The 461,373-nt window shown below is 58.4% G+C and carries 434 protein-coding genes, 5 tRNA genes, 2 pseudogenes and 2 riboswitches (1 of these 443 only partly in view); of the genes and pseudogenes, 196 read left to right on the top strand and 245 right to left on the bottom strand.

Annotated elements, in window-relative coordinates; translation table 11 throughout:
- From FVV99_RS05385 to doeA, 9 genes are all read right to left on the bottom strand, one after another.
- On the bottom strand, positions 1-33 hold the beginning of the coding sequence (locus FVV99_RS05385; RefSeq protein ID WP_148253002.1) for an aminotransferase. The gene continues 1,374 nt to the left of window position 1, outside the view; the window shows 33 of its 1,407 coding nt (coding positions 1-33); it begins with the start codon at positions 31-33; the stop codon falls past the left edge of the window.
- 205 nt (positions 34-238) lie between these two features.
- Positions 239-1,708, bottom strand: coding sequence for an NAD-dependent succinate-semialdehyde dehydrogenase (locus FVV99_RS05380; protein ID WP_148253001.1), 1,470 nt, complete (start codon positions 1,706-1,708; stop codon positions 239-241).
- Positions 1,709-1,905: 197 nt separating this feature from the next.
- Complete coding sequence (locus FVV99_RS05375) at positions 1,906-4,695, bottom strand: aminotransferase class I/II-fold pyridoxal phosphate-dependent enzyme (protein ID WP_148253000.1); 2,790 nt, start codon at positions 4,693-4,695, stop codon at positions 1,906-1,908.
- Between the two features lie 102 nt (positions 4,696-4,797).
- On the bottom strand, positions 4,798-5,796 hold the full coding sequence (locus tag FVV99_RS05370; RefSeq protein ID WP_148252999.1) for a C45 family autoproteolytic acyltransferase/hydolase: 999 nt from the start codon (positions 5,794-5,796) through the stop codon (positions 4,798-4,800).
- A gap of 68 nt (positions 5,797-5,864) precedes the next feature.
- Entirely contained in the window at positions 5,865-7,331 is a 1,467-nt protein-coding gene (locus FVV99_RS05365) for a biotin carboxylase (RefSeq protein WP_148252998.1), read from the bottom strand.
- Positions 7,332-7,569: 238 nt separating this feature from the next.
- Positions 7,570-8,502 (bottom strand): carbon-nitrogen hydrolase family protein, encoded by a 933-nt coding sequence (locus FVV99_RS05360; protein ID WP_236645305.1) that lies wholly within the window; start codon positions 8,500-8,502, stop codon positions 7,570-7,572.
- A gap of 169 nt (positions 8,503-8,671) precedes the next feature.
- Positions 8,672-9,139 carry an Lrp/AsnC family transcriptional regulator gene (locus FVV99_RS05355; RefSeq protein WP_148252997.1) on the bottom strand — a complete coding sequence of 156 codons (468 nt, stop codon included), beginning with the start codon at positions 9,137-9,139 and terminating at the stop codon, positions 8,672-8,674.
- On the bottom strand, positions 9,136-10,158 hold the full coding sequence (gene doeB / locus FVV99_RS05350; RefSeq protein ID WP_148252996.1) for a N(2)-acetyl-L-2,4-diaminobutanoate deacetylase DoeB: 1,023 nt from the start codon (positions 10,156-10,158) through the stop codon (positions 9,136-9,138). The genes FVV99_RS05355 and doeB overlap by 4 nt, the downstream gene beginning before the upstream one ends.
- Positions 10,159-10,186: 28 nt before the next feature.
- Positions 10,187-11,386 carry an ectoine hydrolase DoeA gene (doeA, locus tag FVV99_RS05345; RefSeq protein WP_148252995.1) on the bottom strand — a complete coding sequence of 400 codons (1,200 nt, stop codon included), beginning with the start codon at positions 11,384-11,386 and terminating at the stop codon, positions 10,187-10,189.
- Between the two features lie 219 nt (positions 11,387-11,605).
- On the opposite strand from doeA, the gene ehuR reads away from it, so the two are divergent.
- The 5 genes from ehuR (at position 11,606) to FVV99_RS05320 (ending at position 16,512) form a co-directional block, all read left to right on the top strand.
- Positions 11,606-13,012: a MocR-like ectoine utilization transcription factor EhuR gene (gene ehuR, locus FVV99_RS05340; RefSeq protein WP_148252994.1), complete on the top strand. Its 1,407-nt coding sequence runs from the start codon at positions 11,606-11,608 to the stop codon at positions 13,010-13,012.
- 42 nt (positions 13,013-13,054) lie between these two features.
- Positions 13,055-13,990: a 2-hydroxyacid dehydrogenase gene (locus tag FVV99_RS05335; protein ID WP_148252993.1), complete on the top strand. Its 936-nt coding sequence runs from the start codon at positions 13,055-13,057 to the stop codon at positions 13,988-13,990.
- A gap of 91 nt (positions 13,991-14,081) precedes the next feature.
- Positions 14,082-14,651 (top strand): nicotinamidase, encoded by a 570-nt coding sequence (locus FVV99_RS05330; protein WP_148252992.1) that lies wholly within the window; start codon positions 14,082-14,084, stop codon positions 14,649-14,651.
- Complete coding sequence (locus FVV99_RS05325) at positions 14,648-16,012, top strand: nicotinate phosphoribosyltransferase (protein WP_148252991.1); 1,365 nt, start codon at positions 14,648-14,650, stop codon at positions 16,010-16,012. The genes FVV99_RS05330 and FVV99_RS05325 overlap by 4 nt, the downstream gene beginning before the upstream one ends.
- Complete coding sequence (locus tag FVV99_RS05320; protein ID WP_148252990.1) at positions 16,009-16,512, top strand: GNAT family N-acetyltransferase; 504 nt, start codon at positions 16,009-16,011, stop codon at positions 16,510-16,512. The genes FVV99_RS05325 and FVV99_RS05320 overlap by 4 nt, the downstream gene beginning before the upstream one ends.
- A gap of 7 nt (positions 16,513-16,519) precedes the next feature.
- Here FVV99_RS05320 and FVV99_RS05315 read toward each other — a convergent pair whose 3' ends face one another.
- Positions 16,520-17,080: a DJ-1/PfpI family protein gene (locus tag FVV99_RS05315; protein WP_148252989.1), complete on the bottom strand. Its 561-nt coding sequence runs from the start codon at positions 17,078-17,080 to the stop codon at positions 16,520-16,522.
- 216 nt (positions 17,081-17,296) lie between these two features.
- On the opposite strand from FVV99_RS05315, the gene FVV99_RS05310 reads away from it, so the two are divergent.
- From FVV99_RS05310 to thiI, 5 genes are all read left to right on the top strand, one after another.
- Positions 17,297-18,223, top strand: coding sequence for a lysine exporter LysO family protein (locus FVV99_RS05310; protein ID WP_148252988.1), 927 nt, complete (start codon positions 17,297-17,299; stop codon positions 18,221-18,223).
- A 133-nt stretch (positions 18,224-18,356) separates the two neighbouring features.
- Positions 18,357-19,805, top strand: a complete 1,449-nt coding sequence (locus FVV99_RS05305; protein ID WP_148252987.1) for an ATP-binding protein — start codon at positions 18,357-18,359, stop codon at positions 19,803-19,805.
- Positions 19,802-20,497: a response regulator gene (locus FVV99_RS05300; protein WP_148252986.1), complete on the top strand. Its 696-nt coding sequence runs from the start codon at positions 19,802-19,804 to the stop codon at positions 20,495-20,497. Before FVV99_RS05305 ends, FVV99_RS05300 begins: the two co-directional genes overlap by 4 nt.
- 150 nt (positions 20,498-20,647) lie before the next feature.
- Complete coding sequence (locus tag FVV99_RS05295) at positions 20,648-21,301, top strand: coiled-coil domain-containing protein (RefSeq protein ID WP_148252985.1); 654 nt, start codon at positions 20,648-20,650, stop codon at positions 21,299-21,301.
- A 112-nt stretch (positions 21,302-21,413) separates the two neighbouring features.
- A complete protein-coding gene (thiI, locus tag FVV99_RS05290; RefSeq protein WP_148252984.1) occupies positions 21,414-22,901 on the top strand; it encodes a tRNA uracil 4-sulfurtransferase ThiI in 1,488 nt (495 codons plus the stop codon).
- Here thiI and FVV99_RS05285 read toward each other — a convergent pair.
- From FVV99_RS05285 to FVV99_RS05275, 3 genes are all read right to left on the bottom strand, one after another.
- Positions 22,892-24,211 (bottom strand): TRAP transporter large permease, encoded by a 1,320-nt coding sequence (locus FVV99_RS05285; RefSeq protein WP_148252983.1) that lies wholly within the window; start codon positions 24,209-24,211, stop codon positions 22,892-22,894. The two genes, thiI and FVV99_RS05285, sit on opposite strands and share 10 nt — an antisense overlap.
- Positions 24,208-24,789 carry a TRAP transporter small permease subunit gene (locus tag FVV99_RS05280; protein WP_148252982.1) on the bottom strand — a complete coding sequence of 194 codons (582 nt, stop codon included), beginning with the start codon at positions 24,787-24,789 and terminating at the stop codon, positions 24,208-24,210. Before FVV99_RS05280 ends, FVV99_RS05285 begins: the two co-directional genes overlap by 4 nt.
- 162 nt (positions 24,790-24,951) lie before the next feature.
- On the bottom strand, positions 24,952-26,154 hold the full coding sequence (locus tag FVV99_RS05275) for a TRAP transporter substrate-binding protein (RefSeq protein WP_148252981.1): 1,203 nt from the start codon (positions 26,152-26,154) through the stop codon (positions 24,952-24,954).
- Positions 26,155-26,527: 373 nt separating this feature from the next.
- Here FVV99_RS05275 and betT point away from each other — a divergent pair, with 373 nt between their 5' ends.
- Complete coding sequence (betT, locus tag FVV99_RS05270; RefSeq protein ID WP_148252980.1) at positions 26,528-28,579, top strand: choline BCCT transporter BetT; 2,052 nt, start codon at positions 26,528-26,530, stop codon at positions 28,577-28,579.
- Between the two features lie 70 nt (positions 28,580-28,649).
- Here the strand turns inward: betT and FVV99_RS05265 are convergent, their stop codons facing one another.
- Positions 28,650-29,123, bottom strand: coding sequence for a cupin domain-containing protein (locus FVV99_RS05265; RefSeq protein WP_148252979.1), 474 nt, complete (start codon positions 29,121-29,123; stop codon positions 28,650-28,652).
- Positions 29,124-29,399: 276 nt separating this feature from the next.
- Between FVV99_RS05265 and FVV99_RS05260 the strand changes: the two genes are divergently transcribed.
- The 3 genes from FVV99_RS05260 to FVV99_RS05250 are packed head-to-tail and all read left to right on the top strand — an operon-like array spanning position 29,400 to position 31,503.
- Positions 29,400-29,969, top strand: coding sequence for an RNA polymerase sigma factor (locus FVV99_RS05260; protein ID WP_148252978.1), 570 nt, complete (start codon positions 29,400-29,402; stop codon positions 29,967-29,969).
- Positions 29,966-30,226, top strand: coding sequence for an anti-sigma factor family protein (locus FVV99_RS05255; RefSeq protein ID WP_148252977.1), 261 nt, complete (start codon positions 29,966-29,968; stop codon positions 30,224-30,226). The genes FVV99_RS05260 and FVV99_RS05255 overlap by 4 nt, the downstream gene beginning before the upstream one ends.
- A gap of 38 nt (positions 30,227-30,264) precedes the next feature.
- Entirely contained in the window at positions 30,265-31,503 is a 1,239-nt protein-coding gene (locus FVV99_RS05250) for a MerC family mercury resistance protein (protein WP_148252976.1), read from the top strand.
- Here FVV99_RS05250 and FVV99_RS05245 read toward each other — a convergent pair.
- The 3 genes from FVV99_RS05245 to exaC form a co-directional block, all read right to left on the bottom strand.
- Positions 31,494-32,105, bottom strand: a complete 612-nt coding sequence (locus FVV99_RS05245) for a methyltransferase (RefSeq protein ID WP_236645304.1) — start codon at positions 32,103-32,105, stop codon at positions 31,494-31,496. The genes FVV99_RS05250 and FVV99_RS05245 overlap by 10 nt on opposite strands.
- Positions 32,106-32,215: 110 nt before the next feature.
- Positions 32,216-33,244 carry an alcohol dehydrogenase AdhP gene (gene adhP, locus FVV99_RS05240; RefSeq protein ID WP_201745029.1) on the bottom strand — a complete coding sequence of 343 codons (1,029 nt, stop codon included), beginning with the start codon at positions 33,242-33,244 and terminating at the stop codon, positions 32,216-32,218.
- Between the two features lie 142 nt (positions 33,245-33,386).
- Positions 33,387-34,907 carry an acetaldehyde dehydrogenase ExaC gene (gene exaC, locus FVV99_RS05235; RefSeq protein WP_148252974.1) on the bottom strand — a complete coding sequence of 507 codons (1,521 nt, stop codon included), beginning with the start codon at positions 34,905-34,907 and terminating at the stop codon, positions 33,387-33,389.
- Between the two features lie 153 nt (positions 34,908-35,060).
- On the opposite strand from exaC, the gene FVV99_RS05230 reads away from it, so the two are divergent.
- Entirely contained in the window at positions 35,061-35,738 is a 678-nt protein-coding gene (locus FVV99_RS05230) for a response regulator (RefSeq protein WP_148252973.1), read from the top strand.
- Here FVV99_RS05230 and FVV99_RS05225 read toward each other — a convergent pair.
- From FVV99_RS05225 to ptsP, 5 genes are all read right to left on the bottom strand, one after another.
- A complete protein-coding gene (locus FVV99_RS05225) occupies positions 35,720-37,204 on the bottom strand; it encodes an ATP-binding response regulator (RefSeq protein ID WP_148252972.1) in 1,485 nt (494 codons plus the stop codon). The two genes, FVV99_RS05230 and FVV99_RS05225, sit on opposite strands and share 19 nt — an antisense overlap.
- Positions 37,116-38,336: a nitric oxide-sensing protein NosP gene (gene nosP / locus FVV99_RS05220; RefSeq protein ID WP_148252971.1), complete on the bottom strand. Its 1,221-nt coding sequence runs from the start codon at positions 38,334-38,336 to the stop codon at positions 37,116-37,118. Before nosP ends, FVV99_RS05225 begins: the two co-directional genes overlap by 89 nt.
- Before the next feature lie 191 nt (positions 38,337-38,527).
- Positions 38,528-40,276: a PTS fructose-like transporter subunit IIB gene (locus FVV99_RS05215; RefSeq protein ID WP_148252970.1), complete on the bottom strand. Its 1,749-nt coding sequence runs from the start codon at positions 40,274-40,276 to the stop codon at positions 38,528-38,530.
- Positions 40,273-41,247 (bottom strand): 1-phosphofructokinase, encoded by a 975-nt coding sequence (gene pfkB, locus FVV99_RS05210; protein WP_148252969.1) that lies wholly within the window; start codon positions 41,245-41,247, stop codon positions 40,273-40,275. Before pfkB ends, FVV99_RS05215 begins: the two co-directional genes overlap by 4 nt.
- Positions 41,247-44,108: a phosphoenolpyruvate--protein phosphotransferase gene (gene ptsP, locus FVV99_RS05205; protein WP_148252968.1), complete on the bottom strand. Its 2,862-nt coding sequence runs from the start codon at positions 44,106-44,108 to the stop codon at positions 41,247-41,249. Before ptsP ends, pfkB begins: the two co-directional genes overlap by 1 nt.
- Positions 44,109-44,392: 284 nt before the next feature.
- Between ptsP and cra the strand changes: the two genes are divergently transcribed.
- Positions 44,393-45,415, top strand: coding sequence for a catabolite repressor/activator (gene cra, locus FVV99_RS05200; RefSeq protein WP_148252967.1), 1,023 nt, complete (start codon positions 44,393-44,395; stop codon positions 45,413-45,415).
- Between the two features lie 10 nt (positions 45,416-45,425).
- Here the strand turns inward: cra and FVV99_RS05195 are convergent, their stop codons facing one another.
- The 7 genes from FVV99_RS05195 to FVV99_RS05165 form a co-directional block, all read right to left on the bottom strand.
- Positions 45,426-47,615, bottom strand: coding sequence for an ATP-binding protein (locus tag FVV99_RS05195; protein WP_148252966.1), 2,190 nt, complete (start codon positions 47,613-47,615; stop codon positions 45,426-45,428).
- A 17-nt stretch (positions 47,616-47,632) separates the two neighbouring features.
- Positions 47,633-48,145: an oxidoreductase gene (locus FVV99_RS05190; RefSeq protein ID WP_148252965.1), complete on the bottom strand. Its 513-nt coding sequence runs from the start codon at positions 48,143-48,145 to the stop codon at positions 47,633-47,635.
- Between the two features lie 95 nt (positions 48,146-48,240).
- Positions 48,241-48,723, bottom strand: coding sequence for a lysozyme inhibitor LprI family protein (locus tag FVV99_RS05185; RefSeq protein WP_161598962.1), 483 nt, complete (start codon positions 48,721-48,723; stop codon positions 48,241-48,243).
- 53 nt (positions 48,724-48,776) lie between these two features.
- Positions 48,777-49,580 (bottom strand): MOSC domain-containing protein, encoded by an 804-nt coding sequence (locus FVV99_RS05180; protein WP_148252963.1) that lies wholly within the window; start codon positions 49,578-49,580, stop codon positions 48,777-48,779.
- Between the two features lie 106 nt (positions 49,581-49,686).
- A complete protein-coding gene (locus FVV99_RS05175; protein ID WP_148252962.1) occupies positions 49,687-50,115 on the bottom strand; it encodes a universal stress protein in 429 nt (142 codons plus the stop codon).
- A gap of 25 nt (positions 50,116-50,140) precedes the next feature.
- Complete coding sequence (locus FVV99_RS05170; protein ID WP_148252961.1) at positions 50,141-52,729, bottom strand: TRAP transporter permease; 2,589 nt, start codon at positions 52,727-52,729, stop codon at positions 50,141-50,143.
- A 141-nt stretch (positions 52,730-52,870) separates the two neighbouring features.
- Positions 52,871-53,863 carry a TAXI family TRAP transporter solute-binding subunit gene (locus FVV99_RS05165; protein ID WP_148252960.1) on the bottom strand — a complete coding sequence of 331 codons (993 nt, stop codon included), beginning with the start codon at positions 53,861-53,863 and terminating at the stop codon, positions 52,871-52,873.
- A 342-nt stretch (positions 53,864-54,205) separates the two neighbouring features.
- On the opposite strand from FVV99_RS05165, the gene FVV99_RS05160 reads away from it, so the two are divergent.
- Positions 54,206-54,745: a macro domain-containing protein gene (locus tag FVV99_RS05160; protein WP_148252959.1), complete on the top strand. Its 540-nt coding sequence runs from the start codon at positions 54,206-54,208 to the stop codon at positions 54,743-54,745.
- Here FVV99_RS05160 and FVV99_RS05155 read toward each other — a convergent pair.
- The 4 genes from FVV99_RS05155 to FVV99_RS05140 all read right to left on the bottom strand — a co-directional run bounded on the left by FVV99_RS05155 (position 54,742) and on the right by FVV99_RS05140 (position 58,456).
- Complete coding sequence (locus FVV99_RS05155; RefSeq protein WP_148252958.1) at positions 54,742-56,043, bottom strand: TRAP transporter large permease; 1,302 nt, start codon at positions 56,041-56,043, stop codon at positions 54,742-54,744. The two genes, FVV99_RS05160 and FVV99_RS05155, sit on opposite strands and share 4 nt — an antisense overlap.
- The gene (locus FVV99_RS05150; protein ID WP_148252957.1) at positions 56,033-56,512 is read right to left on the bottom strand and encodes a TRAP transporter small permease; all 480 of its coding nucleotides are present in this window, start codon (positions 56,510-56,512) and stop codon (positions 56,033-56,035) included. Before FVV99_RS05150 ends, FVV99_RS05155 begins: the two co-directional genes overlap by 11 nt.
- 64 nt (positions 56,513-56,576) lie before the next feature.
- On the bottom strand, positions 56,577-57,590 hold the full coding sequence (dctP, locus tag FVV99_RS05145; RefSeq protein WP_148252956.1) for a TRAP transporter substrate-binding protein DctP: 1,014 nt from the start codon (positions 57,588-57,590) through the stop codon (positions 56,577-56,579).
- 320 nt (positions 57,591-57,910) lie between these two features.
- Positions 57,911-58,456 carry an NADPH-dependent FMN reductase gene (locus FVV99_RS05140; protein WP_148252955.1) on the bottom strand — a complete coding sequence of 182 codons (546 nt, stop codon included), beginning with the start codon at positions 58,454-58,456 and terminating at the stop codon, positions 57,911-57,913.
- A gap of 256 nt (positions 58,457-58,712) precedes the next feature.
- Between FVV99_RS05140 and FVV99_RS05135 the strand changes: the two genes are divergently transcribed.
- The 4 genes from FVV99_RS05135 to FVV99_RS05120 all read left to right on the top strand — a co-directional run bounded on the left by FVV99_RS05135 (position 58,713) and on the right by FVV99_RS05120 (position 60,395).
- Entirely contained in the window at positions 58,713-59,324 is a 612-nt protein-coding gene (locus FVV99_RS05135) for a glutathione S-transferase family protein (RefSeq protein ID WP_148252954.1), read from the top strand.
- Between the two features lie 62 nt (positions 59,325-59,386).
- Positions 59,387-59,605, top strand: coding sequence for a helix-turn-helix transcriptional regulator (locus tag FVV99_RS05130; protein WP_148252953.1), 219 nt, complete (start codon positions 59,387-59,389; stop codon positions 59,603-59,605).
- Positions 59,568-59,990, top strand: a complete 423-nt coding sequence (locus tag FVV99_RS05125) for a hypothetical protein (protein ID WP_161598961.1) — start codon at positions 59,568-59,570, stop codon at positions 59,988-59,990. Before FVV99_RS05130 ends, FVV99_RS05125 begins: the two co-directional genes overlap by 38 nt.
- Positions 59,991-60,029: 39 nt before the next feature.
- Positions 60,030-60,395 (top strand): cupin domain-containing protein, encoded by a 366-nt coding sequence (locus FVV99_RS05120; RefSeq protein ID WP_148252951.1) that lies wholly within the window; start codon positions 60,030-60,032, stop codon positions 60,393-60,395.
- A gap of 34 nt (positions 60,396-60,429) precedes the next feature.
- Here the strand turns inward: FVV99_RS05120 and FVV99_RS05115 are convergent, their stop codons facing one another.
- Positions 60,430-61,341 carry a LysR substrate-binding domain-containing protein gene (locus FVV99_RS05115; RefSeq protein WP_148252950.1) on the bottom strand — a complete coding sequence of 304 codons (912 nt, stop codon included), beginning with the start codon at positions 61,339-61,341 and terminating at the stop codon, positions 60,430-60,432.
- Between the two features lie 163 nt (positions 61,342-61,504).
- On the opposite strand from FVV99_RS05115, the gene FVV99_RS05110 reads away from it, so the two are divergent.
- Positions 61,505-61,846, top strand: a complete 342-nt coding sequence (locus tag FVV99_RS05110; RefSeq protein ID WP_148252949.1) for a hypothetical protein — start codon at positions 61,505-61,507, stop codon at positions 61,844-61,846.
- Between the two features lie 64 nt (positions 61,847-61,910).
- Here the strand turns inward: FVV99_RS05110 and FVV99_RS05105 are convergent, their stop codons facing one another.
- Positions 61,911-62,795: a LysR family transcriptional regulator gene (locus FVV99_RS05105; protein WP_148252948.1), complete on the bottom strand. Its 885-nt coding sequence runs from the start codon at positions 62,793-62,795 to the stop codon at positions 61,911-61,913.
- Positions 62,796-62,887: 92 nt separating this feature from the next.
- Between FVV99_RS05105 and FVV99_RS05100 the strand changes: the two genes are divergently transcribed.
- Positions 62,888-63,634 (top strand): NAD(P)H-dependent oxidoreductase, encoded by a 747-nt coding sequence (locus FVV99_RS05100; RefSeq protein WP_148252947.1) that lies wholly within the window; start codon positions 62,888-62,890, stop codon positions 63,632-63,634.
- 6 nt (positions 63,635-63,640) lie between these two features.
- On the opposite strand, the gene FVV99_RS05095 is transcribed toward FVV99_RS05100, so the two are convergent.
- A complete protein-coding gene (locus FVV99_RS05095; RefSeq protein WP_148252946.1) occupies positions 63,641-64,648 on the bottom strand; it encodes a LacI family DNA-binding transcriptional regulator in 1,008 nt (335 codons plus the stop codon).
- 169 nt (positions 64,649-64,817) lie between these two features.
- Here FVV99_RS05095 and FVV99_RS05090 point away from each other — a divergent pair, with 169 nt between their 5' ends.
- Positions 64,818-65,684: a DMT family transporter gene (locus tag FVV99_RS05090; protein WP_148252945.1), complete on the top strand. Its 867-nt coding sequence runs from the start codon at positions 64,818-64,820 to the stop codon at positions 65,682-65,684.
- Here the strand turns inward: FVV99_RS05090 and FVV99_RS05085 are convergent.
- The 4 genes from FVV99_RS05085 to modA are packed head-to-tail and all read right to left on the bottom strand — an operon-like array spanning position 65,681 to position 68,772.
- Positions 65,681-66,196 (bottom strand): DUF192 domain-containing protein, encoded by a 516-nt coding sequence (locus FVV99_RS05085; RefSeq protein WP_148252944.1) that lies wholly within the window; start codon positions 66,194-66,196, stop codon positions 65,681-65,683. The genes FVV99_RS05090 and FVV99_RS05085 overlap by 4 nt on opposite strands.
- A complete protein-coding gene (locus tag FVV99_RS05080) occupies positions 66,193-67,314 on the bottom strand; it encodes an ABC transporter ATP-binding protein (protein ID WP_148252943.1) in 1,122 nt (373 codons plus the stop codon). Before FVV99_RS05080 ends, FVV99_RS05085 begins: the two co-directional genes overlap by 4 nt.
- Positions 67,307-67,975 carry a molybdate ABC transporter permease subunit gene (gene modB, locus FVV99_RS05075; protein ID WP_148252942.1) on the bottom strand — a complete coding sequence of 223 codons (669 nt, stop codon included), beginning with the start codon at positions 67,973-67,975 and terminating at the stop codon, positions 67,307-67,309. The genes FVV99_RS05080 and modB overlap by 8 nt, the downstream gene beginning before the upstream one ends.
- Positions 67,975-68,772, bottom strand: coding sequence for a molybdate ABC transporter substrate-binding protein (gene modA, locus FVV99_RS05070; protein WP_148252941.1), 798 nt, complete (start codon positions 68,770-68,772; stop codon positions 67,975-67,977). The genes modB and modA overlap by 1 nt, the downstream gene beginning before the upstream one ends.
- Before the next feature lie 268 nt (positions 68,773-69,040).
- On the opposite strand from modA, the gene nfo reads away from it, so the two are divergent.
- Both nfo and FVV99_RS05060 read left to right on the top strand, forming a co-directional pair.
- The gene (gene nfo, locus FVV99_RS05065; RefSeq protein WP_148252940.1) at positions 69,041-69,886 is read left to right on the top strand and encodes a deoxyribonuclease IV; all 846 of its coding nucleotides are present in this window, start codon (positions 69,041-69,043) and stop codon (positions 69,884-69,886) included.
- A gap of 118 nt (positions 69,887-70,004) precedes the next feature.
- Entirely contained in the window at positions 70,005-70,280 is a 276-nt protein-coding gene (locus FVV99_RS05060; protein WP_148252939.1) for a hypothetical protein, read from the top strand.
- 48 nt (positions 70,281-70,328) lie between these two features.
- On the opposite strand, the gene FVV99_RS05055 is transcribed toward FVV99_RS05060, so the two are convergent.
- Positions 70,329-71,078 (bottom strand): TIGR01458 family HAD-type hydrolase, encoded by a 750-nt coding sequence (locus tag FVV99_RS05055; protein ID WP_148252938.1) that lies wholly within the window; start codon positions 71,076-71,078, stop codon positions 70,329-70,331.
- A 137-nt stretch (positions 71,079-71,215) separates the two neighbouring features.
- Here FVV99_RS05055 and FVV99_RS05050 point away from each other — a divergent pair, with 137 nt between their 5' ends.
- Positions 71,216-71,608, top strand: a complete 393-nt coding sequence (locus FVV99_RS05050) for a RidA family protein (protein WP_148252937.1) — start codon at positions 71,216-71,218, stop codon at positions 71,606-71,608.
- Here FVV99_RS05050 and FVV99_RS05045 read toward each other — a convergent pair.
- Positions 71,599-72,453, bottom strand: coding sequence for a LysR family transcriptional regulator (locus tag FVV99_RS05045; RefSeq protein WP_148252936.1), 855 nt, complete (start codon positions 72,451-72,453; stop codon positions 71,599-71,601). The two genes, FVV99_RS05050 and FVV99_RS05045, sit on opposite strands and share 10 nt — an antisense overlap.
- 115 nt (positions 72,454-72,568) lie before the next feature.
- Here FVV99_RS05045 and FVV99_RS05040 point away from each other — a divergent pair, with 115 nt between their 5' ends.
- Positions 72,569-73,534, top strand: coding sequence for a permease (locus tag FVV99_RS05040; protein WP_148252935.1), 966 nt, complete (start codon positions 72,569-72,571; stop codon positions 73,532-73,534).
- Between the two features lie 54 nt (positions 73,535-73,588).
- On the opposite strand, the gene FVV99_RS05035 is transcribed toward FVV99_RS05040, so the two are convergent.
- On the bottom strand, positions 73,589-73,957 hold the full coding sequence (locus tag FVV99_RS05035; protein ID WP_148252934.1) for a phasin family protein: 369 nt from the start codon (positions 73,955-73,957) through the stop codon (positions 73,589-73,591).
- A gap of 277 nt (positions 73,958-74,234) precedes the next feature.
- On the opposite strand from FVV99_RS05035, the gene FVV99_RS05030 reads away from it, so the two are divergent.
- Positions 74,235-75,188, top strand: a complete 954-nt coding sequence (locus FVV99_RS05030) for a threonine ammonia-lyase (RefSeq protein ID WP_148252933.1) — start codon at positions 74,235-74,237, stop codon at positions 75,186-75,188.
- Positions 75,189-75,193: 5 nt separating this feature from the next.
- Here the strand turns inward: FVV99_RS05030 and FVV99_RS05025 are convergent, their stop codons facing one another.
- The 5 genes from FVV99_RS05025 to FVV99_RS05005 all read right to left on the bottom strand — a co-directional run bounded on the left by FVV99_RS05025 (position 75,194) and on the right by FVV99_RS05005 (position 81,199).
- Positions 75,194-76,003 carry an ABC transporter ATP-binding protein gene (locus FVV99_RS05025; protein WP_148252932.1) on the bottom strand — a complete coding sequence of 270 codons (810 nt, stop codon included), beginning with the start codon at positions 76,001-76,003 and terminating at the stop codon, positions 75,194-75,196.
- Entirely contained in the window at positions 76,000-77,145 is a 1,146-nt protein-coding gene (locus tag FVV99_RS05020; RefSeq protein ID WP_148252931.1) for a FecCD family ABC transporter permease, read from the bottom strand. The genes FVV99_RS05025 and FVV99_RS05020 overlap by 4 nt, the downstream gene beginning before the upstream one ends.
- A 16-nt stretch (positions 77,146-77,161) precedes the next feature.
- The gene (locus FVV99_RS05015; RefSeq protein ID WP_148253188.1) at positions 77,162-78,130 is read right to left on the bottom strand and encodes a FecCD family ABC transporter permease; all 969 of its coding nucleotides are present in this window, start codon (positions 78,128-78,130) and stop codon (positions 77,162-77,164) included.
- Positions 78,131-78,177: 47 nt separating this feature from the next.
- Positions 78,178-79,119 (bottom strand): ABC transporter substrate-binding protein, encoded by a 942-nt coding sequence (locus FVV99_RS05010; RefSeq protein WP_330859648.1) that lies wholly within the window; start codon positions 79,117-79,119, stop codon positions 78,178-78,180.
- A gap of 106 nt (positions 79,120-79,225) precedes the next feature.
- Positions 79,226-81,199 carry a ligand-gated channel protein gene (locus FVV99_RS05005; protein ID WP_148252930.1) on the bottom strand — a complete coding sequence of 658 codons (1,974 nt, stop codon included), beginning with the start codon at positions 81,197-81,199 and terminating at the stop codon, positions 79,226-79,228.
- Positions 81,200-81,411: 212 nt separating this feature from the next.
- Between FVV99_RS05005 and FVV99_RS05000 the strand changes: the two genes are divergently transcribed.
- The 3 genes from FVV99_RS05000 (at position 81,412) to FVV99_RS04990 (ending at position 83,448) form a co-directional block, all read left to right on the top strand.
- Positions 81,412-82,350 carry a LysR family transcriptional regulator gene (locus tag FVV99_RS05000; protein WP_148252929.1) on the top strand — a complete coding sequence of 313 codons (939 nt, stop codon included), beginning with the start codon at positions 81,412-81,414 and terminating at the stop codon, positions 82,348-82,350.
- Positions 82,351-82,515: 165 nt separating this feature from the next.
- The gene (locus FVV99_RS04995) at positions 82,516-82,782 is read left to right on the top strand and encodes a glycine betaine ABC transporter substrate-binding protein (protein WP_236645302.1); all 267 of its coding nucleotides are present in this window, start codon (positions 82,516-82,518) and stop codon (positions 82,780-82,782) included.
- Positions 82,783-82,854: 72 nt separating this feature from the next.
- Entirely contained in the window at positions 82,855-83,448 is a 594-nt protein-coding gene (locus FVV99_RS04990; RefSeq protein ID WP_148252928.1) for a CocE/NonD family hydrolase, read from the top strand.
- Here the strand turns inward: FVV99_RS04990 and FVV99_RS18745 are convergent.
- The gene (locus FVV99_RS18745; protein ID WP_236645301.1) at positions 83,421-83,588 is read right to left on the bottom strand and encodes a hypothetical protein; all 168 of its coding nucleotides are present in this window, start codon (positions 83,586-83,588) and stop codon (positions 83,421-83,423) included. The two genes, FVV99_RS04990 and FVV99_RS18745, sit on opposite strands and share 28 nt — an antisense overlap.
- On the opposite strand from FVV99_RS18745, the pseudogene FVV99_RS19040 reads away from it, so the two are divergent.
- Positions 83,553-83,855 (top strand): annotated as a pseudogene (locus FVV99_RS19040) (CocE/NonD family hydrolase C-terminal non-catalytic domain-containing protein); the annotation flags it as partial. The gene FVV99_RS18745 and the pseudogene FVV99_RS19040 sit on opposite strands and share 36 nt — an antisense overlap.
- A 166-nt stretch (positions 83,856-84,021) precedes the next feature.
- Entirely contained in the window at positions 84,022-84,549 is a 528-nt protein-coding gene (locus FVV99_RS04980) for an MmgE/PrpD family protein (protein ID WP_236645300.1), read from the top strand.
- 16 nt (positions 84,550-84,565) lie between these two features.
- Here the strand turns inward: FVV99_RS04980 and FVV99_RS04975 are convergent, their stop codons facing one another.
- The 4 genes from FVV99_RS04975 to FVV99_RS04960 form a co-directional block, all read right to left on the bottom strand.
- Positions 84,566-85,315, bottom strand: a complete 750-nt coding sequence (locus FVV99_RS04975; RefSeq protein WP_148252927.1) for a transporter substrate-binding domain-containing protein — start codon at positions 85,313-85,315, stop codon at positions 84,566-84,568.
- 92 nt (positions 85,316-85,407) lie between these two features.
- Positions 85,408-86,802, bottom strand: coding sequence for an FAD/NAD(P)-dependent oxidoreductase (locus FVV99_RS04970; RefSeq protein WP_148252926.1), 1,395 nt, complete (start codon positions 86,800-86,802; stop codon positions 85,408-85,410).
- Positions 86,795-87,094: a (2Fe-2S)-binding protein gene (locus tag FVV99_RS04965; RefSeq protein ID WP_148252925.1), complete on the bottom strand. Its 300-nt coding sequence runs from the start codon at positions 87,092-87,094 to the stop codon at positions 86,795-86,797. Before FVV99_RS04965 ends, FVV99_RS04970 begins: the two co-directional genes overlap by 8 nt.
- Positions 87,075-88,193 (bottom strand): NAD(P)/FAD-dependent oxidoreductase, encoded by a 1,119-nt coding sequence (locus FVV99_RS04960; protein ID WP_148252924.1) that lies wholly within the window; start codon positions 88,191-88,193, stop codon positions 87,075-87,077. The genes FVV99_RS04965 and FVV99_RS04960 overlap by 20 nt, the downstream gene beginning before the upstream one ends.
- A 97-nt stretch (positions 88,194-88,290) precedes the next feature.
- Between FVV99_RS04960 and FVV99_RS04955 the strand changes: the two genes are divergently transcribed.
- Positions 88,291-89,217, top strand: a complete 927-nt coding sequence (locus FVV99_RS04955) for a LysR substrate-binding domain-containing protein (RefSeq protein ID WP_148252923.1) — start codon at positions 88,291-88,293, stop codon at positions 89,215-89,217.
- Positions 89,218-89,478: 261 nt separating this feature from the next.
- Here the strand turns inward: FVV99_RS04955 and FVV99_RS04950 are convergent, their stop codons facing one another.
- Positions 89,479-90,189 carry a glutathione S-transferase N-terminal domain-containing protein gene (locus FVV99_RS04950; RefSeq protein ID WP_148252922.1) on the bottom strand — a complete coding sequence of 237 codons (711 nt, stop codon included), beginning with the start codon at positions 90,187-90,189 and terminating at the stop codon, positions 89,479-89,481.
- Between the two features lie 398 nt (positions 90,190-90,587).
- On the opposite strand from FVV99_RS04950, the gene FVV99_RS04945 reads away from it, so the two are divergent.
- Positions 90,588-92,285 (top strand): L-lactate permease, encoded by a 1,698-nt coding sequence (locus FVV99_RS04945; protein ID WP_148252921.1) that lies wholly within the window; start codon positions 90,588-90,590, stop codon positions 92,283-92,285.
- Between the two features lie 51 nt (positions 92,286-92,336).
- Here the strand turns inward: FVV99_RS04945 and glcC are convergent, their stop codons facing one another.
- Positions 92,337-93,113, bottom strand: coding sequence for a transcriptional regulator GlcC (gene glcC / locus FVV99_RS04940; protein ID WP_148252920.1), 777 nt, complete (start codon positions 93,111-93,113; stop codon positions 92,337-92,339).
- 230 nt (positions 93,114-93,343) lie between these two features.
- Here glcC and glcD point away from each other — a divergent pair, with 230 nt between their 5' ends.
- The 5 genes from glcD to FVV99_RS04915 all read left to right on the top strand — a co-directional run bounded on the left by glcD (position 93,344) and on the right by FVV99_RS04915 (position 98,442).
- Positions 93,344-94,843 (top strand): glycolate oxidase subunit GlcD, encoded by a 1,500-nt coding sequence (gene glcD / locus FVV99_RS04935; RefSeq protein WP_148252919.1) that lies wholly within the window; start codon positions 93,344-93,346, stop codon positions 94,841-94,843.
- 9 nt (positions 94,844-94,852) lie between these two features.
- Positions 94,853-95,929, top strand: a complete 1,077-nt coding sequence (gene glcE / locus FVV99_RS04930) for a glycolate oxidase subunit GlcE (protein WP_407921331.1) — start codon at positions 94,853-94,855, stop codon at positions 95,927-95,929.
- A gap of 1 nt (position 95,930) precedes the next feature.
- Positions 95,931-97,184 (top strand): glycolate oxidase subunit GlcF, encoded by a 1,254-nt coding sequence (gene glcF, locus FVV99_RS04925; RefSeq protein ID WP_148252917.1) that lies wholly within the window; start codon positions 95,931-95,933, stop codon positions 97,182-97,184.
- Positions 97,185-97,216: 32 nt separating this feature from the next.
- Positions 97,217-97,618, top strand: coding sequence for a heme-binding protein (locus FVV99_RS04920; RefSeq protein ID WP_148252916.1), 402 nt, complete (start codon positions 97,217-97,219; stop codon positions 97,616-97,618).
- Between the two features lie 161 nt (positions 97,619-97,779).
- A complete protein-coding gene (locus tag FVV99_RS04915; RefSeq protein ID WP_148252915.1) occupies positions 97,780-98,442 on the top strand; it encodes a phosphoribosylanthranilate isomerase in 663 nt (220 codons plus the stop codon).
- Positions 98,443-98,471: 29 nt separating this feature from the next.
- Here FVV99_RS04915 and FVV99_RS04910 read toward each other — a convergent pair whose 3' ends face one another.
- Entirely contained in the window at positions 98,472-99,347 is an 876-nt protein-coding gene (locus FVV99_RS04910; RefSeq protein WP_148252914.1) for an NAD(P)-dependent oxidoreductase, read from the bottom strand.
- Between the two features lie 187 nt (positions 99,348-99,534).
- Between FVV99_RS04910 and FVV99_RS04905 the strand changes: the two genes are divergently transcribed.
- Positions 99,535-99,801, top strand: coding sequence for a DksA/TraR family C4-type zinc finger protein (locus tag FVV99_RS04905; protein WP_148252913.1), 267 nt, complete (start codon positions 99,535-99,537; stop codon positions 99,799-99,801).
- 20 nt (positions 99,802-99,821) lie between these two features.
- Here the strand turns inward: FVV99_RS04905 and FVV99_RS04900 are convergent, their stop codons facing one another.
- The 4 genes from FVV99_RS04900 to FVV99_RS04885 all read right to left on the bottom strand — a co-directional run bounded on the left by FVV99_RS04900 (position 99,822) and on the right by FVV99_RS04885 (position 104,108).
- Positions 99,822-100,670, bottom strand: coding sequence for a carbohydrate ABC transporter permease (locus tag FVV99_RS04900; RefSeq protein WP_148252912.1), 849 nt, complete (start codon positions 100,668-100,670; stop codon positions 99,822-99,824).
- A gap of 19 nt (positions 100,671-100,689) precedes the next feature.
- Entirely contained in the window at positions 100,690-101,577 is an 888-nt protein-coding gene (locus tag FVV99_RS04895) for a carbohydrate ABC transporter permease (RefSeq protein ID WP_148252911.1), read from the bottom strand.
- A 72-nt stretch (positions 101,578-101,649) separates the two neighbouring features.
- Complete coding sequence (locus FVV99_RS04890; RefSeq protein ID WP_236645299.1) at positions 101,650-102,945, bottom strand: ABC transporter substrate-binding protein; 1,296 nt, start codon at positions 102,943-102,945, stop codon at positions 101,650-101,652.
- Positions 102,942-104,108 carry an ABC transporter ATP-binding protein gene (locus tag FVV99_RS04885; RefSeq protein ID WP_148252910.1) on the bottom strand — a complete coding sequence of 389 codons (1,167 nt, stop codon included), beginning with the start codon at positions 104,106-104,108 and terminating at the stop codon, positions 102,942-102,944. Before FVV99_RS04885 ends, FVV99_RS04890 begins: the two co-directional genes overlap by 4 nt.
- Before the next feature lie 232 nt (positions 104,109-104,340).
- Here FVV99_RS04885 and FVV99_RS04880 point away from each other — a divergent pair, with 232 nt between their 5' ends.
- On the top strand, positions 104,341-105,927 hold the full coding sequence (locus FVV99_RS04880; RefSeq protein ID WP_148252909.1) for a bifunctional GNAT family N-acetyltransferase/carbon-nitrogen hydrolase family protein: 1,587 nt from the start codon (positions 104,341-104,343) through the stop codon (positions 105,925-105,927).
- A gap of 4 nt (positions 105,928-105,931) precedes the next feature.
- Complete coding sequence (locus FVV99_RS04875; protein ID WP_148252908.1) at positions 105,932-106,807, top strand: M90 family metallopeptidase; 876 nt, start codon at positions 105,932-105,934, stop codon at positions 106,805-106,807.
- Here the strand turns inward: FVV99_RS04875 and FVV99_RS04870 are convergent.
- The gene (locus tag FVV99_RS04870; protein WP_148252907.1) at positions 106,738-107,616 is read right to left on the bottom strand and encodes a LysR substrate-binding domain-containing protein; all 879 of its coding nucleotides are present in this window, start codon (positions 107,614-107,616) and stop codon (positions 106,738-106,740) included. The two genes, FVV99_RS04875 and FVV99_RS04870, sit on opposite strands and share 70 nt — an antisense overlap.
- A 121-nt stretch (positions 107,617-107,737) precedes the next feature.
- Between FVV99_RS04870 and FVV99_RS04865 the strand changes: the two genes are divergently transcribed.
- The 3 genes from FVV99_RS04865 (at position 107,738) to FVV99_RS04855 (ending at position 110,758) form a co-directional block, all read left to right on the top strand.
- Complete coding sequence (locus FVV99_RS04865; RefSeq protein WP_236645298.1) at positions 107,738-108,922, top strand: TauD/TfdA family dioxygenase; 1,185 nt, start codon at positions 107,738-107,740, stop codon at positions 108,920-108,922.
- 102 nt (positions 108,923-109,024) lie between these two features.
- On the top strand, positions 109,025-109,960 hold the full coding sequence (locus FVV99_RS04860) for an ABC transporter substrate-binding protein (RefSeq protein ID WP_148252906.1): 936 nt from the start codon (positions 109,025-109,027) through the stop codon (positions 109,958-109,960).
- A 99-nt stretch (positions 109,961-110,059) separates the two neighbouring features.
- Positions 110,060-110,758: a TVP38/TMEM64 family protein gene (locus FVV99_RS04855; protein WP_236645297.1), complete on the top strand. Its 699-nt coding sequence runs from the start codon at positions 110,060-110,062 to the stop codon at positions 110,756-110,758.
- A gap of 20 nt (positions 110,759-110,778) precedes the next feature.
- Here the strand turns inward: FVV99_RS04855 and FVV99_RS04850 are convergent, their stop codons facing one another.
- A complete protein-coding gene (locus FVV99_RS04850) occupies positions 110,779-112,092 on the bottom strand; it encodes a glycosyltransferase (RefSeq protein WP_236645296.1) in 1,314 nt (437 codons plus the stop codon).
- Between the two features lie 3 nt (positions 112,093-112,095).
- Entirely contained in the window at positions 112,096-113,091 is a 996-nt protein-coding gene (locus FVV99_RS04845) for a LysR family transcriptional regulator (RefSeq protein ID WP_148252905.1), read from the bottom strand.
- A 110-nt stretch (positions 113,092-113,201) separates the two neighbouring features.
- Between FVV99_RS04845 and FVV99_RS04840 the strand changes: the two genes are divergently transcribed.
- Positions 113,202-114,275: a tartrate dehydrogenase gene (locus FVV99_RS04840; protein ID WP_148252904.1), complete on the top strand. Its 1,074-nt coding sequence runs from the start codon at positions 113,202-113,204 to the stop codon at positions 114,273-114,275.
- Positions 114,276-114,396: 121 nt separating this feature from the next.
- On the opposite strand, the gene FVV99_RS04835 is transcribed toward FVV99_RS04840, so the two are convergent.
- Together FVV99_RS04835 and wrbA are read right to left on the bottom strand one after the other, a co-directional pair.
- Complete coding sequence (locus tag FVV99_RS04835) at positions 114,397-116,049, bottom strand: methyl-accepting chemotaxis protein (protein WP_236645295.1); 1,653 nt, start codon at positions 116,047-116,049, stop codon at positions 114,397-114,399.
- Positions 116,050-116,335: 286 nt separating this feature from the next.
- A complete protein-coding gene (wrbA, locus tag FVV99_RS04830; protein WP_148252903.1) occupies positions 116,336-116,938 on the bottom strand; it encodes an NAD(P)H:quinone oxidoreductase in 603 nt (200 codons plus the stop codon).
- 301 nt (positions 116,939-117,239) lie between these two features.
- On the opposite strand from wrbA, the gene FVV99_RS04825 reads away from it, so the two are divergent.
- The 5 genes from FVV99_RS04825 (at position 117,240) to FVV99_RS04805 (ending at position 121,622) form a co-directional block, all read left to right on the top strand.
- On the top strand, positions 117,240-118,256 hold the full coding sequence (locus FVV99_RS04825) for a succinylglutamate desuccinylase (protein ID WP_148252902.1): 1,017 nt from the start codon (positions 117,240-117,242) through the stop codon (positions 118,254-118,256).
- 218 nt (positions 118,257-118,474) lie between these two features.
- A complete protein-coding gene (locus FVV99_RS04820) occupies positions 118,475-119,245 on the top strand; it encodes an ABC transporter ATP-binding protein (RefSeq protein WP_148252901.1) in 771 nt (256 codons plus the stop codon).
- A 12-nt stretch (positions 119,246-119,257) separates the two neighbouring features.
- Positions 119,258-119,962: an ABC transporter permease gene (locus tag FVV99_RS04815; RefSeq protein ID WP_148252900.1), complete on the top strand. Its 705-nt coding sequence runs from the start codon at positions 119,258-119,260 to the stop codon at positions 119,960-119,962.
- Positions 119,962-120,693, top strand: coding sequence for an ABC transporter permease (locus tag FVV99_RS04810; protein ID WP_148252899.1), 732 nt, complete (start codon positions 119,962-119,964; stop codon positions 120,691-120,693). Before FVV99_RS04815 ends, FVV99_RS04810 begins: the two co-directional genes overlap by 1 nt.
- Before the next feature lie 155 nt (positions 120,694-120,848).
- Positions 120,849-121,622, top strand: a complete 774-nt coding sequence (locus FVV99_RS04805; RefSeq protein ID WP_148252898.1) for a transporter substrate-binding domain-containing protein — start codon at positions 120,849-120,851, stop codon at positions 121,620-121,622.
- A 48-nt stretch (positions 121,623-121,670) separates the two neighbouring features.
- Here FVV99_RS04805 and FVV99_RS04800 read toward each other — a convergent pair whose 3' ends face one another.
- The 9 genes from FVV99_RS04800 to FVV99_RS04760 form a co-directional block, all read right to left on the bottom strand.
- Entirely contained in the window at positions 121,671-122,390 is a 720-nt protein-coding gene (locus FVV99_RS04800; RefSeq protein WP_148252897.1) for a glutamine amidotransferase-related protein, read from the bottom strand.
- 67 nt (positions 122,391-122,457) lie between these two features.
- Positions 122,458-123,642: an iron-containing alcohol dehydrogenase gene (locus FVV99_RS04795; RefSeq protein WP_148252896.1), complete on the bottom strand. Its 1,185-nt coding sequence runs from the start codon at positions 123,640-123,642 to the stop codon at positions 122,458-122,460.
- 47 nt (positions 123,643-123,689) lie between these two features.
- The gene (locus FVV99_RS04790; RefSeq protein WP_148252895.1) at positions 123,690-125,075 is read right to left on the bottom strand and encodes an aldehyde dehydrogenase family protein; all 1,386 of its coding nucleotides are present in this window, start codon (positions 125,073-125,075) and stop codon (positions 123,690-123,692) included.
- Between the two features lie 88 nt (positions 125,076-125,163).
- Positions 125,164-126,546, bottom strand: a complete 1,383-nt coding sequence (locus FVV99_RS04785) for a glutamine synthetase family protein (protein WP_148252894.1) — start codon at positions 126,544-126,546, stop codon at positions 125,164-125,166.
- A gap of 186 nt (positions 126,547-126,732) precedes the next feature.
- Positions 126,733-127,692, bottom strand: a complete 960-nt coding sequence (locus FVV99_RS04780) for a LysR family transcriptional regulator (protein WP_148252893.1) — start codon at positions 127,690-127,692, stop codon at positions 126,733-126,735.
- Between the two features lie 86 nt (positions 127,693-127,778).
- Positions 127,779-128,879, bottom strand: a complete 1,101-nt coding sequence (locus tag FVV99_RS04775) for a TRAP transporter substrate-binding protein (protein WP_148252892.1) — start codon at positions 128,877-128,879, stop codon at positions 127,779-127,781.
- Positions 128,880-129,000: 121 nt separating this feature from the next.
- A complete protein-coding gene (locus tag FVV99_RS04770) occupies positions 129,001-130,326 on the bottom strand; it encodes a TRAP transporter large permease (protein WP_148252891.1) in 1,326 nt (441 codons plus the stop codon).
- Positions 130,323-130,835, bottom strand: coding sequence for a TRAP transporter small permease subunit (locus tag FVV99_RS04765; protein WP_148252890.1), 513 nt, complete (start codon positions 130,833-130,835; stop codon positions 130,323-130,325). Before FVV99_RS04765 ends, FVV99_RS04770 begins: the two co-directional genes overlap by 4 nt.
- Before the next feature lie 183 nt (positions 130,836-131,018).
- Positions 131,019-131,981, bottom strand: a complete 963-nt coding sequence (locus FVV99_RS04760; protein WP_236645294.1) for a LysR family transcriptional regulator — start codon at positions 131,979-131,981, stop codon at positions 131,019-131,021.
- Positions 131,982-132,092: 111 nt separating this feature from the next.
- On the opposite strand from FVV99_RS04760, the gene FVV99_RS04755 reads away from it, so the two are divergent.
- Together FVV99_RS04755 and FVV99_RS04750 are read left to right on the top strand one after the other, a co-directional pair.
- Entirely contained in the window at positions 132,093-132,515 is a 423-nt protein-coding gene (locus FVV99_RS04755; RefSeq protein ID WP_148252889.1) for a gamma-glutamylcyclotransferase family protein, read from the top strand.
- Between the two features lie 43 nt (positions 132,516-132,558).
- The gene (locus FVV99_RS04750) at positions 132,559-133,347 is read left to right on the top strand and encodes a TraX family protein (protein ID WP_148252888.1); all 789 of its coding nucleotides are present in this window, start codon (positions 132,559-132,561) and stop codon (positions 133,345-133,347) included.
- Between the two features lie 12 nt (positions 133,348-133,359).
- On the opposite strand, the gene FVV99_RS04745 is transcribed toward FVV99_RS04750, so the two are convergent.
- Entirely contained in the window at positions 133,360-134,214 is an 855-nt protein-coding gene (locus FVV99_RS04745) for a hypothetical protein (RefSeq protein WP_148252887.1), read from the bottom strand.
- A gap of 171 nt (positions 134,215-134,385) precedes the next feature.
- On the opposite strand from FVV99_RS04745, the gene FVV99_RS04740 reads away from it, so the two are divergent.
- Positions 134,386-135,312, top strand: a complete 927-nt coding sequence (locus FVV99_RS04740; RefSeq protein WP_201745028.1) for a LysR family transcriptional regulator — start codon at positions 134,386-134,388, stop codon at positions 135,310-135,312.
- 3 nt (positions 135,313-135,315) lie between these two features.
- Here the strand turns inward: FVV99_RS04740 and FVV99_RS04735 are convergent, their stop codons facing one another.
- The 5 genes from FVV99_RS04735 to FVV99_RS04715 all read right to left on the bottom strand — a co-directional run bounded on the left by FVV99_RS04735 (position 135,316) and on the right by FVV99_RS04715 (position 140,643).
- A complete protein-coding gene (locus FVV99_RS04735; protein ID WP_148252886.1) occupies positions 135,316-136,440 on the bottom strand; it encodes a 5-(carboxyamino)imidazole ribonucleotide synthase in 1,125 nt (374 codons plus the stop codon).
- Positions 136,441-136,488: 48 nt separating this feature from the next.
- Positions 136,489-136,995, bottom strand: coding sequence for a 5-(carboxyamino)imidazole ribonucleotide mutase (purE, locus tag FVV99_RS04730; RefSeq protein WP_148252885.1), 507 nt, complete (start codon positions 136,993-136,995; stop codon positions 136,489-136,491).
- A gap of 90 nt (positions 136,996-137,085) precedes the next feature.
- Complete coding sequence (locus FVV99_RS04725) at positions 137,086-139,098, bottom strand: TRAP transporter permease (RefSeq protein ID WP_148252884.1); 2,013 nt, start codon at positions 139,096-139,098, stop codon at positions 137,086-137,088.
- A 10-nt stretch (positions 139,099-139,108) separates the two neighbouring features.
- Entirely contained in the window at positions 139,109-139,654 is a 546-nt protein-coding gene (locus FVV99_RS04720; RefSeq protein ID WP_236645293.1) for a DUF1850 domain-containing protein, read from the bottom strand.
- A 26-nt stretch (positions 139,655-139,680) separates the two neighbouring features.
- Entirely contained in the window at positions 139,681-140,643 is a 963-nt protein-coding gene (locus tag FVV99_RS04715) for a TAXI family TRAP transporter solute-binding subunit (RefSeq protein ID WP_148252883.1), read from the bottom strand.
- 308 nt (positions 140,644-140,951) lie between these two features.
- Between FVV99_RS04715 and FVV99_RS04710 the strand changes: the two genes are divergently transcribed.
- The 4 genes from FVV99_RS04710 (at position 140,952) to FVV99_RS04695 (ending at position 144,335) form a co-directional block, all read left to right on the top strand.
- Positions 140,952-141,212 carry an XRE family transcriptional regulator gene (locus FVV99_RS04710; protein WP_148252882.1) on the top strand — a complete coding sequence of 87 codons (261 nt, stop codon included), beginning with the start codon at positions 140,952-140,954 and terminating at the stop codon, positions 141,210-141,212.
- Between the two features lie 85 nt (positions 141,213-141,297).
- Complete coding sequence (locus tag FVV99_RS04705) at positions 141,298-142,164, top strand: putative selenate ABC transporter substrate-binding protein (RefSeq protein WP_148252881.1); 867 nt, start codon at positions 141,298-141,300, stop codon at positions 142,162-142,164.
- Positions 142,161-142,820 carry an ATP-binding cassette domain-containing protein gene (locus FVV99_RS04700; protein WP_148252880.1) on the top strand — a complete coding sequence of 220 codons (660 nt, stop codon included), beginning with the start codon at positions 142,161-142,163 and terminating at the stop codon, positions 142,818-142,820. The genes FVV99_RS04705 and FVV99_RS04700 overlap by 4 nt, the downstream gene beginning before the upstream one ends.
- A 39-nt stretch (positions 142,821-142,859) precedes the next feature.
- Positions 142,860-144,335 carry a PhnE/PtxC family ABC transporter permease gene (locus FVV99_RS04695; protein WP_148252879.1) on the top strand — a complete coding sequence of 492 codons (1,476 nt, stop codon included), beginning with the start codon at positions 142,860-142,862 and terminating at the stop codon, positions 144,333-144,335.
- Positions 144,336-144,359: 24 nt separating this feature from the next.
- Here the strand turns inward: FVV99_RS04695 and ilvD are convergent, their stop codons facing one another.
- A complete protein-coding gene (gene ilvD, locus FVV99_RS04690; protein ID WP_148252878.1) occupies positions 144,360-146,048 on the bottom strand; it encodes a dihydroxy-acid dehydratase in 1,689 nt (562 codons plus the stop codon).
- A gap of 158 nt (positions 146,049-146,206) precedes the next feature.
- On the opposite strand from ilvD, the gene FVV99_RS04685 reads away from it, so the two are divergent.
- Positions 146,207-146,887 carry a hypothetical protein gene (locus tag FVV99_RS04685; RefSeq protein ID WP_148252877.1) on the top strand — a complete coding sequence of 227 codons (681 nt, stop codon included), beginning with the start codon at positions 146,207-146,209 and terminating at the stop codon, positions 146,885-146,887.
- A 37-nt stretch (positions 146,888-146,924) separates the two neighbouring features.
- Here the strand turns inward: FVV99_RS04685 and FVV99_RS04680 are convergent, their stop codons facing one another.
- The 8 genes from FVV99_RS04680 to FVV99_RS04645 all read right to left on the bottom strand — a co-directional run bounded on the left by FVV99_RS04680 (position 146,925) and on the right by FVV99_RS04645 (position 156,767).
- Positions 146,925-148,499 carry a bifunctional aminoglycoside phosphotransferase/ATP-binding protein gene (locus FVV99_RS04680; RefSeq protein WP_148252876.1) on the bottom strand — a complete coding sequence of 525 codons (1,575 nt, stop codon included), beginning with the start codon at positions 148,497-148,499 and terminating at the stop codon, positions 146,925-146,927.
- A gap of 60 nt (positions 148,500-148,559) precedes the next feature.
- Positions 148,560-149,510: a methylenetetrahydrofolate reductase gene (locus FVV99_RS04675; RefSeq protein ID WP_148252875.1), complete on the bottom strand. Its 951-nt coding sequence runs from the start codon at positions 149,508-149,510 to the stop codon at positions 148,560-148,562.
- A gap of 147 nt (positions 149,511-149,657) precedes the next feature.
- The gene (gene ahcY / locus FVV99_RS04670; RefSeq protein WP_148252874.1) at positions 149,658-151,076 is read right to left on the bottom strand and encodes an adenosylhomocysteinase; all 1,419 of its coding nucleotides are present in this window, start codon (positions 151,074-151,076) and stop codon (positions 149,658-149,660) included.
- Positions 151,077-151,099: 23 nt separating this feature from the next.
- Positions 151,100-151,189: riboswitch (S-adenosyl-L-homocysteine riboswitch) on the bottom strand.
- Between the two features lie 14 nt (positions 151,190-151,203).
- Positions 151,204-152,364, bottom strand: coding sequence for a methionine adenosyltransferase (gene metK, locus FVV99_RS04665; protein ID WP_456236714.1), 1,161 nt, complete (start codon positions 152,362-152,364; stop codon positions 151,204-151,206).
- A gap of 111 nt (positions 152,365-152,475) precedes the next feature.
- Entirely contained in the window at positions 152,476-153,330 is an 855-nt protein-coding gene (locus FVV99_RS04660; RefSeq protein WP_201745027.1) for an SAM-dependent methyltransferase, read from the bottom strand.
- Positions 153,323-154,144, bottom strand: a complete 822-nt coding sequence (locus FVV99_RS04655; protein ID WP_148252872.1) for a glycine/sarcosine N-methyltransferase — start codon at positions 154,142-154,144, stop codon at positions 153,323-153,325. Before FVV99_RS04655 ends, FVV99_RS04660 begins: the two co-directional genes overlap by 8 nt.
- A gap of 790 nt (positions 154,145-154,934) precedes the next feature.
- Positions 154,935-156,149, bottom strand: a complete 1,215-nt coding sequence (locus tag FVV99_RS04650; RefSeq protein ID WP_148252871.1) for an MFS transporter — start codon at positions 156,147-156,149, stop codon at positions 154,935-154,937.
- A gap of 129 nt (positions 156,150-156,278) precedes the next feature.
- On the bottom strand, positions 156,279-156,767 hold the full coding sequence (locus tag FVV99_RS04645; RefSeq protein WP_148253177.1) for a metallophosphoesterase family protein: 489 nt from the start codon (positions 156,765-156,767) through the stop codon (positions 156,279-156,281).
- A 174-nt stretch (positions 156,768-156,941) separates the two neighbouring features.
- Between FVV99_RS04645 and recC the strand changes: the two genes are divergently transcribed.
- From recC to recD, 3 genes are read left to right on the top strand one after another with little or no spacing between them, the layout of a single operon-like run.
- Positions 156,942-160,526, top strand: coding sequence for an exodeoxyribonuclease V subunit gamma (gene recC, locus FVV99_RS04640; protein WP_148252870.1), 3,585 nt, complete (start codon positions 156,942-156,944; stop codon positions 160,524-160,526).
- Positions 160,523-164,542, top strand: coding sequence for a UvrD-helicase domain-containing protein (locus FVV99_RS04635; RefSeq protein ID WP_148252869.1), 4,020 nt, complete (start codon positions 160,523-160,525; stop codon positions 164,540-164,542). The genes recC and FVV99_RS04635 overlap by 4 nt, the downstream gene beginning before the upstream one ends.
- Positions 164,539-166,812 (top strand): exodeoxyribonuclease V subunit alpha, encoded by a 2,274-nt coding sequence (gene recD / locus FVV99_RS04630; protein ID WP_148252868.1) that lies wholly within the window; start codon positions 164,539-164,541, stop codon positions 166,810-166,812. The genes FVV99_RS04635 and recD overlap by 4 nt, the downstream gene beginning before the upstream one ends.
- A 609-nt stretch (positions 166,813-167,421) precedes the next feature.
- Here the strand turns inward: recD and FVV99_RS04625 are convergent.
- The 3 genes from FVV99_RS04625 to FVV99_RS04615 all read right to left on the bottom strand — a co-directional run bounded on the left by FVV99_RS04625 (position 167,422) and on the right by FVV99_RS04615 (position 169,790).
- The gene (locus tag FVV99_RS04625) at positions 167,422-168,621 is read right to left on the bottom strand and encodes a hypothetical protein (RefSeq protein ID WP_148252867.1); all 1,200 of its coding nucleotides are present in this window, start codon (positions 168,619-168,621) and stop codon (positions 167,422-167,424) included.
- A gap of 115 nt (positions 168,622-168,736) precedes the next feature.
- Positions 168,737-169,423: a hypothetical protein gene (locus tag FVV99_RS04620; RefSeq protein WP_148252866.1), complete on the bottom strand. Its 687-nt coding sequence runs from the start codon at positions 169,421-169,423 to the stop codon at positions 168,737-168,739.
- Between the two features lie 97 nt (positions 169,424-169,520).
- Complete coding sequence (locus FVV99_RS04615) at positions 169,521-169,790, bottom strand: hypothetical protein (RefSeq protein ID WP_148252865.1); 270 nt, start codon at positions 169,788-169,790, stop codon at positions 169,521-169,523.
- 1,392 nt (positions 169,791-171,182) lie between these two features.
- On the opposite strand from FVV99_RS04615, the gene FVV99_RS04605 reads away from it, so the two are divergent.
- Both FVV99_RS04605 and FVV99_RS04600 read left to right on the top strand, forming a co-directional pair.
- On the top strand, positions 171,183-172,055 hold the full coding sequence (locus FVV99_RS04605; protein ID WP_148252863.1) for an AEC family transporter: 873 nt from the start codon (positions 171,183-171,185) through the stop codon (positions 172,053-172,055).
- A 184-nt stretch (positions 172,056-172,239) separates the two neighbouring features.
- The gene (locus tag FVV99_RS04600) at positions 172,240-172,530 is read left to right on the top strand and encodes a type II toxin-antitoxin system ParD family antitoxin (RefSeq protein ID WP_148252862.1); all 291 of its coding nucleotides are present in this window, start codon (positions 172,240-172,242) and stop codon (positions 172,528-172,530) included.
- 27 nt (positions 172,531-172,557) lie between these two features.
- Here FVV99_RS04600 and FVV99_RS04595 read toward each other — a convergent pair whose 3' ends face one another.
- The gene (locus tag FVV99_RS04595) at positions 172,558-172,926 is read right to left on the bottom strand and encodes a truncated hemoglobin (RefSeq protein ID WP_148252861.1); all 369 of its coding nucleotides are present in this window, start codon (positions 172,924-172,926) and stop codon (positions 172,558-172,560) included.
- A 104-nt stretch (positions 172,927-173,030) separates the two neighbouring features.
- Between FVV99_RS04595 and FVV99_RS04590 the strand changes: the two genes are divergently transcribed.
- Entirely contained in the window at positions 173,031-175,079 is a 2,049-nt protein-coding gene (locus tag FVV99_RS04590) for a tetratricopeptide repeat protein (RefSeq protein ID WP_148252860.1), read from the top strand.
- 165 nt (positions 175,080-175,244) lie between these two features.
- On the opposite strand, the gene FVV99_RS04585 is transcribed toward FVV99_RS04590, so the two are convergent.
- The gene (locus tag FVV99_RS04585; protein ID WP_148252859.1) at positions 175,245-175,877 is read right to left on the bottom strand and encodes a LysE family translocator; all 633 of its coding nucleotides are present in this window, start codon (positions 175,875-175,877) and stop codon (positions 175,245-175,247) included.
- 183 nt (positions 175,878-176,060) lie between these two features.
- Positions 176,061-176,927 (bottom strand): SDR family NAD(P)-dependent oxidoreductase, encoded by an 867-nt coding sequence (locus tag FVV99_RS04580; RefSeq protein ID WP_148252858.1) that lies wholly within the window; start codon positions 176,925-176,927, stop codon positions 176,061-176,063.
- 129 nt (positions 176,928-177,056) lie between these two features.
- Between FVV99_RS04580 and FVV99_RS04575 the strand changes: the two genes are divergently transcribed.
- The 3 genes from FVV99_RS04575 to FVV99_RS04565 all read left to right on the top strand — a co-directional run bounded on the left by FVV99_RS04575 (position 177,057) and on the right by FVV99_RS04565 (position 180,033).
- On the top strand, positions 177,057-177,629 hold the full coding sequence (locus tag FVV99_RS04575) for a LysR family transcriptional regulator (RefSeq protein WP_269090054.1): 573 nt from the start codon (positions 177,057-177,059) through the stop codon (positions 177,627-177,629).
- Positions 177,630-177,908: 279 nt separating this feature from the next.
- Positions 177,909-179,765, top strand: coding sequence for a DNA helicase RecQ (gene recQ / locus FVV99_RS04570; RefSeq protein ID WP_148252857.1), 1,857 nt, complete (start codon positions 177,909-177,911; stop codon positions 179,763-179,765).
- Between the two features lie 4 nt (positions 179,766-179,769).
- Positions 179,770-180,033 (top strand): ORF6N domain-containing protein, encoded by a 264-nt coding sequence (locus FVV99_RS04565; protein ID WP_148252856.1) that lies wholly within the window; start codon positions 179,770-179,772, stop codon positions 180,031-180,033.
- Here FVV99_RS04565 and FVV99_RS19035 read toward each other — a convergent pair.
- The 3 genes from FVV99_RS19035 to FVV99_RS04555 form a co-directional block, all read right to left on the bottom strand.
- Positions 179,996-180,139 (bottom strand): tyrosine-type recombinase/integrase, encoded by a 144-nt coding sequence (locus FVV99_RS19035; RefSeq protein ID WP_148252855.1) that lies wholly within the window; start codon positions 180,137-180,139, stop codon positions 179,996-179,998. The two genes, FVV99_RS04565 and FVV99_RS19035, sit on opposite strands and share 38 nt — an antisense overlap.
- Positions 180,139-180,279 carry a hypothetical protein gene (locus tag FVV99_RS18515; protein WP_161598960.1) on the bottom strand — a complete coding sequence of 47 codons (141 nt, stop codon included), beginning with the start codon at positions 180,277-180,279 and terminating at the stop codon, positions 180,139-180,141. The genes FVV99_RS19035 and FVV99_RS18515 overlap by 1 nt, the downstream gene beginning before the upstream one ends.
- Positions 180,280-180,528: 249 nt before the next feature.
- On the bottom strand, positions 180,529-180,804 hold the full coding sequence (locus FVV99_RS04555; RefSeq protein WP_148252854.1) for a DUF4242 domain-containing protein: 276 nt from the start codon (positions 180,802-180,804) through the stop codon (positions 180,529-180,531).
- Here FVV99_RS04555 and FVV99_RS04550 point away from each other — a divergent pair.
- Positions 180,803-181,366 carry a hypothetical protein gene (locus FVV99_RS04550; protein WP_148252853.1) on the top strand — a complete coding sequence of 188 codons (564 nt, stop codon included), beginning with the start codon at positions 180,803-180,805 and terminating at the stop codon, positions 181,364-181,366. The genes FVV99_RS04555 and FVV99_RS04550 overlap by 2 nt on opposite strands.
- Positions 181,367-182,912: 1,546 nt before the next feature.
- Here FVV99_RS04550 and FVV99_RS04545 read toward each other — a convergent pair.
- On the bottom strand, positions 182,913-184,037 hold the full coding sequence (locus FVV99_RS04545) for a cellulase-like family protein (RefSeq protein ID WP_148252852.1): 1,125 nt from the start codon (positions 184,035-184,037) through the stop codon (positions 182,913-182,915).
- 109 nt (positions 184,038-184,146) lie between these two features.
- Here FVV99_RS04545 and gcvA point away from each other — a divergent pair, with 109 nt between their 5' ends.
- The gene (gene gcvA, locus FVV99_RS04540) at positions 184,147-185,055 is read left to right on the top strand and encodes a transcriptional regulator GcvA (RefSeq protein ID WP_148252851.1); all 909 of its coding nucleotides are present in this window, start codon (positions 184,147-184,149) and stop codon (positions 185,053-185,055) included.
- 97 nt (positions 185,056-185,152) lie between these two features.
- Here gcvA and FVV99_RS04535 read toward each other — a convergent pair whose 3' ends face one another.
- The 3 genes from FVV99_RS04535 to FVV99_RS04525 form a co-directional block, all read right to left on the bottom strand.
- Positions 185,153-186,088, bottom strand: a complete 936-nt coding sequence (locus FVV99_RS04535) for a class D beta-lactamase (protein WP_148252850.1) — start codon at positions 186,086-186,088, stop codon at positions 185,153-185,155.
- 122 nt (positions 186,089-186,210) lie between these two features.
- The gene (locus FVV99_RS04530) at positions 186,211-186,630 is read right to left on the bottom strand and encodes a VOC family protein (protein ID WP_148252849.1); all 420 of its coding nucleotides are present in this window, start codon (positions 186,628-186,630) and stop codon (positions 186,211-186,213) included.
- A 238-nt stretch (positions 186,631-186,868) separates the two neighbouring features.
- Positions 186,869-187,168 carry a putative quinol monooxygenase gene (locus FVV99_RS04525; RefSeq protein ID WP_148252848.1) on the bottom strand — a complete coding sequence of 100 codons (300 nt, stop codon included), beginning with the start codon at positions 187,166-187,168 and terminating at the stop codon, positions 186,869-186,871.
- 405 nt (positions 187,169-187,573) lie between these two features.
- On the opposite strand from FVV99_RS04525, the gene FVV99_RS04520 reads away from it, so the two are divergent.
- From FVV99_RS04520 to FVV99_RS04480, 9 genes are all read left to right on the top strand, one after another.
- Entirely contained in the window at positions 187,574-188,437 is an 864-nt protein-coding gene (locus FVV99_RS04520; protein WP_148252847.1) for a heme/hemin ABC transporter substrate-binding protein, read from the top strand.
- Positions 188,434-189,501, top strand: coding sequence for a FecCD family ABC transporter permease (locus tag FVV99_RS04515; protein WP_148252846.1), 1,068 nt, complete (start codon positions 188,434-188,436; stop codon positions 189,499-189,501). The genes FVV99_RS04520 and FVV99_RS04515 overlap by 4 nt, the downstream gene beginning before the upstream one ends.
- Position 189,502: 1 nt before the next feature.
- Complete coding sequence (locus FVV99_RS04510) at positions 189,503-190,312, top strand: heme ABC transporter ATP-binding protein (RefSeq protein WP_148252845.1); 810 nt, start codon at positions 189,503-189,505, stop codon at positions 190,310-190,312.
- On the top strand, positions 190,309-190,986 hold the full coding sequence (locus FVV99_RS04505; RefSeq protein WP_148252844.1) for an O-methyltransferase: 678 nt from the start codon (positions 190,309-190,311) through the stop codon (positions 190,984-190,986). Before FVV99_RS04510 ends, FVV99_RS04505 begins: the two co-directional genes overlap by 4 nt.
- Positions 190,987-191,078: 92 nt before the next feature.
- Positions 191,079-193,169, top strand: a complete 2,091-nt coding sequence (locus FVV99_RS04500; protein WP_236645289.1) for a TonB-dependent receptor domain-containing protein — start codon at positions 191,079-191,081, stop codon at positions 193,167-193,169.
- Between the two features lie 146 nt (positions 193,170-193,315).
- Positions 193,316-193,900, top strand: a complete 585-nt coding sequence (locus tag FVV99_RS04495) for a PadR family transcriptional regulator (RefSeq protein ID WP_148252843.1) — start codon at positions 193,316-193,318, stop codon at positions 193,898-193,900.
- 193 nt (positions 193,901-194,093) lie between these two features.
- A complete protein-coding gene (locus tag FVV99_RS04490) occupies positions 194,094-194,678 on the top strand; it encodes a TetR/AcrR family transcriptional regulator (RefSeq protein WP_148252842.1) in 585 nt (194 codons plus the stop codon).
- A gap of 83 nt (positions 194,679-194,761) precedes the next feature.
- Entirely contained in the window at positions 194,762-196,156 is a 1,395-nt protein-coding gene (locus tag FVV99_RS04485) for a sodium:solute symporter family protein (protein ID WP_201745026.1), read from the top strand.
- Between the two features lie 10 nt (positions 196,157-196,166).
- Positions 196,167-197,381, top strand: a complete 1,215-nt coding sequence (locus tag FVV99_RS04480; RefSeq protein ID WP_148252841.1) for a metal-dependent hydrolase family protein — start codon at positions 196,167-196,169, stop codon at positions 197,379-197,381.
- A 299-nt stretch (positions 197,382-197,680) separates the two neighbouring features.
- Here FVV99_RS04480 and FVV99_RS04475 read toward each other — a convergent pair whose 3' ends face one another.
- From FVV99_RS04475 to FVV99_RS04445, 7 genes are read right to left on the bottom strand one after another with little or no spacing between them, the layout of a single operon-like run.
- Complete coding sequence (locus FVV99_RS04475; protein WP_148252840.1) at positions 197,681-198,820, bottom strand: mandelate racemase/muconate lactonizing enzyme family protein; 1,140 nt, start codon at positions 198,818-198,820, stop codon at positions 197,681-197,683.
- A gap of 28 nt (positions 198,821-198,848) precedes the next feature.
- On the bottom strand, positions 198,849-199,808 hold the full coding sequence (locus tag FVV99_RS04470; protein WP_148252839.1) for an NAD(P)-dependent oxidoreductase: 960 nt from the start codon (positions 199,806-199,808) through the stop codon (positions 198,849-198,851).
- On the bottom strand, positions 199,801-200,706 hold the full coding sequence (locus FVV99_RS04465) for a fumarylacetoacetate hydrolase family protein (protein WP_148252838.1): 906 nt from the start codon (positions 200,704-200,706) through the stop codon (positions 199,801-199,803). Before FVV99_RS04465 ends, FVV99_RS04470 begins: the two co-directional genes overlap by 8 nt.
- 15 nt (positions 200,707-200,721) lie before the next feature.
- Positions 200,722-201,861, bottom strand: coding sequence for a mandelate racemase/muconate lactonizing enzyme family protein (locus FVV99_RS04460; protein ID WP_148252837.1), 1,140 nt, complete (start codon positions 201,859-201,861; stop codon positions 200,722-200,724).
- Between the two features lie 18 nt (positions 201,862-201,879).
- The gene (locus FVV99_RS04455; protein WP_148252836.1) at positions 201,880-203,388 is read right to left on the bottom strand and encodes a tripartite tricarboxylate transporter permease; all 1,509 of its coding nucleotides are present in this window, start codon (positions 203,386-203,388) and stop codon (positions 201,880-201,882) included.
- Positions 203,389-203,406: 18 nt separating this feature from the next.
- A complete protein-coding gene (locus FVV99_RS04450; protein ID WP_148252835.1) occupies positions 203,407-203,904 on the bottom strand; it encodes a tripartite tricarboxylate transporter TctB family protein in 498 nt (165 codons plus the stop codon).
- A 51-nt stretch (positions 203,905-203,955) separates the two neighbouring features.
- Positions 203,956-204,930, bottom strand: coding sequence for a Bug family tripartite tricarboxylate transporter substrate binding protein (locus FVV99_RS04445; RefSeq protein ID WP_201745025.1), 975 nt, complete (start codon positions 204,928-204,930; stop codon positions 203,956-203,958).
- A 216-nt stretch (positions 204,931-205,146) separates the two neighbouring features.
- On the opposite strand from FVV99_RS04445, the gene FVV99_RS04440 reads away from it, so the two are divergent.
- Positions 205,147-205,869: a GntR family transcriptional regulator gene (locus tag FVV99_RS04440; protein ID WP_148252834.1), complete on the top strand. Its 723-nt coding sequence runs from the start codon at positions 205,147-205,149 to the stop codon at positions 205,867-205,869.
- A 74-nt stretch (positions 205,870-205,943) separates the two neighbouring features.
- On the opposite strand, the gene FVV99_RS18910 is transcribed toward FVV99_RS04440, so the two are convergent.
- The 8 genes from FVV99_RS18910 to FVV99_RS04405 all read right to left on the bottom strand — a co-directional run bounded on the left by FVV99_RS18910 (position 205,944) and on the right by FVV99_RS04405 (position 214,602).
- Positions 205,944-206,072: a hypothetical protein gene (locus FVV99_RS18910; protein ID WP_269090053.1), complete on the bottom strand. Its 129-nt coding sequence runs from the start codon at positions 206,070-206,072 to the stop codon at positions 205,944-205,946.
- A 401-nt stretch (positions 206,073-206,473) separates the two neighbouring features.
- Entirely contained in the window at positions 206,474-207,481 is a 1,008-nt protein-coding gene (locus tag FVV99_RS04435) for a TRAP transporter substrate-binding protein (protein WP_201745024.1), read from the bottom strand.
- Between the two features lie 19 nt (positions 207,482-207,500).
- On the bottom strand, positions 207,501-208,793 hold the full coding sequence (locus FVV99_RS04430; protein ID WP_148252833.1) for a TRAP transporter large permease: 1,293 nt from the start codon (positions 208,791-208,793) through the stop codon (positions 207,501-207,503).
- 9 nt (positions 208,794-208,802) lie between these two features.
- On the bottom strand, positions 208,803-209,297 hold the full coding sequence (locus FVV99_RS04425) for a TRAP transporter small permease (protein ID WP_201745023.1): 495 nt from the start codon (positions 209,295-209,297) through the stop codon (positions 208,803-208,805).
- A gap of 25 nt (positions 209,298-209,322) precedes the next feature.
- Positions 209,323-210,357 (bottom strand): L-idonate 5-dehydrogenase, encoded by a 1,035-nt coding sequence (locus tag FVV99_RS04420; protein WP_148252832.1) that lies wholly within the window; start codon positions 210,355-210,357, stop codon positions 209,323-209,325.
- 53 nt (positions 210,358-210,410) lie between these two features.
- Positions 210,411-211,100 (bottom strand): SDR family NAD(P)-dependent oxidoreductase, encoded by a 690-nt coding sequence (locus FVV99_RS04415; protein WP_161598959.1) that lies wholly within the window; start codon positions 211,098-211,100, stop codon positions 210,411-210,413.
- 43 nt (positions 211,101-211,143) lie between these two features.
- Complete coding sequence (locus tag FVV99_RS04410; protein ID WP_148252830.1) at positions 211,144-212,646, bottom strand: CoA-acylating methylmalonate-semialdehyde dehydrogenase; 1,503 nt, start codon at positions 212,644-212,646, stop codon at positions 211,144-211,146.
- 3 nt (positions 212,647-212,649) lie between these two features.
- A complete protein-coding gene (locus tag FVV99_RS04405) occupies positions 212,650-214,602 on the bottom strand; it encodes a bifunctional 5-dehydro-2-deoxygluconokinase/5-dehydro-2-deoxyphosphogluconate aldolase (protein ID WP_148252829.1) in 1,953 nt (650 codons plus the stop codon).
- A gap of 184 nt (positions 214,603-214,786) precedes the next feature.
- Between FVV99_RS04405 and FVV99_RS04400 the strand changes: the two genes are divergently transcribed.
- Positions 214,787-215,623, top strand: coding sequence for a MurR/RpiR family transcriptional regulator (locus tag FVV99_RS04400; RefSeq protein ID WP_148252828.1), 837 nt, complete (start codon positions 214,787-214,789; stop codon positions 215,621-215,623).
- 199 nt (positions 215,624-215,822) lie between these two features.
- Here FVV99_RS04400 and FVV99_RS04395 read toward each other — a convergent pair whose 3' ends face one another.
- Positions 215,823-216,260: a nucleoside deaminase gene (locus FVV99_RS04395; RefSeq protein ID WP_148253171.1), complete on the bottom strand. Its 438-nt coding sequence runs from the start codon at positions 216,258-216,260 to the stop codon at positions 215,823-215,825.
- Between the two features lie 137 nt (positions 216,261-216,397).
- Between FVV99_RS04395 and FVV99_RS04390 the strand changes: the two genes are divergently transcribed.
- Entirely contained in the window at positions 216,398-217,150 is a 753-nt protein-coding gene (locus FVV99_RS04390) for a DUF1499 domain-containing protein (protein ID WP_148252827.1), read from the top strand.
- Positions 217,151-217,197: 47 nt separating this feature from the next.
- Here the strand turns inward: FVV99_RS04390 and FVV99_RS04385 are convergent, their stop codons facing one another.
- From FVV99_RS04385 to dkgB, 6 genes are all read right to left on the bottom strand, one after another.
- Positions 217,198-218,655: a catalase gene (locus FVV99_RS04385; protein WP_148252826.1), complete on the bottom strand. Its 1,458-nt coding sequence runs from the start codon at positions 218,653-218,655 to the stop codon at positions 217,198-217,200.
- A gap of 232 nt (positions 218,656-218,887) precedes the next feature.
- Positions 218,888-219,856: a magnesium transporter CorA family protein gene (locus FVV99_RS04380; RefSeq protein WP_148252825.1), complete on the bottom strand. Its 969-nt coding sequence runs from the start codon at positions 219,854-219,856 to the stop codon at positions 218,888-218,890.
- Between the two features lie 104 nt (positions 219,857-219,960).
- Positions 219,961-222,084 (bottom strand): methyl-accepting chemotaxis protein, encoded by a 2,124-nt coding sequence (locus FVV99_RS04375; protein ID WP_148252824.1) that lies wholly within the window; start codon positions 222,082-222,084, stop codon positions 219,961-219,963.
- A gap of 24 nt (positions 222,085-222,108) precedes the next feature.
- Complete coding sequence (locus FVV99_RS04370) at positions 222,109-223,263, bottom strand: ABC transporter substrate-binding protein (RefSeq protein ID WP_148252823.1); 1,155 nt, start codon at positions 223,261-223,263, stop codon at positions 222,109-222,111.
- A gap of 124 nt (positions 223,264-223,387) precedes the next feature.
- A complete protein-coding gene (locus tag FVV99_RS18510) occupies positions 223,388-223,534 on the bottom strand; it encodes a hypothetical protein (RefSeq protein ID WP_161598958.1) in 147 nt (48 codons plus the stop codon).
- A 171-nt stretch (positions 223,535-223,705) separates the two neighbouring features.
- Positions 223,706-224,518 carry a 2,5-didehydrogluconate reductase DkgB gene (gene dkgB, locus FVV99_RS04365; RefSeq protein WP_148252822.1) on the bottom strand — a complete coding sequence of 271 codons (813 nt, stop codon included), beginning with the start codon at positions 224,516-224,518 and terminating at the stop codon, positions 223,706-223,708.
- Positions 224,519-224,715: 197 nt separating this feature from the next.
- Between dkgB and FVV99_RS04360 the strand changes: the two genes are divergently transcribed.
- A complete protein-coding gene (locus tag FVV99_RS04360; RefSeq protein WP_148252821.1) occupies positions 224,716-225,096 on the top strand; it encodes a YciI family protein in 381 nt (126 codons plus the stop codon).
- Positions 225,097-225,098: 2 nt separating this feature from the next.
- Positions 225,099-226,349 carry an RNA polymerase sigma factor gene (locus FVV99_RS04355; RefSeq protein WP_148252820.1) on the top strand — a complete coding sequence of 417 codons (1,251 nt, stop codon included), beginning with the start codon at positions 225,099-225,101 and terminating at the stop codon, positions 226,347-226,349.
- 8 nt (positions 226,350-226,357) lie between these two features.
- Here FVV99_RS04355 and FVV99_RS04350 read toward each other — a convergent pair whose 3' ends face one another.
- Positions 226,358-227,596, bottom strand: coding sequence for an alpha-hydroxy acid oxidase (locus tag FVV99_RS04350; RefSeq protein ID WP_236645288.1), 1,239 nt, complete (start codon positions 227,594-227,596; stop codon positions 226,358-226,360).
- Between the two features lie 95 nt (positions 227,597-227,691).
- On the opposite strand from FVV99_RS04350, the gene FVV99_RS04345 reads away from it, so the two are divergent.
- Positions 227,692-228,594, top strand: a complete 903-nt coding sequence (locus FVV99_RS04345) for a LysR substrate-binding domain-containing protein (protein WP_148252819.1) — start codon at positions 227,692-227,694, stop codon at positions 228,592-228,594.
- Here FVV99_RS04345 and FVV99_RS04340 read toward each other — a convergent pair.
- Entirely contained in the window at positions 228,589-229,476 is an 888-nt protein-coding gene (locus FVV99_RS04340) for an alpha/beta hydrolase (protein WP_148252818.1), read from the bottom strand. The genes FVV99_RS04345 and FVV99_RS04340 overlap by 6 nt on opposite strands.
- A 228-nt stretch (positions 229,477-229,704) precedes the next feature.
- Here FVV99_RS04340 and FVV99_RS04335 point away from each other — a divergent pair, with 228 nt between their 5' ends.
- Positions 229,705-230,751, top strand: a complete 1,047-nt coding sequence (locus FVV99_RS04335) for an acyltransferase family protein (RefSeq protein WP_161598957.1) — start codon at positions 229,705-229,707, stop codon at positions 230,749-230,751.
- Here FVV99_RS04335 and FVV99_RS04330 read toward each other — a convergent pair.
- Positions 230,733-231,446 carry a DUF3581 family protein gene (locus FVV99_RS04330; RefSeq protein ID WP_148252816.1) on the bottom strand — a complete coding sequence of 238 codons (714 nt, stop codon included), beginning with the start codon at positions 231,444-231,446 and terminating at the stop codon, positions 230,733-230,735. The genes FVV99_RS04335 and FVV99_RS04330 overlap by 19 nt on opposite strands.
- A gap of 141 nt (positions 231,447-231,587) precedes the next feature.
- Here FVV99_RS04330 and nhaD point away from each other — a divergent pair, with 141 nt between their 5' ends.
- Complete coding sequence (nhaD, locus tag FVV99_RS04325; RefSeq protein ID WP_148252815.1) at positions 231,588-233,033, top strand: sodium:proton antiporter NhaD; 1,446 nt, start codon at positions 231,588-231,590, stop codon at positions 233,031-233,033.
- On the opposite strand, the gene FVV99_RS04320 is transcribed toward nhaD, so the two are convergent.
- Positions 233,026-234,120, bottom strand: coding sequence for a DUF3541 domain-containing protein (locus FVV99_RS04320; protein WP_148252814.1), 1,095 nt, complete (start codon positions 234,118-234,120; stop codon positions 233,026-233,028). The two genes, nhaD and FVV99_RS04320, sit on opposite strands and share 8 nt — an antisense overlap.
- A 63-nt stretch (positions 234,121-234,183) precedes the next feature.
- A complete protein-coding gene (nanR, locus tag FVV99_RS04315) occupies positions 234,184-234,891 on the bottom strand; it encodes a transcriptional regulator NanR (protein WP_148252813.1) in 708 nt (235 codons plus the stop codon).
- A gap of 158 nt (positions 234,892-235,049) precedes the next feature.
- Here nanR and FVV99_RS04310 point away from each other — a divergent pair, with 158 nt between their 5' ends.
- The 4 genes from FVV99_RS04310 (at position 235,050) to FVV99_RS04295 (ending at position 239,498) form a co-directional block, all read left to right on the top strand.
- Positions 235,050-235,877 (top strand): phosphogluconate dehydrogenase C-terminal domain-containing protein, encoded by an 828-nt coding sequence (locus FVV99_RS04310; protein WP_148252812.1) that lies wholly within the window; start codon positions 235,050-235,052, stop codon positions 235,875-235,877.
- A gap of 10 nt (positions 235,878-235,887) precedes the next feature.
- Entirely contained in the window at positions 235,888-237,153 is a 1,266-nt protein-coding gene (locus FVV99_RS04305) for a ribulose-bisphosphate carboxylase large subunit family protein (RefSeq protein WP_148252811.1), read from the top strand.
- Positions 237,153-238,484, top strand: coding sequence for a four-carbon acid sugar kinase family protein (locus FVV99_RS04300; RefSeq protein ID WP_148252810.1), 1,332 nt, complete (start codon positions 237,153-237,155; stop codon positions 238,482-238,484). Before FVV99_RS04305 ends, FVV99_RS04300 begins: the two co-directional genes overlap by 1 nt.
- Positions 238,485-238,735: 251 nt before the next feature.
- A riboswitch (FMN riboswitch) is annotated at positions 238,736-238,913 on the top strand.
- Positions 238,914-238,988: 75 nt separating this feature from the next.
- Positions 238,989-239,498 carry a 6,7-dimethyl-8-ribityllumazine synthase gene (locus FVV99_RS04295; RefSeq protein WP_148252809.1) on the top strand — a complete coding sequence of 170 codons (510 nt, stop codon included), beginning with the start codon at positions 238,989-238,991 and terminating at the stop codon, positions 239,496-239,498.
- A 27-nt stretch (positions 239,499-239,525) separates the two neighbouring features.
- Here the strand turns inward: FVV99_RS04295 and FVV99_RS04290 are convergent, their stop codons facing one another.
- The 10 genes from FVV99_RS04290 to ltnD form a co-directional block, all read right to left on the bottom strand.
- Positions 239,526-240,407, bottom strand: coding sequence for an NAD(P)-dependent oxidoreductase (locus tag FVV99_RS04290; RefSeq protein WP_148253169.1), 882 nt, complete (start codon positions 240,405-240,407; stop codon positions 239,526-239,528).
- A gap of 33 nt (positions 240,408-240,440) precedes the next feature.
- The gene (locus FVV99_RS04285) at positions 240,441-241,517 is read right to left on the bottom strand and encodes a tartrate dehydrogenase (RefSeq protein ID WP_148252808.1); all 1,077 of its coding nucleotides are present in this window, start codon (positions 241,515-241,517) and stop codon (positions 240,441-240,443) included.
- Positions 241,518-241,526: 9 nt separating this feature from the next.
- The gene (locus FVV99_RS04280) at positions 241,527-242,987 is read right to left on the bottom strand and encodes an aldehyde dehydrogenase family protein (RefSeq protein ID WP_148252807.1); all 1,461 of its coding nucleotides are present in this window, start codon (positions 242,985-242,987) and stop codon (positions 241,527-241,529) included.
- A 48-nt stretch (positions 242,988-243,035) separates the two neighbouring features.
- Positions 243,036-244,310 (bottom strand): TRAP transporter large permease, encoded by a 1,275-nt coding sequence (locus FVV99_RS04275; protein WP_148252806.1) that lies wholly within the window; start codon positions 244,308-244,310, stop codon positions 243,036-243,038.
- Positions 244,307-244,873, bottom strand: coding sequence for a TRAP transporter small permease (locus FVV99_RS04270; protein WP_148252805.1), 567 nt, complete (start codon positions 244,871-244,873; stop codon positions 244,307-244,309). The genes FVV99_RS04275 and FVV99_RS04270 overlap by 4 nt, the downstream gene beginning before the upstream one ends.
- A gap of 61 nt (positions 244,874-244,934) precedes the next feature.
- Positions 244,935-245,936: a TRAP transporter substrate-binding protein gene (locus FVV99_RS04265; RefSeq protein ID WP_148252804.1), complete on the bottom strand. Its 1,002-nt coding sequence runs from the start codon at positions 245,934-245,936 to the stop codon at positions 244,935-244,937.
- A 110-nt stretch (positions 245,937-246,046) separates the two neighbouring features.
- Positions 246,047-247,015, bottom strand: coding sequence for a D-erythronate dehydrogenase (gene denD, locus FVV99_RS04260; RefSeq protein ID WP_148252803.1), 969 nt, complete (start codon positions 247,013-247,015; stop codon positions 246,047-246,049).
- 43 nt (positions 247,016-247,058) lie between these two features.
- Positions 247,059-247,706, bottom strand: coding sequence for a 3-oxo-tetronate 4-phosphate decarboxylase (gene otnC, locus FVV99_RS04255; RefSeq protein WP_148252802.1), 648 nt, complete (start codon positions 247,704-247,706; stop codon positions 247,059-247,061).
- On the bottom strand, positions 247,703-248,995 hold the full coding sequence (gene otnK, locus FVV99_RS04250; protein ID WP_148252801.1) for a 3-oxo-tetronate kinase: 1,293 nt from the start codon (positions 248,993-248,995) through the stop codon (positions 247,703-247,705). Before otnK ends, otnC begins: the two co-directional genes overlap by 4 nt.
- Positions 248,992-249,972 (bottom strand): L-threonate dehydrogenase, encoded by a 981-nt coding sequence (gene ltnD, locus FVV99_RS04245; protein WP_269090055.1) that lies wholly within the window; start codon positions 249,970-249,972, stop codon positions 248,992-248,994. Before ltnD ends, otnK begins: the two co-directional genes overlap by 4 nt.
- 181 nt (positions 249,973-250,153) lie before the next feature.
- On the opposite strand from ltnD, the gene FVV99_RS04240 reads away from it, so the two are divergent.
- Positions 250,154-251,188, top strand: a complete 1,035-nt coding sequence (locus FVV99_RS04240; RefSeq protein ID WP_148252799.1) for a LacI family DNA-binding transcriptional regulator — start codon at positions 250,154-250,156, stop codon at positions 251,186-251,188.
- Between the two features lie 26 nt (positions 251,189-251,214).
- On the opposite strand, the gene FVV99_RS04235 is transcribed toward FVV99_RS04240, so the two are convergent.
- From FVV99_RS04235 to FVV99_RS04190, 10 genes are all read right to left on the bottom strand, one after another.
- Complete coding sequence (locus FVV99_RS04235; protein ID WP_148252798.1) at positions 251,215-252,735, bottom strand: sodium:solute symporter family protein; 1,521 nt, start codon at positions 252,733-252,735, stop codon at positions 251,215-251,217.
- On the bottom strand, positions 252,728-252,961 hold the full coding sequence (locus tag FVV99_RS04230; protein WP_148252797.1) for a hypothetical protein: 234 nt from the start codon (positions 252,959-252,961) through the stop codon (positions 252,728-252,730). The genes FVV99_RS04235 and FVV99_RS04230 overlap by 8 nt, the downstream gene beginning before the upstream one ends.
- A gap of 50 nt (positions 252,962-253,011) precedes the next feature.
- The gene (locus FVV99_RS04225; RefSeq protein ID WP_148252796.1) at positions 253,012-254,418 is read right to left on the bottom strand and encodes an amidase; all 1,407 of its coding nucleotides are present in this window, start codon (positions 254,416-254,418) and stop codon (positions 253,012-253,014) included.
- Between the two features lie 110 nt (positions 254,419-254,528).
- The gene (locus FVV99_RS04220) at positions 254,529-255,428 is read right to left on the bottom strand and encodes a LysR family transcriptional regulator (protein WP_148252795.1); all 900 of its coding nucleotides are present in this window, start codon (positions 255,426-255,428) and stop codon (positions 254,529-254,531) included.
- 93 nt (positions 255,429-255,521) lie between these two features.
- On the bottom strand, positions 255,522-257,492 hold the full coding sequence (locus tag FVV99_RS04215; RefSeq protein WP_148252794.1) for a PhoX family protein: 1,971 nt from the start codon (positions 257,490-257,492) through the stop codon (positions 255,522-255,524).
- A 151-nt stretch (positions 257,493-257,643) separates the two neighbouring features.
- The gene (gene astB, locus FVV99_RS04210; RefSeq protein WP_148252793.1) at positions 257,644-258,996 is read right to left on the bottom strand and encodes an N-succinylarginine dihydrolase; all 1,353 of its coding nucleotides are present in this window, start codon (positions 258,994-258,996) and stop codon (positions 257,644-257,646) included.
- Positions 258,993-260,462: a succinylglutamate-semialdehyde dehydrogenase gene (gene astD, locus FVV99_RS04205; protein WP_148252792.1), complete on the bottom strand. Its 1,470-nt coding sequence runs from the start codon at positions 260,460-260,462 to the stop codon at positions 258,993-258,995. The genes astB and astD overlap by 4 nt, the downstream gene beginning before the upstream one ends.
- 9 nt (positions 260,463-260,471) lie before the next feature.
- Entirely contained in the window at positions 260,472-261,488 is a 1,017-nt protein-coding gene (gene astA / locus FVV99_RS04200) for an arginine N-succinyltransferase (RefSeq protein WP_148252791.1), read from the bottom strand.
- A complete protein-coding gene (locus FVV99_RS04195) occupies positions 261,488-262,552 on the bottom strand; it encodes an arginine N-succinyltransferase (RefSeq protein ID WP_148253168.1) in 1,065 nt (354 codons plus the stop codon). The genes astA and FVV99_RS04195 overlap by 1 nt, the downstream gene beginning before the upstream one ends.
- A gap of 50 nt (positions 262,553-262,602) precedes the next feature.
- Positions 262,603-263,817, bottom strand: a complete 1,215-nt coding sequence (locus FVV99_RS04190; RefSeq protein WP_148252790.1) for an aspartate aminotransferase family protein — start codon at positions 263,815-263,817, stop codon at positions 262,603-262,605.
- A gap of 139 nt (positions 263,818-263,956) precedes the next feature.
- Here FVV99_RS04190 and FVV99_RS04180 point away from each other — a divergent pair, with 139 nt between their 5' ends.
- A complete protein-coding gene (locus FVV99_RS04180) occupies positions 263,957-264,583 on the top strand; it encodes a class I SAM-dependent methyltransferase (protein WP_148252789.1) in 627 nt (208 codons plus the stop codon).
- A 17-nt stretch (positions 264,584-264,600) separates the two neighbouring features.
- Here the strand turns inward: FVV99_RS04180 and FVV99_RS04175 are convergent, their stop codons facing one another.
- Both FVV99_RS04175 and fabV read right to left on the bottom strand, forming a co-directional pair.
- Positions 264,601-265,593, bottom strand: coding sequence for a GlxA family transcriptional regulator (locus FVV99_RS04175; RefSeq protein WP_201745022.1), 993 nt, complete (start codon positions 265,591-265,593; stop codon positions 264,601-264,603).
- Between the two features lie 129 nt (positions 265,594-265,722).
- Positions 265,723-266,919 (bottom strand): enoyl-ACP reductase FabV, encoded by a 1,197-nt coding sequence (gene fabV, locus FVV99_RS04170; protein ID WP_148252788.1) that lies wholly within the window; start codon positions 266,917-266,919, stop codon positions 265,723-265,725.
- A gap of 141 nt (positions 266,920-267,060) precedes the next feature.
- Here fabV and FVV99_RS04165 point away from each other — a divergent pair, with 141 nt between their 5' ends.
- Complete coding sequence (locus FVV99_RS04165; RefSeq protein ID WP_148252787.1) at positions 267,061-267,450, top strand: DUF7079 family protein; 390 nt, start codon at positions 267,061-267,063, stop codon at positions 267,448-267,450.
- A gap of 9 nt (positions 267,451-267,459) precedes the next feature.
- On the opposite strand, the gene FVV99_RS04160 is transcribed toward FVV99_RS04165, so the two are convergent.
- Positions 267,460-267,957, bottom strand: coding sequence for a glutathione peroxidase (locus tag FVV99_RS04160; protein WP_148252786.1), 498 nt, complete (start codon positions 267,955-267,957; stop codon positions 267,460-267,462).
- Positions 267,958-268,117: 160 nt separating this feature from the next.
- On the opposite strand from FVV99_RS04160, the gene FVV99_RS04155 reads away from it, so the two are divergent.
- Positions 268,118-269,779, top strand: a complete 1,662-nt coding sequence (locus FVV99_RS04155) for an acyl-CoA dehydrogenase family protein (RefSeq protein WP_148252785.1) — start codon at positions 268,118-268,120, stop codon at positions 269,777-269,779.
- Positions 269,780-269,829: 50 nt separating this feature from the next.
- A complete protein-coding gene (locus FVV99_RS04150; protein ID WP_236645287.1) occupies positions 269,830-270,318 on the top strand; it encodes a copper chaperone PCu(A)C in 489 nt (162 codons plus the stop codon).
- Positions 270,319-270,324: 6 nt separating this feature from the next.
- Here FVV99_RS04150 and FVV99_RS04145 read toward each other — a convergent pair whose 3' ends face one another.
- Both FVV99_RS04145 and FVV99_RS04140 read right to left on the bottom strand, forming a co-directional pair.
- Positions 270,325-270,933 (bottom strand): LysE family translocator, encoded by a 609-nt coding sequence (locus FVV99_RS04145; RefSeq protein ID WP_148252784.1) that lies wholly within the window; start codon positions 270,931-270,933, stop codon positions 270,325-270,327.
- A gap of 177 nt (positions 270,934-271,110) precedes the next feature.
- Positions 271,111-271,197: transfer RNA gene (locus tag FVV99_RS04140), tRNA-Leu, on the bottom strand.
- Positions 271,198-271,371: 174 nt separating this feature from the next.
- Between FVV99_RS04140 and queA the strand changes: the two genes are divergently transcribed.
- The 6 genes from queA (at position 271,372) to FVV99_RS04110 (ending at position 278,118) form a co-directional block, all read left to right on the top strand.
- Complete coding sequence (gene queA, locus FVV99_RS04135) at positions 271,372-272,412, top strand: tRNA preQ1(34) S-adenosylmethionine ribosyltransferase-isomerase QueA (protein WP_148252783.1); 1,041 nt, start codon at positions 271,372-271,374, stop codon at positions 272,410-272,412.
- A gap of 56 nt (positions 272,413-272,468) precedes the next feature.
- Positions 272,469-273,590, top strand: coding sequence for a tRNA guanosine(34) transglycosylase Tgt (gene tgt / locus FVV99_RS04130; protein ID WP_456236712.1), 1,122 nt, complete (start codon positions 272,469-272,471; stop codon positions 273,588-273,590).
- A 52-nt stretch (positions 273,591-273,642) separates the two neighbouring features.
- Positions 273,643-273,978 carry a preprotein translocase subunit YajC gene (yajC, locus tag FVV99_RS04125; RefSeq protein WP_148252781.1) on the top strand — a complete coding sequence of 112 codons (336 nt, stop codon included), beginning with the start codon at positions 273,643-273,645 and terminating at the stop codon, positions 273,976-273,978.
- A gap of 129 nt (positions 273,979-274,107) precedes the next feature.
- Complete coding sequence (gene secD / locus FVV99_RS04120) at positions 274,108-275,958, top strand: protein translocase subunit SecD (RefSeq protein WP_148252780.1); 1,851 nt, start codon at positions 274,108-274,110, stop codon at positions 275,956-275,958.
- Positions 275,959-275,967: 9 nt separating this feature from the next.
- On the top strand, positions 275,968-276,894 hold the full coding sequence (gene secF, locus FVV99_RS04115) for a protein translocase subunit SecF (RefSeq protein ID WP_148252779.1): 927 nt from the start codon (positions 275,968-275,970) through the stop codon (positions 276,892-276,894).
- A gap of 204 nt (positions 276,895-277,098) precedes the next feature.
- A complete protein-coding gene (locus FVV99_RS04110) occupies positions 277,099-278,118 on the top strand; it encodes a CNNM domain-containing protein (protein ID WP_148252778.1) in 1,020 nt (339 codons plus the stop codon).
- A gap of 86 nt (positions 278,119-278,204) precedes the next feature.
- Here FVV99_RS04110 and FVV99_RS04105 read toward each other — a convergent pair whose 3' ends face one another.
- Complete coding sequence (locus FVV99_RS04105) at positions 278,205-279,002, bottom strand: inositol monophosphatase family protein (RefSeq protein ID WP_148252777.1); 798 nt, start codon at positions 279,000-279,002, stop codon at positions 278,205-278,207.
- A 145-nt stretch (positions 279,003-279,147) separates the two neighbouring features.
- On the opposite strand from FVV99_RS04105, the gene FVV99_RS04100 reads away from it, so the two are divergent.
- The 14 genes from FVV99_RS04100 (at position 279,148) to der (ending at position 292,722) form a co-directional block, all read left to right on the top strand.
- Positions 279,148-279,933 carry an RNA methyltransferase gene (locus tag FVV99_RS04100; RefSeq protein WP_148252776.1) on the top strand — a complete coding sequence of 262 codons (786 nt, stop codon included), beginning with the start codon at positions 279,148-279,150 and terminating at the stop codon, positions 279,931-279,933.
- Between the two features lie 146 nt (positions 279,934-280,079).
- The gene (gene cysE / locus FVV99_RS04095) at positions 280,080-280,949 is read left to right on the top strand and encodes a serine O-acetyltransferase (RefSeq protein ID WP_148252775.1); all 870 of its coding nucleotides are present in this window, start codon (positions 280,080-280,082) and stop codon (positions 280,947-280,949) included.
- 130 nt (positions 280,950-281,079) lie between these two features.
- Complete coding sequence (gene iscR / locus FVV99_RS04090) at positions 281,080-281,550, top strand: Fe-S cluster assembly transcriptional regulator IscR (RefSeq protein WP_148252774.1); 471 nt, start codon at positions 281,080-281,082, stop codon at positions 281,548-281,550.
- Between the two features lie 65 nt (positions 281,551-281,615).
- On the top strand, positions 281,616-282,764 hold the full coding sequence (locus tag FVV99_RS04085; RefSeq protein ID WP_148252773.1) for an aminotransferase class V-fold PLP-dependent enzyme: 1,149 nt from the start codon (positions 281,616-281,618) through the stop codon (positions 282,762-282,764).
- Between the two features lie 41 nt (positions 282,765-282,805).
- Positions 282,806-283,132 (top strand): HesB/IscA family protein, encoded by a 327-nt coding sequence (locus FVV99_RS04080; protein WP_148252772.1) that lies wholly within the window; start codon positions 282,806-282,808, stop codon positions 283,130-283,132.
- Positions 283,133-283,342: 210 nt separating this feature from the next.
- Complete coding sequence (gene ndk / locus FVV99_RS04075; RefSeq protein ID WP_148252771.1) at positions 283,343-283,771, top strand: nucleoside-diphosphate kinase; 429 nt, start codon at positions 283,343-283,345, stop codon at positions 283,769-283,771.
- Positions 283,772-283,832: 61 nt separating this feature from the next.
- Positions 283,833-284,960, top strand: a complete 1,128-nt coding sequence (gene rlmN, locus FVV99_RS04070; RefSeq protein ID WP_148252770.1) for a 23S rRNA (adenine(2503)-C(2))-methyltransferase RlmN — start codon at positions 283,833-283,835, stop codon at positions 284,958-284,960.
- A 148-nt stretch (positions 284,961-285,108) separates the two neighbouring features.
- Complete coding sequence (gene pilW, locus FVV99_RS04065; RefSeq protein ID WP_161598956.1) at positions 285,109-285,873, top strand: type IV pilus biogenesis/stability protein PilW; 765 nt, start codon at positions 285,109-285,111, stop codon at positions 285,871-285,873.
- A gap of 28 nt (positions 285,874-285,901) precedes the next feature.
- Positions 285,902-286,987, top strand: coding sequence for a RodZ domain-containing protein (locus tag FVV99_RS04060; protein WP_148252768.1), 1,086 nt, complete (start codon positions 285,902-285,904; stop codon positions 286,985-286,987).
- 25 nt (positions 286,988-287,012) lie between these two features.
- Positions 287,013-288,128, top strand: coding sequence for a flavodoxin-dependent (E)-4-hydroxy-3-methylbut-2-enyl-diphosphate synthase (gene ispG / locus FVV99_RS04055; protein WP_148252767.1), 1,116 nt, complete (start codon positions 287,013-287,015; stop codon positions 288,126-288,128).
- 27 nt (positions 288,129-288,155) lie between these two features.
- A complete protein-coding gene (hisS, locus tag FVV99_RS04050) occupies positions 288,156-289,445 on the top strand; it encodes a histidine--tRNA ligase (protein ID WP_148252766.1) in 1,290 nt (429 codons plus the stop codon).
- A gap of 69 nt (positions 289,446-289,514) precedes the next feature.
- Positions 289,515-290,174: a YfgM family protein gene (locus FVV99_RS04045; RefSeq protein WP_148252765.1), complete on the top strand. Its 660-nt coding sequence runs from the start codon at positions 289,515-289,517 to the stop codon at positions 290,172-290,174.
- Positions 290,171-291,322: an outer membrane protein assembly factor BamB gene (gene bamB, locus FVV99_RS04040; RefSeq protein WP_148252764.1), complete on the top strand. Its 1,152-nt coding sequence runs from the start codon at positions 290,171-290,173 to the stop codon at positions 291,320-291,322. The genes FVV99_RS04045 and bamB overlap by 4 nt, the downstream gene beginning before the upstream one ends.
- Entirely contained in the window at positions 291,319-292,722 is a 1,404-nt protein-coding gene (gene der, locus FVV99_RS04035; protein ID WP_148252763.1) for a ribosome biogenesis GTPase Der, read from the top strand. The genes bamB and der overlap by 4 nt, the downstream gene beginning before the upstream one ends.
- Positions 292,723-292,753: 31 nt before the next feature.
- Here the strand turns inward: der and FVV99_RS04030 are convergent, their stop codons facing one another.
- Complete coding sequence (locus FVV99_RS04030) at positions 292,754-293,617, bottom strand: ATP-binding protein (protein WP_148252762.1); 864 nt, start codon at positions 293,615-293,617, stop codon at positions 292,754-292,756.
- A 115-nt stretch (positions 293,618-293,732) separates the two neighbouring features.
- Between FVV99_RS04030 and FVV99_RS04025 the strand changes: the two genes are divergently transcribed.
- Positions 293,733-294,533, top strand: coding sequence for a M48 family metallopeptidase (locus tag FVV99_RS04025; protein ID WP_148252761.1), 801 nt, complete (start codon positions 293,733-293,735; stop codon positions 294,531-294,533).
- The gene (locus FVV99_RS04020; RefSeq protein ID WP_148252760.1) at positions 294,534-294,791 is read left to right on the top strand and encodes a hypothetical protein; all 258 of its coding nucleotides are present in this window, start codon (positions 294,534-294,536) and stop codon (positions 294,789-294,791) included.
- 25 nt (positions 294,792-294,816) lie between these two features.
- Here FVV99_RS04020 and aroE read toward each other — a convergent pair whose 3' ends face one another.
- From aroE to dprA, 4 genes are all read right to left on the bottom strand, one after another.
- Entirely contained in the window at positions 294,817-295,638 is an 822-nt protein-coding gene (gene aroE, locus FVV99_RS04015) for a shikimate dehydrogenase (RefSeq protein ID WP_148253165.1), read from the bottom strand.
- A gap of 10 nt (positions 295,639-295,648) precedes the next feature.
- Positions 295,649-296,569: an oxygen-dependent coproporphyrinogen oxidase gene (hemF, locus tag FVV99_RS04010; RefSeq protein ID WP_148252759.1), complete on the bottom strand. Its 921-nt coding sequence runs from the start codon at positions 296,567-296,569 to the stop codon at positions 295,649-295,651.
- Positions 296,570-296,605: 36 nt separating this feature from the next.
- On the bottom strand, positions 296,606-297,163 hold the full coding sequence (locus tag FVV99_RS04005; RefSeq protein ID WP_148252758.1) for an L-threonylcarbamoyladenylate synthase: 558 nt from the start codon (positions 297,161-297,163) through the stop codon (positions 296,606-296,608).
- Positions 297,164-297,235: 72 nt separating this feature from the next.
- On the bottom strand, positions 297,236-298,315 hold the full coding sequence (gene dprA, locus FVV99_RS04000) for a DNA-processing protein DprA (protein WP_148252757.1): 1,080 nt from the start codon (positions 298,313-298,315) through the stop codon (positions 297,236-297,238).
- Positions 298,316-298,446: 131 nt separating this feature from the next.
- Between dprA and def the strand changes: the two genes are divergently transcribed.
- The 6 genes from def (at position 298,447) to FVV99_RS03970 (ending at position 304,666) form a co-directional block, all read left to right on the top strand.
- Positions 298,447-298,959, top strand: coding sequence for a peptide deformylase (gene def / locus FVV99_RS03995; RefSeq protein ID WP_148252756.1), 513 nt, complete (start codon positions 298,447-298,449; stop codon positions 298,957-298,959).
- Between the two features lie 101 nt (positions 298,960-299,060).
- Entirely contained in the window at positions 299,061-300,047 is a 987-nt protein-coding gene (gene fmt, locus FVV99_RS03990; protein ID WP_148252755.1) for a methionyl-tRNA formyltransferase, read from the top strand.
- A complete protein-coding gene (gene rsmB / locus FVV99_RS03985; protein ID WP_148252754.1) occupies positions 300,044-301,369 on the top strand; it encodes a 16S rRNA (cytosine(967)-C(5))-methyltransferase RsmB in 1,326 nt (441 codons plus the stop codon). Before fmt ends, rsmB begins: the two co-directional genes overlap by 4 nt.
- A gap of 80 nt (positions 301,370-301,449) precedes the next feature.
- On the top strand, positions 301,450-301,653 hold the full coding sequence (locus FVV99_RS03980) for a dodecin (protein ID WP_148252753.1): 204 nt from the start codon (positions 301,450-301,452) through the stop codon (positions 301,651-301,653).
- 111 nt (positions 301,654-301,764) lie between these two features.
- On the top strand, positions 301,765-303,138 hold the full coding sequence (gene trkA / locus FVV99_RS03975) for a Trk system potassium transporter TrkA (protein ID WP_148252752.1): 1,374 nt from the start codon (positions 301,765-301,767) through the stop codon (positions 303,136-303,138).
- 79 nt (positions 303,139-303,217) lie between these two features.
- Positions 303,218-304,666 carry a TrkH family potassium uptake protein gene (locus FVV99_RS03970; protein WP_148252751.1) on the top strand — a complete coding sequence of 483 codons (1,449 nt, stop codon included), beginning with the start codon at positions 303,218-303,220 and terminating at the stop codon, positions 304,664-304,666.
- Here the strand turns inward: FVV99_RS03970 and FVV99_RS03965 are convergent.
- Complete coding sequence (locus FVV99_RS03965) at positions 304,663-305,025, bottom strand: DUF2784 domain-containing protein (protein WP_148252750.1); 363 nt, start codon at positions 305,023-305,025, stop codon at positions 304,663-304,665. The genes FVV99_RS03970 and FVV99_RS03965 overlap by 4 nt on opposite strands.
- A 167-nt stretch (positions 305,026-305,192) precedes the next feature.
- Here FVV99_RS03965 and FVV99_RS03960 point away from each other — a divergent pair, with 167 nt between their 5' ends.
- A complete protein-coding gene (locus FVV99_RS03960; RefSeq protein ID WP_148252749.1) occupies positions 305,193-306,434 on the top strand; it encodes a TraB/GumN family protein in 1,242 nt (413 codons plus the stop codon).
- 131 nt (positions 306,435-306,565) lie between these two features.
- On the opposite strand, the gene FVV99_RS03955 is transcribed toward FVV99_RS03960, so the two are convergent.
- From FVV99_RS03955 to FVV99_RS03940, 4 genes are all read right to left on the bottom strand, one after another.
- Positions 306,566-306,805: a hypothetical protein gene (locus FVV99_RS03955; RefSeq protein WP_148252748.1), complete on the bottom strand. Its 240-nt coding sequence runs from the start codon at positions 306,803-306,805 to the stop codon at positions 306,566-306,568.
- 338 nt (positions 306,806-307,143) lie between these two features.
- A complete protein-coding gene (locus tag FVV99_RS03950; protein ID WP_148252747.1) occupies positions 307,144-307,884 on the bottom strand; it encodes a tRNA-uridine aminocarboxypropyltransferase in 741 nt (246 codons plus the stop codon).
- Positions 307,885-307,893: 9 nt separating this feature from the next.
- Positions 307,894-308,841 (bottom strand): bile acid:sodium symporter family protein, encoded by a 948-nt coding sequence (locus tag FVV99_RS03945; RefSeq protein WP_148252746.1) that lies wholly within the window; start codon positions 308,839-308,841, stop codon positions 307,894-307,896.
- Positions 308,842-308,928: 87 nt separating this feature from the next.
- Positions 308,929-309,666 carry an SIR2 family NAD-dependent protein deacylase gene (locus FVV99_RS03940; RefSeq protein WP_148252745.1) on the bottom strand — a complete coding sequence of 246 codons (738 nt, stop codon included), beginning with the start codon at positions 309,664-309,666 and terminating at the stop codon, positions 308,929-308,931.
- A 109-nt stretch (positions 309,667-309,775) separates the two neighbouring features.
- Between FVV99_RS03940 and tcdA the strand changes: the two genes are divergently transcribed.
- Together tcdA and FVV99_RS03930 are read left to right on the top strand one after the other, a co-directional pair.
- Complete coding sequence (gene tcdA / locus FVV99_RS03935; protein ID WP_148252744.1) at positions 309,776-310,603, top strand: tRNA cyclic N6-threonylcarbamoyladenosine(37) synthase TcdA; 828 nt, start codon at positions 309,776-309,778, stop codon at positions 310,601-310,603.
- Positions 310,596-310,829, top strand: coding sequence for a DUF1653 domain-containing protein (locus FVV99_RS03930; RefSeq protein ID WP_236645286.1), 234 nt, complete (start codon positions 310,596-310,598; stop codon positions 310,827-310,829). Before tcdA ends, FVV99_RS03930 begins: the two co-directional genes overlap by 8 nt.
- Positions 310,830-310,848: 19 nt before the next feature.
- Here FVV99_RS03930 and bfr read toward each other — a convergent pair whose 3' ends face one another.
- From bfr to lptF, 5 genes are all read right to left on the bottom strand, one after another.
- A complete protein-coding gene (bfr, locus tag FVV99_RS03925; protein WP_148252742.1) occupies positions 310,849-311,331 on the bottom strand; it encodes a bacterioferritin in 483 nt (160 codons plus the stop codon).
- Between the two features lie 204 nt (positions 311,332-311,535).
- Positions 311,536-311,739, bottom strand: coding sequence for a (2Fe-2S)-binding protein (locus FVV99_RS03920; protein WP_148252741.1), 204 nt, complete (start codon positions 311,737-311,739; stop codon positions 311,536-311,538).
- A 63-nt stretch (positions 311,740-311,802) separates the two neighbouring features.
- A complete protein-coding gene (locus tag FVV99_RS03915; RefSeq protein ID WP_148252740.1) occupies positions 311,803-312,279 on the bottom strand; it encodes an RDD family protein in 477 nt (158 codons plus the stop codon).
- Between the two features lie 27 nt (positions 312,280-312,306).
- Entirely contained in the window at positions 312,307-313,371 is a 1,065-nt protein-coding gene (lptG, locus tag FVV99_RS03910) for an LPS export ABC transporter permease LptG (RefSeq protein WP_148252739.1), read from the bottom strand.
- Positions 313,368-314,450, bottom strand: coding sequence for an LPS export ABC transporter permease LptF (gene lptF / locus FVV99_RS03905; protein WP_201745034.1), 1,083 nt, complete (start codon positions 314,448-314,450; stop codon positions 313,368-313,370). Before lptF ends, lptG begins: the two co-directional genes overlap by 4 nt.
- 149 nt (positions 314,451-314,599) lie before the next feature.
- Here lptF and FVV99_RS03900 point away from each other — a divergent pair, with 149 nt between their 5' ends.
- From FVV99_RS03900 to FVV99_RS03885, 4 genes are all read left to right on the top strand, one after another.
- Complete coding sequence (locus FVV99_RS03900) at positions 314,600-316,117, top strand: leucyl aminopeptidase (protein ID WP_148252738.1); 1,518 nt, start codon at positions 314,600-314,602, stop codon at positions 316,115-316,117.
- Positions 316,118-316,262: 145 nt separating this feature from the next.
- Entirely contained in the window at positions 316,263-317,360 is a 1,098-nt protein-coding gene (locus FVV99_RS03895; RefSeq protein ID WP_148252737.1) for a branched-chain amino acid aminotransferase, read from the top strand.
- Between the two features lie 16 nt (positions 317,361-317,376).
- Positions 317,377-317,814 (top strand): DNA polymerase III subunit chi, encoded by a 438-nt coding sequence (locus FVV99_RS03890; protein WP_148252736.1) that lies wholly within the window; start codon positions 317,377-317,379, stop codon positions 317,812-317,814.
- A gap of 126 nt (positions 317,815-317,940) precedes the next feature.
- Positions 317,941-320,790, top strand: coding sequence for a valine--tRNA ligase (locus tag FVV99_RS03885; RefSeq protein ID WP_148253163.1), 2,850 nt, complete (start codon positions 317,941-317,943; stop codon positions 320,788-320,790).
- 66 nt (positions 320,791-320,856) lie between these two features.
- On the opposite strand, the gene FVV99_RS03880 is transcribed toward FVV99_RS03885, so the two are convergent.
- Positions 320,857-321,318 carry an META domain-containing protein gene (locus FVV99_RS03880; protein ID WP_148252735.1) on the bottom strand — a complete coding sequence of 154 codons (462 nt, stop codon included), beginning with the start codon at positions 321,316-321,318 and terminating at the stop codon, positions 320,857-320,859.
- Positions 321,319-321,466: 148 nt separating this feature from the next.
- On the opposite strand from FVV99_RS03880, the gene FVV99_RS03875 reads away from it, so the two are divergent.
- Positions 321,467-321,871 carry a DoxX family protein gene (locus FVV99_RS03875; RefSeq protein WP_148252734.1) on the top strand — a complete coding sequence of 135 codons (405 nt, stop codon included), beginning with the start codon at positions 321,467-321,469 and terminating at the stop codon, positions 321,869-321,871.
- A 57-nt stretch (positions 321,872-321,928) separates the two neighbouring features.
- On the opposite strand, the gene FVV99_RS03870 is transcribed toward FVV99_RS03875, so the two are convergent.
- A complete protein-coding gene (locus FVV99_RS03870; RefSeq protein WP_148252733.1) occupies positions 321,929-322,369 on the bottom strand; it encodes a VOC family protein in 441 nt (146 codons plus the stop codon).
- Positions 322,370-322,479: 110 nt separating this feature from the next.
- On the opposite strand from FVV99_RS03870, the gene FVV99_RS03865 reads away from it, so the two are divergent.
- Both FVV99_RS03865 and FVV99_RS03860 read left to right on the top strand, forming a co-directional pair.
- Complete coding sequence (locus tag FVV99_RS03865; RefSeq protein WP_148252732.1) at positions 322,480-323,016, top strand: DNA-3-methyladenine glycosylase I; 537 nt, start codon at positions 322,480-322,482, stop codon at positions 323,014-323,016.
- Between the two features lie 81 nt (positions 323,017-323,097).
- Complete coding sequence (locus FVV99_RS03860; protein WP_148252731.1) at positions 323,098-324,162, top strand: metal-dependent hydrolase; 1,065 nt, start codon at positions 323,098-323,100, stop codon at positions 324,160-324,162.
- Positions 324,163-324,167: 5 nt separating this feature from the next.
- Here FVV99_RS03860 and FVV99_RS03855 read toward each other — a convergent pair whose 3' ends face one another.
- On the bottom strand, positions 324,168-324,950 hold the full coding sequence (locus tag FVV99_RS03855) for an MliC family protein (RefSeq protein ID WP_148252730.1): 783 nt from the start codon (positions 324,948-324,950) through the stop codon (positions 324,168-324,170).
- 114 nt (positions 324,951-325,064) lie between these two features.
- Positions 325,065-327,350, bottom strand: a complete 2,286-nt coding sequence (gene metE / locus FVV99_RS03850; RefSeq protein WP_148252729.1) for a 5-methyltetrahydropteroyltriglutamate--homocysteine S-methyltransferase — start codon at positions 327,348-327,350, stop codon at positions 325,065-325,067.
- A 135-nt stretch (positions 327,351-327,485) separates the two neighbouring features.
- Here metE and FVV99_RS03845 point away from each other — a divergent pair, with 135 nt between their 5' ends.
- Positions 327,486-328,400 (top strand): LysR family transcriptional regulator, encoded by a 915-nt coding sequence (locus FVV99_RS03845; RefSeq protein WP_148252728.1) that lies wholly within the window; start codon positions 327,486-327,488, stop codon positions 328,398-328,400.
- Between the two features lie 14 nt (positions 328,401-328,414).
- Here FVV99_RS03845 and FVV99_RS03840 read toward each other — a convergent pair whose 3' ends face one another.
- Positions 328,415-330,055, bottom strand: coding sequence for an ATP-binding protein (locus FVV99_RS03840; RefSeq protein WP_148252727.1), 1,641 nt, complete (start codon positions 330,053-330,055; stop codon positions 328,415-328,417).
- On the bottom strand, positions 330,055-330,768 hold the full coding sequence (locus tag FVV99_RS03835; protein WP_148252726.1) for a winged helix-turn-helix domain-containing protein: 714 nt from the start codon (positions 330,766-330,768) through the stop codon (positions 330,055-330,057). Before FVV99_RS03835 ends, FVV99_RS03840 begins: the two co-directional genes overlap by 1 nt.
- 1,160 nt (positions 330,769-331,928) lie before the next feature.
- Between FVV99_RS03835 and FVV99_RS03830 the strand changes: the two genes are divergently transcribed.
- A complete protein-coding gene (locus tag FVV99_RS03830) occupies positions 331,929-333,761 on the top strand; it encodes a monovalent cation:proton antiporter-2 (CPA2) family protein (RefSeq protein WP_148252725.1) in 1,833 nt (610 codons plus the stop codon).
- On the opposite strand, the gene FVV99_RS03825 is transcribed toward FVV99_RS03830, so the two are convergent.
- The 3 genes from FVV99_RS03825 to FVV99_RS03815 all read right to left on the bottom strand — a co-directional run bounded on the left by FVV99_RS03825 (position 333,725) and on the right by FVV99_RS03815 (position 338,879).
- On the bottom strand, positions 333,725-336,160 hold the full coding sequence (locus FVV99_RS03825; RefSeq protein ID WP_148252724.1) for an ATP-dependent DNA helicase: 2,436 nt from the start codon (positions 336,158-336,160) through the stop codon (positions 333,725-333,727). The genes FVV99_RS03830 and FVV99_RS03825 overlap by 37 nt on opposite strands.
- Positions 336,157-337,851 (bottom strand): VRR-NUC domain-containing protein, encoded by a 1,695-nt coding sequence (locus FVV99_RS03820; protein WP_148252723.1) that lies wholly within the window; start codon positions 337,849-337,851, stop codon positions 336,157-336,159. The genes FVV99_RS03825 and FVV99_RS03820 overlap by 4 nt, the downstream gene beginning before the upstream one ends.
- Before the next feature lie 65 nt (positions 337,852-337,916).
- Entirely contained in the window at positions 337,917-338,879 is a 963-nt protein-coding gene (locus FVV99_RS03815; protein WP_148252722.1) for a YihY/virulence factor BrkB family protein, read from the bottom strand.
- Positions 338,880-339,056: 177 nt separating this feature from the next.
- Between FVV99_RS03815 and FVV99_RS03810 the strand changes: the two genes are divergently transcribed.
- Positions 339,057-340,178, top strand: coding sequence for an alkene reductase (locus tag FVV99_RS03810; protein ID WP_148252721.1), 1,122 nt, complete (start codon positions 339,057-339,059; stop codon positions 340,176-340,178).
- Between the two features lie 7 nt (positions 340,179-340,185).
- Here FVV99_RS03810 and FVV99_RS03805 read toward each other — a convergent pair whose 3' ends face one another.
- From FVV99_RS03805 to FVV99_RS03785, 5 genes are all read right to left on the bottom strand, one after another.
- Positions 340,186-341,541 carry an MFS transporter gene (locus FVV99_RS03805; protein WP_330859520.1) on the bottom strand — a complete coding sequence of 452 codons (1,356 nt, stop codon included), beginning with the start codon at positions 341,539-341,541 and terminating at the stop codon, positions 340,186-340,188.
- Positions 341,538-342,722, bottom strand: a complete 1,185-nt coding sequence (locus FVV99_RS03800; protein ID WP_148252720.1) for a toxic anion resistance protein — start codon at positions 342,720-342,722, stop codon at positions 341,538-341,540. The genes FVV99_RS03805 and FVV99_RS03800 overlap by 4 nt, the downstream gene beginning before the upstream one ends.
- Before the next feature lie 182 nt (positions 342,723-342,904).
- Positions 342,905-343,852, bottom strand: coding sequence for a cobyrinic acid a,c-diamide synthase (locus FVV99_RS03795; protein WP_148252719.1), 948 nt, complete (start codon positions 343,850-343,852; stop codon positions 342,905-342,907).
- A gap of 113 nt (positions 343,853-343,965) precedes the next feature.
- Positions 343,966-345,999 carry a CocE/NonD family hydrolase gene (locus FVV99_RS03790; RefSeq protein ID WP_148252718.1) on the bottom strand — a complete coding sequence of 678 codons (2,034 nt, stop codon included), beginning with the start codon at positions 345,997-345,999 and terminating at the stop codon, positions 343,966-343,968.
- A gap of 16 nt (positions 346,000-346,015) precedes the next feature.
- On the bottom strand, positions 346,016-347,320 hold the full coding sequence (locus FVV99_RS03785) for an ATP-grasp domain-containing protein (RefSeq protein ID WP_148252717.1): 1,305 nt from the start codon (positions 347,318-347,320) through the stop codon (positions 346,016-346,018).
- Between the two features lie 258 nt (positions 347,321-347,578).
- On the opposite strand from FVV99_RS03785, the gene FVV99_RS03780 reads away from it, so the two are divergent.
- From FVV99_RS03780 to FVV99_RS03765, 4 genes are all read left to right on the top strand, one after another.
- On the top strand, positions 347,579-348,418 hold the full coding sequence (locus tag FVV99_RS03780) for a helix-turn-helix transcriptional regulator (RefSeq protein ID WP_148252716.1): 840 nt from the start codon (positions 347,579-347,581) through the stop codon (positions 348,416-348,418).
- Between the two features lie 239 nt (positions 348,419-348,657).
- Positions 348,658-349,356 carry a substrate-binding periplasmic protein gene (locus FVV99_RS03775; protein ID WP_161598955.1) on the top strand — a complete coding sequence of 233 codons (699 nt, stop codon included), beginning with the start codon at positions 348,658-348,660 and terminating at the stop codon, positions 349,354-349,356.
- Entirely contained in the window at positions 349,356-350,114 is a 759-nt protein-coding gene (locus FVV99_RS03770; RefSeq protein ID WP_148252714.1) for a substrate-binding periplasmic protein, read from the top strand. The genes FVV99_RS03775 and FVV99_RS03770 overlap by 1 nt, the downstream gene beginning before the upstream one ends.
- Positions 350,111-351,415, top strand: coding sequence for a GGDEF domain-containing protein (locus FVV99_RS03765; RefSeq protein WP_148252713.1), 1,305 nt, complete (start codon positions 350,111-350,113; stop codon positions 351,413-351,415). Before FVV99_RS03770 ends, FVV99_RS03765 begins: the two co-directional genes overlap by 4 nt.
- Before the next feature lie 22 nt (positions 351,416-351,437).
- Here the strand turns inward: FVV99_RS03765 and FVV99_RS03760 are convergent, their stop codons facing one another.
- Complete coding sequence (locus tag FVV99_RS03760; RefSeq protein WP_148252712.1) at positions 351,438-352,673, bottom strand: M20 family metallo-hydrolase; 1,236 nt, start codon at positions 352,671-352,673, stop codon at positions 351,438-351,440.
- Between the two features lie 153 nt (positions 352,674-352,826).
- On the opposite strand from FVV99_RS03760, the gene FVV99_RS03755 reads away from it, so the two are divergent.
- The 4 genes from FVV99_RS03755 (at position 352,827) to FVV99_RS03740 (ending at position 357,948) form a co-directional block, all read left to right on the top strand.
- Entirely contained in the window at positions 352,827-354,242 is a 1,416-nt protein-coding gene (locus FVV99_RS03755) for an aminotransferase (RefSeq protein WP_148252711.1), read from the top strand.
- Between the two features lie 55 nt (positions 354,243-354,297).
- Positions 354,298-355,644 carry a Na+/H+ antiporter NhaC family protein gene (locus tag FVV99_RS03750; RefSeq protein WP_148252710.1) on the top strand — a complete coding sequence of 449 codons (1,347 nt, stop codon included), beginning with the start codon at positions 354,298-354,300 and terminating at the stop codon, positions 355,642-355,644.
- Positions 355,645-355,652: 8 nt separating this feature from the next.
- Positions 355,653-356,774, top strand: a complete 1,122-nt coding sequence (aguA, locus tag FVV99_RS03745) for an agmatine deiminase (RefSeq protein ID WP_148252709.1) — start codon at positions 355,653-355,655, stop codon at positions 356,772-356,774.
- A 91-nt stretch (positions 356,775-356,865) separates the two neighbouring features.
- On the top strand, positions 356,866-357,948 hold the full coding sequence (locus FVV99_RS03740; protein WP_148252708.1) for a CobW family GTP-binding protein: 1,083 nt from the start codon (positions 356,866-356,868) through the stop codon (positions 357,946-357,948).
- A 119-nt stretch (positions 357,949-358,067) separates the two neighbouring features.
- Here FVV99_RS03740 and iolB read toward each other — a convergent pair.
- A pseudogene (gene iolB, locus FVV99_RS03735) lies at positions 358,068-358,694 on the bottom strand (5-deoxy-glucuronate isomerase); the annotation flags it as partial.
- Positions 358,695-358,949: 255 nt separating this feature from the next.
- Between iolB and FVV99_RS03730 the strand changes: the two are divergent.
- The 4 genes from FVV99_RS03730 to FVV99_RS03715 all read left to right on the top strand — a co-directional run bounded on the left by FVV99_RS03730 (position 358,950) and on the right by FVV99_RS03715 (position 362,949).
- Positions 358,950-359,957, top strand: a complete 1,008-nt coding sequence (locus FVV99_RS03730) for a TRAP transporter substrate-binding protein (protein WP_201745021.1) — start codon at positions 358,950-358,952, stop codon at positions 359,955-359,957.
- Positions 359,958-360,152: 195 nt separating this feature from the next.
- Positions 360,153-360,713 (top strand): TRAP transporter small permease, encoded by a 561-nt coding sequence (locus tag FVV99_RS19030; RefSeq protein ID WP_201745020.1) that lies wholly within the window; start codon positions 360,153-360,155, stop codon positions 360,711-360,713.
- The gene (locus tag FVV99_RS03720) at positions 360,710-361,990 is read left to right on the top strand and encodes a TRAP transporter large permease subunit (protein WP_148252707.1); all 1,281 of its coding nucleotides are present in this window, start codon (positions 360,710-360,712) and stop codon (positions 361,988-361,990) included. Before FVV99_RS19030 ends, FVV99_RS03720 begins: the two co-directional genes overlap by 4 nt.
- A 29-nt stretch (positions 361,991-362,019) precedes the next feature.
- Positions 362,020-362,949 carry an amidohydrolase family protein gene (locus FVV99_RS03715; RefSeq protein ID WP_148252706.1) on the top strand — a complete coding sequence of 310 codons (930 nt, stop codon included), beginning with the start codon at positions 362,020-362,022 and terminating at the stop codon, positions 362,947-362,949.
- 142 nt (positions 362,950-363,091) lie between these two features.
- On the opposite strand, the gene nspC is transcribed toward FVV99_RS03715, so the two are convergent.
- Both nspC and FVV99_RS03705 read right to left on the bottom strand, forming a co-directional pair.
- Complete coding sequence (gene nspC / locus FVV99_RS03710) at positions 363,092-364,243, bottom strand: carboxynorspermidine decarboxylase (RefSeq protein ID WP_148252705.1); 1,152 nt, start codon at positions 364,241-364,243, stop codon at positions 363,092-363,094.
- A complete protein-coding gene (locus FVV99_RS03705) occupies positions 364,240-365,439 on the bottom strand; it encodes a saccharopine dehydrogenase family protein (RefSeq protein ID WP_148252704.1) in 1,200 nt (399 codons plus the stop codon). The genes nspC and FVV99_RS03705 overlap by 4 nt, the downstream gene beginning before the upstream one ends.
- A gap of 562 nt (positions 365,440-366,001) precedes the next feature.
- Here FVV99_RS03705 and FVV99_RS03700 point away from each other — a divergent pair.
- Complete coding sequence (locus FVV99_RS03700) at positions 366,002-366,253, top strand: DUF1127 domain-containing protein (protein ID WP_148252703.1); 252 nt, start codon at positions 366,002-366,004, stop codon at positions 366,251-366,253.
- A 40-nt stretch (positions 366,254-366,293) separates the two neighbouring features.
- Here the strand turns inward: FVV99_RS03700 and FVV99_RS03695 are convergent, their stop codons facing one another.
- Positions 366,294-366,989: an extensin-like domain-containing protein gene (locus FVV99_RS03695; RefSeq protein ID WP_148252702.1), complete on the bottom strand. Its 696-nt coding sequence runs from the start codon at positions 366,987-366,989 to the stop codon at positions 366,294-366,296.
- 120 nt (positions 366,990-367,109) lie between these two features.
- Here FVV99_RS03695 and FVV99_RS03690 point away from each other — a divergent pair, with 120 nt between their 5' ends.
- Positions 367,110-367,982 carry a PhzF family phenazine biosynthesis protein gene (locus FVV99_RS03690; protein WP_148252701.1) on the top strand — a complete coding sequence of 291 codons (873 nt, stop codon included), beginning with the start codon at positions 367,110-367,112 and terminating at the stop codon, positions 367,980-367,982.
- A 21-nt stretch (positions 367,983-368,003) separates the two neighbouring features.
- Here FVV99_RS03690 and FVV99_RS18505 read toward each other — a convergent pair whose 3' ends face one another.
- Together FVV99_RS18505 and FVV99_RS03685 are read right to left on the bottom strand one after the other, a co-directional pair.
- Positions 368,004-368,171, bottom strand: a complete 168-nt coding sequence (locus FVV99_RS18505) for a hypothetical protein (RefSeq protein ID WP_161598954.1) — start codon at positions 368,169-368,171, stop codon at positions 368,004-368,006.
- Positions 368,172-368,239: 68 nt separating this feature from the next.
- The gene (locus FVV99_RS03685; protein ID WP_148252700.1) at positions 368,240-369,862 is read right to left on the bottom strand and encodes a BCCT family transporter; all 1,623 of its coding nucleotides are present in this window, start codon (positions 369,860-369,862) and stop codon (positions 368,240-368,242) included.
- Positions 369,863-370,061: 199 nt separating this feature from the next.
- Here FVV99_RS03685 and FVV99_RS03680 point away from each other — a divergent pair, with 199 nt between their 5' ends.
- On the top strand, positions 370,062-371,057 hold the full coding sequence (locus FVV99_RS03680) for an LLM class flavin-dependent oxidoreductase (protein WP_148252699.1): 996 nt from the start codon (positions 370,062-370,064) through the stop codon (positions 371,055-371,057).
- A 74-nt stretch (positions 371,058-371,131) separates the two neighbouring features.
- Here FVV99_RS03680 and tal read toward each other — a convergent pair whose 3' ends face one another.
- From tal to FVV99_RS03610, 14 genes are all read right to left on the bottom strand, one after another.
- On the bottom strand, positions 371,132-372,070 hold the full coding sequence (tal, locus tag FVV99_RS03675) for a transaldolase (protein ID WP_148252698.1): 939 nt from the start codon (positions 372,068-372,070) through the stop codon (positions 371,132-371,134).
- Between the two features lie 44 nt (positions 372,071-372,114).
- Entirely contained in the window at positions 372,115-373,605 is a 1,491-nt protein-coding gene (gene xylB, locus FVV99_RS03670; RefSeq protein ID WP_148252697.1) for a xylulokinase, read from the bottom strand.
- 14 nt (positions 373,606-373,619) lie between these two features.
- Positions 373,620-375,095, bottom strand: a complete 1,476-nt coding sequence (locus FVV99_RS03665; RefSeq protein ID WP_148252696.1) for a mannitol dehydrogenase family protein — start codon at positions 375,093-375,095, stop codon at positions 373,620-373,622.
- A gap of 19 nt (positions 375,096-375,114) precedes the next feature.
- Positions 375,115-375,738: a nucleoside triphosphate hydrolase gene (locus FVV99_RS03660; protein ID WP_148252695.1), complete on the bottom strand. Its 624-nt coding sequence runs from the start codon at positions 375,736-375,738 to the stop codon at positions 375,115-375,117.
- Positions 375,739-375,766: 28 nt separating this feature from the next.
- Positions 375,767-376,516, bottom strand: coding sequence for a GolD/DthD family dehydrogenase (locus FVV99_RS03655; RefSeq protein ID WP_148252694.1), 750 nt, complete (start codon positions 376,514-376,516; stop codon positions 375,767-375,769).
- Complete coding sequence (locus tag FVV99_RS03650; protein ID WP_148252693.1) at positions 376,513-377,820, bottom strand: D-tagatose-bisphosphate aldolase, class II, non-catalytic subunit; 1,308 nt, start codon at positions 377,818-377,820, stop codon at positions 376,513-376,515. The genes FVV99_RS03655 and FVV99_RS03650 overlap by 4 nt, the downstream gene beginning before the upstream one ends.
- Positions 377,817-378,770 (bottom strand): sugar kinase, encoded by a 954-nt coding sequence (locus tag FVV99_RS03645; protein WP_148252692.1) that lies wholly within the window; start codon positions 378,768-378,770, stop codon positions 377,817-377,819. The genes FVV99_RS03650 and FVV99_RS03645 overlap by 4 nt, the downstream gene beginning before the upstream one ends.
- Before the next feature lie 2 nt (positions 378,771-378,772).
- Complete coding sequence (locus FVV99_RS03640; RefSeq protein WP_148252691.1) at positions 378,773-379,555, bottom strand: L-iditol 2-dehydrogenase; 783 nt, start codon at positions 379,553-379,555, stop codon at positions 378,773-378,775.
- 48 nt (positions 379,556-379,603) lie between these two features.
- Entirely contained in the window at positions 379,604-380,299 is a 696-nt protein-coding gene (locus FVV99_RS03635; RefSeq protein WP_148252690.1) for an HAD family hydrolase, read from the bottom strand.
- A 14-nt stretch (positions 380,300-380,313) separates the two neighbouring features.
- Positions 380,314-381,465 carry an ABC transporter ATP-binding protein gene (locus tag FVV99_RS03630; RefSeq protein WP_148252689.1) on the bottom strand — a complete coding sequence of 384 codons (1,152 nt, stop codon included), beginning with the start codon at positions 381,463-381,465 and terminating at the stop codon, positions 380,314-380,316.
- A 10-nt stretch (positions 381,466-381,475) separates the two neighbouring features.
- The gene (locus FVV99_RS03625) at positions 381,476-382,294 is read right to left on the bottom strand and encodes a carbohydrate ABC transporter permease (RefSeq protein WP_148252688.1); all 819 of its coding nucleotides are present in this window, start codon (positions 382,292-382,294) and stop codon (positions 381,476-381,478) included.
- A 15-nt stretch (positions 382,295-382,309) separates the two neighbouring features.
- The gene (locus tag FVV99_RS03620; protein ID WP_148252687.1) at positions 382,310-383,197 is read right to left on the bottom strand and encodes a carbohydrate ABC transporter permease; all 888 of its coding nucleotides are present in this window, start codon (positions 383,195-383,197) and stop codon (positions 382,310-382,312) included.
- 73 nt (positions 383,198-383,270) lie between these two features.
- On the bottom strand, positions 383,271-384,581 hold the full coding sequence (locus FVV99_RS03615; protein ID WP_148252686.1) for an ABC transporter substrate-binding protein: 1,311 nt from the start codon (positions 384,579-384,581) through the stop codon (positions 383,271-383,273).
- A gap of 218 nt (positions 384,582-384,799) precedes the next feature.
- Positions 384,800-385,753 carry a sugar-binding transcriptional regulator gene (locus FVV99_RS03610; protein ID WP_148252685.1) on the bottom strand — a complete coding sequence of 318 codons (954 nt, stop codon included), beginning with the start codon at positions 385,751-385,753 and terminating at the stop codon, positions 384,800-384,802.
- Between the two features lie 145 nt (positions 385,754-385,898).
- On the opposite strand from FVV99_RS03610, the gene FVV99_RS03605 reads away from it, so the two are divergent.
- The 6 genes from FVV99_RS03605 to FVV99_RS03580 all read left to right on the top strand — a co-directional run bounded on the left by FVV99_RS03605 (position 385,899) and on the right by FVV99_RS03580 (position 389,768).
- A complete protein-coding gene (locus tag FVV99_RS03605; protein ID WP_148252684.1) occupies positions 385,899-386,264 on the top strand; it encodes a hypothetical protein in 366 nt (121 codons plus the stop codon).
- A 190-nt stretch (positions 386,265-386,454) separates the two neighbouring features.
- The gene (locus FVV99_RS03600; RefSeq protein WP_236645284.1) at positions 386,455-387,414 is read left to right on the top strand and encodes an ABC transporter substrate-binding protein; all 960 of its coding nucleotides are present in this window, start codon (positions 386,455-386,457) and stop codon (positions 387,412-387,414) included.
- Complete coding sequence (locus tag FVV99_RS03595) at positions 387,411-388,157, top strand: ABC transporter permease (protein WP_148252683.1); 747 nt, start codon at positions 387,411-387,413, stop codon at positions 388,155-388,157. Before FVV99_RS03600 ends, FVV99_RS03595 begins: the two co-directional genes overlap by 4 nt.
- Positions 388,154-388,903 (top strand): ABC transporter ATP-binding protein, encoded by a 750-nt coding sequence (locus FVV99_RS03590; protein ID WP_148252682.1) that lies wholly within the window; start codon positions 388,154-388,156, stop codon positions 388,901-388,903. Before FVV99_RS03595 ends, FVV99_RS03590 begins: the two co-directional genes overlap by 4 nt.
- A 110-nt stretch (positions 388,904-389,013) precedes the next feature.
- Positions 389,014-389,376, top strand: a complete 363-nt coding sequence (locus FVV99_RS03585) for a hypothetical protein (protein WP_148252681.1) — start codon at positions 389,014-389,016, stop codon at positions 389,374-389,376.
- Entirely contained in the window at positions 389,367-389,768 is a 402-nt protein-coding gene (locus FVV99_RS03580) for a c-type cytochrome (RefSeq protein ID WP_148252680.1), read from the top strand. Before FVV99_RS03585 ends, FVV99_RS03580 begins: the two co-directional genes overlap by 10 nt.
- Positions 389,769-389,783: 15 nt before the next feature.
- Here the strand turns inward: FVV99_RS03580 and FVV99_RS03575 are convergent, their stop codons facing one another.
- The 8 genes from FVV99_RS03575 to FVV99_RS03540 all read right to left on the bottom strand — a co-directional run bounded on the left by FVV99_RS03575 (position 389,784) and on the right by FVV99_RS03540 (position 397,645).
- Positions 389,784-390,587, bottom strand: a complete 804-nt coding sequence (locus FVV99_RS03575) for an ABC transporter permease (RefSeq protein WP_148252679.1) — start codon at positions 390,585-390,587, stop codon at positions 389,784-389,786.
- Positions 390,584-391,336, bottom strand: coding sequence for an ABC transporter ATP-binding protein (locus tag FVV99_RS03570; protein ID WP_148252678.1), 753 nt, complete (start codon positions 391,334-391,336; stop codon positions 390,584-390,586). The genes FVV99_RS03575 and FVV99_RS03570 overlap by 4 nt, the downstream gene beginning before the upstream one ends.
- Positions 391,336-392,313 carry a PQQ-dependent catabolism-associated beta-propeller protein gene (locus FVV99_RS03565; protein ID WP_148252677.1) on the bottom strand — a complete coding sequence of 326 codons (978 nt, stop codon included), beginning with the start codon at positions 392,311-392,313 and terminating at the stop codon, positions 391,336-391,338. Before FVV99_RS03565 ends, FVV99_RS03570 begins: the two co-directional genes overlap by 1 nt.
- Positions 392,301-393,569 (bottom strand): ABC transporter substrate-binding protein, encoded by a 1,269-nt coding sequence (locus FVV99_RS03560; protein ID WP_236645283.1) that lies wholly within the window; start codon positions 393,567-393,569, stop codon positions 392,301-392,303. Before FVV99_RS03560 ends, FVV99_RS03565 begins: the two co-directional genes overlap by 13 nt.
- A 36-nt stretch (positions 393,570-393,605) precedes the next feature.
- On the bottom strand, positions 393,606-394,241 hold the full coding sequence (locus FVV99_RS03555; RefSeq protein ID WP_161598953.1) for a hypothetical protein: 636 nt from the start codon (positions 394,239-394,241) through the stop codon (positions 393,606-393,608).
- Positions 394,238-395,104, bottom strand: coding sequence for a quinoprotein dehydrogenase-associated putative ABC transporter substrate-binding protein (locus FVV99_RS03550; RefSeq protein WP_148252675.1), 867 nt, complete (start codon positions 395,102-395,104; stop codon positions 394,238-394,240). Before FVV99_RS03550 ends, FVV99_RS03555 begins: the two co-directional genes overlap by 4 nt.
- Positions 395,105-395,109: 5 nt before the next feature.
- The gene (locus FVV99_RS03545; RefSeq protein ID WP_201745019.1) at positions 395,110-395,625 is read right to left on the bottom strand and encodes a c-type cytochrome; all 516 of its coding nucleotides are present in this window, start codon (positions 395,623-395,625) and stop codon (positions 395,110-395,112) included.
- A gap of 187 nt (positions 395,626-395,812) precedes the next feature.
- Positions 395,813-397,645 carry a methanol/ethanol family PQQ-dependent dehydrogenase gene (locus tag FVV99_RS03540; RefSeq protein WP_148252674.1) on the bottom strand — a complete coding sequence of 611 codons (1,833 nt, stop codon included), beginning with the start codon at positions 397,643-397,645 and terminating at the stop codon, positions 395,813-395,815.
- 387 nt (positions 397,646-398,032) lie between these two features.
- On the opposite strand from FVV99_RS03540, the gene pqqA reads away from it, so the two are divergent.
- From pqqA to gfa, 8 genes are all read left to right on the top strand, one after another.
- Positions 398,033-398,104 carry a pyrroloquinoline quinone precursor peptide PqqA gene (gene pqqA / locus FVV99_RS03535; protein WP_092569372.1) on the top strand — a complete coding sequence of 24 codons (72 nt, stop codon included), beginning with the start codon at positions 398,033-398,035 and terminating at the stop codon, positions 398,102-398,104.
- 85 nt (positions 398,105-398,189) lie between these two features.
- Positions 398,190-399,119, top strand: coding sequence for a pyrroloquinoline quinone biosynthesis protein PqqB (pqqB, locus tag FVV99_RS03530; protein WP_148252673.1), 930 nt, complete (start codon positions 398,190-398,192; stop codon positions 399,117-399,119).
- Between the two features lie 69 nt (positions 399,120-399,188).
- Positions 399,189-399,968 carry a pyrroloquinoline-quinone synthase PqqC gene (gene pqqC, locus FVV99_RS03525; RefSeq protein WP_148252672.1) on the top strand — a complete coding sequence of 260 codons (780 nt, stop codon included), beginning with the start codon at positions 399,189-399,191 and terminating at the stop codon, positions 399,966-399,968.
- Positions 399,965-400,240 (top strand): pyrroloquinoline quinone biosynthesis peptide chaperone PqqD, encoded by a 276-nt coding sequence (gene pqqD, locus FVV99_RS03520; RefSeq protein WP_148252671.1) that lies wholly within the window; start codon positions 399,965-399,967, stop codon positions 400,238-400,240. Before pqqC ends, pqqD begins: the two co-directional genes overlap by 4 nt.
- Positions 400,233-401,384 carry a pyrroloquinoline quinone biosynthesis protein PqqE gene (gene pqqE, locus FVV99_RS03515; RefSeq protein WP_148252670.1) on the top strand — a complete coding sequence of 384 codons (1,152 nt, stop codon included), beginning with the start codon at positions 400,233-400,235 and terminating at the stop codon, positions 401,382-401,384. Before pqqD ends, pqqE begins: the two co-directional genes overlap by 8 nt.
- The gene (locus FVV99_RS03510) at positions 401,381-403,219 is read left to right on the top strand and encodes a S9 family peptidase (protein ID WP_148252669.1); all 1,839 of its coding nucleotides are present in this window, start codon (positions 401,381-401,383) and stop codon (positions 403,217-403,219) included. The genes pqqE and FVV99_RS03510 overlap by 4 nt, the downstream gene beginning before the upstream one ends.
- Positions 403,219-405,699, top strand: a complete 2,481-nt coding sequence (locus tag FVV99_RS03505) for an insulinase family protein (RefSeq protein WP_148252668.1) — start codon at positions 403,219-403,221, stop codon at positions 405,697-405,699. Before FVV99_RS03510 ends, FVV99_RS03505 begins: the two co-directional genes overlap by 1 nt.
- Positions 405,700-406,104: 405 nt before the next feature.
- A complete protein-coding gene (gene gfa, locus FVV99_RS03500; protein ID WP_148252667.1) occupies positions 406,105-406,680 on the top strand; it encodes an S-(hydroxymethyl)glutathione synthase in 576 nt (191 codons plus the stop codon).
- Between the two features lie 211 nt (positions 406,681-406,891).
- Here the strand turns inward: gfa and aroQ are convergent, their stop codons facing one another.
- The 6 genes from aroQ to trmB all read right to left on the bottom strand — a co-directional run bounded on the left by aroQ (position 406,892) and on the right by trmB (position 413,508).
- Entirely contained in the window at positions 406,892-407,326 is a 435-nt protein-coding gene (gene aroQ, locus FVV99_RS03495) for a type II 3-dehydroquinate dehydratase (protein ID WP_148252666.1), read from the bottom strand.
- 81 nt (positions 407,327-407,407) lie between these two features.
- Positions 407,408-410,413 (bottom strand): bifunctional [glutamate--ammonia ligase]-adenylyl-L-tyrosine phosphorylase/[glutamate--ammonia-ligase] adenylyltransferase, encoded by a 3,006-nt coding sequence (gene glnE / locus FVV99_RS03490; RefSeq protein WP_148252665.1) that lies wholly within the window; start codon positions 410,411-410,413, stop codon positions 407,408-407,410.
- A 76-nt stretch (positions 410,414-410,489) separates the two neighbouring features.
- On the bottom strand, positions 410,490-410,861 hold the full coding sequence (locus FVV99_RS03485; RefSeq protein WP_148252664.1) for a diacylglycerol kinase: 372 nt from the start codon (positions 410,859-410,861) through the stop codon (positions 410,490-410,492).
- Positions 410,862-410,915: 54 nt separating this feature from the next.
- Positions 410,916-412,346, bottom strand: a complete 1,431-nt coding sequence (dacB, locus tag FVV99_RS03480; protein ID WP_148252663.1) for a D-alanyl-D-alanine carboxypeptidase/D-alanyl-D-alanine endopeptidase — start codon at positions 412,344-412,346, stop codon at positions 410,916-410,918.
- Positions 412,347-412,397: 51 nt separating this feature from the next.
- On the bottom strand, positions 412,398-412,727 hold the full coding sequence (locus FVV99_RS03475) for a DMT family transporter (protein WP_148252662.1): 330 nt from the start codon (positions 412,725-412,727) through the stop codon (positions 412,398-412,400).
- Positions 412,728-412,806: 79 nt separating this feature from the next.
- Positions 412,807-413,508 carry a tRNA (guanine(46)-N(7))-methyltransferase TrmB gene (gene trmB / locus FVV99_RS03470; RefSeq protein WP_236645317.1) on the bottom strand — a complete coding sequence of 234 codons (702 nt, stop codon included), beginning with the start codon at positions 413,506-413,508 and terminating at the stop codon, positions 412,807-412,809.
- 208 nt (positions 413,509-413,716) lie between these two features.
- Here trmB and FVV99_RS03465 point away from each other — a divergent pair, with 208 nt between their 5' ends.
- From FVV99_RS03465 to FVV99_RS03430, 8 genes are all read left to right on the top strand, one after another.
- Complete coding sequence (locus tag FVV99_RS03465; protein WP_148253156.1) at positions 413,717-415,597, top strand: beta-ketoacyl synthase; 1,881 nt, start codon at positions 413,717-413,719, stop codon at positions 415,595-415,597.
- A gap of 16 nt (positions 415,598-415,613) precedes the next feature.
- Positions 415,614-416,093, top strand: coding sequence for a pantetheine-phosphate adenylyltransferase (gene coaD / locus FVV99_RS03460; RefSeq protein WP_148252660.1), 480 nt, complete (start codon positions 415,614-415,616; stop codon positions 416,091-416,093).
- Between the two features lie 49 nt (positions 416,094-416,142).
- Complete coding sequence (locus FVV99_RS03455) at positions 416,143-416,391, top strand: YfhL family 4Fe-4S dicluster ferredoxin (protein ID WP_148252659.1); 249 nt, start codon at positions 416,143-416,145, stop codon at positions 416,389-416,391.
- A gap of 86 nt (positions 416,392-416,477) precedes the next feature.
- Positions 416,478-417,815: an MATE family efflux transporter gene (locus tag FVV99_RS03450; RefSeq protein ID WP_148253155.1), complete on the top strand. Its 1,338-nt coding sequence runs from the start codon at positions 416,478-416,480 to the stop codon at positions 417,813-417,815.
- A 59-nt stretch (positions 417,816-417,874) separates the two neighbouring features.
- Complete coding sequence (locus FVV99_RS03445) at positions 417,875-419,185, top strand: short-chain fatty acid transporter (RefSeq protein ID WP_148252658.1); 1,311 nt, start codon at positions 417,875-417,877, stop codon at positions 419,183-419,185.
- 124 nt (positions 419,186-419,309) lie between these two features.
- The gene (locus tag FVV99_RS03440; protein ID WP_148253154.1) at positions 419,310-419,798 is read left to right on the top strand and encodes an acyl-CoA thioesterase; all 489 of its coding nucleotides are present in this window, start codon (positions 419,310-419,312) and stop codon (positions 419,796-419,798) included.
- A 9-nt stretch (positions 419,799-419,807) separates the two neighbouring features.
- A complete protein-coding gene (locus tag FVV99_RS03435) occupies positions 419,808-420,797 on the top strand; it encodes an MDR family NADP-dependent oxidoreductase (protein ID WP_148252657.1) in 990 nt (329 codons plus the stop codon).
- A 28-nt stretch (positions 420,798-420,825) separates the two neighbouring features.
- Positions 420,826-421,830, top strand: a complete 1,005-nt coding sequence (locus tag FVV99_RS03430; RefSeq protein ID WP_148252656.1) for an ion transporter — start codon at positions 420,826-420,828, stop codon at positions 421,828-421,830.
- A gap of 1 nt (position 421,831) precedes the next feature.
- On the opposite strand, the gene FVV99_RS03425 is transcribed toward FVV99_RS03430, so the two are convergent.
- From FVV99_RS03425 to FVV99_RS03410, 4 genes are all read right to left on the bottom strand, one after another.
- Positions 421,832-422,170, bottom strand: a complete 339-nt coding sequence (locus tag FVV99_RS03425) for an I78 family peptidase inhibitor (RefSeq protein ID WP_236645282.1) — start codon at positions 422,168-422,170, stop codon at positions 421,832-421,834.
- A 106-nt stretch (positions 422,171-422,276) separates the two neighbouring features.
- Entirely contained in the window at positions 422,277-422,408 is a 132-nt protein-coding gene (locus FVV99_RS03420; protein WP_148252655.1) for an entericidin A/B family lipoprotein, read from the bottom strand.
- 96 nt (positions 422,409-422,504) lie between these two features.
- A complete protein-coding gene (locus FVV99_RS03415; RefSeq protein ID WP_148252654.1) occupies positions 422,505-422,633 on the bottom strand; it encodes an entericidin A/B family lipoprotein in 129 nt (42 codons plus the stop codon).
- A gap of 86 nt (positions 422,634-422,719) precedes the next feature.
- Positions 422,720-423,472, bottom strand: a complete 753-nt coding sequence (locus tag FVV99_RS03410; RefSeq protein WP_148252653.1) for a sulfite exporter TauE/SafE family protein — start codon at positions 423,470-423,472, stop codon at positions 422,720-422,722.
- 126 nt (positions 423,473-423,598) lie between these two features.
- Between FVV99_RS03410 and FVV99_RS03405 the strand changes: the two genes are divergently transcribed.
- Positions 423,599-424,018, top strand: a complete 420-nt coding sequence (locus FVV99_RS03405) for an HIT domain-containing protein (protein ID WP_148252652.1) — start codon at positions 423,599-423,601, stop codon at positions 424,016-424,018.
- Positions 424,019-424,025: 7 nt separating this feature from the next.
- Here FVV99_RS03405 and FVV99_RS03400 read toward each other — a convergent pair whose 3' ends face one another.
- On the bottom strand, positions 424,026-424,385 hold the full coding sequence (locus FVV99_RS03400) for a hypothetical protein (protein WP_148252651.1): 360 nt from the start codon (positions 424,383-424,385) through the stop codon (positions 424,026-424,028).
- A complete protein-coding gene (locus FVV99_RS03395; protein WP_148252650.1) occupies positions 424,382-424,924 on the bottom strand; it encodes a hypothetical protein in 543 nt (180 codons plus the stop codon). Before FVV99_RS03395 ends, FVV99_RS03400 begins: the two co-directional genes overlap by 4 nt.
- Positions 424,925-425,072: 148 nt before the next feature.
- Between FVV99_RS03395 and FVV99_RS03390 the strand changes: the two genes are divergently transcribed.
- The 3 genes from FVV99_RS03390 to FVV99_RS03380 all read left to right on the top strand — a co-directional run bounded on the left by FVV99_RS03390 (position 425,073) and on the right by FVV99_RS03380 (position 427,434).
- On the top strand, positions 425,073-426,206 hold the full coding sequence (locus FVV99_RS03390) for a glycerate kinase (protein ID WP_148252649.1): 1,134 nt from the start codon (positions 425,073-425,075) through the stop codon (positions 426,204-426,206).
- A gap of 146 nt (positions 426,207-426,352) precedes the next feature.
- On the top strand, positions 426,353-426,829 hold the full coding sequence (locus FVV99_RS03385) for a Dps family protein (RefSeq protein WP_148252648.1): 477 nt from the start codon (positions 426,353-426,355) through the stop codon (positions 426,827-426,829).
- Positions 426,830-427,077: 248 nt separating this feature from the next.
- Positions 427,078-427,434 (top strand): hypothetical protein, encoded by a 357-nt coding sequence (locus tag FVV99_RS03380; protein ID WP_148252647.1) that lies wholly within the window; start codon positions 427,078-427,080, stop codon positions 427,432-427,434.
- Here the strand turns inward: FVV99_RS03380 and FVV99_RS03375 are convergent.
- Together FVV99_RS03375 and FVV99_RS03370 are read right to left on the bottom strand one after the other, a co-directional pair.
- Positions 427,431-428,906 (bottom strand): aminoacyl-histidine dipeptidase, encoded by a 1,476-nt coding sequence (locus FVV99_RS03375; protein WP_148252646.1) that lies wholly within the window; start codon positions 428,904-428,906, stop codon positions 427,431-427,433. The genes FVV99_RS03380 and FVV99_RS03375 overlap by 4 nt on opposite strands.
- Before the next feature lie 45 nt (positions 428,907-428,951).
- Complete coding sequence (locus FVV99_RS03370; protein WP_236645281.1) at positions 428,952-431,024, bottom strand: tRNA(Met) cytidine acetyltransferase TmcA; 2,073 nt, start codon at positions 431,022-431,024, stop codon at positions 428,952-428,954.
- A gap of 326 nt (positions 431,025-431,350) precedes the next feature.
- On the opposite strand from FVV99_RS03370, the gene FVV99_RS03365 reads away from it, so the two are divergent.
- A complete protein-coding gene (locus FVV99_RS03365; RefSeq protein ID WP_148252644.1) occupies positions 431,351-433,051 on the top strand; it encodes an ABC transporter permease in 1,701 nt (566 codons plus the stop codon).
- Here FVV99_RS03365 and FVV99_RS03360 read toward each other — a convergent pair.
- Entirely contained in the window at positions 432,950-434,134 is a 1,185-nt protein-coding gene (locus FVV99_RS03360; protein ID WP_407921330.1) for an ABC transporter ATP-binding protein, read from the bottom strand. The two genes, FVV99_RS03365 and FVV99_RS03360, sit on opposite strands and share 102 nt — an antisense overlap.
- On the opposite strand from FVV99_RS03360, the gene FVV99_RS18500 reads away from it, so the two are divergent.
- Positions 434,124-434,279 carry a hypothetical protein gene (locus FVV99_RS18500; protein WP_161598952.1) on the top strand — a complete coding sequence of 52 codons (156 nt, stop codon included), beginning with the start codon at positions 434,124-434,126 and terminating at the stop codon, positions 434,277-434,279. The genes FVV99_RS03360 and FVV99_RS18500 overlap by 11 nt on opposite strands.
- Before the next feature lie 104 nt (positions 434,280-434,383).
- Positions 434,384-435,412, top strand: coding sequence for a Fe(3+) ABC transporter substrate-binding protein (locus FVV99_RS03355; RefSeq protein ID WP_148252643.1), 1,029 nt, complete (start codon positions 434,384-434,386; stop codon positions 435,410-435,412).
- A 76-nt stretch (positions 435,413-435,488) separates the two neighbouring features.
- On the opposite strand, the gene polA is transcribed toward FVV99_RS03355, so the two are convergent.
- Positions 435,489-438,254 carry a DNA polymerase I gene (gene polA / locus FVV99_RS03350; RefSeq protein WP_148252642.1) on the bottom strand — a complete coding sequence of 922 codons (2,766 nt, stop codon included), beginning with the start codon at positions 438,252-438,254 and terminating at the stop codon, positions 435,489-435,491.
- Between the two features lie 135 nt (positions 438,255-438,389).
- Between polA and FVV99_RS03345 the strand changes: the two genes are divergently transcribed.
- The 4 genes from FVV99_RS03345 (at position 438,390) to speA (ending at position 442,902) form a co-directional block, all read left to right on the top strand.
- Entirely contained in the window at positions 438,390-439,583 is a 1,194-nt protein-coding gene (locus FVV99_RS03345) for an MFS transporter (protein ID WP_148252641.1), read from the top strand.
- Between the two features lie 61 nt (positions 439,584-439,644).
- On the top strand, positions 439,645-439,920 hold the full coding sequence (locus FVV99_RS03340) for a DUF2782 domain-containing protein (RefSeq protein WP_148252640.1): 276 nt from the start codon (positions 439,645-439,647) through the stop codon (positions 439,918-439,920).
- Between the two features lie 121 nt (positions 439,921-440,041).
- A complete protein-coding gene (locus FVV99_RS03335) occupies positions 440,042-441,004 on the top strand; it encodes a homoserine kinase (protein WP_148252639.1) in 963 nt (320 codons plus the stop codon).
- Entirely contained in the window at positions 441,001-442,902 is a 1,902-nt protein-coding gene (gene speA, locus FVV99_RS03330) for a biosynthetic arginine decarboxylase (RefSeq protein WP_148252638.1), read from the top strand. The genes FVV99_RS03335 and speA overlap by 4 nt, the downstream gene beginning before the upstream one ends.
- A gap of 14 nt (positions 442,903-442,916) precedes the next feature.
- Here speA and FVV99_RS03325 read toward each other — a convergent pair whose 3' ends face one another.
- Positions 442,917-443,582 carry a fumarylacetoacetate hydrolase family protein gene (locus FVV99_RS03325; protein WP_148252637.1) on the bottom strand — a complete coding sequence of 222 codons (666 nt, stop codon included), beginning with the start codon at positions 443,580-443,582 and terminating at the stop codon, positions 442,917-442,919.
- Between the two features lie 238 nt (positions 443,583-443,820).
- Positions 443,821-443,896: transfer RNA gene (locus FVV99_RS03320), tRNA-Thr, on the bottom strand.
- Between the two features lie 94 nt (positions 443,897-443,990).
- Here FVV99_RS03320 and FVV99_RS19025 point away from each other — a divergent pair.
- Complete coding sequence (locus FVV99_RS19025; protein WP_148252636.1) at positions 443,991-444,179, top strand: I78 family peptidase inhibitor; 189 nt, start codon at positions 443,991-443,993, stop codon at positions 444,177-444,179.
- A gap of 28 nt (positions 444,180-444,207) precedes the next feature.
- Positions 444,208-444,675 carry a VOC family protein gene (locus FVV99_RS03310; protein ID WP_201745018.1) on the top strand — a complete coding sequence of 156 codons (468 nt, stop codon included), beginning with the start codon at positions 444,208-444,210 and terminating at the stop codon, positions 444,673-444,675.
- Between the two features lie 341 nt (positions 444,676-445,016).
- On the opposite strand, the gene FVV99_RS03305 is transcribed toward FVV99_RS03310, so the two are convergent.
- The 7 genes from FVV99_RS03305 to FVV99_RS03275 all read right to left on the bottom strand — a co-directional run bounded on the left by FVV99_RS03305 (position 445,017) and on the right by FVV99_RS03275 (position 449,594).
- Positions 445,017-445,092: transfer RNA gene (locus tag FVV99_RS03305), tRNA-Thr, on the bottom strand.
- Between the two features lie 28 nt (positions 445,093-445,120).
- Positions 445,121-445,195, bottom strand: a tRNA-Gln gene (locus FVV99_RS03300).
- A 6-nt stretch (positions 445,196-445,201) separates the two neighbouring features.
- Positions 445,202-445,277, bottom strand: a tRNA-Phe gene (locus FVV99_RS03295).
- Between the two features lie 83 nt (positions 445,278-445,360).
- The gene (locus tag FVV99_RS03290; RefSeq protein WP_148252635.1) at positions 445,361-445,633 is read right to left on the bottom strand and encodes an oxidative damage protection protein; all 273 of its coding nucleotides are present in this window, start codon (positions 445,631-445,633) and stop codon (positions 445,361-445,363) included.
- A 15-nt stretch (positions 445,634-445,648) separates the two neighbouring features.
- Complete coding sequence (mutY, locus tag FVV99_RS03285) at positions 445,649-446,743, bottom strand: A/G-specific adenine glycosylase (RefSeq protein ID WP_148252634.1); 1,095 nt, start codon at positions 446,741-446,743, stop codon at positions 445,649-445,651.
- 65 nt (positions 446,744-446,808) lie between these two features.
- The gene (locus FVV99_RS03280) at positions 446,809-449,142 is read right to left on the bottom strand and encodes an AsmA family protein (RefSeq protein WP_148252633.1); all 2,334 of its coding nucleotides are present in this window, start codon (positions 449,140-449,142) and stop codon (positions 446,809-446,811) included.
- A complete protein-coding gene (locus tag FVV99_RS03275; RefSeq protein WP_148252632.1) occupies positions 449,142-449,594 on the bottom strand; it encodes an acetyl-CoA sensor PanZ family protein in 453 nt (150 codons plus the stop codon). Before FVV99_RS03275 ends, FVV99_RS03280 begins: the two co-directional genes overlap by 1 nt.
- Positions 449,595-449,782: 188 nt before the next feature.
- Between FVV99_RS03275 and hisB the strand changes: the two genes are divergently transcribed.
- From hisB to FVV99_RS03250, 5 genes are all read left to right on the top strand, one after another.
- Positions 449,783-450,376 carry an imidazoleglycerol-phosphate dehydratase HisB gene (gene hisB / locus FVV99_RS03270; RefSeq protein WP_148252631.1) on the top strand — a complete coding sequence of 198 codons (594 nt, stop codon included), beginning with the start codon at positions 449,783-449,785 and terminating at the stop codon, positions 450,374-450,376.
- Between the two features lie 42 nt (positions 450,377-450,418).
- Entirely contained in the window at positions 450,419-451,060 is a 642-nt protein-coding gene (hisH, locus tag FVV99_RS03265) for an imidazole glycerol phosphate synthase subunit HisH (protein ID WP_148252630.1), read from the top strand.
- 74 nt (positions 451,061-451,134) lie between these two features.
- A complete protein-coding gene (gene hisA, locus FVV99_RS03260; RefSeq protein ID WP_148252629.1) occupies positions 451,135-451,887 on the top strand; it encodes a 1-(5-phosphoribosyl)-5-[(5-phosphoribosylamino)methylideneamino]imidazole-4-carboxamide isomerase in 753 nt (250 codons plus the stop codon).
- A 3-nt stretch (positions 451,888-451,890) separates the two neighbouring features.
- Positions 451,891-452,664: an imidazole glycerol phosphate synthase subunit HisF gene (gene hisF, locus FVV99_RS03255; protein ID WP_148252628.1), complete on the top strand. Its 774-nt coding sequence runs from the start codon at positions 451,891-451,893 to the stop codon at positions 452,662-452,664.
- A gap of 10 nt (positions 452,665-452,674) precedes the next feature.
- The gene (locus FVV99_RS03250; protein WP_236645280.1) at positions 452,675-453,181 is read left to right on the top strand and encodes a hypothetical protein; all 507 of its coding nucleotides are present in this window, start codon (positions 452,675-452,677) and stop codon (positions 453,179-453,181) included.
- 11 nt (positions 453,182-453,192) lie between these two features.
- Here the strand turns inward: FVV99_RS03250 and FVV99_RS03245 are convergent, their stop codons facing one another.
- On the bottom strand, positions 453,193-453,783 hold the full coding sequence (locus FVV99_RS03245) for a YjaG family protein (protein WP_148252627.1): 591 nt from the start codon (positions 453,781-453,783) through the stop codon (positions 453,193-453,195).
- A 34-nt stretch (positions 453,784-453,817) separates the two neighbouring features.
- Positions 453,818-454,114, bottom strand: coding sequence for an MGMT family protein (locus FVV99_RS03240; protein ID WP_148252626.1), 297 nt, complete (start codon positions 454,112-454,114; stop codon positions 453,818-453,820).
- An 85-nt stretch (positions 454,115-454,199) separates the two neighbouring features.
- Here FVV99_RS03240 and FVV99_RS03235 point away from each other — a divergent pair, with 85 nt between their 5' ends.
- Positions 454,200-454,886, top strand: coding sequence for a type 1 glutamine amidotransferase (locus tag FVV99_RS03235; RefSeq protein ID WP_148252625.1), 687 nt, complete (start codon positions 454,200-454,202; stop codon positions 454,884-454,886).
- On the opposite strand, the gene mnmH is transcribed toward FVV99_RS03235, so the two are convergent.
- The 5 genes from mnmH to FVV99_RS03210 form a co-directional block, all read right to left on the bottom strand.
- Positions 454,839-455,957, bottom strand: coding sequence for a tRNA 2-selenouridine(34) synthase MnmH (mnmH, locus tag FVV99_RS03230; protein ID WP_148252624.1), 1,119 nt, complete (start codon positions 455,955-455,957; stop codon positions 454,839-454,841). The genes FVV99_RS03235 and mnmH overlap by 48 nt on opposite strands.
- The gene (gene selD / locus FVV99_RS03225; protein ID WP_407921329.1) at positions 455,954-456,994 is read right to left on the bottom strand and encodes a selenide, water dikinase SelD; all 1,041 of its coding nucleotides are present in this window, start codon (positions 456,992-456,994) and stop codon (positions 455,954-455,956) included. Before selD ends, mnmH begins: the two co-directional genes overlap by 4 nt.
- A gap of 58 nt (positions 456,995-457,052) precedes the next feature.
- The gene (radA, locus tag FVV99_RS03220; protein WP_148252622.1) at positions 457,053-458,429 is read right to left on the bottom strand and encodes a DNA repair protein RadA; all 1,377 of its coding nucleotides are present in this window, start codon (positions 458,427-458,429) and stop codon (positions 457,053-457,055) included.
- 114 nt (positions 458,430-458,543) lie between these two features.
- The gene (locus FVV99_RS03215) at positions 458,544-458,996 is read right to left on the bottom strand and encodes a copper resistance protein NlpE N-terminal domain-containing protein (RefSeq protein ID WP_148252621.1); all 453 of its coding nucleotides are present in this window, start codon (positions 458,994-458,996) and stop codon (positions 458,544-458,546) included.
- Between the two features lie 114 nt (positions 458,997-459,110).
- Positions 459,111-459,995 (bottom strand): AEC family transporter, encoded by an 885-nt coding sequence (locus FVV99_RS03210; protein ID WP_148252620.1) that lies wholly within the window; start codon positions 459,993-459,995, stop codon positions 459,111-459,113.
- A gap of 106 nt (positions 459,996-460,101) precedes the next feature.
- Here FVV99_RS03210 and hisC point away from each other — a divergent pair, with 106 nt between their 5' ends.
- Positions 460,102-461,157, top strand: coding sequence for a histidinol-phosphate transaminase (hisC, locus tag FVV99_RS03205; RefSeq protein ID WP_148252619.1), 1,056 nt, complete (start codon positions 460,102-460,104; stop codon positions 461,155-461,157).
- Positions 461,158-461,373: the final 216 nt, after the last annotated feature.

The raw sequence follows: 461,373 nt of genomic DNA, 5'->3' as shown, positions 1-461,373 counted from the left end.
GTCGCGATCGGTCAAGTCCTTGTGCAAACTCATGTCGTTCTCCTGAATGCCCCCGACTCTCGTGCCGGGGTGGTTTTCCTGAATGCTGTACGCCCGTTGTATTTCGGCGGTAGCCCCTTCTTCGGCAAGCAAGCGAGCTCTGACCAGACACGGCGGACCTTGATAAGAAAAGCAGAGTTTACGCGTTGCAAATGCGCATTTTCGCATCAAGGTCCAACGCCGTATGGCCGCAACACAGCTAGCTTCCGGATACAGAGCCCAGGCCGCCCAAGCAGTAATACTTCGTCTCCAGATACTCATCGATGCCGGTCACGCCCCCTTCACGTCCCAGGCCGGACTGCTTGACGCCACCGAACGGCACGGGTGGACCGGTCATCTTGACGGAGTTGATCGAGACCATGCCGTACTCCAACGCACGCAGCATCTTCCAGATGCGGCGGATATCATGGGTGTAGACGTAAGCTGCCAGGCCGTACTCGGTATCGTTGGCCATGGCAATGACCTGGTCGTCATCCGAGTAGGCCGTCACCCCCGCCACCGGCGCGAAATTCTCTTCGTTCCACACCTGCATGTTGCGAGTCACCCCGGTCAGTAGTACCGGCATGAAGTAGTTGGGGCCCGGCGCCTGCGTCTGATCACCAGCCACCAGGGTCGCCCCCCGGGAAATGGCGTCGTCGACGATCGACGCCGCTTTTTCCACGGCCTGACCATGAATGAGCGGCCCCAGATCCACTTCGCTATCCATGCCGTTGCCCACGGTCAGTGCCGACATGCGCTCGACGAAGTGCTCGACGAAATCGTCATGAATCGACTCATGAACCAGAATGCGATTGGCTGCCAGGCAATCCTGTCCTGCCGTCTGGAACTTGGCCGCCACGGCGGCATAGGCCGCTTCCTTGGGGTCCATATCGGGCCCGACGATGAAAGGCGCATTGCCACCGAGTTCCAGCGACACACGTTTGACCGTATGGGCGCTCTGTTCCAATAGCAGGCGACCCACCCGGGTGGAACCGGTAAAGGATAGCGCCTTGACTCGCTCTTCATCACATAGCAACCGGGACACTTCCGCCGGCTCGCCCAACACGACATTGAAGACACCGGCGGGAATTCCGGCACGCTCGGCCAGTTCGGCTAGCGCCAGTGCCGAAAATGGCGTTTCCCCGGCAGGCTTGACGATGACCGGACAGCCGGCCGCCATGGCGGCGGCAGCCTTGCGGGTAATCATCGCCAGGGGGAAGTTCCATGGTGTGATCAGAGCGGCGATACCCACGGGCTCTTTCAAGGTACCCAATGCGGCATTGGGAATATGACTGGGAATGGTATCGCCATAAGTGCGCTTGCCTTCTTCAGCGAACCAGCGCACGAAACTGGCGCCGTACTCCACTTCACCGCGCGAATCGGGCAGCGGTTTGCCTTGTTCCAAGGTCATGATCGTGGCCAGATCCTCGCGATTGGCCTGCAACAAATCGTACCAGGCCAGCAGACGTTCGCAGCGCTCATCGGCACGCAACGCACGCCACTGCACGAATGCCTCATCAGCGGCATCGACGGCGCCATGCAATTGCTCGGCTTCCAGCCAAGGGATGTGGCCCAATGCCTCGCCGGTGGCGGGATTGATCACGGCTTCCTCGCGGCCGCCATTGCCATGAGTCCACTTACCGTCGACGTAGGCATGCTGCCGGAATAGACGCGGATCGCTGAGTTTCATAAGTCACCTCCCCTGAGCCGTCCGCTCGACGATCGCGAGGGACGAAAAAACGGTCCGAGCGGTATCGCACCGCTGGATAGACACAGGATAACGGGGAAGTGAACGCAAGTGTTTTTGTTAGCCAGCGGGTGACGTTACGGTTTTTTTTGTCTTACCCGCGGGAAAGGCAAAAGTTTCTGCATTGATCACATGATTCGTCATGCATGCGTGTCTTCGCCATGTAACACAGATTCGTGGAACACCAGCAGCCCCAGCTCAGGGCGGTAGCCATGAATTTCCTTGACGTCGAGGGCTTGCAGGAAATACAGGATCTCCTCGCTAATGACCTGCCCCGGCACCAGCACCGGGAACCCCGGCGGATAAGGAATCACGAAGCTTGCCGAGACCACATCGCGCCCGGACCGCATCTGCCGTTGCAATTCGCCATTATCGAAACGCAGATATTCCGTATTGTCGTCGTCATAACTGAGGAAATAGGCCTCGCGAATATCGCCTTCCGGTGTCTTGTCCTCCACGTTTGGACGAAACGCTGCGTGAAACCGGCTGAAATCAGGCAGTGGTGGCAAATCTTGCGTCAACGAGTGAACTCGATGTTCGATGATCTTTCGCTCGGGTCGGCTACTATCCTCCCAACGACGATCGAACTCCTTGGCCAGCTTGATCAGGACATCCAGCAGGTAAGCGATCGATCCACGCGTCGTACCGATATTGGTCATAAACAGTACGGTATTGCGTGACGTCTTGTTGATCTGGATACCGAACTTGTTCATCAGGTATTCGTTCTTGAAGGCGTCGCCGTCGATCCCGGTCTGACCGATGGCAATCGTCACCCGGGTCGGATCGACGACGAACTCGTCCTGTGCCCAGGCTTCCTCCATCTTGTGCCAGCCACTGACCGGATCGTAATAGGTCTCCACGCCCGATTGACGGTACTCCAGTGGCACCATGTCACTGTTCTTGAGTACCTGGAAATATTTCTTCAGTAACGGATTGGTGTACAGTTGCTCACGCAACGACAATGCCGTTTCGACCTGAGCGTGAACCAGCTCGAAGCCCTCCATCTCTGCCTGCATGCGGCCCACATCCAACGACGCAACGATCTGGTAGTTGGGCGACGTCGAGGTATGCGTCATGTAGGCTTCATGAAACGGTGCCTCGACCTTCTGTCGGAAATCCTGATCATAGACATGAATCATCGACCCCTGCCGTAATGAGGTCAGGGTCTTGTGCGTGGAATGCGTCGCATAGGTACGCACACGCACCTGATCGGGATCCGGCAATAGTCGCCGGTCCAGCCAGGTCGCATCGTCATCCGGATCGAGAGCTTCGAACTCGGCCTTCCAGTCGTCGTACTCTTCCCGATAGGCTTCGCTACGGTAACGTTCACTCAGACTACGAGCCGCATGCATGGCGGTGCGTGGACGGTAGGTGGGGTTGAACGTGGCAAAAGCGAACCATGCTTCATCCCACAGAAAGACCAGATCGGGCTTGATCGCCAGGCACTCTTCCATCACCCGGCGTACGTTATAGACCACACCGTCGAACGTACAGTTGGTCAATAACAGCATCTTGACCTTAGCGAGTTTGCCGGCGCGCTTGTAGGCCAGCAGGGTCTGCTTGATCTCCCGCAGCGGTACACCACCGTACATCGAGTAATCATTGAGCGGATAGGAATCCAGATAGGAAACATGCGCACCGGCCAGTACCATGCCGTAGTGGTGGGATTTATGGCAGTCACGGTCGATCAACACGATATCACGCGGCTTGACCAATGCCTGAACGACGATCTTGTTGGCTGTCGACGTGCCGTTGGTGACGAAGAAACTCTGTCGTGCGCCGAACGCACGGGCAGCATACTCTTGCGCCTTCTTGATCGGTCCGTAAGGTTGCAGCAACGAATCCAACCCGCCGGATGTGGCCGACGTCTCGGCCAGGAAAATATTGATGCCATAGAAGTCGATCATGTGCCCAGCCCAGTGGGAACGCGTCACCGACTTGCCTCGTGAGATCGGCATGGCATGAAAGACACCGGTCGGTTTGCGGCTATATTCGCGCAGGGCATCGAAGAATGGCGTCCGATAGCGATCGTCGATAGCGCGCAAAATGGTATGGTGCTGCTCGATGTAATCGGTCTCGCGGTAAAAGATGCGATTGAAATGGCGAATGTCCTGGCTAGCGGTGGCTTCGACATCTCCGCTCGTCACCAGAAACTGGTCGATCTCCGGACGAATCTCGCGAATCATCGAGCTCAGCAGCAGACTACGCTCGGCTTCGGACTTGGATTCCAGCTCGACTTCCGACAACCCCTCCAGATAGTTACGCAACGCACTGAGGTTGTATTTCGACTTGTAGGGAAATTCGTAGCGGATCAGGCACGACTGAATATTGGGATTGACCAGAATCGCGATCAGCGCATCTTCGAAACTCCGTACCGTGACCACGTCGTAAACGAATCTGTCTTCAGGGCGACGCAGATTGTGAAAGGCTTCCCGAACGACTTCCTCTTCCTGCTGTGACATCGCATCGACGATGAGCAGCTCGAAATAGGGCTGCGCCGAACTGTTCGATGCAGGATGCCCTCGCCGCAATTGTGCCAAGGCATCCATGGCCTCGAGGTCTTCGGCATCCGTATCGGTTTCACTGAGATCGACATGGCGACGACGATAGGATTCGCTGATCAGGGCGCGCACCAAGCGTTTGACGACCTTCTCGAGTAGGGCGTATTCCTCGCGATTGAATAACGTCCACAGATGACGAAAGTCCTCCTTGGACGGGAAGGCATGATAATCCTCGATGATTTCCAGACGCGTCAGCTTGACGTCAACGGCCTTGATCAGATTTCTCGCCCGACTATCGTCCCGGCTAAGCTTGGCCAAACGCCCAAGGTCCCGGTTCAAGGCATTCCAGGTATCCGACCTGAGCTGCGAAATCTTGTGATAAAACCCCAGTGCCGTATACGGCGTATCCGTTCCCGTCATCTCGCTCATGATGTCACCTGCTATGCCGATAGGCCCTTGGGTAAGGCCGATATCACATTACCGCACCGCGATCTACCCCGTGCTCGCGAGCGACGAGTCAAAAACTTCTTGTCACTTCGTCGCCACGGAGCGTTGCACGTACTGAACTTCCAACGAGGTCTCCTCAAAATGGTCGAACGACAGCGATAGCGACTTGCCGGGCCAGTGATAGACGGCACACCTGTCATTGGCGTAATAGGCGGCGGTATAGATCGTCCCCAACCCATGGCGATAATCGCTGCGAAACAAGGGTGGCACGAAGAAGGCTGACAATAACCGCGTCGGGGTGGTCGATTCATCACCCACCAGGATCGACAGCTGGCGCTCACGAATCAGCGTCTCCGAGGCCAAGGCATGGGCATACCATTCGATCCGCTTCTGATGATTGGTGGCGACCGGAACACGACGAATCGTCACCGATCGATCGGGAGCCACCATCGCCGTCACATACCGCCCCTCGGCATCGACCAGGGTAATGTTGTACGCCATATGGCTGGGGACTCGACGTAACACCTCGATTGCCTCAGGCGTCGTATCGCAGCATTCGAGGATATAGCGCAGGATGATCGGTGCACCGAAGCCATCGCCTACTTGCCTGCGGCCGCCGAACGCCAGCGAAATCGACAGTCCGGCCTCGTTGATACCATCCAACACGCCCCATAGACAGTCGATCATGGCAATCACGCCACGTCCATTCCAGCGGCTGTAAAGAATCGTGCCCTCGCACAGTTCCGGTGGGTAATCGTAGTTGCGCACCAGCATGTTGTTGTCCGGGTTGGACAAGACCGCTTGTGAACAGCCGGTGATATAGGCCGGTGGCCGATACAGGCTCAACAACCGTGAGACCAGATCGCCACCGCCCGCCAGCTCGCATAGTCGCTCGTAGGTGGGCACCAATTCCGGCATGTGCCGTTGCAAGGCGTTATAGCAAGCCAGATAACCAGGCCGTTCACGCTCGGTTTCCGACAGATACCATTGCTCATAGGCAGGCCAATGCAGTGCGCAAAGGTCACGCCACTTTTGACCTGGCTGAGGTTCATGCACCGTCTGAAACAGCAAGCGCTTATGCATACTTTCGGCCTCGTCAGGCCACTCATCCTGAAGCTGGGGGAGCTCGCTCCCTCTCATGGCGTCATCACTCACAGAATCTTGAAATTCGCGCCACCGATGGCATGGCTGACCGCCACCTCCTCGACGACCGGATCCTGTACTGCCTGTCCCGCAAATTGGCCACGTATCGCATCTATCCAGGCCTTGGCACGTTCAGTCAGTTGAAAATCATCGTCCATCAGTCGCCCTCGCGTGATCAGAATACCCAGATCCGCGCCTTCGTAGCGGAAATCCCCTACGCCACTGATGCGCAGGAAAAACGCTTCCCGCTCACTTTCGGCAGCATGCGGATGATAATTGAAATGGTCATACTCGATACGGCCATCTTCGTGCATTTTCCACACGCCGGACTGCGGAGCTTGGGTCAACAGGTCGATGGACTCGTCCGTGGACTTGATGACAAGTTGGCTCCAGCTATCAATGCTGTCAGGGTGCGCCCAGCGATCATTGATTTCCTCGATGTCGATATCGAAATCCTGCCCCGAAAACTCCAGCAGATGAAACAGGAACAGCGGCACATCAGCGTGGGCAAAGGCAGCCACATTGGTCAGTGAACTGGCGCCCGTGACCCGGGGATTCAACTCACCGAGATATACCTCATTGGAATCCATGTCGATCAGGAAATCGAGTTCGAAGTAGCCATGATAACCTTCTTCACGCAACGCTTCGCCGAACTTGAAGGTGTATTCGCGTGCCTTATCGCGGACTTCCTGGGAAAAGGCGCCAGCAAACATTTCATTGCCACACCAGCCCCCCTTGTAAGGCGTCAATGACTTGAAGCCCACCAGCTCGGTCATCAGAGGACCGACCACGGTACCACAACGCGTCGTACATGCTTCGATGGCAGAGCCACGACAGTTGATGCGCTTCATGATCTTGACTTCGGGCTCTGCCTCGATCTCTTCGGCATACTTGTAGTAGTCATTCTCGCTGGCGATGAAGAATGTCGTATGTCCTGAATCGCCGAATGCCGTCTGCACCACCAAGTCGTCACCCAGTGATTTGCTGGCCTCGAGCAGCTCCTGATAACTCCCTACCTTGGCCAGCACATTGGGCACGCTCGGTACCCCGACGTTATTGCCAATACGTACGGTTTCTATTTTGTTATCCATCCGTTGGCGAAGCACCGCCGGTGGAAAGGCCACTTTCAATCCCAATTGTCGACAGATGTCCTCGGTATGTTCGTCGAACATCAGAAATGCAACGGTTCCGTTGTCACCACGTGATTTCAAGTAATCGATGACTTCCTTGTGTTCAAGCAGGTAATTATTGATGTCTTCGATGCTTTCAAAATCGCGAGGAAATTTTTCTCTGGGCACGAAAACGTTGCGTAGGCGGCCGTCAAAGCAGTCGATGTAGTTGATATGGCGAAAATTTCCGACCCAATCTCCGATCCCCAACAAATTGAAATTGGTCGCCGAGATGAAATAAATGGGGTCCTTGTTGTTATGAAAGAAACGACGGATATCGGCAACACTGGTAATTGTCTTATTCATCGCCTGTCCTCCTCGATTGTGCCTTGCCCCAGCAGCGTCGGACTGTGCCGTCTCCGCCGCTGTCTTTCGCTGCTCATGCGCCGGCATCAGCCAAGCGTGACATCGCTGTATCATGTCTTGTACCCACGCTGCTACGGACATGCTCGCTCCTCGGGAAACATCGGACGCTCCAGGACACCAGCCTCCGGACATGGAGGCGCCCACGGGCTCGCGCACGCTAGCCGAACGATACGTCTTCCTAAGGCGCATCACTCGTCGACGTACCTTCCGACGGCAGGGTGTCGCGTCGCACGGGTTTACCCAGCGGACCCAGCGTATCCAGGAATGTCATCGCGGCGTTGTCTCCCCGGTACAGAGAAAAATCCACCTGCCGATCGCGAAAGCTCTTCAGCGGCTGTCCCAACCCCCGGAGGCCACGCTCTCGTTCGTGCCGAACGCGCTGAAGATCGATCTCGAGAGGAATGACTTCCTCACCGATCCCGGATTGATGAAGGACGTCACCCGACGGCCCGACGACGATCGACCGACCGTTCCCCATCAACCCGGCGCCATTGATATCGAAGAAATAGCACTGATTGATCGCCGCATTGGTCCGCGCGATGGAGAGTTCGATGTCGCGATCGATGGTATCGGTCATCGTTGGATGAAGGATCACTTCGGCCCCCATTGCAGCGAGTGTCCGCGTCGTTTCGGGAAACCACATGTCATAACAGATCGACACACCGAAACGGCCGATATGAGGCACATCGAACACGACGAACTCCTCGCCGCCGTCGACTCCCTCTTCATAGGGACGAAACGGAAACATCTTGCGGTAACGGGTAACGACTTCGCCCAGGGGATTCACCACGGAAAGCGTGTTATAGATCCGCTCTCCGCTTTGCTCGAACCAGGAGCCCGGAATCAGCCAGATACCGTGCTTACGAGCCAGTTGGCAGAATGCCGTCTCCGTATCGCTAGGCATCGGCTGGGCCTGGTGGGTGGACGATCCATGCGCCAGCAACTCACTGAACACGACCATCTGGACATGGGGGAACCGCGCCATCAACATATCGACACGATGATGCATGGCTTGCGTATTGTCACTGTGATGCAAGGCATGCATCTGCACGCCGGCAATAGTGAAGTAGGACATCGTATCTCTCTCGGTTTGGCGATTGTCTCGTTTCATGATTTCTCCCTTCCTGTGCATAACAGGAAGGTCGTTCTCCGGCAATATCGCCAATAATCCTGACTCTGCCTATCAAGCTTATGCCAGTTTTCTGGGTGGGGGTATCAACGGTGGAGACTTGACGAACGTGAAGGCCAAGGGGCTGCCAACCTTACCGTCGGTAATGTTATTAAGTATCTAGTTGAATTGGCGGGCTTTCGTGTTTGACCGTCTTGGTCACGATATAGGTGAAATAGCGTTCAATGCCGATATCGGATACCAGCCAGGCGTCAATCAAACGTTGATAGGCATCGATCGAGTCGGCTTCGACCTTGATCAGATAATCGACACCGCCTCCCACAGCCACGCATTCCGTCACTTCAGGCGTTTCGTTGACCACGCCTTCAAATCGCCGAAAACTGTCGGCGTTGTGTTGCTTCAATTCGATCTGCACCCAGACCGGTGTCCGCTTGACCACCATGGCCGGGTTGATTCTGGCACTGTATCCTTCGATGATACCGGCTTTTTCGAGACGCCTGACACGCTCCCAACACGGGCTGACCGAAAGATTGATGGCTTCGGCGAGCTTCGATTTGGTGATCCGGCCATCCCTGGCCAGAATGTCGAGAATCTTGATGTCATAACGATCGAGCTTCATTGATCTCCATCCAGCGACTCCACCACTTCGGCGATCACGGCAATAGTATCTCCCATGTTGACCAGTGATGGGAAACGCCGGGCAACCAGCAAGCCATCCCGTTCAGCACGATAGATAACAGGGGAAGCCCCGGTACGGGTCATGTCATAGATCCGAGCGATCGCATCGCCTTGCCGCACTCTGTCACCCAAACCCAGCGTCAGTTCCAACAAACCGGTGTGCTCACTCTGCACGTAGCAGCTGGCATCCGGCATATCGACATAGACCTGCGGCTCATCGGGCAATTCGATCTCGCCGTCAAGCAGACCATAGTGAATCAAGCAGTTGCTGATACCACGCTCGGTTATGGCCATGCGTTCCGGTGTCGTGGATCCACCACCGCCGAGTTCGGTGGCGATGAAAATCTTGCCTTGCGACTCGACCGCCGTATCGAATAACCGCGCCGCATCGAGTTCGAACATTTTCATGGCATAAGGTGCACCGAACGCCTTGGCTCCCTCCAGCGCCTGACGTTGCTGATCCTTGTCGGGTAACACGTGCGCAGCACCAAAGGGTAGGATATCCAGCGTGCGGCCGCCGGAATGAAGATCCACGACGATATCGCTCATCGGCACCATGACGCGCGTGAAGTAATCGGCGATCTGCTCGGTCACACCACCGTCGGGGTCGCCGGGAAAGCTGCGGTTGAGGTTACCGTCATCCATTGGCGACGTCCGCGTTCCCGCCATCGCTGCAGGGGTATTCATCATCGGCACGATGATGACCCGCCCATGCACTCGCTCTGGCGTCAGGGTATTGGCAAGCTTCAGTAGCGCCGTGATGCCTTCGTACTCATCGCCATGATTCCCGCCTGTCAACAGGGCAGTCGGCCCGCTCCCGTTTTTCACTACCGTCACGGGGATCATCACCGCTCCCCAAGCCGACTCATTGGTCGAGATGGGCAACTTGAGAAAGCCGTGCTGAATACCCTCGGCATCGAAATCGACGGTCGCGGAGATCGGGCTGGGTCGCTTGCTCATACGAGAATTCCTTGTCTGGGTACGTGGCTCACTTCACGAACAACTGGCGTGGAAAATCGGCCAGCGTCTCGGCGCCGGTGTCAGTGATCAGAATGCTTTCGGTTATCTCCAGGCCCCAATCATCCATCCACATCCCCGGCATGAAATGAAAGGTCATGCCAGGCTCGAGAATGGTTTCATCCGAGGGGCGCAGGCTCATGGTCCTTTCGCCCCAATCCGGTGGATAGCTGATACCAATGGGATAACCGCAACGGGCACCGCCCCGGTCAAAGCCGTACTTGTCCATGGCGGCTCCGAGTGCCATGGCGATATCGGCACAGCGGTTACCCGGCTTGGCTACGGCGAGCCCGTTGTCGATCCCTTCAAGCAATGCCGATTCCCCGCGCACGAAATCGCGCGGCGGCTTGCCGAGGAAAACGGTTCGCGACAGTGGCGCATGATAGCGTTTGTAGCAGCCCGCAATCTCGAAAAAGGTCCCCTCTCCCTCACGAAAAGGGGTATCATCCCAGGTCAGGTGAGGTGCCGCCGCATCACTACCGGTCGGCAACAGAGGCACGATGGCCGGATAGTCACCGCCATAGACGGTTCCATCCGGCGCCGTCCACCCCTCGATACCGACACGATAGATCTCGGAAACCAGCTTGCTCTTGGCCAACCCCGGTTCGATCATCTCGAGTATCCGCTCGTGCATTCCCTCGACGATACGTGCGGCCGTGCGCATGTAACTGATTTCCTGAGGCGACTTGATCGCACGGCACCAATTGACCAGCGAATTGACATCCTGAAAACGGGCGTGAGGCAATTCCTTCACCAGGCTCAGGTAAGCCTTGGCCGAGAAATAGTAGTTGTCCATTTCCATGCCCACGACACCCCGATGCCAGCCACGATCAGGCATGATCGTCTGGGCGAGATATTCCATGGGATGCATGTCCGGATTCTGTACATAGTAATCCGGATAATAGGTGATGTTGTCAGGATCCATCCAACAGGTACGCAGCGCGCCATTACTGTCCTGGCGACGGCCGTACCATACGGGTTCGCCCTCCAGGCCAACCAGCACGCACTGGTGAACATAGAACGACCAGCCATCATAGCCGGTCAACCAGGCCATATTGGATGGATCGCAAATGACCAGCACATCGACGCCCTGATTGGCCATTTCCGCACGCACCTTCCAAAGGCGCCGAGCATACTCATCACGAGTGAAGGGCAGGGTTACCTGGAACATGAGCCACTCGCCGTCACGATGATCATCAAAACCGGCCCACACCGATGAGGGAGTGGGCCGAGCCGCCTGTCCTATTCACCCCTCGGGGTGACGGTTTGAAAACGTGGCGTTATGAATGTCATGATTTACTATAAATGTCATCATGACAATTGCCAGTCAATGTCTTAATACTGATACTAGCATTGACGCCAAGCCAGCCGTCAAAGGCTTTATTGAATCATGACAATCGATCTGACTCCCTACCTTTCAGAGGCCGGCCCCAAGTACCTGTCCATTGCTCGGGCCTTGTCCGAAGCCATTCGACAAGGCGACTTGGCGCCAGGCACGCGACTTCCGACACATCGCCAACTCGCCGACAGCCTGGGAGTCAGTGTGCAAACCATCTCACGCGCCTATGCACAGGCCGAAAAGATGGGGTTGGTGCAGGCACGCGTGGGCAGTGGCACCTGGATCAATGCGCTCGATGACAGGCGTGAGTCGGAGTACCTCCGTGGTCAGGAACCACGCTGGGAAAGCCCGCTCATCGACATGTCGATTGCCCATCCTGTCTGTCCGCCACTTCACCACATGCGCTTTCGGGAGGCATTGGCGCAACTTGCCGAACAGGCCAGCCCGGAAGCCATCGCCGCCTGTCGGCCCATCGCCGGTCTGTTGCATCAGCGTGAACGGGCCAGCGAATGGCTCGAAACGCGCTTCAAGGTACCCGGCGACGCCGACGATCGGGTACTTTGCAATGGCGCGGCTCATGGCTTGATGCTGGCCATCGCGACCGTCGTGCAGCATGGCGACACGGTGTTGACCGAAGCTCTCACCGATCACGGCCTCATCGCCCTGTCACGCACGCTTGGCTTTCAGCTCCGCGGCGTCACGATCGATGACGAGGGAGTGGTTCCCGACGCCCTGGATGCCGCCTGCCGACGCTTTCGTCCGCGTGCCATCTGCCTCACCCCGACGCAGCTCAACCCGACGGGCGCGACCATGAGCGAAGCGCGTCGCGATGCCGTGGCCGACGTGCTGGCCCGACACGGCACCTGGCTGATCGAGGACGATGTGCATGCGCTGCTCGAACCGCCCGGTCTGACCCCGCTGACATCGCGACTGACGCGACAGAGTTTCCATATCACCAGCCTGACCAAGTCGACCCTGCCGGGTCTGCGTGCCGGTTATCTCACCGTGCCCCGTGGCCAACTGCACCACACGTTACCGCGGCTGCGCGCCACCAGTTGGATGGCTACCCCGTTGGTTTTCGAGATTGCGGACCTATGGCTGGCCGATGGCACGATCGAAGAACTGTCTTCCCAGCAGCGCGAACTGCTTGAAGAGCGCCAGACACTAGCGACCCGATTGCTGGGACACCATCCACTGATGGCTCGCCCCAGCAGTCTGCATGTATGGTTGTCGTTGCCACCGGCATGGCGAGCCGAGGAGTTGCAGCAACAAGCCGAACAAGAGGGCCTCTCGATCACGACGGCCGCTCCCTTCATGGTCGAGCACTCTCCGGCACCACGGCGCATCCGCCTGAGTCTCGGTGCCGAGCAGGACATCCATCGCCTGGAAACCGGGCTGGAGCGTTTGACCAGCTTGCTTGACGAAGCGCCACCGCCGATGATGCAAATCGTTTATTGAGAGACATTCGTGCATCCCGCAGACGACGAGGAAGTCAGCAACATGAAAATCCTGATACACATCGACGACGTCGCCCAATGGCGGGATGCGCTCGCCCGACGCCTGCCCGAGGTCGAGGTCGTGACCAGCGAAGCGCCGGCTGCCGAACGCCGGGGAGCCGACTACCTTGCCGTATGGAAACCCAGCGCCGAACTGCTACAAGAGCAGGAACATCTCAAGGGCATCGTCAACCTGGGCGCCGGAGTCGATGCGTTGTTGAATAATCCCGGCCTGCCGAAAGATGTCCCGATCGTCAAGTTACGCGATGCCGGCATGGGAGAATTGATCGCCGACTATACTCGTTATGGCGTGCTCCATTATCAGCGCGATTTCGATCGCTACTTGCGACAGGAAGCTGCCACCGAATGGCGCGAAATCACGGTGGTCGATAAAACCGAGTGGCCCGTCGGTATTCTGGGGCTCGGTGCGATCGGTCAGCATGTCGCCCAATCCCTGGCCGCTGATGGCTATCCCGTGCATGGTTGGAGCCGTTCCCCAAAGTCACTCGAGAACGTCACCTGTCATCACGGCGAGGCGGGGCTCTGGGACCTGCTGCACCAAGTGCGCACACTGGTGTTGTTACTGCCCGATACACCTGCCACCCGACACATCATCAACACCGATACGCTACAAGCATTGCCGGATGGAGCCTCACTGATCAATCCCGGCCGCGGTACACTGATCGATGAATCGGCACTACTGGACGCGCTTGGCCCCGGTGAACGGGAAGGTCGGCTGCGGGGGGCCCTGTTGGATGCGTTCCCCAATGAACCCCTAGCCACCGAGAGTCCGTTGTGGACGCATCCGCGTATCCGAATCACGCCACATATGGCCGGCCCTACCCCCATGGATGCCGCCCTCGACCAGGTCGTCGAGACACTGCAAGCCTGGGAAGCCGGGGAATCGGTTACTACGGTGGACCCCCAAGCGGGCTATTGAGTATATCGATAGCCATCCCCCCTACACAGCGACATTGCTCGGGCATACTCTGGGAAGTGAGCATTTACGGTATGTCTGCAGGAGGTGCGTCATGTCTCAACCGATAGAAACCTATGGTGCAGGCGATGTCCTGTTGGTCGTCGACATGCAGAACGACTTCTGTGAAGGCGGCGCCCTGGCTGTCGCCGGAGGACATGCACTCGTTCCCGGTATCAATGCGGAAATCAAGGCCGCCCGCGAGGCCGGCGCACTGGTCGTGGCCTCACGCGACTGGCATCCCATCGGCCATGTCAGTTTCAGCGATCAAGGGGGCCCCTGGCCGGTACACTGCGTACAGGATACTTATGGGGCAGCGTACCATCCCGATCTGGCACTCTCCGAGGACACCATTCGCGTGAGCAAAGGGACGGCGTTCGATCGCGATGCGTATTCAGCATTCGACGACACCGGACTCGCCGCTTACCTGCGTGGCCGAGGGGCCAAGCGCATTGTCATCTGCGGCCTGGCACTCGATGTCTGTGTTCGTGCCACCGCCAAGGATGCCGTGAATGCCGGCTTCCCGACCCGACTGCTGGCCCGTCTGAGCGAGGCTGTCGATCCCCAGCAACGCCGGCACTGCCATGCCGAACTCTCATCCGCTGGTTGCGAGGTCGTGGAATGACGCCCTTTACTCCTGTTGCCGTCGCCGATGACGACCTGGCGCTGCTGACCGACCTCTATGAACTCACGATGCTGCAGGCGTATTGGCATCAAGGCATGCATGAGCGCTCGGTCTTCAGTCTGTATTTCCGTAACCTGCCATCCAGCCGACGCTTCATGCTCGCCTGCGGTCAACAGTACGCTGCCGAATTGGCAACCCGATTGCATTTTTCAGCGTCGGCGATCGAACGGCTGGCCGGTACGGGACTGTTCCAGGATGCGTTCCTTGATTGGCTATCGAATTACCGCTTTCGTGGCGATATCTGGACACTGCCGGAAGGCACGCCGGTCTTTCCCAATGAGCCACTGATGGAAGTCGAAGCATCGATCGCCGAAGCGCAATTGCTGGAAAGCCTGATAATGAACCAGGTGCAACTCGAAACGGTGCTGGCGTCCAAGGCCGTTCGTCTGGTGAGGGCTGCAGAGGGACGCCCGGTCGTCGACTTCGGCATGCGACGCATGCACGGAACCGATGCCGCCGTCCGCGGCGTACGCGCCTATCGCACAGCGGGCATAGCAGGCACCAGCAACGTGCTGGGTGGCCTGCGATACGATCTGCCGCTGAGGGGGACCATGGCACATAGCTATGTACTGGCCCATGATGACGAGCGGGAAGCCTTCCAACGCTTCGCCGAACTCTACCCCGGCACCACGCTGCTGGTGGATACCCACGATACGCTCGATGGCGTACGCAAGGTCATTGCACTGAAGAACGAATGTCCCGCCCTCGAGATCGGCGCTATTCGACTCGATTCCGGAGACCTCGGTGACCTCGCTCGCCGATCACGCGCCTTGCTGGATGAAGCCGGATATCCGCACATCCGGATTGTCGCCAGCAGTGGACTGGATGAGTACCAGATCCAGACATTGGTCCAACAGGGAGCGCCAATCGATATCTTCGGTGTCGGCACCGAAATGGGTGCCTCGACCGACGCGCCCGTACTCGACCTTTCCTACAAACTGGTCGAATATGCCGGCAAGCCGCGTGTCAAACATTCACCGGGGAAAGTCAACCTGCCCGGACGCAAACAGGTCTATCGTCACTGTGACGCAGACGGCGAAGTCACCGGCGATATCATCGCTCGACGGGAAGAGTCGATCACGGCGGCGACGCCTTTACTGGTGCGCACCGTCGTCAAGGGCGAAGTCGAGCCGGCTCTCATCCCCACGTTGGATCAGGCCCGCGATCATGCCTCCCATTCGGTCGCCCGTCTCCCCGCAGCGATTCGCTCACTGACAGCCGGAGAAGACGGTCGCGACACGAGCTACCCAGTGACACTCAGTCAGGCATTACAACAGTTGCAGCAGGACGAATGCTCATGAGCGACGCCGAGACGATTGCACTTCGACAAGCCATGGATCCCGATTGGCCAGCACTGTGGCAGATCATCGAACCGATCTTTCGTGCCGGCGAAACCTACGCGCTTGACCCCGATATCCAGGAGTCAACAGCCCGCCATCTCTGGCTCGAGGCACCCAGTGCCACCTTCATTGCTGAAAGCGAACATGGCGATGCCCTGGGTACGTACTATATCAAGCCTAATCAGGGCGGTGGTGGTGCGCATGTCTGCAACTGCGGTTACATCGTCTCGCCGCAGGCACAGGGAATGGGCGTTGCCACTCGCATGTGTTTGCATTCCCAGGATGAAGCCAGGCAACTGGGTTTCCATGCCATGCAGTACAATCTCGTCGTCGCCAGCAATGAAGGCGCTGTCCGGTTATGGCAGAAGTTGGGGTTCCCCATTGTGGGTACGCTCCCCGACGCCTTCCGCCATCCACGGTTTGGGCTTGTCGATGCACACGTCATGTACAAGCGCCTGTGACATGGTGTCAGTCGAGCAAGGCGTCGAACTGCTTGAGCCACTCGGGATGCGCTGGCCAGGCCGGGGCAGTTACCAGCTTACCTGAAGTCACGGCCTTGTCGACGGCAATCTCGGCATAGTCGCCCCCCGCCAGCCGGACTTCCGGGGCGCAGGCGGGATACGCCGATACCCGGTGGCCTTCCAACGAGACGGCCGCAGCCAGTAACTGAGCCGCGTGGCAGATGGCGGCCACGGGCTTGTTGCTGTCAATGAAATAGCGCACCAATTCCAGCACTCGCTCGTTGAGGCGCAGATATTCCGGAGCGCGCCCGCCGGGGAGCACCAAACCGTCGTAATCGCTCGGATCGACCTCGGCAAAGGTCGCATTGAGTGTGAAGTTATGGCCCGGCTTCTCGGTATACGTCTGATCACCTTCGAAATCATGAATGGCCGTCTTGACACTATCGCCCTCGCGCTTGTCGGGACAGATGGCATGCACTTCGTGCCCCATGGCCTGCAAGGCTTGGAACGGCACCATGATTTCATAATCCTCGACAAAATCTCCGGCAATCAACAATAACTTAGCCATGCTGTGTGCTCCTTGTATCACGACGCCGATGCGCAGGCGACCCTATGCAAAGCGTAGCCGAGCCAGAACAACTCGCAATGGATGCTTCGCTCCTGACATCAACCCAACTGATATCCTATCAGGGAAATTCATTGTTGCTGATACAAAAACTCTCGTTACAGTACACCTTTCCTGGTCGTCAATGGCGACCACCATCGTCGGACGAAGGGAGTCGTCATGCTGAGTGGCCTGTTGATCGTACTGTTGCCGTTGATACTGGGTTACCTCGTCCCCGTACGCCATCCAGACGTGATGGCAGCCATCAATCGGGCAGTGAACGCATCGATCTATCTGATCTTGTGGTTGATGGGGGTGAGCCTGGCAGGCATGGAGGACCTGTCGTCACAACTCTCCCGTATGGGAGGGCAGGCCCTGACGCTCTTCCTGCTGACGACTGTCAGTAACCTGATAGCGCTCTGGTGGCTATCCCGCCGCCTGGCATGGCAGTTGGAGGCTTCGCCTATCGTCACGGGCGCTCCCACCAGCAAACTAACCGCCATGCGCGGTTCCTTGAGCCTGGTCGGTGCAGTGTTCCTGGGTATCCTGGTGGGTATTCTACTCGTCACGTTTGATTTACAGAGCGGGCATGTCGTGGCCGAAGTCCTGGCAGAATGGGTCCTCTACGTCCTGCTGGCATTGATTGGCTGTCAGCTCCGTAACTCCGGTATGCCGTTGAAACAGATTCTGCTCAACCGCCATGGACTCACCATCGCCATCACCCTTGCCGCCAGTTCGCTGGTTGCCGGTCTGGCGGCGGCGCCCTTACTGGCCTTGTCATGGAATGAAGGGCTGGCCATGGCTGCCGGCTTTGGCTGGTACTCGCTATCGGGCATTCTGATCGGTGACGAGCTGGGTGCCATGCTGGGCGGCGTCGCTTTCTTCAATGATCTGGCAAGAGAGTTACTCGCCTTTCTGCTGATTCCCTGGCTGATCCATCGCATGCCACCTCTGGCCATCGGTTATGGCGGCGCCACGTCCATGGACTTTACTCTGCCGGTCATTCAGCAACACGGGGGCGTAGCCTGTGTCCCGACCGCAGTCGTCAGCGGGTTTCTTCTTTCGCTACTCTCGCCGCCGCTGATTCTATTCCTGCTTGCTCTGTAGACAGTCACCCGAGGTATCCTTTCGGCGAGACCCGAACGATCGTGTATGCACTCTCCTTGCACATTGGGTGACCAATAGCTGCATATCGGTCAGGCAGACTCGTGACAGCGTCCATCTCTATCCGGAGACCCACATGTGCCGATCGTTTCGCTCTTCGCGATACCCTGCCCAGCCCCGACTGACAGTGTCACGACTGGGCATCAAGCTGTTCGCCATCATATTGCTCGTCAATGTAGCCATCTCGGCACTGGTGTTCCTTGCGGTATCGCGCAGCCTCGATCAAGGCTTCATCGATTATCTTGAAACGACCCAGGCCAATCGTGCTGAAACGCTCGCGGAAGGATTAGCCGAAGAGTGGACTCGGCGTGGTGACTGGCAGTGGTTACGTGACGACCACCGTGCCTGGTTCCGGCTAGTCCGTCAGCAACTCTGGCCCGGCGAGGGACCTCCCCCCGAGGGCATCGAAAGACAGCTAGGCGATGCTCGTGACTTCGTCCTTCACGACGCTGAAGGGCGCCCGGTCATTGGCCAACCGCCACGACGCGATGACGATGCGCCGCTGGTGCTCAACTGGCTGCCGATCGTCAGCGACGGCAAGCAGGTCGGTGCCCTGGGATATCGTCCGCCACAACAACTCATGGCGCGCATGGATCGCATATTCCTGTCTCGCCAGCGACGCAACCTCGGTATCATCATCACCTCGCTGGCGCTGGCGTCGCTACTGCTGGCAGGAGGGTTATCATGGTGGCTGGGAAGGCGCACGCGTGGCATGGCACTCGCAACGCACCGCTTGACCGAAGGCGATTACAGTATCCGTTTGCCGGAACGAGGCCGTGACGAACTGTCACGACTGTCCCATGATTTCAATGTTCTGGCCGAGACACTGGAAGCGACACGCGAAGCTCGTCAGCGCTGGGTGTCGGATATCGCACATGAGTTGCGTACTCCACTAGCCGTGCTGCGAGGTGAAATCGAAAGCATGCAGGATGGCATCCGACCGCTGGACCACGACAACATCCACTCGCTTGCCCAAGAAGTCGCTCAACTCGAACGGCTCGTTGGCGACTTGCGCCTTCTGTCCCAGAGCGACGCCGGGGCATTGGAAGTATCGTTGGCCCCTCTCGATCTTGCTGACGTCCTGAGTCTTCGCCTCGATGAAGCAAAGGGCTGGCTCGACGATCATGGCATCACTCTCGAGACGAACATCGAACCCGCGCTCATGATCCGCGGTGACCAGCAGCGTCTCCGTCAACTCTGGGACAATCTGATGGACAACACCTGTACCTACACACAGGCACCCGGCAGATTGCATGTCTGCCTGGAAACCAATGAACATCAGGCACGTCTGACCTGGGAAGACAGCGCCCCAGGCGTTCCGGATGATGATCTCGCCCGTCTGACGGAACGACTGTACCGTGTTGAAGGTTCTCGCAGTCGCCAGAGTGGTGGTAGCGGCTTGGGGCTCTCGATTGCCACGGCGTTGGTCAAGGCCCATGGAGGCCAGATGTCAGCAGCACATTCATCGCTGGGCGGGTTATGCTGGATACTCGAATTCCCCCTGATCCAAGAGCAACGTGTATGAATGATCGCGACTCCATCCTGATCGTCGAGGACGAGCCCAAGATCGCACGACTGGTCACCGACTATCTCGATAACAGCGGTTTCCAGTCGCACCATATCGATCACGGTGACCAGGTAATGGCATGGCTACAAGACCAGCAATGCGACTTGATGCTGCTGGATCTGATGTTACCCGGCATCGATGGCCTGACGCTGTGCCGCATGATCCGCGAACGATGGCCACGACTGCCGGTGATCATGCTGACCGCCAAGGTGGAGGAAGTCGACCGCCTGCTCGGGCTGGAACTGGGCGCCGACGACTACATCTGCAAGCCATTCAGTCCCAGGGAGGTCGTAGCCCGTATCAAAGCGGTACTCCGCCGCAGCCGGGTTGCCGATACCCCCGAGACGAGTGATTCACAGCCGCCACTGACGCTCGACGACGACGGCTGGCGTGCTCTGGCGGGCAGCCAGGATCTCGGCCTGACGGCCGTGGAATTCCAGTTACTCAAGGTACTGATGAACGCACCCGGGCGCATTTTTTCGCGCGATCAATTGATGGACCACATGTACCGGGATCACCGTATCGTCTCGGAACGTACCGTCGACAGCCATATCAAGAAATTGCGGCGCAAGATTGCCGATATCTGGCCGGAACGGGAAATCATCCGCTCGGTCTATGGCGTTGGCTACAAGTATCAACCCGAGGAGTGACCCCTTGCTCTACCGCTCGATGGATCGGGAATGTGCATGAGCATGCTCGACTATTGCACGCTTGCTGCATGGTAATTGCACAGGATGGGCGGACACTGTGTTCGAAGCGCGAGGTAGCGCTGATGTTCCCCAACAGACAGGAGTCTCGACATGAGCTTCATCACCCCACGCAAGTTCTGGATGCCCACCCTGCTGGCACTGGCTATCGCACCAATGTCCTTCATCGCGACCGCCGCCCCGGGTGACGAGAAAAGTCAAGGTAATGACGCGCATAAACCCCATGAGCAGCGATTCGAGGCCATGGCCGACCAATGGGACCTGAGCGAGGAGGAGCGGAATGCGTTGCACGATGCCCGACAAGACTATCGTGACCAGCGCGAAGCCCTGCGTGAAGACTATCGTCAAACGATGACCGACATACTCGGCGAAGAGCGTGTCGATGAGATGCATGATCACAAGCGCGATATTCATGAGAAGCGCCACAAAGCGCATCGCGACTTCATGCAGCAACGTCTGGATGCCCTTTATGACAGTTGGGAACTCAGTGAAGACGACAGACAGGCACTGGACGATGCACATGAGGCCATGCGTGAACGTGCCCGCGAACTGCATGATCAGGCGTTCGACAATCGCGAAGACAAGCATGATGCCTGGCTGGAGATTCGCGATGAACACCGTGACGCCTTGGCGGATGTGCTCGATGACGCGCAGCTCGAGGCCCTGAAAGTGATCATGAAACCACCTCATGGCAAAGGTCCGCATGGACCCCATGGTGACAAACATCACCACGAAAGCGATTCCTGACTGCTACGGGTGCCCGCCAGTTGCGGGCACCCAGCACTTACGGCCTATCTCATGCATGACGCTCCCGACTCTGGTATCGTAACCGCCCCTATCGCAGCACTGATGTCGATCGATGCCATTTCTGCTCAAGTTATTTCCCGAGATTACCATCAAGACCAGGCCGGTACGCCGAGAACTGGTTCGCTGCCTGCGGGCCAATGTCGTCAACACGTTGCGTAGGCTGGACACGCCCATTCGTGTCATCAACCATTGGGATGCGCTTGAGGTTCGCCCCAACGAGACGCTGGATTCCGACACGCACGCGCAGTTGGAAACGACGCTGACCCGCATCGCGGGTATCCATGAGGTCCTGGTCGTGGAAAATGCTGTGTTCCGCTCCTTCGACGACACGGCCACCCGATTGATTCCACTATGGCGCGACGCCATCGCGCACCGCCGTTTCAAGGTGCGAGTCAAGCGCCGCGGCCAACATGATTTCCGATCCGAGGAACTGGAGCGCTATCTTGGCAGCGCACTGCTGCAAGCCGTACCCACGGCCTCTGTAGACTTGACGCACCCCGATGTCGACGTTGCCCTCGAAATCAAGGGGGAACGGATGACGTTCATTACGCACCGCATGCCGGGCCTGGGTGGCTATCCACTCGGCACACAAGGCGCCGCACTGGCACTCATTTCCGGTGGCTATGATTCCCCGGTAGCGGCCTATCGTATGATACGCCGCGGCCTCAAGACGCATTTCCTGTTCTTCAACCTGGGTGGGCCAGCCCATGAAACCGGGGTGCGCGAACTGACCCATCACTTGTGGCAGCGTTACAGCGCCTCCCATCGAGTCAACTTCATCTCGATTCCCTTCGAAGGCGTCGTCAATGAATTGATTGCCAAGGTGCCCGACGGTTTGATGGGCGTCGTACTCAAACGCATGATGCTACGTGCCGCGACTCGGATGGCCGCTCGGGGACGCATTCCTGCACTGGTCACTGGTGACGCCATCGCTCAGGTCTCGAGCCAAAGCCTGACCAATCTGGGACTGATCGACGACGTTGCGGAACGCCCGGTATTGCGTCCGCTGGTGGCCAGCGACAAACAGGCCATCATCGATGAAGCCCGACAGATCGATACGGCACGCTTTGCCGAAACCATGCCCGAGTACTGCGGTGTCGTCTCGAAAAAACCCAATACCCGGGCCAAGCGCCATCAAATCGACACGGCAGAGACCCGGTTCGACTTCACCATACTGGATCGCGCCGTGGATAACGCCAGCATCACACGGGTCGATGAACTGCCAACGCTCCCGTCACCGTCTCTAACGGATGTCACGGTCATTGATACGCCCGACGAGCTGGCGGCCGGCAAGGGCTATTGCATCATCGATATTCGACATCCCAGCGAACGCGATGACGCACCACTCGACATACCCAGTGTCGAACGGCTCGATATTCCTTTCTACGAACTGCAGGACAAGGCTGGCACGCTCCCCACCGATCGCTACTACCTGCTCTATTGCGATCAGGGCGTCATGAGCCGGATGCAGGCACTGCAGCTTGCCGATCAGGGCCTGCATCATTTCGGTGTCTACCGGCACGTCACGCCTCAACCATAAAGGACTTCCGGTAGCCACAAGGCGATCCCCGGGACCATATACAGGATGGCCATCGCCAGGAACACCATGAACAGGAACGGAGCTATCCCCAGGAAGATATCTCCCAGTTGGACCCCTTTGGGGGCGATTCCCTTGAGGTAGAACGCCGACATGGCCATGGGTGGCGTCAAGAATGACGTCTGTATGTTCAGCGCCACCAGCACGCCAAAGAACAGTGGATCGATACCGAACAACTGCAGCAAGGGCAGAAAAATCGGCACGAAGATGATGATGATCTCCGTCCACTCCAGCGGCCAGCCCAACAGGAAGATCAAGATTTGGGCAAGGATCAGGAATTGCAGAGGCGATAACGACATTCCGTCGATCCAGTGTTCGATCAACGAGTGGCCACCGAGCAACGAAAATACCGACGAAAAGATCCATGAACCGACAAACAGCCAACAGACCATGGCGCTGGTCCGAGCCGTCAGAAAGACGGCTTCCTTGAGTCGCGGCCAATTCAACTGTCGGTAGGCCGCCGCCAGCACAATAGCACCAAGCGCACCGATGCCGGCCGCCTCATGAGGCGTGGCCAGACCGAACAGAATCGCCCCCAGTACCGCCATGATCAGGACGAAAAGCGGCACGAATGACGTTAATAGCTGCCAGTAGACCTGGCCTCGCGGCACATCGAGTTCGGCCTGGGATAACTTGGGAGCGACCTGGGGATTGAGCATGGCCCGCCCCATCACATAAAGGATGTACAACCCCGCCAATAGCAGACCGGGAAAGAGTGCCGCCGCATAGAGGCGTACGACCGAGACACCTGCCATGGCACCGTACAGAATCAACATGATGCTGGGAGGAATCAGGATTCCCAGACAGCCACCGGCACAGATGACCCCACTCGACATCCGTTTGTCATAACCTGCTTTGAGCATCGCTGGCAGCGCCAGCAACCCCATCAACGTGACGACAGCGCCAACGATGCCGGTTGCCGTTGCGAACAGGGCACAGGTAATCAGACTCGCTACCGCCAATGACGCAGGCATGCCACGCGCCGCCAGTTGCAGGCTATAGAACAAGCGATCGAGGATATTCGCCTGCTCCACCAGATAGCCCATGAACAGAAACAAGGGAACGGCTATCAGAACATCGTTGGACATGACCCCATAGGTACGCTGCACCAGCAGTGAGAAGATGATATCGCCGATGGCAAAGTAGCCGAATCCTACGCCCATGGCGATCAAGGTGAACGCAATGGGAAAGCCCAGCATGATGAGAATGACGAGCATCCCCAGCATCAGGATGCCGATCTGCGGATCGCTCATGACCGGGTCTCCTCATGACGCTGGCCTTCCGCATGTTCCGAGTCAGCAAGCTCCTGCACGTCACCCGGGCGAGGCGGCCAATAGCCATGGCGCAAACAGGCGATACAGCGTGTGATTTCCGCCAGTCCTTGCAACATGAGTAGAACGGCGGCGAAAGGAATCACGAACTTGAAGGGATAAAGTGGCGGTCCATCGGGAGTGAAGGAGCTATGTTCATTCTGACGGAACGAGATCGCGAAATAATCCCACCCGTTCCAGATCAGCGCGAGCACCCCCGGATAGAAAAAGACCATATACAGCACCAGGTCCAGACCGGCCTGCATGCGAGGGGGGAAATACCTCGACAATACATCGGCACGAACATGCGCGTTATAGGACAACGCATAAGCGCCGCACATCATGAACAGCGTGCCATAGAGCATGTAACTGGTGTCATAGGCCCAGGACGTGGGAGCTCCCACGACATAACGCATGAAGACTTCGATACTGACAACAGCGGTCAGAAACAGAATGCACCAGGCAAAGAACTTGCCTGACCAAAGGCTGATCCGGTCGATCGCTGCGATACCTTTATACATGACAGTCTCCGATGCCGGGATGAATCACGAGCAACCACGGTATCCAGCGCAACCTGATTCGCCGCACCTCCAGCCGCCTTCCCTGGCGCTGGCATGACGATGAGTACACCCACTGGCCTGGAACCGCTGGCTCGCACCTTGAGTCATGCACCACAACAGGTATCAAGCCATTTTCGACGTATCCGTCGCCGCCCGTCCGAAGAAATGCTCATAAGCCGGGTTCTTGGGTGCGTTACCTTCCAGGTGCCAGCCGACCACTCGCTCGCAGTAGGCTCTCTGGCTGTCGATGACCTTCTTGAAGAAAGCGTCTTCGGACTGCTCGTCAATCACCTTGTCCCAGGCGTCGAGCTGGGCTTTCAGCACCGAGTCAGGCGTGATGTAGGTTTCCACTCCTTCTTCTTCCCGCATCGCCTGAAGGTCCTTGGGATAGCGATCCATCGCTTTCCAGTACATTTCCGACGATGCCGCCTTGGCGGCATATTCGAGGATCGCCTGGAATTCCGGGTCGAGGCTGTTGAACTTGTCCCGGTTGAACATGACCTCGAAGGCCTCGCAATCCTGGTGGTAACTACGCAGCATCCAGGTCTTGCTGACATCGGGGAACCCCAATAACCGGTCGGAAGACGGATTGTTGAATTCGGCACCGTCAAGCAGCCCTCGGTCCATGGCCGGTACGATATCGCCACCCCCCATGATGGTGACGGCCGCTCCCACCTCATCCATGAGATCTGCCGCCAGACCAACGGTACGATACTTTTGCCCTTCGAGATCCTCGACACCGCTGATTGGCTCCTTGAACCATCCCAAGGCCTGGGTCGGCATCGGACCGGTCAGGTAGCCGACGAGCGGAAGTTCCAGCATCTCGAGCAGTTCGTTGTACAGTCCACGACCTTCCCCACTCCAGAACCAGGCCAGGAACTGATGTGCATCCCAGCCAAAAGGAGGCGGCGTACCGAACAACGAATACGCCTTATGCTTCCCATACCAATACGCACAGACGCCATGTCCGCCATCCAGTGCACCGGATATCACTGCATCCTGCAGTTCCAACGCACCGACCACGGACCCCGCCGGCAATAGGTTGAGCTCCAGCCGACCGCCGGACATCTCATTGACGATTCGCACGTAATCCGCGGCGAACTCATGAAAGATATCTTGATCAGGCCAGGTACTCTGGAAACGGAGTGTCGTCGTCTGGGCGACGGCAATACTCGGGAAGCCGATCGCAGCCGCACCTGCCGCCGCTGCGGAACCGGTCAGAAAGCGCCGCCTCGAGGTACGCAGCGTATGATTGTCCTCCTGACCGACATGGGTCGATACGGCATGATCAGCGGAAACCTGTTCTGGCGTGTTCTCGTTATTCATCAGACTCTCCAGACTTGTTGTTGTAATTCACCATACGGGTCGTGACGAACAGCGCCCGGCTGTTCTCAGAGAGACTCGGTCCTCCCGATTCGACAGACAGAGCCAGGACAAGCCTCTGGACTGCACTGCTTTTCACATCGGTTACATCATGTATAGCCCTGTCAAAAGGGATTGCAAGCCTATCCATAGGCAGTCAACGGATTTTCCACTTTCCAAGCCTCTCAATGAGCACAAACCGGTATCTGTCGACATCGTGCCCCGAGAACTGACATCGCCCAGAGACGGCAGTTGAATTCATGACGAGAAGTGCGTATTTTATTTGAACGATTAATTAAAAAAGAGTTCGCAAACAACACGGAGGGCATTCTTCCCCATGCCTCATGACACTTTCGTATCGGAACGACGCGACCGCTTGAATCCGGTCGTGTTCTACGGATCCGTCGTCGGCATCTTCGTTTTCCTCGTCATCACGATGAGTTTTACCGAAGAAGCCGGCGCTTTCTTCAATGCCGGTCTCGCCTGGGTCAACGAAACGTTCGGCTGGTACTACATGCTGGCGATCGTTGCCTATCTGGTCTTTGTGATCGGTATCGGGATATCCCGCTTCGGCAACATTCGATTGGGGCCGGATCATGCCCGCCCCGAGTTTTCGCTGTTATCCTGGTCGGCCATGCTGTTCGCTGCCGGCATCGGCATCGACCTGTTGTTCTTCAGCGTCGCCGAACCGCTCTCGCACTTCCTGGCACCACCGACCCTTGAACCGGAAAGCCAGGCGGCAATGCGCAATGCCGTCGTACAGACCTATCTCCACTGGGGGCTTTCCGGTTGGGGACTCTATGTCCTGATGGGAATGGCGCTCGCCTATTTCAGTTACCGGCATCGTCTGCCACTGGCCATTCGCAGTGCACTCTATCCGCTACTTGGCAAGCGCATTTACGGCCCTATCGGCCATACCGTCGATATCACCGCTGTGGTATCCACCGTATTCGGCATTGCGACCAGCTTGGGCATCGGTGTCATTCAGCTCAACTATGGGCTGAACTACATGTTCGATGTGCCGGAGAACCTGTCCGTGCAGGTCATCCTGATCGTCATGGTCGTCATCATCGCCACGATTTCCGTGGTCAGCGGCGTCGAAAAAGGCATTCGCCGACTATCGGAATTCAATATGCTGCTGGCCCTGGCGCTGTTGCTCTTCATCCTGTTCCAGGGGCATACCCTGAAACTCCTCGATATGGTCGTCAATAACGCAGGCGACTACTTCTCGAGCTTCATCGCCAAGAGTTTCGACACTTATGCCTACGCCGGAGAGGATGCACAGGAGTGGAAAGGATGGTGGACCATCTTCTTCTGGGGATGGTGGATCGCTTGGACTCCGTTCGTCGGACTGTTCCTGGCACGTATTTCCCGCGGCCGTACCATCCGCGAGTTCGTCGCAGGCGCCTTGGGTATTCCACTGGCCTTCATGATGGTCTGGATGTCCGTGCTGGGAAACAGCGGTATTGAACTGGTGGCTAACCAGGGAGTGGCCGAACTCGGCGAGCAAGCGTTGAACACACCGCAAACGACACTCTACACCCTACTGGAATCTTATCCCTGGGTCGGAGTGACCGCAGGCATCGTCACTATCCTTGGTATCGTCTTCTTCGTGACATCGGCCGACTCCGGTGCCTTGGTCATGGCCAACTTCACCTCGATCCTGTCCGACGTCAACCACGATGCCCCGATCAAGCTGCGTATCTTCTGGGCCGTCATCATCGGGCTGGTAACCATTGCACTACTGATGGCAGGCGGATTGAATGCCTTGCAAAGTGCCGTAGTCATCACCGCCCTGCCGTTTTCCATCGTGATCTTCGCCATCATGGCCGGCGTGTACCGCGCCCTGCGAACGGAAGGCGACAAAGCCGATGCCCGCCGCCAGGTCGCCGGTGGCAACGACCAGGGCGGTGACTGGCGCGAGCGCCTCGATCGTGCCCTGGACACGTCCACCCGCGCCGGTGCCGCTGCCACGATCGAGCATGCCATCCGACCAGCACTCCAGCAGTTCGCCAATGAACTCAAGCAGCGCGGCCAGCACGCGCATGTCAGTGAAGATCGTGTCGATGGAGAAACGCTGCCACGGCTGACATTGCAGGTCGACCTGGACGATTCCCAAAGTTTCGTCTACCAGGTACGTTCGCATCGCATGCGCACGCCAAGCTTCCTGCCCGTCGATGACGACTACTACCTGCGCCTCGACGTCTACCTAGCCGAAGGCGGATTGGGCCAGGACCTCAACGGCCATACGCGCAGCCAGGTCATCGGTGATGTGCTCGCCGAATACGAGCGCCACCTACACTTCCTGGCCAAGACGAATCCGTCGGGCCAGACACCCGCCATGCCCGGCGCCATCGGCGACACGGAAGCGTTGGACTCGACTTCCTGAGTGCCAACGTCCATCGACCTTTCCGCCCTCGGTAGCCGTATGGCTGCCGAGAGCGGTGGTATGACTACCATTACTGACGTGGATCATCGGCCGCATCCAGATATTCGATACCCCAGGGCCCCTCACCATGTAATTGAATGACCGTCTCCCCTTCGGCATACCCGAACATCGGATCTCCGGGAGACATGATCGCAAAGCCGCCTACCGGCAAAGGTTGCGTCGCTGCGGTGTCGTATGACTCACCGTGAGCGAAATGCAGGGTGCCCTCCAGCACCGTCACCCGTTCGTATGCGGGATGAACATGCGGTCTGATTTCGTAACCATCTTCGAGCCGCAGGCGAATGGTGAAAGGCGCTTCTTCCGTCATGTCGCCTTCGATCACAGCGATTTCTGCACCTTCGCCCATCGACCCCACGGGTCCCCACTCCAACTGGTCGGCGGTGCCCATGATATGGCCGTTACCATGATAAGGCATATCTGCCGCACTCACGGCCGGGATGCTCCCCAAACTCATGCCGAGCATCAATAGCATTATGGTTTTCATGACCTTGCCTCCTCGTATGGTTTGTTTCAGGTGACACGACAAGCGCTGCCGTGTACTGCGAGGACGCACAGGCCCCACGAGATGTTCCCGATAAGCCTCTCGTCATACCGGGAACCTTGTCCTGGTCTGTTGCGTCCTGGCGGTATAACGAGAAGAGGCGCATGATCAATCGATGAGAGACGGGTGAAATCGGGAGGCCACATGAGCGCAGCCTCATCAGGCGGGTCTCGTCGCCGGCAACCGAAGCGGTGGTTCCAATGTCAACTGGAGCCACTGATGGATCGGCTTTACGGCACTGCGCTGCGCCTGACCCGGAATCCTGACGATGCCGAAGACATCGTTGCCGAGGCGATCGAAAAAGCCTGGAGCAAACTCGATGAACTGCGTGATCCCGACTGTTTCCAAGGCTGGCTGTTCCACATCCTCAACAATACATTCATCAGTGAGTGGCGCCGCCGACAGAGCCGCCCGCCATTTTCGTCGGATGATGATGCACCTACACTGGATGAGTGCGATTCGGAAGATTTCTCACTATTCCGGCAACTGCATCAGCCCTTTCTGCTCTGGTGGGGCAATACGGAAGAACGCTTCCTGAATGAACTTCTACAAGAGGAGCTTCAATTGGCGCTGGATGCGCTACCTGACCCGTTCAGAGTCGTTCTGATCGTCGTAGAAGTGCAAGGATATTCCTACGCCGAGACCGCGGAAATGCTTGGCATACCGGTCGGCACGGTACGTTCGCGGTTGAATCGTGGTCGTTCGTTGCTCCAGAAGTCACTCTGGCAGCAAGCCAGTGATGCCGGCATCGCAGTCAACCGACCGGGGAATGAGGGGGCTTCACCATGACACGACGGACACTGACATGCGAAGAAGTCATCGAGCAACTCTTCGACTATCTTGATCAGGAGCTGGATGATCAACGTCAGGCGGATATCGAACAGCATCTGGCCAAGTGTCGCGATTGTTTTTCCCGCGCAGAGTTCGAACGACGCTTACGTGACAGAATGGAGGCGCTGACACAAGTGCCGGCACCCCATCGCTTGCATCGGCGGATTCGGTCGCTGCTCGATCAATTCGACGACGAATCCAATTCGACGACCTGACTGACGATCCAGATTTCAACCGGTCACGGATAAAGGGCATGGTCGCAATACTCGGTTACTCACGACAACAGATCATCTCAGCGGTACAGGGCATGTATACCGCCGTAGCCAACGATCCGGCATCGCCCTTTCACTTTCCCGTGGGCGATTCTGCATGCCATTTCCTCGATTACCCACAAGCGCAGACCGCCCAATTGCCGGCCGCCACACTGGATTCCTTTGCCGGCGTCGGCTACCCCTTTCACGGTGAGGCGATCCAGCCTGGCGACCGGGTTTTGGACATCGGGGCGGGAGCCGGTAATGACAGCTTGATCGCCAGACAGTTGACAGGTCCGGAGGGGCACGTCATCGCACTGGATTTGACGTATGCCATGACCCGCAAACTCAGAACCGTCATCGATACCCATGACATCGATTCAATCGATGTCATTCAGGCATCCGCCGAACGACTGCCACTGGCCAACGACAGCATCGATAGCATCACCAGTAACGGCGCGCTCAACCTTGTGCCGAATAAACGTCTTGCCGTTGCCGAGATGTTCCGGGTCCTACGACCACGGGGGCGTCTGCAAATCGCCGATATCGTGATCCAGCGCCCTGTATCGGTGGATTGCCACGACGACCCACGACTCTGGGTCGAGTGCGTAGTGGGAGCCACCGTCAAGGAGGATCTGTTGGCGCTGTTCCGTGATGCCGGCTTCGAGGACATTCAGGAACTCAACGCCCGCGACTATTTTGCTCTCAGCCCCAGCGAACAGACCCGGGATATCGCCTCCAGTTTCGGTGCCCATACCATCGAGCTGAGCATGCGCCGGGGACTGACAGCTCCGTCATTGCTACAGCAATGGTTACGGCGACTCGATCCGCGTCGCTGGTTCCGGTCAATATGGCGCAGAGGCCTTCTGGGAGTCATCAGCCTGATACTGGCACTGTTGAGTTGCTACGGGACGCTGGCAACAGTCGCCATACTTCCGCTACTGGGCCTCGGGCTGACCATCGACGAAGGTATCTGGGCTACCTCCATCGTGATCTTCTCTTTTCTGACCCTGTTGGCAATTACAGCAGGAATACGCCGACATCACACCGTGTGGCCGCTTCTGGTAGGCATAGGAGGCACTGTAATCCTACTGTACACCCTGTTCGTTGATTATCAGCCACTAATCGAACTCGGCGGATTCATTCTATTGATCATTGCCACCGGGTGGGATCTGTATCAGCGACGCAAACGGGAAGCTGACGTATTGGGGCTGTCATCACCCAGTCATGCTCATGACTGACGCACGAACTGTGCCAGTTGGGTGGGATGACCCAAGTAGGGATGCTCTTCGCCGACGCCACCGAAGGTCACGCGATAGCCGTGTCGACGTGCAATACCCAGCCCCCATTGCCGAAACTTGGCACGATCCCACTCAAACCAATGATCTTCATCGCGGAATTCACCAGGGGCCAGGTCAAACAAGGGATTATACTCCCGGTTCGGTGTGGTCATGACCAGCATCCCAGGGCGATAGAACCCGAATACCGCTTGCTCGACCTCCGACAGTCGTGCCGAAGGCACATGTTCGATGGTCTCGACCATTGCCGCTGCGTCAAATCCAATAAAACGTGAGGAGCGTTCTGTATAAGAGGCGCATACCAACTCCAGGCGGCCGGGGTTCGCGGCCATCGGCTCCGCCAAACGCTGCTTGGCCTGCACCAGCCCGATTCCCGACTGTTCCACCCCCAGGATCCGGGCAAATTGTATGTCAGCCAGCAGACATGCCAATAGAGCCCCCGAGCCGCACCCCAGATCGAGTACGCTGTGCGCGCCACTGACCTTGAGCAGGGCCAGAACCTTATGCAACCGCTGCTGATGAAGATCGGTAGCCTCGCTATGCATCAATGATGGCCCTTCTCATGGAAATGGCGCTCGATGATGCCGGAAACGGCCGCCAACCGATAGGGGGTTCACACCAGCGTCGCCCTCTCGATGCAGTGGCAGTCCCATGTTCAGCCCATCATGTCCAGCACGATCCGTCCTTCGATCTTGCCATCAATCATCCGCTGGAAGACATCGTTGATGTTCTCCAGCCTTTCCGTGGCGATGGTGGCCTTGACCTTGCCTTCACCGGAGAAGTCCAGCGCCTCCTGCAGATCCTGGCGAGTGCCAACGATGGAGCCGCGCACCGTGATGCCGTTGAGCACCGTATCGAAGATCGGCAGCGGGAAGTCGCCAGGCGGCAAGCCGTTGAGCACCAGGGTCCCACCGCGACGCAGCATGCGCTGGGCCTGATCGAAGGCCTTGGGCGACACCGCCGTAACCAGAGCGCCATGAGCACCGCCGATCTCTCGCTTCAGGGTATCGGCCGGATCGGCCTGCAAAGCATTGACGGCAACGGTGGCCCCCAAGCGCTCGGCCAGTGCCAGCTTACCGTCGTCGATATCGACCGCAGCCACGTTGAAGCCCATGGCCTTGGCATATTGAACTGCCATGTGACCGAGGCCGCCGATGCCCGAAATCACTACCCACTGGCCGGGGCGGGCATCGGTCATCTTGAGTCCCTTGTAGACCGTCACACCAGCACACAACACCGGGGCGATCTCCAGGAAGTCCACATTGTCTGGCAGCCGCCCCACGTAGCCAGCATCGGCTAGGGTGTAGTCGGCGAAACCGCCGTTCACCGAGTAACCGGTGTTCTGCTGCGACTCGCACAGAGTTTCCCAGCCACCCAGGCAGTGCTCACAGTAGCCACAGGCAGAATAGAGCCACGGCACGCCGACACGGTCACCCTCCTTGACGTGCTTGATGCCCTCACCCACCGCGACAATGTGGCCGACGCCCTCGTGACCGGGAATAAAGGGCGGCCTGGGCTTGACCGGCCAGTCACCGTGGGCGGCATGCAGATCCGTGTGGCAAACCCCTGAAGCTGCCACCTGAACCAGGATCTCGCCTTGTTGCGGCCGGGGTGTGGCGACCTCCTCAATCGCCAGCGGTTCGCCGAACTGGCGTACTACGGCGGCTTGCATCGTCTTGTCCATCTCATATCTCCTCGGTTAGGGCAACAGAATGCCCCCGATCACCGCTCGCCGGGGGAGGTAGCGGTGAGCCCCGCTCTGCGTGTGGAAATAGGGAATGGCTGCTCGAGCCAACGCGCCAGAGCAGCCAGCTTTTGGACAGCGCCTAGAAGAATCCCATCGGATTGGCGTCATAGCTCACCAGCAGATTCTTGGTCTGCTGATAGTGTTCCAATGCCTGCTTGTGGGTTTCACGACCGATGCCGGACTTCTTGTAACCCCCGAAAGCGGCATGAGCCGGGTATTGGTGGTAGCAGTTAGTCCATACACGACCGGCCTGGATACCACGGCCCATGCGGAATGCCACGTTGATATCGCGACTCCATACACCAGCACCCAAGCCGAACTGGGTGTCATTGGCAATCGATAGTGCCTCGGCTTCGTCCTTGAAGGTGGTCACTGCCACCACGGGGCCGAAGATTTCCTCCTGGAAAACACGCATGCTGTTATTGCCCTTGAGTAGCGTCGGTTCGATATAGAATCCCCGGTCATAAGCCGGATCGAACGACGCCTTGGAGCCGCCGGTCAGAAATTCGGCACCTTCGTCACGTGCGACATCCATGTAGGACATGATCTTGTCGAATTGCTCCTCTGACGCCTGAGCCCCTACCTGAACCTCGGTATCCAGCGGATTCCCGCGTTTGATCGATTGAGTACGCTCCATGACCCGTGCCATGAAAGGTTCGTACATGCTTTCCTGAATCAATGCCCGCGATGGACATGTACAGACTTCGCCCTGGTTGAAGAACGCCAGTACCAACCCTTCCACGGCCTTGTCGATGAACGAGGACTCGGCATTCATGATATCGGCGAAATAAATGTTCGGCGATTTGCCACCCAACTCTACCGTCGAAGGAATGATATGCTCGGCGGCACACTTGAGGATATGCGATCCCACCGGTGTCGACCCGGTGAAGGCGATCTTGGCGATGCGGGGACTGGCGGCCAGGGCCTGCCCGGCTTCGGCGCCATAGCCATTGACGATATTGATGACGCCCGCCGGCAGCAGATCACCAACCAGTTCCATGAGTTTGAGAATCGAAGCCGGAGTTTGTTCGGCGGGTTTCAATACCACGCAGTTACCGGCAGCCAACGCCGGTGCCAGTTTCCAGGTTGCCATCAAGATCGGGAAGTTCCAGGGAATGATCTGTCCCACGACGCCTAACGGCTCATGAAAATGATAAGCCACCGTATTGTTGTCGATATCTGCCAGCGTGCCCTCCTGGGCACGGATGCAACCGGCAAAGTAGCGGAAGTGATCGACCGCCAATGGAAGATCCGCATTCAGCGTTTCGCGCACGGCCTTGCCGTTGTCCCAGCTTTCGGCAACGGCCAGTTGTTCGATATTCTGCTCGATACGTTCGGCAATCTTGAGCAACAGATTGCCACGCTCGGCGGCTGACGTCTGGCCCCATGCCGGTGCCGCCTGATGCGCTGCATCGAGCGCCTTGTCGATATCTTCGGCCGTGGAGCGAGGAATCTCACAAAACACCTCGCCATTGATCGGGCTGACGTTATCGAAATACTGCCCTTTGACCGGGGCGACGAACTCTCCACCAATGTAGTTGCCATAGCGTGAATCGAACGCGACCACCGCATCGGCTTGACCGGGATTGGAATAAATCATGGCATGCTCCTGTCGAATTGCGTCTGTTGTCGTTATGGGTGAAGCTCCCTTCAGTGTTGGACAGCTCACGCCATGGCGACATACTTCCCTGGCAGGAGAGAGGCTCGTTCTTTGGTAGGAGATCAGGAGTTGGCTCCAGGGAGCTCGGAATTCATGTACACATTGATGGTTGCCGACGACCACCCCTTGTTTCGTGACGCCATCGTCGGCGTGTTGCGTGACGGTATGCCCGACAGTCGCGTCATTGAGGCCGATAGTCTGGCGACAGCACTGGCCCAGGCCGATTGTCATGACGACCTGGACCTGATCCTGCTGGATCTTGGCTTACCGGATGCCGAAGGGCTCACGGGCCTGGAACGCCTGCGGGATACCGTCCCATTGATTCCTGTCGCCATCGTTTCGGCAGATCAGGATCGCACCACCGTTCTTGAGGCGATGAATCTGGGTGCCGTCGGCTATATTCCCAAGTCGACGCCTCGTCAGACACTGCTTGCCGCCCTCACGCAAATACTGGAGGGCAACGTCTATCTGCCTGCAGATATCATGCGCCGTTCCGATACAGCAACACGCGCACAGGTCACGAATCTTTCCGCTGATCAGACCTCGCATCACGGTAGCCTCGATCTGCTCACCGACAAACAGCGCGAAGTCTTGACACATATGGCACTGGGAGACTCCAACAAGATGATTGCCTACCGCCTGGCCATTGCCGAAACGACGGTAAAGACACACGTATCTGCCATTCTGCGCAAGCTCGGTGTCACGAGTCGGGTGCAAGCAATCCTGGTCGCCAACGACCTGGGATTGGGGCGTCAGAACGAACGCCCCTGAGTGGAGTCGAGCATGTTGAGCAGTAGCATTTTCAAACGCAACGGCTTCACGGGTTTGAGTAAACAGGCGTAGCCCAGATCCCGGGCCTGACGTTTCAAGTCGGCATCGTGGTTGGCAGTAATCACCAGAACCGGCAGTTCCGGCTTCCTCGTTCGCAATGACTGGGCCACTACCAGACCATCGGGCTCCCCTTCGGATAAATGGTAATCGACGATCAGCATATCCGCCTCGTACTCACCGGCCACTTCGAGCCGCTCCAGCGATGCGGCGCTCACCACTTCGGCACCCCAGCCCTCCAATAGCGCCTCCATGCCTTCGCAGATCGCCGGGTCATCGTCGATGACCCATATCCTGACGCCATCGAGCAGTGATCCAGACGGCTCGCTATCCTGAGCGGACGGCCTTTGTGAGGGCAGCCGGCCATAGGGCACCAGAATAGAAAAGGTGGCACCCTGACCCGGTTGCGACATCAAACGGAGCGGATGGTCCAGCATGGTGGCAATACGATCGACAATCGCCAGCCCCAAGCCTAGCCCTCGGTCCTTGTCTCCAGCGTGCTTCGTGGCACGGCGAAACTCGAGGAAAATCGCCTCGCGTTGATCGGCGGGGATACCAGGCCCCGTATCGGCAACGATGATTTCCACACCGTCAAGCCGACGCCGACACCCCAGAAGCACTCGGCCCTCGCGCGTGTAGCGAAGTGCATTGGCGAGAAAATTGCGTACAACGCGCGCCAGCAGTTGCAAATCGGAATGGACAACGGTCGAGCTCGAGACATAATGCAGGGAAAGCTGCTGACCGATGGCGATCTGCCGGTACTCTTCCGCCAGCACATCCAGCAGTTCCGATACCGGGAATGCCGCCACATCAGGCTTGAGAACCCCTGCATCCAGCCGGGAAATATCGACCAAGGTGCCCAGCAGGCTCTCGACATCCTTCAGCGAACGGCCGATGTGCCCCACCAAAGCCTGAGATGATTCGGGCATCGTATGTTCAGCCAAGGCGCTGGTGAACAGTCGTGCCGCATTCAAGGGTTGCAGGAGATCGTGGCTGACAGCAGCGAGGAACTTCGTTTTCGAGAGATTCGCGGCTTCGGCCTCCGCCTTGGCGTCACGCAACCCCTGCTCGGCAGCCAGTCGTTCGTCTATCTCTTCGCGCAGTTTGGTATTGAGCTGCCCCAATTCGGCATTGGCCTGACTCAGTTCATCGAGGGTCCGGTGCAGAGTTTCTGTGCGCTCGCGAACCTGCTCGGCCAATAACACGGCGTGTTCGAATGCCGCATAAGGGGCTCCGCCGGCAACACCACTGGATTCGACCCGTTCGATCAATGCATGACAGACCTTTCGCAAACGCGCATTTTCCGCTGCCAATGCCTGTTCACGTGTCGTCGTTGCCTCGTCCGCCGAGTCGACCGTCGGCACGCCCAACGACAACCCCGGTAAAGGTCTGGTTGATGTGCATGCCATGATGCTGCTCCCCATAGGTGTTGAATCCGATCACGCCATGGCGGGCCAGCAAGTGCGACGCTGCATCGACCTGCCCCAGCGACTCGAGTTCCAGCCGGCGCAGGAAACAGTCGCACCCGATGACCAGCTCAGGGGGCCCCAAACGTGACTCCAGCTCGCTAAAGATGGTTTGCAGGTCGTCGAGGATAGGAGCCGGTTCCATGGCAGTGAGCACGATGCCGTTCTCGACGGCACAGTAAAAACTCAGACTACCATCGGGGTTCGCCCGCTGAATCGACCGCACATAGTACTCATCGCCGATCTTCACGGCCAAGGGATGGCGAGCGAAGATCGATTCATCGAGATCGTCGACCGCACATCCCACAAGGCGCGCATATTCTGCGGCTGCCGGCGCGGCATTGAGTTCATTGACACGACGTTGTCCACGATCCGCAGCGGTCACGACCAGTTTCTCGCTACGCGAGCGCAGATGATGAGTCGTGAACACATCAAACGGCAGGTTCGTATTGAACATCACGACGACGGCTGCCTGACTGTGAAACCGACCGTGGTGATAGACATGCGTATGCGCCAAATGGTTGTCATCGCCAGCCGAACCGCCAAAGCTGGGTATACTGCCCAGTGCCGCATCGAGTGTCGCCAGCACCTGTTCTTCACAACTGGACAAGCCATCCAGCAACGTCAAGGCGAAGCTGTGGCCACTGATGGGCGCCAGAGCCTGACGACGACAGTCCCCAAGCAGAGCATCCGTCAATCGTTGAGCCCGTTCCAGGTCAAAGCGTTCCAGATCCTCGACCAACGCCAGCGACATGGCAAAATGGCGCCGATCGAATCCGATCGCCACGATGCAGCCACGATCATATCCCTGTGGCGTGATTTCACCCGCTGTCGTGCACCCACTGACAGGTATCCCCTCAAAGGCATCTTCCAGGGATCGACCTAACGCTGCCAGCGGATATTCCGCACTGCAAAAGAACAGCACGAATCCCAAGGTTTCATGATGAAGGTCCGCTGCCAACTCGCTCGCAGCCAGACAAGGATCGTACCGATCACTGCACGCCGTACGCAGCACGCTGTCCGAAGCGACATCGCCAACCGGTACCAGGGCATTGGCAATCGACAAGTCAAGCATGACGGCATCACTGGCAAGAACTTCATTGCAGTGTATGCCCTACCCGAACGCTTTCACAATGATGTCATGGGCCGTCTTGCCTCCGCGACCTCCTGTCTTGTGCTGGTGCAACCCGCGCCAACTCCAGTACAGCAACAGCATCGGCGCCTGACAGGCGCCGATGCATGCACGACTCAGGATGCGATGCAGGATCAGGCACTGGCCTCCACGGCGACTTCCTGGCCTCCCCGCTTGATCAACGCGTAGCTCACCCCCGTGATCAGTGACCCGATAATGATCGCGGCCAAGTACAACAAGACCGGTGTGATCGCATTCGGTATCAACAACACGAAGATACCGCCATGGGGTGCCATCAGCTTGGCCCCAATCAGCATCGAGATCGCCCCCGTAATGGCTCCACCGACCATACATACCGGAATCACTCGTAGCGGATCCTTGGCCGCAAAGGGAATAGCGCCTTCCGTGATGAAACAGAACCCCAAGACCAGTGAGGCCTTTCCCGCCTCACGTTCGGGATCGGAGAATTTCGATCTGGCGATGAAGCTGGCAATGCCCATGCCGATGGCAGGTACCATGCCTGCAGCCATGATCGCCGCCATTGGGCCGTACGTTTCCGTGGACAGCAGACCGACGCCGAATGTGTAAGCGGCTTTGTTGACTGGGCCCCCCAAGTCGAAACACATCATGGCCCCCAACAGTACACCCAATACCACAGCGTTAGCCGAACTCATGTTTTCCAGGAACGACGTCAAGGCCGACAGGATGCCTGCAACGGGTTCGCCAATGATGTAAATCATGATCAGCCCAGTCACCAGACTGGTGATCAGGGGGATGATCAGGATCGGCTTGAGCGACTCGATGCTCGACGGCAATTTGACGTACTGCGCCACTGCCTTGGCTACATAACCGGCCAGGAAGCCGGCCAGAATACCGCCGATGAAGCCGGCTCCCACTTCGGAGGCCAACATCCCTCCGATCATGCCTGGCGCGATGCCTGGCCGATCGGCAATCGAATACGCGATATAGCCAGCCAGGACGGGGATCATCAGGGCGAATGCCGTACCGCCACCGATCTGCATCAACGCTGCGGCCAGCGACCCCTCTTCCTCGGCGGCATTAATGCCGAATACGAACGAGAGAGCAATCAGCAGCCCCCCGGCGACCACCATGGGGAGCATGAAGGACACCCCGGTAAGCAAGTGCTTGTAAATGCCCTTTTCCTTGATGCTCTGCTTGCGCTCACTGCCGGTCCCTGACGCCGACACCCCCGACTGGATCTCGGCGTTTTCCAACGCTTCCTCGATCGTGGGACGCGGTTTCTTCAGGGCATTGCCGGTCGAGGTATACCATACCGGTTTACCGGCAAATCGCGTCGGGTCGACGTCGATATCACAGGCCAGTATGACCAGATCGGCATTGGCGATCTCTTCATCGGTGAGTTGGTCCTGGGCGCCAACCGACCCTTGGGTTTCGACGCGAATCTGGTGCCCCATGGCCTTGCCGGCCTCGGCAAGCGCTTCGGCCGCCATGAACGTGTGGGCCACACCGGTAGGACAAGCCGTTACCGCCACGATCTTCCGGCCGCCCGGAGCCGCAGGCCCCGTGGCGGTCTGTGGTTCGGCAGGCGCACGATAAGCCGTTGCTTCCCGATCAGCCCGGTCCAGAAAGGCGGACGGGTCAGGCAAGGCCTGATCGATCGGCGCCTGATACAGGCGCTTGCCTTCAAAACGAGGGGGGGCCGGCACATGATCAGCGGCCACGATCACCAGATCGGCCGCGTCAATCGTCGCCTTGTCGACCGGCGTCATGGGCTCCAAATCACCGTGCATTTCCACCGACACTTGCCAATCACGCTGTCGCGCGGCCTGTTCGAGACGGCGGGCGGCCAGGAAGGTCGTTGCCATGCCACTGGGGCAGGCAGTGATCAGAATTATCTTCATGCGAGCGCTCCATCTGCGTCGACATCGTCAAAACGACGCACGCAAGTCTGTTGTTGGAGTTGATGGATATCACCGACGTGGGGGTTGCCCACACCGACATGTCGAACGGATTCCGCTGCCAAGGCGGTCGCAAAGCCCAAGGCCTGTTCCGGTGGATGATCTGAAAGTACGCCATGCAGCATGGCAGCGACGAAGGTATCACCGGCGCCGACCGTGCTTGCGACGGGCACCACCGGCGGTATCGCCAGGTACTCTCCGCGATCACTGACCCAAAGCACGCCCTGCTCACCTGCAGATATCAACGCTTCCTCGATGCCGACACGATGCAGACGCCGTGCGGCCGAACGACGTTGCGTATCATCTGACAAGACCACCCCGGCCCAATCGGCGAGTTCATGCTCGTTGGGCTTGATGGCGGTGGGGGCGGCGCCGATTGCCTGAGTCAAGGCCTCGCCACTCGTATCCACCCATACCGGTAGGCCTTGCCGACGCAGGCGTCGAATCAAGCCGGCTTGATCCTCAGGCGTCATGCCGGGTGGCAGGCTACCGGCAATGACGACGGCCTCGGGCCGTCGGACCGGGTCGTCTGTCAACCTGTCGAGCCACGCCGTCCAGCGCTTCCAATCCGAGCGCTGGATGCAGACTCCGGGACCGTTGATATCGGTCACACGACCATCGCTTTCAGCGACCTTGGCATTGATGCGCGTCTCACCGGAGACGCGCAGAAAGGCGTCGTCCACCCCCAACGATTGGAACAAGCGCAGGAATGGGCCATCGTTCGCGTCACCGAGGAAACCGGATACCGTGACGTCATGACCTAGAGCAACCAGTACACGCGCCACGTTGACTCCCTTGCCGGCCGCATCCAGATGCGTTTCGTCGGTCCGGTTGACCTCACCGAGCACCAGACTGGGTAAACGGATAGCCAGATCCAGAGCGGGATTGAAGCTCAGCGTCAGTATCCTGGCCATTACCGTGCCTCCAAGGCTTCGCGTACGGCCTCACTGGTCGACTGGGTCAGCGCAAGCTCCGCCTGATACCGTGCGTCAGCAACATCGAAATCGCGTAGCCGCGCCTTGACCAAAGGCACCTGTCGAGCCGCGACTGACAGTTCATCGACCCCCAGTCCCACCAGGACGGGGACGGCCAACGCGTCGCTGGCGAGTTCCCCACAGACCCCGACCCACTTGTCTTGCGCGTGTGCCGCTTCGACAGTCATCTGGATCAGCCGCAATACAGCGGGATGCAGTCCATCGGCCTGGGCAGACAGTTCAGAGTGTCCGCGATCGATAGCCAGTGTGTACTGGGTGAGGTCGTTGGTGCCGATCGAGAAGAAGTCGACTTCCGCCGCCAGGCTCGGTGCCAGCAGAGCGCAGGAAGGGATTTCGATCATCACTCCGAGCTGAACATCGGTGGCACGATCGCTCTCGGGAATCTCCGCGAGCAGGCGGTCCAGTATCGTCTTGGCCTGACGAAACTCGGCGATGTCCTTGACCATCGGCAACATGATGCGCAGCGGACTACCGCTACCTGCCATCAATAGCGCACGCAGTTGCGTTTCCAGAATCTCGGGCTGGGTCAATGACAGACGAATGCCACGCAAGCCCAGGAACGGGTTGTCTTCTGGCGGAACCGGCCAGTACGGCAGCGGCTTGTCTCCCCCCACATCCAACGTACGCGCGACGAGCGGTCGTCCCCCCAGATCCTGTACCGCGGTGCGGTACTCGGCGATCTGGGTATCAAGATCCGGTGCCTGTGCATGCGCCATGAAGATGAACTCGGTGCGCAGCAGTCCGATACCTTCAGCGCCGCGCTCCACCGCATCCTGCGTATGTGCTGTATTCCCCAGGTTGGCGGCAACCTCAATGCGATGCCCATCACGCGTACGACCTTCCTCGAAGCGGGCAGCCCAGGCATCGCGCTCGAGCCGCTCACGCTCTTTGAGACGCAACTCGGCACGCTGACGGCGTTCAAGGGATGGCGAGGGTATTACCCGCCCACGTTCACCATCGAGGACGAGTTCGACCCCATTGTCGAGCCTCATGATACGCGGACCGGCCCCAACCACCGCGGGAATGCCCAACGCACGAGCCAGGATGGCACTGTGCGCCGTAGCGCCGCCTCGAGCGGTCAACAGACCCTGGACTCGACTCGTATCCAGACGCGCCACATCCGAGGGGCCGATATCGTCCATGACCAGGATGTAGGGGCGCTCCGGCGGCTCCGGTAGTTCGATGTCACATAATACGCCCAGGACACGTCGCCCCACGTCACGCAGATCGGCCGCACGTTCGGCCAGTAACCGATCGGCCAGCATTTCCTGAGCATGGGCGGCCGTTTCAATGGCCTGCCACCAGCCTGCCTCGGCAGAAAGACCTTCGCGAATGCCTTCACGCGCCGCTTCATGCAATTCCGGATCGTCGAGCATCTCCTCATGCATCGACAGAATTTCCGAAACCTCGCCGCCCGGCGCCTGCCGGATCAGTACCGCCAACTGCTGCCTCGCTTCCTGGATGGCGACATCGAGCCGGCGCGATTCCTCCGTCGGTTTTTCAGCTCGCTCGGGATACTCGAAACGCGGCGGACGCATGACAAACGCTTCGGCGATGGCCAACCCTGGAGACGCGGCAACCGCCAAGTGCGCCGTATCGGCCTCGAGAGGCTCGATCACGGGTTCCGCAATGGGTTCACTATGCTCACGCCCTTCCTCGAAGGGCACCACCTTGTCCCCCAGCCCCTCTTGGACCGCACGGCATACGGCATCCAGTGCTGCATCAGCGCCGGTGCCCTCGGCAGAGAAAAGCAACTGTTGCCCACGACGCGCGCCCAGACCGATGACCTTGGTGAGGCTGGCTGCGGAAACGGCACCTCCACCCCCTTCCGCCAACCTGACCTTGACTGGCACCTGCTGTTCACGGGCTATCTGGACCAGTTGCTTGGCGGGACGCGCATGGAGACCATGCGCGTTAAGCACCCGAGCCTTCGCCGTCCGGGCGCTCGCAGACTCCCCGGACAACCGCGACAGCACAGTGTCAGAGTCGGCGCCGACCAGCGTCTCGCCCGACTGACTGTCCAGCAACGTCACAATGCGCTCCAATAGATCACGGTGGGCTTCCCCTTGCGCCGCAAGGCACAAGACGCCATTGACCGTACCTTGGGATCCTTGGAAGCTGGCTTCCGGTGTGGCCAGCGACAATGCTGGCGTCTGCACACCCGTCGCGCTCGAGACCAACCACAGCCCCTGCCCCAATGGGCAAGGTCGCTGGTCGGAGATGGCAGCGATGAACGTATTGTCGACACATCCCGACTGTCGTAATCTCGCTGCTCCGGCCAAGGCCAGTTCCAGGGTATCGAGAGCGGGAAAATTCAAGCACAGGGTATCGGAGTCCAGCCGTGACTCGACCGGTGCCTTCGACAAGAGCGACGCGATTTCACGAGCAGAGTCGGCCGCCGCCAATCGATCCGCCACTCCCTCTCGGTCCAACACATGCGTCAATTGTCGCAAGATATCCAAATGCTCATCGCTTTGCGCAGCGATCGTGACCAGCACGTGCACTCGGTTACCATCGTGCCACTCGACGCCGGCCGGGAACTGGATGACCCGAACGCCTGTTCGTTTGACATGTTCACGACTCTCCGGCGTGCCGTGGGGAATGGCAATGGCATTGCCAAGATAGGTCGATGACTGCGATTCGCGGTCATGCAGGCCTTCCCGATAGGCCTCGGTGACTAGACCGGCATCGCTCAGTGATTGAGCGGCGAGATCCAGCGCCGACCGCCAATCATCAGCATGACGGTCGAGGATGATGTCATCCTGGTCGAGTGTCAGCATGTTGCTCTCCCGTACGAGGTTCGGTGTGCGCCCGGCACACGACATGACCTCTGGCTCCGACGTCCCTAGTGTGCGATCAACGTTCATCCGTCGAAAACGTTGAATGATTCATTGAATGACTAAGCTGAATCGTGTCACCTTCAATATAAGAGCAATGCTGAATCGTGTTCAGCCATTTATCAAGCAATAGCGTATTCGACCTTAGCAGGGGGTAGGCAGCCCCATGTTTCACGTAGAATGGGGCCATCGCTGCCCCACCATCGGCATAATAGAGGATGACGACAATGACACTCGCCGAAATCGCCAGACTGGCTGGCGTCTCGCGCACGACTGCCAGCTATGTCATCAACGGCAAGGCCCAGGAGCGGCGTATCAGCCAGGATACCGTCGATCGTGTCATGGCGATCGTCGAGCGGCATCATTATCGAGTCGATGCCCAGGCCGCTGCCCTGCGTCGCGGCTCCAGCCATACCCTGGGGCTCATCATCCCTGACCTGGAGAATGCCAGCTACGCTCGCCTGGCCAAACGTCTGGAACGAGGGGCTCGTGAACGCGGTTACCAGTTGCTCATTACCGGATCCGACGACAACCCCGACAGTGAACGGGAATTGGCTCGCGCACTTAGAGCACAGCGTTGTGAAGTTCTGATCGTCGCCAGTTGCCTGCCCATGGATGATGCCTTCTATCACGACCTCATGGCATCAGGGTTGCCGATTATCGCCGTGGACCGAGCACTCGATCCTGACCATTTCGTCAGTATCGTCAGTAACAACCAGGCCGCTGCCATGTCGCTGACACACTCCGTGCTGACGCCGGATGTCGATCACATTGCCTGGCTGGATGCAGTCCCCGAACTCTCGATCAGCATCGAGCGACGAGCGGGCTTCAATAAGGCGCTAGCGGGTCGCGAACTGGAGATCACCACTCTCAGTGCCAACCGCTACGATCGCAGTGAAGGAGCTCGTTTGATGCGTTGGCTTCTCCGCCAAAGTCCACTGCCAGACGCCTTGGTAACAGCGTCCTACACGCTGCTTGATGGCGTTTTCGACGTACTACTGGAAAATGGTGGTCTACCTCAGGATCTGCACCTGGCAACATTTGGCGATGATCGACTGCTGGACTTCCTGCCGTTGGCTATCAACTCGCTCCCCCAGGACCATGACCGTATCGCCGACTTGACGCTGGACCGTGCCATGAAGGCAGCAGACGGCAAATACCAGCCTGGGCAGGATGTCGTCGAGCGCTCCCTCAAACACCGAGCGGAGTCAGCCGTCAGCCTGTCATCACCGTTGTCGGAACTGCCTTGATGCTGTCTCATCAGGCCTGTGCCTGATGCTCACGTAGCCATTGATCGAGCGCTTCCAATGCCAATGGGCAGTGGCCTTCGAAATCCTGCCAGGCTCGCCGCACACTATCAGGATTATCGGTACGAGCCGCTGATTCCAATGTATGAGCGTATTCCGCCAGCGTCATCAACCCCAGGCTTGCCGCCTCCCCTTTCAGCAGATGGGCCAATCGCGAAGCCGAGACATAACGGCCTGCTTCGACATCGGCTTCCAGTTCCTGGCGTCGTGTCTTGAGCTGATCGGCAAACAGGGTCGTCAACGAGGCAATACCATCGATCCCCATGGACGAACAGAGCTCGCTCAGTATCTCTGCATCGGGTTCTTGCGCGGCATCGACACCTTGATAAGGCCTTTCGTCACCGCTAGGTAGCGCCGACGCATCACCCTCGCTCAGATGTCGAGCCAACACGCTGGCCAGGGCATCATGGAATAGCGGTTTGGTCAGATAATCCGCCATCCCCGCAGCCAAGCAGCGAGCGCGCTCTCCGACAGTCGCTCCCGCCGTCATCGCCACGATCGGCAATTGTGCAAACCACCCACCTCTGGCGCGCAAGCGCCGGGTCACCTCGATTCCATCCATGCCTGGCATCTGAATATCCATGAAAACCAGCGCATAACGCGTCGTCTCGATCATGTCGAGCGCTGCCAAGCCATCGGCAGCGACCTCGACATGACATCCCAACCGCTCGAGCATGGCCACCGCCACTTGCTGATTGACCTGGTTGTCTTCGACCAACAGGAGCGTCGCTTCGCCCTGAAACGACAACTTGGGTGGTTCTGCCGTCGGGAGAGCCTCTTCGACATCGGCCGTCGACAAGGGCAGAACGATCCAGAAACGGCTGCCCCGTTCTAATCGGTTGTCGGCGCCGATCTCTCCACCCATGGCTTCGACCAGGCGCTTGCAGATCGCCAGCCCGAGTCCGGAGCCACCAAAGTGTCGCGCTGTCGATGCGTCTCCCTGTCGAAACGGTTCGAACAGGATGTCACGCATACCGTCAGCGATCCCGCACCCCGTATCGAGGAGTTCAATGCACAACCGTTCACGCGGACGGCGGGAAGCGCATAATACGATCTCACCCTGCTCGGTGAACTTGATGGCATTCGAGAGCAGGTTCAATAACACTTGGCGAAGTCGCCCCGGGTCACCAAGCACCCGATCCGGAAGATCCTCGGCTATACGCGTATACAATGCCAGTTGTTTGCCGGAAGCACGCGGTTCGAACAGTCCAACGACACCTTCCAGCACCTGGCGCAACGAAAACGGCACACGCTCGATTTCAAGACGTCCTGCCTCGATCTTGGAAAAGTCGAGTATGTCATCGATCAAGCTAAGCAATTGCCCGGCACTATCGTGAATGGTATGGGCATAATGTCGCGATGCTTGATCCAGAGGCTGTTCGAGCAACAGATCACTCATGCCGATGACACCATTCAATGGCGTGCGAATTTCGTGGCTGACCGTCGCGAGGAACTCCGACTTGGCCTGACTTGCCGATTCAGCACGTTGTGCCGTCGCCTCGAGTTCACCACTCAAGCGCTCGAGATCGCGTCGGGCACGAGCATTATCCCGTACTTCACGGACCAGGAAGATGACCACCAGCATGGCTGCCAGACTCATGGCCACGATCAAGGCCAACAGCAACCCATAGAGTTGATTGAGCGAGCGACGCTCGGACGTGGCCGTTTCTGCAATGTGTGCATTGATGGCGATGACCAGCCTTTCGGTGAGCTCACCTAGTTCTTGCAGGTCAGCATCGAGGCGCTGCCGATCCTCTGCGGCAAGCTGCTCCAGTGCTTCGAACTCAGTATCGAGATGCTCCAGATGTGCTTCGATTCGCGGCATCAACTCCCTGGCATCGGGAATCGACGCGAACAGTTCCCCGATTTCGCCACGCCTTAGCACATTGATTCGACTATAGAGGAGCTCGAAGTGCAGCTGTAGGTTATCCACAGGCTCCGATGCATCCGTCATGGCCAATATATTGCGCAACTGTACGGTTTCACGATCGAGCTTGTAAGCCGCCCAAGCCGTGTCACCTCCCACACTCTCAGCCAGACTCTCCTGACGCCATAACACCAATCCCACTACCACGACGGCCGAAGTAAACAGCAGTAATGACGAGAACACGCCAATCTTCAATCGTAGTGGGTAGCGCAGCATGAAAATATGGCCCGATCTTACTCGACATGAATGTTCGATACCTGCCAAACCGAACGAAACCGGATGGTCTCGTTACGCAGCTCGGGGTGATCGTCAAAAGGATACAGCACGAAAATCGGACCGTACTCGCGAATCGGCATTGGTTCGCCATCACGCTCCATCGCTAGAATCACAGCGTACTCTTCCAGATCCGAACGCGGGATCTTGGCCGCAAAATCATTCAAGGCCCTGACCTCGAACCAGGTACCTCGAGCACCAGCGGCATCCAGTACTGCCGTGGCTAACGGGCCTTCATAACGACTCTTGCCATTCGTCCAGGGTGTGTGGGTCTCGATGACACGTGATGGCAGTGCGTCGAGCATCTGTCGATCAAAACGTGCTTCGTCCCCCACGTTCGGATTGCTGATGTCGCCACTTACCGTCAGCATCACATCACCATCGGGTTGAGGCAGCTCATGAGACCATGCCGGCATGATCAGAGAGAACAGCAAACACCCCAACAGGGAACGGGGAATGAAACCCAAACGCATGACGACCGCCCGAATTCAACAAGTGACGCGACAACAATATACGGCAAGATTACGCGATCTTTGGCCAGGGGTCAGTTCCCCCCTCGATATTCGACTCACTCGCGAATATCTTCCAAACCATCCAGGTAACGTTGCAACTGTTGCACCCGGTCCCGCAACACAGCATTGCGACGCAATTGCTCGGCCACCGGTATCAGCGTCCCTTGGCCCAACTCGGCCTGACGGAACTCCTCATGATAGGCGGAGATGAAGCGGAACTCGGCATCTCGGCTTTTCTCCCACGCTCGTTGAGACGCATCCAGAGCCTCACGCGCCTCGCTGCCAAGCGCACGCGACAGGCGATTCTTCAACTCCTCGACCTCCGCTTGCCACTCTTCGTAGGCCGCATGCGTACATTCACGCATCGAACGCGTCGTCCAGTCCCCCTCTTCCATACAGAGATCGAGGCGGTGCTCAATCGGGTGGGTCACGGAAATCGCATCCTGCGGGTCCGATTCCGTCTCCGCATACCCTATCGATGCCGGCAGCATCGCCAGTATCATCCAACTCACGCAATGAGTTCGCTTTGCGTACTCCATTTCTTCTCTCCTAACACCATGCCGTTGACTCGCCATCGTGTGCGGCTACGTACTCAGGCGAGCACATCGACCGGCATACCCACATCGAGCCATCCAGGTGTCATGACGATGAGATTCTGCCCGAACAGGATCTTGCCATCGGGGCCGCGACGATAGGTCGACAGAGTACGCAATGGCTCTCTATTCGGCATGAAGCGCCCTGTCGACGGATCGACGGTAATCATGACGCAACGAGAACAGGGCTTGGCCACGGCCAGTTCAACGTCTCCGATCCTGAGACGCTGCCAGCCATCCTCGGCATAGGGTAGCGCCCCCTTGACGACAAGGTTGGGTCGAAACTGTGACATCCGCTGCGATGCCTCCAAGCGTGAATTCAGATCTTCCAGCGAAGCGTCACCGATCAGCATCAATGGGTAGCCATCGGCAAAACTGACGCGTTGACCAATCGATTGGCGATAACGCGGTGAACGTTCACCCAACCACAATAGTTTCACGGGTTCGCCCAGAGCCTGTCCCAACCATTCATCCGCCTCCTCTGTCGTCGTCAAGGCATCGATGACATCACCCCACACCTGAGTCTGGAAGACCTGCCGGGAGAATGCCTCATGATGTAGCGTCAACGACTGCAATTCAGGATGATTCAGCACCAGTCCCTCTGAACACAACGTTACCGTCACTCGTTGCAGGTGCGGATGGGTACGTGCAGTCACGAAGGTGCCATCGGGTTTGACAACCATATATCGCCGATCTCCGACGATGCCTTCTTGGCTGACATGAACGCCGGTGAGCGACTCACCGGCCGTCGATTTGGCGGGATAGCGATATAGCGCTGACACGACAGGGCGGGTTACTGTCATCCTTGATATTCCTATTCGCAGGCAAAGGGGGCTCAGGATAGCTCGCACCCCAGCATAGCCTTGAACGCTGATGGCTTGCCAGCGATCCGAAATATCGGATCACGCGTCAACGCACGATCATGACCGATACCTTGGCGTGATGGACGACATGTTCCGCATTGGGCCCTAACACATAGTCCGCAAACTTGCGCTTGGTGTGCGACGCCATGACGATCAAGTCGATATCGAGCTTTTTCGATGATTTGATGATCGCTTCCCAGGGCGAGCCATCGATGATCGACGTCTTGACGTCGATATCCTTCGGAACCTGCTGCTCGACGAAAACGCGTTGTGCCTCGATGACCCCTGCGCGTGCTTGCTTAGCAAAATCTTCGGGAAAATAGGAGCCAACCATTGGCATGCGATAGTCGGGTATCACGGTGACGATGTGAAGAGATGCCGCAAAGGTACGACACAGAGTCAATGCCGTGGGTAGCGCCTTGGTCCATGACGAATCCTCGTTCAGATCCACCGGCAGCAGAATTTTACTGTACATGTCGAGTTTCTCCATCAAGAAACCATTACGGTGCCGTCGCAGGCTCGGCACTGGCATCGCGACGGCGACGCTGTAACAACACGATGCCACCAAAAACCACAAAGGCCGGAATCCACATCAATTCCTTGGGCCATGTGTCGACCGGTGCGAATACTTCAACGATTTCCTGGTCGAACTCAAATCCCAGATCTTGAGCCTGACTGCCGTACTGAACCATGTCGACGATCGCTCGGTCATCCTCATGGAGCAGTTGCATGCCCAGCTTGTCCAGGCGCTCCTGTCCCGTTTCGCCTTCCGGTACGGGGAGCAGTACATAGGTTTCCATCGGCGCACCGAAGTCATCGGTACCCACGATTCTGACTCTCAGATTGCTATCGTCGTCGACCTGGTCCAGCGCCTGCACCAGTTCACTTCCTGGCATCGTTTCATAGGGATCGTGAATGCGATCCATCCAGAATCCGGGCCGAAACAGTGTGAAGGCAACCAACAACAGCAGCAGGCTTTCATACCAGCGGTTCCTGGTCAGCAGAAACCCTTGTGTCGCCGCCGCAAAGATCAGCATGGCTACCGTCGCAACGACGAATACCAGTATCCCCTCGAACACGGAGACATCGATCAACAGGAGATCGTTGTTGAAAATGAACAGGAAGGGCAAGGCGGCCGTACGCAAGCTGTAATAGAACGCCTGAAACCCGGTACGCAATGGTTCACCACCGGAGACCGCCGCCGCGGCGAACGATGCCAACCCCACCGGCGGCGTTACATCCGCCATGATGCCGAAATAGAACACGAACAAGTGCACCGCGATCAGTGGTACCAGCAGGCCATTCTGCTCACCCAGTTGAACGACGACCGGTGCCAGCAGTGCCGATACCACGATATAGTTTGCCGTCGTCGGCAGGCCCATCCCGAGAATCAGGCTAAGTATGGCGGTAAACAGCAGTATCAGCAGCAGATTGCCCATCGACAGGGTCTCGACGACATCCGCCAGTACCAGCCCGACGCCGGTCTGCGATACCGCCCCCACGATAATCCCGGCCGTCGCGGTCGCGATACCGATGCCGATCATGTTACGGGCACCGGTGACCAGGCCGTTCCAGAGATCCATCAAACCTTCCTTGATGTCTTCTGCCGGTCGGCTCCGTTTACGGAAGAGTGCGGTAATCGGTCGTTGGGTCACGATAATGAAAATCATGAACACTGTGGCCCAGAAAGCTGACAGCCCCGGCGACAACCGTTCCACCATCAAGCACCACACCAACACGATGACCGGGAGTATGTAGTGCAGCCCCACCATGACGGTGGGTCGAGTCTGCGGCAGTTCGATCACCTCGGAGGTGGAATCATCCAGTTCCAGCTCAGGGTAGCCGGAACCCACCCGAAGCAGGGAGACGTACACCCCGAATAGCAACAATCCAACCACCCAGATGGTCAGGTCACCCAGAATCGGCTTTAGCCAGCCCAGCCCGTAATAGACCGCGAATGCCACTCCCATGAGCAGCAATAATCCCCCCAGGAAACCGATTGCTTTATGCAAGAACGGCTTATAGGGATTGTTCGACGGCAGACCTTTCATATCGGCCTTCAAGGCTTCTAGGTGAACGATATAGATCAGAGCAATGTAGGAGATAAGTGCGGGAAGGAAGGCATGCTTGATGACTTCCACATAGGAAATGCCGACATATTCGACCATCAAGAAGGCCGCTGCCCCCATGACGGGCGGCATGATCTGACCATTGACCGAGGAGGCGACCTCCACCGCTCCGGCTTTTTCAGCCGAGAAACCGACTCGCTTCATCATCGGTATGGTGAAGGTACCGGTCGTCACTGTATTGGCGATCGATGATCCCGATATCAGCCCCGTCATGCCGGAAGCCACGACAGCCGCCTTGGCGGGCCCTCCTTTATAGTGACCCAACAGCGAAAATGCGACCTTGATGAAATAGTTTCCGGCCCCCGCCTTATCGAGCAAGGCACCAAACAATACGAACAGAAAAACGAAACTCGTCGAGACCCCCAAGGCAATCCCGAAGACACCTTGCGTCGTCAACCACTGGTGATTGATCAGACCGTAAAAGCTGACACCGCCATGAGCGAGAATGCCTGGCATATAAGGGCCGGCCAGCGTATAAATGATGAACACCGACGCCACGATCATCAGTGGCGGCCCCAGCGCACGACGGGTCGCTTCGAGGAGCAGCAGGATTCCCACGATGCCGACGATGACGTCCTGAAGCAGGGGCGCTCCAGGGCGTTCGGCTAACTGCGCATAAAAGAGAAACAGGTAAGCACCGCAGAACGTGGCCACCAGGGCCAATATCCAATCTTGTAACGGTATGCGGTCTCGGGGAGAGCGTTTCAATGCAGGATAGGCGGTATACGCCAGGAACAGTGCAAACGCCAAATGGATGGAACGGGCCTGAGTGGCGTTGACGGAACCGAATCCAAGAATGAACGGCAAAGGCGAGGCGATCCAGAGTTGAAACAACGACCAGACCGTCGCGACTCCGACCAGGATCTTGCCTGGCATACCTGCCGGTTTGCGTGAACCGCTATCAGAGGATGAGACCAACTCCTCAAGTTCATTATCTGACGTTCTCGCTTCATCGCTCATCGCATTATCCTGTCTACCAGTCACCGTCGAACCAGTGATGCCACGTACATGCCCCCCCATCAGAAACCACGATGCGCGGCCTCCCGGACAGGAGCACCGCGCATCTTGTCACGGAAGAGGAGGCTCTTCCTTAAGCGACGATCACTCGTCGTCCAACCAGCCACGTTCCTCGTAATAACGCTTGGCGCCCTCGTGGAGCGGTGCTGACAGGCCTTGCGAGATCATCTCCTGCTCATCGAGATTTTCGAAGGCAGGATGCAATTGCTTGAAGCGATCGAAGTTATCGAACACGGTCTTCACGGTTTCGTAGACGACATCGTCATCGACATCCGCGCGAGTCACCAATGTCGCTGCGACACCGAAGGTAGTCACGTCTTCGGGATTACCCTCGTAAAGCCCACCAGGAATGACCGACTGAGAGTAGTAGGGGTACTCATCGATCAATCCCTGAATCTCTTCATTGTCCAACGGAATCAGACGCGAATCGACGGTCGTGGTCGCTTCCTGAATGGAGCCGTTTGGATGACCGACGACATACACCATGGCATCAATGTTGTTGTCTGCCAGTGCCGCAGCTTGCTCAGCGGCTTCCAACTGCTCAGCACGGGCGAACGTATCGGTGGTCCATCCCATGGCATCCATGACGACTTCCATGGTATTGCGTTGCCCGGACCCCGGGTTACCGATATTGACTCGCTTGTCAGCGAGATCTTCGAGCGTTTCGATGCCAGAGTCGGCGCGGGCCAGTACCGTTAACGGTTCGCCATGAATCTTGAAGATCGCACGCAGGTCTTCATAGGCCCCATCATCCTCGAACTGGCCTTCGCCGTTGTATGCCTGATACTGGACATCGGACTGAGCCACCCCCAGTTCCAGTTCACCTGACTTGATGCCATTGATATTCGCGACGGACCCGCCGGTGGATGGAGCATTGCAGCGAATATTGTGTTCATCGTTGCCGCGATTGACCAGACGACAGACCGACTGGCCAACCACATAATACACCCCGGTCTGCCCTCCGGTGCCAATGGTGATGTATTGCTCTTCTTCCTCTGCCATCGCTGGAGACGCAAAAGACGCGGCACCGATGATGGCGCTCGTCAAGGCAGTTGCGGTGAAGACGTGGCGTTTCATTGAAGACACCTCTTTGATGTTGTTTGTCCCTGACTCCAGCCCTCTTATTGTCATGGCTGGATCACAACCCACTAGTATTGCAATTTATGACATTCGTCATCCACTACTTTAGTGAATTCAGCAGGAAGCGTCCTTTACCCATTCACTTTTCATGTACCCTCAAGCCTAGTCCCTAATCAACGTTTAGGGAGCGTTAATTTGCGTAACATTGAATATGGTGTCCAACCCGCCAAACGAGCTACCCGCTCAGCGAAGAACAAGAGCCGGCCCTCGGCCCCCATACCGACAATGCTCTGCGACTGCTAGGCTGGTAAACAGGTCAATATCAGGAGGGATGCCGAGATGAAAACGCCCTTCGCGATCGAGTGCATCCAGGGTGATATCGCTCGCCAGGATGGGTTCGATGCCGTCGTCAATGCCGCCAATGCCGAACTTCAGATAGGCGGCGGTGTCGCGGGAGCGATACACCGTACGGCCGGTCCCGGCCTTGCCGAAGAGTGCCGCCCATTGGCGCCGATCCATCCCGGCCAGGCCGTGATCACCGGTGCCCACCAACTACCCAATCGCTACGTCATCCATTGCCTGGGACCGGTCTATGGTGTCGATGAACCGGCAGACGCTCTGCTTGCCGACTGCTATCGCCATGCCATTGAACTGGCCGAACAGTATGGCATCGAATCCCTCGCGTTCCCTTCTCTCTCGACCGGTGCCTTTGGATACCCCATGGCGGAAGCGGCGCGTATCGCTCTCGCGACAGTGATGAAAGCCAGCGACGGCTGTCACCAGCTCAAACAGGTACGCTTCGTCCTGTTCAATGAACGCGACACCGAATTGCATCGCAAGACCCTAGCCAATTTGCAGCACCACGATACCCACGGTTAACCACCGACGTTGTATCCCAATACACGAGGCAACCACAGTGCAATCTCGGGAAACACGGCCACCATCGCCAACGCCGCTCCCATGGCGACGACGAACACCAATGCCCAGCCCACAGTCTGTTCCAGCCGCACCCGGGCGATTTCTGTCGTCACCATCAGGTTCACCGCCACGGGCGGCGTGAATTGACCGATGGCGATGTTCATCGCCATCAGAATGCCGAACCAGACTGGATTCCAGCCGAAGTGCTGCATGACCGGTATTAGAATCGGCATCATGATCAGGTAGATCGAGATGGCATCCAGTAACATGCCGGCCGCCAAGACCCCCAGCATGATCAGTACCAGCAACAAGGTGCCATTGTCGGATAACGCAATGATCCACTCGGCCAGCGACCGAAAGGTTCCTAGTGTCGTCCCGGCCCATGCGAAGATACCGGCCAACGCGATGATCATCATGACGACACCGGTGATCACGGCCGCTTCACCGATCAGGTGCCACAACTCACGCAAATCCAGTTCGCGTGTCACGAACACGCCGATCAAGATGCCATAGGTTACCGCCGCCACCGCCGCCTCCGTGGGGGTAAACAAACCGCTACGCAAGCCTCCAAGGATCAGCACTGGCGCGAACAAGGCCGGCAAGGCCAGCTTGAAGCTCTGTCCTAATGGAGGACGGTCGACGATCTCCGGCGCTTCCCAGCGATAACGTCGAGACAACCAGAACGATGGCGCCAGCAGAGCCAAACCGGCCAGCAAGCCGGGAAACAACCCCGCGGCGAACAGTGCGCGCAGATCGACTCCCGGCACGACGATGGAATAGAGAATCAACGCCACCGAGGGAGGAATCAGAATCGCCGTGGATGCCGACGCGGCGATCAACGTCGCCGAAAAGGGTCTCGGGTAGCCCGCCTTGGTCATGCTGGGCAGCATGACCATCGCGACCGCGGCAGCGTCCGCGGGTCCGGAACCGCTCATGCCTCCCATGACCATGCATACCAGGACGGCGACCAGCGCCAGACCTCCATGACGCGGCCCGATCACTGCCTGTGCAAATTGCACCAATCGACTCGCGACTCCCGCGCGCTCGAACACCAGCCCCGTGAGAATGAATAGCGGAATGGCAATCAAGGGGTACTTGGCTACGCTGTTGTAGGTGTTGGTGCCCAGCGTTGCCAACATGTGGGGCGGCAACCCCGCCAGGATACCGATAGCGCCGGACAAGGCCAGCGAAAACGCCACCGGGACCCCTGCGATCAACAACCCCACGAACGCCAGCAGCATCCACAGATCAGGACTCATCGTCGAGTCTCCCCTTGAGGCGATCGAGGGTCTGTTGAGTCAATCGCAACAGCATGAGCATCGATAGTATCGGCAACCAGACGATGTACCACCACTGAGGCAACCCCAAGCCCGGTGAACGCGAGCCCCACTGATATTCCTGCCAGGTCAGTTTGCCACCGAACCATAGAATCAACCCCAGCACGATGACACCCGCGGCCCATTGCAGGACGATCAGGACACGCTTGGGACCGTCGGGAAGAGCACGCTCCAGCAGACCGATACGTATATGCCCATTGCGACGCAGCGCCACCGACGCCCCCGCGAACGTCACTACCACCAGCAGGAATACCGAGAACTCCTCGGTGAATGCGAATGATCCGCCGGTAAGATAGCGCACCACGACATTGGCCAGGCTGATCACCGCGATGATCAGCAACGCCAACGTCGCCAGCACTCGCTCAAGGCGAGCATCAGGTAGAGATTTCATGGTTTTCTCGATCCGAAGGACATACCAGCCTCCTGCATGAGGAGACCGGTATGGATATGAAACGTCAGCGGTTGTCGATCGACTCGCGAGCGGCCTTCACCAGTTCCGCGCCGATTTCCGGCGTCCATTCGTCATAGACGTCATCAGTCGCCTCGACGAAGGCTTCACGCTGTTCCTCGCTAAGCTCGACGACCTCGACGCCTCGTTCCTTGATCGAGTCCAGTCGTTCGCTCTCTTCGGCGCGCGTTTTCTCGATTTCCCACTGCCCGGCATCGATCGCTGCCTGGCGAACCAATTCTCGCTCCTCGTCGGAGAACGACTGCCAGACACGCTCGCTCACTGCAAAGATCAATGGGTCATTCATGTAATTCCAGCGTGTCAGATACATCTGTTCGGCTTGATCGATACGCGCCACATCGAAGACCGACAACGGATTTTCCTGCCCGTCGACGGCGCCGGTCGTCAACGCTGGCTTGGCATCCGCCCAACTCATCTGGGTCGGATTGGCGCCCAAGGCCTCGAACGTATCCTGAAATAGCGGCGAACCCACTACCCGGATCTTCAGGCCTTCGAGATCGGCGGGTTCATCGACCGGGCCGCTCGAATTGGATAATTGGCGGAAACCGTTTTCGCCCCAAGCCAACGGCACCACACCGTTCGACTCGATGGCATCGAAGATCATTGCGCCGGCCTCGCCGCCGGTCACGGCATCCACAGCTTCGTAATCCGGCATCAGGAAGGGCAGCGAAAAGAGGTTGAGCTCCGGCACTTGCGGTGACCAATTGATGGTCGATCCGACCGCCATATCGATCAATCCGGAACGCATGGCCGAGAACTCACGGGTCTGATCGCCATTGACCAGTTGCGAATCCGGGTAGACCCGCATGGTTATCTCGCCATCGGAACGCTCCTCGACCAATTCAGTCCATTTCTGAGCCGCCTCCCCCCAAGGGAAAGCATCCGACAGCACGGTAGAAACGGAATATTCACGTGCTTGTGAACTGAGAGCGGCAGTGCACATCACTACTGCACCGGCCAGAGTGGCGGCGCGACGAAAAAAAAGGTATCTACTTTTCATGGCGTGTCCTTGAATGCGTTCACCCGACCTACGGTCGGTGCTTATTGGTATCGAGACGGAATCCATGGATTCCCTACCGCATTGTAAGGGGACGCGCGTTGAAGGGAAGGGGCAAAGGAAAACGGCACTTGATACACTGACATCGTTTATCCAGCACATCACACGATAATGGTTCTTGTGCGCTGATGGACTCTGTCCGCGCTCGACACTCGAAACTATTGATGTTCCTTCAAGAGCGAACTGATGGCTCGGTTCGCTTGAACAAATGCATCTGCAGCCGAACGCTCGGGGCTTACTGCGCACAGTAAGCCCCGTGTGACTCAGGCTCCCGTTTCGGCGTAATCCCTGATGGCTCGGGCATCACGCAATGCCCGCGCCCACCAATCAAGACGATTCAACATCGTTGTCATACTGCGTTCAGCACGCTCCGAATGCACGGGCTGTCCCTGCTGATTGAACTGATCCCATACATTGGGAAACATGATGCCGTCACGTATCCCTACCGCGTGCAGTTCAGCGAACACCGCTCTCAGATGTTCAACCGACCTGATGCCCCCCGACGCTCCGCCATAAGAAACAAAGGCCACCGGTTTTGCCTGCCATTCGGCATAGAAGGTATCAATCAATTCCTTGAGGGCCGCTGGGTAAGAGTGGTTGTACTCAGGGGTTACCACGACAAAGGCATCTGCCGACGCGAGTTGCCGAGCCAAAACCGACCTGGTCACATTCTCGGCGGGGTCAATGAGATCCAGTACATAGCCATCTCGGGCACGAACCTGCTCTACGACCCAGTTGCCCACAGTATCGCAGAATCGCCCTTCCCGAACGCTACCGTAAATGACAGCAAGTTTGATACGAGTCTTCATACGTCATGTCCTCTTCAAGTGGCAAAAGACACGACTCGTTATAAAACCTAAAGCAATATTGAGGTAAAGCCAAATTCCTATCATGGTCTTGATGCATTCTGCCTATGAGTTGCCAGTGACGCTTGCCGAGCCAATCATTACCTGAGGATCATCAAGCGAATTCCTCACCTGATCTATCCTGATGACTCAGCTTGCCCGATGGATGAACCGTTGCCATATCAGGCACGAAACATCGTTCACACCGAGGAGAGACGCCATGACTGCCGAACTAATTCTATATACGAACCCCATGTCGCGAGGCCGCATTGTGCGTTGGATGCTCGAGGAGATTAGGGCCGACTACCGGGTCGAGGTGATCGAATACGGCCCACCAATGAAGACGCCGGAATATCTTGCACTCAATCCAATGGGGAAGGTTCCTGTCATTCGTCATGGCCGGACCGTCGTCACCGAGTGTGCAGCCATTTGCGCCTACCTGGCGGATGCGTTTCCCGAGGCCGAAATGGCACCGCCGCTTGATGACCGGGGGGCTTACTACCGCTGGTTATTTTTCGCCGCCGGACCATTGGAAGCCGCGGTTGGTGATCGCTATCTGGGGCTGGAACCGAACGCCGAACAACAGGGGCGGGTCGGCTATGGCAACTACGCCTCGGTGATCGAGACTCTGGAACATGCGGTTAGCCGGACCCCCTACATTGCCGGCGAACGCTTCTCGGCAGCCGATGTCTATGTCGGTGCGCATATCGGCTGGGGCCTGACGTTCGGTACCGTCGAGGACCGCCCGGCATTTCGTGACTACTGGGCACGGATCAGTGACCGTGATGCCTATCGCCGCGCCACCGAACTGGATGATGACGCGATGCAGTGACATCAGCCAGCCAATGTGCCAAGTATGCTTGACATACTGCCTATGCCAAGCATACTTGTCATATGCTCAATCACGTTCGCGCCTTGCGTAAAAAGCACGGTATGACCCAAGCGGCCCTGGCCGAGGCCATGGGGGTGTCTCGCAATACCATCAACTCTATCGAAGTCGGCCGTTACGTGCCTTCGCTACCACTCGCACTCTGCCTGGCACGATTCTTCGGTAAGCCCGTCGAGGAGGTATTCGATGATCAGCATGAACAGAGCTCCTCACACAACCTCTGAAGACACTCGGCATCGCCCTTTGTTGGTTCCCCTGACCAGCGTGATACTGGGGATCGCCATGTTCCTGACTGCCTGGCTGGCAGCCGAGGCCCCGGGAATCGGTTCGGCCATGCTGCTCATCATGCTGATCTATGCCAGTATCATGCGCTTTGGGCAACGCTTCGAGTCCATACAGTTACTGAGTCACGATCAACCACTGGACGAACGGCATGGCTTGATTCAGCTCCGCGCACTGGCCATCGCTTATGTAGCCGTTCTAACCGTTGCACTGGCAGGCTTCTTCTGGGAAATCACGCAGGGCGAACCTGGTGCTTTCACCCTCCTATGTTTTATCGGTGGCGCCACCCAGATCCTCGCGACCGTGATATTGCGTCGGCAACTATAGACCAGGCACCGCCTCAGGCTGCTTCAGGAGGATTCCTCAATGAACCATGAAACCATCAATCTTGCCGACAAGCTCAGCCGCTTTTCAGAGCATTGGTCACCTCGTGTGATTGCCGAAATGAATGACTATCAGTTCAAACTCGCCAAACTCAAGGGAGAGTTCGTATGGCATGACCATACCGATACGGATGAAGTGTTCATCGTCATCAAGGGAACGATGCACATCGAGTTCCGCGATGGTCTCATCCAGCTCAGTGAAGGCGATATGTATGTCGTGCCAAGAGGCGTGGAACATAAACCCTGCGCAGCCGAAGAGTGCCATGTGCTGCTTGTCGAGCCGCGTGGCGTCGTCAATACGGGTCAGGCTGGCGGGGAACTCCTGGCTGAGAATGACGTATGGGTGTAACCCCACTCGCCACGAGATTGCCGGCTAGCGACCCTCAGGCATGGGTGCCGCCTCGACCATGCATATCCCGAAACGCCTCAAGTACATATCCCAGCAGTGCCTCACTGGCTTGGCCGCCGCGTTTCACCAGCTCCAACTGATAATCGCCAAGCGGTGGCAACAGGTCTCTGTCCAGTTTGCGCAGTGGCGGCTTGATCAGACTCTGGGGAAAAGGGGCCACCGCGAGATCGGCCAGCATGGCGGCCTCCTGTCCGGCACAGTGCTCGCAAGTGTACGCGACCCGATAGTCGATATCGGCGCGATCGAGAGCATCAAGCGCCATGCCGCGCCAGGCGCAACCATGATTCGCCAGCGCCACCGGGAGTGGTGAGCGCCGGGCGGCAAGCCCTCCATCGCGCCCAGCCCAAACAAGCGGTTCGCTATGCACCTTGTCACCACGCGCCGGCTGCCCCCTGTTGCCTGCCGTGATCAGTGCCAGGTCGAGTTCACCGGCATCCAGGCGCGACAGCATGTCCGCGCTACTGCCTACCATGACATCGACCTGAACCGCCGGATGCGTCCGCGCGAACTGTGCCAGGACATTGGGAAGAATGCGAGTTCCCACATCATCGGTGGTGCCAAACCCGATCCGTCCCTCCACCGACGGTGCCAGAAACTGCGTCACGGCCTCTTCATTGAGTTTCAGCAGCCTGCGTCCATAACCGAGCAACACTTCGCCTTCCGCAGTCAGTCGTACCTGACGCGCTTCACGTACGAATAACGATTGCCCCAACGTATCTTCCAACCGTTTGATCTGCATGCTCAAAGCCGACGGTGTGCGAAACACTTGACGAGCAGCACGGGTAAAGCTCCCGCTCTCGGCGATCGTTACGAACGTCCTTAGCACATCGGTATCCAGCAGCGGCAACGGCGAATTGCTGGTCGTCAAGGAAGAGTGCGTCGTCATGGTCGATACCGTTAAACAAAATTGAATTTACAATGTAGACCTTTTCGTTTGATTGATCAAAAAGCCAGGACCATGATGTTCCTCAGAGGTCGCGACCCTCCATCCAGCACAACGCAGTCACCGGTAACCGTACGCGAAGAGGTTACCCGCATGGAGGTGTGAAATGAGTCAATATGAACCGATGCGCCGCTTGCACCTGGTTGCCGACAAGCCGAGACAACCGCCCGAACCGGATTTCTACATGCCGGCCATGCCACCATTGAAATTGATCAGCAAGCTGGAGCACTGGTGGCGCATGTATCGTCGTCGACGCCAATTCCGGCAGCGTTTTCTGCCACTATTGGCACACGACGATCATGTCCTCGAGGATATCGGTCATCATCGTGGCGATATTCTGTGGGCGTCACGTCTACCGCTAGACTTCGATGCCTTGCGCGTCTTGAGTGAGTGCCGTGAACTACGCAAGACAGATCCGCGCCTGCTCCCCGGGTCCATATCGAACTGAAAATGCAGGACGCCTGGCTCACACGGTCAGGCGTCCGCTGGTCATGCAAGACCGTGGATAACGTTCAGCCTGGAGCTGAAGGCGACGTTGAAAGCATCATACGTTCCATGACCGCCTCAGCGACAAAGGTCATGAATGCCTGAATGCGCGCCACACGACGCAAGTCGGGGTGCGTCAACAGCCACAAATCGGTCGTCAGTTCCGGAATCGGTGCACCGATCCGCACCATGGACGAATCCTCGTCAGCGAGATAGCAAGGTAGAATCGCTTGCCCCAGACCGTCACGAACCGCTGCCTGCATTCCCAGCATGGTATCGACGCGGTAATGGCATCGATCATTGACGCCGGAGCCCTTCATCCAGGCTTCCAGTGCTGCATAGCCAAGATGTCGATCCGGTCCGATCCAGCCGATGTCGTCTGTATCACTGTCTACTGGCGCATAGATGGCCTGAGCAATAGCACCGATCCGACGCCCCACCAGATGATCTGGCGGAGCCGGAGAAGGACGTATGGCGATGTCGGCATCGCGTTGAGACAGGTTATACAGTTGGTTGGACACCGCAACTTCAAGCACGATGTCCGGATGCGACTGCCGAAAGGCTGCCAAAACCGGTGAGAGAAGTCCCATCAGCAGCGTGTCGGTCGTTGTCACGCGCAATGTGCCGTACAGTCGAGAATCACGCCCCACGATGCGGCGCTCGACATCCAATACGTCGATCTCGACTCGCCGAGCCGTGCCTGCCAGTTCTTCACCCGCTGCAGTTGGCACATATCCGCTACGCAGACGTTCGAACAGCCTGACCCCCAAGCGTTCTTCAATGGCATTGAGCCGCCGAAATAACGTGGCATGACTGGCTCTCAAGCGACGCCCCGCACCGGAAAGCGAGCCCGCTTCGGCAATGGCCAACACCACTTTCAGGTCATCCCAATGAAGGCCTTGTTCATTCATGCAAAGTTCACTGTCTTGTTTAGGGAATACCGTTTCACTAATGGAAAGCCTAGCCTGATAGTCCTCAATGCGACACCACGAGGACGACCCTCATGAACACGTTGATCGTTTTTAGCCACCCTGAGCCGCAATCCTTCAATGGCGAGCTGAAAAACATCGCTATCGAGACGTTGCAATGCCTCGGCCATAGCGTGGAAGTCTCGGATCTCTACGCTGAGAACTTTGACCCGGTCGAGCGGCCCTCGCATTTCCCTGACCGCAGCGTCGTGGATACCTTTCAGCCATTGACCGAACAGCGCCAGGCATTCCAACGCCAGACTCTGCCCACTGACGTTCAGCGCGAGCTCGCTCGCTTGGAACGGGCCGACCTGGTCATCCTGCAGTTTCCCTTGTGGTGGCACAGCTTACCGGCGATGCTCAAAGGCTGGTTTGATCGCGTCATGGTCTATGGTGGCGTCTATTCAGGCAGCATGCGCTATGATCGCGGCTATTTTCGCGGTAAGCGAGCGATCTGTGCGGTCACTACCGGCTCTCCGGCCGCGGCATTTTCTCCTCACGGCCGCGGAGGCGATATGGCCAAGTTGATGTGGCCGATGCACTGCTCGCTCTATTATCTGGGTATGGACGTGCTAGCCCCACAGGTGATTCATGGCGTGCAAGGAGGAGAACTCAGCTATCAGAACGAGACCGAATTCCGCCATCGCTTGAAGCAAGAAACATCGAACTGGGCTGACCGCTTGACCCACCTGACCTCAGACGCCCCGATTCCTTTCAGCGGCTGGGCCGACTGGGATGACAACGGCGTGCTCAAGGCCGAGCATCCGCTCGCTTGGCGCTGATCGGCTTCAGATAGACGTGACGGGCGCCGTACTCGCGCGGACGACCAGTTCATAGGGCAGTACAGTGTGAGCCGGTACCGGCGTTTTGCCTTTCAGCACCTCGATCAGCATGGCCACGGCCTCTCGGCCGAATGCTTCGGCAGGCTGAGAAATGGTCGTCAACGGCGGATCGCTATAGGAAGCGAAAGCAATGTCGTCGAACCCCGCCACCGAGATATCGCCAGGCACCGATAATCCCGACTGCTTGATACGCTGGATCGCGCCGATGGCCATTTCGTCACTCTCACAGAAAATAGCCGTCGGCCGATCCTTCCGGGTGGCAAGTTCACCCGCGGCCTCGAAACCTGACTTCGGCGTGAAGTCCCCCGGATAGATCCAGCTTTCATCGGGGACGAGGCCGGCGGCGAGTAATGCATCCCGATAGCCTGCGACACGATCGCGGGTCAACGGGCTTCGTCTCGGCCCCTTGATCATACCGATGCGACGGTGACCGAGCGCTATCAGATGATCGGTCAGGCAGCGCGCTGCCGCGCGGTTGTCCAGTGTCACCGTCGGACAGGGCGGTTCGTCGAGCACTTCACACGCATTGACCATCGGTAACGGGTCACCTTTCCCGAGGCTAGTATTGGCAAAGGGGTTATAAGCGCGTAACTGGATCACCCCATCAGCCTGGCGCGTTGTCACCATCCGCGCATAGGCCTCCTCAGCCGCTTCCTCGCCTAGGGTATTGCAGAGCAGGACTCGGTAATCCTGCCGATGTGCCGCTTCCTGAATACCACTGATGACTCGCGCAAAAAACGTATTGGCAACGGTTGGTACCAGCACAACCAGGTTTCGAGTCCGACGCGAGCGGAACTGTACTGCGATCATGTTGGGTTCATAGCCCGCCGCTTCGACCGCTTCGAGAACTTTCGCGCGCGTCTTGGGAGTCACGACATCCGGTAACTTCAGTGTGCGCGAAACGGTTGCAACGGAAACGCCTGCTAGTTCAGCGACCTTGCGTATGGTGGTCATGATGTGTGATCTACCATCCGAATGGAAAGACAACGAGAGCATTTCATCTTATACGCGATACGCACCCAACTCAGCCTCACGATTCGATTCAATCCTTCCCGATCCATCAATTGCGATGAACGAACTGATATGCTGTACGAGTTATATCAGAGCTCTTCAAGGACGAACCGTGCCATTTCGTGACCTGCTACTCGGACTGACCGTCATTGCGCTCTGGGCGCTGAACATCATCATCATCAAGGTAGGCGTGGAGGAGCTCCCTCCCCTGCTGCTGATGACATTGCGCTTCACGCTGGTCGCTGCCCTACTGGTGCCCTTCAATCCCGTGTCTCGGTACCACCTGCCGTTTCTACTCTTGCTCTCGGCGACCTTTGGGACGATGCACTTCGCCCTGCTATTCATCGGTCTGGGGCAAGCCGAAGCGGGAACTGGCGCGATCCTGGTGCAGATGGGCACCCCATTCGCCACACTATTGGCCGTGATCTTCCTCAAGGAAGCTCTGGATGCCCGTCGCCTGACAGGGCTTGTGATGTCATTTGTCGGCGTCGTCGTACTGGCAGGTGGGCCGACGCTACCCTCCCCTCTGCCGTTGATACTGCTGCTGCTCAGTGCCATGGGGTGGGCAATCTCGCAACTGTTGATCAAGCGGGGCCCCTCGATCCCGCCACTGGCACTGGCGGGATGGATCGCTCTGTTCGCCGTACCTCAAGTCGCCCTGGGGTCGTGGTTATTCGAACGTGGCCAATGGCAGGCACTGGCATCTGCCGGTTTGACCGGCTGGGGAGCCGTTGTCTATACGGCCGTGATGTCATCGATCGTGGCCTACGGCCTCTGGTATGGTCTGCTACGCCGCCACCCGGTCAACAAGGTCGTCCCCATGACGCTACTCGTACCGGTACTCGCCGTCGTGCTCGGTGTCGTCCTGCTCGACGATGGTTTGGGGATTCACAAGGTCGCGGGAGGCGGGTTCGTGGTCGCCGGTGTTGGCCTGATCATCCTCACAGGCAAGCAGAGCAGTCAACCCAAACGTGCCTAGCAATCACTGGCTCGGCCTAGCCGCTCGCCATCGAGCGCCACACAATCCCCAATGTCGATGTCGTTCTCGTCGAAGTAACCGGCATTGACCTCCAGCGCCGCGACGTATGTCACTCCCGCTTCATAGGTTGGACAATCGCCGGGGGCATCGGCATCGCAGGGCGGCATTTCCTGTATCGCGGCAATCCTTCCGTCGCCCCCGATGAAGGCGATATCCAGCGGAATACGAGTGCGGTACATCCAGACACTCGTACCGGGCGTCCTCTCTCGCTCATAAAGAAACAGCATGCCCGCGTCAGCACCAAGATGCTCACGCTCCATCAACCCGCGCGCCCGCTGTCGACCATTCACGGCGAGTTCCACCGATAGTTGCGCCGCATGACGCTCGTTGTGAATCGTCACCTCCGCCGTCGCGAAGTCGATGTCGCGACTGGCCTCCTGCGCCAGGGCGAGAGCGGGTATCAGGCTCAAAAGCAGCGACACGATAATCCGGTCCAGACAGCAGGACGTCATGGCTGAGCTCCCTCGTGTTGTGGCAAAGCGGCGTCCGGCATCAGATGAATACCGCTAGCGAGCAGCGAAACGATAACCGTCTCGCCCTTGGCCAAACCATTCCGACGCGCCGCGTGAGTCGAGATCTCGAAGCGCAAGGTTTCTCGCGTATGCGAGAACGACAGCGTTACCAGCGCCATGCCCCCCAGCACGATGATTTCACTTACGGTGCTTTCGACCGGATTTTCTCGCTCTCCGCGCGAGGGCCGGTCGCGACGATGCAGTATCACGTCGGAGGGCGGCACATACCAATGCAGCGTTTGACCGGGTTCCAGGTTATCGAGACCTGTCTCGACTTCGAGTCGGTTCGGCCCCCATGTCAGATAACGTCGTCCCGATGTCTCCGCGACCGTCCCCGTAAACACATTGTGCTTATCGAGGAGGCGGGCTACCTGAGGTGAGGCGGGATGGCGATACAGCCGTTCGGGCGGCCCCACCTGCAGTGTGGCGCCAGCTTGCAATACGCATAACCTATCCGCCAGTGCCGTCGCCTCGTCCAGGTCATGAGTCACCAGCACGATCGGGATGTCGATCGTTTCGCGCAACAGTGCCAACTCCCGCTGCAGCCGCCGCCGTGTCACCTGGTCCACCGCCGAGAAAGGCTCATCGAGCAACAATACCCAGGGATCTCTCGCCAGGGCCCGAGCCACGGCCACACGTTGGCATTGCCCCCCCGACAGCTCATGCGGATAACGCCCTTCGAGGCCCTGAAGACGCACACGCGCCAACCATTGCTCAGCACGTTCACGCTGCTCGCTACTGGCTACATGACCCATCGCAATCGCAACATTGTCACAGGCCGTCAGATGCGGGAACAGAGCATAATCCTGGAACACGACGCCCACACGGCGTTGCTGGGGCGTCATGCACAACCGCTTGGCGGTATCGAACCACACTTGCCCCGCACAGCGGATGGTTCCTTGCTGCGGTTGATAGAGTCCGGCAATGGCGCGCAACAGGGTCGTCTTGCCACTGCCGGAAGGTCCAACCAGCGCCAGCAGCTCGCCAGGCTGGCAACGAAACTCGGCCGCCAACGGAATAGGGCTCGTCTGAGACAGCGTGACTTCCAATTCAGACACGCGGTACTCCCCTGCGCCTAGCCAAACCGTATACCACCCCGATGGTCACGAATGACACCATCAATAACACCGTCGACATGATACCGGCACCGACTTCATCAAATGCCTGCATGCGGTCATAGATGGCAATCGAGAGCGTTCGCGTTTCACCATCGAGAGACCCGCCAACCATCAGTATCACACCGAACTCTCCCAGTGTATGCGCGAATGTCAGTGCAACCGACGATATCAGCCCCGGCCATACCAAAGGCAGTTCAATACGCATGAATGTTTGCCACGATGATAACCCACTGCACCAGGCAGCCTCGCGCAAATGCCCCGGTACCGTTTCGAACGCTCGCTGAATGGGTTGAACGGCGAATGGTAGATTGATGACCAGGGAGGCGAACAGGATTCCGGTGAATGTGAAATTGAGTGCTCCACCGGTCAATGCATGCCAGAGGGAACCCAATGGCGCCTCCCTGCCGAACGCCACCATCAGATAGAAGCCCAGAACAGTCGGTGGCATCACCAACGGCAAGGCGATCAACGCTTCACCGAATGGGCGCCCACGGGACCGTGTCACGGCAAGCGTGCGACCAAGCCATAACGCCAGCGGCAGGAGTAACAGGCAAGTGGTTACCGCTAATCGCAGTGAGACGGAAAGCGCCGACCAGTCCATCAATCGCTCTCCGCCGGATCGGGCAGCCCGAAACCATAGCGTTCAAAGATGGCCTGCGCCTCATCGCCACGCAGATACTCATAAAACGCCCGGGCCGTATCACCGGCTCCATCGAGCAGTACCATGCGCTGATGAAGAGGATCATGCCAGCCCTCTGGTATCGGCACGAACTCGCTACGCTCGCGTAACGCGGGCGATACCGCTAGTGAATAGGCAACCAGTCCACCGAGAGCATCATCGGACAGGGCAAATTGAGTGGCTTGTGCGACATTCTCCCCCAAGACTTTGAGTGGCTGCATATCCCGCCACACTCCTGCATGTTCCAGAGCTTGGCGCGCAGCTACACCATAGGGCGCATGCTCCGGATTCGCCATGGCGATACGCTGACGTGCTCCGTTGTCCGCATACCTCTCGATGGCCATCTCGACAGCAGCCAGAGGAGACGATTCCTGAGGTAACCCCGCTTGCGAGCGTTGCAACCAGACCAGTCGCCCCCGAGCATAACGGGTGCCTTCATTCCGTGTCAGTCCCTGATCGTACAACGCTGCGACATACGCTTCATCGGCGGAGAGGAACACCTCGAACGGAGCGCCCTGTGCGATTTGGCGACGAAAGTTGCCTGATGAACCGAAGGTCAATCGTACCGATGCCCCCTCTTCGGCCTCGAACCGCTCGGCGATCTCCTCCAGGGCAAACTGTACGTTGGAGGCGGCAGCAACACGTAACGGATCGGCCTGCACCATCAGCGGCCACCCCATTAGAACAAGAGTCACCAACCAGCAACGCCAATGGATCATGTCGGCCTCCCAACCACGCGCTAAGTTGCTTCCAGCAAAATTGATCACCCGATCGAACGTGCCATTCCACGCTATTGTCCGGTATCACTCTCAGGTTGGCAAAACACAGTCATAAACGGCTCTTGCCTTATCATGATCACGGTAATGGAACGTCTGCCGCCAGCGTTACGAGACATCGTCGAACGGTTCACGGCACAATATGACGTTCGTACCATGTAACCGCCCTATATGGTTAGTGAACCATCGTCACCCAGAGGACATTCCAGCCATGAAGTATCTCGGTGCTCACGTAAGCGCTGCCGGCGGCCCGGATCAGGCGGTGAAGCGTGCCGTCGACATCGGAGCCGATGCCTTTGCCCTGTTCACAAAGAACCAGCGCCAATGGAAAGCCAAACCCCTGACGGATGAGGCAATCCAGGCGTTCCGTCACGCCTGCAAGGAACACGGATTCGAGCCGAAGCAGATCCTCCCGCATGATAGTTACTTGATCAATCTCGGCCATCCAGAGGCCGCAGGGTTGCAGAAGTCACGTGATGCGTTCCTCGATGAGATGCAGCGTTGCGAGCAACTGGGACTGTCCCAGCTCAACTTTCATCCTGGCAGTCACCTGAAGAAGATCAGTGTCGGTGAATGCCTGGCACGTATTGCCGACTCCATCAACGAAGCGCTTGCTCGGACACGAGGGGTGACAGCGGTTATCGAGAACACGGCTGGGCAGGGAACCAATCTAGGTTGGCATTTCGATCACTTGATAGAGATCATCGACCAGGTCGATGACAAGTCGCGAGTCGGCGTATGTATCGATACGTGCCACGCATTCGCCGCCGGTTATGACATGCGCACCGCGGAAACGTGCAAAGCCACGTTTGACGACTTCGGGACAACCGTTGGTTTCGACTATCTACGTGGCCTGCACCTCAATGATGCCAAAAGCGAATTCGCCAGCCGTGTCGATCGCCACCATAGTATCGGTCAGGGCAACATTGGCCTGGACGGGTTCACAGCACTGATGCGCGACTCACGTATCGATGGCGTCCCCATGATTCTGGAAACCATCGACCCCAGTATCTGGGCTGATGAGATTGACTGGTTACGAGCCCAGCAAGTGACATAGCACACTGGACGTCACGGGCGCACTCTTTCGATTATCGCCCTGGACATGTTTCGATTGAGGCAATGAGCGAGGAGTTCGGGGTTCAACGATCGACCACCCGATACAAGGAGTCAACGCCATGGATATCATCATCGAAAATCAGGGACTCGATAACGACGAGTTCCACCAACTGGTCAGCGGCGATACGGGGAATGCGCTACGCCAAAGTGCCAAGAACTATCTCGGGAATCTGGATGTCGCGGAACGTCAGGTCGAGGAATTGAAAATGCAAGGCGGCAGCGAATATGAACAGCTCCGTCAGGACATGCATGATCATGCACTTCGTATCGTCAGCCTTGATCCCGACTTGCCGATTCGTCTGGATATCGCCTTCCACGGAGGCATCAAGTCATAGACACATCGGGGGCGCTGTCCTGACGCCGGTTGACACGTTGCCGAGGAGTCAACCAAGCGATTCGACGAGAGCCCCCAGGTCCTTCTCCAGGCGACACCCAAGTGTACGCCGTTCATCACCATGACGATACTTGCCGGTCCGCACCAGACAACCCTGTAAACCGGCCTGGATGGCTGCAGCGACATCCGCTTCGGCATCGTCGCCGACCATCAGAGCCTCTCCGGCATCTACCCCCACCTCGTCCAGAACGCCCTGGAAAAAGCCTGGCGCCGGTTTCCCCAATACCCGAGCTTGAGTGTCTGCAGCGTATTCGAGTGCTTTGACGAACGGCCCGGCATCGAGATGCAAACTGCCTTGCCGGTGGAAATACCGATTGGTGCCCACGACGAGCAAGGGAGCCCCTGTCTGCAGTATTTGAAAAGCAGCATCGAGATGCGCATAGTCGAAGCGATATTCGGCATCACATATCACCACCGCATTGGGATGCGTCTCATCGATGTCATCGAACTCCGGAATCAGGTTGTCATGGATCAACAGGTAGGGGCGCAGTCCGTGTTGTTGGACATATCGCTTGAGCACGGAAGGTGCCGTATGGATTTGTGAACGTTCGACTTCAAACCCCATCTGCCGCAGTTCGGCATACACGGCGGCACCGGTCTTGCGCGATGTGTTGGTCACGAAGCGCAGTGCAACACTGGCTTCCTGCAGGCGGCTGACGGCCTCCACGGCCTTGGGCAGTGGTACACCATCATTGTGGAGGACGCCGCTGATATCCAGCAGCACGGCTCGTGGCATCATGTCCCTCACCTCCATTGCCGGTTTGACAGCTATCAGCCTAGTCACGGACCGTGCGACTGTGAGGGATGAAACTCTGACGCTGAAGTCACGCACTAAGACAGTACGGACCCATGAGCGTTTACCCAAGGAGCGACTCGATGCCCGACTATCGTAACGACCCGACACTGCCTTCCCCAGCATTCCCCGGTAGTCACATGGTGCTGGATGATAACTATGTTTTCATTTCAGGCCTGACGGCGGCTGACATTCAAGGTGGGGAGACCGTCATCGGCGATGTCACCGAAGAGACGCGTAGTGTCATGCGGAAACTCGAATACATGCTCCACAAGGCGGATTGCGATTGGCAAGATGTCGTCCGCGTCGACGTTCACCTGACCGACCTCGACGACATATCGCATATGGACGCCGTCTATGCCGAATTCTTTACCGAGGAACGATACCCGGCTCGCACCTGCACGGAATCGGCCAGGCTGTTCGGCGATAGCCGCGTCGAGATCACCGTGATGGCGAGACGCGTGTCTCAGTCATGATGCGTCGCAAAGGCACGTCTAACCGTGGCCGCCATATCCCATACTCCCGGCGCTTGATGGCTCAGTATTCTGAGAACCAAGTGTGAACCTGGCAATGTTGGCAAGGCCATGACATTCGATGCTGGTACGGTCTCGGCCGGGGCCGTGCTCTTGCCCAACACGCCAATACCCAGACCGGCTCTGATCGCACTCCCGACACCTGACACGCTGTGGCTGGTGTAGGCAACGCGCCACTCGAGACCGGCCTGCTGAACGGCATCAATCGCCCACTGCCGCCACCAGCAATCGTGATCGAACAACACCAGGGGTAGCGGCTCGTCAGGCGTCCATTCCATGCCGACGCCAACGAGCCAATCCGTTGGGTCGTAACCAATGACCTCCCCATGCACTGGTTGCTGATCAGCGATCAATATGCCCAAGTCGAGATTGCCCGCTGCCATCATGTCAGCGATATCAGGGCTGGGCCCGCAACAGACGATCAATTCGACCTCAGGCTGGGCACGTTGAAAACGGGCCAAAACCGTCGTTAAGGGGCCCGTGGCATACTCTTCCGGGACTCCGATACGAAGCTGTCCACGTGCCGGAGTCACCGCTAGACATTGGCTCACGTCGGCCAACGATTCCACCACGCGACGTGCATGCGGAATCAGCCGCTCCCCCGTAGCGGTGGGTACCACCGACTGCCGATGCCGTACCAGCAAAGGCTGTCCTGCATGACGCTCGAGTTGCTGTATCTGCATGCTGACTGCCGACTGAGTGCGGTGAATGCGCTGGGCACCGTCAGTGAAACTTCCCGACTCCACGACCGCCAGAAACGTCGCCAACCATTCGCTTTTGAGTGCCATGCCATCAAGATCTCTGATGTTAGATATATAAATTATTCGTTTCACTGATCACAAAGCTTCAATCTAGCATAGAAACAGACTCAGTGAAGCGTTAAGCAGACCGAGGCGACAACTCATGAGAACGATTCTGACCCTTTCCAGAATCTGGTGGCTGGCTGGCGCCACACTACTGACGGGCTGCTGGCTGCAAGGTGACACGGCTTTTGCCCGTACGGTTGTGGCTGATGTGCTCATGCTGATGCCATTGATCGCCATTGCTGCCGGACTGGCAGGTTGGATGGGAACATCATATCGGTCGGAACACATTGCCATTTGGCTACGGCAGCGCCCAATCACCGCGATCGTCGTCGCCAGCCTTGCAGGCGCTGTCACCCCCGTGTGCGGCATTGCCATGGTTCCCCTAGTAGCTGCGCTACTGCGTCATGGGGTACCGCTGGCAGCAGCCATGGCATTCTGGTTATCCTCGCCTATTACAGACCCTGGCATGTTCACTTTGACGATCGGCTTTCTGGGGTGGCCATTTGCCATGGGGATGGTGGTGGCGGCGTTTCTGATGGGAATACTCGCCGGGGCAGTAACGTCTGGCCTGCCCCTCTCTTTTGCTTCCCCCACCGACGTCGGCGCCAATGACGCCTGTCGGCACGGTTCGTATGAACGGACACGCTTCTGGCAAGAGAGCATATCGACCTTCTGGCTCATCCTGAGATGGATGCTGCTCGCACTTAGCCTGGAGGCTCTCATGCAACACTATCTGCCCGCATCCGTCATCACATCGATGCTCGGACATGATAGCCCCTGGTCCGTGCCGCTGGCGGTACTGATCGGCGCGCCGCTCTACCTCGAAGGTTATGCCGCACTGCCTTTAGTCAGGGGAATGATCGATCTGGGGATGTCATATGGCGCCGCCATGGGGCTGCTGATCGCCGGTGCCTCGATCAGCTTGTACGCTGCCGTCGCCGTCTGGAGCCTGGTCAGTCGTCGGATTTTTGTCGTCTATACCGGCTTCGCGGTCATCGGCTCGATACTGGCAGGCTGGGCCACCGATTGGAGTATTGCGTTGTATCAGGCAGGGGGCCTATAACGACACTGCCGCCCCGAAGGGCGGCGGTTCGATTCGTATAACTACCGGTACCGATTACTTGGTAGCTTTCGACGCGCTCTTGGAAGCCGTCTTGACATTGTCTTCAGTCAATTTCTGACCTTGCTGTACGAAGTCCTGATTCATGGCGACGACTTTCTCGGTATCGGACTTCAGGCGTTCGCCCACGTCTTTGGCGACTTTCTGCTGCTCTTCGACATAGGACCGCAGGCTTTCGGCATCCTTGACATCGAGGGCGGCACGTGCCTGGCCCAGTCCAATGTCGGAATACGCTTTGGCTGCTTCATATTGAGCGCTCAACAGCTTCTCGGTGTAATCGATGGTCAGCGCTGCGTAGGCGCGAGCCGGGCCGAAAAACAGAGACTCGAACTGTTGTGTTGCTTGATCGATAGTTGCGTTACTCATGGCACACCTCCGTTGGGATGTTATCGGCGAAGGCGTTTTAACCTTCGTTGCAGTGCAACATAGCAAAGACTTTTGTGCAGTGCAACATCTTTTTGCCTTTCTTTCCAATGAACCTCGGTGGAGAGCGACCGATACATCGTCATCGTGGCGACCTGTCACATGGGCTGGCCGGTTTCCTTGCGTACCTGATCGCAGGCCTTGATTCCAGCGAACGCCATTGTTTAGCTATATGAAACATGCCCGATTCTGGTGTCACCAGCTATTCTGGAGCTCAGCCATGATCACTATCGAGACGGTCCAGAGCGCTCGCGAAACCATCAGCGATACCCTGACGTCGACGCCTTTGATCATGGATCATGTGCTGTCGGAACGGCTTGGTCGACGAGTCTGGCTCAAAGGGGAACTGTTTCAGCGTACCGGGTCGTTCAAACCACGGGGCGGGATCAACTGGATACGCTCCGCCAATTGGGACGAACTTGCCGGTGGTCTCGGGGCCGTATCGGCCGGCAATCATGCCTTGGGCCTTGCGTGGGCTGCACGAGAGGCTGATGTTCCCGTCACTATCGTCATGCCCGACAACGCCAGCCCGTTCAAGGTGGACGGTAGCCGCGCGCTGGGAGCCGAGGTGATCCTGCATGGCGACATCAATGATGCCTGGACCCTGATGCATGAGTTGATCGACCAGCGCGGCCTGACCCTGGTCCATCCCTATGATGACCTTCGCATCATCGCCGGCCAAGGCACGGTTGGTCTGGAGATTCTCGAACAGGCTCCCGAAACCTCAGCGATTCTCTGTCCGATAGGCGGTGGAGGATTGATATCGGGCATTGGCATTGCAACGTCTGCGCTACAGCCCGAACTGAAACTGTTCGGCGTCGAACCGGCAGGTGCCGCCAGCATGGCGTATGCCTGGGCACTAGGAGGTCCCAAGCATCTGGATAGAATCGATACCTGTGCCAAGAGCTTGGCAGCCGCCGTGGTCGGCGAGCATACCTATCATCTCTGTCGCCAAGTGACCGATGATCTGATCGCCGTCAACGATGAGGCGATTCAGCGCGCTATCCATCACCTGATACAACACACCAAGCTTTATGCCGAACCAGGTGCCGCCGTCGGCGTGGCCAGCTTGCTGGAAGGCATGGTGGAACTACCGCCGACGGGCGATATCGTCGTCGTGATCACAGGGGGCAATATGGACCGACAGGAGCTAGACCGCTTGAGGCCAGTGTGATGCCGCTATTCGGTGTCAGCGGCGAGCCGCATATCGGCGAACAGCAGACTGCCCGTGTCCGGGTCGGGTAACAGTCGACATTCGACACCGTAAAGTTGGCGCACCAGCGCCGGAGTCACGACGGTGGATGGCTCACCAGACGCAACGATACGACCATCAAGCATGGCAATCAGGTGATCGGCATAACGACACGCACTCGGTAAATCGTGTAACACCGTAACGATGCTGCGTCCAGTATCGGCCAAGTGCCGAATCAGTTCGAACACTTCGATCTGGTGTCCCAGATCCAGAGCTGAGGTGGGTTCGTCCAGCAATAACAGCGACGTTTGCTGCGCGATGGTCATGGCGATCCAGGCACGCTGACGTTGGCCCCCCGACAGGGTATCCAGTGGACGATCGGCCAATGCCTGTAACCCGGCAGCTCTCAGGGCATCATGGACCACTTGCTGGTCGTCAGCCGACCACTGTCTCAGCCACCCCTGATGAGGCTGACGGCCAAAACGGATCAGTTCCGCTACTGTCAGCCCTTCCGGTGCCTGAGCTTGTTGAGGCAGCAACGCCAGTCGTCGGGCCAGAGTGCGCGAAGGCAACCGCTGAATGTCATCGCCATCCAGTAACACACATCCACCACTCGGCGAATGGAGACGTGCCAATCCAGCCAGCAGGGTCGACTTGCCACATCCATTGGGCCCCACGATGGCCGTAACCCGACCAGCCGGCAGTACCAGATCGAGCCCCTCGATCACCGATGTTCGCTGGTAAGCCAACCATAACTGATGAGCCTCGAGAGTCGCAGCGGGAAAGTCTGTCGTCATACGTTACCGCTCCCACCTTGTCGCAATAGTATCCATAATAGATAAGGACCCCCGACGATGGCCGTCACGATCCCCACGGGCAACTCGATCGGTGACAGCAGCAAGCGTCCGACCCCATCCGACACCGTCATGACCAACGCCCCGGCCAATGCCGATCCAATCACGGGCACGCCACGCGGTGAAGATAGGTGACGGGCGATTTCCGGACCTATCAAACCGACCATACCGACCGGGCCGGCCACCGCAACCGCCAACGCCGTCAGCGATACTGCCAGACTCAACGCCTGTAAACGCGAGCGCCTGAGTGAGATACCCAGACCCTGCGCTATCGCCTCGGAAAAGCGCATCGTCGATAGCGCACGCGAGAGTCTCAGTGACAGCACCACACCTATACCCAGGCCTATAGCCAGCACGGTCATGGTCCCCGTCGGCCGTGCATTGAGAGTCCCCACGGTCCAGGGATAAGCGGCATTGGCGACATCGATGGCAACGCGGGCCATCAGTAATTGCGTCGCGGCCCCGAATACCGCCCCGACCCCAATGCCGGCCACGATGAAACGGTATCCGCGTGTACCGCCGCCACCGGCCAGCCCAAAGGTCAGAGCGGTCGCTGTTGCCGCTCCCGTCAGGGCCATTGCCGGTGGCGCGAGACTGACGCCAAGCCCCACGACAGAGGCCACCGCAAAGGCAGTGGCCCCATTGTCGATGCCGATGATTCCTGGTGTCGCCAGACGGTTGCGCGCCAGCGTTTGCATCAGGCACCCCGCGACTGCAAACGCCGCTCCCGTCAGCCACGCTGCCAACATGCGAGGCAACCGTAGATCGTTGACGACGAACGCTACTGTCGGCTCAGCCTCCGAGAACAGGGCACGCAGCGTAGACGCCGGAGCGATAGCAACGGTTCCGGTACACAGATAAATCAGCGATGTCAGGATGAGCGCTACCCCTAACCCGACATTGGCCAGGAAGGCTCGGCGATCGATCAATATGCTCGCTTCTCTTCGCCTACCAGCCCAGTACCAGCCAAGACGCCAATGACCCGGCGGAGCGAATACACCTGATCGCTGCACATCGCTGAGGTTCTCCGAGATCGGTACGTGCCCGACCTTATTCTTTTCACCGCCAACGGCGATCCACGACATGAGACGCCTCATCAAACTACAGCATCGGCAAGCGCCGTGCCCTGACCACGGCGACGAGCACAGGAGCACCGCAAAGTGCCGTCAAAACGCCCAAGGGAAGTTCGGACGGTGCGACGACGATGCGGGCCACGATATCCGCCACCAGCACCATCAGGGGGCCCAACGGCAGGCAGAACCAGAGGGTTCGACGAATGTCCGGCCCAGCGATGGCCCTGGCGGCAAAGGGAACCACCAGCCCGACGAACGCAACCGGGCCAGCGATGGCGGTTGCCCCTCCCACGAGTAGTGCCACGATCAATATGATCGACAAGCGTACGAGACCGGGATGGTGACCAAGCCCCTTGGCAACCCGTTCCCCCAAGGCCAGAGACGCCAACGGTCGTGCCATTGTCACGGTCAAAAGACCCGCCACGAGAAGACTCGGGATGACCGGTATCAAATCGGCGAGTCGCCGACCGGACAGGCTACCGACGACCCAGAAGCGGATTTCATCGGCCGCCCGTTGATCCATCAGCAGGATCAATGACGTCAATGCCGCCAACAGACTCGACAATGCCGCACCGGCAAGCACCAGCCGTACCGGGTCGGAACCGACGCCGCGCAGTCGCACCACATTCATTACGCACAGGCAGCCCCCCAAGGCGCCCAATTGGGCCACGGGCACTCGCAATGTGGCCGCACTGGCCCCCAAAACCAGCATGACCGCCACGGCGAAGGCACTACCGGCAGTCACCCCCAACAAACCCGGTTCGGCCAGCGGATTACGTGTTATCGCCTGCAATAAGGCCCCCGACACGCCCAGTGATACGCCCACCACCAAACCGATGAGCGTGCGAGGCAATCGCAGTGCCGTCACCGTGAACCGGGCTTCCTCACTGCCGCCGCCCACCAGGACAGTGATGGCGTCACGGGGAGATACCGGCCCGGCACCTACCAGCAAGCTAGCCAGGCATGTCAGCACCAGTAACGACAGCAGCCCCCCCATCCCGGGGAAATGCCGCAATGAGGGGGTAGTAGCGGCAAGCATCGGCATTATTGCGAAGACAGCACGTTCGCCTCGATATCATCGAGAATCGCCGATGCCGCCATCGGCCCCGAAGCGCTGGTCCAGAGTTGGCCATCGACCGGCACGACCCTGTCCTGTTCGACAGCCGATAGTCGCCCGAAAGCCTTGGACTCACGCGCAGATGCCAAGGCGTCATCACCATCCTCATTGAGGGTCGCCATGAACAGCCAGTCATTATCGACCTGCGCCAGGTTCTCCAGACTCAATGGGTCACTATGGGGACGTCCTTCAGGCACCAATCCCCCATCGTCGACATCAAAGCCGGTTGCCGCCAGAAGGCCGGTAGAGAACAGTTGATCGGACATGACCAGCGGCCCCTGAGGCATCCAGCGCACCAAGTGGGCACCTAGGGGTTGGCCATTATCTTGAAGCGACTCGGCCAGATCTTCCGCACGCCGTTCTATCTCCTCGATCGCTACATCCACTTCAGTTTCGTGGCCCAATGCTCGGCCAAAGAGACGGGCCTCCCCCTTCCAGGCATCCGGGCTGAACCCCTCGGTTCGGGGAACGACGGTCGGTGCGATATCGGCAAGCAGAGCGTACTGTTCACGCGACAATCGCGGTGATGCAAGAATGACATCGGGCGACTGAGCTACGACGGCTTCGATATTGGTCTCTCTGGCCGTCCCGACGATGGCAATATCGCCGACTCGATCCTTGAGGTAACGGGCCACGCCCTCCCCGCCACGCGTCATGATAGCGGCCACCGGTGTCACACCCGCTGTCATCGCGACATCAAGGGCCCCTTCGTACAACGTCACGACTCGTTGCGGCTCACCCTCGATTTCCACATCGCCGAAGGCGGTATCCAGGGTTCTTGCCTGGGCCGATGAGATCAGCAGGGTCATCAGAGCACCGATGCTCACGCATCGACAGAAGACATTCATGATGTTGGAGATTCGTTGCATGTTATTTCCAAGTCCACGCGTCAGTAAGAAGGATAATAATGACTATCAACCGCACTAGCATGCCGATCCTCGACAACGATATGTTCGAAAATCGGCAACATCGGTCTTAAAAATCGACATTCACCCCTAGCCAGTAACGGCGTCCATCCTCGACAACGCCGTATTCGTCATAAGTTACGTTTTCATCGAACACGTTATAGACCCCAGTATTGATCTGAGTACGATCATTGAGCTGATAGCCGAGACCGGCATCGAAGAAGGTATAGGAAGGCGCCACTAACTCGCTCTGAGACGGTCCCGTGGTTGGCTGGCTCTCCTTGCCTCGATAGGTCACGCGGGCCCAGGGCGTTAACCGTTCCGTCGCTTCCCAATCCAATGAAGCGGTGAGCAGATGCTTGGGCAACTGAGTCAGCGGCTCGCCCTCATATTCCCCGCTCTTTTGCTCGGAATCGGTGTAGGTATAGCTGGACGAGAACTCCAGGTCGTCCGTCAATGGGGCGGATAGCGAGACTTCCACCCCTTGCGTCACCGCTTCATCGACGTTGATTCTATACGTGGGGTCCGCTCCGAACTGGTTGGGCCCATCGGTACAGATAGAAATCGGACACTCGACACGCGTGATCTTGTCGTCAAAATCGTTATGGAATAGCGTGATCCCGGCTTCCATTCCTGAGGGCGTGGAATACAACAGCGCCAGTTCCTTGTTCAGCGATGTCTCGGGTTCAAGGTCGGGGTTGCCGTACACATTGCCGCCTCGACTCACCTGCCCCCAGTCAGGGGTGATCTCGCGCAGATTGGGCGAACGGTACCCCGTGGAGACACCCCCCTTGAGCGTCCATGTCGGAGTCATGTTCCAGACGCTGTAAAGCCTGGGGCTGATCTGGCTGCCGTAATTGTCGTCATCGTCGAGACGCACACCCCCCGTCAGTGACAGCGCCTCGGTGAGCAGCCATTCATCTTCGGCGAAGACCGACCATTTGGCATTGTCGATTGCCGTGCGGTCGGAGATACGGTTGGAGGTACGGTCATCGAGTTCCTCCTTCTCGTAATCCGCTCCCACCGTGAGCATATGCGCGCCCAACGGCATGACCAGGCTGGTCTTGGCGATCGTATTGGTGATTTCCATTTCCCGCGAGCGGTTCTCGCTGGTTTCGCGCTGTACGTAGGTTTCCGTGGTGCCGATATTCCAACGGCCGGTATGCGTGATCGCTTGATGCTCCCGAGTGTACTCGCTGTAGGAGTCCTCACAGCCACCACGGCACCCTTCCGAGGGCGCCGAACGTCCCATGTTGGAATCGCGCGTTTGCTCTGATGCCCCCGCCTCGAAGACGAAGTCATGGTCGTCATTCGGGGTCAATGACAGTTTCGCGGTCAGGCTGCGCAGCCCCTTGTCTTCATATCCATTGACGATCTCATCCTCTTCGCGATTCTGCACTTTCCCGTACACCTGAAGCCCCAGCAAGTCTTCCTTGAGGGGGCCGCTCAGGTAAATATTGCTCTGCTGACTATTACCGGACCGGCTGTCTTCCTGAACGATAGTGTCGAACTGGATATTGCCATGCCATTCGTCGGCGACTTTGCGCGTAATGACGTTGATCACCCCACCAATGGAATCCGAACCGTACAAGGTAGCCATCGGCCCCCGTATGATCTCGATACGCTTGATGGCTTGTAGAGGCGGTAGCCAATCCTGCTCGAAGCCGGCACTACCATTGGGACGGCTCTCCCGCGTCGTTTGCGGCTTGCCGTCAACCAGAATCTGCGTGTATTGCGCCGGCATTCCACGAATACTGATATCCGCTCCGTTATCGCCTCGGCCACCCCCCGTGATCACGACACCCGGCACCTTTCGAAGGGCATCGGTGATATCACTGTAGTGGCGCTTCTCGAGATCTTCGCGGTTCAATACGCTGATCGAAGCGGGAGCATTCACGAGCTGTTGCTCATAGCCGGACGCCGTCACCACGACATCGTCCAGACTCTGAGGATCGGCCTGTACGGTCTCCTGAGCGTTCACCGTTCCACTACTGGCACCGATAATGGCCAACGCCAACGCAGCTTTGCGTGATTGATAGGACATGACATCGTTCTCCTTGATGATCGGCTGTCGATTCGCCGACTGCATTATTAATGCTAATTTTTCTCATTTAGATTCTTCCATACACAACGACACATGTCCTGCTACACGGTGTTTCGCTAATTGCAACACCATTACTGCAAATGATTTTCATCACCATGCCGAATATGTGATACTTGAACTTTGCCAACTGACAACGGTTCACCTAGCAAGCCATGCATGATCTGGATGAATTGGTCGCGTTTAACTCGGTCATGGAAACCGGCAGCCTGACGGGAAGCGCCAGGCAGTTAGGCGTCGTGAAATCGACACTCAGCCGACGCATCAGTCAGCTTGAAGACCGGCTCGGCCAGCCACTGCTGCGTCGCCAAGCCAACCGGTTGCTCCCTACGGAAGCCGGCACGCTATTCCTGGCGTATTGCCAGCAGATCCTGCGCTTGAGCGAACAAGGGCAACGGGCTCTGGATGAACTCAAAGAGGAAGTCAGCGGTGAATTGGCCGTGCACGTCCATAGCTCCCTGGCACGTAGCTGGTTTGCGCGTCAGATGGAAGGATTCACAACTCGGTATCCGGGAGTTCGGCTACGTGTACATACCCAGCTGACGCCGCCACAGTCGCCGGAAGACACATCGCTATGTCTATGGCTGGGAACCCCTCCCGAGTGCGGTTTGCGTCAGGAGCCACTGGGCCGCATGACACGCGGCGTGTATGCCCATCCGGACTATCTCGTGAAGCATGGCGTTCCGTTGCATCCCCGAGAACTTGCCAATCATGACTGGATCGACCTGCTCGGCGAAACTGAAAAGGGACTGGTTCTCTATCATCCTTATGAGGGGGAATGCCACGTTTCGCTGCCTTCCTCATGGCTTTATGTCGACCAGCATGTGCTCCATAGCGATGCCATTGCTCGCGGACGCGGTCTCGGCATCATTCCCGATTGGATGGCGAAACAGCGCCTGGCCCATCATCCAGGCACCCTGACGCGCTGCCTCGAGGGGTGGGCACCATCACCGCTTCCCGTGACACTGCTCTACCCCTTTGGGCATCTGCCTCGTAAGGTCCTGAGCCTGTTGGACTATTTACGACGAGGCGTTCCCCATGACTGGCAAGTCCGTCATGACGTGGCGACGACAGCCGCCACCGAACCCGGCTGATCCCCGGCAGCCAGCCCCGGCCCGGGCGTTTATCGCAGGCATTGCAGATCCTCATAAATTCCCGTTCATCAGTGCGTTATCCTGACGGCACGATAAAATCGATCGGCAAATGAAAAACAGGACGATAACTGCTAGTTTGCTGCGCATGCACAAAACGACCCCATCGTGGTCGGCGGGCTCAACTATACAAAACATCTGATTCTGACGTCGGCGACGAGCCAACTCCTCGAGGAGAATGGCTACACTGTCGATCAACGCGACGGTTTGGGAACCAGTGTGCTTCGCCAAGCCCAGGAAAACGGGCAGGTCGATCTCTGCTGGGAATATACCGGCAATTCGGTCATCCTCTTCCACGATCAGGAACAACCGGCCAATGCCGAAGAGACTTACCGGCAGGCCAAGACCCTTGATGCCGATCTGGGGCTGATCTGATCCATCACTTCATTCCGGCCATCTTCTCCGGGCGACGGATCACCGTCGCCCGGTGTGCGTTGAGGAGTTCCCATGTTTCCCAGTGGCGCTCAGCCCGACAGTCGTGAAGTCGATACGTTTCCCCACGCCATTGTCGATATTCCGGAGCTATGGATTCCCTTGCCCGACGGCACACGTCTCGCCGCCCGTCTATGGCGGCCCGAGTCCGCTGAGACATTGCCGGTGCCCGCCATCATCGAATGCCTCCCCTACCGACGTCGCGATGCCACCAGCAGCGACGATGAACGCATGCATCCCTATTTTGCCGGGCATGGCTATGCAGCACTGCGCATCGACCTGCGAGGCAGTGGTGATTCCGATGGCGTATTGGCAGACGAATACCTGGCCAGCGAACAAGATGACCTGGTTGCCGCCATCGGATGGATCGCAGCCCAACCCTGGTGTAGTGGACGGATCGGCATGATGGGTATCTCCTGGGACGGGTTCAATTCGCTACAGGTAGCCTCACGCCAACCCTCGCCCCTGAAAGCGATTATCGCCGTGGGCGCCACCGTGGACCGTTACCATGACGATGTGCGTTACAAAGGCGGTAGCATCCTCAATGAAAACTTCGGCTGGGGCGGCTTCGTCGCTCTCATTCATGTCGCACCCCGATATTCGGAGTGACTGGCGGGCATGCTGGCGACAACGGCCTGCAGTGCGGTGAGTACATCCCCCACTGCAGTGGTCCTGAAATCGCGGGCGATCAGCGCCGTGACGACGCTCACTCGTTGACCTTCGATACCGCTCCGTTGGACGTCGCTCACGATATGCTCGGTCGACCGTTGCTACGTGTACGAGTCAGCGTCGACCAGCCGCAGGCGAACCTGATCGTACGGCTGAGCGATGTCTCCCCCGACGGCGTATCCCAACGCGTTTCCTACTGGGTGCTCAACCTCTGTCATCGTGATAGCCACGAAACGCCCAGCGCCGTTCCCACTGACACCCCCGTGGACGTCACGATCAAGCTCAACCAAGCCTGTCACCGTTTTGCGCCCGGGCATCGGATCCGTGTGTCAGTGACCACGGCCTATTGGCCGCTGATCTGGCCCAGCCCGCGGCCGGTCACACTGACACTGCACGAAGCCGACTCCCACTTGACGCTGCCTCTCCGGTGCCTGGAATGCGCTGGGCGTCGCTGCGGTCAGATATCGGTCAACGCTGGTACCTGTTCGAACAGTACTTCAAGGCCTATCCGGTATGCCGCTGGGCACAACCGGCCGTCGAAGCGGTGCTCTCACTCGTCGACAGCGACCTGGATCCCCGGCAGAACGTATCGAGATCATCACCTTCCACGAAGGCAAACGCTTGCACACCGTGCGGCCAACGACCACCGAACAGGCGCAATACAGCCTGCCCTGGGCGGTGGCCTGTGCCGTGCAGTTCGGTACCGTCGACGTTCATGGCATCACCGAGGCATTGAACGACTCGACCGTTCAAGCACTGGCCGAACGCGTCGTCGTCCAGGAAGACGACACCTTCAACGACCGCTTACCGCAAGAACGTTGGGCCAGTGCACGGCTGCACTTGAAGGACGGGATAACCGTCGAAAGCGTGCCTCATGAAGCGCTCGGCAACCCGACCAATCCACTCAGCGACGACGACATCGTCGCCAAGTTTCATGCGCTCGCCGACCCGGCCTTGGGGGAGGCTCACGCCCATTCGCTCAGACACGTCGTCGACACCCTAGAGACTCGCCCCGTACGGGATTTGTTGAATCAATTATGAAACGGAATGGGTGACGTTACTCATCGAAGTAGCTGTCATACAGTGAATCGAAGGTGCCGTCTTCCTTCAGCTCCGTCATGGCCTCGTTGAACTCCTCTACAAGGTCGTCATCACGCTTGCGAAACGCCGCTCCGATCCCCGGTCCGTAAATCGATTCCGGGCCGGTTACCAGTTCCCCTTGCCGCTCGAATTCATCCTCACTCAGAAAATTTTCCTGAGCCAACGGAAAGGCAGTGAAGACCAAATCCAGTCGTCCGGCATGCATGTCGTTGACGACATCGGCAGTACTGCCATAACGGCGCAAATCCGCTTCCGGGTAGAACTGGGTAACATACTCATCCTGGATCGTTCCCTGCTGAACACCGATGGCGCGCTCACTCAGTTCCCCTTCCAGATCGATATCGGCCCCTTGCTTCCCGACCCATACTGAAGGTACCTGATAGTAGGGATCCGAGAACAGAACGTGTTGGGAACGCTCATCCGTAATGTTCATGGCAGAAGCGATCATGTCGTACTTGCGTGCCTGAAGCCCAGGAATGATGCCATCCCACGACTGTTCGACCCACTCGCACTCACGCGCCATACGCTCGCATGCAGCATTGACCAATTCTACTTCGAAGCCCTGGATCGTGCCATCGGCTTCCTTGTACTGATAAGGCTCGTAGGGAACATCGACACCGATCCGGAGAGGCTCATCATCGGCGTGGCCAACACCGCTGATGAGTACGGTGGAAAGGAGAGTTACAGTCGTCGCTAGTGGTCTCATCTTGTAGTCCTCATTCGTTTGTTGTCGAAGAAATGTGAACGTTGGCGTCCCGATTAATCCAGCGTTTATCGTTGTCGTAATCAAGCAGGCCGTTATGCGTCAGTTGCCATCGCAGCCAATTCCCCCAGTGACAAAGCTTGTACTGGAGGACGAACTTGGTAGTAACCGACCTCCTGGGGAGGCCGAGCCTGAACGGTGCTCAATAACCGGGTGACGCTCTCACCGCACTCTCGCCCCTGACAGGGCCCCATGCCACAGCGAGTAAAGGCTTTCAATTGATTGGGCCCTACGGCGCCTTGCTCTATCGCTCGACGCAGTTCGCCGAGCGATACGCTCTCGCAACGGCAAACGAGCGTGGTATCGGGTTGTTCAGACAACCAATGTGACGGCAATCGGAACATTGCCTCCAGCAGGGGGCGCACGGCCAGGTCGGTAGCACGCCGATGTTCCAGTCGTCGCCGCTCACGTTCCCGGTCGGCTACATCGTTCGCTGACACCGTCAGCATCGAGAGTGCCGCAAGGCGTCCTTCCCGCTCGGCATTGAGAGCACCACCGATGCCACCGCCATCCCCAGCGATCCATACTCGATCTCGCGCTTGCAAAGACGCGTTTCGTACGGGCAGGAAACCTTGTTGTCCCTCGTGCCAGTCATATGGAATACCGATAGCACGCCCCAACTGCGGTTCAGGAACGACACCAAAATGTGTCAGAACCAGTGACGTATCCTGGTCGTGCCAGTGCCCGCGCCAGTAATAATGCACTCTCTCAACCCGATTCCTTCCCGTCGCCTCAAGCGCTTCAACGCCGTGGTGAATGGGAACGCCAGCGCGCTTCAACGCCAACATCATACGGCTCCCCTTCATCAGATAATGTCGCCCCTTCCAGGCACCACGCAGGTAGCGCAATGGCAGTCGATAGCGGGATGCTGGGGTTGTATCGAGTATTCTCTGTGGCGCACATCCAGCACGACAGTACTGCCATGCCAGTAAATACAACAACGGTCCCGACCCGGCTAAAACTGGCGACGCTTCGGGCACCAGCCCTCCTTCCTTGAATAATATCTGGGCGGCACCAGCCTGCATCAAACCCGGGAGTTGCCATCCTGGGAACGGCCAGCTCCGCTCCATGGAGCCGGTCGCGAGTAGCAGGCGATGCACGTGCCAACGAGACGCCCCTGCGGAATCAACGACGCCCAATGACACTCCGTCAGATTCGCATTGTCCCCACCAGACCTGGCTACGCGGCCGATAATCGATATCGGCCCGAGAGAAATCACGGAGTAAGCGACGCCCCCTATAGTAATCCGTTCCACTCAAGGTCTCGCCAATGACGGGGGCATTGAGTTGTCGATAGATTTGTCCTCCCGGAGCGTTCCCCATATCGAACACCACCGGACGTATGCCTGCCTGCGCCAGGCGAATCGCTGCAGCCATGCCCGCAGGGCCGGCACCGATAATGGCAATCTCGGCTTGACACAACTCACCCATCGTCTTGGCTTCCTTCCAACTGACGCTCGATACTCATGCCCTCGGCCACGCTGACGAGACACCCCCGACGGTTGGGTTCTCCGTCGATGGTGATCAGGCATTCATGGCAGCACCCCATCAAACAGAAAGGCGCTCTGGCATGACCATCGACATGACGCCGATACTCTTCATCCCCTTTGATAAACAGCACCGCCGCTGCGACCGACAATGTGACAGGTATGTGATAGATTTCTCCGTCGAGTTGGATATCGACGCCATCTATCACGCTAGATTCAGCGATGCGCTGGAACATCGAAACGGGCTCCTGAAAATGCTGACCAACGTTCCTCGAGACGATCATCGATTATCGCTCGCGCGAGTTCATTGGCATGAAAAGCCGCCAGACTGATGCCGCTGTGACAGTTCAAGTTGTAGGCACCGGGATACCGAGACGACGCCTCGTAGAGCGGTGCACCGTCGGGTGTCATGATACGCAGCGCTCCCCAGGCCCTTATCAGCCTGGCCTGACGTAGAAAGGGATAGATTCGCACGGCCCGATCAGCCAGGAAGGACATCACCTCGAGAGAAACACCCTTATCAAAACCAACCTCTTCATGGGTGTCGCCGATCAGGTACCCTCCGGTGGCTGTCTGGCGTAACTGGGGGGTCGGTAATTGCTCGACACGCGGCATCCGTTCGGTCACGAGCATTTGACCCCGCACGGGCCGCACTGTACCGGTCAATCCCAGCATCGGTGCCAGAGTACGAGCACCGAGTCCCGCAGCGACTATCACTCGCTCGGCATGAAATTCGGTATCAGGCGTAGCGGCACGAAAGCCGTTCAGGCATGGAGAAAGCGACAAGACGGGGGTGCCAGCATGATACTCCATACCCAGGGACCGGCATGCGGCATGCAGCGCCCGCAGCAAATGCAATGGATTGCAGTGTCCATCATGGGGCGACCAGGTCCCTCCGTGAATACTCTTTCCCAAACCGGGAAGGCAGGTTTGCAACGCCTGTCGGTCGAGATACTCCCAGCGAAAATGTTGCGCAAGATGACGCGAAGACGATTGGAGTTCGGCGTAATCGCGCTGTCTCGCCTTGGCTTCCGGGGCATCGAAACAGAGGTCGACACCACCTCGGCATTCATGCTCGATGTCGATTTCCGTACGGGCTTCCAGCTCTGCAGCAAAGGCCGGCCACGACAGGCTGGCATCCAGGCTCAATTCGGCATAATGAGGCATGCCGATACCTTTGCCCTGCACCCAGGTCAGTCCCGCATTGCCACGTGATGCCCGAAAAGCATCGTCACTTTCATCGAGCACTGTGACTCGTTGTCCGGCACGCACCAACCCATAAGCCACCGCCATACCGACAACACCACCGCCGATGATCAGGAAATCGCTCTGCAAAGCTCGCTTCTCTCCTACATAGTCGATAACTCGACGATAGTCGGGCGATAGGTATACGATCCAATACCAATCGATGGGCAACCTATAGCTTTTTATTATGGCCTTACCCTACCTACGCGATCGCCAGGTCGAAGCATTCAAGCATGTCATGGAGAGTGGTACCGTTTCGGCCGCAGCCGAACGTATGCTGATTGCCCAACCGGGCGTAACACGGCTGCTGAAACAGCTCGAGCACGATATCGGTTTTACTCTCTTCGAACGGGTGAGAGGGCGACTCGTCCCGACACCGGAAGCACGCATCTTTTATCGTGAAGTCGCCCAGGTCTGGAGCGGAATGGAGCATCTACGTGATACCGCACGTCGGATTCGAGAACGTGAGGTAGGAGGCTTGCGTATCAGTGCGATGCCACTACTGGGCATGACATTTCTCCCCGATGTGCTCGCGAGTTTCGCTCCAGCCCATCCCGATGCTCGTATCGAATTGACCACTTTCCGCTCGCAGCAGGTCGTTGAAGACGTCATGACCCAGCGATGTGATCTGGGGTTTGCGATCGTTGCAGACAACGATGACCGCGTGGTGGCTGAAACCTATCAACTGAACAGCGTGTGCGCGTTACCACCTGGCCACTCACTGGCTTCGCGAAACTGCATTCAGATCGATGACCTAGCCGATGAAACGCTGATCTGCTTCGAACCCAGGGATCCACTGCGAATCGCATTGGATCACTTGTTAGAGAGTTCCGAAGTCAAGCCGCGTCGACGCCTTGAGGTTTCCCTGGCTCTTCAGGCAACTCGGATGGTCAGCAGGGGGCTCGGTATCGCGGTGCTCGACCCGATCAGTGCCACTGCCTTCGGCGAATCGAGCTTGGCATTACGCCCCTTCCAACCCGATCTCGGCGAAGAGTTTGCGTTACTGACACCACGCGATCAGCCACTATCTCGTCTGACCCATGATTTCATCTCGGAATTCCGGAGGCATCACGCCTTACTGACAGATGCCCTCTGGACTCGCCTCTCTTGCTAGGACGCCCTCTCAGGGGGATTCACACGTTTCAGTCGCATGCTATCTTCGCGAAAATAGCAACGATCGTGCTCCCGGGAGGAAGTCATGGAACTCAGCAACGCGGCTCGCCCATTACTGAATGCTTGTTACAAGACGCAAGCCCTGCCCCCAACCTCAGGCGAGGCTGGAAGGCTTACTGGAACGACTCGAACTGACGCTGTGGCAACAGGCCGGCATGAGTCTCACGAGATATGCGTAAAGCAAGGTGGCAAGGTACTTCCTTCATCCATCATAGGCCCCTTCGATATCGACGACCCGCGTGGCATTGCGCCCCAGGCCGCCATATAGATCCAGCATGCGTTCCATCCAGCCATATACCGGGTCGGCGTTCGATACCAGGTCGGCCGTGGAAACGACCCGCGCCCACATGAAAGGGGAGAACACCAGGTAGTCGGCCGCCGCCGGTGCATCGCCATCCAGGAAGTCGCTCTCTTCCAGGCGGCCGCGCAGGGGCTCCAGGGCCTTGTCCAGGAGACTCAATCCCTGGCTGGGGGAGTGCAGCTCTTCGAGAGTACGTCCGAAGGCTTTCTCGCGGGTCTCGCGAAAATACTCCCGATCCTTGGAATGGATGGCATTGAGAAGGTCCATGATGATGGTTCGCAATATGCCCGGCGCCAGGCTCCGTTCAGCGTAGAACTTGAAGAAGCGAGCACGCGCTTCGGATGCAGCGTCTCCCAGCAGCGGCGAATCGGGATAGGTCCGGTCGAGATAACGAAAGATGTCATAACTGTCACTGACAACCGACTCGCCATCCACCAGCACCGGCACCTTGCCCTGGCCGGAGAACTCGATGGCCTCCTTGTCGGTGAAGTGCCACGGATGTGTCTGAACCTCCAGCCCTTTATGAGCGAGGGCATACTTGACCCGCCAGCAATACGGCGAGAAACGCAGGCCTTCATCGATACCGCATAAGTCGTAAAGTTCTCGTGTCATGGTCTGTCCTCCCACGGAATGCTGATAGCTTACCATCGCCTCGATACCCGGAACGACTCACACCAGTTTGCCCGAAACACAGGGTCAGCGCCCAGTCATCGCCGATCCAAGTGTTGTCCATTAGTCGTAACTCAACGACGGAAAATGCGCCGATCGGACAACCAGAATTTGACGTTAATACCAGAAAATCAAAAGTTTATTAATTAGCGATGCATAACACATAACTGGTAATACCAATTCTCCAGGTATGGTCAAACGGGTTCGTTGACGATTATCTTGCTGCTACTCGCGTCAGTGACACCTCTGCCTAAGCCACAAGCGGGAGGGGCCACTGCGATTCGCGAACATAAATACATCGCCCAACAACAGGCACTTCATTGCAAGAGGACACCGCCTTCATGAACGAAACGCTACTCGGGCTGCTGGCCTTCGTGCCGCTCTTACTGGCTGGAATCTTGCTCATCGGGTTCCGTATCCCCGCCAAGATCGCCATGCCCATCGTTTTCATCGTTACGGCATTGATCGGGTTGCTTGCCTGGAACATCCCCTTCAATCGTATTCTGGCGTCGACCTTCCAAGGCTTGATTCAGACAGCCTCGCTGTTGTGGATCATCTTCGGTGCCATCCTGCTGCTTAACACCTTGAAACACTCCGGGGGCATTGCTGCCATTCGCAACGGGTTCTCCGGCATCAGTCCCGACAGGCGGGTTCAAGCACTGATCGTTGCCTGGTTATTCGGCTGCTTCATCGAAGGGGCATCAGGCTTCGGCACGCCGGCTGCCGTGGCGGCACCGCTGATGGTCGCGCTGGGTTTCCCGGCCCTGGCTGCCGTCATGGTGGGCATGATGCTGCAATCCACGCCGGTGTCATTCGGTGCCGTCGGCACGCCCATTGTCGTCGGTGTGAGCAGTGGCCTCGATCGCTCCGGTATCACCGAGACACTCGAAGCCAACGGCTCTAACTGGGAAACCTTCTTCCAACTGATCACCAGTGAGGTAGCGGTTACCCATGGCATCGTCGGTGTCCTGATGCCGTTGATCCTGGTCACCATGATGGTGCGCTTCTTCGGCGCCAACCGTTCGTGGACGGAAGGTTTGTCGATCGCACCGTTTGCGATTTTCACCGGCCTTGCCTTCGTGATTCCTTACATGCTGGTCGGCGTGTTCCTGGGGCCGGAATTTCCGGCCATGATCGGCGCCATGATCGGTCTGGCCATCGTCGTGCCCGCCGCTCGCAAAGGGTTCCTGCTGCCCAAGGATACCTGGGATTTTCCCGATTCGGGTTCCTGGCCGGACGACTGGATCGGCAACCTGCAGATCAAGGTCGACGAAGTGACCGACCGGGCCCCGATGTCAGTCTTTCGCGGCTGGGCGCCCTATGTCCTGCTGGCTCTTTTCCTCGTGGCCTCACGCACCATCCCACCCGTACAGGAGGCTCTCACCTCCTTCAGCCTCGCCTGGAACAATATCCTGGGTGAAGGGGATGTGAGCGGTAGTCTGCAGCCGCTGTATCTCCCCGGCGGTATCATGTTGATGGTGGTGGCCGTGACTTTCTTCTTGCATCGCATGACACCGGCCAGGCTCACGTCCGCCATCTCGGAGTCCAGCAAGACGCTGCTCGGCGCTGGCTTCGTGCTGATCTTCACTGTGCCCATGGTCCGGATCCTGATCAATTCCGGTGTCAATGATGCCGACCTGGTCTCCATGCCGGTTGCCATGGCTCGGCTGGTTGCCGATGGCGTGGGCGATATCTATCCGTTGTTCTCTCCGGCCATTGGCGCGATCGGTGCTTTCATCGCCGGCTCGAACACCGTCTCCAACCTCATGCTGTCGGACTTCCAGTTCAATGTGGCACAGCAATTGGGTGTATCCACGGCGATGATGGTCGCACTGCAAGCGGTAGGTGCGGCTGCCGGTAACATGATTGCGATCCACAACGTGGTCGCAGCATCGGCGACGGTCGGCTTGCTGGGCCGTGAAGGTACGACGATCCGTCGAACCATCCTGCCGACGCTCTATTACCTGATTGCCAGTGGCATGATCGGGCTGATCGCCATCTACCTCATCGGTATAGGCGACCCCTTGCTGGGCAGCTAGGGTGAGCGTGTGCCCCCACCGACGCCCCTGTTCATATCGGGGCGTCGTCCACTACCACTCCTCGAGCCGCATTGACGAGCGTTCAAGACGCTCGTTTTCCGCTTCGATATCACGCAGGTTGTCACCGATACTGGCAAGATGATCCAGGGCCGCTCGTCGTGCCCGCTCGGGATGACTTTCCGATACCGCCAGATAAATCGCTTCGTGCTGATGATTGATCTGCTCCCGTGGCCCCGGCCGGTGGTACAGATTCTTCACCGAAGCGAATACGGAACTCAGCAACAAGTCGGTCAGGCTCTGCAGCGTATGTACCAGTACAGGATTGTGAGACGCTTGGCAGATGGCCAAATGGAAACTGTGATCAAGGCGAGCCAAATGCTCGACATCCACGTCGCACGTCGATTGCACATAGTCGTGCATCGCCTCGTAACGCCGGCGTATCACGACTTTATCTGCCGGTGTCCCGCGTTCAGCAGCCAGACGCGCGGATTCGCCTTCCAGCAGCGAACGCACTTCCAGTAGATCGTAAAGCGTGCGGGGGTGATCCCGGAACAGATACATCAGCGGACTGTCATCTCGACCGGGCAATAATTGGGCGACCACGGATCCACGCCCCTGGCGCGTTTCGATGATGCCCTTGCTGCGCAGGGCGCGCAGACCTTCTCGGAGTGACGACCGCGATACGCCTAACCGATCGCACAACCGTCGCTCGGACGGAAGCAATTGGCCGGGCCGGAACACACCGTCGAGAATCAATTGTTCCAACTTGGCGGCTACCGCATCAGGCGTGCGTGACGACACACCAATTTCCTGAGACGACGATGACATCCCGACACTCCTTACCTGCCGAAAAACGGAATCTGCCCCGTACAGCACCAGGGGCTGTCAATCTTCCGTGGAACCTGTAAATTGGAAATGTTTTCCATCATACAATCCAAATAGTGGTCTTACCAGTACACCAAAGGCTGGACAATGGCCTTGGAAATTCACACATTGGGCATGCAAAGGCCAACCGGAGTACGACGCAAGAAACGGCCTAACGACTTGATGGGGGTGCCATGAACATCCTGTATGACGAGCGACTCGACGGTGAGTTGCCCGCCAATGATAAACAACAGGTTCTGACTCGGCTGCAAGAGGCCGTGCAGGGCCTGACGTTACTGCATCGCGAAGAAGACCTCCGCCCTTTCGAGTGCGATGGACTGTCTGCCTATCGCGTCCTGCCCATGCTGGTGGCACTGCCGGACACCCTGGACCAGGTCGAACGGCTCATGCGCACTTGCCACGACATGGGCGTGCCGGTGGTCACACGCGGCGCCGGCACCGGCCTGTCCGGCGGAGCGCTCCCCCTGGAGCAAGGGGTATTGCTGGTCATGTCACGCTTCAAGCAGATTCTCGAGATCGACCCGGAGGCACGAATCGCCCGCGTACAACCCGGTGTGCGCAACCTGGCCATTTCCGAAGCCGCTGCACCCTATGGACTTTATTACGCGCCCGACCCTTCCTCGCAGATCGCGTGCTCGATCGGCGGCAACGTGGCTGAAAACGCCGGTGGTGTGCACTGCCTCAAGTACGGTTTGACCGTTCACAATATACTGAAGATCGAGGTGATCACTATCGAAGGCGAGCGCATGACGCTCGGCTCGGATGCTTTAGATTCTCCCGGCTTCGATCTGCTGGCCCTGTTCACCGGTTCCGAAGGAATGCTGGGGATCGTCACCGAAGTGACCGTCAAACTGTTGCCCAACCCCGAGAATGCCAAGGTTCTGATGGCTAGCTTCGACGATGTCGAGAAAGCCGGCAAAGCGGTCGGCGACATCATCGCCGCGGGCATTATCCCCGGAGGACTGGAGATGATGGACAAACTCGCCATCCAGGCTGCCGAGGACTTCGTACATGCCGGCTATCCGGTCGAGGCCGAAGCGATCCTGCTGTGCGAATTGGACGGCGTCGAAGCGGATGTGGACGATGACTGCGACACGGTGCGCCGGATACTGGAGACAGCCGGTGCCATCGATATCAGCCTCGCCCGCGACGACGCTGAACGTGCCCGCTTCTGGGCCGGGCGCAAGAACGCCTTTCCCGCCGTCGGCCGCATGTCGCCCGACTACTATTGCATGGACGGCACGATACCCCGTCGAGAGCTACCGCGAGTGCTCAATGGCATTGCAGCGCTCTCGAAAGAATCAGGCTTGCCTGTCGCCAATGTCTTTCATGCCGGCGATGGCAACATGCATCCGCTGGTTCTGTTCGATGCCAATCAACCTGGCGAGCTGGAACTGGCTGAAGAGGTTGGTGGCAAGATTCTCGAATTGTGCGTGGAGGCTGGCGGTAGTATCACCGGCGAGCACGGTGTCGGCCGGGAAAAAATCAACCAGATGTGCACACAGTTCCAGCCTGACGAGATCACGGTCTTCCATGCCGTCAAGGCGGCCTTCGATGAACGCCGCCTACTCAACCCGGGCAAGAATATTCCCACGTTGCAGCGCTGTGCTGAGTTCGGCGCCATGCACGTGCATAACAACGAATTGCCGCACCCAGATTTGCCACGTTTCTAAGAGATGACCATGGCACAACATGATCAAGACATGGCCGAGGCGCTTTGCGAGCAGGTTCGCCAAGCCGATATGGACAAGACGCCACTGAAAATCGTCGGTGGTGATACCAAAGCGTTCTATGGCCGACCGGTGCAAGGTCACCCGCTATCCATCCGCGAGCACCGCGGTATCAGCCATTACGACCCGGTTGAGTTGATCGTCTCGGTACGCACCGGCACACCGGTGACTGAGCTTGAGGCGGCCCTCGACGCCGAAGGACAGATGCTGGCCTTTGAACCACCCCATTTCGGCAACGCTGCCACGGTCGGCGGCATGATTGCGACAGGCCTGTCCGGTCCTCGCCGCCCCTGGGCCGGCAGCGTGAGGGATTTCGTGCTGGGCTCGCGCGTGATCACGCATGACGGCAAGCACCTGCGTTTCGGGGGCGAAGTGATCAAGAACGTCGCTGGATATGACCTGTCGCGGCTAATGGCCGGCGCCCAGGGAACGCTAGGTGTACTGACCGAGGTGTCGCTCAAGGTCCTGCCCAAACCGACCGCTGTTCATAGCCTGAGCTTGGCGATACCTTTGACATCGGCCCTGGAACGGCTCGCCGACTGGGGGCGTCAGCCATTGCCGATCACCGCCGCCACCTATCACGATGGCAGCCTGCATCTTCGCCTTGAAGGGGGAGCCAACTCGGTCGCCGCCGCCCGGGAACGTCTGGGAGGCGATACGCTCGACAACACGTTCTGGACGGATCTGCGGGAACATCGCCTGGCGTTCTTTTCCAGTGCAGACGACCGCCCGCTCTGGCGATTGTCACTGCCCAACAATACGCCAGCTCTCGAACTGGAAAATGGTGACGACACCGCGGTGATTTACGACTGGGGCGGTGCCCAGCGCTGGTTACGAACCCGACTCGCTACCGACACCCTGCGCAACGCTGCCTCCAGTGCCGGCGGCCACGCAACGTGTTATACGCCGGGAGATTGCGACCCCTTCATGCCATTAGCGCCCACCGTTGCCAAATATCATCGCCACTTGAAGGCGACGCTCGATCCCAATGGCATTTTCAATCCTGGCCGACTCTACGCGGAGGTCTGACATGCAGACGCATTTTTCTGAAGAAGACCTGAAAAAACCGCACATACGCGAAGCCGATCGGGTGCTGCGCTCCTGCGTGCACTGCGGGTTTTGCAACGCCACCTGCCCGACCTACCAGTTGCTGGGTGATGAGCGCGACGGCCCACGTGGCCGCATCTACCTGATGAAGGAACTCTTGGAAAGCCGCGACGATGACGACCGGATCACCGAAGAGACGCGCTTGCATCTGGATCGCTGTCTGACTTGCCGCAACTGTGAGACCACCTGCCCGTCCGGCGTCGAATATCACAAACTACTCGACATCGGCCGCGCGGAAATCGAGCGCCGGGTTCCTCGCAAGGCCTCCGAGCGCGCGTTTCGCTACGGGCTGCGCAAAGCGTTGGTCGATCCCCAGCGCTTTCAGGCGCTGCTCAGGCTCGGCCTGACGTTCAAACCGCTGGTGCCCGGTATGCTCAAGGACAAGATGCCACCGGCCCCGCTCGATGCCGGCACCCGACCGGACCACCAACGTCACGAGCGTCAGATGCTGATCCTCGAAGGCTGTGTCCAGCCTGGCCTGTCACCCAATACCAATGCAGCGACTGCGCGTGTGCTCGACCGTCTTGGCATTGGCCTGACACCAGTGAGCGAAGCCGGGTGCTGTGGCGCCATCGACTTCCATCTCAATGCCCTGGAAGCGGGCCGTGAGCGCATGCGCGCCAATATCGACGCCTGGTGGCCACATATCGAAGCCGGTGCCGAGGCGATCGTTCAGACCGCCAGCGGCTGCGGCGCCTTCGTCAAGGAGTACGGCGACATGCTGGCCGATGATCCGCAATACTCGGAGAAAGCGCAGCGGGTCAGCGAACTCGCCAAGGATCTTGCCGAAGTCCTGCGCAATGAATCGCTCGATGCATTGACCGTCAAGGAACACAAACGCCTGGCGTTTCACTGTCCCTGTACCCTGCAACATGCCCAGAAACTCAACGGTGCCGTGGAAGGTGTTCTCGGACAACTCGGCTTCTCGCTGACACCGGTTCAGGATCCGCATCTCTGCTGTGGTTCGGCAGGAACCTATTCGATCACCCAACCAGAGCTGGCCACACAACTGCGGGACAATAAACTGGATGCGCTGGAAGCCGGCGACCCGGAGGTGATCGTCACGGCCAATATCGGCTGTCAGACCCATCTTGCCGGGGCCGATCGCACCCCCGTCAGGCATTGGATCGAAATTGTCGACCAATCACTCGCACCACAAGGCGCTCATCGCCCATAGCTCGTCATTTGACACTGACCAAGGAGACACCCATGCAGACCAAACCCATGCTCACCCTCGACGACGTCAACGCCATCCTGGATGCGGCTCAGCAAGAAGCCACAGCCAACAGTTGGAACGTCACCATTGCCGTCGCCGACGATGGTGGCTATCTACTCGGTTTACGGCGTCTTGACGGTGCCGCTCCATTCAGCGCAGGCGTCGCCGGCGAAAAAGCGCGCAATGCCGCCATTGGGCGCAAGGAGACCCAGGTCTTCGAAGAGATGATCAACAATGGTCGCACGGCTTTCGTGACCGCACCGATGCAAGCCCTGTTATCCGGCGGCGTACCGGTTCTCGTCGACGGTCAGGTAGCCGGTAGTGTCGGTGTCTCCGGCGTCAAGCCCGACCAGGACGTTCAAATCGCCAAGGCCGGTGTCGCAGCAATCGTCTAAGTGCACCTGCCGCACACTCCCCAGGCTTCCCCTTGGGCGCCCCGTGTCTGATTCGGCGGCGCCTTTTTTGTGCACTGGCAGACTGTGGCCGGAGGATATTTCTCTCACTACCAGGTTATGTATAGTGATTCGCCAGCAGAGTCATACAAGCGAGGGAAACCATGCGCGTCAAAATCTGTTGCATCAGCTCAACCGCAGAAGCCCATCTCGCCATACGGGCCGGTGCCTCGGCGCTCGGCCTGGTCTCGGAAATGCCCAGCGGGCCGGGCGTGATCGAAGAACAGCACATTGCGGATATCGCAGGCACGGTTCCGCCGCCACTCGGCCGTTTTCTGCTCACCAGCCAGACGGATGCCAATGAGATCATCGCGCAACAACGACGGTGCGGCGTCAACACGCTCCAGCTTTGCGATCGAATGACCGTGGACGCACTACACACCCTGCGCCGTTCGTTACCCGGCATTTCATTGGTGCAGGTCATCCATGTCGTCGACGATGCCTCCGTCGCGGAAGCCGTCGGTATTGCGCCAGAGGTCGACGCCCTGCTGCTCGACTCAGGTAACCAATCACTGGCGGTCAAGGAACTGGGTGGCACAGGACGTGTTCATGACTGGTCATTGAGTGCGCAGATCGTTGAACGTTCCCCGGTGCCGGTATTTCTGGCGGGCGGCCTGAACGCCGACAACGTCGGCGAGGCGATACGGGCGGTCAACCCGTTCGGCGTCGATATCTGTACCGGAGTGCGGACGGACGGCAAACTGAATGAGTACAAGCTGAAACGGTTCATGGCCGCAGTGCATGCAACGTCAGAGGAGATGTCCTGAGCATCGGGGCCTCTCCGACATCGGATGGCTCAATCATTCAAGCGTCGCAATTCACGAATCAAGCCACTGTGATCGAGATCACCGTCGCCGTGTTCAACCATGGCCTCGAATAATTCATCGGCGACAGTCGCCACCGGCAATTGCAGCCCCAGTACGTCGGCCCGCTCCATGGCAGTATGCGTGTCCTTGAGCTGGTACTTGGCGGCGCCTCCAGGCGCAAAGGATTCCTCGATCATGCGCAAGCCATGTTGCCGCATGATCGGCGAATCGGCGAATCCGCCGGATAGGGCATCACGAACCTTGGCGGGATCAGCGCCGCCCCGTTCGGCGAACAGTAGTGCCTCAGCAACGGTGGCAATGGTACTGGCCACGATCATCTGATTGGCCAGTTTGGCTTGCTGCCCGGTACCGGCCGGTCCGACATGCACCGCCCGCCCCATCACGGTCAATACCGGCTCGGCGGCCGCGAACGTTTCCGACTCGCCCCCTACCATGATCGCCAGAGAGGCTTCCTGGGCTCCTCGTTCGCCACCGGACACCGGCGCATCCAGGTACCCCAGTCCACGTTCACGACAGCGCTCGGCCTGAACGTGTGCCGTCTCGACAGGAATCGAACTCATGACGACCAGTGTCGCCCCCGGGGCCATGGCGTCGACAGCCGCCCCGTCACCGAACAGAACGGCATCACAGGTCGGGCCATCACTTAACATGCAGATCAACACATCCACACCGGATGCCGCTTGCTCCGGTGAATCACAGGAGATGCCGCCCAAATCGGCTATCCCCTGCAGCTTCTCAGGAGAGCGATTCCATGCCTGCACCGAAAATCCGGCCTGCAAAAGGTTGCATGCCATGGGCCCGCCCATCACTCCGGTACCGATGATCCCGATCTGTTGTCCAGTCATGCCTAACTCCAAACAAGATGCGTATTCAGCAATGGTCATGCCCAGCAGCATAACGCCAAGCGCACGACGTGACGAGGCGACTGGCTCATCCCGGTAACGGCTGATGTTGGCCAATACCTTCCCATTATTCCAGACTACCATGAGGTCATGAGACGACGCGGTTCGCATGCACCGACGGGAGGCAACGATGGCAGGCGGTTGGTCGAAAGATGGCGATGTGCACGAACAGATTGAAAGCACAGTCCAGGACGAACTCGAACGTGCGCGCAGCCACTTGCCGCAAGGCGAAAGTCTGACGCATTGCGAAGAGTGTGGGGAGGCAATACCCCAGGCACGTCGAGACGCCGTGCCTGGAGTCCGTCTTTGCATTGCCTGCCAGCGTGAACTCGACAAGCAGCAATCTGCCATCAGTGGCTATAATCGACGCGGCAGCAAGGATAGTCAGTTGCGTTGAGCGATGAACGACCGGCTAGCTCAACGAATCCCCGCCCGCAGGAACGACTGCACGAACTGGCGTTGGAAGAGCAGGAAGGCGATCAACAGGGGCGCGATGCTGAGCAGCGTGGCGGCACTGATCGTGGCCCAATTCACGCCGGTTTCCGGGGCCGAGAAAATCGCGAGACCCACGGTGAGAGGGCGAGTTTCCACCGAGTTGGTGACGACCAACGGCCACAGGAAATTGTTCCAGTGGTGGCTGATAGATACCAGTCCATACGCCAGATACGTCGGCTTGGCCAATGGAACGTAGACCTTGAGCAGCACGCCCATCCAGCTACATCCTTCAATACGGGCAGCGTCCTCGAGTTCCCTGGGAATGGTCTTGAACGTCTGGCGTAGCAGGAAAATACCGAAGGCACTGGCAATGTAGGGCAAGCCGATGCCGGCAATGGAATCGATCAGGCCCAATCCGCTGGCGATACGGTAGTTTTCGACAATCAGAACCTCGGGAAAGACAAAGAGCTGGATCAGTACCAGCATGAACAGTATGTCTCGACCGGGGACCGGAAAGCGGGCGAAGGCAAAACCGGCCAGCGTACACACGATGAATTGACCGATAACGATACCGGAAACCATCAGGAACGTATTGAGGTAGTACCGCGCGAACGGCGCATCGTTCCAGGCCTCGATGAAGTTCGTGACAGTCAGAGGAGCCAACAGCTCGAAGCTGGCGACGAATTCCGAGGGATGGATCGCAGCCCAGACAGCGTAGAGGAGCGGAAAGATCCAGATCAGGGCCAGCAACCAGGCGGCCAGCGTTTCCAACCTGGGTACGCCAGCTCGACGCCTCGGTACGAAATGGTTGGCATGGGCAGCCGTCGTCATGACGTCACTCCGTCGGCATTCATTGATAATGGATGCGCCGATCCAGCACGGTGAACTTCACGGTCGCCACGATGGCAAGGACCAAGAGAATGATAACGGTGATGGTGGCCGCGTAGGGGCGATCGAAGAACGAGAAGGCATTCTCGTAAACGTAGTACAGCAATAGATTGGTGGCGTTGTTGGGACCGCCCTTGGTCAGGATGAAAAGATGATCGACCACTCTCACCGCATTGATCAGTGCATTGATCATCACGAACAGCGTCGTCGGCATCAGCAACGGAAAGGTGACACGCCAGAAGAAACTCCAACGGCCGGTGCCTTCGAGATCGGCGGCTTCCTTCAGGTCCGGCGGTATGCTCTGCAGTGCGGCCAGATAGAAGATCATGAAGAACCCGGCTTCCTTCCAGATGGTCATCATGATCACCGAAAAAAGTGCCACACTCGGGTCCCCCAGCCAATTGGGACCATTGATGCCAACCACATCGAGCAAGTGATTGAACAGCCCGATCTGCGGTGCATAAAAGAACATCCAGATATTGGCTGCAGCGATCATCGGCAGAACGGTTGGCGTAAAATAGGCCATCCGCACGAAGCCACGTCCCGGTAAGCGGGCATTGACGAATAACGCCATTGCCAGCGCCAAGGCAATCGACGTCGGAATCGTGCCAAGCGCGTAAAACAGGTTATTGCGGGCCACTTTCCAGAAGGTCGCATCCTGGATGAGAACCTGATAGTTTTCGAGCCCGACGAAGACTGGCGGTTCCCCCCGGATGCCGGGCAGAAACAGGCTGTTGATCAGTGTCGAGATGGTGGGCAGATACGCGAACGTGGCAAGCAGCACGGCGGCCGGCAGTAACAGCAGCGCACCATATAGTTGCATATGCCGATGAGACGTTAACGCCTGCATGCCCACCCCTCACATCGAGTCTCCCAACGGGAGAGAGCGTCAGCCCTCTCCGCGTCATCAGCCGTCACAGCATCAGCGGGCATAGCGGCGCAATGCGGCCTCTGCCTCTTGCTGGGCTTGTTGTAGCGCCTCTTCAGGAGCCATCTGACCGGTCAACGCAGCTTGCACGGCGTTATCCAGAGCCCGCCGTACGCGTCCGCCCTGGTAAGTCGACAATTCCGCCGTACTGTGTTCGAGCTGGTCGCGCGCCACGGCGGCAGCCGGGAAATCCTCGACATAATCACTCAAGGCGTCGGTTTCGTATGCCGCTTCACTGACGCCCATATAGCCAGTCTCCATCGACCAGGCGGCGGCCCGCTCGGGTGCCGTCATCCAGCGAACGAAGGTCATCGCCGCCCGCTTCTCTTCATCGGTACTGTCCTTGAACAGGTAGAAATTACCGCCACCGGTCGGACTACCGGGCTGCTCCTTGGCTGGCAACATTGACACACCGAAGTCGAAATCGGCACCTTCACGCACAGCAGTCAGGTTGCCTGTACTGTGCCACATCATGGCCGTCGACTCTTCGAGGAAGTTCTGACGCAACGTGCCCCACTCGATGGTCCCGTCGGGCATCGCCTGGTATTCATCGGTCAGCGACACCCAGTACTCCAACGCCTCGACGGCGGCTGGGTCATCGAAGTAGACCTCGGTGCCATCATCGCTCATCAGACGATGCCCGTTCTGGAATGCCAATGCCTGAAACATCCAGTATGGGTAGCCGGTGGAAGGAATCATGACTCCCCACTGATCGTCTCCGTCACCGGCGTCACGAATGGTGTTGGCCATTTCGGCCATCTCGTCCCAGGTTTGTGGCGGCTGCTCGGGATCGAGACCGGCCGCCTCGAACGCATCCTTGTTCCAGTACAATACGATGGTCGAGCGCTGAAAGGGGATCCCGTAGGTTTCACCGTCGAGTCGGCCATTCTCCATCAAACCGGGATAGAAGCTGTCGAGCCATGCGCGCTCCTCGTCGGTTTCGACCACATCATCGAAAGGCACGATGGCGTCCTGTTCGATCAACTCGAAGAGATCGATGGAAAACAGCACCGACAACTGGGGCGCATCCCCCGCCTCAATAGCCGACAGGGCACGTACGCGGGTGTCATCATAGTTGCCCGCATAGATCGCATTCACGTCGATGTTGGGATGATCCGCCTCGAAATCGTCGACCAGACCGTCGATGACATCGGTCAGTGCCCCACCGACAGCTACGGGATAGTAGAGCGTCAACTCGACCGGCTCTTCCTGCGCAGTCGCCTGACCAGCGGCAACCACTAGGCCGGCCAGGGACAGCCCCTGCATGATCGACTTGATAGGTGTTGTCATCGTTTGACTCCTTGATCCGGAAACGGTTGCGCCGTTGCGCGGGAAATGGACGAGCGGGAATTGGCCATGACGGGTGTCACGGCCGTGATATCATCGCGACGTTCGCCACTGTCCGCGGTGAAGAAGTGGGCGGCTTCTGCCGGCCAATCGAGCCGACAATGCTCGTTCGGCAACGACTGTTGTCCCGGCAGGCGGACACGCAGTGTCTGATTACCGACGCGTACGCGGACGATGGTATCGGCGCCAAGATATTCTTTGTCGATAACCCGGGCAGGCATCCCGGCAGCACCGGCGGGTTGAATCACGATGTCTTCCGGGCGCAGGCCTAATAGGCAATGGCTGGCATCGCCCGACGCAATGGGAACGGCCGGCTCCTCGGAGATGACCGTTCTCCCTGCAACGGATTCGAGCTCGAGCAGATTCATCGCCGGGCTGCCGATGAATGACGCGGCAAATGCAGAAGTCGGTCGACTGTAAAGCTCGGCAGGCGTACCGTCCTGCACGATCCGCCCCGATTCCATGAGGATGACGCGATCCCCCATGCTCATGGCCTCGACCTGGTCGTGAGTGACATAGATGACCGTCATACCCAAGCGCTGCTGCAATGCCTTGATTTCACGACGCATATCGCCGCGCAGGCGAGCATCCAGATTGGATAGCGGTTCATCCATCAGGCAAATCGCATTTTCGGCGATGATCGCTCGGGCCAATGCCACTCGCTGACGTTGACCGCCGGATAGCTGTGCCGGTTTACGATCCAGATACGCTTCCAACCCTACCTGGGAGGCAACTTGCGCTAGACGCTCCTGCCGCTCGGGTTTGGGCACTTTGCGGCTACGCAACCCGAACACGATGTTGTCGGCGACGTTCAAGTGCGGAAACAGGGCATAGGACTGAAACACCATGCTGATGCCGCGATCACCGGGCGACTCCCGAGTCACGTCGCGCTCGCCGATGAAGATACGCCCGGTACTGGGCTGCTCGAGGCCGGATATCATTCGCAACGTGGTGGATTTGCCGCAGCCCGACGGGCCGAGCAGGATGATGAATTCTCCCGGCGAGACATCGAAGGTCACCTGGTCCACGGCAGCGAGGCCATCCCAGACCTTGCTGACATCCTCGAGGCGGATGCGTTTGTTATCATTATTCAGGGTATCTAGCATGGTGCGCCCATTGGCTGCAAAGAGGGACACGGCACCAACGCCGGCCTGCACTCTCCTGATCACTAGCGTAGACCTTCTTGCGAGAATGTCAGGAAGAATCGTGGCAGTTGCCGATGACCAATGGGTGACAGTCACATGACGATGACATGTCATGCGGCTTGCCTAGCGTGGGTCGACATCGTGCTAGAATAGCGCTCATCGTGACCACTTATCGTTCAGGAATACGCCGCTCATGTCTCTTGACGACCTGCATCTCAATCTCCGTAACCTGGCCTCAGAAGACTATCCTCAACTGAAACAGTTGATGGACAGTGTCTACGAGGATCTTGGTGGTGCCTGGCCCAAGCTGACCATCGATAAACTGATCAGCGAGTTTCCCGATGGCCAGATTGTGATCGAAGACGATGGGCGACTGGTCGGGGTGGCACTGACGGCACTGGTGGATTACGACGAATTCTCCAATCCGCACAAGTACGACGACCTGATCGGCAAGCGCGAGATCATCCTCAACGCTCCCAATGGCGATGCCATGTACGGGCTGGATGTGTTGATACATCCTGCCTACCGAGGCTATCGCCTGGGCCGTCGTCTGTACGAGGCACGCAAGGAACTGTGCCGTTCGATGAATCTGCGCGCCATCCTGGCGGGCGGTCGCATTCCCCAGTATCACCAATATGCCGATGAGCTCTCACCGACCGAGTACATCGACAAGGTATCGCGCAAGGAAATCCACGATCCGATCCTGTCCTTCCAGTTGGCCAACGACTTCCTGGTCAAGAGGCTGCTGCGCAAGTACCTGCCGGAGGATGAGAAATCCCAGGGATTCGCTACTCTGCTGGAGTGGAACAACATCCTGTACGAACCCGCCGAACGGGTGCTGGAAACGCGCAAGACCCAGGTGCGGGTCGGTGCCGTTCAGTGGCAGATGCGCGAGTTCGACTCCGTGGAATCGGTGCTGCAGCAGGTCGAGTACTTCGTCGATGCGCTCTCCGATTACCAGAGCGACTTTGCTGTTTTCCCGGAGTTGTTCAATGCACCGCTAATGGGTCTGCAAGACCGGGCTGCTCAGCAGGACCAGCAGGCCGCCATTCGCTTCCTGGCTGAATTCACCGATCAGTTCGTTACCGAACTCTCGCGCATGGCGGTAGCCTACAACATCAATATCGTCGCCGGTTCGATGATCGAGATGCGCGACGATGAGTGCATTTATAACGTCAGTTATCTGTGTCACCGCGATGGCACCATCGAGCATCAGGACAAGTTGCACATCACGCCCCAGGAGCGCCGCGACTGGGTCATCGATGGGGGGGACGAACTGCGCGTCTTCGATACCGATGCCGGCCGAATCGGTATCCAGATCTGCTACGACGTCGAATTCCCGGAACTATCCCGGGTCTTGGCCGAACAAGACATGGACATCCTCTTCGTGCCCTTCTGGACCGACACCAAGAACGGTTATCTGCGAGTCCGCCACTGCGCGCAGGCGCGAGCCATCGAAAACGAATGCTACGTCGTTCTATGTGGCAGCGTGGGCAACGTACCATCGATCGAAAATCTCGACATCCAGTACGCCCAGTCATCGGTGTTCTCGCCGTCGGACTTCGCCTTTCCCCACGATGCCGTGTTGTCGGAAACCACGCCCAACACCGAGATGGTGATGTTTTCGGACCTTGACCTGACACGTCTGACCATCGTGCGCGCCGAAGGCTCGGTGACCAACCTCAAGGATCGCCGCAAGGATTTGTTCGACCTGCGTTGGCGCGACTGGTCATGGAAATCCGGGGGCCGGCCATCCGGGGCCAACGTGGACGAGAACTGACACCATGTTCCGTCGTCTGCGCCACTGGCAGGCGCGAGGCTTCGAGCGCCGCCACCCATTTCCGCATACCGACTGGGCCGAAGCCCGGTCACGGGTTCCGCTGTTGGCGGCACTGAATGACGACGACGCCCAACAGCTTGGTCAGCGTGCCTGGCGCTTCTTGCACGACAAGCGCGTGAGTCTGCACAAAGAACTCGCGAAAACAACGTCCTTCGATCTCCCGGCACACCTGGCCCTGGCGGCACAAATCTGCTTGCTGACGCTGGGCTGGGACGATGACGATCATCAGGAGGCCTTCGCCAATGTCCATGAAGTGCAGATTCTGCCCGACGCGTTCCAACGCCAGGTAGAAGAGATGGACGAATTCGGAGTCATGCATGAGTACGTCGATGAGCGAGCCGGCGAGACTTCATTTCAGGGGCCGGTCGTCGTCTCCTTCCCTGATTTGATGGGTAGTGGCGACTGGAACGGTTTCAACGTCCTTATTCACGAGTTCGCTCACAAGCTCGACCTTGGCAATGCCAGCGATGTCGACGGATTTCCACCGCTGCCAAGGGAGATCGACCCACACGAATGGCACCACATTTTCACGACTGTCTGGGAGGATCTGCAGGCCCATCTCGAGCGGGGCGAGTCCCCTCCCATCGACGACTATGCCGCCACTCATCCCGGTGAGTGCTTTGCCGTATGTTGCGAGCACTTTTTCAGTGCACCGGACGTCTTGATCAAGGCATACCCGGCGCTCTATGCACTGCTGTCTCGCTACTTCCGTCAAGATCCGCTATTACGCTTGTCCCACGAAGCCCACGCTCACGCATCGCTATCCGCGACCGAGCCCACCAGCCACTCCCATAACAGCGATGCTTCCTCCCGCGATTGACGCCGCTTAGGACGCACCAGCCAGAAACTCTCCATGCTGGGTACGGCCAGGTCGAACGGGGCCACCAGATCGTGTCGGTTTTCCAGCAGACGATGATGCGTCAGCGCGACACCACCTCCCTGGCTTGCCAACGCCAGCGTCATGACCTGATTGTCGCAGGTCAGCGCTGGACACTGACGTTCGATTCCCGCCACGCCGGCCTGCTCCAGCCAGGTCGGCCAACCTACGGCGAAACCGACGGCATGCAGCAGAGTATGGCCGGCCAGGTCGACCGGTCCGTCAAGGCGTTCAGCCAGTGACGGTGCACACGCAGGCCGCATTCGTTCGTCGCCTAACGACACACAGTCGACGTCACTCCAGTCGCCGCGGCCATAACGAATTTCCAAATCCGCGCCTTCGGGACCGAAATCATCCGGCCAGATCGCGCTGACGAGCCGTACGGCCACTGCAGGATGCTGACGGTGGAATGCCAGCAGACGTGGCGCCAGCCAACTCTGCTGCATTACCGGCGTGGTACGCAGTGTGACAGGACTTTCCGGCGTGGTGCCGAAGACTTCCGTCGTGCCTTCGGCAATACGCGTAAAGGCATCGTGGATACTGGGCAGCCAGGCCTGACCCGCCGGCGTCAGGGTCAGGCTGCGCGGATGGCGCACGAACAGTTTCTGTCCCAGGCGATCTTCGAGGAGACGAATGCGTTGACTGATAGCGGCCTGGGTCACTCCCAGTTCCCGACCGGCGGCAGTGAAACTCAGCGTGCGGGCGGCGGCCTCGAAGGCCTGCAGCCACATCAAGGGGGGCAATGACGTCATGAACCCTCGCTTATGGAAAAGCGTGTTATAAGTTGTGCTTGGCCATAGGGGTCATATTAATCGTTTGTCACTCGTACGGCCAGACACCACCCTAGGGATCAACAGAACACCGGAGGTAACGATGACCACTGCCGTTTCAATGACCAACGATCATTCAGCGCCATCCCGTGTAGCGATGGGGGAACTCACCCGTTACGACGACGCGCCTCTGTTGACCGATATCGCAGCCAATGGACAGGGCGTCTTTCTGACCTGGGCGGATGACAGTCAGGCGAGCCTGCCCTACTTGTGGCTACGCGATCATTGCGCCTGCAGTGAATGCCGCCATGCCACGACACGAGAACGCTTGTACATACCCAGGGCCGACGTCGATGCTCCGCAGGACGTCAGCCTGGAGCGGGGCCATTTGCATGTCATCTGGGCAGACGGGCATGAGAGCGTGTTCGACGGTGGCTGGCTACACCAGCGACGCCCGGGCACACGCAGCCAGGATCAGGTCCCCGAGCGTCAACCGTGGACAAACGGCTTCTCTCCAGAGCGCATCGGTCATGCCGCCTTCGTCAATGGTCCGGAGGGTGAATGCGCCTGGCTGGAAGCCTTGCTGCGCGATGGGTTGGTAATGCTCGACGGCGGCCCGATCGCCGACGAGGAAGTCAGCCGCCTGGCGGAACGAATCGGCCCGATGCGTCCGACCAACTTCGGTGCCCGCTTCGATGTACGCTCCAAGCCTAACCCCAACAATGCGGCCTATACGGCCATCGGTCTGGCGCTGCACACGGACCTGCCCAACTGGCGTCAGCCGCCGGACATTCAGCTACTCTATTGCCTGGAAAATGAAGCCGAAGGTGGTGAATCGATCTTCGCTGATGGCTTCGCGGCGGCCAATGCGCTGCGCGACCAGGCGCCGGAAGCGTTCCGAATACTCAGTGAAACGACCATCGATTTTCGTTTCCAGGATGACACCCAGGATATCGGCATCCGAGCCCCCATTATCGAACTCGATGCTGATGGGCGCGTGGTCGAGATCCGCTTCAACAACTGGATTCGCGACACACTCCAATTGCCGGCCCATGAGATTGCACCATGGTATGCGGCCTATCAGGCGTTCTGGCAACTCGTCCATGCTCCGGAACAGCAAATCGAATTCGCCCTCGCCCCCGGCGAGATGATCGCTTTCGATAACCGACGCGTACTGCATGGTCGGAGGGCCTTCGACCCCAATACCGGCCGCCGGCATTTGCAGGGCACCTACCTGGACCGCGACATGCTCGAATCGAGGTTGCGTGTGCTGACCCGCCAAGGGTAAGCGCGTGGCCTTCCTACTCGGCTCACGACCGCCCACCAACGACTCGACAACACGGGCGGCTTTCCTATCGATGACTCGATTCCATCACTAAAGGAGACCTAGATGACTCGCTCCCTGACACGTACCACTCTGATATCCGCACTCGCGCTTGGAATGGTCCCAACAGCGCAGGCCGATGACGAAACGCTTCACCTCGGTGTACCCGCTTGGCCCGGCATTACCGTCAAGACAGAAATCGCCGAGCAATTATTGAGTCCGTTGGGTTATGAAACCACCATCCAGGAACTCGGCCTTCAGGTAATCTATCAAGGCTTGGATAGCGGCGATCTCGATATCTTCCTGGGCGGCTGGATGCCAGCCCAGAAAGACATGTTCACGCCTCGCGAGGAAGCAGGTGCGATCGTCAGTCTCGCCAACAACGTCGATGGCGCCCAGATGACACTGGCCGTACCGGACTACGTCCATGACCAGGGTATCACCAGCTTCGCCGACCTCGACGAGAACCGCGACATGTTCGAAGGCCAGATTCATGGCTTCGGCTCGGGCTCGGCTGCCAGCGAGATCCTCAATGAAGCGATTGAGGAAGATGCCTGGGGGTTGAATGACTGGGAGTTGGTCGACACCAGCGAGGTCGGTATGCTCAGTGCAGCACGAGACGCCATGTCGCGTGACGAACCCATTCTCTGGGTCGGTTGGACGCCTCACTGGATGAACCTGGAATTCTCCATGAACTATCTTGAGGATCCCAAGGATCTGTTCGGTGAAAATAACGGTGAGAGTGATGTCCTGACTATCGCACGCAGCGGTTATGCCGACGCACACCCCAATGTGGTCACATTCTTCGAACAGTTCGTTTTCGACCACGAAGAGCAGAGCTGGATGATCAAGGAGTTCGGTCAGGAAGAGCGCGATGCCGAAACCGTGGCGGCCGACTGGATTCGTGACAATAGCGAGCGCGTGGAGACCATGCTCGATGGCGTCACCACCCAGGATGGTGACCCGGCATGGCCGATTATCAGAGAACAGTTCGACCTCTGATAGACGACTCAGCCCCTACAGCGTGGTCGCCGGTGTTTGGGCCGCCGGCCACGCTGCCGTATGCTATGTCGAGCATTGCTACCCCGGATTGGCTCGACAATGATGCGACTCTCCGTATTCAAGCTGGTCACCCTGCTCATCGCACTCGCCGCGATCGGTGCACTGTGGCAATGGCTGGCTCTTCAGCAGCAGCTCAGTCCACAAACCTTGCTCGCTCTGGCGCAGGGCAGTCTGGCCTGGCGTGATGCTTCCTGGGCAGTTCTGGTGATCATTGCCATCTACGCCAGCGCCTCATTGATGATGTTCCCCCTGAGTATCCTGGTCGCTGCTACCGGCCTGTTATACGGCCCCTGGTGGGGCTTCCTGTATGCCTTGGGCGGAACGATGACCGCCTCGATATTGACCTACTGGGTCGGACGTCGCCTGGGCCGCGATGCCTTGCTACGCCATGGCGGACAGCACCTGCGTGGTGCCTCACGGTATCTCGCCGGGCGTGGAATACGTACCATGACGATCGTCAATTTGTTGCCTTTGGCACCCTTTACATTGACCAACATGCTGGCCGGAGCATTCCACCTGCGCTTCTTCGACTACGTGATCGGCTCCGTGGTGGGCATCGTTCCCGGCCTATTGGGTATCACCCTGCTGGGTAGCCAAGCCGGTGAACTTGTCCAGGCCGAGAATCGCTGGGAATTCGTATGGGCCATGGCAGGTCTGGCAGCAGGAGTCGCACTGCTATACGCGATGAAACGGTATGCTGCTTATAAGCAGCGACACAGGAAGCCGCCACCCCGATAACCGACAGCATCGCTGCCATTTTACTTGGGGGCGGGGTCACGCAGCGAATCCTGATCAGGCATAACCTCACCGCGCGACTCGTCCTGCAAGAGAGATCGCAGTACTCTGCCGCGGTGACGCAACATCCGCCACTCAGCGCCCAGACGCGCTCTCACTCGCTCCCAAGCGCTGTCATCCGCATGTCTGAAGGGGCCACCGGCCGCAATCACCTGCCGATAGACTGCCAGACATCGCGAGGCACAGCACTCTTCATCGAAAGCTGCTGCAGTGTCGACAGCCCTATGGCTCATGGCTTGATGGCGCTCGACGTCATCCAACGCCGCAAATGCCTCGGCCATCTGTTCAGCATTGTCGTCGAGCAGTAAACGGCCATTGTCACCATCCCTCAGCACCTCATGCACACCGGCAGCCGCGATGGCGACGACCGGTAAGCCCGCCGCCATGGCCTCCACCAGCACCATACCCTGTGTCTCACTATGTGAGGCGAAGGCAAATACATCCATGGCGTGATAGGCATCGATCAATGCCTGATCACGCAAGCGTCCGGTAAAGTGGACGCGTGTCTCGATACCAAAGCGGCTAGCGACCGCAAGCATCGTTTCCCGGGCATCGCCGTCTCCCACCACCAGGAAGTGGGCATGTTCATTGGCGAGTAGAAACCGTGATACGGCCTCAGCGAGAAACGGTAGATTCTTCTCCTTGGCCAGGCGCCCGACGTGTCCCACGACATAGGCCGTGTCAGGAATATGCAGCAAGCGTCGCAACTCCCGCCCATTGCCTTGGGAAAAACGTCTGGCATCGACGCCACTGGGAACCACCATGATCTGACGATTGGCGCCTCGGCGCAGTAACAGTTGATGAATACTTTCGCTGGGCGCTATCACGGCATCGCATAGGTGGGTGTACTCGGTCGCCAGGGCAACGGCAAAGCGCTGCATTCGTGGCGAGTCCCCCGGTACATAGTGTGTGTAATGTTCATAGAGCGTGTGATGCGTGAAAACCAGCGGTAACCCATAGGTCTCGGCTACACGAACGGCCGTGTCCCCGAGCAGGAAAGGATGATGTGAATGAATGATATCCGGGTCGAAGGCCTCGATAGCCTCGTAGAGTTGTCCGGGTATCGGAACCGGCAGCGAGAAATCACTACCATTGAAATGCTGCACGGCCGCCACACGAATCACATCTCGTTCACGTCGTGGCTGACCTTCCATCTTGGGAGCCACGACCAACACCTGATGGCCACCCGCTTGCAAACGCGCCTTGAGCCGTTGGACGGATTCACTCACTCCGCCGACGATCGGCGCATAGGTATTGGTAAACATCAAGATATTCAAGTGTCAGCTCCCGTTCGTGATGACACGCCCACTGCATGACTTCCCTTTCGCGTGGGGCTCTACCCACGCCGGTAGCGTTCCCCCTTCGGCCAGCGGCGGTACCCGTTCGGCTATCCTATCTTCAAGATAGGCAATGAATGCCCTGATTCGCGCAGGTACGTGACGCCGCTGATCGTAGACGGCATGGAAATCAGCACGCACGCCCTGCCATTCCGCCAGCACTTCGACCAGACGTCCGGCCCGGAGGTGATCATGTACATCCCACCATGAACGCAACAGTATACCGTGCCCGTCTACCGCCATGCGGGTCATGGCTTCACCGTCGTTACTGGCCAGCCGACCTCCGACCTTGACCGTTCGTTCACCATGTCCCGAATGACGACGCTCGAAGCGCCAAGTCGCATAATCGCTGTCATTCTCGCGAACCACCAGGCACTGGTGTCGCGACAGATCCGAGGGGTCCTCGAGCGGAGGCATAGTGGCACAATACGACGGCGACGCACATAAGATGCGACGATTGACCATCAAACGATGGGCAACCAAGCGTGAATCCGGTGGTTCGCCAACCAGAATGCCGACATCGAAGCCATGGTCACTCAGATTCAAGGGGAAGTTGGTTAGTTCCAGCCAGCCATCCAGATGCGGATGCTCGGCGCAGAACGCCGACAGGATCGGCGCGATATGGCGCCGCCCGAATCCAAAGGTCGCATTGATACGCAAGCGCCCCGACAGCTCGGCGCGGCGGTTGCCCAGAGCCTCTTCCAGGTCATCGAGGTCATCGAGAATGGCTGCCCCTCGCTCGCGGTACAGTTCACCCTCCGCCGTCAACGTCAGGCGACGCGTGGTGCGATGAGCCAGTTCCACGCCCAACCGAGCCTCTAGCTGCTTGAGCCGCTTGCTCACCGCCGACAACGACAGCCCCAACTCTCGCGCCGTGGCAGTCAGACTGCCGTGCTGAGCCAGTCGCTGGAAGAATGCCAGATCATCAAGATCGGCCATGGCGCCAGGATTCTCCACTTCTACGCAACAATAATTTGAATCATAGCGTGATTATCAATTGTCGCATAGCGGCTAGACTGTCGTAACACCACGCCAGCAGGAGGACAACAATGAAGCAACGTATTGCAGTGATCGCCGGTGACGGTATCGGTACCGAAGTGGTACCGGAAGGGTTGCGCGCCCTGGAAGCGGCCAGCAAGCGTTTCGGTATCGATCTCGAGTACCAGCATTTCGACTTCGCCTGCTGCGACTACTATCTGCAGCACGGCCAGATGATGCCGGACGACTGGTTCGACCAGCTAAAAGGGTTCGATGCACTTTTCTACGGTGCCGTCGGCTGGCCGGACAAGGTCCCGGATCATATCTCTCTGTGGGGATCGATACTGCAGTTCCGGCGTGCCTTTGACCAGTACATCAACCTGCGTCCCTGTAAATTGCTACCGGGCATCAAGAGTCCACTGGCCGATCGCCAGGCCGGTGAAATCGATTTCTACGTCGTGCGCGAAAACACCGAAGGCGAATACTCCAGTATCGGCGGTCGCATGTATGAAGGCACGGAACGCGAAATCGCCATTCAGGAAACCGTGATGTCGCGCGCCGGCATCGATCGCGTCCTCAAGTACGCATTCGACCTGGCACAGAGCCGCCCACGCAAGAAACTCACGTCGGCCACCAAATCCAATGGCATCTCTATCACCATGCCCTACTGGGATGAACGCGTGAAAGCGATGGCCAAGAATTATGCCGACGTCGATGTCGACCAGTTCCATATCGACATCCTGACGGCCAATTTCGTCATGCACCCCGACTGGTTCGATGTCGTCGTTGCCAGCAACCTGTTCGGCGACATTCTCTCCGACCTGGGCCCCGCCTGCACGGGTACCATCGCCGTTGCCCCTTCAGCCAACATCAATCCGGACGGTAACTTCCCCAGCATGTTCGAACCGGTACATGGCAGCGCGCCGGATATCGCCGGGAAGGGCATCGCCAACCCCATCGGTCAGATCTGGTCGGGAGCAATGATGCTGGAACATCTGGGCCATGTGGATGCCGGCAAGGCCATGGTCGATGCCATCGAGTCCGTCCTCGCCGAGGCGGACCCCAACGTCATGACACCTGACATCCGCGGCCGTGGCACGACAGACACTCTGGGCCGCGCCATCGCCGAACGAATTGCTGGCTGAGTGAGGCAGCCAAGTTCCCTGTCCGTTGCAACGGACAGGGGCGTTCACGGTCTCGGAAGTTGCCAAAAGCCCATAATCTGGACAGTCAGTCGATGACACGAGATACCTCGCTGATCTAATGTCACTGCGTGGAGACTCGGAAACGGCCGACTGTCTTGTGGAGATGACCGGATTGCTCTTCCATGGAGTCAGCCGCGGCAGCAGCTTGTTGTACCAATGCAGCGTTCTGCTGAGTCACCTGATCCATCTGAGTCACTGCCTGGTTAATCTGTTCGATGCCTGCCGATTGTTCATGAGAGGCCGACGAAATCTCGTCCATTAGATCACTGACACGTTGGGCACTGTCGCGGATGGTGGCCATCGACGTATCGGACTGATCGACGAGTTCCGCTCCCGTGTTGACCTGTTCCACCGAACGTTCGATCAAGGACTTGATATCGCTGGCCGCATGAGCTGAACGGCTTGCCAGGTTGCGCACTTCTCCAGCGACCACAGCAAATCCGCGCCCTTGCTCGCCAGCTCGTGCCGCCTCCACAGACGCATTGAGTGCCAGCAGATTGGTCTGGAAGGCAATATCGTCGATCAAGCTAATAATATCGGAGATCTTTCTGGAACTCTCGCGAATATCTCCCATTGTTGTCACCATCTGAGAGATCACGGACTGCCCCTCGGCGACTGACTCCGTTGTCTGGGCGGCAAGCTGGTTAGCCTGATCGGCGTTGTGAGCGTTATGACTCACCGTGGTGGTCAATTCTTCCATGCTGGAGGCAGTCTCGGCCAGCGATCCCGCCTGTTGCTCGGTGCGGGCGGATAGATCGCTATTGCCGTTGGCAATCTCTCGTGCACCAGTATCAATCGATTCACTGGCGCGACGTATGCCCGCAATCACCGTTCTCAGATCACGACGCATACATTCAATGGCATACATCAGGCTACTGTCGTCGCCATGGCGCAACGGAGTTTCCTGTGTCAGATCGCCGTCGGCTATCCGCCGCACAACACTTGCCGCATGGGTTGGCTCACCACCGAGACTACGATAGACACTGCGAACCAGCAGCAAAAAGGCCAGCGTCAGCGCCCCACCGGCAATGACCAGAACCAGTGTGTACTGCCACAACCTGGCAATGAAAGCCGCCTGGATATCATCGATATAAACACCTGCCGCAATGTTCCAGCCCCAATCAGGGAAGCGCTCCACATAGCTCAGCTTGGGGCTAGCACTACTGTCGGCATCACCCCGCTTGGAGGCATAATCCAGATATCCACTGCCACTCTCCGCTATGTCTGCCAAATTCCGATAAACTGCGACACCATTCGGGTCGGTATAGTCACTCATGTTTGACCCGGGCGCGCGCCGTGGATGGTAAACAATGTCGGCATCAGCATCGAAGACGAACAGGTAGTTATCGCGCTGCTTACCGAAGCGCATGGCATCAAGCGCTTCGTAAGCCAGCCCCTGTGCCTGTTCCTTGCTCAACTCACCAGCGCTGACACGCGTCTGATATCCCTGCAATAAGGTTTCAACCATGCCGACGGTATTGGCCAACGACTGTTTGCGATCCTCGATCATCGTCTCACGCCCCTGTAGGGCCATGCTCACGACGAGCCCAATCATCACGAGCCACATCAGACCCAACGTCGTCCACAACTTACGCTTCAGGGTCCACCCTCCATCATGCAACCCCCGGCGTTCCTCCGACTTTGATGCAAGTGCCTCCTTATCATCAATGCCTGAGGCGGCATCCTGCATCGTCAACAACTCCGTACTAGTCATCAATCATCACCCCTTACGTCATGCGACCAAAGTCGATATATAGGAAGGGGATATCGGCAGACATCTCGCTTTCTTGACGGTCTCGGCGACTCAGGATGACATACGCTGAGATCAGTCAACGGAACCAGTGGGAGAGCGTATGATTTGCCTGCTTGCCTCAGGAGGGAGTCGGGCCCGGCATGGAAAGGCCAGCATCATTCTGGTAGAGGGCACAAAAAGGCACCACCCACCTCGGGGTGATGCCAATGACGTAACGGCTCAGGGTGCCATTGTCATACCGGAAGGATCATGAAGAAGCCAACCGGGCCGCAATGCCGGCAACGTGTTCGCCCTGGAAGCGTGCGATCGTCAACTCACGCTCATCGGGTTGGCGCGAGCCGTCACCCCCGGCAATGATAGATGCGCCGTAGGGGTTGCCACCGCCTGCCTGATCGAAGATGTACTGCTCACCAATGCCATAACCTAACGGTACGATCACCATGCCGTGGTGCGCCAAAGTAAGCCAGAAAGAGGTAATGGTCGTCTCCTGACCACCACCAGTGCCGGTCGACGTGAAAACACTCGCCACCTTGCCACGCAGCGCGCCACTGGCCCATAGACCGCCGGTCTGATCCAGGAACGTCCGCATCTGGCCGGCCATGTTGCCGAACCGAGTGGGACTGCCGAAAATGATGGCATCGTAATCAGCCAGGTCCGTCGGTCTGGCTTCCGGCGTGTCGTAATCCTGCTTCCCTCCGGCCTTGGCCACGTCGTCGGGATTCATGGTCTCCGGCACGCGTTTGATATCGACGTCGACGCCGGCCACCTGACGGGCCCCTTCGGCCACGGTATGTGCCAGCGTGTCGACATGGCCATACATGGAATAGTAGAGCACGAGAACCTTGGTCATGAATGTCTCTCCTTAGCTGCAAGCGCGATGTTAAAAGACCGCTAATGAACACCCACTCAGTCTAATCAAGCGAGCCATCAAGTTAAGCGAATGATTTCGAGCAATGCATACGATTTTGTCGATCGGTTCATGGCATCGCCATGCTGCTGGCCACAGGTTTTCATTATCGCACCCGCGTTTTTCATCAGCCCGACATGAGCTATTGCTGTCAGCCTGTCTCCACGGAAAGGTAGTCCCGGTCTCAAGGTCGACACACAATCAACAAGACAATCGCCATCACGGAGATCGACGGGAAACCTACATGCTCATCGACTGGCTGGACCTGACACTACATGAGCGCTCGGCGGCAATGCCCGAGGAAGGCAGCGTCCCCTTCGGCCGATACCGCCTGCTCGGACCGGGAGTACTGGAACTACAGCCGCACCGGAGACTGCCTCATGCCAGAGCCTGCGTCTTCTCGGCAGGTATCCATGGCAACGAAACGGCGCCCATCGAACTGTTGGGCGAATTGATGTCACAACTCGCAGCCGGACGGCTTCGGCTAGGAGCACCGATACTGGTGATTCTGGGCAATATCCCCGCGATCCAAGCCGGCCAACGCTTTCTCGAAACCAACCTGAACCGCCTGTTCCAGCGCGACATCCTGGCTAACGGTGCAGAAACAGAGCGGGCACGGCAACTGATGGACGCGGTTGACGCTTTCTATTCGCGCCATAGCGGACTGCCCAAACTGCATTACGACCTTCATACCGCGATTCGTGATAGCCGCTATCCCCGATTCGTGGTCGAACCTTATGACGAGACCGCCGTCACCGGCGATGACCAATGGCAATGGTTCGCTGCCGCCGATCTGCAGGCCGTGTTGCATCAGCACCAGCATAGCTGGACCTTTTCTCACTACACCAGGCATTACCATCAAGCTCAGTCCTTTACGCTGGAGCTGGGCCGGGTCGCTCCCTTCGGCGCCAATGACCTGATCCCGCTCCGTCCCATGCAGTGCTTGCTGAATGCATTGGCGGAAGGACGTGAACCGCCGGGTACTTCCCCCTCCCGAATGGCCTTCTTTCGAGTCGAACACGAGTTGATGCGTGCCTCGGAAGAATTTCGCTTGTGTTTCGACGACGACATTCCCAATTTCAGCGAGTTCGCGCCGGGGGAACAGCTGGCCCATGACCCGTTGACCGGAGATTTCATCGTCGGTGACCAGCCTCTCGCGGTCGTATTTCCCAATGCCAATGTCGAGATCGGCGCGCGTGCCGCCCTGTTGGTGGTACCATCACAACCACCCCCGGAACGACGACACCGCCTGCGACAATGACAGCATCATCGTTCAGCATGACAACAATAATGCAGAGGACTTCTATGCAATCCGATCCTACTTGTTACGACCATCATGCAGCCCGGGAAGCTAACGAGGACTCTGCCATTCGGCACCGAGCCTGTTAAAATCGCTTCCTTTTCGCGCCTACCACGCAGACTCCCAACCATGTCGTCATTCATCGATGCCGTGGTCAAACAAGTACCGGAGCCCGATTTATGGCCGCTACCCCTTTGCCGCTCGAAGTTCGTAATATCACGAAGCGCTTTGGTGAGACCGAAGTGTTGAAAGGCCTTTCGCTGCAAGCCCACAAGGGTGATGTCATCACGCTGATAGGCGCGTCAGGTTCAGGCAAGAGTACCTTCCTGCGTTGCATGAACCTCTTGGAGCAACCCAACGAAGGTGAGTTACTCGTTCACGGCGAGGAAATCCAGTTCAAGCAGACCAGGCATGGCCGCGAACCCGCCGACTGGAATCAGGTCGTACGCATGCGAGCCAAGCTATCGATGGTCTTTCAGAGCTTCAACCTCTGGGCACACATGACATTGCTGGAGAACGTCATCGAGGCGCCGGTACATGTACTCGGCAAATCCAAAAAGGAAGCCATCGAGCATGCCCGCGCCCTGCTCGAAAGGGTCGGCCTCGCTGACCGAGCCGACTACTATCCTGCACAAATGTCGGGCGGCCAACAGCAACGTGGAGCCATTGCCCGCGCGCTTGCCATGGACCCGGAAGTCATGCTGTTCGACGAACCTACATCGGCCCTTGATCCCGAATTGGTCGGTGATGTGCTCAAGGTCATGCGCGACCTTGCTGATGAAGGACGTACCATGATCGTCGTCACGCATGAGATGGCCTTTGCCCGTGATGTGTCGACCCAGGTGCTTTATCTGCACCAAGGCATTGTCGAGGAAGCCGGGCCGCCCGCCGAGGTGCTCGACACCCCCCGCTCCGAGCGCTTGAAACAGTTCCTGGCACCCAAGCACTGAGAGGCTCCTGAGATGATCGACCTACACGGCTATGGCCCTCGTTTGGCAGAGGGGGCGCTCGTTACGGTGGAAGTGGCGGTGCTATCGCTGGTGCTATCCGTCATCCTGGGGTTGCTCACCGCCAGCGCCAAAATGTCCCGCAGTTGGTTCCTGCACCGGTTGGGGACACTCTACACCACGGTCATTCGCGGCATTCCCGACTTGGTGTTGATGCTCTTGCTGTTTTTCGGTGGCCAAATGGGAGTCAACGTCATCACCGATTGGCTCTATTACCAGTTCGACATCGATATCTTCATCAATATCAATGAATTCGTTGCCGGCGTGTTGACGATTGGCTTGATTTTCGGAGCCTACATGGGAGAAACCTTTCGTGGCGCATTCCTCGCTGTCGAATATGGTCAGATAGAGGCAGCCCGCGCCTACGGCATGAATCACTGGCTGGTCTTCAAACGGGTCCGATTTCCGCAGATGATGCGCCATGCGTTGCCGGGGCTCTCCAACAACTGGATGGTCCTGCTCAAGACCACGGCGCTGGTCTCGGTGATTGGGCTGTCGGATATGGTCCGCATCGCGTCCGAAGCGTCGAAATCCACGCGTGAACCCTTCACTTTCATGCTACTTGTCGGCGCCGTCTACCTTGCCATCGCCAGCGTATCGGAATGGGGTTTTGCACGGCTGCAGAAGCGCTATAGCGTCGGCTTCGGGGAGGCGGATTGATGCAAGCACTCAGCGAATGGTTTACCGAGTTACTGGCCGACAATACGATCTTCACTGCTCAGACGCTGGGCTATTATGGCAGCGGGCTGGTCACCACCGTACAGCTGGTGTTCCTGTCGTTGATCATCGGCCTGGTACTCGCTGTGCCACTAGCGATCGGCCGCAGCTCACAACGCCGGTGGATTCGAACTCCGATCTTCCTATACACCTATGTCTTTCGCGGCACGCCACTACTGATTCAGCTCTACCTGATCTATTACGGTGTCGTATTCTTTGATGGCATCCAGGAAACCTGGCTGTGGGTCTTGCTCGAAGAACCTTTCGTTCCAGCACTGATCGCTTTTACGCTCAATACGGCCGCCTATACGACGGAAATTTTCCGCGGCGCGATCAAGGCCACCCCACGAGGCGAAATCGAAGCGGCGCGGGCCTATGGCATGTCGCGCCGCTTGATGATGCGGCGCATCATCCTACCGAGTGCATTTCGGCGTGCCTTACCAGCCTATGGCAATGAGGTCATTTTCATGCTGCATGCCAGCGCCATTGCCAGTGTCGTGACCATCATGGACCTGACCGGAGCGGCACGTTTCATCTATGCACGCTATTACGCACCCTTTGATGCCTTCCTTTTCGTGGCGGCCATCTATCTCTGTCTGACCTTCGCCATCCTCTACCTCTTCCGGTACCTGGAGAAGCGATTACTTGCCCACTTGAAGCCATTGGAACAGTAATGGGATAGCCGTCAAACGAGCGTTGGAAACATGGTCCCACCGGATCCTGTTTCCCTCTTCCGACTCAGGCCAGGGTGCGATAACTTGGTCAGGTCGATATCGCTACATGGGAGCTGTTCGTCAGCTTCCGAACAACAACCTAGGGGACTCAATCCATGAATAGACTGTTGACACTCACCATGATGGGGGCGGCCTTTGCCATGACGGCCAGCGCCTCGGTTCAAGCCCAGGACGACGAAACCGTGCGCTTCGGCGTCGATGTGCCCTATGAACCGATGGAGTATCGTGATGCCGATGGCAACCTGACCGGTTTCGACATCGAGTTGGGCAACGCATTGTGCGAGGAAATCGGCATCGAATGCGAGTGGGTCGTACAGGGCTGGGATGGCATCATCCCCGGACTGCAGTCTCGCAAGTACGACGCCATCATGTCGTCGATGACCATCAACGATGATCGTCGCGAGCAGGTACTGTTCTCCGATCCGTACATCACGCCGCCCTCGGCCTGGTTCATCCCCACCGACTCCGAGATCGACGATGTCTCCGAGGAGGGCCTGGATGGCTTCACGATCGGGGTTCAGCGCGGCACATTGCAGGATAATTACGCCACTGACATGTATGGCGACGTTGCTGACATCAACCGCTATGATACTGCCGAGGATCTGGTCCTCGATATGGAGTCCCAGCGGGCGGATATCGCCTTCCTCGACTTTCCGGTCGGCAAGGCCACGCTGATCGACAACGAGGAGTATGACTACCAGGTCATCGGTAATATGATTACCGAACCCAAGGAATACTTCGGCGACGGATTCGGAATCGCCTTCCGCAAGCGTGACGAAGCCCTGGCAGAACGGTTCAACGAAGCGCTCGAAACCCTTCGTGACAATGGCACTTACGACGAGATCTACGACAAGTATTTCTCGATGTAATACGCGCAGCCGGCCCTGCGACATCGGGCCAGGGCCGGCCCTTCCCCATCACTCGCGCCCTTGCACTGCCTGACGCATGAAATTAAGAATCCAGCGTACCATCAATTGATCGTCGACCGGCGCATGCAGCGACGCCAACCCTTCCCGAACGCGGTTGGCTCCCACGAGATGCTTGCGCAATGCCATCAAGTCTGCAGAGTAGGGTTTGGCGAATTCCGGGTGCCCTTGCACCCCCAGGAAATGTTCCCCGACCTGCATCACATAGAATGGACAGAAATCACTTTCCGCCAGCACTTTGGCATGTGGCGGTAACGTGATGATCTGATCCTGGTGGCTCACGACCAGGTCGAGCCCTTCCTGCCAGGGATCCATCCAGTCGGCACGTTCCAGCACCCGATTGAAGGACATACCGACTCCCCAGCCTTTAGGGCTCTGGATGACGTCGCCACCCAGGGCCTTGGCAATCAACTGATGCCCAAAACAGATGCCGACCAGTGGTTTCCCGGCTTGCCAAAGCTGACGCACGAACCCGCAGAGCGTATCGATCCAGACATCACCGTCATTGACGCCAAACTTGGAACCGGTGGTCAGCCAGGCATCCACCGCCTCAATGTCATCGGGAATCTCGCCATCCAGGCACCGCCATACCCGAAAGGTCAGCGTCGGATCCACCGATGTGAACAGGCGTTCAAACATGTCGGGGTAATTGCCATGATCATCGCGCAGTTCCGGCGCAACGTCATCGCATTGCAAAAGCCCTATGCGCATCGGCGAATCTCCTCTGTTGATATCGCACCGCAACGGTTCATGCCACGGCCCTTACCCGCAACAACAGCTATAGCTGCCCTTCCACAGCACGTACGAAGATATCCGCGTACCGCGCTTCATCGAACGGGATCGGATTGGTATTGGATGAGGGATCGGCAACCGCCATACGCCCCACCGTCTCCGCCTGATGCGTATCGATGCTGATATCGGCCAGTGTATGGGGAATGGACAGGCGTTCACGCAGATCGAGCACCCAGTCGATCACCGCACCGACCCCTGGCTGGCGGAGATCCAGATAACGTCCCAATCTCACCATGGGCTCCCCGATGACACGCTCATTGGCACGCAGTACATAGGGCATCAGGATAGCGTTGAGCGTGCCATGATGGGCGTCATACAAAGCGCCTAACGGGTGTGCCAACGCATGCATGCCGCCCAAGCCTCGTTGGAAAGCGGTCGCTCCCATGCTCGATGCCACCAGCATGTGCATGCGTGCTTCCAGGTCATCGCCATGGCTGTAGGCTTTTGGCAGGAAGTCGCGTACGCGACGAATACCCTCGACGGCAATGCCTTCAGCCATGGGGTGATACATCGGCGAACACCAGGCTTCCAGACAGTGAGACAACGCATCCATGCCGGTAGCCGCCGTCAGCCACGCAGGCATCCCCTGTGTCAGTTCAGGATCAAGGATCACGGACGCCGGCACCATGCCAGGATGGAAAATGATGCGTTTGACATGCGCTTCCTCGTCGGTGATGACTGACGCCCGCCCGACTTCCGATCCGGTGCCGGCCGTCGTGGGCACCGCTACGATGGGAGGAATGGCATCACCGTCGGCCTGCTTCCAGTTGTCTCCGACATCTTCCATCGACCACAGCGACAGATCATCACGCTGACGCGCCATCAACGCGACGGCCTTGGCAGCATCCAGCCCCGAGCCACCGCCGAAGGCGATGACACCATCGTGGTTGCCCTCACGATACGTCGCTACACCGGCGGCGACATTCCGGCCCGTGGGGTTGCCCTTGATGTCGCTGAACACCCCCAGGTTCAAACCAGACTCGCGGCATGCGGAGACACAGGACTGAACGATCGGCAGCGCCGCCACACCGGGATCCGTGACGAGCAATGGAGCATCCATGCCCAGCGAGCGACACACGCCGGGTAGCTCGCGGATACGCCCCACGCCGGTCATGATGGGCGCCGGGTAGTTCCAGGCCATGGTGAATTGCGTCAAATCGTTGTGGCTCATGATGACCTCTCTGTCGTGTCAGAGCCGGAAGCTCACGGCTTACGGCTTCAGGCATGCTTCAAATGAAATGATTTGGGCCGGGTCAGGGTTTCATAGCCGATCCGTGACAACGAACAGCCGCGTCCCGAGTGCTTGACGCCAGTCCACGCCAGCTCGGGATCGAGATAGTCACACCGGTTGGTGAAAACGGTGCCGGCCTCGAGCCGTTTCGCCAACGCCTCCCCGACCTCAATGTCACGGGTGAAAATGGCCGCCGTCAGGCCGAAGACGCTGTCGTTCATGTGTTGCACGGCCGCATCATCCGAGTCGACCGCCATGATCCCGACAACGGGCCCGAAGCTCTCTTCGGTCATCACCCGCATGGAATGATCGACTCCCGTCAACACCTGCGGCGCCAGATAGGCGCTGCCGGGGACGGACAAGGGGTAATCCCCCGGATCGATCCAGGCCCGTGCTCCGGCTGCCACGGCTCCCTCTACCTGCCCCCTCACGAAATCGGCGGCCGCCGGTTTGACCAGTGGCCCCAGGGTCGTGTCGGGATCCGTGGGAGATCCCAGCTCGAGTTGCTTGACCCAGGCAACCGCTCGTTCAACGAAAACGTCGAAAATGTCACGATGGACGTAGATACGCTCGATGCCACAGCAACTCTGTCCGGAATTGAAAAAAGCGCCGTCCATGACGCCGGGAACGGCATCATCGAGGTCCACATCGGCACGGATATAGGCGGGGTCCTTGCCGCCCAGTTCCAGTCCCGTCGCGATGAAACGTCCCGCCGAATTCCGCTCGACCATCGCGCCACCCGCCACCGAACCGGTGAAGGAAACATGCGCGATACGGGGATCGCGGATCACGGCTTCGGTCGCTTCATGCGACATGTGGAGATGCTGGAAGACACCATCGGGAAGCCCGGCATCGTCAAAGGCCTGCTGGATGCGCTCAGCGCATAGCGGCGTCTGGGCGGAATGTTTCAGAACCACGGTATTGCCTGCCATGATCGCCGGCACGATGGCATTGACCGCGGTCATGAACGGGAAATTCCAGGGCGCGACGATCAGCGATACCCCCAGGGGTTCCCGCGTGATGTAACGGGTAAACCCCGGCTTGTCAGCAAGCCTGATCGGCGCCAGCGCCTCGTCGGCCAGCGCGATCATCCCTCTCGCCCGCTCTTCGAACCCGCCGATTTCCCCGCCACCGGCGCCGATCGGACGCCCCATCTGCCAGGTCAACTCCTCGGCCAGTACATCACGACGCGCCACGAACGCGTCGACCATCGCCGAACACAACCGCGCCCGTTCATCGATGGTGGTCTCACGCCACTGATGCTGAGCGGTTTCCGCCCGCCTCAGCACCTCATCGATCGTTGCCGAATCGGCCAGTTCCCGCTCCACATAGACCGAACCGTCCACCGGAGACACTGTCTTTTGCATTGCCATGACCGCACCTCTCTTCATCGCCTGGCCCGACGCTCGTAGCTCGTAGCTCGTAGCTCGTAGCTCGTAGCTTGTAGCTTGTAGCTTGTCATCAAATAATTTCGAAATACCGATCCAGTTCCCAATCCGTGATAGCCCGGCGGAACTGCCGCTCTTCCCACTCACGCGTGGCAGCGAAATGCTCGACAAACGCATCTCCGAACCATTGACGGGCATCGACAGACGTTTGCAAACGCTGAGCGGCGTCCCATAACGTCCGCGGTAATGCCTGATGTTCTGGATGGTCGAGTTCATAGGCATTGCCTTCGACCTGCTCATCGGGTTCCAGCCGTTGCTCGATGCCACAAAGACCCGCAGCGATCGCGGCTGCCAATGCCAGATAGGGATTGGCGTCGGCACTGCCCAGGCGATACTCGACACGCTGGGATTTATCGCTGCCGGGGATGACCCGTAATGCAGCGGTGCGATTCTCGACTCCCCAAGTCGCATCGGTAGGCGCCCAAAAGCCAGGAATCAGTCGCGTATAGCTGTTGATGGTAGGAGCAAACATGGCAAGCCATTCCGGCATCAGTTGCTGCTGTCCAGCGACGAAGTGGCGTTGTACCTCACTCATCCGGTGCGGTTTCGCGGCATCGAAGAATGCCGACTTGCCAGAGGCAATATCGCGCAGCGACAAGTGAATATGACCACTCTGCCCCGGGTAATCCGGTGACCACTTGGCCATGAACGTTGCCATCAGGCCACGTCGTTGTGCCCATACTTTGGTAAACGTCTTGAACAAGGCCCCCTTGTCGCCGGCCGCCAGCGCCTCATCCACGGCAATCGCCGCTTCCAGCACTCCCGGGCCCGTCTCGGTATGCAGGCCTTCGATGGGAAAGTCCATGGACTCGGATAACGCGAGCAATTCATGATAAATCTCACTGTGCACCGAGCTCCGCAGCATCGAATAACCCATCATGTCGGGCGTCAATGGCTTCAGGTCGCGAAACCCCTTCTCACGTACGGATTCCGGCGTTTCCTGAAACATGAAGAATTCGTACTCGAGGGAGCCGTGAACGTCGAAGCCCATCTCGCGACCTTTGGCCAGAACGCGCTTCAACAGGCCGCGTGGACAGATCTCGCTGGCCGGTCCCGAGAATTCCGCCAGGAATAACAGCATGTCGTCGCCTTCACTGGGCAGCTCGCGACAGCTATCAGGCACTATGGTCAAGGGCGCATCGGGATAACCGGTGTGCCATCCCGTGAACGAGACATTGTCGTAGAGTTCATCCTTGCTATCCCAGCCCAGCACGACATCGCAGAAGGAGAAGCCACCCTCCAGAGCCGCCAGGAACTTGTCACGCCGCATGTACTTCCCCCGCATCACGCCATCGATATCGAACATGCCGACCTTGACGTGACTCAGCCCCCGCTCCTCGACGATCTGGCGAGCATCCTCTGCCGTCTTGATGTCTCGTGCTTGCATTCGGCTCATTGAGCTACCCTCGTTCATGGCTCTTGTCATTGGATGTTGTCATTGTGCCGGTGGCTCTCATCAATCGCGCGGCCAGCGCGCTCATTGCAGTGTGTGTCCGTTTTTTCATCAGGCGCAAACAGCATCGTATCGGTTGACAGCATCGCTATCGGAAAGGCCGATACTCTCGCATAACGGATCACCCCTTCACGGTGATGTAACGACATCCTCCTGAACCCAAGGAAGGTGGCGTGTCAATTCACTACGGTAGTGATGATCCAGGAGACGACGGCTATCGCGTGCCAACTGCGCAGGCAACCCGCCCAATTCATCTCGCCGTGTCACCAGCGTCAGTTCACGACGCAACGGTTGAATCGGTAGCGGGGCAATCTGCACATTGAGTCGCGACAGGCCCGCCTGATACAGACACAATGGCGTGGTGATCGTCCAACCTGCACCGGCACTCACGCTGCCCAGGACCGCGAAAGTATTGTCCAGATGCAACCGCGCCGGTAACTCCAGCTGATTCACTCGCAAATGACGCTCTATGCTCTGGCCAATCAGCGACTGCGGGGTATACCGCACGAAATCCAGTTGCCGTGACAGCCAGCGCAAATTATCCACCGGTCCCTTCCAGTCGGCGGGAAGCACTAGCACGAAAGGCTCACCCAGGACGGCATGGCGCTCCAGACCATCGTAGTTTTCCAGCCGATCATCCGAGATGATGATGTCGACGTGGCGAGTCAGCAGCGCATGCCCATGCATATGGGACAGCCCCGTCGTTACGGTGTAATCATGGGTATGGCGCTTGATGACGTCGATCAAGGGTTTGCCGACGGCGGTGGCCAACGAATCGACCAGCGCCATGCGTACCTGATGCAGCTGCCCGAAACGACCTGACACCACCTCCCGACGTGTGGAGCGGGCCTCTTTCAGCAGGTGCTTGGCACGATCATAGAAAAAACGTCCGGCACTGGTGGCTTTCATTGGGCGGGCATGCCGATCGAACAGGCAGACTCCCAGTGCTTCCTCGAGGTTGGCCAGACTCTGCGACACCGAGGACTGTTTCAACCCCAGACTCTCGGCTGCTGCCGTTTGACTGCCCCGTTCCAGCGTTTCGACGAAAATTTCCATACTTCGCAGGTCGAAACCGAAACCGCTGCGCATCTCATGCTCCCTGGCTCGGATTGGAATCGGTTCCGGAGCCCGCCGGTACCGGGGAGAGCTTCCCCGGTCGGCGGACCGGAGATCGATCAGCTATAGCGATACGGAGGTCCGGCATCCTGCATGGTTTGACGGTAATCCTTGAGAATCTGTACCAGCCTGGCACTGCGGTCGCTTTCCTGAGCTATCTCGTCCCAGAAGGAGAGTGCCTCGTTTTCTATCGTCTGCCACTCTTCCTCGGGAATCGAGGTCAATTCCAGCTTGCCGCCAGTGGTCCGGTAATGGGCCTCGCCCCACCAGTACCAGTGCTGTCGATAGTAATGGGAGCTATCCATGCACAGTCGGAACAGCGTCTTCAGGTGCTCGGGCAACGATTCCCAGCGCTCGGTATTGGCGAAATAGGAGCCTGACCAGGCACCGGAAATATTGTTGGTCAGATAATAATTGCTGACATCGGCCCACCCCACGGTATAGGCCTCGGTGATGCCGGCCCAGGCGATCCCGTCGAGTTCACCGGTCTGCATGGCGACCTCGATATCCTCCCAGGGCAATGTCACCGGGACGACGCCAAACCGTTCGAGGAAACGTCCTGCCGTCGGGAAGGTGAATACGCGCTTGCCATCGAGATCCGCAATGCTTCGAATCGGGTCTCTCGTCACGAAGTTACAAGGATCCCAGGAGCCCGAACCCAGCCAGGTCACATTGTCGACCTCGCCATAGGCTTCTTCCCAGATCTCCTTGAGACCGTAGTGGTGGAAGAGAGTCGGTACGTCCAGGCTGTAGCGCGACGCGAACGGGAAGTAGCCCCCGAACACCGAAACATCCACCGGTGCATTGATGGAGTCATCATCACTTTGCACGGCATCGATGGTACCGCGCTGCATGGCTCGAAACAGCTCACTGGTCGGTACCAGTTGATCCGAGTAGTACAGCTCGATCTCCATTTCGCCATTGGCCGCCCGGTTGAAGGCATCGATCGACGGCTTGATGACATGTTCGGCCAGAGACGGGCCGGCATAGGTCTGCAGACGCCAGCGAATCGTGCCGTTGGATTGCGCATGGACATAGGGCGCCGGAAAGGTAGCGGCACCGACACCTGCCGCCGTTGCGAAACCGGCTTTCTTGAGGAAATCGCGACGATCGTTATCGGTCGGTCGCTGCTTGGTCGGACGTTTGTTGTTGTCAGTCATGATGTTCTCCCGCTTGTATCCGTATTGGTTGTTCGCCTGATGGTCATTGCGGTTACGCCAGGATTTCGTGGGTCAGTGGCATCTCCTTCTGGTGGGTATGAGCATGTCGAGACATTGGCCGCTATCGCGAGCCGTAGAAGGTGTCCGGCAGCCACATGGCGATCTGCGGAAATACCATGACCAGCGCCAGGCCGATCAGCATGATGGTCACGAACGGCCATACGCTCCGATAGATGTCGCCCAGAGAGATCTCGGGTGGAGCCATCGCTCGCATCAGGAAGAGGTTGTAGCCAAACGGTGGCGTCATGTAGGCAATCTGGACCGTGATGGTGTAGAGCACGCCATACCAGACGGGGTCGAATCCCAGGCTGATCACTAGGGGAACGTATAGCGGAGCGACAATGACCAGCATCGCCGTATCGTCGAGGAACATGCCCATCAGGATGTAGGAGAGCTGCATCATCAACAGGATCTCCCACGGCCCCATGCCGATTTCATCGAGAAACAGCGACTCGATCGCCCGCACCGCGCCAAGGCCATCGAACACAGCACCAAAGCAGAGTGCCGCGAGAATGATCCACATGAACATGCAGGTAATGCCGAGCGTCTTGTGAACGGTCGTCTGAAGGACCTCACGCGTCAGGCGTTGCTTGAACCAGGCCGCCACGATCGCCGATGTCGCGCCAACCGCAGCACTCTCCACCAGACTGGTCACCCCCAAGATGAACAACCCGGTCATGGCAAAGAAGATCAATAGGGGCAAGATACCGGCACGCAGCAACGACAGCTTTTCACGGGTCGTGTGCTGTCGTTCCTCTTCGGGCAAGGTGGGGGCCAGATGAGGCTGGAGCCGACAACGCACCACGATATACAGGATGAAAAGCGACGCCAGGAGCAGACCGGGCACGGCCCCCGCCAGCCACAGTTGGCTGACCGGCTGACGAGCAATCATGCCATAGAGAACCAGCACGACACTCGGCGGTACCAGAATGCCCAGAGAACTGCCCGCCTGCACCACCCCGGTTACCATGATCTTGTCATAGCCGCGGCGCAGCAACTCCGGCAGAGCAATGCTCGCACCGATGGCCATGCCGGCAACGCTTAGACCGTTCATGGCCGACACCACGACCATCAAGCCAATCGTGCCTACCGCCAGCCCGCCTCTCAGCGACCCCATCCAGACATGAAACATGTCATAAAGGTCGGACGCGATCCCCGACTCGGAAAGCATGTACCCCATGAAGATGAAAAGCGGCAAGGTCAATAGCGGGTACCAGTTCATCAACTGAAAACTCGCGTTGAACGGCATGTCCACCCCACCATCCCCCCACAGGAGGAGGGCCGCCGCCGCACCGACGAAACCAATGACGCCGAATACTCGCTGCCCGGTCAGCAACAAGACCATCATGGAAGAGAACATGGTTAGCGCAATCATCTGATAACTCATGTCATCTCCTTCCCGCACGCCTTGGCCACGTCCTTGAACAAGGTCGAAATCGACTGCAACAGCATCAGCAGGATGCCGAACGTCATGATGATCTTGATCGGCGCCAGGGGAGGCGCCCAGGCAGAGTAACTGCGCTCACCGTACTCCAGCGCATACTGCGTGCTGGAGATTCCCCCCATTAACAAGGCGACCAGAAAGACCAGCAGGAACAGCATGGTCACGACGTCCAGTGCGGCTTGTCGCCGGGGACTCAGACACCCATAAAGCAGGTCCATGCGTACATGGGAATCCATCTGCATGGAGTAGGCGCCACCGAGCAGAAAGTAGGCCACCATCATGAACTGGGAACTTTCCACGACCCAGTGCAATGGGCTGTTGAATACGGTGCGAGCGATCGAGGAAAAGAGCAGAACGCCGATCATCACGAAGATCAGGTACATGATGACTCGGCCGACACGTCGGTTGAACGCGTCTACGTAGCGTACGTAGCATTGGATCAGTCTTGGCATCGTTTCTTGTTGTCCCTTGTCGGTGAACTTGCCAATCACTTGGCCAAGTTTGAGCAGCGACTCACGAGAAGTGCAAAAATCATCGTTATCAACGACAGGGAGAGTATCGATTTTATCGATAGCGCACCGCCAAGGTGCGAAGCAGTACAGGATTCACCAGAGGAGGGCCCGCCCGGTCAGCATTCAGAGCGCAAGATCGATACGCTCTGCCAACCAGGGCGCCTTATCGGCCAGTGAGCGGCGAAAGTGACGTTCCAGTAGGTGGCGACTATCCAACGCTAACTGGCTCGGTAGGCCACCCAGTTCATCGCGACGCGCCACTAGCGTCAATTCACGTCGCAAGGACGCCGTCGGCAACTCGACCACCTGGACATCGAGATGCTCGAGCCCTGCCTGATACAGGCACAAGGGCGTGGTGATCGTCCAACCGGCACCGGCATTGACCAGACTCAATACCGCGAAGGTATTATCGAGATGCAGACGAACCGGGAGTTCGAGCTGATGCAAGCGCAAATGCCGTTCGATGCTCTGGCCAATCAGCGACTGCGGTGTGTAGCGAACGAAATCCAGGTGTCGCGCCAACCAGCGCAGATTGTCGGTCGGCCCGGTCCATGCATGGGGAAGCACGAGAACGAACGGCTCATTCAGTACGGGATGACGTTCCAGGCCGTCATAATTTTCCAGGCGATCATCGGAGATAATGATGTCGACATGACGCGTCAACAGCGAATGACCATGCATGTGCGACAACCCCGTAGTCAGAGTGTAATCTCCCGTATGGCGCTGGATTGCCTCGATCAACGGTTTTCCGACCGCCGTTGCCAGAGAGTCGACCATCGCCATGCGCACCTGGTGAAGTTGGCCGAATGTCTGCGATACCAGTTCGCGGCGTGTGGCTCGCGCTTCACTGAGCAACCGCTTGGCTCGATCGTAGAAGAAACGGCCCGCACTCGTCGGCTCCAGCGGCCGGGAATGGCGTTTGAGCAATGCAACGCCGAGTGCCGCCTCGAGATTGGATAGGCTTTGCGATACGGTCGATTGCTTCAGCCCCAAGGCATCGGCGGCGGCTGTCTGACTGCCCCGATCCAGGGTTTCGACGAAGATTTCCATACTCCGCAGATCGAAACCGAACGCGCCGCGCATCATGCTCGTCTCCCTATCAACGACCCAACACTTGTCTGGACAGACGGCGTGTACTGCTCAGGCAAGGCAACAATCGCATCATACTCGATAACCGACCAAGGAGGCTCACTCATCATGACGTTCTTGATGTTCATCTACGGTACCCTGAAATACGGTTTCCCCAATCACTCTCCCCTCATGGAAGCGGCTACTTTCCTGGGGACTGCCAAGACATGCGATACCTTCCCCCTCAAACTGCACGGACGCCGCTATACGCCAGTACTGATCGACAAGCGAGGCCGTGGTTACCGGGTGCAGGGAGAACTCTACCGTGTCGAGACCCCGACCCTGCGTGAACTCGACCGATTCGAAGGTGTCCATCTACACGACGGATATCGGCGTCAGCGGCTCGCGGTCAAGGATAGTCGCGGCAACATTCGTTCCGTCTGGGGCTACCTCAAGTCACCAGCATCGGTCGTTGATGTACGAAGCCGAGCCATGTCGATCTACGACGATGACCGTTACCGGCCTCGCACAACGAGTCTCGGTAATGTCTGACGCGGTCATTCCACAGGGAAACGGGGCTGACAGAGAGGTAACGATGAAGGCAAGGACCCGCGCCACGGAGCCGGCGATTCGTCCCTCCTCACATTGGACGGGATGGGGACAATGGCTGGCCTTGATCACCATGACGACCGATCACATCACCCGTTATGTCCTACCGACAAGCTGGGATACCACCTGGGCGGGGTCGTCCCTCGGTCGTATCGCCATGCCGTTGTTCGCTGCCATGGTCGCCTGGCACGGACTGTTCAATACCCGCAATCCATTGCGCTATGCACGACGCATCCTGGTCATCGGATTGATTGCTCAGGTGCCCTATACACTGATGCCGAGACCAATCGACGTCTTTGTCCTCAATATCTGCTTCACCCTTGCCGCAGGATTGGCGTGGGGAACGTTATGGGCACATGTGATACGGCAGTTGGACGACGGCACCCCCAGACCACTGGCGTTATCTTTGGCCGTGCTGTCGATTGCCGCCTGGTACTGGCTGGGCGACTGGGTGGAGTATGGCCATTATGGATTATTGATGATTCCGCTCTACATGCTGGCCATGCATGCGCTGCATGATGCAGGGAACACGTTGGCGGAGCGATTCATCGCCACTCTGGCCGCCATGCCGGTGCTGCTCGTCGCGGGTCAGTTGAACACCACTGACATGGCCAAATCGTTTACGGTAGGCACCTGTCTGGTCATGTTGTTACTGGCTGCCGGCGTAGCAAGGCATGTGCCCGAGGTCCTGTTCAGGATGCCACGACGGCTCTGGCTGGCCTGGTATCCCGGCCATTTCGCCGTGATCGCGCTGATCGTGTACTGGCCGGGATAAAGGCCCTGGCATTCAGAAATGCCACTCCAGATTGAACGTTGCTGCATCGGTATCGAGGCCCGGCCCTTCGGCATTGCCGAACTTGTTGCGCCACATTTCATAGCCGACACCGGCCAGCAACTGATTGCTTTCGTTCCATGCCAGCTTGCCCACATCCAGCATCAGCGAAGTGCGCAATAACTGCTCATCATCGGTGTCGTCCCCGGCTGCATCTTTCCCCTTCTCAGTGTTGTAGTTGTAGAAGCCCTGAAATTTCAGTGGAATCGCTCCGGCATCGAACGGCACCCCCCACACTATGTTCAACTGGGCGTAGGGATCGAATTCGACATCATGATCCGGGCCACAGAAATCGAGTCCGCAATGATTCCATTCGTGGGCGTAGAACAGGCTCACATCGAGAAAGCCGCGCGGTAAATCGAACTTGAGTGTCGGCCCCACCAGTAACAAACGCTTGCGTGGGGAATAGTCGGTATTCTTGGTATTGAGATCGAAGCCGGTGGTCAAGGCCATGTCACCCACTGGCCCGAATGACAATGGCTCATCGAAAACGCCACCATAGTGCAGTTGATGGCGATAGGCCAGGTAGGCTTCGGTCGCCCCGGTATCGCCCCCGAAGGTTGTCGGATCGCTGCTGTCGGATTGCAGAATATCGAGATTGAAAAAGTTCTGGCCCAGCGAGTAGCCACTGGCATGGGTCAGACTGAGGATATGTTTCTGTACGTCCTCATCGATTCCGGGTTCGGTAAACTCGGTTCCGTAACGATAGCCGATCGACGTATCACTCCAGTCGGCTGCCTGAGCCACGGGAATTGCCGTCACCACAGCAAACAAGGAACCGACGATAGCGGCTTTATGACTTGATCTCATCAGGTTATCTCCAGCATTTTGTCGTTGTAATCAGGAAATCGTGTATACAAAATTGCTTCGATGACCCAGTCTAGAGACGCCATGAGAAATGAAAACCGATAGGCCCTGATAGTCCCCATAACCAAAACGATATACGACCCGGCGACCATCCGTTTGATTCGCGAGGAAATCATGCCCCAGAAACGCCAGGATCCGCTGGATACTTATTTACTCCGCGTATTGACCCTGCTGCTCGATGAACGCAGCGTTTCCCGAACGGCCATCCGCATGCAGCAATCTCAACCCGCCGTCAGCGCAGCACTGAAAAAACTGCGAGGAATCTTCGAGGATGAGTTGCTGGTCCGCGAGAAGGGCGGCATGGTTCCTACCGAACGTGCCCTGCAGCTGTTGCCACACGCACGCAATGCGCTCGGTGCCATTGACCAGTTGACGCAGCAACCCGGTGAATTCGATCCCTCTTCCAGCCGCCATACCTATCGTCTGGGCGCGCCGGACTATCTGGCACCGATGTTCATGGCAACGGCTACGGAACGCTTTCGCCGCGAGGCGCCGCTGGCGCGGCTATCGATACACGCACTCGGACCGGACTACGATTTCGAAGCGGCACTCGCCGAAGGGGACATGGACATCGTGATCGGCAACTGGCCGGAACCACCGGAACGGATGCACTTGTCGATGTTATTGGAAGACGAGATTGTCTGTCTGGTCTCGTCGCGACATCCCCTGGCACACAAGGGGATAACGTACGAGGATTACCTGAATGCCGGGCATGTGGTCCCGATGCCCTACTCGCGGAACCAGCGCGGCGTGATCGATCGGCAACTGGCCAACTTACGTGTCGAACGCCATGAAGTCGTCGAGGCCCAGTCGTTCAATCTCGCACCTCACTTGCTGCAGGACAGTGACTTGATCTTTACGACCAGCCGGCACTTCGCCCGCTTCTATGCGCGTCAGTTGGGCCTGACGATTCTGCCATCACCGATCGACTTCCCGCCCATGCGGTTCTACCAACTCTGGCATGATAGAACGCACCATTCACCGTCTCACCGCTGGCTACGACGACTGCTCAGCGATGCCGGCAAGCAAGTTCAGTCATGACGGTCACTCGAAACTAAAGCGCGGCTCCGGCGCATCGGGCAGCCGGCCGGCGCAGTGTCGGACCTTTTTCAGCAGCGCTGCAGTCGAATCGGCCAACACATTGACGTGTCCCAGCTTACGGCCGGGCCGTTCGCCTTTGCCATACAGATGCAGATGGGCGTCCTCGATGGCCAGAAGCTCGGCCGCATCACCCATGCGACCAATGATATTGACCATGCAGGTCGGTCGACGTGCATGCGTTGCCCCCAACGGCAAGCCTTGAATGGCACGTAAGTGATTCTCGAACTGACTGGTGACGGCACCGTCCAGGCTCCAATGGCCAGAATTGTGCACCCTGGGGGCCATTTCGTTGGCGAGTAGTCGACCGTCACGTGTCTGGAACAATTCCAGTGCCAGCACGCCGACGTAATCCAGTTCATCGAGCAAGGTGCGTATATAGTCGTCAGCCACTCGTTGTACGCTATCCTCCAGGTCCGGCAACGGTGCCAGGGAGTACCGCAGTATGCCATTCACGTGGACGTTCTCGGCCATGGGATAGAACGCCACGTCGCCATTACGGCCACGCACGGCGATGATCGAGACTTCCCGCACGAAGTCGACGAACGCTTCCACGATCAAGCGCGAGTGGCCAATGCGCTGCCAAGCCCCCTCGGCATCGTCGGAGGTGTGCAATACGGCCTGTCCCTTGCCGTCATAGCCTTCGGTGACCGACTTGGCCACCACCGGCGCCCCCAATTCACGCACCGCTGACGCCAATTCATCGGCACTCGCTACCAACCGATAAGCCGGTGTCGGGATTGACAGGCGATCGAACAAGGCCTTTTCCTCGGCGCGATTCTGACACACCTCGAGCGCGGTGCTGCCGGGATACACAGGTTTGTGGCGTTCGATATCGCGCACCAGCTCTACCGGTAGATGCTCGAATTCGTAGGTGACCAGATCCACACTGTCCAGAAACGCCTCGAGTGACGATGAGTCGTCAGTTCGGTCCGTATGGATCCAGACGTCGCCTATCCCTGCACTGGGCTTGCCCGAGGTGTCCAGGAAAAAGAAGCGATTGGCCAGAGGATAGCCCGCCAGGGCCAGCATGCGTCCAAGCTGCCCGGCACCGAGCACACCGATATTCATTCCTACCTCCCGAGGGGGATTATGCGTATCAGAACCAAGAACAGGATATCACTCGTCACGCGGGTCGGAATTATCCAGCACCTTCTGCGTCTGAGCACTACGGTATGATGCCACGGCAGCTTTGACCGTATCGTCGCTCAGAGCCACGATCTGTGCTGCGAGCAGGCCAGCGTTGATAGCACCGGGTTTACCGATGGCCAGTGTGCCCACCGCGACACCACCGGGCATCTGCGCAATGGACAGTAATGAATCCAATCCCTTTAGCGACTTGGACTCGACTGGCACTCCCAGTACCGGCAGAGGGGTTTGCGAAGCCACCATCCCCGGCAAATGCGCCGCGCCTCCGGCACCCGCAATGATCACTTGAAGACCGCGATCGGCAGCGCTCTTGGCATAGTCGAACAAGAGATCGGGGGTGCGATGAGCCGACACGATCTTTGCTTCGCAGGCTACCCCTAGGTGTTCGAGCATATCGACGGCATGTTCCATGATGGGCCAGTCGGATTTCGACCCCATGATCACGCCCACCCGGGCTTGCTCGCTTGATGTTTTCATGCCCTTTCCTCGGTTCGAGACCATGATGAAAGGCGGGTATTCTAACGGCGCCCGAGGGCGCCGTCACCTTGACCATTCGAACAACCCGGATCAGTGACCAGTCGCCAACATGCCACGACGATGGGCCAACCAGTTACCCGATACCAGCAAGGCGATCAACGCCACACCGACGACTTCCGCCAACAGATTCGGGTAGAAGACAGCAACGGTCGAGGCAGCCAGCAGTAACCGCGAGAACCAACTCATGCGCGCGAACAAATACCCTTCAAGGCTGGCGGCAAATGCCAGCAAGGCAGCAATCGCGATCACCGCATTCCAGACCACCAAGGGAACCGGGCCACCGACGATGATTTCCGGATTGAAGACCATGAACAGCGGGATCAGGTAGAGCCCTTTCGCAAACTTCCACGCCTGGAAGCTGGTTTCCATCGGTTTGCTTCCGGCGATCGCCGCACCGGCGAAACCGGCCAAGGCAATGGGCGGCGTCACGTTCGAATCCTGGGAATACCAGAAGACCACAAGATGGGCGATCAACAGCGGCACCCCGAACTCATTGGTCAGGGCCGGCCCGACCAGCACGATCAATACGATGTAGCTGGCGGTCACCGGCAGCCCCATACCGAGCACGAGACTGGCCAGCAGGACCATGACCAGCGCCAGAACCAGGTTGCCGCCAGAGAAGGCCAGCATCATGGACGAGAACTTCAATCCCAACCCTGTCAGGCCGACGACCCCGACGATGATCCCCGCTACGGCACAGGCCATGGAGACAGCGACGGCGTTACGTGCCCCCAGTTCCAGACTCTCGGTCAGCTTGAGCAAGCCCGCCTTGACGGTCGCCAGAATCTTGTCACCGGTGACCGTTTCCCCGTGTTGAGGCGCGATGAAGAAGAACCAGTACACATAACGCAGCACAGCGACCAGTACGATGGTCACGATAGCGTAAAAGCCAACACGCATCGGCGACAGACTGATCGCCAACAGCCAGATCAATACCGCCAACGGCAGCAGAAAGTGCCAACCACTGCGCATGACATCTCTGACTTGCGGCAATTCCGCACGCGTCATTCCCTGCATGCCTTGCTTGAGAGCAATGAGGTGGACAAACAGGTAAACGGTCGCGAAATACATGATGGCAGGCAAGATACTGACCTTGACCACTTCCAGATACGGCATCTGCGTGTATTCAGCGATCAGAAAGGCACCGGCCCCCATCAAGGGCGGCATGATCTGGCCACCGGTACTGGCCGCCGCCTCGATACCGCCAGCCTGATGAGGCTTGTAGCCCAAGCGTTTCATCAAGGGAATGGTAAAGGCCCCAGTCGTCACGACATTGGCAATGGCACTCCCCGAAATCGATCCCATACCCGCCGACGCCAGGACGGCAGCCTTGGCAGGACCGCCACGCTGTCGGCCCGTCGCCGCATAGGCCAGATCGATGAAGAACTTGCCCGCCCCGGTACTTTCCAGAAACGCGCCGAACAGCACGAAGGTAAAAACGTAGGTTGCCGCCACCCCTAACGGGAGGCCGAAGATGCCCTCTTGGCCAAGATAAAGCTGGCCGGCGACGCGCTCGAGCGTATAGCCGCGATGCTCGAGAATTCCGGGCATGAACTGGGCCAACCATGGGAACTCGCCGCGAGGCCCGGCGAATGCATAGACGATCGCCATGACCCCGATCAGGGTCATTCCCAACCCAACTGCACGCCGGCTGGCTTCAAGGACGGTCACCGTGGCGATGATCGCCACCCAGATATCCGTCTGTATCCAGAAGCCGGCCCGATTGATGATTTCATCCAGATAGACGACCAGGTACCCCCCGGTGAGCACGGCACCCGCGAAGAACACGATATCGATGAGCGTGCCGACCGGCCCCCGTTGCCGACTGGGGCCAAAGGCGGGAAACATCAGGAAGGCCAGCATCATGACCAGCGCCAAGTGAATGCTGCGCTGATAGAAGAGGCCGAATGTCTGGATACCTGCCGAATAGAGCTGGAACAGTGACAGCGCCACCGCCACGATCGTAATGAGCCACAATATCGGGCGAGGCTGTATGGCATCGCCTCCCGGCATTTTCACAGGAGGGGTGGTGGATTCGTTCATGGGGTCCTCATCAGACATCGTCTGGCTTGTACAATCTCATGATCACGCGCTCGTGAGCGGCGGCGGCACTCAGGCTGAATCGTTGCGTTCCCCACAGGATGCGGTGGTTCACCTCGGTGGAGCCCACGCGCAAGACATAACGATCGTTCGGCACGGGCTCATCGATGTGGTTGATCCAGTACCCTCCGTGGCCATCGGAAACCTGCTCGCCACGACCGCTGATATGGCCGAGCCCGGCAGCAAAATCGGGTTGATGGCTACGCTCGAGAACCATACGTCCATTCAGATAGCCATAGCAATCGAGCACCTCGAACCCTTCTACCGAATGGTTCCAGCCAAGGCACCATCGTCCGCCTGGCAGGATCGGTATCGAGACCAGAATGTCACCGTCCTGAGCGACGGCCTCCAGACTGGCCGGTTGCGACGTTTCCGCACTGGCAATGGATGGCGACATCATCCCCGCCAGTCCCGAGATGCAGGCGATACAGCCGAGAGCATAATGCAATGGGGCGGGCACCGCTGCCCGCCCCATTGACGCATCAGACATGATTTTCATGATGACGGATCATCGGGATGCCTGAATCAGGGACGCAGATCATCAGGGATATCGGCGTCGATTTCCTCGTAATAGCGGATGGCCCCCGGATGGAACGGCACCGGTGTGGAGTTGAGACTGAAATCCACCGTGGTATTTTCCGCTGCCGGGTGCACGTCGATCAACTCGTCGGTGCGTTCGAAGAGCATCTTGGTGAGATCGTAGGCAAGCTGCTCATCCATATCGGCATTGACGACCAGGACATTTGGAATCCCGATGGTCTGCACCGCTTCATCGACCCCCTCATAGGTACCGCCCTTCAACTCGTAAGGGGCAAAGACCGACTCTTCCGCCTGCGCATTCTCGACCTCCTCATCGGAGAGGCTGATCAGTCGAATGTCACGCGTGGAAGCCAGATTCATGATGGAACTGGTGGGAGGACCCACACTCCAGAAACCGGCTTCGATATCGCCATCGCGCAGCGCATCGGCCGTTTCGTTGAAGTTCAAGCGTTGAACATTCATATCATCGTAAGTCAAGCCATTCGATTCGAGCACGGCACGCGCGTTGAGCTCGGTACCACTGCCGGGCGCGCCTACCGAGACGCGTTTACCTTCCAGATCGGACAGCGACTCGATATCGGAATCGGCCAATGTGACCAATTGCACGGCGTTGGGATAAACAGACGCCAAGGCACGCGTATTCTCGACCTGACGGCCTTCGAAATCGTCTTCTCCCATGTAGGCCTGATGAACGGTATCGGCCAACGCAAACGCAACATCCGCCTCATTGCGCATGATCAGCCCCATATTTTCGACCGATGCCCCTGTGACTTCAGCCGAGGCTTCATAGTCGTCGATATGCTTGCTGACCATCTCGGCCAGGCCGCCGCCCAGCGGATAATAAACGCCACCGGTACCGCCGGTCGCGATGGCTAGTGTTTGTTGCGCGACTGCCGCAGGCGCTGCAACCAGCAGCGATGCGGCCAAGGCGTACTTGAGAGTTCGCATGAAGTTCTCCTATAGGGTCATGGACCAACTTGTTATGTCATGCATTCGCGAGGCAAAACCTAGCACGTCAAGGCGCTGACTTGCTACAACGGCAATTCCACACTTGTTCTGCCATCGACGCCCCAGGCAACGCACGACATGGCCCGGCACCCCTCTGTCACGACGGGGTCGTTCGATCGATTGTCCTGCTGCCGGCGCGGCGTGGCAAAGATAAAGAAATATCATCGATGAAAATGGTGAACGAGGCTGGAAGAATGGCCAAAAACCTTGCATGCTAAGGCCGTAGCAACTCATATTGACGGAGCCCTATGAGCACAGCACGATTAATGACCGGTTGGGAGGCCCTCGACGATGGTAAAAAGGCCCCCGACCTGGACGTGAGAGAGCTGGAAAAACGTACCCGTCTGATGCGCATTGTCACTCGCCGCATCGCCCTGTCCGAACGACCTAATCGAGAAATCGCCCAGCGTGCAGGAATTCCCCCACAGAAGCTAAGCGACTTGCTCGCCGGTCGCCTTGAGCAATTCACGACCGATGAACTGAAAACACTGCGCGACACCGTCGAGTGAATGACGGTCGCCGATAATCCCTGGTTTTTTGATATCCTTGTGTCATCCAGTGCCCCCGCATTACAGATGACGCAAGGATATTCCCATGGTTCGTCGATCGACATGGCTCATCGGATTCGCAGTTCTTCTGAGCACCGCTCCCGCTGTCAGCGCCCCTCCTTTCGTCTTCACCGCCATTCCCGATGAAGACGAAACGCGTTTGCAAGAACGATTCCAGAAAGTGGCCGACTACCTGGCCGAAGAACTCGATCGAGAGGTTCGCTTCATCCCCGTCAAGTCATATGCCGCCGCCGTTACCGCGTTCCGTAACGATCAGGTGCAACTAGCCTGGTTCGGTGGCTTATCGGGCGTGCAAGCTCGCGCGCGAGTCCCTGGCTCGCAGGCCATCGCGCAAGGCGTAGAGGACACCGAGTTCATGACGTATTTCATTGCCCACGAGAGTACCGGCCTGGAAGACGGTGGTGGCCTCAGCGACGCGATGCGCGAGCGATCCTTTACTTTCGGCGCCAAAAGCTCGACGTCCGGCCGCTTGATGCCGGAATATTACCTGCGTGAGCATTTCGACGAACCACCGGAAGCGATATTTTCACGCGTCGGTTTCAGCGGCAACCATAGCCGCACGATCTCTCTGGTCGCTTCAGGGGCTTATCAACTCGGTGCCGTAAACTACGCCGTCTGGGAAAATGAAGTGGAGGCAGGCGAGATCGATACCGATGACGTCCGTATCGTGTGGAAGACACCTCACTACCCGGATTACCAATGGACGATCCGAGGTGATGTCGATGAGCGATTTGGCGATGGTTTCTCCGATCAGGTGCGCCAGGCACTGCTGAGCATGGACGATCCAGCCCTGCTGGAAAGCTTCCCCCGCGAGGGGTTCATCGAGGCTGACAATGATGACTACACCATCATCAAGGAGGTCGGCAGTGAGCTGGGACTCCTCGATCCGTGACGTCACTGACGCTGAATGAGGTCGTCGCCGACTATGGCAAGGGTCGGGTGCTCGGCCCTCTGAGCCTGACTCTCTCTCCGGGCGAGCACGTTGCACTGGTCGGCAAGAGCGGAGCCGGAAAATCGACGCTCCTGGATCTCATGTACACCCATTGGCGACACCAGAACGCTGCGCTGATCCCGCAGCAATTGGGGCTGGTCGATACGTTGTCGACGTTTCATAACGTCTACATGGGCGGCCTCTCTCGACACTCGACCTGCCACAACCTGATCACGCTCGCCCGACCGTTTCGACGCGATGTCGCCGATATCTCACCGCTACTCGAACGGTTGGAGATTGCCGACACGTGCTGGAACCGTGCCGGTGAACTGTCCGGTGGTCAACGACAACGGGTCGCCGCCGCTCGTGTCCTCTATCAGGCAGGCTCCGTGCTGCTTGCCGACGAGCCGGTCTCCTCGCTCGATGGCCCCCAGGCCGCATCGGTCATGGCGGCACTCACCGACACCTATGCTACCGCCGTGCTGGCCATGCATGATGTCGAACTGGCCCTGCGCTTCTGCGACCGCGTCATCGGCATTCACCAGGGCACCATCGCGCTGGACCAACCCAGTCGACGACTGACCACCAGAGACGTACTTCCACTCTATGAATCGTGAACCACTGATCCATGACATGAGCCACCGGGAGCAGTGCTGATGTGGCAGTCTGCCAGCATACGGCTCAGTCTGGCATTTGTGGTCGTCGCGCTCGGCTGCCTGCTCTACGCCGATTTCCAGATCAGCACCGCCAATCCCTGGCAGGAACTGGCACGCCTCGCTCTGGGGCTGGTCACTCCCGATCTCTCCGCCGTGGATTATCTCGGACAGGCAGTGGTCCGCACGCTGGCCTTCGCGTTCGTCGGTGTGACGCTGGGAGCCGTCTCCGGTTTCCTGCTCGCCTTATGCTTCCGCCATGCCTTGGTACGCGGTGGCTGCGCCTTCATACGCGCCATTCATGAACTCTTCTGGGCACTACTGTTCCTGCAGTGTTTCGGTCTTCATCCCTTGACCGGGGTACTGGCCATTGCCCTTCCCTATGCCGGCATCTTTGCCAAGGTCTATGCCGAAATCCTCGATGAAGCCGATCCGGGACCCGCTCACGCACTCCCGCACGGCTGTCGTTCACTATCGGGACTCGCCTATACACGCTTGTCACAGGCGTGGCCCCACCTGGTCAGCTATACGGCTTACCGGCTGGAGTGTGGCCTGCGCTCAAGCGCCGTGCTCGGATTCATCGGCATGCCGACACTAGGTTACTATCTCGAATCGTCCTTCGCTCAAGGACACTACAGCTCGGTCGGCGCACTCTTGCTGATCTTCTACGTGATGATTGCCACATTGAAACTATGGGCACGCCCCAGACTCCTGCCGTTCTACCTGGTGGCAGCCCCGTTTCTGCTTGGCTCAGGTCTCCCCATTGCCTGGAGCAATATCACCCGTTTCGTGACTCAGGATATCGTGCCGTTACCATTGCGTTCCGGGGAAGGTATGGCTGGCCTCGGGGCGTGGTTAGGTGACCTGCTTGCCAACCAGGCCTTGCCCGGCATCATCAACACCTTGTTACTGACACAGATCGCCCTGGTGCTGACAGGTGCTCTGGCATTGGTATTGTTCCCTCTGGTGTCACGACATTTCACCACCCGCCTGTCCGGTTCGGCAGGGCATCTCGTGCTCGTCATTCTCCGCTCCACCCCGGAATACCTGCTCGCCTTCATTCTGTTGCAGCTCCTGGGTCCCTCCATGTTGCCGGCCGTGGTGGCGCTGGCTATTCACAATGGCGGCATCATCGGTCACCTCGTTGGCCAACGCAGCAACACGCTGACGCTCCGCCCCGATGCACCAAACGGCATTGCACGCTATGCCTATGAAATGGTTCCTCGCCTTTACGGACCGTTTCTCGCCCTATTGTTCTACCGCTGGGAAATCATCATGCGCGAAACGGCGATCCTGGGCATCCTGGGTGTCGCCACGCTCGGCTTCTTCATCGATAGTGCCATCCAGGAGATCCGTATCGACAGTGCCTTGGTGCTGATCTTGATCACCGCACTGCTCAACCTCGGCATAGACAGTCTCGCTCGACGACTACGAGCGAGACTGCGATTGCGTTACAGTGCCAGCCGACAAGGGTGCTGAGCCCCCCTGTTCCCAGTGTTCGGCTCATTCAGGCAGGTCGGTTACCGCTCCACGCGATGCGGAACTCACGGTGCGCGCATACTTTGACAAGGTACCCCGTGTGTAGCGTGGGGCCGGCCTGATCCAGGCAGCTCGTCGACGCATCAACTCCTCGTCACTGACATCGACCTCCATGGTATCGGCCTCGGCGTCGATAGTAATCGTATCGCCATCCTCCACCAGCGCAATCGGCCCACCGTCGAACGCCTCGGGAGACACGTGACCGACCACGAAACCATGGCTGCCCCCGGAGAAACGACCATCAGTGATCAATGCCACCTCGCTGCCCAGACCACGCCCCATGATCGCCGATGTCGGCGTCAACATCTCGCGCATACCGGGGCCGCCACGTGGCCCTTCATAACGAATGATCAAGACGTCGCCCGCAATGACCGTCCCATCATTGATGCGAGCCTGCGCCTCCTCCTCGGAACCGAACACGCGAGCGCGACCTGTGAAGCGTGTCCCCTCCTTGCCGGTAATCTTGGCCACGGCGCCTTCAGGGGCCAGATTGCCATACAGAATACGGAGATGACTCTCGTTCTTGTGAGGCGTCTCCAGCGGCGCGATGATGCGCTGATCCTCCGGATAGGGAGCTACGCTGGCCAGGTTCTCGGCTAACGTCTGGCCCGTGACGGTCAAGCAGTCACCATGCAGCATGCCCGCATCGAGGAGCATCTTCATCAGCGGCTGGATCCCCCCGATCGCCACCAGCTCACTCATCATGTAATGCCCACTGGGTCGAAGATCCGCCAATACCGGCACCCGCTTGCCGATACGGGTAAAGTCCTCGAGCGATAACTCGACACCGATAGTGCTCGCCATGGCAATCAGGTGCAGCACGGCATTGGTGGATCCCCCCAAGGCAATGACCACCGTGATGGCGTTTTCGAACGCCTCCCGGGTCATGATGTCCGAGGGCTTGATATCATGCTCGAGCAATTTGAGAACCGCCGCTCCAGCCGCCTGACAGTCATCGTGCTTTTGTTGGGAGACGGCATTCTGCGCCGAACTACCCGGCAGACTCATGCCCAGCGCTTCGATCGCCGAGGCCATGGAGTTGGCGGTATACATGCCGCCGCAGGACCCAGGCCCCGGTATCGCGGTTTTCTCGATCTGCTCGACTTCGATCAGGTCCATGTCGCCTTTGGTATGCGCCCCCATGGCTTCGAAAACCGAGACGATATCGGTATGGCCTTCACCGGGCAGTATCGTACCGCCATAGACAAAGACACTGGGACGATTCAGCCTGGCCAGTCCCATCATGCAACCCGGCATGTTCTTATCGCAGCCGCCGATGGCCACCAGCCCGTCAAAACCTTCACAGCCCGCAACCGTTTCAATGGAATCGGCAATGACTTCGCGCGATACCAGTGAATACTTCATGCCTTCAGTACCATTGGCAATACCATCGGAAATCGTGATGGTATTGAATATCACCCCCTTGGCACCGGCGCTGTCCGCTCCCCCTCGTGCCGCTTCAGCCAAACCATCGATATGGCTATTGCAGGGAGTCACTTGGCTCCAGGTCGAAGCGATACCGACCTGGGGCTTGGTGAAATCTTCATCGGTAAAGCCCACGGCACGTAGCATGGCACGACTGGCCGATTTTCCCAGCCCATCGACGACCGGACCAGAATAACGACGACGGGGATCCTGTTGTTCATTGCTCATGGCAAGCTAGCTCCTCAAGACTCAGTCACGAACATCATTGTAGCGCTGTCGGGTAACGAGCCATGATCGACTGGCCGATGGTAGCTGTCAAAGCGACTTCGTGGTTTCATTGCTTTTGATACTGGATTTCCTCTCATTCGCAACCCTCGAGAACAATCATGTCGTATACCGAAACCAAGGAACATGCGCCTGGTCGTTTGAACAAGATATTCAACGAACCTTACAACGCCTTCGACAATGACGTGCCTGAACGTCAGTTACATCTCAGGATCGCTCTGCGTACGCTACTCGAGCCCCCTATGCAGCAACGACGGCTGGTATTGCGCGTCATTCACGGCTGGGAAAATGGCAACGACGATCCCGACGACTTGCGTCACAGCGACCACGATGTCACGGCACTGAGTGACGTTAATGAGGTATTCCGGCGTTACCATCAAACCATTGAGCGTATCGAACCCTTGCCCGAAGACGAGGACTCATTGATTGCAGTGCCACGCGATGACGCCATCGCCCACGCGCGGCAGCAAGGGATGACACTCGACGATGACATCGCACGACGCCCGGCCCAGTGGCCGACATTCGAACGCGGATTGTATCTATACACTTTCTTCAAGATGTACCACCGCCTGACCTACGGTGAAGACGAGAGCTATCGCTCCACGCGCTGCATGACGCCGGAGGGTGAGTTCGAGATCCATGAGTTTCATCTGGAGGAAGGCGAGTTTGCCGTAGTCACACCGGCGGGAACGAACCAGGACCAGTCCACCCTGCTGGTACTGCACGAGGGTGAACTGGAGCCCGTGTTGCAACTCTGGGAGACCGCCTGGGCTCACGCCTAGCTGGCGGAGACGTCTGCCTCCCAGGTATCAGCAACGATCAGGCGGGTACAGGCGTAGCAGCGACCCGTTCACGCACCTGGTCTGCCAATTCAGTGTCGATACCTGATTTCGTGGTATCCACGTCCAAGCTGTAGTCGCTCTCTTCCGCTGACAGAGATTCCGCCGCGCTCTGTTGCTTTTCCATGACGGCTTCATCCGCCTCGGAGGGATCGACCTCAGTCTTGCCACGGCGCTCCAACCGTTGACGAAGCTCCGATTCCGGCGCCTGACAGTTCAGCAATAGATAGGGCAGATCTTGAGCAGCGGCTACCCGAACCAGTTGGGCGCGCTCCGACTGATGCAAGGCGGCGGAGTCGACGATCACTGGATAGCCGGCTTTCAGCACATTTTCGGCTAGCGTTGCCAGATGCTGGTACGTCTCACGCGACGCTTCAGACGTGTAGATATTCAATTCTGGTTGAGCATGACTGCTGTCCAGTGGCTTGAGGCCGAACAACCGCTTGCGTTCGACATCGGAACGCAGCCAGATCAGGTTCAATGACTGCGAGAGATGTTGACTCACCCAGCTCTTGCCACTGCCCGAGAGCCCAGTCGTGGCCAGCAGGTACCGGTTGCGTTGCTCGGCATACTGCTCGGCCAGATTGATATAGGCTTGGTATTTCTCCAGTAACGCCTGCTTTTCATCGTCGCTGAGGCCGGGGTTGCCGCGAGTGAACAAGGCGATTTTGGCACGCACGGTGGCACGATACGCCTTGTAATAATCCATCAATGGCAGGCAGTCATAATCACCGCTGAGCTGGAGATAGCGGTTGAGAACACGATTGGCCAGTTGCGGTGCATCGCGGAACTCGAGATCCATCAGCAGGAATGCCAGATCGTTGCAGGTATCGATCCAGCGCAGGCCGTCGCTGAACTCGATGCAGTCGAAAACGGTAGGCTGACCATTGTAGAGAGTGATGTTGGCCAGATGCAGGTCACCATGGCACTCACGAACGTGATCTTCCTCATAACGACGTGCGATATGCGATTCGAGCTGCTTGAATGCCTTGTCGTTCCATGCAGACAACCGATCAAGCTGTTCCACCTGTGCCTGGTCGTCCAGCAGAGGACGGATCTGCTCGAAATTCTGCTCAGCATCCGCACGCACGGCTCCCGGCGTACCGCACTCGCCTCGCGCAGACGGCAACGACTCATGGAAGTCGGCGAGCTGGCCGGCCAGCTCATCCAGATGGGCTTCCGTCAAACGGCCTTCTTCGTAAAGACGGTCCATCATCTGGGTATTGTCGAACTGCCGCATGCGAATCGCATATTCGAACGGTTCACCCTCGCCTCCCATGCGCGGCGCGTCCGGTGTCCCCGTGACAGGCACGACGTCCACATACAGTGCAGAGGCAAGACGCTTGTTGAGGCGAATTTCTTCTTCGCAGAATCGTTTGCGGCGATCAAGGGTAGAGAAGTTGAGAAACCCGAAATCGACGGGTTTCTTGATCTTGTAGACATACTCCCCGGTCAACAAGACCCAGGAAATATGCGTTTCATACAGGGCAAACCCATCGACCGAGTGGTCGTAGCATTGAGGATCTTGTAATGCCTGAAGCAATTCAGAGCTCATGGTGGCTGTTTCCTTTTCGTCGGGCTCGTAAAGCTCGAGAATGATATATGCAGATGCCTGTCAGGGCAGCATCCTACCCAGGGCATGCGGAGCTTGAATGTGGCGATCGCGGAGTGCGCGGGCAAGCGAGACCGTCGTCGACGTCGGTATACGACCGATCGGTGCAAGATTGGCACTGATCGGGAAAGGCGCATTGGTCTCAGCCGCGTGGTCGGCAATCTCACTCCACAGATCGCGAATGTGTGTCAGCGACCGTTCGGTCACCGACTCTGGCTCAGCGGTCAACCACTCTTCCAGCTCATTGGACAGGTTCACGCCAAGCCAGTGCAAAAAGCGGATATTGCGTTCGGAACGTACAGGGGCGAGCGAGACGAGGATGGTAGGTGCGTTTTCCCGTCCGGCGCGCTCGCCAATCGCATCCAGTAACGACGTGACTTCCTCGGCGTGGAAGATCACTTGGGTGGTGAAGAAATCTGCCCCGGCATCCATCTTGCGCAACATGCGCTCGGCTTCGCCAGGACGCGAAGGAATGCAGATATTACCGACTTGCATGTCGGGGGCGTGAAGCCGCTCGCGCAGCAGTGTCGTCGCTTCCGGGACAGAGGGGCCAGGATAGCGTTGATCACTCCGCTCACCACCAACGAGAACGAGGCGACGCACGCCATACTCCTCCCGAGTCTCCCGGAACCAGTCGAGCTGCTGTTCATGTTCGAGATGAACCACCACCCGATTGATGATGCAGGGCAAGTCCAGTTGTTCCTGGATACGATAGGCGAGAACACGAGGTTCCACGCGAGGTTCGAACGGCTTGCGCCGCTCCCCTTTGCTGCTCTTGGAGCTTTCTTCTCGGATTTCCGGAATATTGACGGCATCGAGACCGACCTCCCGATGAAGGCCATCGATTTTCTCCAATACCGTCTCGATGCCCCGTTCCCCTTGCTGCAACTCTGGCGGAACGGCTTCGAGTACCAGCTCCGAGGGAGCCGTCGAGCGACTTACCAAGCTATTCATCAGGTGTATTCCTCTCCTGATACATTGACGACCGACTTCACCCGACAACCGGACCCGGCTGTCGAGCGAAGCATGCCATGTCTGATGACGATCCGACGTGGGAAGACCGCCTCGATGAGGCGGTCGACACAACGTCCGAGAAACGTCTCAGTAGCGGTAGTGCTCAGGCTTGAACGGTCCCTCGACCGGTACACCGATGTAGTCCGCCTGGAGCTTGTCCAGTTCTGTCAGATGCGCATTGATCTTTTCCAGATGCAGACGTGCCACCTCTTCGTCGAGGTGCTTCGGTAGCATATAGACGTCGTTCTTGTACTCCCCTTTGTTGTTGAACAGCTCCATCTGCGCCAACACCTGGTTGGTGAAGCTGTTGGACATCACGAAGCTGGGGTGCCCTGTCGCACAGCCCAGGTTCACCAGACGTCCTTCGGCAAGCATGATGATCTTCTTGCCGTCAGGGAAGGTGATGTGGTCCACCTGAGGCTTGATGTTGTCCCACTCGTACTGACGCAGGCTAGCGACATCGATCTCGTTGTCGAAGTGACCGATGTTGCAGACGATGGCTTCGTCCTTCATGACCTGCATGTGCTCGTGAGTGATGACGTGATAGTTACCGGTCGCAGTGACGAAGATGTCTGCCTTGTCGGCGGCTTCGTCCATGGTGACGACCCGGAACCCTTCCATCGCCGCCTGCAGCGCGCAGATGGGGTCAATCTCGGTTACCCACACGGTCGCGCCAAGGCCACGCAGACTCTGAGCCGAGCCCTTACCGACATCGCCATAGCCGGCCACTACGGCAACCTTGCCGGCCACCATCACGTCAGTGGCACGCTTGATGCCATCGACCAGCGACTCGCGGCAACCATAGAGGTTGTCGAACTTGGACTTGGTCACGGAGTCGTTGACGTTGATCGCCGGGAACGGCAACTCATTGTTGCGGGCCAGGTGATACAAGCCGTTGACACCGGTAGTGGTTTCTTCGGTCACGCCCAGAATGGCGTCCTGCAGCTTCTGGTAATAGCCAGCCGGCTTTTCCTTGAGACGCTTGCGAATGGCGGCAAACAGCGCTGTTTCTTCATCGCTGCCCGGGTTGTCGAGTACGGACGGGTCCTTCTCCGCCTTGGCACCGAGCGTCACGACCGTCGTGGCATCGCCACCATCGTCGAGAATCATGTTCGGCGTACCGCCGTCATGCCAATCCATGATGGCATGAGTGAACTCCCAGTACTCTTCGGTGGTTTCACCCTTGTAGGCGAAGACCGGCGTGCCGGAACGAGCGATCTCGGCAGCGGCATGGTCCTGGGTGGAATAGATGTTGCAAGACGCCCAACGGACGTCGGCACCCAACGCCTTGAGGGTTTCGATCAAGACAGCCGTCTGAATGGTCATGTGCAGCGAGCCGGCAACCTTGGCTCCTTTCAGCGGCTTATCGGTGCCATACTTCTCGCGCAGTGCCATGAGACCCGGCATTTCGGTCTCGGCAATCTTGATTTCCTTGCGGCCCCAATCGGCCAGAGACAGATCGGCAACCTTGAAATCGTCTTTCAGTGCTTCAGCGACAGCGTTCATGGTTTCACTCCCTGATTGAAAATGAAATCCGAGCGCCGTTGTAAAACAAGTGGGGATCGTTTCTGCGACCGAGCCTTGCCGGTCTTGTGCCGGCTGCAGCGCTCCTCGGCGGCAGGCCCCGGTGAATTTAGATGCCCGCGGCAGACTTGAGCTGCTCGACCCGATCGGTGCGTTCCCAAGTGAAGGCGTCATCCTCGCGGCCGAAGTGACCATAGGACGCCGTACCCTGGTAGATCGGACGTTGCAGATCCAGCATCCGCAGAATGCCGTACGGGCGCAGATCGAAGCACTCGCGGGTCAATTCTTCCAGCTTGTTCTCGGAGATCTTGCCAGTACCGAAGGTATCGACGGATACCGACGTCGGCTCGGCGACACCGATGGCATAGGAGACCTGGATTTCGCACTTGTCGGCCAACCCGGCCGCCACGATGTTCTTGGCCACATAGCGGCATGCGTAAGCAGCACTACGGTCGACCTTGGACGGATCCTTGCCGGAAAAGGCACCGCCACCATGACGCGCCATGCCGCCATAGGTATCAACGATGATCTTGCGCCCAGTGAGGCCGCAATCACCGACGGGACCGCCGATCACGAAGTTGCCGGTCGGATTGATATGGAAACGTGTGCCCCGGTCCAGCCATTCAGAGGGCAGCACCGGCTTGATGATCTCCTCCATGACGGCTTCCTGGATCTGGCTCGCGGAAACCGACTCGGCATGCTGGGTGGACAGCACGACAGCATCGACACCCGCCGGCTTGCCATCTTCATAACGGAAGGTGACCTGGCTCTTGGCATCGGGACGCAGCCAATCCAGCTTGCCACTACGACGCAGCTCACTCTGACGCTTGACCAGACGGTGGGAATAAGTGATGGGTGCCGGCATGAGAACATCGGTCTCGTTGCAGGCATAACCGAACATCATACCCTGGTCGCCGGCCCCCTGGTCCTCGGGCTTGCTACGATCCACGCCCTGGGCGATATCCGGCGACTGCTTGCCGATCGCATTGATAACGGCGCAGAGATCCCCATCGAAGCCGACGGCGGCATTGTCATAGCCGATGTCATTGATGGTACGGCGCACGATATCTTCGTAATCAATGTTGGCCGTCGTGGTCAGCTCGCCGGAGATGATGGCCAGACCGGTCTTGACCAAGGTTTCACAAGCCACCTTGGCGTACTTGTCCTCGGTGAGTACGGCATCGAGAATCGCATCGGAAACCTGATCCGCCAGTTTATCCGGATGGCCTTCGGATACCGATTCAGACGTAAAAAGACGAGTGCTCATTATTCCCCCTATTGAGGTTGTAACAACTGGGCTGCCATAACGTTCGATCAGCCCTCGTAGCGGCAGGTAACGTTAATGACACGCTCCTGCCACCATACAGTGTTGGCGCCGCCGCTATTTCTGCGGCTTCTGGAAATGGAAGATGCCCCAACGCAGATTGCCGCGCTGGCCACCTTCGACCCAGTGCTGCAGCCCATGCTTCATGCGCTCGATATAATCGTGACTCACGAATTGGCTGACGTCCTTTTCATGCTCGGAAAGGACATCGTGAATACGGCCATAGTGCATCGCGATCATGTCGGAGCTGTCATCGAAGTCGACTTCTTCCAGGCCCAGGCTGGTCAGTGCTTCTCGATAGAACCCCGGTGACCCCAAGGTATCGAGATGGATGCGGGCGAGGATCGGCTCCAGCGCCGCACGCGGGCAACCATCGTCCTGCATCGGATCGGTGAAGACGAAATGTCCACCAGGACGCAAGACACGCACGGCTTCTTCGAGCACGCGCTGACGGTCGCCACTGTGCAGGATGGCATCCTGAGACCAGACGACATCGAAGGAATCGTCGTCGAAAGGAATATCCTCGAAACTGCCGTCGATGATCTCGACCAGATTATCGACTCCCTGCTCACGGTTCTTCTCGCGCCCGCGCTCATTCTCCTTTTCACTGATGTTCAGCGCGGTCACCGAGCAACCATATTCATGGGCCAGATAACGTGCAGAGCCCGCATAACCGGCACCGATATCCAATACCCGGGTCTTGGCACCCAGCTTCGGCAGGCAAGATGCCATCTTGGCCACGGTCCGACGGCTGGCGTCATACACCGGCTCTTTATCGTCTCGGTACAGGCCAACGTGGATGTCCTCGCCGCCCCAGACGTGGAAGTAGAAATTATCAGCGTCGTCGCTGTTGTAATACTCGCGGGCCTTCTCATCAGCGGCCGTGTAGGCCTTTTCCATGACTTTATTCATCTTCTTCCTCCTGATAGCTCTTGTGAGCCACATGAATGAAGAAGTCAGGCTCGGAATCCCGGTAGGTCTCCTGGAAGTCGCCGTACGTATCCACGTGCTGGAAGCCGACCTCTTTCATCAAGCGGCGGGTATAGTCCTTACGCAGCGGGAACATGTTCAGGTAGAAGGTAGAGTCGTCGGGGAAGTTGTAGCGGAAACGAGCCAGCCCCTCGTCGACGTGTTCCGGGTAGACGGAAATGTCCGAGCCGCAGTAGTAATAGGTGTGCTTACTGGAGTAGCCGACGTCGAGCATGGCGTCGTAGTTACGCTGATCCAGGATCAATACGCCGTCGTGCTTCAAGGTCGCATAGAATTCGGCGAGAGCCTTGCGGCGATCGTGTTCGGAAAAGAGGTGAGTAAAGGAGTTACCAAGGCAGATGATGGCGTCATAGTGACCATGCACATCACGATTTAACCACCGCCAATCGACCTGCACCGTGCGCAGGATATGTCCCCATTCCTGCCCATTCTGGAACGCCTTGACGAGCATTTCCGGGCTACCATCGCAACTGACGACTTCGAACCCTTCTTCGATCAGTCGCACCGAGTGAAAGCCCGTGCCGGTGGCGACATCGAGCACTCGCTTGGCACCTCGCTGGCGAAGCGTTTCGAGGAAGAAACTGCCTTCGCTTTCAGAGCGGCTTTTCCAATCGATCAGCTCATCCCATTTGTCGACAAACCCCTCAGTATACTCATCTTGATAATGACCGGTCTCTCGACAAGCCACCGGATCGGACCCGAAATCCTGCCCTTTAGGTGATCGAATTGCGTCCATATTTTCCCCCCTGTCGTGGTTGTGAAATTCACCACCCGCAGGTAGCGGGGTTGCCACCTAGAGTGATTGCAATCAGGCAAAATGGGCGCGTCTTAGCCGTCTGAAATGCCAAGCAATGGACGCACTGTCCCTGGGTGCCCGATACCGAGCACCAGCCCCATCAGGGGACGTTCCATCATCATCGTGCCGAGCAGTCGAGTCTCTCGGACATACTAGCCCGGCGCTTTTGACAGCACGGTTTCCTCCCGTGCCTCGCCCAGAGCTATGCCTGATTGTCGTCTGTCGCGATTGCTTATCGCTTTTGATGTACGCCCACAACCTCGCAAGGTTTCGGGCGACAAGAGGCGTACTCGATCTCCGCAGATGTGTGGACCCTACGACGGTTTTCACCGCGGCCGCCAAGCAGTCCTAAAGCGGAGTAAATCCTAAGCGCTCAAAATTCTTGTTGTCGCGCTACAAGGCATAACGTAGTGCCAATGCGGTGGTCATTGCAAATGCGATTTGGCGATTTCAGGCGCAGAATTCGCGCATAGAAAGGCGGGAAAATTCCTCAAACCGGCATGCCAGAGCCATTCATGCGAGTTGAAAAATTCTCATGTAATAAACACGTTCGGCTCATGTTGTTAGCCGTCACGACCCGAAGAAAGGACATTTCATCATATTGTCATAACGTTCAATTACCGTTTAACCAAAGATCCCTTTGCCGTCGAGTGCTGAGTGGCACATCCATGAGCGAAGTGCGTCGGCGAGCACGTCGTCTCGCGTTCCTGCACAGGCAATGTCACTGCCATTACGAGGAAGGATTGGTAGTTCCCAGCATGGCAACGATCCCCAGGGCCGGCCCGATGGCGAGCAAGGCGAAAGCGGCTCCCCACCCCCACGCATCGGCGACGATCGGGATCAACCATAACGTCGGCACCGTCAGGGTAAAACCGATCGCCAATTGCAACGTCAGGGCGGTGCCGACATAGCTCTGATCGGCGACCTCGGTTACCAGCGTCGAAAATTGCGCCGAATCCGCCACGACCCAGAAGCCCCAGATCAATCCCACCGCCAGTACCAGCGCGATGGGCGCGCCGGACAGGAACCCGATGATCAGCGCGCAACCGCCGGAGAGCCCCATCGCCAGCGATGTCGCCTTGGCGCGCCCCCAGCGATCGCCCAACAAGCCGCCCACGAGACAGCCCACCGCACCGATGCCGATCACGGCGAAGGTGGCATAGGCCGCCCAGCGCCCGGGGTCGGTGATATCATGGGTGGTCAGCACATGGGTAAAGAAAACCGAGAACCAGGCCCACATGGCATAGAGTTCCCACATATGGCCGAAGTAGCCAAGCGATGCCAGCAGTACCTTGCGGTCGGTGAAGGCCTGCCAGGCCTTGCCGGGATCGAACGGCGCGCGTGGAAACGGAAACGGGCCGTCACGCCCGATGAACTCAGCCATCAGGCCGCCCGTCAGGGTCAACACGGACGTGGCGATGATCACCACTCGCCAGTCCAGGCCACCCAGGCCATTGACGAGATGAGGCGCGGCCGACCCCAGCGTCAAGGCACCGACCATGATGCCCAGCGCGGTGCCTCGCTTGAACCGGAACCAGGTCGCCATGGCCTTCATCGCCGGCGGATAGACGGCTGCCAGGCAGGCACCGGTGATCAGACGCAAGACGATGGCCGGCCAGAATGCCTCGACCACCAGCAGCAGTGTATTGACCACGGCGGCGCCTGTCGCACCCCACAGCATCAAGCGGCGAGGCGACATGCGATCGGAAAGGCTCATCAATGCCGAGCCTAACGCCCCGACAACGAAGCCCAGTTGCACCGCGATGGTCAGCCACGCCGCCTGCCCCGGCCCCAGTTGCCAGTATTGCTCGAGTTGCGGCACGACCGCCGTAGCCGAGAACCAGGTGGTCATCGCCAGCAATTTGGCGCTGGCCAACACCGCCAGGCCGCGCCAGCAACCCTCGGGGTCGCGTTTGTCCAACTCATCCACTGATGTTCGTTGCATAACCGGCGCGCCACCTCACCATGAAAGAACCGACCAGTCGGTTCAAGATCGGATCATTTGACGGTAGTTGGCGACATTACCGGCTGTAAATCAGACAATCGTGTGCATCCGGGCATCACCCGGTCGCTTTCACAGCGGTATATGCAAGATCGCACCGCGCAAGCTTCGCTCACCGGCCCATAGCTTGCCGAGCGTGATCGGCAGCTTGAAACGACGCTTGCCGGCACTGCCGGGGTTGAACAACAGGCGACCGCTCTGCCACTCGTGACGCGGTTTGTGGGAATGGCCGTGGAGCACTGCCTCACAAGGCGTTTGCGGGTCGAAATCGGCAATATCGTGCACCAGGTGCAAACGCCAGCCGTTGACGACCAGGTCCTGCGTCATGGGCAGCCGCTCGGCCCACGCTGGCGTATCGATATTGCCACGTACGCTGTAGAGCGGCGCCAAGTCGGCGAGGCGTGCCAGGATGGCCTCGTCCTCGACCTTGCCGCCCACATCACCGAGATGCACGATCAGCTCGCAGCCTTCCAGCATCGTCAGGGCTTCGTCACGCAGCTTGCCGTGGGTATCGGAGATCACCCCGACCGGGGTGTCAATATCGAAACTCGGTACGCTCATCTCGCCATCCAGCCAGTCCTGCATTGGTAACGTCAGCATCGTTGATACTAGACATTGTTCGACAACTGCCTGCGCTCGTCGACGTTTCAGACACGACTCGGGGCCTTGATCGCGTTTATCCCTCCATCGATTTACGGCACTATAGGACCCCGTCTTGCTCGCAAAGGAATCGCCATGCCGCTGTTCGCCGACGCCGCTCAGGCTGACTCTCCGCCACCCGGTTTCATGGTGGTACACGGCAACCGTCTGGAGGATCTGCGCGAGCTGGCGGTGGAGTGGATGACGCGTCACCCGCTGGCGCCGCTGGAAAACGAAGTGATCCTGGTACAGAGCAACGGTATCAGCCAGTGGCTGAAACTGGCACTGGCCGAAGACCCGGCCCAGGGCGGCTGCGGCATTGCCGCCTCGCTGGACGTGACCCTCCCGGCACGGTTCCTGTGGCAGGCCTACCGCGCGGTGCTCGGCGAAGATGCCGTGCCGTCCAGTTCGCCGTTCGACAAGGCGCACCTGACCTGGCGACTGATGCGACTGCTGCCCGAATTGATCGTCCATGACGCCTTCACCGCGCTGGCACGCTTCCTCGAGGACGACGGCGATCTGCGCAAGCGCCATCAGCTCGCCGAACGCCTGGCCGACCTGTTCGACCAGTACCAGGTCTATCGCGCCGACTGGCTCGACGCCTGGGCCGAAGGCAACGACGTACTGATCGATGCCCGTGGTCAGGCCACACCGCTGGCCGACGACCAGCGCTGGCAAGCCATCTTGTGGCGCACCCTGCTCGAGGATGTCGGTGCGCAGGACCTGGAGTCCAGCCGCGCCGCCGTGCACCGCCGCTTTCTCGACACCAGCCGGACACTGACACCGGATCAACGTCCCGCCGGCCTGCCACGCCGGGTCATCGTGTTCGGCATCTCGTCGCTGCCACAGCAGACCCTGGAAGCCCTGGCGGTCATGGCGCAGGTCAGCCAGGTGGTATTGTGCGTTCACAATCCCTGTCAGCACTACTGGGCCGATATCATCGAACACAAGGACCTGCTGCGAGCCGAACGCCGCCGCCAGCGCACCAAGCCGGGCATGCCCGCGAACCTCGACGACAGCGACATGCACCTGCACGCCCAGCCGCTGCTGGCCGCCTGGGGTAAGCAGGGCCGCGACTATCTACGCCTGCTCGACGAGTTCGACGAGCGCCAGGCCTACGAAGGGCTGTTCGAGCGTGAAGCCCTGCGCATCGACCTGTTCGAGTCGCATGGCGACGACTGCCTGTTGCACCAGTTGCAGGAGGATATCCGCGAACTCCGCCCGCTACACGAAACCCGCGAGACCTGGCCGGCGGTGGTTCCCGAACGCGACGCCTCGCTGCGCTTCCATGTCGCGCATAGCGCGCTGCGCGAGGTCGAGATCCTGCACGACCAACTACTGGCCGCATTCAGCGAGGACGACACCCTCAAGCCGCGCGATATCCTGGTCATGGTGCCGGACATCGACAGCTACGCCGCCGCCGTGCAGGCGGTCTTCGGTCGGCTCGACCGCGACGACCCACGCTATATTCCCTTCACGCTTTCCGACCAGGCCAATCGCCATCGTCAGCCGTTGCTGATCGCTCTGGAAAAGCTGCTGCACCTGCCGGAACTGCGCCTGTCGGTAAGCGATCTGCTTGACCTGCTCGACGTTCCGGCACTGCGCCAGCGCTTCGGCATTGACGAGCACCACCTGCCCACCCTGACACGCTGGATCGAAGGTGCCGGCATCCGCTGGGGCCTGGATGCCGAACAGCGTGCCAGCCTCGATCTGCCCGGTGGGCTTGCCCAGAACACCTGGGCCTTCGGCCTGCGCCGGCTGATGCTGGGCTATGCGGTGGGCGCCGACAGCGAAGGCCCTTGGCACGATATCGAACCGTACGACGATATCGGCGGACTGGAAGCGTCGCTGGCCGGCCCGCTGCTCAGCCTGCTCGACACCCTGGAGGCGCAGTGGCGCACGCTAGCCTCCCCGGCGGACGTGCCCACCTGGTGCCAACGCCTGCGTGATCTGCTGGCCGCCTGCTTCACACCCTTCGACGACCGTGACATGCTGCTGCTCACCCAGCTCGAACAGGCGTTGGAAAGCTGGCAGGAGAGCGCCAACGAGGCCGAGCTCGCCGAGCCACTGCCGCTTTCCGTAGTACGTGAGCACTGGCTTGGCCAGATCGACGAAGCCAGCCTGTCGCAGCGTTTCCTGGCCGGGGCGGTGAACTTCGCCACGCTGATGCCGATGCGCGCCATTCCCTTCCGCCAGGTGTGCCTGCTGGGCATGAACGACGGCGACTACCCGCGCACCCAGCCCCCGCTCGACTTCGACCTGATGGGTCAAGACTACCGCCCCGGCGATCGCTCGCGGCGCGAGGACGACCGCTACCTGTTCCTGGAAGCGCTGCTCTCGGCGCGTGAGCGCCTGACCATCAGTTGGGTGGGACGCAGCATCGTCGACAACGCCGAGAAACCGCCCTCGGTGCTGCTCGGCCAGCTACGTGACCACCTGACGCGCGGCTGGCGCCTGGCCGGTCATGAACCGGAAGGGGACGCCGGCACCGCACTGCTCGAGGCGCTGACTACCGAACACCCGCTGCAGCCCTTCAGCCGGCGTTACTTCGAGAGCCAGAGCGAGCTGTTCACCTATGCCCAGGAGTGGCGCGAGGTGCATGAAGAACAGTCACCGCAATCATCGGAAACCGAACGCGAGCTGACGGCTTTCCAGCAAGACTCACCGTTGACGCTCGCCCAACTGGGCGGCTTTCTCAGCGAGCCGGTCAAGGCCTTCTTCACTACCCGGCTCAAGGTGTTCCTCGAGCAGGAAGCGGTCAGCCGCCTGGACAACGAACCCTTCGCCCTGGACGGCCTGGAACACTGGCAACTGCAGCACGAGCTGATCACTGCCCAGCGCCAGGCGGTGGAAGCCGGTGAACCCCGCGAGGCGGCGATGTTCGAGACGCTGGAACGACTGCAGCGCCAGGGTCGCCTCGCCATGGGCGGCTTCGCCGAGCGCATGCGTGAGGCGCTGATCGAGCCGATGGACACGCTGTTCGAACGCTATGCGGACGTCCTGGAAACGTGGCCGCATAACGTATCCGAACCGGCACCGGTGTCGTTGACCCTGGCCACGCCCCACGGCGAACTGGCGCTGGAAGACTGGCTCGACGAGCTACGCGAGAACGAGAGCGGCGATTGCTGTCGAGTATTGCTGCTCTCCAGCAGCCTGATCAACAACCGCCGACACAACTGGAAGCACTGGATGCGCCCATGGGTCACGCACCTGGCCGCACAGCTCGCTATCGGCCCGATGACCACCCAGCTACTGTCGCGTGCCGGTGAAGGCACCCTGCCCCCCTTGCCGGCGGACACCGCACGTCGCCACCTGGAAGCGATCGCGGCTGCCTGGCAAGCCGGCATGGCCGAGCCACTGCCCCAGGCGCGCGACACGGCCCTGGTCTGGATAGACAAGGGCGGCACGCCGGAGGCCATGCGCCGTTGCCTCGCTTCCAGCGCCGAGGCAGACGACCTCAAGGCGCTCGAGGCGACGCGCAAAACCTTCGACGGCGACGCTTACAACGCCGGCGAATGGGGGCGCGATCCCTACCTGGCACGCCAATGGAGCAGCTTCCAGGCCCTGATCGATAACGACGGCCAGGCCTTCGCCGACCTGGCCGAACGGCTCTATGCGCCGCTGCATGGCGAGGTCAAGACGAACACCAAGGGCAACGGCGGCCAGGGAGGCCGGTCATGAGCGACGTGCATCACGACAACACGCCACCGACGCTCGACCCGATCGGCCTGCCGCTGACCGGCAACCGCTTGATCGAGGCCAGCGCCGGCACCGGCAAGACCTTCACCATCGCCCTGCTCTACGTGCGCCTGGTGCTCGGCCCACGCTCGCCCGACGACAGCGCGAGCTTCCCGCGCGCCCTGACCCCTCCGGAGATCCTGGTGGTCACCTTCACCAACGCCGCCACCCAGGAACTGCGCGACCGCATTCGGGCACGGCTGGTCGAAGCGGCGGAGGTTTTTCTTCAGACGCCCGGAGACGCGTCAACCGACGCCAGTACCATCGACAGAGAAGATGCCCAAGGCGAGCCAGGGGCTGGTCGAAGCGAGGGTCTTTTTCCAGGGATGGAAAAAGTAGCGCCCAAGGATGGGTTTACAGCGCCCTCGCAGAGGCCTGCCCCCGGAGCCACTACGGACCCGCTGATCGCCCTGCGCGACAGCTACCCTCACGAGAACTGGGCGGCGATGGCCCGGCGCCTGCAACTCGCCGCCGAATGGATGGACGAGGCCGCCGTCTCCACCATTCATAGCTGGTGCTATCGCATGTTGCGCGAGCACGCCTTCGACAGCGGCAGCCTGTTCTCGCTGAACCTGGAGACCGATCAGTCGGAACTGGAACTGGAGGTGGCACGCGACTACTGGCGCAGCTTCTACTACGCCCTGTCGCGCGACGACCTGGAGATCGTGACGCAATACTGGAAGACACCGGAGGCCCTGAACGCTGCCGTCGCCCGGCTGCGCGATGACGCGGCGGCCCTGCCGGCGGCGCCTCCCCCCACCGAGACCCTGGCGCGGGTGCGCGAACAACAACAACGCCGACTCGATGAACTCAAGGCCCCGTGGCCCGCGTGGGTCGACGAACTAGCCCAGCTTTTCGATGAAGGGCAACAGGCCAAGGCATTCGCTGGCAACAAGATGCGCAAGGATCACCGCAACAACTGGCTACAAAAGATCCGCGAATGGGCCACTAGTGATCTGATATGGCCTGAACTTGATAAGAAGGCAGCAGTCTGGCATCGCCTGACACCGGAAGGGATCGCTGAAATATGGAAAGAGACTCCACCAGAGCATCCCGCCTTTGCCGCGTTCAAGAATCTACCCAGCGAATTGGAATCTCTGCCCAACGCCTATCCCGACCTGCTGGCGCACGCCGTGCACTGGATGGCCGAGCGCCGCGAGCAGGCCCAGCAACGTCGCGCCGAGATGGGACCCCACGACCTGCTCACCCATCTCGACCGAGCGCTTGCCGGCCCGACCGGCGACACCCTGGCCGAGCGTATCCGCACCCAGTTCCCGGTCGCGCTGGTCGACGAGTTCCAGGACACCGATCCCATCCAGTACCGGCTGTTCGACCGTGTCTATCGCCTGGCCCACGATGCCGGCGACAATACGACCCCGAACGCCAGCGCTGTCTTGCTGATCGGCGACCCCAAACAGGCCATCTACGCCTTTCGCGGCGCGGATATCCACACCTACCTGCAAGCCCGGCGCGATACCGCCGGCCGCCATGTCACGCTGGGTACCAACTTCCGCTCCAGCCGGCCGATGGTCGATGCGGTCAACCGCTGCTTCCAGTACGCCGAAGACGACCCACGCGGTCAGGGTGCGTTCCTGTTCCGCGATGCGAACGGCGACAATCCCGTCCCTTTCGTGGCCGTGAACGCCAAGGGACGCAAGGACTCACTCACCCGCGACGGCCTGCCACTGCCGGCGCTGACGCTATGGCATCTCGATGCCGAGGAACCGCTGGCCAAGACCACCTACCTTGCAGAGATGGCCGAGCGCTGCGCCAGCCATATGACCGACCTGCTGAGCGACGCCCAGGCCGGGCGGGCCGGCTTCAGCTCGCCCGACGATTTCACGCCGCTCGCCCCCTCCGACCTGGCGGTACTGGTCAACAACGCCAACGAGGCCAGCACGATCCGTACCGCCCTGGCTCGGCGCGGAATCAAGAGCGTCTACCTCTCGGACAAGGAAGGCGTATTCGAAAGCTCCGCCGCCGGCGAGCTGGAAGCCTGGCTGCACGCCGCCAGTGCCCCGGACGACGACCGCGCCCTGCGCACCGCCCTGGCCACGCCGTGCCTGGGGCTGTCGCTTGCCGAACTCGATGACCTGAACCGCAACGAACTGGCCTGGGAAGCGCGGGTGCTGCAGTTCCGCGACTATCACCGCCTGTGGCAACGCCAGGGCGTGTTGCCCATGATGCGTAAGATCCTTTACGACTTCGACGTCGCTAGCCGGCTACTTCAACATCAGCCGACCAACGAATCGTCGCACGGGATGACGGATGAGCTGACGCGCGCCGAGCAAAGCAGTGATGCGTCCGTGCCGACCTTCGTTGATGGTGAGCGAAGGCTTACTGACCTGCTGCACCTCGGCGAACTGCTCCAGCAGGCCAGCCTGGAGCTGGACGGCGAACATGCCCTGATTCGTTACCTGGCCGAGACGCGCGCCAATCCAGTGGGCCAGGACGACACCCACCGCCTGCGCCTGGAGAGCGACGCCGACCTGGTGCAGGTGATCACCATCCACAAGTCCAAGGGCCTGGAATACCCGCTGGTGTTCCTGCCCTTCATCGGGGCTCACCGCGAGACCAAGGCCAAAGACACGCCGTTGCGCTGGCACGACGATGACGGTAACGCGCGCGTCTCGCTGAGCGCCGACGACACCATCCTGGCCCGCGCCGACCACGAGCGCCTCGGCGAGGACCTGCGCAAGCTCTACGTGGCGCTGACCCGCGCCCGCCACGCCACCTGGCTGGGCATGGCGCCACTCCAGGGCCTGGAGAACAGTGCCATCGGCCAACTGCTCAATGCCGGCGAGCCCATCGCACCGCAGGCGCTGCGTGCCACCCTCGACACCCTGCGCGGCGACTGCGACGCCATCGCCGTCGAAGACGCGCCGCCGGTCGGCGAACGACGCGTGACATGGGCCGACGAGACGGCCCCCCTGGCACCCGCGCGCACGCCCGCACGTCGTGCTCGTGAGCACTGGTGGATCGCCAGCTACTCGGCATTGCGAGCCGGCATTCGCCAACAGGCCCTGGCGCCCGAACTCGCGGATTTCAACGCGGACGATACCGACACCCTTCAACACCCCGGCGACCACGCGGAACCCACGACCGCACTGGAAGCCACTGCCCGCGAAATACGCGACGAGCTCACCGAGGGAGCCCCGAGCCCTGCGGTGAACGGACGAAGCGAGGGCTCACTACACCATTTCCAGAGGGGCCCGGCCACCGGCACCTTCCTGCACGGCCTGCTCGAATGGGCCGGCCACCAAGGCTTCGAACGACTGCAAGCGCAGCCCGACGCGCTGAACGACACCCTGGCGCGGCGCGCCAACCTGCGCGGCTGGCAGCAGTGGATTCCGGCCCTCGAGAGCTGGCTGTGGAACCTGCTGGCCACCGAGCTGCCGCTGCCCGAGCAACCGGACGGCACACGTCCCACGCTGCGCCTGGATCGCCTCACCCGCTACCAGGTGGAGATGGAATTCTGGTTCGCCGCGCATGACGTCGACACCCGAGCACTGGACGCCCCCGTAAGTACTTACATACTCCCCGGCGCCCCACGCCCGGCGCTCGACACCGACACCCTCAACGGCATGCTCAAGGGGTTCATCGATCTGGTGGTGGAACACGAAGGCAGCTATTACGTGCTCGACTGGAAGTCCAACCACCTGGGACCGGACGACAGCGCCTACACGCCCGACGCCATGGCGGCTGCCGTGCTCGACAAGCGCTACGACCTGCAATACGCGCTCTACACCCTGGCGCTGCACCGGCTGCTCAAGTCACGCCTGCCGGACTACGATTACGAGCGCCACGTGGGCGGCGTCGCCTATGTGTTCCTGCGCGGCCTGCATGCCCCCTCGCGCGGCGTGCACCGCGAACGCCCCCCGCGCGAACTGATCGAACAGCTCGACGCGCTGTTTCAGGCATCGCCCTCCACCCGCGACACCGAAGGAGCCAGCGCATGACACCGGCCACGACCCAGGATGCCCATCCGGCGTGCAGCGACCCCGCTGCCCTGCTGGCCCTGCTCGACCAATGGGTGGCCCGCGGCTGGCTGCGCGCCCTCGACCGTGCCTTCGTCGCCTTTCTGCACCGCGAAGTGCCGGATGCCCCCGCACCGCTGCTGCTGGCCGCCGCGCTGGCCAGCCACCAGCTCGGCCGTGGCCATGTGTGCCTGGAGCTGGCCCACACCCTGGACGCCCCCGACCTCGCCCTCTCGCTACCCCCGGAAGGCGACGACGGCAGCGACGCACCGCCACTGCCCAGCCAGGTACTCGACGGCCTGACGCTGGCCGAATGGCAAGCCGCCTTGAACCATCCCGAGTTGGTCGCCAGCGGCCCCGGCAACACCCCGCTGGTCGCCATCGACCACGCCAACGGCACGCGCCTCTACCTGCGCCGCTACTGGCAATACGAACAGGATATCCGAGAACGGATCGCCATCAGACTCTCGGACTCCGATGAGTTGTGTAGGAGCGGCTTCAGCCGCGATAGCGCCGACAGGCGTCCGAATGACGCCACCAAGCGGCCCTCTGGCAACGCCACTGAAGGAACCACTCCCCCTTGTGGGAGCGGCTTTAGCCGCGATGGCGCCGCCAGGCGCCCGGCTGATACCACCGCTCTCGCCTCCATACTCGGTACCCTGTTCCCGGCCTCGAGCAACACACCCTACGACTGGCAACAAACCGCCTGCGCCCTCGCCGCCCGTTCACGCTTCGCCGTCATCACCGGCGGCCCCGGCACCGGCAAGACCACCACCGTGGTCAAACTGCTCGCCCTGCTCCAGACCCTGGCCTTCAGCGACAGTGAACGCCCACTGCGCATCCGCCTCGCCGCCCCCACCGGCAAGGCCGCTGCGCGCCTCAACGCCTCGATCGCCGGGCAGGTGGAAGACCTGTCACTGGATGGACTCAACGACTCTCCCGAGACGCTCAGGCGGCAGATCCCCTCCGAGGTGACGACGCTGCACCGCCTGCTTGGCTCACGCCCCGACACCCGGCACTTCCGCCACCACGCCGGCAACCCTCTACCGCTCGACGTACTGGTGATCGACGAAGCCTCGATGGTCGACGTGGAGATGATGGCCGCGGTGCTCACCGCCCTGCCCGGCCGCGCCCGGCTGATCCTGCTAGGCGACAAGGACCAGCTCGCCTCGGTGGAAGCCGGCTCGGTCCTTGGCGACCTGTGTGCGCGCGCCGACGGCGGCCACTACACGCCGGACACCGCCGACTGGCTGCAAGCCGCCACCGGCCAGGCACTGCCCGAAGACGTCATCGATCGCGACGGCCGGCCGCTGGACCAGGCCATCGCCATGCTGCGTGTCAGCCACCGTTTCGACGCCGACAGCGGCATCGGTCAACTGGCCGGCGCCGTCAACGCCGACCGGCCCGACAGCGAGAAACTCCGGAGCGTGCAGCGAATCCTGGAGCACGGCTATGCCGACCTGGCCCACCTCCGCCTGCACACGGCAACACACGGCAATGGCCCCGACAGCGACCTCGACACCCTGGTGGTCAACGGCAACCCGCAAGGCTTCCCCCATGCCGGCCAGGACCGCACGCTCAAGGGCCGGCCACTGCCGCCGCCGACGGGCTATCGCCACTATCTCGACACGCTGCGCGACCAACGCCCGCCGCAGGACGCCCCCCAGGACGCCTTCGACCACTGGGCCCAGGCAGTACTCGACGCCCACGGTAACTTCCAGCTCCTCTGCGCTTTGCGCCGCGGCCCCTGGGGCATCGAGGGGCTGAACGAACGCATCCGCCAGGCGCTGGAACGCCACAGGCTGATCGACACCATGGAAGGCAAGCGCCTGTGGTACCTCGGCCGCCCGGTACTGGTGACCCGCAACGACTACGGCCTGGGGCTGATGAACGGCGATATCGGCATCACCCTCGCCCTGCCGCACCCCCATGAGCCGGAGCGCAACGTGCTGCGCGTCGCCTTCCCCACCGGCGACCAGAGAAAACCCATCAAATGGGTACTGCCCAGCCGCCTGCAAGCGGTGGAAACTGTCTACGCCATGACCGTGCACAAATCCCAGGGCTCGGAATTTATCCACACCGCCCTGCTACTGCCGGATGCCCCCAACCCGATTCTCACCCGTGAGTTGATCTATACCGGCATCACCCGTGCCAGGCACTGGTTGACGCTGGTGGAAAGTGGGCGGGGGATATTGCAGGACGCCGTGCAACGAAGCGTCGTCAGAGTGAGTGGGTTGGGGATTAGTGAGTGAACATGCGTGGATTGGGTACAGGGGCTCGACAACAGGTGCAGAGGAGAGGGATCAGAAGTGAGCGTGGAGAACTTGCATCTTACGCCCGCAGCAACCTCGGCTTTGTAACGGAACCGTAGGCGCAACGGGAAAAGCATGACAATCGTGGGCCAATTCAACCCCGGATCCTTCGGACCAACAACGGATAGACGGGACCAGCAAATGCACCGATTATGGCTCCCTTTATCAGCGGACTTAGATCAGCGAATCCCGGAATCAAAGTAGTCGCAAAAAAGGCAACCAATATGCCGATTACTGTCGCGACAATTATTGAGAGGATGAAAACTTTCTTATCAACATGAGGGTTATCCTAATCTTCGTCTGAAGCTCTTCCACTCCACGGATATATTTCTGTAGAACGACACATCTCAATCACTTTTTCCTAACCCTGAATGGCCGGGATCGGTCAGAAACGGCCACCTGGCATTGAGATTTTCAGGCGGCTACTACTCTTGGCAGTATAGCAGACGGTCACGACACTCTGGTCCTTCTGCGGCATAACGGTTTGGTGCGGCGCGCCGCCTGAAGCGTCCGATTACTGGCAGCCACGTGTACCGGCGTCGCCTCGACCTAATTGTTAGCGTCACGCTTGCCAGCGGTCGGGATGCGCACCTGCAGGCCCGGGAGGTAAATTGAGACCGGATTGTCTTCAGCCGTTCCGCGCTCCTGTGGATCGAGATAGTTTCTAATATGCTCGATCAATTCGTTTCGAGCCGACGCGATTTTGTCCATGATCGTGTAGATATCTGACAGATCGATTATGATCGTGCGGCCTTGTGCAACATCGAACGGGATTTTATCGCCCTTCCGAATTATCTGTATTGTCGGCAATTTCGTCATGTGACGAACACCTAACTCATAAAACGCGTTCGGATTTCCGAATGACATATCTGCCACGCAGAACTTGCTAGACACGACATTCTCAAATACCTGCTGAGATATAAGTCCAGATTTTCCTATCTTGTCCGCCCGAACCACGGTTATTCCGAACTCCGTAAAGGCGGGCTCAATTAGATGGCGAAGCATCATGTCGGAATGCTTCCGGATTTCAGACCCTTCGTCACCTATCGGTGTGATATAGAAGCATACTGAGTCGCTTGAAGCACCTGGCGCGGCGCCGGCCTCTACTTCTGCCGGCGCCTCGTCCGGCTCTGGCTCGTCCCGCGTCTCGCCGTCGGTCTCTTGCGCCGCTGTTGTCGGGACCTTCTCAAGCCTAATGGTCTTCTTACCGTTGGCATGTTCAAGCAGGATTTCGGCGAACGCCGCATTCTCGATAATTATCCGCTTGGCCTCGTCGACGCGATTGCGCGGAATCTCGTAACGACTTTCCAAAACGTTGGCAAGGAACTCATCTTCGGGAATGATTTGCCCGTCATAGTCAGTATAGAATCGGCTTAAAATTGTGGGAATCGTTATAGCTTTAAGCTTGCCTTCCTCGCTTTCCCCAGCATAGTTCGGGGCAAGTATTTTCCGTCCCGTTTCAGACAGGTTATATTTCTCTCCATCTTGGAGAATCAGTTCATACGCTAGGGCTCCCCATATCAAGTACTTCGTATTGTCGGACTTCGCTCCGGCGCCCATTCCCCCTGCGAGCTCGTCCCAACTGGCGGGGCCTCCGGCGTAAACTTCGTGGATCGCTTTTGGTACCGAGACACACTCTTCGAGGGTTCGGCGGGGAAGCTTGCTTGTGGGAATCCGCTGCGCCCCCTTTTTCGGGCCGCGTTTCGGACTTTCCGACGCCGTTTTTGTATCCGTTTCGTCTTCCGACATTGTTTACTCCATCGATAACTCACTAACGCCTATTCATAAGCGGCGCGGTGCAGCCGCGTCCGGCGCCGAAGGCGCGTACTTGATGTATTGGTTAGGCGGCATCCCTCCGAAATAGCTAGGACAAAGCTCCCCGCGATAAAAATGATAATGTCTTGTCGTATTTCTTTGACTGAGTACTGCTAGAATCAGATTTCATCTTGTTCAGTGCGCGTTTGTACGGATTCTGACCATTTACGCTGCCGTTGTTAAAGGCGTATGCGTAAACGGGCCCCTCTACGTCGGACTTAAGAACTTTGGGGTCCTCAACCTTTCGGTACATCGCTCTTTCTTCTGGATGAAAACCAATCTCTCTCATACTTTGCAATGTAGATGGTGTAAGCAGCAGTCCAATCCAATCTTGACCTTCTCCATAGGTGTACGCATCAATCAATGCAGGGCCAATAAAAATATTCCGTTCCTGCTGGGAATATAAATCGCCACACGATATGGCGCCACGCACAGGTATCTCATTGAGAATAAGGTTCTGGAAGAATGTGCGACTCAAGTGCTCTAGAAGAGCGAAGTGTTTCGCACTATCAGAAGCGGAATAAAGTAGAAATGTATCTGAAAACCATGACGAATATAGCCCACGGTGATTATACTCTAAGGCTGAGTCTTCCAGATGCTTAAGCGCCTTCTCGTAGATCGGTAATATTCGTTGGATGCTATTCGTTTCAACCAGTCGTCGAAAACCCAATAGGTCGAGATAGCAGAACCATCTTTTCGTGTACTTAACCTTCGGAGGCTCGTTCTTTTTCTTCATAATTCTCTCTGTCCATGGGTGCCCACAGTGTGCGCATGACGCCTAACCGCCTCAATAAGCCGACGCGTCAGCGGTCGGCTGCATTGACTTGTTAAACCTAAAACTTCTCGATATCACCCTTTCCTACCTGAACAGCGGCATTGTACGAGGGCACTCCTGCATGCCTGGCAGCACCAGCGACATCGCTCTTAACTATTCTAATAGCGCTTTCTCGTGTTACGTCGTCATTAAAAGAGAATTTCCAGGACGTAGTTAGGCCAGAAAGCTTAGTCCATTTCTCTTTTTTCAAATACTCATAAAACTTTTCTCGTTTTTCTGAACTAACACCATTTTCTATATCTAGCGTCAATAAGGCTTTGTATCCCATATCTACTCCTTATAGATTTAATAGGTATTAACTAGCCAGCTTGTTTATCAACTTGTACGCGCTGGCGCGTTCAACAATGTTATTCTGCACGCTATCTTTCCTCTAACTCACTGAAACATATAAATATTAAGTATAGCTAGGCCAGATAACACCGATCATCGTGCCGGCTGCTTGCGGCGTTCGCCATACAAGCTTGCTTATAGCCCCCGCCCTATCGCTAAAACATCGAAGAGCGACAGCTGATGCCCCTCTTGACGGACAGGTATCGTCGAGGATAAGGCGTTCTTTTCACGGAGAACCGTCGTGGCACCGTGCAGGTGCATTGCAATACGAGAGGCTGAAGTGACCGTGGGCATGGCAATCCCTTGCGTACGTTCTGTGTATTGTCATGTCGTATGTTAAGAAAGGTTAGTACTTTCTCCTGGCCGATGCCATGCGCTGGATCAACGGAACGTAGCGAGAGATATCAACTCCATGTCATCCGGCAGGTTTGCGGAAAATTGAGCCGAGCCGAAGCGTACTGCGCGTCGCCTTCCCCAGCGGCGACCAGGGTAAGCCCATCAAATGGGTACTGCCCAGCCGCCTGCAAGCGGTGGAAACCGTCCACGCCATGACCGTGCACAAATCCCGGGGCTCGGAATTTATTCACACCGCCCTGCTACTGCCGGTTGCCTCAAATGGGTGTGCGGACCTCCTCCACTGCTGTTGACAATTCTGCAAGAGGCAGGGTAACGGAATGTCGTCGGGTTTGTTCAAACACCCACACGATCGTGGATGAGCAGTAACATTCGTGTCAGACGATCAGTTCGTCTTTGTTCTAGGCATCGGATAGCATTCTTTAAGGGTACCGGGACCGTGCACAATGACTTCGCATCCGCCAGGGAACACCTCCGAAATGTCGTTTGGAACTCGCCTCATCAGACGATGACAGCTACTGAGCTAGCGAACAAAGCATATGTCGATTTTCAATGATGAGAAGTGCATGGACCCTTGCACCTTGTGATAGCGCTTACAGTCGGCTGTCGTTGCGACCGCGAGGTATGGTAACCGGGCGAGGTACTGATAACGGCACTTAGAGTCGGTCAATTGGTCATGGCAAATCTCTTACATGAAATACAGGAAATGTCTTATAAAGAAAGGTGATATAATTCATCTTGGTGTCATCCTGCCAGTCAAGTTATACGTTTTTACTTTAGCCTTCAGGGGAATGAAAAATGCATAATATTGTCATCCTTTACGGAAATATATGAGACATATAAAGGTAGAAATTATCTATATTTAAGGGGTATTTCTCACCTAAGACTGCTTATTTTAATGCCATATTCTCCCCAAACCGACGTATTTATTTTCCATTCATTTACGACTGGAATCTCATAAGGAGGCATGCGTGTAATGTCGATCTTCTTTCCATTTATCTATATGCTTATCGGGCTTGTTATTGGAAAGCTCCTTCCCGAAATTAGGAGTGGACTCTCCAGCCTCCTTATGAAATTTCTTATCCCTTACGTTATTGCCTACAACCTTATAACATACCGGGAAGGGATGGTTATTTTTGCCGCATTCAACTTCGTATTTTGCATCCTGCTATTTTCTATTAGTTATACATTTTCGCGGAACAAATTGACTGCATTATCTTTCAGCTATCTCAACATTGGGTGGTTGGGTTTACCTTTGGCAGTTGCCATCTTCGGAGACATGGCTAGTCGAATCATCATTGCAGCTTATATCGGCAGCTCGATCTTCGGCAACATTGCCTGTGTCGCGGCCATGCAGGAACACGGTAACTGGCGAGCCATGATGAACAAGACCCTGACCTCTCCCCCGGTATTGGCAGTGGTTGCTGGTGTAGTTTTGCGGATTTTGCCACTAGACCTGGCAGGATCTCCCGAATTAAAGATGGGTTATGATTTGGCCAAACACTTAATGTCAATCGTCGGCATGTGTATCTTGGGCATCTGGCTCTACAGTTCACGCATCACGACAGCCAGTATCAAGACATCGATACCATTGGCATTCATGCGGCTTGTCTCTGGAGCGATCATCGTTTGCTTGTTCGTACTGATCGCTAATATCTTAAGGATAGAGGTGGTGATAGAGAATGCCCCTGTGCTGTTTATCCTCCCCCTGCTGCCGCCAGCAGCGAATATCGTGGTGCTGGAGACATACTATCGTGGTACCGGCCATTCGGCGTCGATGATTGCCAGTGGCACCCTGGTTTCGTTGGCCCTGCTCTTGCTATACGCCTCAGCTTTGCTGATGTTATGAACCTAATCATCCTCATGAGTGGTCACATACAAACATCTGTGGAGGGTGACCGCGGGATTCTTCAGGATGCAATGCAACACGAGTCGTCAGGGTGAGCGGGTTGGGGATCGGTGAGTAAATACATGCGGATTGCATTGCCACTGGACCAAAATATACCAATTATTGGTATTAATCAGGTGGCACCATGCAAAAGAACACCAGTATCACGCTAGGCCAACATTTTGATGCGTTCATTGCAGAACAGCTCCAAAATGGCCGGTACAGCTCAACCAGCGAGGTCGTTCGTGCAGGATTGCGCCTGCTTGAAGAGTCCGAAACCCGCCTGATCACACTTCGCAAACTGCTCAAGGAAGGCGAGGATAGTGGTTTTGAAGACTACGCCTATGACTCGTTTATTCGTGAACTGGACAACGAAGGGCGAGTCAGAGCTCGGACGACACCGGTGCTGGCTTCCCTGCACATATTAGTTTCCTGAGGGGCGGGCAAGCTACCCGCCCTCGATCTAGAGGTGAACGATTTCCCCCTTGAGCGAATAGGCAATCCCCAACACTTCGTTGCAGACCGGGCCCGGATATTCCATCTCCTTCATGGCCTGCATGATATCGTCGACCACGGCCAGGTATTCGGCCGCGCTGACGTTCATGCCAGTGTGCGTCTCGATCATCGACCGGCCGGTGTACTCCACGGGGCCGCCAGAGCCGGCCGCCAGGAACTCCTTCACCTTTTCGCGGGCATGGTCCACGGCCTCCTGGTCGAGAGCTTGGTACCTTGGACCGGCGACTTCATTCTGGAGGTGCAGGTCGACGATGCGGTTGACGAGCGTGTCGATGCCTGGTTGGCCGCCGAGTCTGTCATAAAGCGTTTCACTCATGTCAAAATGCTCCTCTCTTGGATTTGTTTTCGGGTAGGTACACTGGGCACCTACTCAAGGGGCGTAACAATCCTTGTTACAACCGCAACAAAGGGGAGTGAGCGATGACGGAAGCGGAACTGTTGCCGATTCGCACTGCCCTCGACGCTGGCGACTTCGCCCGAGCGCAGGAACTGCTCGCCGGGCTGCCGTCCGCGCCCCCCTCACCCGACTTGTTGGAGCTGCGCGCCCAGGCAGCGTACGGAGCCGGCGATCTGGAAGGAACGCTGGCCGCCTATGGCGAGCTCTACCACCTGCATCTGGAAGACGATCGCGCCCACGAGGCGGCGTTCGCGGCGGTCATGGTGGGCATGTATCTGATGATGGATACGGGCCTGATGGCCACCGTGCGCGCCTGGCTATCGCGAGCGGAACGCCTGGTGGCAGACGCACCCAATAGCCCGGTCTGGGCGTGGCTTGCCGCCGTGCAGACCTACGAACGCCTGATGTGTGGCGATATGCCGGGGACCGGGCAATGGGCCAGACAGGCCATGGAGGGCGGGAAAAAGCACGGATTGGTTCCGCCATCGATCATTGGTCAGGTGGCTCTGGCCAGGGTCCGCATCCATGACGGCGACCTCGATGAAGGGCTGAGCGCGCTGGACGATGTTGCCGTGGAACTGAGCGCCGGCAACCTCGATCCGCTCACCACGGGGCAAATGTGGTGCGAGCTCATCTGCGCGATGCAGTGGATCGGTCAGCACGACCGCGCCGAAGAGTGGACCGAAGCCATGGAACGCTGGCGCCAAGGGGCAGCGTTCGGGGGCCTCCACGGCCGCTGCCGGGTACACCAGGCGGAGATCATGCGACTGCGCGGGCCTTGCGACGCCGCCGAGCAGGAGGCGTTGCGGGCCTGCGAAGAGCTGCGCCCATGGATGCGACGGGAATACGGTTGGCCGCTGACCGAACTCGGCAATGCCCGGCTGCGCAAAGGCGATTTCGCGGGGGCTGAAGAGGCGTTTCTCGCGGCGCACCAGAATGCCTGGCTCCCTCAGCCGGGACTGGCCTTGTTGCGGCTGGCCCAAGGTCGAGTCGATGAAGCCTTGGCAATGATAAAGAGTGCGCTCGAGCACCCGTTTGATGTCCCGTCGAAGGAGCGTCCGCCAACAGGAGGCCTGCAACGGGCTCCCCTACGCGAAGCCCAGGTGGTGATCTCACTGGCGGCCGGAGACGACGACGGAGCGCGTACCGCCGCGGCCGACCTCGCGGAAATCGCCCAGATGTACCGAAGCCGCACCTTGCAGAACTCCGCTCTCGCCTCGAAAGGACGCCTGGCGCTGCACGACGGGAGGGAAAGCGAAGCGATCCGGCTGCTGAGCGAGGCCGTCATGGAATGGGTGTCGCTGCGAATGCCGTTCGAGGCGGCAACGCTGCGCCTCGTGCTCGCTCCCGCGTACCGTGCGGCAGGCGACGACAAGGCGGCCGAGCTGGAGCTCGACGCCGCCTGTCGCGCGCTTGAGGATCTCAACGCCGCCCCCTGGGTGGAACTGGCTCGCCAGCAGGTCCTAGAGACACCCTCGCGGCCGGATACCGGCCCCGAGCATTGCGCCTTTTACCGTGACGGGGATACCCGAACGGTAACCTTCGGCGGCACCACTTTCCGTTTGAAAGATCTCAAGGGCATGCGCTACCTGGAGCGCCTGCTGGCGGAGCCCGGCCGGGAATTCCACGTCCTCGATCTGGTGGCGGTGGAGCGTGGGGCGCTCCCCGTCGGCTCTTCTTCAGAGACTCCCCGGAACGATATGCAATGCGGATTGGATGTGTTCGACTCGAAGGCCCGCGAGGCTTACCGGCAGCGACTTGCCGAGACGGAAGAGGACATCGCCGAGGCCGAGGCGAACAACGACTTTCACCGGGCGGAGCTCGCGCGTGCCGATCGCCAGTTTCTTGTCGATGAACTTCGCCGCGGCGTCGGCTTGAACGGTCGCGCCCGGAGCGTCGGTAACGGCGTGGAACGCGCGCGCACCAGCGCCACCCGTTCGCTGCGCTACGCCCTCGAGCGAATTGCCCGGCATCATTCGAGGCTCGGCGAGCACCTGGAGCGGACGATACGTACCGGCACCTATTTCGCCTACGAGCCCGATCCTCGTGCACCGGTGAACTGGAAGACCTGACAGCGCCTCGGGCCGTATCTCGCAACCATTTCCCCTCGTCTTCGAGACGAAGCAGTACCATAGGTCGAAGACAATCGCACTGCGATAAACAAGTTACAACGATCTCACCGAACGACATGGATGCTTCGGTGACGAATTTTAATAGAAGCCACAAACCGGGACCATTCAGCGCTGCGCTTTCAACAGCGCCCCGCCTGCCGTGATGAACAGGCTGCCTGTCACTCGATTAAACCAGCGTACGTGGTGTGGCTGTTGAAACAATCGCCCGACTTTTGACCCAACCCGGCTGTACATGGACATCAGGGTAGTGTCGATAACCAGCCAGGTAATCGCCAGAATAGCAAACTGCAAACCCTGTGGTTGGTCGACGGCAATGAAACCGGGAAACAACGCCGCGAAAAAGAGCAGATCTTTAGGGTTACTAATACCGACAGCGAAACCGGTTCGAAACAGTTGCGAGGACGATTGCGTTCCTGTCGGCATTGCCTCGTTCACCTCCCATTGGGGCACGTCTACCGGTGCTCGCCAGCTCTGGATGCCCAGATAGATCAGGTATAGCCCACCAACGTACTTCAGTATCAGGAAGGCGGTTTCCGATGCGGCCAGGATCGCCCCCAGGCCTAGGGCCGATGCCGTCATCATGATCAGAGCAGCCAGGGCGCCGCCAAGAACGGTCGACAGGGCGCGCTGGTGGCCGTGTCTCAGTCCGTGGCTGGCACACAGGAGGGCAACAGGGCCCGGAAAGGCGATCAGGGCGACAATCACGCCGACGTATGTTAACCAGGTTGTTAGTTCCACAAGTGTATTCCTGCGCGTGAAGAGTCAGACAGGGGTAGATTAAACGAGTCGCGATTCCACGGACACCCTCTTCATACCCAGTCGTTGAGCCATGCCTTGTCCCGGCCGACATTATTGGTGGAAATCGCCATCAGGACAGGACCAGCAGAACCGCCTTGCCTACAAAGGCCACTGATACGCCGTTCATGAACGCGGCTCCACATCAGAAACAGCGATCAGCGGCCAGCTCGCCGCGACCTCTTGAGCCGTTGCGGCCTGAATCGCGCACAGATTTCGGGGATAGTCCACACCCTCGGCCTCCACGGCCCGGGTGGCATGGAACTGCCCATTCGCGGCGCGCAGTATCCAACCGCCTTCGGTGCATTCCGCGGATGCGAGATACGCCACCCCCGGCGCCACCTCGGCGGGACGCAGCTCATCGGGTTCCCCCTCGATCCCCCACATGCGCGTCTTGGCGACGGGAGAAACCGCATTGACGATAATGCCGTCCTTCGCGCCTTCAGATGCCAGGACGTTCACCAGCCCCACCACGGCCATCTTGGCCGCCGCGTAGGAGGCAAGGCCATGCTGAACATACTGGGGATACAGCGCTCGGCAGGAGGTCGTCATGACGATACGACCATGGCCCGATGATTTCATCGCCGGCCAGGCCGCCTGTGTGAGCCAGAGAGGCGCCTTGGCGGCGATCGCCATCATGCGGTCAAAGGAATCTTCGTCTATCGACTCGATGCTCTGGTGGGCCACCCAGCCCGCATTGTGAATCAAGGCATCCAGTCGCCCCCCGATCCTCAGGGCGTCCCCGCAGAGTGCATGGCACCCCTCACGTGAACCGATCTCCCCGGAAATCGCGCGCACATCCAGTCCTTCCAATCGAAGTTTCTCTGCCGCGAGCCCCGCTACCTGTGGATCGGCTCCGTCACCATCGGAATCGGCACCGATATCCTGGATCAGAACCGTTGCCCCAAGCTGCCCAATGCATCGGGCATACGAGAAACCGAGCCCGCGACCGGCCCCGGTGATGAGTACGACCCGGCCGTTGAAATCCACCATGCCATTGCCTCCGTTTGCCAGAAATGGTCGAGGAAACAGCGTAGAGTCGGACCATTGATATAAAAAATACCGTTTTTAGTGCTCTATAATATAATAATGATATTGTAAGCGTGATGAATAGCCGGAGATGTGAGGGAGCAATTCATTGCCGTAGCGGAGGAATTACATTTCCATCGCGCGGCCGAACGACTGAATATGTCCCAGCCGCCTCTTACCAGCGCCATCCGCAAGCTGGAGGACGATCTCGGCATCACCCTGATCGAGCGTGGCAACCGTGTACTCGGCTTGAGCCCTGCGGGAGAGCAGTTTCTGGATGAGGCGCGTGACGTTCTTCGCCGTGCGGAACAGGCCATCACCGCCACGGTGGATGTGGCCGCGGGTCGCACAGGTGTAGTGCGTCTGGGCTATGTGGGGAGCGCACTGTATGGTCGCTTACCGGATGTGATTCGCGACTTCAGGGCCAGCCATCCGGGGGTGCGGCTGGAGCTGCGTGAGGCAACCACGGCCGCACAGATTGCCGCGCTACGCGAGGGTAGGTTGGACGTCGGTGTGGTGATCCCACCTCTTGAGAACGCTGAAGACGTTGAACGGACACCCTTTGATAGTGATCGCTTTTGCTTGCTCATCGTGGATCACCTCATAAGCAGATTGTACTCGCTTAACGCGGTGTCCAGAATCAGCGGGTCGGATCAATATCTCTGAATTCGATATAGCGCCAATACCCCAGAACGCTAATTCCCAGTACTTTCAACTTATTATGAAAGCAACCCCGAGCCATCCTGTAATATCCTAGATTCTGAATTCTCAATATCACTCATCACCCTAGCAGAGCCCGGACCGGCGTGCTCTGCAAATTACCGCTTATCAGCCTCATTCTGCGACCCCGCTCACGCCCCTGCCGTCATCCCAACCACCTTTCCCCACACCCCCGAACCAAGTACCCTTTCCCCGTCCAGTCCCACTGAATGGAGTCGCCTCTTCATGCCCGATCACAGCGCCGCCCCGGAAAGGGATTTCGAGCAGGCCGCGCACCGTACCCTGCGGGATGTCTTTGGTTACGAGCAGTTCCGGGGTCGCCAGCTGGAGATCATCCGGTCGCTGGTGGAGGGGCGTAATGCGCTGGTGCTGATGCCCACCGGCGGCGGCAAGTCGCTGTGTTACCAGATTCCGGCGCTGCTGCGGCCGGGGCTGGCGGTGGTGGTGTCGCCGTTGATTGCGTTGATGCGGGACCAGGTGGAGGCGTTGCAGCACAACGGGGTGCGGGCGGCCTGCCTGAATTCCAGCCTGGATCCGGTGATGCAGCGGGATATTGAGCAGTCCGCGCTGGAGGGCGAGCTGGACCTGCTGTACGTGGCGCCGGAGCGGCTGCTCACCGAGAGCATGCTGGGGCTGCTGGAGCGAGCGAAGATCGGCCTGTTCGCCATCGACGAGGCGCACTGTGTTTCCCAATGGGGGCATGACTTCCGGCCGGAGTACATGAAGCTGGATGTGCTGCGCCAGCGCTTCCCGCAGGTGCCACGCATCGCCCTCACCGCCACGGCGGACCAGCGCACGCGCGAGGAGATCGGCCGCCAGCTGCTGCCGGACGGTGGCGAGACCTACGTGGCTAGCTTCGACCGGCCCAACATCCATTACCGTGTCGGCCTCAAGGGCAATGCCCGCCAGCAGCTTCTGGCCTTCATCCAGGATCGTCATGCGGGGCATTCAGGCATTGTCTACTGCATGAGCCGCAAGCGCACCGAGTCCACCGCGGAGTACCTGAGCAGCCAGGGCGTGCCGGCCGTGGCCTATCATGCGGGGCTGGACAACGAGACCCGCCAGCACCACCAGGAGCGGTTCCTGCACGAGGACGGGCTGGTGGTGGTCGCGACCGTGGCCTTCGGCATGGGCATCGACAAGCCGGACGTACGCTTCGTGGCCCACCTGGACCTACCCAAGAGCATCGAGGCGTACTACCAGGAAACCGGCCGTGCCGGGCGTGATGGGGAGCCGGCCGAGGCCTGGATGGTCTATGGCCTGCAGGACGTCTACCAGGTGCGCCAGATGCTGGCGGAGTCCAGCGCCGGCGAGCTCCAGCAGAAGGCGGAGCGCGAACGGCTGGAGGCCCTTCTGAGCTTCTGCGAGGCCACCGGCTGCCGCCGGCAGGTGCTTCTGCAGTACTTCGGCGAGCCCCACGAGGGCAACTGCGGGAACTGCGACAACTGCCTGCAGCCCCCGAAAACCTGGGATGCCACCGACCCGGCCCGCAAGGCGCTCTCCTGCGTCTACCGCACGGGCCAGCGCTTCGGGGCGGCCCATGTGACGGACGTACTCATGGGCAAGACCAACGACCGCCTCAGCCGCCTGGGCCACGACCAGCTCAGTACCTTCGGCATCGGCACGGACCTCTCCAAGCAGGCCTGGCATTCGATCCTCCGCCAGCTCCTGGCCCATGGCCACCTGCAGAGCGACCCCGAGGGCCACGGCGGCCTGCAGCTCGCCCCGCGCTGTCGTGAACTATTGCGCGGCGAGGCGGCACTGGAGCTGCGCGAGGACATCCTGCCCTCATCGAGCAAACGCAAAGCCACCGGCTCGGGCCGCAAGGCCCCGCCGGATGTACCGGACGGCCCGCAGTGGGAACGGCTGCGCCAGTTCCGCAAGGAGCTTGCGGACGCCGAAGGGGTGCCGCCCTACATCATCTTCCACGACGCCACCCTCAAGGAAATGCTGCACGCCCGACCGAGGACGCTGGATGACATGGCCACGGTACCGGGCATCGGGCAGGCGAAACTGGAGCGGTATGGGGAGCAGTTCCTGAACGTGCTCAAGGCTCTTGAGGATATGGCCGAGGAAGCCTAACTCAATGGAACCGATCGATTACAACGGCACCCCCACCCTGAGCTTTCGGCAGGTTGATGAAATGAACGGTTTCACCAAGGGCACCACCTTCCGGCTGTTCAAGCACTCTGGCGATGCCCTCCAGGAGGGGAGGGATTTCTTCTACCTGCCCTCCCCGGAGCACAGTGAGTGGATCGCCACACTCCAGGCCGAGGGCAGGGTCTACCCCTCGTCGCGGCACCTGGTGCTGCTTACCCGGGAGGGGTACGAACGGCTGCAGCGCCTCTAACCGGCCGCTTTCCGGGCGACTGGCCGCGCTGGCTGTCAATGTCGCTGACCCGCAGGTGGCAGACCTCGATCACGCGCAGTCCACAGCCGTAGCACAGTTCGAGCATCAGGCGGTGCTCAACGTGTCTGGCGGGCGGTGGAAATAACGCGCCAGGTCGGTGATCACCATCAGGCAGGTATTATGGGTACGTTGCGCGAAACCACGCTGACGCATGGCCTCGATCATCGTTTGTCGCAAAGCAGTCATCGTCGTCACTCCTGATCATTGACCCATGCGGGTCAATGATCAGTGTGGTGCGATCAGGCAAAAGACGTGACTCGACGACAGCTACCGCGAAGCGGTTTAGTTCAACAGTGAATGAGTCGCCTTAACGATGATTCGATCACTGCGACGGCGTCATAACACTCCGCTGTGAATAGGTGGGCTGTGGTTTATGGTGTGCGCAGCGTGGAGCTGCGGCGGGTCCGGCCACCGCAGCTCCATTATTGTTCGCCTCTACTCTCCCGTGGAAGGGTCAGTTACGGCCTTGACCCGGGAGATCCGGTTCGCAGGGATATCCAGGCAGCGGGCATGCTCATGGATGATGTCTTCGTTGACCGCAATGTAGACGCAGTAGACCTTGTCATCGCAAATGTAGCTGTTGACCCACTGCAGCTCCTTCGGGCCGAGTTCGTCGCGCACGGCACTGGATGCACGCGATGCCTCGCGGAGTTGTTCCGCACTCATTTCGCCCGCCCCGGGGATCTCGCGTTCAATAACGTACTTCGGCATGGTTACCTCCCATTTGCCTGATTCGCATACCAATAGTATGTATGTCCAGGGAGCGATCGATGACACCGCTTTCGAAAAAGGCCGAACAAGGGCGGGCGACTCGCAATGCACTCATCGTCGCGGCGCGTTCATAACCCACGCCGAGCATCAGCCATTCGCCCCGGACGAAAGCCATGCGCTGCACCTGGAGCGCTTCACCGAGCAAACGAACGCGGAGACCTGGGCCGAGCTGAAGTCTCGCTGCCGGCGGTACATCGAGCTCCACAGTGACGCGTCGATACGCCAGATCGTGCTGGTCGATGCCTGCTGGGTCCTTTCCTGGGAGGATCGCCAGCGTGTCGAAAGCGAGTATGGCGTCACGTTGCTGCGCGCCGACTTCCGGCGCGCCATGCAGCGGGGCATCATCAAGCACCTTCCCTTGGCAACGCTAGCCGCGATCATCGTTGGTGCGCTCAACGAGTCCTGCTTGTTCGTGGCGAATGCAGCAAACTCTGATGAGGCGTTGGACGAAGCCATGAGCGTCATCGAGCCAATGCTCAACGGTTTACTCGTTGACGTATAAGTGACCGTCCGGATAGGGGTTTCCGATCCACGCGCACGATTGCCCGCTCTTCCGGCCCGGGCGAGCGGCATTTTGCAGTCCGATTCCGATGCTGCGTTGATTCAGGCCTCCCAAGCCTTCCCACTGGCTGGCACCGACGGGCCAGAGGGCTCGATGTAAGGCGACAACGGGCAAAAACCGTCATCGCCGGGCCGTGTCTCAATAGCCGTTTTCAAGAAACTAACCGCATCTCAAAGTGTTCAGTTCAGCCGAGTAAGGTCACCAGCGGAAAAGCAACACTCGTTGAGGCTGTAGAAAAACCAATTTTCAGAGCCTCCCTAACCAACCTGTCGACCGATCCAATATTGGGCATTGGGCGCCACCAGTCATTGATGATCAACTCTGGCTCTTTTCAGCTCTTTCGGCGTAGCCAATCGCAGCCTGCTAAACACTAGGTTAACAACCTTCCCTAATTCGCCAGCTTCTCAAAATTATAAACCAGATAGTATAGCTGCATTGGCCCTGCACTTTTCGCTTTCCTCTAAGGCTAAAGCCGTGCAACCCCCTTTGAATTGTGCCGGCTGCATAACACGGTTCGAGGTGCGCGCTGCCTTTGCCGACTGTCGGCTTTCGCCACATAGGATTGCTCATGGTTCCTCGCCATATCGCCGAGCAATAGCGACAACTGACGTACCTCGTACAGGACTGGCATCGGCAAGGATAAGACGGTCTTTCCGCACATTTTCGTGGAGAACCGTCGTAATACGGGAGTCGGAAGTGACCATGGGTATGGCAGTCCCTTGCGTACGTTCTGTGTGTTTTTATCTCTTGTGTTAAGAAAGGTTAGTACTTTTTCTTGGCCTCTGCCATGCGCTGGATCAACGGAACGTAGCGAGAGATCTCATCCCTGTAGGGCCTGCCTAGCACATACGCATCCAGGAAGACAGAGGATAGTTGAGCCAAGTCGCAGCATACAGCGCGTCGCGTTTCCGACCGGCGACAACAAGCCCACCAAGTGGGTGCTAGCCAGCCGCCTGCAGCCGGTGTAAACCGTCGACGCATAGCCGTTTGCCATTATTCCCTATATAATACCGGTAGATTGCCTATAGAATTTAAGGCATTACTGATTGTACCTTTACGTAGAACAATTACCCGATGATCATTCCCCCACCGAAATTCCCAGCGTTGTCGCTATTCATAGATAACCTCCACATTTTAAAAGTCTACTACTCATTAAAAAACCCAATGTAAGTCTTTTTATTCCGATATCTAACCCTTTGGCCATGGAGAGACAATATCTCATAAAGTCGGTCGTTAATAGAGTAATTAGTACATTCATATCTCACGAATTAATCCTCTAAGACCTTTGAGACAGGTATCCGGTTGATGGCTCGCTAGGTTATGGAAACTCGATTCCAGGAGTACATCGGTTCTCGTCAAAGGATGTTTCCATATAGGTTCTTCCTTGTTCTAAGGCACATCGTTGGTCGCGCAAGGCATAGAAACCGGGACAGAACTATTTTCGGCTGCTTAATGGACCTCACAATAGATCTATCCCGGTCTGTTTCTACTTGATATCCCCCTCGTGAATGAGGTCGGTCAAGCGCCTGTGCCACTCGACGTCTCGCCACATGCCCACGAACTGTGGGCCGCAGAAGTGGCTGGTAGAAAGTGCAATCCAGCGGCCGGTTTCCGACGCCTCCTGCACGCCGAATGCACACAACTCCTTAACCCAGTCCCAGTCCAACAAGGGCCAATCTTTGTAGGGGATCAACGCCCAGCCTTCCGTGGTTATCAGCGGTTTGTCGACATGACGGGACCACTCGGCCAGAAGGTCGATACCCTCTTTCAGGCGGCTTTTCCAATGAGCGGGATCCGTTCTGTACGTGGCCTCGGCATTCCGAGCCAGTATCTCGTACATTGTTGGATCGAAGCTCGCCTTGCCAAGATCAAACCCGATTCTTTCGTCAAAGTCGCTCAGCTCCGGCTGCGCCATCCAGATGTGCGGCTCCAGCAGATCCATGAAGGAGACGTCTTGTTCCGGCCAGTTCCGGTATTCCGCTGCGTAGGAGAAGCAGTAGTCGAGATCGGGATAGGCTTGCCGTGCCAAGGCGATAGACTCCGCCATCCAGCGCCGTATCTCGGGCGAGGTTCGCGATGGCCCGCTGTCACCATTATTGCCATTCCCGGAATCAGGCCCAAGAAATGGCGCCCATGAGGGTTCCGGCCACTCGTTACAAAGGTCAACCCATAAGACACTGTCCATCAGGCCCGCCCCGGCAATGGAGTCCAGGGTTCTCGTCCAGATACGCCCCAGATCCACCGGCGAGTTGATTCGCATCCTGATATCATCCGTGTCTTGCCGGAACCACGTCGACAGTGCGACCTTCACGTTCCGTTCCGCGCACTTGCCAATGAACTCGTTCAAGGCCGGCTGTACCCTGACTCTGGTCGTAGCAGGGCTACCCCAGTCGTGCTGGTTCCAGACAGGCAAGAGCTCCCATTCGCGTTCAGGATCTGAATCAATGAGATGGGGATAGGCATCGATGCGAACGGCATCATAGCCCCGTTCTATTAGCTCATCCAGAGCCTTATCCCAATCCTCATAACCTGCACCGGGCCAGCGACGTTCCAGCCAGGAGAAGTCCCACATCGCAATCGCGAGTGGATGGGTAAGTTTGGACTTCAGCATCGTTAAACTCCTTCGAACGATAAACCAGTGACAATCACTATCCTCCCATTGACCTTGCGCTGAGAAACGAGTATTTCTTGACGGATCATTAAGCAGAACTTGAAGATTTATGCAGCGAATGCTCCCCGGCACCCGGGCACTCAGAACGTTCGAGGCAGCCGGGCGACACTTGAACTTCACCCGTGCGGCTGAAGAACTGGGTTTAACGCCGGCGGCGGTCAGTTTTCAGATCAAGGAAATCGAGGATCAGCTTGACGCCACGCTCTTCACGCGCACCAGTCGCAGGATTCAGCTCACGTCTGCTGGCGCCGTCTTGTTCGAAGCTGCGACCGACGCCCTGGACAACCTGCACCGTGCAGCTAGCCGTGCTCGAAGAATCGCCCGGGGGTCCGCGCACCTGCGCATCTCCTTGGGTGCAAGATTTGCCACCCACTGGCTTTTGCCTCGCCTATCCCGTTTCCGGGAAGCAAATCCGGATCTGGAACTGACATTCGATATCACTGATCAGGTGCGGGACTTCGATGTGGACGACGTGGACGTTGCCATCCGCTTCGGCAACGGCCAATACGCAGGCGCGCACTCAGATTGCCTGTTCGATACCGTCGTGATCCCGGTCTGCAGCCCAAAACTGATTGAAACCGGCCTCGCACCCAAAGTGCCGCAAGACCTCTTTCACCACACCCTCTGCTATGTTGACTGCCAAACCGGAGGCATGGTCTGGCCGAACTGGTCGATGTGGATGGCAGCAGCGGGTATCGACGACTTCGACGATAGCCGATGCGTGGCCTTCACGGATTCAAGTCATGTAGTGCAAGCAGTAACTGACGGAAATGCCATCGGCCTGGTTGAATTAGCGATGGTTGAAAACGACCTGGCCGAGGGACGGCTGGTGAGACTGTTCGATATCGATATCAGCGTAGCGGAGGAATACGCCTATCATCTGGTCTATCCGGAAAGCAACAGCGGAGAGCCCAGTGTGCAGACGCTTCGCCAGTGGATATTGAGCGAAGCCAGGTAGGTGATGCGGATTCGGGGTGGAGCGCAAGGCGCATAACGAAATAAACGCCCCATTCCATGCAATTGTTAGGCACCGATACCTTACTACGTGTAGACACTCAATTAATGGAGTCCAGTTTGACGCCATTGAGGCCGAGCAGGTCAAAAGAGAGGACTTTCCTCTTCGCTAATGCATCCTTCGTATGCATGGGAAGATGAAGTGCGAAAACGGCGTCGCCGCCATCTTCCTCGGACTGTTCAACCCAGCCAACATACCAACCCACTTCTTCCACCCCCTCAAGCAAAAGCTCCGCCGTTTTACCTTTTGCTAAATCACCGTTTTTCCCAATGGGCAATACCGCTCCGCTTTTGGCATGGAGAGTGCTGCCTGAACCAGTGTCCTCAGCACTATGACCCACGACCATCATATCAGCTACCCGTTGTTGGCCCTGGATTGAAGCTTGAAGTTTACGGCGCCGTAATTGATCCAGAAAACCAATCTGTTCTAATGCCGATATGCGTAGCGAGCCAGTAAGCCAGAAAGTAGTAAGTTCGGTACTTGGCCCCATGTCGGTGTTCCCGTAGTTCAACCTCCGCAACCACTCCCGCTCCCTCTGAACGCCAATTCTCTCGGCTACGCGCTGATAGAACCAAACTGTGGAATTCGCCATACCTGTGGCTAAGCTAGTCGGTTGATTCCACGAGGGCACTGTGCGTTGCCTACCATCCGATTCTTCTTTTTTAAATTCATCTTTGATTGCTCCGGTTTCCAGCGCAATAAGTGCATGGGCGACCTTAAAAGTAGACGCAGGAAGGACGCGGCGTTTTGCAGTTGTTGAATTGCAGACGAGGCGCTTATTCTGATATGGCAAGTACAAAACAAATGTTGCGCCCTGTGCCTGATCAGCGAGGTATTCGCAGCCATCGGCAATAGCGTAGTCGTCAACCGTGGTGTTTTTTTTGTCAGATGTGGGTGTCCGCGCGTGGAGATCTAAAGACGCTACAGTCAATGATGTCAGTACCAATAGGCTGAACCAAAACTTTGCATTCTTCATCAATAAACTCGCTATTTTAACGCTCGACCGCAGTCTGTCTTTTCAGTGCCTAACCGCCGCATTCAGCGGCTCGTCCGCTGCAATGCTTTGTTATGCGCTGGTCTTATGCAACTTACGCGTGCTTAATTTGCCTGATCGTCTGTAGGAATTGCTGTTGGGTCCATCCACATGGGCTCCCAGATATGGCCATCGGGGTCCGCCAAGTTTCGGTTATACATAAATCCAAGATCCTGGACGGGGTTGGCGTCTGCTGTGCCGCCATTGTCAGTAGCCGCCTCGTTCATGGCGTCGACAGCTTCACGACTATCGCACGACAAGGCAAGCATCACTTCGCTAGAGGTAGCGGGTGGAATCGGACGATCGGTGAAGGTACTCCACTTAGCATGTGTGAGCAGCATGACGTTGATCGCCTCGCTCCATACCATGCACGCGGCCGTATCGTCAGTAAATTGTGGGTTGTTCACGAAGCCGAGGGCCTTGTAGAAAGTCATCGACACGTCGAGGTCAGTTACCGGCAGGTTCACGAAGATCATTCGGGACATGGTTCGCTTTCTCCAGGTTGTTGATAAAGCGACAGCATCATGCGCTGTCATCTCTTGGTCGAACAGCCAACCGTGATTTCGACAGAAACGAGAAATTCTTCTATGTTCCGTCGGAACTGAGATTTGTGCCGCACCACAGTCGTTCGACTGCTAACTCATTGTGTATATGACGCCAGAACTCGCCTGCCGCTATGGAGCGCCAGCGGAATAGCGGTCAGGTGCAACGCTTTGTTGGGCGTCAGAACGGCGGCCCTGATTCTTGGATGATATGTTTCTGCACCTCCATTTTCACTATTGGAGTGACTTCCTTCGGAGGGTCAGAAACAGCACGCCATGCGTTTAGATCTTCCTCGGATCGCCAGAACTCAAAAATATTGATCCGACTCGGGTCGACCGTATCGGCAGTAATGGCCATATCCAAGCATCCCGGGGCATTTCGAGCGCGAAGAACTAAGTCTTTGAAACTCTCCACTGCTTCATCCCTTTTCTCCGGATCAACGGTAGTCCACCCCGCGACGATCACTTTTCTCTCACTCATACTATTCTCACCTATATCAACTGGGCCTAAGGGACGCCCGCTCCCTACCCGCTAGTCGAACTAGGCTCCAGAAAATCGACATAGGCTGTACTGCAAGACGTCCAACAGGTATTAAGTCGACAACTCGTTTATTGCCTTGAACACGCTGGCACGTTCAACAATGTTATTTTGCACGCCACCTGACTCACGACCCACTGAAAATCAGATTGTTAAGTATATATAGCGCCGGCTGCATACACCGGTCCTGACATGCCGGCTTTGGCCACACACAGGGCGTCGCCAGGGTGAGTGGGGGAATATCAGTGAGTGAGAAAGTGATTCGGACAACATTGCTATTGATATAGATTCTCATTCATTTTATCGTAAGATAATTCATACGCCATACACTCCTCGGGAACCAACGACATGCCTTTCGTCCTGTATTCATCCTTGCGACGCTTCTGGACCAGCCTGGTGCTTGTCGTGTTGATATCGCTCAGTGCCCATGCTCAAGCGTGCCCCCGGATCGCGGTGCTGAACGCCGGCCACGCCGAGATCATCGAGGCGCTGGGCGCCGGCGATCAACTGGTATTGATGCCGAACGATCCGAGCTTGCAGGGGCACCTACCTGAAGCAACGCGTTATCATCGGCCGCCCTCTGCCGAAAGCCTGTTGGCTGAGCAGCCGCAGTATGTCATCGCGGGGACTCCGGCACGCCATCGGGGATTGCTCAAGCAGGCCGAGCGCCTGGGTATCGAGCCAGTCATGATCGGGCGCACTCTGCCGCCGGCCGAGCGGATACGCCGACTGGCCGAGTACGTCGACCGCGTACCGCAGGGGCGTCAACTGATCCAGCACATCGAGCAGGACCATGCCACCGCCAAACGGATCGCCGACGGCCGGCCCGACGTCAGGGTGCTGCATCTCTCGAGCAGCGGCGCGGGAAGTACCGGAACCGTGACCGGCGCCGGAGCGGCGACCTCGGCGGACGCGCTGATCCGCCGTGCCGGCGGCATCAATGTGGGCGCCGAGGCCGGCCTGGAGCGCTATCAAAGCCTGAGCGCTGAAGGGGTCATGTCGATGGCACCACAAGCGGTGCTGGTCTCGCGGCTCGAACTGCCCGAGCTGGGCGGTGCCGAGGGTATCTGGCAACAGGTACCGGGGCTGGCGCATACCCCGGCGGCCAGCGCTCAGCGACTGATCGTGCTCGATCATGCCGCTGTCAAGTTCGATGGCGCCACCAGCGGCCAGGCCACTCGCACACTCGCCGAGGCCTTGCACACACCATGACCACCTTGACCTCGACGCTGATGCCATCGCGTTCTTCGGCTCTCCATCGCCTGTACACCGGCTTGCTGCTTGCCATGCTGGCCGGCCTGGTGGTGAGCGTAATGAGCGGCGTGGTGCAGGTGCCCTCGCAGGAACTTCTGGCGGCCTTGATCGCCCCGTTCTCCGGCACGACCATGCAGACGGGTTCCGAATCCGGCGTCGCCCATGCGGTGCTCTGGGAGCTACGCCTTCCCCGCGCACTCATGGCACTGCTGATCGGTGCGTCCCTGGCCATGGCCGGTGCCGCCATGCAGGGGTTGTTCGGCAATCCACTGGCCGACCCGGGTATCGTCGGCGTAAGCAGTGGTGCGTCGCTCGGTGCGGTCATGATCATCGTGCTGCGCATCGATGTGCTGGGTGCCTGGACGTTGCCGGTCGGCGCCTTCTGCAGCGGCTTCGTGACGACCTGGTTGATCTACCTGCTGGCGCGCCCTTCACAGTTCGAGGGCGACAACGCACGCCTGCTGCTGATCGGCATCGCCATCAATGCCGTGGCCGGCGCCATGACCGGCTATCTGACCTACCTGGCCAGTGTCGAGCAACTGGAGAGCCTGATGTTCTGGTCCATGGGGTCGCTGGCCAGTGTCGGCTGGACGCCCGTGCTGACCGTCGCGCCACTGGCACTCGTCGGCCTGGTCCTGCTGCGTCGCCAGGCCATCCCGCTGGACCTGCTGGCCCTGGGCGAGCGTCAGGCGCGTCATGCCGGCGTCGACGTGACCCGCCTGCGCCGCCGACTGATCGCCTTGACCGCCCTGTTGACCGCGGCGGCCGTGGCCTTCACCGGCACCATCGGCTTCATCGGGCTGGTGGTGCCGCACTTGATGCGCACACTGATCGGCCCCGGCCACCGTCACCTGTTACCCCTGAGCGCCATCGGCGGTGGCCTGCTGCTGATGCTTGCCGATCTCGGCGCGCGCAGTCTCGATCCGCCCAACGAGATTCCCATCGGCATTCTCACCGCCAGTCTCGGAGGGCCCTTCTTCCTGTGGCTGGTGGCCCGGCGACAAGCCGGCGGAGGGCACTGACATGTTGAGTGTCCACCATGCCTCGCTGACGCTCGATGGTCGTCGGCTGTTGGACGATGTCTCGCTGGACTGCCCGGCAGGTAGCCTGACGGCATTGATCGGCCCCAATGGCGCCGGCAAATCGACACTGCTCGGCCTGATGGCCGGCGACCGTTCACCGAGCGACGGCCACGTGGCAATCAATGAATGTCCGGTGGCGGCCTATAGCGTGCGCGAGCTGGCCGCCTGGCGAGCGGTCATGCCACAGGACAGCGTGCTGCGCTTCGCCTATCGGGTCGAGGAAGTGGTGCGCATGGGACGCGCCCTGCGCGACCTGCCACCCGACGACGATGAACGGACCATCGGCACGGCCATGCGTGATGTCGAGATCGAACCACTGGCGCAACGCAATGCCATGACGCTGTCAGGGGGCGAACAGGCGCGGACCACCTTTGCTCGCGTGCGTGTTCAGCAGACACCGATCCTGTTGCTGGATGAACCGACGGCGGCACTCGATCTGCGACACCAGGAGCGCCTGCTGCAACGCTCCGCTGACTGGGCGGCCCAGGGGCATTGTGTGGTCGCCGTGATGCATGACCTCAACCTGGCCGCCGCCCATGCCGACCGTTTGGCCTTGCTCGACCAGGGGCGACTGATCGCCCACGGCCGTCCCTGGGACGTCCTCGAGAGCGGCCAGCTCGAGGCCATCTATCGCCAACCCGTATGTGTGATGCGGCATCCGGAGCGTGACTGTCCGGTTGTCGTGACCACCACCCCGACTGACGTGAAACGCGCTCGATCAACGAACGCTGATATGGAGACTCCGACATGACGGACACCCTGGATCGTGACGACATCGTTCGCACTCTCGAACGCGAGCAAGGCGAAGCCCGCGCTCAAGCCGAAGCACGACGCCGCGCGCGCGACACCCAAGCAGAAAACGGTACGCCCGCTACCGGGCGAACCCACCGCGACTTCCGCCAGGCCGAGCACTATCAGCATGCCTATCTGGCCATCGGCCCGGCCCAGGGCTCGCTGCTCTACATGCTGGCGCGCGCCGCCGGGGCGCGACGCATCGTCGAATTCGGCAGCTCCTTCGGTATCTCGACACTGTACCTGGCCGCCGCCGCCGAAGATAACGACGGCCAGGTCATCGGTAGCGAGTATTACGCCAACAAACGCGAGCATGCTCTGGCCAGCCTTCATGATGCGGGACTTTCGCAGCGCGCCGAGATCCGCCTCGGCGACGCTCGCGACACCCTGGCCGATATCGAGGGCCCGGTGGATTTCGTCTTTCTGGATGGCGACAAGTCGCTGTACCTGCCGGTTCTCGAGGGGTTGGTTAACCAATTGACGTCGGGCGCCTGGGTTGTCGCCGACAACCTCGACCACTTCGACGAGACACCCGGCGACTTCCGCCACGAGATAGTGCGCGACGCACGTTTCACCACCCGCCTGATGCCGATCGGGCGTGGCATGTTCAGCGTATCTCGCTACCGCGGCTGAGCGCTGCGCACGATGAGCCGGCATAGCCAATAACGTCGGCCTTCAAACAACACCGATCACCGACAACGTCGGTACGGCACCGTCACTAGCGATTGACACACAACGAAGCGCCGCACTGCCTGCCACCACGCGTCGCAGACGGCAGCTTCCAGAACTTACGGATCGATCAACGCACCATGGAAAACGTCACTCGCACGATGCCACTACCCTCTCGTCAAGCAGGGCGACTTGCCTGCGTGTCACTGTGTTGCCTGGCCACCAGCCCGGCGCTGGCGCAATCAGCGACCACAGAATTATCGACCATGACGGTGACCTCCGCCTCGGCGTCCGGATACGCCGTCGACCCGATCAATGCTCCGGCCAGTATCTCGGTGGTGACCGAGGAAGAGCTCGCCGGCAAGTCCTACCGCGACATCAGCCAAGCGCTGCAGGATATCCCCGGTCTGTATCTCGACGAAGGCCCTTCCGGCAAGGGCGGCACCGGTGAAATTTCCATTCGTGGCATGGATTCCAAGTACACTCTGATCCTGGTCGATGGCATTCCCCAGGGCTCACAACAGGCCTACTACAACGGCTATGGTTCGGGCGCCGAATTCGGCTGGTTGCCGCCCATGTCGGATATCAAGCGCATCGAGGTGATTCGCGGGCCGATGTCGACGCTGTACGGCTCGGATGCGCTGGGCGGCGTGATCAACGTGATCACCAAACCGGTCAGCGATGAGTGGAGCGGTAACGTCAACCTGGACACCATGGTGCAGGAAGACTCGGCCTCCGGCGATCGTCACAAGTCACAGTTCCGGCTCGGCGGCCCGCTGATCGAGGACACCCTCTCGGCCACCCTGACCGGCTCCGTGCTCGCTCGTGACGAGGACCGGAGGGAAGGCGGCTACAGTGGATTCGACCGTCGCGATATGTCGGCCGAGCTGGACTGGGCACCCAACGAGACCAACCGGATCAGCTTCGAGGCGAGTCACGCCACCCAGGACACCGAAGCCTCGGCCGACATGACCGGCAGCGATCGCAACCTGCAGACTCGCCGTCGTCACCAGACGCTGCGCCACCAGCTCGAGTGGAGCGACACTGTCACCACGCGCAGCTATGTGCAGCGCGCAGAGCTCAATCAGGATGACGCGTCCTACCAATCGACCTACGAGCGTGTCACCGCCAACTCGTCCACCGTGCTGACGCTTGGCGATCACCTGCTGACCATGGGCGCGCAATACCGCGAACAGGAAACCGAGAACCCCGACCGTGGCCTGGGCGCCTCCAACCTGGAACGCTGGGACATGGCGCTGTTCGCCGAGGACGAGTGGTTCATGACGAACCGCTTCTCACTGACCACCGGTGCGCGCTGGGTCAAGGACGAGAACTACGGAGATGAGTTCGTGCCTCGTCTTTATGGTGTGTTCTCCGCCACCCGGAACCTGACGTTCAAGGGAGGCGTCAGTGCCGGCTATCGCACGCCGGATCTCAAGGAAGGCGACGACAGTTGGGTCGAAGGTGGCGGTGGCCCCGGCTGCCCGGACTGCCGAGACGTCGGCAACTCCGACCTGCAACCCGAGAAGAGTACGACCTACGAACTGGCCGCGCTCTGGCAGGGCGATAATGGTCTCAAGGCCAGCGCCACGGTCTATCAGACCGACTACGAGGACAAGATCGACAAGCCGGTCATCTGCGATACCCGCGACGGTGTGGATGCCAGTTGCCTGCACCTCGGCGAGTCGTATGATGCCATCTATCAATACCGCAACGTGGACGAGGCCCAGGTCAATGGCGTCGAGCTGACCCTGGATGCCCCCGTCACCGATCGTGTAGATGTCTCCGCCACCTACACCTTTACCGACAGCGAGCAGAAAAGTGGCGACAATGCGGGGCTTCCGCTCAACGATCAACCTCGCCACCGCGCCAGCCTCGGCCTGGACTGGCAGGCCGGCGAGCAGACGCTGCTGTGGTCCCAGGCGCGCTACAAGGGAGACACCGAACGTGTCGCCAGCCGCCGCGGGCTTAGTGACTCTTATCCCAGCTACACCCTGGTGGATGCCGGGATACGCCATCGCCTGAACTCGCGCGTCTCGTTGTATGGCGGCATCTATAACCTGTTCGACAAGCAGATTGATGCCGACGACTACGATCGCGTGCTCGATGGCCGTCGCTTCAACGCCGGTATCAACGTCAGCTTCTGACCTTCGGCTTACTCCTCGGGAGCGGTACATGCCGCTCCCGGATTTTCCGCCCTTCTCCGCTATCGGAACGTCACACGGCATGGCAAATGCCTCGCCCTGCCCTCTACAATGGCATGTCGTGACCTATCCATGCATAAGGCGTCTCGATGCCCGATTCTGCTGCTGACAACGACGACCTGACGTCATCCTCGAGCCAGGACGCTGCCCTGCCGCTCGGCATGCCCGCCACGCGCAAGCTATCCGCCCGGGACCTGAGCATCATCTCGCTTGCGCTGCTGGCCGACGAGGAAAGCTACGGCAGCCAGTTGAGCGAGCGCATCGAACAACTCTCCAATGGTTTCTATCGCCCCAGCCCGGGCGTGCTCTACCCTGCGCTGAAGGATCTCAGCGACCGCGGCTTGCTGACCCAGCATCGCCAGGGGCGCCGTAAGTACTACCGAGTCACGCGGGAGGGCAAGCAATGGCTGCACGACAATGCCGACGCCGCGGAACGCGTCGCGTCACGACTGCGCTCTGCCGGACGCAAGTTGAACGCCCTGTTCGCTTCGATGAGTGAGGCGCTCGACGATGACACCCTGGCGATGCCGCTGGCCCAGGACATGCTCAGCGCCCGCATGGACCTCAAGGCCGCGCTGCACGAAAGCCGCCATGCCCCTCCCGACGCCCAGCAGCGCATCCTGCGATTGCTGCAGGAAACCGCCGAGCGCATTCGCATCGAGACTCGCGGCTAAGTGCGATCTTCGGTCAGCGAAAGCTGGCAATGGAAGGTCTGGTCAAGACCATTCAGATAGTGATTGCTTACTCTTCCCTAGCTATGCACCTGAGGCATTGAACCAATAAAAACCGACTTGACGGTTTGTTTTTTAAATGGCATTACTGGAATCGGTCGTATAACAACAGCTGGCAACACCAGAGAGCGATATCATGAAGTGGCAACAACGCAAGAGCAGGGAAACGCGGCAGAAGCTGCTGAACGCCACCCTGATCTGCCTGGAACGCGATGGGTTTCATAGCTTCCGGCTTGATCGCGTCGCCCACGAAGCGGACGTGTCAAAGGGGGCATTGACTCACCATTTCTCCAACAAGGAAGAGTTATTAGCCCAAGCGATTGAGAAAGTCCTAGCCGAGTTCGTCGACACCCTCGAACGCGGTGTCGATGACGTCCATGCCGATCGTCTATCCCTAGATGGGTTTCTCGATCTCATGTGGCGTCACATGAGCGGACAGCTCTATATGGTCACGCTCGAAATCGCCTTGAAGGCACGTCACGAGCCGGACTTCAAAACGCTGTTGACGCCCCAGGTACAACACTTTCACGCACGTATCGACGTCATCTGGCAGCGCCTCTTTCCCCATCTGCCTGCTGAACAAGCGACCAACTTGATGAACCTGTCCATGAATCTGCTCCGCGGCATGGGGACGCAGAGTGTGTTTCGCGAAGACACACAATATTTCAACGGCTTATTGAACAGTTGGAAAGCCATCTTACGACAGCAAATCACTGCCTGAGCGCGACTGCGTCATTGCGTTCCAGTGCGTCATCTCCTCTTGACAACGTCTCTCGACAACAACCTCAAACGGGAATCGACACCATGCATGCAACGATATTGATTGTGTACCTGATCTCGATGGTCCTGGCGGGCATCTACTTTTCAAAACGCAAAGTCCACAATGACACCGACTTTCTCGTCGCGGGACGTTCCCTACCTTTTTTCGTCGTTACGGGGACGCTGCTCGCCACTTTTGTCGGCTCCGGCTCGGTGATTGGCGGTGCCAGCTTCGTCTTCCAGAACGGTCCGGGCGCCGCGATTTTCTTCTTCGCCGGCACCCCTATCGGCGCGTTTGTCATGTACTGGTTTCTGGCCAGGCGTATCCGGGAGTCCGAGGCGACCACCATCCCCGAACTGATCGAAACGCGCTATGGCAAGCATGCACGCACCGTTGCATCATTGATCATTCTGCTTGCCTATGTCGGCATCGTTTCCTATCAATTCCTGGGCGGGGGCTATGCGCTCAACATCGCCTTTGGCCTTCCGACTTGGCAAGGAACCCTCATTTCGGCTGGCATTATCACGATGCTAGCCACCTTAGGTGGGCTGGTGTCGGTCGCGTACACGGACTTCATCAGCGCGATCATCATTTTCGTTAGCATGCTGATCGGGGTACCGATTGTCTTAAGCGAACTAGGCGGGTTCTCGAGCATGCTCGGCGCCTTGCCCAGTGAGCAACTCTCGCTCACGGGAGGACTCAGCTTGTGGCAGGCCATCGGCTATTTCCTTCCCCTGTTCCTTCTGCTGCTGGGAGACCAGAATCTCTTTCAGCGTTTTGCCGCGGCCACGGATGCAACCACAGCACGCCGCTCGGCGATGGGCTTCATGATCACGGGCTTTATCAGCATTGTACTGATCGTGCTCTTTGTCAGCAGTGCCCGCGTATTATTCCCGGATATCAATCCCGATACCGCCATGCTGGTCATGGCACAGCAAGGCCTGCCGGGTGTATTAGGGGCGCTGTTGTTGTCCTCGGTGGTGGCGCTCATCCTGACGACGGGCAACTCCTATCTTCTCTCTTGCTCAGCCAATTTGACGCAGGACATCATCACCGGCTTGTTTAATGTTTCCATTCCTTCAGCGAAGCGACTGGTGTTCAACCGCATCAGTGTCGCCGGGCTGGGTATCGTCGCTTACGTTTTGGGGGCCTTTTTTCCCAGCGTACTGGCCATCCAGATGTACTCTTACGGGATGTACGGCGCAGCCATCACGCCTGCCCTGCTGGCGGCTTTGCTATGGAAGCGTGCCACGCCCCTGGGAGGGCTGGCAGGCATGATCACTGGTGGCGCGGTCACCCTGATCTGGGAAATCGGACTGAATAAACCGCTCGATTGGAACAGCGTCCTGGTCGCCATGCCGCTGGCCACATTCGCACTCATCATTCTCAGCCTGCTGACACAACCCGCGTCGGGCAACGCACAAACGTCACGAGGATAAGGACTACCGTATGTTGATCATCAATCGTTGCCGCCTTTTCGATGGCCTCAGCGACACCGTCAGGGACAATCAGAGCGTGTTAATCAAGGACGGCCGGATCACCGACATCGTCGACGGTGTCGAGACCGCAACACACGCCGACGTGATCGACGCAGCAGGTGCCACGCTGACTCCCGGACTGATCGATGCCCATGTCCATGTACTTGCGGCATCGGCAAGCCTCAGGCAGGTCGACTTGATGGCGCCCTCCTATGTCGCGCAGTTCGCCCATCATTCACTACGCGCCATGTTACGGCGGGGATTTACCAGCGTCAGGGATGCTGCGGGGGCCGACTATGGTCTGTCCCAAGCCGTTGAAGAAGGCCTGATTGACGGTCCCCGTCTCTTCTACTGTGGCAAGGCCTTGAGCCAGACTGGCGGGCACGGCGACTGGACACCTTTCGAGGGCGGGTGTCTCTGCGGTTGTGGTGCGTCGACCAGTATATCTCGCATCGCCGACGGCGTGGAAAATGTGCAGCACGCCGCCCGTGACGAACTGCGTCGGGGCGCCAACCACATCAAGATCATGGCTGGCGGCGGTGTCGCCTCCCCTTCTGATCCGATCGATGTATTGCAATACACCGAGGACGAAATCCGGGCGATCGTCTGGGAAGCCCAGGCGTGGGGTAAGTATTGTCTTGCCCATGCCTACATTCCTGAAGCCATTTCTCGCTGTCTGGAGTACGGTGTACGCTCGATCGAGCACGCCAACCTCATTGACCGAGCAGCCTGTGAATTAGCCAAGCAACATGAAGCATTCATTGTGCCGACGGTCAGCACGTATGAAGCGCTAGCCAAGCATGGTAAGGAGATGGGTTTTCCGGCTGTGAGCTGCGCGAAGGTGGAAGATGTCCGCCAACAAGGACTGGATGCATTGGACCTGCTCCACGATAGCGGTGTCCAGGTCGGTCTGGGTAGTGACCTGCTCGGAGACATGCAACGCTACCAGATGCGGGAGTTCATGTTGCGCGGGGAAACGTTCTCCCCCGTCGAGGTGCTCAAGCAGGCCACGTCAGTCAATGCCCGCCTGCTTGATCGAGAGGGAGACATCGGCATAGTACGCCCTGGCGCATTGGCAGATCTCGCGCTCTGGGAAGGCAATCCCGACGAAAACCTGGGTGTGCTCGAATACCCGGAAAAAACCCTCAAAGCCGTCTTCAAGGAAGGACGTCAGGTGGCATGGTAATCCATTCATCCATGCGGCGCGGAGTGCTCAACCCCCGCCGCATGGATGCCTCACCCTTAAGCACGCACATCAGATCGGCCCCATGTGTTAATGACACAAAGTCATCTGATGCCCATATATCCAGCCCCATAACGAGGCAACGGTCTTCCTACTTCGTGGAATGCCCCGGGTCTAGCGGACACTTCCGAGCTATGATGGGAATGCCCCTCCACCTAACAAAGGCGCGTATCCTTCCCGTCGAGAAACCCGAGCCTACCTATCGTGCACTGCTCGTGAATCATGATTGGAAATGGTTCGCATCATACGTAACAAGGCCCCTCAATCAGTGGGTGGTTGGTGAGAAAGGCTTCATCGATTTCAATTCCCAGTCCCGGCCCAGATGGCGGTTGCACACAACCATAGGCGTCAAGTTCGTAGGGTTTTCCACAGACTTCATCACGAAAGGGATTGTGTTGTGCAACATCGGCTTCAAAGTATCCCGGATTGTCAATTGCCGACAGGAGATGAAGCGTAGCCACCATGTTGATCCCGGTGGCGGAGGTATGTGGGTTCAGCGGAATTTTCCAAGCGGATGTGAGTGCTGCAATACGTTGGGTTTCGGTAATACCTCCCGTTTTAGAAAGATCCGGCTGCGCAAATTGCACCGCACCGTCTTCGAGCAAACGTGTAAATTCGAAACGTGTGTAATGGTTTTCACCGGCTGCCAGCGGCACGCCCCCAAGTTCGCTAGCACTGATATAAGACCGATAATCATGCGGTGGGAAAGGCTCTTCCAACCAACCGATCGACAATTCATCGTAGGCAGGCATCACATGTCGCACATCGTCGGGAGTATATCCCGTGTTGGCATCCACCAGGATGTCGATGCTGTCACCTACCGCGTCACGAACGGCTTGTGCCCGAGCAATATCACGCTTGGGAGTATCGCCAACACGTAGTTTCAAGGCCCGATATCCTTCGCTGACATAGCCTTGGGCTTCTACGGCGAGTGTGGCGGGGGCTTGCCAGCCAAGCGAAATACCACCTGCATAGGCAGGGATCGCTTGTTGGCTTCCTCCCAGCAAGCGATGAATTGGCCATCCGCATGATTTACCACGGATATCCCACAGCGCGATGTCGATACCGCTCAAAGCAAGCGCAGCGGCGGCCCCCATGCCATGGCTGGCGAGTTGCATGCGATAGACACGTCCCCAGACCGAGACGACATCTAACGTATCCATGCCGATGAGTAAGTCATTGAACGTAGTGTCGATCAATTTGGCGATCGCACCGGGGCAACGCCCATGATGGGCCTCTCCCCACCCCACGATACCTTCATCGGTCTCGACCTTGACCAACACCGCATCGCGTTTTACCGCTCGGCCGATACCGAGAGTGACATTCTGGCCTTCTGGTACTCGATAGGAAATAGGCACAGCTTGGATACGGGTAATCTGCATGGAATCCTCGTTCGCTTGTTATTAATGTCTATATCAGATAGGACGGGTTGACGAGATGTTGTGGGTCTTTGCCTTGCAAAATACGGATCATCTCCCGCGCAGCCCCCATACTCATGCCGTGCATGGATGTGGATGTAATGCCGGCCACGTGAGGGGTGATCTGCAGTCTCGGGCAGTTCAGCAGTTCACTATCGTTCGGAAGAGGCTGAATATCGAACACGTCGATTGCCGCAGCACCTATCGCCTCAGCCCGTAACGCAGCGATAAGTGCATCAGTCTCTATGATCGGTCCCCGAGAGACATTGATCAGAACCGCATCCGGCTTCATCAATGCTAACCGGTACGCGTTGACCAAACCGTGCGTCTCATCAGTGAGGGCACACGAGAGGATGATCACGTCACTACGCGAAAAGAGCTCATCGAGATCGACCTCGTCGATACCCTCCGGCATCCTTCCTTTGTGACGCGACGCTCCCATTACCGTCATGCCAAAGCCACGTCTTGCGGTCTCGGCGATGCGTCGGCCAATGGTGCCCACGCCGACGATACCAAGGGCGGTACCAGCGATTTCTGTTGTTTCCGTGGCGATCGCTCGCGCAGTATCCCACCCCTCTTGCTTAAATGTGTCATTGACCAAGGCCAACGGGCGACGTAGTTGCAACATGGTCGTAAAACAGAATTCGGTCACCGCTTGCGCATTGACACCAGGCAAATTCGCGACGGGGATACCACGCCTTGTAGCAGCATCGACGGGAATAAAGTCCAATCCCACCCCATGACGGACGATCCCCTTTAACCGAGGCGCATGGTCCACAATGTCATCAGGTAGTTGAGCCCTAACCACGATCCCATCGGCATTCTCTGCCAGTTTGCGCAGTGTATCGGGGTGTGTGTCAGGTGCCGTGATCAGCGACGCATGGGATTCAAGCAGTGCCTGAGCCTCCGCATGGATCGGGTTAGTCAGTAGAACAACCGGTTGGTTAGCCATGGTAGAGAGGTTCCTCCACGACAGGGTTGATCAAGGTGCCCAGTCCGCCTACGCTCGCTCGGAGCGTCATATTCGCTCGTAACCACGCGGGAGGAGTATGCATGGCGGCCACGCCAGCCGGTGTACCTGTGGCGATGACGGTCCCGGGCGAGAGTGTGGTTTCCGCGGAAAGGCGGGAAATCAACTCCGCAACATTGAACAACATCTGCCCTGTTGTGGAATCCTGTAAGACATTGTCATTACCCATCAACTGCACATGCAATGCCTGGGGATCATCGATTTCATCCGCCGTGGCGAGATAAGGCCCGAAAGGACCAAAGGTCGGTTGATTTTTGCCTCGTTCTAGATAACCGTCCCGGCGGATCATCTCGCTAGCACTGATGTCATTGAATACTGCATAGCCAGCAACATGAGCCAGTGCCTCGGACACGGATACTTTATGAGCGGAGCTGCCAATGACTGCAGCCAATTCAGCTTCATACGTCACATCACCTATCCCTTGAGGGAGGACGATAGCTTGAGTTGGACCAATCACCGTAGCGGGATCTTTCTCGAATATCACGGGGGCTGCGGGAGGAGTCATATTCCGTTCTGCAATCGCATCTTGGTAATTATGAGCGACTCCCAGAATACGTAATGGGCGAAGTAGTGGCGCTTGGAGGTCAACATCACCTAGTGTCAGATAAGCCTCGTCAGTCCATGACACATCCGCAAGGCGTTGAGTGATGTCATCTAACCCATGAACGACGAAAGCATCGACTTGGGGGACCAATCCCCCCAAGTGTTTTTGGCTAGAGGGGTGACCGAGATCAATCACCGCCTGGTTCAGAGAGGAAGCATCACCCTTTAGAATGCCTGCCCTGACAGCCCCCTCGTGTAGAAAGGTGATAAAACGCATCAGGTCTCTCCCAAATCAGGCATCGCGGTATTGATCAATCACAGTTCGATCAATCTCGATCCCCAGTCCTGGCTTGTCTGGCACCGTGACTGTACCATTCACTTGATGAATCGGCTCCCGAGCGAGATGGTCACGGAAGGGGTTTTCGCACTGCTCGAATTCAAGCATGGGCTGAAACGGAAAGAGACTGGGTGGCTGATCCGGTAATGCAGCCAAGAACTGGATGGTGGCCGCTAGCCCAACAGCTGAGCCCCAGGCATGAGGGACGCATTCCACGCCATGAGCTGATGCCAAGGTCGCAATTTTCTTCGATTCGGTTAGGCCGCCGGCAGCGCAGACATCAGGCTGCACGATATCCATCGCCTTACGAGCGATCGTGTCGCGAAATCCCCAACGCGTGAAGCCATTCTCACCACCGGCCACTGCCATATCCAAGGCACGCGTGACGGCTATATAGCCGTCGATATCTTCGGGGGAAATCGGCTCCTCGAACCACTCTATATTGAGTTTCTCTAGTTGTCGGCCTAGCCGGATAGCGATTGGCACGGAGAAACAATGGTTAGCATCGACCATCAGTTGGATGTTCGGACCAACCGCTTCCCGAACGGCTGCTACTCGTTCGTAGTCACGTTCAATCGATCCGAGCCCAATCTTCATCTTGATCGCCTTGAACCCGTCCCTCACATAACCTTGTGCTTCTTCAACGGCTTCATCGACTAGTCGGTCAGTGTCGGTAAAATACAGCCCAGTGGCATATGCATTAATCTCGGTACGAAACGCTCCTCCAAGCAGCTTGTGAACGGGCTTTCCAGAGGCTTTTCCGACGATATCCCAGAGAGCGATATCTATGCCACTGATCGCAGCAATAGCCATCCCCGTCTGCCCATAGTCCTTGATACGGTTGTACAGGAACTCCCAAATCACCTCGACATCGAAAGGATCACGCCCGATGATATGCGAAGCAAGCTGGGTGTCGATGAAAGCTTTGGCTACCGCTGACGGGCCGTAACACTCCCCCCATCCCACAATACCGTCACTGGTTTCGATTTCTACCAAACAGGTACCCCGACGCTTGTATAGCCATCCACGGGATGATGTGAAAGGGTGTTCGACTGAGGAACTGAGTACATGACAAGTGACTTTTTTAATTTGCATTTAACAATCTCCGTTTAGTTATAAGGAGCTATCGGGCGCCGCTTTGCGTTTTTTCCACATCGCAATCGCGGAGGGGAGAAAAAGTGCGATAAGGGTGATGGCAAGAATCAATCCTGATACGGGACGCGTAATGAATGTGGTCCAGTCGCCACCACTTGATACCAGGGCGCGACGTGCTTCCGTCTCCAGAAGCGGACCAAGAATGACACCGATAACCATCGGGTAAACTGATAGGCGGGCGAGCGTAGCAAGAAAGCCGAATACACCGAGTCCCAGCATGACAACCACATCAAACCACTGGTTGCCTAGCGCATAAGTTCCCACAACGGCAAGGATGAAGAGTGCGGGAGTCAAGAGGTGGCGAGGCACGTCCAGTACGCGTACAAAAAATCGAAAACAGGTCATTCCTACAATGAGAATCGCTATCGTCGCAATCAACATTGAGGCCAGGATATTCCACACGAGGTCACCACTAGTCTCAAAGAGACGAGGCCCCGGCTGCATACCATGAATTGTCAGGCCACCGAGCAACATCGCGGTAACGGTGTCACCTGGAATGCCTAGCGTTAACAGTGGAATGAGGGCACCGCCGGTGACACCATTATTTGCCGCTTCAGAGGCTACGACGCCTCCCGGTGCGCCTTTACCATAATTCTGTCTATCACGATCGAATCGTTTGGCCTGGTCGTAAGCTATGAGCGATCCGACGCTACCACCAAGGGCTGGCATGATACCCAAGGCGACTCCGATAAAACCGGACCGAATCGTATTAACGGCTTGAGTGCACCATTCAGCAAAGGAAGGCAGCATCCCTGCGAGGCTTTTTGGCGCCCGTGTATGTGTATCTTCTTGAAATAGGGAGTTCATCAACTCGGGAATAACAAGCAAACCGATAAGCGCTGGCATGATGTTAATACCACGCATGAGCTCCATCGTGCCGAACGTCCAACGTGCTTCACCAGTGATCTGATCGAGACCGACGACGGATAACCCCACGCCAATAATAACGCTTACCAATCCCTTGATAGCTGTGCCGGGAATAACTGATGCGATGATCACCAGTCCCAACAGAGCAACTGCTGCGTACTCGGCAGCACCCAATTTCAGGGCGAGATTCGCTAATGGTGGCGCGATAGTGATCAGGGACATCCAAGCAATCAACGCGCCGGTGACTGACGAGAGAAGAGCCCATCCGTAGGCACGCACGGCTTGTCCCTTGTTAGCCATGGGATGTCCATCAAGCGAAGTGATGATTGCCGATGGTGTACCGGGAATGTTGAGCAAGATGGCTGGAATAGAGCCCCCTGACATGGACCCCACGTACAATCCAATCATCATGCTTATGGCCACATCGCCAGGTAATGGAAACGTCAAGGGAATAAAGAGTGCTACCCCCATGGTGGCTGTTAATCCAGGGGTGGCACCAAATGTAAATCCAACAATGACTCCAAAAACAATCAGTAACAGGGCCTGCGGCTGTGACAAAAGATAAGCAAAGCCACCACTAAGGCCGTTAATGATATCCATGGACAGTGACTCCTTTGATTACCTTAGTGGGACCTTGAGTATGTAGGTGAAAAGTGACCATACACCCGTAGAAAAAAGAATAGCGGTAATCAACGACATCGAGACCGTCTTTCGAGTCAGTTTTTCCTTTCCCATCAACAACAAACTTGTCGAAAAGAAAAAAACGATCGTTGTTATTGCAAAGTTCAAGTAATGCCACGCAAATATATACGCTGCCAGAATCACTAACATCGGCACCCCGACATTTGATGCTTGGCGAAGAGTCGGCTCATCATCATTGTCACTCGATAAAAGTGACGAGGCTCTTGACTTATAGAAATCGAGCAAGTCAGAAGCATAAATAATGACTGATAATAATGCGGTAAAAGCAACAACGAACTGAGGAACAGCACCGGAACGAATACTGCCACTTTCATCGAAAGTGGGAAGGTCAAAAGCCGGTGGTGCCAAAATAGCGCACAAAGTCAGCAAAATGATTGTCACTAATGTACTGGCAGAGAAACGTAGCACAGACATGAAGAGTCCCCTTAGCCCGGCGATGTCCGCCGGGCGTTTCGCTATGAGGAATTAGTCATCAAACACTTTGTCGGACACTTCTTCGATGGCCTGTGCTACGTCTGCGACTTCTTGTTCGAGCTCTTCTCCCGAAATAGGACTCACTTCAAAACCATTCTCTGCGGCGAAAGTCTGGAACTCCTCGCTGGTGAGGGCACTTTCAAAAGCGGTTGTCAGTTTGTCACGAACTTCAGGGTCGAGATCAGCCGGGGCCTCAATGTAGCCCATCTGGACCACCGGGCCATAAGGGAAGACATCATACCCCTCATCTTCAAAGGTCGGGACATCGGGAAGGGCATCGATTCGCTCGTCAGCAAAGACACCAAGGGGAACGAGGTCTCCCGCTTCAATTTGCTCCATAGTTTCACTGGGTTTTAGAACCCCGGCTTCGATGTGCTCACCCAGTAAGTCCTTGATGACCTGGGAGCCACCTGATTGCGGAACATGCCGATACTCTGTGTCCGCAGAACGAGCTGTCATTGCGGCGAAGATGTGGTTGAGGTTGTTGGTACCCGGTGTGCCGATACGTACCTCACCCGGATTATCTTCCATGTAGCCAATGAAGCTATCGAGGTCGTCGTACTCACTGGTTCCCGGAACCACCAGGAGTAAGGGATCAACGGAAAGACGAATAATGTGAGTGAATTGATCATTTTCTAGAGGCACCTTGCCTTGCGCCATAATGGCAAGTGTGGAACTTGTGCCATTGCCAATTGTGTAGCCATCCGGGTTGGCGGATGCGACCTGCCCCATTCCGACAGCCCCTGTTCCTCCGGGAACATTTTCGATGACTGTTGAAAATCCTTCCTCTTCCAGTATGGGCTGTAACTTGCGCGCCATGATGTCGTTAGATCCTCCCGCATTCCACGGGATGACCCAACGAATGTCTTTATCGGGATAGTCCGACTGGGCAACTGCCAGAGGAGCCATGGCGGTCAGTAGGGATGCGGATGCGACAGCGATACCGAGTGTTTTGAGCGTGCTCATCAGGTTTTCTCCATTTGTGTTGTGTGTTATAACAAACAACATCGAACACGCAGTGGTGTTTTGTCAAATCCAGGAACCTCGACGTTAGTCGTAATTAACCTAAACGCATGACTTCGAGGTGTTAGCTGACAGACTGGTAAGCTTTCACTGACAGACACGATCTACATCATGTCGCTAGCAGTTTAATGTCTGCAGGTGAATGAGTTGGGAGACGATATGGACGATCCGCACAAAGACACACCATTTCAAAAGCTGGAACGCGAACCATTGTGGGACCGAGCGCACTCACAACTGCGTGATGCATTACTCTCGGGACGCTTTGAGCCCGGTAGTGGGTTAACGCTGAGGTTTCTAGCGAAGACGTTTGGCACGTCTATCACGCCCGTTCGTGATGCCGTATCGCGCTTGGTCGCGCAGGGGGTATTACGTCAAGGATCGCGGAGCTCAGCTATCGTACCGGAGATCAGTGAAGAGGAGTTAAGTCATTTAACAATCATTCGCTGCGAGTTGGAGGGACGCGCTGCTTTGGAAGCGGCCAAGAAAGCAGAACCCAACGAAGTACAGCATCTGGAAAGTCTCTACCAAGTCATGGAAGATGCCGTGGCAAACCGAGACTTCCAGGCCTATTTGGATGCACACCGGCGGTTCCATTTTGATATCTACCATATTGCTGCCATCCCTCCGCTCTCAGATATGATCGAAAATTTGTGGCTCCGTTGCGGCCCTTTGCTGTCATTGGTGACACCTGAATATGTTAAATTATTGAAACGAAAGAATTATCATGCTGTTGTTCTCAACGCCATTCGAGAAGGTAAAGGGGATGATGCAAACCAAGCAATCGTGGCTGATATCGAGCAGGCTGCCCAGTATCTGGTGGAGTTGATGGATGAGGAAGGCCGCATTCGACGACCGACTAAAGCCTGGACGTCATGGGAATGAAATGAAGAGATATCCCATTTCAACCTGTGCCCTCAGGATTTGAGCGATATTCATCATCGGCAAAAGCGTTCTCTTCAGCGACCGGAGGCAGCACCGATACCAGAAGCGGTACCGCTACCTAATTCTTGGATCACAAAGCGTCCATGTCCTCCCGGGACGATGATTGGATATTGCGTGCCCAGCTTGCCGCCTTCAACGATCATCCGCTTTCCTTTGCCAAGATCACTGTTGCTGTGATCGGTCACATCCAGTCACTGATGCCGGTGCCGTTCGCCACAACTCATTCGAGTGCAAAGTCACGGATCTTTTCATGAACGTGTCTACCCTATCGAACAAGGTCTTGTTCATCACTCAGCTCGAGAATCGCCCGCACAAAGGCCAAGCGCCCCAGCGAGAGTACTCCTAAATCTGCAGGTATAACGAGAGAATCAAAATTTTACTAGGTGCCCAGAGGCCTTTGGAATTACGAGAGAGCTTGAGGGGCGAATCATTAGAGAGTCCAAGAAAAGCCCCTGGCGCGAGAATCGGGTCTTCTTGCACAGCGAGCCGAGGGCCGGCTCACAATAGGAAACCGCTGCGGTGCGCTGCACCGCAGCTAATTGGCTCATTGATTGTTGATGGCTTCATCCATGATGCGTTGAGCTTCGAGCGCCCACTCTTCGCCACCGATGTCTTCGTAGAACTCCGGCCAGATGGCCTTGGCCTTTTCTTGCCACTGGGCTTCGTCTTCGGGTGGCCCAAGCAGCTCCATACCCAGGTCGACGAGCTCGTTCTTGGCCTCTTCGGTCAGCTTGGCGGACAGTTCACGCTCATAGTTGGCGGTTTCCACACCAGCCCGATCAACAGCGTCCTGCAGATCGTCCGGCAGGCGCTGATAGAACTGCTCACTGACCAGCAACGGCCCGGTCCACATCATGTAATGGATTTCGGTGATGTAGTCCTGTACTTCGTAGAAGTTACTCGAAATAGCAGTGGTGTAGGGGTTCTCCTGGCCGTCGATCACGCCTTGCTGAAGCGCGGAGAACACTTCCGCCCACGCCATGGGTGTGGGATCGATGCCCCAGGCCTTGAAGGTCTCGATGGCGATGTTGTTGGGAGAGACCCGAATATTCTGCCCCTCCAGATCGTCCAATGTACGAACGGGTTCCTCCGCCGTGGTCAGTACCCTGAAGCCCTTTTCAAGTAGCCCGACGGCACGCACCCCGGCCTCCTTCGAGATGCGCTCGTTGAGCGGCTCCTGCAAGGCATCCATGGCCGGCCAGGCCTCCTCCGATGAAGTGAACGCATAGGGCAGCATCAACACGCCGGCCGAAGGCGCCAGCGGCACCAGATTGCCTGTATAGACAATCGCCGATTCAATAGTGCCCCTGCGCATCGACTGCGCAACTTCCTGTTCATCCCCCAACTGGTTGGAAGGATAAATTTCCACCTCGATACGTCCGTCGCTGTACTCCTCCACCAGCTCCTGAAACTTCAAAGCAGCATGGTGCGTCGGATTACTTTCGTTGTCCCCGTGGGACAGTCGCATATTGAAATCTGCACTGAAAACAGCCGAGCTGGCGAACCCCAGGCTGCATACACCTATACCAGCCATTATTTTTTTAAAGGACATGGTAATTCCTCTCTAGTTGTTAACGAATCAGCCCCAGAAGCTCCGGCAATGCCAAGCTGATTTGGGGAACAAAGGCAACGAGGAGGAGTACCGCCACCTCGGCGCCAATGAAAGGTAATGACGACCAACTGACTTTCTCGATCGTCGTTTCTCCTATCTCGCTGGCAACGAACAGATTCACCCCGAGCGGAGGTGTGGAGTAGCCTATTTCGCAGGCAATCACGAACATGATGCCAAACTGAACGGGATGGATATCGACGCCCATGGCGACGGGCAGTAAAAGCGGCGTCAGGATGATGATCTGCGTAAGCGTCTCCATCCACATGCCAACGAATATCAGTAGCGCGACGACCACCAGAATCAACGTGATGGGGTCGGTAAAGGTCGATAGCATGAGCGACGATACTTGCTGGGGAATCTGATACATGGAGAGCAGACGGCCAACTATGCGCCCTGACACCAGTACCAGCATCACGGTACCCGCGACACGTGCGGTGTAGCCCAGGCTATCGATGAACGTGGGTAATTTGATGGCTCGATGGACGAAGGTGCCCACGAAAAGTGCGTAATAAACGGCAACGATCGAGGCTTCCGTGACGGTAAAGACCCCCAGGTAGATACCGCCAAGGATGATCACCGGCGCAAACAGAGACCACTTCGCCTCTTTTGCCGTACGCCATATTTCAGCGGCATCCCGTTTGCTCGTGTCCTGGGCGACATAGCCTCGCTTCTTGCTGATGACCAGTACCGTCAGGTAGAGCGCCAATGCCAACAAGAGCCCGGGAATAGCCCCGGCGACGAAGAGCGCAGTGATCGACGTTTCCGATGTTATGCCATAGATGATGATCGGGATCGACGGAGGAATCACCACGCCGATACCGCCCGCACTCGCGGTGATGGCACTTGAAAATCCGCGATCCTTGTACTCCTTGATCATGGCGGGAATCATGATGGAGCCAATCGCTGCGGTAGTGGCAGGCCCGGAGCCTGAAATAGCCGCAAATAGCGTACACGCAACGATAGTCACCGTCGCGAGCCCTCCGGGCGCCGGCCCGACCAACGCACGCGAGAAGAGGATAAGTCGCTCCGTCAGCCCGCCTTTTTCCATCAAGGCACCGGCCAGAATGAACATCGGGACCGCTATGATCGTGAAATCATTGACGGCGGAATAGGCACTCTGAACGACATAGGATAGCGGCAACCCGGATTGCAGCATGCTCAGTACCGCTGCCATCCCCATCGAAACAGCGACAGGCACACCGAGCAGCAAAAAGCCGATAAAGCCAACGGTAAGAATGATTGCGGGACTCATAGGGTACCTTCAGTCAACTCGAGTGTCGGTTGTGTCCAAGCCATGCGTCCAGCGAGACACCATACAGCCAATGACACGCACGGAAATAAACAACATGCCAAGAGGAACGATCACTTGTACCCATGCCAGATTGATACCCGTAGTCTGTGAGATGTAGGGAAATTGCATCGACTCATAAAACAGCTTGCCGCCTTGCCAAATAAGCACAATATTGAAAATAAGCCACACGGCATCGGCGATGGTTAATATTATTTTTTGAATTTTCACGGGCATCATCGAGATATGAAACGTTACGCGTATATGCCGATTCTGCTCTGCGGCAATGACGAACCCGAAATAAATCGCCCAGACGAAGAAGTAGCGCGACACTTCTTCAAGCCAGCTCAAGTTACGGTCAAAACCGAACCTCAAGACAACCTGGAGTCCCAGCAAGGCAATCACGACCGTCATCAGCGCCGCTGAGAGCCACTCTTCCATCGTTCTGGAGCGAAGCACATTCAACATACGAGCCGCCTCATGTCGTCATTCATCAAGCACCGTACGCTTCATGATGAATCATGACTTTCAAGTGTTGCTGTTTATTCAGGGACGCTTCGAATGCCTCGTCCGTAACCCCGAATTCATATGTGGCCGATACGGCATCGACAAGCGCGGGCTTGGCCAGCACCGATTCGACCGCCTTTTCGAATTCATTCAAGAACCGGTACGCCCCCCTGATGATCAGCTCCTTGGTCAGAATCGAATTCATGTCCAACTCCGCAGGCGCCAGGAAACCGACCTGGATCAACCGTCCCTTGGGTATGAGCACCTTCAGCGCCGTATTGAACGCTTGTGGTGCGCCTGAGGCTTCCAGTACGACATCGAAGAATGCAAGTTCCCCCGAAACGACACGTTCCTCGACATCCCTGGCATCCAGCGTGCGGACGTCAGCAAGCTTTCTAACGCGTTCCAGGGCCGCCTGGTGAATATCGGATACATGGACTTCGCTGGCCCCTTGCTCCAGGGCCGCCACCGCCGCGAGGGTGCCGATCGTCCCAGCCCCGGTCACCAACACACGTTTTCCAGCGACGTCGCCCAGGTTGGCGGCGTGAAGTGCGATGGCGTAGGGTTCGGCCAGCGCGGCCAGCTTGAGGTCCGCATTGGCGGGCAGCACGACACATTGGTGATCCTTGACCACGGGGCGTTCGTCAAAGGCGCCTTGGGTGTGTGGTCGCTTGGCGGCGCTGCCGAGATACTTCATGTTGAAGCAGACGTTTTCTTCGCCTTGCCGACACATGGCGCACTTGCCGCAAGGCAACGACGGATTGATGACGACCCGGTCGCCCACGGAAACGCCGTTGACGCTCTGGCCCACTTCCAATACGACAGCAGTCAACTCATGACCAAGCACCATGGGATCCTTGACGATCGAGTGCCCGACTTTACCGTCCTGGTAATAATGCATGTCGGAGCCACAGATACCGCCATATGCCAGACCCAGGCGGACCTCATCTTCTGCCAGGCTATGTTCTTCCTTTTCATCGATGCGTAGGTCCCTGGGACCGTGAATCACGTACGATTTCATGCTTTCACCATCTAAATTCGAAAACGCAAAAGGGCGTTGAAGTACGAGCAGCCTCAGCCCGCCATGTAACCTCCATCGACGGGAATGATGGCGCCATTCACGTAAGAGGCGGCATTCGAGCTCAGGAAAAAGATGACGGCTGCCACTTCTTCCGGTTCTGCCCAGCGCTGCATGGGGATACGTGCTGAAATCGTCTCGTAGCGTGTGTTGTCCGCGCGTGCCGCCTCGGTCATACGGGTCTTGACCCAACCGGGGGCCACCGCATTCGCACGCACTCCCCTATCAGCCCAGGCAACCGCCATCGAACGGGTGAGGGAGACGATCGCCCCTTTGCTCGCGCTGTAGCCGGGGGACTTGGGCGAACCGAAATAGCTCCACATCGAGGCGATATTGATGATGGCACCCTTCGTCTCACCCAGCTTGTCGATCAAGCGTGTCGATAGGTCGAACACGGCGGTGCAGTTGATTGTCATGGACGCTTCGAACCCCGTAAGCTCCCACTCTTTTTCCTGCAGGTTGACACCGGCACAGTTCACCAACACATCGAGCCGATCAATCTGCGCAACGATGGACTCCCTGGCTTTTGGATCCGTCAAGTCCGCTTGAATAAACAGGTCCGGCTCCACCGCGCCACGATGTAGGTCGGCCACGACGATGCGATAGCCTTCTTCCCTGAATTTTTGAGCGGTCTGACATCCGATGCCAGACGCCCCACCCGTGATCAGTACCGTTTTATCGCCCACAAGTCTCACCCCCTTCCAAGTCATCAGGCCACGCTCGCGCAGATCAGTGAGTCGGCATCGTGAAGTGATTGGTCTCTTCACGGATACCGCCCGGCCAGCGCTGGGTGATGGTCTTCATGCGTGTATAGAAGCGCACGCCATCGGGGCCATGCATGTGGAGAGGACCGAATAGTGAGCGCTTCCAGCCACCAAAGCTATGGAAGGCCATGGGCACCGGGATCGGAACATTGACGCCTACCATGCCCACCTGGATCTGTTCACAGAACTGGCGAGCGGCATCGCCATCGCGAGTAAAGATGGCCGTACCGTTACCGTATTCGTGTTCGTTGATTATCGAGACGGCCTCATCGAAACTTGCCGCACGTGCGATGCAGAGCACGGGGCCAAAGATTTCCTCACTGTGGATGCGCATCCCGGGCGTGACGCGATCGAATAACGAGCCTCCGATGAAGTAACCGTCCTCGCCCCCTGGAATAGACGTGTAGCGACCGTCTATAACCAGCTCAGCGCCTTCTTCCTCGCCGATGCGAATGTAGTCCTTGACTTTCTCAAGGTGCTCACAGGTGACAAGAGGCCCCATGTCGTTATCCGGCCCTTCGACCAGTCCTGGGCCCACGCTGAGTTGGTTGAGCTGGATCACAAGTTTCTCGCGTAATCGCTCGGCCGTTTCCTCGCCTACCGGCACTGCCACCGAGATGGCCATGCAACGTTCGCCGGCCGAGCCGTAAGCGGCCCCCATCAAGGCATCCACCGCCTGGTCGAGATCGGCATCGGGCATGATCACCATATGATTCTTGGCACCCCCCAGTGCCTGAACCCGTTTGCCGTGGGCGGATGCGGTGGCATAGATATACTCGGCGATCGGCGTCGAGCCGACAAAACTGACCGCCTCGACGCGTTCATCGGTAAGCAGTACATCGACGGCCTCCTTGTCGCCGTTGACGACATTGAAAACCCCGTCCGGCAACCCGGCTTCCTTGAGTAGCTCGGCCAGACGTAGCGGTGTGGACGGATCCTTCTCGGAGGGCTTCATGACGAAGGTGTTGCCACAAGCCAGCGCGATGGGGAACATCCACATCGGCACCATGGCCGGAAAGTTGAATGGCGAGATACCGGCGCACACCCCGAGTGGCTGCATCATGGAGTAGCTGTCGACGCCGGTACCGACGTTCATGGAGTGCTCGCCCTTCTGCAGATGCGGGATGCCACAGGCGAATTCGACGACTTCCAGACCGCGGGTCACTTCACCCTTGGCGTCGGAGAACACCTTGCCATGCTCACTGGCGATCAGCCGCGCCAGCTCATCGACGTGTTCTTCGACCAGGGCCTTGAACTTGAACAAGATACGGGCCCGCTTGAGCGGTGTGATTTTCGACCAGCCCGCAAAAGCCTGCTCGGCGGCAGAGATGGCGTTGAGCGTTTCTTCAACGGAGGAGAGCGCTACTTGTAAGGTTTGCTCGCCCGTGGCTGGATTGTAGACAGGCGCTGTACTTTCACTTGTGCTGTCGACGTTCTGCCCATTGACGTAATTGCCCAGAGTCCGCATGACTTATCCTCTCTCCTCAACGTGTGTTGCATCGTCGCGCTGGCGCAGTGCATGCCATGCGTGAATGAGTTCCGCGTAATTGCTCGCCACATGGGTCACGAGCTCGTCATCAGTTAGTTTCCCCGCCAACCATTCCCGGCAGACCTGGGCGAACAGGGTGCGCCCGACCGTAAAGCCCTTGCAGTGCGGGTGCTTCGCGGCAAGACCAAAGCTCTCCTTTACCTGACCCATCGGTGCATCCAGGCCCAGCAGAACGACACCGCAACAGTGGGGATCTTGCTCCTCGATGATGTCACCGACAGCTTGCCAACCTTGTTCGGACATGGAAGGCAGCTTCCACCAGTCGGGACGTATGCCGAGTTCATAGAGACGAATCAGGCTACGCGGCAGCGTTGTATCGTCGATAGGGCTATCCGACGGCGGGATAACCTCGATCAATAGCTGCAAACCATTGGTACATGCCGCTTCGTACAAGCGATGGACGCGCGCTTCCTGCTCGAGCCTAAGCTCGACCGGATCGTCTGGGTGATAGAAGAAGAGACACTTGATGATGTGCTCGGAAGGCCAATGACGAAATCGGCTACCGAGATCCTCACCATGCTGGAACCGCAAGGGCCGTGAGCTCGGCAGCTCTACCGGGCGACCGATCCACCAGCCGCGTCCGGTCGCATCATTCAAGGCATTCTGACCCAGGACGTCGTCCACCAGGATGGCAGGCGTCGCCAGACCTGCCTGGCGTGCGCCCTGCTCTGCCGCTTTCACGAGCAGGCGCTTCATTTCCGGCAAGCGGCCCACGTCCGCGCCAACCGCCAGCGCCATGTCCGTCAGTTGACGTCGATGGTCGAAGGCCAATCCACACACTTCGGGCCAGTCTTTCGGAATGCGGGTGGTAACCCGGTGCAGATGATTGAGTCGACTATCCTTGTCCGGCTGTGCAACCGTCTCACGACGAGCCAGGTAATCCATCAGTTCTTCTTCGGTCGGCATCGCTGGAGCACAGCCATGGCGCGACACCACGAGTGCGCCGCACGCGTTGGCATAGGTGGCGCTGGTTTCCCAGTTTTCACCCCGTAGCCACCCACGAAGCAAGCCACTCATGAAGGCATCGCCCGCCCCAAGCACGTTGAGTACTTCGACCTGGACCCCATGGACGAGTATTCCGTCTTCGATACGGTCAGGAATAGCGCCTTCGAAGACGACACAGCCCAGCGGACCGAGCTTACACACCAGTGTCGCATCACTGACGTCACGGACGGCACGCAGGGAGGCCAGGGTATCGGTGCTTCCCCCGGCGATGTGGAATTCTTCTTCAGTGCCGACAATCAAGTCAAAATGAGAGAGCCAACCCTGCAGATCCTCGGTGACCCGGGTATCCGTGACGTAGCGCGTCTCGCCGTCACCGGGGTCGGTCAATCCCCACAAGACGGGCCGATAATCGATATCCAGCACGCGCTTGGTGTCGTGGCGTGCGGCGGCGTCCAGCGCTTTCTTGCAGGCTCGACGCGTCGCATCGGTCGAGAGGTGCGTACCGGTGACGGCGAGAGCCTGCGCCTTACCGATATAATCGGTATCGATCAGCTCCGCATCAATCGCCATATCGGCGCAGTCACGGCGGTAGAAAAGCAGGGGAAAGGTTTCGTGATCCTTGAGCGCCAGCAGAGCCAATCCGGTGTGGCGATGCGGATCCGTCTGCAAGGGTGTCGTATCGACCCCGGCACGCTGGAGTTCCTCACGCACGAAATTTCCCAATTGTTCGTTCCCCACGCGGGAAAGCATGGCGGACTTCAAGCCAAGCCGTGCCGAACCGAATGCTACATTGCCGGAGCTGCCACCGAGATACTTGGCAAAACTTGCTACGTCCTCCAGGCGGCTACCTAGTTGCTCCGAGTAAAGATCGACTGCGACACGTCCCAGACAGATCAAATCCAATGGGTACTTCCGGTGAGGCTCATGCATGGTCAAGAGATTCTCCTTTATCTAGGGATGTCTTCACTCTCCCTAGCGACACAAGGTATGAATGGAATATACGTTCCATTTTTTATCGATGTCAAACCACGTATTCCCTAACTTTAGGATAATGGAACAAAAATTCCACCCGTGCTAGCGTATCCTCACACCTAAAGATCCTTCGGTTTTCTCAATGACTCAGCCCTCGCCTCAAGACTTCGACGAGCTCAAGAAACGTGTCACCGCCCGGTATGAATCACTTAGTCCCAGGCTTCAACAAACTGCGCGATACTTACTTGATCATCCGAAAGATGTCGCGTTTTCCACTGCGGCCAAGATTGCAGAAACAGCGGGTGTCACTCCCTCAACCTTGATTCGTTTCGCCAATACCTTCGACCTGTCCGGTTTTTCTGAGATGCAAGGCCTGTTCAGGGCCAGGCTCGTCGATGAACTGCCAAACTATACGGAGCGCATCCGCGCGGTACGTAGCGCCACTGGAGAGACACCAGACAGTACTCAACTACTCTGGGAGTTTGCTGACGCTAACCGCATAGCCCTTGAGCAACTGCCGGGACGTATTGACTCGGGCAGCTTGGAACAGGCATTGGATATCTTCGAGACAGCACGTGCCATCCATGTCATGGGGGCAAGGCGCAGTTTCGTGGTAGCCAGTTACATGACCTATGCGCTTCACCATATCGACAAGCGGGCTTTCCTGATCAACGGCCTGGGCGGGATGTATGGAGAACAAGTCAAGTCGATAGGGGATCACGATGCGCTCATGGTGATCAGCTTCAGTCCATATGCCGAAGAGACCCGACAACTGGCGGCCGCGGCATGCGAGCGCCACCTCCCCCTCGTCGTGATCACCGATTCGAACGTGAGCCCGCTCGCCCAGTTGGCGGATGTCAGTTTCGTTATACAGGAGGCGGAAGTGAAGAGTTTCCGCGGGTTAACGGCTTCCCTATGTCTCGCCCAGACCTTGGCAATCGCACTGGGGGTCCGCCATGAGCTTGGTCAAACACCATAAGGTATACATGGGTGATCGCTCGATCCCATCGACGGCATGAGGGAAACGCCTGAAGTACTGCCTCGACATATCAAGGCCGTCGTCTCCAACGGCCCTGAACGAAAGATCCGCTGTCTATAGGGGGGCAACCGACCGGTGCGTGGTTATTGATGATGCTCTGGTCGGAGTAGCGGCAATCCGTTATTGACCAGCTAGGCTGCTAACTACCGATATCCTCGTTCCATAGCTCCGGTCTGGCGGCGATGAAGCCCTCCATCATGTCGATACACTGCGAGTCCTGGAGAACCTCCACCGATACGCCCCGCGATGTCAGCAACGCTTCTTCCCCCATGAACGTCCGGTTCTCGCCAATCACCAACCGCGGGATGCCGTAAAGCAGGATCGTGCCAGTGCACATGGCGCAGGGAGAAAGCGTGGTATAGAGCACCGCATCACGATAGACGGCGGCGGGTTGTCGGCCGGCATTCTCGAAGGCGTCCATCTCTGCGTGCAAGATCGCACTCTGCTGCTGAACGCGGCGGTTGTGCCCGCGGCCGATGATCCGTCCGTCATGGACGATCACCGAACCGATCGGAATCCCGCCTTCTTCCAGGCCCTGTCGCGCCTCGTCGATTGCCGCTTGCATGAACGGGTCCATCGCCATCCCTCTCGTTGCCATACCTTGTGTTCCAATGAGCATAACCTACCATTCTCGGAAGACAATAGGCGCCCTCATCGCTGTGGTTTACGCTACAGCATGAACATGTGAATGGTGGATGATAGGAGTGCACGGCAATGGCAACGAGACAACGTGGTGGTCGATTGCCCTTGATCATGGGAACGCTGGCAGTCGTGCTTCTTGTACTGGCTGCCCTGCTGATGGGCATGGCCGGTCCGGCCTATCGGATGGAATGGGTCGCACTGGGCGACGCCTTCGAAATGCTGCGCCGTGGCGCCTATTTCGCGATCGGTGCGGGTATAGTGGGGATCATCGCCCTGCTCGTCGCCGTGATCTGTCGGCGTACCCGACCGGCCGTGGCCAGCGGACTGGTGATCATCGCCTGCCTCGGCCTCCTGGCCGTGCCCTGGCTACACTGGCAACGCGCCCAGGACGCGCCCCCCATTCACGACATTACCACCGATACCGAGAACCCGCCGGCCTTCAACGCCGTCGCGGACGCACGCACGGACGCTCCCAATGCCGTGGACTACCCGGGAGAAAGCACGGCGAGGCAACAACTCGAGGCCTATCCCGACATCGGCCCCATTGTCTTGAATGCGTCACTCGACAACGTGCGTGATGCGGCGGAAGCCGAAATGCGTGACCGGGGCTGGTCAATGGCACACACGGGCAACGAGACTCTCGAAGCCACCGTCACCACGACCTGGTTCGGATTCGAGGATGATGTGGTCATGCGCCTGACCGAAACCGATGGGGGTGTACGTGTCGACATGCGCTCCGCTTCGCGACTGGGACGCGGTGATGCCGGTACTAATGCCGCCCGTATCAGGGATTTTCTGACGGCGCTGGAGGCGCGCGTGGAGTGATGGCCGGCCCATCACCGTACCGATGACGGGCCGGTCCGGCGGGTGACTTACTTACCGCTCTTGACGGCCTCGGCGATGCGATCGCCGACCTCCTTGTCGATGTTGCGCCAATACTCGAAGGCACGTTCGAGCACGGGCTGGCTAACGCCATCGGAAAGGTGGCCCGCCACGTTGGAGACCAGCCGGTCGCGCTGGGCATCGTCCATCACCTCGCGAACGAGCGTATGCGCCTGCCCCCAATCGTCGTCATCCTTGCGCAGGGTATAGGCATCACGCACGAACTCGCCGCTGGCATCCCAGGTAGCGTCTTCCGGGAAGCTCTCGCTATCGGCATGCGGCCCGCCCTTGGAGTTGGGCGCATAGACCGGATCGGCGACGTTCTGTACACGCATCGCGCCGTCCTTGCTGTAACTATGCACCGGCACCTTGGGTGAGTTGACCGGGATCTGCTTGTAGTTCACACCCAGGCGAGCCCGGTGTGCATCGGCATAGGAGAACACCCGCGCCAGCAACATCTTGTCCGGGCTGACACCGGTACCCGGCACCATGTTGTTCGGCTCGAAGGCCGCCTGTTCGATCTCGGTATGGTAGTCGGTCGGGTTGCGATCCAGCGTCAGCCGGCCGACTTCAACCAGCGGATAGTCCTCATGCGGCCACACCTTGGTCAGATCGAAAGGATTGAAGCGATACGTTTCGGCATCCTGGAACGGCATGATCTGCATGTAGAGCGTCCAACTCGGATGCTCGCCACGTTCGATCGCATTGTACAGATCACGCTGATGGTAATCGCCGTCTTCACCGGCAAGCCGGTCGGCTTCTTCCTGGGTGAGGCATTGAATGCCCTGATCGGTCTTGAAGTGGTATTTGACCCAGAAGCGTTCACCCGACGCATTGACCCACATATAGGTATGGCTGGAATAACCATTCATGTGGCGCCAGCTCTTGGGAATACCACGATCCCCCATCAACCAGGTCACCTGGTGGGCGGACTCCGGCGACAGCGTCCAGAAATCCCACTGCATGTCGTGATCGCGCAGATTGGTATCCGCCCGGCGCTTCTGTGAACGGATGAAGTGCTGGAACTTCATGGGATCACGCAGGAAGAATACCGGCGTGTTGTTCCCCACGATGTCGAAATTACCTTCCGAGGTATAAAACTTCAGTGCGAACCCACGCGGGTCGCGCCAGGTATCCGGGCTCCCTCGTTCACCGGCCACGGTGGAGAAACGGATCAACGTCTCCGTCTTGGCACCCGGCTGGAATACAGCCGCCTTGGTATACTTGCTGACGTCGTTGGTCACCTCGAAACGGCCGAAAGCACCGCCCCCCTTGGCGTGCGGTTGACGCTCGGGGATCCGCTCGCGGTTGAAATTCGCCATCTGTTCGATGAGATAGTGGTCATGGAGCACAATCGGTCCATCGCGCCCCACGGTCAGCGAGTGTTCATCGCTGGAGACGGGAATCCCGGCATCATTCGTGGTGGGCTTGCGGTTATCGTTCGTCACGGTCGTTCCTCCTATGTGCTACTCATATGTCATCGGCTTTACGCCTCGACTCTTCGCGCATTGGCCAAACGACATATTCCTCGGCGGTCTGCCGATTGGATCCTTTAGGAGTTATAGATAGAAAAGGGGGATACTGTCCAACACGTGATGATGGGGCATGGCTATGCCACCAATATATCGGGCCTATCTCTCCGTCACACGCGATTCGCGGCCAAGCAGACACCCGCTCATCCTAGAGCCATCCTTTGCGCCGGAAGAGATATAATAGGCCGCCCCCCATGAGCAGCATGATTCCCAGCAAAATGAAATAGCCATAACGGAATGAGAGCTCCGGCATGTTGGAGAAGTTCATCCCATAGATCCCGGCCAGGAAGGTCAGCGGCACGAAAATGGCGGTAATGACGGTAAGCACCCGCATGGTGATGTTGAGCTGATGCGAGGAGATCGAGATGTAGCCATCGATCAAGTCACCGCAGATATCGTAATACATCTGGGTGAGGGAATAGAGCCGCTCGAAACGTTCGAAGACGTCATTGATGGCATGCAGTGTTTCCGGATCTTCGCGTGACAGATGATGATAGTCGAAGGCGACCAACTCCTGCGTGATGCCTTTGTGGTAATTGAAGATACGCCGCATCTTCACCAACCGTGACTTGTAGTTGATGATGCGACGCATCAACTTGTCGGTACCAGCGTCCTGCAGTTCGTCTTCCAGGTCGCTGAGTTCGTTTTCGAAGGCCAGAAGACTATCGAGGTAAAAACCGGCGGACGTGTACATCACCTTGAGTGCCACATGCTCGGGTGAGCGCCCCAGCAAGATACTGCCTTCATGACCGAAAAGTCGCTCGATGCTCAAGGCATGCCCAGGATGAAGGCTGATCAGATAGCGCTCCCCGATGAAGAAGCACATCTGTTGCGGCTCGTAGTTCAACTCCGCATCGAATGAGGAAATGCCCCGATAGATGATCAGGGTGTGAGTCTCGAACTCCTCGATCTTGGGGGGATGTCGGTCACGGTGAGCATCGTTGATGGCCATGGGATGACACTCGAACGCGTCGAGCAGCGCCTTCTCACGCTCCATCGACTCACCCTGCAGGTCAATCCAGATATGACTGCTGTCATCAGCACGCCAGTCCTCTATGAGTTCCTCACCGCCAGACCTTGATGCTCCCTCCGCGGTGAAGAGCAGGGTACGTATCATGATGGCTCCGTCCTTCTTCCGTGAGGTATGAATGCTCTCACGACTTTAGAATAACGAGACACGACCTGCACTTCCATGCACCGGGAATTCTCCCGGAGACGCACTCATCGAGACGGCGTCTTGTGCGTATCCAGGTGCAACAATGCCATCAGATCAGGCGAGTGTGCGTACTGTTCGCTCACCCGGAACCTGCTGACCAGATCATTCATTTCCGCTGCCTGATGATCCAGGGAATGGCTAGCGGAGGAGGCTTCCTGAACCAGGCTCGCATTCTGCTGAGTGACCTGATCGAGTTGAGCCACCGCCCGGTTGATCTCCTCGATACCACTGGACTGTTCCTGTGTGGCATCCGCTATCTCGCCGACATAACGAGATACGCTCTCGAGACTATGAATGATCTCCTGCAAATGGGTACTGGTCGATTCGACGAGTTTGGCGCCTTCCCCCACCTTGTCGACGCTATCACCGACGAGTGCCCGGATCTTGCCGGCCTCATCGGCACTGCGTTGTGCCAACTTGCGGACCTCGGCAGCGACGACGGCGAAGCCACGACCCTGCTCTCCTGCCCGGGCTGCTTCCACCGAAGCGTTGAGCGCCAGCAGATTGGTCTGGAAGGCGATATCGTCGATAGCGCTCACGATCGTGGAGATCTTCTCGCTGGAATCGCGAATCTCGGCCATCGCCGTGTTGGTTCTTTCTGCCACTTCGCCGGCTGAATGGGCGCGTTGATCGACCTCACTGCTCGCATCCCTGGCCTGATGGGCATAATCTGCCGTCTGCTTGACGGTAGCGGTAATCTCTTCAAGGCTCGATGCGGTCTCCGCCAACGATGACGATTGCTCTTCAGTCCGTTGCGACAGATCATCGTTGCCGGTCGTGATCTGACGACTATTGGCGGCGATGTTACCGGCACCTTCACGAATCTTGGCCACGATGCGCTCGAAGGTGCCCATCATCTGATTGAATGCCTGAGCGGTTCGGCCGATCTCGTCATCACGCTCGAGCTCGAGACGCATGGTCAGATCGCTGTTCTCACCAGCCTGGCCACTGATGTTCTCCATCTGCCTTCGCATCTGGGCCAGTGGGCCAAGCACACGGACCATGGTACGCCAACCGAAAACCGCCAGGACCATGATGACCGCCAACGTGACAATAATGAGCAAGTATCGGCCTGCATTGGCCAGTTCCTGCGCCTGTGCCGCCGCATCATCAGCCGCCTGCACGGTATGGGTCTGGACGGCACCCAGGGCATCCCGCATCCCATCAGCGGCTGTCTCGACTGCCGCCAGCGCTTCGGTCTCTTCGCCACTCAACTCGAGCTGCCGTTGTCGCAGGGCATAGACCGAATCGTCGCCGCTGACCATCAGTTCGTCGAGGTCATCGAGAACCGCGGCCAGGGTTTCGGCCCGTTCCACCTGCGCCTGATTGGCATGCGACGCCGTGGCAATCTGTGCCAGCGCCTGTTGCGTACTGTTGATTTGCTGAGCGACTTCGTTGTAGCGCAGGTTGACCAGTGCATCGGCGCTATCGACTTGCATCAACCGACGCCCGAGATCGGCCAGTAAGGCAACCGAAGTCTGCACATCGCCACTGATCTGCGCAACATTCACACGCCCATCCAGTAGTTCCGCCAGGATCGATTCCGGTACCAGGCTCAACCCACTGTCACGCAGATCATCGACCTGGGCCGAGATCTCGCGCTGATCGCGCACCTCCGCCAACGCCGCACGACCGGACATGTCTTCGGCACTGACCATGACCTCACGGATCATCGACTGCATGTCCTCGATACGCGCTTCCATGGTCGACGCCAGGCCGATGTGATCTCGGCGCACGGACTCGAGAGCGTCATCGGCCGCCATCAATGTTGACTTGCCCTCCTCGAGTTCATCGAGCCGAGCTCGCTGATCGGCAGCCAGGTAGTCGCTGAGTTGCTGTTCGGCTGATTCGAACCGTGCGAGCAGTGTTTCACGCGAGGTGACGTCATCAAGTTCTGCGACACTCTCGGCACTGACAAGACTGGCATGACGCTGATCGAAAGCGCCCAGCACTTCGTTCATGGCCCGACTGGCATCCTGCTGGGGCATGATGTCGTTGGTAATGAAGCGTTGTGACTCGATGAGACGCTGATTGGAGGTCCACCCCGTTGCAGCGAGAACGACGACACCGACGACGGCCGCCAGGAACAGGCCAATCAGCATGGCGCGGAGACTAAGGCTTCGTTTCATGAGACAGTATCCTGTATCCAATGATCAGCGTAGTAACGTCGACCAATCGACGGGTTCGAAACGGCCGTCTTCAATGATGGTAGGCCAGACTGCATCACTGGCCTGATGGTCGTCTTCACTGAGAGTCAATGGCTTACCGAGACCGAGGTCGATCTCACCCAGCCCTTCGAGCGCATCGACGATGGCCTCACGATCAGGGTCGGAACCGGCCGCTTCCAGCCCTTTCACGAACAGCGATGCTGCCAGGTACCCTTCCAGCGAGACGAAGTCGGCCTCATGATCGGCAGCCTGGGCTTCCATGGCCGATCGGTAAGACTCGATGGCGGGCAAATCGGCATCCAGCGGCGGCACGACCTGAGTAATGATCACACCTTCTGCATCCTCGCCAAGTTCATCCAGTAATGCCTGGCTGCCGACGAAGGAGACATTGAGAAAGAGCGCATCGGGCAGGTCCTTGCGCGCTTCACGAATGAAATCGGCATTCGGGCCGTAGGTGCCTACCATGATAATGGCACGAGGTGTAGTCGGTGCTTGCAGGATGGTCGCCAGTGCCTGATGCACATTGCGGGTATTGCGAGTGTAACGACCATGGGCCAACTCATCGGTCGCTTCGAAGCCCGCTGCTTCCAGAGCCTGCACGCCTCCGGCATGACCGGCATCGCCGAAACCGTCGTTCTGGGTAAAGAAAGCGATCTCTTCAGGCTCGACGCCGGCCTCGAGCAGGCCATCGACCATGGCCGCCGTTTCCTGAACGTAGCTGGCACGGTAGTTGATTACGTAGCGGTCCGGCGGGTCCTTGCGCAGGATGCCGGCCCCGGTGAACGCACCGAAAAGCAGGGTTTCATGTTGATTGTGCAGCGGTATCGTGACGATTGCCGTGGGTGTGCCGACATTGCCTACCGACGCCAGGATGTCTTCATCCTGGATGAGTTCACGCGTGGCCGGCGCCGACTGTAGTGGCTCGTACTCATCATCACGCGTCACGAGTGTCAGCTCTTCGCCATTGATCCCGCCTGCGGCATTGATCTCAGCGAAATGCGCCTCGATGCCTTCGCGCATCCCTTGCCCGAGCGAAGAAGCAGGGCCACTCAATGGGGCCACCATCCCGAGTGTAATATCGGCGGTACTGACATTGGGAAACAAACAAGCCAGACACGCCACCCACAGTCGATAACGCATAACAGGCTCCTGCTGTTGACGAGGTAATGTCTATTACCGTTGTTATCGGCAGGAGTCGGGGAAAATTGAGACCAGGACACCACGCTGTGTGGCGGCATGCCAGGTGGTTCGCAGCGTTCGCGCGTCACCCTCGGTTCATGCGCTTGCGATTTTCACGTTCCCGGCGCTCACGATCACGCTTGCGCTGTCTTGCCAGCGCGTTGCCATTGGCCATTTGCGAGAGATACTCCTCCTCGTCGTCGCTCAGAGGAGTCCGTGGCTGACGTGTCATGATTCATCCTCCCAAGAGAGTTCTTCACGACGTTAGCCACTCATGATGTCGGCTTGATGACAGCCTGATGTCACCGCAAGCGAGCACGCCAGCGAAAACGGGCCAACGCCCTGAAGCGTTGGCCCGACTCTCTTGCCACCGATGTGGCGTCAATCACACCTCGAGGTATTCTTAGTCATCCCACTCGGGAGCGAAATCAGGGTTAGCGATACGTTCACCGGCATCGAGTGCATCGATCCTGGCCATTTCGTCACTGCTGAGTTCGAGATCCAGCGCAGCGAGGTTAGCGCGCTGATGGGCCGGTTTGGTCGATGACGGAATCACCACGATATCGCGTGCAGCGACCCAGGCCAGCGCGACCTGTGCCGGCGTTACACCATGCTCATTGGCGATCTCCTGTAACACCGGCTCTTTCATGACCTTACCGACGGCTAGCGGCATGTAACCGGTCACCTGCACCCCCCTGGCTTGGCAATGCGAGACCAGCGCATGGTTGCCCAGGAACGGATGTACCTCGACTTGATTAGTGATGATGTGCTCACCGCCGGGGACACTCAGAGCCTCATCCACTTGGGCGATGGTGAAGTTGGAAATGCCGATGTGCTTGGTCATCCCCCTCTTGCGCGCCTCGTCGAGATTGCCGATGTACTCGGCCATCGGCACCTCGCCTTTCGGAGACGGCCAGTGAATCAGGGCCAGGTCGACTTGATCGACGCCGAGCTTCTCCAGACTCTCTTCCAGGCTCTTGATCAGGTCGTCGCCCTGTAGCCGGTCGTACCACACCTTGGTCGTGAGGAAAATGTCGTCACGCGGGACACCACTCTCCCGAATGGCTTTGCCTACCGCCGCTTCGTTCTCATACATCTGCGCGGTATCGATATGTCGGTACCCGAGTTCCAGAGCGGAACTCACCGAGTCGATAACCTCCTGCTCCTTGAGACGAAAGGTACCGAGGCCGATGCGCGGAAGGATTGCTTGTGCCATACCAGAACTCCTTGCCAGCAGGTGTTGCGGAATTAGTTAGCCCTCTAAATAAACGACATGGTGACTGCAGTAACCTCTTTCAATCCCGGACAGTATTTTTGTCGAATAGAACGCCTTGTAGACGACTACGCTATGTCATGAGACATCCTCCCGACCGGTATCCATGTCAAACTCTCTGCCCCTTACAGGACATCACCATGAAATACCTTTGCCTTGTCTACAGCAACGAAAATGCCTTGCACGACCTTCCAGACAGCCCGCATGACAGTGAATGTCAGGCATATGCCGAATCGCTGCACGCCAGCGGTCGAATGTTGGCCGCTGAAGCGCTCCAACCGGTACAGAGTGCCACGACGGTTCGGTCCAGAAATGGCAAGGTCTCCCTGACGGACGGTCCCTTCGCTGAAACCAAGGAGCAACTGGCCGGCTTCTACTTGATAGAAGCGAACGACCTGGACGAAGCGATAGAGGTCGCAGCCGGTATACCGGCTGCTCGGGTCGGCAGCGTTGAGGTAAGACCCACGCGGGAACTGGCTACCGACGCTCCCTTCCAGGCAGCACGAACCGCCGATTCTTGACCATGACCAGCATCGACCGTGACGTCAGACAGACCATCGACGCCGTCTATCGCGAGCACTCACGCCAAGTGCTCGCGACCCTGATCCGTCTGCTGCGAGACTTTGAACTCGCTGAAGAGGCGCTGCACGATGCCTTTACTGCTGCCATGGCACAATGGCCGAGAGATGGAATTCCCGCCAATCCCAGGGCCTGGCTGGTTTCCACCGGTCGTTTTCGTGCCATTGATCGTTTACGACGGCGGGCGCGCTTCGATAGCAGCCTCGCCGAGATCGCATACCAACTGGAACTCGAGTGCTCCACAGAGACGGTCGATGACACCAGTGTCGCCGACGATGCTTTACGACTGATCTTCACTTGCTGCCACCCAGCCCTGCCATTGGATGGCCAGGTGGCCATGACACTACGTGAGGTATGTGGACTGACGACCGAAGAGGTGGCTCGCGCCTTCCTGACCTCGCCGTCGACTCTCGCCCAGCGTATCGTGCGAGCCAAGGCCAAGATTCGCGATGCCGGCATTCCCTATCACCTACCCGAACCAGACGCCTTGATCGAGCGCTTGGATGGCGTGCTTCGCGTCATTTATCTGGTCTTCAATGAAGGCTATTCCGCGTCGTTCGGCGACACACTGATACGTACAGACATGTCATGTGAAGCGATCCGACTTGGCCGGTTACTATACGATTTATTACCTGAGCCTGAGGTAGCGGGACTATTGGCATTGATGCTGTTACAGGAGTCACGCCGGGATGCACGGACTACCCCAACGGGTGAACTGATCCTGCTCCACGAGCAGGAGCGGACGTTATGGAACCGTGAGTTGATCGACGAAGGGAGTTCACTGGTCGAACGAGCCCTGTCTTCGAGGCGATTCGGCCCTTATGCACTCCAGGCGGCGATTGCCGCCGTGCATGCGGAAGCTCCCAGCGCCGAGGCCACCGACTGGGAACAGATCATCGGCCTTTACGACGTGTTGATGCGTATCACACCGTCGCCGGTCGTGGCACTCAATCGCGCCGTGGCCATCGCCATGCGCGATGGGCCTGGCGTCGGTCTGTCACTCATCGATGCCTTGATGGCTGGCGGAGAACTCGGCGACTACCATCTGGCGCATGCGGCGCGTGCCGACCTGTACCGTCGCCAGGGCCGACTGGAACACGCCCGGGAGAGCTACCGACAGGCGCTGTCACTGGTCCAGCAGGGGCCCGAACGTCGTTTCCTCGAACGCCGTCTGACCGAACTGGAACACGGCTGACAAGCAGTTCATGAGCGCAACGTGGGTGAGGCCACCAGCATCGACGGATCGAGCTCATTCAGACGGGTGATGCCCAGCATCCCCATATCGGCACGGATTTCCGACATCAGCAGGCGAATGGCGTGATCGACACCCGCCTCGCCGCCAATCGCCGCTGCATAGTTGAACGGGCGACCGACGAACGCGCACTGCGCCCCCAATGCCAGGGCCTTGATGATATCGGTTCCGCGTCGGAAGCCGCTGTCGATCATCACGGCCATGTCACCGGCGACATCCACCGCTTGTGGCAAGGCACGCATCGGTGAGATAGCGCCATCGAGCTGACGCCCGCCGTGATTGGACAGAATCACACCATCCGCCCCACTTTGACGAGCCGTCACGACATCATCGGGATGCAGTACGCCCTTGATGACCAAGCGCCCTTGCCACTGACGACGAATACGCCGTAACTCATCCCAGTCCAGGTGCTCGCGACCGGAAAAGTCGCGGGCCACATGACGCGACACGATGGCGGCCCCGCGCTCAGCTCCGCTGTTCTCGAAATGCGGCATCCCGTGACGAGCCAAGGTACGCAGGAACGTTCCCAGACTCCAGGACGGATGAGTCAATCCATCCCAGAGTAACTTGAGATCCGGGCTGAGCGGGGTCTTGAAGCCATTGCGCAGATTGTTTTCCCGATTGGGCACGACTGCCGAATCAACGGTGACTACCAGTGTTTCGACACCCGCTTGAGCGACGCGGTCGACCAGCGCGGCAATGCGCTCCGACTCACTGGGCAGATAGGCCTGAAACCAGGTGTGCGGCGCCGCTTCGACCACCTCCTCCAACCGGATCAAGGACGAACTGCTCAGTATCATGGGAATCCCTGACCGTTCGGCGGCCTGGGCCTGAGCCAGATCGCCTCGATAGCCGGTCAGCGACGAGATGCCCATCGGAGCGATGCCGATTGGCGCCGCATAATGGCGCCCCAACAACGTGATCGACTGTTCACGCGTACTGACATTGCGCAGCACCCGATGCATGAAACCGTATTCTTGGAACACGGCGCGATTGTCACGATACGACGTGTTGGTTTCTGCCGCCCCGGCCACGTAACCGAAAATCGGGCGGGGCAAATAGCGTTTAGCGACCGGTTCGAAATCATCGAGACAGAAGACCCGGGCAAGGCGTCGTGACGCCAGCCAAGACGCTCGGGGTGTCGATGACTTCGTCGATGTGAGCGGCAATCGCGTCTCGCTATCCATCATCCCTTCCTCTTGTATTGCATGATATTAATGAAGTCTGACGATGGCCGAACACGGCTACAATCGATTATTATTCGGCCTTTGCATGAGGTATATGAATGAATATACATCGACTTGCGCCTTCCATGTCGATGCTACTGGCATTCGATGCCGCCGCCCGTCACCGTAGCTTCACCCGAGCCGCCGCCGAACTCAGCCTGACACAAAGCGCGGTCAGCCGTCAGATTCAGGCGCTGGAGCAGCTACTCGATGTCGAACTGTTCGAGCGGGATGGTCGGCATATCCGGTTGACGGAAGTGGGAGCTATGTATGCTCAAGACATTGCGCCGGCACTGGCACGTATCAGTGGCGCCAGCTCGCGTGTAGGCGCCTTCCGCAAGGGAGTGAGTTCCCTGAATCTGGCGACCTTGCCGACCTTCGGGTCGCGATGGTTGATGCCCGGACTCGGGGATTTCTATCGATGCCATCCGGGAGTGATGATCCATCTGCATACGCGTATCGGCGAATACGACATCACCGACTCGGGCATGGACGCCGCCATCAACGTCGGAGTCGACCCTTGGCCTGGGCTGATTGCCCACCCACTCGTCGATGAAGACATGGTCCTGGTTGCCAGCCCCGACACTCTGGCGCGGCAACCGATCCGGCAACCGGCCGATGTCATCGACCACCTGCTGCTGCAAATCGCCGTGCGATCCGAAGCCTGGCATCAATGGTTCACGGCGCAAGGGCTGCCGCTGGGCTATATGCGACTCGGGCCGCATTTCGAATTCTCCGCCCATATGATCCAGGCTGCCGTCTCCGGTATCGGCATCGCACTGGTCGCCCGCTGCCTGGTCGAGGACGAACTGGCAGACGGCCGGTTGATCATTCCCCTGGATGCCGGCCTGGACAGTCGACGCCGCTATTACTTGCTCTATCCACCGGAAAAAGCGGATTTCCCCCCCTTGGCCACCTTTCGTGACTGGCTAGTGTCACGTTGTGCATTGGCTACTTCATGACGATGCATCGCTCGCTTCTACAGTCGCCGACTCCAGATGGCGAAACATATACCTCAGGGCAACCGGCAGCTCACGCCGCCAGACTCGCCACTGATGCCCGCCTGGCACGACCCGATACATCACCTGATCGGGCTGATGGTCCTTGATGACTTGGTATAACGTCGTGGCATGACTCACGATATCGAAGGCATCGCGATCACCGGTACTGATATAAAGCGGGACCGTTACACCATTCGCTCTATAGCCTTCCAGGTACTGCGGGTAGTTGAGTCGCTGCCACATGGCTTCGTCATAATTGCCATCCGGCCCCAAAAAGGCTGGATGCCGACGTCCCGAGGAATTGGCCGGTGGCTGGGGAGAGTATGACGCTGGGCTCAGGGCCGCAGCCGCACCGAACAATTGCGGATACTGCAGGATGAAATTCACCGCTCCATAACCACCCGCAGACAGCCCGCCTATCAAGCGTCCTTCGCGACGGGCGATGGTCCGCCAGGTCTGGTCGATGTGAGGGATCAGATCCTCGATGAAAGCGGTTTCGGCCTGCTCATTGTAGCCGTCGACCCACCAACTCTGACTACCGGGCATGACGACGATCGCCGGTGGAATGGTATCCGCCTCGATCAGGCGGTCCATCGTCCTGCGCAAGCCTCCGCGTGACGCCCAGTCGTATTCGCTGCCGAATGAACCATGGAGCAAGTAGATAACGGGATATGATTGCTCGGCAGTCGCATACTCATCGGGTAAATACAGGTTATAGGGGTAGGCCCGATCGAGTACTTCGGATTCAAAAGTATGGTGTGTGACCCGACCTGCCCAGCCATGGGAGGTAGCCAGAAACAGGCACAGGAACACCAATCCGGGGGAGAAACGAGGCCACGTCATGTCAGCTTCCTGTCATCATTGAATGCTATCCATCGGTGACGTGGGACAGATGACTGTGGCCTCGGTTCGACACCAGCTCCGAGTCTTCCACCACCCAAGAACCTTTCGTGCCAGCGCTTGTCCCAATGGCCGCTGTCCTCTGGTCAGTCATATCCAATATAGGAACAACGACATGATGTCGATCGCGATGCGCTCGAACCTCACCTGATGAAAAGGCGCTCTGGTGGCATGAAACGAATCTACGAAATCTATTGGCTACGATTCTACGGTTGTATCGCCGTTTTCGTGTACCACCTGCTCGACCGTGTCCACCAGTATGCCGATAACATCTATCTCGATCTCACGAGACTCTTCACCGTACTCGGTACACCGACATTCATCTTCATCTCGATTTTTCTATTCACGATTCGTTATGGCAAGGACATCCCTGCCGGATTTCTCCGCCAACGGAGCAAATATCTCCTGATACCCTATATTGCCTATGCGTTTCTCTATTCGGGGGCGGAGTATTTCCTGGCGGAAGGCAACCGTTTGGACACAGGCTATGGCCGATTACTCATCGACTACATGATCTATAGTCACTGGCACGGCTATTTTCTTCTGATCGCCATCCAGTTCTATGCCTTCTATTGGTGCTATGTTCGCTATGATCTGGAACGTTACTTGAACGCTGACATCGGGGTCATGGCAGGTACGCTGATCAGCATGCTTTACTGGGCAATGGCAACGCTACTGGAGATTTCGTTGCCGGGGTATCTGCTATGGGTCATACCCATCGGCTGGCTCTACATATTCTTCTTTGCCATACGTGTCGCTCGGCAGTACTACTACGATAGACTGGATAGCGGACTGCGGTTGCGGGGGCTGACATCACTACTGACTCTCGCCTTCGCCATCATGGTTGGCTTGTCCCTTGGCACCGATATCGAACTTTCCTCGAAAGAGGTCTGGGTCATGCCGCTTTTCCTGATATTCATCGGCGTCATGATGCGGTGGTTCAAGGGACGACAAGCGCCCGCATTCGTGCGACTGATCAACGAATATTCATTCGGTATCTACCTTGCCCATCCATTGTTCTTCGGTATCGCCGACGTCATCAGTCACGAACTGGGGCTCGGCGTGATCGACTACACCGTTTTGCTTGCCGTGATGGGGTTCTTCGGGTCACTGGGACTGAGTGTTCTGGCCAATCGGCGTCCATTGGGCGGTCTGATCATGGGACGTCGGCTGCGTATACCAGCCAACGACACGCCGTCTCAGACCGTTGCCTCATAAGCGGCCTTGAGACGATAGAATTCATCGACGATAGCGTCCATGGCATTGGCATCATAAGGCTGAAGGCCACTCACCACCAGTTTTTTGGAACCGTGGCCAATGGCAACACCAGCCGCCGTCATACGAAACTCGAGCAGCACTTCCCCCCGCTTGCCACTCACCTCGAAAGACGAAGTCGACAGCGTCAATCCTGGGTCGGTAACATCCAGCCGATCCAGGGCGAACCCCATGCTGTCGTAGATCACCAGTGGACGTTGAGGATTGAACATCACGCCCTTGTCTTCCATGAGTGGCTTTAAATAATGTGGAAAATTCTTGCCGGAAAAAGAGACATAGCGCCGCGTGAATGCTTCCACTACGACAGGATCACGCGTCGTTTCCCCCTGTCTTTCGACCTCGAGATAATGCTTGCCATTCTCGTCAGCGACAACGATCACATCGTCTGATGGCTGCTCGAAAATGAGCGGGACATCATTACCTACCATGCTGCGAAAATGAAACGTCATGCACTGCGACAACCCATAGTAGGCTAGCACCAAGGCGAATAGCAGATCGCCGGGGACGCAGAAACGGCGCGCATCCGTATTGTGGATAGGGTTGTAATCACCGGAGATGTACTTGGCGAAATGGCTAGCTTGGTCAGCCGTGATGCGAACGCGACCATCCTTGACCGTATGATAATCATCGAGAAACATGCGACGCTCTTTCACCCCTAGAGAATTACTGCGCCCGTCAACGACGTCGACACAGGCTAATCAGAGAGATGCCATGGTAACATCAACACTCCCATTGCACTCTTATTCTCACAAACTAACACTCACGATTGACGATTCTCCATGAAGAAAACAACGCACACCCGTCTTTCCTATCATGTCCTGATCCTGCTCATTACGTTGTTCAGCCCTTGCGTATCGGCGGCTACCGGTGAATTGAACCTGACACGATCGGGTATCGGTTTCATCGCCTTATGCATTTTTATCCTCGCTTATGCCCTGGTCATGAGCGAAGAAAAGCTGCAAATGCGGAAGTCCAAACCCGTGCTGGTAGCCGCCGGTATCATCTGGGCCCTCATCGGCTGGGTATATGTCGATGCCGGCATGCCGAATGCGGCAGAGCACGCTTTCCGGGAAACGCTCCTGGAGTTCACGGAATTGATGCTGTTCCTGCTCGTGGCGATGACCTATATCAATGCACTGGAGGAACGCCGCGTTTTCGATGCCCTGCGCGGCTGGTTACTGGAACGCGGTTTCAGCTACCGCAGCCTGTTCTGGATCACTGGCTCCCTGGCATTCATCATTTCCCCTATCGCCGATAACCTGACCACTGCCCTGCTCATGTGTGCCGTCGTCACCAAGGTAGCGGAAGGGGATCACCGTTTCATCAATCTATCCTGTGTCAACATCGTGGTCGCCGCCAATGCCGGCGGAGCCTTCAGCCCCTTCGGCGATATCACCACGCTGATGGTCTGGCAGGCAGGCATGCTCAATTTCCATGAGTTTCTTGAATTACTGGCGCCCGCGCTGGTCAATTACCTGGTCCCGGCCATAGCCATGAGCTTTTTCGTCAAGGCGCATCGCCCGCATGCCGGCCAGGAGCATATCTCGATGAAGCGTGGGGCCAGGCGCATCATCCTGTTGTTCCTGCTGACCGTCGCGACCGCCGTCGCCTGCCATACCCTGCTCCATCTGCCCCCCGTCCTGGGCATGATGACCGGTCTGGGTTACCTGCAGTTCTTCGGTTACTACCTGCGACGCTCCCTCGATCACCGCCGCAACGTCGCCATGCGTCGCGGTGACCGGCAGGCGCTGGAGCGTCTGGGAAGCGTTGTTCCCTTCGATATCTTCAACCGTATCGCCCGCGCCGAATGGGATACGTTGCTGTTTTTCTATGGTGTCGTGATGTGCGTCGGCGGCCTGGGGTTCATGGGCTATCTCGCCACGCTCTCCGAAGTTCTCTATAGCCAATGGGATGCGACCTGGGCCAATGTTGCGCTAGGCATCATCTCGGCCGTCATCGATAACATCCCCGTGATGTTTGCCGTCCTGACCATGGAGCCTGACATGTCCCACGGTCATTGGCTGCTGATCACGCTGACTGCCGGTGTCGGTGGCAGCCTCCTGTCGATCGGCTCCGCTGCCGGTGTGGCGTTGATGGGCCAGGCCCGAGGCTCCTATACGTTCATGGGACACCTGAAGTGGTCGCCCATCATACTGCTTGGCTACATCGCGAGTATCGCGGTGCATTTATGGCTCAATGCAGAGAGTTTCACGCAATTCAGTTGATGACCGTCGGCGGCGAAGCCAGACGACACCGCTCACCCTCCATGGTTGCGGAGAAATCGGGGCCGGGGTGCAGTGTCTCCGGCCAGTCGAACAGCATGATCGCCAATACGTTGCGATGCTCACCCCGGTCGAACTCCAGCCCACCGCTCGCGCCGGGAATCATGCGCGCCCGGGGGTCATAGGCTTCGGCCACGGCCTCACGGATTCGGGCCAAGGCAGGAGCCTCCGCCTGCCCGGTCAGAAGGAAGCTGATGCCGACCTCGGCCAGGATATCCTCTTTGACCGTCAGAACCCGGTCCAGGTCGCTGCGAAGCTCCTCGAAGAGCCAATCGAAGCGGCCTGCATCCACCGGGCGCTGATAATAACGGCTCTCGGCAATGACGAAATGGGTCATGCCATAGAGCTTGTTACGCCAGGAGGCCTGGTCGAGTTCGGCATTGCGCTCCGGGGGGAAATGAGCGCGAAAGGCATCGATGACCTCCGAGCGCAGATCCGCGATACCAAGCTGGTATAGATAATAGACGGCATTCGCTACCTGAGCGGCATATACCTCCAGTACCTGTGGATCGGTCAGGAAAGTACGGAAATCGATATCGGCCAGATAGTCGAATGCCCGTTGATGGCCTTCAACGCATTCCAGCACCCCGTAGGTCTCCGCCTGACTCATCCAGAACAGCAACTTGCGCGCGTAGATGAGCTCTCCCCACCGCTCGAACATCTGCCTGCGCGAGCGCTGTTTCGCCGTGCGTTGGGGATAACCGGCGAGCAGTTCGCGCGCCCTCTGCGTAGCGTAACCGGCGCTCATCAGCCCATCGACTTCGCGCTGCAGATCGGCCAGCAGTTGCCGCGCATAACGACGACTGACAGGCAGGTACGCGCTGTCACCGGTCATGCGATACATTCGCTGTGCGTAATGACGCTGTTTGCTCGGAGACAGTCGGTCGAAACCGCTTTCATAATGGGCCTGAATTGCCTGGGCAATGTCCACATGAGAACGGTCCTGGACCATCGGCGTCGTACAGGCAGTCAGCCCCAGCATCACGGCCCACCAGAGCGCACATTGCCACCATACCCGCCGTGCCAGCATTCACCGAATCCTCCCTGGGAGACACTACATTGACTCTGGCTGGCTTGAGTATAGCGGTCATGTTCAGGTCAGGCTGTAAAGACTCCGAGCCCGATCGAGATGAGCACGCATTTCCGCCACGGCGCGGATCTCATCACGACCCCGCAGGGCGGCGATGATGCGTTCATGTTCTTCCAGCGTGACATGCTCATTGCCCTCCCAATGCAGCATGGCCGCATGAAAGTTGGCTAACCAATTGAGCATCGCCTGGCTCACTGCAGCGAAAATGGGATTGCCGGTCATTGCGGCAATCGCCGTATGGAAACTCATGTCAGCCTTGATGAAGGCACCTGCATCGCGGTTCAACGCACTACGTTGTGTCTCCAGATGCGTTTCCAGTTCCGCAATGTCATCATCACCCGCCACCCTGGCGGCACGCCCCACCATTCCTAGTTCGAAAAAGGCCCGCGCTTCCTTGAGATGCTCCAGGGATTCGCTCGAACTGGACAGCATATGCATGGCGGTCAGTTCGATCTGCGACAACAACCCATCCGCCGTTGGCATGGTGACTCTTGGCCGCTGTCCATGCTGAATCGAGACCATTCCCAGGCGCTCGAGCGCCTGCGTGCCTTCACGAATCGCCGGCCGCCCGACCCCGAACATCGCCATCAATTCCCGCTCTGAAGGCAAGTGCTCTCCCGGTGCATAGTCACCGTTGAGGAGCATGGCGTAGAGCCGATCGAAAACTTCATCGGAGAGTTTGCGGCGAGCGATCTTGGCAACATCATTCATGGTCAGGCCTTCCTCGGTAACACTGGCTGGCAGCATATCCGGCTAACGGCCGGTACGACATCCCTACCACCAAAGTCGTGTTTGACAGTATGGTCTACTTATTATGTCATTATACCAGTTAGCTCACAATTCTAGGATAGCGACGAGGCGCACAAATCATGACAACCATCGCGTTGATTGGGGCCGGCGGCAAAATGGGTTTCCGGCTGTCCCGTAACCTCAAGAACTCAGAATTTCAGGTACGTCATGTCGAGGTAAGCGAGGACGGTCGTCAACGCCTCAAGCAAGAGCTGGATATCGACTGCGTCGGTGCCGACACGGCCGTCGACGGAGCCGATGCAGTCATACTGGCGGTCCCCGACACCTTGATCGGCAAGATCGCTCATCAACTCTCGCCCAATCTCGCCAGCGACACCATGGTGATCGCTCTGGATGCTGCCGCGCCGTTTGCCGGCCATCTTCCCGAGCGCGACGACCTGATCTATTTCGTCACCCACCCCTGTCATCCCTCGATCTTCAATGACGAAACCGACCTGGAAGCGAAACGGGACTACTTCGGTGGCAGTAAGGCGACCCAGCACATCGTCAGTGCCTTGATGCAAGGCGATGAACGACACTTCGAACTGGGCGAGGCTATTGCGCGCACCATTTATGCACCGGTGGGACGCGCTCACCGTGTGTCCGTCGAACAGATGGCGCTACTCGAACCCGGGTTGTCAGAAACCGTGTGCGCCACTCTGCTGGCCGTGATGCGTGAAGCCATGGATGAAGTCGTCAAACGTGGCGTCTCCGAGCAGTGTGCGCGTGATTTTCTGCTTGGCCACATGAATATCCTTGGTGCGGTGACCTTCGACGAACAGCCGGGTGCCTTCTCCGATGCTTGCAATAAAGCCATCGAAAACGGCAAGCCCATGTTGATGCGCGACGATTGGAAGCGTGTCTTCGAGCCTGACGAGATCACCGCCAGCATCCATCGAATCACCTGAGCGGACGACCATGAGCCAGCGCATTCGAGCCAGCTATTTCATCGAGACACCGTACCCGATCGAACAGGCCGTCGATGTCATGGCCGGCGAGCAGTCATCCGGCACCTTCACGCGCCTCGCCAGCGAGACCGATGACCTGCGCGCCAACCACGGTGCCATGATCGAGCACATCGAGCGACTGGACAGTGTCGAGACACCCTCGCTGCCGACCCGCCCCCCGCAGGAAGGAGCGGCCAAACGCCGCTATCAGCGTGCCAATGTCACACTGTCCTGGCCGATTGCCAATTTCGGCCCCTCGCTGCCCAACCTGCTCTCGACCGTGGCCGGCAACTTGTTCGAACTCAAGGAATTCTCGGCACTCAAGTTACTCGACTTGGCCTTGCCGACCGACTTCGCCGACCGCTATCCCGGCCCTCGGTTCGGCATTGCCGGCACCCGTCGGTTGAGCGGCGTCCCCGATCGTCCCTTGATCGGCACCATCATCAAACCCAGCGTGGGCTTGTCTCCCGCAGCGACCGCGGACACGGTCAGGCAACTGGTCGAGGGCGGCATCGATTTCATCAAGGATGACGAGTTGCAGTCCAACGGTCCGCACAACCCTTTGAAGGCCCGAGTCGATGCGGTGATGCCGATCATTCGCGAGCATGCGGAACGGACCGGCCGCCAGGTAATGTACGCCTTCAATATCACCGGCGATATCGACGAGATGCGCGATAATCACGACTATGTAGCTGCCGCCGGGGGGAGCTGCGTGATGGTAGCCATCCAGAGCGTCGGGCTGTCGGGAGTCGCTCATCTGCGCCGCCACTGTCAACTGGCACTGCACGGCCATCGTGCAGGATGGGGACTGTTCAGCCGTTCCCCCTATATCGGCATGAGTTACATCGCATATCAAAAACTCTGGCGTCTGGCCGGTGTCGATCATCTTCACGTCAACGGACTGCGCAACAAGTTCACCGAGGACGATGCCAGCGTCATCGCCAGCGCCCGCAGTTGCCTGACACCGATGTTCGATCCACCGACACCGGGCTGTGAAGTCATGCCGGTCTTCTCGTCGGGGCAGACCGCCGACCAGGCTGTCGATACCTACCAGGCAATCGGCAGTACCGATCTGATTTTCTGTGCCGGCGGAGGCATCATGGCGCATCCAGGCGGCATCGGTGCCGGCGTTCGTAGTCTACGCCAGGCCTGGGACGCGGCAGTGGCCGGCATCACACTGGACGACTATGCCGCCGATCACCATGAACTCGCCCAGGCGCTGGAGGCCTTCCGCTGATGCCCGCTCCGCTGTCAACACCACTGATCAGCTACTACGGCGATGACTTGACCGGTTCGACGGACGTCCTGGAAGCCTTGAGCAGCCAAGGCGTACCGACGGTATTGTTCACTGCGATTCCCGACAACGCCCAATTGGCCCGCTTCGCCGACTATCAGGCCATCGGCCTCGCCGGCACCAGCCGCAGCGAATCGCCCGCCTGGATGCGAGAGCATCTTCGTCCTGCACTGACTTGGCTCCGTGACCGCGGCGCTGCACTGTGCCATTACAAGACCTGCTCGACATTCGACAGTGCGCCGGACGTCGGCAACATCGGCTGTGCCCTGGAAATCGGCCGCGAACTGCATGGGCGGCACTGTGTTCCCATTGTCGTCGGCGTTCCCCAGATGAAGCGCCATACCGCGTTCGGACACTTGTTCGCCGCTGCCCAGGGTGAGGTGTATCGCATCGACCGCCACCCCATCATGTCTTGCCACCCGGTGACTCCCATGGACGAGGCCGACCTGCGTCGTCACCTGAGCCGACAGACATCATTGGATATCGGCCTGGCAGACATCATCGCACTCGGCATGAGTGACATCGACTCGCATGTCGACACCTGGCATCAACGTCACGAGGCATTACTCTATGATGTGCTCGACGAGACCAGTCAGGCATCAGTGGGACGACAACTGTGGCGCACCCGACCGAATACGGGCGGCTTCGTTGTCGGTTCATCCGGGGTCGAATATGCCCTGCTCAAGGAGTGGCGCCGGCAGGCGGTCATCGATACCGCCCCTCGTTTCAGCAATCCGGGCTCTGTGGACCGGGTCGCTGTCGTTTCCGGCAGTTGCTCGGAAACCACTGCACGCCAGATCCGTCAGGCGCAAGCCGATGGCTTCCATGGTATCGCACTCGATGCCAAGCAATTGGCCAGTGACGACACCGCCGAGGCGGTTCTCGAGAACAGTCTGACCCAAGCCCGGCGGGCTTTGCAGGACGGTCGGAGCGTCGTCCTCCATACCGCCTTGGGGCCGGAGAGCCATCAGGCGGAATTACCATCGTCATCACGGCATCAATTGGGACAACGACTCGGCTATCTGATGCGTGAACTCGTGCGCCTCGAGCGACTGACACGTGTCGTGGTTGCCGGTGGAGACACCTCAAGCCATGCCATCCAGCAACTGGGTATCCAGGCACTCACGACCCGTTTGCCGCTACCGGAAACTCCCGGCTCCCCCCTGTGCACGGCCTACAGTGACGATCCTGCTTTCGACAGGATCGAGATTGCCTTCAAGGGCGGACAGATCGGTAGCGACAGTTACTTCAGCAAGATCCGCGACGCCGGCTGAAGCCGGCATTGCACTTGCTACGCGCCCGCTTGTCAGTTCGGGAAAGATGACCGGGAGCCTACAAGGCTAATTACCGTGCAAGCCATCCTCGCTACAGCGTTGTAAAGGTCGCTATAGTTTCGACACGCTGCTGGTTCCAGAGCCGTCACCGAGACCCGGCACACATTGGATCCTCGATGCTGAGACCGGAGAGACTAGCGTCGCCAGACGGTCCCGCATACAATATCCCCCGACCGCGGCCAGACCGCGGTCATTGTTCTCAGGGCGGGGTGAAAGTCCCCACCGGCGGTGATGGCGGTTTTCGCCTCAGCCCGCGAGCGCCCGGGACGGCCGGTGTGCGGTTCTCCACCGACACGGCCGCGACCGGGGTCAGCAGATTCGGTGCGATTCCGAAGCCGACGGTGATAGTCCGGATGGAAGAGGACGGCTCGAGCGATGGGCGCCGGTGGCGCCTGGCGATCGATCCTGCATGCCCTGATTCTGGTGATATCAACGAGGAAAACCATGAATCAGTCCACCTCCAGTCATGTCCCCCGCATCGCCTTCATTCAGGCCGGCTGGCACGGCGATATCGTCGGCCAGGCCCGCGAAGCGTTCATCGCCACCCTCGCCGAGAGGCACGGCATCGAAGCAGACCGGGTCGAGATCTTCAGCGTCGCCGGCGCCTACGAGATTCCCCTGCAGGCCAAGCTGCTGGCCAATAGCGGTCGCTATGACGCCATCGTCGGTGCCGGTTTCGTGGTCGATGGCGGCATCTATCGCCACGATTTCGTCGCTCAGGCGGTGATCGACGGCATGATGCGCGTCCAACTCGACACCGAGGTGCCGGTGCTGTCGGTAGTGCTCACCCCGCACCATTTCCACGAGCATGCCACCCACACGGCGTTCTTCCGCGAGCACTTCGTGACCAAGGGGCGCGAGGCCGCCGACGCTTGTGCCATGACGCTGGAGAATCTCCGCCAGGCCCGGCGCCACAATGGTTCACAGTATGGGCCCGAACATGCCCCCGGGTAGGTCGACACGACCGGCAGGCGCCGTGGCTCAGCGCTTACCCAGCAGTTGGATCAACTCAGGGACCAGGCGGTCTCCCTCCCCCTGGTCATCGACCTGACGATACAGGGCTTCGATCGCCCCGGCGACCTGATGCGATGCGCCGACATCGCCGGCCATGGCATTGTAATAGCCGACATCCTTGAGGCTATTGGACAGGCTGAAGCGAAAGCCCGAGGGGTCCGCTGCCTTGATGAACGGACGCAGACGCTCCAGCACGACACCGCCACCGCCACCATTCCCCAACACTTCGAGGAACGCATCATCGTCGATACCGGCCTGTCTTGATGCCGCGGTCGCCTCGGCGAGTACGGCCGTAAAGCCCAATGACACATAGTTGTGCAGCAACTTGAGCTTGTGCCCAGAACTGACCGGACCACCATGGGTGATATGCTCGGAAAAACTTTCCAGCAGCGGGCGGACCTCGGCAAACAGTTCTTCCGGTGCCCCCACGATCAGGTTCAGACGACCTTCGGCGGCTTCCTTGGGGGTACGCGTCATTGCGGCATCGAGAAACCGGCCTCCGGCAGCATTGACCTTCTTTGCAATCGCTTCCGTGGAGCTCGGAATGGCCGTGGAACAATCGATGACGATGGCACCGGCCGGCAAGCCGTCGAGCACTCCATCCGTATCGAACAGGACGCTCTCGATCTGGGGGGTGCCGGTCACACAGAGGATGATCACCTCCGCGCCCTCGGCCACCTCGCGAGCACTGGCATGGCGTGATGCCCCTGCATCCAACAGGTCATCAACCGGCTGATTGCCGGGATGGTCGAGAAAGCGCAGCGCATGGCCCGCTCGCAGGATATTGGTGGCAATGCCATGCCCCATGAGGCCTACGCCGATCATGCCGACCCGGTACTGTCTATTCATCATTCACTCTCCTTGCTCTCTGCGTACACGCTGTCAGCTGGATAACACGGCATCGACGATGGCATTGCCCAGAGCCTCCGTGGTGCCGGTTCCCTGCAGATCCGGCGTGACGACAGAACGGTCGCTGCGCGCGAGCACGGCTTCGATCCCCTTGACGATGGCATCCGCCGCCTTCGGCTCGCCCAGGTGATCCAGCATCATGGCGCCGCACCATATCTGGCCGATCGGGTTGGCGACCCCCTTGCCAGCAATATCCGGTGCACTGCCGTGTACCGGTTCGAACAGGCTGGGATACTGCTTGGTCGGATTGATATTCCCGGACGGCGCGATACCGATGGTTCCGGTACAGGCCGGCCCCAGGTCGGACAGGATGTCGCCGAACAGGTTACTGGCCACGACGACATCGAACCAGTCGGGGTGCAGCACGAAATTGGCGGTGAGAATATCGATATGGAACTGATCGACCTCGACATCCGGATAATGGCCACTCATGGCTTTGACCCGGTCGTTCCAATAGGGCATCGAGATCGACAGACCGTTGGATTTGGTGGCCGAGGTGAGCTTCTTGCGTGGCCGAGATCGCGCCAGCTCGAAGGCATACTTCAGAACACGATCGACCCCCTGCCGCGTCATCAAGGTTTCCTGCAGCACGACTTCGCGGTCGGTATCCTCGAAGACTTTACCGCCCAGCCGTGAGTATTCCCCTTCGGTATTCTCGCGTACCACCAGGAAATCGATATCCCCCGGCTCGCGACCCTTGAGTGGGCTCTCGATGCCGGGCATCAAGCGACATGGGCGTAGATTAACGTACTGGTCGAAGGCACGTCGGAACTTGAGCAGCGAGCCCCATGCCGAGACATGATCGGGTACCGTGTCGGGCCAGCCCACGGCACCGAAGTAAATGGCATCGAAGGACGATAGCGTCTCATGCCAATCAGGCGGCAGCATGTCGCCATGCTCCATGTAATAGGCACAACTGGCGAAGTCGAAATGCTCGAACGTCAATGGCAGATCGAAACGCTTCGCCACTGCCTCCAGGACATTGAGCCCTTGCGGCATCACTTCCTGACCAATGCCGTCACCGGCAAGAACAGCAATCTTGTAAGTCATTGTCTTTCCTCAGCCATGCCGGATGGCAACGGTTTTAATCTGGGTATAGCTCTTCAGCCCTTCGAACCCCTTCTCACGACCGTGTCCAGAGCGCCCCATGCCACCGAACGGCAATTCCACGCCGCCGGCTGCACCATAGTCATTGATGAACACCTGGCCGCTACGAATGCGCTTGGCCAGGCGCAATTGACGACCACCATCACGCGTCCAGATACCGGCACAGAGACCGAAGTCACTGGTATGCGCAAGACGAATGGCATCGTCCTCATCCTCGAAGCGCTGTACTGCCAGTACCGGTCCGAACAGCTCTTCACAGCTCACGTCATGGCCCTCCGGGACATCGACCAGCATCTGGGGAACGACGAAATGCCCTTCGGCGGGCGCACTGTCCGCCAACTGCCCGGCAGCCGCGACACGAATGCCATCGGCCTTCGCTGCGGACAACGCATCTTCCAGCTTGGCGCGCTGGCGGGCATTGATCAGCGGACCGCAATCCGGGTCCGCCTCGCCAGCGTCACAGCGTAGTGCCGAGAAGCGCTCGGTCAGCGCCGCCACCACTTCGTCGTAACAACGGGATTCGACCAGCAGTCGGCTGCCGGCGGAACAGGTCTGACCGGCGTTCTGGATGATCGCCTTGACGACCGTAGCCAGTGCGGTATCCATGTCGGCATCCGCGAACACGATCTGTGGCGACTTGCCGCCCAGTTCCATGGTCACCGGCACATGGTTGGCCGCCGCCGCCTGGGCCACCAGCGTGCCGGTCGCCGGTGAACCGGTAAATGACAGATGATCGATCCCCGCATGTCCTGACAGCGCGGCACCGGCTTCACTTCCCAGCCCCGGCACGACATTCAGGACACCCGCCGGAAGCTCGCACTGCATGGCGAGTTCAGCCAGACGCAGCACACTCAGGCAGGCATCTTCGGCGGGTTTGAGCACGACGGTATTGCCAGCCCCCAGAGCGGCAGCGATACAACGCCCGAAAATCTGCGACGGGTAGTTCCAGGGTATGATCTGACCGCAGACACCATAGGGCTCCCGTAGCGTCATGACGGTATAGTCGGTCTCGAAAGGAATCGTCTCGCCATGCAACTTGTCGGCGGCACCGGCATAGAAGCGGAAGTAACGCGCACAGACGGCAATATCGCCCTTGGCCTGACGCATCGCTTTACCGGTATCGGCGCACTCGAGCGCGCTCAAGGTCTCGGCGTCGGCATCGATGGCATCGGCAAAGCGATGCAACCATTCACCACGCTGACGCGCCGACCATTGGCTCCAGGTCCCCAGCGCGCCGTCAAAGGCCTGGCGCGCTGCGTCGACAGCTGCATCGACCTGGGGTGACTGACAGCGAGCGATCTCTGCCAGCGGCGTTGCCGACGACGGCGCCTCGACACTCAGTGACTGCGGCGTGGTGACCCACTCCCCACCGATCAGGGCTGCGCAAGGTGGCGTGGCGGGTAAACGACTCATGAATCATGCCTCCATTGAAGATAGTTTTATTGACGATAGTTTTCAGACTCAATAAAGCAGGTCGACCAGCCCCATCGAGATCCAGGGCATGTAGGTGATCGCCATCAGACAGGCCAGGACCACCAACACGAACCGCAGGAGCCAGGGGAGCAACTGATCGATCGATAATTTCGCCACGGCACAGGCCGCGAACAGGTTGACACCCAAGGGCGGCGTAAACATGCCCAGCGCCAGATTGACCACGACGATCAGGCCGAAATGGACAGGGTCGATGCCGTACTGCATGGCGATCGGCGTAAAGATCGGTGCCAGCACCAGAATGGCGGCGGACGTTTCGACGAACATGCCGATGACCAAGAGCATGACGTTGACGGCAAGCAGGAAGGAAACCGGGCTGTCGAACACCTCGGTCACCCAGGCCGCAACCTGCGATGGCAACCCCGAACGGCTGATCAAAAAGCTGAACAGCGCCGCAGCGGAGATGATCAACATGACGGTGGCAGTGGAAATCACGCTCTGACGCAGGATCGGCCAGAGTTCCCGGAATGTCAGTTCCCGATAGATCAGTCCGCCGACGACCAGTGCATAGACCACGGCCACGGCCGATGCTTCGGTTGGCGTAAAGACGCCACCATAAATGCCCCCGATCACCACGACTGGCATCAACATGGCGACCCAGGCACGCTTGAACGCCGACACGAAACCGGTGCGATCCTCGCGATCACGCAAGCCATAACCACGGATCTTGCAGAACAGATACAGGAAAGTCAGCAAGGCACCGCCGACCAGTATCCCTGGACCGATGCCGGCGATGAATAGCCTTCCAATGGACGTATCGGTACTGACACCATAAAGGATCAACGGAATCGACGGCGGTATCAGCACGCCCAGTTCCGAGGACGAGGCCTGAATCGAAGCAGCCAGCGGCTTGGGATAATCGTGTCTGACCATCGCCGGGATCAGGATCGAGCCGATGGCAAACGTTGTCGCTACGCTGGACCCCGATACGGCGGCAAACATCATGCAGGTCAGCACGCAGGTCATGGCCAGGCCGCCCTGCAAACCACCCACGATGGATTTGGCGAGGTCGACCAGACGCTCCGAAATGCCCCCGGCCGCCATTAGATTCCCCGCCAGGATGAAGAAGGGAATCGCCATCAGCGGGAAGTTATCGATACCGACGAACATCCGCTGCGGCACCATCAACAACGGCAGACGTGAGAAGAACTCGATGCCGATCACCGACGCCAACACCATGGAGATGGCAATCGGGACGCCAAGCGCAAACAGGATCACCAGGGAGATCGCGATAGCAGCGTTCACGAGCGAGCCCTCCTCTCTTTCTGGGAATCGGCAGTGGTGTCGGATGTCACGCTCTCTTCCGCTTCATCCCGTTGTGGACCAATGGTCTCGCGGCCCGTCACCTGAGCCAGCAGTCGGGCGCACAAGGCAATCAGGGAAAATCCCGCACCTACCGGAATCGCTGCATACGCCCAGGCGATCGAGATTCCCAGTCCGGACAATGTCTGACCGCTCACGCGCACTGTCATTGCAATGCCGAAGTAGAACAGAATCACCAGCACGATGAGACAGGCCAGTCCGATAAAGCTCTCCACCAGCATCAGCGCCCGTGCCGGTACCAGTTTGTAGATGATCTCGACGGCCATCATGTAGCCACCGCGAAAACAGGGTGCCATGGCCAGGAAGACACACCAGATCATCGTCGAGCGGGCCATCACTTCCGACCAGGTCGACGGCGCATTGAAGACAAACCGAGTCAAAACCTGGTAAAAACCTGTCACGACCGAGAGAACCAGCATCAACACGGCGACGAACAATGCCAGGCGTGTGAGATGAGACTCGACACGCAGGAAGCGCTCCACCATGGTGTTCACCTTGTATCAGACCTCCCCGGCGGTGCCGCCGGGGAGGGGGTTCAGGGAGGAATCAGCAGTCGTCGTTATTGCGGATGCGATCCAGCATTTCGCTGCCGTATTCATCGGTATACGTCGTATAGGAGGGTTCGACCGCCTCCTGGAATTGCGACTTATCGATGTCTTCGATAACGGTCATGCCTTTCTCCTTGAGTTCCTCGACACCTTCAGTCTCGAGCCGCGAGACTTCGGCACGAGTCGCCTCGGCCCCGGCCTGGGCAGCGTCGACGAACCACTCGCGCTCTTCTTCGCTGAGGCCTTCCCACAATATCGGCGAGGCCAGCATGATAGCCGGAGAATAGACGTGGCCGGTTAGTGACAAGCGATCCTGAACCTCCCACATGTTACTGGTGAGGATGACCGAAATGGGGTTTTCCTGACCGTCGACCGTGCCCTGCTGCAGCGCCGTGAACAACTCAGGGAAGGCCATCGGCGTCGGTTGCACGCCCATCTCCTCGAAGGCCGCCATGTGCATCTCGTTCTCCATGGTGCGGATCTTCAGGCCTTCGGCGTCTTCGGGCGTCTTGATGTCCCGATCGCTGTTGGTCATGTGACGGAATCCATTCTCCGTCCAGGCCAGCGCAATCAAGTCATTCTCTTCCACCTTGTCGAGCAGACTCTGACCGATTTCCCCATCCAGTACACAACGCGCATGGTCGTAGTCTTCGAACAGAAACGGCAGGTCGAGCACATAGGTCTCGGGAACGAAGTTACCCAGTGGTCCGGTCGAGGTCACGACGGCATCCAGGGTGCCGATCTGCAGCCCCTCGATCATGTCGCGCTCTCCACCCAGCGCACCGGACGGCTGTTCGTCGACGACGAAGGCACCGTCACTGAGCTCTTCGAGTTTTTCGGCAAAGGCATCGACCCCCACCGAATAGTGCGAATTGTCTGAGGTGGTGTGTCCCAGCGTAATCGTTTCTTGTGCCTGGACACCGAGACTGGCGGTAGCCAGGGCCAGCGTGGAAGCGCTGGCGATGGCGGCAGTCAATGCATTGTGAGCGAAGCGTGTCATTGTTATTCCTCCTACGGAGTTTGCGCTTTGATGGTTGGCCAACGGATTCTCCGCTGTACCTTTCTCAGGGGCCTGGTCATGCACCCCGGTTACCCGCGCCACCTACCTCTTCATGCTTTGTGTGCTTCCTCGAGATAGGCGTCGACGATATCGCGGAAGTTATCATCGCCTTTGAATCCCAATTGCTGTGCCTTGCGTGTCTCGAAGCGTGGCGGCCAGCTCGCGACGATCGACTCGATGCGTGGATCACGCTCGTAGCTGACCCGATCCAGCGCCTCCTGGCCGGCCACCTCGCGCAACGTCTCCAACATCTCATCGACGCTTACCGTCAGCCCCGGCAGCATCAGGCTACGCGATGCACCGAAATCCGCGCCCGGGACTTCAGCCCCATGTAACAGGGACTCGATCACACGATCCGGCGACATCACGAACAAATCCAGATCGGTCGGCACGGGACACACCGTCGTCTCGCCGTTGAGAGGTTCACGCAAGATACCCGAGGCGAAGCTGGATGCTGCCGCATTGGGTCGACCCGGCCGGATCACGATGGTCGGCAAACGCAACACCCGACCGTCGACGAAACCGCGACGGCTGTAGTCATTGATCAGCAGCTCACACATGGCCTTTTGCGTGCCGTAGGAGCTCTGCGGCTGCAGCGCCGTCAAATCGTCGAGCACCTCGGGCAAGTCTCCCCCGTAGACCGCCACGGAACTGGCCATGATCAGTCGGGTAGCCGACAACTCCCGGGACCGGCAGCTCTCCAGCAACGCTCGCGTGGCATCGAAATTGACCCGCATGCCCAGATCGAAATCGGCCTCGGCCGCCGAACTGACCACCGCAGCAAGGTGGAAAATGACATCCGGGCGTGTGTCGAGCATCGCATCCAACGCACCGTCGGCGGTGATATCCAAGGCTCGGGTGTCCACCGAACAGGCGGCGTCGGCAGGCATCGGTGCCTCCATCTGATCCACCAACGTCAGATGTGAGAGCGTCCGTCCATCGAGCTCGTTACGTTCGATCAGGGCTCGGGCCAGACGTTGGCCGAGGAAACCGGCCGCACCGGTCATCAATACATGCATGGCAAGCTCCCGACATGGCGATATGACCATCGCCTTAGGTATATCAATCCCGTGGGAAACGGGCTTCCAACTCTGCTACCTGCTCATCGGTCAGGGCACGCGGGTTGCGGCCATGCAGTAGCAGGAACAGCTTGGCCGTCTCCTCGAGTTCTTCAGTAGCATAGACCGCGGCTTCCAATGATTTTCCAGCCACCACCGGCCCATGATTGGCCAGCAACACGGCACTATGCTTTCCCGCCAACCCCTGGACGGCATCGCCCAACGCCGAGTCACCGGGGAGGTGGTAAGGCACCAGCGGCAATCGACCGACGCGCATGACATAGTAGGCCGTCAATGGCGGAATGCAGTCATGTGGATCGATATCTGGCAGACAGGATACCGCCACCGAGTGCGTCGAATGCAGGTGAACGATGGCCTGGGAACGGGGACGCTCTGAATACATCGCCATGTGCAGGAAAGTTTCCTTGGTCGGCGCGTCGCCACCGAGTTGCCTACCTTGCTCGTCCAGATGCGAGATTCGCGCCGGATCGAGCCGCCCAAGGCAAGCATTGGTGGGCGTCATCAGCCATCCGCCATCTTCCAGACGCACACTGATATTGCCGCTGGACCCCATGGTCAGGCCACGGTCGAACAACGACTTGCCCAGCACCGATATCTGCTCGCGCAACTGATTTTCATGATGCACGCTCATGGCAACACCTCGAATGCACGTGAGAAGAAATCGACATCACCGAAGTTGCCGGATTTCAAGGCCAGAGAGAGGGGCGTGTCGCGCTCGGGTAACGGCGCTTGAGTCCAGGGAACCCCAGGATCGATCTGCTCACCGATGCGCAACTCGCGAATACCGAGAGCCGACACCACGGCTCCGGAGGTTTCGCCACCCGCGACCACCAATCTTCCCACGCCCTCATCGACCAGGATGCGCGTCAGCCGGGACAGTGCTCGCTCTACCAACTCGCCGGCTGCTGTCGCCCCCAGTCGCTGCTGGGCCTTGTCGACCTTCTCGGGTGACGCCGACGCGTACAGCAGGACCGGCTGGGCCTCCCCCTGCCCGGCAAACAAATGTTCACGGGCAAACGCCAGTGCCTGCTCGAACATGTCGTCACCTTCCGAAAGGGACAACGGGTCCAGTGCGAAACCGTGATGATCAGCCAGAAAATGCTCTACCTGGCTCAGAGTCGCTTTAGAGCAACTGCCCGAAACCACTAACGACGCACCACTCGACGGCGTCAATCGACCGGCGTTCGTAACCTCGTCCAGCCAACCAAGGCGTCGATATTCCGCAGGCAAGGCCTGTCCCAATCCAGAGCCTCCAGTGACTAACGGATACTCGACGACGGCGCTCGCCAGCGTTGCGAGGTCATGTTCATCCAGGCTGTCACAAATCACGTGACGGACCCCATCGGCCTGCAAGGTTCGCAAGCGTTGCCCAGTGGTTTCGATGCCCGACACCAGGGCGTGATGGGATAACAAGCCGACCGTATGGGATGTTTGACGGGACAAGACTCTCACCAGGTCGGCGTCCGTCATCGGATTGAGTGGATGATTCTCCATACCACTCTCATTGAGCAGACGGTCCCCGACGAACAGATGGCCTTGATACACGGTCCGTCCATTGATGGGAAATGCCGGTACCATGACGGTTTGCCGGCTTTCCAGACGGTCGAGCAGTGCATCCGCCACCGGGCCGATATTGCCGTCGTCGGTGGAATCGAACGTCGAACAGTACTTGAAAAAGAGTTGCCGAGCGCCCTGCTCCTGCAACCAGTCGAGTGCCGCTCGAGAGTCAGCAATCGCTTCGGACACCGGACAAGTCCGTGACTTCAACGCAACGACCACGGCATCGATCTCCCCCAGCGCCACATCGCCGTCGGGAACACCTATCACTTGCAAGGTTCGCATGCCGGCACGAACCAGGTTATTGGCTAGATCGGTGGCTCCGGTGAAATCGTCCGCGATGGCTCCCAGCACCAGTGTCATGACGTTACCTCACTATGATCGGTATCGTTGGCCGCAGGCAGATCCAGGCCGGATAATCGTTGATAGACCTTGATGACCGCCGCATCGTCCTCTTTCCCCAGGCCGGCGCCGCTGGCGGCGGTAAATTGCTGCAGCGCACTGGCTGCCACCGGCATGGCAAATGTCAGTTCGCGTCCGGTTTGATGAACCAGATTGAGATCCTTGACGAAGATATCCACCGCCGAAAGTGGCGTATAGTCACCCGCCAGGATATGCGGAACGCGGTTCTCGAACATCCAGGAATTACCCGCTGAATGCGTAATTACATCGTAAAGCGTGTGAGGATCGATCCCCATGCGTATGCCGAGCGCCATGGCTTCGGCTGCCGCCGCGATATGCACTCCAGCCAGATGCTGATTGACCAGCTTGACGCTGGACCCCACACCGGGGGAGTCGCCTAGGCGATACACCTGAGCCGCCATGGCATCGAGCGCTTCGCTGCCCATGGTGAACGCTGCCTCGCATCCTGACGCCATCACCGAGAGGTGGCCGCTTTTCGCTTTGACGGCACCACCGCTGATCGGTGCATCCAGCATCATCAGATCATGGTTGGCGAGACGCTCGCCCAGATCGCGAGCATAGCTCGGCGCGACAGTCGCGCACTGCACGATCAAACTGCGGGATGCCAAGCGAGCCGCCAACCCATCATCACCAAACAGTACCGTCTCGACCTGCTCGGCATTGACCACGACCATCACCACGATGCGACATTCCGCCGCCAACTCGTGAGGATGCGCCACACAACGTCCACCCTCTGCGGTGAAAGCCCGTCTGGCCTGTTCCGAGACATCGCAACCAATGACATTCAGTCCGCAAGCACGCATGGCGCCGGCAATACCCGCCCCCATGGCTCCCAAACCGATGATGCCTATGGCATTGGCTGATGATTGCTGCGGCATTCGGTGTCTCCTCGACTGAGCGCTTGATAAAAGCCTCAGTGTCGTCTATTCATGTTAGCGCTAACATCCATATTTAGATGATGCTCGGATGACACGCAAGAGTGAAGAAGCAGACTCCGACTAATGTCTAGATTTCTAGCGCCGCTGCGACCTGTATTCCTGCAGGTATCGGCAGCGCCCGTAGAATCGATGAAGACCATCGCCGGCATGGGAGCCAAGAATGACCGATCAGCAGCCACCGGAAAGGCGACGCCGCAAAGGCCTGGACAGCCCCACGCTCACTGATGTCGCCAGGGAAGCCGAGGTGTCATCGATCACCGTATCGCGAGTGCTCAATTCGCCGGGCAGCGTGCGTGAGTCAACGCGACGACGCGTCGAAGCAGCCATCGACAAGGTCGGCTATGTTCGGAATATGGTTGCCGGTAGCCTGGCGTCCGCCAACTCCCGATTCATCGCCGTGATCGTACCCTCGCTCTCCAACGTCGTGTTCATCGAGGTCATACAGGGGCTGCAAAGCACCTTCGAAGCGCATGGCTACCAGATATTGCTGGGCAATACCGATTACAATATGCAACGTGAGCGGGAATTGGTGAAAACCTTTTTCGGCTGGTCGTCATCGGCACTGGTCACCACCGGCCTTCGCCATGAGCCGGGCTGTGCCGGCTTACTCCAGCAGTGGCCCAAACCCATCGTCGAGATCATGGAGCTGGGCGAGGCCATCGATCTCAACGTCGGGCTGTCTCATTACCAGGCCGGGCGGCGTATGACGCGCTATCTTCTCGATACCGGTTACCGGCGAATCGTGTATGCCGGCACACAGATGGGCGGAAACTACCGCGCCAGACTCCGTTACGAGGGCCATCGTGACCTGCTGACCGACACCGGTCGGGAGGCACCAATGTGCGAATGGGAGACTCCCAGCAGTTTCGAGCTTGGTGGCCAGGCACTGGACAGCGTGCTGGAACATCACCCTTCCGCTGAGGCCATTCACTTCGCCGATGACATCCTCGCCACCGGCGCCGTGCTACATGCCGTACGGCTGGGTATTCGCATTCCGCAGGAGATCGCCATCTGCGGGTTCACCGGATTGCCCATCGGCCAGGCCATCACGCCGCGTCTGACCACTATCGCTTCGCCCCGGGAAGCCATCGGGCGCATCGCTGCAGAACAACTCATCGCCCGCATTGAAGGCCGGCCGGTGGAACACAGCCAGGTCGATGTCGGCTTTGAACTGCTCGTGGGAGATAGCGCGTGATGCACCCTCTTGTTGGCGACGCCCAGCTACCGACTCCAGCCTGGCGATTCCCGTTCATCGGGGATAGCCCGACCCAGTCGCGTCAAGCCATGCGGGGCCGCAATGCGAAAAAATCGCTCAATCACGTCTGCCGGGGCCGGAGCCGTCACCAGCGAGACCACAATGAACACCGGTAGATTGAGCATCAGCCCCCAGAAACCGGCATGAATGCCCAGCGGGTGCGGCCATAGCGTCGTCAATGCGACAGTCACCAAGAAGCCGGTCACCACCCCTGCCATCACCCCCAGCCACGACGCTCGAGGCCAGAAGAACATGCCGATGAAGGCCGGCAACACCTGGGATGCGAATCCCAGCCCGATCAGGAGAATCATCACCAGACTCCCCGGCTCGGCAATCGCCAGAGGCGCGATGATCAAGGCCATCAATGGCAAGATCAGCCAACGCGTCAGCATCGCGGTGCGTGCATTGGAGAGCCCTAGCAAGGGTTGTAATACATCCTTGCCCCAAGACAACGCGACGGAATGAATGAACGGTTCGCTCGATGACATGGAAGCCGCCAGCGTCCCGGCCCCCAGCAATCCCACCAGCACTACCGGCAAATGTGCCATGGCGTATTCCAGCACGACCGTATCGGCCCGTTCCAGCTCGGGTAACGAATAGATACCGATGAAGCCGACCACGACCATGGGCAGAATCACCACATAATAAGTCGGCAGCCAGGTCGCGCTACGCCGAATGGTTCGTGCTGAAGAAGCACTCATCCATTGGGTCCAGACGGGCGGCATGAACGACAGCATCGATACGATGATCGATGTCGTCCAGAAACTGAAGCTCATGTCGCCACCCGCCCCGGGTAGCGTAAGAAACTCGCCATGCTCGGCTTGAATACGCTCGAAGACGGCGCCAAAGCTCAAGCCGCCCGTCGCGCTATGAACCGCCCACAGACCGACCGCCCAAGCGACGATCAACATCAGGATGCCCTGGAAGGCATTGGTGCGCCCGATGGCACGCTGGCCACTGATATACAGATAGACGGCGATACAGGACAGCACCAGCACGACGCCCAGCCAGACCGGAATCCACCCACCGCTCATCACGAACAGAATGTATGCCGAGCCTACCGTCTGCAGTACCGCGTAGGCGATCGACCCCACCGACATGACCAGCGCCGCCAACGCGCCCAGCCCCGGGCTCTGATAACGGTCGGCAATGGCACTGGCTTGGGTGACATGGCCAAAACGCTCACCGAACGCCCACACTTTGGGTCCGAAATACCAGGCAACCAGGGCGAGGTAAGCCAAGTAGATCGCGACATAGAACACTGCGACTCCCTTGGAGTAAGCCCATCCTGGAGCGCCCATGAAGGTGTAGGCGCTGACGCTGCCGGCCGCGATCAGCAAATAAAGCGTCACCGGCCCCATGCTGCGCCCGGCGACACCCCACTCTTCGAGGGTATTCATGTGCTGCCCGGCCCGTGCACGCAGTCCGATGAGCATGGCGATAGCGACATACACCAGCGTGATGACTAGGGGCCAGACACTATTCATGCGGCTCGTCCTCCCATTCAATGCAGTGATTGGCGATCGCCATGACGGCAACACACGCGAAAATCACGAGATAGCTCCATACCACGATCAGCGGCAACCCCAGCAACAAGGTGGCGCGATTGATCCAGCCAATCACCGGCCAGATGCCCGCCCCGATCACGGCCACGAATGCAGCCAACAGCAACCAGCCGGTACGCGTGGTGGGAAGGACGACGAAACGCTGCATGACAATCTCCTGTCGATGAATGGTATGTGTCCCTGATCATCCGGCACGCTTCAGTGCGCCATACCGGCATCGGGTGGCGATGGCCAGAACGGGATAGGGCCTCGCCACGTTTCCAATGCCTTGGCCAGCTTGAGCGTCAAGTGATCGGCGAAGCGTGGACCGACGAGTTGAACCCCTATCGGCATGCCATCGTGACTAAATCCGGCAGTGAGCGATATGGCCGGCTGCTCTCCCATGTTCCAGGGAACGGTGTATGCAATGTGCTCGAATGGCTGGCGAGGATCGTTCGTGGGGGAGATCCAGGTGGCCGGGAAGGCAATATTCGGCGTTGTCGGCGAGATCAGCGCATCCACGCCGTCAAAGACCGACTCGGTCGCTCGACGCATGTTCAGTGTCTGTTGGAACCCCCGTACCACCTCGAGACCGCTGAGGCGTGCGCCATCGTCGGCCCATGCCAGGATGGCCGGTAGCACGCGGTCTCGCTGCTCAGGCGTCAACCGTTCGAGTTCACTCCATTGGCGTGCACGCCAGAATTGATCCAGCCCATCGAGCATGTCACGCGTCAGTACCGGTTCGAGCGGTACCAGGGTCGCCCCGGCAGCCTCGAAACGACGGGCGGCGACTTCCACCTGCTCGCGAATCTCCTCATCCAGCGGTAGACCGCAGCCCGCGTCCATCATGACGCCAAGACGCAATCCGTGTACGTTCAGCGTCAGGTCCATCCAATCGATACGTTCCGGTGGCAAACGCATGGCATCGCGACGATCGGTGCGGGACAGACTCATCATCATCAGTGCTGCATCATCGACACTGCGGGTCATCGGTCCAGCACAGCGTCCGACATAATAGGGATCGATGGGAATTCGCCCCAACGTGGGCTTGAAGCCCACGACACCGCACCAGGCGGCCGGGAGACGTATGGAACCGCCGATGTCGGTCCCTACGTGCAGCGGCCCGTATCCGGCCGCCGCCGCCGCTCCGGCGCCCGAACTGGACCCGCCGGTATTGCAGTCGAGATGCCACGGATTGCGGGTCAAACCATGCAAGGAAGACAGTCCGGACGACAACATGCCGTAATCAGGACAGGTCGTTTTCCCTAACAACAGCGCGCTATCCTCGGCCAGGCGTGCCGCCGGTGGTGCATCCTGGGAAGCTGCGTCGGAAATGCCGATGTCGACGCCGCCGGGCACCGGTTCGTCGCGGGTCGCTATCAGCTCCTTGAGAGTCACCGGCACGCCATCCAGCCTCCCGCGTGGGGCCCCTCGCGTCCAACGAGAGGTGGACTCTCGTGCCGCCCTCAACAAGTCATCCGGGTAGTAGGTATAGAGGGCATTGAGGCTGGGTTCCCAACATTCGACCTGCGCAATCAAGGCCTCGGCATACTCCAGCGGTGATAATCGCCTATCGCGATAAGCGGCAAGCAGGTGCGTAGCATCGAGTGATAAACAGTTATCCATAACGCTCTCGGTGGCTGGTCATGCGATGATCGTCGCTTCAGCCTGGTCGCTGACGGTGAACTCAGCCATCACAATTATGAGCTCAGCGTGTCCACGTTTTGTGTTCACCATCATGCACCGTATTGCCCGACGGCCTCCGCCAGCAGTGACAGGCAAGCGTCAGTCGCGAAACTCCGCTGCCGGTGTCGGTAGATGCACAGATCAATCCGCGCCCCGGCCAACGCCTCATGGCAAAGCGGAACGCTGGTCAACTGCCCTGTCCGGCACTCCCTGCTCACGGCCAATGGCGGCAAAACCAGCAAGGCAGCGCCTGCCATGGCCAGCGCTTTCTGGGTTTCGAGCGACGCGGTACGAAAGGTCGGTGCCAGGGACACACCTTGTCGACGAGCAGCCATCTCGAGCGCCTGACGCGCGCCATAGCTGTCATCGGGTAGCGCCAGAGGATGGGAGGCGATGTCAGCCAGCGATAGCGACGTCCGACCTGCCAAGGGGTGATCCGGCGTCATCACCACGTGATGCTCCAGAGTACCGCTGGCAAAAGGAACAATGTCGTCATGACGCGGCATGAAGAACGCCAGGCCGATATCGGCATCGCCACACCGCAATGCATCGACGATCTGACCAGCGCTGGCAATATGGATATCGAAGCGAAGGCGCGGATATTGGCGACTCAAGGCCGCGAGTGCGGGCGCCAGCCAGCCGGCGACGACCCCTTCGGCCGCCCGGATGCTGACATGCCCGGTACGCAGCCCTTTGAGATCGGCGATATGCTCCTCGACCCGTTCCAGATCACGCAGCGTTCTCCGGGTCTGAGCAGCCAGCAACTCGCCTGCCGATGTCAGACTGATGCCACCGGGACCACGCTCGATGAGTGGCGCGCCCAGTTGGTGTTCCAGCAAGTCGATCTGTCGGCTGATCGCCGTCGGTGCAATATGCAATTGGGCCGCTGCCTGCCGCAGAGAACGGCAGCGCGCAACGGTGTCGAAGTAGCGCAGGGCTCGCCAGTGCATTGAGGCTCCTTGGCTCAGGACACACGATTCCATGAAGCTCTCAGTTTACCCTACGCTACCGACCGGGTCAGATAAGCGCGCTGTGCATACACATCAACCGACGGTGCCACCGCCTTGACGCGTTATGGATACGATTGAGGGACGCGGCGGCATCCCGCCATGAAAGTCCGGCCAGCGAGTCGCCGGATTCTCGAAGCTGGAGCGGCCGTCATGACCCTCGAACGCCTCGATACCATCGGCGGCCGGGTGCTGCACGGCAACGAAGAAGGCCGTGTCATCGGGAGTAAAGCAGGGCCCACACATTTCCGCACCGACAGGCACCCGGAAGAACATCTTGCCGGTCCCGCGCCGCTCACCTTCGGTTTCCAACGCCCAGACACCATCGGCCGTGCCACTTTTTGGCCAGTTACTGCCCTGGTCCGTCGTGACCCATAACCTACCTCGCGCATCCACGGCACAGTTGTCCGGGGCGGCGAACCAGCCATCGTCACTGGTGGCGGGGTTCCACATCGCCCCCACGTCACCGTCGGCGGGGTTGCCGCACTGCACCAACACCTCCCAGCGGTTCTGCGTCGCCGTATGACTGCCATCGGTGATGATCTCGATGATATGTCCGAAGGTGTTGTCTTCCCTGGGGTTGACGGCGTCGACTTGCGATTCGGTACGTTCGTCGTTGTTGGTCAACATGACATAGACGTCGCCGGTCGCGGGATTGCCCTCCACATCCTCAGGGCGATCCATCGGTGTCGCACCCAAGGCATCGGCAGCCTGGCGAGTGTCGATCAACACATCGGCCTGACTGGCAAAGCCGTTCTCTTCCGTCAGGGGGCCTTGGCCATGTTCCAGGGGTAGCCAATCGACCGTGCCATCGTCATGGAAGCGAGCCACGTAGAGCGTGCCATGATCGAGCAGATCGCGATTGGCGGCAGGATCGGCCCGGTTCACGACGTCGCGACTGACGAACTTGTACACATAGTCGAATCGCTGGTCATCGCCCATGTAGACCACCAGGCGGCCATCTTCGGTCAGCATGTTGGCTGCCCCTTCGTGCTTGAAACGGCCCAATGCGGTCCGTTTGACGGGAGTCGATTGTGGATCCATGGGATCGATTTCGACCACCCAACCGAAGCGGTTCGGCTCGTTGGGCTCACGACTGATATCGAATCGTCTATCGAAGTCTCCCCAGGCATAGGAGTGGCCCGGCACGCCATAGCGCTCGAGCTTGTCTTTCTCTGGATGCGACTCGGCATCGCCCAGGAAATAGCCGTGGAAGTTCTCTTCGCAGGTCAGGATGGTGCCCCAAGGGGTCGTTCCTCCCGCACAGTTGTTGAGCGTGCCGATCACCGTACGGCCTTCCGGGTCGGCATCGGTCTGCACGCGGTCATGACCCGCAACCGGCCCGGACAGTGCGATCTCGGTCGATCGGGGGGTAATGCGACGATTGTGCCGACCATCCTGAATGTAGTGCCAACGCCCGGCTTCGCGCTTGACTTCCACCACCGAGACACCGTGGGCCGCCTGCTCGATTTCCACCATTTCACGGGTCATGCCGGAAAAGTCATGCGCATCCAGGGGGCCCGGCAGGCCAGGGAACATCAATTCTTCATTGGTATATTCGTGATTGACGACCAGCAGGCCATGATCGAATCGCCCCTCCAGCGGTACGAAGCCGACATAATCGTTGTTGTAGCCAAACTGACGCTCCTGGGCATCGGCGCTCTGATCGTGCGGATCGAAGGTCGGTGCTTCGGCAAATAGCGGATCCCCCCAGCGAATGAGAATGTCGGCATTGTAGCCTTCCGCCACATGGTGCGTGGTATCGACCCCGTGTGCGATTTCCTCGAAGGCGAAACGATCCAGCGTATCGCTTTCGGAGGCAATGGCTGCCGTCAAGGGATTCATGGCACCGATGGCTGCCACACCGAGACCGCCGTAGCCTGCCCCTTTGAGGAATCCTCGCCGGGAATAGCGCCGCTCGATGATCTTGCCGATCGGTTGCTGGAGATTCGGATTGCTGGGCGTGTTTTCCGCCTCTTCGAAATGCGCGCGTCGATTGAAAACCATGCGATTGCCTCCTCATGCGGGTCACGGTGTTGAGAGGCATAGAAGTAACGCTCGAAGGTGACAGACATGTGAAGGTCACATCACGAAGGGATGACGGTCAGGGCGCACTCGATCGGGCGGTTAACGCTCCACACCGCTGGCGCCCTGCCGACTATCCGAGTTGAAACGGATATACTGACCCGATCTGCAGGAGTTGCGTCAGTTCATCCAGCGCGGTCAGGCTTTCATCGGCCAGTTGCGGATCGGCCAGGTCGTCCGGCACCAGACGATCGCGATAGTGGCGCTCCACCCAGGCGGTCAGGTCGGCATAGAGCGTTTCATCCAATAGAACGCGACCGGACAACGCCTGGCGCTCCTGGGCCGACAGCACGACACGCAAGCGCAGGCAGGCCGGGCCACCGCCGTTGCGCATGCTCTGCTTCACGTCCTTGACCATGACCTCGCCGATCGGGTTATAGCCTGCCAGCAACAGGTCCTGAATGGTTCGCCAGACCGCCTCGTTTTCCTGGCACTCACCCGGCACCACCAACGTCATGCTGCCATCGGGCTGGCTGAGGAGTTGCGAGTTGAATAGATACGACGCTACGGCATCCTCAAGGCCGACAGCCTCGCTCGGCACGCGTACGGGGATCAAGGGTGTCGCCAGTCTGGCGCGAATGGCATCGAGGGTAGCGTCCTCGTCAAGAAAGGCCATGTCGTGATAGAGCAACACCGGACCATTGCCCACGGCGATGACATCATTGTGGAAGACACCGGCATCGATGGCATCGGGATGTTGCTGGGCGAAGATCGTCTGATCACCCTTCAATCCATGTTGTCGAGCGGTAGCCTGGCTGGCTTCCAGGGTCTGGCGTGCGGGATACCGGGCCGGTTCTCTCTCACCGCCAAAAGCACGCCGGCCGTAGACGAACAGATGCACCCCCGGGTCGCCATGGCTCTCGCACAAGCGCGTATGGTTGGCCGCCCCTTCATCCGCAAAGGCCGGCGTTGCAGGCAGCACAGGGTGGTGCGTGAAATAGGCCTCATCCCGAAAGATGGCGGCCAGCACGCGTGCAGTGGTCGCCGGTTCCAGATACCGATGAAAGCTCGACTGCAGATTGGCAGGCGTAACGTGGACCCGGCCATCCGGCGTATCGGCACTCGGCGAAACGGTCGCAGCGTTGGCCGTCCACATGCTTGACGCCGAACATACCGCACGCAGGATCTGGGGTGCCTCATTGGCGGCATGCGCCAGCACTTGCCGAGCACTGCCGGTGAACCCTAGCGCTCTCAAGGCCCCCAGGTCGGGACGTTGCTGCGGCGGTAATACACCTTGCATGAATCCGGCGTCGAGCAGCGATTTCATCTTGGCCAGACCCTGCAGCGCCCCTTCCCTGGGGTTGGATGCCAGACCTTCATGAGACATGGATGCCACATTGCCGTGCGCCAGGCCGGCGTAATTGTGAGTGGGGCCGACCAGACCATCGAAATTGACTTCATGGACGGTACTTTGTTGTTGCGTCACAGTTCGACTCCCGGCGGCAAGTTGTCAGGCAGTTCCAAGACGTCGCTCTCCATGGAAGCCACCGGATAGGCACAGTAATCGGCGGCGTAGTAGGCACTGGGTCGATGATTGCCGCTGTCGCCGATACCGCCGAACGGCGCATCGCCGGAAGCACCGGTGGTCTGACGGTTCCAGTTGACGATACCGGCGCGGATACGCAACAGGAAATCGTCCCAATCGCTGCGCTCGCCGCCAATCAGGCCGGCGGAGAGGCCATAACGCGTATCGTTGGCCAAGGCGATGGCCTCTTCCCAGTCGCGATAGCGGGTCACCTTGAGCAATGGTCCGAAATGCTCCTCGTCGGGGACCTCGAGCCCGGTCACATCGATCAGCCCCGGTGACAACAGGCTGGTGTTCCCCTCCAGACGACGCATGCGTGACAACACCATCCCACCGGCCGTCTCCAGGTCAGCCTGTGCCTGCAGCAGGCCATCCGCCGCCTGAAGGCTTGCCAGCCCCGCATAGAACGGTTCGGGGGACGCAAACTGGCCGGCGACATGAAGCCTGTCCATGGCCGTGACCAGCGACTCGATCAGACGGTCACCGACTGCCCCCTCGGGAACGATCAACCGACGGGCACAGGTACAGCGCTGGCCACCGGACAGGAAGGCCGACTGCAGAATGCTCAGCACGGCGGCACGCTCATCAGGCACATCCCGGACCACCAAGGGATTGTTACCCCCCAGTTCCAATGCCAGGATCTTGTCGAGTTGGCCGGCGAACTGGCGATGCAGGATGCCCCCCACCTTGGCACTCCCCGTGAACAGCAGTCCATCGATCGATGGCGATGCGGCCAATGCCTGTCCCACCGGCGCAGCACCCTGTACCAGATTGATGACGCCATCGGGGAGGCCGGCCTCGCGCCAGCACTGCACGGTCAGATCCGCGGTCAACGGTGTCTGTTCGCTGGGCTTGAAGACCACCGTATTACCGGCCAGCAACGCTGGCACCATGTGCCCATTGGGCAGATGGCCAGGAAAGTTGTAGGGCCCGAATACTGCCATGACGCCATGTGGGCGGTGACGCAATACCGCCCTGGCACCGCCGGCGTCGCGCTGGTGTTCGCCGGTGCGCTCCTCATAGGCCCGCAGGGAGATCGCCACTTTACCGATCATCGCACCGATTTCGGTACGCGCTTCCCATAGCGGCTTGCCGGTTTCCTGAGCGATCGCGGTCGCCAGCGCTTCACGGCGGGATTCCAGTACATCGCGGAAGCGCTCGACGAGCGCCTGGCGCTCGGTAAATGGCATACGTGCCCAGGCCGGAAATGCCTGGCGTGCAGCATTGACGGAAGCTGCTACCTGCTCGGGCGCGGCGCTGCCGCCATGCCATAGCTCGTCATGCGACACCGGGTCGAGCTTAGCGAAGCGTTCTGCCGTGCCATCGACCCAGTTGCCACCGACCAGCAGTTGCTGCCTGGCTTGCATCATCAACTCCTATGTCTCGAGTACACGGAGAGACTCTCCCGCCTTGACATCCAAGCGGTGTGCCTCTTCTTCGGTCAGGGTGATTACGTTACGTTCATCTGGACCGCGACCTACCCAGGCGGCGCGGAAGCTCAGCATCTCGGTCGTCGCAACGAGCCAGGAAGGGCGTTCCATGTGTTCGGCATCGGCGGTCACTTCTACCTGACATAACCGTGAGTTGCGTACCGCAAGCACATCGTCGATGTACGCTTCCACCGTGGGGCCGCCATCGAAGATATCGATGTAGCCCTCCCAGCGCATGCCTTCTTTCTTGAGCATCTCCAGAGCAGGACGCGTGTGTTCATGGACTTCGCCAATGCAGGCCCGTGCCGCTTCGGACAAGAAGGGGGTGTAGATCGGAAACCTGGGCATCAGTTCGCCGATGAAGCTTTTCTGTCCCAGCCCCGTCAGCCTGTCTGCCTCGGAGAATGCCATCGGAAAGAAATGGCTGCCCAGACACTCCCAGAAAGGGCTCACCCCGTTCTCATCGAAGACCCCACGCATTTCCGCCAGCACCTTGTGCGGAAAACGGTCGCGGAACTGAGCCAGGAACAGCCAGCGCGCTTTGGAAAGCAATGCGCCGTTGCGATTGCGACGATACTCCGGGCGTAAGTAGAGCGAGCAAACCTCGGCATCGCCGGTATGGTCAGAGCTGAGGAACAGTGTATCGATCGTACGGTGCAGGTCGAGTTGCACGGATGAGTGAGCCAGGGTGCCGAGCCGGTAGTTATAGAAAGGCACTTCACGTCCGACCTGGCCTTCGATGGCACAGCACCCCACCAGCTCACCATTGTCGCCATCTTCGAGTACGAAGAAATAAAGTCGATCATCCACCGGCGTACGCTCCTCGAAAGCGCGTGCGGCGGACTCGATCTTGCTGGCCAGAAAGTCGCGATTATCAGGCAATGAGGTAAAGCCGACCCCCGTCTGCTGTGCCAGGGACTGCAACGCGTCGAGATCACCACGGGCAATCGGGCGAATGTGCATCACAATTCTCCTTCGTCGAGCGCATCTTCGACATCGGGCAATGTCAACGGTGCAGCCAGCACGGCACGTCCCTCTTCCACACCGAGGATGTCGGCATGATCCTGCGACAGCATCAGTTGCCCGGTCGGTGACAAGGCATAACGCGCAACCACGCAACGAAAGTCGCCGAGTTTCTGATTGGCTACCATGGCAGGCTCGGCATCAGGCAGAGAGGCTTCCGGACGGACCCGGACGGGATGCCAGGCAGCCTGCTGGAAGGTTTCCAACCGATCACGTTCGCCCTTGACCACCGGGCCGCCATCGAAGATATCGACATGACGGCTGCGCACGAAGCCTTCGGCCAGCATCTCCTCCAGGGCACGCTCGTGATCCGGGTGTTCCCGCCCGATCGCTGCCCGGGCTTGGGGAGTCAATAATGGCAAATACAGCGGAAACTGAGGCATCACTTCGGCGATGAAGCTCTTGGAACGCACTCCGGCCAGGTGATTGATTTCCTGGAAGCTGCGCACGAAGAAGTGGCGTCCGACGCTGTTCCAGAATGGCGACTCGCTCTCGCCATCGAGATAGCCCGGGAATGCCACCGCCAGAAGTGCTGAAAAGCGCTCCGGATACTGGGCGATGAACATCAACCGGGCACGTCGCAGCAAGCTCTCGGCGCTGGTGGCTTTATAGCGTGAGTCGAGCGACAAGGCACACAGCAGCGTGGCTTCCGAGACTTCGTGCGACAGCGACAGGGTCTGGACCTCGCGGCGCACATTGAGTTGCTGCGAGGCATGGATCAATGTCTCCTGACGATAGGTGTAATACGCCTCGTTGGCTCCAGCTTGCGCACGGATGGTGGCCGTCCCCACCACCTCGTTGCGTTCTCGATCCTCGATCACGAAGGTATAGTGCTCGTCACCGGGGAAGTCGATATCTCGGCTGAAAGCGCGCTGGGAGCGTGTGATGCGCTCCTCCAGACGGTCTCGGTGTGCCGGCAGGTTGGTCAGCCGTGGTGTGGCGCTACCGGCCAACCGCTCCAGGTCCGGCAAGTCTGCCGCCCGGGCAGGACGAACGACCAACATGGCAAACCCTCTTATCGTCGGTTGCGTATCGGCGTCGGTAATCGCCATGCTCATGCCTGTGCCACGAACCTAGCAATCGCACGGTCAAGACGAGCCATTCCCTCCTCGATATCGGCTTCGGGAATCACCAGCGACGGCGCCATGCGCAATACATTGGGACCGGCAACCAACGCCATCAGTCCCTCGTCAATGGCCAGTGGCAGGATGTCCTTGGCCCGCTCCGCGTAATCCGGTGCCATGGGGGCCCCGATCAGCAGTCCCATGCCGCGAACTTGCTGAAATACGCCATAGCGACGATTGATCGATTCGAGATGCTCACGAAACAGGTCATGACGCTTCTTGACGCCCGCCAGCACGTCCGGGGTATCGATGAACTCCACAGCGGCCAGCGCCACTGCAGACGCCAACGCATTGCCACCATACGTCGAGCCGTGAGTCCCGGCGGTCAAGGATGCCATGACCTCATCGGTGGCCAGCATCGCGCCTACCGGGAAACCGCCCCCCAGGGACTTGGCACTGGTCAGGATATCCGGCGTGATCCCGTACTCCATGTAGGCATACAGTGATCCCGTACGCCCGACACCAGTCTGGACTTCATCGAAAATAAGCAACGCGCGGTTGTCATCGCAAAGTTGGCGAACCCCGTGAAGAAAGTCGGGGGTCGCCGGAACGATGCCGCCTTCCCCTTGCATCGGTTCGACGATGATTGCACACGTATCGTCGCCTACCAGCTTGCGTACACTGTCAAGATCGTTGAATTCCGCATGCAGGATTCCCCCCGGAATCGGGCCGAATCCCTGGGAATACTTGGGCTGCCCGCCCACACTGACGGTAAACAATGTGCGGCCGTGGAAAGATTGCTGGAACGAAATGATCTTGTCCTTGTAGGCACCATAGTGATCATGGGCGTAGCGGCGCGCCAATTTGAGCGCAGCTTCATTGGCCTCGCCACCGGAAGAGCAGAAAAAGGCCTTGTCGGCAAAGGTGCTTTCGACCAGGCATTTCGCCAAGCGCAGAGCCGGCTCATTGGTGTATACATTGGAGAGATGCCAGAGCGTATTGCCCTGAGACTGGAGCGCGTCGACCAGGGCCGGATGGCAATGACCCAACGCATTGACGGCAATCCCGCCAGCAAAATCGATGTATTCCTTACCGGCCTGATCCCATAGTCGGCTGCCCTCTCCTCGCGTCGGGATCACCTGTTGCGGCGCATAGGTCGGCGCCATGTACTGGTCGAAATCGCTGCGGGTCGGGGTCTCGTTCATGATGCTCTCCATCCAGTGGGACCAATTGATCAACAGAGTATAGAGCCCGCCGCCGACCGGAACTTTCAGTAATGGGACGACGAATTATGAAAAGCGGTTAGACTACAAGTCGGCCCCATGACGTAGCGAGGCACCTGCGATGTTCAACACCACTACCTGGAACCGGTTGCGCTATACCCTGTACTCGCCAGTCTATGATCTCGTCGCCGACCGCCTATTTCGTCGCGCCCGGCGCCGATCACTGGGCGTCGTGGACTGGACGGCGGGTCAGCGGGTCTTGATCGTCGGTGCCGGAACGGGGCTGGATCTTCCCTACATACCCCGTGATATCGAATTGCATGGCACCGACCTGTGTCATGCCATGGTCAAGCGTTTCCGGGCGCGCGCCAATGACCTGGGTTTCGATGCTACGGCCCGTACCATGGATGCCGAACGACTCGACTATCCGGACGATCATTTCGATGTCGTCGTCATGCACCTGGTGCTGGCCGTCATACCGCACCCCGAACGTGGACTCCAGGAAGCTCACCGGGTACTCAACGAAGATGGTCAACTCTGCATCATGGATAAATTCCAGTGCGATGAGCACCGTGCCAGTTGGGGACGACGCGCCTTGAATGTCGTGACGAACGCGATCGCTACGGATATTACTCGCCAAGCGCGACCGTTGCTGGAAAATGCCGGTTTCAGCGTGACACACGATACACCGGTCATGATGGGATCGGTATTTCGCGCATTGATCGCGCACAAGACGCATCGCTCCTAGCGTGGCGTCATGTCCGTTCAGGCTAGACGCTCCTCGCGAGGGGTCATGCCGAAGTGATTCCGATACGCAGTGGAAAAATGCGCCCCGGACGAGAACCCCGTTTGCAGCGCAATATCGCCCACGGGATGGTCGCTGTCGCGCAACAGCCTGCGCGCCTGCTGCAAGCGTAGATCGAGATAATAACGACTGGGTACCGTCTTCAGATATTTCTTGAACAAACGCTCCAATTGGCGCCGGGATATCCCCAGATGCGCCGCCAGTTCATGCGTGGTCAACGGCTCTTCGGTATTGGCTTCCATCAGGGAGACGGCATCATGCAGATTCTGCGGTGCATGCCCGAAGCGCGATCGCAGTGGTACATGTTGAGGTTCGTCAGCCATCCGGATGCGTTCCAGCACGAAGTGCTCGGAGACACGCTCAGCCAGGGGCTGCCCGTGATGGTGACCAATCAGGGTCATCATCATGTCCATGGCCGCCGTGCCACCGCCACAGGTCAGGCGGTTACGGTCGATCTCGAACAACTGTTGCGATAGCGTGACATGCGGATAGTCATTGGCAAAGGCATCAAAACGCTGCCAAGGCAGCGTCGCACGATAGCCATCCAGGACATGGGCGCGTGCCAGCACTTCGGTACCGCCGGCAATCCCGCCCAGCACCACACCGCGTCCTGCCAACCGCTTGAGCCATTGTGTCAAACCGCTGATATCGATCGGTGGCAGTGGACTTGGCGCGCATACCAGGACGATGTCCAGGTCGGCATCGGGTTCGGAGGGAGCCCCTCCCGATAGCGTCTGCTGTGGTAACAATGACGCTTCGGCCGCACTTTCCACCGCCCGAGGCTCCAAGCCGAACGTCGACGACGTATAAAGACGAGCGCCCGCCAGTTGGTTGGCCACCGACAATGGCTCCAGTGCACAGGCCTGAGCCAGCAATGAAAACCCAGGCAACAACACGAAGCCTACCTGACGGGAAGTGTACCGTGCCAGCGTCGGGGTCGCAGTATCGAACATGAAGGCTCGTCGTGACTCGGGTGCGAGGCTCCATCATACGCCATCGCCGCAGAAACGACAGGCACGTTCAACGGCGATGACCCCTCGATATAAACCCGGGCACATCAATGTAATCGGCGCAGGCCCCGATCACACGTCTTCGACATCGAAAGCCACGACCGGGTCCACATCGGCATCGTAGTCCACGTCATCGCGTTCGAAGCCGAACAGCTTGAGGAATTCATGCTTATAGCCTGCATAGTCGGTAATGGTATGGAGGTTGTCGGTCGTGACTTGCGGCCATAACTGCTTGCAAGCTTGCTGAACGTCATCGCGCAGTTCCCAGTCGTCCAACCGCAGGCGTCCCGACTCGTCGGTTTCGAAGCGCCCTCCATAGAGACGTTCACTGAACAGACGGTTCAACTGATCGATAGTGCCTTCGTGAAGACCTTGCTCCTTCATCACCTTGTAGACCATGGCGATGTAGAGCGGCATGACCGGAATGGCGGCACTGGCTTGAGTGACAACCGACTTGAGCACGGCCACATTGGCGCCGCCGCCATAGGCCTTCAGTTTGGTATCTATCTCACCGGCGGCCCGGTCGAGATCCTCCTTGGCCTTGCCCAGCGCCCCATGCCAGTAGATCGGCCATGTGATCTCGGTACCGATATAGCTGAAAGCGACACTGCGTGCCTCCGGTGCCAGCACGCCAGCCTTGTCCAGCGCGTCGATCCATAGCTCCCAGTCTTCGCCTCCCATCACCTCGATGGTATCGGCGATTTCCTGGTCCGTGGCCGGCTCGACTTCGGCTTCGATGACCGTATCCTTGTTGGTATCGATCGCCGTCGCTCGGTACGTCTCGCCGATCGGCTTAAGCGCCGAACGCTTGAGTTCACCGCTATCGGGGAGGTTGCGAACCGGCGACGCCAATGAATAGACCACCAGATCCACTTGCCCCATGTCCTGCTTGATCAGTTCGATCGCCTTGTTGCGCGCTTCATGCGAGAAGGCATCGCCGTTGATCGACTTACTGTAGAGCCCTTCCGACTTGGCGAATTTGTCGAAAGCGGCAGAGTTATACCAACCCGCCGTACCCGAACGTTTGTCGGTGCCCGGCTTTTCGAAGAATACGCCCAACGTATCGGCGCCATAACCGAAGGCAGCCGTAATACGGGCCGCCAGGCCATAACCGCTGGACGCCCCGATGACGAGGACCTTCTTGGGGCCCTTGTCTCGGTCGATGCCACGCGCACGCGTTGCCTCGATCTGCTCAAGAACGTTCTGCTCGCACCCCTTGGGATGTGTCGTGGTACAGATGAAACCGCGAACCTTGGGTTTGATGATCACGAAGAACCTCGATTATCGCCATGAATTGCCGACATTCTAGCGGCTTCCCGGATATGTGTCCGCCCCTTGAGACGAACACCGGGTTGGCCGACCATGATGACAATACGCTGGCCTTGCCGGCCGATACCACAGGAGAACTCCATGGATGCCCAGACCCTGGTCGACGAACGCGGTGAACTCTGGCTCGCGTTGGCGCCACTGTGGCTGGAACGCGAACCTCGCGAGGCGGATTACGAACGCATGGTCGACGTCATCGAGCGCCACGGACTAACACTGGATGAGTTGGAATGGATGTTTCGATTGGAACTCGCCCCAGTATTATCACGTCACCAGATGTCGGTCGCCAGTGAATGGCGCGCCTTCGACGACCAGAAACTGATGCGTCAACTGGTCGCCCACAACCTGAGGCTAAAGGGATGGCGTCGTAAATTCTGGCTGCTGTTTTCGGGACTGACAACGATCATGACACGTCACCGTTGGAACGAGCTCATGACCCGCGTCATGGCGGTGCGCAACCTGGACTCTCGCTGATCGTCTCGATCAATCAAGGAGAAAGGGGGCATCCAGTGCCTCTTCCAGTATCGGACGTATATCCCGTTCGCCGTCACGCGGGCCGAAACGGCGTAGTACCTGACCATCACGACCTACCAGGAACTTGGTAAAATTCCATTTGATCAGCGTGGTGCCGAAAACCCCCGGTGCCTGACGGCGTAACTGCACGAACAACGGGTGTGCATGACGACCATTCACTCGCACCTTTTCCATCAGGGGAAAGGTGATTCGGTACTCCCGCTCGCCAAAACGACAGAAAGCATTGGCTGATTCAGGCGATTGACGCGCGAACTGATTGCAGGGAAACCCCAGCACGGTGAAGCCTCGGTCCCGGTACCGTTTGTAAAGCGTTTCCAACTCCGCCAACTGGGGGGTATAGCCGCAGCGGCTGGCGACGTTGACGATCAACAGCACCTGACCACGCAGGGCCCGCAAATTGAACGGTTCACCACTGTGGGTATGGCAATCGAGATCGTAAATGAGCATGGCAACGACGCATCCCTTTCGTGACACTTCACGATGCCATGACTTGTCGCAACTCGCCAGCCAAAACGATGCGGGGAGGCAACTCGCGATATCATCATGACCATTGACCCCCGGGATATGGGCAACCATGCTCGAAGCAGTTACCTGCCGGAGTCTTGTCATGTCCAACGATACTGCCCGCACCCGGCTCGCGACACATGCCGTCGTCAACCAGCCAGTCCCGACCGGCGACCGCGACTTCCTGGCACTCGACATACCGCTTCAAGAGGCACTGAAGCGTGAAGCGCCGGATTGGGTCGCTCGACGTCTAGCCCCATTAGGCGTCAATACGGGTAGCCTTTACCATCAGCAACTGGGCGAAACCGCCAACCGTCATCCTCCCGAGCTACGGCTATTCGATCGCCATGGCCGACGCCTCGATGAAGTCAGCTATCATCCGGCCTACCACGAATTGATGCACTTGGCCTTCGACCATGGATGGCACGCCGTGGCCTGGCAGGAAGAATCGTGCGGCGGGCATCAGGCACACGTCGCCGCGCTTTACCTGCTCACCCAGGTGGAACCCGGTTTCTGTTGCCCCTTCACCATGACCCATGCCGCCATGCCGGCGCTGCGCCACCAGCCCGACGTGCTCTCTCAATGGGCACCGAAATTGCTGGCCTGGGACTATGATGGTCGGGCCATACCGGCAAGCGAGAAACCAGCCGTTACCATGGGCATGGCCATGACCGAGAAGCAGGGCGGCAGCGATGTGCGTGCCGCGACCACTCGGGCCGTACCCGATGTCGCCACCCAGGCGAACAGCGGTTATCGCCTGATCGGCCACAAGTGGTTCTGCAGCGCCCCTATGTCGGATGCCTTCCTGACTCTGGCCCAGACCGATGATGGCCTTGGCTGCTTTCTCGTGCCGCGCTTCATGCCGAATGGCGAGCGTAATGCGTTGGAGATCCAGCGACTCAAGGACAAATGCGGCAATCGTGCCAATGCCTCGGCCGAAATCGAATATCGCCATGCCTGGTGTCAGCCTGTAGGCGACCCGGGTCGTGGCATTGCCACCATTCTCGACATGGTTCAACAGACCCGACTGGATGCAGCCACAGCACCCGCGGGCATGATGCGACAGGCATTGCTGGAAGCCTGGCACCATGTACAGGGGCGACAAGCGTTTGGCCAACGGCTTGCCGACCAGCCCATGATGCGGATGGTGATCGCCGACCTGACGCTTGAAGTCGAGGCCAGCCTTGCTCTGGTCATGCGTACGGCACGCGCCTTCGACTCACCAGGCGACGACCATGAAGCTGCCCTGGCGAGATTATTACCGGCATTGGCCAAGTATTGGCACAACAAACGTGGTTCGGGCTTCATGGTAGAAGCCATGGAATGTCTCGGAGGTAACGGCTATGTGGAAGAGTCTCCGCTGGCACGCCTATACCGAGAAGCGCCGGTCAACGCCATCTGGGAAGGGTCAAGCAACGTGATCTGCCTGGATGTCCTGCGCGTTCTTGCCCGCCATCCAGCAAGCGTCAGGGCCTTACAGACTGAGCTGGAGGTATCAAGCAACCAGCACCCGGATTATGACCTTGCCGTCGATGACATCATGGGGATCCTGGCTAGCCCTCCCGAAACCATCGAACTCGGCGCCCGCTGGCTGACCCAACGTCTGGCCCAGACGCTTCAGGCCTCGCTGCTGCTACAATACGCTCCCGCCGCGATTGCCGATGCCTTCTGTCAGTCACGGCTGGGGAAAAAGGCCGGCGCCGCCTATGGCAATCTATCGACGGACGCACCGCTTGATGCGATCCTGGCACGCATCACGCCTTGACTCTCAAGTGCAGTTTCGGCAACGAATCACGTCAATGAGGTAACCATAGCATGCCGGGTTTTCGTACCATGCGACCGTTGATGGCAGGGATGCTTCTGCTCATGCCCACGCTCTCTCAGGCTCATGAGCTGGAGGTCGACAGCCTGCGTATCGCCCATCCTTTCTCTACACCGATGCCTGCCGCCGCACCCCATGGTGCCGCCTATGTCGATATCATGGCCGGCGAAGACGATGCCGTGCTGACAGGGGCCAGCAGCCCTGTCAGCAAAGCAGTCGAGGTGCACGATATGCAAAGGGATGGAGATCGCATGAAGATGCGCAAACTCGAGGAGTTACGCATCGACGCTGGAGACACCGTGAGCATGCGTCCGGGTGGAGGCCCTCACCTGATGTTGATTGGACTTGAGGAATCGCTGGAAGAGGGGGAGCGCTTTCCGTTGACACTGCAGTTTGCCGACCGTGAACCGATCGACATCACTGTCCCGGTACAGACGTCGGCTACCGGCGACGAGACCACCGATGCCAATCATGGCCACTAAATCGGACTAGCCGACCAGAACCCGCACGGCCAGCCCGATCAACAGCACGCCCGTGGCACGATTGATCCAGTGTGAACGAGCGCGCAACCAGGGCAGAACGGCCGAATGGGAGAGCGACACGGCAACCAGTGTGTACCAGCTTCCGTCGATCACCAGGGCAGTCGCAACGATCAGCCCTTTAGCGGTCGCGCTCATATCAGCACTGACGAACTGACTCAGCAAGGCTACAAAGAAAAGAATCAGCTTCGGATTGCCAAGCGCGACCAGTATACCCTCGCGCGCCGCACGCCGGTGTGACTCCGCAACAGCCTGGGACGTCAGGGTATCCGTACGTCCCGCCTGCAGCGCCTTGATACCCAACCAGGCCAGATAGCACGCCCCTGCCCATGTAATCGCCTGGAACATTAACGGTTGACGCGCAATCAACGCCCCCAATCCCCAGACAGTCAGCAACGCATAGAAGCCAACGCCCAGCGCATGAGACAAGGCAGCGCTCACTCCTGCCAGGCGTCCGCCCCCTAATGTATGACGCAACACCAGCGCCAGACTCGGACCGGGAGACATCGCCCCCATGGCACACACCGCAACCAATGACAACCAGAGAGACAGAGGCATTCCATCCTCGACCACACCGAGACGAAGAACGCATCATGCCACGCATGACAACATCAAAGCGAGGTTACACTGCCAAGCGACACGATCACCACGACAGCAGTGCCATTCGACGGAACAACGCAGTGCTACTCGATGGTGAAGTACTATTCGAGAGGGGGCAACGAACACGGAAGGTCATGGTGCCCGGGGTCGGACTCGAACCGACACGCTGTCTCCAGCGGCAGATTTTGAATCTGCTGCGTCTACCAATTTCGCCACCCGGGCACGAGCAGCGCGTTGCATTATACGTAGCCAGGCACACAGGTCAATCCTCGGCTGGCGGTGATCGATGATTCATCATATCGCGACCTGACTTCGCCGCCCGAAACGCGTATCCTATGGCGCCTGTTCAACGGCCTCATTCCCGACGCCTAGTGTAGAATCTCGAGTCGATACCCGATGCAGCGCGCCGATTTCCATTATGACCTTCCCGAAGAGCTGATCGCCCGTTACCCATCGGAACAGCGCAGCGACTGCCGCTTGTTGTGTGTCGATGGGCCGAGTGGCAATCTCGCGCATCGCCAGTTTGCGGATATTATCGAGTGGCTCGACCCCGGCGATCTGCTGGTATTCAACGACACTCGTGTCATCCCGGCACGTCTGCATGGCCAGAAAGCCAGCGGTGGTAAAGTGGAGATGCTGCTCGAACGTCCCTTGGACGCTTACCGAGGGCTGGCACACTTGCGTGCCAGCAAGGCGCCGAAGCCAGGGACCGAGCTGATCTTCGAAGGCAATGTCCATGCCGTAATCGAAGGCCGACAAGGTGCCTTTTTCGAGTTGCGCTTTTTTGGCGATACGCCGTTGATCGAGCTACTCGAACGTCATGGTCATATGCCGTTACCCCCTTATATCGACCGGGATGACGAGCTCAGCGACCGCGATCGTTATCAAACGGTCTACGCGCGCCGCAACGGTGCGGTCGCAGCCCCTACCGCCGGTCTGCACTTCGATGAGCCGCTACTGAATTCGCTCGCCGACAAGGGGATAGAAAGCGCCTTCGTGACGCTCCACGTTGGTGCCGGGACATTCCAGCCGGTTCGCGTCGACGATATTCGCGAACACGCTATGCATAGCGAGTGGCTCGAGGTCGATGAGACGGCTTGCGCCAAGATCCGGCAGGCGCAAACCTCGGGGCACCGCGTGATCGCGGTCGGCACGACCAGTGTGCGTTGCCTGGAAACCGCTGCCATGCATGCCGCCGATGACCGGATCGCCCCTTTTCGCGGCGACACCGATATCTTCATTTACCCGGGCTATGAGTGGCGCTGCGTCGATGCACTGATCACCAACTTCCATCTACCAGAATCGACGCTGCTGATGCTGGTAGCCTCATTCGCCGGCCATGAGACGGTGATGAGCGCCTATCGGGAAGCCGTGGCCAAGCGTTACGCCTTCTTCAGTTATGGCGATGCCATGTTATTAACCCGCAAGTCGCCCTGAATGATGACAGGGCGCTTTACCATGAAGTGAGAGCCTGCATGCGTCACGAATGTTTCATGAGCTTCGACCATCTGGCCAGCGATGGCCGTGCTCGCCGGGGTCGCCTGACCTTTCCGCGTGGTGCGGTGGAAACACCGGCCTTCATGCCGGTCGGCACCTACGGCACGGTCAAAGGCATGACACCTGAGGCCGTTGAAACGATCGGAGCCGACATCATTCTCGGTAATACCTTTCACTTATGGCTCCGCCCCGGCATGGAGGTCATCGAGACTCACGGTGACCTGCACGACTTCTCCCAGTGGCATCGACCGATTCTGACCGACTCCGGCGGTTTCCAGGTATTCTCGCTGGGCGAGATGCGCAAGATCACCGAACAAGGCGTGCATTTCCGCTCGCCGGTGGATGGCGCCAAGGTTTTCATGGGGCCCGAAGAGTCCATGGCTGTACAACGTTCCCTGGGTTCCGACATCGTAATGATCTTCGATGAGTGTACGCCCTACCCCGCGACGGCAAGTGAGGCCGAGGCATCAATGGAGCGTTCGCTACGCTGGGCCAAACGATCTCGCGATGCCCATGGCGACTCGGCTGCCGCCCTGTTCGGTATCATCCAAGGGGGAATGCATCCGGCGCTGAGGGAACGATCGCTGTCTGGACTGCTGGACATTGGCTTTGATGGACTGGCCATTGGAGGGCTCTCGGTTGGCGAACCCAAGTCCGATATGTTCGAGGTGCTCGATTATCTGCCCACCTGGATGCCGGCCGACAAGCCTCGCTACCTGATGGGAGTCGGGAAACCCGAAGACCTGGTGGAAGGCGTGCGCCGAGGGATCGACATGTTCGATTGCGTGATGCCGACCCGCAATGCCCGCAATGGCCACCTGTTCACCGATGAAGGTACGGTCAAGATTCGCAATGCCCGACATCGCCACGATACAAGGCCGCTGGAAGCGGCATGTGACTGCTATACATGCCGCCATTTTTCACGCAGCTACCTGCACCATCTGGATCGCTGTGGCGAGATGCTTGGCTCGATGCTCAATACCATACACAATCTGCGCCACTATCAACGACTGATGGCTGGTTTGCGCGGTGCCATCGAAGCGGGTACATTGGCGAACTTCGTCAACGTGTTCTATGAACGCCGTGGCCTACCGGTGCCGGAAGCGCCACCGGCGTAGACAAGCCCATTTGATCCGTTCATTTCACAACTCTCGCAGGAGACTCTAACCGATGCTGGACTTCTTCATTTCCCCGGCACATGCCGAAGGCGGTGCGGCCGCAGGCGGTGGTATCGCTCAGATCGTCATGCTGGTCGGCTTCGTGCTGATCTTCTACTTCCTGTTGTGGCGCCCGCAGGCCAAACGCGCCAAGCAGCACAAGCAGCTGATCAAGGGGCTCAGCAAGGGCGACGAAGTCGTCATTGGAGGTGGCATGCTGGGTCGCGTCACAAGTGTCAGCGAAGATAGCGAATTCATCACCATGGAAATCGCCGAGGGGACCGAGGTCAGCGTTCAGAAGAATGCCGTGGCAGCCGTCCTGCCCAAGGGTACGCTCAAGTCCATCTGACCTCCTCGGTATCACCGCCGGCTGACGAGACCCAGCATCCGGCGGTGAATTGGGGCGCTCCCCCGTCATTCCATGTCCGCGAACGCACTCGCGGCGGCCGCGTCACGCTAGCAACAAGGCAGGCCTTGCATGCTTAACCGTTACCCTTTGTGGAAGTATCTGCTGATACTGATCGTCATTGTCATTGGCCTGATCTATGCCCTGCCCAACCTCTTCCCCGAGGATCCGGCAATACAGATCAGCAGCTCACGCTCCGACGCCAGTCTCGACGAACGCCGGCTCGATGACCTAGAAAACGAATTGCGCAATGCCGATATCGATATTTCATCGATCGAAACCAATGGTGGCAGTGTCCTGGTTCGTCTCGCCAACGCCGGAGATCAGATCCAGGCACGCGATATTGCAGACGAGCTACTCGACGACGAATACGTCGTGGCCCTTAATCAGGCCGAATCCACCCCCGACTGGCTGGAAAGTCTTGGCGCGTCGCCCATGAATCTCGGGCTGGATCTGCGTGGCGGGGTTCACTTCCTGCTCGAAGTGGATATGGACGCTGCCGTGACCCAACGCCTGGAAGTCAACGCTAGTGCCATGCGCGAGCTTCTGCGAGACGAACGCATTCGTTACCGCGATACCGAGATCGAAGACCGTAGTGTCAGTCTGGTCTTCGCTGGGGCGGAAGATCGCGACGAGGCACGTCAACTGATCCGCAGGGAGTTCGACGAGTTCGACTTCAGTACCGACGAAGAAGGCCGGGCCGCCCGTCTCACCATGACGCTGACCGATCAGTCCGTCGAAGAAATTCAGGACTATGCGATCGAGCAGAACCTGACGACACTGCGCAACCGTGTCAACGAATTGGGCGTTGCCGAACCGTTGGTTCAACGCCAGGGGCCCAACCGTATCGTCGTCGAACTCCCGGGCGTACAGGATACTGCCGCTGCCAAACGGATCGTGGGGGCAACTGCCAATCTGGAATTTCGGCTCGAAGCTCGCCCGGATACACCCGACAGCGAAACCGAGTCATTCTCCTTCCGGAATCAGGAAGGTCGCTCAGCGGACCTGGCGCGGGATGTCATCATCACCGGCGACAACGTGTCCAACGCCAATCGTAGCTTCGGCGAGAACGGACGTCCCCAGGTCAACATCGATCTCGATGGCACCGGTGGCACCCTGATGAATCGCGCCACACGCTCCAACATCGGTCGCAACATGGCCGTGCTCTTCATCGAGCACAATTCCGAAGTTCGCACTGTGATGGAAGATGGCGAGGAGGTCGAGGTACGCGAGAACACCACCGACCGCAGCATCATCAGTCTGGCCACGATCCAGAGTGCACTGGGCAACAGCTTCCGCATCACCGGCCTGGAATCTTCGACAGAAGCCGAGGAACTCGCGCTGCTGTTGCGCTCAGGGTCGCTTGCCGCGCCTATCTATTTCGCTCAAGAGCGTACGATCGGGCCTAGTCTAGGTGCCGAAAATATCGAGCGGGGCGTGATGTCAGTGCAAATCGGACTGCTTCTGGTCGTGCTATTCATGCTGGTGCGTTACAAGGTCTTCGGCGTCATCGCCAATCTGGCACTCGGCGTCAACCTGGCACTGCTGGTCGCGGCCATGTCGATCCTGGGCGCGACACTGACTCTGCCGGGCATTGCCGGCATCGTGCTGACCTTAGGCATGGCAGTCGATGCCAATGTGCTGATCTTCGAACGAATACGCGAGGAGTTTCGTAACGGCATGTCGGCGCAGCAGGCCATCAGCGCAGGCTACGAACGGGCCTTCACGTCGATCGTCGATGCCAATCTGACGACGCTACTGGTGGCGGTGATTCTCTTCTCGATCGGCACCGGGCCGGTCAAGGGTTTCGCCGTTACGCTCTCGCTGGGCATCCTGACATCGATGTTCACCGCACTGCTGGTCAGTCGGGCCATGGTCAACCTGTCGCATGGCAGCAAGCCGCTCAAGAAACTCTGGATATAAGAGGTGGTCATGAAAACCCTGGTCAACCGACAGCTTGATTTCATGGGCAAGCGTCGCCTCGCTTTCATCATGTCGGCTATCCTGCTGGTGATCGCTATTGGCGCCCTGGCTACCCAGCAACTCAATCTAGGACTCGATTTCACCGGCGGCACACTGGTTGAAGTGGAGTACGCTGAAGCACCGTCGCTGAATACGATTCGCGAACGCTTGGAAGAGGCCGGGTTCCGGGATGTGTCCGTACAGAACTTCGGCGCGTCGACGGAAGTCTTGATTCGACTTCAGCAGGCCTACGATGCCAATGTCGGCGAACAGGTCGTCGACCTGCTTCGCGACGGTGGCACGGATGTCAACCTGGTGCGCGCCGAGTTCGTGGGTGCCCAGGTCGGCGACCAGCTACGCGACCAAAGCGGCATGGGCATGCTAGTGGCTCTGGGGTTGGTAATGCTCTATGTGGCGTTCCGATTCCAGTATAAGTTCGCCATCGGTGCGCTGCTGGCTCTCATGCACGACGTCGTGATCGTCATCGGCATATTTTCTCTGTTCCAGCTCGATTTCGACCTGACGGTACTGGCCGCCATCCTCGCAGTCATCGGTTACTCGCTCAACGACACCATCGTGGTCTACGATCGGATACGCGAGAATATTCGCAAATCCCGCATCGAGGACATGCCAACCATCTTCAACGAGGCGATCAACGCCACCTTGTCGCGCACCCTTGCGACATCCGGCACAACGCTGCTGGTACTACTGGCGTTGCTGTTCCTGGGAGGCGACCTGATTCGCAACTTCTCGATTGCGTTGATCATCGGTGTGGGCGTTGGCACCTTCTCGTCCATCTATGTCGCGTCAGCATTGCTGATTCCGCTCAAGCTACAGCGCCAGGATCTCATCCCCGCCCAGAAAGAGAACGACGACGAAGAGGAAGAACTGCCCTGAATCTCGTTGTCGCGTTTCGCCGCAGCGCCCTCGGCACATCGCCGTGGGTGCTGCCCGTCACAGCGTCTCCATCATTGCCATGCATCGGCACATCGGTAATGATGTCATACTTCCACCATACGCCGACATGTCGACTGATGATGCACCGCTGACCCACCCTCAAGGCTGTCGGGTCGAGCTCCTGCAACGACGGATCGAGACACCATGCTACTCCTGGCAACGTTCGCTATCCTATCCATTGGCGCATCATTCATCTGTTCACTGCTTGAAGCCGCCATTCTCTCGCTGACACCGAGCTTTATCGCACAACAGCGGGAAACTCGCCCGAAGCTGCACGATAAACTGTCTCGCCTTAAGCACAACATCGACCAACCGCTGGCCGCCATACTGACTCTGAACACCATTGCCCATACCGTCGGTGCAACCGGTGTCGGTGCTCAGGTCACCGTCATCTTCGGTGAAGCGTATCTGGGGATAGCATCCGCACTGATGACACTGCTGATTCTGGTGGTATCCGAGATCATCCCCAAGACCATCGGCGCGACGTATTGGCGCCAACTCGCTCCCATGCTGGCGCCGACCTTGAACGCCATGGTCGCGAGCCTGCGTCCCTTCATATGGCTATCGGAGCGGATCACCAATCGTATCGGTGGGGATGCCTACGATGTCGACATGCGTGGAGAAATAAAGGCGTTGGCCCAGATCGGCAATGAAGAAAAGGCGCTGGACAACGATGAAACCCGAGTGATCACCAACATCCTGAACCTGCATGACATACAGGTCCGGGATGTCATGACGCCACGGACCGTCTGCGTCACTCTCAACCCGCAAATGACCGTCGCCGGTTTCGACAAGGAGCATGGCCACTCTCCATTCACTCGCTTTCCCGTCATGGACGGCGGCGAGCAAGCGCAAGGCTATATTCACAAGGCCGATACCTACCATGCCGATGACGACACGCTCCTGAAAACGCTGATGCACCCGATCGATTCGGTGAACGCGGAACAGAGCGTTGAAAAGACCTTCACGACGATGCTGCATAATCGACAGCATATTTGCGTAGTATATGACGACCTCGGGACCTGGCTCGGCGTAGTCACGATGGAAGATGTGATAGAAACGATCCTGGGTCAGGACATCGTCGATGAAACCGACAATGTCTCCAACCTGCGCAAATACGCCAAGCAACGCTGGACCAAGCGGCTACGCAAGGTAGAAGAGTAATCGATGCACGCTCATGGGGCCGGGCCATTCGGAGTCATCCCACCTCGAAACCGTCCGCCGAATGACCTCCGAGGCAGCGGATAGTGCTAGGACACGTGAGGCTTGAGCTGCTGCACCAAGGTCTTGTAGAGCCTTGGGCTGGCGGCCATCAAGGCGCCATCCACCGCGACATTGGGGCCGCCGTCCAACCCTCCCATCAAGGCTCCCGCTTCCTTGAGAAACAGTGTACCGACCTGACTGTCCTGCTCTTCGATACCAAGCACAAAGCCGACATCCACGCGGCCTGCCGCCAGTTCGAGCATGTCCAGCAAGCCACAGCCACTGGCATACTGAGTGGTCACTTGTGGTCCCAGTTGTTGGAGCACGGACAGGTAATCAGGTAAATGCCGAGAGCGTGTAGCCGCTTCCGGAAGGCCCAGGGCGATTCGGGCCCCCAACAGTTCGGTTCGCCTGGTCACACGCAGCCGCTTGCCATTGCATTGGGCGCCTCGGCCACGGCTGGCCATGTATTCATCGTCATCGAAAGGACGAATGACGATCGCGTGCTCTGGCCTGCCCCTGAATGAACAGACCAGCGACAAGGCAAAGTCGCGACTGGCCACGCGCAGATTGGAATGGCCGTGAATGGGCTCGATGCTCCAGTGGTAATCGCGCCCTTCACCACTCCCTTCGGCAACCGGCGTGTAACGTCCGGAGACACCGTGCTGCGGATAGCTGCGCGTCAACTGATGCAAGATCAGTGTTTCCGCATTGCGCGCGGTGTCTTCCAGAAGTCGGTCGAGATTGTACTCCTCGTGAGCATTCTCGATACGTTCACGAATGCGCACGAATTGCTCAGCGGCGCTGCGCGCAGCGCGCAGGCCGAGTTGGATCATAGGATGCATGATCTAGCCCTGGACGGTCGGTAACTGTTAAAGAACGGAATTTGACGACGCGCATGCTAGCAGATACCGGCGATCACCGCTATCACCTAGACACGCATAGAACATGATAAGATGCCTGGTTTTCGGGATACATGGGTCAGTCGTCATGCTCGGACAGATTCGCATCGTATTGGTCGGCACCAGTCACCCCGGCAATGTTGGAGGTGTCGCGCGAGCCATGTGCAACATGGGGCTGGCTACCCTCACGCTGGTGGCTCCGCGCTGCAACCCTCACGACTCGGAGGCGTACGCGCGCGCCTCTGGAGCCGACTCCCTGCTCGACACCATTAGCGTTCACGACGATCTCGGCGATGCTGTCGGCGACTGCCGCCTGGTTGTCGGTGCCAGCGCTCGCTCGCGCACACTACCTTGGCCAATGCTGACGCCCCGTCAACTGAGCGAGCGTTTGTCATCGGAACTCTCGTCTCCCGACGCGCGCCTTGCCTTGGTCTTCGGACGCGAGGATACCGGATTGAGCAATGCCGAATTGCAGCGCTGTCATGCGCATGTGCATATCCCGACCAACCCGGACTTTGCTTCATTGAACCTGGCTGCCGCCGTTCAGGTCCTGGCTTATGAGTGCAGAATGGCGTGCTTGATGCTGGAGAGCGCAGGTACCAGCGAAACCAGCGCCCCCGTCGAGAACACGTTGACTGTCGACACGGAAGAACCTCTCGCCACTCACGACGAATTGGAACATTACTTCTCTCATCTCGAGCAGACGCTGATCGACATTGGTTTTCACGATCCCGCAACACCGCGTCAATTGATGGCGCGACTGAGGCGTCTCTATCAACGCACACGCCTGGACCGGCTCGAGCTCAACATCCTGCGTGGCATATTGACGGCAACCCAGAAACGAGCAGGCGATAACCACGACAAGACATCATGACCTCTATCGTCACGGGCTACTCGGCTAGCCTTGTGCCGATCGCGATACGTCGTTCCTTGCAGCCGTGACATCACGCCCCAATAATGGTATTCCCTATGCGCAATGCCTGCGCATGTCGCCATTCTCACGGAGTAAAGGACAGCTGCATGTTTCGCCGCCTGCGAGAAGATATCAATAGCGTATTCGCCCGAGACCCGGCGGCCCGCAACTTCCTGGAAGTGCTGACCAATTACCCGGGGTTGCACGCTTTGCTGGCCCACCGTCTGAGTCATTGGTTGTGGCAGAAAAACTGCAAGTGGCTGGCGAAAACGCTTTCCTCGATTTTTCGTTGGTTGACCGGTATCGAGATCCACCCCGGTGCCAAAATCGGCCGTCGTTTCTTCATCGATCACGGCATGGGCGTCGTGATCGGCGAAACCGCTGAAGTCGGCGATGACGTGACTCTCTATCAGGGAGTGACACTAGGCGGCACTAGCTGGAGTCAGGGCAAGCGACATCCGACCCTCGAGGATGGTGTCATCGTCGGCGCCGGCGCCAAGATTCTCGGCCCGTTCACCGTGGGAACCGGTGCCAAGATCGGCTCCAATGCCGTCATCACCAAGGCCGTTCCCGAAGGCGCAACGGTCGTGGGTATCCCCGGCAAGATCGTCAAGCGAGAAGAGCCGGATACGGAGGAGTCGCCGTCGTTCGACCCCGAGCGGCGTGAAGCCATGCGTCGCAAGTTCGGGTTCGATGCCTACGGTATCAGCCAGGATATGCCCGACCCGGTCGCGCGTTCATTCCAGGCAATGCTCGACCACATGCATGCCGTAGACGAGCGCATCGAACAAATGTGCTCGACACTTCGTCGCCTCGACGGCAGCTACCGTGACGACCAGTTACCGGAACTCCGCGATGAGGATTTCGCCGAGATCCTTGACGATGTCGATAGTTGCTGCCCTCCACCGGAGGAGGATGCGGACTCATCGGACACCGCCTCACCATCGCAGCAGGATGAAAGCGAGAACTCGCGGTAGGCCGCCACGTCACGAAGAGTCGTCATATTGTTGACCAAAACACTAGGGTTTCCCCATAATGAAGCCACTATCGGTGTCGTGACTCTATCCACCAGACTCTCAGGAACCCGCAGCTGGCGATGCTTCGTTTATGCGCTTGACGACCAAAGGACGCTACGCCGTCACTGCCATGCTTGATCTTGCCCTGCATACCGCCCATGGGCCGATCAGCCTGGCTGATATTTCGCGGCGTCAGGACATTTCATTATCGTATCTGGAGCAGCTTTTCGCCCGACTGCGTCGTTCGAGCCTGGTCAATAGCGTCAGGGGACCGGGTGGCGGCTACTTGCTGGCTCATGATGCGAGTGTCATATCCGTCGCTCGCATCATCGACGCCGTCAATGAATCGGTCGATGCCACTCGTTGCCAGGGGATGTCGGACTGCCAGACAGGCAATACCTGTCTGACGCACCATTTGTGGTGTGACCTGTCACGCGAGATACACGGTTATCTTGATGGCATTACCCTGGGTGAGCTCATCGAACGCAATGAAGTACAGCGCATTGCCGAACGTCAGCGACGCCATTCAGACAGTGACACCATCGCTGTCTCGTCACCGTAAACCACTGCCGACTGACGAGGATTCCTTGGCGGAATTCTCATGTACCGAGACTGGTCAAAGGACTCATGAACGCGCCCATTTATCTGGATTACGCTGCCACCACACCGGTCGACTCCCGCGTTGCCGACATAATGAGCCGGTATCTGACGCAGGATGGCACCTTTGCCAATCCGGCATCACGCAGTCATATGCCAGGCTGGCTCGCTGAGCAAGCCGTCGAGGGGGCGCGACGCCAGGTGGCCGATCTGATTGGAGCCGATCCCAGAGAGATCGTCTGGACCAGTGGTGCCACAGAGGCAGATAACCTGGCACTGATTGGCTTCATGCGCGCCAATCGGGACAAGGGTCGCCATTTGGTAACGTCGACCACTGAGCATAAAGCCGTTGTCGATACCGCCAGAGTCCTCGAAGCGGAAGGGTTCGACGTCACCTGGCTGACACCCGGCCGCGATGGTCGGGTCACGCCATCCCAACTTGCCGACGCACTCCGCGATGATACCGTGCTGATCTCCCTGATGGCGGTCAACAATGAACTGGGGAGCATTCATGATCTACCGGCACTGGCCGAGGTTGCCCATGCCCATGGTGCCGCCGTGCACGTGGATGCTGCACAAGGTGCCGGCAAGATTGACCTCGATGTAGCGACCATGGGAATCGATCTGATGTCGCTCTCGGCGCACAAGGTGTATGGTCCCAAGGGTATCGGTGCATTGTATGTCCGCCGCCATCCGGATATCCGACTGGAAGCGCTGATACATGGCGGTGGGCATGAGCGCGGCATGCGATCCGGCACACTGCCTACTCACCAGATAGTCGGCATGGGGGAAGCTTTTGGTTTGGCAACGCGCGAGCTCGCCAATGATCGCGCTCACACGCAAGCACTGTGTTCGCGTTTTCTCGACGGACTCGGTGAACTGGATGGTTTATATCGCAATACCGATACCCGAGTGGCTGTCCCCAACATCGTCAACCTGGCCTTCGAAGATGTGGATGGAGAATCCTTGTTGATGGCGTTGCGTCGGCTGGCTATCTCGACGGGATCGGCCTGCAATTCAGCCAGTGTTGAACCATCCTATGTATTGAAGGAAATTGGTGTGCCGCGCCGCCGCGCGCTCTCGTCGCTACGATTCAGTTTCGGCCGTTTCACCACTCAGGATGACATTGACACGGCAGTCGATGAGCTCCGCCAAGCCGTGAACGCCTTGCGGCAATGACGGTACACTTGCCATTCAACTCAACGCAGGAGGCTAACTCCATGGCGCAACTTTCCATAACCCCCGCTGCCGCCAATCAGATTCGCCAGGTGCTAGATGAGCGTGGATACGGTCTTGGCCTGCGTGTATCGGTCAAGCCCAGCGGCTGCTCCGGGTACAGTTACGTCCTCGATTTCGCCGACGAAGCCGCCGCCAATGATGTCTCATTCGAAGAACATGGCGTCCAGGTCTTTGTCGCACCTGACGCACTAGACATGCTGGATGGTAGTGAAGTCGATTATGTATCGGAAGGCCTCAATCGGTTCTTCCGTTTCAATAACCCCAATGTCAAGGATGAATGCGGCTGCGGGGAAAGCTTTAGCGTTTGAATGTGGTGTAGCGTGTTTGTCCCGCTGCCACCGGAAGCGTTATACTCATCGGTTATTCGGCCCGGCGAGTCGCGGAGTGGGAAAGCGACGGTCGTGCCAGGTTACTGACGCGCCGCTACGGGGCTCGCGACATCGAGGCCGGCCCCGGGCGGCGCGACATCATACGGCTACCTATCAATACCTTACCAACCTCTCATGGAGACACGCCAAATGGCCAATGAGCGCACCCTGTCCATCATCAAGCCCGATGCCGTTGCCAAGAATGTTATCGGTGAAATCATCGCGCGCATCGAGAAAACCGGCCTGAACGTCGTTGCAGCCAAAATGATTCACCTCTCCCGCGAGCAGGCTGAAGGCTTCTATGCCGAGCACAAGGAGCGTCCGTTTTTTGCTGACTTGGTAGGCTTCATGACATCCGGTCCGGTGGTCGTTCAGGTGCTCGAAGGGGAAGATGCGATCGCCAGGAATCGCGAATTGATGGGGGCAACCAACCCCAAGGAAGCCGCTGCTGGCACGCTGCGTGCAGACTATGCCGAAACCATTGATGCCAATGCGGTACACGGTAGCGACTCCAGTGCTTCCGCCGAGCGCGAAGTGGCCTATTTCTTCTCCGATGACGAGATATGCCCGCGCACCTGATCGTTTGCCACGCGGGAGCCGACACTCCCGCGTCACGTCCCACTGACGCGCGACGCCTGCCATGACTGCCAACACCGACATGTCTCGTACCAATTTGCTCGGCCTGTCACGCGAACAGATGGAAGCGTTTTTCGTTTCCATCGGTGAAAAGAAGTTCCGTGCAGCCCAGGTCATGAAGTGGATCCACAATGAAGGGTGTGACGATTTCGACGCCATGACCAATTTATCCAAGGCACTGCGCGCCAAGCTGGCCGAGGTCGCCGAGGTGCGGAGTCCGGGTGTCATCTATGAAGGCAGTTCCAGCGATGGCACTCGCAAGTGGGTGCTCGAAGTCGAAGACGGCAGTTACGTAGAAACCGTACTGATCCCCGCCGAAGGCGGTAAGCGGCGGACCCTTTGCGTCTCCTCGCAAGTCGGGTGCTCCCTGGACTGCAGTTTCTGCTCCACTGGGAAACAGGGATTCCAGCGCAACCTGACCGCCGCTGAAATCATTGGGCAGGTATGGGTCGCCAGTCGAAGCGCGGGACCACGACGCGACACCAGCAACCGGGCCGTTACCAATGTGGTCATGATGGGGATGGGTGAACCGTTGATGAACTATGACAACGTCGTCCCGGCCATGAAGCTGATGCTTGATGACGATGGCTACGGCCTCTCCAAACGTCGCGTCACATTATCGACGTCCGGCGTCGTTCCCATGATCGAGCGACTGGGTGACGAGCTCGACGTCAGCCTGGCCATCTCCTTACATGCGGCCAATGACGAATTACGCAACGAGCTGGTGCCGCTCAACCGCAAGTACAACATCGACAGCCTGCTCGATGCCTGCCGGGGTTATCTGGCCAAGTGCAGCGACACTCGCATGATCACCATCGAGTATACGTTGATCAAGGATATCAACGACCAGCGCGAACATGCCGAGCAACTGGCGTCGATACTCGACGGATTGCCATGCAAGATCAACCTGATTCCCTTCAACCCGTTCCCGCATTCCGGTTATGAGAAGCCATCGCGGAACCAGACCATGCGTTTCCAGCAATGGCTCTACGAGCTTGGCTACACGGCACCCGTGCGTACCACGCGAGGCGACGACATCGATGCCGCATGCGGACAACTGGTGGGACGCGTCAAGGACCGTACACGTCGTCATGAGCGTTATATCCAATCGATCCAGATCGATGCCGATTAACCTTGTGTACAACCTTGACTTCACGTGGACACAGCGCTTTGATGGGTAAGCTTTTCAAACCGTTGCTGCGATCATCAGGTGACTGCACGTCGTTCGGCCAGTCTGTTATCGGGCATCGTGGGGCATCATCATGCGTCAAGAGGACTTCATGATCCGTCGCCAAGGCCTGCCAGATTCCATTCCCTCGCCATCGTGCCTGGTTGCTCTACTGAGCGTGGCCTGGCTCACCGGATGTGCCAACACCCAGTTGTCGTCTTCCAGTACTCCTGACGACACGAGCTTGCCCCCTGCGGATGCCTACACCCGGTTGGGTATCGCGTATCTGGAGCAACATAGTAACCGTCGCGCCTTTCAAGCGCTCGATCATGCCCTGGAAATAGCGCCGAATGATCCTGAAGCGTTGCAGGCAATGGCCATCGTCTATCAGCGTCAGGGAGAAGCGGCCCTGGCCAGCGAGTATTTCCAGCAAGCGCTGAGTGTGGATGCCGGCCATACACAGGCCCGCAACAATTATGCGGCTTTCCTTTACGAGCAAGGCCGCATCGAGGAAGCCTGTCAGCAACTGGAAAAGGCGACCTCCGATACGGAGTACGTCCACCGGGATCGGCTGTTCGCCAACCTGGGGAAATGCCAGTTCAAGCTTGGCAACATCGCCGGTGCTCGTCAAAGCCTCGCTCGAGCGCAAGCGATCAACCCACGCCTGGCGAACAGTTACCGAATCTTGGCCGGACTTGAACAGGCCGAAGGCCATCGTGATAAGGCGATGGCGCAATGGCAATATTATCTGCAGTTGACTGGGAGTAGCCCCGAGGCGCTGGAGCAAATCAGTGACGTTGCCGATAACAGGACAAGCGCCTCGATGTCGATCAACGGTGACAAGTCACGACAGACGACCCAGGGCGATTCTGAATAATCGAAGCCAGAATTAAGGATGCTCAGTCATGAGCGAAACACATTACTACGACGACCCCGACGCTGACCTGGCTCCCCAAACGTCTCCGGGCGAGCTGCTGCAGCGTGAACGTGATGCTCAGGGCCTTTCACAGGAAGAGGTTGCCTCGTCCCTGAACCTGCGTCCGGCAGTCGTCAGGGGGTTGGAAAACGATAACTACGATGAAGTGCCCGTGGCAACGTATCGTCGCGGTTATCTGCGTGCCTACGCTCACTTGCTAGGCATCAGCGAACAGCCGATCATAGCGTCGTACAATGCCCGTTTCGGCACACTGGACAACGAACAGAAAGTCACACCGGTCCATGTCACCAAACCACCTTCCCGTGTGGGTGCCTGGTTATTCAAACTGGTGACAGTGCTTGTCATCGTCGGTCTTATCGGTCTGACCCTACTTTGGTGGCAAAGCCGCAGCGGCAATGATCTACTGGGGTTGAACGATAGCGAACCCGTTGCTGTAGACACGATGGATAGCGATTCGGACGAAGCGGTTCCCGACGAGGCATCGATAGACAGTGAGAACGCCGGCAACGAGGACCTGCCACCCTTGCCCGAAGAAGACGATGACATGGGTTTCGTCGATGAGCAAAACGGGAACTTGTCAGACACACCCGAGTCCGTAGACAACGCGGCAGAGGACGACGGTGCCACTCGCTCTGGTGAGACAGCGGATACGAATGACGACACCGACGCCGAACAAGTTACCAGTGGCAGCGATGTCAATTTATCGTCAGAAGATCCTGATACGATGGTTGACGACGATGGTAGCTCGCAGGATGACGTCGATACGTCGGCCGTCACTGAGAACGATGCCGAAGCGACCCAGGAAAGCGATCCTGGTCGAATCGAACTCACCTTCAATGAAGAATCCTGGACCGAAATTTTCGATGCCAATGATGAGCGCGTCTTCTTTGGTCTCCAGGAGGCAGGAAGCCAAGCCACGGCCGAAGGCGAGCCGCCGTTTCGCATGACCATCGGCAATGCCAGTGGCGTTGAGTTACGCTACTCAGGCGAAGCTATCGATCTCGAGGAACGCACGGGTAGCAACAACGTGGCGCGGTTCACCCTCGGAGAATGATTCCGAATTTCGAGTCAGAGGCAATATGCACGCTTCATCTCCCATAACACGGCGGCAATCACGCCAGATTCATGTGGGCTCAGTCCCCGTGGGGGGAGGCGCCCCCATCGCCGTGCAGAGCATGACCAATACCGATACGCTGGATGTCGACGCGACCGTAGCGCAGGTACGCCAACTGCAGGACGTGGGCGCCGACATCGTGCGCGTCTCCGTCCCGACAATGGATGCTGCCGAGGCCTTTGGCCGCATCAAACGTGAGGTGTCGGTTCCTCTGGTTGCCGACATTCACTTCGACTACCGCATCGCCTTGCGGGTCGCCGAACTCGGTGTCGACTGCCTACGCATCAACCCCGGAAACATCGGACGCGAAGACCGGGTCCAGGCCGTTGTATCAGCAGCCCGCGACAATGGCATCCCGATTCGTATCGGGGTCAATGCCGGCTCGCTGGAGAAGGACCTGCAGAAGAAATACGGCGAACCGACGCCGGAAGCTCTGGTCGAATCCGCCATGCGGCATATCGACCATCTCGACCGGTTGGATTTCCCGGACTTCAAGGTCAGCGTCAAGGCCAGCGACGTGTTCATGGCGGTGGCAGCCTATCGACAACTCGCCACCCAGATCGAACAACCCCTGCATCTAGGCATCACCGAAGCCGGCGGCCTGCGTTCCGGTACGGTCAAGTCGTCGATCGGGCTGGGCATCCTGTTGATGGAAGGCATTGGCGATACCATTCGCGTGTCGCTGGCTGCAGACCCGGTCGAAGAAATCAAAGTCGGCTATGACATGCTCAAGAGTCTTGGGCTTCGCTCCAAGGGTATCAATTTCATTGCGTGCCCAAGTTGTTCGCGCCAGAACTTCGATGTCATCGATACCATGAACGCTCTGGAAGAACGGCTTGAGGATGTCATGACACCACTCAACGTGGCCGTCATCGGGTGTGTCGTCAATGGCCCCGGTGAAGCGAAGGAAGCTGACATGGGATTGACTGGCGGTGACCCCAACAACCTGGTGTACATTGATGGCAAACCGGCTTCCAAATTGCGTAACGACCATCTGGTCGACGACCTCGAAGCGCTGATTCGTCAAAAGGTGCGTGAGAAACAGCAGGCCGAACAGGATGTGATCGCTCGCGGCGACTGACCGCAGCGATGGACCAAGGAGTACGACTTGAGCAAGAAAATTCAGGCCATTCGTGGCATGAACGACCTACTGCCAGAACAGTCACCCGTATGGCAGTACGTAGAGTCGTGTGTACGGGCATTGATGGAAACCTACGGCTACGCCGAAATCCGTACCCCGATTCTGGAACAGACCGCTTTGTTCGCACGCTCCATCGGCGAGGTGACTGATATCGTCGAGAAGGAGATGTATACCTTCAATGATCGTAACGGCGACAGCTTGACTCTGCGTCCGGAGGGCACCGCCAGTTGCGTGCGTGCCGCCATGGAAAATGGTCTGCTGCACAACCAGACGCAGCGTCTCTGGTACCAGGGGCCGATGTTTCGCCACGAACGTCCCCAGAAGGGGCGGTACCGACAGTTCCATCAAGTCGGTGTCGAGGCTTACGGTTTGGAAGGGCCGGATATCGACGCCGAGGTCATCCTGTTGACGGCCAGGCTGTGGCGACGCCTGGGGTTGAACGAGCACGTCACGCTGGAGCTCAACTCACTCGGTTCCAGTGCCGCACGTGCTGCCTATCGCGAGACACTGGTCACCTATTTCGAGCAACATCGGGATGTGCTCGATGAGGACTCAAGCCGTCGGCTATCCACCAACCCGATGCGGATTCTCGACTCCAAGAATCCTGACATGGCCCCCATCTTGGCCGATGCACCGAGGTTGATGGATCATCTCGACGATGAATCACGCGAGCACTTCGAGCAATTGACCACACTGCTCGACTCGGTTGGTATCGAGTATCGCATCAACCCCCGCCTGGTCCGTGGGTTGGACTACTATTCTCGTACCGTGTTCGAGTGGACCACCGATGCGTTGGGTAGCCAGGGCACCGTCTGTGCTGGTGGTCGTTACGATGGGCTGGTCGAACAGCTCGGTGGCAAGCCGACGCCAGCCGTCGGCTTTGCCATGGGGATGGAACGGCTGATTCTACTGCTCGAAACACTCGATGTGATACCCGATGATGCCCAGCCCGGTCTCGATGTTTATATCGTTGGCCAAGGTGAGCAGATCCACGGCACGACCCTGCAGCTTGGGGAAACGCTGCGCAACGCCCTTCCCGGGATCCGTCTGCAAGTCCATTGCGGCGGTGGCGGTTTCAGGAGCCAGATCAAGAAAGCCGACAGGAGTGGAGCACAACTCGCTTTGCTACTCGGAGAGGAAGAGATTGCCAACGACATGGTCACCATCAAGTTTCTGCGCAACGATCGCGAGCAAGTGAGCCTTCCGCAGGACAAGCTCACTGAACAGTTGCCGGAACTGCTTGGCCGATCATTTTAAACCTGGATCCATATCAACCTCCCCGACCGACATTGGGAGGGGGGAGTGCTGTATCAAAGGAGACCGCCCGTGGCGGAGCTGAGAACCGAAGAAGAACAGGTAGAAGCCATCAAACACTGGTTCAAGCAGAACGGCTTGTCGCTGGTCGCCGGTATCGCCATTGCCGGTGCCGGGGTGCTCGGCTGGAATGCTTGGCAGGATTATCAGGTCAGTCAGGCCGAAGCCGCTTCGATGCGCTATCAGCAACTACTCGATCTCGCTGGTCGCGATACCCTGGACGAGGCCAACCTGACTCGCGCCCTGGGCCTGGTTGACGAAATCAACGAAGAGCATGGCGATACCTTGTACGCCGACCTGGCACTGCTGCTCGAAGCACGCTTGTCGGTGCGCAGCGAGGACATGGCGGCGGCACGCATTGCCCTCGCCGACATCGTCGATACCAGCGAGCACGATTATCTCCGTGACGTGGCGCGGTTACGGTTGGCGCGCCTGTTGATCGCCGAAGGTGAACCCGAAGCGGCTTTGTCCCAACTTGACAGCGACATCGCGGATAGTCTTTCTCCCCAACAGGCCAACATTCGTGGCGATGCCTACATGGCACTCGATCAGATCGAAGACGCACGCGATGCCTGGCAGGAAGCCATGGCGCTTTCCGATACTCACGAACAGCCTCTTTATGGCGTACAGCTCAAGCTCGACAATATCGGTGCAGAGGATACTGGGTTATGAAACCGACGTTTTTGATCATCGCCACGGCGCTGAGCCTGCTGGCCGGGTGCGCCAGTAATACACAACCCGACACGCCCCCCAAGGAACTCCATGATTTCGATGCCAGCACTCGTCTGGATTCGACGTGGAGCCGGGATATAGGCGATGGACTCGGGCGAGCCCGCTATCCAATCACGCCTGCACGCGACAGCGACACCATCTACGCTGCCTCCGCCGATGGTCAAGTCGTCGCAGTGGATGCAGCCAGCGGCGAGCACCTCTGGCAGCAAGATATCGATGCTGGCATTTCCAGCGGTGTCACTGCCATCGCCGGCCAGGTTTACCTGGGGACACGCGATGGTGACGTGCTGGCACTCGACCAGGACGACGGAGAGGAAATCTGGCGTTCCAGCGTCTCCAGTGAAGTGCTTGCCGCTCCCCAGGCCAACAGCACCCTGCTGATCGTCCAGAGTATCGATGGCAACGTCACTGCGCTGGATCGCAGCAACGGTAATGAAGCATGGGTGTTCAGTAGCTCGGAACCCGCGTTGACGCTCAGAGGCACGGCCGATCCACAAGTGATCGATCAAGTCTCATTCATCGGTCTTTCCAATGGCAGACTCGCCACGCTCGACAATCGCAATGGCGAACTGTTGTGGGACATGCGCATCGCAACGCCGCAAGGGCGTAGCGAAGTGGAGAGGCTGGTCGATATCGATGCTCAGCCACTGCTGACCCAGGACGGCCGGTTATATGTCAGCAGCTACAATGGCCGCCTCGTCGCATTGGAAGCCACCAGTGGCGAAACGCTCTGGGAACGCGAACAATCCAGTTATCGGACACCCTTGCTGGTTGACGATACACTGTACAGTGTCGATGAACACAGCCACCTAGTGGCCTTGGATGCTCTCTCGGGCCGGGTGTTGTGGCGCAACGATGCCCTGGAAGGACGTCACGTGTCCGCGCCGGCCCAAGCCAATGGCTATCTGGTGGTCGGAGACTATGATGGCTATCTTCACCTGCTGGACACCGACAGCGGCGATCTAGCTGGTCGTACGCGTGTCAATGGCTCGGGGATCAGTCAACGACCGTTGACGAACGGCTCCCGAATTCATGCCCTGGCCAATGATGGCCAACTCGAGACATTCGAGATTCAGGACGTACAATGACCCCAGTGATCGCTCTGGTAGGCCGCCCCAATGTCGGCAAGTCAACGCTTTTCAATCGCCTGACGCGATCGCGCGATGCGCTGGTTGCCGATCACCCCGGTCTGACGCGAGACCGCAAGTACGGTAATGGCCAACTGGGAGACAAACAGTACATCGTCATCGATACAGGCGGCATCAGTGGTGACGAGGAAGGCATCGATGGCGCCATGGCCGAGCAATCGTTGCTGGCCATCGACGAAGCCGACATCGTGCTGTTCATGGTCGATGCCCGCGCCGGACTGCATATGGCCGATGAGGCGATCGCCAATCATTTGCGCGTCAATCGGAAGAAAACCTGGCTGGTCGTCAACAAGACGGACGGATTGGAAGAACACTCGGCCATGGCCGACTTCTGGGCACTCGGGCTAGGGGACCCGCACCCTATCGCAGCCTCCCATGGCCGCAACGTCACGTCACTGATCGATGAGATACTCGCGCCTTTTCCCATGTCAGAGGAATCCTCCTCTGCATTGGGGCAAAATCACGGCATTCATATCGGTGTCATCGGTCGACCCAATGTCGGTAAATCGACACTGGTCAATCGCATGCTCGGCGAAGACCGAGTGGTGGTCTTCGATGAGGCCGGTACCACCCGAGATGCCATCGAAATCCCCTTCGAGCGGCGCGGCAAACCTTATGTACTCGTCGATACGGCTGGCGTACGGCGGCGCAAGAATGTGCGAGAAGTGGCCGAGAAATTTTCGATCATCAAGACATTGGAAGCGATCAAGGAATGCCACGTCGCCATCGTGGTCCTCGATGCACAGAGCGGGTTGGTAGAACAGGATCTACATCTGCTGGACTATGTTCTAAGCTCCGGTCGTGCTCTGGTACTGGCCGTCAACAAGTGGGATGGCCTCGAACAGGAGGCCCGCGACCGCATGCGCACCGAGATCAAGCGGCGACTGGGTTTCGCCGATTATGCCGACCTTCATTTCATCTCGGCACTGCATGGTACTGGTGTGGGCGATCTCTATCCATCGCTCGAACGGGCCTTTGCTTCAGCACATCATCACTGGTCGACCAACCGGCTGACGACGCTTCTGCAGGACGCCGTCAGCGAACATCAGCCGCCGTTGGTCAATGGCCGACGCATCAAACTTCGCATGGCCCACCAAGGTGGCAGCAACCCTCCTATCATCGTGGTTCATGGCAACCAGACCGATGCCTTGCCCGAAGCTTACAAACGCTATCTGACCAATACTTTCCGCAAGGTACTCAAGGTGCGGGGCACCCCGATGCGTTTCGAGTTCCGTTCGGGCAAGAATCCCTACGACACGCAGGCCGGGACCAGCGACCGGGACAAGGCCAGACAGCGGGAATTGCGACGTACGCGTGAGGCGCGCAAGAACCGACGCTAGCCCGTCCAGCATCGGGGCCTCGGCGGAAGGTCTACTCCGAGAGCTGACGCTGCCCGACCCACTGGCAGGCAAATTGCCACGCGGCACGCCCACTGCGTCCGCCGCGCAGTGTGGCAAAACGTACGGCTTCCTCTCTGGCCGAGTCATCCCAGATCGCATGACTGCTCAACTGAGCGACCCAGTGTCGACAGGCATCCAAGTACGTTTCTTGATTGAAGGGGTAAAACGCCAGCCACAACCCGAACCGATCGGAGAGCGAGATCTTCTCCTCGACTGCGTCACCATGATGAAGCTCGTCCCCTACCAAGCGCGTCTCATCGTTGTCACTCAACGATTCGGGCAGAAGATGCCGCCGGTTGGAGGTCGCATATAGCAATACATTATCGGGCGGACCGGTCAACGTGCCATCCAGCACGCTTTTCAGCGCTTTGTAGGCATCGTCGCTGCCCTCGAACGATAGGTCATCGCAATAGACGATGAAACGATACGGCGCATCGCGCAATTGCTGTACAAGCAACGGCAGACCGGACAGGTCATGCCGATCGACCTGTATCAATCGCAGCCTCTCGCTGGCCAACGAGTTCAGCAAGGCACGTACCATGGAGGACTTGCCGCTTCCCCTGGACCCCCAAAGCAATGCGTGATTCGCCGGCAAACCATGTAGAAACGCTTGCGTGTTGGCAACCAGTGCTTTCTTCTGACGCTCGACACCGATCAAATCGACCAGTGTGACACTATCGCGAACCTTGACGGGCATGAGTTGTCCGCCCAGTGAGTGGCTCTGCCATAGAGCCGCAATGTCGCGTTCCCAATCGGGTCTGGCCGACGCGGGAGGCAGATAGCCCTCCACGACATCCAGTAAACGGGACAAGCGCGCTTCCAGTTCAGCATTCATCGTTTTCTCCCTTCCTCATCGCGACGGTTGACCTCAGATGGCATCGGGGTATCTTGTGGCGAATCGATACCTTTCGTCCAGCGGCGGCAGTGGCTGCCATCATGAGGATAATGGAATGCGTTGGATATCCGGTTTCACCGTTGGCGTACTCTCACTGACCCTGACGGCCTGTGCCGCCTCACCCAGTGGGCGGCAACAATTCACCCTCTACCCTGAAGAGCAACTCAATGAAATGGGGGCTCAGACGTTCGCCCAATATCAGGAAGAGATGACGGTCGTTCAGGGCAAGCAAGCGCAGTATGTACAATGCGTTGCCGATGCACTGATCACGGCGCTTCCCGATGGCCGGACGCAAGACTGGCAAATTCGAGTTTTCGAAGACGAGTCCGCCAATGCCTTCGCCTTGCCTGGCGGATATATTGGTGTCCACACCGGCTTGCTCGACATCACTGACAATCAGGATCAACTCGCCGCTGTCATCGGCCATGAAATCGCACACGTTCGCGCCCAACACGCCAACGAACGTGCCTCCACACAATCGGCGACGCAGGTCGGACTGTCGGTGCTGCAATCTGCAGCCGGTCTGGAAGGAGCCAGTGGCGAGCAGATCAGTGCCCTGCTCGGTGCTGGCGCACAATACGGCATCCTGCTGCCCTTCTCGCGTCGCCATGAGAGCGAAGCCGACACCCTAGGGCTGGATTTGACCGCTGACGCTGGCTTCGATCCTCGTGCCAGTATCGACCTCTGGAACAACATGAGTGAGGCCAGCGGGGGGCAGCCGCCCGCCTGGATGTCCACCCACCCTAGTCATGGACAGCGCATCGACGGCCTGGAGGCCAATATGGATGAAGCGCTTCAGCGCTATGAGCAGGCACGCAATGCCGGACGCACGCCTAACTGCCAACCCGGGGCGTAAATGCTGCGCCTGGGCTTGCTGTTGTTGATCGTCCCCGTTCTGCTCTTGATGGGAGCCTACTTCTGGGAACTCAATGACGTACGTGCGTGTACTCTGGATGGAGGACATTGGGACTATATCGAAGGGGTCTGTCGTCAGGAACCACAGCCCTTCGTATCTTGGCTGGAGCGTTCACCCTGGCTGATCAACGGCGGAATGCTGCTGTCGGTACTGGGGTTGGTGCTTTGCATGGTGGGTCTGTACCGACGCCGACGCTGAACGTTTACCCCGCCAGTTCACATCATCAGCCATGCACGAGCTTGAAACGTAACGCCTCGAGGACCCTGGTGGTGTCGGGGCGTTCGCCTCGCCAGAGATAGTAGGACTCGGCGGCTTGCTCGACCAGCATGCCCAATCCATCGACGGGATGAGCACCGCGTTTCTGAGCCCAGGCCAGGAATACCGTCGGCTCGGCACCATACATCATGTCGTAGGCCGTGGCCCCGGACGTGAACAGGTCATCCCGCAGAGGCGGCAAATCGCCTGCCAGACTGGCGCTGGTACCATTGATCACAACATCATAGGTTGCACGAATATCGTTGAAACCACCGCCCTCCACGCCCCCCAGGTCACGAAAGTCGCGGGCCAGAGCGGCGGCTTTCACAGCGGTGCGATTCGCAATGAATACGCTTGCCGGGTGGGCGTCCAGCAAAGGCTCGAGTATCCCGCGCACAGCACCGCCGGCTCCCAGAATCAGGACGCGGGCGCCAGTCAACATCACATCATGCTGCTCAAGATCTCTTACCAGCCCCACGCCATCCGTCGTATCGCCGTATGTCGTGCCCTCATCGGTCAGTAGCAGCGTATTCACCGCGCCGGCGCGTTGGGCTCGGGCACTCGACGCATCCGCTAACCGGAAGGCCTCCTCCTTGAACGGTACCGTGACATTGGCACCGATACCCCCCGTCGCGATGAACGACCGCCAGGTACCGGCGAAGTCGTCGAGGGGAGCCTCGATGGCAGTGTAATCGATGGTCATGCCGCACTGATCTGCGAACGCAGCATGGATCCACGGCGATCGGGAATGACTGATGGGATGGCCAAAGACGCAGTAGCGTTCGCTCATGATACTGTCTTTACTCATGCTGTTCTCCCAACCAGTCACGCGGGCTCAGGTATTGCTGGTAAAGCACCTCTTCCGGACTGCCCGGCTCGGGCTGCCAGTCATAATGCCAATGCGCCACCGGGGGCATCGACATCAGTATCGACTCGGTACGTCCACCGCTCTGCAGTCCGAACAACGTGCCACGATCCCATACCAGATTGAACTCGACGTATCGGCCACGCCGATAGCACTGGAAGGCGCGCTCGCGTTCACCGTAGGATTGATCACGCCGTCGCTGAACAATGGGCAGATAGGCATCCAGAAAACTGTCGCCGACTGCCTGCTGGAATGCAAAACAACGCTCGAACCCCCATTCGTTGAGATCATCGAAGAACAACCCGCCAACGCCACGCGTCTCATCACGGTGCTTGAGATAGAAGTAGTCGTCGCACCAGGCCTTGAAGCGCGGGTAGACGTCGTTCCCGAAGGGAGCACACGTGTCCCGCGCCACCCGGTGCCAGTGGATCACATCTTCGTGAACCGGATAGAAAGGCGTCAGGTCGTAGCCCCCGCCAAACCACCACACCGGCGTCTCCCCGGCCTTTTCGGCAATAAAGAAACGCACGTTGCCATGGCTGGTGGGCACATGCGGATTGTACGGGTGCAACACCCAAGACACGCCCAGAGCATGGAAACTGCGACCGGCTAGCTCAGGTCGATGTTCACTCGCCGATGCCGGCAGGGCGGCGCCATGGACATGCGAGAAATTGACGCCTGCCTTTTCGAACAGAGCCCCGTCTTCCAGGACGCGGGAGCGTCCACCGCCACCATCAGGACGATCCCAGCTGTCTTCATGGAACACATGCCCGTCCTCAGTGCTAAGTGACTGGCACAAGCGATCCTGAAGCGATAGCAGATACGCCTTGACGGTGTCTAGATAGGCGTGAGACACACAACCCTCCACAAAAGAACAATGCCATTGACTCGTTTATTGCCGCACGACGCGACCGCTGAGCAGATCTCGAATCGTACTGGGACGATCATGATTGCCCAGCGCTCCTTCCACGGTGACGGTAACCTCTCTGCCGAACCGTTGTTGAACCGCCTCGGCCGATAGTGCCGGAGACTGACCGGCATGATTGGCCGAGGTCGAGACGATGGGACCCCCATAGGCAGTGCATAGTGTTGCCACCAAGGGATGATCGCTGACGCGCAATGCCACGCTGCGATGGCAGCCCCGCACCAGTGAATGCGACCGCCCATTGTCCGGCACCAGCCAGGTATTGGGACCGGGCCAGCTCGATACCAAGGGTGCATGGTACTCTGCGGGAAGTCCCTGCAGCCAAGAGGAAAACTGGGCAATATCAGCAGCAACGAGAATCAGCCCCTTGGCCGGATCGCGCTGTTTGAGCCGCAATAGAGCCGTCAACGCACGATCATTATCGGGATCGCAGCCCAGCCCCCACACTGCCTCGGTAGGATAGGCAATGAGTCGGCCACGGCGAAGCGCATCGACGGCAGCTTCGATCGAAGCATCATGGGTCATGTGGTGACCGTCCCCCAGAACGAAGATGGTGACATGTGCGAATCGAGAGGGCCGAGTTTATCATGTCGTCGTCTACCGAGGCAGGCGTACCCAGCCCCCGGAGGTCTGACTGACTCGCCCTTCGAGCTCCAATTCCAGCAAGCGCATCTGGCAGCTCGAGACATCGTTGCCTGTCAAGTTGACCAGGGCATCCAGCGGTGTCGGCGTATCACTAAGCCAAGCAAGCAAGGGATCGGACTCCCGCGGCTCGTCTACCGCCACGGACAACGGGGCGCCGACTTGAGCCCAGTGCCCCAGTTCATTCAGGATATCGTCGACATCTGTCACCAACACCGCACCGTCACGGATCAGTGCCAGACACCCCATTGCCTGCGGGTTGTGAATCGAACCGGGCAAGGCGAAAACCTCACGGTTCTGCTCCATCGCCAACCGCGCACTGACCAGCGAGCCACTCCTGGGAGCGGCCTCGACCACCAGAACGCCCAGTGACAATCCCGTCACGATTCGATTGCGCCGGGGAAAATACGCCGGCCGAGCCCGCGTACCGGGCGGATGTTCGGATAACAGCAGTCCGCCTTCCTCGAGCAAGCGTCGGTGCAGATCGGCATGTCGCGGGGGATAGACGACATCGACCCCGCACCCCAGTACGGCTGCACTTTTTCCCCGCGCATCCAGGGCAGCTCGCTGTGCCTGACCGTCGATACCCAGGGCCATTCCACTAATCACGCTCCAGCCACGCTCAGCGAGCGCCTGGGCAAACCCTGCCGCATTCCCCAGCCCCTCACGAGTCGGGCGCCGAGTCCCTACCATTGCCAGACAAGGCGCCGTCAATACGCTGATATCACCTTGTGCCCAGAGTACCGGCGGTGGATCGGGAATCTGACCGAGCAATTCCGGCCAGTCGGGATGATCGGGGTGCAGCAGATGGCGGCGTACATCACCGGCCAGCCACTCATCCAGCGCCTCGATATGGGCTTGAATAGGACTGCGATGCGGATGATCAAGCCATAGGCGCAACGCCGAACGTGCCGGTTCATTGAGACGTGCCAGCCAACCGTGAGGCCAGTCGGGACGATGAGCGATCAGCTCGGACAAGCCACGCGACCCGAGCCCGGGCAGCATGGAGGCGATCAGCCATTCCTTGGCTGTCATACATTGACTCCTTGGCGCCATGAGTGGTGGCGCGAACTATCAATCTTGCCACTGCCGGTTCCGTTGTTCTTCGGCGGGCACTACACTATTGGCAAAGTCTGTCACATCTGAATAACGGTGATTTCAACGTCATGGCCAAGTTATCCATCCTCGAATTTCCTGACGAGCGCCTGCGCACCAAGGCTGCGCCAGTCGACACCGTCGACGAAGAGGTTCAACGACTGGTCGACGACATGCTTGAAACCATGTACGACGCCCAGGGCATTGGGCTCGCCGCTACCCAGGTTGACGTCCATCGCCGCGTCGTGGTCATGGACGTCAGCGAAACGCGCTCCGAGCCGCTCGTGTTGATCAACCCCGCATACACCCCGATCGGTGACGAACGGGAGGAGCTCCAGGAAGGCTGCCTGTCGATCCCCGACTATTATGCCGATATTCCGCGTGCCCTGCGCGTCAAGCTCAATGCCCTCGATCGAGAGGGACAGCCGTATGAGTTGGAAGCCGATGGGCTGCTCGCGCACTGTATCCAACACGAGTACGACCATCTTGAGGGTATCCTGTTCGTTGATTATCTGTCACCGCTCAAACGTGAGCGAGTGAAGAAAAAAATGCTGAAACGACACAAACAGATGCAGGACGCCTGATCCCACAGTCAGATGGCCGGGGCATCACCCGGCCACTGCTATACGGCTAATCTGCCCCTGGTCGGGACACACCTTCAGTCGAGTCACCACGGAACGCCCCCATGACACATCCGCTGCGCGTGATCTTTGCCGGCACGCCGGAGTTTGCTGCGGCGAGCCTGTCTGCGCTGCTTGCCAGCCAGCATACGGTCGTCGCTGTCTATACCCAGCCCGACCGGCCCGCGGGCCGCGGTCGTAAGCTGACCCCCAGCCCTGTCAAGACACTTGCCACACGACATCGACTGCCGATCTATCAACCCGACACGTTGAAATCCGCCGCGGTGCAGTCCGAACTTGCCGCCTTGGAGGCCGATGTCATGGCGGTCGCTGCCTACGGCCTCATCCTCCCGCAAGCCGTACTGGCGACTCCGCGCTTCGGCTGTCTTAACGTACATGCGTCACTGCTCCCGCGCTGGCGTGGTGCCGCTCCCATCCAGCGAGCCATCGAGTTTGGCGACAACGTGTCCGGGGTAACCATCATGCAAATGAGTACAGGTCTCGATACCGGCGACATGTTGCTGAAGCGCGAAGCGCCCATATCCAAGACCACCACTGGCGGTGAGCTCCACGATCGCCTGGCTGAACTGGGGGGGGAGGCTATCGTCACGGCACTCGACAGCCTGGTCGATCCGGAGCTACCTGCCACTGCCCAAAACGAGGCAGCGGCAACCTACGCTGCCAAACTCTCCAAGGCCGAGGGGGAGCTCGACTTTACACAACCGGCGGTACGATTGGCCGCCAAGGTTCGTGCCTTCAATCCCTGGCCCGTCGCCTGGACCCATTTGGGTGACGACCGACTACGACTCTGGCATGCCGAAACCGCTGCGCCACGCACCACCGATGCCGAGGTGGCCCCTGGTACTCTGCTGGCTGCCACACCCGACGCGTTGAGTGTTGCCTGCGGCAACGACGGCAGCGACACGCTACGTATCACGCATGCTCAGTTGCCAGGCGGCAAACCCTTGGCGATTCGTGACCTGCTCAACGCCACTGGCGACCGTTTCACGCCCGGCATCCGCCTGGGCTCTCTTCAGGAGAATCGCGCATGACGACTGATGCCCCGAACGGCAACGGCCAGAGCGTACGAGCCATCGCTGCTCGTACTCTGGCGACAGTGATCACCGGCAAAGGCTCGTTGGCGGCACTCGATGATACCCAGGTATCCCCCCGCGATCGGGGACTGTTGCGTGAACTCTGCTATGGCGCCTGCCGTACGCTCCCTCGCCTTGAAGCGCTGACCAACGAGCTGCTGCGCAGCCCTTTCAAGTCACGAGACGCCGATATTCAAGCGCTGCTACTGCTCGGTATCTACCAGTTGCTCTATATGCGTATCCCGCCCCATGCGGCTGTTGGCGAAACTGCAGGTGCCGCGCGCGCACTTGACAAGTCCTGGGCAACTCGCGTCATCAATGGTTGCCTGCGCCGTCTGCAACGGGAGTCAACCCAGCTACAGGCGCGTGTCGACCGTGATCCTGCCGTTGCCTTGCTACATCCCGTATGGTGGCTCAAGAGCTTCCGTCAGGCCTGGCCCGATGACTGGCGTGAGATCGCCGTCGCCAATAACCAGCCCGGCCCCATGACGTTGCGGGTCAATCGCCGCCATGGTGACCGCGAGGGATACCGCACTCGCCTGCTCGATGCCGGCCTCGATGCCAGACTCTGCGAGCATGCTCCCGATTGTCTGACCCTGACCGATCCCTGCCACGTCCATGACCTACCCGGGTTCGCCGAGGGTCATGTGAGCGTTCAGGACGAATCCGCCCAGCTCACGGCCGTCTTGCTTGGCCCGGCTCTGGCTCCACGCCCTGGCGCCCGTGTGCTCGATGCCTGTGCTGCGCCCGGAGGTAAGACGGCGCATCTGCTGGAAGCGTTCGATGCCGACATGACATCCATCGACAGTGACACATCGCGTCTGGCACGCGTCGATGCAACACTTGAACGGCTCTCGCTTACTGCTCGCCTGGTCCATGCTGACGCCACCAAACTGGACTGGTGGGACAATACCCCTTTCGATGCCGTACTGCTGGACGCGCCCTGTTCCGGCAGTGGCGTCATTCGCCGTCACCCCGATATCAAGCGACTACGGCGCCCCGATGACATTCGTCCCCTTGCAACGCTGCAAGCCGCTCTCCTCGATGCGTCATGGCAAACTCTCAGCCCTGGTGGCACATTGCTCTACGCTACCTGCTCCGTACTCCCCGAAGAGAATAGCGAGCAGATCCAAGCGTTCCTGGAGCGCACCCCGAATGCTCAGGTAACGACACCTGACGATATCGGTTGGGGGACAGCCGCCGGCCATGGTCGACAACTGCTTCCCAAGGAAAGCGGCCACGATGGCTTCTTTTACGCCCGTCTCGAGAAACGACACTAGGATCGTACTTGCCCCGGCAAGCGCTGCACCCTCTATACTGGCGGTAACGCGATAACGACAATCTGCAAGGAGGGCGTCTCATGTCCCATGTCTACAAGCATATCGAGTTGACCGGTTCTTCCCCGCAGGGAATGGAAGATGCCATTCAACAGGCACTGTCCAAAGCCAGTCAGACGCTACATGACATGCGCTGGTTCGAAGTTGTCGATACGCGCGGTCATATAGAACACGGGCAAGTCGCCCATTGGCAGGTCACCATCAAGGTCGGGTTCACGCTCGATTGATACAGACATAAGCTGGCCCCTGTCATCGTTGCCGCCAGTGGTTTATGCTAGCCAGCGCTTACCGGCCGCCATGCGGTGGCCGCCGGATACCCGATTACGGATGCAGCCTCAATGAAGATCATCATTCTCGGTGCCGGTCAGGTAGGGGGTACGCTGGCCGAACATCTGGCGCACGAAGAGAACGACATCACTGTTGTCGATACCGACAGCGAACGACTGCGCGAACTGCACAACCGTCTCGACATACGTACCGTGACGGGCCCTGCCTCCTACCCGATGGTGCTTCGCCAGGCGGGTGGCGAAGACGCCGACATGCTGATCGCCGTGACCAATTCCGATGAAGTCAACATGATCGGATGCCAGGTCGCTCACACCCTGTTCCGCACACCGACCAAGATCGCCCGTGTCAGGGCGACCGCTTACCTGACCCGCAAGGGCCTGTTTGCTCACGACGCCGTTCCCATCGACGTACTGATCAGCCCTGAGCAAGTCGTTACCGACCATATCCGCCGTCTGATCGAATATCCCGGGGCGTTACAGGTACTGGAATTTGCCAGTGGGCAAGCCCAGCTCGTCGCCGTCAAGGCGTATTACGGCGGACCATTGGTCGGGCAGGAACTCGGTTTCTTGCGTCGTCACATGCCTAACGTCGACACCCGCGTCGCGGCTATCTACCGGCGCAACCGCCCGATCATTCCGCGTGGCGACACGGTCATCGAGGCCGACGACGAGGTGTTCTTCATCGCCGCACGTCGTGACATCCGCGCAGTAATGAGCGAATTGCGCCGATTGGATCGTGACTTTCGACGTATCGTCATCGCTGGCGGTGGCAATATCGGTGAGCGACTGGCCGAGAATCTCGAACATAGCCATCAGGTCAAGATCATCGAGCATAATATCGAGCGCTGCACGTCACTGTCCGAACGCCTGGATCGCACGGTCGTGTTGCATGGAAGCGCTACCAGCAAACGGTTGCTGCTCGAAGAGAATATCGAGGATTGCGACATCTTCTGTGCACTGACCAACGATGACGAAGTCAACATCATGTCATCGATGCTGGCCAAGCGGCTCGGCGCCAAGAAGGTGCTGACGCTCATCAACAACGCCGCCTATGTCGATCTCGTACAAGGGGGCGAAATCGACATCGCCATTTCCCCTCAACAGGCCACCATCGGCAGCTTGCTGACCCATGTGCGACGCGGTGATATCGTCAATGTCCACTCGCTGCGTCGTGGAGCCGCCGAAGCCATTGAGGCCATTGCGCATGGCGATTCGCGCTCTTCCAAGGTCGTCGGACGCACCATCGATGAGATCGATCTGCCTAGCGGCACGACGATCGGCGCCATCGTCCGCGGCAAGGAAGTATTGATCGCTCATGACGACGTTGTCGTGGAATCCGGCGATCACGTCATCCTGTTCGTCGTCGACAAGCGACGGATTCGCGATGTCGAGCGTCTCTTTCAGGTCGGGCTGACATTCTTCTGACGCCACGCCGTCATCTTTGATTCATTAGACATCACGGATTCGCCATGTCGATGCCGGGCATTTCAGGACATACCACATCATGAGCTTGCGCATGATCCTGCGCATCCTGGGCCTGCTGTTGATGCTATTCAGCCTGACCCTGGTGCCACCGATATTGGTTTCGCTGCTCTTTCGTGATGGCGTCTGGAGCGCTTTTGCCATCGCGCTGGCCATCACCGTCGCGACCGGTGCGCTCATCTACTGGCCAAACCGTGGTGAACGCAAGGAGTTGCGCACGCGTGACGGCTTTCTCATTGCCGCCCTGTTCTGGACGGTATTGGGGCTCTTCGGCTCGTTGCCGCTGATGCTCGATGGCGCTTATGCCCTCTCGCCTACCGATGCTGTCTTCGAGTCCTTTTCCGGCTTGACCACCACTGGCGCCACGGTGATCACCGGTATCGACTTCCTACCCGAAGCAGTGCGTTATTATCGTCAACAGCTTCAGTGGCTGGGCGGCATGGGGATCGTCGTATTGGCCGTCGCCATTCTGCCAACGTTGGGCGTGGGCGGCATGGCTTTGTATCGTACCGAGATCCCGGGCCCTCTCAAGGACTCCAAGCTGACACCCCGCATTACCGAAACCGCCAAAGCCCTTTGGTATATCTATGCCTCACTGACGATCACCTGTTTTCTGGCCTATTGGGCCGCAGGCATGAACTGGTTCGACGCCATCGGCCATAGTTTCTCGACGGTCGCCATTGGTGGCTTCTCTACTTATGACGGCAGCATCGGCCACTTCGATAGTGCCACCATCGAGCTGATTTGTGTCGGCTTCATGATCGCCTCGGCAATGAGTTTCAGTCTGCATTTCGCAGCATGGCGAGAAAAGCAGCTGCGTCACTATCTGCTCGATCCCGAATCACGCTTTCTCCTGTTGTTCCTGATCGGTCTGGCCCTGGTGGCCATCGTCACGCTTTGGCTTACCGGCACCTATGATGGTGCCCGCAGCCTTCGTCATGGGCTTTTTCAGGCGGTATCCATCGCGACGACGGCGGGTTTCGGAGTGGCTGATTTCTCGACCTGGCCTGGCGCGCTCCCGTTCATGCTATTCGTGGCCGCTTTCGTCGGCGGTTGTTCCGGCTCGACAGGTGGCGGTATCAAGGTGATCCGGATCATCCTGATCCTCAAGCAGGGCCTGCGTGAAATCCTGCGTCTCATTCACCCCAACGCCATCATTTCAGTCAAGATCGGCAAGGTGAGCGTCCCTGACGGCATTGCACAAGCCGTGTGGGGATTTTTCTCTGCCTATGTGCTGCTGTTCTTCCTGATGCTGGTCGGAGTGATGGCGACAGGGCTCGATCAAGTGACCGCTTGGTCCGCTGTCGCTTCCGCATTGAACAACCTGGGACCGGGGCTGGGGGACGTGACCGCAAATTATGGTGATATACCTGACATGGCCAAATGGATTCTGGTGCTGGCGATGCTGCTCGGTCGCCTGGAAATCTTCACGGTTCTGGTCTTGTTCACCCCCGCCTTCTGGCGCCGCTAATGAAAATATCGCCACATGACCCAAATATAGATGGGTAGATTGATGGCCACCACGGCTACTCCCAGCCACATCTGGATAGTCGGTGTGAGTCCCGGTGGATACAGGATCGGCAGTAGATAATGTTCTATGAAGCCGCCGGCATAGCCTGCCTCGCCACCGAGTTGTCGCAAACGGTTTTCCCACGGAGTCAGCGGGCAATAGAATCCTCCCAACTCGACCACCGTTCCCCAGATAGCCGCAGGCAGATGTGCCCACGCCACCTTGTGCCGAAACGACACGGCGATCCCCCCCAAGACGACGAATACGATGAAGGCCAGGTGAATCACCAGAAGCAGGTCAGCGGCGAGACGATAGAGCATCGCGGCTCCTCATCCATCGTGTGTCCTCTCAAGGTAGTTCTTCACGCCGGGCCATGATAAATCGAAGCACAAGCGGACCGCTCGGCATGAGGAATGAACATTGGGGTTTGGATTGGCCGACACCATCGTGGATAATCAAACGTCCACTAGTGATCAGTGAGCTTGCAATGAGCGACCCTCAGGACATCAGTACGCCGGAAGCCGAGCATCAGATCCCCATTTCGGGTCCTTGCCAGGTCATCGAGCAAGGCTCGACCCGCTATACCTTGCTGGGAACGGCGCACGTATCGGCGGAAAGTGCCGATGATGTACGCAAACTGATTCAAAGCGGCCGTTTCGATGCCGTTGCCATCGAATTGTGCTCTTCGCGCTACCAGAGTCTCGTTGATCCCGATGCCATGGCCAACATGGATCTCTTCGAGATATTACGCCGCGGCAAGGCCGGCATGGTTGCCGCCAGCCTGGCACTAGGGGCCTTCCAGCAACGTGTAGCCGAGCAATCCGGTATTCAGCCTGGAGCCGAAATGCGTGCTGCGGTCGATGAAACGGAATCCGCCAACCTTCCACTGTTGCTGATCGATCGCGATGTCGGGGTAACGCTGAAGCGTGTATACGCCAATGTTCCATGGTGGCAACGTTTCTCGATATTCTCGGGGCTGCTCGGCAGCGTCATGTCACGCCAGAAGATATCGTCCGAGGACATCGAAAGACTCAAGGAGGGAGATGTTCTGGAATCCACCTTCAATGAATTCGCCGAGCAGTCCGAATCGCTCTACATCCCGCTCATCCGCGAGCGGGACCGCTACATGTCGTTACGCATCGCCGAAGAGACACCCAACCAGCGTTATCGTAATGTGCTTGTCATCGTCGGTGCCGGTCATTTGAAAGGACTCGGAGAGCATCTGAACGAAACGCGCCCGGATCATCCCGGCCACGAACGCGAATCGCTGGAACGCACGCCCCCCCGTTCACGTCTATGGAAGCTGGCCCCCTGGCTGATTACCGTACTGGTGCTGGCCGGCTTCGCCATCGGCTTTTCACGCAATACCGATCTGGGCTGGCAACTGGTTGGCGACTGGTTTTTGATCAATGGCGTATTATCGGCATTGGGTACTGCCATCGCATTGGCCCATCCTGTCACGATAGTGGCGACATTCTTCGCGGCACCATTGACGTCGCTCAACCCCACGATCGGAGCGGGCTTCGTTGCCGCCGGTGTCGAGCTATTCATGCGCAAACCCAAAGTGCGCGACTTCTCGACGTTGCGTCACGACGTCACTTCCCCGCGCGGCTGGTGGCGCAACCGCGTTTCACGTACCTTGCTGGTGTTCCTGATGGCCACCCTCGGCTCCGCCGCCGGTACCTGGGTCGCAGGCTTCCGCATTGCAGGCGCACTGTTCGGAGGATGAACGGCGGCGACACAAGATAGCGACAGCCGTACCTGAATGGATGCCCCGGCTTGATATCCGAGCTCGTGGGAACGGTTGTAATGACCGATCGCTCCAGAACGAACGCAGTGACGCCACGATTGGCGGCTTGATCAAGCGTCATCGCTATTTGCGATGTCCAGCATTTCAAGCTCGGCCAACAACTGCTGCCGCTCCTCGCTGTTCTCGAGCAGCGTCTCCAGGCGATTGGGCACTGCTATCTGCAAACTCAAATCCGTATCGCGAATCACCGACTGAACATTAGGCTCGGCAACGGCTTGTCGATCTTCCGTTGTGGGAGCGTACTTGGTGTTGATGCGCTCTCTGGGCGCTACGGTGCCGTCTTTTGCCATGCCTAAACCCCTGCAGATTTACGAACGTGAAATGAGTTCTCACACGAGCGACGCGACACGCTCCAACGTGAGCGAGCCGGGAGGATAGCAACTTCTTTGATAGGCAAAAGGGGGTGTCTAATGCGAGTAGAAGGCGTCAATGACCGATGCCGCTAACGAAACAGTGAGAGGATTAAGCGCAAAAACCGTGAAAATTCATGAGAGTGACGATTTTCATGGCATACCATGAAAGACGAGCGATCAAGCAGGATTACATACTTTGTAGGCGATTTATTACATTAGAAACAGCAAATAACCCATACAAAGCGAGGATATCTCTTTCATATGGCCAGGCCCTTTCATCGGGTTTGCTTCGCCAATAAGCGATGCATCGCTGCCGTGGGCTGCTCCAACTTGTGGTGAGAACGGCTCGCGGCATAATTGGCATTGAACACCTCGAAATAGTCATCGAGGATATCGGCAGCCTCATCATCACCACTTTGCCGCAATAGTACGGCAGCGACTTCGGCGGTACACAAGTGCGAGGAGGATGCTGACTTACGCAAGCGGTATCGCGACTGGCGGTCAGTGCGCAACGGCAGTACCGGAAAACGATCCAGATAAGCACTCCGGCGGAACATCCGACGCGCTTGACGCCAGGTCCCATCGAGCAGAATGAAGACAGGCGTAAGGCCTGCGGCCTTGGTATCCGCCACGGCGTCCACACCGACCACGCGATCCACATAATCCGGCTGATCATCCGGAAAAACGACGAACGGTGCATACTCAGGGGCATCAAGCAACGCCAGCAACTGTGCATCGGGCTCCGTCCGATACCAAGTAAAGACTCTGGTGGTGGGCAGCACGTCACCTATCAGACGGCCCGTATTGGTCGGCTTGTAATGCTCCAGCGGATGCGTCAATAGCCAAATATGTGCCTGGCTTGCCGCACACACCTGGAAAGGACATAAACAGTTGAGAGCCGGCAAGCGGCAACCGGGGCAGCGTTCCACGAAGCTGCCCCGCGCCTTGAATGCGCGCCGGGGTGGGTCGACTGTGGCGGTATCGCTGCAGGCCTCGGCTTGCGAGTCATTGGACATGGAGGCGCTTCAGCGGATCACCGCAGCCTCGGGTTCCCCGGTGTCGACCGGGCGACGTTTCCAATAGCCTGCCAACAGCGAACCGGACACATTGTGCCACACCGAGAACAACGCGCCTGGCAGTGCAGCAGTCGATGTAAAGAACTGGTTAGCCAATGCGACCGCCAAGCCGGAGTTCTGCATCCCGACCTCGATGGCCACGGTTCGTGCCGTAGGCTTGTCGAAGCCGCATAGTCGAGAGATACCGTAACCGCCGCCCAGGCCAATGGCGTTGTGCGCGATAACGGCCAGTGCCACGATGGGTCCCAGGCTAGCCAGGTTGTCGACGTTCAGCCCGACCACGATAGCAATGATGAGCACGATGGCCGCCATTGCCAGGGTCGCCAATGCCGGTTCGACACGGTGTATCTGTCGTGCCAGGAAGTGGTGGACGACGACCCCGACCACAATAGGCCCGATGACCAGTCTGGCAATGCTCAGCAACATTCCCCAGACGGGTACATCGACAGCTTGGCCAACAAGCAGCCAGGTAATCAGAGGGGTAGCCACCACCGATGCCAACGTCGATACCAGTGTCATGGAGACCGATAGTGCCACACGGCCACCGGCCAACCAGGTCATGACATTGGACGCGGTGCCTCCGGCCGTCGCTCCCACCAGCACCATGCCTGTCGTGACGGCGGTCGACAGACCCAGCAATAGCGATACTCCCAGCGCGGCCAATGGCATCACCAGGAATTGCAGCATCACTCCCAGTCCGACAGGCAGCGGCGAACGAACCACGCCCAGAAAGTCCTCCTTGGAGAGAGTCAACCCCATGGCAAACATGATCAGTGCCAGCAGGGCTTGAATATCCCCGGCCAACCCCGTGAACCAGCCCGGTTGGATGACCGCAACAACGGCAAAAAGAATCGCCCAAAGAGGAAACAGGCGATTGAGGCGTTCGAAAAATGACATGACGTGTCCTTGCTTGGATTCCAGTCGGATTGACAGCCACTTTGCTCATGGCACTACTAATATGAAGGCGCTATTATGCCTGATAGGTCATTGTCGGATAACCGTCTCGGGCACCCATAAGCGCGATTGACGCTGCCATTCATGCACGAGGAGAGGAATACCTTCGCCCGCCGCCCTGGCAACGCTCCACACACCAGGAGGGGCCAAGTCATGGGCCTGAGGATCAACCAGAATGACGTCGGCGTCCAAGGGCGCCGACTCCAGCAGGGCTGCCGCCGGCATGACAGCCAGGGATGTCCCGATGACCAACACCAAATCGGCTGCAGCAACGATATCGCAGGCAGCTCCATAAGCTGGCACCGGCTCGCCGAACCACACGACGTCCGGTCGTAATTGGCTGCCTTTTTCGCAACGATCCCCCAACTGAATATCACCGTGTGTCAAGGGATAGCGCAGCGCAGGATCGGAACTCGAACGCGCCACGAGAATGTCACCGTGCAGATGCAATACGTTCCTGGAACCAGCCCGTTCGTGCAGGTCGTCGATGTTCTGAGTGACAATGCTGACGCGAAAGCCATGACGTTCCAGCTCCGCCAGGGCAAGGTGGGCAGGATTGGGTACCGCCCGACGCACTTGTTCCCGACGCTCGTTATAAAAGCGCAATACCTGTTCAGGGTTGCGGGCAAAGGCTTCGGGCGTAGCCACATCCTCGATCCGATGATTTTCCCAGAGCCCTTCATTCGCTCGAAACGTCTTGAGCCCACTTTCAGCGCTGATACCGGCGCCGGTCAGCACCACAAGATGCGGAGACGATATTGATTCCATGGCGCAGAATGCGTCCTCAAGCTCTCAGATGCGTACACCAGAAAATATCATTCGACCCCATTGAGTACCAGATGACATTCCTGCCACAAGCGGCGACAATGCGCAGCTTATGGACTCATTCTACGACGACTACGATTTCCGGTTCGGTGGCATTCGCAGGCTTTACGGTCAGCGTGCCGTCGAGGTGTTTCGCCATGCCCATGTGGTCGTGGCCGGGGTCGGTGGCGTTGGTAGCTGGGCAGTGGAAGCATTGGCACGAAGCGGCATTGGCAAATTGACGCTGATCGATCTGGATGATATCTGCGTATCCAACATCAATCGCCAATTGCACGCGCTCGACGGCACGATAGGACGTACCAAGGTAGGGGTTCTGGCGGAACGGTGCAGCGCTATCGCACCGCGACTCGAGATCGTTGCCGACGAGGCCTTCGTCACCCCCAGCAACCTCACCGAACGAATTCCCCTCGAGGCAGACCATGTGATCGATGCCATTGACAATGTTGCTGCCAAGGCGGCACTCATTGACTGGTGTCGCCGACGCAAGATACCGATCACGGTAACCGGCGCCGCTGGCGGTCAAACCGATCCAACACGCATCAAGGTAGCCGATCTGGCACGCTCTCAGCATGATCCACTGTTGGCCAAGGTACGAGCGCGGCTCCGCCGGGATTACGGCTTCTCACGTAATCCCAAGAGACGCTTCGATGTTGCTTGCGTCTATTCCGATGAGCAACTGATCTATCCCGATAGCGAAGGTGGCGTCTGCCGGCAGAAACCCGAGGATAGCGCATCCATGCAGCTCGATTGTGCGTCCGGTGTGGGAGCGGCGACCTTCGTTACCGGTAGCTTTGGATTCGCCGCAGCGGCTCGGGTCATGGAACGTTTGGCACGTCAGTCGTCACTCCCCTATGACCAGTCGGAGTTTTCCCGTGGATAACGCCATCCGCTTTCCCAAGCCAGGCATTTATCACCACTACAAGGGCGGTCGGTATGAAGTCCTCGGTGTCGCCCAACACAGTGAAACCGAGGATTTCCTGGTCGTCTATCGTGCCCTTTATGGCGATTACGGACTCTGGGCAAGGCCCCTGACCATGTTCTGCGAAACAGTGGAAGTACAGGGCGAACCGGTACCGCGCTTCGCCCTGGAAACAGCCTCCGACTAACTAACGACGGGCTTGGGGGTTACTCGTCGCCGGCTTCCTGCATTTGTCGCTGCAGATAGTTCTCGATACCTACCTTGTCGATCAGACCGAGCTCGGTTTCGATATGATCGATGTGCTCTTCCTCATCGGCCAACAGATCGCGCAGCATGTCGCGGGTGACATAATCCTTGATCTGCTCACAATACGTGATGGCCTCGATGTAGTCCTTGCGACCGTCATGCTCGATCTGCAGATCACACTCGAGCATTTCGCGAACACTTTCACCAATGTGAAGCTTACCCAAATCCTGCAAGTTAGGCACACCCTCGAGAAACAGGATTCGCTCGATCAATTTATCGGCATGCTGCATCTCTTCGATGGACTCGTCATACTCCCATTTGGCCAGCATCTTGAGCCCCCAGTCCTTATACATCTTGGCGTGGAGGAAATACTGATTGATTGCCACCAACTCATTGCCGAGCGCAATGTTGAGATGCTCAATGACTTTAGCGTCACCTTTCATGAAATCTCTCCCTGGGCTGCAAAAGGTTCCAACAGATAGACACGAGCCAGCGAACAAGCGCCACCTCGTGAGCTTGCCCGCCAGTATTGCCCAGAAAAAGATAAAAGTCTAATTGCGACAACATCTTACATAACAATGGTCGCAACTGGAAAAACTTGATGAATGCTAACGCAGCTCACTGCCTCCTTGACTGGCAACAAGCCGCTATACGGCATAGGCGAGGTCGGCCTCCGGCACCACTTCTCTGGCAATAGCATCCTGTGCAATTGTCTTGCCGACACAGGCACACTTGCCGCACTGGGTGGAGCAGCCAGTCTGCTCACGCACCTCACGCCAGCTACGTGCTCCGTCACTGACGGCTTCACGAATTTCCCGGTCGGTAACACCTTTGCACAGACAAACGAACATGGGATGACCTCGCTGTGTATCGCAAGGACAAATGTAAATGATTCGCAGAGACTATTGCAACCCCTAATCGAGACTGTTTTTACTTGCGACGCCTGCTCGCTTACTGCGCTTGGGCAACACCACGACACGAGTTCCCGACGCAAGATCCGGCCAACTCCGCTTCTCGCCATCAAACAGTATCCACCAATACCCCAAACCACATGCCAGTAGTGCGACGCCGGCGACGAGGAATCGCACCAGACTTTGCCACAGCCCAATGGACACACCGTCATGAGTCTGTACACGCAGGCGCCAAGCCTGCATCCCCAGCGTCATACCTCCACGCATCCAGAAAAACGCAAAAAAAACGAACGTCGCCAGGAAAAGAACAGCCTGAAACAGCGGGCTTTCATTGGCTTCTCCCTGGTTGAGGGCAACGCCCACGAACCCGATCAGCATCCATACCGCCAGTAACAGCAGTGCATCGTAGATCATGGCTCCCAGACGGCGTCCCAAACCAGCCGGCCAGCTATCGTCGAGATCGGTAAAGCGTCGAGACATAGGTCAAATCCTGAGTGATCGGCAGCACTACCCCGAGCGGCGCAATAGATAGATGCCCAAGGCGAAACAAAGCAGAGTCGGCGCCAATACGGCCCAGGCCGGTGAGAAGCCGAAGACAGTGGAGGCGGGGGCCAGGAGATCTTGCATGTACTTGAAGCACAATCCGGTGACCACGCCATAAAACACTCTCGTACCGGCCGCCACCGTCCGCAGGGGGCCAAACACGAACGACGCTGCGACCAGTACCAGAGAGGCCATGGTCAGCGGCATCAGAATACGCTGCCAGAAATACAGTAGCGGCCGTGTCGCCTGCTGCTCCTGAGAGTCAAGATACCGGGCATAGGCCCACAATTCACTGGGTGCCTGGCTTTCGATATCCTGCAGGAGTCGTCCCAACTGTGCCGGCGTCAGTTCGGTATTCCAGTCACGGGTCGCATAACGTTGCGCGTCGGTCTGCCCCTCCCTGAACCGGGTGACCGCCACATTTTCCAATTGCCAACGATTGCCTTGCCATACAGCACGTTCGGCTGTCATTGCTTCCTGCAACCGGTGCCCATCGAAGCGATAACGCGTTAAGTCGAGCACCGTGTCATCAGCCCGGATGGCGCCGAAGCGATAGAAACTATCCCCTTCACGCTGCCAACCACCGCGTTCGGTCACGACTGCTCCCTCACCCTGCATCTGCTCCAGCCGCCAAGCCGTCGCATATTGCTCGGTTCGCGGGGTGACATATTCAGCGATGAAAAGTAGCACGATAACGACCAGAATCACGGGCTTCATGACGCCCCAGAGGATGCGCAGCAATGATCGACCGGCGGCTCTCATGACCGTTAGTTCATTACTGGACGCCATGCTGCCCAAACCGATCAGCGAGCCTATCAACACACCGACCGGCGCATACTGATATAACCGCCATGGCAATCGCATCGACAAGAACAGGAATACATCGAATGCCCCGTACCCGCCTTCGACATCCCCGAGGTCATTGATGTAGGTGATGACCAGATCGAGTCCCAGCAGCACCACCTGCACCACGATGATGGCACCCAGCACATTACGCGCGATGTAGCGATCGAAACGGTCAATGATCATCCACTGATCCCCCTGGTTTGCGAGCGGTGCACCAATACGATTCCGATCAGCAAGTACCCCGCATGAATCGGCCACATACCGATGGCGCTAAGTATGGCCCCGCGTGCGATGGCGTCCATCATCGTCAAGAGCAGGCTCAGATAGCTGACATGCAGGAATATCGCCGGCAAAAGCTTGGCGAACCGTCCCTGACGAGGATTGACTCGAGACAACGGCTGGGCAATCAGGGTCAGGATCAGGACCATCAACGGCATCGACAGACGCCACTGCAATTGCGCCTTGGCCTCACCGTTTTCGGCACGCCAAAGCACCGGTGTCGACGCGAACTCAGGTGCCTCAAGGTCGGACTCGGGGTCGGCGCGCGACAATCTCACCGCATAGGTATCGAACTGCAGTCGCTCCGCTTCGTAACGACCGGGGTCAACGCTATAACGCTCTCCATCGGAGAGCACCAGAAAGCGGCTTCCCGTGTCCTCATCGACCGTCTGGTAACCTTCGGTAGCCCGGGTGACGACATTTTCCGGCGTCCCATCGCTCCGCGATTGCCGCTCACTGATGAATACCTGTTGCATCCGCGTCTGGTCATCATTGAAATCTTCGGTATAAGCGGTACGGCCTTCGCCGAAATCCTGAAACCGCCCAGGTGTCAGTGCCGTGAAATCCAGTCGGCTCTGTTGCTCCTGAATCAAGCGCTCGTTATGTAGCGCACCGGCGGGCGTCAGCCACAGGCTGCACACGCCTACCAGCACGGCGACCAGCAGCGCCGGCAATAGACTGACCTGCAGCAATCTGTTGGGGCTGGTTCCACAAGCGACCAAGACAGTGATCTCGCTATTGAGATACAACTGCCCGTATGCCAGCAATATGCCCAGAAAAAAGGCCAACGGCAGTATGAGTTCGAGAAACCCCGGCAAGTGATAAAGCATCAGGGTGCCGAGAATGCTGGCAGGAATTTCCCCCTCGGCGGCATTGCCGAAATAGCGAATGAAGCGGCTGCCCATGATCACCAGCAGCAGCACCCCGGCCACGGCGGCCATGGTCATCAATATCTCGCGTGTCAGGTAGCGAAAAATGATCAAGACGATCTCCCGGTTGGCGATTCCGACGCCGTTCGCGCCGATGACCATGCAATGGCGCCAGGCTTTGTCGTACACTGGGGCCATTCGACAGCGACAATCAGCTGTCGGCATTATCCAGAATCCCCCAACGCTTGTCTTGTGGAGACGTCATGGAATTCTCTGTGCAGACGGCCAATCCGGCCAAGGTGGAGACGGCCTGTCTCGTGATCCCGGTGTTCAAGGATGGTGAACTGCTGCCAACCGCCGCCAAGCTCGATGATGCCAGCGAGCGCCTGATCGGCCAGCTACTCGAGCGGGAAGACTTCACGGCGACGCTCGCCAATGTCCAACTGATTCCTTTCGCACCTGGCCTTAATGCCGATCGCTTACTGCTGGTCGGTCTCGGTGAACGGGACAAGTGCAACGAAGGAGGCTACCGCAAAGCGCTGGATGCCGCCTTCGACAAGCTTGCCAAGCTGTCCATCGATGAGACTGCCGTGGCGCTGACCGATGTTCCGGTTCCCGAGCGCGACAGCTTGTGGAAGGCGCGCATGATCGCCGAAGCTGCCCAGCGAGGCACCTATCGCTTCAACGCGTTCAAATCCCGGCCGGAACCGCTACCGAAGCTCGAGCGTGTGACGTTACTGGTCAGCGAAAATGACGATGCCAACCGCGCCAAGGAAGGTGCACGCATCGGTGACGCCATCGGCAACGGCATCAATACGACCCGGACACTGGGCAACCTGCCCGGCAACGTTTGCACGCCGCGCTACCTGGCAGAGAAAGCCGAGCATCTCGGTCAGATATCCAAAGGCACCCTCTCGGTCGAGATTCTGGATGAAGACGCTCTCGCGACGCTTGGTGCCAATGCACTACTCTCGGTGGGTCGGGGCAGCGCAGAGCCCTCACGACTGATTGTCATGCAGTATCAGGGGGCGGACGATCCCGATGAGGCACCGCATGTGCTGGTCGGCAAGGGAATCACCTTCGATACCGGTGGTATTTCCCTCAAACCCGGCGACGCCATGGATGAAATGAAATTCGACATGTGCGGCGCTGCCAGTGTCTTTGGTACCGTCCAGGCAGTGCTCGATATCAAACCGAAGATCAACCTCGTGGCGATCGTCGCAGCGGCAGAGAACATGCCGGACGGCCGAGCCACCAAACCGGGCGATATCATCAAGACGCTCAAGGGGCTATCGGTGGAAGTGCTCAACACCGATGCCGAAGGACGTCTCGTGTTGAGCGATGCCCTGACGTATGCAGAACGCTTCGAACCCGCCAGCGTGATCGATATCGCCACGCTGACCGGTGCAGCCATCATTGCCCTGGGCCATCATGCCACGGGACTTCTCTCCAACGACGATGATCTCGCACTGGATGTCCTCGACGCCAGCGAGACCGCCTGGGATCGAGCCTGGCACCTGCCCCTCTGGGACGAGTATCAAGAACAACTCGACTCCAATTTCGCTGACCTCGCCAATATCGGCGGCCGCCCGGCCGGCACGATCACGGCGGGTTGTTTCCTGTCACGCTTCGCCGACAAGTACCCTTGGGCGCATCTCGATATTGCCGGTACTGCCTGGCACTCCGGCAAGCAGAAAGGCGCCACTGGCCGCCCGGTCGGGTTGCTGACTCAGTATCTGCTCGATCGAGAGACCGATACGCAGACTGAGAGTGAGGGCTGACCCCAGAGCCTGTTACCATTACACTCGCTATTCAAGACATGCGATATATCGTATTTTACGCCGGGCCAGGTCGCCGGTCCGGCTCTCATGTATCGCGCCAAGTCATGCTGCCCCGTGTCCCAGGTTCTAGCGGAGACTGATTGCCGTGCCCACTGACAAGTTCGACCTACTGCCATCTGCCCATCCCACGACGGAGACGATCCGTACTGACATCCTCAAGAATCCCGGCTTCGGTAGCCATTTCAGCGATCATATGGCTCATGTGCGTTGGACTGTGGACGCCGGCTGGCATGGGCATGAAGTGCGTCCCTATGGCCCGTTGACGCTGGACCCCGCTGCGGCCGTTCTCCACTACGGGCAGGAGATATTCGAAGGCATCAAGGCATATCGTCATGCCGACGGCTCGGTCTGGACCTTTCGTCCCGAAAAGAACGCCGAACGTTTTCGCCGTTCCGCACGTCGTCTTGCCCTGCCCGAACTGGATGACGAGACCTTCATCGAGTCATTGCGCGCCCTGCTGTCCCAGGATCACGCCTGGGTACCAACGCCATCTGACGAGACCGATGAGTGCAGTCTTTACCTGCGCCCCTTCATGGTCGCCAGCGAGACGTTCCTCGGCGTTCGCCCGTCCCATGAAGTCGACTACTACGTGATCGCCTCGCCAGCGGCCGCCTACTTCAAGAGTGGTGTCGCTCCCGTCTCCATCTGGCTGTCATCGAACTACAAGCGTGCGGCTGCCGGCGGTACCGGCTATGCCAAGTGCGGTGGCAACTATGCCGCTTCCCTGGCAGCCCAGAAGGAAGCCGAAGCGCATGGATGTGGCCAGGTAGCCTTCCTCGATGCCGCCGAGAACAAATGGATCGAAGAGCTCGGCGGCATGAACCTGTTCTTCGTCTACCACGATGGCCGCCTCGTCACGCCTAAGCTGACCGGCACCATTCTGGAAGGCGTCACGCGCGACTCGGTACTGGAATTGGCCCGCGATCAAGGCCTGCAGCCCGAAGAGCGCCACATCAGCATCGACGAGTGGCGCGAAGGCGCGGCTTCGGGCGCGATCACGGAAGTCTTCGCCTGTGGCACTGCGGCGGTGATCACGCCTGTCGGCGAGCTGGTCGGCGAGGACGAGCGCATCCGTTGCACCGAGGGAGATAACCCTGTAGCCAAGCAATTGCGCAGCACACTGCTCGATTTGCAGTATGGGCGTAGTGAAGACAAGCGCGGATGGCTGACTCGTCTGGTTTAGGGGTTGCATAGCGTTCATGACACAGGTCGACTTCTACATCCTCCCCGACACCACGCTCGATGCGCGACTCGCCTTCGCCTGCCGCTTGGCGGAAACCATCTATCGCAAAGGGTATCGTCTACACTTGCATGCCGAAGACGAAACCATGGCGCACGAGCTGGACGACCGCTTATGGACCTATCGTCCCGACAGCTACCTGCCGCATGCCTTGCTCGATGACGAGTTGGCCAGCGATGTCCCCGTCACGATCGGTTGGCATTCACCACCGGAACCGGGCGTCGATGCCATGCTTAACCTGCATCCCTCGATTCCGGAATGGTTCTCTCGCTTCGAGCGAGTCGCTGAGATCATCAATCAGCACCAAACGGTGCTGACGGCCAAGCGCCAATGCTGGCAAACCTACAAGCAACGCGGCTATCCGGTGACACCGCATCACCTCGATGCGCAATCGTAGTACGTACTCGCCTTGCCCATGACGCCACGGGCGAAGTCACGCTATAATCGACGCCATTTTTCGTAATATCCATGTTCGCCGACCGAGCGCGAACGATGCCACCCTGCTTGCAGAGTCACCATGTCCATGGAAAAGACGTATCAACCCGAACAGATCGAAAAGCGCTGGTACGAGCGCTGGGAATCCGACAACCGCTTCGCGCCCTCAGGCCAAGGCTCACCGTTTTCGATCATGATTCCGCCGCCCAATGTCACTGGCAGTCTGCACATGGGCCATGCATTCCAGGACACCATCATGGACACGTTGATCCGCTGGAAACGCATGCAGGGGCACAACACCCTGTGGCAGGTCGGGACCGATCATGCCGGTATCGCCACCCAGATGCTGGTGGAACGCAAGGTGACTGCCGAAGAGGGCATGACCCGCCACGACCTGGGTCGTGAAGCGTTCATCGACAAGGTCTGGGAGTGGAAACACGAATCGGGCGACCACATCACCCGCCAACTGCGCCGCATGGGTGCCAGCGTCGACTGGTCGCGTGAACGCTTCACCATGGATGACGGCTTCTACAAAGCCGTCCAAGAAGTCTTCGTTCGTCTCTATGACGAGGGCCTCATCTATCGTGGCAAGCGCCTGGTCAACTGGGATCCAACACTGCATACGGCCATTTCCGACCTGGAGGTCGAAAACCGCGATCAGCAAGGACAGTTCTGGCATTTCCGTTATCCGCTAGCCGACGGTGCAACCACCGACGAGGGCAAGGATCATCTGGTGGTCGCCACCACGCGTCCCGAAACACTCCTCGGTGATACCGGCGTGGCGGTCAACCCGGAAGACCCACGCTACGCCTCGCTGGTCGGCAAGCATGTCGAACTGCCGCTGGTCGGTCGACGCATTCCGATCGTCGCCGACGAACACGCCGATATGGAGAAAGGTTCCGGTTGCGTCAAGATCACTCCCGCTCACGACTTTAACGACTATGACGTCGGCAAGCGCTGCGACCTGCCTCTGCTCAATGTCTTCTCACAGGATGCCTGCATTCTCGGCCAGGCCGAAGCCTTCGATTATCAGGGGCGGCCACTGACCGACATCGATTCGACATTGCCGCACCGATATGTCGGGCTGGACCGCTTTACGGCCCGCCAGCGACTTGTCGAAGACATGCAAGCTCAAGGTCTGATCGAGCGGATCGAAACGGTCAACAACACCCTCCCCTATGGGGATCGTAGTGGCGATGTCATCGAACCGCTATTGACCGATCAGTGGTTCGTCGCCGTAGAGAACTTGGCCAAGCCCGCTATTGCCGCAGTCGAAAAGGGCGATATCGAGTTCGTGCCCAAGAACTACGAGAACATGTATTTTGCCTGGATGCGCGACCTTCAGGACTGGTGTATTTCCCGCCAGTTGTGGTGGGGACACCGCATCCCCGCCTGGTACGACGCCGATGGTAACGTCTACGTCGCCCGTACCGCCGACGAAGCCCGCCACAAACATGGTCTGTCGCCGGCGTTGCCCCTCACTCAGGACGACGATGTACTCGACACCTGGTTCAGTTCCGGTCTGTGGACCTTCGGCACGCTCGGCTGGCCGGAGCAGACGCCGGAACTCGAGACATTCCATCCGACCAGCGTTCTGGTCACCGGTTTCGATATCATCTTCTTCTGGGTCGCACGCATGATCATGCTGACCGGCAAGTTCATGGGCGAGGTGCCGTTCAAGAAGGTCTATGTCCATGGCCTGGTGCGTGACGCCCAGGGCCAGAAGATGTCCAAATCGAAGGGCAATGTCCTTGATCCCATCGACCTGATCGATGGCATCGACCTCGACAGCCTCGTTGCCAAGCGCACCGGCAACATGATGCAGCCGCAAAAGGCTAGACAGATCGAAAAGGCCACTCGGAGCGAGTTCCCCGAAGGCATCGAGCCTCACGGCACCGACGCCTTGCGGTATACCTTCCTCTCCCTGGCAACCACCGGTCGTGATATCAAGTTCGACATGGGTCGCCTCGACGGTTATCGCAATTTCTGCAACAAGCTATGGAACGCTTCACGCTACGTCCTGATGAATGCCGAGGGGCAGGATTGTGGTGTCGACAACCAGGCTGTCGAGCTATCGCTGGCCGACCGCTGGATCATTTCGCGCCTGCAGCAGACCGAAGAGCAAGTGACAAAAGCCATGGAAGAGTATCGCTTCGACCATGCCTCTCAGTCACTCTACGACTTCGTCTGGAACGAGTACTGCGACTGGTACCTGGAGTTGTCCAAACCGGTACTCTGGGACGACAACGCCAGTGACGCTGCTAAACGCGGCACCCGTCGGACATTGGTGCGAGTGCTTGAAGCCACCCTACGGCTCGCCCACCCCATGATGCCATTCATCAGCGAAGAGATCTGGCAGCGGGTTGCCCCACTTGCCGGCAAGGGACGGGGCGATGGCAGCGAATCGATCATGAATCAGCCCTGGCCAGTCACCGATGCCGACAAAGTCGACGAAGCGGCCGAGCGTGATATCGAGTGGCTGAAAGGGGTCATCGTTGCCATACGCAACATCCGGGCCGAGATGAACCTGGCGCCCGGCAAACCACTGGACGTGCTACTCAGCAAAGGTGATAGCGGCGATCGCCAACGCCTGGAGTCCAACCGTCTGTTTCTGGCTAAACTTGCCAAGCTGGATCGTATCGACTGGCTCGACGACCCCGAGCAGGCGCCACTGGCTGCCACGCAAATCGTCGGGGATCTGGAAGTGCTGGTACCCATGGCCGGCCTGATCGACAAGGACAGCGAACTGGCGCGCCTTGGCAAGGAAATCGACAAGCAGGACAAATTGATTCAAGGCATCGAGAAAAAGCTGGCCAACGATAACTTCGTGGCCAAGGCGCCGGAGGCGGTGGTACAGAAGGAGCGGGATAAACTCGCCGACATGCAGGCATCCCGCCAGGTGCTCGCCGAGCAGCACGCCAAGATAGCCGCCCTGTAACGCGTCACTGCATGCCGACATGACAGCCGGGAGCATCAACTCCCGGCTGTGGTTTCCATGGTAATGTCAACGTCGCTCGAAACCACCCAGCACCCGACTATCACGCCCGAACAAGACCAGCCGATCGCCATCGATCAGATAGCGGTACGCACTGCCGAGCATCTCGTCGACACGTCCGGCCTGATCGGTATTCGGGCAGGCTCGGCGGGTCGATGCCAGATCGCTGACGCGAAAACGATTGCCGTCATCCAGTTCGACCTCGCCCCTCAGGCGGTTGCATCCATTACTACCCGTTAGCTGAAAGTGCCCGCCCTCGTCGACGACCTCGATATAGGCCGGCTCGTCACCGCTCCAGTGCTCATCCGTGCCAAGCAGTATCAGTTGCCAACGTGGACCCACGACAGGCTCGCCCCGTGACTCACTCGTCGGAGGCGATGGCTCTCGCTCGGGAGCCGGAGAGGGGGCGCTTGCACAACCCGCCAACAGTGCCGCCAACATCGCCGCCATGACCATCCCACGCGGACTCATTCCATCACCTCCCAGTCATATAATGCGGCCTAGCGTAAGCGACCCTTGCCCATTTGACTAGCCTTCTTGCTCGTCCAGACGTGGTAACATGTCGTCGATGTCCATGTCGGGCTGTTCCGATTCCCATCGATGACTCAAGGAGCGAGGCATGCTCAAGGCACTACACAACGAGGCTCTCGGTAAACTGATACTGCGACTGGCGATTGGCGGCCTGATGCTGCTACACGGCATCGCCAAACTGATGAACCCGGAAAGCCTCAATGGCATCAGTCAGATGCTCGCTGCCCACGGCTTACCGACAGTACTGGCGTACGGAGTGCTGATCGGAGAGGTACTGGCGCCACTGATGGCCATCATTGGCTGGCAAGCGCGGATAGCCGGTCTGCTGATGGCAGGCAATATGGTGGTCGCCATATCGTTGGCCCACACCGACGAGCTGCTTCTACGCTCAGCGACCGGAGGCTGGGCCCTGGAGCTGCAAGGCCTGTTCCTGTTCGGCGCCATCACCATCATGCTTCTGGGCAGCGGGCGAATGGCCTACCGCCCAGACTGATCCGTGATCCAGCGACAATGCGTTGTGTGTCGACAGCCAGGCTTCGTCGAACGGCCGTTACCAGGTGCCGGTGTTTTCCATGGACGCCCAGGGCTCCTGCGGCGGCTGTGGCTCTCCGGCCTGAAGCAATTCGACGGAAATACCATCGGGGCTCCTCACGAACGCCATATGACCATCACGGGGAGGCCGGTTGATGGTGACGCCGTTCGCTTGGAGATGTTCACAGAGCGCGTAAATGTCCTCGACGCGATAGGCCAGATGGCCGAAATTCCGGCCACCGGTGTACTCTTCGGGATCCCAGTTCCAGGTCAGCTCCAATTCCGGTGCCTTATGTTCATGCGAGCTTTCCAGGTCATCGGTTGCCGCCAGGAAGACCAGGGTAAATCGGCCCTTCTCGCTTTCCTTGCGACGGACCTCCTCGAGTCCGAGGAGGTCGCAGTAGAAGTGTAGTGACGCGTCCAGATCGCTGACGCGCACCATGGTGTGCAAGTATTGCATGAGTGGCTCCTTAAACGAGGTTTCCGTCCACTGTTTCCTACGGCATGATGCCTGTCATGAAGGCGTGTTTCGATATTTCAAGCGAATTTGTCAACACGGGAGACACAACGATGGCCGATTATTGCGACCTGGCGCCCGGGCATCCCTACCATGGCCCCTACCATGATGATGAATACGGCTTTCCGGTAAACGATGACGACACCCTGTTCGAGCGTCTGATACTGGAAATCAATCAAGCAGGCCTATCATGGCTCACGGTGCTGAAGAAGCGTGATGCTTTCCACGACGCTTTCGAGGGGTTCCAGGTGGCTCAGGTTGCCCGCTATGGGGACGAAGCGCGCCAGCGTCTTCTGAACGATGCCCGCATCATCCGTAACCGACGCAAGGTCGATGCGGCCATTCACAATGCCAATGTCGTGAAAACGTTACAAAGCGACTACGGTAGTTTTCAGCACTGGCTGGACCAGCAGCATCCCCTGCCACTGGCTGACTGGGTCAAGGTATTCAAAAGCACGTTTCGATTCACTGGGCCGGAAATCGTCAATGAGTTTCTGATGAGCACGGGATATCTCCCCGGCGCCCACCGCGACGACTGCCCGGTTCAGGCTCAGGTGCTAGCCTGCCATCCACCTTGGGCTCGCCCATGATAGGCAACGGCCGAGCCCGGCTCAGCGTTAGGAACGAACTCTGGATCAGTACATAGCGGTACGGCACGAGGAGATCAACACGTGGATTCACTGACTCAGGCTGCCTTGGGCGCTGGACTCGGTGGTATGGTGCTCGGTCGTCGGTTGGGACGCTCCTCGGTATTGATCGGTGCCGTGCTCGGGACCCTGCCTGATCTCGACGTCGTCATCGACTACGGTGACGCCGTTGCCGATTACACCTATCACCGCGGCTTCAGTCATTCACTGTTCGTGCTGGGAGGGCTGGCTACACTATTGGCCGTCGCCGCCGCCCGATTCGCGCCAATGCGTGACGTCTCCTTTCGGCAATGGGCTCTGTTCTTCGGCCTGTGTCTCCTGACCCATCCATTGCTTGACGCGTTCACGACCTATGGCACCCAGATCTGGTGGCCGCTCGACACGCCTCCAACCAGTTGGGCAACGATTTTCATCATCGACCCCTTGTTCAGCCTGCCACTGCTGGCGACTCTCTTCATTGCCCTTGCCCGCGGCCACCCTCAACGAATCATGACCTGGGGCGTCGCTATTGCCTGTGCCTACCTCGCCTTTACACTGGTTGCCAAGGGCGTGGTCGAATCACGACTCACCCCGGTGCTTGCCGAACATGGGCTCGGTCAGGCGCCGCGTCTGGTACAACCGACGCCGTTCAACACCCTGTTGTGGCGCGCCACCATCATCGACGACGATGCGCACCATGAAGTCCTGGTTGGGCTGCTCGATGGCGATACGTCGCCATTGCTGGAGTCCTACTCCCGCGGTGCCGAACTGGAAGATGAGGCCCTGTCCTTCGACGCAGGTGCACGACTATCATGGTTCGCTGGCCCCTTTCTGCGCTACGAACAGCGTGAAATTGAGGGTCACGAGACGCTCATCGCGACCGACCTGAGACTGGGCTTCCCAGGGTTTCACCCCTTCAGCTTCGCACTGGCGGAACGCCGTGATGGAGTCTGGCAGGCCATCGATAGCCGGGAACTCGATGCCCCGACACGTCGTGACCGCCAGGCACTGACACGCTTGTGGCAACGTATCTTCAGTCCGGAGCCCCCGCTATGCACCACTGATCTGGTCGATCCCCAGTGGATTGTCGAGCGTCCCGCGGCATGTTGATTCCATCAAGGCGCGATGCCCTGACCACAACCCCGATAGGTCCGATCGTCTATCTTCAAGATCACCCGCACCGGAAAAGGTTGGCCGCTCATGTCATCGAAGCAGGCTCGCGCCTGAAGGGATAGATCAAAGGGCTGATCCTTCACGCCACTGGACAAGTGGACATGGCCTTCTTCGTTATCCAGCGATTCAATTCGGTAAGGGAGTGTCAACTCACGTTCCCCATAGTCGAGTACCATGCTGACCTCAGGCACATCGTGGGCCAGGCGTACCGTCCAGCCGGGCTCGTTACCACGACCATGAAACATCACGCCGGGGCGATCCTCGCGAGTCAAGACATCACGGCTCATGGACGTTTCACAGTCGAGACGGCCATTGTCACTTTCCACTATCGCCTCTTCGCCTTTATTCCAGAAGCTAAGATCCTCTTTGGCGTAGCGGGCCCCGCTGGCCACCACGGCCGGTTCCAGCCGATACATCCCTTGTCCCGACCAGAGACGCAATTCATTGGTGGGAAATGCCGAAACCAGATCCTGAGCGGGCGTACAGTGCCATGCCACGAATTCATCAGCATCCCCCGGGAAGAACGCTGAGGGTAGCAGAGGGGCCTGCGGCGTCACGCTCGGCTCTGCCTGCTCTTCCGACGTCGATGGTTCCAGGTCGCGCACCCCCACGTCCGACGACGAGGACGGTTCTTCACGTGACGTGGCACAACCTGCCACCATTAAACTGGTCGTCAAAGCCAACAGCAGCGTCCGGCATGAAGAACTCGAAGGTAGTGGCAGCATAGTAGCTCCTTGCAAACGATAAGGTCTGTCCGTGGCCTATAATAACAGGTGCCGGGGTCTATGCCCCGGCACCTGCCTACTCCACGACAAGGATTCTCACCCGTCCAGCGGGTGTCAAGCATGGCGGCGGCGCAGCTCCAGCGCCGCCTCGACCATATTGGCCAGCGCGGGTTCGACTTCCGCCCAGGCACGGGTCTTCAGGCCACAGTCAGGATTGACCCACAAACGGTCAGCAGGAATTCGCTCAGCGGCCTTCTCCACCAACTGCACCATCCATGATACCTCGGGAATGTTCGGCGAATGGATATCATAGACCCCTGGACCGATCTCGTTCGGATACTGGAAGTCCTGGAAGGCATCGAGCAGTTCCATGTCCGAACGGGACGTCTCGATGGTGATGACATCGGCATCCAGAGCAGCAATCGAGGCAATGATATCGTTGAACTCTGAATAGCACATGTGCGTGTGGATCTGGGTCTCATTGCGCGCTACCGAGGCCGACAACCGAAAGCAGGTCACTGCCCAGTCCAGATACGAGGGCCACTGAGCCTGGCGCAACGGCAACCCCTCTCGCAACGCAGGCTCATCGATCTGAATCGCCGAGATGCCTGCCGCCTCCAGATCGGCCACCTCATCACGCAGTGCCAGAGCGACCTGCCTGCAGGTGGTCTCCCGTAGTTGGTCATCGCGCACGAACGACCACTGCAGAATGGTCACCGGCCCCGTCAGCATCCCTTTCATCGGCTTGTTGGTCTGGGCCTGCGCAAACTCGCTCCAACGCACCGTCATCGGTGTCGGGCGGGACACATCCCCAAATATGATCGGCGGCTTGACGCAGCGTGAACCGTAACTCTGCACCCAACCATACTGCGTGAAGGCGAAACCTTCGAGCAGTTCACCGAAATACTCGACCATGTCGTTGCGCTCGGCCTCGCCATGGACAAGCAGGTCCAACCCCAGTCTTTCCTGACGGGATACGGCATCCGCGATCTCTGCGCGCATGCGCTCTTCGTAGTCCGTCTGTCCAAGCTTGCCGGTTTTGAAATCGCGGCGAGCCGTTCGAATCTCGTTGGTCTGCGGAAACGAGCCGATGGTCGTTGTCGGAAAGAGCGGCAGATCCAGCACACGACGTTGCGCCTTGACACGTTCGGCATAGGGAGCCGGACGCTGGGCATCGGCGTCACAGATCGCCTTCATCCGCTCGGTAACCGCCACCTTGTGAATGCGGGCCGACGAACGACGTGCGTCCAGTGCCTTGATGGCCGCATCGAGACGCGACTCATCCTCGACCGTTTGACGCCCATCGAGTAAATGCGACAGCGTCACCACTTCATCGAGCTTCTGCCGGGCAAAGGATAGCCAGCTCTTCAGTTCGCCATCGAGCTTGGCTTCCGTTTCTACATCGACCGGCACATGTAGCAACGAGCAACTCGGAGCCAACCAGAGGCGTTCACCCAGCCGAGACTTCGCGTCGGAGAGCGAGTCCTGCAACGCGGCCAGATCGGCACGCCAGATGTTACGCCCATCGATAGCGCCCACCGACAGCACCTTGTAGGGCGACAGGTTGTCGATCACCCTCGGCAACTGTTCGGGATCACGTACAGCGTCGATGTGCAGCCCATCAACGGGTAAACCTACGGCCAATTGCAGATTGTCGCCGAGGCCACCGAAATAGGTAGTCAGGAGTCGCTTGACCGGTGCCGACTGCAACTGGTTGTACGCCGATTCGAAGGCCTGTTTCCAGTCCTGCGAGAGATCCTGCACCAACGCCGGCTCATCGAGCTGCACCCAGTCCACGCCCTGGCTGGAGAGGCGATCAAGGATTTCGTCGTACACCGGGAGTATGGCGTCGAGCAGCGACAGACGATCCAGCCCCTCGTCCTTCGCTTTCCCCAGCCATAGCCAAGTCAACGGCCCCAACAAGGACACCTTGACCGGATGTCCCGCACCAATCGCTTCGTCCACCTCGTCGAACAATCGCTCCGACGTTAGCTGGAACGACTGACCGGCATACAGTTCAGGGACCAGGTAGTGATAGTTGGTATCGAAATATTTGGTCATTTCGCAGGCTGCTGCGGGATGTCCTGTCGGGGCACGTCCACGCGCCATGCGGAAACTGGTGTCGAGATCGACCTCGCCATCACCACTAGCGAAGCGTTTGGGCACGGCACCCAGCAACATGGACACGTTCAGCACCTGGTCGTAGAAAGCGAAATCGCCCACCGTCACCCAATCGAGACCGGCATCGCGCTGCGATTGCCAATGACGTGCGCGCAACTCGGCACCAGTGGCTTCCAACGCCTTACGATCGATATCGCCTTTCCAGTAGGCTTCAGTGGCCTTCTTGAGTTCGCGATTCGCACCAATACGCGGATATCCGAGTGTATGGGCCAAGGTCATGATTATTCCTTTGCATGATGAACGGATACAATGGGGCTATGAAGCCACCCCACATCATCAATTGAGTTTCGCTGGTCGGAAAAAATGAATCAAACTAAACTTTCTAATTATCAACGTGAAAAAAACTCATAAAATATGCTCGAGTTACGCCACCTACGCACCCTGATCGCCCTCAGAGATGCCGGCTCGCTGGTCGAGGCCGCCGAACGCGTCCACCTGACCCAATCGGCGCTGTCACATCAGCTCAAGGACCTCGAGGATCGTTTGGGCAACCCGCTATTTCTGCGCAAGACACGGCCGGTGGAGTTCACTCGTGCCGGCCAGCGGTTGCTGGCACTCGCCGAACAGATTCTGCCTCAAGTCCGCTTGGCGGAACGTGACTTGGCGCGTCTGGCCGGCAACGAGCAGGGGCGTCTGCACATGGCCATCGAATGCCACAGTTGCTTTCAGTGGTTAATGCCAACCATAGACGACTTCCGCAATCACTGGCCCGAAGTGGAAGTCGACATTCCCAGCGGTCATCATTTCGATCCACTCCCGGCCTTGGGACGCGAGCAGCTCGATCTGGTGATCACCGCCGATCCACAGCCGATTGCGGGCGTACACTACGAACCACTGTTTCGTTATGAAGGCTTGCTGGCCATTGCCAAGCAACACACATTGGCAAACGCGGCCTATGTCACACCCAGGGATCTGGCTGACGAGACCCTGATCACCTATCCCGTGGAACACTCACGACTGGATGTCTTCAGCCAGTTTCTCGATCCCGCCGGGGTTCGCCCCAGGGAAATTCGTACGGCGGAACTCACGCTCATGATGATGCAGCTCGTCGCCAGCGGGCGTGGTGTCTGTGCACTACCCAATTGGGCGTTGACAGAGTACCTGGAACGCGATTACGTACGTGCCGTGGCACTCGGTGAAGAGGGTATGTGGAACACTCTGTTCGCCGCGATCCGCGAGGAGAGCCGGGATCTCCCCTGGATGGATGATTTCCTGCGCACGGCCCGGGAAACCTCGTTTGCCGTTCTGGAAGGTATCAAACCCGCATGAAACCATGGCCCCGATCAGGCAGACGAGGTCTGAGCATGGACGGGAAGCAGCAGGCTGAACCGCGCGCCTCCCAGTTCCGGACTATCGTCGACCAATACGCTTCCCCCATGCCAAGCCATGATCTTGTGTACGATCGAGAGTCCCAGCCCATAACCGCCGGAGCGACGAGTGCGGCTATCATCGAGCCGGGCAAAGGGCTTGAAGACTTCCAACCGATCACCCTCCGGCACCCCGGGGCCATCATCCTCCACATCCAGCCGTATCGCTCGTTGATCGCCATACAACCGGATCACCACCTGTGAGCGGGCATGACGGCACGCGTTGGCCACCAGGTTCTGCAGCGCCCGTTGCAGGTAGCGTGGCTCGGCAACCGCTTCCACATCGCTGTCCCCAGCGATACTCAAGGTCAGATGAGCGTGCAAGCCAGCCAGTGCATCCACGACCCGTTCGGCCATGGCCCGGCATTCCAAGGGCTCGGTATCGAGCACGATGCCGTGTGCCTGATCACTGCCCAGACGAGCATACGTAAGGATCTCGTCAATCAAGCCATCGAGCTCATCGATATCGCTGTCGATGCCCTTGAGTTGACGTTGTACCGAGGTGTCCCCGGTCATATCTTCCACCATCTGAACCGCAAAGCGGATACGCGCCACTGGCGTACGCAGCTCATGAGACACGGCACGGATCATTTCCTGCTGAGCTCGGAGTAGTGACTGCACTTGCGACGCCATCCCATTGAAGGCCATACCAAGCCGCCCCAGGAAGTCACCGCTTTCGACCTTGACGCGCGTATCCAGATGGCCTCCCGCTATTCGTGTCGCCGCCAACTCCAGGCGCGCCATACGAGCCTCGACACCACGTATGATCAGATAGATGGTACCTGCCAGCACCGCGAGCATGACCAGCAACAGCATCACGAGCAAGGACAGCGGCATGGGCTCGAAGGCGTCGATAGGGCCGATACGCAACCATTGCAGCGAGGCAGTTTCACTGGGCAGGTAGGCATACAGCGAGAGACCTCGACGCTCCGGATGCAGGCGGATGATGACATCCCCTTCTTGCAGCCGCATCAGTTGACGTTCGTCGATGTCGTTCGGCGGCTGTTCACCCAAGTCGATGTCAATGCTGGAGCGAGAGAGCTCGCTCACTCGGTCGCGACGCGTCGTGTCATCATCAGTCCCAAGCCACTCACCGAGCATCTCCGCCAACTCACGCAATTGCTGCTCGTTCAAGCTGTTCAGTGATGCAACGAGAATCCCGTCATCATCTGGCATACGCTTGTGCAGCCGCCACCCTTGAGGCGCATCGGTATTGACCAGCACCTGCCCTTTTTTCAACCGCTCACGCTCGAAATAACCGAGCGACAAGGCATCGGCCGATGACACATCAAGGCCGATATCCAGTCGTTCGGACTGTTCGCTCAACCATTGCCGACGCTCTTCGGCAGGCACTGTCACCACCTGCTGGACCAACATCGTCATGGGCGGATCCGCCAACTGTTCACGATAGTGTTCACGGCGCACTTGATCGACCAGCGTATAGCCAGCCAGTACCAGTACCAATGTCAACAACAATGCCAGTGCCATCAGCACATAAACGCGCAAGAATGTGCTTTCGGCAAACAGACGACGAAACAGGCCTCGAATGGCGTCCATCAAGCGTCCTTGACGAACAGATAGCCTTTGCTGCGTACCGTCTTGATCCGGTGCGGCTGATTGGGATCATCACCAATCTTGGGCCGGATACGGGAAACACGCACATCGATGGACCGATCCTGTCCATCGTACTTGATGCCACGCAATTGCGAGAATATCTCCTCCCGAGTCAGCACCCGCCCGGCATGACTCGCCAGCAACCACAACAGATCGAATTCGGCGCTGGTCAAATCGATACGTTCGTTCTCCAGCCAGGCCTCACGCGTCGCGCTATCGATCACCAGATTATCGAAGGTCAACCGGATGTCACTACCAGCGTCACCCGGATCGCTGCGCCGCATCAGCGCACGCATCCTGGCCAGCAAGACCCGGGGTTGTACCGGCTTGGGAACGTAGTCATCGGCGCCCATTTCCAAGCCTAGCACCTGGTCCATGTCATCGGTGCGCGCTGTCAGCATCAAAATCGGACCCGCATAATCGGGCCTGGCACGACGGCAAATCGACAGTCCATCCTCACCAGGCAGCATCAGGTCGAGGATCACCAGGCTAGGCTGCAGTTCGACGATACGCTCGACACCGCGGGCACCATCAGACTCGACCGTCACCTTGAAGTCGTTCGATTCCAGGTAATCCTTCGTCAGGCTCGCCAGGCGCTCGTCATCTTCGATGATCAGCACATGATCTTGGTCATTGCTACCCAAGCTCTCATCCATCCCTTTGTGTCCATTCCTAATGTTGCATCAATGGTCGACATCGACCCGGCGCATGGTCTGCTGACCGACCGATGCCACGGTAAATGTTCGGTAACATGACATAGATTACGACACATCCAATATCTTCATCATGTTAGTGAATGATACCTGAAGATACCGAAAATCACAGAAACGTGCCGATAGGCAACGTCCAGATACGAAGACATTTGCCACACTAGCTTATCTTCATATCCAGCCCGAACACGGCAGGAATCGCCGCGTCATCCAATGAACCCTCACGAGCAGGCTCTCCGCCCTCGACCTGAGGAGCGAAACAAAGCCAAACTTCAGCACGAACGCGACTCGACGGGCAACTGGCCGGCTTGACCGAATGCAACCGTCACCTGCCTCAGAGATGGATCAGCTTGCAAGAACGGTTTGCAAGGGCGCACAATTCGCTATTGTAGATGGCTGACATCCATCACCTTCACCATGAGCAGAGCATGTTTGAACCCCGCACCACGGAGTCACCGACTAGTGGTGCTCTGGACTGGGATTGAATGCCATGAGTCGCCGACAAGGAGAACGGACCATGAACAAGCCGAAGAGCGTTATCAAACGCATCTACGTGCCAACCCACGTTCGTGACCTTCCCAATGGGGAAAAACTCAAGATTCCCGGGCATTATCGCGATCCCTCGCGATGATCATCCATCGGTCGCCATCGATGGGCGCGGGCCTAATGCCCGCCCCACCCTGAAGACTGGCGTTCACTGCCCCCTACTCCTCCTTCGACCCGCATCGCCGCCAGATGGCTAGACCCGATCAGTGGCTAGCCCATCCACCTCACCTCCATGACGCTCCATCACGGCGTCCCATCAATCAGGGTGAGGCAGGGCCTTGGGTAGCAGAGCGTTCGTGTGGTCACTGCCAGCCTGTCCGTTACCAATCGCCCTTGGGGCAGATGCCATCGGGACGATATGTCATGTTGAGTGTATCGCGGTCTTGCCAAGGGTACGGTAACCGCGGCTGACACACCTCTCCACCTATCGAGAACGGTACGCTTCATCCACTTCTGGCTTGGCTTTTGCTTGGAGGATACGAGTTGTGGGCGGTTTGGGGTAGACTCTGTTTCCCCTCCGTTCGAGATTTGAGTTCAACCGACGAGTAAAGGAGTGTGTCGTGGCCATCGATCTGCTGCTCAACGTGCTGATCTTCCTTGCCGCGGCGGTATTGATCGTACCGGTGTTCAAGTGGTTGGGACTCGGCGAAGTGCTGGGCTACCTGGCAGCGGGTGTCGTCATTGGCCCTTCGGCCCTGGCACTGGTGCCGGACGCTGAAGCGGTCCTGCAGTTCTCCCAAGTCGGTATCGTGTTCCTGCTCTTCGTCATCGGCCTGGAGCTCAAGCCCTCACGACTGAAAGTCATGCGCAAAGCCGTCTTCGGGTTTGGTTCCTTGCAGGTTGCCATCACCACCGTACTGCTGACCAGCGGTGCCTGGGCATTGGGGCTCCCGCCGATCGCGTCCCTGGTAATCGGTTTCAGCCTGGGATTGTGTTCGACACCGTTGGTTCTGCACCTACTGGGGGAACGCAAGGAACTACAGACACGACACGGTCGCAATGCCTTCGCCCTGCTGCTTTTCCAGGACCTTGCCGCCATTCCCGCACTCGCTGCGATCCCGATTCTGGCCAGTGATTCACTCATGGCCAATGGGCTGATGCCACTCGTGCAGGAAGTGGTAATCGCCACTGGTGCCTTTATCGGTCTCACCGTCGGCGGTCGTTATCTGCTACGTCCGCTATTTCGTCTGGCCGCCAGTACCCAGAGTCGTGAGGTCTTTGCCGGGACGACCCTGCTGGTGGTGATCGGTTCGGCACTGGTCATGGAGTTGGCGGGGCTGTCCATGGCACTCGGTGCTTTCATCGCCGGTGTGCTTTTGGCCGACTCAGAGTATCGCCACAACATCGAAGCCGATATCGAGCCCTTCCGCGGCCTGTTGCTCGGACTGTTCTTCATGGCCGTAGGCATGACCGCTCAGATCGAACTGCTTGCCAACGCCCCCTTGACCATACTCGGCCTGACTCTGAGTCTGCTGTTTGCCAAAGGCGCCAGCATGGTACTGGCCGCTCGCCTGTTCGGTAACAGTTGGCGCGATGCCCTGACCCTAGGCATGTTGCTATCGCAAGGTGGCGAATTCGCCTTCGTGCTGCTGACCGCCGCCGGAGCCGCAGCGTTATTGGCCGAGGATCTCGTCAGCCTGCTGGTCCTGGTCGTTTCGCTTTCCATGGCCGCGACGCCAGTGCTTTTCCTCCTCCATACGCGTTGGATTCGCCCCCTGTTTCGCCAGGCTCGCCCCCAACCAGGTTATGACAGTCCCAAGGATGAGTCGCCACAGATCATCATCGCCGGCTTCGGTCGTTTCGGACAGATCATGGGTCGCGCCCTGCAGGGATTGAAGATTCCGTATACGGTGCTCGATATCAACGCCGACCACGTCGAGTTCGTCCGGCGTTATGGCAACAAGGTCTATTTCGGCGATGCTTCGCGTATCGATCTACTGCGTGCAGCAGGCGCCGACAAGGCTCGCGTCATGGTCGTCGCCGTAGGCGACATCGAACCATCCATGCGGATCGTCGAGCGCGCCCAACGCCAGTTTCCCAATCTGCGGATCTATGCCAGAGCCCGCAACCGCTATCATGCCCAACTCCTCATGCGAGCCGGCGTGACTCATCTGGTCAGGGAGTTATTGCCCGCTAGCCTGGAATTGACACGAGACGTGCTCATCGAACTGGGAATCGCGTCCGATCAGGCCCAACACACTATCGATACCTTCCGCCCGCATGACGAACAAGCACTCATGCGTCAGCTCGAGGTGTTCGGCAATGAGAAAAAGCAGATTCAGACGGTGCAGGAAGCCGCCAAGGAGTTGGAAACGCTCTACGAGGCCGACGAAGAAGTATCCACCACGACGCCGGCTCATTCCCGACCGTCAAGCGGGCGCCAGGATGCCTGAGCTTCTGGCATAGCACGCTCGGCCAGTTTCCACCAGCCGGGGAGTAGTGCCTGAACATCGGACCGGGAAAACCGATCGTCCATCAATATCACGACACCACGTTCGTCGGGACCACGAATGACTCGTCCGGCGGCTTGCACGACCTTGGTGAGCCCCGGCACACGATAGGCGTAGTCTGCGCCGTGGCCGAAACGCGCCTGAAGACATGACTTGAGCCTTTCATTGACCGAGTTGCAGGGAGGCAACCCCAGAGTGGCGATGAACGCACCGACCAACCGCTCACCGACCAGATCCACGCCTTCGGCGAACGCACCGCCGAGTACCGCGAAACCAATCCCGCGTCCCTGAACCGTAAAATGGGCCAGAAAGGCCCGGCGTGCGTCTTCGTCCATGTGCGGTGACTGCCGCCAATGGGGAATCTCACCATGACATGCAGCGAAACGGGCCGCCACACTCTCCAGATAAGCGAAACTACTGAAGAATGCCAGATAGTTACCAGGCATGCGGTGATACTGCTCAGCCAGTGTCGCCACGATAGGATCAACCGAGGCATCACGATCCGCATAACGGGTGGAAATATCCCGCCGAATGCACACTTCGAGCTGTGAGGCGTCGAATGGCGATTCCACTTCGACCCAGGCCGTATTGGCCGGTAATCCGAGTACGTCGAGATAGTAGCGAGCCGGACTCAGCGTGGCAGAGAACAATACCGTCGTCTGGCTACGCGACAGTCGCGGTGACAGAAAATCCGCCGGAATCATATTGCGCAGACACAGTCGCGAGCGACCACGTGCCCATCGGGTCAGGTCGAACTGGGAATGCCCGTCATCGAAGGATTCGGCCAAGCGAATGAAGTGCAGGACATCGAACAGGAATGATTGCCACTCGGGCATCACCGCTTCCGGATGTTCCCCGAGGTAATCGCTGAGCGTGGCGGCGGCCTGTCCCAATGCCCCCAGCAACGCCTCGGGAGGGTGTGCCAATACATGATATGACTCGCCGTCCGATGGCGCCGGGAATGCCTCGCCGCTCACTTCCGTCGTCGCGCTCTTGACCAACGCAGCCCATTGCCGCGCCACTCGTGCCAGAGAACGGGACAAGGCCGGTGGTGCCGTACGCCACAACGCGTTGACGCGCCGCTGGTCGAGAGTGGCGCTATACATGCCCTGTCCTCGTGATACCAGATTGTGGGCTTCATCCACCAGAACGGCCACCCGCCATTCATTGGTCTGGGTCAGAGCGTAAAGCATGGCGCTGGTATCGAAATAATAATTGATGTCTCCGACCACCACGTCACACCAGCGAGCCAGTTCCTGACTCAGGTAATAGGGACAGACAGAGTGTCTCAGCGCTATATCCTTGACCGCTTCACGATCCAGGATACCGACTCGTGATACCGCTTCCTGACGCGCCTGGGGTAGCCGATCATAAAACCCCCTGGCCAACGGGCAGGATTCACCATGGCACGCCTTGTCGGGGTGTTCACAGGCTTTGTCACGGGCGATCAGTTCCAATGTGCGCCAAGGCGGCGATGCGTTCGCACTCGCCTCACCCAGCAGGCTTTCCATCGCCGCTAGGGCCAGCGCTCGCCCTGAGGTTTTCATGCTGAGGAAAAACAGCCGATCGATGCCTCGGCGGGGCATCGCCATGAGCATAGGAAACAGCGTTCCCATTGTCTTACCGATACCGGTCGGCGCCTGGGCCAGTAAACAGCGTCCTGTACTTGCCGCCTTGAAGGTCGATTCCGCTAATGTTCGTTGACCGGCACGAAACGAGGCATGAGGAAAACGCAGTGCTGACAATACCTCGTCACGCCTGTGTCGATGGCAAGCTTCCTGCCGGGCCCATGCCAGGAAGATGTGACACTGCTCTCTGAAGAGACACTCGAGTGACTCGGCGGACAACGTTTCGGTCAATACGGTTTCGCGGTCCGTCGACAGCTCCAGATAGACCAGCGCCAGGTTCACCGTCGTCAGTGCCCTGGCGCGGCACAGCAGCGCCCCGTAGATCCGGACTTGGGCCCAGTGCAAAGCACGCTGGTTGTCCGGCATTCGATCCAATCGGCCGCGATAAGTCTTCACTTCCTCGAGCCGGTTTGCATCCGGGTCATAGCCATCCGCGCGCCCGGTGACGACCAGGTGCCCCAGTTCATCCCCGTACGCAGCGGCAGGCACATAGTCACCGCTCAGAGACAATTCAGCTTCATACGGCTCACCGCGACGAGCAGCCACCCTAGCATGACCGGCGATCCCCTGCTGTGCACTCGGCGATGGCGTAAAACGATGGTCCAGATTGCCCGCCTTGGCCGTGAACTCACACAAGGACCGCACAGTCACCCGGTATGTCAGCCCCTCGACTCCGTCATCACGGAGGACACCATGCAATCCCGACACCGTCATCCAGAATCCGCTTCCCAGGTGACATGGCACACCGTTGCCGGTATGTCATGTTGTTGAAAGAAGGCTAACCAGCGGCGCTGATTGTCCTGCAGCCGATCGCCCGGCCCCTTCACCTCGATCCATCGATAACGTCGTTGCCGAGGCCATAACTGAATGAGATCCGGCAATCCGGCACGATTGGCCTTAAGATCGATGAGCATGCGCTCGAAACAGTATTTCAGGTGATTGGCAGGCACACAGGCCAGCGCCTGCTCCAGTAAAGTCTCGCTAATCGATTCCCAATGTACGAAGGGTGATGCGCGTCCCCACTTTTCCCGATAGGTATCGCGAACCCGCTGGCGGTATTCACCGCTGTCCAGCATCGATAGGCAGTTCGAGAATAGCGCTTGGCGTCGCGTCACGAAGTCCTCGCGATACAGGTCCGCTGGGCCGACATGGAAAGGGTGGAAAAAGGCCCCGGGCAAGGGGGCAAATATCGCCTCCCAGCAGAGCAAGCCGAACACACCGGTCAACAGCGTATTCTCGACGTAATAGACAGGCGCCTCGTCACGGGCCAGCCGATCTCGGACGGCCAGTTCCACGCCATCTGTTGCCGGTAGGCGCAACGCGAAAGACTCAAGCTTCCCAGTAGTGTCATCGACACGACTACACTGCGGGGGAGATGCCATCCCAAGCCGTCGACACAATCGCGGCAGGATCCGTTCGAGATGCTGAATTTCCGCTTCATTGCGTGGTGACTCCATGGCACGAGTCGCAATGCGATAGGCGACTTCGCATTCCCCACGGCGCTCCAGTTGCCGCAACTGACGCACCCTGGCTTCGACATGCTGGCAGCGCGGGTAAATGGCCATCGCCGTTGTCGTGTCCCCCTGACGTTCGGCTTCACGAGCAATCTGGAATGCCAGGCGAGAGCGCCGGGATTCCAGCCACGCATTGGCAAAAGGGCCGACCGGCAGCGATGCAAACAACTCAGCGGGCCCTTCACCAGCATCGAGCCGCTCACGCAAGTCGTGGAGTTCGCGGTAGAGGTCGATATCGGCTCGCTCTTGAAACGCACGTGACTCATCGGGCAAAGCCACTGTTTCAAAACGCTGTATACCCAGCTCAGTCAGCACGAATTCCGACCAATGCTGACGAAGATTGCCGAAAAACATCAGACGCAAGCGCTCGAACAACGCCTCGTTGCACAGCATGACGACCGCATCCGGTGCTTGTGGCCACCAGCTCGACCATCGCCGAGTCTCGCATGACACTGCCTGCAGGCCGGCCGACAAGTCACGCTTGGATGCGTGGACAGATAATCCAGTTTCGCTAATATAGCTGGCCAGAGCCCGGCGCAATTCGGTCAATGTCATGAGCGGCAAAAGCGTGTCGACGGTCAATTCCGGATCGACAACGACCAACCCCGCCTCAGCGAGTGGGAAAAGGCTCTCGCAGGGATCACCTATCTCTGCATAGCGCAGTTTGGAGGTTCTGAAATAGCACCCCTTGCGCATGACCATACGCACCATCAAGGCCTGCGACATGCGAGGTAGCCCATGGAATGTCTCGATGAGCGCTTCCTCGTCATCGCTCAGCAGGTCATCGTAACGCTCGGTGACCCATTCGAGCACGAACTGGAAATTGCGCAGATAATAGAAGGGATCATCCAGCGGCGCCGTGACCGGGATGCTACGCGACGTACTGTTCATTTATCCATGATAGCAGTGCCGCTGCCGACGCCACAATGCCACCCCCAGCGCCATAACACGAGATGTCAGGGACGCTCATCTCCCAGGGTATCGGCCACGTACGCGCCCCTGCTGCCCATTGGTCGTGACTTGCCAGCCGTGGTGTCCTGCCGTGTCTGATGCTCGACCGTAGCGTTGAGTTTGCCACCCAACAACACCATGAAGGCCGACAGCCAGAACCACAGCAGCAAACCGACCACGGCACCTAACGAGCCGTATACCTGGTTGAAAACTGGAAAGTGACGTACATACACCGATAAACCAAGCGACCCCAACACCCATAGCAGGGTTGCCAATATCGTACCGATACCCAGCCATTCCCAACGGGGCGAGCGACGATAGGGGGCGAAGCGATACAGGATGGCCGTTGTCAGCATCATCACCACCAACAGCACCGGCCAGCGTATCCAGCCAATCACGGTGACCCACGGGCGCGAGAGTCCGAGATACCGAATCATCAAGGGAAAGAGCGTGATGAACGCAATGGTGACCAACGTCATGACCAGCAAACCGAACGTCAAGGCAGCCACCGTCATGGTGCGCTTCACGAAACCGCGCCTCTCCGACTCACCGTAAACGACATTCAGCCCTCGAATCAGCCCCCGGATGCCCTTGGAAGCGATGAACACCGCGATCAGAAGGCTCAGCAGCGCTGTTGCACTCAGGCCGGCATCGGTATTGCTACCGACGTCTTCGGCTTGTTGGCGAATGATCGAAGCCGCTCCCGGCGGAATGAAACGGACGAGCTCACCGATATGCCCGGCCATCTGTTCAGGATCGAAAGCCAGAGCCCACAACGCGATGACAGCAGCAATCGCAGGGAAGAGTGCCAACAAGGCATAGAAGGCTACGCCGGCCGCCAGCAATGTGATGTCGTCGTCTGCCAGATCGTGACGCATGCGCCACAGAATGTCCTTCCAGCCAGCGCGCGGAATCTCGCTTGGCAGGGATGCGTCGCGACCATGGCCTTGGTGAGCATCATCATTCATGTCGGCATCTCGCTGGATCCCATTGAGTTCATCATGACATTGATGTTCCGTTGATGCCCATCATCAGCACGCACTATTCTATTTTGACAGAACTAGACGACCGGTCTAATATCCAGGCATCACTCATTAGTCAGCGAATAGTTATCGCCAACTGGCTAGCCTAGGAGGTCCTTTTCCATGACCGATGCCACGGATATCCTGTTCGATTCGTTCACGCTGGGCGACCTGCCCCTGCCTAACCGAGTCATCATGTCTCCCTTGACCCGCTCCCGCGCCAGTCAGCCGGGTGATATCCCCAATGCCATGAATGCCGAGTATTATCGCCAGCGCGCCGGTGCCGGCCTGATCATCGCCGAGGCCACCCAGGTATCGCCCCAGGGCAAGGGGTATGCCTTCACCCCCGGGATCCATTCCGAGGCTCAAGTCGAAGGTTGGAAGCAAGTCACCGAGGCCGTACACGCCGCCGGAGGACGAATCTATCTGCAACTCTGGCATGTCGGACGCATCTCGCGTCCGGAGTTGCAACCCAACGGCGAGACCCCCGTCGCGCCATCGGCCATCAAACCGGAAGGCGCCATGACGTTCATCAGTGCCGAATCCGGCATGGTCGACGTACTGCAACCGCGCGCCCTGGGGATCGACGAGATGCCCGACATCGTCGCTCAGTACCGCCACGGTGCCGAAAACGCCAAACGGGCCGGTTTCGATGGTGTCGAAGTGCACTGTGCCAATGGCTATCTGCTCGACCAGTTCCTGCGCACCCACAGCAACCGGCGAACCGATGCCTACGGTGGTTCGGTGGACAATCGCATGCGCCTGCCGCTGGAAGTGATCGACGCCGTCATCGACGTCTGGGGAACCGAGCGTGTCGGCGTGCGAATCGGCCCGACCGGCAGTTTCAACGACATGGATGATGCCAATCCCAAGGAAACCTTCTCCGCCTTCGCCAACGCTCTGAACGAACGCGGCATCGCCTTTCTGGAGGTGGTTGAAGACTCGTTCCAGGGTAACCATGCCAATGGCCGCCACGAAGAGATCATCGATGCCCTGCGTTCGTCCTTTCGTCGCGCCTACATCGGCAACGGTCGTTATTCGGCCGACGAAGCCCGTGAACGGATTGGCAGAGGACTGGCCGACCTGGCCTCGTTCGGCCGGCCGTTCATTGCCAACCCCGATCTGCCGGAGCGTTTCCGCCGCGGGGCCTCGCTCAACGAGTGGGACGAAAGCACTTTCTACGGCGGTGACGCCAACGGCTATACGGATTACCCGTTCCTGGAGGAGCGAGAAGTGTCCGCCTGAGCCGAACTCATGTCGGAGGCGCCGCTCGCCAAGCGCGGGCGGCATCCTCCCCCCGTTGCTGATCGACGACCAGGCAGATCAACACCGCTACGATGAACAGGACGGCACATAGCAGAATCGACGCTCGCAAGCCGACCAATGACTGCAAGACGCCCAACCCGATAATGCCGAACACGCCGGCAAGCTTGTTGGCCAACCCCCAGAAGCCAAAAAATTCCGCCGCTTTGCCGTTCGGGGAAAACAATCCGACCAATGCCCGACTCGCGGATTGACTCGAGCCCAGACTCAGCCCCGCCAGGGTTCCCACCACCAGGAACAGGTGCTGGGCCTGCATGTCCATGCCCCATGCCGTATTGAGAAACGCCGTCACGGTCGGTGTCCCCCAGATGGCGATGATCGCCGCTACCCATAGCAGCAACGTGCCGATATAGGTCGGTTTCGCACCGATCCGATCCTGAAGGAAACCGAACCCTAGCGCCCCTGCCGCTGCCGTGATCTGCACGATGATGAACATGATATTGCGGATCGATTCGTCCCAACCGATCACCTGGGCACCATAGATGAAGGCAAAGGCGATGATGATATAAATGCCCGCCATGGAAAACAGCAACGACACCAGAAACACGGCCAGATCACGGAATTCGCGCAGTTCCATGAATGTGGAAACGATGCGCCGACGGGCAACGGCCAGATAACTGGCATGCGCGATACGAGGCTGCGGGACACCCCGCTCCTGCAGCCACAGGAATGTCGGAAGTGCGGCAACCAGGAAAAAGGCGGCGGCAAATGGCCCGACCCAGCGGATCCGATCGAAATTCGCCTCGGTGGCTTCACCGAGGACGACCAGCGTGAACCCGGCGGCAAACAACCCACCGACATAGCCCAACGACCAGCCGAATCCGGAAATCTTGCCCAACTCGCGCGGTGGACCCAGCTCTGGCAGGAAAGCGGCAATGAAGGACTCACCCATCGAGTAGGCATAATTCGATACGACGATCAGTAAAAAGCCCAGCACCACATAACCGGGAGCGACGAAATACAGCATGGCCGTCGTTGCGACCGTGACCAGATAGCTGATGAAGAGATAACGCTTCTTGGTGGCATTGGCATCCATTGCCGCGCCGCACACCGGGGCCGTCACCACGACCATCAGGTAGCTGATTGCCAGCGCCAGGCTCCACAGAAGATTGGCCAGACGATAGTTGTCGCCCCGGTCTCCGACGATCACGGTGGTGAATAGCTCGCCAAACACGACGGTAATGATCAGCAAGGTGTAAGCCTGATTGGCAAAGTCGAACATTGCCCATCCCAGGATCTCCTTGCGTGACGCGCGCGTTACCGGTGGAGCGCTCGGTGCCGTCACACGTCATCCCCCGGATCGGCTCGGTTGCCCTGTCGGAATTTGTCGATGGCCTCCTCCCCCTGACCGGCCAGCGTATCGAGTCGATCGATCTGCGCTTTGAGCTTGGGCAAGGCATCGCGCCGATAGCTGGCCAGGTCGTCCAACGCTGCCATGACGTCGGAAAAGGCACTTTCGAGCGATTGCATATCGAGCATCGACGAAGCGGCGCGAGTCTGAATATCGACGCCCTGGTTGCGCAGCGCCTTGGCCGTACCGGCGATCATATCGGAGGTCGTTCGATTGATCGATTCGACCCGCTCCAGCACCAAACGCTGATTGGCCAACGCCATGGCCACCGTCACTGCGACACTCAGAGCCGCTACGGTCACGTTGATGGCACGATCCACACCGCGCATCAACTCGCGATTATTACGGATCACGACTTCCAGCGCCAGGACACCCTGCTGGCTCACCGCCAACTGCTGCTGCAGGTCGACGACACGCTGGCGTAGAGGGAACAGCAGTTCCTCCTCGATGAACGTCCGTTGTGCATCGCTCGCCTCCCGCAACTCGGCGGCTTGAGTCAGACGCTCATCGATCCGTTGCCCAAGCGCAATCTGGTGATGAAGCTCCTGAATGATCTCGTGCAACGCCTCCTGGTCATCCGCCAATGTCAGATTATCGCGGTCGAGCATGTCCCGGCCGTCTTCCAGATCGGCGATGATGGCATCCAGGGCATCCTGAGCATTCTCGAACTTGCGGAAGTAACGTTGCAGGCGATTACCCACACCCGGCAACCAGGAGACGACTTTGTCCATCCCTCGCTGAGCCAGATCATGACGATTGGGATCGAGGTTATCCATCCGGCTGCGCAGGTCGACCAATGCCTTGGCCACCGGTCCGCCGTCATCGCTCTGTTGAGCCAGTTTACGCAATGGCGTTTGCAACATGGCACTCTGGTGAGCGGCACGCCGCTGGGCTTCGAGTCCCATCTCATCCACTGCTCGGCGGCGATGTTCGGTACTCGACGACTGGCCTTCGCCAAGCAGCCGTTCCACATACGCCTCGGCCTCGGCATCCAGTCGCGCGTCTTCATCAGGCGGTTGATCGCCCACCTCATGCTGCTCTAGATCCTCGGCAATTCTCTCTACTGGCGGTAACGCCAACTGCTTGTCGGGGGGAACCCCAGCTTCGTTTCGCATCGTATCTCTTCCCGACAACCGTTTGATGACCATCGTTTACCGTGAACATTCGCGCATTGCAAGGCGGGGCATGCAGCCTGATGCTTCATCGCCGCCGTTGACCCGGCACCACATCCCCATCATCCCCATCATCCCCATCATCCCCATCATCCCCATCATCCCCATCATCCCCATCATCCCCATCATCCCCGATGATGACGACCATAGCGAGGCGCCCTGTCAATGAAGCGCCGTAGCTCTGCCAATGCCTGGTCGGCACTCACTTTGGCCTGCGTCCGGCCTGTATCCAGGCGCGCCATCGCGACGGCCGTATCGTCCAGGGCCGTCAGTGCCGATTCGTTGCGAGCGGACAAGTCACGTAAATGCCGTTCAGTCTCGTCGACCAGTTGCAGCCGCCGCTTGAGAGCCACACGTTCGGCCACCGTGAGCTGATTACCTTCCCGCTCGAGTCGGCGACGTACGAAGTCGCTATCGACACCCGCCACGCTACTCGCCTGGGACGCCATATCGTGCAGCGTATCCACGGCTCCGAGACATACGTCGATGATCAACTGTCGCGAACGTTCAAACGTAAGCTCGCTGGCATCGAAACGACTCTCGATCAACGCCGAGACGTGGCGATAGCGACTGTATAGTCGATCCGCCTGGGTGGCCAGATCATCTCGACCCGACTCACGCAGTGCCTGTTTGGCATGACACAACGCCATGATGACATCATCGGCGTCCTGAGGTGGATGATCCGGATCGAGCACGGCCGATCCCGCCTCCCGTGCCTCACGATCACGCCGTGCTTGCTCACGAGCGAGTTCCTCGCCGCGATACGACTCTCGACGCCAATCGCGAAAACGCTTCCACCAACGGCGTACACGGCGTTCCACTGGGAGTTCGACAGCAATGAAAACGACGCCGCTGAGCCATCCCAATAGACTCGGCCCGAAACCGCCCCATAGTGAGGTCAACCAAAGCAGGAAGGCAATGAACGGCAGCAACAGCCAATAACGTACACCGACCTGCACCCGATTCGGATGCTCAGTGGGCAGGGCCAGTGAAGGGTTCACCATGCCGACGAGAAACCATGGAATACAGGTCAGAAACAACCCATAGGCAAACCCTTGAAGAAACTCCAGCATAATCAGTGCGATTCGCGCCCTTGAAAATAAAATCCTGTGTGTAGAACTACACGAAATGAGCGCCGAAGGCCACCGCCATCGCAACTGGCAATAAGGAAATAGTCAGCAGACCTTCACACCAGATCGCGCGGAAGCGTTTCGTCCCAGGTTTTGGAGAAGACTCGGGTTTCCCCCTCGTAGGCATCCAGCGTCGCACGCAGTCGAAATGCGTCGGCATCACTGGTCATGCGGGTGCGTGTCAACGTTTTGACGCACCAATCACCGCGTCGGAAACTACGCTTCCACTCCGTCCATCCGGTGACGCTGTCGTAATGGCCATGCGCATAGCTGTAACGCTCGGTAACGCGAGCGGAGACTTCCATCCCGATATCGTCGAGACGATAGGTTCCTTCGTCGTTGATGACTTCCAGCATGGTCTGGTCATTGGCCAGGTCGCGAACGACCCGCCACGTCTCCTGGGTCGGCTGGATCAGTGTCTTCGCCAAGGGCGGCGCCCCTTCCGGTGCACCGAAGGCGCCAAGCGCTTCTTCCTCCCTGGGCCGCGGCGCACGACCCGGTAGAATAAGCCGGCTCTGGCCGGGCGCCACTGTCAACGTTGCCGGCCGTGGCGCCGGCCAAGCCAGCGGCCAGTAACTGGTGGAAATCGATAGCCGAATGGCATGGCCGGCCGGAAACTGCTGGGCGATATGCTTGAGCGCCACACGGACACGATAGCGCTTGCCGACCTGCAGCGGTGCCGGATGTTCGTCACTGACACGATGCGTGAGATTGAGCAGGCCATACGAGACTCGCGTGGCCTTGTCGTCTTGGGCGACATCGATCAGCCGCACGGCCACCATGGCGACCGGTTGATCGGCAGCCAGCTCCAGTTCCACTTCCGGCTGACCGCAAATCTCGAGCGGCTCTTCCAGAGGGGGGGTCTGAAAGATCAGGGCGCCGCCATCTTCATCACGTTGATCATGGGGCAGATCCGGCGGCGCATTGTATGAACACCATTTACCCGCATACAGACCGACCGACAGCGGAGAACGAATCGTCAAGGTCGAATCGTCATCGACAACCGACTGCGTGGATTCATCGACCAGATCGTGTCCGACGGTCAACCGGTATGTCACCGGTTGGATTTTCGGCGACGGCCACACCGGCTCGGCCACCCAGCGCCCCGGACGTACATCGTAACGTGCTGAAGGCGGTACCGATTCCTGCATCCAGACGCGTAGCATGGGCTCATCCATGATGCCCGTCTCTGTGCCTTTCAGCCAGTAGTCCCACCAGCGCAATGACTCTTGCAGAAACCCGATGGCCGGACCGGGGACACCGAGATGGGGATACTTGTGCGCCCATGGACCGACCAGCCCCTTGCGAGGTACATCGAGTCCTTCCAGCAACCGAAACACCGCATTGCAGTATCCATCGGCCCAGCCACTGATGGCATAGACGGGACATTGAATGCGCGAGAAGTCCTCACAGACCGAGCCATGTTGCCAATAGGCATCACGTCGCTGGTGCGCCAGCCACTTGGCCAACCACAAGCCACTGCCTTCGAGCCGTTGCTGCCACATGTCCCGCCAGCGATCGCCAACCAGCGCCGGATCGGGTGGGCAGGCGTTGCCATCGAACATCGTCGACGCCCATGACAGGTTATCGGCCAACAGGCAACCACCCATATGGTGAATGTCATCGGCATAGCGATCGTCGGTAGAGCACAACGTGATCACCGCCTTGAGTTGAGGCGGCCCCATGGCGGCGACCTGCAAACCATTGAAACCGCCCCAGGAGATGCCCACCATTCCGACGTCACCGGTACACCACGACTGCCTCTCAAGCCATTCGAGAATGGCCACGCCGTCATCGAGTTCCTGCTGCAGATACTCGTCGGTCAGCACGCCATCGGATTCCCCCGTGCCACGGATATCGACACGCACACCGGCATAACCGTGTCCCGCCCAATAAGGGTGAGCCAACGCATCACGCTCAGCGGTCAGGTCGCGTTTGCGGTACGGCAAGTACTCGAGAATGGCCGGTACGGGATCCTCTTCCGCGTCGACCGGCCGCCAGATACGGGCCGCCAGCTGCGTGCCGTCCTGCAATGGAATCCAGGTCTCCTCTTCGACTATCTGTCGGGGAAAGGTATCCACAATGTGCATTCAAGGCGCTCCACGGCTAACTGATGATGTCATCGAACGCAAAGGGGAGTTGCTCGGCCAAGCGTTCGTAATTCGCCAACAAGTCCGCTTCATCTTGCGCGCCCATCCAGATATACGCCAGAGCATAACTGTAACTGTCCTGCTCAGGCAGTGCCGACAACCGCTGGCCCTCGGTGACCTGCAAATCGATCACCGTGCCGGGAAAGGCATGCTCCAGCGCGGCTACCTCGTCGGCGTTCGGCACGCGTGTCACCACGGCATCGGTAAAGAATACCCGATAGAAGAACTTGGCTGCCAACGGATACTGCCCCTGGCGGTGCGGCATATCCGGACGTTTGCCCAAGGCCAGATCGATGGTGACCTGCTGGTGACTGACTCCATCCACCTTGGCAAACAGATCGCAGTGAGACTGCGAGATGCGAGTGTTGATTTCCAGCAGCCAGATACGGTCCTGTACCTCGTCCCAGAAGTACTCGATGTTGAACGCGGCGTTGTCGTAGCCGATGTGTTGCATGACGGCCGCTGTCAGCTCGGTCATCTCGAGCTGAATGTGATCGGGTAGCCCCGACGGATAGCGGTAGTGGAAGAAACTCAGAACATGGGGATAGCGCAGCGAGTCGACGATGCCATAACTGACGACCTCGCCTTCGCATACATAGCCCTCGACAGTGCATTGCCAGCCACCGATGATCTCTTCCGCCATGCAGAAATGGCCATCGACGGCGGCAATGTCCGGCGGCAACGTGGCTTGCTCCAGAACGGTATTGAAAGGGTCGGCGATCAACCCTATCTCCGCTCGCAGCCGCTCGATGGCCTGGTGGAAATCCTCGGGACTGTCGATGCGAAATCCCAGACGTGAGCCCGAGGACTTGATCGGTTTGATGAAGAAAGGGAAATACAATCCGGCGTCGCTGACCCTCGCCAGGGCATCATCGTCGAATGGATCGAAAGCCGTGAAGGCCGGAATGAAGTCGGGGATCACTTCACGCTGAACGGATCGACTCCAGTATTTATGTTCACACTTGAGCAGACTTTCCAGCGATGTCGTTCGCGTCCCGAAACGTGCGCAGAGAATCGGCAGCATGGTCGAGACCGGGAAATCCATGTAGCCGACGATGGCATCGATAGTCCCCTCATGGGCCTCGAGATGGGCTGTCGCCTCTTCGAGCATACCGCCGATATCGAACACCTCTGTGTCATACACGGCTGCGGGATCAATGACGCCGTGAAATTCACATTCCTCGACCCCACGCAGTTGCTTCAATCGCTGGTGGTTGAACTCATTCAAGCCGACTACGAAGACATGCTGTTTCTCACTCATGACCACCACCTCGCTGGGGCATACCACCATCGGAGATGACACGACTCATGCCCCATTCAACGAGCATCGGCCTGTCACTGACATAGCATAGTTCAGTTGGACGACTCGAACCGGCCTTGGAGAGAGGCGTTGGTATGGCAACTGCGTTTATACAAAGTCCAAGGCATCGCGTGAAGTCGCTCAGGCCACGCATGGTAGGCTATTGATAGACACTGGCATGCCGCCAGCACCGACGGGCCACATCATTAGTACGACATCATGCCGACCGAGAATCCGACCCAACTGCTGGCCGCACCGGCCAGCCAAACCTGGCATCATTCGCTGGCTCGCTTGATCCAGGGTGCGAGCTCGCCCGGTTTTCCCGCCATGCTGGAAAAGATACTGCGGGAATGCGTCGGGTTCGATTCTATCCTGATCCATACCTATCAGGGGCAACGCCACCCCCTCTTGATCCACGACGACTACCCGCCTCAACGTCGTGAGCAAGGGATAGAACGTTATCTTAGTGAAGCGTATCTGCTCGATCCCTTTTTCAGCGCAGTTCGTGAAGGGCTGGAACAGGGAGCCCATCGTCTGCGCGAGCTGGCTCCCGATCGTTTTGAAGCCAGTGATTACTATCACTACTATTACCATGCATTGGGGCTGACAGAAGAAGTCGGCATCTTTGCACGCACGGCCGCGGATACCGTCATCGTGGTATCGCTGGGTTATCATCGTGACGGAACGTGCCTGACTCGACGCCATCTCCAGGCACTTCGCCATATCGCCCCGGTCATCGAGGTGCTACTGGCGGAGTTCTGGAAATGGCAGGGCCATGCATTTCAAGATGAACTGGACGCACAAGCGCCCGTGGAACAGGCTTTCGACAGCTTCGGACGTGAATCCTTGACCGACCGCGAGCGTGAGATCGTTCGGTTGCTACTGGCAGGTCATTCGACGAAATCGGCAGCCAAGGCGCTCGCTATCAGCGACGGGACCGTAAAAGTGCATCGAAAACATATTTATCAGCGTCTTGCCATTACGAGCCAGTCACAGCTATTTAGACGCTTTCTCGATCACGTCGCCCTCGTTTCGAGGCAGCAGGCCCACGATAGCTAGGCACACCCCGGCATGGAGCGCCCGCGTGATTGCATCTAATCAAGGACAACCTGGGATGATGACAGCGAGACATTGTCTCGGATATGTTAGCGACAGACAAATAAGTTTAATGAATCATTAGAAAATAATATCAATGATTAACGCAGGGGGTATTAAAAAATCGATATTATCGATTTTTTAATACAGTACAGGGAACATCAATGAAATCATGGATTGTCACTTGTTTATGCGTTTTTCCTATGCCCGTATGGGCCTCCGGACTCGAAGCGCTAACTTTTATCACGGAAGAATATCCTCCCTATAACTTTCAGCGAGACGGCAAACTGCAAGGTCGGTCCGTCGAGATACTGGATGCCATCTTCGACCTGACCGAAACCGACCTGACGACAGCGGATATCCATTATCTCCCCTGGGCAAGAGGGTACGAAACTACGCTGAACAAACCCAATACGGTGCTGTTCTCTACCACATGGACACCGTCCCGCAATGCGCTTTTCAAGTGGGTCGGTCCGATCGCCACCGATCGCGTCGGTCTGATTGCCCGCAAGGACAAGGGTATCGAGATCGAGAGCATCGATGAACTCAACCATTCAGACTACCGCCTCACTGCCATTCGAGAAGACATCGGTGAACAAAGTCTGGAAGCGGCAGGTGTCGACATGGGCCAGGTACGCGAGGCCATCTCCAATACCAGTGCCTTGCAGATGCTGACTCGAGATCGGGTCGATTTGTGGGCCTACAGTGAAGACGTCGCCCTCTGGATCGCCGAAGAAACGGGTCTTGATCCAGCCAATTATGAGTCCGTGTACACGTTGAGTGAATCTCAGCTCTACTTCGCCTTGCATCCCGATACCAATGAGCGATTGGTGGCCACCATGCAGGACGCATTGGAACGACTAAGAGAGCAGGGAGTGCTCGAGGACATCCTGGAGCCGTGATGAAGATGAGACTCGCAATGCGTTTCCTGCCTGCCAGGCGATGGATCCTGGCAATGCTATGCTGCATGCCAGTCACTGGCCTAGGCTACGATGTGATATTCAATACCGAGGAATATCCACCGTTCAATTATCGAACCGAGGATGGTGATGTCGCGGGTATTTCCACGCAAATGTTGCGACAAGCCATCAAGGAGGCCGGCTTAACCGCAGACTTTCGTTTGTTGCCCTGGGCACGCGCCTATACAGAAGCCAAGTTGCGCGACTCTCACTGTGTCTACTCCACGTCACGCACGCCAGAACGTGAGTCGCATTTCCAATGGGTAGGCCCGTTGATCGTCAACGAATGGGCAGCATTCGTACGCCGGGGCAGCGAGATCGATGCCGCGCGACTCGACGAATTGGCAGGGTTGCGTGTCGGCAGCTTTAGAGAAGATGCCGTCGGCCAATTCGTCGAAGCGCAAGGTATCCCCATCATCCTCGCACCGACCGAACGTGAGAACATTCATCGACTGGAAGCCGGCCTGATCGATGTCTGGGTCAGCGGTGACAAGGTTGCCCAGCAGCTCGCGACCGAGGCCAACGCGCCCATCGAAAAACTCTTCACTTTCCAACGGTCGACGCTGTACCTGGCCTGCCACCCATCAGTACCGACCTCGATTACCGAACGGCTTCAGACGTCGCTGGACGCCATGAGACAACGTGGCGTCCACGAAAGGATTCGTCGCAACGTCATGGAACGACTGGAGCGCAACCGATGAACGACAACTACCGCCCCCAGCGGCATCATACGGTGTCACGCTGGCATGGCATCACGGGCAAGCAGGCCATTCTGACACTCATCATTGCGGGTGTAGTCAGCATACTGGCGGGCCTGACGGAGCTAGCGCTGGATGTACGCAGCATGCGGGATGAAATCCAGGACCGTACCCACCAGTTGCTGGAACTGGTAGACGGCACCGCTGCTGAAGCGGCATTCCAACTCAACCCATCACTCGCCGAGCAAGTCGCAGACGGCCTTTTCGATGAAGGAAGCATCAGCGAAGTGGAGTTACGCGACGACTTTGATCGGGTGATGGTTCGGCGTGAACAACGTCAAGCGCCTGAAGCCAACTGGCTGCTCGATGCACTGTTCGCCGACATGCTGCACTATTCCGGTACCCTCGAATACGACATGGATGGCTATGCCGAGCCACAACCGGTCGGTGAGATCGAAGTCCGGCTATCCATGAACAGTCTTGGCGAGACGTTCTTCAAGCGTAGCGCATTGATCTTCTCTCTCAGTGTCGTGAAAGCCTTCGCCATCACACTGCTGGTCGTAGCGACCTTCCATTTCTTGTTCACTCGCTCGCTACTGAAGTTACACGCTGCCATCGCCGTGGTCGATCCTAAGCGACCGGGCAACTGGCCCAAGCCGAAACTACAACGCCATAAGCGCGATGAACTTGGCCACTTGGTCGAAGGGATCGATGACTTGCTGAATGCCTTCCAGCAAGGGCTGGAACAACGCGACCATCTACGTCAGATCTCAACGATGGATGGATTGACCGGTATCGCCAACCGCCGGCATTTCGATGCCTATCTGAACGATGAATGGCGGCGGGCGAGACGTCTGGGAACGGCTCTATCGATTCTGTTCATCGACATCGATCATTTCAAAGCCTATAACGACAATTACGGTCATATTCACGGCGACGACTGCCTGCGCAACGTCGCCCTTCTGCTGACCGATTCGTTGTCGCGTCCTGCGGATCTCGTGGCACGTTACGGTGGCGAGGAATTCGTCTGTGTGCTGCCGGACACCAACCTCGATGGTGCTGTCAGGGTTGCCGAACACATTCAGGAAACGATGCTGGCTGCTGGCATCCCACATGCATTCTCACCCACTCACCATCACATCACGCTGAGCATTGGTGTCGCCAGCGGCATGCCGACATCCGAGGATGACCATGCCGATGACATACTGAACTACGCCGACCGACGGCTTTACCAGGCCAAAGCCCAGGGCCGCAACTGTATTGTCAGCAGCGATAGCGCATGTATCCTCGGTGCCGAGTCATGAGGATCATGCGCCTGCATCGGTATCACGCCTCGTTGGCGCGCTTCAACAAGGCATCGCACAGCACCTGGGTCCCCAGTGCACAATGTTCGGGAGACGTGTACTCGGCTTCATTGTGACTGATGCCATCGCGACAGGGGACGAAAATCATCGCGGTCGGCGCGACCGCCGCGACATTGACGGCATCATGCCCGGCACCACTCATCATGCGCCGATATTGCACACCCTGCCATTGCGCTGCCTGCTCGACAGCTTCGATGCACCCTTGATGGAAATGCACGACCGGCGATTGCCAGATCCGCTCACTCTGCACGGTAACGCCGAACGTGTCACCGACACTTGCCAATTCCCGATGGAAAAGCGCCTCCAGCGCGTCGAGCTCACCGTCCTTCGTATGGCGCAGGTCCACGGTCAGTGAGACCTTGCCCGGGATCACGTTGCGTGACGGTGCGTCGATCTCCAGGCAGCCCACCGTGACTCGGCTGTCGCCATCGGGATCGTGGCACGCATGCGCCTGAAGACGATCGATCAGGCGAGCCGCCGCAGCCAGCGCATCCCGACGTGAGAGCATCGGTGTCGGACCGGCATGAGCCGCCTGCCCGCTCAAGGTGACGTCGAACCAGCGCATGCCCTGCACGCCGGTGACTACACCGATCGACTCGCCAGCCGCTTCGAGCACCGGCCCCTGTTCGATATGCAGTTCGAGAAAGCTGGCAAAACGCGGCTTCCCGACCGGCATGTCCCCCGCAAACCTGATGTTCTCCAACGCCTCCCCCAGAGTCACGCCGTCGCGATCACGTCGCGCCAGCGTCGACTCGACACTGAAACGCCCGGCATACGTACCGGACGCCACCATGGCCGGAGCAAAGCGGCTACCCTCCTCATTGGTCCAGACCACCAGCTCGAGCGGCCGTTCGGTGACGATGCCCTGCTCATGTAATGTCCGCAAGATTTCCAGCCCTGCCAGCACCCCCAGCACACCGTCGAATCGCCCTCCCTTGGGCTGGGTATCAAGATGACTTCCGACACCCACCGGGTCCAGATCGTTCTGACGTCCAGGTCGGCGAACGAACAAGTTGCCGATACGGTCGATTCGCACCGTGCATCCCAGTGCTTCACACCATTCCATGAACAAGCGACGCCCGGCAGCATCCTCATCGGTCAAGGCCAGGCGACAACTGCCGCCATTTTCGGTGGGGCCGATCTCCGCCATGGCCATGAGGCTGTTCCAGAGTCGTTGGGGATCGATGGTGATCGTCATTGTCGTGGTCTCCCGTTATCAGCTTGACGTCAACTCTAGATAGGCAGCCAGTAGCGGCGATATACCCCAATCGGGATATATGGCCGTTCATGGAATGGACGCTAGGGTGCACTCGACCCTGATTTCCAATTCGACAAGACGAGGGCCGAGACCATGAATGCTCCCATCTCAAGACCGCATCCGTCGCAATCAGAGGATGTCCAGTCACTCTGGCAAAAGGACCGGGACCATTTCATCCACCCGTTCACCGATTTCAGTCTGTTCCACGAACAGGGGTGTGACCTGATTACCGATAGCGATGGTATCTATGTCGAAGACGCGCTCGGCCATCGCTATATCGATGGCATTGCCGGTCTATGGTGCGTCAATGTCGGCCACGGGCGGGGCGAGATCGGTCAGGCGATGTCAGATCAAGCCACCCGCATGGCCTATTTCTCGACCTTCAACAACCTCTCCAATGCCCCGGCCGCGGAGCTTGCCGCCAAGCTCGCCGAACTGGCTCCTACGCATCTCAACCATGTGTTCTATAGCTGCGGCGGTTCAGCCGCCAACGACGCCACCATCCGGCTGGTGCATTACTACTTCAATCGCCTCGGCAAACCGCACAAGAAACGCATTCTGTCGCGCAACAATGCCTACCATGGCACGACCTACCTGGCTGCCAGCCTGACCGGTATCAAGAGCAATAACTGGGACTTCGACACCCTCGACCATCTGGTGACCCACCTCAGCGAAGCCAACCTGTATCGCCGTCCGGATGGCATGAGCGAGGCCGACTACTGCGATTCGCTGGTCAGCGAACTCGAAGAAACGATCGAGCGAATCGGCGCCGACAACATCGCCGCCTTCATTGCCGAACCGATCATGGGGGCCGGCGGCGTGCTGGTCGCCCCCGATGGCTACCATGCGCGCATGCAGGCGGTCTGTCGCCAGCACGACATTCTCTACATCGCCGACGAGGTCGTCACAGGCTTCGGCCGTCTGGGTCACTTCTTTACCTCGGAAGCGGTCTTCGACACCCAGCCGGACATCATCAATTGCGCCAAGGGACTGTCGTCCGGCTATGCGCCGCTAGGCGCCACGCTGATTTCGGATGAACTCTATGAAGTGCTTTCCACCCCGCAGGGGCCGGGCGGCGTACTCAGTACCGGCTTCACCTACTCCGGTCATCCCGTGAGCTGTGCCGCCGCGCTGAAGAACATCGAGATCATCGAGCGCGAAGGCATCTGTGAGAACGTTCGCGAGATCGGCCCCTATCTGGAACGCCGGCTGAAGACGCTTACGCATCACGAAACGGTCGGCGATATCCGCGGCAGCCATTTCATGCTGTGTATCGAGAACGTCGCCGACAAGACCAGCAAGGCGCTTCTCCCGGTGGAGGCACGCGTCGGTGATCGGGTGGCCTTTGAAGCGCAGCAGCGTGGGCTGATCATCCGTCCGGTCGGTCATCTCAACATCGTGTCACCACCGCTGATCTGGGACCGTGACGTCGTCGATCGCGTGGTCGACATCCTCGACGAGTCCCTGGCCGCCACATCGCAATCGCTCAAGGACGACGGCTACCTGTAGATCCCCGACACCACAACTGCCCCTCGATCCAGACACAACGACAAGAGAGACAACCATGGACAACTATGGGCTATGGAGCCTGTTTCCCACGCTGGTGGTGCTGGGCATGGCGATCGTCACGCGACGCACCATCGAATCGCTGTTCACCGGTGCCCTGGTCGGCCTGTTGATGGTCGACCCCACCACCGTCGTCTCCCAGGGATCCGATATCCTGTTGGCCGTGCTTGGCGATGACACCGTCACCTGGATCATCCTGGTCTGCGGCTTGTTCGGTAGCCTGATCGCGCTACTGGTCAAGACCGGCGGCGTACTGACCTTCGGCGACGTCATCACCCGCCGCGTGCATAGTCGCAGTCGCAGTTTGTTGACTACCTGGCTGCTGGGCCTGGTCATCTTCATCGATGATTATCTCAACGCCCTGGCGATCAGCGCCTCGATGAAGAAGATTACCGATCGCTTCCGGGTCTCGCGTGAAATGCTGGCGTATGTGGTGGATTCCACGGCGGCACCGATCTGCATCCTGGTGCCGATTTCCACCTGGGCTGTGTTCTTCGCCGGCCTCTTGGAAGAGAACGGCGTTGCCGACAACGGCATGGGTATTTATCTGCAGGCGATTCCCTACATGTTCTACGCCTGGATTGCTGCGCTTCTGGTCCCGCTGGTTGCCATCGGTGTCATTCCGGCCCTGGGGCCGATGCGCGCCGCTGAAAGACGCGCCGCGGGTGGCCAGGTGATGCCGGACGGCGTCGACGATGCCGCGCTGGAAGCCGAGGACGACGGTAAGCATCGCCCTCACCTGCTCAACTTCCTGCTGCCGATCGCCACACTCATCGGCTTCACCTGGTATTTCGAGATCGATATCCTGCGTGGCGTGATCGTGGCCCTCGCAGTCATGCTGGTGCTTATTTTCAGCCAGCGCCTGTTGAGCTTCCACGACACCTTCGATACCGCGCTGGAAGGTTTCAAGTCGATGATCATGCCATTGGGAACCCTCGTGGCCGGTTTTACCCTCAAAGAAGTCAACGACCTGCTGGGCCTGACCGAATACGTGATCGCCACCATGAAGCCGATGATGACGGCCGGCATGCTGCCTGCCGTGGTTTTCGTCACCATGGCCTTTCTGGCCTTCGCCACCGGCTCCTTCTGGGGCCTGTTCGCCGTGGCGATGCCGATCGTGTTGCCTCTGGCCGCAAGCGTGGACGCCAACATGCCGCTGGTGATCGGTTCGCTGATTTCCGCCAGCGCATTCGGCAGCCATACCTGCTTCTATGGCGATTCCACGGTACTATCTGCCCAAGGCAGTGGATGTACCCCCATGGCCCACGCGCTGACGCAATTACCCTATGCCTTGATTGCGGCCGTCCTGGCCATTGTTGTATTCCTGATTGCGGGCCACATGTGAGACACACCATGACAACCAACTCCTTATCCGCCACTGCTTTCTCGTTGCCGGCTGAAACGCCGGCATCACAAGGTTTTTCCATGCCGGCAGAGTTCGCTCCGCACGAGGCCTGCTGGATGCTGTGGCCGCAACGACCGGACACCTGGCGTTATGGTGCCAAACCGGCTCAGCAGGCGTTCGTCGACGTGGCCAGTGCCATCGCAGACAGCGAAACCGTGTTCGTGGGTGTCAACGACGAGCAGTACGAAAATGCCCGTAACCAACTTCCCGAATCGGTCCGTGTGGTGGAACTTTCCAATAACGATGCCTGGATGCGCGATGTCGGGCCGACCTTTCTGACCTCCCCCGATGGGCATCTGGCCATGGTCGACTGGCAGTTCAATGCCTGGGGTGGCCTCGAGGGTGGGCTCTATTTCCCCTGGGACAAGGACCGGCGCATCCGGAGCAAGATCGCCGAGATACTGGGCATTCCCCGTTTCGAGGTACCGGTGGTGCTGGAAGGCGGCGCCATCCATGTCGATGGCGAAGGGACCTTGATCACCACTCGGGAATGTTTGCTCAATCCCAATCGCAATCCGGGACTCGACCAAGCCGGCATGGAACAGGTGTTAAGGGAGTACCTCGGCGTCACGAAAGTCATCTGGCTGCCGCGTGGATGTTATCGTGACGAGACCGATGGTCACGTCGATAACCTGTGCTGTTTCGTGGCGCCCGGCGAAGTCGCCCTGACGTGGAGTGACGACGAAAACGACCCGCAACACGCCATTTCCCGGCAGGCTCTGGAGTTACTGGAAACCACCACAGACGCGCGCGGCCGTTCTCTCAAGGTGCACAAGTTCACCCAACCCGGCCCGTTGCATATCGCCGAGGAGGAAGCGAGCGGCATTGACCGGCTCAACAGTTCCTACCCTCGTCAACCCGGTGACCGCATGGCCGCCTCCTACGTCAACTTCTACATCGGCAATTCGGTAGTGGTCATGCCAATGCTCGACCCGGCCCACGACGATGACGCCCGCAAACGTCTTCAAGCCCTGTTTCCCGATCGCCGTGTCATCGGTGTGCCGGCCCGCGAGATACTGCTCGGGGGCGGCAACATTCACTGCATCACCCAACAGCAACCGAGCGTGTGACATGGCGTACCATGTCGTATTGAGGCCAAGTATCTTGCGCGATGCCGTAAACTACGCAGGAGATACCCCGTAAGGCACGAGGAGAGAACTGATGCGCCCGACTCACCCGCCGATCCCGGTGACCATACTCTCCGGCTTTCTCGGTGCCGGCAAGACGACCCTGCTCAACCAGCTCGTCAGCCAGCCTGAACTGGCCGATGCGCTGGTGATCATCAACGAATTCGGCGAGATCCCGCTCGACCATATGCTGGTTGCCCACAGCACCGAAAACCTGGTCATGGAAATGAGCAGCGGCTGCCTGTGTTGCAATATCCGCGGGGACCTGGTCAAGACCCTGCGTGACATCACGTGGCGCTTTTCCCGCCAGGGACAACGCCAGTTCCAGCGTGTGTTGATCGAAACCACGGGGCTTGCCGATCCCGCCTCGATCGTGCACACGCTGATGACACATCCCCAGGTCGCCGATCGTTACCGACTGGATGGCATCGTGACGGTTCTCGACATGGCAACGGGACAACACAGCCTCGATCACCACAGCGAAGCCGTTAAACAGGCGGCGATGGCCGACTGCCTTTTGTTGGCCAAACCCGACCTGACCACCGCCGAACAGCGTACCGACCTGTACCGGCGTCTCGATGGGATCAACCCCGCCGCGCCCCGCTGGGAAATCGACCATGGCCATATCGACGCAGCCAAGCTATTGGATCTGGGCCCGTTTTCGACCGAAGGCAAAGTGCCGAATGTGGCGCAGTGGTTGAATGAAGAGGCCTATACCAAGCAGGCGACACACCACCATGAGGCACATGGACACGACCACGATCACTCCGATCATGATGTCAATCGACACGACGACCACATCAAGGCTTTCTGCTTTGCCATCGATACGCCGATCCCGGAGGACCGGCTGACAGCCTGGCTCGACGAACTGACGGAGTTTCTCGGCAACGACATTCTGCGCGTCAAGGGCATCCTAAACGTCAAGGGCCGCGAGCAGCCACTCGCCATCCACGGTGTGCAGCATGTCTTCCATCCCCCGACACCGCTGCCTGTCTGGCCGAGTGACGATCGTCGCTCGCGACTGGTGTTCATCACCCGGGACATCGATCGGGAAGTCGTCGAAAACACTCTCCAATCCCTTCATCGGCCGCTTCCAAATGTTCGAGATGAGCCGTGATGATCGGCAAGCTCAGATACGTGTCATCGAGGCGACACCTCGAGAAGAAAAACCCCGCCTGATGACGGGGTAAGAGAGCGCCCACACGACGCCTTTCGGAGAGCAACACGCTTGTTGAACTAGGTTTCCAGCAGCCATTGGTGATCCGGATCGTTATGGAATTTCCAGACGCGCTTGGGGCCGACCATGACGTTCAGGTAATACAGCTCGTAGCCGTGCGGTACGCCGGCCGGGTGATAACCATACGGCACCAATACGACACAGCCATCATCTACGGCCATGCTCTCGTCGAGACGGCGGTCATCGGTATAGACACGCTGGAAGGCAAACCCTTGCGAGGGATTCACTCGGTGATAATAGGTCTCTTCGAGCCGGGATTCGTGCGGCAGATTATCCTGATCGTGCTTGTGCGGCGGATAGCTCGACCAGTTGCCCGCCGGTGTATAGACCTCCACCACCAGCAGGCTGTCGGCGGGTTCGGTCTCCGGCAGCACATCCTGGATATGTCGGGTATTGCTGCCCACCCCACGAGTGCTCTGCTTGATCTGGTCGGGCGAGATCAGGCGGGGCTCGTGATTGCCCTGCCCCGGCGCACTGCATACCGCCAGTTCCAACTCAGAGGTTGCCTCGACCCGGTAGCTGACGCCGTCGGGAAGATAGACGGCATACGGTGGCACCTTCTCGAACACATTCATGCGCTCGCCAATGTTCTCCCAGTGGTGCTAGCCGCAAGTGACGGTGGCCATAGCAGTAGAGGGTATGCAGCATCAAAGCGCTGGGGTAAAGCGGCCTCCCAGATAAACTTTAGTAGTACTATCCAGCTTGGCTCTTGCGTACAACCTTCTGACGCGCTAATTTGAATTATGCATTATGCATTATTGAATAATGTAAAAGAAAACAGCTTTGAGACTGCACAAGACTGTTGTACATAAAGTATCTACAACCGCCCCATTAGGAATAATGGGATGACTAATCTCGCGCGCCCTTGATAGGTAACAACAATGAATATGTTTGTAGTAACTCGCCGCCTTTTAAAAGTCTCTGCTTTAGGTATGGTTTTTGGTGCTTGCCTGCCATCAGCATATGCGGAGACAACATTAACCTTTGCGCATACCCATCCTGTAGAGGATGCGCAACATATCGCTGCTGAGCGCTTTGCTGAAATCGTAAATGAAAATAGCGATGGTGAAATTTCTGTACGCTTGTTTCCTAGTGGGCAACTAGGTAGCGATAGTGCCATAGTGACAGGCGCACGTAGTGGTACGGTCGATATTGCTCTTACCGGTAACCCCTACTTTACAGGGCTGGTAGGTGAACTCAATGTTCTCGATTTACCCTTCCTTTTTGAGGACTATGAACATGCACATGCCGTACTAGATGGTGAGGTGGGCCGCTCTTTGCTAGATCTTCTTGGTGATCACGACTTGAAAGGACTCGCCTTCTGGGAGATAGGGTTTCGTAACTTGACGAACTCACGTCGTCCGATAGAGACGGCTGACGATATTGAAGGACTAAAGCTCAGGACAACCCCTAATCCTGCCCACATTCAGGCGTTCGAGCTACTTGGGGCCAACCCAACACCCATGCCTTTTACAGAGTTGTTTACCTCCTTGGAAACAGGCACTGTGGATGGGCAGGAAAATCCTGTCAGCTTGATACGCGCAGCAAATTTTTATGAGGTCCAGGATCATCTTTCCCTAACAGCTCATGCTTACACAGCTGCACCTTTGGTGATGAACAAGAATAAATTTGACGCACTTAATGCTGAACAGCAGGAGTTGTTGGTAAATGCAGCAGTTGAAGCGGCTCGGTACGAACGCGAGCTTTTAGCTGAAAGGGTAGATGATGGTTTGGAGTTTTTAAGAGAGCAAGGCATGCAAATTGTCGAGTCGCCAGACCGAGAATCCATGCGTGAAGTCGTCGCTGGTCCGATTCGAGAAAATTTTGTGGAGGAATATGGAACGGAGATGATTGATGCAATCGATGCTGAAAAGGCGGTGAAGGAATGAGTGTCTTGCGCTCCCATGTATTTGGCTTGTAGGTAGTCATTCTCTTTCAGCGGAATGCTGAAAGAGAATGTGATTGATGAGTTTGACTAATGATCAGTCTACAGTCGACTGTCATGGCATTAGTTGCTATACCATGGACTGAGAAAGGCTGAGGCAACCTCATCGGTGTCACCTGTAACCAAGAGGGCTTATATCATGACACGTTCTCAACAACGTTCCACGGCTATCCACAACAAAAGTCAGAATGCATTAAGGCAGAGACTTGATCGTGTTTCCTGGCTGACTGAAAGGGTGTTGACCTTTCTCATAGTGTTGGCGCTTGTATGCATGATGGCGTTGGTGTTTACGAACGTTGTGCTACGCTATGGCTTTAATAGTGGTGTCTCGGTTAGCGTAGAGCTTTCACGTTTTCTCTTTGTCTGGGTGACATTTCTCGGGACCACTATCTGCTTGATGCGGAATGAACATCTGACTGTCTATACATTGCGCGACCGTCTCTCTCCCTTGGCACAGATGTGGCTTCAGCGGCTAGTGACTCTCGTTATGCTCGGATGCTGCCTGATGTTGCTTAAGGGTAGTTATTCACAGACAGTACTCAATTGGAGTAACCATTTGCCAATCAGTGGTATCCCTGAGGGCTTGTTCTACTTGGCGGGCCTTGTAGGTGGCTCATTGATGTCATTGATCCTCCTTTTTCGACTACTGGCCCCTGGTTACCTCCAGAAGCCTCACACATCAGGTGATAATTTCGCATGACTATTGGGCTGTTTCTTATCTCACTGCTAGCCTCCATTGGCCTGAGCCTTCCCATTGCTTTCGCCTTGTTGGTAAGTGCTATCGTTCTGATGGTACATCTGGGGATGTTAGACTCCCAGATTCTCGCCCAAAATCTCGTCAACGGCACCGATAGCTATACACTGCTCGCGATCCCCTTTTTTCTCATCGCAGGGGAAGTCATGTCGCGTGGCGGGCTTTCAAAGCGAATTGTAATGCTGGCAATGAGCCTAGTAGGGCATCGCAAGGGGGGGCTTGGCTTCGTGGCTATCTTCGCCGCTATTGTAATGGCCAGTCTTTCTGGCTCTGCTGTCGCTGACACCGCAGCGCTGGCGAGCATACTCTTGCCGATGATGCGTGAAGCCGGTTATCCCTTGGGCCGCTCATCCGGTTTAATAGCTTCTGGAGGAATTATCGCACCGATTATTCCTCCTTCCATTCCTTTGATTGTCATAGGAGTCGCGGGAGGTATATCGATTACCAAGCTATTCCTCGCTGGCATCGTCCCAGGCTTGATTATGGGGATCACGCTCGTGGTGATGTGGCTGTTCATGACCCGCAAGGAAGATCTCGCCGTTGCCAAGAAGGCGAGTAAAGCAGAACGCTGGGAAGCACTGCGTAAGAGCTTCTGGGCCATGTTGTTGCCGGTAATAATTATCGGTGGTATCAAGACAGGTATTTTTACGCCCACTGAGGCAGGCGTTGTAGCTGCTGTTTACGCAGTGGTGGTTTCTACGTTGATTTATCGCGAGCTGGCCTTAGTGGATTTGTATAAAGTGCTAGGACAGGCTGGGCGCAATACGGCCGTAGTGATGTTTTTAATCGCTGCTGCTGGTGTCGCCTCTTGGCTAATCAGCATTGCTCAACTTCCAATGCTGGTCGCAGACTTGCTTTCTCCATTGGTAGAAAAGCCCAAGCTACTTATGTTGGCTATCATGGCGATTGTCCTGCTTATCGGAATGGTGATGGATCTAATGCCCACTATTCTGGTGTTGACACCAATTCTCATGCCACTTGTCAAGATGGCAGGTATCGATCCTGTGTATTTTGGCATCATGTTTGTGCTGAATTGTGCGATTGGGCTTATTACGCCCCCTGTAGGTAATGTGCTCAACGTCATTACTAGCGTCGGGCAACTTAAATTTGAGAAAGCGGTTGCTGGTGTCATACCTTTTGTCCTTGCTTATGGAGTAATATTACTCATTTTCATCGCATTTCCTCAGATTATTACTGCTCCACTAGGTTGGTTGTCACAGTAACGAGACATATATTATTTGTGAGGATTTATATGAATTCCCAACCCTTGATTGATGCTCATCACCATTTCTGGGCCCTAGATGGTATCGTGCACTACCCTTGGCTGGAGGATGAGATCGATCAGCATTTCTTCCTAGGGGATTATTCTTCTATACGCAGGCCTTTCCTCGCGCCGGACCTGCAGGCGCTAATCCCCGAGGGTTACCACTTGGCGGGTAGCGTGCATTGCGAGGCTGAAGCGGATAGACGTCATCCCGAGATCGAAACCAATTGGTTAACATCTCATGGAAAGCGGTTCGGATTACCGGTGGCGTTGGTGGGTTGGGCGGCTTTTGGCCATCAGGACTGCGAAGCTCAGCTTGAGGCGCAGATGCACTCACCCTTGTTCAGGGGAGTCAGAGCGAAACCACTGACAGCTTCACGTCCAGTTGGTTATGACGATGTGAAGGGGGCACCTGGCTCACTTCAAGACACAAACTGGACTCGTGGACTGGAATTGCTGGAAGAGCGGGGTCTATCCTGGGACCTACGCGTCCCCGCGTGGCATCTGCTGGATGCGGCTGAAGTTCTGGAGCGAAGACCTAGGCTCAAAGTAATACTCAACCATACTGGATTACCATGGGACCGGACTCGCTCTGGTCTTGATGGCTGGCGCTTGGGCATGCGTCGACTAGCTGAGAACCCCTCCATTGCGGTCAAGCTATCCGAGCTAGGTAGCCCGATGGCTGATTGGGACCGAAAGCAAAATATTGAGCTTCTAGCCGAAGCCATCAGCATTTTTGGCCCCGATCGCTGTATCTTCGCGAGTAATTTTCCAGTGACGGGGCTTAACGCTAGTTACGCCACTTGGCTTGAGATGGTAGAGCAAGCCATCAGCTTAACCGCCCCGTATGCCCGACACGCAATCCTTCATAATAATGCGGTGCATTGGTATCAACTGAATGTGCCTGTGTCGTCATGATAATGTTTGATGGGTGTGGCTGAGGAAGGCGATTTGGGTCAGTGCCTTGTTTTGTATGCAACGTTTTGCAGAAAATGCGCCACGCCCCCGTTTTTTGTAAGTCGCAGGGGCGTGGCGTTTGCCTTGCCGGCGTTGCGAGGATTCAACTCAGCCGCTGCCTATAGTCCTCATAGCCGAAGGTCTTCACCGTACGCACGTGCCGGCTTGTCTCATCGACCCGACAGATCGATGGCAGGCGGATGCCGTTGAAGGTGGTGGTCTTGACCATGGTGTAGTGAGCCATGTCGGTGAACACCAGGCGATCGCCGATCGAAAGCGGCGCATCGAAGCTGTACTCGCCGATCACGTCGCCGGCCAGGCACGTCAGGCCACCCAGCCGATAGGTGTGCGTCCTCTCGCCCGGGTGGCCGGCGCCGATGATCTCGGGCCGATAAGGCATCTCCAGCACGTCCGGCATGTGTGCCGTGGCAGAGGTGTCGAGGATGGCGATGGGGCCATCGTTGTCGACGATGTCCAGTACCGAGCAGACCAGGTAGCCGGTGTTGAGTGCGATCGCCTCGCCCGGTTCCAGGTAGACGGTGAGGTGCGGGTGGCGAGCCTTGAAGTCGTGGACCACCCGCACCAACCGCTCGACGTCGTAGTCGTCGCGGGTGATGTGATGGCCGCCACCGAAGTTCATCCACCTCATGTTTGCCAGGTAGTGGCCGAATCGCTCCTCGAAGGCCACCAGTGTTTCCTCGAAGGCGTCGCTGTTCTGCTCGCACAGAGTGTGGAAATGCAAGCCCTCGAGCCCTTCCAGATCCTCCGGCCTGAGGTCTGCGGCCCGGGTGCCGAGCCGCGAGCCCGAGGCACAGGGATCATAGAGAGCCACCTCGCCGGTGGAGTGCTCCGGGTTGACCCGCAGCCCGCAGGAGACCCGGCGCGGAGCCGCCGCGACGCGCTCGCGGAAACGTCGCCATTGCCCCGGCGAATTGAAGCTGAGATGGTCGGCGTAGCGCAGCACGACGTCCATTTCCGCATCACCGAAGGCCGGCGAGTAGACGTGTGTCTCGCCGCCGAAGGTCTCGGCGCCGAGGCGTGCCTCGTCCTGACCGCTGGCGGTGGTCCCCACCAGGTACTCGCGAATCATGGAAAAGCAGTCCCACATGGCGAAGCCCTTGAGCGCCAGCAGGATCCGCGCCCCGCTACGTTCCTGAACCTCGCCGAGGCATTCCAGGTTGCGGCGCAGCAGGGCGTCGTCCACCACGTAGGCCGGCGACGGGCAGGTGTGGATGTCGAAGTTGAGTGTCGTCATGCCAGCGGGTCGTGGTCAGGGTCCAGTTCGACCATCTGCCAGGGCAGGCCCATGTCACCGACACGCTCCATGAAGGGATCCGGATCGAGCTGCTCGACGTTGAACACGCCCTCGCCCTTCCAGATGCCCTGGAGCATCAGCATGGCACCGGTCGCCGCCGGCACACCGGTGGTGAAGGACACCGCCTGAGACTGGACCTCTTCATAGCACTTTTGGTGGTCGCAGATGTTGTATAGCCGCACCTTGCGCCGCTTGCCGTCCTTGATACCGTCGAGGATCACGCCGATGTTGGTCTTGCCCGTGGTGCGTGGACCCAGTGTGGCCGGATCGGGCAGCACCGACTTGAGGAACTGAAGCGGAGATATCTTGCACCCCTCGACCTCGATCGGCTCGATGCGCGTCATGCCGACATTCTCCAGTACCTTGAGATGGGTGAGGTACTGTTCGGAGAAGGTCATCCAGAAGCGAATGCGCTCCAGCCCCTTGATGTTCTGCGACAGGGACTCGAGTTCCTCGTGATAGAGAAGATAGATATCCTTCTCGCCGATGCCGTCGAAGTCGAACTTGCGCGTCTCGGCCAGCGGCGCCGTCTCCTTCCATTCGCCCTTCTCCCAGTAGCGGCCATTCGCGGAAATTTCGCGGATGTTGATCTCGGGATTGAAGTTGGTGGCAAAGGGATAGCCGTGGTCGCCGCCGTTGGCATCCAGGATGTCGATACGGTGGATCTCGTCGAACAAGTTCTTCTGGGCGTAGGCACAATAGATATTGGTCATCCCCGGATCGAAGCCACAGCCCAGGGTCGCCATGTTGCCCGCCTTGGCGTAGCGCTCCTGGAAGGCCCACTGCTCCTTGTACTCGAACTTGGCCTCATCGGGATGCTCATAGTTGGCAGTATCCAGGTACGGCACGCCAGTGCGCAGGCACGCCTCCATGATGGTCAGGTCCTGGTAGGGCAGCGCCACGTGGATCAGCACATCGGGCCTGAACGACTCGATCAAGGCGACCAACGCCTCCACATCGTCGGCATCCACCTGGGCCGTCTGAATCGGGCGGTCCAGTTGCGCCGCGATGGTCTGACACTTCGCTTCGTTGCGACTGGCCAGCATGATCTCGGCGAAGACCTCGGGATGCTGGGTGCACTTGTGGGTGACGACACCGCCGACGCCACCGGCGCCGATAATCAGGACTTTGCTCATGGGTACGAATCCAGATCGGGAAAGTTCAACAGTGGTAGGGTCTTATCGGTAATGGGCCGCCACGACGTGCCCGGACCCGATGCCACCCCGGTCTTGGCCTCGCCCTGAGCCCAATAGGGCGGCGAGAGAACGCAGATAATGGCTTCCCATGAGGTTGGCCGCAAGGGCATTTTGCGTCAAGCCTGCAACGAAAGTTGAACGCAGGACTGTTCAGACAGCCTTGAGCCCATAACCGAAGCCGACGATCAGCAAGGGTACCATCGCTTGACGCTCAATCAGCAATTGTTTAAAAAGAGAGTGTCGTCATCACACATGACGGCATGTACCCCATACCAACCGAAGATGCGTCCCTGATGTTCTGGCAACTACGAACCAACACTGCAGCCCATGTGCATTCCATCGCTAATGATGCAATGCGCACCTGCTCGTTGCCGTTTGCCAGAAGAATGACATCATCTTGAAGACGCTGGCCGCGGCACTTGTCGCGGCCAAGCTATCCTCGCACCATCGATGACCTGTTCGCGCACAAGGCCCGGCCTCCGACCACAAGGAGACCGAAACCATGCCTATTCTGCACAACACGCTTCGTCGGCTGCGAACCGCCCTCGGCAACTATGCCGCCAAGCGTCGCATGTACGCCGAACTGGAATCATGCGACCCGCATACCCTCAAGGACATCGGCCTGCGCTGGGAGCGTGGCAAGCTGGTCCCACTCAACCCGGAAAGTCAGCGTCCGGATATTGCCTATCGTGAGACAGGAGAACCGATCGAAGAGTCTGACACCTGTCCCCACTGCGGCACCAGACTGACTTAGCGAAGGCCCCGGCCACAGGAAGTGGTCGGGGCCTACTCATCTAACACCCGAACGCAGCGCCGCGCATCCCGAAGTGGAAGTGATCCGCGTGAGCGGCATTGTCGTCCGGGCCCAGTACCGTGCCGAACACATCACAGGCGCCGCGTTGGGCGGCACGCAGAAACCGCCCCGCGTCACCTTCGCTGTCCCAGTCGCCGGCCAGATCGATGCGACGCCCGTCCGCTAATCGAAACGCCGCGACATCCAGCGCCTCGGCCGTGGCATGCTCACTGCGTCGCCCTTGGTCCCGGCCATAAACGTTGCGACAGGCAAAGCTGCCATAGTGCTCGACCGCGGTGACACGGCTGCCCAGTATCGTCTCGGCGGCCGGCTGCAGACGCTGGCGTTCATAGATAATCCATGCCAGGGCCATCGGGCAGGACGCCACGAAGGCATCGCTGAAGTCGACTCCGGTGCGTCTCAGACGCACCACGTTACGTAAGGGACACTCCTCGACGGGCGTGTAATCCTCCAGCGCAGTATAGGAGGGAGCGGCATCTGACACGCCGGCCAGTACCTGGCGGCATCCATCTCGATCCCCTTCGAGTTGCGACAACTTCCATCGGGTCACCGGCGTCAAGGGATCATCCACCGATAGCGGTGTCCAGGGAGCCCAATGCCGGGGTATATGCCACCAATCCTTATCCAATCCCAGACCGGCGATAATCAGGATCATGACGATGAGGATAGCTCGCATGAAGTGTCTACCTATCTCTGCTTGGGCGTCCTGCACCGACTCGCTTCACACTCACTGGCCGGTTAAGATCTATCGAGGTGTCTTTCTGAATACCATGCGTGGATCGCGGGAGTGGAATCAATGAACAGAACCGGTGACCGTTACTACCTGCTCGATGTCTTCACGGATACGCCTTTCGCGGGCAATCCGCTGGCGGTCTTCACGGAAGCGGCAGGGATCCCCAGCGAACGGATGCAAGCCATCGCGACCGAGTTGAACCTCTCGGAAACCGTCTTCATCGGCGCACAGACCGCCGATAACCGGTTCCCGATACGCATCTTCACTCCCGGCACCGAACTGCCCTTCGCCGGACATCCGACCATCGGTACGGCTCACCTGCTGGCGTCACTCGCACTGGCCGATCGCCAATCCCCGCTGGTGTTGCAGGCAGGTGTCGGCGATCTGGACGTACGATTCGACAGTGACATGGCCCGTTTCACCACTGCCCGGCCGGTCGACCTGCAGCCAAGTTCATTGGATCGTGTCACGGCTGCCGACCTGCTCGGACTGTCACTCTCCCAGATCGTGGATGAGCCCGTGATCGCCTCCTGCGGCCTGGCATTCCACCTGATCGAGCTGGACAGCCTGGACGCCCTGGGAAAGGCGCTACCCTCGGCGGCATCATGGCACCGGACAGTATCACCGAGCGGCATCGAGCAGATCTATCTGCATGTCCGTACCGGCGATGCAACACGGCGCTCCCGCATGTTTTCCACCGAAATCGGCAACCTGCGTGAAGACCCGGCCACGGGAAGCGCTGCATCCGCCCTGGCCGGTTTCCTGGCTACCCGGCAATCAGGCGTGGGCCAGTGGCATTGGCGGTTCGATCAAGGGGTGGAAATGGGGCGGCCGAGCCAGATTCATGCCAGTGTCGAGCGCGACACCGATGATGCCATGACCATCCACATCGGCGGGCGGGCGGTCATCGTTGGTGAAGGCAGGGTCTATCGCTGACCGCCATCACCGCGATGCACCTCATGGCAACCCTGGCCACAGACTGACCACCAGAGCCACTCCACCGACCAGCAGGGCCGACAAGACCAGGAGATCGACCAGGCGATTCAACCAGCGATCGAACGGCGCGACCCGTGGCCTACGGGTCGCGCCATACATGCGGCGGGAAGACTTGGTATCTCGAGCCATGACCTGTGTTTTCAGCGTTCGACTCTCAATACCATAAGTGCCCGTACGCTAAATCGCCAGTCTTGCCGTCAGCGGTTGATTCTGCGGTTGATTACGTCGGGTGCACGACGATAGCGATCCGCCTCATCCATGATATCGGCCTCGAAGAGATCGGCGCCGACGGGCGTGTCGCCATGGCGCCGATAGAGTTGGGTCAACATCGACTTGCGATCCGCCCGCAGCTCCTTGATCAGCACGAACACCATGCCATACAGAATGAAGGCAAACGGTAACGCCGACAGTACCGATGCCGATTGCAGTCCTGTCAGTCCGCCGGAGGCGATCAGTGTCAGACAGATTGATGCAATGAGCACACCCCAGGCGATGCGCTTGTAGAGCGGCGGATTGATCGAACCTTGATCGGTCATCTGCGCCACGATATAGGAAGCCGAGTCGGCTGACGTCACCAGAAAGATGAAGATCAGCATGATGGCTACCAGGGACAGCACGGGCGTAAACGGCATCAATTCGAATAGTTCGAACAGTGCCACGGTGATGTTGTCCTGAGTCGCGGCCGCCAGCCCCACGTCATTGGACAGCTCCATCTCCAGCGCAATGCCACCGAAGACACCGATCCAGAGACAGGCCAGCAGTGGCGGCACGATCAGCACACCGAACACGTATTCCCTGATGGTACGCCCGCGTGAGACCCGCGCAATGAATGTCCCTACGAACGGCGACCAGGCGATGACCCAGGCCCAGTAGAAGATAGTCCAGGTACTGGCCCAGTTATCATCACTGTAGGGCGCCGTGCGCAAACTCATCCCCACGAAATTTTGCAGGTAATCGCCCAGGCCACGGGTGATGGTCTCGAGAATCGCCAGGGTCGGCCCCGTCACCAGCACGTAAAGCATCAGGGCAATGCACATCACCATGTTGAGATTGGAGAGCCGCTTGATGCCCTTGTCCAGCCCCGACCATGTCGACGCCATATAAGCCAGGAACATGACCATGAGAATGATGAACTGCCACAGTACATTCTCGGGCAGGCCGAACACCGCATTGAGCCCGCCATTCATCTGCAACACGCCCAGCCCCAACGATGTCGCCACGCCCATGACGGTCGCCACGACAGCAAAGACATCCAGCGCCGAGCCATAGCGATGCGCTCTGGGGTGCTTGGCGGTGACCGAGGAAAGCACCGACGATACCAGCCCCGCCTGCCCCTTGCGGAACTGGAAATAGGCAATGATCAAGCCGACCAGAGAGAACGCCGCCCACTGATGCACGCCCCAGTTGAAGAAGCTGTATTGAATGGCATAACGTGCCGCTGCCGCAGTCTCCGCCTCGCGATCGCCGTACGGCGGCTCCATGAAGTGGGACATCGGTTCGGCCATGCCATAAAACACCAGGCCGACGCCGAAACCGGCTGCCAGCAGCATGCTGACCCAGGAAAAGAAGCTATAGCTTGGCGAGCTATCCTGGGGGCCGAGACGGATCTTGCCGTATTTGCTGAGTGCCAGCCCCAGCAAGAAAACGACGAACCCGAACACGGAAAAGAGATAGAACCAGCTGAACCACTCGGTCACTACCGTCAAGGCAGCAGACGCACCGTTACCGAAACGCTCGGGAAATGCCGCTCCGACAGCGACCAGCGCCAGAATGATCACTGCCGAAACGGCAAAGACCCGCTGCCCTCCAGAATTGGCCATGTCTCGCTCCTTGATAAGGGATCTGCGTGATACGCTGACTCCGATGCCAGGCAGGGTAATGCACCATCCCCCGGACTACCAATCACGATCGGCATGTCGCACGGGAAAATTGCAATTTGACCTCGTCATCCCCATAACAGACAAATAGCAAGCAAGCTAAGCAATACTCACGACATTCCTGTTTATCCTCGGGGACACTATGAGCCGACTCGCCACCACACCGCTATCCGTTCTGGACCTGGCTCCCATTCGACAGAACGGCAGTATCGCCGAGACCTTCTCCGATACCGTCTCGCTCGCCCAGCATACCGAAACGCTGGGTTTCCACCGTTATTGGCTCGCCGAACATCACAACATCGATGGCATCGCCAGCGCCGCCACTGCCGTCTTGATTGGCCACGTGGCGGGTCAGACCTCACGGATTCGTGTCGGCAGTGGTGGCATCATGCTGCCCAACCATCCATCGCTGGTGATTGCCGAACAGTTCGGCACCCTGGCCACCCTCTATCCGAACCGTATCGATCTTGGCCTCGGTCGTGCCCCGGGATCCGATGGCGCTACCATGGCTGCCATGCGTCGCCACCCGCATGCAGGGGTCAATGATTTTCCCGAGATGGTGGACGAGCTCGCTCACTATCTGGATGACGCGACACCCGGCCAGCAAGTCAAAGCGGTACCGGGCCAGGGCACTCATGTCCCACTCTGGCTATTGGGTTCAAGCGGCTACAGTGCGCAGTTGGCCGCACGTATGGGCCTACCGTTCGCGTTTGCGGCCCAATTCGCTCCCGGCTACATGCTCGACGCCCTGCGCTTGTACCGCGACCAGTTCCGCCCTTCCGAGGTGCTCGACACTCCCTATGCCATGGTCGGCATGCCAGTGATCGCCGCCGATAGTGACGAACACGCCCACTACCTGGCCACCACCGCGCAGCAGAAATTCCTCAACCTGATTCGTGGGCGCAGCACACGGGCACTGCCCCCGACGGAATCCCTCGACTGGAATGCCCGGGAGAAAGCATCGGTCGAGCAATTCCTGGGCGCAGCCGTCATCGGTGGGCCGAATACGGTCCGCCAGGGGCTTGAGGACTTCCTGGCACAAACCGGTGCCGACGAGTTGATGCTCAATACCGATGTGTATGCCCAGACGGACCGGCTACGCAGCTACGACATCGTTGCCGACGTCTGGCAGTCATGAAGACGATACGACACCGGCCTAGCCGCTGGCATGCGTCGCCAGCGGCTTGCGGGAGGGAATTACCCTGACAATCGCTAGTCGATCAGTGTCTCCAGCTTGCGCTGATCGTCGGCGAAACGACGAATCCCCTCCGCCAGCTTGTCATTGGCCATGGCATCCTGATTGTGGTCCCAGCGGAACGTCGGCTCATCCAGCGGCGCGGGTCGCTCATCGACCGGCGGGAAGGACACCTTGCACTCCACCTCGCCTTCACGACCGGCCAATTCCTCGAGCAGTGCGGGGGAAATCGTCAACCGGTGGCAACCGGCCAGGGCCAGAACCTGCCCGGTGTTACGGAAACTCGCTCCCATCACCACGGTTTCATAACCGCCGCGACCAGCGAGCGCGCACACATTGCGCACGAAATTCACCCCCGGGTCGTCTTCCGGGGTGTAGTCCTTGCCGGTCTCTTTCTTGTACCAGTCGGTGACCCGGCCAACGAAGGGAGAAACCAGGAACACGCCGGCATCGAAGCATGCCTGGGCTTGGGCGTCGCTGAACAGCAGCGTCAGATTGCAGTTGATTCCCTCTTGTTCGAGCACTTCGGCCGCACGAATACCTTCCCAGGTAGAGGCCAGCTTGATCAGGAGGCGTTCGCGTGAAACGCCCTTCTCCTCATACAGCGCCACCAGTTCACGGGCCTTGGCGATGCTCGCCTGAGTATCGAACGACAGCTTGGCCGCTACCTCGGTCGATACCCTTCCCGGAACCAGCTGCGTGATCTCGGCCCCCATGGCGACGGCCAGTCGATCCACGGCATGATCCACTTGCGCTTGGCGGTCTGAACGCGCATCACGTACTACCGCCAATTCCTTGTCGATCAGGGCCTGATAACCGGGCAACTCGAACGCCTTGAGCAACAACGACGGGTTGGTGGTGGCGTCCTGGGGTTGATAGCGGCGAATAGCGTCGGGATCGCCCGTATCGGCGACCACCAGAGATAATGCCTTCAGGGCATCCAGTTGAGATGTCATGGCCCCTCCTGTCATTGAGGAAATGATGATTGAAGCACGCACTGTCACCAGGCGATGCCATGGTGAGTCGCGAGTACTTGCCGGTAGCGGGCGTAGACGTCCTGGTAGGCCTCGACGCGAGTCGGATCGGGAATGGCGAGCGAGCGCCCATCGAGATGCACCAATTGCTCACACAGGGACGCCAGCGTCACGCCCTCATGATAACGTTCGCACCAGGCGGCCTGCAGTGCCGCACCCAAGGCCGCCGCATCGGTAATCTGCGGACAGACCACCTCGGTGCCGGTAATATCGGCTACCATCTGCCGCCAGATGGCACTATTGGCCCCGCCACCGATCAGACGAATCTGGCTGACACCATCCGCGAGCCCACCCAGCATCTCGAGTCCATAGCGCATACCGAACGTCGTACTCTCCACCACGGCACGACACAGGTTGCTCGCCGTGGCATTGCGGCTGGTCAACCCCAGGAAACTCGCCGATGCCTGAGGCAGCGCCGGCACCCGCTCCCCGTTGAAGAACGGCAATATCGTCACGCCCTCAGCCCCGACCGGGGCACGGGCAACTTGCTCGCCGAAGGTCGTCAGATCGAAACCGAACATCTCGCGGACCCTCGTGGTCGCCGATGTCACGTTCATGGTACAGATCAACGGCAACCAACCGCCACTACTGGAACAGAAATTGGCCACCATGGCATTCTCAGCGCGTACGGGTTCCGGTGAATAGGCACATACCGTACCCGACGTTCCCAGGCTGAGCGTCACCAGACCCGGGGTGATATTACCGGTCCCGATCGCCCCCATCATGTTGTCACCTCCGCCGCTGGCGACCACGACGTCTTCGGATAACCCCAGTTCACGGGCGACGGCGGGTCGTACGTAGCCTACCGGCGTGTGGGAGTCGATCAGTCGAGGCAGTACCCGTTGCGGATCGAGTTCGGGAGCGATGATGGCAAAGACGTCTTCACGCCAACGTCGTTGACAGGTATCGAAATAACCGGTGCCTGAAGCATCGCCGGCTTCAGCCACTCGTTCGCCGGTCAGCCAGAAATTGAGATAGTCATGAGGTAGCAGCAGGGTATCGAGACGCTGATAGGCCTCGGGGTGCATTTCACGCAACCAGGCCAGCTTGGAAGCGGTATACCCGGTTTGCAGTACCAGCCCCAGCTTATCGAGACACCCACTCTCGCCCCCTAGCCGCTCGACCAGTTCGGCATTCTGCGTGGCTGTCTCGGTATCGCACCATAACTTGGCCGGATAGAGTGGCTGCCCCTCCCGATCCAGAGCCACCATCCCATGCTGCTGGCCGGATACGCCAATGCCGCGAATGGCCTTGGTCGGGACCCCGGCGACTTCCAGAGCCGCATGAAAGGCGCCGCGCAGAGCAGCGATCCAGTCCTCGACATGCTGCTCACGCCGCCCATTGTCGCCTTCGATCAGCGAGTGTTCCCGGCTGGCTTCGCCACGGATCACCCCCTGGTCGACATCGACCACCACGACTTTGGTACTCTGTGTACCGCAATCCACTCCCAGATACATTCGCCTCGGCTCCTTCACGGATTGACCAGCGATGCCACGGTCGCCCGGGCACCCTGCTGGTAAAGGCTGTCCAGTGCGGCGAGATACGCGTCGCGAAACCTCGGTTGATCGGCCAGATCGCCGAACAGTTCCCGGTTCTCGATGAACGCAGTCGGTCGGCTACGATTGTCGGCAGCCAGTGCCATCAATGACTCCTTGAGGCGGTCGACCACCTCGATCGGCTCGCCCTGTTCGTCCTTCCCTTCAGCATAGCGTGCCCAGCTGGCAACCACCGCCGCTGCCCGATGCATTTCGCCACCGCTGTCCAGTTGTTCACGAATCACCGGCACCAACCACTTGGGGATACGATCGGAACTCTCGGCACACAAGCGGGCCAGCGTGTCCTTGATTTCCGGATTGGCAAATCGCTCGATCAGGGTCTGACGATAGGTTTCCAGATCCACACCCGGAACCGGTTCCAGTGTCGGAGCCCCCTCGTGACGCATGTAGTCGAGCAGGAAGTCGACGAACAAGGCATCCTGACAGACTTCATGGGCGTAGCGGTAGCCGGCGAGATAGCCGAAATAGCATAACGCCTGATGACTGGCATTGAGCAGTCGAAGCTTCATCAATTCGTAGGGTTCGACATCGCTTACCACCTGCACGCCGACCTCCTCGAAAGCCGGGCGCCCCATGATGAAACGGTCCTCGAGCACCCACTGGGTGAACGGCTCGCAGACGACCGGCCAGGCATCCTGCAGCGAAAACCGGGTGGCGACCTCCTCGATGTCCCGGGCGGACGTCACCGGCGTGATTCGATCGACCATCGAATTGGGAAAGGGGACTTCAGCGGCCACCCAGGTTCCGAGCTCGGGGTCACGATGACGGGCGAAAGCCGTGAACATCCGACCGGCGACATGGCCGTTACCCTGGATGTTATCGCATGACATCACCGTGAACGGGGCGATACCGCGCTCACGACGGCGTTTGAGCGCCTCCACCACCAACCCGAAACTGGTTCGGGGAGAGCTCGGATTGGCCAGGTCATGCTGCACATCCGGGTTGTCGACATCGAACTCGCCGGTGACATGGTGAAAGTTGTAACCGCCTTCGGTCACCGTGAGGGAGACGATACGGATCGCGGGATCGGCCATGGTTTCGATCACGGCGTCGGGATCATCAGGCGCGAACAGGTAATCGATCATCGAACCGATCACCCGGGGGGCGTAGTGACCGTCGGGATGCTTGACCACCAATGTATAGAGGTGGTCCTGACTCGACAGCACCTCTTGCATGCGCTTGTCACCGGGCATCACACCGACGCCGACGATCCCCCAGTCCAGCGCCTGCCCACGATTCATCAGGCTATCGAGATACATGGCCTGGTGAGCGCGGTGAAACCCGCCCACCCCGATATGCACGATGCCGGGCGTCACTGCACCACGGTCATAGGTTGGCGCGGCGACCGCCGCATCGAGACGCGACACGTTGTTGTTGTTCAGTGCGAGCATGTTCGACTCCTGTTGGCCATCAACGCCAGATCATGTCCGGTGCCACCGAATGGGCGTTGACCAGTTGCATGTTGATCATGTCCTTGAAGCGGGCGCGCTCTTCCGCGCCCTCTCTGTCCTGCCCCATGTCCAGCCAGCGCTGGATCAGTCGCTCTTCGATGACGTCTTCCGGCACGTCGATGAAGATCGTCATGTCGAAAAGGGGGGCCAGGCCTGTCCAGGGGGGCTTGTCGAGCAACAGGTAATTCCCCTCGACCAGCACGATACGATGACTGGTCTGGATGATACGGCCACCGGCACGCGCCAGGTCGAGCGGACGGTCGAAGATCGGCACCGCCACATTGCGGTCGGCGGCCCGGAGGCGTGCCAGGTCGCGCAGCAGGCCATCGACATCGAAGGTTTCCGGCGCGCCCTTGACCGGCAGCAACCCCTGCGGCTCGATGACGGCATTGTCGAAGTGATAGCCATCCATCGGCACGATCTCGGCGATGCCCATCTCCTGCTCATTGAGGGCCTGGCATAGCGCTGTCGACAGGAAGGACTTGCCAGCCCCCGGCGGACCGGCCAGTGCGACGATGAATCGTTGTCGTTCACCGGCCGCTTGCCGCAGGCGGGTCGCCATGGTGGAAATATCCGGCGTCACAGTGGTACCTCCCCGTGATAAGTTGTCGTCACCAGGCGGTATAACCGCCGTCGATGCGAAGATCGGCGCCATTGATCATGGCCGCCTCATCGGCGGCCAGGTACTGAATGGCGGCCACGATCTCATCGGGATCGGCGAAGCGGCGGGTGGGAATCAGGCCGCGCATGCGCTCGCCCTTCTCGCCTGCCCAGCCATAGCGTCCCAGTTCGGTGTCGACGACGGTCGGTGACACGGCATTGACGGTAATACCTCGCGGCCCCCACTCCAGGGCCAGGGTTCGCGTCAGGCCCAGCACACCGGACTTGCTGGTGCAGTAAGCCAGATGTCCCTCGAGACCGACACTGGCCGCCTGGGAGGCAAGATTGATGATCCGGCCGCTGCCTTGATCCAGCATGCGCCGGCCGGCTGCGCGACTATAGAGAAACACCCCGCGAAGATTGACCGCCTGAGTCGCATCCCAGAGATCGCTGGACATCGACTCGGCGGCTTCCAGTGGCCCGATCCCGGCATTATTGACCAGGATGTCGAGGCGTCCGAAGCGCTGGTCGATCTCCTCGAACAACGACTCACAGGCGGCCTCATCGGTGACATCCACCACAGCCCCCATGTGTGCTTGACCCAGCGACCTCGCCAGCTCGACGACGGCATCACTGCGGTCGACCAGCACCAGGGAGGCGCCGCACTCGGCAAAGCGCGTTGCCATCGCTTTGCCGATACCGTTCGCCGCCCCGGTGATCAACACTACCCGATGGCTGAAATCGAAACGGATATTGCTCATGACTCGACTCTCCTGGTATCCGGGACTGACTGGGGGAAACAGGCCTGGGCGTAGGCGGCCAGCGTTTCGCCGATACGATGGCGTACCAGCGACCGGGGAGCGTCTGCCAGTTCGCCGGCGCGGATGGCCGCATACTGATTGGGCAGATACTGACTGATCAGCGTCGGGGGAATCGGTCGCGTTTCCAGCCCCTGGAACAGCCGTTCCAGTTCCTCGGCTATCTCGGAGCGGGTCCAGTAGTAACGGATTCGATCACTCAGGCTGAAATGACGGGCAAACTGCTGCTCGGCGTAACTGCCATGATAATAAGCCTGCCAATATCGCGGATCGGCGGTCATGGTCCGCTCCAGCGTCGTACGCAGATCGACCGTCTCGATGCCGGGTGCTTCTCGGGCAATGGCATCGAGTGCGTACAACGCCTCGCGCATGGCGAAGGTCAAGGCCGGGCCGACCTTGAGGATAGCGAAGTGGCCTGCGACCAGCGCACGATAGGCGGCTGGGGTCTGATAATCGGTCGAATGGGCCTCGAATACCAGGTTCGGCCAGCCCGTGATGGCGTCACTCAGTTCGGCCGCTGCCTCCGGTACGAAATCGACCACCTCGGTGTGTCCGAACTCCACGCCCGGCTGCACCACCACGGCACGAACCCGCGACCAGGCCGCCGAGAGGCCGCTAGCGGTGAAGATCCGATGGTGCGTCTCCAGCGTGGTGCGCAGATCCGCGGTCGATGTCACTTCCACTGTGTCGAGATGCTCCTGGGCCCCTCCCGGCGTCGGCACTTCCGTACCGATCACGTAACGCAATCGTGACCGCCGATCACCGGCCGCCGTTTCCGCCGCCTGACAGAGCCGGGCGGCTCGCTCGGCAACGACGCGGTCATCCAGCGCCACCGGGTCATCAGCACAGGCCATGCTGGCATCCAGGTGGAGTTTCTCGAAGCCGGCTTGCGCATAGGCGGCCACCATGGCTTCCGCGTTGGCCATCGCCTGCTCGGCGGGCAGATGCTGCCAGGGAGAGGGTCCCAGGTGATCTCCTCCCAAGACGAGCCGGGCTATCTCGAACCTGCGCTGATGGGCTATCGTCAGGACCGCCTGACGAAAGTCTTCCGGCGTCTGGCCGGTGTACCCCCCGTCCTGGTTCACCTGGTTACAGGTCGCCTCGACCAGCAGTGGCGAGTCATCACTCACGGCCCGATCGAAGGCCGCTTCCAGCACCAGCGGGTGCGCCGAACACACCGAGTAAATACCGCGTAGTGCGCCCTGCCGATTGGCGTCGACAATGGTATCGAGAATGGAATCGCTCATTGGCCGCCTCCTGCAGAAGCCAACCGAGGTTCAAGCTGCGACAAGTCGCTGCAGCCTTCCATCGGTCCGACGCACGTCACGGCATGGGCACCAGCGGCATTGGCCAATTCGAGTGACCGTTCCAGCGACTTGCCCTGCGCCAGCGAAGCGACGAGCGCCCCGCCGAAACAGTCCCCGGCACCGGTCGGGTCGACCTCTTCGACGGTCAACCCCGCTACCGTCAATGTCTGGTTGTCACTGAAAGCGCGACACCCCTGTGCCGCCTGCTTGAGCACGACCAGCGACATGGGATGGGCAGCCATCAGGCGCTGGACCGTCATCTCCAGGGTTTCGCCCTGCTCACGCAGCCAATCGATATCCGCATCGCTGGGCAGGAAAATGTCGCATTCAGAGAGCATATTCAGAATCGCCGCTTTTACAGGTTCGCTGGCGACGAGCTCCGGACGGATATTGGGATCGAAACTGATCCGCCCGCCATTGGCCTTCACGGCACCCACCAGGCGTCGGACGATATCGATGGCTTCCGGCGAGGAGAGGGACGACCCCATGACATGGAAGAAGCGGCTAGCGGCCAGATGCTTCAGCCGCTCCGGCGACAAGGCCTGCTGGCCCACGGCACTATGCGCAATGTTGTAAATGAAATGGCGACTGCCATCATCATGATAGGTCACGAAGGCCGTGCCCGTCGGACGCTGCGCATCACGCTGCACGGCCTCGACATCGATACCGTCGCCGCGTAGCCGATCGAGGATCATGTCACCGAACCCGTCATGGCCGACGCAACCGGCATAGGCCACATTCGCTCCCATGCGTGCCGCTTGCGACGCAAAAATCGCCGGCGCACCACTCGGGAAAGGACCACGAAAATCGCCGGTCTCGTCGAAACGTTGGTTGCGCTTCACAGCAATGAATTCAGCGAGCAACTCGCCACTCGTTGCAATATCGAACATGATCAATTCATCCAGTTGCCGCCATCGACATTCAGCGTTTGCGCGACGACATAGTCGCTGTCACTGGATGCCAGGAATACCGCTGCACCGGTGTGATCGTCCGGCAATCCCATACGACCGTAAGGGACGGCTTCACCCACCAGACGTTTCTTCTCGCCGAGGGGACGTCCCTCGTAACGTGCGAACAGCGCATCGACGTCTTCCCACATCGGTGTGTCGACCACGCCAGGCGAAATACCATTGACGTTGATACCGTGCTTGATGAGTGCCAGACCGCAGGATTGCGTCAGGCTGATGACTGCCGCTTTGGTCGCGCAATACATGCTGACCAGCGGCTCACCGCGTCGCCCCGCCTGTGATGCCATGTTGATGATCTTGCCGCCCTGGCCGCGGTCTACCATGGATTGAGCCACCGCCTGCAAGGTGAAGAACAACCCTTTGACGTTGACATTGAACTGCTTGTCGTAGCTTTCCTCGGTAACCTCCAGTACCGGCGCCATATCGAAGACGGCGGCATTGTTGACCAGGATATCGATACCGCCGCACTGATCCGTGACCGTCCTGATCATGGTAGCGACGGACTCCCGGTCACAGACATCGAGCGTGACACCCAGCACGCGGCCATTCGCTTCACTAGTGAGTTGTGCGACTGCCGAGTCGATGGATGACGGATCGATATCGGCAACGACCACACGCGCCCCCTCATGTAGATAGCGTTGGGCGATTGCCAACCCGATACCTCTGGCACCACCGGTGATAACAGCCACCTTGTCTTGCAATGTCATTCTGTCGTCCTCTTTTGTTGGGCTTGTGGTATTGGGAACCGGGACCGATCAATCGCCGGGGTCCACTTCCCGGGATAAGGGGCGCTGCTGCCAATGCGCCAACAGGACATCCAGTTCATCCATGCGGGTCATCACCCGCCAGGCCCCGGCATCAAGCAGACGTTGATCATGTCCCGGCTCGATATGACTCGCACCGAGAAAACCGATGACCGTCATGCCGGCAGCACAAGCTGCGGTGACACCGGATACGCTATCTTCGATCACCAGGCAATCGGCCGGCTCGCTGCCCAGACTGCTGGCCGCCAGCAGATACACCCCCGGGTCCGGCTTGGGTCGTTCGACCTGCTCGGCAGTGAAGAGCGGCGCATCATCCAGCCATTCCACGAGGCCGGTCGTTTCCAGCGAAGCGCGTACGCGCCGACGGCTGCTGTTGGAGACTATCGCCATCGGTAAGGGCAACCTGGAAACGCTGGCGGCAACGCCGGTTACAGGTCGAAGTTCACGCGCCAGGCGTACCTCGATAGCCGCATCGATACGTTCCAGGGCATCGGCCGGCAAGCGATGGCGACTCCGTTGCTCTAGATGCGCCAGGATTGCCGACGTCGTCATGCCCAGAGCCTGGCGCAATTCCACTTCCGGATGGAGGTCCGGCAGCCATTGGCCGAGCCGCTCCAAGAGCACGCCCTCCGCCAGGCATTCGCTATCGACAAGAACGCCGTCGCAATCGAAGATCAAAGTTTCCATGGCGGGCTCCGAAGTCATGGGGTCTGAGACCGGCCATGGGTGGACGCACTGTTTTCCTGTCGCTGGACCTCCGTGAGTGGATGGCGGTGCAGGCTGGCCAGAGCCATCCCATCCTGACCGAAGAGATGGGCCCGAGTCGGTGGGAAGCCGAAACAGACCTGATCATGCACGCGATGCGTCACTTCGCCATCCGCCACCAGCGTCAGCAGTTCATCTGCCGTCTGAATATGCAGAGAAGTCATTCCCCCCAGGCGCTCTATGACTTGCACTTCCCCCGCTAGCAGCCCTTGCTCGTCCAATACCAGATGTTCAGGCCGAATGCCGAGTGTCAAAGGCGCTCCCGCCTGGTGAGCAGAACCATCCACGGCCACGTCACATTCAGTCCCATTGGGAAGCCGGACCGTAACGCCCGAGGCACTGCAGGCCACGGCCTCGACGGACAGGAAATTCATCTTCGGTGAACCGATGAAGCCAGCCACGAAGTAGTTGCGGGGATGATGATAAAGCTCCATGGGGGAGCCGATCTGCTCGACGATGCCATCCTGGAGCACCACGATCTTGTCCGCCATCGTCATGGCCTCTATCTGATCGTGGGTCACATAGATCATCGTGGCATCGAGTTCGTCGTGCAGACGCGCCAACTCGACCCGCATCTTGACGCGCAAGGCGGCATCCAGATTCGAGAGCGGTTCATCGAACAGGAAGATACCGGGGTTGCGCACGATGGCGCGGCCGATAGCCACGCGTTGACGTTGCCCTCCCGACAGTGCCTTGGGCTTGCGATCCAGCAGCGGTCCGAGTTGCAGGATTTCTGCAGCTTCTTCGACTTTCCTGCGCCTCTCTTCCTTTGGCACCTTGGCCAGACGCAGGCTGAACCCCATGTTGTCCGCCACCGTCATGTGCGGATATAGCGCATAACTCTGGAAGACCATGGCCAAATCCCGATCTGCCGGCGCCACCTCGTTAACGCGCTCTCCCCCGATGAGGATGTCACCGGATGTGGCACTTTCCAGACCCGCAATCATCCGTAGCAAGGTCGATTTCCCACAGCCGGAGGGGCCAACGAACACGACGAATTCCCGGTCGTTCACTTCGAGATCGACACCCTGAATCACTTGGGTCTTGTCGAACGTCTTGACGACGTTCTTGAGTTCTAGTGTTGCCATGACGTAATCCTTATTTAACGGCGCCGAAGGTCAGGCCACGTACCATCTGTTTCTGAGTCATCCAGCCAAAGATCAGAATCGGCGCAATGGCCATGGTCGAGGCCGCCGACAGCTTGGCCCAGAACAACCCTTCGGGACTCGAGAACGACGCAATGTAAGCAGTGAGCGGAGCGGCATTGGACGCGGTGAGGTTGAGACTCCAGAAGGCTTCGTTCCAGCTCAGAATAATGGAGAGCAGACCTGTCGACGCGATACCCGGCAGACTCAGCGGCATCAGCAACAGCGTCACTTCCTGAAACGTGCTGGCGCCATCCATTCGCCCTGCTTCGAGAATGTCGCGAGGGAGATCCTTGAAGAAGGTATAGAGCATCCACACCACGATCGGCAGGTTCATCATGGTGTAGATGATGATCAGACCGGTACGGGTATCCAGTAGCCCCAAATCTCGCGATAGCAGGTAAATGGGCATGAGCACGCCGACCGGCGGCAGCATCTTGGTCGACAGCATCCACAACAGCGTGCCCTTGGTCCGTTTCGTGGGCAGGAACGCCATGGAGTAGGCAGCAGGAATCGCAAGCAACAACGCGAACAGTGTCGAGCCGAACGAGACCACGATGCTGTTCAAGGCATGCTTGGGATAGTCAGCACGTCCCTGGACCTCGACATAGCTCTCCAGCGTCGGCGTAAAGAACAGACTGGGCGTGGCAACGGCGTCGGCCTCGGTCTTGAACCCGGTCATCAGCATCCAGAAGATTGGAAAAAAGATGACCAATGCAACCAACCAGGCCAGTACACCGACCCAGGGACGTTTCGTTTGAACGGTACTCATGACGGTTCTCCCGGGTCACTCTTCCAGGTTTCGAGCCACGGCCCGAACCAGGAAGATGGCAACGATATTGGCGAGAATGATGGCAACGACTCCACCTGCCGATGCCATGCCGACATCGAAATCGAGCAGCGCCTGGATATAGATCAAAAACGCCAGGTTGGTGGTCGCCAGACCGGGACCGCCGGATGTCGTGACATAGATTTCGGCGAAGATGGTCAGCAGGAAGATCATCTCGATCATGATCACGACGCTGATCGCCCGTTTCAGGTGTGGCAGCGTGATGAAACGGAAAATGGCAACAGGACCCGCGCCATCCATACGCGCGGCTTCTACCTGGTCGTCGTCCAATGACTGGATCGCCGTCAGCAAGATCAGCAAGGCAAAGGGCAGCCATTGCCAGGACACGATGATCACGACCGACGTCATCGGTATCCAGGAGAACCAATCGATCGCCGGTAGGCCAAGCGATTCCATCAACCAGGCCAGCACCCCGTTACTGGGATGCATCATCATGTTCTTCCAGATGAGTGCGCTCACGGTCGGCATGACGAAAAAAGGCGAAATGGCCAGCACGCGGGCAATGCCTCGCCCGCGAAATTCCTGCTGAAACAACACCGCCAACAGCGTCCCGCCACCGACAGAGATCACGAGGATCCAGCCAACCATTACCAACGTATTGCCCATGGCTCGCCACAGTGACGGGTCGGTAAACAGGTATCGGTAGTTTTCCAGCCCGACGAAGCTGGGGTCGCCTGGCATCAACAAGTTGTAATGCTGGAACGAAAACCACAGGGTCATGCCCAGGGGGACCAGCATCCACAACAGCAGTAGCGTCACAGCGGGAGCCTGAAGCGATAAGCTACGCAGCCCTCCGACCGTTCGCCCGGAAGCTCGTGTACGCATGTTTCACCTACTCGGGTGTCGGAAAGTCAGGGGATCAGTGGCCGGAAAGCCCGGCCACTGATGACACCATGGATCAATCCAGGTAGCCGGCGCGTTCCATATCACGCGTCACCGACCGCTGAACCGAGTTCAGGGCATCCTCGACGGACCGCTGGCCTGACAGCGCTGCGGCAATCTGCTGGCCAACCTGCGTTCCGATCGACTGGAACTCGGGAATACCAACGAACTGCACGCCCAGATACGGGTTGGGCTCAAGTGTAGAGTCTGTGGGGTCAGCTTCCTGGATGGCATTCAGCACGAAATCGGCAAAGGGAGCGGCTTCCTGATAGTTCTCGTTCTCATAGGTCGATTGACGCGTTCCCGGGGGGACGCTGGTCCAGCCTTCCTCTTCACCGACCAATTCGATGTACTCTTTGGAGGTCGCCCATGTGATGAAGGTCTTGGCAGCTTCCTTGGATTCAGACGAGGCGGGAATCGCCAGTGCCCAGGACCACAGCCAATGCGACCCTTTGGGCGTTTCGGCTATCGGTGCCGGTGCGAAGCCCAGATCATCAGCAACTCTCGACTCGCTGGGATCGTAGATACGGCCGGCGGCAGAGGTCGCATCGACCCACATGGCGCACTTGCCACTGGAGAACAAGGCCTGGTTTTCATTGAAGCCATTCGAACTGGCTCCTGGTGGACCATATTCGCCCAGCAGTTCGACATAGAACTCGATCGCGTTCTGCCACTCTTCGGAGTTCAGTTCGGGATTCCAGTCTTCATCGAACCAGCGGCCTCCAAAGGTGTTCACCAAGGTCGACACGAACGCCATGTTTTCCCCCCAGCCCGGCTTGCCACGCAAGCAGATGCCGGCCAGGTCATTGTCGGGATCGTGAAGCTGTTCGGCCCAATCGCGCACCTGACTCCAGGTCGGCTGGTCGGGCATCTCGATACCTTGTTCCTCGAACAGATCGGTGCGGTAATACATCATCGAGCTTTCGGCATAGAACGGCAGTGCCTGCATCACGCCGTCGTAGCTCAAGCCATCACGCACCGGCTTGATCAGATCATCGGCGTCATAATCGTCGGGTAGGTCATCCAGTGGTTCGAGCCAGCCGCGCTCGCCCCACATCGGTGCCTCATAGGTACCAATGGTCATGACGTCGAATTGACCGCCACCGGTGGCAATATCATTGGTAACGCGCTGGCGCAGCACGTTTTCTTCCAATACGACCCAATCCAGTTCGATATCCGGGTGGGCCTCTTCGAAGCGATCGGAGAGCTCCTGCATGATGACCATATCGTTGTTATTCACAGTGGCTATGGTAATCGTTTCAGCGCTGGCATAGGCGGAGGTCAAGGCAGCGATCCCCGCCGCGGGAATAGCGTAGACTAACTTCATGACATGCTCCTTTCTGGGGCGATTAACCCTGTTGTTATCGGCGTGGTATGAATCATTGTTGTCAATGTCGTCGTTCTGATGGATGGCGTGACGCTGAAAACAGCGCGAACCGATCTGATCAATTTAATCATCGATCGATCAAATGATCGGATAGGATTCAAAAAAAAGCAAAGACCCTCGACTTATACTTTAGATGAACCGTGGCGGCATCATGACGACTAGAGCCCCGCATCGACGATATAGCGTGCCGCATGCTCATCCGTCACCAGCCCCTTGAGCCAACCGCCCCGCAGCGACGCCAGAATGGCAGGCCCCTTGTCGCGACCGCCCGCCAGACCGATGAGGGTCTGTTCGCGCAGCATCGCTAGCGGCAGACTCGTGACCCGCTGGGATGTCGAGCAGTCGATCAACTCGCCAGCCTGGTTCATCGGCCATCCCAACAACTCACCAACGGCTTCGAGTTCCAGGAGTTCCTCGAGCTCCCCCTCGCTGATGAAATGGTCCTGAAACAAGGTGGCGTGTCGGTCGATTCGGCCAATGCCGATGAAGCCGGCTTCGGCCTGCTTGGCCACGTCGGCCACGGCCTGGATCAGACGCTGTCCCAGCAACGCATGTTTTTCTTCCACCGACCCAGCCACGACTGGCGCCGGCAACAGGAAACGGTCGCCTCCGGTCTTGTCCGCCAGCACCATCACGCCATCGTAGCGGTTGGAGGAACCGTCGCGCGCCATGTTGCCCACTAGTGAGACGAAACGATGCTGAGGACGCTCCACGCGGCTCAAGGCTTCGACGGTTGCACGCACGGAGCGTCCCGTTCCCAGCGACAACGTTAAAGGGTCATTGCGGTCGATATAGCGGGATAGGCGTTCCGCGCCGGCTACTGCCAGGTAGTGAGACGAATTATCCGTGGTTTGTGCATCAGCCGGCACGATATCGCAGAACTCCAGATCGAATGCCTTGAGAATGGCATCCGACATGACCATGCAGTTCGACAATGGATGGTCGATATGGACCTTGACCAGCCCCTCCTGTCGCGCCAGAGCCAGCAAACGCTGGACACCGGGGCGCGACACCCCGAGCTGACTGGCAATCTCGTCCTGGGTACGACCGCCGACATACGACAGCCAAGCCGCCCGTGCCGCTTGATCGAGTTTCAAATCGAACTTATCCATGTCGACGAGCCTCTCTGCTGAGGTCTAAAGTCACTGATGATCGCAAGACAATCGGTCAACTACAACGACCGATCTTGGGTCGATACTGAACACATGGCGGCTTTTGCCATCCAATGTTCCACATTCCCGCAATCTGTGAGTCGTCATGACCAACCATCAACGCGACCCCCATAACAACGCTGCCTGGCAGGCGGCTCAACGCTGGCGTGAACGCGCGCAGCAGGCACGTCCCCGAGGCAGGGTCAGTGGCTTCCGCTTGGTCGTCACCTGGTTACTGTTCGGTGTCCTGATGATCGTCGGAACCCTGTTGGGCTTGTTCTTCCTGTTGATCGGCTGGGCGATGCTCCCCTTGCTACGCTATCGCATGAAAAAGCGCATGGAGCGCATGCGTGCCGAACAGGCCAGCAATATCGGGGGCGGTGCCACGGGCTCTGAATCACATCACTCGTCCTCGGTCCAACATGATGTCCTGGATGGGCAGTATGAAGTAAAAGATGACGACAAACGCTGAGCACCCTCGCCTCAGCTCCCGTTGACGACAAGTGTGATGGTCGGGATGTCACCCGTTCCATGCCTTCCTATACTCCCGTGAGAATCACAAGAATCCCCTGTTCGGGACAGAGAGGGGTGAGGGAGGCCGGTTCATGTTTCATCCTTTTTCATGGCGGCTGCGCGCCCACCGCCGGAGGAGCCGCTCGTTCATGGTGATCGCCCTGTGGGGAATGATCGCCATGTCCGCCCCGTTGGCGCATGCCGAAACCCTGCGCGTCGGCGTCCTGCAATTCGGTACCGTGAGTTGGGAACTGGCAACGGTAGAACGACACGGCCTACTCGACGACGATATCGAGTTGGAAATCGTTCCGCTGGCCTCTGAAAACGCGCTGGCCGTGGCACTCCAGGGCGGCCGCGTCGATTTGATCGTGTCCGACTGGCTATGGGTGGCTCGTCAACGTCATGCCGGTCGCGCTTATCAGTTCGCACCATTCTCCCTCTCGGTGGGGGCCGTCATGGTGAATCCCCAGCACGGTATCGACTCGCTCGAGGCACTGAGCGACAAATCGCTAGGCATCGCGGGCGGCGCTAACGACAAGACCTGGTTACTGCTTCGCGCTTATGCACGCGAGGTCGAAGGTCTGGCACTGCATAAAGCCGTTGCCCCCACCTTTGCCGCCCCACCGATGATCAACGCCCTGATGCTCGATGGCAAGCTACCGGCAGCCATCAACTTCTGGCATTACAATGCCCGCCTCGAGGCACAAGGCATGCAACCGCTGCTGACCATCGAATCCATGCTGGGTGAACTGGGCATCGATACCGTCCCCCCGCTTCTAGGTTGGGTATTTGCCGACGATTGGGCCAAACACAACCGCCAGACCTTGCAGGCGTTCCTGGCCGCCACTTACGAGGCGAAGCGACTGTTGATCGAGTCGGACGACGCTTGGGAACCGCTACGCCCTCTCGTCAAACCCGACGATGACGCCATGTTCGAAGCGATCAAGTCGGGGTACCGAGAGGGAGTCCCTAGCCACTATGGCGACGCGCAGATCGACGCCGCCGAGCAGCTTTTCGATATTCTGACGGCGGAAGGTGGAAGTGAATTGGCAGGCGGCATGCAACGCCTGGATACCACGCTGTTCTGGGATGGATTTCGTTTACCATGACGGTGGTACCCTCGCTCGTGCGCAGCCTCTCCATGTTGGGATTAATCGGCCTGTGGGCATTGGCCGCATGGTTAGTGGACTCCACCCGGCTGCCGCCACCGCAATGGGTGCTGGCCAGTGCCTGGCAGCATAGCCTGAGCGGTGAACTACCCTACCACCTGTCGATCACGCTGGGACGCGTGCTGGTCAGTTTCCTGCTGGCCATGACATTGGGAACGGCCATCGGGATCGCCATGGGTCGCTATCGGCGTCTCGATGTCGCCCTGGATGGAGCACTGGTCCTGGGGCTCAATATTCCGGCCTTGGTGACGATCATCCTGTGCTATATCTGGTTCGGGCTAACCGAGGTGGCTGCTATCACGGCGGTGGCCTTGAACAAGATTCCTACGGTCGTGGTCACCGTACGAGAAGGTGCCCGGGCCGTGGATCCCAAGTTACTCGCCGTGGCGCACGCCTACCGATTACCCTCGCTGACCACCCTGTCAGCGGTCTATCTGCCCCAGCTCTACCCCTATTTGATGGCAGCAGCCCGTGGAGGACTGGCACTGATCTGGAAAATCGTGCTGGTGGTCGAACTGCTTGGGCGCAGCAATGGTATCGGCTTTCAACTGCACTCCTATTACCAGTTCTTCGATATCACCAGCATTCTGGCCTATACCCTGGCTTTCGCCGGCGTCATTCTGGTGATCGAAGCGCTGATCATGCGACCGCTGGAACGTCGGCTCACGAGGTGGCGTGGATGAATCAACTGTCGGTGGCTGTGCATGAGAAGCGATTCGCCAGCCATGTGGTACTGCAAGACTTGTCGTTCACGGCGCATGCCGGTGAATTCGTTGCCCTGGTCGGCCCATCCGGGGCCGGCAAGAGTACCCTGCTTCACTTGATCGCCGGCCTGGATGACCAGTTTTCCGGCGGCATTCGCTGGAACGACAGGCCTCTCGATCAGGGCAGACATCCCGAGGAAAGACTGGGCATCATGTTTCAGGAGCCACGCCTGATGCCATGGTTGAGCAGCCTGGACAACGTCCGTCTGGTACAGCGCCCTGCGGATACCGAGCGTGCCGTTGCCTTGTTGACGGACGTCGGCCTCGGCGACGCGTTGGATGCCTGGCCACACCAGCTATCCGGCGGCATGCAGCGCCGTCTGGCTCTGGCCAGAGCCTTCGTGGTGACACCTCGCTTATTGCTGATGGACGAACCCTTCGTCTCCCTGGACATGCCTACCGGCGATCGTTTGAGGGACTCACTCCAGGCATTATGGCAACGTGACAGGCCGCTGGTCCTGTTCGTCACCCACGACCTGCGTGAAGCCCTTGCGCTGGCGGACCGCATCCTGTTTCTATCGACATCGCCGGGTCGGCTCATCCTCGATTTTCGCGTCCCACTGGAACGCCCTCGGCGTCGAGAGGACTCCTCCGTCTCCGCATTGCAGGCGGAGCTGGGCCAGCACTATCCACATCTACTGGCGGGGACGCTGCATACCGAGTGACGTCATACCAGAAGAGGATGGCGAAACGCGGTGAAGTGCCATACGTTGAAGTCAGCAAGTTACCGAGACGCCACTCACGATCAGGGGGAAATATGTACCCGGCACGAATAATGACAACGATTCGGACCCTGAGCCTCGCCCTCCTTGGCCTGGGGACGCTGGTACTCACCAGCCACTCGGCGCTGGCTCATGAAGACGAGCACGATTATCCCACCGCCGCCCGGGTCGATTACGTCATCGGGTGTATGGCAGCCAATGGCCAGGATTACCTGACGATGCAGAAATGTTCGTGCAGCATCGATGTCATTGCCGATCTCGTCCCTTATGGCGAGTACGAAGAAGTCGAGACGATCATGAGCATGCACGACAAGCGGGGGGAACTCGGCGTACTCTTCCGCAGCGAGCATGGCATGGAGGAACAACTCAACGAGTTTCGCAATGCCCAGACGGAAGCCGACCTGCAATGCTTCTGAGGCGTCTAGGCGGGTTGTCCCTGGTACTGGGGGTTGCCGCCGCCCCCATTCTGACCATGGCCGAATCGGAAACATACCGCCAAGGCGAGCGTCTGTTTCGCGATCAGTGCAGTGGCTGCCATTCCCTGGAACCCGGTATCCATCGGGCCGGTCCCAGCCTGGATGGTCTGATGAATCGACCGGCCGGTAGCCTGGACGATTTTCCCTATTCACAGGCCATGCATGACGCAACGCATCGCTGGACACCGGAGACGCTCGACCGTTTCCTGGCCGACCCGGAGACCTTGGTACCGGGAACCGCCATGGTATTCTGGGGCCTTGACGAGGCATCGCGAGAACAGGTCATTCATTACCTGGAAACCGCCACGCTGCCTGACGACTCAGCGGAGTAGCCGCTACCCGTGCGCTTACTCGCCGCCCTTACGCGCCAGCATGCCACGAGCGGGATCATATCCCCAGATGGCCAGACCGAGCAGGACGACCGTCGTCGCCAAGGCGATCCCCGAGGCCGTCAGGTTGAGTTGTTCGTAGAGCGCAAAGCGTATCATTTCCACCGCATAGGTGAACGGGTTGAATGACGCTATCTGATAGACCAGATAGCTCCCTTCACGAATACGCCACAAAGGATAGAGGGCCGACGACAGGAAGAACATGGGAAAGATAACGAAGTTCATGATACCGGCGAAGTTCTCCAATTGGCGGACAAACGTCGACAGCAGCATTCCCAAGGCCCCGACCAGGAACCCGGTGACCAGCAAGGCGGGCAGGATGTATGCATAGCCGGCCAACGGTGCCTGGACACCGTATAGATAAGCGATCAGCAGGAAGACATAGACCTGGACCATGGACACCAGCGTGCTGGCCAGCAATTTACAGATCAGTAGATACCAACGGGGAAACGGACTGACCAGCAAGACCCGCATACTGCCCATTTCGCGGTCATAGACCATCGACAACGAACTCTGCATGCCGTTGAATAACTGGATCATGCCCACCAGGCCGGGGACGATATACACTTCGTAGCGAATGTAGGTTTCGTAGGGATCGATCATGGCCACGCCCAGCGCCATTCGAAACCCCGCCGCAAACACGAACAACCACACCAGCGGCCGGACCAGAGCGGCGATGAAACGGCTGCGTTGATGCACGAAACGCAACAGCTCGCGGCCGACCACGCCTCGCATGCAGTGCCAGTAGGCGCCTACCCTCATGATGGCTCCTCGTCCACCAGTCGGTCGAAGGCGGCCCCGATCGTCTCGACGCCCTGAGCGGCCGTGATATCGTCCACGCGCCCATCGGCCATGATGCGTCCCCGATCGAGCACGATGACACGATCCTGAGCATGGACTTCATCAATCAGGTGGGTGGCCCACAAGACGGCTACACCTTGCTCGGCACAGAGTTCATGGACATGCTCGACCAGTGCTCGGCGGGAAGAGATATCCAGACCGACAGTCGGTTCATCGAGCAACAGAAGGCGGGGATAGTGCAACAAGCCGCGGGCGATTTCCACACGCCGACGCTGACCGCCGGAGAGCTGCCGCACCCGGCGATGCAGACTCTCCTGCATCTGCATCCGGGAAAGTTGCTCCATGGCACGCTGGTATGCCAGGCCTCGCGTCATGCCATGCAACGCTCCGTGATACAGCAGGTTCTGTTTGACCGTGAGATCCAGATCAAGTGTGGGCTGCTGGAAAACCACACCCATGCGCGCATGCGCCTCGATCGCGTGTCGATGAAGGTCATGTCCCTCCACTGCGATGACTCCCTGGCGTGAGTCATACAGGCGTGTAACCAACGAAAAAAGCGTCGTTTTCCCGGCACCATTGGGGCCCAGCAGCACGACGAACTCACCTGCGGCGATACGCAACTCGACATGATCAAGCGCAGAAGTCGCGCCGTAGGCGAAACCCAGGTCATGGATTTCCAGCGCTGGCGAGCGAGCTATCTCATCCGCCATCACGGCTCGACCACCACCCCCCAGGGGAAGCGACCCACAGGAATCGACTTGATCGCTTCGAAACCATCGACCTCAATCACCGTAACATCACCGCTGACCCCGTTGGTCGTATAGAGCCGGCTCTCGTCCTCATTGAGTGCGAGATGCCAGACGCGCTGCCCGACCAGGATATAATCGAGCACTTCATATGTCTGCTGATCGACAACGGCGACACGATTGGAGGGGCCCAGGGCCACGAATGCATAACGGCCGTCCGAGGTCATTTCCACCCCGACTGCCTGAACGGTTTCACGCGGCACGCCCGGAACATCGAAACGCACGGTATGCTTGATGTTGAAGGCATCATCCCTGTCCAGAACCGATACCGTACCGGCTATTTCCCCCGACACCCAGGCTTCGCTGTCGTCATGATTGAATTCAGCATGGCGTGGACGTGCTCCCACCAGCCGGTGATAGACCGCCTCCATTTCATCCAGATCGACGACATGCGCCATGTTGGACGTTTCGGTCGTGGCAATCAGCCACTTGCCATCGGAACTGACACCGATACCTTCGGGTTCGATCCCGACGGGAATCTCGCCGACACGACGCCGCTCTTCGTAATCGAGTACCGACACGATGTTGTCATCTTCGTTGGAAACATAGATATAAGGTTGATTGGGGTCGACACGGATCACTTCCGGATCTTCCCCGGAGGATTGGGTACGAACCACATCCAGCGTCTCCAGGTCGATCATGTCGATTGCCTCGTCATCACCAACCGCCACGAACAGCTCCGTACCATCATTGTTGAATACCATGGCGCGAGGACGGCGCCCAACGTCGATGGTCTCGACCACTTCCAGTGATTCACCATCGATGACCGAGACGGTGTTGTCTTTCTCGTTGGACACGAAAATGCGCTCGGCATGTGCCATCATCGGCGTGAGCAGCAAGGTCCCCAACGCCGTCACCAAGGTGGATCTTAGAAATCGCATTGGGTTTCTCCCTCGTCAGCGCCCAACGAATCCAGCATCGTTCGCGGATGCAAATACCCTTCCTGCGGCGATACCGACGCCACCATGCGTGGTCCTGTCACCAGAATTGGCTGGCGCAATTGGTGATTCCAGGTGCGATAACTGACTGGATAGCCAAGATAGCCCGCCAACTCGAATTCCTCACTGAGCATGTAGTCCAGCACCGCGTCGCGTTTGGTAGACTGGATCCGTGCCGCCGACTCCCCCAGCGAGCGTACCGCCAACCAGGCCGCGAAATCTCTGGGTGTCATCCAGCGCTCGGCCTGCTCCTCGAATCGTCGCTGTAACTGGACGGCCCCCCATGATTCATGAGCGCGATGCCAGGCCGTGACGGCCAGACCTTGGGTGCCGACCACCGGCCGCGGCAGATCTGTCTGGTAAGGGAGGTATTCGCCGAAGTAATCCGTCTCATCGGCCACCACCAGAACATCGTGCGTCTCGATATCCTGCAGGAAGGCCGGCACTTCGCGCTGGATGGCATGAAAGCCACCCTCGGCACGGCGTGCCATTGGCTCGTGAGGCCACATTTTCTCGTCGACGATGTCATGGCCGAAACGTACTGCCGAGTCGCGAAATGCCTGGGCCAGTGCGTCATCCTGTTCGGTATTGCCATAGACCAGTGCCCAATCGTTCCACTCCTTGTAACCCAGGTATTGGGCTAACGCATCCCCCAGCATTCGGCGGCTGGGCGTCGTATGGAACAGGTTGGAGCGGCAGGCGTCACCACGCAGTTCGTCGTCGGGAGCCATGGCGTTGAATACGATACGATCGCCCAGTGCCTCACTGTCCAGTACGGTTGCCAATGCCTCACGAGGAAGACCGCTGACGATCCACTCGGCCCCCTTGTCGGTGAGCGCTTCGAGTCCCTTCGCTACATCACCGTCCCGAGCGACGACCGACTCGACGAGTTCGAACTCCTGGCCGATGAACTGCCCGGTGGCATTATTATCGGAAATCGCCAGACGCGCTCCTTCGAGCCCCTCTTGTTCGGGAATCGGTTCGATCACCGACAGCGGCTCCCTATCCGGATCGCGTTCCAGCCCTAGATAGCCGATGGTGATAGTGGCAGTCTCCTGGTCATTCTCATCCTGCGCCGTCACCCAGGCCGGCCATGCCAGGCCGACCAGAAGCGCCGCGATGACGATGCCCCGACGCTCAACGCCGGCCAAGCACCTCGGAGAGTTTCCCGAACACATCGTCATTGTCGTTCTTGTCATGAGGCTCTCCTGCATTGTCTCGATGGGCCAAGCGGGTCACATGGCATTGCGAATCACGCGTACCATCTGGCCAAGATCTTCCTCGAGCAGAGCTGGTTTCTCGCACATGGCCGGCAAGGCCTGCTGGCGTTTCTGGAAGATCCTTTGCTGCAACTGCAACTCCCGTTCCAGACGTTGCACGTTTGTCTCATCGGTGGAAGAGGCACGTGCCTCTTCCAGGCGATCGACAAGCTCAGACACTGTCTCGAGACGCGTTATCTGTCCACGTGCCGCCGCGCGAATTCGCTCGATCACGCGACTACGTTCACTGTCGATACGCTCGAACAGACCGGCAAACAATAGCGTCAGTCGTTCGTCACGATTGTCGCCATCGGCAACCGAGTCGACGAACTCACGAATCCGTTCCATGGCCGCTTCCTCATCCGTCTGGCGATCCGTCGCGAAACGAACCACGCGAGCGAGTTCTTCATCCTCCCACCAATCGTGCTGCAACTCGTCCGGCGAGGGGCCGGTCCATATCGTCCCCCAAGCCAGCTCTGGCACGAGACGCTGGACACAGGGCCAATCGGGTGGCCCCTTGGCAGCACTCTGGGCGTGGACAGGAGACACACTACCCAACGCTATGGCGCCTGCCAGAACAATGACCAAGCCACGATAACGCTTATCCATCACGAATCGTCTCCTTCCGACGCGCCTCGCATCTCGATGAGTTGGCCATCCTGACCCACCAGCGGCACACCATAGTCGACAAGAATCGCATTAATATCCGACTGCCGGCGGGCGATGAAATCGTTCAACCAGTCTCGCCACTGGGGTTCGCCGTGGCGTATCCCCATCGTGATCCGATACTCCAGTTGAGCGTCGGATGTATCATCGACGAGAGGAATCACCGTGAGAGGGGGCGTCTGACGCGCTGCGTAATAGCCGGCCAATGGACCCCATATCACGGCACCTTCGGTCACCCCTTCGGCGACGTCCTCAATGGCATCTCTGACCGGTGCCCGAACGCGAGTATCGACCTGTAACGGATAGCTCTCGACATCCGCCCCGACTCGACGCAACGCTGTCACAGGTGGTGTCTCGGCGATCACACCGATACGCCGCCCTTGAAGCGAGGTATCGTTCAGACTCGTGGCATCGATATCGGAATCCTTGGGCAGGATCAACGTATAGACGGAACGATAGTATTCGATCGTGTTCTGTACGAACTCATAGCCTGCCGGTGCACCGATCATCACGTCACACATCCGTGAGTCCAGCGTATTGCGCACGAACCCCATGACCTGCGGGGCATAGACATAACTAAGCGGCACGTCCAGTTCATCGGCCATCATCTCGGCGATACGATTCTCGAAGCCTTCGCCCGCCTCATTGGAAAATGGCAGATTGTTGCCATCAGCGCATACCCTCAAATGCTGACGCGTCTGCAATTCAGGCACCTGAGCCATCGCCATCGTAGTGCACAACGCTAGGCCAACCGCCATCGCCAGCGAGACGATGACACGACCTAGCTCCCCTATATCCGCCTGCCGCATCGTTTTCACTCCGCCTGGTCGCTATCGCTATCCGACGCCTCCTTGTCATCACCGTCTCCGATGACGTCCGGGCGCCCCCGACCGACATCGCCAGCCGCTCGTGCCTTCATGTAACGATAGATATTATTGACGTTATTCATTACATACTGATCATCCGCAAAGGACGGCATCACTTTTCCGGGCTGTATTTCCTGACCGTTGGCAACGGTTGCGACGAATTCCCCCAGCGTACGCGTCTCGGAGATCTCCATCAGACTGGGGGCGAACGACGACCCCAACCCATCGGGGCCATGGCATGCCTGACACACGCGGGTGTACGCTTCATAGCCATCGTAAGTGGCCTGGTCCACCTTACCGTCCTTAACGGTATAGTTGGTCACATCGTTACCGTCATCCTCCGCGATGGCCGCTGACATCAGCGTCAGCATCGATCCCATGATGCCGAGACTCAGCATAAGCCACTTGCCACCTATCTGTCGGATAGGACCTACCTCGGTCGTATTCGCCTTGGTCGCAAACATTCGTCATGTCCTTACTATTGACTCGTGAGATTGGCACGGCTCGCCAGCGGACACGCAGCAGCGGTGCCGCTGGCGTTTCAAGCTATCAGCAGGAAACTAAGGAAAGTGGGCATAAACGACGCCATGGCGCCTTTCCCTGGCGCCAACCGACATCCGCTGTCGCATGAATCTCGCTAGGCCTGCTAACTCAGGCATCGGGCAGTGCAAAGACCGTGAGCACACCGCCCAGCTTGGTATAGTCGTCGAGAGCCGCGAAAGCCCCGACGGCACCCAGGCCTTCCTCGGGATCCTCCAGCCCTGCAGCCAACCCGATACCGGCCCAACCGCCGACCCCGGAGAGTACGGCGATATACTGTTTGCCTTCATACTGGAAGGTATTCACATTGCCGATGATTCCGGACGGTGTCTTGAAGCGCCATAGCTCTTCACCGGTCTCGATATCGACAGCCTTGAGATACCCTTCGAGCGTGCCATAGAACGCGAGATCGCCGGCAGTAGCCAATGCACCGCTCCAGACGGCAAAGCGTTCATCGATTTCCCAGGCTTTTTCTCCCTTGACGGGATCCCAGGCAATGAAGCTACCCATCCGGCCTTCCATGCCGTTCTCTTCATCTTCCTGTGGCGCCGGCATCATGGTCAGCGTGGCGCCGACATACGGTTGACCCGCAGTATACTCGGTCTCATAAGGCTCATAGTTCATGCAGATTCGGTTGATGCCGGCATAGAGCAAACCGGTTTCCGGTGAGTAGGCACTCGGCTGCATGTTCTTCGCCCCCATGGCAGTGGGGCAGATATCGGTCGTGTTGACGTCGACACCCTGGCGGAAGGTACTGTACTCCTCGTTGACCACCGGCCGACCGGTTTCCATGTCGTAGTGGCTTGCCCAGTTGGTCTCGGGTGCAAACTTCTCCGCCACCAACAGCTCGCCATTCTCTCGATCCAACAGGAAACCGAAGCCGGTGCGATCGATGATCGCCAAGCCTTTGCGCTGCTCACCATCGATCTCGACATCAATCAACTGATTCTCGTTGACGCCGTCATAGTCCCATTCATCAAAGGGCACTTTCTGATAGACCCACTTGGCCTCGCCAGTGTCGGGATCGCGAGCGAACACGGTGATCGCCCACTTGTTGTCGGCTGGCTCACCATCGATGGCACGCTGATCCGGATTCCAGGTGCCGGGGTTGCCCGTACCGTAATAGATCAGGTCGAGTTCGGGGTCATACGTCACCCAGCCCCAGGGTGCACCACCACCGCGTTTCCATTCGTCGTCCGGCCAGGTGGTTTCCCCCAGGTCTTCCTCGCCGATGGGCTCCCCGAGCATCAGGGTTTCTTCCGGGTCGATCTTCACGTCTTCATCCGGCCCATTGGAGTAGGCTCGCCACTCCTGCTCACCGGTTTCGACGTTGTAGGCCGTCATATGACCACGCACACCGAATTCACCACCACTGATGCCCATGATGACCTTGTCACCCACGACCAGCGGCGACATGGTGTTGGTCTCTCCTTTGGTATGGTCCCCGTTCTCGGCTTCCCACAGCACTTCACCGCTTTCCGAGTCCAGAGCCACCAACGTGTTGTCGGCCTGTCCGATGAACAGACGGCCATCGGCATAGGCGAGCCCCCGGTTGACGGTGTCACAGCACATGACCGGAATCACTCGCGAATCCTGATTTGGCTCATGAGTCCAGACGACCCGACCTTCGTCCTCGAGATCGAGTGCGAACACTTTGTTGGGGAAAGGGGTATGGATATAGAGTTTGCCGTCACCGACATAGAGCGGGCCGCCCTCATGGCCACGCAGCACCCCGGTTGAAAACTGCCACTGCGCTCTCAACTCATCCACATTGTCACGGTTGATCTGGTCGAGCTCACTATATCGGTTACCTTGGTAGTTACCGAGTTGAGTCGCCCAGTATTCCGGGTTTTCTTGCAACTCAAGCAAATTCTCGTTGGCGTGTGCCTGAGCGGACACGGCTAACCCGATAGCCGCTATGGCGTAGCTGAACTCCCGAAGCATGGCGTATATCTCCAATGCATATGTGCTGGTTTGGTCCGTTGGCACGGACGTTCCAGCAGTCAGTTCTTGTGTCGTTTTTGACTACACATTAGAAGGTCTAGCACAAGTTGAACCGTTGGTAGGGGCCTGGCGCTGAAATCAGCCGAAGTAACAGGGTCAAAAGACTTTTGCCATGTGGTACATAATCGCCAACGACTCAAACGTATTACTCAACAACGCGCATAACTCATTGATTTAATTTACACTCAACAAGCATGAGATACTGCCACCCTTTCCATTACAACCCTGTCGGCTCTATACTAAGACTTAGGTTGTAAGGTAGATCCCGTGAGGACTGCTTTACTGAAACTGGTACCAAACAAACCACGTCATGACAGGAGAATGCATATGTGGACCAAGCCGGCTTACACCGATCTGCGTTTGGGCTTCGAAGTCACTCTCTATATCGCCAATCGCTGATCGTATTATCTCCATAGGGGGCGCTCCTTGCCGGGGCGCCCCATTTTTTGGCCGGTCATCCGCTATCTGATTCGCGAGGCATGTTATGCACGTACTGGTCCTGGGCTCTGCCGCAGGAGGTGGATTCCCACAGTGGAACTGTCATTGCCGCTACTGCCGCGGTGTGCGAGACGGTACGCTCGAAGCGCACGCACGCACCCAATCTTCCATTGCCATCAGTGCCGACGGTCAGCGCTGGTTGCTCTGCAATGCCTCGCCAGACGTTCGTGCGCAGCTCAGTGCCAATGCCGCCCTTCATCCACGTACGGGTATCCGAGATACGGGAATTGCCGGCGTACTGCTGGTCGATGCACAGATCGATCATGTCACGGGGCTATTGTCACTACGCGAGGGCTGTCCACTGGATGTCTGGTGTACCCCTAACGTGCACCAGGATCTGAGCACGGGCTTCCCTCTTTTTCCCATGCTCGACCATTGGCAAGGTGGGCTGAACTGGCGCTCGATCGATATCGATGAGCAGCATCACAGTTCGCGTTTCACGATCGACTGCTGTCCCGGCCTGACCTTCACCGCCATGGCGATTCACAGCAATGCACCGCCCTACTCGCCGCGTCGTGGCGCGCCCTCACCGGGAGACAACATCGGCCTGTTCATCGAAGACTCGCACAGTGGTGGTTCGCTGTTCTACGCACCAGGACTGGGCCGTCCCGACGACGAATTGCGTGCCTGGATGCAGCGTGCCGACTGCGTACTGGTGGATGGCACGTTATGGCGCGATGATGAAATGCAGCGCCTTGGCGCCGGTCAGGCCACCGGAGCGGATATGGGACACCTCGCCCTGGCCGGCGATACAGGGTTACTTGCCGAACTCGAGGCATTGCCCGAGGCGACCCGCCGTATCCTGATTCATATCAACAATACCAATCCGATCCTCGACGAGTGCTCCGAGGAGCGTGCCACTCTCGACGCACGAGGTATCGAAGTCGCATTCGACGGCATGCAGTGGAAACTCTAAGAGCTACCTTGTCGTCTCAAGTACAAGGATGCTAAGCAAGCACCCCCCGATTACCGACAGGAGGCCTTCATGGCAACGATCGCGTCACCGCTGGCCACGGCCGAAGGCCAGCCACTCGACCGCGATGGCTTTCGTGCGGCCTTGATGGCCAAAGGCGACTTTTACCATATTCACCATCCTTATCAGGTCGACATGGCTGAGGGGCGAGCCACGCCGGAGCAGATTCGTGGCTGGGTTGCCAACCGTTTCTATTATCAGGTGATGATTCCGCAAAAGGATGCTGCGTTGTTGGCCAACTGCCCCGACGCCGCCACACGACGGCGCTGGATACAACGGTTATTGGACCATGACGGCCATGATGGTGATACGGGAGGCATAGAAGCCTGGCTGATGTTGGGTGAAGCCGTCGGCCTGGGTCGTGACGAACTCTGGTCACAGGAGCACGTCCTGCCGGGTGTACGTTTCGCGGTCGATGCCTATGTCAACTTCGTGCGTCAGGCGGACTGGCGCGAAGCTGCCATTTCGTCGCTCACGGAGTTGTTCGCTCCCCAGGCCCACAAGAGTCGACTGGACACCTGGCCGACCCATTACCCGTGGATCGATTCACGAGGCTACGACTATTTCCGCAAGCGCCTCGGCGAAGCAAGGCGTGACGTCGATCATGGCCTGGAATTGGCCCTGACGCTATGCACCACCGCTGCCGCTCAGGCACGGGCCCTCGACATCCTGCAGTTCAAACTGGATGTCTTGTGGAGCATGCTCGACGCCATGACCCTGGCCTATCAGCTCGATCGACCGCCCTATCACAGCGTTACCGACCAGCGCGTCTATCATCGGGGGCTGTCATGAATCGTGACCGTATCTATCGCTTGCGCCCTGGCTGGCGACTACAGTGGGAAGAGGCGCAAGGACGTCATGTGCTGCTCTATCCTGAGGGGATGGTGAAGCTCAATGACAGCGCCGGAGCGATTCTTTCGTTGATCGACGGAGAACGCAATGTCGGCGACATGCTCGACGAACTCCAGGAGCGCTATCCTCAAGCGCCCGCCGACGAACTGCAAACGGACGTGCATGAATTCCTCGACGAGGCCGTCCAGCAGGGGTGGATTCATCATGACTGATCATACGCCGTCCACACAGCGCCACACGATCGAAGCGCCACTCTGGCTTCTGGCAGAGCTGACCTATCGTTGCCCCTTGCAGTGCAGCTACTGTTCCAACCCACTGGACTTCGCCGCCACCCAAGGCAACGAATTGACGACCGAGGAGTGGCTGGACGTACTGCGTCAAGCGAGGGCAATGGGCGCCGTTCAATTGGGATTTTCCGGTGGTGAACCGCTCGTGCGCCGCGACCTCGAGACGTTGGTCAGTGAGGCACGAACGCTGGGATTCTACTCCAATCTCATCACCTCGGGGCTGGGGCTCGACGATGCACGCATCGAGGCGCTGCGCGCTGCTGGACTCGATCACATTCAGATCAGCCTGCAGGCCTCTGACCCGGATGTCGCTGGTGCCGTTGCCGGTTCCCGCAAGGCGTATGACAAGAAGCTGGCCATGGCCAGAGCCGTCAAAGCGGCCGGTTATCCCATGGTGCTCAATGTGGTGCTGCACCGGCATAATATCGACCAGCTAGATGCCATCATCGCCCTCTGCGCCGAGCTCGATGCCGATGCCGTGGAATTGGCCAACTGCCAGCTCTATGGTTGGGCCCATCTCAACCGTAACGGCCTGTTGCCGAGCCGTGAGCAACTCGATGCTGCCGAAGCGACAACCGCTCGCTGGCGTGAGCACTTGGCCAATGAGGGGCGTGACATGCAACTGCTGTTTGTCGTGCCCGACTATTATGCCGACCGTCCCAAGGCCTGCATGGGGGGTTGGGGGTCCATCTTCATGAGCGTGGCACCGGACGGCGCGGTGCTGCCGTGCCATAGCGCTCGGATGCTCCCGATGACGTTCCCCAATGTGCGAGACGACCTCCTGTCGTCGATCTGGTACGACAGTGACGCCTTCAACCGTTTCCGCGGTGAAGACTGGATGCCGTCACCTTGCCGGGACTGTGATGAACGCCATCAGGATTTTGGCGGATGCCGTTGCCAGGCCTACCTGTTGACCGGAGACCCTACGGCCACCGACCCGGCCTGTGACTTGTCTCCGGACCACCACCTGATCGAGACGGCACGACGTGAAGCGGCCGAGGATCAGCGTTCGGCATCGCAACTGACGCCACGCAACGTCCATGAATCCAGGGTGTTCTGTCGCGCATGACACTGCCCGCTCATCCCGGCCTCGCCAAGTACGGAGCGAACACGCACCAAGGTACTGACCTAGCGGCGGCGGCCCAGCCCGCCGATGGGCTCAGCGAGTTGCGCGTGACCCGGCACGGCGTTTTCTGGCTGGCCGCGGACTCGATCAGCGGAAATCGGCGTCTGTGGCACTGGCAAGGACATCGTGCGCAAGCCATCAGTCATGCCAATACCGATATCGGTAGCCGTGTCAATGGCTACGGCGGCGGCTCCCACGCCCTGTTGGCCCGACACGTTATCACCGTCGAGGCGGCCACCCAGGCACTATGGAGCCATCCACTCGACGGCAGTGCACCCACGCTCTGGTGGTCATGCCAGCAAGCGCGTTATGGCGGACTATCTCCCGACCCTCACCGCCAGCGCTTGCTCGCCGTCGAGGAAACCGGTACCAGTCGCGATGCCACGCAACGGTTGGTCGCACTGGCATTCGGCCGACGCCAGGTGCTGGCTGAAGGTGCTGATTTCTATGGCGCGCCTGCACTATCACCCGATGGGAGATATCTCGCCTGGGTGGAATGGTCTCTGCCCGATATGCCCTGGCAACGGTCCTGGCTGCGTATCGCCACACTGAATGACCATGGCGTCATCGAGCGCATCGTGTCATGGGATGGCGGTGCCGCGGTCACTCAACCCAGATTCAGCGATGACGGTCACTTGATCGTCATCAGCGATCATGGTGGCTGGTGGCAACCCTATCGAGTGCAGGGCAACCGTCTGCAACCACTCGGCGACATGCCGATGGATCACGTCCCTACCCCTTGGCCGCTAGGCGATTGCCACCATGTCTGGCGCCATCAGGATGGCATAGTGGTTCGTTTCGAACACGGGCGTGCTCGTATTTGCCATGTCAATGCCGTTGGCGAACTCATCGCCTCGTTACTTCCCGATGCCACACGGGTCATCGGGCTGGGACTCTCCGGAGACTGTCTCTATGCCCTGACTCAGGGCATGGAACATAGCGCACGCCTGGAATGCCTTCACCTGGATGACTACCGACATCGACTGCTGCAGACGACACCGACGCCCAAGATCCCACCACATCCCGACACACTGCCAATCGAGCTCAACGCGAGCGAGACCATCAACGCGTTTTTCTACTCTCCAACGAGCAACGTTCAGGGGACTCCGCCGCCGCTGATCGTGCGTGTTCATGGCGGCCCGACCGCTGCCTGCTACCCCGTCTTCGATCCATTGATCCATTACTGGGTCCAGCAGGGTTATGCCGTTGCCGACCTCAACCCACGCGGCAGCGGTAACTTCGGTCGCGACTATCGTGAGCGTCTGGCTGGTGAATGGGGCAAGCTCGATGTCGAGGATGCCAATGCCCTGGCTGACGCATTGATCGAACACGGGTGTGTCGATCCCCGACGCCTGTTCATCCGCGGCCAGAGCGCTGGTGGGTTCACCGTTCTCAACACACTCGCATCCAGTACACGTTACCGTGCCGGGGCCAGCCTCTATGGTGTCACTGATGCGGTGCGTCTGGCGGGACAGACGCACCGCTTCGAATCCGGTTACCTCGATTGGCTGTTGGGCGACGATGACACCAAATACCTACGCAGCCCGGTAAATCGGCTTGACGCCTTCCAGGCGCCGGCCATCTTCTTCCAGGGAACCCAGGATCGAGTGGTCGTCCCGGATCAGACCCTGCGCATGGCATCTGCCTTGCGGCAAAGTGGTCACCAGGCTGAAGTCGTACTATTCGCCGGTGAGGGGCACGGCATTCGCCACCCATCCAACCGACGCCGCATGATCGCGCGTGAACTGATCTTTTACGAAGCCCACGAAACCCACTGATGCTGGATCCCGACCTCTTTTTCAACCGTCTCCCGCATGGCAGTCGCCACACGCAACGGCGACTCGACAACGGATTGCGGCTGATCGCCATCGAAGTGCCTACAGCACGCTGGGTCCGGCTGGTCGGTGCGGTCGGTGCCGGCTATCTCGACGAACCCACGCGCTGGCCCGGACTCGCACACTTGCTGGAACATCTCCTGTTTCTGAGATCCGCTCAGCAAGGCACGCCAGGCGATTTCAGCAGCTGGGTCACGACCCAAGGCGGGCGTTACAATGCCCGAACCGGCGACACTACCACGGACGTCCATGTGCGGCTGCCACCCTCAACCGCCGCTGTGGGCGTAGAGAAACTCATCGATCTGCTCACCCGGCCGGCACTGCATAGCGAGAGCATTACCCATGAAATCGGTGTTATCGATGCCGAATTTCGGGCTCGGCTCGCCGATCCAACCATCCATCGGCAATCGGTGCTGTCGCAGTTGTTCCATCCCGACCACCCCGCAAGCCGTTTTCATCACGGCCACCAGGGAAGCCTGGGTGGAGACATGCCGGCATGCCGGCAAGCCCTGAGCGACTTCCATGGTGCACATTACCGCGCTGAGCGCATGGGACTGACAATGCTTGGCCCTCATCCATTGGACGACCAGATCCGATGGCTCACTCATGCCGGATGCCGTGTCGTCGCCAATGCCCGCCCTCAGACGTCGCATTGCCCACGTTGGGATGACTCGGGACCGCACCACGTACAATGGCAGCCACCATCGGGCGCGCCCAATGCCGACACGTCCCAGGTGGAGCTTTTCTGGCCGTTACCCGAACCGCAGACCACGGCCCAGGCGATCCAGATCGACCGGCTGGCCGGGTGGCTGAACGACGGTCAGCTAGCCGCGACACTCGGCGATAGAGTCACCCGACTGGACGCAACCGGCAAGTCCCATGACACAGGACCTGTCCTTGCCTTGACGCTTGATCTCCATGATGAAGCCGCCGCGGACATGGCGGCCTTGATTGCCACCTGCCAGGCCAGAGTGACGCAACTGGCCAGCGACATATCCGATGTTTCGGAACGGGTGACCGAGGCGAGATCGACCTGGCTGGCCGAACCCGATCTCGATCATGGGGTAGTAGAACTCGCGCGCCGGCAGGTGCAGCGCATCGACTCGACGACGGTTGCACGCGAAGAGCAGGAGATACGGAGCCGGCTGACCCGCGACAGGCTACGCATCCTGGAACGCCGGAGTCCACTCTCCCGAGCCGATGGCCATACACAAGATACATTGACCCCTTGGCGTATCGTCACGGCCAAGCACCATCCCATCATCCCATTCCCCGCACGTGCCGCCCCTCGACTCGCCTACCGACCGGTCACTGGACACCCCATTCCGGAAACACCGGCATGTCTCCCATCCAGCGACGGAGTCATGCTATGGCAAGGAAGCGCGGAGCTGCCAACGGCCTGTTGTCTGAGTTGGCCCGCCGATTCAACCCACTGGCAGTGGCGAGCAGCCATTTGGAGACAGCGTACGCTGGCACTGCGGCAGGTGGCCACGGTCAAGAATATGCATTTGTCGGTGGCTAGCGACCATCTCGGCGATACGTTGATCGCCAAAGGCGACCCGGCGTTGTTGAGCTCCCTGACCTTGCAAGCCATAGGCATGCGACCGTCTCTCGAGCCATCGTTATCATCCCTCCGGGAACCAACGCACGGTGGCCTCATCGCACAACGCCTGCTGGACAAGCTGGACGATGTGTCGACGGCACCAACCGAGGTCACGACCAGTGCGTGTGGATGGCTCACCTTCGCCATGGGAACGAATGAGATCAGTCGCTTGACCGATAGACTGCATGAGGCTCTCGCCAATGCCGTGGCGCCTAGGTCGACGACCGATACGCCGTGCCCTGCAGCACTGAGCGACTCGACGCCCTGGCCTCGCTATTACACGCCTGTTCTCGGCGATGACAATGCCTTGATGCTGCAGATCGATGGACCCCGCGACGATCCGGCAGCCAGGCTACTGATGTCCTTGCTGGCCAGTTGTCACGACGCTGCATTCCACCACGACATTCGACGACATCAGGAGCTGGGATACGCAGCGGCTGTACGTTATCGAGGCAATGGCGACCGACCTCGACTCGGTTATGTGGTGCAGTCGCCCAAGGCGGATATCGCCACCTTACAGGTTGCCGTCCAGCGTTTCCTGACCGAACAAGGCATTGCCCTGGCCAACCTGGATGACGACACGTTCCTGCGGCACTGCCAGGGACTCAGGTCAGCATTCGGACCACCGGAAACGCCCGACGAAGCGTTACTGAGGCGCTGGCAAGCGCTTCGACTTCACCCTACCCAAGGTCCAACCCCGGACTGGCAAGACAGCCTTGCGGCGCTAGACCACTTGAACCAGGACCGGCTCATCGAATTGGCATCGCAACTGGCCGCCGGCCTAGTGTCAGGGCGATGGTGGATACATGCGGCATTCTAGACCTCACGGAACGCTATTGTTGCCCACTGACAATAGCGTTATGTCATTCAGCGCCAAACAGTAAAGCAAAGCTCACCTAGACTGAAACCAGCCCCACACAGTGATGGGCCAAGGTCGGTGATCCCGACAATGGAAGCAGTGAATAGTAGCGATGAAGGACAACCACAACAATATGCAGCTATCGCCAGCGTATGCTCCCACATGCCTACCGACCCGGTAGCTGGCGACTCTTGCACGGTGCTGCACGAATCAAGGAGGTGAATGCCAATGTCGTGGCTATCGCGAATCATGGCCAGCTTGCGTGGAGACAGTCGTAAACACGCTTCCGACAACCAACGACCCCAGGAACCACCGCGCAACCCAACCAGCGAGCAACAGTCGGGCAGCCCCCCAGGAGATCGATCCATGAGTTCCATCACCATCCATCCCTCGGTCGATAACGGCGTACCACGCGGTCGCGACGATTTCGCGGGAGGTAAACTGTACTGCCATTGCAGCGACCACAAGGTCGAGGTAACCGTTAATGCCCAGTGCGCCCATAACCATGTCTGTGGTTGCACAAAATGTTGGAAGCCCGACGGCGCCTTGTTCTCAATGGTCGCTGTCGTCCCACGGGACGCTCTCAGTGTCACTGCCAATGAGGACAAGCTCTCGGTCGTCGATACGTCGGCCGCCATACAACGGCATGCTTGCCGTGAATGCGGTGTCCACATGTTCGGGCGTATCGAGGATACCAATCACCCGTTCCATGGGCTGGACTTCATTCATACCGAGCTATCCGACGAAGATGGGTGGGCGGGTCCCGAGTTCGCCGCTTTCGTCTCATCGATCATCGAATCAGGAACTCCTCCAGACGATATGGGCAGGATCCGGTCACGCCTCGAGGAACTGGGATTGACACCCTATGACTGCCTGTCACCTCCGTTGATGGATGCCATCTCGACACATGTCGCCAAATCCAAAGGGGTACTCCCATCCTGATTGCCCTTCGTGCACAAAAAAGACCCGCGCTGTTAGCGCGGGTCGAGAGGGGTTATTGCTTGGGATGCATCAAAGAACGATGCGGGCAATGACATATCTGGCTGGCACCAGATGCAGATAGGCTAGCGCGTTCACGATTTAAGCGACTAATTTAAAATGCCGATGACCATCATAACGAGACACTAATGCCCAGGTTCTCACCTGCAACCATTCACGACACCGCCAAAACAGCCGCCAGCGCAGCATGGTACCCCTGACTGCCCAATCCGGCGATCACGCCGTCGGCACGCAACGATACGTAGGAGTGATGGCGGAAACTCTCCCGCTTGTGCACATTGGAGAGGTGAACTTCAATCACCTTGCCTTCGAAAGCATTCAGGGCATCCAGGATCGCAACCGAGGTATGGGTATAGGCTGCGGGGTTGATGATGATGGCGGAGGTATCGTCCAGACAGGCGGCCTGAATGGCATCGACGATATCGCCTTCATGATTGCTTTGCACGCAGTGCAGCTCCCAACCATGATCCGACGCTTTTTCATGTAAGGTAGTGTTGATGTCATCCAGTGTTTCCCGGCCATAAATATCCGGCTCACGCGTCCCTAACATGTTGAGGTTGGGACCATGGATTACGACGACCTTGTTCACGTTATGACCTCGTTAGCAATGACACTCAAGGGCTGCAGCTCGCGCCCGGCGTGGCTGTACAAAGACAGGACAGCTCTCTCGTCAACGCTCTCGCTCTTCCCCCATCCAGCGTTGCCACAGAGCACTGACATGATCACGGTGACGTTCGACGTCTGCCGGCAATGCCGGTTCGCTCTTCGTCAAGGCAGCCCGGTGACTGGCATGGCGATACGCCAAGTAGGCTTCCTTCAGGCGCTGGACGTCACTGGGTGACATACATCCGCTGGACTCCAGTGTTTCCAGAATTCGCATGTTGTCGCTGTATTGGAGCAATTCAGGATTCCGGCTGCCCATCGACAACACAGCGTATTGGCAGAGAAACTCGATATCCACCATACCGCCAGCATCCTGCTTGATATCGAACCGCCCTTGCTGTTCCGCGGTGCGGCTGCTGCCCAAGTGAGAGCGCATCTTGTGGCGCATCTTGACCACCTCGTCACGCAATATCTCCGTGCCTCTCCGTTGGCCGAGTACCTCGCGTCGCAAGGTATCGAAGCGTTCACCCAAACGCTGATCCCCGGCGACCACTCGAGCCCGCACCAATGCCTGATGCTCCCATGTCCAGGCAGACTGATGCTGATAGTCCGCGAAAGCATCCAACGTAGTGACCAGCAGGCCTGAATTGCCGGAAGGCCGCAAGCGCATATCGACCTCATAGAGCGAACCGGCCGGTGTCATGGCCGTTAACAAATGAATGATTCGCTGCCCGAGTCGGGTAAAGAATACCGGGTTGTCAATGGGACGCTCCCCATCCGTCCCCCCCTGCGATGCGGCATCGTGCAGAAAGACCAGATCCAGGTCCGAGCCGTAGCCGAGCTCGATGCCCCCCAACTTGCCATACCCGACGATGATGAAACCGACATCACCCCCTTCGGCATCACGGCGTGACTGAGGCCATCCATGCTTGCGGGTCAGATGTCGCCAGGCCATGGACAACACCTGTTCCAGCACGACTTCGGCAATATAGGTCAAATAATCGCTGACATTCATCAAGGCACGTGTACCGGCGATATCCGACGCAGCCACATGCAATACCTGGGCGTGCTTGAACACCCGCAGCGTCTCGAGCTGAGCCTCTTCGTCGTCCTCGGGGATACGGCCCAAGGCCTGGCGCAATTCATCGGCCAGACGCTGCTTGTCGGCAGGCGTATAGAGTGTTGCAGGGTTGAGCAGTTCATCGAGCAGGACGGGATAGCGCGTCAACTGCTCGGCAATCCAGGGACTCGCTGCACAGAGTCGCATCAGGTGCCCCAGCGCTTCGGGGTTCTCACGCAACAGGGCCAAATAGGCCGTGCGGCGCAATACGGCTTCGATCAAGGGCAGCACTCGCTCCAGCACTTGATCAGGAGCCTCACTGTCCGCCACCGCCGTTAATAACAGCGGCATGAGCGCGTCCAGGCGTTCGAAACCGACTCGCTGCATACTATGCACCATGCGTGACTGACGAAGATCGGTCAGTCGACGCAATGCCGTCTCGCTGGACGCAAACCCGGCCTCGGCCAAGACTTCCTGCGCCTCGCGATCATTCAGCTCGCCACGCCAGAGGGCTCGCCACTCTTCCGTCGTGGCACCGGTTTCATGCGGCTGAGGGGGCTCGCCGGCCATCTCATCAGCATCACGCTCTTCTTCCGGGTCGGCAACGACGTCATCGAAATGCTCGCGTATGGATGCCCTCGCTTCATCGAGCCTGGCTATTACGGCCGGCCAGTCCTCCATGCCCAACGCCAGAGCCACTCGCTCCTGGTCGAGTGGCGACGCCGGTAGTGCCTGTGTCTGGCGATCTTCTATCGCCTGCAGGGCATGCTCCAGATCGCGGAGAAACACATAACTTTCTCGTAGCTCATCGACGACTTCTGCCGGTAACAGCGACAAATCGGCCAGCCTATTCATCGCCAGCTTGAGTGACGTCACCTGCAATTCGGGCTCACGGCCACCACGAATCAATTGAAAGGCCTGGACCACGAACTCGACCTCGCGAATACCGCCCCGACCGAGCTTGATGTTGTCATCCATGCCCTTGCGCTTGACCTCACGATTGATCATGCCCTTCATTTCGCGCAGGGATTCGATGGCTCCGTAATCCAGGTACTTGCGATAGACGAAAGGGCGTAACCCGGCGAGCAATTCATGTCCGGCATCGCGATCACCGGCGACGGGTCTCGCCTTGAGCAGTGCATAACGTTCCCATTCACGCCCTTGATCCTGATAATAGCTCGCCAGCATGGAAAAATTCCCGACCAGCGGGCCGCCATCGCCCAAGGGACGCAGACGCATATCGACACGAAACGCGAAGCTATCTCCGGTGACAGCGTCAAGCGCGGCAATCAGTTTCTGGCCCAGCTTGGTGAAATACTCTTGATGGTCGAATTCGCGCTTGCCGCCTTGGGTCGTGCCCTTCTCGGGAAATGCGAAGATCAGGTCGATGTCCGACGAGAGGTTGAGCTCACTGGCACCCAACTTGCCCATCCCCAGAACCACGAGACGTTGAGGGCTGCCGTCGGCACAGGGGGTCGGGCGGCCCCAACGAGTCGCCAGATGCGTTTCCAACCACGCCAAGGCACCGTCCAGACACACCTCGGCCAGATTCGACACCGCCGCCGTCACCGACCACATGTCGGTACTCTCGGGCCGAATGATGTTTCGCCAGATGATGCCTACCATCCGGGCATGGCGAAAGCGCCGTATGACAGCCTGCATGCCGGCTTCATCGTCACAGAGTTCAAGCGCGTCGGTTAACCACCGCGAAAGCAGTTCGTGATCCGGCGCGTTTTCCAATTCGCCATTGGCATCCAGCCGCGTCAGCCAATCGGGGTGACGAGTCAGTGTATCGACAACGAATGGCGAAATGGCCAGCACGCGAGCCAACTGCTCACGACGCACCGTCGACAAGGCCAACCAGCTATCACTCACAGGTTCACTGTCCAGACGAGCGGCTTGCTGATCGGCTCGCATCAACGCCTCGTCAAGCTGCTGCCCGGCCTTGCCCAGTTCATCCAAAAGTGGCGCAGGAATGTCGGCCAGGGGTAGAAAACCTTCGGGCAGCGCCATGTGTCTCTCCTTGCAGGACTCTGCTTTCAGCATAGCGAAGCCGAACGCGCACCAGCACCCCGTCGCGACGAATGGATCATCCCCAGAAGCGCTGTATCAACAGCAACAACCACGTCATGGCAGCAATCAGCAGTGCCAGCATCACGGCTGCCGAACTGATGTCCTTGGCGCGTCCGGACAACTCATGATGTTCGGTCCCTATACGGTCGACGACGTTCTCGACAGCACTGTTGAGCAGTTCGACGATCAACACCATGAAACAACTTCCCACCAGTAGAATCCACTCTACCGGCGTATCACCTATCCACCATGCCAGCGGCAACAGAATCACACAAAGCACGAGTTCCTGACGAAACGCCGGCTCATTGCGATATGCCGCTCGCAACCCCTTGAGCGAATAACGGGTCGAATTCACCAGATGTCGCCATCCGTTATGGCCAGGTTTCATGATATCGCTTCTCGTTGCTGGTGATGAAAGCGTCCGAACGATCGGTCCCTCGAATCAGTGCGACACGATCATCGCTGTCAAATCTTTCGTTAACGGTTCGAGGACTTTGGTCCAGTTCAAATAGGGGGTAGTGCTTGAGCCATTCACCAGCACGCTGAAGGCTCCCCAGCGACCTTGTTCGGTCCGAAAATAGCCGGCGACGGAGCGTACTGCAAACGGTTGGTTGAGTGTCCCCGTCTTGAGCATGACATTGCTCTGGAAGGTATCGCTACCGCGCCGAATCATTCTCATGACGCCATTGACCGGCGACTGCAGGCTGGCCACGAAGCTGGGAAACAGCGAGGCCTGATGATACATGTAATCGAGCAGCGTATTGACCCCAGCCGCCGACGTACGATTCTCGGGCGTCAATCCACTGCCGCTATGCAATGTCACCGGGCCATGTCCATCAAGGCGGCTGACGAACGACTCCAACGCATTGCCCGCCTGACTCAAGTCGGCCTGTGGGTTGTCGACCAGATTCATTGCCAGCACATCGGCCATGAAGTTATTGGAATAATTCAGGGTACGTAACAGCAGCTCTTGCAGTGGCGCACTGTCATGGCTGGCCAGCACACGTGCCGTTTCCGGCGGCGGTGTCTGGCTGGTGGCATAACCACCGTTCACGGTGATTCCCGTTTGTTCGATCAATGCCAACAAGGTCTGCGCTGTCTGGTCGGCCGCATCGGCACTGGAACGACGCACTGTCCGCGATGTTTCATCAGCGGCGATGGTTCCACGCAGCACCATGCGATCCCCTTCACCATTGGTGACTCGTTCCGCATACAACTCGGTAGCGCTGGACGCACCGCCGGTGTCCACCTGATTTTCGACCCTTACCAGTGGTGCCCGGCTGCTGCAACTGACGATACGGGCGCGTTCACCGGCTCGCGCCCCCGGCATGACATCGACACACCAGTTACCATGATTGACACCGGCAGAGGAGAGCTGCGCGCTGTAGGAGTTCCCTGAGCGAGTGCGGGAATCGCAACGATCCTGTGTCAGACAGGCAACCGGGCCAAAGCGCCATTGACTGATGACCAGTCGGCCATCGATACGACGAATGCCATGGTGGTGCAGAGACTGGACCATCCGCCATAAATCCCTGGACGTCAGGCCTGGATCACCGCCTCCTTCCAGTACCAGATCACCTTGCAGATGACCTTGATCATCCACATCGGCGGCACTCAAGAGACGCGAGGTGAAGTGATGCTGCGGTCCCCATCGCTCCAACGCCGCCGCCGCCATATAAACCTTGCTTACGGATGCGGGTGACAATTGACGCTCAGGATCGATTTCACCCAACACTTCGCCATCATCGAGCAACCGCGCCTGCGCGCCGATGTCAAACCCTTCAGCACTCAGCTGGGAGAGATGGGAGAAGCCGGCCCCCATCGCGCTCAGTGGTACCACAAGAGACAGAAAGAAAACCCACGACCGCACCATAGACATAACAACCACGCACACCTGACCATGAATAGGGAAACACTCAGCCCATTAGTGGGCGGAGACATCGGAAAACACCTGAATCACCACGACACCACCGATGATCATTGCCAGGCCAAGCATGGCGGGCAAGTCGGGCTTTTCGCCATAGACGAGAATACCTATCAGGGTCACCAATACGATACCAAGTCCGGCCCAGAAAGCGTAGGCGATCCCGACCGGCAGGGTTCTTAATGCCAGGGTCAACATATAGAATGCCGTAACATAGCCCACGACGACCAGCACACTCGGCCAGAACCGTGTGAACTCATTGGACGCCTTGAGCGCACTGGTACCGACCACCTCGGCGAAGATCGCCAACCCCATATAGACATACACCATGACAAGATCCCCTGTTGCCGGTTTCGGTGAAGCGCCAGCCATTCTACTCGCCAACCGGTGATGAAGACATGTCATCCACTCATGCGCTGGGCAGTAGCGAAGGATCGTGCGGCAGACAAGCCACCAGCCGCCATAACGACTGACCACTAAGGTCGTACTTGCGCTCGAAGGGCGTCAGATGCATCGCCGCTGGATCATAGGGCTCGACATCGGCACGAACATCGCGGACTTGTGCCAGGGCCAATGCAAACTCCTCGACATAAAGCCGCCAGTTGGAGCGTAATTCCAGACACCCACCCAGAGCGACGATGGTGGGAAATATCGCATGGCCGTGCCAACGCATCTTGAGATGCGACGACTTGGGGTAGGGGTTGGGATAGAGGAGATAGTGATAGTCGGGCTGCCAACCAGCCGCCAGCGCCAATCGCCAGAAGTCGACCAGATCGGCCCGAACCAGCAAGGCATTGTCAGGTAACGCTCCATGATCTCGCGACAGGCGATCGGCACTACGATCCACCCCGATGACAGCATGCGCAGGGTGGCGTTCGGCAAGCTGACGGGTCGACAAGCCGACACCACAGCCGGCATCCAGGACTAACGGGCGGTTAGCGGCTCTCAACCAGTGATCGGCCTGCTCGAACGCATCGCAGGTGTGCCCGGCGAACGGCTTTTGCCAGCGATGCTGCAACCCACGGTTAACACGGCGCGCCAGGTCATGATGCGGCTCAACCTGAGTAGTGGTTATGATGCGACTGAGATCGGTACGGCAATCGGCAGGCATGGCAACTGATGTCGAAAACGATGACGAATGGTCATTGTACAGGCTTTGCATTGCTGTTTCATGAATTGCCACGCTCACTTCGTACCGTTGGCATGACGCCACACCGGCCCCGGTGCTATTATCCCGGCACTCTATTTATAACCTGATGCATGACTGCACACAGCTCAACGAGGAACGCGGCTTGTCACAGTTACCGGTGATCGTCGGCATGGGGGGCGTCAACCCTGCGGGCAGAACCTCGGGCCACCAAGGGTATCGGCGCACGGTGCTGGACGCCCTCCCCCAGGATGACCAGGCATGCACTCTGCTCGGCCTGGCAGCAATGATGCGTCTGGCCCGCTGCCAGGACGATGGCAGTTGGCGAGATGCCAACGGTCAGCCTCTCGATGAGACTGAAATCGTCGAGCAGTTCCATCAACAAGTGCTCGACCATACGCTCATACGGCGTATCGAAGACCCTCGCTTCAATGCCGATGGCATCCCGGCCAATCGGCAGGCTCGGCTGGATATCGAGGCGCCACTGGTTTTTCGCGTACGCCGGCGCCAGTTGCCCGACGATTTGCCGGAGACCTGGCAGGTTCGCGAACTCGACAGCCGCCAGTTGGAGGTCACCGTGCCTGCCGGTCATATGGATGTCATGCTGCCCGAGCGTCGCCCTGCCCAGGTCCGTGCTGCCGGCCAACTGCCGTGTGGATTCGAGCCCAGTCGTTTTTATCGCAGCGTCCACCACCCGCGCGGGCTCGCCATGACCGTATTCGGTGCCTCAGACTGCCTTGGTCAGAGTGGCTTATCCTGGGAGACGCTGCGCGAGCGGCTCGATCCGGATGCGATCGCCGTCTACGCGGGCAATTCCATTGGGCAACTCGATGACGAAGGTTGGGGGGGATTGCTGAAGAGTTTCGTCTCCGGGCAGCGCGCCTCATCCAAGCAGATGCCCATGGGGTATGGGCAAATGCCTGCCGATTTTCTCAATGCCTATGTATTGGGTAGCGTCGGCTCGACGGGTGCCATACAGGGTGCCTGTGCCAGCTTCCTCTACAATCTGCGTCAGGGGGTGGAAGACATTGCCAATGGCCGCCGCCGCGTCGTCATGGTTGGAACCTCGGACGCTCCCATCACTCCCGAAATCATCGAGGGCTTCCGAGCCATGGGAGCACTAGCCGATGATGGCAGTTTGAAAGCGCTGGATGCCCTGACACTTTTGACCGACGCCGACTATCAACGTGCCTGCCGCCCCTTCGCACGCAACTGCGGTTTTACCATCGCCGAAGCCAGCCAATTTCTACTCCTGATGGACGACGGGCTCGCATTGGAACTCGGCGCGCAGATCCTCGGTGCCGTACCCGCGGTTTACGCTAATGCGGACGGTTGGAAACGATCGATTTCGGCTCCCGGCATCGGTAACTACATCACTCTGAGCAAGGCCGTTGCCCTCGCCAGCAAAATCCTGGGGCCAGAGGCAGTTCGCCAGCGAACGTTCCTGCATGCCCACGGCACGAGTACTCCCAAGAACCGCGTCACGGAATCCCATGTATTCGACCGGGTCGCTCAAGCCCATGGCATCGAGTCATGGCCAGTGGTCGCCATAAAGGCCTTCGTCGGGCACTCGCAAGGTAGTGCGGGGGGAGACCAACTCGCCAGTGCCCTGGGCAGTTTTGCCCATGGCTTGCTACCAGGCATTCCGACCTTGGATGCCGTCGCTGATGATGTCTACAGCGAGCGGCTCAGATTCTTCTCGACTCCCTTGTCTTTCCAAGCCGACGCCGCGTTCATCAATGCCAAGGGCTTCGGTGGCAACAACGCCACCGGCCTGGTGCTGTCTCCCTATGTCACCGAGCAACTACTCGTCAAACGTCATGGCAGCGAGGCCATCGAGCGCTGGAAAGTCCGGCGTTCCACTACCCTGGAGCGCGCTACCGGTTATGAAAACGAAGCGCAACGAGGACATTTCCATGCGTTGTACCGTTTCGGTGAAGGCGTACTGGAAGGCCCGGAACTCGATGTGCATGCTGACCAAATCACCATCCCCGGGTATGCACAACCCGTTTCGCTAGCCGTCGACAATCCGTTCGGTTCCATCAACGACTGAAGTACAGGATATCGCCATGAATACCGTGGTTTATCCCGGCACTTTCGATCCCATTACCAATGGTCATCATGACCTGATCGAACGGGCTGCGCGTATGTTCGATCACGTTGTCGTCGCTGTCGCCTCCAGCCCCGGCAAAAAACCGGCGCTCGATCTGGAAACGCGTGTCAACCTGATCCGAGACGTCGTCGCCCCACTCGACAACGTCGAAGTCACCGGCTTTTCCTGCTTGCTGACTGAACTGCTCGAGCAGCAGGGCGCGCGCATCATCCTCCGAGGCTTGAGAGCCGTCTCCGATTTCGAATACGAGCTGCAGCTCGCCAACATGAACCGAGCCCAGGCTCCCCATGTGGAAAGTGTCTTCCTGACGCCCGCGGTCGAGAACTCCTATATCTCGTCGACCATCGTTCGTGAAATCGCCCGCCTGGGGGGCGATATATCACAACATGTTCATCCCAAGGTCGTCGAAGCGCTCGATAACCTTTATAATACCTGAGTGTGGTACTCAGATATGAGACGACTCAGGTTTTTCCGGGAGTAATCCTATGTCCCTGATGATCACAGACGAGTGCATCAACTGCGATGTCTGCGAACCCGAATGCCCCAATGGCGCCATTTCGCCGGGCGAAGAAATCTATGTGATCGATCCCGACTTGTGCACCGAGTGCGTGGGCCACTTCGACGAACCGCAATGCCAGCAGGTGTGTCCCGTCGATTGCATCCCGCTGGATCCCGAGCACAAGGAAACGCACGACCAGCTGATGGAAAAATACCATATCATCACCGCTGCCTGACGCAGCGTTGCGTTATGTGGTGAGAATATCGCCGAACGCCTCGGGAAACTTCCACATCGGCCAGCCAGCAGGGAACGCACATGTCTATGTCTTCGACACAGTCGCAGACAGCACGAATCTGGCAACTGGCCTGGCCAATCATCCTTTCCAACATCACCGTACCGCTACTCGGCCTGGTCGATACGGCTGTCGTTGGGCACCTCCCCGACTCGCGCTACCTGGCAGCCGTCACCTTGGGCGCAACGCTGTTCAGTTTTCTTTACTGGGGTTTCGGCTTCCTCCGCATGGGGACGACGGGCCTGACCTCCCAGGCATCAGGCCGCGATGACGCAGATGGTGTAAGGAATCTCCTCGGACAAGCGTTGTTGGTGGCCAACGCCATCGGCGTCACGCTGATCCTGCTATCCCCTCTATTGATTCGCCTCGGCCTCTGGCTGCTCGACGGCAGCGAGACAGCCACCGTCCTGGCGACGGAATATGCCCAGATCCGTATCGTCTCGGCACCTGCGGTACTGTCCAATTACGTGATTCTGGGATGGTTCCTCGGTCAGCAGAATGCACGCGTCACGCTTGCGATACTGGTGCTGACCAACAGCGTCAACATCGTGCTCGACCTGCTGTTCGTTACCGGATTGAACATGACTAGCGACGGCGTCGCCTGGGCCTCGGTGCTTGCCGACTACACTGCCCTGGGGTTCGGCCTTTGGTTGGTAAAACGCCAGCTGCGACAACTCGCCGGCCGCTTTCGGCGTCGATACCTGCTGCGTCTTGGCGCCTATACCGAATTGTTTCAAGTCAACAGACATCTCTTCGTACGTACTCTTGGCCTGCTGTTCGCCATGGCGTTTTTTCATGCCCAGGGAGCCAGTCAGGGCGACACCATCCTGGCTGCCAATGCCGTACTGCTACAGTTCATCATGCTCACATCCTATGCACTGGATGGCTTCGCCCATGCCAGCGAGGCACTGATCGGCCGCGCTGTCGGACGTAAGGCCTGGGATGAGTTCGGCCAGGCCGTCCGGGCCGCCACCCTATTCTCATTCGTCACGGCCAGTATCGCAGCCTTGGGGTTTGCATTGGGGGGCGATAGCCTGATCGCCCTGCTCAGCGACCTTCCCGATGTCCGCCGCGAGGCCAGCACCTATCTCCCCTGGATGGTTGCCCTCCCACTCATTGCGGTATGGAGCTACCTACTCGATGGTGTCTTCATTGGCGCGACTGCCACGCGAGAGATGCGTAACAGCATCTATATCGGCCTGGCCGTGTACTTGCCACTATGGTGGATAACTCAGGGGCTGGGCAATCATGGCCTGTGGCTGGCCTTCATGACCTTCACTCTGATACGTTCAGCCACGTTGGTCTCCTACTATTGGCACTATCGTCGCACTCGCTGGCAAGACACCAACGTTGACCAAGGTCGATAGCGCATCCGCTGCATTATTCGCTAGCGTATAGTGCCGCTTTCAACACAAGGATCGGTGCCATGCTCAGGTTGCTGTCGCGGCCGGCCGTACGCTTGGTCGAACGTTATCTCCCCGACCCCTATATTTTTGTTCTGCTTCTGACATTGGTGGCGTCGGCTGCGGCGATCGGTGTGGAACGTCAGTCGCCACTGGCGGTAATGCGTTACTGGGGGGACGGCTTTTGGGGATTGCTGGAATTCTCGATGCAGATGCTGCTGGTATTGGTCACCGGATTCATGCTGGCCAATGCCCCCCCTGTTCAACGATTGCTGACAAGGCTCGCAACGCAGGCCGGCTCCGCACCACGAGCGATTCTGCTGGTCACGCTGGTGTCACTGATCGCAAGCTGGGTCAACTGGGGCTTCGGGCTGGTCGTGGGTGCGCTGTTTGCCAAGGAACTGGCTCGCCAGGTACGCGTCGACTACCGATTGCTGGTCGCTAGTGCCTATTCGGGCTTTATTGTCTGGCATGGAGGACTGGCTGGTTCGATCCCCTTAACCATCGCCACCGACGGCCACTTCACTGCCGAACGCATCGGCGTGATCGGCACGGGCTCCACGATCTTTTCGCTGTTCAACCTGGCAATCGTCACGACCCTGTTCATTGTCGTGCCACTAATCAATCGCTTGATGCTGCCTTCGGATGAAGAGAGCGTTTACGTCGATCCCCGGACATTAGCGACAACGCCACGTAACCAACAACGGTCCACTCGCCCGGCAGAACGCCTGGAAAACAGTCAGTCCCTGGCCTGGTTGGTCGGTATACCCGGGCTGTTGTTTCTGCTCGACCATTTCCTGCTTCGCAGTGGCGGGCTCAACCTGAACGTGGTCAACTTCCTGTTCCTGTTTCTCGCTATCGTATTGCACCGCACTCCACGCCGCCTGCTGGATAGCTTGCATGAAGCCATCAAGGGAGGGGCTGGCATCGTCATCCAGTTCCCCTTTTATGCCGGTATCATGGCTATCATGATCGACTCCGGGCTGGCGGAAACGCTGTCTCAGAGCTTCGTGTCGCTCGCCAATGCCGACACTCTGCCGTTCTGGTCATTCATCAGCGCCGGCGTCCTCAACCTTTTCGTGCCCTCCGGCGGGGGGCAATGGGCGGTACAGGCCCCTGTCATGCTGCCTGCCGCTGACGCACTCGGGGCGGATATTCCTCGCATTGCGATGGCCGTAGCCTGGGGCGATGCATGGACCAATCTGCTGCAACCCTTCTGGGCGCTTCCGGTGCTCGCCATTGCCGGACTCAAGGCCAAGGACATCATGGGATTCTGCCTGATCCAACTGGTGGTGACCGGTCTCATCATCAGTGCTGGTTTGACGTTCTTGTAATGGGGAAAGGGTCTCGATGCCATGCAGTGAGATGGGAGGCACGTTATGCTGGCGGCATTGACATCCAAGAAGAGGAGACCTGACCGTGCCCAACGATGACCTGCCCCGCCAGCACGAGTTATCCATGACGGTATTGATGACCCCCGATCTGGCCAATTTCAGTGGCAAGGTCCATGGCGGTGCCATTCTCAAGAAGCTCGACGAGGTGGCCTATGCGTGTGCCAGCCGATACTCCGGACATTATGTGGTGACACTGTCCGTCGATCAGGTCTTGTTCAAGCAGCCCATTCATGTCGGTGAGCTGGTTACCTTCCTGGCTTCCGTCAATCATGTGGGGCGCTCATCCATGGAAGTCGGCATCAAGGTCGTCGCCGAAGACATACAGAACAAGCTGATCCGTCACACTAACAGTTGCTACCTGACCATGGTGGCTATCGATGAGTCGGGGAATCCCGCCGAGGTGCCGCCATTGCATCTGGAAACACCGCTGCAGCAGCTCCGTTTCGAGAAAGCCGCGCTACGCAAGGAACTCCGCAAGCAGGCCGAAGAGGAGCAGGCACGACACGACAGCGCCCATCGTCCGGACACCTTGCATGACAAGACGACCGACTAGGCAACACGCATGCAACAGCTGCGCTTACGCCGACGACCGTCCGGTCCGTTGAGCGCGGAGCATTTCGCGCTGATCGAGACCGATGCCCCTCGGGCCGACCAGGCGCCCTTACAGCTTCAACTGCGCTACATCAGCGTCGACCCTTACATGCGTACCCGAATGCAGCCCAGCGGGTACGATTATATTTCCCGCTGGGGCCGCGATAGTCTCCTCTCCGGTTACGGCATTGCCGAAGTCATCGCCAGCTGCTTACCGGACTGGAGTCCCGGCGATTGGGCCGTCGGCCATCTGCCGATGCAGGAAGTGATCGCTCATGAAGGGACGGGGCTGCGCCATGCTCCTCCCGGTGATCCCCCCTTGAGTTGGCTGCACCCACTGGGAATGACGGGATTCACTGCCTGGTTAGGCATGTCGTATTTGGCACGATCGGGCCCCGGAGATACCGTGCTGGTCAGTGCGGCTGCCGGTGCAGTCGGCTCCATCGCCGCTCAGCTAGCACGTGACACAGGCGCTCGCGTCATCGTCACCGCCGGGCGGAAAGACAAACATGACTGGTTACAGAGCATCGGTTTTTCGACGGTCCTCGATCACCATGCGCCCGACTTCGCCTCGCGACTGCAGCAAGCCGTTCCCGAGGGCCTGACACTGGACTTCGAAAATGTGGGAGGCGAGGCGTTCGCAACGGCCATTGAACAGATGCGTCCCGGAGGCCGCGTCGTGCTCTGTGGCCTGATCAGCCAATACCAGCAAGCGCAACCACGCAACGCACCCGCGAATATCAGTCGACTGAGTGAACGTGGCGTCGCGATCATCCCGTTCGTCAGCCCGAATCATGAGGCTCATTTTCCTAGATTCCTTGACGAGATGATGCCCACGGTCACAAATGGCAGGTTACACTGGCGACTCGATATCGTACATGGGGGACTGGCAGCGGTCCCCGGCGCCTTGGTGGGCCTGCTGGCCGGCGATAATCTGGGCAAGCGTTTGGTCGCCCTCTAGGTTGAAGGTCTCGGCACAAGGAGACGCCATGCCACGCACATCCACGCCCCGCCCGTTGCACCGGCTACAGGAGCAATTGCACCTGGCCTGGGATCTGATCATCATCGTACTGGTCATTGCCAATCTGGGGTTGCTGCTTTTCGATAGTCTGTTCCTGCTGCCGCCTGTCAATACTGCCTTTGAAGTCGTCGCTCCAACGCTGTATGCAACCTATGATCGCCATGTACACGCCAATTTCCTGACTATCGACCTGGCATTCGTCACGATCTTCATCATCGATGTCCTGATCGGTTGGGCGGCTGCCATTGTCGAACGTCGCTATCATCGCTGGTTCTTCTACCCTTTCGTGCACTGGTATGACGTGCTGGGGTGCATTCCGCTCAGCGGTTTCCGGCTATTGCGCATACTTCGCGTGATCTCTTTGCTTTATCGCCTGCAACGGCTGAATCTGATCGATGTGCGAGGCTGGTACTTATACAGCGTCGTTGCCAAATATTACGAGATACTGATGGAGGAGTTGTCGGACCGCATCGCCATACGCCTGTTGGGCAGCGTACAGGATCAGATACGGGGGAGCGACTCGCTCTCTCGCCGCATCGCCAACGATGTCGTGATGCCGCGCAAGCAGCAACTGATTCATGAAATCAGTCGCCGGCTGGAAGAGACCGTCGGCAGTGCCTATACCCGCAACCGAACCGACATGATGCGTTACGTCAGTGCTCTGGTGGGCAAAACACTGGAAGACAGCCGAGAAATCCAGCGTCTGAAGCGCTTGCCACTGGGAGATCAAGTCGCCCGGACGCTGGATAGCAGCCTGAGCGACATCGCTTGCCGACTCGTCGATGAAGCCGTGGACGGCCTGCGTTCACCGGAGTTCGACACACTCGTGGAGAAATTCGCTGACAGTGGCTTCGACGCCTGGCTACACGTCGATGCACATACCGATCGTATTACCGAACAAGTACTGCTCGATATCATTGATGTCCTGAAAGATCAGGTGGCGCAACAACAATGGAAAACGCGCTACGAGTGACTCAACCACACGCAATATCGACGATGGCGTTGTCGTCATCGAGGCGAATATTGAGACGATCGGGACGATGATCCAGGGTCGCCGCCTCACCGGGGCGCAACACGCGGACTCGCTCAGCGTCACTTTCCTCGGCGATGGCCCGTTCGAGCGCATCGCTGAACTGTCGCCCGACCCGATCCTGAACCGGTGCGGCACCACATGGATCATGCTGCCCGCTGTCGCTCACCTGGGGCGGTGGCGGAGCATCGTCAGGCTCAGGAGACGACGTGGCCCGGGAACCGCCACAGGCAATCAGCGTCGAACTCAGGGTGACCAGCAACATCGTTCGTAGCGTTCTCATATCCATATGTCCTTACCTGATGACGGGTCAAGCTCCTCTCTTACGCAATGAGCGGGCCCGCAAGCCCGCTCATCGATGAGCCATGATGGTCAGCGTGTACCGGCAATCACTCTGCCGCCTCCTGCACCTCTTCGCCACCACGCTCGATGTCTTCACCGGCGCCTTCCAGAGTGTTACATCCAGCCAACAGACTGGTCGACATCAGCAAGGCAAACGTCAGGGCCACGGTCTTTTTCATGGGAATGTCCTCCTTAACACGAGCAACGGGATATTGCACCCTATACACCCTAGCAGCCCATCATGAGGCTTGCACACCAGGGGAACCAGCTACCCTTCAATCCGAAGCACGTTGCACGGCTTCACCACCTTCTTCAATGTCTTCGCCCAAGCCCCTCATGGTGTTACATCCGGCCACCACCACCAAAAGGAAGACGAGCAGCATTGCCAAGCACCCTCGTTTCATTGTGAGACTCCTCCATGTAGCCACCGATCATTGGTTAATTTAGCACGGTTTCATGCCCGGCAAGACGTTTCTTCGCAGTGGAACCCTCACGCCATCAGTAACCGCAGCATGATGACGACAATCATCACCAGAGTGAGACCTTTGACCCAAGCGGCGCCACGAGGTCCCATATTGACCTTCACGCCCAACCAAGCCCCGCTCATGCTGCCCACGGCCAACAACAGGCCATATCCCCAACGCACCTGGTCGTAATAAAGAAACAAGCCCAACGCCGGCAGGGTATAAACCAGGATAATCAGTACCTTGAACACGTTGACCTGAGCCAGGTCGATCTTGAGCATACGGTAGAGCACCGCAATGAACAGAACGCCGACACCCACCTGAATGAAGCCGCCATACACACCGATCAGGAACATGGCCACATAGACGGCAGGCGTCAGACGGTCAACAGTCAAAGTCTGCGTATCGACCCGGCGCTGAGGCAGTAGCAGCATCAGCGAGCACCCAGCCATCACGACGATCAACAGCGCCTCGAAAAACGCCTCGGACACTTGCAGGGCCAGCCAGGCCCCAAGTAATGCCCCCATGACGGCCGGTACGGACAGCCGTAGACTCATGCCAATATGGCTGGCGCCGACCCGCAGGAAGCTACCTACGGCAGACACACTCTGCAACACGATCGCAACACGGTTGGTGCCATTGGCAACCTGGGGCGGTAAGCCGAGAAACATGAGTAGCGGCAACGTCATCATCGAGCCCCCCGCCGACAACACGTTGATGAACCCTGCGACACTCCCGATGCCGACCAGCGCCAGCCCTTCCATGATCGATGTATCCATGCATCTCCCTTCAACGGCAAGCCATGCAGGCAACCCGTGCCCAACGGCGGCGGTCAAGACAATCCCTCAGCGAACCGGCATCATTCTATGCGAAGATGGGCACGCTTCCAGCCAGCAGGAGTCGTCATGTCAACTATTGAATACGATGCTCGTCTTCTCCGTGACAGTATTGAAATTACCGATCTGTCGCTATGCCACGTCAGGCTCATGAATGATGTCCGGTTTCCTTGGCTTGTGTTGATACCGCGCCGCGCCGACGTTCAGGAAGTCTACGAGCTCGATGAGCAGGATCAGGCCCAGCTCTGGCGAGAGGCAACCACTCTGGGACAAGCCATGATGATCTCGTTGGGAGGCGACAAGCTCAATCTAGCCAGCTTAGGCAATATGGTGGCGCAATTGCATGTCCACGCCATTGTCAGACGCCGGGGAGATCAGGCCTGGCCAGGCCCGGTATGGGGCCACGGCGACCCCACCCCTTATGATGAGACCGAACTCACGAGGATGCATGAGCGCCTACTCACGTTACTCGATACCTCATCGATCTAATCGGGAGTCAGGGAGACAGCTCCAGTCGCGCTCGCAGTTCGGCGAGCAATGGATCGAAACTGGCCGGATCGATCGGCCGCGCCCCTTGTCGGCCACTGAAAGAGACGAGGGCCCCCTGGGCCTGCTCGGTGATCTCGAGCCGTAACCGGTAAGGTGGCCGGCCCAGTCGCTCGGCATCGATACGTCCCAGATCCACATCCGCGTAACGAATCACGTAACCTTGCTCGGCTAGCATGGTGGCCGCTTCCCGTAGTGCCTCATCGGGGACGACCGACATGACCTGTGTGCGAGGCTGTTCCGGCTCAGGAGAGGTGACACACCCCGCCAAGGCCAACGACAAGGCTAACCAGAGGGCAATCCATCTCATGATGCTCCCTCCTCCCGAACCGGTTGCCGGGCAAGCGTATCGCGAAGCGAACGGCAGAAGGCGTCATCGCTGGCAGACCGCGACTGACGGACATGACCATCGGCATCCACCACATGAATCGCGCGTGAGATTCGTCCCTCACCACGCGCAATCACTACCGACACGCGTTCCACACGCTCTGGATCCGGCCCTATATAGTGGCTAAACCCCAGCGAGAACCCACTGGCAAGGCGCCCTCGACCACCATAACCACCGAACAGACCGATCGATGAGCGAGGCGCATAAAGGTCCCGGTATCCTGGCATCGAACGACGTCTTTCGGCACTGACAAGCCCCAGTTCCGCTTCCGTATTGAGTAACGCAAAGCCTTCGGTTTCCAGCGCCGAGGCAACACGACGCAACATCTCGGTGTTGTCATCAACGACCAATTCCCACTGACACGTAGCCGCGGGGCGAACAGTCGACTCCGGCATCAACACCGGGCCGGTCGCACATCCGGCCAATGACAGGCACAGTAGCAGTAATAGAGGCGTCCGCATGACTCACTCCTCATGGTCTTCATGGCAGTGTAAGTGGACTGACCGATGGATACCACAACTGACGAGCCGGCTTTCGGACGGAGGTACAAGGACGCTAAGCTGGTTATCCTATGTCGTCACCTGATCTTTCGACTTTCAAGAGATGCCCATGAATATCCTCATCGCTCCCGATAGTTACAAGGATGCCCTGAGTGCCCGCGATGCCGCTGCAGCGATCTCACAAGGTGTAAAACGCGGACTCCCCAATGCGCATTGCCGTGAATGCCCGATGGGGGATGGCGGCGAAGGAACCCTCGATGCTCTACTTGCTGCCACGGGAGCTGAACGTAAGACGCTCAAAGTTCATGATGCCTTGGGGCGCATGCGCAACGCCTCCTGGGGGTGGCTGGCCGCACACCGGACCGCTTTCATCGAGTTGGCCGAAGCGAGTGGACTGCAGCATCTGGCGCAGGACGAGCGCACCGCGTTGCACAGCACGACGTTGGGCGTGGGGGAACTGATACTGGCGGCACTGGATGCAGGAGCCAAACGGTTGCTACTGACCCTGGGTGGCAGTGCCACCAATGATGCAGGCGCTGGAATGCTTGCCGCCCTGGGTGCCAAGCTACAGGATGCACATGGCCGTGAACTACCCCCGGACGGTGTGTCCCTGGCCCAGTTGGAAACGCTCGACCTTTCGGGCCTCGATCCACGCTTGGCGGATATCGACGTGGAAACGGCCGTCGATGTCGATAACCCACTGCTCGGCGACCATGGTGCAAGCGCTATCTTCGGCCCCCAGAAGGGCGCCAGCATGGCTGATGTCGAACGACTGGATGCCGCCCTTGGCCATTTTGCGCAACTCGCCGCCAGGCAACTCGGGGAGAATCATAGTCAGCGCCCCGGTGCCGGTGCGGCTGGTGGCATGGGCTTCGCTGCTAGTGCTTTCCTCAATGCCCGTTTACGTCCTGGCATCGAATTGGTGATGGACCAGGTCGGCTTCGATACCTTGCTCGACGATGCTGACCTGGTAATCACCGGAGAGGGTCAACTCGACGGACAGAGCCTAGCAGGCAAGACACCCATCGGTATCGCACGCAAGGCAGCTCAACACAGCATACCTACCGTGGTGCTCGCCGGTCGCCTGGGCACAGGATGGCCAGCCGCTTACGACCATGGAGTCACTGCCGCATTTGCTCTCGCTGATGGTCCAATATCGTTACAGGACGCCCTGGACCGCTGCTCTCAACTGCTTAGCGAGCGCAGCGAGAGTCTGATCCGACTGCTCGCTGCCTACGCTTGAAAAACGGTGGAAGCACCGGCACATACTAAATTCAGCGCATCGATTGGCAAGGTCTATAGCCGCTATCGCAAGACTTTGCTAACGCATTGTCACATCGCGTGCGTAGAATCCTGAGTGCAAACGATCCCGGATCAAGGAGACACCCCATGAGCGATACGAATGCTATCGGTCTGGATGCCGACAGTGCCAACCGTCTGGCAGAGAAGCTCAATGAACTTCTCGCCAACTACCAGGTCTTCTACATGAACGTTCGCGGCTATCACTGGAACGTCAAGGGACCCAATTTCTTCGAGCTGCATACCAAGTTCGAGGAGTTCTACACTGACCTGTTGCTAAAGGTCGATGAAGTCGCTGAACGCATTCTGACCTTGGGTGCCCAGCCAGTTCATGCCTATAGCGATTATGTCCGAATCGCCCAAATCGAAGAAATCAGGAATGTCAGCGATGGCGAAGAGTGCGTGCGCGGCATCCTCACAGGCTATCAGACACTGATCGACTTACAGCGCGAAATTCTCTCGCTGGCCTCTGATGCCGATGATGAGGGAACAGCTGCACAAGTTGGCGACTATATCCGCGAGCAGGAAAAGACCGTATGGATGCTGGGCGCCTATTTGAGCCAATAACGCCGCTGGACAGGCAACCTTCTCCTGCACGCTAGCTCCAGACGACTGCTGGCATGCTTGAACGCCGCTCTTGAGGCGGCGTTATCATGACGGCGTATCGTCACCATCCTGCGACACATTGTGCAGCTATCGCGGAAGTCGTGCGCACTCGGCCACCGCCCCCTACCAGCCACCGTCAGTCCCGATATACTTCGGGTTAGGGGAACGGCAGTCACCGACTGTCCTCCCGATCATGACGGAGGTTTCCCATGCAACACTGCAGGCTCAAGACATCCTGGTTTCGCTGCTTGCTGCTGAGCGCACTGCTATGTCTACCGTTCGTTGCCACGACATCGGCGTTCGCCGATCATGACCGCCGCAATAGCTCTCACTACCACACCCATCATCACGATCATGAGGTGAGCCATCATGGGAGCAAGTGGCACCACAAGGCTAAGAAGCGCTTTTACAAGGCCCAGCGCCACGGGCACTCCCATCGACCGGCTCACAAGCATCGCTACCGCGCTGGTCCACCACGGCGCAGCAACCATCGCTATCGACAGTCAATCAGCGTGCCACTGGTCACGGTCGGTGGCTTCCCGGTCGTCACGGTACGAGTGGACTAGTCACGATCAGAGGTGGCCAGATCTTCGACCATGGCACGCAAGAGCATCCAGAACTCAGTCACCGACGCCAGTTCGACACGCTCATCCGGCGAGTGCGCGCCACGGATCTGCGGTCCGAACGACAACATCGACAAGTGAGGATATTTGCCGCCGAGGATCCCGCACTCCAACCCGGCATGGATCACCTTTGCCTCGGCCTCGCTTCCCAAGGCATTGCGGTGCAAGCGCTGGAAGCGTGCCACCAGTGGACTCTCGGGAACGGGGGTCCAGCCGGGGTAGGCATTCTCGACCCGGGCATTGGCACCGATCAAGGCAAACAGTGCATCAAAACGGTCGGCCATGTCGTTGGTTGCGCTATCGCGTAGTGAGCGCACCAGCGCACAGAGGCGAAAGCGACCATTGGCCAGGCTGACTACGCCTAGGTTATTCGACGTTTCCACGACGTCCGGTACATCGGTACTCATGCGTTCTACACCGCAAGGCGCTGCATGCAGAGCATTGACCAAATGCTGACAGGCCGTCAGGGTCAACGCCTCCATTTCGGTCGCTGCCAAGTCAGCCGGCGTCAGAGAAAGTGTCACGCCATCGTCGATACCCTGCAGCTCAGCACGCAGTTCCGCCTGCACCGCGTCAATCACTGAGGATGCGGCGTCGACCTCAGTCGTCGGTATCGCCACGGAGGCAAAGGCTTCCCTGGGTAGCGCATTGCGCAAGCCCCCGCCACGATAATCGATCAGCCGCACATCATAGTCACGCAGGCGGCGTAACGCGCGTACCAGAAGACGATTGGCATTGCCCAGCCCCTTATGGATGTCGATGCCGGAATGCCCACCCCGCAGACTGGTGACCGACAATGTCATGACTGATTCCCCATCTGCCACGGGACGGGTCGGCAGATCGGCTTCTACCACAACATCGGCACCGCCGGCACAACCAATGAACACTTGACCGCGATCTTCGGAATCCAGGTTGAGCAACACCTGCCCTTCGAGCCAGTTCTCGTCGAGCGCAAGAGCGCCACCCATAGAGGTTTCCTCCTGCAGCGTGAACAGCGCTTCGAGCGGTCCATGCGCCAGCGTCTCATCTTCGAGAATGGCCAGTGCCGCCGCAACACCCAATCCATTATCGGCACCCAGGGTAGTCTGACGAGCCCGCAACCAACCATCGACGACATGAGTATCGATCGGATCACGAGTAAAGTCGTGGTCATAGCCAGCATTGGCTTCGGCGACCATGTCCACATGGCCCTGAAGGATGACACCCGGCGCCGACTCATGGCCAGGAGTGGCCGGTTTGCGAATTCTCAGGTTGCCGAATGCGTCACGATCATGGAAAAGTTGGTGCTCATCGGCCCACGTTTGCAGTCGAGACACGAGTGCCTCTTCATGCCCCGATGGACGAGGCGTATTGCACAGAGTTCGAAAGTGCCGCCACAACGGCTGTGGCTCAAGTTGTTCGAGATGGTCATTCATGGGATCGCCTCGCTCCGGTTCGCTATCCTTTGTCACTGGCACCGGTCATAACCGTTCGCCTTCACCCGCCCAGGAACGCCAGCGACCCAGTGCATCACGCAGCCATTGCCTCACCTGTTTCTGACCAGACAAGTTCAACCTACTTGCCAGCCAGCTATCGTCACGCCCTTGAAACAACGACGCGACCAGTAACCAAGCATCATTATCCAGCGGAGCGTCCCGACACAAGCCCAGCTTGGTCAAGGCTTGCAGCGACGGGCGTACCAGCGCCGGTTCTCGATGGCCCGAGACGACATCATCGACATCGCGCCACGCCTGGGAAGACAGTTCGCCAGCGTCATCATCACCCATCAGGGCGGCACCCACGAGCGGCTCCAGTGTCCGCAGCTCGAAAGCCAGAAGCATAGGCAACAGCGTTTGAAAGCGCTCTCCCAGATCGACAACCAGTGCCTCGCCCGCCGGGCTGGTACCACGAACGACCATCAGGGCATGCTCACCACTGGATGCCTCACGCCTTAACCCTACACGTACAGCACGAAATCCCTGGCGTTGCCAGAACGCAATGAGACCCGGTTCAGCGCCAAAACTGGCTCCCAGCAGGTCAATATCCTCTGCGCATGCACGAGCCAGCTCACCCTCCAGCAACTGTGTCCCCAAACCACGGCGCCGATAGCGCTCATGCACGGCGACCCGCCATAATCGACGCACCCGGGAGGTCAATGCTTGCCGGGAACCAGCATGCGCCGCTAGCGACTGTGCCAGTAAATGGCCCTGAGGGCGTCGTTTACCCAAGGCGACTTGCTCGGCCAGCGAGCTATCGAAGCCACCTTCGTCCATCGTGACGACCACGGCCCTCGGTGAACCCGAGGCCTGCAATCCAGCAATGGACACATCGGGACCGTCGAGCAAACGACGCAAATCACTGGGCTGAGTGCGATAGTGAGCCTGCACCAGCAGCCCGAACAGTTCTCGCAGACAATGCTCCTGTCGAGCCAGGCTCTCGCGCGCCCAACGCACCGGTATCAAAGACTCCGTGTCCTCGCCGAGGATATCCGGCGGCTCGGCATCCAGCATCAGCAACTCGGCCGTCAGAGCTTCCAGGGGATCGCCAGGGGCCCAGCGAACCGGCTCAGCCAGATGGCAAGCCCGCCATGCGGGTGTCATACGGTCAAGACGGTCGCGAAAGCGCAGCGCGAAGCCACGGCCCGACCCTTCATAGCCATGCACGGTAGTGGCAAAAGCAATGCGAGGGAAGCAACTCAGCCAGCGAGCCAGCAACGGCGCGGGTATGGCGGCCGCTTCATCGACCAGCAATATGCTGCCTCGCCCTCCCACCGCGGTGTCATCATCCAGCGAAGCCAGCGCATCCGGAGCCGAAAATCGTACGTGTCGTTCTTCGTCGTCGATGGATACGGTGAACACATTCCCCCGACGCCGGCCTGCCGGACACAGCGTTTCCAACCGCTCGAACAAGGTTTCAACAGCGCTGGCACGAGGTGCCGTTACCCAAATTTCGCGTTCTCCCGCCGTCAACCATCGCGCACAGGCGATGCCCAAAGCGGCGGTCTTGCCACGACCACGATCGGCCGTGATCACGACCGGGCGCCGGCGGCGAAGCCGTACCAGTCGCTGCACCGCCACCGCCTGATCCCGAGTGAGACAATCCGGATCGTCGCAAGGTGCCTGCGCCCCCGGCCCAGGTAGCAGACGTGGCACTGAGACCGAAGCGCTGGTCGGCCAGTGAGCCAGCGTTTCCGCCATCGATAGTTGGCGGAACAAGCGTTGCAGATAGCGTACGGAAAGCTGCTCCGGCGCCTTCGGGTAGTCGGCCAGTCGACGGTAATCGGCATCGGGGCGCGCGCCCCAATCTTCGGGGGTCATCAAAACCAGCAAACCGCCAGCAGCTATGCCACCCACGAGCGCGCCGAATGCTTCAGGGTCAAAACCTTCATGCGGCCCCACGGCATCCACCACAACCAGCCCTTGCTCACCGCCGAGCCGGGTACGCGCCTTGGCAGGTGGCAGCCAGGTATCAGGCGCGATCCCGTCAGGAGCCGATGTCGATAGCCATAATGGGGCTTGCCAGTCTCCTGCATGCCATAGTTGACGTGCTCTCATGCGACACGTCTCAGCGTTACCAGTCACCCACACGATACCCCGCCAACGCCGGGCTCTCAGTGTCTCTGCCCAGTACAGCAGATCACGGATCGCAGTGCGTGAGTGTATGGGAGGCGATGAGTTCATTGATGTTTCTGTCACCGTGGTCAGTGTTTTTCGTCAGCCGTCATGGTCGTGCCACCATGTATCCATTGGCCCGACATTCCCGCATCGCTCACCATGACCTGCAGGGCTGAAGATGGGGAGACGACCTGATATTATCGAATCCCCGTTATCATGACGCCTGTGACCGCTTGCCGGCCATACTACTGACAAGGAGCATTTGCTTGCCTCGTAGTGACAATAGCGGCTTGACGTCGACAGCAAGACGACGAGTGTCGTCAACGGCTCCCTGGACCGCCCTGACCCTCGTCATTGCTGCTATCGTGGCACTACCGATCTTGATCATCCTGGCCCATATTGTGGTCCCTTCGGGGGATATATGGCATCACTTGGCCACCACCGTGCTGGGGCGCTACATCACAAACACGCTGTTCCTGGTCGTGACGGTTGGTGTAGGTACCTTCGTGATCGGTACGGGGACCGCCTGGCTGGTCGTCATGTGCCGTTTTCCAGGACGTCGACTATTCGAATGGGCACTGCTTCTGCCCCTGGCCGTGCCCACTTACGTCATTGCCTATGCCTATACGGATTTCCTGCAATATGCCGGCCCGTTGCAGACCTGGCTGCGAGAGGCATTCGGCTGGAGCCAAGCTGACTACTATTTCCCCAGCATACGCTCCTTGGGTGGGGCTGCCACACTGATCACACTGGTTCTTTACCCTTATGTCTATATGCTTGCCAGGGCCGCCTTTCTCGAACAATCCGTATGTGTTCTGGATGTAGGACGCACACTGGGACGAGGGCCATGGCGCTTATTCGCCGGGATTGCCGTGCCACTGGCTCGCCCCGCCATCGTCGGCGGTGTGTCGCTGGCGCTCATGGAAACACTCAACGAATTCGGTGCCGTTCAGTTCTTCGGCGTCGATACGTTCACCACCGGTATTTATCGCACCTGGTTCGGTCTCGGGGAACAAGTTGCGGCCGCTCAATTAGCCGCCTGTTTGCTGGCTTTCGTCATCGTGTTCGTGTTGCTGGAGCGCTGGTCGCGAGGCAAACGCCAGTACTTCCATACTTCCAGTCGTTACCAGCAACTCCCGCAGTTCCCGTTGCAAGGGATACGTGCGTGGAGTGCCGTCATTGTCTGCGCGCTACCCGTTACAATCGGCTTTCTGATCCCCTGCGCACTGCTTGGCCACCTCGCCTTCCAACAGGGTGACACCCGGTTGAGTGCCAATTTCCTCGAATACGCTGGCAATAGCCTGATTCTGGCCGCCCTCGCCGCAATCATCGCCGTGGGACTCGCTGTGCTACTCAGTTATGGCACCCGGCTCAATGCCAACAGGGTCACCCGAACGGCGACCCGCATCGCTGCCATCGGCTACGCTATCCCGGGGTCCGTCATCGCCGTCGGTATTCTCATTCCCTTTGCCTGGCTGGACAGCCAGATCAACACCTGGGCACGCACGCATTTCGATATGCTGGTCGGCCTGATATTCAGTGGCTCTGCGTTCATTCTCATCTATGCATACGTCGTACGTTTCCTGGCTGTCTCATTCAATGCCGTGGAAGCCAGTCTGGGCAAGGTCACGCCCGCCATGGACGCTGCGGCACGCACCCTCGGGCAAACGGCTGGCGGTACATTACGCCGAGTGCACGCACCGATCATGCGGGGCAGCCTGCTTGCCGCCGGTATCCTGGTCTTCGTGGATGTCATGAAGGAACTGCCTGCCACTATCATTCTGCGTCCCTTCAATTTTGATACCCTAGCGGTGCGTGCCCATAACCTTGCATCGGACGAGCGTCTTGCCGAGGCGGCGACGTCGTCACTGACCATCGTCGCTGTAGGCATACTCCCGGTGATCCTCTTGAGTATCGCCATGCGCCATTCGCGTCCGGGGGACAACGGGAAACACGAAGACTTGTGAAGGATCGAGCCGAATCGTGACAGGTTGGCCTTCAACCGGCAGGAACACGCCCGGGACTCGGGCATGCAGGTGAGCTTCCTGGCCATCCTGGCCATGTGCACAGATGTGCAGCAAGCTGCTGCGACCCAGCAATTTGGCCATGATCACATGACTATACTGGTGAGTGGTGGGTGACTCATTCAACTCGGTAACGTGTAACGCTTCCGGTCGGATCAACACCTGCGCCCGGGTTCCTTCAGGCAGGTCGCCCGCATCCACGGCGCCCAACGGGGTCTGTACGACACTGCCCTGCACGCGACCGTATACCTCGTTGACGTCACCGAAAAAGGTGACGACGAAAGGATCTCGTGGATAGCAATAGAGCTCTCGTGGCGTACCGAACTGAACGATCCATCCATCACGCATCAACGCGATGCGATCGGCCATGAACATCGCCTCTTCCGGATCATGAGTCACCAGCAAGGTGCCGGCGCCCGCACGCTTGAGTACATGCAGGGTATCGTCTCGAATGCGGTCCCGCAGCCGCGCGTCCAGACTGGAAAACGGTTCATCCAGCAGCATGACTTGCGGTTCCGGAGCCAACGCGCGGGCCAATGCCACTCGCTGTTGTTGCCCGCCGGATAACGTATGGGGGTATGCCATGGCGTATGGTGCCATCCCCAACTGCTCAAGCAGATCCATGGCTCGCTTGCGTCGTTGCGCCGCTGGCTGTGACTTGATGCCGAACGTCACATTCTCGAGGACCTTGAGGTGAGGGAACAAGGCGGAATCCTGGAAGGCCAGCCCGACATTACGTTTCTCTGGCGGAAGGGATCCCTCACCGGATACCGCCACCGTTCGACCATGGATGGCCACTGCTCCCTGCTGAACCGCCTCCAGGCCCGCAGCAATGCGCAGCAATGTCGTTTTACCGCAGCCCGAAGGCCCCAGCAAGCAGACGACTTCACCCGCATGGACATCCAGGCTGACATCGCTGACGGCGGCGAGGTTTCCGAAAACGTGGCGGATGCCTTGCATCGACAGGACACGGACGGATGAGGAAATCGTTCGATGCTGTTCGGTGGAAGGGGAAATGCGATTCATCAAGGAGGCCACGTTGCTGGTCGGTGCACTGCAGTGGGCATGGTATCGCGCCAGCAATGTGAATACGAGTCAATCCGGCTTCGTTTTCGTTGTTTGTCGAGGCAGTGAGCGTCGTCGTCACCGCGGCGCCTGGGAAGAGAGTTGACGGGCCTAGGGCGAGAGTGTTCAATACAGTGCCGTAATGTGAATTATTATTATTCTTTGACACAGCATCGCTTGATGCACCGCCACTTAACAACGAGGCCCAAGATGCTCAACAACTACCGCCTGGCTATTCCTCTCTCTGCGCTATTGGCAAGCATGGCCTTTGCAACTCAAGCGTCAGCAGACGAGCTCAACCTCTATTCGGCACGCCATTACGATTCGGATCAAGCACTCTATGATGCGTTTACCGAGCGTACCGGAATCGAGGTCAACATCCTCGAAGGCGATTCCGACCAACTGATCGAGCGCATCACACGTGAAGGCGAAGCAAGCCCTGCAGACGTCATGATGACCGTCGATGCAGGCCGTCTCTGGCGTGCGGAACAGGAAGGAATTTTCCAGGATATCGAGTCCGCTGAACTCGATGAGCGTCTGCCGGAATCCATGCGGCACCCGGATGGCCAATGGTTCGGCTTCAGTCAGCGAGTGCGTGCCATCTACTACAACCGCGACAATGTCGATCCCAACGAGATCAAACGATACGAAGACCTGGCCGATCCGCGTTTCGAAGGTGGCGTTTGCATTCGCTCATCCAACAACATCTACAATCAGTCCCTGTTGGCCTCGATGATCGACCATCACGGTGCAGAAGACGCTGAAGAGTGGGCCCAGAGTGTCGTCGACAATTTCGCTCGAGACCCTGAAGGTGGCGACACAGACCAGATCCTCGGGGTGGCCAGTGGCGAGTGCGATCTAGCTGTCGCCAATCATTACTATTATGTCAGGTTGCTCAAGTCCGACGACGATTCGGATCGCGAAGCAGCACGCAAGGTGGGCATTATCTTCCCCAATCAGGAAGACCGCGGAGCCCACGTCAATGTCGGTGGCGCAGGCGTCGTCGCAGGCGCACCCAACCGGGAAAACGCAATAGAGTTCCTCGAATTCCTGGCTTCCGATGATGCGCAGGAAATTTTCGCGTCCGGAAACAATGAGTTCCCGGTCGTGGAAGGCGTCAAGAAAGACCCGGTGCTCGAATCCTGGGGCAACTTCAAGAAGGATGACATCAACATCAGCATCCTCGGCGAGAACAACCCGGAAGCCGTGCGCATCTTTGACCGCGTTGGCTGGCGTTAAGCAACGCTTCGACTACGCCCCGCAAGCCCGCAGCGGATGCCTGCGGGCTTGTGCGTGACAGCCGCCTCGATAGAGGTCAGTGCGCCTCGTCCCAATTGACACCACTTTCGGCCTCCACGATCAAAGGCACCTTGAGTTCGACAGCATCCCGCATGAGAGCGGTGACGTTATCGATGAAGTCGTCGATCTCGGCCTCACGCACTTCGAACACAAGCTCATCGTGGACTTGCATCACCATCCAGGCATCAAAGCTCGATCGCTGCAGCCAGTGATCGACATCAATCATGGCGCGCTTGATGATATCGGCGGCCGTACCTTGCATGGGCGCATTGATGGCGGTGCGCTCTGCTGCCTGCCGACGTGCATGGTTCTGTGCCTTGATCTCAGGCAGATAGAGTCTGCGACCAAAGACCGTTTCGACAAAGCCATCCTCGGCCGCCTGGGAACGAATGCGTTCCATATAGCGAGCCACCCCCGGATAGCGATCGAAGTAACGATCAATGTACGTTTTTGCTTGATTGCGCTCTATGTGGAGTTGTCGAGATAAACCCCAGGCACTCATGCCATAGATCAAACCGAAGTTGATGGCCTTGGCGCTGCGACGCTGATCGCTAGACACCTTGTCTCTCTCGATACCGAACACCTCGGCAGCGGTCGCCGCGTGGATATCGCGATTATTGGCAAAGGCATCGAGCAACCCGGGATCTTCAGATAGATGAGCCATGATCCGCAACTCGATCTGAGAGTAATCGGCCGCCACGATGCGGTAACCGGGTCGAGCGACAAACGCCTGACGAATCTTGCGCCCCTCGTCGGTACGCACGGGAATGTTCTGTAGATTGGGATCGCTGGAGGACAGACGACCGGTTGCGGTGACGGCCTGATGGTAACTGGTGTGCAACCGCCCTGTATGCTTGTGGACCAACTGAGGGAGTTTATCGGTATATGTCGACTTGAGTTTGGATAACCCTCGGTGTTCCATGATCAGCTTCGGCAAGGGGTAATCCAGCGCCAGTTCTTCGAGTACGGCTTCAGCGGTGGATGGCGCCCCCTTGGGGGTTTTCTTGATCACCGGAATCTTCAGTTCGTCGAAAAGAATCTGGCCAAGTTGCTTGGGCGACCCCAGATTGAACTCTCGTCCAGCCAATTCGAAGGCACGCTTTTCCAGTTCACGAATACGTTCTGCCAGTTCCTGACTTTGCGTATCCAGGCGCTTCGTGTCGAGCGCCACGCCATTACGTTCCACCCGGGAAAGCACCGTAATCAGAGGGCGCTCGAGCGTATCCAGCACATCGGCAAGCCGCCCTTCGGCCTCCACTCTGGGGCGAAGTTCGTGATGCAAACGCAAGGTGATATCGACATCTTCGCATGCATAGGGGACCGCTTGCTCAAGGTCGATCTGATTGAATGTCAGCTGTTTGGCACCTTTGCCGGCGATATCCTCGAAATGGATCGTCGTCTCACCAAGATATTTCAGTGCCAGCGAGTTCATGTCATGGCGCGTTGCCGTGGAATCAAGCACATAGGATTCGAGCATGGTATCGTCCAGTGCACCCGTTACCCGAATGTCATAGTTGGCCAGCACCGAGATGTCATACTTGAGATTCTGGCCTATCTTGCCCTTGGCTTCGTCTTCCCACAGCGGTTTGAGAGCGTCGAGGACTTGCTGACGGTCGAGCTGGGCAGGCGCATCCAAGTAGTCATGAGCGACGGGGATATAAGCCGTCTCGCTACGGTCGATGGCCAACCCGATTCCCACGATTTCGGCATTCATGTAATCGAGACTGGTCGTTTCCAGGTCAAAACAGAATGCCTGGCTATTGCGCAGTCGCTCGACCCAGGTATCGAATTCGCTCTGCGAGAGAACGACGCTGTCGTGGCGTTCGCTACGCGCCACGACATCACTTTCATCAGTCGCCGCGTCGCCTACGGTTCGCCCTCCTGCGATGTCGTCGACGCCTTCGTCCTGGCCTTCCAGCAATTCGGCCAGCCAGTTCTTGAATTCCAGCTCGCGGTATAGTTCCAGCAGGCGCTCGCGGTCCGGACTGGCCAGGTCAAGATCATCAAGGCCGACAGGCAACTCGCAATCGGTTCTGATGGTAGCCAGCCGATAAGAGAGGAATGCCTGGTCACGATGTGACTCGAGCTTCTTGGGAAGCGTCTTGGCACCCCGAACACTGAGGGTCGGTATACTGTCGAGTTCGTTATACAGGGTTTCCAGACCACCGATACCCTGTAACAAAGCCAAGGCCGTTTTCTCACCCACCCCAGGCACGCCGGGAATGTTATCGACTTTATCGCCCATCAAGGCCAGAAAGTCGATAATCAACGACGGTGGTAAACCGAACTTCTGTTCCACACCGGCGACATCCAGCGTCTCATTCTTCATGGTATTCACTAGCGTAATGTGGTCATTGACCAGTTGCGCCATGTCCTTGTCACCGGTGGAAATGACAGCATCACGACCCGCCTCGGTGGCGTGACGAGCCAGCGTGCCTATGACGTCGTCGGCTTCTACGCCTTCAATACAGAGCAATGGCAACCCCAGTGCCTGGACGCATGCATGCAATGGATCGACTTGCGCTTTGAGGTCATCGGGCATGGGTGGCCGGTTCGCCTTGTACTCCTCGAACAGTTCGTCACGAAAGGTCTTTCCTTTCGCATCGAAAACAACGGCCATGGGGCTGTCGGGGTACGCCTTGAGCAGGCTCTTGAGCATGCTCAACACCCCCTTCACTGCCCCGGTGGGCTGCCCATTGGAAGCAGTCAGTGGCGGTAAGGCATGGAAAGCCCGATACAAATAGGAGGAACCGTCGACGAGGACAATGGGACTATCGGCCATGGCGTTACCTTTCCTTATGTGCGGCAATGTAAACCATGATACGCAGTCGACTGTGTCTCGTCAGGCACGAAGCGGCCAAGCCTGATAAAATATCCCTTCTATTGTCACTGGGAACGGAGTCCGACGGGGAGACATATGGGGTATCGAAGCCTCCTGCGTGACCATACGAGACTGCTTAGCATCGCCTTCCTGGCCCTGTTTTCCTCGAGCCTGGGGCAGAGCTATTTTGTGGGTCTGTTTCAGGCGCCGATTTCCGACCATCTAGGTTTCAGTGCAGGCCAGTTCGGCACTGCCTACGCGATCGTGACACTATGCGCTGGCTTCGCCATGCTCCGTATCGGTCCCAGCATCGACTGGATACCTCCTCGTCGCTTCGCATTGACCACGTTGACCGCCATGGCGATCGGTGTCCTGGTATTGACACTATCCCCTTGGTGGGTTGTGGGGCTTCTTGCGCTAGGCCTGGTTCGGTTCTGTGGACAGGGCATGATGACGCATCTGGGCAATACCCTGGCAGGACGAGAGTTCACCCACAATCGGGGGCGTGCCCTGGGACTGGTCAATTTGGGGATCCCCTTGGGAGAAATCGCCCTTCCCACTCTCGTTGCCACGTTACTGATCTGGTTCGATTGGCGCCTCATCTGGTGGATGTTCGGCATCGTGTTGCTATGCCTGTGGATTCCCCTACTGTTGCGTGGTCCCTGGCCCGCCGCCCCCGGCGCCAGACCGAACCGGCAGAAACGACGAGAAGGCCCGAGCCCGTTTCGCGAACGTCGCTTCTGGCAGATATTGCCGCTGCTGTTGGCGCTGCCTATCACGATGACGGGCCTGTTTATCTACCAGGCGCAGATGACGGCCGACCTGGGCGCGTCCTTATCCACCTATGCCCTGGCGCTGGCTGGCATGGGGATCGCCAAGTTGCCGGGAGCGTTGCTTGGCGGTCGCTGGGTCGACAAGCTAGGCCCGGCACGGGTCGCTCGACTGTATCTGATTCCCTATACCCTGGCGATGCTTGTCGCCATCGTGCTGGGTGGTGATATCAGTATCTGGGCACTGATGGTTGGCGGTGGCCTAGGGATGGGGATGCAGGAGGCGATTGCCACCAGTGTCCTCATCCGCCTGTGGGGCGCGGAACACCTGGGACGCTTACGCGCCACTCTTAGCGCCTGCATGGTCTTTTCCACGGGGATAGCACCGGCGATTCTAGGGATCGCCATCGACTTGGGCGCCCACTTTCTGTTAATACTGACTGGCATGTTCGCCTTCATCATGATCGGCTGGAGCCTGGCTCAACGCCCACTTGCCGACATTGGCCGTCAGATGAAGTAATATCCCCGGAACGTTGTCATACGTACACCGACTCACCACAGCTTCCTGGCAGGAGGTTGCCATGCGTGGCATCAAATCCCTGATCGCCGTTGTCGGTACTACGGCTTTCATTGCTGGTCCAGGCCTGGTATCGGCTCAAGAACCGGACATCACCGAGCGTCAGGAAGATGATCGTGTGATTCGCGAATACCGCTACCAAGGTCAACTGTACGCCATAGAGGTCCGCCCTGATGAAGGAACAGCGTATACATTGATCGATCATGACGGTGACGGCGACTTTGAACGCGAGGCAAGCGGCCAGCCCGGTATTCCCGATTGGCTGCAAGACGAGGATTAACGACCGCCCCACTCACTCATTCATGACCTTTCACCATTCTGCCATTGTGCTAAAGAGGATCGTGCATCGCTCGGCCAAGACGGTACAATATGCCGCTTAGCAAACTCCTGGCGAGAGACACATGGCTGTATTCACTCCGCTGAGCGAAACTCAAGTCGTCGAATTTCTAGCACGTTTCGACGCCGGTTCACTGAAGCACCTGCAAGGGGTCGCCAGTGGTACCGAAAACACCACCTATTTCGTTACCACCGATCAACGTGATTGTGTCCTGACACTATTCGAACAGGGCGATCATGAGGAACTCCCTTTCTTCGTCGACCTGCTCGATTACCTGGCTGATCATCGCCTGCCGGTGCCCGGCCCCGTGCATGACCGACAAGGGGTGGCCCTGCAAAGCCTGGCTGGTAAGCCTGCGCTCCTGTTCCCACGGCTCCCTGGCACCTCACCGACAGCCCCGGACCTGGATCAGTGCCGCTCGCTGGGCTATACCTTGGGACATATGCATGCCGTATCGCGTTACTTCGATGGCCATCGTCCCAATCCACGCGACCTCCATTGGCTGGTGGCCATGCATCACCGCGTCCTCGTTTACCTGTCTCCCGGCGATCAGGCTTTGATGGCGGATGAGGTCGATGCCTATCAAAGCTATTTCGGCGATGCGCCAGATCTGCCCCGGGGCGCCTTGCATGGCGACCTCTTTCGCGACAACACACTCTTCGAGGGCAACCGTTTAGGCGGAATTATCGATTTCTACAATGGTTGCACCGGTGATTTGCTCTTCGACTTGGCGATCGTCATCAACGATTGGGCGAGTGATGCCAACGGCTATCTCGACAAAGCGCGGCATGACGCCATTCTGGCTGCCTACCAGACCAAGCGCCCACTGACGGATGCCGAACGCGATGCCTGGCCGATAATGTTGCGCATGACGGCTTTACGCTACTGGTTATCTCGCTTGCTGGTCATCTATGTCGACCCTCCGGCCCATGATTTGACGCCACATGATCCACAGCGATTTCGCACCATCCTTCAGGCACACCTTGATCATGGCGCTCTCCCTCTACCGGTCCGGAGCCCGGCATGACCACACCCGCTGCTAGAGCCCGTCGCATCTACAATATCGATCAATGGGGCAGTGGCTATTTTGACGTCGATGAAAGCGGCCATGCGCTCGTCAGGCCGCTAGGTAGCGATACCAACGCTCCAGCGTTACCACTTGATGAACTTGCCGACCAGATCCGGGCCACCGGTCTGCGCCTACCGATATTGGTCCGTTTCACCGACATCCTGCACGACCGCGTCGCACAACTATGCGCCGCTTTCGATAACGCCATGACGCAAGAGGGCTATGATGGCGGGTACTCCGCCGTGTACCCCATCAAGGTCAATCAGCAGCGCCGTGTCGTCGAGGAAATTCTGGCTACCCAGGAACGCGACCGAGACCGTGTGGGGCTGGAAGCCGGCAGTAAACCCGAATTGCTCGCCGTTCTGGCTTTATCAGATGGCAGCTCGTCACTTATTGTCTGCAATGGCTATAAGGATAGTGAATACATCCGGCTGGCACTGCTGGGTGAAAAACTCGGTCACCGGGTCTATCTCGTCGTGGAGAAATTTTCCGAGCTCGAGCTCATCCTTGCAGAAGCCAAACGCTTGAACGTCACACCTCGTATCGGCCTCAGAGCGAGACTGGCCTCTGTCGGCAAAGGAAAATGGCAGAACACCGGGGGCGAGAAATCCAAGTTCGGTCTGACCGCTGTCCAGATACTTGGCGTTATCGACCGACTCCGCGAGACAGGCTTTCTGACAAGCCTGCAGTTGCTACACTTCCATCTTGGATCGCAGATTGCCAATATTCGTGATATCCAACAAGGGTTGCGTGAATGCGCGCGCTTCTACCAGAGCTTGCGAGAACTGGGCGCCGATGTCGACACCATCGACGTCGGCGGTGGCTTAGGGGTCGATTACGAGGGAACCAGCTCACGCAGCGAGTGCTCGACCAATTACTCAATGAATGAGTATGCCAGCAAGGTAGTCTCGGCTTTTCGGCAAATCTGCGATGATGCCAACCTGCCGTACCCTCACGTGATCAGCGAATCCGGTCGGGCTCTGACGGCACACCATGCCGTCTTGATTACTAATGTGATCAGTGAAGAACGTATCGACGTACAGGCACCGACACCACGTGTCACAGGGGATCCCCAGGTCGACGAGCTGTGGCGGGTCCATCGGGGATTGGCCTGTTCGTCGGGCTCGCGTGGTTTACTCGAAGCCTATCACGACTTGGTTCAGGCACTCAGCGAGTTGCAGGAACGTTATGTCATGGGTCTAGCCAACCTCGCTGCCCGCGCCGAGGGGGAAGGGGTCTATTTCGCAGCCTGCGAGCTTTTGCGGTCACGGCTCGATCATCGTAACCGTGCCCATCGAGAGGTCATCGACGAGCTCGATGAGAAATTGGCAGACAAGCTTTTCGTCAATTTCTCGCTTTTCCAATCGATGCCTGACGTCTGGGGAATCAAGCAAATATTTCCGGTGCTGCCACTCACCGGTTTGGATCGGTCTCTGACTCGTCGTGGCACGATCCAGGACCTCACCTGTGACTCGGACGGCCGCATCGACCAATATGTCGATGGGCAAGGCGTCGAATCCACGCTCCCCCTACCCGACTGGCAACATGACGAAGAAAAGTTGCTAGGATTCTTTCTGGTAGGCGCCTACCAGGAAATACTCGGCGACTTACACAACCTGTTCGGCGACACGGATTCAGTGGATGCAGCCATGGATGCCGACGGTCAGTGGCATCTCTCGCACCAGATTCACGGTGACACCGTCAGCGATGTCCTTGACTACGTGAATTTCGATGCTGAGGTCCTGCGTGAGCGATTGGCGTCACAGCTAGCGGCCAGCCAGCTTTCCGACGACGAGAAAAGCCAATTCCTGAGTGACCTGTCCGCCGGTCTGGAAGGCTATACTTACCTGGAGTGAGCACGACGTATCCATCACTCAACGACCGTCGTCGCAACCTCAAGCCCCCCTGTCAAAGAGAACTCCAGGGTTGCTCCTCTCGGGAGCAAGCCGACCCCGGCGGGCGTTCCAGTCAAGACGACATCGCCAGGCAACAAGGTAAAGTGCCGACTTATCTCGGATAGCAACGTCGGTACTGGAAACAGCATTTCCGAGCCTTCTCCCTGCTGTCGAAGCTCGCCATCGATAGTCAGACAAAATGCCAGCGCATTCCAGTTGGGGACCCTATCCACCCGCAGGAATGACGACAACGGGCAGGAACCATCAAACCCCTTGGCAATCTCCCAAGGATGCCCATTCTCTTTCAGACGCGACTGTACATCGCGCAGCGTCAGATCCAGCGCCACACCGATACCAATCACAGCACGCTGCGCTTCGTCTTCATCAACTCCCGATAGCGTCTTGCCAATCAGCAGCGCCAACTCCGTCTCGAAATGCACGTCGCCACGGGAAAAGGGAGCCTCAATCGGGGCGTCCAGAGACACTGCACTGGTCGACGGCTTGATGAACAGCAAAGGTTCACGAGGAACCGGATTGTTCAGTTCCTTGGCATGGTCACTGTAGTTCCGCCCGACACAGACAATCTTGCCAAGCGCCTCGGAATACTCCTGACCATCATTGAAACGCGGCACGAAGCGCATCGCGATACTCTCCCCGACACGATGAAGGCGACCTTTCGGCCGCCCATCGAAGCAGATGTTAGTTTAGCGCACCCCAGACACACTGCCGAGCGACCTAGTGGACGACGATACCACGTCATGGCGCCCAGTGCGCACCAGAGGATATCTTAGAATGGATGAGGACTCTATCTCGCCACGACGAAGGGCAATGTTATCTTTGTTCATTTGGGGCTAACTGACCAATATCAATGAACAGGCATGGTGCCGGTGAGTGGACTCGAACCACCGACCTACGCATTACGAATGCGTTGCTCTACCAACTGAGCTACACCGGCGGGAAAATCGATATTACGGATCGCAAGCACGCTCAGCAAGTCGAGAGAAGCCCCCGTAATGAGGCGCCGGAGCCGCCCACCATGAACCCGTCGGATGATGCTTGCGGAGCGCAACAAGTCCAGCGCTGCCTACACGGAGGCGATAAGCGAACGTCTAGAGGAGGAAAGCGGGGCGGGCGCCGTCAGGATGAAACGCCCCGGTATGGCCTACACATTGGAGTACCGGGCTGATCGCGCCTCGGTAGATGAAGCGGAGATCATCCAAACGATCCAGTGCGGCTAGGTACTTGCTGGAACGACCATGGGGATGAATGATGGACTTGAAATTCAGTCACATTGATGTGCTGGTCGAGGATCTTGAAGAGGCATGCGCGTATTACGCCGACGTGTTCAAGGCCTCGATTTCCAACACTATCGTTTGGAACAGAGGTGGGCTGCACGTCCGCTATGCCATCGTGAAGTTCGGTGTGGAACGATTCATGCTGGTTCAGCCCATCGCCGGCAATCTCAAGGAACTGATGGACCAACAAGGTCCTGGTGTCATCTATCGGCACTGCTACTCGACACCTGATATCGACGCCGTCTATGACGAGTTGGTCGCCGCCGGCGTCCAACCCGAGGATGAGCATGGCCAGCCCATTCAGCGCGATGACCTCAGCTCCCCAGTGGGGAGCCGTATACTGTGGCTTCCGAAGCGCTTTGGGCATTTCTCCATTGAGATTCTGGAAGCCGCCACACTCGAAGCATTCATCGAGCAGGCCTTTGAAGGTGTTGAGTGAGCCGAACTGACTCGGCGTCATCAGCATCGCGTTTCAACTGGGCCAACGATCAACCACTGTCCCAGGCCCGATATTGTGCTGCTCGATGTCATCGTCGATCAGGCCAAAATCATGGTCGTCGTGCGGGGGGAATTCCCCCGACCTCAACGACACCGCCTACGCCAGCGGCCACAGGTCAGGGGGATGATGGGCGTCTACGAGCTAAGCGTCCGTTGGTGCCATGGCCAGGCGCGGATGAATAAGGTCACAATCTACGTAGATAATCTATGCACAAACAACAAAACCGCCTCGATGGGCGGTTTTGGTATCTTGCAATCCGTTGATTTAGCGCATCTTTTCGATGGTGCCGGCACCAGGAGTCGAACCCGGGACCTACTGATTACAAGTCAGTTGCTCTACCAACTGAGCTATGCCGGCATATCAACACTTGCCATATATGTTGGCTTGGCTGGGGTAGCAGGATTCGAACCTGCGCATGCTGATACCAAAAACCAGTGCCTTACCGCTTGGCTATACCCCAGCATTGTGGTGGCCAGAGACGGAATCGAACCGCCGACACGAGGATTTTCAATCCACTGCTCTACCGACTGAGCTATCTGGCCGCTGCCAACGGCGCGTATTTAACTAGAAAGGCGTGACCCCGTCAAGGCTTCCAATTCAAAAAGATGCCCGATCACATCGGGGGTTACTCGCTAGGCGGCACATAGCCTTCTGCCTGGTCGGTCTCCTGATTGTTCAGGAAACGTTCCATCTGTTCCATCAGGTACTCTCTGGATGTCGGGTCCAGCATGTTGAGGTGCTTTTCATTGATCAGCCGTGTCTGCAGAGCTTGCCACTCTTCCCAGGCTTGCTTAGAAACATTGGCTTGGATTTCCTGGCCTTTCTTGCCCGGTAATGGCGGAAAGGCCAATGCCTCCATCTCTTGCTGATACTTGCGGCAGAATACGGTCCGAGACATGACACAGGCTCCTGACTATCGAGTGGAGGTTGATGATACGGCATACGGCGTCAGGATTTCGAGCAACGCCTTGACCGGCGCCGCCAAACCGAGGTTGGGAGGATGGCTCGGATCGTACCAGCATGCACCACCTTCATTCACGGAGACTGCCGATGATGAGAAAGCCGTCACAGGCGTGACCGAGAGTCGAAAGTGACTGAACGTATGCGTAAACACCGACCACGTGTCTTTCACCGTCGCCCCGTCAGCATGGCTCACCAGCCAGTCCTGGAGCGAGGCCATATCATCAAACTGAGGAAAGCACCAGAGTCCGCCCCAGATGCCGGTCCCCGGGCGTTTTTCGAGATACACTCGCCCGTTGCCATCTCGCAGCAGCAGCATAAGCGTCTGCCGTTCCGGCAATCGCTTTTTGGGCTTGGATCCGGGGAAGCGGCGTTCCTGTCCCATAGCGTGGGCGTTACATACGTCCTCGAAGGGGCATAGCAGGCAACTAGGCTTGCCGCGCGAGCACAGCATGGCCCCCAAATCCATCATCGCCTGGGAATACTCCGGCAGGCACTCGTCAGGCGTATAGCGCTCGGCCAGTTGCCATAACGTCCGTTCAACCGCCGTCCGCCCTGGCCAGCCTTCCACTGCGTGCAGGCGCGCCAGGACACGTTTGACGTTACCATCAAGAATGACTGCTCGCTGGCCGGTGCTCAAGCTGATGATCGCACCGGCTGTCGAGCGGCCAATCCCAGGTAGAGACGCCATGGCATCCAGGCTATGTACGGGAAACTCGCCGCCATACGACTCCACAATGACACGCGCCGCCTTGTGCAGATTCCGTCCACGAGCGTAGTAACCCAGGCCAGTCCATAGATGGAGCACTTCATCCAACGATGCTTCAGCCAGCGCTTGCACATCCGGGAAACGCTCCATGAAACGCTCATAATACGGGATCACTGTCGCCACCTGCGTCTGCTGCAGCATGATTTCTGATACCCAGACACGATAGGGAGTTCTGTCATACTGCCAAGGCAGGGTTTTGCGTCCATGACGTTCATACCAAGCTAACAACCGGTGCTGAAACTGGCTTGGCGTCAGGTCTATGTCATGCAAGTCGTTCATTAAACACTCATGCTAAAAAAAGCGCCGACAGGGATGTCGGCGCAGGGACTGGCTTTCAATGATGCTCAATCAAACAGACCACGCAATGCGTCTTCGAGTTCCCCGGCACCTTCATTGCCTAGCCGATCACGGATCTCTTCGCTTGCTCGATCAATGGCTTCATCTCGTGCCAGGTTACCAATCGACTCCACGAACGCATCACGATCGAAACGACACCACTCACTTGGTACTCCGCCGAGTTCACCTTCACATCTCACCGGCACCGGTACACGCTCCAGGCGAGGATTGACATCGCATGCCGCATCGGCGGTATCGGCAAACCGTGCTGCAGCGTTGTAATCGAAACGCTGCGTCTCGAGATTCAATTCGCCTTCTCCTCCGATCGTGATCCCCGGAATCGCGACATCCAGATCATCGTTGTATGCGACACCGTCACGAATCTCGAAACTCGCTTGAGCCCGATCGAAGCGAGTATCTGTATGCCAGTCGCGCGTCATTTCCTCGCCCTCAAGACTGGCGGCAATACTACAAAGCTCTCTAGACACATTCGTGTCGAGCACGGCCCCGTCATTGATGCGAGTTTCAAGAATGCCATTGAGGTTTCGCCGCAGCAAAGGCATGGCATTACCTTGAGTCGTCAACTCTCCTGAAAGGTCGAGACGTCCGCGCAACGGAGATTCGGTATCCATCAACGCCTGATAGAGTGAGTCCACTTGCACACCGTCGAGACGCGGCTCCAGGCGCCAACGTGGCAGACTATCCTGCAACCCCAGGTCCCCGGTGGCCGACAACGTCCCGCCATACAAGGTTGCCTCGAGGCGTTCGAGCTGATGACGCCCATCCTCTCCCTGGAGCACCAGTTCTGCGTCATCGAGAGACATGCCGAACATATCGAGATGGTCGAGACTCAACTCACCATTCAGCGTCAGGGAAGCGAGCCAGGCTGTCGGCAACAACCCGGCTTGCGACTCATTGTCTTGGGCATAGGCGGCGGTTACTCCCGGCACGCCAAGCATAGCCTCTTCCTCCCGTTCTCCTGCCTGCTCGGGAGGAGGCAGATAGGCGTCAAGATTTAGCGTATCACCAGTGAGTTCGAAATCGAGCAATTCGCCGGTCAGCCCCGCATTCAGATGCCCGGTGAAAGTGCTATCATCCATCGCCAGTGTCAGGCTACTCAGCATGATCTCTCGGGTATTCCCCCGCAGCGGACTAGTCAGAGTCACATCGCTCAAGGCGTCCTCACTGGCCATGCTGGGCAATGCATCGAATCGCTCAAGCCACGGGCGCAGAGACATCGGCGCCAGACTGAGCTGGCCACTATAGTGCATGTCTCCGAGCAGATCGCTGACCAGCAAGTGCCCACCGAGATCCAGATTATCCTCACCGGTAAGTTGCCACTGACTGATTCGAGCGGTTTGTTCCTTCAGGTCAGCTTCACCATCGAAATTCAAGGTCAGAGGCATGGCACTGTCACCCCAAGCGGGATGATTGAGACTCGCACTCACCTGGCCGTCCTCTGCCTGATAGCGCTGCTCATCGAGTTCGGCGACAAAATCACCTAGTGATAGGGTCAGTTGCTGCCGTCGATCTTCCAACTCTGTGAATGCCGTGTCGGTTTTCAGCACAAGTTCACTGAACTCATAGCGATCGTCGGCCAACCCGAGGCGCACGTGACTATCGAAGGACACATCGCTGCTCAGATAGGGGACAGCATCGCTCTCATCGCCGGGTCGTTCAGCACCTTCATAAGCATCGAGATGAAATGTCGTGCTCAACGGAAACGCGGATGCCGGGTTGACATTGGAACCGCTGACATCCACCCCGGTGATATCCCAATGGCGATCGTGCATTTCGTCACTGAAGCGAACTTCACCCTCACGTAGCCTGACGCTGGCTATGTCCAGTGCCACTGCCATACCTCCCTGTTCATCAGGGTTGGGACCGGACGATGCCGGTGCCAAGGCGGCCTCGGCATCTTCGCTGCGCTCGCCCAACCGCTCGAGGAAAGCCTCCCAGTTGCCTTGCCCTTTGTCGTTTCGGGCCAGATTGAGCCGCATGCCATCGATAGTGAGACCATCAATAGCAATCTCTCCAGACAACAAAGGGGCAAACGCCAGACTTACCTCGGCCTGGCTGAAGGCCATGAATGCCTCATCGGTCTCCTGATCGGGCAGACGGGCTTCTGCTTCTTGCACACTGACGCCTAGACGTGGATAGAACGACCAGGATAATGGTCCATCCAGAGTGAGCTCCAAGCCGGAGTGTTCTCGCACGACCTCCACGAGTCGGGGTTTCAGATCATTGGGATCGAAAAATGTCGTGACATAAACCACCGCGCCCAGCATCACCAATCCTAGAACGCCGATCACGGCCAACAGCGTACGTAACAACGCTCTCATCAATGTCCTCCATGAGATGGCAGCGGATTCAATTCGAAATGGTCACCACCCGCCACGAGGCGATAGCCAAGTCGAGACAGCAACAGTTGGTCACCCATCATCAACGACGCCGCATGAACTCGTATCACACAGCCTTCTTGGGCTGCCGCCGCTGCCACCAGGGCAAGCATACGAGAACCGACACCTCGTCGCCGTGTTGTCTTGCGCACGCACATATGCGATAACCACCACTCCTCATCATCAACACGGGCTGCGACAGCACCCAGCAACCGTGCATTGAAGCGAGCACAATAGAACACCCCTCCAGCCCGCAAATGCATTTCAACGAATACACCCGACGGCTGAGGTAAGCGATCTGGTGGCGCATCGGCATAAATGCGTGACAATCCACAAGCCACCTGAGCGTCTGCAGCCCAAATGGCATGATCGACCCGGTAAAGCGTGACCGGCATTCGCATGTCTCCGTGGGCGCAACGGCTAATCGTCGCCAGTTCTAGCCGCATTGTAGCGGATGGGGGTTACGATTCTCTATAATAGTTCCTCTACCCTGGACATCCGGTCGATGAATCGCGATCACCTAGCGTCGAGGGCATGAACCACCCGTTCGCTGTTAGAGCGCCAAGTACAGGAGATGTACCGTATGTCCGAGCGTACCGCCAAGGTCACCCGCAATACCCGGGAGACACAGATCACGGTGGGTATCGATCTCGACGGACAGGGAAATTTGACCTGTGATACCGGCGTACCGTTTCTAGAGCATATGCTAGACCAGGTCGCTCGTCATGGTCTGATAGACCTCGATATCGATGCCCAAGGTGATTTGCAGATCGACGATCATCACACAGTAGAAGATATTGGTATCACATTGGGTCAGGCCTTGGACGAAGCGGTTGGCGACAAACGCGGCATCTACCGCTACGGCCACGCCTATGTACCTCTCGATGAGGCGCTATCACGCGTAGTGATCGACTTTTCCGGACGCCCTGGTCTCGTTATGAACGCCGAATTCACGAGTGCCGCGATTGGTCGTTTCGATACCCAGCTATTTCAAGAGTTCTTCCAGGGGCTGGCCAACCATGCCCGGATCACACTACACATAGACAACCTTAAAGGTTCCAATGCCCACCACCAGGCCGAGACCATATTCAAGGCTTTCGGTCGGGCATTACGAGTGGCGATTGACAACGATCCACGTATGACCGGCCAGATGCCATCGACCAAGGGCAGTCTTTGACTCGCCATATATGAATGCTTTTGCCATGAACAAGGAGTCCGCATGACCATTGCCGTCATCGACTACGGAATGGGCAATCTTCATTCCGTCGCCAAGGCACTTGAGCACGTGACACATGAACATGTCGTTGTCACACGCGATGCACGGCGTATTCGTGGTGCAACACGCCTCGTGCTGCCTGGTCAGGGGGCCATTCGTGACTGCATGGCCGAGCTGGAGCGTAGTGAAGTCAAAGGTTTGGTTCAAGAAGTGCTGGCCGATGCAGAGAAGCCGCTGCTGGGTATCTGCGTCGGTGAGCAGATGCTGCTAGACGATAGCGAAGAAAACGACGGCATTGCTTGCCTGGGCTTCATCCCCGGAAAGGTACGCCGCTTCAAGCATGACTTACGTGATAGCCAGGGGCATCGGCTCAAGGTACCTCACATGGGATGGAACAGGGTTCATCAATATCACCCGCATCCCTTGTGGGATGGAATCGATGACGGTGAGCGGTTTTATTTCGTTCACAGCTACTACGTGGATGCGACAGAGGATGCATCCGTGTTCGGTAAGACCGAGTATGGTGATGCCCAGGTACATGCAGCCATCGGCCGAGGGCCTGTCTTTGCAGTGCAGTTCCACCCCGAGAAAAGTGCCGGTGCCGGTCTGCGTTTACTGGAAAACTTTGTCAACTGGGAGCCTTGAGGCACGCAACCGCTATCTGCCAAACACTTCGACATCTCACATCATCCTGTCCACTGGACCAAAGAGAATACGACATGCTGGTAATTCCTGCCATTGATCTCAAGGACGGCAAGTGCGTTCGCCTCAAGCAGGGTCGAATGAATGCTGCCACTACCTACGGTGATGATCCCGTGGCCATGGCCGCTCGTTGGGTGGAGGCTGGTGCACGGCGCCTTCATCTAGTCGATCTCAATGGCGCCTTCGAGGGCAAACCGGTGAATGGCGAGGCGGTAACGGCTATTGCTCGGGCTTATCCGGACTTGCCGATTCAGATAGGGGGAGGCATCCGCTCCGAAAGCACGATTGCCCATTATCTTGATGCCGGTGTTTCCTATGTCATCATCGGCACGCAAGCCGTCAAGGAACCTGCCTTCGTCAGAGACATGTGTCGAAAGTTTCCTGGCCATGTCATCGTCGGCCTCGATGCTCGTGATGGTTATGTCGCAACCGATGGCTGGGCCGAGGTATCTGCACTCAAGGCAACCGACCTGGCCCAGCAGTTTGCTGATGATGGTGTGATGTCGATTGTCTATACCGATATTGCGCGAGATGGAATGATGGAGGGGGTTAATATCGAGGCAACCGCCGAACTCGCTCGCATCGGGGGGTTACCCGTGATCGCCTCAGGCGGTGTGTCTCATCTTGATGACATCCGCGCCCTGGCCAAGGTCGCCGACCAGGGCATTCTCGGAGCTATCACGGGGCGTGCCATCTATGAAGGCAGTCTGGATATCTCGGAAGCCCAGCACGTAAGCGATGAATTAACACAGACCACGAGTGGGAGCTGAACCATGGGACTGGCCAAGCGTATCATCCCTTGTCTGGACGTCGATGGCGGCCGTGTGGTGAAAGGAGTCAACTTCGTAGGCATTCGGGATGCCGGCGATCCGGTGGAAATAGCCAAGCGATACAATCAGCAGGGCGCAGATGAAATCACCTTTCTCGACATTACCGCGAGTCATGAAGATCGCGGCACGACCGTTGACATGGTCGAACGTATCGCCGGTGAAGTCTTCATCCCTTTGACAGTGGGGGGCGGAATTCGTACCTGTGACGATATACGTACCATGTTGAATGCCGGTGCCGACAAGGTCTCGATCAATACAGCTGCCGTTCATGATCCCGACTTCGTGTATGAAGCTGCGCAGCGCTTCGGCAGTCAGTGCATTGTCGTCGCTATTGATGCCAAGCGAGTCTCTCAATCGAGTGAAGCCCCGCGTTGGGAAATCTTCACCCACGGCGGTCGCAATGCCACTGGTTTGGATGCCATCGAATGGGCGCAAAACATGGTAGCCTTGGGTGCGGGCGAATTGTTGCTGACCAGCATGGACCGCGACGGCACCAAGGCAGGGTTTGACCTGGGCCTCACACATGCAATTTCTGAAGCTGTTGCGGTACCGGTGATCGCTTCAGGCGGTGTCGGTAACCTCGACCACTTAGTGGCCGGCGTGAAAGAAGGCGGTGCTGATGCGGTACTGGCGGCCAGCATTTTCCATTTCGGCGAGCACAGCATTCCCGACGCCAAGCGCTACATGGCGGAGCACGGGATCGAAATGCGGCTTTAAGGATATCATCATGGCATGGCAATGCTCCATGAAACGCTTAGCAACCGGCTGTCTAGCGGTCATCAGTACGTTGGCAGCAGCTCAGACACAGGCCTATCCGGATTTCACGTTAGACCACTGGTATGTACAGACCAGCCTGTATACTGAGCATTTTGACCCTGACCCTGAACATACCGAAGACCAGAACCTGATCGGCATAGAACTCCGCAATCCGGATGAATGGTTAGCGGGAACCGCCTGGTTCAAGAACTCCTTTGACCAACCCAGTTGGTACTTTTACGGCGGCAAGCGATTTTCATTATGGCAACCCAGCGATGATTTTGAATTGCATGCCAAACTGACGGCGGGCTTACTGCGCGGTTATGATGGTGACAAAGAAGACAAGATTCCTCTCAACGACCTGGGCATTGCTCCTGCCATCCTGCCGGGTATCGGCGCGCGTTGGGGACCCGTGGAAACGGACCTACTCGTTTTCGGCGGTGCCGGACTCATGATGACAGCAGGCATACGCTTCTAAACCAAAGACAGTTAATCCAGGGTAAGGCCCAAGTTGCTCACGCCGTTGTTACGCCCTAGACGTCGTAACGCCTTTATGGCGTTGCGCTCAGACGATGCCTCGACCGCGTCAAGAACAGCAGACTGAAATCTGTCTTCATCGTCCATCAGGGGGTGATTGCGCAGCGCATCCGCAAGGGAACCTTCATCGTCGATACTTTCTGTTAGTTCAATGAACGCAATCACTCCAGCTTGTGATACGCGACTCACCTCGAACACAGCCTCCTCGGCATCTCCTTGCAATACATCAAGTGTCGCTGCGATGGCCATGGTGGTCTCAAGCGCGCGTCGAGCACCAAAGCTATCATCATCCGCAGGCGGCTGAAGCTCGCTTAGCTTCTCTGCCTGGCGCCCGAAATCGATGCGAGCGTCCACAACCAATAGCGATTCCCAGACCAGGTCCAGTATGTTACGCAATGCGACCACATCACCTTCGCCGGAAGTATCCGCATAGAGTCCGTAATTGGGTAAGAGGCGCTCGCACAAGGCTGCCATAAAGGCAGTGCGTTGACGCTTTGTCAATCGGCGTAGCCTGTGCTGGAAATCATCATGATTCAAAGACATTATTCATATTCCGAAACAGCGATGAGAATAGGGATCAAGGCCACAAGAGATCGGACCTGACGCGCCCTTTGCTGTCAAAGACCACGCCTTCTGCCCGCAGACGTTCCCGTTGCCGCACTGCCCCACCATGCTCGGTCACGCGTCGTGATGCGTTGATGACACGATGCCAAGGCAAGTCATGACCATCCGGCAAGTGGCGCATGGCACTTCCTACCATGCGCGGCGTGGCACCCTCAGTCATTTGTGCCACACGACCATAAGTAGTCACACGACCAGCAGGTATCTGTGCAACAATGGTATAGATCTGCTCGAGCAATTCCGATCGTGCCATGACGACTCCCCTGCTACAGGTCCAAGCGACCCACGAATGACAGGCAGTACTGATATACGACGCACGAATGAGTTCTGGATACGTCATGCATATTTATTTCCTGGAACATACCGACGCCATCGGCCCCGCCAGACTAGCTGACTGGCTGATCGGCATGGGACACAGCCACAATAGCTGTCATCTACATAGAGATGAAGCTTTGCCACGTCTAGCCGATTGCGATGGACTGATTGTACTGGACGCTCCCATGGAGGCCAGCGATGGGCCTCCCCCAGGATGGGTAAAGCGCGAGCGCAAGCTGATAGCACGTACATTGAAAAGCGGTAAGCCACTTCTTGGCATTGGTCATGGCGCCAGACTCATTGCAACGGAACTGGGTGCCATTGCCTCTCCTGGAACGCATGCCGAAATTGGCTGGCATACTATCGAGCGAGCTCCGGACAGCCCCTTTGATCTGCCCGAACACTTCGATGCTTTCCTCTGGCAAAATCAGGTTTTCGGGCTGCCGGATGGAGCATTGCCCCTGGGGAGTACAACGACCTGTCCTGTCCAGGGCTTTTCCTGGGACCACGGTCGCGTCGTTGCCATGCAGTGTCATCTGGAAGCCACTCAAGGTAGTGCCCAAGCATTACTGGGGATCACTCCAGCATCAATCGCCGATAGGACGCTAGCCTCAGTGGGGACGGAAGTGACCGACGATCCAAAGCGTTTCGATCATCAAGCGTCACTGCTTGACCGCGTGCTGTGCCAATGGCTGCAAGTGGTTAGCTGACCACTCTCGTGCCGCTTCCAGACAACTATGCCAATCGCCGACATGGAGAAAACAGTGCGAATGCTTTTCCAACTGGTAACGGTACATGGGATCGTAGTATTCAGTCAGCAGTGGCGCTAACCAGGCCTCATGGGCCTGCCTGTTGCCCCGCTCGTGTTCCGTGAACGCAAGCGACTGAAGTCGCTGAAGGCGAGCCAATCGTGCGCTACCCAGGCGCTTTTTCAAGCGCAAAAGCGCTGACGATAGCTGCTTCCGCATCAATGCCCAACCGAGCCAATCGCCGAACTGGTTCTGGTAGATCGCCCAAAGGTCATCGATATAGTCTCGACGAATCTGTTCCAGACGCCAATCCAGAGGCATTTCTACACGAATCCGCGGTGCACGTTCCATCGCGTGCCAGAAATCCAGCGGTATATTCACGGCACCGATATGACGCGACTCATCCTCGACAACACAGGTTTCGTGGTTCGATAGCAGACTTCGCCCCATGTCATGTTCAAAATCGATCTGCGCCGGAGACAGCAAAGGGTGGCGACCAAACGCCGACCCCTTATGATGAGCACACCCTTCCAGATCGAGTCCATTAGGCAATGACTGGATCAAACGGGTCTTGGCACACCCCGTCAAACCGCCCACAACGAGTAGTGGACGTTCAGCGGCAGCGCTGATCCGAGAACACAGACGCTGGCGCATGACTTTCCAGCCACCGCGAATCCTGGGGAGCTTAATGCCGGCCTCGGCAAGCCACTGCTGAGCAATCTGTGAACGCATGCCACCACGAAAACAGTAAAGCACGGCATCCGGGTGCTGCATGGCTTGCTGGACCCATGCTCTGACTCTTTCTGCTTTGACGGATCCGGAGACAAGACGATGGCCAAGCTCAATCGCAGCTGCCTGCCCTTGGTGTTTATAGGCAATCCCGACCTGTCGACGCTCGTCATCGTCCAACAGCGGTAAATTGACAGCGCCAGGTAGCGAACCCTGCAAAAACTCCACCGGTGCCCGAACATCGATCAGGAGGCGTTCTTGGCGGAGCAGATCGAGGTCCGGCTCGATCACTGGTAACGTCATCCACGTACCTCGATCAAACCCTCTCCACTCGCCGCGACGACCTCACCAAACGGCTCCAACGTCATCTCATGCTGACGCCCAAGCCGCTCTACGTCATCCGCCCAGGAGGGATGAACTGAAAGCAGTAGACCACCGGATGTCTGAGGATCGCAAAGCCACTGCCAATGAGGCTCATCCATCGATGGCAACGCCTTCCCGAGTGCCTGGCGATTACGCGCCGAGCCTCCAGGTACTGCGCCCTTGCGGCGATAGGCTTCGGCCTCTGCCAGACGAGGCAGGTGCTTGAAATCAATCCGCGCCGCGACCCCGCTGGCACGACATACCTCGACGAGATGCCCTGCCAAGCCGAAGCCCGTGACATCGGTCATGGCATGAACCCCCTTTATCCTGGCCAATGCAGGACCGATATCATTGGAGGCCAACATGGTTTCCCGGGCCAGCCCTTGGTGTCCGATTTCCAGCAACCCCTGTTTTTCAGCCGTTGTCAGAAACCCTACCCCTAATGGCTTCGTGAGGTACAGTAAATCGCCTACCTGGGCTCCCTTATTGAGCTTCAGATGGTCAAGGTCCACCAGCCCATTGACTGCCAGGCCAAACATCGGTTCCGGGGCATCAATGGAGTGACCGCCCGCCAACGCTACTCCCAATTCACGACACACGGCTTGGGCCCCAGCGACGACATCTCCTGCGATGTCGGCCCCCAGCTTGTCCAATGGCCAGCCAAGGATACCCAGTGCCATGACAGGCGTTCCCCCCATGGCAAAGACATCACTGATGGCGTTCGTCGCTGCGATACGACCAAAATCAAAAGGATCATCGACAATCGGCATGAAAAAGTCTGTCGTCGCGATCATGCCGCGACCATCGCCCAGATCATAGACAGCGGCATCCTCGCGACCTTGATTACCGACGATCAAGCGCGCATGACTGGCTCCCGGTCCAGCCTTGGCAAGGATGCCGTCCAGGACATCAGGAGCGATTTTACAGCCACAACCGGCCCCATGACTGAATTGGGTCAGGCGAATCGCGCTCATCATATTCTCCTTCTCATGTACTACCTAGAGTCTAGATGATGACCTATGGAGTAAAAGCGATTCAGAGCGCATCGAGGGCTTCTGACAACCGCGACACGGCAATCACTTCCATTCCGGCGGGAGATTGCTTGGGAGCATTGCCACGCGGGACGATCGCCCGCTCGAATCCATGCTTGGAAGCTTCCAGAATACGTTCCTGACCACTGGGAACTGGCCGAATTTCCCCCGAGAGCCCCACTTCTCCAAATACCACCAGTTCACGAGGCAAGGCTCGATCTTTCAGGCTCGATACAATGGCCAGCAATACAGCCAAATCAGCGCTGGTTTCCAATACCTTGACTCCGCCGACGACGTTCAGGAACACATCCTGATCGCCGGTGAACAGGCCACCATGGCGATGCAACACCGCCAACAGCATGGCCAGCCTGTTCTGATCCAGCCCCACAGCCACACGCCGCGGGTTCCCAAGTGCCGAATCATCAAGCAACGCCTGAACTTCAACCAGGATAGGACGTGTGCCTTCCCACACCACCATGACCAGGCTACCAGAAGACTGCTCTTCATTACGCGAAAGAAAGATAGCACTTGGGTTACGTACTTCCTTCAACCCCTGCTCCATCATGGCGAACACGCCGAGCTCATTGACCGCACCAAAGCGATTCTTCTGGCCGCGCAAGGTACGAAAGCGAGAGTCATTGCCTCCCTCAAGCAATAGGGAGGCATCGATCATGTGCTCGAGCACCTTGGGACCTGCTAATGAGCCATCCTTGGTGACATGACCAACCAACAGCAATGCCGTATTGGAATGCTTGGCAAACCGTGTCATGGCTGAGGCCGACTCACGGACTTGAGCCACCCCTCCGGGTGCCGAGGCAATCTCCTCGAGATGCATGGTTTGAATGGAGTCAATGATCAACACCTGTGGGCGCTCTCGTTCCGCCGCCCCCAGAATCGTTTCCACACTGGTTTCGGCCAGCATTTTCAGGCCGGTGGTCGCTAATTGTAATCGATGAGCCCGCATCGCCACTTGAGAAAGCGACTCTTCGCCGGTTACATACAGGACCTTATGCCGTTGCGCCAGGTTGCATGCTGTCTGTAGCAGCAGCGTCGACTTACCGGCGCCAGGGTGGCCGCCTAGCAGCACGGCGGAGCCGGGGACCAACCCGCCGCCCAGCACCCGGTCGAATTCACCGAATGTGGACGAGAAACGAGGAACTTCGGTCAGGTCCACGGCTCCCAGATCGACAACGTCTTGTGACGTGGCTCCGGCATAGCCACGCTGGCCGGGAAGCGAAGCTCCTCCCCCGCTGAAACGACTCGGTGCTAAGCGCACTTCACTAAGGGTGTTCCACTCATGGCAGCTCGAACATTGTCCTTGCCACTTACGATACTCGGCCCCGCACTCAGAGCATACAAAGGCGCTTTTGGCTTTAGCCATGCCAGATTTCTCTACCCTCGCGAACCATGGTTTCCTGTGCTATGTCAGCTTGCAGTGGTTAACACACAAAAAGGCGGCCCTGATAGGCCGCCTGCTTCCATCACTGACAACGACTCACTGGCGCTGAAGCTGCAGCATGTCATTATTCTCAAAGCGCCGGCGCTGAGGATCTATCAACTCCAGAGTGTTGTTATCCACTCTGAGAAAATAATAGACCTGACCGTCACCTTCCGGCGTCAGCTCATAGACAGTCGCATCGGGTTCGGCCTCGGTTCCATCCAGGACCTCCCATTGACCTGCATAGTTCTCATCCGGCGGATTCTGCGGATGATCACGATAGCTGGCTTCGAGATCGAAGGTGCGTTCTTCCGCCACGCTATCCTCACTACCCATCAGGCGTACATCAAGATCGATCCCGGCACAATTCCGGCAGGGCAGCGTCCCCTGGTAAACCACCTCGTCAGTGGCGGCAGGTTCGTCTGCAGCCTGCTCATCCATCTGTCCTGCGGCACATCCCGCCAGTACTGCAAGCATGGCAGAACCAGCCAGCAAGCTCCTTATCTGCATGAGAGTCCTCCTAACCATTGGGCCATCACCGCGAATACGATGACTTATTCATAGCATAACGACAAGTGTGGCTGACGGACAGTTCCCCATGCAATGGCCTGGACAGGCACTTTCTTAAAATCCCGATGCGAATAGCCATCCCAACACCACCGGCATCGTCACCAGACTCCCCAGATTGCCAATCAAGACCAAGGACGCCACCTTATGTGGCTCCTGGCGATACTGCTCGGCTATCAGATAATTGAGGACAGCCGGTGGCAAGGCAGCAAACACCCAAAGAGTCGCAGCTTGTAAGTTTGGCAAATCCAGCCACCACAGTAGGGGCAGCGCGACTAGCAGACCACTCAACGGACATAGTACAGCACCCAACACGCCGAGCTTCCAGTCGCGAAAGTCAATGTCCAGCATCCGTACCCCCAAGGCAAAAAGCATGAGAGGGATGGACACGCCCCCCAGCATATCCATCGGCTCCAGCAACCAAGAGGGCAGGGCAATCTCACTCAGGTTCAACGTCAAGCCTACGATACTCGCCAAGACAATAGGTATCCTGAGCATCCGCCATAGCGGGATACCGGGACTTACCATGTACAGCCCAACGGAAAAATGTAACAGCATCTCGATGACAAACACGACAATGGCTGCTGGCAACACAGCCTCGCCAAATGCAAACACCAGCAAGGGGATCCCCATATTGCCGGAGTTGTTGAACATCATGGAAGGCAGGAAGACCCGTGCATCCAGATGCAGAAGTCGCGTTATGGGCCACAGCAAGATACCGGACCCAAGGATTACCATGGCTGCGGCCAGCGCTAATCCAGCATACTCACCTAAAGGAGCTTGCCGATCGGCCAGAACAGACACGACGAGCAACGGTACGAACAGCTCCATATTGAGCGTATTCAAACCACGAATATCCGGCGAGCGATAATGGCCGTAAAGTGTTCCACAACCCGCGATCAGGAAGACGGGCAACAAGGTCGAAAGAATGTGAGCAATCATCAAGAATGTCCTGAATTAGCCATACACGCTAGCACGGCAATGACTTGCGCAACACGCCCGCGAGCGTCAACATGACGACAGTCAAAATCATTCAATGCGAGCATTCATGAGCAAATACTGGAGCCCCTCAGTTCGTGAACTCACGCCGTATGTGCCAGGCGAACAACCCCGCGAACGCATGATCAAGCTGAATACCAATGAAAATCCCTATCCTCCTGCCCCCGGAGTAGAACAGGTCCTGCGAGAGTTCCCCGCCGACCATCTACGACGTTACCCAGATCCGGAATCGTGGGGGTTGCGCTGTGCACTTGCAGCAAACTACAACGTCGAGGCTAACCAGGTTTTCGTCGGTAATGGCTCAGACGAAGTTCTAGCCTTTGCTTTCCAGGCCTTTTTCCGGCAGGAAAGGCCACTATCCATCCCGGCAATCACTTATAGCTTTTATCCCGTCTATTGCCGACTTTATGGCATCGACTATCGCACATTGGCATTGGGCGACGAATGGCAAGTCCCCTTGGAAGCTTTAGACGCTGATAGTGGTGGTATCATCTTCGCCAATCCCAACGCACCTATAGGGCATAGTCACTCAAGAGACGCTATCGAGAAATTGCTCGAACGCGTTACGGAATGCGTGGTCGTGATTGACGAAGCCTATGTTGACTTCGGCGGTGAGACTGCCACGCCATTAGTGAACCGGTACCCCAATTTATTGATCACCAATACCTTCTCCAAGTCGCGCAGTCTCGCTGGGCTCCGGTTAGGGTTTGCCATAGGTTCCCCCGAGTTGATCGAAGGCCTGGAAAGGGTCAAGAATTCCTTCAATTCCTATCCCATCGATTGCATCGCCCATGACGCAGGTATTGCAGCTCTCGAGGATGAACAATATTTTGAAACGTGCCGTTCTCGAATCATCGCTACCCGTGATGATACCCGCAGGCAACTACAGCAACTTGGCTTCGATGTCTTACCTTCACAGGCCAACTTTCTTCTAGTAAGACACCCTCATCATGAAGCAGATCAGCTATTTCTCGCCCTACGTGATCGAGGGATTCTGGTCCGTCATTTCAATACCGAGGCACTACAAGATTTTATGCGTATCTCTATAGGTACCGACGATGAGATGGCACATCTGGTCGAAACACTTTCAGAACTGACTCGCTAAACATTGATACACACGAGTTAACAGTTCCCCTTCGCTCACTGCCCCGGCTCGGTGTCTCAGGCGAGCCATCGCCCGAGCCGCCGACACAGGCCGAACACATAAAAAAGCCCCGAACACTCGGTGCTCGGGGCTTGTTTCGATAAGGGCCTGACGATGACCTACTCTCGCATGGGGAAGCCCCACACTACCATCGGCGCTGAGCGGTTTCACGACTGA

This window comes from Aidingimonas lacisalsi, assembly GCF_008079445.1.
GTDB classification, from domain to species: Bacteria; Pseudomonadota; Gammaproteobacteria; order Pseudomonadales; family Halomonadaceae; genus Aidingimonas; species Aidingimonas lacisalsi.
The sequence above is the reverse complement of the archived record's forward strand: the minus strand, read 5'-3'. Positions and strand labels throughout refer to the sequence as shown.

Bases quoted from the DNA above. Each gene is read 5' to 3' on its own strand.
- FVV99_RS05380 (WP_148253001.1), bottom strand. From the start codon at position 1,708: ATGAAACTCAGCGATCCGCGTCTATTCCGGCAGCATGCCTACGTCGAC.
- FVV99_RS05375 (WP_148253000.1), bottom strand. From the start codon at position 4,695: ATGAGCGAGATGACGGGAACGGATACGCCGTATACGGCACTGGGGTTT.
- FVV99_RS05370 (WP_148252999.1), bottom strand. From the start codon at position 5,796: ATGCATAAGCGCTTGCTGTTTCAGACGGTGCATGAACCTCAGCCAGGT.
- FVV99_RS05365 (WP_148252998.1), bottom strand. From the start codon at position 7,331: ATGAATAAGACAATTACCAGTGTTGCCGATATCCGTCGTTTCTTTCAT.
- FVV99_RS05360 (WP_236645305.1), bottom strand. From the start codon at position 8,502: ATGAAACGAGACAATCGCCAAACCGAGAGAGATACGATGTCCTACTTC.
- FVV99_RS05355 (WP_148252997.1), bottom strand. From the start codon at position 9,139: ATGAAGCTCGATCGTTATGACATCAAGATTCTCGACATTCTGGCCAGG.
- doeB (WP_148252996.1), bottom strand. From the start codon at position 10,158: ATGAGCAAGCGACCCAGCCCGATCTCCGCGACCGTCGATTTCGATGCC.
- doeA (WP_148252995.1), bottom strand. From the start codon at position 11,386: ATGTTCCAGGTAACCCTGCCCTTCACTCGTGATGAGTATGCTCGGCGC.
- ehuR (WP_148252994.1), top strand. From the start codon at position 11,606: ATGACAATCGATCTGACTCCCTACCTTTCAGAGGCCGGCCCCAAGTAC.
- FVV99_RS05335 (WP_148252993.1), top strand. From the start codon at position 13,055: ATGAAAATCCTGATACACATCGACGACGTCGCCCAATGGCGGGATGCG.
- FVV99_RS05330 (WP_148252992.1), top strand. From the start codon at position 14,082: ATGTCTCAACCGATAGAAACCTATGGTGCAGGCGATGTCCTGTTGGTC.
- FVV99_RS05325 (WP_148252991.1), top strand. From the start codon at position 14,648: ATGACGCCCTTTACTCCTGTTGCCGTCGCCGATGACGACCTGGCGCTG.
- FVV99_RS05320 (WP_148252990.1), top strand. From the start codon at position 16,009: ATGAGCGACGCCGAGACGATTGCACTTCGACAAGCCATGGATCCCGAT.
- FVV99_RS05315 (WP_148252989.1), bottom strand. From the start codon at position 17,080: ATGGCTAAGTTATTGTTGATTGCCGGAGATTTTGTCGAGGATTATGAA.
- FVV99_RS05310 (WP_148252988.1), top strand. From the start codon at position 17,297: ATGCTGAGTGGCCTGTTGATCGTACTGTTGCCGTTGATACTGGGTTAC.
- FVV99_RS05305 (WP_148252987.1), top strand. From the start codon at position 18,357: ATGTGCCGATCGTTTCGCTCTTCGCGATACCCTGCCCAGCCCCGACTG.
- FVV99_RS05300 (WP_148252986.1), top strand. From the start codon at position 19,802: ATGAATGATCGCGACTCCATCCTGATCGTCGAGGACGAGCCCAAGATC.
- FVV99_RS05295 (WP_148252985.1), top strand. From the start codon at position 20,648: ATGAGCTTCATCACCCCACGCAAGTTCTGGATGCCCACCCTGCTGGCA.
- thiI (WP_148252984.1), top strand. From the start codon at position 21,414: ATGCCATTTCTGCTCAAGTTATTTCCCGAGATTACCATCAAGACCAGG.
- FVV99_RS05285 (WP_148252983.1), bottom strand. From the start codon at position 24,211: ATGAGCGATCCGCAGATCGGCATCCTGATGCTGGGGATGCTCGTCATT.
- FVV99_RS05280 (WP_148252982.1), bottom strand. From the start codon at position 24,789: ATGTATAAAGGTATCGCAGCGATCGACCGGATCAGCCTTTGGTCAGGC.
- FVV99_RS05275 (WP_148252981.1), bottom strand. From the start codon at position 26,154: ATGAATAACGAGAACACGCCAGAACAGGTTTCCGCTGATCATGCCGTA.
- betT (WP_148252980.1), top strand. From the start codon at position 26,528: ATGCCTCATGACACTTTCGTATCGGAACGACGCGACCGCTTGAATCCG.
- FVV99_RS05265 (WP_148252979.1), bottom strand. From the start codon at position 29,123: ATGAAAACCATAATGCTATTGATGCTCGGCATGAGTTTGGGGAGCATC.
- FVV99_RS05260 (WP_148252978.1), top strand. From the start codon at position 29,400: ATGGATCGGCTTTACGGCACTGCGCTGCGCCTGACCCGGAATCCTGAC.
- FVV99_RS05255 (WP_148252977.1), top strand. From the start codon at position 29,966: ATGACACGACGGACACTGACATGCGAAGAAGTCATCGAGCAACTCTTC.
- FVV99_RS05250 (WP_148252976.1), top strand. From the start codon at position 30,265: ATGGTCGCAATACTCGGTTACTCACGACAACAGATCATCTCAGCGGTA.
- FVV99_RS05245 (WP_236645304.1), bottom strand. From the start codon at position 32,105: ATGCATAGCGAGGCTACCGATCTTCATCAGCAGCGGTTGCATAAGGTT.
- adhP (WP_201745029.1), bottom strand. From the start codon at position 33,244: ATGGACAAGACGATGCAAGCCGCCGTAGTACGCCAGTTCGGCGAACCG.
- exaC (WP_148252974.1), bottom strand. From the start codon at position 34,907: ATGATTTATTCCAATCCCGGTCAAGCCGATGCGGTGGTCGCGTTCGAT.
- FVV99_RS05230 (WP_148252973.1), top strand. From the start codon at position 35,061: ATGTACACATTGATGGTTGCCGACGACCACCCCTTGTTTCGTGACGCC.
- FVV99_RS05225 (WP_148252972.1), bottom strand. From the start codon at position 37,204: ATGGCATGCACATCAACCAGACCTTTACCGGGGTTGTCGTTGGGCGTG.
- nosP (WP_148252971.1), bottom strand. From the start codon at position 38,336: ATGCTTGACTTGTCGATTGCCAATGCCCTGGTACCGGTTGGCGATGTC.
- FVV99_RS05215 (WP_148252970.1), bottom strand. From the start codon at position 40,276: ATGAAGATAATTCTGATCACTGCCTGCCCCAGTGGCATGGCAACGACC.
- pfkB (WP_148252969.1), bottom strand. From the start codon at position 41,247: ATGGCCAGGATACTGACGCTGAGCTTCAATCCCGCTCTGGATCTGGCT.
- ptsP (WP_148252968.1), bottom strand. From the start codon at position 44,108: ATGCTGACACTCGACCAGGATGACATCATCCTCGACCGTCATGCTGAT.
- cra (WP_148252967.1), top strand. From the start codon at position 44,393: ATGACACTCGCCGAAATCGCCAGACTGGCTGGCGTCTCGCGCACGACT.
- FVV99_RS05195 (WP_148252966.1), bottom strand. From the start codon at position 47,615: ATGCTGCGCTACCCACTACGATTGAAGATTGGCGTGTTCTCGTCATTA.
- FVV99_RS05190 (WP_148252965.1), bottom strand. From the start codon at position 48,145: ATGCGTTTGGGTTTCATTCCCCGTTCCCTGTTGGGGTGTTTGCTGTTC.
- FVV99_RS05185 (WP_161598962.1), bottom strand. From the start codon at position 48,723: ATGGAGTACGCAAAGCGAACTCATTGCGTGAGTTGGATGATACTGGCG.
- FVV99_RS05180 (WP_148252963.1), bottom strand. From the start codon at position 49,580: ATGACAGTAACCCGCCCTGTCGTGTCAGCGCTATATCGCTATCCCGCC.
- FVV99_RS05175 (WP_148252962.1), bottom strand. From the start codon at position 50,115: ATGTACAGTAAAATTCTGCTGCCGGTGGATCTGAACGAGGATTCGTCA.
- FVV99_RS05170 (WP_148252961.1), bottom strand. From the start codon at position 52,729: ATGAGCGATGAAGCGAGAACGTCAGATAATGAACTTGAGGAGTTGGTC.
- FVV99_RS05165 (WP_148252960.1), bottom strand. From the start codon at position 53,863: ATGAAACGCCACGTCTTCACCGCAACTGCCTTGACGAGCGCCATCATC.
- FVV99_RS05160 (WP_148252959.1), top strand. From the start codon at position 54,206: ATGAAAACGCCCTTCGCGATCGAGTGCATCCAGGGTGATATCGCTCGC.
- FVV99_RS05155 (WP_148252958.1), bottom strand. From the start codon at position 56,043: ATGAGTCCTGATCTGTGGATGCTGCTGGCGTTCGTGGGGTTGTTGATC.
- FVV99_RS05150 (WP_148252957.1), bottom strand. From the start codon at position 56,512: ATGAAATCTCTACCTGATGCTCGCCTTGAGCGAGTGCTGGCGACGTTG.
- dctP (WP_148252956.1), bottom strand. From the start codon at position 57,590: ATGAAAAGTAGATACCTTTTTTTTCGTCGCGCCGCCACTCTGGCCGGT.
- FVV99_RS05140 (WP_148252955.1), bottom strand. From the start codon at position 58,456: ATGAAGACTCGTATCAAACTTGCTGTCATTTACGGTAGCGTTCGGGAA.
- FVV99_RS05135 (WP_148252954.1), top strand. From the start codon at position 58,713: ATGACTGCCGAACTAATTCTATATACGAACCCCATGTCGCGAGGCCGC.
- FVV99_RS05130 (WP_148252953.1), top strand. From the start codon at position 59,387: ATGCTCAATCACGTTCGCGCCTTGCGTAAAAAGCACGGTATGACCCAA.
- FVV99_RS05125 (WP_161598961.1), top strand. From the start codon at position 59,568: ATGATCAGCATGAACAGAGCTCCTCACACAACCTCTGAAGACACTCGG.
- FVV99_RS05120 (WP_148252951.1), top strand. From the start codon at position 60,030: ATGAACCATGAAACCATCAATCTTGCCGACAAGCTCAGCCGCTTTTCA.
- FVV99_RS05115 (WP_148252950.1), bottom strand. From the start codon at position 61,341: ATGACGACGCACTCTTCCTTGACGACCAGCAATTCGCCGTTGCCGCTG.
- FVV99_RS05110 (WP_148252949.1), top strand. From the start codon at position 61,505: ATGAGTCAATATGAACCGATGCGCCGCTTGCACCTGGTTGCCGACAAG.
- FVV99_RS05105 (WP_148252948.1), bottom strand. From the start codon at position 62,795: ATGAATGAACAAGGCCTTCATTGGGATGACCTGAAAGTGGTGTTGGCC.
- FVV99_RS05100 (WP_148252947.1), top strand. From the start codon at position 62,888: ATGAACACGTTGATCGTTTTTAGCCACCCTGAGCCGCAATCCTTCAAT.
- FVV99_RS05095 (WP_148252946.1), bottom strand. From the start codon at position 64,648: ATGACCACCATACGCAAGGTCGCTGAACTAGCAGGCGTTTCCGTTGCA.
- FVV99_RS05085 (WP_148252944.1), bottom strand. From the start codon at position 66,196: ATGACGTCCTGCTGTCTGGACCGGATTATCGTGTCGCTGCTTTTGAGC.
- modB (WP_148252942.1), bottom strand. From the start codon at position 67,975: ATGGACTGGTCGGCGCTTTCCGTCTCACTGCGATTAGCGGTAACCACT.
- modA (WP_148252941.1), bottom strand. From the start codon at position 68,772: ATGATCCATTGGCGTTGCTGGTTGGTGACTCTTGTTCTAATGGGGTGG.
- nfo (WP_148252940.1), top strand. From the start codon at position 69,041: ATGAAGTATCTCGGTGCTCACGTAAGCGCTGCCGGCGGCCCGGATCAG.
- FVV99_RS05060 (WP_148252939.1), top strand. From the start codon at position 70,005: ATGGATATCATCATCGAAAATCAGGGACTCGATAACGACGAGTTCCAC.
- FVV99_RS05055 (WP_148252938.1), bottom strand. From the start codon at position 71,078: ATGATGCCACGAGCCGTGCTGCTGGATATCAGCGGCGTCCTCCACAAT.
- FVV99_RS05050 (WP_148252937.1), top strand. From the start codon at position 71,216: ATGCCCGACTATCGTAACGACCCGACACTGCCTTCCCCAGCATTCCCC.
- FVV99_RS05045 (WP_148252936.1), bottom strand. From the start codon at position 72,453: ATGGCACTCAAAAGCGAATGGTTGGCGACGTTTCTGGCGGTCGTGGAG.
- FVV99_RS05040 (WP_148252935.1), top strand. From the start codon at position 72,569: ATGAGAACGATTCTGACCCTTTCCAGAATCTGGTGGCTGGCTGGCGCC.
- FVV99_RS05035 (WP_148252934.1), bottom strand. From the start codon at position 73,957: ATGAGTAACGCAACTATCGATCAAGCAACACAACAGTTCGAGTCTCTG.
- FVV99_RS05030 (WP_148252933.1), top strand. From the start codon at position 74,235: ATGATCACTATCGAGACGGTCCAGAGCGCTCGCGAAACCATCAGCGAT.
- FVV99_RS05025 (WP_148252932.1), bottom strand. From the start codon at position 76,003: ATGACGACAGACTTTCCCGCTGCGACTCTCGAGGCTCATCAGTTATGG.
- FVV99_RS05020 (WP_148252931.1), bottom strand. From the start codon at position 77,145: ATGTCGTGGATCGCCGTTGGCGGTGAAAAGAATAAGGTCGGGCACGTA.
- FVV99_RS05015 (WP_148253188.1), bottom strand. From the start codon at position 78,130: ATGGGGGGGCTGCTGTCGTTACTGGTGCTGACATGCCTGGCTAGCTTG.
- FVV99_RS05010 (WP_330859648.1), bottom strand. From the start codon at position 79,119: ATGCAACGAATCTCCAACATCATGAATGTCTTCTGTCGATGCGTGAGC.
- FVV99_RS05005 (WP_148252930.1), bottom strand. From the start codon at position 81,199: ATGTCCTATCAATCACGCAAAGCTGCGTTGGCGTTGGCCATTATCGGT.
- FVV99_RS05000 (WP_148252929.1), top strand. From the start codon at position 81,412: ATGCATGATCTGGATGAATTGGTCGCGTTTAACTCGGTCATGGAAACC.
- FVV99_RS04990 (WP_148252928.1), top strand. From the start codon at position 82,855: ATGTTTCCCAGTGGCGCTCAGCCCGACAGTCGTGAAGTCGATACGTTT.
- FVV99_RS04980 (WP_236645300.1), top strand. From the start codon at position 84,022: ATGCCGCTGGGCACAACCGGCCGTCGAAGCGGTGCTCTCACTCGTCGA.
- FVV99_RS04975 (WP_148252927.1), bottom strand. From the start codon at position 85,315: ATGAGACCACTAGCGACGACTGTAACTCTCCTTTCCACCGTACTCATC.
- FVV99_RS04970 (WP_148252926.1), bottom strand. From the start codon at position 86,802: ATGGGTGAGTTGTGTCAAGCCGAGATTGCCATTATCGGTGCCGGCCCT.
- FVV99_RS04965 (WP_148252925.1), bottom strand. From the start codon at position 87,094: ATGTTCCAGCGCATCGCTGAATCTAGCGTGATAGATGGCGTCGATATC.
- FVV99_RS04955 (WP_148252923.1), top strand. From the start codon at position 88,291: ATGGCCTTACCCTACCTACGCGATCGCCAGGTCGAAGCATTCAAGCAT.
- FVV99_RS04950 (WP_148252922.1), bottom strand. From the start codon at position 90,189: ATGACACGAGAACTTTACGACTTATGCGGTATCGATGAAGGCCTGCGT.
- FVV99_RS04945 (WP_148252921.1), top strand. From the start codon at position 90,588: ATGAACGAAACGCTACTCGGGCTGCTGGCCTTCGTGCCGCTCTTACTG.
- glcC (WP_148252920.1), bottom strand. From the start codon at position 93,113: ATGTCATCGTCGTCTCAGGAAATTGGTGTGTCGTCACGCACGCCTGAT.
- glcD (WP_148252919.1), top strand. From the start codon at position 93,344: ATGAACATCCTGTATGACGAGCGACTCGACGGTGAGTTGCCCGCCAAT.
- glcE (WP_407921331.1), top strand. From the start codon at position 94,853: ATGGCACAACATGATCAAGACATGGCCGAGGCGCTTTGCGAGCAGGTT.
- glcF (WP_148252917.1), top strand. From the start codon at position 95,931: ATGCAGACGCATTTTTCTGAAGAAGACCTGAAAAAACCGCACATACGC.
- FVV99_RS04920 (WP_148252916.1), top strand. From the start codon at position 97,217: ATGCAGACCAAACCCATGCTCACCCTCGACGACGTCAACGCCATCCTG.
- FVV99_RS04915 (WP_148252915.1), top strand. From the start codon at position 97,780: ATGCGCGTCAAAATCTGTTGCATCAGCTCAACCGCAGAAGCCCATCTC.
- FVV99_RS04910 (WP_148252914.1), bottom strand. From the start codon at position 99,347: ATGACTGGACAACAGATCGGGATCATCGGTACCGGAGTGATGGGCGGG.
- FVV99_RS04905 (WP_148252913.1), top strand. From the start codon at position 99,535: ATGGCAGGCGGTTGGTCGAAAGATGGCGATGTGCACGAACAGATTGAA.
- FVV99_RS04900 (WP_148252912.1), bottom strand. From the start codon at position 100,670: ATGACGACGGCTGCCCATGCCAACCATTTCGTACCGAGGCGTCGAGCT.
- FVV99_RS04895 (WP_148252911.1), bottom strand. From the start codon at position 101,577: ATGCAGGCGTTAACGTCTCATCGGCATATGCAACTATATGGTGCGCTG.
- FVV99_RS04890 (WP_236645299.1), bottom strand. From the start codon at position 102,945: ATGACAACACCTATCAAGTCGATCATGCAGGGGCTGTCCCTGGCCGGC.
- FVV99_RS04885 (WP_148252910.1), bottom strand. From the start codon at position 104,108: ATGCTAGATACCCTGAATAATGATAACAAACGCATCCGCCTCGAGGAT.
- FVV99_RS04880 (WP_148252909.1), top strand. From the start codon at position 104,341: ATGTCTCTTGACGACCTGCATCTCAATCTCCGTAACCTGGCCTCAGAA.
- FVV99_RS04875 (WP_148252908.1), top strand. From the start codon at position 105,932: ATGTTCCGTCGTCTGCGCCACTGGCAGGCGCGAGGCTTCGAGCGCCGC.
- FVV99_RS04870 (WP_148252907.1), bottom strand. From the start codon at position 107,616: ATGACGTCATTGCCCCCCTTGATGTGGCTGCAGGCCTTCGAGGCCGCC.
- FVV99_RS04865 (WP_236645298.1), top strand. From the start codon at position 107,738: ATGACCACTGCCGTTTCAATGACCAACGATCATTCAGCGCCATCCCGT.
- FVV99_RS04860 (WP_148252906.1), top strand. From the start codon at position 109,025: ATGACTCGCTCCCTGACACGTACCACTCTGATATCCGCACTCGCGCTT.
- FVV99_RS04855 (WP_236645297.1), top strand. From the start codon at position 110,060: ATGATGCGACTCTCCGTATTCAAGCTGGTCACCCTGCTCATCGCACTC.
- FVV99_RS04845 (WP_148252905.1), bottom strand. From the start codon at position 113,091: ATGGCCGATCTTGATGATCTGGCATTCTTCCAGCGACTGGCTCAGCAC.
- FVV99_RS04840 (WP_148252904.1), top strand. From the start codon at position 113,202: ATGAAGCAACGTATTGCAGTGATCGCCGGTGACGGTATCGGTACCGAA.
- FVV99_RS04835 (WP_236645295.1), bottom strand. From the start codon at position 116,049: ATGACTAGTACGGAGTTGTTGACGATGCAGGATGCCGCCTCAGGCATT.
- wrbA (WP_148252903.1), bottom strand. From the start codon at position 116,938: ATGACCAAGGTTCTCGTGCTCTACTATTCCATGTATGGCCATGTCGAC.
- FVV99_RS04825 (WP_148252902.1), top strand. From the start codon at position 117,240: ATGCTCATCGACTGGCTGGACCTGACACTACATGAGCGCTCGGCGGCA.
- FVV99_RS04820 (WP_148252901.1), top strand. From the start codon at position 118,475: ATGGCCGCTACCCCTTTGCCGCTCGAAGTTCGTAATATCACGAAGCGC.
- FVV99_RS04815 (WP_148252900.1), top strand. From the start codon at position 119,258: ATGATCGACCTACACGGCTATGGCCCTCGTTTGGCAGAGGGGGCGCTC.
- FVV99_RS04810 (WP_148252899.1), top strand. From the start codon at position 119,962: ATGCAAGCACTCAGCGAATGGTTTACCGAGTTACTGGCCGACAATACG.
- FVV99_RS04805 (WP_148252898.1), top strand. From the start codon at position 120,849: ATGAATAGACTGTTGACACTCACCATGATGGGGGCGGCCTTTGCCATG.
- FVV99_RS04800 (WP_148252897.1), bottom strand. From the start codon at position 122,390: ATGCGCATAGGGCTTTTGCAATGCGATGACGTTGCGCCGGAACTGCGC.
- FVV99_RS04795 (WP_148252896.1), bottom strand. From the start codon at position 123,642: ATGAGCCACAACGATTTGACGCAATTCACCATGGCCTGGAACTACCCG.
- FVV99_RS04790 (WP_148252895.1), bottom strand. From the start codon at position 125,075: ATGGCAATGCAAAAGACAGTGTCTCCGGTGGACGGTTCGGTCTATGTG.
- FVV99_RS04785 (WP_148252894.1), bottom strand. From the start codon at position 126,546: ATGAGCCGAATGCAAGCACGAGACATCAAGACGGCAGAGGATGCTCGC.
- FVV99_RS04780 (WP_148252893.1), bottom strand. From the start codon at position 127,692: ATGCGCAGCGGTTTCGGTTTCGACCTGCGAAGTATGGAAATTTTCGTC.
- FVV99_RS04775 (WP_148252892.1), bottom strand. From the start codon at position 128,879: ATGACTGACAACAACAAACGTCCGACCAAGCAGCGACCGACCGATAAC.
- FVV99_RS04770 (WP_148252891.1), bottom strand. From the start codon at position 130,326: ATGAGTTATCAGATGATTGCGCTAACCATGTTCTCTTCCATGATGGTC.
- FVV99_RS04765 (WP_148252890.1), bottom strand. From the start codon at position 130,835: ATGCCAAGACTGATCCAATGCTACGTACGCTACGTAGACGCGTTCAAC.
- FVV99_RS04760 (WP_236645294.1), bottom strand. From the start codon at position 131,981: ATGATGCGCGGCGCGTTCGGTTTCGATCTGCGGAGTATGGAAATCTTC.
- FVV99_RS04755 (WP_148252889.1), top strand. From the start codon at position 132,093: ATGACGTTCTTGATGTTCATCTACGGTACCCTGAAATACGGTTTCCCC.
- FVV99_RS04750 (WP_148252888.1), top strand. From the start codon at position 132,559: ATGAAGGCAAGGACCCGCGCCACGGAGCCGGCGATTCGTCCCTCCTCA.
- FVV99_RS04745 (WP_148252887.1), bottom strand. From the start codon at position 134,214: ATGAGATCAAGTCATAAAGCCGCTATCGTCGGTTCCTTGTTTGCTGTG.
- FVV99_RS04740 (WP_201745028.1), top strand. From the start codon at position 134,386: ATGCCCCAGAAACGCCAGGATCCGCTGGATACTTATTTACTCCGCGTA.
- FVV99_RS04735 (WP_148252886.1), bottom strand. From the start codon at position 136,440: ATGAATATCGGTGTGCTCGGTGCCGGGCAGCTTGGACGCATGCTGGCC.
- purE (WP_148252885.1), bottom strand. From the start codon at position 136,995: ATGAAAACATCAAGCGAGCAAGCCCGGGTGGGCGTGATCATGGGGTCG.
- FVV99_RS04725 (WP_148252884.1), bottom strand. From the start codon at position 139,098: ATGAACGAATCCACCACCCCTCCTGTGAAAATGCCGGGAGGCGATGCC.
- FVV99_RS04720 (WP_236645293.1), bottom strand. From the start codon at position 139,654: ATGAAAATCATGTCTGATGCGTCAATGGGGCGGGCAGCGGTGCCCGCC.
- FVV99_RS04715 (WP_148252883.1), bottom strand. From the start codon at position 140,643: ATGCGAACTCTCAAGTACGCCTTGGCCGCATCGCTGCTGGTTGCAGCG.
- FVV99_RS04710 (WP_148252882.1), top strand. From the start codon at position 140,952: ATGAGCACAGCACGATTAATGACCGGTTGGGAGGCCCTCGACGATGGT.
- FVV99_RS04705 (WP_148252881.1), top strand. From the start codon at position 141,298: ATGGTTCGTCGATCGACATGGCTCATCGGATTCGCAGTTCTTCTGAGC.
- FVV99_RS04695 (WP_148252879.1), top strand. From the start codon at position 142,860: ATGTGGCAGTCTGCCAGCATACGGCTCAGTCTGGCATTTGTGGTCGTC.
- ilvD (WP_148252878.1), bottom strand. From the start codon at position 146,048: ATGAGCAATGAACAACAGGATCCCCGTCGTCGTTATTCTGGTCCGGTC.
- FVV99_RS04685 (WP_148252877.1), top strand. From the start codon at position 146,207: ATGTCGTATACCGAAACCAAGGAACATGCGCCTGGTCGTTTGAACAAG.
- FVV99_RS04680 (WP_148252876.1), bottom strand. From the start codon at position 148,499: ATGAGCTCTGAATTGCTTCAGGCATTACAAGATCCTCAATGCTACGAC.
- FVV99_RS04675 (WP_148252875.1), bottom strand. From the start codon at position 149,510: ATGAATAGCTTGGTAAGTCGCTCGACGGCTCCCTCGGAGCTGGTACTC.
- ahcY (WP_148252874.1), bottom strand. From the start codon at position 151,076: ATGAACGCTGTCGCTGAAGCACTGAAAGACGATTTCAAGGTTGCCGAT.
- FVV99_RS04660 (WP_201745027.1), bottom strand. From the start codon at position 153,330: ATGAATAAAGTCATGGAAAAGGCCTACACGGCCGCTGATGAGAAGGCC.
- FVV99_RS04655 (WP_148252872.1), bottom strand. From the start codon at position 154,144: ATGGACGCAATTCGATCACCTAAAGGGCAGGATTTCGGGTCCGATCCG.
- FVV99_RS04650 (WP_148252871.1), bottom strand. From the start codon at position 156,149: ATGCAACGAACATCAGTGGATGAGTTGGACAAACGCGACCCCGAGGGT.
- FVV99_RS04645 (WP_148253177.1), bottom strand. From the start codon at position 156,767: ATGAGCGTACCGAGTTTCGATATTGACACCCCGGTCGGGGTGATCTCC.
- recC (WP_148252870.1), top strand. From the start codon at position 156,942: ATGCCGCTGTTCGCCGACGCCGCTCAGGCTGACTCTCCGCCACCCGGT.
- FVV99_RS04635 (WP_148252869.1), top strand. From the start codon at position 160,523: ATGAGCGACGTGCATCACGACAACACGCCACCGACGCTCGACCCGATC.
- recD (WP_148252868.1), top strand. From the start codon at position 164,539: ATGACACCGGCCACGACCCAGGATGCCCATCCGGCGTGCAGCGACCCC.
- FVV99_RS04625 (WP_148252867.1), bottom strand. From the start codon at position 168,621: ATGTCGGAAGACGAAACGGATACAAAAACGGCGTCGGAAAGTCCGAAA.
- FVV99_RS04620 (WP_148252866.1), bottom strand. From the start codon at position 169,423: ATGAAGAAAAAGAACGAGCCTCCGAAGGTTAAGTACACGAAAAGATGG.
- FVV99_RS04615 (WP_148252865.1), bottom strand. From the start codon at position 169,790: ATGGGATACAAAGCCTTATTGACGCTAGATATAGAAAATGGTGTTAGT.
- FVV99_RS04605 (WP_148252863.1), top strand. From the start codon at position 171,183: ATGTCGATCTTCTTTCCATTTATCTATATGCTTATCGGGCTTGTTATT.
- FVV99_RS04600 (WP_148252862.1), top strand. From the start codon at position 172,240: ATGCAAAAGAACACCAGTATCACGCTAGGCCAACATTTTGATGCGTTC.
- FVV99_RS04595 (WP_148252861.1), bottom strand. From the start codon at position 172,926: ATGAGTGAAACGCTTTATGACAGACTCGGCGGCCAACCAGGCATCGAC.
- FVV99_RS04590 (WP_148252860.1), top strand. From the start codon at position 173,031: ATGACGGAAGCGGAACTGTTGCCGATTCGCACTGCCCTCGACGCTGGC.
- FVV99_RS04580 (WP_148252858.1), bottom strand. From the start codon at position 176,927: ATGGTGGATTTCAACGGCCGGGTCGTACTCATCACCGGGGCCGGTCGC.
- recQ (WP_148252857.1), top strand. From the start codon at position 177,909: ATGCCCGATCACAGCGCCGCCCCGGAAAGGGATTTCGAGCAGGCCGCG.
- FVV99_RS04565 (WP_148252856.1), top strand. From the start codon at position 179,770: ATGGAACCGATCGATTACAACGGCACCCCCACCCTGAGCTTTCGGCAG.
- FVV99_RS19035 (WP_148252855.1), bottom strand. From the start codon at position 180,139: ATGCTCGAACTGTGCTACGGCTGTGGACTGCGCGTGATCGAGGTCTGC.
- FVV99_RS18515 (WP_161598960.1), bottom strand. From the start codon at position 180,279: ATGACTGCTTTGCGACAAACGATGATCGAGGCCATGCGTCAGCGTGGT.
- FVV99_RS04550 (WP_148252853.1), top strand. From the start codon at position 180,803: ATGGTTACCTCCCATTTGCCTGATTCGCATACCAATAGTATGTATGTC.
- FVV99_RS04555 (WP_148252854.1), bottom strand. From the start codon at position 180,804: ATGCCGAAGTACGTTATTGAACGCGAGATCCCCGGGGCGGGCGAAATG.
- FVV99_RS04545 (WP_148252852.1), bottom strand. From the start codon at position 184,037: ATGCTGAAGTCCAAACTTACCCATCCACTCGCGATTGCGATGTGGGAC.
- gcvA (WP_148252851.1), top strand. From the start codon at position 184,147: ATGCAGCGAATGCTCCCCGGCACCCGGGCACTCAGAACGTTCGAGGCA.
- FVV99_RS04535 (WP_148252850.1), bottom strand. From the start codon at position 186,088: ATGAAGAATGCAAAGTTTTGGTTCAGCCTATTGGTACTGACATCATTG.
- FVV99_RS04530 (WP_148252849.1), bottom strand. From the start codon at position 186,630: ATGTCCCGAATGATCTTCGTGAACCTGCCGGTAACTGACCTCGACGTG.
- FVV99_RS04525 (WP_148252848.1), bottom strand. From the start codon at position 187,168: ATGAGTGAGAGAAAAGTGATCGTCGCGGGGTGGACTACCGTTGATCCG.
- FVV99_RS04520 (WP_148252847.1), top strand. From the start codon at position 187,574: ATGCCTTTCGTCCTGTATTCATCCTTGCGACGCTTCTGGACCAGCCTG.
- FVV99_RS04515 (WP_148252846.1), top strand. From the start codon at position 188,434: ATGACCACCTTGACCTCGACGCTGATGCCATCGCGTTCTTCGGCTCTC.
- FVV99_RS04510 (WP_148252845.1), top strand. From the start codon at position 189,503: ATGTTGAGTGTCCACCATGCCTCGCTGACGCTCGATGGTCGTCGGCTG.
- FVV99_RS04505 (WP_148252844.1), top strand. From the start codon at position 190,309: ATGACGGACACCCTGGATCGTGACGACATCGTTCGCACTCTCGAACGC.
- FVV99_RS04495 (WP_148252843.1), top strand. From the start codon at position 193,316: ATGCCCGATTCTGCTGCTGACAACGACGACCTGACGTCATCCTCGAGC.
- FVV99_RS04490 (WP_148252842.1), top strand. From the start codon at position 194,094: ATGAAGTGGCAACAACGCAAGAGCAGGGAAACGCGGCAGAAGCTGCTG.
- FVV99_RS04485 (WP_201745026.1), top strand. From the start codon at position 194,762: ATGCATGCAACGATATTGATTGTGTACCTGATCTCGATGGTCCTGGCG.
- FVV99_RS04480 (WP_148252841.1), top strand. From the start codon at position 196,167: ATGTTGATCATCAATCGTTGCCGCCTTTTCGATGGCCTCAGCGACACC.
- FVV99_RS04475 (WP_148252840.1), bottom strand. From the start codon at position 198,820: ATGCAGATTACCCGTATCCAAGCTGTGCCTATTTCCTATCGAGTACCA.
- FVV99_RS04470 (WP_148252839.1), bottom strand. From the start codon at position 199,808: ATGGCTAACCAACCGGTTGTTCTACTGACTAACCCGATCCATGCGGAG.
- FVV99_RS04465 (WP_148252838.1), bottom strand. From the start codon at position 200,706: ATGCGTTTTATCACCTTTCTACACGAGGGGGCTGTCAGGGCAGGCATT.
- FVV99_RS04460 (WP_148252837.1), bottom strand. From the start codon at position 201,861: ATGCAAATTAAAAAAGTCACTTGTCATGTACTCAGTTCCTCAGTCGAA.
- FVV99_RS04455 (WP_148252836.1), bottom strand. From the start codon at position 203,388: ATGGATATCATTAACGGCCTTAGTGGTGGCTTTGCTTATCTTTTGTCA.
- FVV99_RS04450 (WP_148252835.1), bottom strand. From the start codon at position 203,904: ATGTCTGTGCTACGTTTCTCTGCCAGTACATTAGTGACAATCATTTTG.
- FVV99_RS04445 (WP_201745025.1), bottom strand. From the start codon at position 204,930: ATGAGCACGCTCAAAACACTCGGTATCGCTGTCGCATCCGCATCCCTA.
- FVV99_RS04440 (WP_148252834.1), top strand. From the start codon at position 205,147: ATGGACGATCCGCACAAAGACACACCATTTCAAAAGCTGGAACGCGAA.
- FVV99_RS18910 (WP_269090053.1), bottom strand. From the start codon at position 206,072: ATGATCGTTGAAGGCGGCAAGCTGGGCACGCAATATCCAATCATCGTC.
- FVV99_RS04435 (WP_201745024.1), bottom strand. From the start codon at position 207,481: ATGTCCTTTAAAAAAATAATGGCTGGTATAGGTGTATGCAGCCTGGGG.
- FVV99_RS04430 (WP_148252833.1), bottom strand. From the start codon at position 208,793: ATGAGTCCCGCAATCATTCTTACCGTTGGCTTTATCGGCTTTTTGCTG.
- FVV99_RS04425 (WP_201745023.1), bottom strand. From the start codon at position 209,297: ATGTTGAATGTGCTTCGCTCCAGAACGATGGAAGAGTGGCTCTCAGCG.
- FVV99_RS04420 (WP_148252832.1), bottom strand. From the start codon at position 210,357: ATGAAATCGTACGTGATTCACGGTCCCAGGGACCTACGCATCGATGAA.
- FVV99_RS04410 (WP_148252830.1), bottom strand. From the start codon at position 212,646: ATGCGGACTCTGGGCAATTACGTCAATGGGCAGAACGTCGACAGCACA.
- FVV99_RS04405 (WP_148252829.1), bottom strand. From the start codon at position 214,602: ATGCATGAGCCTCACCGGAAGTACCCATTGGATTTGATCTGTCTGGGA.
- FVV99_RS04400 (WP_148252828.1), top strand. From the start codon at position 214,787: ATGACTCAGCCCTCGCCTCAAGACTTCGACGAGCTCAAGAAACGTGTC.
- FVV99_RS04395 (WP_148253171.1), bottom strand. From the start codon at position 216,260: ATGGACCCGTTCATGCAAGCGGCAATCGACGAGGCGCGACAGGGCCTG.
- FVV99_RS04390 (WP_148252827.1), top strand. From the start codon at position 216,398: ATGGCAACGAGACAACGTGGTGGTCGATTGCCCTTGATCATGGGAACG.
- FVV99_RS04380 (WP_148252825.1), bottom strand. From the start codon at position 219,856: ATGATACGTACCCTGCTCTTCACCGCGGAGGGAGCATCAAGGTCTGGC.
- FVV99_RS04375 (WP_148252824.1), bottom strand. From the start codon at position 222,084: ATGAAACGAAGCCTTAGTCTCCGCGCCATGCTGATTGGCCTGTTCCTG.
- FVV99_RS04370 (WP_148252823.1), bottom strand. From the start codon at position 223,263: ATGCGTTATCGACTGTGGGTGGCGTGTCTGGCTTGTTTGTTTCCCAAT.
- FVV99_RS18510 (WP_161598958.1), bottom strand. From the start codon at position 223,534: ATGACACGTCAGCCACGGACTCCTCTGAGCGACGACGAGGAGGAGTAT.
- dkgB (WP_148252822.1), bottom strand. From the start codon at position 224,518: ATGGCACAAGCAATCCTTCCGCGCATCGGCCTCGGTACCTTTCGTCTC.
- FVV99_RS04360 (WP_148252821.1), top strand. From the start codon at position 224,716: ATGAAATACCTTTGCCTTGTCTACAGCAACGAAAATGCCTTGCACGAC.
- FVV99_RS04355 (WP_148252820.1), top strand. From the start codon at position 225,099: ATGACCAGCATCGACCGTGACGTCAGACAGACCATCGACGCCGTCTAT.
- FVV99_RS04350 (WP_236645288.1), bottom strand. From the start codon at position 227,596: ATGATGGATAGCGAGACGCGATTGCCGCTCACATCGACGAAGTCATCG.
- FVV99_RS04345 (WP_148252819.1), top strand. From the start codon at position 227,692: ATGAATATACATCGACTTGCGCCTTCCATGTCGATGCTACTGGCATTC.
- FVV99_RS04340 (WP_148252818.1), bottom strand. From the start codon at position 229,476: ATGACGTGGCCTCGTTTCTCCCCCGGATTGGTGTTCCTGTGCCTGTTT.
- FVV99_RS04335 (WP_161598957.1), top strand. From the start codon at position 229,705: ATGAAACGAATCTACGAAATCTATTGGCTACGATTCTACGGTTGTATC.
- FVV99_RS04330 (WP_148252816.1), bottom strand. From the start codon at position 231,446: ATGTTTCTCGATGATTATCATACGGTCAAGGATGGTCGCGTTCGCATC.
- nhaD (WP_148252815.1), top strand. From the start codon at position 231,588: ATGAAGAAAACAACGCACACCCGTCTTTCCTATCATGTCCTGATCCTG.
- FVV99_RS04320 (WP_148252814.1), bottom strand. From the start codon at position 234,120: ATGCTGGCACGGCGGGTATGGTGGCAATGTGCGCTCTGGTGGGCCGTG.
- nanR (WP_148252813.1), bottom strand. From the start codon at position 234,891: ATGAATGATGTTGCCAAGATCGCTCGCCGCAAACTCTCCGATGAAGTT.
- FVV99_RS04310 (WP_148252812.1), top strand. From the start codon at position 235,050: ATGACAACCATCGCGTTGATTGGGGCCGGCGGCAAAATGGGTTTCCGG.
- FVV99_RS04305 (WP_148252811.1), top strand. From the start codon at position 235,888: ATGAGCCAGCGCATTCGAGCCAGCTATTTCATCGAGACACCGTACCCG.
- FVV99_RS04300 (WP_148252810.1), top strand. From the start codon at position 237,153: ATGCCCGCTCCGCTGTCAACACCACTGATCAGCTACTACGGCGATGAC.
- FVV99_RS04295 (WP_148252809.1), top strand. From the start codon at position 238,989: ATGAATCAGTCCACCTCCAGTCATGTCCCCCGCATCGCCTTCATTCAG.
- FVV99_RS04290 (WP_148253169.1), bottom strand. From the start codon at position 240,407: ATGAATAGACAGTACCGGGTCGGCATGATCGGCGTAGGCCTCATGGGG.
- FVV99_RS04285 (WP_148252808.1), bottom strand. From the start codon at position 241,517: ATGACTTACAAGATTGCTGTTCTTGCCGGTGACGGCATTGGTCAGGAA.
- FVV99_RS04280 (WP_148252807.1), bottom strand. From the start codon at position 242,987: ATGAGTCGTTTACCCGCCACGCCACCTTGCGCAGCCCTGATCGGTGGG.
- FVV99_RS04270 (WP_148252805.1), bottom strand. From the start codon at position 244,873: ATGGTGGAGCGCTTCCTGCGTGTCGAGTCTCATCTCACACGCCTGGCA.
- FVV99_RS04265 (WP_148252804.1), bottom strand. From the start codon at position 245,936: ATGACACGCTTCGCTCACAATGCATTGACTGCCGCCATCGCCAGCGCT.
- denD (WP_148252803.1), bottom strand. From the start codon at position 247,015: ATGCATGTATTGATGACCGGTGCGGCCGGTTTCCTCGGCCAACGTCTG.
- otnC (WP_148252802.1), bottom strand. From the start codon at position 247,706: ATGAGCGTGCATCATGAAAATCAGTTGCGCGAGCAGATATCGGTGCTG.
- otnK (WP_148252801.1), bottom strand. From the start codon at position 248,995: ATGACACTGGTGCTGGGAGCCATCGCGGACGATTTCACCGGAGCCACC.
- FVV99_RS04240 (WP_148252799.1), top strand. From the start codon at position 250,154: ATGACCGATCAGCAGCCACCGGAAAGGCGACGCCGCAAAGGCCTGGAC.
- FVV99_RS04235 (WP_148252798.1), bottom strand. From the start codon at position 252,735: ATGAATAGTGTCTGGCCCCTAGTCATCACGCTGGTGTATGTCGCTATC.
- FVV99_RS04230 (WP_148252797.1), bottom strand. From the start codon at position 252,961: ATGCAGCGTTTCGTCGTCCTTCCCACCACGCGTACCGGCTGGTTGCTG.
- FVV99_RS04225 (WP_148252796.1), bottom strand. From the start codon at position 254,418: ATGGATAACTGTTTATCACTCGATGCTACGCACCTGCTTGCCGCTTAT.
- FVV99_RS04220 (WP_148252795.1), bottom strand. From the start codon at position 255,428: ATGCACTGGCGAGCCCTGCGCTACTTCGACACCGTTGCGCGCTGCCGT.
- FVV99_RS04215 (WP_148252794.1), bottom strand. From the start codon at position 257,492: ATGGTTTTCAATCGACGCGCGCATTTCGAAGAGGCGGAAAACACGCCC.
- astD (WP_148252792.1), bottom strand. From the start codon at position 260,462: ATGCAAGCCAGGCAGCAACTGCTGGTCGGTGGCAACTGGGTCGATGGC.
- astA (WP_148252791.1), bottom strand. From the start codon at position 261,488: ATGCACATTCGCCCGATTGCCCGTGGTGATCTCGACGCGTTGCAGTCC.
- FVV99_RS04195 (WP_148253168.1), bottom strand. From the start codon at position 262,552: ATGTTGGTCGTTCGTCCTGCCCGGGCGGCAGACTTGCCGGACCTGGAG.
- FVV99_RS04190 (WP_148252790.1), bottom strand. From the start codon at position 263,817: ATGAACGAGACCCCGACCCGCAGCGATTTCGACCAGTACATGGCGCCG.
- FVV99_RS04180 (WP_148252789.1), top strand. From the start codon at position 263,957: ATGTTCAACACCACTACCTGGAACCGGTTGCGCTATACCCTGTACTCG.
- FVV99_RS04175 (WP_201745022.1), bottom strand. From the start codon at position 265,593: ATGTTCGATACTGCGACCCCGACGCTGGCACGGTACACTTCCCGTCAG.
- FVV99_RS04165 (WP_148252787.1), top strand. From the start codon at position 267,061: ATGGATGCCCAGACCCTGGTCGACGAACGCGGTGAACTCTGGCTCGCG.
- FVV99_RS04160 (WP_148252786.1), bottom strand. From the start codon at position 267,957: ATGCTCATTTACGATCTCGATTGCCATACCCACAGTGGTGAACCGTTC.
- FVV99_RS04155 (WP_148252785.1), top strand. From the start codon at position 268,118: ATGTCCAACGATACTGCCCGCACCCGGCTCGCGACACATGCCGTCGTC.
- FVV99_RS04150 (WP_236645287.1), top strand. From the start codon at position 269,830: ATGCCGGGTTTTCGTACCATGCGACCGTTGATGGCAGGGATGCTTCTG.
- FVV99_RS04145 (WP_148252784.1), bottom strand. From the start codon at position 270,933: ATGCCTCTGTCTCTCTGGTTGTCATTGGTTGCGGTGTGTGCCATGGGG.
- queA (WP_148252783.1), top strand. From the start codon at position 271,372: ATGCAGCGCGCCGATTTCCATTATGACCTTCCCGAAGAGCTGATCGCC.
- tgt (WP_456236712.1), top strand. From the start codon at position 272,469: ATGAGCTTCGACCATCTGGCCAGCGATGGCCGTGCTCGCCGGGGTCGC.
- yajC (WP_148252781.1), top strand. From the start codon at position 273,643: ATGCTGGACTTCTTCATTTCCCCGGCACATGCCGAAGGCGGTGCGGCC.
- secD (WP_148252780.1), top strand. From the start codon at position 274,108: ATGCTTAACCGTTACCCTTTGTGGAAGTATCTGCTGATACTGATCGTC.
- secF (WP_148252779.1), top strand. From the start codon at position 275,968: ATGAAAACCCTGGTCAACCGACAGCTTGATTTCATGGGCAAGCGTCGC.
- FVV99_RS04110 (WP_148252778.1), top strand. From the start codon at position 277,099: ATGCTACTCCTGGCAACGTTCGCTATCCTATCCATTGGCGCATCATTC.
- FVV99_RS04105 (WP_148252777.1), bottom strand. From the start codon at position 279,002: ATGCATCCTATGATCCAACTCGGCCTGCGCGCTGCGCGCAGCGCCGCT.
- FVV99_RS04100 (WP_148252776.1), top strand. From the start codon at position 279,148: ATGCTCGGACAGATTCGCATCGTATTGGTCGGCACCAGTCACCCCGGC.
- cysE (WP_148252775.1), top strand. From the start codon at position 280,080: ATGTTTCGCCGCCTGCGAGAAGATATCAATAGCGTATTCGCCCGAGAC.
- iscR (WP_148252774.1), top strand. From the start codon at position 281,080: ATGCGCTTGACGACCAAAGGACGCTACGCCGTCACTGCCATGCTTGAT.
- FVV99_RS04085 (WP_148252773.1), top strand. From the start codon at position 281,616: ATGAACGCGCCCATTTATCTGGATTACGCTGCCACCACACCGGTCGAC.
- FVV99_RS04080 (WP_148252772.1), top strand. From the start codon at position 282,806: ATGGCGCAACTTTCCATAACCCCCGCTGCCGCCAATCAGATTCGCCAG.
- ndk (WP_148252771.1), top strand. From the start codon at position 283,343: ATGGCCAATGAGCGCACCCTGTCCATCATCAAGCCCGATGCCGTTGCC.
- rlmN (WP_148252770.1), top strand. From the start codon at position 283,833: ATGACTGCCAACACCGACATGTCTCGTACCAATTTGCTCGGCCTGTCA.
- pilW (WP_161598956.1), top strand. From the start codon at position 285,109: ATGATCCGTCGCCAAGGCCTGCCAGATTCCATTCCCTCGCCATCGTGC.
- FVV99_RS04060 (WP_148252768.1), top strand. From the start codon at position 285,902: ATGAGCGAAACACATTACTACGACGACCCCGACGCTGACCTGGCTCCC.
- ispG (WP_148252767.1), top strand. From the start codon at position 287,013: ATGCACGCTTCATCTCCCATAACACGGCGGCAATCACGCCAGATTCAT.
- bamB (WP_148252764.1), top strand. From the start codon at position 290,171: ATGAAACCGACGTTTTTGATCATCGCCACGGCGCTGAGCCTGCTGGCC.
- der (WP_148252763.1), top strand. From the start codon at position 291,319: ATGACCCCAGTGATCGCTCTGGTAGGCCGCCCCAATGTCGGCAAGTCA.
- FVV99_RS04030 (WP_148252762.1), bottom strand. From the start codon at position 293,617: ATGAATGCTGAACTGGAAGCGCGCTTGTCCCGTTTACTGGATGTCGTG.
- FVV99_RS04025 (WP_148252761.1), top strand. From the start codon at position 293,733: ATGCGTTGGATATCCGGTTTCACCGTTGGCGTACTCTCACTGACCCTG.
- FVV99_RS04020 (WP_148252760.1), top strand. From the start codon at position 294,534: ATGCTGCGCCTGGGCTTGCTGTTGTTGATCGTCCCCGTTCTGCTCTTG.
- aroE (WP_148253165.1), bottom strand. From the start codon at position 295,638: ATGAGCGAACGCTACTGCGTCTTTGGCCATCCCATCAGTCATTCCCGA.
- FVV99_RS04005 (WP_148252758.1), bottom strand. From the start codon at position 297,163: ATGACCCATGATGCTTCGATCGAAGCTGCCGTCGATGCGCTTCGCCGT.
- dprA (WP_148252757.1), bottom strand. From the start codon at position 298,315: ATGACAGCCAAGGAATGGCTGATCGCCTCCATGCTGCCCGGGCTCGGG.
- def (WP_148252756.1), top strand. From the start codon at position 298,447: ATGGCCAAGTTATCCATCCTCGAATTTCCTGACGAGCGCCTGCGCACC.
- fmt (WP_148252755.1), top strand. From the start codon at position 299,061: ATGACACATCCGCTGCGCGTGATCTTTGCCGGCACGCCGGAGTTTGCT.
- rsmB (WP_148252754.1), top strand. From the start codon at position 300,044: ATGACGACTGATGCCCCGAACGGCAACGGCCAGAGCGTACGAGCCATC.
- FVV99_RS03980 (WP_148252753.1), top strand. From the start codon at position 301,450: ATGTCCCATGTCTACAAGCATATCGAGTTGACCGGTTCTTCCCCGCAG.
- trkA (WP_148252752.1), top strand. From the start codon at position 301,765: ATGAAGATCATCATTCTCGGTGCCGGTCAGGTAGGGGGTACGCTGGCC.
- FVV99_RS03970 (WP_148252751.1), top strand. From the start codon at position 303,218: ATGAGCTTGCGCATGATCCTGCGCATCCTGGGCCTGCTGTTGATGCTA.
- FVV99_RS03965 (WP_148252750.1), bottom strand. From the start codon at position 305,025: ATGCTCTATCGTCTCGCCGCTGACCTGCTTCTGGTGATTCACCTGGCC.
- FVV99_RS03960 (WP_148252749.1), top strand. From the start codon at position 305,193: ATGAGCGACCCTCAGGACATCAGTACGCCGGAAGCCGAGCATCAGATC.
- FVV99_RS03955 (WP_148252748.1), bottom strand. From the start codon at position 306,805: ATGGCAAAAGACGGCACCGTAGCGCCCAGAGAGCGCATCAACACCAAG.
- FVV99_RS03950 (WP_148252747.1), bottom strand. From the start codon at position 307,884: ATGTCCAATGACTCGCAAGCCGAGGCCTGCAGCGATACCGCCACAGTC.
- FVV99_RS03945 (WP_148252746.1), bottom strand. From the start codon at position 308,841: ATGTCATTTTTCGAACGCCTCAATCGCCTGTTTCCTCTTTGGGCGATT.
- FVV99_RS03940 (WP_148252745.1), bottom strand. From the start codon at position 309,666: ATGGAATCAATATCGTCTCCGCATCTTGTGGTGCTGACCGGCGCCGGT.
- tcdA (WP_148252744.1), top strand. From the start codon at position 309,776: ATGGACTCATTCTACGACGACTACGATTTCCGGTTCGGTGGCATTCGC.
- bfr (WP_148252742.1), bottom strand. From the start codon at position 311,331: ATGAAAGGTGACGCTAAAGTCATTGAGCATCTCAACATTGCGCTCGGC.
- FVV99_RS03920 (WP_148252741.1), bottom strand. From the start codon at position 311,739: ATGTTCGTTTGTCTGTGCAAAGGTGTTACCGACCGGGAAATTCGTGAA.
- FVV99_RS03915 (WP_148252740.1), bottom strand. From the start codon at position 312,279: ATGTCTCGACGCTTTACCGATCTCGACGATAGCTGGCCGGCTGGTTTG.
- lptG (WP_148252739.1), bottom strand. From the start codon at position 313,371: ATGATCATTGACCGTTTCGATCGCTACATCGCGCGTAATGTGCTGGGT.
- FVV99_RS03900 (WP_148252738.1), top strand. From the start codon at position 314,600: ATGGAATTCTCTGTGCAGACGGCCAATCCGGCCAAGGTGGAGACGGCC.
- FVV99_RS03890 (WP_148252736.1), top strand. From the start codon at position 317,377: ATGACACAGGTCGACTTCTACATCCTCCCCGACACCACGCTCGATGCG.
- FVV99_RS03885 (WP_148253163.1), top strand. From the start codon at position 317,941: ATGGAAAAGACGTATCAACCCGAACAGATCGAAAAGCGCTGGTACGAG.
- FVV99_RS03880 (WP_148252735.1), bottom strand. From the start codon at position 321,318: ATGAGTCCGCGTGGGATGGTCATGGCGGCGATGTTGGCGGCACTGTTG.
- FVV99_RS03875 (WP_148252734.1), top strand. From the start codon at position 321,467: ATGCTCAAGGCACTACACAACGAGGCTCTCGGTAAACTGATACTGCGA.
- FVV99_RS03870 (WP_148252733.1), bottom strand. From the start codon at position 322,369: ATGCAATACTTGCACACCATGGTGCGCGTCAGCGATCTGGACGCGTCA.
- FVV99_RS03865 (WP_148252732.1), top strand. From the start codon at position 322,480: ATGGCCGATTATTGCGACCTGGCGCCCGGGCATCCCTACCATGGCCCC.
- FVV99_RS03855 (WP_148252730.1), bottom strand. From the start codon at position 324,950: ATGCTGCCACTACCTTCGAGTTCTTCATGCCGGACGCTGCTGTTGGCT.
- metE (WP_148252729.1), bottom strand. From the start codon at position 327,350: ATGACCTTGGCCCATACACTCGGATATCCGCGTATTGGTGCGAATCGC.
- FVV99_RS03845 (WP_148252728.1), top strand. From the start codon at position 327,486: ATGCTCGAGTTACGCCACCTACGCACCCTGATCGCCCTCAGAGATGCC.
- FVV99_RS03840 (WP_148252727.1), bottom strand. From the start codon at position 330,055: ATGGACGCCATTCGAGGCCTGTTTCGTCGTCTGTTTGCCGAAAGCACA.
- FVV99_RS03835 (WP_148252726.1), bottom strand. From the start codon at position 330,768: ATGGATGAGAGCTTGGGTAGCAATGACCAAGATCATGTGCTGATCATC.
- FVV99_RS03825 (WP_148252724.1), bottom strand. From the start codon at position 336,160: ATGACGGTGTCGGGATTGCATGGTGTCCTCCGTGATGACGGAGTCGAG.
- FVV99_RS03820 (WP_148252723.1), bottom strand. From the start codon at position 337,851: ATGAACAGTACGTCGCGTAGCATCCCGGTCACGGCGCCGCTGGATGAT.
- FVV99_RS03815 (WP_148252722.1), bottom strand. From the start codon at position 338,879: ATGAATGATGATGCTCACCAAGGCCATGGTCGCGACGCATCCCTGCCA.
- FVV99_RS03810 (WP_148252721.1), top strand. From the start codon at position 339,057: ATGACCGATGCCACGGATATCCTGTTCGATTCGTTCACGCTGGGCGAC.
- FVV99_RS03800 (WP_148252720.1), bottom strand. From the start codon at position 342,722: ATGCGAAACGAAGCTGGGGTTCCCCCCGACAAGCAGTTGGCGTTACCG.
- FVV99_RS03795 (WP_148252719.1), bottom strand. From the start codon at position 343,852: ATGCTGGAGTTTCTTCAAGGGTTTGCCTATGGGTTGTTTCTGACCTGT.
- FVV99_RS03790 (WP_148252718.1), bottom strand. From the start codon at position 345,999: ATGCACATTGTGGATACCTTTCCCCGACAGATAGTCGAAGAGGAGACC.
- FVV99_RS03785 (WP_148252717.1), bottom strand. From the start codon at position 347,320: ATGAGTGAGAAACAGCATGTCTTCGTAGTCGGCTTGAATGAGTTCAAC.
- FVV99_RS03780 (WP_148252716.1), top strand. From the start codon at position 347,579: ATGCCGACCGAGAATCCGACCCAACTGCTGGCCGCACCGGCCAGCCAA.
- FVV99_RS03775 (WP_161598955.1), top strand. From the start codon at position 348,658: ATGCCCGTATGGGCCTCCGGACTCGAAGCGCTAACTTTTATCACGGAA.
- FVV99_RS03770 (WP_148252714.1), top strand. From the start codon at position 349,356: ATGAAGATGAGACTCGCAATGCGTTTCCTGCCTGCCAGGCGATGGATC.
- FVV99_RS03765 (WP_148252713.1), top strand. From the start codon at position 350,111: ATGAACGACAACTACCGCCCCCAGCGGCATCATACGGTGTCACGCTGG.
- FVV99_RS03760 (WP_148252712.1), bottom strand. From the start codon at position 352,673: ATGACGATCACCATCGATCCCCAACGACTCTGGAACAGCCTCATGGCC.
- FVV99_RS03755 (WP_148252711.1), top strand. From the start codon at position 352,827: ATGAATGCTCCCATCTCAAGACCGCATCCGTCGCAATCAGAGGATGTC.
- FVV99_RS03750 (WP_148252710.1), top strand. From the start codon at position 354,298: ATGGACAACTATGGGCTATGGAGCCTGTTTCCCACGCTGGTGGTGCTG.
- aguA (WP_148252709.1), top strand. From the start codon at position 355,653: ATGACAACCAACTCCTTATCCGCCACTGCTTTCTCGTTGCCGGCTGAA.
- FVV99_RS03740 (WP_148252708.1), top strand. From the start codon at position 356,866: ATGCGCCCGACTCACCCGCCGATCCCGGTGACCATACTCTCCGGCTTT.
- FVV99_RS03730 (WP_201745021.1), top strand. From the start codon at position 358,950: ATGAATATGTTTGTAGTAACTCGCCGCCTTTTAAAAGTCTCTGCTTTA.
- FVV99_RS19030 (WP_201745020.1), top strand. From the start codon at position 360,153: ATGACACGTTCTCAACAACGTTCCACGGCTATCCACAACAAAAGTCAG.
- FVV99_RS03720 (WP_148252707.1), top strand. From the start codon at position 360,710: ATGACTATTGGGCTGTTTCTTATCTCACTGCTAGCCTCCATTGGCCTG.
- FVV99_RS03715 (WP_148252706.1), top strand. From the start codon at position 362,020: ATGAATTCCCAACCCTTGATTGATGCTCATCACCATTTCTGGGCCCTA.
- nspC (WP_148252705.1), bottom strand. From the start codon at position 364,243: ATGACGACACTCAACTTCGACATCCACACCTGCCCGTCGCCGGCCTAC.
- FVV99_RS03705 (WP_148252704.1), bottom strand. From the start codon at position 365,439: ATGAGCAAAGTCCTGATTATCGGCGCCGGTGGCGTCGGCGGTGTCGTC.
- FVV99_RS03700 (WP_148252703.1), top strand. From the start codon at position 366,002: ATGCCTATTCTGCACAACACGCTTCGTCGGCTGCGAACCGCCCTCGGC.
- FVV99_RS03695 (WP_148252702.1), bottom strand. From the start codon at position 366,989: ATGCGAGCTATCCTCATCGTCATGATCCTGATTATCGCCGGTCTGGGA.
- FVV99_RS03690 (WP_148252701.1), top strand. From the start codon at position 367,110: ATGAACAGAACCGGTGACCGTTACTACCTGCTCGATGTCTTCACGGAT.
- FVV99_RS18505 (WP_161598954.1), bottom strand. From the start codon at position 368,171: ATGGCTCGAGATACCAAGTCTTCCCGCCGCATGTATGGCGCGACCCGT.
- FVV99_RS03685 (WP_148252700.1), bottom strand. From the start codon at position 369,862: ATGGCCAATTCTGGAGGGCAGCGGGTCTTTGCCGTTTCGGCAGTGATC.
- FVV99_RS03680 (WP_148252699.1), top strand. From the start codon at position 370,062: ATGAGCCGACTCGCCACCACACCGCTATCCGTTCTGGACCTGGCTCCC.
- tal (WP_148252698.1), bottom strand. From the start codon at position 372,070: ATGACATCTCAACTGGATGCCCTGAAGGCATTATCTCTGGTGGTCGCC.
- xylB (WP_148252697.1), bottom strand. From the start codon at position 373,605: ATGTATCTGGGAGTGGATTGCGGTACACAGAGTACCAAAGTCGTGGTG.
- FVV99_RS03665 (WP_148252696.1), bottom strand. From the start codon at position 375,095: ATGCTCGCACTGAACAACAACAACGTGTCGCGTCTCGATGCGGCGGTC.
- FVV99_RS03655 (WP_148252694.1), bottom strand. From the start codon at position 376,516: ATGAGCAATATCCGTTTCGATTTCAGCCATCGGGTAGTGTTGATCACC.
- FVV99_RS03650 (WP_148252693.1), bottom strand. From the start codon at position 377,820: ATGAGCGATTCCATTCTCGATACCATTGTCGACGCCAATCGGCAGGGC.
- FVV99_RS03645 (WP_148252692.1), bottom strand. From the start codon at position 378,770: ATGTTCGATATTGCAACGAGTGGCGAGTTGCTCGCTGAATTCATTGCT.
- FVV99_RS03640 (WP_148252691.1), bottom strand. From the start codon at position 379,555: ATGACATTGCAAGACAAGGTGGCTGTTATCACCGGTGGTGCCAGAGGT.
- FVV99_RS03635 (WP_148252690.1), bottom strand. From the start codon at position 380,299: ATGGAAACTTTGATCTTCGATTGCGACGGCGTTCTTGTCGATAGCGAA.
- FVV99_RS03630 (WP_148252689.1), bottom strand. From the start codon at position 381,465: ATGGCAACACTAGAACTCAAGAACGTCGTCAAGACGTTCGACAAGACC.
- FVV99_RS03625 (WP_148252688.1), bottom strand. From the start codon at position 382,294: ATGAGTACCGTTCAAACGAAACGTCCCTGGGTCGGTGTACTGGCCTGG.
- FVV99_RS03620 (WP_148252687.1), bottom strand. From the start codon at position 383,197: ATGCGTACACGAGCTTCCGGGCGAACGGTCGGAGGGCTGCGTAGCTTA.
- FVV99_RS03615 (WP_148252686.1), bottom strand. From the start codon at position 384,581: ATGAAGTTAGTCTACGCTATTCCCGCGGCGGGGATCGCTGCCTTGACC.
- FVV99_RS03610 (WP_148252685.1), bottom strand. From the start codon at position 385,753: ATGGATAAGTTCGATTTGAAACTCGATCAAGCGGCACGGGCGGCTTGG.
- FVV99_RS03605 (WP_148252684.1), top strand. From the start codon at position 385,899: ATGACCAACCATCAACGCGACCCCCATAACAACGCTGCCTGGCAGGCG.
- FVV99_RS03600 (WP_236645284.1), top strand. From the start codon at position 386,455: ATGGTGATCGCCCTGTGGGGAATGATCGCCATGTCCGCCCCGTTGGCG.
- FVV99_RS03595 (WP_148252683.1), top strand. From the start codon at position 387,411: ATGACGGTGGTACCCTCGCTCGTGCGCAGCCTCTCCATGTTGGGATTA.
- FVV99_RS03590 (WP_148252682.1), top strand. From the start codon at position 388,154: ATGAATCAACTGTCGGTGGCTGTGCATGAGAAGCGATTCGCCAGCCAT.
- FVV99_RS03585 (WP_148252681.1), top strand. From the start codon at position 389,014: ATGACAACGATTCGGACCCTGAGCCTCGCCCTCCTTGGCCTGGGGACG.
- FVV99_RS03580 (WP_148252680.1), top strand. From the start codon at position 389,367: ATGCTTCTGAGGCGTCTAGGCGGGTTGTCCCTGGTACTGGGGGTTGCC.
- FVV99_RS03575 (WP_148252679.1), bottom strand. From the start codon at position 390,587: ATGAGGGTAGGCGCCTACTGGCACTGCATGCGAGGCGTGGTCGGCCGC.
- FVV99_RS03570 (WP_148252678.1), bottom strand. From the start codon at position 391,336: ATGGCGGATGAGATAGCTCGCTCGCCAGCGCTGGAAATCCATGACCTG.
- FVV99_RS03565 (WP_148252677.1), bottom strand. From the start codon at position 392,313: ATGCGATTTCTAAGATCCACCTTGGTGACGGCGTTGGGGACCTTGCTG.
- FVV99_RS03560 (WP_236645283.1), bottom strand. From the start codon at position 393,569: ATGACAAGAACGACAATGACGATGTGTTCGGGAAACTCTCCGAGGTGC.
- FVV99_RS03550 (WP_148252675.1), bottom strand. From the start codon at position 395,104: ATGCGGCAGGCGGATATAGGGGAGCTAGGTCGTGTCATCGTCTCGCTG.
- FVV99_RS03545 (WP_201745019.1), bottom strand. From the start codon at position 395,625: ATGTTTGCGACCAAGGCGAATACGACCGAGGTAGGTCCTATCCGACAG.
- FVV99_RS03540 (WP_148252674.1), bottom strand. From the start codon at position 397,645: ATGCTTCGGGAGTTCAGCTACGCCATAGCGGCTATCGGGTTAGCCGTG.
- pqqB (WP_148252673.1), top strand. From the start codon at position 398,190: ATGCACGTACTGGTCCTGGGCTCTGCCGCAGGAGGTGGATTCCCACAG.
- pqqC (WP_148252672.1), top strand. From the start codon at position 399,189: ATGGCAACGATCGCGTCACCGCTGGCCACGGCCGAAGGCCAGCCACTC.
- pqqD (WP_148252671.1), top strand. From the start codon at position 399,965: ATGAATCGTGACCGTATCTATCGCTTGCGCCCTGGCTGGCGACTACAG.
- pqqE (WP_148252670.1), top strand. From the start codon at position 400,233: ATGACTGATCATACGCCGTCCACACAGCGCCACACGATCGAAGCGCCA.
- FVV99_RS03510 (WP_148252669.1), top strand. From the start codon at position 401,381: ATGACACTGCCCGCTCATCCCGGCCTCGCCAAGTACGGAGCGAACACG.
- FVV99_RS03505 (WP_148252668.1), top strand. From the start codon at position 403,219: ATGCTGGATCCCGACCTCTTTTTCAACCGTCTCCCGCATGGCAGTCGC.
- gfa (WP_148252667.1), top strand. From the start codon at position 406,105: ATGAGTTCCATCACCATCCATCCCTCGGTCGATAACGGCGTACCACGC.
- glnE (WP_148252665.1), bottom strand. From the start codon at position 410,413: ATGGCGCTGCCCGAAGGTTTTCTACCCCTGGCCGACATTCCTGCGCCA.
- FVV99_RS03485 (WP_148252664.1), bottom strand. From the start codon at position 410,861: ATGAAACCTGGCCATAACGGATGGCGACATCTGGTGAATTCGACCCGT.
- dacB (WP_148252663.1), bottom strand. From the start codon at position 412,346: ATGGTGCGGTCGTGGGTTTTCTTTCTGTCTCTTGTGGTACCACTGAGC.
- FVV99_RS03475 (WP_148252662.1), bottom strand. From the start codon at position 412,727: ATGGTGTATGTCTATATGGGGTTGGCGATCTTCGCCGAGGTGGTCGGT.
- trmB (WP_236645317.1), bottom strand. From the start codon at position 413,508: ATGCCTGCCGATTGCCGTACCGATCTCAGTCGCATCATAACCACTACT.
- FVV99_RS03465 (WP_148253156.1), top strand. From the start codon at position 413,717: ATGGGGGGCGTCAACCCTGCGGGCAGAACCTCGGGCCACCAAGGGTAT.
- coaD (WP_148252660.1), top strand. From the start codon at position 415,614: ATGAATACCGTGGTTTATCCCGGCACTTTCGATCCCATTACCAATGGT.
- FVV99_RS03455 (WP_148252659.1), top strand. From the start codon at position 416,143: ATGTCCCTGATGATCACAGACGAGTGCATCAACTGCGATGTCTGCGAA.
- FVV99_RS03450 (WP_148253155.1), top strand. From the start codon at position 416,478: ATGTCTTCGACACAGTCGCAGACAGCACGAATCTGGCAACTGGCCTGG.
- FVV99_RS03445 (WP_148252658.1), top strand. From the start codon at position 417,875: ATGCTCAGGTTGCTGTCGCGGCCGGCCGTACGCTTGGTCGAACGTTAT.
- FVV99_RS03440 (WP_148253154.1), top strand. From the start codon at position 419,310: ATGACGGTATTGATGACCCCCGATCTGGCCAATTTCAGTGGCAAGGTC.
- FVV99_RS03435 (WP_148252657.1), top strand. From the start codon at position 419,808: ATGCAACAGCTGCGCTTACGCCGACGACCGTCCGGTCCGTTGAGCGCG.
- FVV99_RS03430 (WP_148252656.1), top strand. From the start codon at position 420,826: ATGCCACGCACATCCACGCCCCGCCCGTTGCACCGGCTACAGGAGCAA.
- FVV99_RS03425 (WP_236645282.1), bottom strand. From the start codon at position 422,170: ATGAGAACGCTACGAACGATGTTGCTGGTCACCCTGAGTTCGACGCTG.
- FVV99_RS03420 (WP_148252655.1), bottom strand. From the start codon at position 422,408: ATGAAAAAGACCGTGGCCCTGACGTTTGCCTTGCTGATGTCGACCAGT.
- FVV99_RS03415 (WP_148252654.1), bottom strand. From the start codon at position 422,633: ATGAAACGAGGGTGCTTGGCAATGCTGCTCGTCTTCCTTTTGGTGGTG.
- FVV99_RS03410 (WP_148252653.1), bottom strand. From the start codon at position 423,472: ATGGATACATCGATCATGGAAGGGCTGGCGCTGGTCGGCATCGGGAGT.
- FVV99_RS03405 (WP_148252652.1), top strand. From the start codon at position 423,599: ATGTCAACTATTGAATACGATGCTCGTCTTCTCCGTGACAGTATTGAA.
- FVV99_RS03400 (WP_148252651.1), bottom strand. From the start codon at position 424,385: ATGAGATGGATTGCCCTCTGGTTAGCCTTGTCGTTGGCCTTGGCGGGG.
- FVV99_RS03395 (WP_148252650.1), bottom strand. From the start codon at position 424,924: ATGCGGACGCCTCTATTACTGCTACTGTGCCTGTCATTGGCCGGATGT.
- FVV99_RS03390 (WP_148252649.1), top strand. From the start codon at position 425,073: ATGAATATCCTCATCGCTCCCGATAGTTACAAGGATGCCCTGAGTGCC.
- FVV99_RS03385 (WP_148252648.1), top strand. From the start codon at position 426,353: ATGAGCGATACGAATGCTATCGGTCTGGATGCCGACAGTGCCAACCGT.
- FVV99_RS03380 (WP_148252647.1), top strand. From the start codon at position 427,078: ATGCAACACTGCAGGCTCAAGACATCCTGGTTTCGCTGCTTGCTGCTG.
- FVV99_RS03375 (WP_148252646.1), bottom strand. From the start codon at position 428,906: ATGAATGACCATCTCGAACAACTTGAGCCACAGCCGTTGTGGCGGCAC.
- FVV99_RS03370 (WP_236645281.1), bottom strand. From the start codon at position 431,024: ATGAGAGCACGTCAACTATGGCATGCAGGAGACTGGCAAGCCCCATTA.
- FVV99_RS18500 (WP_161598952.1), top strand. From the start codon at position 434,124: ATGCGATTCATCAAGGAGGCCACGTTGCTGGTCGGTGCACTGCAGTGG.
- FVV99_RS03360 (WP_407921330.1), bottom strand. From the start codon at position 434,134: ATGAATCGCATTTCCCCTTCCACCGAACAGCATCGAACGATTTCCTCA.
- FVV99_RS03355 (WP_148252643.1), top strand. From the start codon at position 434,384: ATGCTCAACAACTACCGCCTGGCTATTCCTCTCTCTGCGCTATTGGCA.
- polA (WP_148252642.1), bottom strand. From the start codon at position 438,254: ATGGCCGATAGTCCCATTGTCCTCGTCGACGGTTCCTCCTATTTGTAT.
- FVV99_RS03345 (WP_148252641.1), top strand. From the start codon at position 438,390: ATGGGGTATCGAAGCCTCCTGCGTGACCATACGAGACTGCTTAGCATC.
- FVV99_RS03340 (WP_148252640.1), top strand. From the start codon at position 439,645: ATGCGTGGCATCAAATCCCTGATCGCCGTTGTCGGTACTACGGCTTTC.
- FVV99_RS03335 (WP_148252639.1), top strand. From the start codon at position 440,042: ATGGCTGTATTCACTCCGCTGAGCGAAACTCAAGTCGTCGAATTTCTA.
- speA (WP_148252638.1), top strand. From the start codon at position 441,001: ATGACCACACCCGCTGCTAGAGCCCGTCGCATCTACAATATCGATCAA.
- FVV99_RS03325 (WP_148252637.1), bottom strand. From the start codon at position 443,582: ATGCGCTTCGTGCCGCGTTTCAATGATGGTCAGGAGTATTCCGAGGCG.
- FVV99_RS19025 (WP_148252636.1), top strand. From the start codon at position 443,991: ATGATGCTTGCGGAGCGCAACAAGTCCAGCGCTGCCTACACGGAGGCG.
- FVV99_RS03310 (WP_201745018.1), top strand. From the start codon at position 444,208: ATGATGGACTTGAAATTCAGTCACATTGATGTGCTGGTCGAGGATCTT.
- FVV99_RS03290 (WP_148252635.1), bottom strand. From the start codon at position 445,633: ATGTCTCGGACCGTATTCTGCCGCAAGTATCAGCAAGAGATGGAGGCA.
- mutY (WP_148252634.1), bottom strand. From the start codon at position 446,743: ATGAACGACTTGCATGACATAGACCTGACGCCAAGCCAGTTTCAGCAC.
- FVV99_RS03280 (WP_148252633.1), bottom strand. From the start codon at position 449,142: ATGAGAGCGTTGTTACGTACGCTGTTGGCCGTGATCGGCGTTCTAGGA.
- FVV99_RS03275 (WP_148252632.1), bottom strand. From the start codon at position 449,594: ATGCCGGTCACGCTTTACCGGGTCGATCATGCCATTTGGGCTGCAGAC.
- hisB (WP_148252631.1), top strand. From the start codon at position 449,783: ATGTCCGAGCGTACCGCCAAGGTCACCCGCAATACCCGGGAGACACAG.
- hisH (WP_148252630.1), top strand. From the start codon at position 450,419: ATGACCATTGCCGTCATCGACTACGGAATGGGCAATCTTCATTCCGTC.
- hisA (WP_148252629.1), top strand. From the start codon at position 451,135: ATGCTGGTAATTCCTGCCATTGATCTCAAGGACGGCAAGTGCGTTCGC.
- hisF (WP_148252628.1), top strand. From the start codon at position 451,891: ATGGGACTGGCCAAGCGTATCATCCCTTGTCTGGACGTCGATGGCGGC.
- FVV99_RS03250 (WP_236645280.1), top strand. From the start codon at position 452,675: ATGGCATGGCAATGCTCCATGAAACGCTTAGCAACCGGCTGTCTAGCG.
- FVV99_RS03245 (WP_148252627.1), bottom strand. From the start codon at position 453,783: ATGTCTTTGAATCATGATGATTTCCAGCACAGGCTACGCCGATTGACA.
- FVV99_RS03240 (WP_148252626.1), bottom strand. From the start codon at position 454,114: ATGGCACGATCGGAATTGCTCGAGCAGATCTATACCATTGTTGCACAG.
- FVV99_RS03235 (WP_148252625.1), top strand. From the start codon at position 454,200: ATGCATATTTATTTCCTGGAACATACCGACGCCATCGGCCCCGCCAGA.
- mnmH (WP_148252624.1), bottom strand. From the start codon at position 455,957: ATGACGTTACCAGTGATCGAGCCGGACCTCGATCTGCTCCGCCAAGAA.
- selD (WP_407921329.1), bottom strand. From the start codon at position 456,994: ATGATGAGCGCGATTCGCCTGACCCAATTCAGTCATGGGGCCGGTTGT.
- radA (WP_148252622.1), bottom strand. From the start codon at position 458,429: ATGGCTAAAGCCAAAAGCGCCTTTGTATGCTCTGAGTGCGGGGCCGAG.
- FVV99_RS03215 (WP_148252621.1), bottom strand. From the start codon at position 458,996: ATGCAGATAAGGAGCTTGCTGGCTGGTTCTGCCATGCTTGCAGTACTG.
- FVV99_RS03210 (WP_148252620.1), bottom strand. From the start codon at position 459,995: ATGATTGCTCACATTCTTTCGACCTTGTTGCCCGTCTTCCTGATCGCG.
- hisC (WP_148252619.1), top strand. From the start codon at position 460,102: ATGAGCAAATACTGGAGCCCCTCAGTTCGTGAACTCACGCCGTATGTG.